Source organism: Segatella copri (assembly GCF_024330485.1).
Classification (GTDB): Bacteria; Bacteroidota; Bacteroidia; order Bacteroidales; family Bacteroidaceae; genus Prevotella; species Prevotella copri_L.
In genome coordinates this window covers 115,343-576,715 of sequence record NZ_JANDWX010000001.1, presented here as the reverse complement: position 1 = coordinate 576,715, position 461,373 = coordinate 115,343, and the positions used below count along the sequence as shown (strand labels likewise).

Below are 461,373 nucleotides of genomic sequence, written 5' to 3'. Positions count from 1 at the left end.
GCGGTCGTTTACCTGACGCTTGGTGAGCAGACTGAAGGCAAACAAACCCAACAGCGGACCGTAAGTATAAGAGCAGAGGATGTAGATGGCATCTATCACGCTCGTAGAATTAATCGCCTTGAAAGCAATGATGAAGAGCATGAACACCAAAGCTACCGCCAAATGCATCTGCTTGCGGAGCTTCATATCATCCTTCTTGCCCAAAATATCCACGCACAGACTTGTAGTAATCGCGGTCAATGCTGAATCGGCACTGGAGAAACTTGCCGCCACAATGCCAATGGTAAACAAGACCACCACCAGGTTTCCCATCGCCCCCGAAGCCGCAAACATCGGCAACAGATCATCAGGAGCATCAGGCAAAGCCACTCCCTGTTTCTGAGCCAGCATCACCAGCAACACACCCAGACTCAGGAAAAGCAGATTGGCAGGCACAAAGGCAAAACCATAGCTGCAAACATCCTTCTGGGCCTCACGGAGCGACTTGCAGGTAAGATTCTTCTGCATCATGTCCTGATCAAGACCGGTCATCACAATCACTACAAAGACACCGCTGAGGAACTGTTTCCAGAAATTCTGTTTCGACATCCAGTCATCAAAGACAAAAATACGGGAATGACTGTCGTGAGCAATCGCAGTGATCGCTTCGGAAGGAGTCATGCCCAACGCCGACATCACCTGAAAGATAATGAGGACGAGCGCCGCAAACATACAGAGCGTCTGAAAGGTATCTGTCCACACCAGCGTCTTGATGCCACCCTTGCGCGTATAAAGCCAGATAAGCAGTACCATGACAGGAACCGTGACCCAGAACGGAACACCAATCCCATCGAGCACGAAACGCTGCAAGAGGATACAGACGACAAAAAAACGGACCGCCGCACCCGTCATCTTGGACAAGAGGAAGAACGAAGCTCCGGTCTTATACGAACGCTCCCCCAACCGCTGCTGCAGATAACCGTAAATCGTAGTGAGATTATAGCGGTAATAGATAGGAAGCAAAAGAAAGGCAACCAGGAAATAACCCAGGATGAAACCGATGCACATCTGAAGGTAGGTCATATCCGTTCTCATCACCATGCCCGGCACACTGACAAAAGTGATGCCCGAAACAGATGCTCCCACCATACCGAAAGCAACCATATACCAAGGCGACCGGCGGTTGGCACGATAGAAAGTTTCATTACTTGCCATTTTACGGGCAGTAAGATGACTGAAGAGCAGGAGCACACAGAAGTATGCCAGAACTGTGATAACGATAGCCATATTCTCTTAGATTTATATAAAAACAAAAAACCTCCGAGATCACTCTCGAAGGTTTCTGCGGTGCGTACGAGACTCGAACTCGTGACCTCCTGCGTGACAGGCAGGCATTCTAACCAACTGAACTAACGCACCATTATTATTATGGAGGAGTCGAAATGTTCAAATGAAATTAGCGGTGCGTACGAGACTCGAACTCGTGACCTCCTGCGTGACAGGCAGGCATTCTAACCAACTGAACTAACGCACCAAACATTTTTTGGCAATCCAGCAAGATGATTTTGAGCGGTGCGTACGAGACTCGAACTCGTGACCTCCTGCGTGACAGGCAGGCATTCTAACCAACTGAACTAACGCACCAATCATGAAATCAAATTGAATGGCTTAGCGCTCATTTTTCATTTGCGAGTGCAAAGGTACTACTTTTTTTTGGTTCTACCAAATTTTTATGCAACTTTTTTACAGAAAATATTGAAAAAACATCGCATCCTCATAACCAACTTGGCTACAAAGCCATTGTTTCAGGACATTATTCCCCTCAAATCCAACAGATTGCAGCATTTTAGCCGCCTTTTGGTTTCTGATACCTATAATAGCATAAATCTGCTGAAGATGAAGTATTTTCCGAGCATATTGCAACAAACGGCCAACTGAGGCCTTCGCATAACCCTTCCCCTGAAACTCCTTTTTGATGACAATTCCGAGTTCGGCACGGCGATGACGGGGATCAAAATCTGTAAGATCCAGGATGCCCACCTGCTCATTCTGCTCATTCTCTACTATCAGGCGCACCTGATTGTCTATATAAATATCTGCCGAAGCATTGGTTATATAGTCGAGCAGCACACGGCGCGAATATGGAACATTGGAAACACCCAGTTCCCAAAGCCGATCATCATTCTCTATCTGGTAGAGAAAATCAAGATCTTCCAACTCTAAAGCACGTAATCGAATATTCGGTTCTTTCATAAACTACACTTATTAATAATGTACGCGCGTTCCTTATAATATAGAAATAAATCTATCCTTATAAATAACCAAATTCATCCTTATCCATCACCTCCCTATCCGTAATCACCTTACCGATGTCCTTCGTATAGGTAGCCAGTTTGATATTCTCGTCAGACCGCTGCGCAAGCTGATGCAGCATCTCTTCATAGCTCATCTCGTCAGCATCAAACAACACCTGGTTTGACAGGTCGACATGAGAAGGAGAAAAGAATCCCAGACTCTTTCTGATTCTCGTAGTCATCATCTGCATAAAGGCTACAGAGGCACGGGCATAGATGGCAAATTTGATAGGAATGCTCAAGAGATGCGACATACCCGAATAATGTTTACGGAAGAAGATAAGCATCGCCTCGTAAAACACATGAACATAGCGGAAGCTCGACTTCTTAGTACTTTCACCTTTGTAATGCAGGATATCTACAGGCAGATAATAGTTCTGATAACCACCCTTCAAGATACGGTAAGAAAGATCAATATCCTCGCCATACATGAAGAAATCCTCATCCAGCAACCCCACCTTCAGCAAGGCTTCACGACGAATCATATAGAAAGCACCGCTCACAACCTCTATCTTTGCCGGCTTATCCCATGGAAGATAACCCATGTAATAATGACCGAAACTGCGATGCTGAGGAAACCGGCTGCACAACCCCATCATCTTATAGAAAGCCACCATCGGAGAAGGCAATCCTCTCCTACTCTCAGGAGCTGGTTTGCCATTGGCTCCCAACATCCTTACACCCAGAGCACCGGCATGAGGATGAGAACGCATAAAACTGACAGCATCCTTAAGAACGTGCTCACCGATAATGGTATCCGGATTCAGCAAAAGAACCAGATCACTCTCGCTCTTGCGGATAGCAAGATTGTTGGCACGGGCAAATCCGTTATTATGCGTACAGGCTACAACATGGAGATTAGGATATCGGGAAGCCGGGAAACACCGTTCGAGATATTCCACCGTTCCATCCTGAGAATGATTATCAACCACGATAATCTCTGCCGTATCGCCACTTGCATCACCCTGCTGCCCACACTCCAACACGCCGATAGCTTTCTCTACCGAACGCAGACACTGGGCAAGATAGTACTTCACATTATAGCTTACTATGATAACACTGAGTTTCATATCGAATATCAAATATTAGATACTGAGAGTTTAACCTTCCGCCTCTGTTGTTTCGTCCTCACATCTTCCAACAGAAGGATAAACAAAGAAGAGACAGAGAAAAAGGATGATAGCCATATATCCGAAAGCAGGCGCCATCGTCTGATAATACATAAACGTATTGATCAGCATTGGCAAGCAGAGCATATTCAGACGGGCAGTGCCCAGAGGAAGAAGTGCATCTCCCTTACGGGTTACCAACTGACGGTGAATAGCCTTGAAACTGAAGAGTTTGAGCGCCAGAGGAATAACGGCAATGGTAAGAAACTCCATCGCTACGGTAATCACATAGACCAGCGTGACATCCCCTGCCAGATTAGTAGGTTCCAGAATTTCTGTCTCATAGAGCAAGACCAGCAGGAATCCTACCAACAGGACAAAGAGGAAATTGGTCATCAATATTCGTTGTACTTGTTTGATTTTCATTTTGTTGTCTTTTATTATTGTCCAAATGGAGTTCTGTTCAGAATACTCCTTCCGAGAGTCACCTCATCTGTATACTCCAATTCATCACCCACCGAGATACCACGGGCGATAACAGAGAGTTTAACAGGATAATCAGCAAGTTTACGGGAGATATAGAAGTTGGTAGTATCCCCCTCCATCGTACTGCTGAGAGCAAAAATCACCTCCTTCACCCCACCTTCAGCCACACGCTGAACCAGCGATTCTATCTCTATATCCGAAGGACCGATACCATCCATCGGCGAAATGATGCCACCCAAGACATGATAGAGTCCGTGAAACTGCTGCGTGTTTTCTATCGCCAGTACATCCTGCACATTCTCGACGACACAGATGGTAGAAGCATCGCGCCGGGAATCAGAACAGATCGGACAGACATCAGTATCGCTGATATTATGACAAACTCTGCAGTATTTCACTTCACGCCGCATCCTGGAAATGGTATCAGCAAAGAGTTCCACATCCTCACTCTTACGCTTGAGCATAAAAAGTACAAGGCGCAAAGCTGTTTTGCGCCCTATACCTGGCAATTTAGAAAACTCCGCCACTGCCTTTTCCAACAAAGTCGAAGAAAACTGTTGTTGCATCTTAGCAGTTTAGAGATAAATACCAATACCCAGTTTCAAACCTACGGTAGAATAATCTACATGCTTCTTGAAACTCTGATCGTAGTAGATAGCTGGCTCGAGGGTAACCGACTTGCCGAGGAAGAAAGCATAACCTACCTCTACCCCTGGCATGAAATCATTATAACCTCCGGAATGAGCCAACTTTACGCCGCCACCCAGATACAGACCATTCTGCTCGATATAATAACGAGCCTGGGCACCAACAGAGAAATAATCCTTCACGCCTTCAAGACCAGAATGATTATATTCTACCTGCCCCAACAGCATCCAATCGTCTTCTACGAAGTATCCAGCCTTAGCCTGAATACCGAGATTGAGGTCCTGAGAGCCATTATAACTCAAGTTTAAGCCCGTCATCGACGCACCTATATACTGTTTTCCACTTTCAAACTGAGCATGAGCAGCTGTCGAAACGACAAGTGTCAATGCTGCAATAGCTATTTTTTTCATTCGTATCATATAAATTTACGTATATTGATTAATACTTATATATAAATCTATTGTTTCTTCTGATAACTGCGATACCAACCCAGGAACCAAACCAAGGCTATCACCAGAATGATGACACTGCCCGTATAAGCCAGGCTCTCACCCAAAGCCAAAGCTGTTGGCGAAATGAGCAGGAAGGTTGAACATATCACGGTCATAAACAAGGCAGGAACCAGCGTCATCACAAAAGGCTTCTTCTGCTGTACCAGATAAACCGTCAATGTCCAGAGAGTGAACACAGAAAGCGTCTGGTTAGCCCAGCCGAAATACTGCCAGATGATATTGAAACCATCAGGATTCTCCATCTGCCAAACCAGAATGCCCACCGTAAGAGCAAACAACGGAACGCAGATATAAAGACGCTTGCGCATAGAGCGCTGCTCCAAACCGATAAACTCGGCGATAATCAGACGGGCACTTCTCAAAGCCGTATCGCCACTGGTAATAGGCGCTGCAACAACACCCAGCAGAGCCAGGATTCCACCAGCCACACCCAACCAGCTGGAACATACTATCTTCACAACGGTAGGCGCATCGAAGTTCTGGATAAGCGACTTGCCGCCATCAAACTGAGCGATAAACTGCTGAGCGGCCTCAGGACTTACGCATTCACGCCATCCACCATAGTAGAAGAAATACATGGAAACCGTAGCCCATATCAAGGCAACAACACCTTCTGTAATCATGGCTCCATAGAAAATAGGGCGACCCATCTTCTCATTCTTCATGCATCGTGCCATGAGCGGACTCTGCGTAGCATGGAAACCACTGATGGCACCACAGGCTATCGTGATAAAGAGGCAAGGGAAAATCGGACTCTTCTGAACAAAAGACTCCGTTCCCAACCAAGCCGGATTCTCATTGAGATTGCAACTCTGCAAATTGCTCCAGAGTTCAGGCAATGAAGGCCACTTCACAAAGAGACCTATCATCAGAGCACCCGCCATAAAGAGAAGCGAGAAAGCAAAGAGCGGATAAACCTTACCGATAATCTTATCGATAGGCAGTAATGTAGCAATGACATAATAAACGAAAATCACCACAATCCAAAACATCTGGCTGCCCCAGAATGCATCCGTATTGCAAATGCCACTCATAATGATAGCCGGACTGTATACAAACACAGCTCCCACCATCATCAGCAAAAGTACCGAAAAGACCAACATCACTTTCTTGGTGCGTCCACCCAAATACTTACCTACCAATTCCGGCAAACCAGCTCCACCGTTACGGATACTGAGCATACCGCTCATGTAATCATGCATGGCTCCTGCGAAGATACACCCGAAGATAATCCACAGATAAGCCACCGGTCCGTACCAGGCACCCATAATGGCACCGAAGATAGGACCCGTTCCTGCAATGTTGAGGAACTGAATCATGAAGATCTTCCAACTAGGCAGTACCATAAAGTCGACCCCATCGGCTTTGGTCACTGCAGGCGTAGGGCGGTCATCAGGACCGAACACATGCGCCACAAACTTTCCATAAAGAAGGTAACCCAATACAAGGGCGACCAAACTAATAACGAAACTGACCATTTTGCTTTTATTGCTTAAAATTTTCTCTCTTTTCGGTGCAAAATGCACTTTATTTTAATATTTCAACCGCAAAAGTAATATTTTTATTTGAAATAAAAAAAAATATTGGTATCTTTGTTGCCAAATTGTAAGATTATGAAGAGTTTTAAGATATTTTTTATCGTTTTATGCTCTGTTTTGGCCGCAAAAGCCCAGAGTATCGTGTTCAATAACCAGGTGCCGAAACATGAAGTAAGAGCTGTATGGCTGACAACCATAGGAGGTATCGACTGGCCACACTCTTATGCCCAGTCTTCTTATTCTGCCGAAAAGCAGAAAAAGGAACTGACGGATATACTGGACCGGTTACAGCAGGCTAAAATCAACACCGTACTGATACAGACCCGCGTAAGAGGTACCATGATTTATCCGTCGGCATACGAACCTTGGGATGGATGCCTGTCAGGTTTTCCGGGGAGAAGTCCGGGCTATGATGCCCTGCAGTTTGCCATCGACGAATGCCATAAGCGAGGGATGGAACTGCATGCCTGGGTGGTAACCATTCCGGTAGGAAAATGGAACTCACTCGGCTGCAAAACTCTCCGAAACAAGATGCCAAAACTCATCAAGAAGATTGGAGCCGACGGATACATGGATCCGGAAAACAGCCGGACAGGTGATTATCTGGCAAACATCTGCAGGGAAATTACACATAAATATAATGTAGACGGTATTCACCTCGACTACATCCGTTACCCTGAAACCTGGAACATCAAAGTGAGCCGAGAACAGGGACGCCGGTATATCACCAACATCGTAAGAAAGATTCACGATGCAGTGAAGGCTGAAAAACCTTGGGTAAAAATGAGCTGCTCACCTGTAGGAAAGTATGATGACCTGAGCAGATACCGGAGCTTTGGCTGGAATGCATATACGAAGGTCTGCCAGGATGCACAGGGCTGGCTCAAGAGCGGTCTGATGGACGAGCTCTTCCCTATGATGTATTTCAAGAACGAACACTTCTATCCGTTTGCCATCGACTGGCAGGAACAGAGCCATGGCAAGATTGTGGCTCCAGGACTGGGCATCTACTTTCTCGATCCGAAAGAAGGAAAGTGGAACATCAATGACGTGACGGCAGAAATGTATCACATCCGAAACCTCGGAATGGGATATGCATTCTTCAGAAACAAGTTCCTCCTGGACAACAAACAGGGTATTCTCGACTTTACCCAACGTTTCAACCCATATCCTTCATTGGTTCCGCCGATGACTTGGGCAAGCAAGAACCAACCGGAACAGCCACAACAATTATCTGTAATCACCACCGATAACAAGGTATCAGTTTCCTGGAGCAATCCTTCAAACTATACGGATGGCACTAAAATCGCAACCCCTTATATATATAATAATGTATACGCGAGCAAGAAATATCCGGTTGACATCACCGATGCACGCAACCTGGTTGCCGCACGAATCATAGGAAATTCGTTCAAAATAGAAAATCCTGACGCAAAACGTCTGTTTGTTGCCGTAACTTCAATGGACGGATATGGCATAGAAAGCCAGCCAACCCAAGAAAAAGAGGAAGAGATTCAACTCCTTGCCCAAAGCACAGGAGCTGCGAAATTACTCGAATGTGACGGAAAGAAGGTATATCTAGCAGAAACCACCAAAAATCTCGTTTTTGACGTTCTGATGGTCGAAACCCTACAAGGATGCGATATTCTGTACCTCCATGCAAAAGATAACACGCTAGATGTTAGAAACTTAAAGGAGGGTATCTACCGCGTGGTAAGCATCAACAAGAAGGGGTATAGACATACGTTAGGAACCTTCAAGATGAAGAAAAATTGATTTTTTTCGAAAAAAGTTGCGAAAAAATTTGGTGGAATCAAAAAATAGTAGTACCTTTGCACTCGCAATTCAGAAATGAGGCTTTTAAATGTTGCACCCTTAGCTCAGTTGGTAGAGCAACTGACTCTTAATCAGTGGGTCTAGGGTTCGAATCCCTAAGGGTGTACAAAAGATAAGAATTGGCTCCGTAGCTCAACTGAATAGAGCACTTGACTACGGATCAAGAGGTTCAAGGTTTGAATCCTTGCGGAGTCACTCTCCTATCAAAGCTTCACTGAAACAAACGGTTTTGGCTCCGTAGCTCAACTGAATAGAGCACTTGACTACGGATCAAGAGGTTCAAGGTTTGAATCCTTGCGGAGTCACCAACAAATAGTTGCACCCTTAGCTCAGTTGGTAGAGCAACTGACTCTTAATCAGTGGGTCTAGGGTTCGAATCCCTAAGGGTGTACAAAAAAGAGCATTTCTTAACAGAAATGCTCTTTTTTGTTTTGTATTTCTCCCTACCATTTCATATCACCTTTAAATATCACTTTATATCTCTTTAAATATCAATATAAAAAAGTTGCAGCCATCCAAAGTTTACACCCAGACAACTGCAACCAATTTACCAATCAAAAATATCTAAAATCTTATCCCGTCATCATCATACAACTCTACTATCAACAAAAGAGCCAGTAAAGAACTGCCAGCACGGCTACCATAACAACAGCTACCATTGCTTTAATCATGCAGGTAGCCACCTTCTTTAAGACAAACAGTCCTACAACAAGGACTACCAATGCCAGCGCATAATATCCAAAATCATTCATATCACATTATTATATAGTATAAACTACCAATCAGTATTCATCACCCTATTAACGATCATTCTTTAATGCCCTGCGGAATTCAGCCGGTATCGGAGTTTCAAATTCCATAGGCTGATGCGTTACGGGATGATAGAAACACAGCACATAGGCATGCAGGCACAAGCGCTGGCATGGATCATCACCATTACCATACTTGATGTCACCACACACCGGATGCCCCATATCGGCCGTATGAACACGAATCTGATTCTTACGGCCCGTTTCGAGTTTGAACTCCACCAGAGAATGAGCCGTTGTACGCTCTAATGTATGGAAATGGGTAACAGCATACTTGCCGCCATTATCCGTATCACTACTGTAAGTAATATAAGCCTTGTTATCTTTCAGCCAGTTGGCAACGGTACCTTCATCTTCTTCCATCTCTCCGGAAACCAGAGCCACATATCTGCGGTCGTACACATTATGATGCCAATCATCCTCCAAAGCCAATTCCGTCTGCTTATCCTTGGCATAAATCATCAAGCCCGAAGTATCACGGTCAAGTCGGTGTACTACATGCGCCTGGCAGTTCTGGCGAGTCTTATGAAAATAATCATCAAGTACCGTTTTCACATTCAAAGTAGAATGACCAGCTGCCATACTCAATATACCGATGTTTTTCTCGACAACAATCAGATATCTGTCTTCATAAACAATCTTAAGGTATCTGCTTTTAAATACCTCCTGATTCTTCTTTGTCTTGCTCACACTCACCTTCATACCCGGCTTCAGGGCATAATCAAACTGGGTAATGGTTTTGCCATTTACCTTGATTCCCCTACCCTGCAGAGTCTGCTTCACCTTAGTCTTGCTAGGTCCCTTCACATTCTCCATTAGCCATTCCAGCAACGGAGCTGGTTTTTCTACCTTGTAATGCTCATATTCATTTGGGTTTCCGTAGCCATAAGCATTATTGGTATGCTTATTAAAATTTCCTTTTCTATTTTGTTGTCTCATATTGTTATCGATATCATTTTCTTAACATGAAAAACACAGAATCAATGCTGCATTTTCTCCGTTTCAGCCTACAAAAGTAAGACTTTTCTGCAAAATAACAAAAAGCCACCATGTTTTTAACTAAAAATTAGTAACTTTTGCCAATAAATCATTGTGTTTCAAATATTTTTTTGTAATTTTGCAGCTGAATAACAGAAATTGCAATGACGCAAAGAGAAGATAAAGAAAGAAACAAAACTGCCCGAGAATGTCTCGGAAAGTTTTTCTACGACCTTGCCAAGACATGTTTCTTGGTCATGGTTGCAGGTAATGCCGTCACGATATATTCTGATGGCGAATTAAAAATCTTCAATATTACCAGTATAATTATTGGTTTATTCCTTACTTGGCTTTTTGCATATATTGCTAATAAGGTATTAATTAAAAAGTAGAATCATGGGAGAAGGTTTAACAATAATATTTTCCATTATATTGGTACCTGCACTGGGGTTTGCCATTTGGCTTCGTACTCCGCAGGGTGAGCGTTTCTTGAAAAGTCTAGACTAACAACTCGATTCTTTCAAGGCATTAATAGTAGTAAAAAAAACAAAAATAAAAGTACAGAATAATAAAAAGGAATGATTACAGTACAAAATCTTGCGATCCAATTCGGAAAGAGAGTGCTTTACAAGGATGTAAACCTCAAGTTCACTCATGGTAATATTTATGGTATCATCGGTGCTAACGGTGCCGGAAAATCTACTTTCCTCCGCGCTATCAGCGGCGACCTTGAACCAAACAAGGGTACAGTAGAAATGGGACCAGGCGAGCGACTTTCTGTCTTGGAACAGGACCACTTCAAATATGACGATTTCCGCGTGATGGATACCGTTCTGATGGGCCATCAGCCATTATGGGAAAACATGAAGGAGCGCGAGCGCCTCTATGCTAAGCCAGAGATGACAGAAGAAGATGGTAACCTCGCTGCTGAGCTGGAGCTCAAGTTTGCAGAAATGAACGGTTGGGAGGCTGAAAGCAATGCCGCACAACTTCTGCAGAACCTCGGTGTAAAGGAAGACCGCCACGACAAACTCGTAGGTGAACTTTCAAACACAGAGAAAGTGCGCGTGATGCTGGCGAAGGCACTCTTCGGCAACCCAGACAACCTCCTTCTCGATGAGCCTACCAACGACCTCGACCTCGACACAGTTGAGTGGTTGGAAGAATATCTCAGCAACATTGAACAGACCGTACTCGTAGTATCTCACGACCGTCACTTCCTCGATGCTGTAAGTACCCAGACCGTAGATATCGACTTCGGTAAGATTACGATGTTTGCAGGTAACTACTCTTTCTGGTACGAGAGTTCTCAGTTGGCTCTCCGCCAGGCTCAGAACCAGAAGATGAAGGCTGAAGAGAAGAAGAAGCAGTTGGAAGAATTCATCCGCCGATTCTCAGCTAACGTTGCCAAGAGTAAGCAGACAACATCCCGCAAGAAGATGCTGGAGAAGCTGAACGTTGAAGAAATCCGTCCATCAAGCCGTAAATACCCAGGCATCATCTTCCAGATGGACCGTGAGCCAGGTAACCAGATTCTGGAGGTAGAGGGACTGAAAGCATGCGACGAAGACGGAACAGTGCTCTTCGACCATGTAAACTTCAACATAGAAAAGGGCGAGAAGGTAGTATTCCTTTCTCACAATCCTAAGGCGATGACCGCACTCTTCGAAATCATCAACGGCAACCGAAAGGCTGACGCAGGTGACTACAAGTGGGGTGTTACTATCACAACTGCTTATCTCCCACTCGATAATACAGAATTCTTCCAGAGCGACAAGAACCTGGTAGACTGGTTGAGCCAGTATGGTCCAGGTAACGAAGTTGCCATGAAGGGCTACCTCGGAAGAATGCTCTTCAGCGGCGAAGAAGTACTGAAGAAGGTAAATGTCCTCTCCGGAGGTGAGAAGATGAGATGTATGATTGCACGCATGCAGTTGCAGAACGCCAACTGCCTGATTCTTGATACACCAACCAACCACTTGGACCTGGAGAGTATTCAGGCATTCAACAACAACCTGGTAGGTTTCAAGGGCAATATCCTCTTCTCTAGCCACGACCACGAATTCATCAACACCGTGGCAAACCGTATCATCGAGCTCACTCCATCAGGCACCATCGACAAGCTCATGTCTTATGATGAGTATATCTACGATGAAGCTATCAAGGAGCAGAAGGCTAAGATGTACGGATTTTAAACAGAAAGTTATTCTGCTGTTTTAAACAGCAACCACAAATTATCTTATAATTTAATTGTGCCAATTCGATGAGAATCGGGTTGGCACACTTTTTGTCAAACAACCAATAACAAGAATTATCATGTTTAAAAAATTTAAGACTATGTCAAAAGAAAAAGAAATCAATATAGAGGACGGAAACGTTCAGGAGACTGTTCAGAATGAAAATAATGAGCAGACAACTCAAAATGAAAATACTGAGGAAAATCAGAATACTGACAACAAGGCAGAAGAAGGTGACAACAATACAGACGCTGCTGACAAGAAGGCAGAAGAGGTTGATCCTTTAACAAAAGCACAGCAAGAGGTAGAGGAACTCAAGAAACAGTTGCTCTATAAGACTGCTGAGTTTGAGAATTACCGCAAGCGTACCCTCAAAGAGAAAGCAGAACTGATTTTGAATGGCGGCGAGAAGACTGTAGCTGCTATTCTGCCTATTCTCGACGACTTTGAGCGTGCCATCGCTGACAAGAGCGAAGACCCTAAGGCTATCAAGGAAGGTGTTCAGATGATTTTCAACAAGTTCGTAAAGACACTCGAAGGTCTTGGCGTAAAGAAGATTGAAACCAACGACAAGGATTTCGATGTAGATTTCCACGAGGCTATTGCTATGGTTCCAGGAATGGGCGATGACAAGAAGGGAAAAATCATTGACTGCGTCCAGACAGGTTATACGATGAACGACAAGGTGATTCGCCATGCCAAGGTAGCTGTAGGTCAGTAAGAAAGAAATATCAAGAATTATTTTTCAAAATCCAGAACATTCTATTAGAATTCTGTAAGAAAATTCAATATTTGAAATAAGCAAATGGCTAAGAGAGACTATTATGAGGTGCTGGGCGTAGACAAGTCGGCATCAGAAGACGAAATAAAGAAGGCGTATCGAAAGATAGCCATCAAGTATCATCCAGACCGCAACCCTGGCAACAAAGAGGCGGAAGAGAAATTCAAGGAAGCTGCCGAAGCTTACGAAGTTCTCCACGATGCCCAGAAGCGCCAGCAGTATGACCAGTTTGGTTTCGACGGCCCACAAGGTGGATTCGGCGGATTCGGCGGTGGTGCCAGCATGGACATGAACGACATCTTCTCTATGTTTGGAGATATCTTTGGCGGACACGGCGGTTTCAGCGGCTTTGGTGGCGGCGGATTCGGTGGCGGCTCACAGAAGCGGGTTTACCAGGGTGGCGACCTTCGCGTAAGAGTAAAACTGACTCTCCAAGAGGCAGCAACAGGTGTTACCAAGCGCTTCAAGATCCGCAAGGATGTAACTTGCTCTGCATGTCACGGAACTGGTTGCGAAGGTGGTGCCCAGCCAGAAACATGTCCGGAATGTCATGGAAGCGGCTATGTCTTAAAGACGGTGCGCAGTATGTTCGGCATGATGCAAACTCAGACTGCCTGTACAAAGTGTGGCGGTGAGGGAACTATCATCAAGAACAAATGTAAGGAATGCGGTGGCGACGGAATCGTGAAGGGCGAGGAACTCGTAGAAATTAATATTCCTGCAGGTGTCGACAACGATATGGTTGTTACCGTTGAAGGAAAGGGTAACCAAGGCAAGCACAATGGTCTCTACGGAAACCTACAGGTAATGGTAAGCGTAGAAAAGAACGATGATTTCGAGCGTGTTGGTCAGGACTTATACCATAATCTTGTTCTTGACTTTGCAACTGCCACTTTGGGTGGCGAGGTAGAAGTCCCTACTTTGGATGGCAAGACGAAGATCAAAATAGAACCTGGCACACAACCTGGCAAACAGATCCGTTTGCGTGGCAAAGGTATGCCGGCTATTAAGGGATATGGTTATGGCCGTGGTGATATTATCGTCAATATTACCGTTTTCGTACCTACCTCTCTGACCAAGGAAGAAAAGGATCTTGTTGTGAAATTCAAGGAATGCGATAATTTCAAAGCAGATAATGCAGAGAAGAAATCTCTCTTTGAAAGTTTCAAGAATCTCTTTAAAAAATAAACAGTAAAGAGCAATCCCCGAAGAGGGCGAACTATCTTCGAAAGAACGGTTCGCTCTTTTCGGGGATTATCTGTATATATAATAAGGTATAACATGAATTATCAAGAAACTGTTGAATATCTTTTCACCAGCACGCCGGTTTTTGAAAAGATTGGAGCCAAGGCATACAAACCTGGGCTTGATACGATGTATAAAATGGACGAACACTTCGGACATCCTCATAACCAATATAAATGTATCCACATTGCAGGAACCAACGGAAAAGGTTCTTCATCCCATACCCTTGCTGCAATCCTGCAGAGCCAGGGCTATAAAGTCGGCCTGTTCACATCTCCACATCTTGTAGATTTCAGAGAACGCATTCGCGTAAATGGTGAGATGGTAAGCGAAGAGTATGTAATCGACTTTGTAGAAAACAACCGGAAATTCTTCGAACCGCTACATCCTTCGTTCTTTGAACTGACCACCATGATGGCATTTCAGTATTTTGCAGAACAAAAGGTAGACTTTGCCGTCATCGAAGTTGGATTGGGAGGAAGACTGGATAGTACCAACATCATCACTCCTATCCTATCCGTTATCACGAACATCAGTTTTGACCACACCCAATTCCTCGGGAATACACTCGGCGAGATTGCAGGCGAAAAGGCAGGTATCATCAAGCCACAGATTCCTGTCGTTATTGGCGAATGGAACGAAGAGACCCAACCTGTATTCATCAAGAAAGCCCATGAGCAGAATTCTCCTATCCATTTTGCACATGCAACTGACGCAGACACGAACTTCGAACTGAAAGGCAACTATCAGAAAAAGAACTTCTGCACCATATCCGCAGCCGTAGAATGCCTGAAGGAAGAAGGAATAGAAATCAAAGATGAAAGCATAAAGAACGGCTTCGAACATGTATGCGAGCTGACAGGCTTACGTGGCAGATGGGAAAAACTCAACGAACACCCTCTCACCATCTGTGATACGGGACATAACCTTGCCGGATGGGAGTATCTGGAGCCTCAGATTGCATCCGTCAAAGCCGATACGAAACATATTGTCTTCGGAATGGTTGATGACAAAGATGTAGAGCATGTAATGGGACTATTAGAAAAGTTGCCAAAAGAAAGCACGATTTTCTATTGGACACAGCCATCAACCAAAAGAGCGATTCCTGTAGACAAATTATACGGATACGCACAAAAGCACGGCTTAAACGGAACATGCTATCAAACTATCGCACAGGCATTTAACAAAGCAAAAGCAAACGCAAAAAAAGATGATTTTATCTTTATTGGCGGATCAAGTTACGTCGTTGCCGATTTGCTATCAGAATCATTTTAGGATTTTTTAAATCAAAAAGTTCATAAAATATTTGTAATACTCATTTTTTTTTAGTTACTTTGCAGTACATTACTTAAACCAAAGTAAGGTAACTAAAAAAAGTGAGATATTATGAATACAGAACCAGCAAATAAGTGTGGTTTGAAAAGAGAAGATTTTCAGACCACAGTGAATGGCAAGAAGACTGATCTCTTCGTGTTAAGAAACAAGCAAGGCAACGAAGTTGCAGTGACTAACTATGGTGGAGCAGTCGTAGCCATCATGATGCCTGACAAGGATGGCAACTATGCCAACCTCATCCAGGGTCATGACAACATACAGGACGTCATCAACTCACCAGAGCCATTCTTGAGTGTGCTCATCGGTCGTTATGGCAACCGTATTAAAGAAGGCAAGTTCATACTTCACGGCAAGGAGTATCACTTGGCATGCAACGATGGTCCCAACCACCTGCATGGTGGACCTACAGGTTTCCACACCAAAGTTTGGGATGCAACCCGCATGAGTGATAGCGCTGTCGTGTTGAAATACACGAGCCCTTATGGTGAAGAAGGCTTCACTGGTGAGTTGACAGTTTGGGTAGCTTACACATTGACCGACGACAATGAGTTCGTTATCAAGTATCAGGCTACAACCAACAAGACAACCATCTGCAACCTGACACATCACGCTTTCTTCTCAATTCAGGGTATTGCTAATCCTACCCCAACAGTTGACAATATCATCTGTGAGGTAAACGCAAACTACTATCTCCCTATTGATAAGTATTCTATCCCTACAGGTGAGATTTTGAAGGTTGAGGGCACACCATTCGATTTCCGTACACCAAAGCCAATTGGTCAGGACATCAATGCAGACAACGAGCAGATCAAGAATGGTCAGGGCTATGACCACAACTATGTATTGAACAAGACAGAAGAAGGTGAGTTGAGTTTTGCTGCCCGTATAAAAGACCCTGTAAGCTGCCGTACCATGGAGGTTTATACCACAGAACCAGGTTTGCAGATGTACACAGGTAATTTCCTTGCAGGTATCTCAGGACAGTTTGGTGCAACATTCCCACGTCGCAGTGCAGTCTGCTTCGAGGCACAGAAGTTCCCAGACACTCCAAATCACACCTATTTCCCAAGTTGCAGATTAAATCCGGGTGAAACATACACCCAGAAGACAATCTATAAGTTTGGAATTGACAAATAAATCAGAATAAATCATGGAGCAGGTACTCTAAACAGCACTTGCTCCATTTTCGCGCTTGAATGACAAACCCCATCTAGCGCGACAACAATCTTAAAGAGAAGTCTTAACGTCTTTAAAGAAGAAACAACCTCTTAGAAGAAAAGAGTAGCAACCTCTTTACCATAAAAGAGAATCAATAACCTCTTCAAAAAGAGTATAAACAAGCTTTTCGCAAATAATAATAACAAATAACAATATCAACTATCAAAAAAAATGGAAAACCAAAGTAAAAATGGCAATATCATCGCCATTATCACGATGATGTTCCTCTACGCCATGATTTCGTTCGTAACGAATTTGGCTGCTCCTATCGGAGTTATTTGGAAAAATGTATTCGCTGACAGCGGAAGTGCTAACATGATCGGTATGTTGGGTAACGCCATGAACTTCTTGGCTTACCTCTTCATGGGTATCCCTGCAGGTAAGTTGCTCACCAAGATCGGTTACAAGAAGACAGCCCTCACCGGTATCGCTACCGGATTCGTAGGCGTGCTCATCCAGTTCCTTTCAGGTAAGTTCGGTGCCGACATCTCAGGCTTCGCCGTTTACCTCTTCGGTGCGTTCATCTCAGGTTTCGCAGTATGTATTTTGAATACTGTCGTTAACCCAATGTTGAACCTCATCGGTGGTGGTGGTAACCGCGGTAACCAGTTGAACCTCATCGGTGGTACATTGAACAGTTTATCCGGAACTTTAACCCCAATGCTCGTAGGTGCCCTTATCGGTACTGTTACTGCTAATACCAAAATGGTAGATGTGAACCTCGTACTTTACATTGCCCTTGCCGTATTCGCAGCAGCATTCGTTATCTTGAACTTCATCCCTATTCAGGATCCAGAGATGGGTAAGACTACAGACAAGACTGTATTCGAGCATTCACCATGGGCTTTCCGCCACTTCAACCTCGGCGTTATCGCAATCTTCGTTTATGTAGGTGTTGAGGTAGGCATTCCTGGAACATTGAACTTCTACATTTCTGATACAACAGCAAATGGTGGTGGTTTCATCAATGGTACAGCCTTGGCAAATGCAGCAGCTATCGGTGGTTTCGTTGCAGGTACATACTGGCTCCTGATGCTGGTTGGTCGTCTTTGCTCTAGCTTTATTGCTGACAAGGTATCTAGCCGCATGATGATGATGATTGCCAATGGTGCAGGTATGATCTTTATCGTCCTCGCCGTACTTCTCGGCAAGTCAACAACAGTAGAAATGCCTGTATTTACAGGTACATCATTCCAGATGGTAACAGTGCCTATCGCTGCCATGTTCCTGGTACTCTGCGGTCTCTGCACTTCTATCATGTGGTCTTCTATCTTCAACCTTGCTACTGAGGGTCTTGGCAAGTATACAGCCCAGGCTTCAGGTATCTTCATGATGATGGTAGTAGGTGGCGGATTGATGCCATTGGTACAGAACTTCATCGCAGACAACGCTGGCTATATGGCTAGTTACATTGTGCCTCTCATCTGTATGGCATACATGTTCTTCTATGCTGTAGCTGGTTGCAAGAACATCAACAAGGATATTCCTGTTGATTAATAACGCGAAATAAATTAGCCCTAAGGCTTATATAGTCTTGGGGCTAAATCATATAATCAAATCTTTAGTAACAACACAACAAAAACTTAACTAATTATGGATATTGAAAAAGTAAGAAGCCGATTCATCAAGCATTTCGATGGTAAAACAGGTAACATCTACATGTCACCAGGTCGTATTAACTTGATTGGTGAGCATACCGATTATAATGGTGGATTTGTTTTCCCAGGTGCAGTAGATAAGGGTATCATGGCAGAAATCCGTCCTAACGGAACAGATACCATCATGCTCTACTCTATCGACTTGAAGGACCGTGTAGAATTCAAGGTTAATGATCCTGAAGGTCCACGCGCTTCATGGGCACGTTACATCTATGGTGTTTGCCAGGAGATGAAGGCATTGGGCGTTGACGTAAAGGGTTTCAATGCAGCATTCTATGGTGATGTGCCTCTCGGTGCAGGTATGTCTTCTTCTGCTGCTCTTGAAAGCTGTTTTGCTTTTGCTTTGAACGACCTCTTTGGGGACAACAAGGTTTCTAAATGGGATCTCGTTCTCGCTGGTCAGGCTACTGAGCACAAGTATGTAGGTGTTAACTGCGGTATCATGGACCAGTTTGCTTCTGTTTTCGGCAAGGAAGGTAAGTTGATGCGCCTCGATTGCAACAGCCGCGAATTTGAATACTTCCCATTCGAGCCTAAGGGCTATAAACTCTGCCTGGTAAACTCTAAGGTAAAGCACGAGTTGGCAGGTTCTCCATACAACGACCGCCGCAACTCTTGCGAAAATGTTGTTAAGCACATTGCAGCAAAGCACCCAGAAGCTAAGTTCGAAACTCTCCGTGATTGCACATGGGAGCAGTTGGAAGAGGTTCGCGCTGAGGTAGGCGAAGAGGATTACAGCCGCGCTCACTTCGTATTGGGCGAGAAGGACCGCGTTTTGGCTGTCTGCGATGCTCTTGAGAAGGGTGACTACGAGACAGTAGGTCAGAAGATGTACGAGACTCACCACGGCTTGAGCAAGGAATATGAGGTAAGCTGCGAGGAACTCGACTTCTTAAACGATGTTGCTAAGGAGAATGGTGTTACTGGTAGCCGTATCATGGGCGGTGGCTTCGGTGGCTGCACCATCAACCTGGTAAAGGACGATATCTACGACAAGTTCGTTGAGGACGTTACAGCTAAGTTCACAGCTAAATATGGTCATGCTCCAGAGATTTACCCTGTAATAATCTCTGAGGGTTCTCACAAGGTTTGCTAATATATACATTATATATAATATAAGGAACTGCAGTTAGTATTGCTAACTGCAGTTTTTTTTTGTCCCAAATAAGACAAAAACAGGCGTTTTCATACAAATAGTGTTAAAAAGACACTTTAGAAGAAAAAAAGTTAGGGAAAACTCTTGCAGATTCGAAATAAAATTGTAATTTTACACCCAAAATGAATAGACAATAAAAAACAGCCTAAAAATGAGTACATTTAAGACCCTATTTATGGGAGTTGGTTTTGCGGCTATCGCTACCCTCTCAGCTTGTTCATCAAGCAGCAATGCAAGTCTCACACAATCTGGTTTGAATCCAGCAGATTTCGATTCAACAGTATTGGGCAAGAAGACTGAGTTAGTAACTCTCAAGAATGCAAACGGCATGGAAGTTTGCCTCACCAATTATGGTGGACGTGTCGTTTCCATTTCCGTTCCAGACAAGGACGGAAAGCCAACAGATGTGGTTCTTGGTTACGATAATATTCATCAGTATGCTGACACCCTTAACTCTCCTTCAGATTATGGTTCTTCTGTAGGACGTTATGCCAACCGTATCAAGGATGCTAAACTTTCACTTGCTGGTTCAACATACCAGTTGAAGGCAAATGATAATGGCAACTGCCTGCATGGTGGTGGTGCTACAGGATGGTTGAACCAGGTTTACGACATTACAGAGAAGAACGACTCATCCGTTACCTTCACTATCAATGCGAAGGATGGTGAGAATGGTTTCCCTGGCAACGTAACAGCAACAGCTAAATATACAGTCAAGAGTGACAACACACTCGACATCGAGTTTGGCGCTACAACAGACAAAGAGACCGTTGTCAATATGACCAACCACAGTTACTTCAACTTGAATGGCGATCCATCTAAGGAAGGTTTCGATCAGGTAATGTACATCAATGCAGATAAGTTCACTCCTGCAGATTCACTTTACATCCCAACTGGTGAAATCAAGAGTGTCGATGGAACCCCTATGGATTTCCGTAAACCTGCAGAAATCGGGAAGAAGGTTGATTATAACTTTGATCAGATTAAGAATGCCACAGGTTACGACCACAACTGGTGTTTGAACACATATAAGAATGGTAAGGGCGATGACAAAACAGTTTGCGCAAGCCTCTACTCACCAAAGAGCGGTATCCTTCTTGAAGTATTTACCAACGAGCCAGGCATTCAGGTTTACACCGGTAACTTCCAAGGCACAGGTATTGCCTGCAAGCATGGCATCAAGTATCCTAAACACGTAAGCGTTTGCTTCGAGAGCCAGAAATATCCTGATTCTCCAACCAAGATTGCTCAGGGCGTAAAGGATTGGACAGATGCCACATTGAAGCCAGGAGAGAAATACTATTCTCACCTCGCTTACAAATTCAGCGTTAAAAAGTAAGCGTAAGTTAGTTTAAAAGTTAGCGAACCGGCGGATAAAGTCCGCCGGAACAGCTAACATCCAACAAGAAGTTTTCGCAATGAAAAAAAAAAACGAAATGTGCTGGATAAGAAACTAACATAATAAGCATCCAATAAAAGAAAAGAATAAACAAATAATAATAAACAAACAATCTTATAGTAATTATGAATTGGAATTCAACAGAATTCGTATGGCTTGATTGGGCTATACTCGCCATTGGTGTAATCGGCGTAATTTGGGCTGTCTGGCACGCAATCGTGAAAGACAGAAAGGCTCAGAAAGGTGAAGACTCTTCTGCCTACCTCTTCGGTAAGGGTGAGCCATGGTATGTAATCGGTATGGCTATCTTTGCTGCCAACATTGGTTCTGAGCACCTCGTTGGTTTGGCTGGTACAGGTGCCAAGAGTGGTGTCGGTATGGCACACTGGGAGATGCAGGGCTGGATGATCCTCATCTTGGGTTGGCTGTTCGTACCTTTCTACCAGTTGCTCATCAACAAGATGGGTAAGATCATCACCATGCCAGACTTCCTGAAGTTCCGCTATACCCAGCGCACAGGTTCATGGCTCTCTATCATCACCCTCGTAGCTTACATCCTTACTAAGGTGAGCGTTACAGCTCTTACAGGTGGTATCTTCTTCGAATATCTTTGGGGTTTGAACTTCTGGGCAGGTGCTATCGGTCTGATTATCCTCACCACCATCTTCACCGTATTCGGTGGTATGAAGGGTGTGATGACATTGTCAACCATCCAGACTCCTATCCTCGTCATCGGTTCTTTCCTCGTACTCTTCCTCGGTCTCTCTACCCTCGGCGGTGGCAGCATCTCTGCCGGTTGGGCCGACATGATGGATTACTGCGGCAAGTTGAACAACGGCTACGGTACAACCCACATGTTCCACTGGGAGGCAGGTGACTCTATGTATCAGGAGTATCCTGGTTTCGTAGTATTCATCGGTGCAACCATCATCGGTTTCTGGTACTGGTGTACTGACCAGCACATCGTTCAGCGTGTACTCGGTCAGGTTCCTGGCGAGAGCAACGTAGAGGTTATGAAGCGTGCCCGCCGCGGTACTATCGCAGCCGGTTTCTTCAAGGTACTCCCTTGCTTCATGTTCCTCATTCCAGGTATGATTGCAGCAGCCTTGGCTCAGAAGGGCGCTATCCAGATGAACGAGACTGATGCAGCCTTTGCCATCATGGTAAAGACCGTACTTCCTGCAGGTATCAAGGGTATCGTAACAATCGGTTTCATCTGCGCACTAGTTGCTTCATTGGCAGCATTCTTCAATAGCTGTGCTACCCTCTTCACCGAGGACTTCTACAAACCATTGAAGAAGGGCATGTCTGAGGCTCACTACGTACTCGTTGGCCGTATCGCTACCATTGTAGTTGTAGTTCTCGGTTTCGCATGGTTGCCAATCATGATGAAGATGGATACATTGTACAACTATCTCCAGGGTATCCAGTCACTTCTGGCTCCAGCCATGGTAGCCGTATTTGCAATGGGTATCTTCTTCAAGAAGATTACTCCAAAGGCAGGTGAATACACCATGATTACAGGTTTCCTCATCGGTATGCTCCGCCTCGTTACCAACGTTATTACTGACACAGGTAAGGCAACAATGGATGGTGCATTCTGGGATTACACCGCATGGTTCTGGCAGACCAACTGGCTCGTATTCGAGTGCTGGTTGCTCGTATTCCTCATCATCTTCATGGTAGTAGTAAGCTGCTTTACTCCAGCTCCAAGCAAGGAGCAGGTAGAGGCAATCACCTTCACATCAGACTTCAAGAAGTCTATCCGTGAGAGTTGGAGTGCCTTCGATATTATCGGTACCCTCGTAGTAATCGGCCTCTGCGCAGCATTCTACGCATACTTCTGGTAAAATATTATTCACGTCAGGAGTAAGAAGTGAGGAGTCTGGAATTTTCTCAAAAATCAGACAAAACTGTTTCTGTTGAAAAAATCCGCGATCCTTTCTTCTCCTTCTTACTCCTTGATTTTCCTCTCGAACCTGCTCTATGAAGAGCAAGCAAAAGAACACAACTATACATACATTGAATCATTACATCAAAACAGCAGAAAGACCATGACCCAGTTTTATAATGAATACTCCAAAGTATTAGTATCCGTCGATTGTATCATTTTCGGTTTCGACGGTAGCAACCTCCAGGTACTGATAGGCAAACGCAAGATGGACCCGGGAAGAGGCGAATGGTCACTCTATGGTGGTTTCGTTGGCGCAACAGAAAATCTCGAAGATGCAGCTAACAGAGTCATCCTGGAACTTACTGGAATGAAAAACCTCTATATAAGACAAGTAGGAGCTTTCGGCCGCATCGACCGTGACCCAGGTGAGCGAGTTATCTCTATCGCCTATTGCACTCTCATCAATGTGAAAGACTATGATGACAGCCTCCGTGTAGAACACGGATTGGAATGGGTTAGTCTGAACGAACTTCCAGAACTTTACTCAGACCACAAACTCATGATCCGCAACGCTATCGCACAGATACGCCGCCGCATCAATCATGAGCCATTAAGCTTCAAACTCCTCCCAGACCTCTTTACGCTGACACAGCTTCAGCATGTATTCGAGGCAGTAATAGGCGAAGAGATTGATAAGCGCAACTTCCGCAAACGCGTGAAGGATATCGACTTCATCGAGAAAACAGAACTCATCGATAAAGTCAACTCGAAACGAGGCGCCGCCCTCTACCGCTTCAACAAGAAAGCATACGAGGAAGACCCATCGTTCAACTTGAAATAGAATAAACAACTTAAAACAAAAGATATTATGTTAGAAGAATTAAAAGAAAAAGTGTTCAAGGCAAACCTTGATCTCGTTAAGCACAACCTCGTGCTCTTTACATGGGGTAATGTGAGTGGTATCGACCGCGAGAAAGGTCTGGTTGTCATCAAACCATCAGGCGTCGATTATGACACCATGAAGGCTAGCGATATGGTAGTGGTAGACTTGGAAACAGGTAAGGTAGTAGAAGGCGATCTGAATCCATCATCTGATACACCAACTCACCTGGTTCTCTACCGCGCATTCCCAGAGTTGGGTGGCGTAGTTCATACTCACTCTACTTATGCTACCGCTTGGGCACAGGCTGGCTTGGACATCCCTAACATTGGTACAACTCATGCTGATTACTTCCACGATTGCATCCCTTGCACTGATGCGATGACAGAGGATATGATGGCAGAATATGAGCACAACACAGGTGTTGTCATCGTTGACCGTTTCAAGAAAGATAACATCAACCCAGTTCATACTCCTGGCGTATTGGTTAAGAACCATGGTCCTTTTACATGGGGTAAGGATGCTGACCAGGCTGTTTATCACGCAGTAGTGGCTGAACAGGTAGCAAAAATGGCTTTCATCTCATTCTCTGTGAATCCAAACACCACCATGAACCCATTGCTCGTAGAGAAGCACTTCAACCGCAAGCACGGTCCTAACGCTTACTACGGACAGAAAAAGCACTAATTAAAGGGTGATTCAAATAAAGATATTAAATCACATTAACAATAACAATTAATACAACAAACAATCATGATTAAAGCATTTGAAAATTTAGAGGTATGGTTTGTAACTGGTGCACAGCTTCTTTACGGAGGCGAAACAGTTAAGATAGTTGATGGTCACTCAAAGGACATGGTAGATGGTCTGAACAACAGTGGCATCATCCCAATCAAGGTAGTTTACAAGGGCACAGCTAACTCTTCTGCTGAAGTAGAAGCTGTCATGAAGGCTGCCAACAACGATGAGAAGTGCGTAGGTATCATCACATGGATGCACACCTTCTCTCCAGCTAAGATGTGGATCAAGGGCTTGCAGGCTCTCGAGAAGCCTCTCCTCCACTTCCATACTCAGTACAATGCAGAACTCCCTTGGGATTCTATCGATATGGATTTCATGAACCTCAACCAGTCAGCCCACGGCGACATCGAGTTCGGTCACATCTGCACCCGTATGCGCATCCCTAGAAAGGTAGTTGTAGGTTACTGGAAGAGCGAAGAGGCTCAGAAGCAGATTGCAACATGGGCTCGCGTAGCTGCTGGTGTTGCTGATGCTCACAACGTACGCTGCTTGATGTTCGGTATGAACATGAACAACGTTGCCGTAACAGATGGCGACCGTGTAGAGTTCGAGCAGCGCTTGGGTTACCACGTAGATTACTACCCAGTATCTTCACTCATGGAGTACTACAAGAAGGTAACTGATGCTGAGGCTGATGCTCTCGTTGAGGAGTACAAGAAGGAGTACACCATCAAGATTGATGAGTCTGGCGAGGAAGTATATTGGGAGAAGGTGAAGAACGCAGCTAAGGCTGAGATTGCTCTCCGTCGCGTATTGAAGGATGAGAACGCAGTAGCATTCACAACCAACTTCGATGACCTCGGCGATGCTGACATCGACGATCCTAACTTCTGCGGTTTCGACCAGATTCCTGGTTTGGCTTCACAGCGCCTGATGGCAGAGGGTTATGGTTTCGGTGCAGAGGGTGACTGGAAGACAGCTTGCCTCTACCGCACACTCTGGGTAATGAACCAGGGCTTGGAGAAGGGTTGCTCATTCCTCGAGGACTACACACTCAACTTCGCTGCCGACCGCACATCTAGCCTCCAGAGCCACATGCTCGAGGTATGCCCATTGATTGCAACAGACAAGCCAAAGCTCGAGGTTCACTTCCTCGGCATCGGTATCCGCAAGCAGCAGACAGCTCGCCTCGTATTCACATCTAAGACAGGTAAGGGTGTTAAGGCAACTGTAGTTGACCTCGGCAACCGTTTCCGTCTCATCGCAAGTGAGGTAGAGTGCATCGAGCCAAAGGCAATGCCTAAGCTCCCTGTAGCTTCAGCTCTCTGGGTTCCACAGCCAACCTTCGAGATTGGTGCAGGTGCTTGGATCCTCGCTGGTGGTACTCACCACAGTGCATTCTCTTACGATATCACTGCTGAGTACTGGGAAGACTTCTGCGAGATTCTCGGTATTGAGTTCGTCAACATCGACAAGAACACAACTATCAGCAGCTTCAAGCAGCAGCTCCGCAACAACGAGATTTACTACATGCTCAACAAGGCGTTGAGATAATTTAAGTGAAGAGTGAAGAACGAAGAGTGAAGAATTCCATTGCTTTTCTCTTTGTTCCTTACATTAAAGAAAGAATCAATAATGAGCGCAAAAACTATTATAGAATCAGGTAAGGCCATTCTCGGTATCGAGTTTGGCTCTACCAGAATCAAGGCTGTCTTGATCGACACCGACAACAACCCTATCGCACAGGGTAGCTTTGAGTGGGAAAACCAGTTGGTTGATGGTCTCTGGACTTACAGCATCGACACAATCTGGAAAGGTTTGCAGGATTGTTATGCCGACCTCCGCAAGAACGTGAAGGCTGAGTACGACTGCGAAATCAAGCAGTTGGCTGCCATCGGTATTTCTGCGATGATGCACGGCTACATGGCTTTCGGTAAGGATGAGAACATTCTCGTTCCTTTCCGCACATGGCGTAACACCAATACAGCCAAGGCTGCAGCTGAACTTTCAGAGCTCTTCCACTTCAACATCCCATTGCGTTGGAGTATCTCTCACGTATATCAGGCTATCCTGAATGGTGAGGACCACATCAACAAGATTGACTTCCTTACCACTCTCGCCGGTTATATCCACTGGCAGCTCACAGGCAAGAAGGTTTTGGGCGTAGGTGATGCATCAGGTATGCTCCCTATCGACTCTAACACCAACAACTACGATGCAGAGATGGTAGCTAAGTTCGATAAACTCATCGAGCCTAAGAACCTGGGCTGGAAGATTCTCGACATTCTCCCTGAGGTACTGAACGCAGGCGAAGATGCTGGCGTATTGACCGAGGAAGGTGCAAAGAAGCTCGACCCATCAGGCACACTCCAGGCTGGTACTCCTCTCTGCCCTCCAGAGGGTGATGCAGGTACAGGTATGGTAGCTACCAACGCTGTTCGTCAGCGCACTGGTAACGTAAGTGCAGGTACTTCTTCTTTCTCTATGATTGTATTGGAGAAAGCCTTGAGCAAACCTTACGAAGTCATTGATATGGTGACTACTCCAGACGGCAGTCCTGTAGCAATGGTTCACTGCAACAACTGTACTTCCGACCTCAATGCATGGGTAGGTTTGTTCAAGCAGTATCAGGAGTTGCTCGGTGTTCCTGTAGATATGAACGAGGTATTCGGCAAGCTCTACAACCACGCTCTTGAAGGCGATGCTGATTGCGGTGGCTTGATTGCTTACAACTATATCTCTGGTGAGCCTGTAACAGGTCTTGCAGAAGGTCGCCCTATGTTCGTACGTTCTGCCAACGACCACTTCAACCTTGCCAACTTCATGCGTGCCAACCTCTATGCTTCAGTAGCTGTATTGAAGATTGGTAACGATGTATTGTTCAAGGACGAGAAGGTACAGGTAGATCGCATCACAGGTCATGGCGGTTTGTTCAAGACCAAGGGTGTAGGTCAGCGCATCCTCGCTGCAGCCATTAACTCCCCTATCTCTGTCATGGAGACAGCAGGCGAAGGTGGTGCATGGGGTATCGCCCTGCTCGCAGGTTATCTCGTTAACAACGAAGAGAAGTTGAGCCTGGCAGATTATCTCGACAAGAAGGTATTTGCAGGCAATACTGGTGTAGAGATTGCACCTACTGCCGAAGATGTAGCCGGTTTTGATAAATATATTGAAACCTACAAGGCTGGTCTTGCTATCGAAAAGGCAGCAGTTGAGAACAAAAAGTAAATAAACGATAAATACGTTTGTGGGGATTCTACCTCCACAAACGTATTATACTTAAAATCGACAACAATTAATAAGAACAATGATGAAGAAACTTTTCGCTACCACATTGCTTTCAACAGCAGTTGCATTCTCAGCTCAAGCTCAGGATGTAACAGGAACAATCCATGCCAACCAGGGAACACAGAAAATCAATAAAGAGATTTATGGCCAGTTTGCCGAGCATCTCGGAAGTTGTATCTATGGTGGTCTTTGGGTAGGTCCTGATTCTAAGATTCCTAACACTCAGGGTTACCGCAACGACGTGCTCCAAGCCCTCAAGGACCTGAAAGTGCCTGTATTAAGATGGCCTGGAGGATGCTTCGCTGACGAGTATCACTGGATGGATGGTATCGGTCCACGTGAGAAGCGACCAAAGATGCAGAACAACAACTGGGGTGGAACCATAGAGGACAACTCTTTCGGTACACACGAGTTTCTGAATCTCTGCGAGATGTTGGGTTGCGAGCCTTACATCAGCGGTAACGTAGGTTCCGGCACTGTTGAGGAATTGGCAAAGTGGGTGGAATATATGACCAGCGATGGAGATACTCCTATGGCAAAACTCCGCCGACAGAACGGCCGCGACAAGGCTTGGAAGGTAAAATACCTCGGTGTTGGTAACGAAAGTTGGGGCTGCGGTGGCAACATGCGTCCTGAGTATTATTCAGATCTCTTCCGCCGCTACTCTGTTTATTGCCGCAACTATGACGGGAACCAGCTCTATAAGATTGCATCTGGAGCGAGCGATTACGATTATAACTGGACTAAGGTATTGATGGACCGTATCGGCAACCGTGCCAACGCCATCTCTCTACATTATTATACAGTAACAGGCTGGACAGGCAGCAAGGGTTCTGCCACCAAGTTCAACAATGAGGATTACTACTGGACCATGGGCAAGGCGCTCGGCATAGAAGATGTCATCAAGAAGCACGAGGCTATCATGGACAAGGCTGATCCAAAGAAGCAGGTAGCCCTCCTCGTTGACGAATGGGGAACCTGGTGGGATGAGGAGCCTGGCACTATCAAGGGCCACCTCTATCAACAGAACTGTATGCGCGATGCCTTCGTTGCTGCACTCTCGCTGAATGTATTCCACCGCCATACAGAGCGTGTGAAGATGACCAATATCGCACAGATTGTCAACGTACTCCAGTCAATGATCCTGACAGATACAAAGGGAACAGGTCACATGGTTCTGACTCCAACCTATCATGTATTCAACATGTACAAGGACTTCCAGGAGGCAACCTATCTCCCAATGGATGTAAAGTGCGACTCTATGGATGTTCGCGGCGATGATCACGCAAAAGATGGAAGAAAGATTCCATTGGTATCTACTTCAGCAGCCAAGAAGGCAGATGGAACCATTGTGGTTGCTCTTGCTAATGTCAGTCTTGACAAGGCTCAGCAGGTAGAGTTTAATCTGGATGGTGCAGCTGCTCCAAAAGCTGTAACAGGACAGATTCTTTCCTGCAACAAGGTGAGCGATTACAACGACTTCGCACACCCGGATGTAGTGAAGCCTGCAGTTTTTAAGGATGCAAAAGTAAAGAAAAACACCCTTAAAGTAAAAATTCCTGCAAAATCTATCGTAGTTTTGAAAATAAAATAGTATCTTTGAAGGCGAAAAAGGAAGTATCCTTCTTTTGAGTAGCCTTCAGAGCTAGAAAAACAAGAATATTTCAGCAGAAATAACAACAATAATAAATATAAAATTATGAACGACATTAAAGTAATGAATCATGCAGCTGATAACATCCGTATCTTGGCTGCTTCAATGGTAGAAAAGGCAAATTCCGGTCACCCAGGTGGTGCTATGGGTGGTTCTGACTTCATCAACGTGCTCTTCTCTGAGTACCTGGTTTATGATCCAGCAGATCCAACATGGACAGGTCGTGACCGTTTCTTCCTCGACCCTGGTCACATGAGCCCAATGCTCTATGCTGGTTTGGCTATGCGCGGTTTCTTCTCAATGGAAGACCTCAAGCAGTTCCGCCAGTGGGGTTCTGTAACTCCTGGTCACCCAGAGCTCGACCTTCAGCGTGGTATCGAGAACTCATCTGGTCCTCTCGGTCAGGGTCATGCCCTCGCAGCTGGTGCAGCTGTTGCAGAGAAGTTCCTCGAGGCTCGTCTGGGTTCAACCATGATGCAGCACAAGATTTACGCATACATCTCTGATGGTGCTGTAGAGGAAGAGATTTCTCAGGGTGTTGGTCGTATCGCCGGTAACCTCGGTCTGAACAACCTCATCATGTTCTACGATTCTAACGACATCCAGCTCTCTACAGAGTGTGGCGTTGTAATGAACGAGGATACAGAGATGAAGTACAAGGCTTGGGGCTGGAACGTCATCAAGATCAACGGTAACGACGTAGCTCAGATTCGTGAGGCGCTCGATGCTGCCCAGAAGGAGCAGGATCGCCCTACCCTCATCATCGGTAAGACCGTAATGGGTAAGGGTGCTCTCCGCGCAGACGGCACAAGCTACGAGGCTTGCATCAATACTCACGGTGCTCCTCTCGGTGGCGACGCTTACGTTAATACCATCAAGCACCTCGGTGGTGATCCTGAGAATCCATTCGTTATCTTCGACGATGTAAAGGAAATCTACGCTAAGCGTGCTGAGGAGTTGAAGAAGATCGTAGCTGAGCGCAAGGCTGCAGAGGCTGAGTGGCGCAAGGCTAACCCAGAGAAGGCTGCCCAGATGGATGAGTGGTTCAGCGGCAAGGCTCCTAAGGTAGACTGGAGCAAGGTTGAGCAGAAGGCTGGTTCAGCTACTCGTGCAGCTTCAGCTGCTTGTCTCGGTGTTTTGGCAGAGCAGGTTCCTAACATGATCTGTGCTTCTGCTGACCTTTCTAACTCTGATAAGACAGATGGTTTCTTGAAGAAGACCAAGAGCATCGTTCGCGGTGACTTCTCTGGTGCTTTCTTCCAGGCTGGTGTTGCAGAGTTGACTATGGCTGATATGTGTATCGGTATGATGCTCCACGGTGGTGTGGTTGCAGCAATGGGTACATTCTTCGTATTCTCTGATTATATGAAGCCAGCTGTTCGTCTCGCTGCCCTGATGCAGGTTCCAGTTAAGTTCATCTGGACTCACGATGCATTCCGCGTTGGTGAGGACGGACCTACTCACGAGCCAGTTGAGCAGGAGGCACAGATCCGCTTGATGGAGAAGTTGAAGAACCACGCAGGCAAGGACAGCGTTCGCGTATTCCGTCCAGCTGATGCTGACGAGACTACAGTTTGCTGGAAGCTCGCTATGGAGAATGTAGAGACTCCTACAGCTTTGATCTTCTCTCGCCAGGGCATTGCCAAGTTGCCAGAGGGAACAGACTATGAGCAGGCAGCCAAGGGTGCTTACATCGTAGCAGGCAGCGACGAGAATCCAGACGTTATCTTGGTAGCTAGCGGTTCTGAGGTTTCTACATTGGAGGCTGGTTGCGAGGCTTTGCGTGCCGACGGCATCAAGGTTCGCGTGGTAAGTGCTCCATCAGAGGGCTTGTTCCGTGGTCAGAGCAAGGAGTATCAGGAGAGCGTATTGCCAAAGAACGCTAAGATCTTCGGTATGACTGCCGGTCTTCCTGTAACACTTCAGGGTCTCGTAGGCGCTAATGGTAAGGTTTGGGGTATGGAGAGCTTCGGTTTCTCAGCTCCTTACAAGGTACTTGATGAGAAGCTCGGTTACACAGGCGAGAACGTTTACAAGCAGGTAAAGGCTTTCTTGGCAGAGGCTTAATTAGCATAAACTAAACAGGAGTTGGAAGCTGGAGTTGGAGATTTTGCCGGATGGCAGATTTCCATTTCCGGCATCCGACTCCTTTCACTCTTTTAACATTAACCTTGTGAAGGATAAGGGTTTACCCCGTTTTCTTCACTTAAAAACTTAAGTATTATGGAAGTAAAGACAGTTGGTATTGCATGCGATCACGCAGGTTTTCCATTGAAGCAATTTGTATTGGAATATTTGGAAAAGAAGGGTTATCCTGTAAAGGATTATGGTACATACAGCGATGCGAGTGTAGACTATCCTGACTTCGGTCATGCTCTTGCTAAAGGCATTGAGAGCGGCGAAGTATATCCAGGTATCGGCATTTGCGGCAGCGGCGAAGGTATCGCCATGACATTGAATAAACATCAGAGTGTACGTGCCGGATTGGCATGGTGCAAGGAGATTGCTCATTTGGTTCGTCAGCACAACGATGCCAACGTATTGGTACTTCCAGGTCGTTTCGTAGACAACAAGACCGCCGAGGCTATTCTCGACGAGTTCTTTGCCACAACATTCGAGGGTGGCCGTCACGAGCGTCGCGTCAAGAAGATTCCTGTTCAGCAGTAAAGTTCTGAATGGATAAAAAAGAATTAAGGCTGAGTCATCGCATGATGGCTCAGCCTATTTTTATGGAATACGGACACACCAAGAAGATTTTTACGACACATGAACAACTTCAATAAATGCACACAAGCGTAAGATACAATCGCAGAATACGGAAGAAGTTGCCGGAAAAGACAGAAGAAGTTGTCGGAAAAGATAGTATAGGTTATCGGAGAAGTTAACTCCGTAGGCCGCACAACAGCTGTTGTGCGCTTGCATAACAGCTGATATGCGCTCGCACAACACCTGTTGTGCATGCGTAGACCAGCTGATGGGCGCATACAGCAAACCAACATTCCTCGCTGATGTATTTATCAATTATTTTGCCACAAAAAACACAGTCCTATTTGTTATTTTACCGGAACAACCCTATCTCAAAGAAACAAAAAAAAGGGATGCCACACCAGGTGACATCCCCCTATGAGAATCAAATACTTATTTGAAGCTTAAACTTTACTTGCTCTCAGCCTCAGCCTGCTTGGTCTCTGCTGCGTTAGGACCATAGTAGCCATAGTAAGCCTGGTAACGGGTGTAACCCCAGTTAGCCTGAGCCTTCTCTGGATCGAGCTGCTTAGCCTTGTCGAGAACCTTGATAGCCTCCTGGTAAACAACCTTGCGACCGTTAGGATCCTGCAAGTTACCAGCCTTGCTGTTGTAGCAAGCACCCAGATAAGTAAGAACAACTACGTTATCCTCCTTTGCAGCAAGAGCCTGCTTCAAACACTTGATAGCGTTGTCTGCATCGTTCTTCTGGATATACATCATACCCTTGTTGGCAAGAGCTACAAAGTTGTTAGGGTTCTTTGCAATAGCTGCGTCTAAAAGTTCAGTCTGCTCCTTCTCCATCTTCAATGAAGAGTACATAGAGTTCAAACCATCGAGAACAACATCATTGGTCTCGTCCTTTGCAAAGATATCCTTGAGCTTGTTAACATAGGCAAGAGAATCCTCGTGAGTCTTCAAGCCGTCCTTCATCACATAGAGCTTGAGGTTGAGGGCATCCTTAGCCTCCTTCTCACTCTTCATGGCGATGTCGCAATACTTCTCGCAACGGGCTGCATCCTTAGCCTGGTATGCATAACGGGCTGCAAAGAGAGCAACCTGACCGATATACTCCTTCTCGCTATCCTTCTGCTTCTGGTCTACAGAAGCGAAGAGAGGCTCATTGTCTGTATCGAGGAATGTACCCCAATACTTCAATACCTCATCAGCCTTACTGTTCTGAGCTGCAGTCTGACCCGCATTAACGAGCTGAACACGAGCACCCCATACACGGCTAGCGTTGTTGTTAAACTTAGGAGCAACCTTACCCTTAGCGTTAGGAAGCTGGTCGTACTTGTAGCACTCAATAGCATTAATCAATGCATTGTAAGCGCCCTCAGACATAGCAGCCTCGTCAACCGGGTCGTTCTTCTTCATGATCTGATTGGTCTGCTGGATGCTCTGCTGGTCGTTGAACTGCTTCATAGCGAGATCAACGAGCTTGTTGTAAGCCTTGGCCTTCTCTGCATCGTTAGCCATCTGACCCAAATTCTGCTTAACCAAAGCCTCAGCCTCGGCATAAGACTTAGCCTTCATGACAGCCTTGAGAGCGTCACTGTCGCCTGCGAATGCTGATGTGGCACCTAGTACCATCATTGCAGCTACTAAAAACTTTTTCATTTTTCTTAATGAGTTTAAAAGTTGTTGTTATTTATTTTTTACGCGTCTTTTCTTTTATTCGAAATCTACGTTGCCCGAATCGGTATCCTCAGCTTCTGATGCTTCGTCAGCGAGATGAGCCTCAGCCTCAGCAGCCTCTTCAGCAGTCTTGGCACCTACGGTATCATTCTCTATCTCCTCGCTCTTCTTAGCCCAGGCAGAACGGCTCTCCTCTTCTACAGAAGCCTCGAGCTCAGAACTCATCACCTTGCATACGCTGGCAATGACATCATTCTTCTTGGTAAGATTGATGAGGCGAACACCCTGAGTAGCACGGCCCATGACACGGCAATCAGCTACGGCAAGACGAATCACGATACCACTTTGGTTAATAATCATGAGGTCGTTATCATCGGTTACGTTCTTGATAGCTACCAGTCGACCGGTCTTGTCGGTAATACTCAGTGTCTTCACACCCTTACCGCCACGCTTGGTAACGCGGTAATCGAGTACGTCAGAACGCTTACCATAACCCTGCTCGCTCACTACCATCACGGTTTCCTTCTCAGGATCGTTGACAACAATCATACCTACTACGGCATCATCACCCTCATCGAGGCGCATACCACGAACACCGGTAGATGTACGGCCCATTGTACGAATCTCGTTCTCATCGAAACGGACAGCACGACCATTGCGGTTGGCAATAATCAGTTCGTTATGACCATTTGTCAGACGAACATCTACCACCTCATCGCCCTCTACGATGTTGATAGCAATCACACCGTTGGCACGTGGACGGGAATATGCCTCCAGACAGGTCTTCTTCACCGTACCATTCTTGGTAGCGAAGACTACATAATGGTTGTTGATGAACTCAGCATCATTCAAGCCCTTCAAGCGGAGGAATGCATTCACCTGGTCATCGCTCTCGATGTTGAGGAGGTTCTGGATAGCACGACCCTTGGAATTGCGGTCGCCCTCAGGAATCTCGTAGCACTTCAACCAGTAGCAGCGGCCCTTCTTGGTGAAGAACAACATGGTCTGGTGCATGGTAGCAGGATAGATATACTCGGTGAAGTCCTTATCACGGGTACGGGCTCCCTTAGCACCTACTCCACCACGAGCCTGCTCACGGAACTCTGACAATGGGGTGCGCTTGATATATCCGAGATGACTCACGGTGATAACCACTGGGTCGTTTGGATAGAAGTCTTCTGGATTGAACTCATGGTCATCAGGCTTAATCATGGTACGACGTGCGTCACCATACTTCTCCTTCACCTCGTTGAGTTCATCCTTCATTACCTTCTTGCAGAGCTCAGGATCGTTCAGAATCTGGTTCAAGTAGTCGATGGTCTTCATCAACTCGTTGAATTCATTGTGCAACTGCTCCAGACGCAAGCCTGTCAACTGGCTGAGGCGCATATCCACGATGGCCTTACTCTGAAGTTCATCGAGTTCGAAGCGCTTCTCCAAGTTGCGCTGGGCATCAGATGGAGTCTTGCTGGCTCTGATAATATGTACCACCTCGTCGATGTTGTCGCAGGCAATGATCAAGCCCTCGAGAATATGAGCACGCTCCTGAGCCTTCTTCAGTTCGAACTGGGTGCGGCGGATCGTAACATCATGACGATGCTCTACGAAATACTTCACACACTCCTTCAAGCTCAAAAGACGTGGACGGCCATTAACAAGAGCGATGCAATTCACTGAGAATGAACTCTGAAGAGCTGTCAGCTTAAAGAGTTTGTTCAGAAGGACATTAGCATTGGCATCACGCTTCACATCAACAACGATACGCATACCCTGACGGCCAGACTCATCGTTTACGTTAGCGATGCCATCTACTCTGCCTTCCTTGGCAAGGTCAGCAATAGCCATCACGAGCTGCTCCTTGTTAACACCATAAGGAATCTCGGTGATAACAATCTTATCATGGTTTTCACCACTTTCAATCTCGGCAGTGGCACGAACCACGATTCTGCCTCGACCCGTTTCGTATGCATCCTTCACTCCCTGAATACCATAGATGGTAGCACCGGTTGGGAAGTCAGGAGCAGGGATATACTGCATCAATCCATCGGTGTCGATGTCAGGATTATCGATATATGCACAGCAACCGTCAATTACCTCACCCAGGTTATGGGTAGGCATATTGGTAGCCATACCAACTGCAATACCGTTACCACCATTTACCAGAAGATTAGGAATCTTGGTAGGCATCACGGTAGGTTCCTGCAGGGTATCATCGAAGTTGTTGGTCATATCAACCGTTTCCTTGTCAAGGTCATCCATGATATGCTCACCCATCTTGGAGAGTCGGCACTCTGTATAACGCATGGCAGCAGGAGAGTCACCGTCAACAGAACCGAAGTTACCCTGTCCGTCAATCAAGGTATAACGCATGTTCCACTCCTGTCCCATACGCACCAGAGCGCCGTAAACAGAAAAGTCGCCGTGAGGGTGATACTTACCGAGCACCTCACCTACAACACGCGCACATTTCTTATAAGGTTTGTCACTGGTGTTTCCAATGCCGAGCATACCGTAAAGAATACGGCGGTGCACAGGCTTGAAACCATCGCGTACATCAGGGAGGGCACGAGCCACGATAACTGACATCGAATAATCGATGTAGCTCGACTTCATCTCCTCCTCAATGTTGATCTTCATGATTCTATCATGATCCATTGTCTGATTTTCGTCCATTTCTTATATTAATGTATTATTGTTTATTCGTTACTTTCAAAACGCCTGTTTTCCATCCGGAAATCGCGTTTAAGGGCATTTCCTTGCGTTCTAAGCCGTTTTACCCTTTTGAAATTCCCGACAAAGATACAAAAAAAAATGATACTAAAACGCTTTAGAGGCGAAAAATCGCATTATTTTAGCATTATTTGTATTTTAACAATGCAAAAAAGTTGGCATATCATTTGCTATTATTGAAAATAATGTGTACTTTTGCACTGAGATATTTAAAAATATAAGCAAATATGATAAATCCGTTTTCACATATACAGGACATACTGAACAGAAGTAGCAAAGAAGCAGCACGCACCTTGGGAAGAGAAATCAGCGTGGAGCATCTGATGCTGAGTCTGATCAGCCAGAACGACAGCGATGTCAACAAGCTCCTGAAGGGCGCAGACATCAGTCCGATGGCTTTCAGCGGAGTCCTTAACAGCAAACTGGAAAAGCGTGTGGAAGAAACTCCTGCCGATAACGTGAAGGAGAACAGCCACATCCCATTCAGCCAGATAACAGACAGCATTATCAGAGACTCTATCCGCGAGGCAAACAACTACGAGCACTCCAAGATTGTAGAGCCAAGACATCTGCTGCTTGCCATCTTGAGAAATGACAAGAACCCTGTAGCCAACTGGCTGAGTCAACTGGGCTTAAGCTACGACCGTGCCATCGAAATGCTCTATCCCACTGATAAGGATGATGAGCAGAAGACAGAAGAGCCGAAGGATTTCAAAATAGAACCCCAAACACCAGATTCAGAAACCCCTGATGCTGACAGGCAGGAGGAAGCAGAGAGCCTGGAGATGGCTGGTGGAATAGAAGCAGAAGATGACTACAACGAGCAGAACGACATGATGGAAACTGACGAAGAGCCATTCGATATGGAAAAGGACCAGAACCCGATGAGACTGTCTACCCGTTCAAATGGAACTCCGCGCAAAAAGAGCAGCACCCCTACCATCGACAAATTCAGTTTCGACCTGACCAAGGCTGCAGCCGATGGAAAGCTGGACCCTGTCGTGGGCAGAGAGAAGGAGATTCAGCGCGTGCTCGAGATTCTGGGTCGCAGAAAGAAGAACAACCCAGTATTAATAGGTGAACCGGGCGTAGGAAAGAGTGCCATCGTAGAAGGACTGGCACAACTCATCAACAACCAGGAAACATCGCCTATGTTCTTCAACAAGCGTCTGGTAAGTCTCGACCTGACTGCTATCGTTGCAGGAACAAAATTCCGCGGACAGTTTGAAGAGCGCATCAAGAATGTCATCAAGGAACTGGAGGAACATCCGGAGATCATCATCTTCATAGATGAGATTCACACCATGATAGGCGCCGGTTCCGGCGAAGGAAGCATGGATGCCGCCAACATTCTGAAACCAGCCCTGGCAAGAGGTATCATCCAGTGTATCGGTGCCACCACGCTCGATGAGTATCGCAAGAGCATTGAGAAGGACGGAGCCTTGGAGCGCCGTTTCCAGAAGGTTATCGTTGAACCAACTACATGCGAAGAGACCCTGCTGATACTGCACAATATCAAGGAACATTACGAGAAGCATCACTGTGTGAGATATACAGACGAGGCTCTCGACACATGTGTCAAACTGACAGAGCGCTATATCACCGACCGCCACTTCCCAGACAAGGCTATCGACGTGATAGATGAAGCCGGCTCGCGCGTACATATTAATAATGCAAGTGTTCCTGCTCCATATATCAAGCTGGAAAAAGAACTGAAAAAGATAATCAGCAAGAAGCAGCAGGCTGTAGCCAACCAGAACTTCGAGATGGCAGCCTCATGCAGAGATGCCCAGACCAAGATCGAGAAAGAGATTGAGGACATGAAGGCGCAATGGCAGCAGGGAGAGATTGGCGAATATGTTGAGGTGACAGCCGAAGATATTGCCAACGTTATCAGCATGATGACCGGCGTACCGGCCCAACGCATGGCAGAGGGTGAAAGCAAACGTCTGAAAGATCTGGAACACAACCTGAAGCACAAGGTGATTGCTCAGGATAATGCCATCAACAAGATGGTAAAGACCATTCTGAGGAACCGTGTAGGCTTGCGCGACCCTAACCATCCTATTGGCGTATTCATGTTCCTGGGTCCTACAGGTGTAGGTAAGACCTATCTTGCCCAGAAACTTGCCGAGGAAATGTTCGGTTCGAAAGATTCACTCATCAGAATAGACATGAGCGAATTCTCCGAGAGTTTCAACACCTCACGGCTGGTAGGTGCGCCTCCAGGATACGTAGGCTATAACGAAGGTGGACAGCTGACCGAAAAGGTACGCCGCAAACCATACAGCATCGTATTGCTCGACGAAATAGAGAAAGCCAACAGCAAGGTATTCAACCTGCTCTTACAGGTACTCGACGAAGGCAGACTTACCGATGGCAACGGCCGACTCATCGACTTCCGCAACACCATCATCATCATGACCTCTAACGCAGGAACCCGCCAGCTGAAAGATTTCGGCAGAGGCGTCGGCTTTACTTCTGCAGGTATAAAAGGCGGATTGGCGATGGATGAGAAAGACAAGGAGTATGCCCGCAGCATCGTCCAGAAGAGTCTGAGCAAGCAGTTTGCTCCAGAGTTTCTGAACCGTCTCGATGACATCATCACCTTCGACCAGTTGGATCTCAATGCCATCAAGCGCATCATCGACCTCGACCTGGAAGGACTGGTCAAGAGAATAGAAGAACTGGGATTCCATTTCCAGATTACCGAAAAGGCAAAGGAGATGGTAGCCAAGAAGGGATACGATGTGCAGTTTGGTGCCCGCCCACTCCGCCGCGCCATCCAGACCTACATCGAAGATTCCGTTTGCGAGATGTTACTCGATGGCACAATGAAGCCAGGCGACACCATCTCGGTAGGCAAAAATTCGAAAAAAGAAGAATTGACATTCAAGAAACTATAATCAGAAGAGGGACTATCCACTGGCGATAGTCCCTCTTTTGTTATGAACCCGGTATAGCAACCAACGAACTTTAGTTAATAAGAGTTAACCACAAGAAAAGTTTAGGCAATAATTTCTTATTTCAAAAAATATTCATTACCTTTGCATCTGCTTTAGGGCAAAAAGCCATGATGGCTCAGTTGGTAGAGCAACGCATTCGTAATGCGTGGGTCGCGGGTTCGAGTCCCGCTCGTGGCTCTTTCTTGTGAAAGGAGTTAGTATTTTCCTTCGCGAGATTAGCACATCGGTAGTGCACGGGCTTCCCAAGCCTGTGAGGCGGGTTCGACTCCCGTATCTCGCTCAGAACATCAGTAACCCAGGGTTGACCCCTGGGTTTCTTGTTTTATTAACATCTTTTCAATCTTCAACAACAACAAAATAACTCATTTCGAGTTATTATATAAATTAAACTAAGATAAAAAAATAATAATGAAGAAACATATCATACTTGTACTGGCGCTCGTCCTGTCTTCAGGGCCTCTTTTCGCACAGAGTTCACACATGACCGATGATCAGGTCATGAGCTTTGTGGTGAAAGAACATGAGCGTGGCACAGCCAATTCGCAGATTGTTACCAAACTGATGCAGAAGGGCGTAGACATCTCCCAGATTCGACGTGTACGCAATAAGTATCAGAAGATGTCGCAGCAGAACGAGCTCTACAGCACAACCGCTGCAGGAAATGCAGGCAACAAGAGAATGAGGACCAACAATGGTAAGCAAAGAGAAGATTACCAGGACAAGGACAATGAGAAGCAGGCTTCAACCTATAGCAACTATCGCATCCAGAGCAAGCAGAACGACAGCTACTATTCATCTTATGATGAGAGTAATCCTGACTATGCTAACTTCAGCAAGGAGATGAATGCACTGGTTCCAGATACAGCTACCATGGTTAAACAGATGCAGGCTGAACTCGGCATCAAGCGAAACAAGGTATTCGGCCGCGACATCTTTAATAACAAGGATCTCAGTTTCGAGCCAAATATGAACATCGCCACCCCACAGAACTATCGTCTGGGACCTGGCGATGCGGTTATCATCGATATCTATGGTGCCTCACAGAAAACCATAGAGAGTACCGTTTCGCCAGATGGTGAGGTAACCATCGAGGGTTATGGACCAGTCAGCGTTTCAGGCTTGACCGTAGCTCAGGCTAATGCCCGCCTACGCAATACCGTGGGCAGCAGATACCGTTCAAGCCGAATCAAACTCACCGTAGGACAGACCAAGACCATCATGGTAAACGTAATGGGCGAGGTTAAGATTCCGGGCACCTATACCCTCTCAGCCTTCGCCACCGTATTCCATGCCCTCTACATGGCAGGCGGAACCAACGATCTGGGTACATTGCGAAACATCAAGGTATACAGACACAATAAGCTGGTAACGGTTGTTGACATCTACGACTACATTCTGAACGGCAAGCTGACGGGTAATGTCCGTCTTGCCGACAACGATGTTATCGTAGTAGGTCCATACGATTGTCTCGTAACCATCGCCGGAAAGGTTAAGCGCCCGATGATTTACGAAATGAAGAAGAACGAGAGTGTCAATTCCCTTCTGAAGTATTCCGGTGGTTTTACAGGCGATGCCTACAAGAAATCAGTAAGACTGAACCGCAAGACAGGCAGAGAACATGCCGTATATAATGTTGGGGAGTTCGACTTCTCAAGTTTCCGCATCGATGACGGCGACTCAATCAGCGTAGACAGCATCCTGCCACGCTACGCCAATACCGTAGAGGTGAAAGGAGCCGTATTCCGTCCGGGCATGTACAATCTCGGCGAAGAAATCAACAGCGTACGCACCCTGGTAGAGCATGCCGAAGGATTGACAGAGGAGGCATTCACTAACCGTGCCGTAATGCACCGCATGAAGTCAGACCGCTCGCTCGAAGTAATAAGTGTAGACATCGCCGGCATCATGAACGGCAAGACTCCAGATATCCCATTGAAGGAGAACGATGTCCTCTTCATTCCTACCCGACAGGAAAAGATTGTTGAGCGCACCCTCACCATCCGTGGCGAAGTGCAGTATCCTGGAGTTTACCAATATGCCGACAATGAGACACTCGAAGACTTCGTTCTTCAGGCAGGCGGCTTAACCGACAAGGCTTCAACCGTTAATGTAATGGTAAGCCGTAGAGTAATGGATGCCAAGGCTTTACATCCAGACAGCGTTATCGCCAAGACCTACACCCTATCTCTTAAAGACGGCTTCGTTATCGACGGCACCCCTGGCTTCAAGCTGATGCCATTTGATGAAGTAATGATTCGTCAGAGTCCGGCGTATGTAGAGCAGCAGAACGTATCAATTACCGGTGAAGTGATGTTTGCCGGTCTCTATACATTAGACCATCGCAACGCCCGCCTGAGTGAACTTTTCAAGAAGGCAGGTGGAGCTACCGACCAGGCATATCTCAAGGGAGCCCGCATCATCCGCAAAGCCAACGAACAAGAGAAGCAGCGCATGGAGGCAGTATTGAAGATGCAGCGCGAAGAGATACAGAAAAATCTTCTGCAACTAGCCTCCAGCAGCAACAATGCCAGTGCACTCACCCAGACCTCTAAGGATGTAGAGCGTACCAACATAGAGAAGTTCAATGTACCTAGCGAATATCCTGTAGGTATCGATCTTCCTGAAGCATTAGCGAACCCAGGCAGTGATGCCGACATCATCTTGCGCGAGGGTGACCGTCTGGTCATTCCTCAGTACAATGGTACGGTAAAGATCAACGGTGCTGTAATGTTTGCCAATACGGTAGCCTACGAAAAGGGCAAGAAGCCAAGCTACTACATCGACCAGGCAGGTGGTTTTGCCTCAGATGCATTAAAGAGCAAGGCATACATCATCTATATGAATGGTAAGGTAGCCAAACTCTCTCATGGTGCCAAAGTGCAACCAGGCAGTGAGATTGTCATCCCAGCCAAGCTGAAGCGCAAGATGAGTACCGCCGAAATGATGAGTATGGGAAGCAGCATGAGCAGCATCGCCGCCATGATTGCTACGATTGCTAATATGAGTAAGTAAGAATAATCAAGCACCTATAAAAAAGGAGTCATTTTATGAAATATCCTATAGGAATACAAGATTTCGAAAAGCTACGTACAAATGGATATTCGTATGTAGATAAGAGCCGATTCGTGTACAAGTTGGCGACAGAGGGAGAATACTATTTCCTCAGTCGTCCACGCCGATTCGGAAAGAGTCTCTTTCTGTCTACTTTGGAAGCATACTTCCAGGGTAAGAAAGAACTCTTCGAGGGCTTAGCCATATATGACTTGGAGACAGAATGGAAGAAATATCCTATCTTCCATATTGATCTCAACACAGGCAACTTTCGAGAGAAAGACAGCCTGTATATGGTGCTTAATGACTACCTCACAACTTGGGAATGCAAATATGGAGCCCGTGAGTCAGAAGCCACACTTGCCCTTCGTTTCAAGGGTGTGATAGCACGAGCTGCAGAGAAAGAAGGATGTGGTGTTGTAATTCTTATAGATGAATACGACAAGCCTATACTTCAGACCTTGCGCGACCCAGAGTTACAGGCAGAACACCGTGCACAGCTGAAAGCATTCTATTCGGTATTGAAGACCCAAGACCGATATATCAAGTTTGCATTCCTCACAGGTGTAACCAAGTTTGGCAAGGTTAGCGTGTTCAGTGACCTCAACAACCTGACGGATATCTCGATGGACCACCGCTATATTAGCATCTGCGGAATGACAGAGAAAGAATTGCTTACAAATTTCAAGGAAGGTATCAGCGAATTAGCCGAAGCCAATGGCGATACAGAAGAAGCCACAATAGCAAAACTGAAGGCAAGATACGACGGATATCATTTCGAGGAAAATACAGTAGGCATCTATAACCCATTCAGCGTACTGAACACGTTAGCAAAATCACGCTACGATGATTACTGGTTTAAGGCAAATACTCACACATTCCTATTTGACATTCTGAAGAAGCATGACTATTGCATTACAGAATTCAGTAAGGCACAAATAAAGGCCAATATGATGAACAATGTGGATTCCAATCCCTTTCTGGACATATACCTGAGCGGTTACCTAACTATAAAGAGTTACGACGAGCGATTCAAAAACTACCAATTAGGCATCCCCAACAAAGAGATTGAAGAAGGTATTCTCAACATCTTGCAACCCCTTTTTAAGCAAAACTAAAGGAGTTGAGAGTTTGGATAAAGTATTAATAAGATAACATATTATTATAGTTGGTATGAAATATTGTATTAATATTATTATTACATACAAAATACCAATTCAAAACAGACAAAAAAAATATGGAAAAGAAAGATGGTTATATAAATGTATCGGAAATACTGAGGACTGTGCTTGAAAAGAAGAAATTGTTTCTCATTTCTATTCCTATAGCAATCGTGTTTTCTACGCTCATAATAATTTGCGTACCACGTTCCTATACTGCAAGTGCCATGCTTGTACCAGAAGCAGAGAATTCTGTAGATATGGGAGGTGTAAGTTCGTTAGCCTCAAGTTTTGGTATTGACCTTACTCAAATGGGTGGATCAGATGCTATTTCACCGCTTCTTTATCCAGAATTGCTAAATGACAATGGTTTCGTTGCCAGTCTACTAAAGATACAAGTAAAAACACAGGATGGTGCTATAAAATGTTCTTATTACGAATATCTTAAGAAACATCAGAAACATGCGTGGTGGACAGAAGTCATAGGAGCAGTAAAGCGTGTTTTCAAATCAAAGAAAGCAAATATAAAACGGGTAAATAGCACGGAAAACCTTGAGAATCCTTACAGTCTATCCAAAGAGGAAGACAACATAGTTGGTGAAACAAGAAATTTAATAGGTCTGGTGGTAGATAAGAAAACTGGCGTAATAACCATACATACAGAGGCACAGGATCCATTGATAAGCAAGAGCTTAGCCGACTCTGTTTCTTTTAAACTACAAGTGTTTATCACCAATTATCGCACGCAAAAAGCACGTCATGATGTAGAATACTACAAGGCGCTGACAGCAAAGACAAAAGCTGATTATGAAAAAGCTCGCCAACTGTATGGCAGTTATTCAGATGCAAACATGGATATTGTTCTAGAAAGCGTGCGTTCCAAACAGGCAGATCTTGAAAACGACATGCAGCTTAAGTTTAATGCATACACAGCAATGGTTACCCAGTTACAAGCTGCAGAAGCAAAACTCCGTGAGCGTACTCCTGCTTTCACAACGTTACAAGGTGCTAGCGTACCTATTAAGCCAGCAAAACCTCGGCGGATGATTTTCGTTCTTGCAATAACAATGCTTGTATTTATTGGTGATTTAACTTATGTTTTAAAAGGCTATATTTTAGGTAAAAATTAATGTTGTTGTCAAAAGAAAAAATTATCACAGCATATTATTACATAGCACTCATTGCTTTTGCATTGAGTGCATGTGCTGTTATGTTTGAGCAGGAATCAAGTGGCGGCATAGCATATACCAATTTTATAATAGCTTTTGCCTTTATGGTGTGGAGTGTTTTTGTACTGCGTCCCTTCACAAAAGACTATCTTATAGAGATACCGTCAAAGACTATTATATTTTTTAATCTTTACATGACATGGGTACTGTTGGTAACAGCCATTAATCCTGTTGGCGTGGAAGGCATATCGTCATATTTAAACAGCCTATTTTGGTCAGCATTCCCCATACTTATTCTTAACTCAACCTATTATTTTGTCTTGCATAAAGGCGATAGCAGATGGTTAAAAATAATATTTCTTGTCATCACCGCATTATTTCTGTTAACTTATTACAGTTTTTACGATGTGGACAACATTCTTATGAATGTACATTTGGGGTCATCTTACTACTCATTATACATGTTACCTTTAGTTTTGGTTTATCCATCGAAAATTGGAAAAACATGTTTGACTATTATCGTCAGCCTAGCTGTATTTTCTTCCGTAAAACGAGGAGGTGTACTTGCTCTTGCACTTGCAATGATAGCATATATCATAACCAATCAATTGGTATCAAAGCAAGGCAAATTCAAAAAAACAATAATCGGATTCTGCGTACTCACAGCGTTTATTGCCATCTTTGCTTACATAGGAACAATGGGTGACAACAATATATTTGAACGTTTTGAATCTATACAAGAAGACAATGGAAGTGGTCGCACGGACGTATGGGCCGAAGCATGGCGACTTATAACCGAACAGGGGATTTTTACCTATTTTGTTGGAAACGGATTCAACACCGTGGTACACAATTCACGTTATGTACTTTCTGCTCATAATGACTATTTAGAAGCATGGTTCGATTTCGGATTGACAGGAATGTTACTATATATAATCTCATTGTGTCTTCTGTTTAAAGACATTTTCGAGTGTCTCAAGACAAAGAAAGAATATGCTCCTGCAATGTCTGTTCTTGGAGCCCTGATTATTGTATTAACCATGATTTCGCATATTGCAATTTATTATTGGTTTAACGTCATTGTGCTTTGCATAGCTTATTTTGAAGGACGTTACAATAGAGAAAAAAGACAACTTACAGAAAAAGAAGAAGATAATGAGTGAGAATAAAGTAAACAAACGCATAATATCGAATGTTTTCTGGGCACTAGTTGGTAAAATGACAGGTCTAGTAAGTGCGTTATTGGTTGGAATTTTAGTGGCTCGATACCTTGGTCCAACACAATATGGTGTGATGAACTATGCAATCAGCTTCGTTACCTTATTTCTCGTTATAGCCACCTTTGGCTTTGAGAATATAGAAATAAGAGAAGAGGCGAAGGCGAATGAACAGAAAGACACTATTCTGGGAACCGTGTTTATACTACGTCTATTACTATCGTTCGTCACCATAGGCATCATTTCTGTGGTAGCTTACATCAATGAGACTGACCTTTACACATATGGCATTATAATGATATATGCTATAACTGTCATACTCACGCCGTTTGATGTGATTCGCAACTATTTTACCTCGCTCGTTCAGAACGAATATATAGTAAAGGTAGGCATCTTCCGCACAGTACTATCAGGGACAATTAAGATTGTATTGTTACTTGTACATGCTTCTCTTTTATGGTTTGTCATCTCCTTGGTATTTGATGCCTGCGTCTTGGCACAAGGCTATTGCTACGTTTATAAGAAAAAGATTGGCAGCATGCGCTCTTGGCATTTTGACAAAGTTTGGGCACGCTATCTCTTACGCCAATCGTTTCCTTTACTGCTGTCAGGAGTAGCGGCAACAGTATTCTTACAGATTGATCAAATCATGATTGGCAACATGATTGACAAAACATCAGTAGGCTATTTCTCTGTAGCATCTAAGTTTGTTGAAGTATTACTTTATGTTCCTACCATCCTCATACAAACCGTCAGTCCGCTGCTCGTTAAGGAACGAAAATACGACCTCGACTCGTATCGTAAAAAGTCACAAATGTTTATGAACGTCACTGTGTGGTCGTGCGTATTATGTGCCATCTTTACATCCTTATGTTCCCAATATATTGTATTATGGACATTTGGTTTAAAATATGGTGCCTCTATTGCTATCTTACAGATTTTATCATTTAAAATAATAGGTGTAGCTCTTAATATCGTTTCGGGACAACTTTTGATTATAGAGGAGAAACAAAAATATTTTGTGTTGCGTAGTCTTAGCGGCTGTATAGTATGCGTGGTACTAAACCTTCTTGTCATAACACGCTTTGGTGTGTGTGGAGTTGCCATTGTAGCCGTAGCTACACAGTTTGCAGCAGGTTTTTTCATACATTTTTTCATTCCTACATACCGTTACATGTTTTACATACAAATGCGTTCTTTGTTTGTAGGTTGGAAAGACTTGTATAAAATAAAAATGCTTTTTAGCCGTTAATAGAAAAAACGCCAATGCTTAAAATAAGGAAGCATATCTATTGGTACTTTAAATTATATTTTTGTATGAAGAAGTTAATAATTAAATTATTTGAGTATATCCCTTGTTCCGATTGGATTTACAATAAGTACCTTTTATTTAAAGGACGCCAGCGCAAGGTATGTCTTGGAAGTAAAAATGCAGACAAGACCTTCTATGTGATAGGTTGGAACGATGAGGGTGGCGGACTGTTTTGGATTGTGAACAAAGTGTGCATGCATATAGCCTATGCTTTGGATCACGGATACATTCCTGTTGTCGACTTGAAAAACTACATCACCCAATACTCATTAAAAAATGAGAGCAAAAATGTTTGGGAGATATTTTTTAAACAACCTGCGGGGTATGGATTGGAAGATATAAAGAATAGTAAAAATGTGATTATCAACCGCATGACTCCAGCACCAGCGAAGAAGTATCTCATGGGACAAACAGAGTTTTATGACAACCCAGAGAGAATCACCCATTTCCGTAATATCTTTAAGACGTTTATTCGTCCCAACAATAAGACGTTAGATTACATTCGAAGCAAAGAGAAACAACTTTTTAAAGATAAAGAACGTGTACTTGGCATCTTATGCCGTGGCACCGACTATGTGGTGGCAAAGCCAAAGAATCATCCTATTCAACCTGAAATGAAAGAAATTATAAAGGATGCAAAAGAAGTAATGAAGGAGAAACAATGCAATTATGTGTTTGTAGCAACAGAAGATAAAGACATACTCGATGTATTAAAAGCGGAATTTGGCAATAAATTGTTATTTCTCGATCAGCGTAGGTACAGCAGCAAGGACATGCAATCAGACCAACTACTCGCTCAAATCAAGGCGAAAGATAAGGAACGCAATCCCATAAAAGACGCCTTAGATTATTATGCTGCCATATATCTGCTTACCCGTTGCTGCTGTTTCATTGGAGGCCGGACAGGAGGAACTAAGGGAGTATTACTCATGAACAACGGCTTTGAATATAAAAAAATCTATGATTTAGGGCTATATAAATAATAAAGTATACATTGTGTCGTTATTTTATTATAGAGTAAAACTTTAAACAAAATGATAAAATGAAAATAGGTTTGCTTGCATACCACTCAGTGTGTAATTTTGGAGCGATGTTACAGCTTCTTTCCACATACATGTTTCTGAAGAATCATGGACACGAACCAATGGTTATAAATTGGGTAGCTAAAGACTTGGAAGAATATTATACCCAAAATACACCGATTTCACAAATTGAGAACCAGAAAAAGCTGCGCCTCAAATTGTGGAAAGAGACCTGTTTGTGTCATACAATAAAAGATGTAGCAAACATTATTTCCACAGAACACATAGAGACTGTTATAATAGGTAGTGATGCCGTGGCACAGCACCATCCGCTGTTTGAACGTATCGTTTTCCCATGTCGCAATATTGTAGCCATTAATTCAGTGACTTCTGACATGGTGTTTCCAAACCCATTTTGGGGCATATGGACCGACTATCTCGACAAACCTGTACCTGTTGCATTAATGTCAGCGGCAAGCCAAGATTCAAAATACAAATACATTTCAAAAAAACTTCGTAAGCAAATGAAAGAGCGTATCATGGCATATAGCTATGTATCTGTGCGTGATATGGACACACAAAAGATGTTCTCTTTCATTACCGAAGGATTATGTTGTCCACCAGTCACACCTGACCCTGTATTTGCGTTCAATCAGAACGCAAATACATTAGTGCCTTCTAAAGAGGAACTGATGAAAAAATATGGTCTTTCAGACAAGTATATACTCATAAGTTTCAAAAACGAAAGGCGATCTAACGTCTCTCAAACGTGGTTGAACAAACTTCAAAATATAGCAAAACGTAATGGCATACAGTGTGTATCGTTACCATTCTCGACAAGCCGTTCTGCAGGAGAGCTAGAAAAGGAGATTGTCCTCCCGCTTAACCCTATCGACTGGTACGCTCTACTCAAGTATTCTTGTGGTTACATTGGCAACAACATGCATCCTATCGTTGTGTGTATTCACAATGCTGTGCCTTTCTTTAGCTTTGACAATTATGGAACGAGACATGCAAACGGCTTGTTTTGCGACTCTTCAACAAGCAAAATTCGTCACATATTAAAAGTTGCCGGCCTGCTGGATAATCGAATAGCGAGCAATTCACTGTTTCGTCGCACGCCAAGCCCAGACCATGTATTTAAAAAAATACAAACGTTTGACAAAGCTAAATGCACAACTTTTGCTCAAGATTATCTCTGCAAATATAATGAAATGATGACAACAATTTTAAAACACATAGGAGGCTCTTTGTAGGCCGCTTAAATAATCAAAAAAGAAAACAACATGAAAGTGGCATATATCTCTACACCACATTTAGCCGATTGTGACATTCCTCTAATTGGCGAATTGCAAAAGAAAATAAATTTGTTTTATTTTCTTAAAGTATCCGAATCGACTAAGCGACTCACCCTTATAAAGATTGAATCGCTGAATAAAAGAGGTGGGGTTTATCCTGCTTCCGATTTTCCAGAACTTGCTTATTTGGCTAACGACATAGATTTATCGAAGACATATATAGTAAACCTTCCCGGCAAGCACGACTGGTCAATTAGTAACCTCCTTACTATATTCAGGATGGTGTGTATCATTTTACATAAGAAGATCAACATAGTACATCTCACTTGGCCACCACGTTATGGAGAGTTTTTCACATATCTCTTGCGTACGCGCATAGTTATAACCATGCATGACCCTCTGCCTCATTCAAGCGAGGACACATGGCTCAATCGTCTCCATCGCGATGTGTGTTTCCGGCTACTTAACGATTTTATTTTGTTGAACGAGACACAGAAAGAAGATTTTATTAAGACATACCATATGGGGGCAAAACGTGTGGTTTTATCGCATCTTAGCGCATATACAAACCTGCAAAATATTAAGCCACAAAAGCCCGATGTAAGTAACTATGTCTTGTTCTTTGGCGGAATTAGTTCGCATAAGGGCATTGAATATCTGTGCGAAGCAATGGATAAGGTTTGCAAGAAACATCCCGATGTAAAGTTGGTTGTCGCGGGTAAAGGTAAGATTTATTTTGACTTAAACCAGTATGCTATATATAGTAATGGTCATCTAGTTCTTCTCAACCGATATCTTGACGATACCGAACTTGTTGGACTGATACGCAGTTCCTTATTTGTGGTATGTCCTTATGTCGATGCTACCCAAAGTGGTGTTATTATGTCTGCGTTTGCTTTGAACAAACCTGTAATTGCGACCAATGTAGGTGCTCTACCTTCCATGGTTAAGAATGGACAATATGGAACTATCGTTCCTCCAAAAGATGTCGCCACCTTGGCTTCTGCAATAAATACATTGATAGAAAATCCACAAAAAATAGAGGCAATGATGGCAAATATTGAGCACGACTATTCTGAGGGCAAATACTCATGGAAAGCCATCGCACAAGGCATAACTGATATTTATGCAAAGAAACTATCAGACTCTAATAAGTGAAATAATTAACAATGATTAAAAGAACAAACAAATGAAAAAAGTCTCAATAATAATTGTAACCTACAACTCAGAGAAGGACATATATGATTGCATAACTTCTATCATAGAGAATTCCGATATTTCGCTGGCGGAAATAGAGCTGGTTGTTGTGGACAACAATAGCAGAGGGTGCGATACAATGTTTAAGAAACTTAAAACATTGTGGGGAGAAGATATTATACTGATAAAGAATAGTAGGAATGGTGGGTATGGTCAAGGCAACAACGTGGGGATAAGACGATGCTCCGCACCAGTTGTGCTTATCATGAATCCTGACGTAAGGCTTGTGTGTCCAATATTCAGAAAGGCCATAGACCTCTTTTCTAAGGACAAGAATATGTGCATGCTCGGCATGAAACAGTGGCTCACTCTTGAAGAACCAAGCACCAATTCATTTACATGTACCTATAGAATGAACGGCTATCTCTCAACCATCCTCTCTGCCTTGTGTACGCGTCTTGATATTTACATAGCAAGATATATGCATTTCTCAGGATCATGCTTCTTTATAAACAAAGCCATGTTTGAAACTGTCGGACTATTTGATGAAAGCGTGTTTCTCTATGGTGAGGAAGATGACATTCATTATCGTCTAATGCATCGTTTCAAAGATTGTAAGATAAAATATGACAAGAGTCTAAAATACCTACACCTTACAAAAGAGCGTATGCCCGACATAAAATATGAGAAAATGCTTATTGATGTGGCAGTAATACAAAACAAAAAGAAAAATTACGATGAGCGAAAGACGCTTAGAAACCGGCTGCGATGCATCAATTTACAGATTTATAGAGAACGTCTACGTGTCAAGTATGGCAAGAATGACAGAACACTCCTTTACATGCTTGAAGAACTAAAGTTATATATAAAAGAGAAACTGCAAAGTTGCAAGCAGATCAAATAGCAACAAGAAGGCATTTAAAAGTTTTCGTGAACAAATAAAAACTATAAATGAGCCCACTTGAAAAAGTAGTTTTGGGGTCTTTATCCTACAAACGCCATTTGATTATCAGATGGTTACATTTGAAGAAATTATTATAAAATGACTTTTTCAAGTGGGCTCAGTAATATATAAAACCATAAAGCTATATGAAGAAAGTTTTATTCATATCATTTCAAGACTTCCATAATATCTTTGACGGAGGAAGCCTAGCCAACAGACGCAATGTAGAAATGGCTGTCAATGTCCTTGGCAAAGAAAATGTTGACTGTTTTTTCATCAACGACAACAGAAAGAAAAACTGTATTGTTTCAATGCTGCAGTCAGCAATACTCTTTCCTTTCGGCTATTTTTACGGGTTGACGCCAGGTAAGATCCGCACCATTATAAACATGGCTAACAAGTATGACTATATCTTCATCAATACCAGTATTTTGGGAATAATATCCAAGAAACTTAAGAAACATGGATACAAAGGTATCATCATCAATTTCTTCCATAATGTAGAAAGTCTTTACTATGAAGCAAGGGTCAGCAAGAAGTTCCCACTAAGGAAAATTGTCATTGACTGTGCAGCCAAGAACGACAAATACAGCATTGACTATTCGGATAAGTCTGTGGGCTTATGTATGCGCGACAGCAACATTATGAAGTCGCTCTATGGCAAGCCGTTTGATAACATAGTTCCTATCACATTTGAAGACAAATGTGTAGGCAAGAACTTCGACAAGCAGGGTTTTACCGGTAGAAAGCCTAAATGTTATTTCATCGGAAGTAATTTTCCTGCCAATACCGAAGGGCTTTTGTGGTTTGTAAAGAATGTGTTGCCACATGTAGACATAGATTTCAAGATAATAGGCAAGGACATGGACCAGCTGAAAAAATCTCAGCCTTGTTTGGTAGACATTCCTGTATTCTCTAATGTTCCCGACCTTGCACCTTTCTTCGAAGAAGCAGACTTTATGGTATTTCCGATATTTTCTGGTAGTGGTATGAAGGTAAAAACATGCGAAGCTCTGATGTACGGTAAGAACATATTAGGTACAACCGAAACATTTGAAGGCTATGAACTTGACACCTCGTTGTGTGGTAGACTCTGCAATACAGCAAAAGAATATATCGAAGCCATTAATTATTTTGCTGAAAATTCAGTGCCAAAGTACAATACATATTCACGCTCTATTTTCGAAAACAATTATTCCAATTCTTTTGCATTAAAAGCTTTTAGAGAGCTTTTGCAATAATAGAAGTCGCCTGAGCAACCTAATGTTGCTCAGGTACTTAGAAAAAACAACAAATTATAATATTGCGGAAATTATTATTGATAAACTTTTATCCAATCTATTTCTGTTTCATATACTGCATTTAACATAGGAGTATTCCAGTTATCATCCCCTACACTCTGATTATGGATAATATAATATGGGCGATCAAATGTCCATTGTCCTCCTTCGATCTCTTCGGAATCATCTGATTTAAGAAACGTTCCTGTTATTTTTCCATCAACATACATAACTATATAAGCAAGAGTCCACTCCATTCCAAAGATATGCCATTGATTAGGCGTAACTTTCTGAGCAAAAGAATATTGCTATTCAGTTTTACCTAATATAAAAAAACTATGCGAATGCACTGTTTGATAGGTGTATGTCTTCTGAGTAGCGCGTAGCGCAATAGCCAAATATTGGAGAGTTTGTTAGGTATGTTCCTTTCATCTTGCAACACAATCCTCTGGACAAACGGCACACCTCTATAGGTTTGGAATTGATACAGAAATATTCTGTAGCGCTTCTAAATTATATGAAAATCAGCATGACCTAACGAAGCGCTTTATTAGACCTTAATAAAGTGCTTCTTTTAAATAGAATACGCATAAACCTCTTCGCCCTTCATTTTTCCCCTCTAAATCCCCGATAAGCACAGGGGATTCAGACGGAAAGGTGAGGGGTGAAGGGTTTTTACGAGATCCGTTTCTAAAAAGATCCTGATAGTAAACGGCTCCGCGTTTATACCTTGCGTCTGCTTTCAAATGTTCGTGCCATTGCACCTTAATTTTAAAATTCAAAGTTATGACAATCGCAGAAGAACGTTACGAGAAGGCATGGAATTCCTTCATGATCTATTTAAACCATCAACGCTTTTACTATACAGATTAATATAAGGAAAATAGACTTGCGTTTTTTTTTTAGCAAACTTCGTTTTTTTTGCCAAAGTTTCTATTGAGTAATACAATATTTTTAAACAATCAACGTTATTTTGATAATAGAGAAACTGAATAGTAATATCTAAAATCATTTACAAAGTAGTTTCATTTCAATCAGTATACTCATCAAAAAGATAATCATCCCTACTAAGGCCTATTATCAAGAACGGTACATACAAATGAATTTGACTCCAAAAGGAAGAAACTACATGGGATATTGATTTTCAAAAATTAAAAACATATTTAGAATGAATTACGAAGTTGCAATAGTCATACCTACTCTCAACGAGGAACGTTTCATTTCTCGTTGTTTGAATTCAATTATTAAGCAAACATATGAATTTGAAAAAATGGATGTAATGATAATAGATGGAGGTAGTAACGATAATACAAAAGATATTGTTGCCGAATATCAAAAATCACATCAGAATATACGATTCATAGAAAACAAGAAAAAAATTCAATCAGTAGCATTCAATATAGGAATCAAAAATTCTACTGCACCATACATAATAAGATTAGATGCTCATGCTGAATATAATTCAGAATATATCTCCCTTTGTATAAAAAATCTAAAGGATGATAAGAAACGCGGCAATGTTGGTGGCAGATGTAACATTTTACCATTCAACCAATCCGTATGGGCTCAAACCAACGCCATTCTGAATCATTCACGTTTTGGCATTGGTGGTGCAGCTTTCCGAGTAAGTAACGAAGCTCACAACACAGACTCTGTACCTTTCGGAGCATTTCCGAGGAGAATCATAGAGGAAATAGGCGGCATGAGAGAAGACTTACCAAGAGGTGAAGATAATGAATACAATTCTCGCATAAGAAAAGCAGGATATCAAGTTTATTTCAATCCTGATATCATAAGTAGTTATTATGCTCGCCCTACATTAAAAGCATCATGCAAACAAATGTATGCGAACGGTGAATCTATCGGTTACTTGTATTATATCGACAAAGAAGCTATAGGAATAAGACATCTTATCCCATTACTCTTTGTTGTTTGTATATTTATAGGCATAATCCTCTCCCTTTTATGGAACCCATTCTGTTATCTTTTGGAAGGAGGACTTGCTGTATATTTTATTGCAGCTATTGTTGCTGCAATAACAGGAACTACAAGAAACATTAAATGCACGTTGCCGTTATTCATACTTTTTTTCTGTGTACACGTTTCTTACGGAATAGGAACAATATTCGGACTCGCAAAAGGAAGAAAAATTCATAACAGATAGCGGTTTTTAATAAAATAGTAAACATTTTAAGTTACTAACACAATAAAGCAACTTCAGAATGCGTTTAAATAATAAAATATAAAGCAAACACAAACATCAAATTTTATAAAATATGAAAATTCCATTTTCACCTCCATACATTGATGCCAACGTAATAAACGAAGTTGTTGATTCACTCAAATCGGGATGGATTACGACTGGTCCAAAAGTAAAAGCATTAGAAGAAGAAATAGGTAAGATTTCAGGTGTAAAAAATGTACTATGCATAAATTCGTGGACCTCAGGTGCCATCCTCATGCTCCGATGGCTGGGACTGCAACCAGGAGATGAAGTCATTGTTCCTGCATATACCTATTCTGCTACAGCCATGGCCGTATTATGGGCTGGAGGTAAACCGATTATGGTTGACTCTACAGAAGATTTCAACATTTCCGTTGAAGGAATAAAAAATGCCATTACTGAAAAAACCAAGGCTATTATTCCTGTTGACATTGCAGGTTTTCCTTGTGATTATGATGCAATTATGGAATTGGTAACATCAGAAAAGATAAAAACTTTATTCCATGCTACTTCTGAAGTACAAGAGAAATTAGGCAGAATTCTCGTCTTGAGTGATTCCGCCCACTCTATAGGTGCACATTATGGCAATAAGCGCACAGGTTCAGAAACAGATGTTGCTATTTTCTCTTTGCATGCAGTAAAGAATGTAACAACAGCAGAAGGTGGAGCTATCTGCCTTAACTTGCCAGAACCATTCAACAACGAAGAACTTTACAAAGAACTTCGCCTGAGAACTCTCAACTGCCAAACGAAAGATGCTTTCACGAAAACAAAAGCTGGCGGTTGGAGATATGATATTGTTGGACAAGGCATGAAGATCAATATGGCAGATGTTAATGCTGCTATTGGTTTGGCTCAAATACGTCAATACGAGAATCTACTCAAAGAAAGAAAAAGAGTATTCAATACTTATGCCAAGGCTTTTGCTAATTCAGATTGGGCAATAACGCCTCCTGCAACATCTGACATAAAGGAGAGTTCGTACCATGTATATGCCTTGCGGATTAAAGGTATCACAGAAGGACAACGAGATGCCATCATTCAAGAGATCTCAAAAAATGAAGTAGCTGTCAATGTTCACTTTATACCAATGCCAATGCTCACACTTTTCAAAGGTATGGGATATGACATCAAGAACTATCCACAAGCATATAAGAATTTTGCCCACGAGATTTCATTGCCAGTATATCCTCAACTCTCCGAAGAGGAAGTTATATTTGTAGCAGAAACTGTCATCAAGGCATACGACACTATTATGAAAAAAACAAAGTAAATAATAAATATAGGATGATCATAATTATGATTCGATTCTTCGATTTAATATTCTCAATTATGGGATTAGTAATATTGTCACCTCTCTTTATTGTTCTCTATCTTCTCATTAGGATAGAGAGCAAGGGAGGAGGATTTTACTCACAAGAGAGAATTGGCAAAAACGGCAAGCCATTCAAACTCTATAAATTCAGATCTATGAGAATTGGTTCTGATAAAAAGGGGCTAATCACTATAGGAGAAAAGGACAACCGTATAACCAAAACCGGATTTATCCTTCGAAAATATAAATTGGACGAACTTCCTCAACTTTGGAACGTGTTTATCGGAGACATGAGTTTAGTTGGCCCAAGACCAGAGGTAAAAAAATATACAGACCTCTATACAGAAGAACAAAAACAGGTTCTACATGTAAGACCAGGCATTACAGATTGGGCGTCCATAAAATACGTGGATGAGAATAAAATTTTGGGAGAATCAAAAACACCTGATGAAGCTTATGTAAATTTGATTATGCCCAACAAAATTAAACTTAATATGGTATATATACAAAATCAGACACTTGGAGAATATTTCAAGATTATATTTACCACATTTAAAGAAATAGTAAGATAGAAAACTATGAAGAATTTCAGGAAATTTACAGATTGGTATTTCTCCAGAAAATCACTACCATACTGGTGTATTTTCTGGATAGATTGTGCTGTGATATTTATTTCTTACCTGTTTATATATCAACAGATTAACAGTGGAGTAAAAGCGTTGGGCATATTAGGACAACTTTCTATGTTCTTTGCTATATTCACGTTGTTCCATGCCATTGGTTTTAGGATATTCCACACATACGACGGTATCCTCAGATACTCATCGTTTATTGATTTGCAAAGAGTATTCTATGCTGTTACTTTTGGTGCGGTACTGTCTGCCATAACGAAAAACATGTTGCTTAGTACTCATTTCTTCCCAGGGGTAGAAATTGAATACCGCAATATCGTACTTGGAGCTCTCATTTCCACTTTAGTCTTGTGGGCTATCAGAGTGATTGCTAAGACTATCTTTGATGTCTCTCTCTCAGATTACAACATTAAACATGCATTTATCTACGGCGTGAAAGAAGGTGGTATCGGTCTCGCCAAGCAAATCAAGAACAGTAAACCCATGAAATTTAAACTCATAGGCTTTATCTCTGATGATACAAAAATAAAGCACCATCACCTGATGGGAACCAAAGTGTATGCTCCAGACCTGAATACCATCAGGAAAATGAGAAATAACAATATCTCTACCCTATTAATTTCTCCTGGTGCCATCAACGTTTTTCGCGCAAATAAAGACTTCCAGGATGCATTACTTGCAGAAGGCATACATATCTATATGCCTACCACACAGGAGTGGAACAGAAATGAACAGCAACAGCTCAAGGAAGTTAGCATCGAGGATCTTTTACCTCGTGATGAAATCAGCATCGATATGGAAAGTGTAGGTGCCATGCTTCATGGTAAACGCATATTGATTACAGGTTCAGCAGGAAGCATCGGAAGCGAAATGGTAAGACAAATCGCTAAGTACAGTCCTGCAGAATTGATTCTGATAGATAGTGCAGAGACTCCGCAGCACGATATACGATTGATGATGGCGAAGCAATTCCCTGAGATAAAAGCTGAAACCATCGTTACCACCATCTGTAGCAAGTCGAGAATGGAACATATCTTCAAGACATACTTGCCTGACTATGTTTTCCATGCTGCTGCATATAAACATGTTCCTATGATGGAGAACAATCCATGTGAAAGCATTCAAAATAATGTATATGGCACCAAAATACTGGCTGATTTAGCTATAAAGTATGGCGTGAAGAAATTTGTTATGATATCAACTGATAAGGCTGTGAATCCTACCAATGTGATGGGATGCTCAAAACGTATCTGTGAAATATATGTACAGAGCCTCAACAAAGCTGTGAAAGAAGGTATCGTCAAAGGAGAAACCCAGTTTGTTACAACCCGCTTTGGTAACGTATTGGGCTCCAATGGTTCTGTTATACCTTTATTTAAGAAACAAATTAAAGCTGGTGGTCCTGTCACTGTTACAGACCCACGTATCATCCGCTACTTCATGCTCATTCCAGAGGCTTGCAAACTAGTTCTGGAAGCAGGAACAAAAGGTAACGGCGGGGAAATATTTGTTTTCGACATGGGCAAACCTGTCAACATTGCCGACATGGCACAGAGAATGATCAACCTCAGTGGAGCAAAGAACGTTGAAATCAAATACACTGGACTGAGAGCAGGCGAAAAGCTTTACGAGGAAGTGCTTAATGAGAAGGAATCAACCAAGCCGTCGTTCCATGACAAAATAAGAATCGCTGAAGTACGTGAATACGATTATACTGAAGTATCTAAGCAAATCGATAACTTGATAGAAAAAAGCAAGTTATACGATGAAATGCTCACAGTAAAGATAATGAAGGAAATCGTTCCAGAGTACAAAAGCAATAATTCGATTTACGAGAAGCTCGACAAATAAGCACTTTCACGTTTGTAATAAATAAAAAAACTGATGGAAAATAAACAATATAAAGACAACATGAATAAGACGGAGCAAATTATAAAGCGCTCCGTCGATTTCGTCATCGCTGCATGTTGTCTGATATTCTTCTCTCCTTTAGCCATAGCGTGTGCTATTGCTATCCGATTAGAGGATGGGCTACCTGTAATCTACCGTCAAGAGCGCATAGGTCTACATGGCAAGCCATTCTTTATCTATAAATTTCGTTCCATGAAGATTGATGCAGAAAAAGATGGTCCTGATCTTCTTGAGATAAAAGGTGATCCAAGGCTCACTAAAGTTGGACGTTTTTTAAGAATGCATCACCTCGATGAACTTCCTCAACTTTGGAACGTTTTTAAAGGAGACATGGCATTTGTAGGTCCTCGCCCTGAACGCAAATTTTATATCGACCAGATTATGGTACATGATCCTCGGTATCGTTTTCTTTACCAGATTCGTCCAGGAGTGACTTCTTATGCCACCCTGTATAACGGATATACGGATACGATGCCGAAGATGTTGAGAAGACTAAGTCTTGACCTCTTCTACCTGGAGCACAGATCCTGGTGGTTTGATGCCAAGATTCTATTCAAAACTATGATGAACATCCTGTTTGGCAAAATATTCTAATGATGAGCTACTGATGCAATAAAGGGGTGAATACTTGTTCATAGCGATCTTTTAAGTTATTTTATCTCAGCAAACTTTGTAAATAGAAAAGAAAGTTGTATTTTTGCATTTTAAATAGGCAAAAATTATGGCGAATAAATTTATATTGTATCTTGATGAATGCGGAGATCAAAACTTAGCAAGTTTTGACCCACAATTCCCTATATTTACACTTTGTGGTATTGTTGTCTCCGAGGAACAGGACAAAGTGTTGACAGAACGAATCAATGTCCTTAAAAAGGAAATCTGGAACAATATAAATATTATTTTTCATAGTCGGGATATAAGAAAGTGTCAAAATGGATTCGAGGTTTTGTTTGACCTTGATGTCAAAAAACGATTCTTCCAGGGTGTTAATGATATACTTGGAGATAATGGATATGTCGTAGTTTGCTGCTCGATATTAAAAGAACCATATATCAGGCAGTATGGTAAACTGAATGATGTATATGGGTTGTCTTTATCGTATATAATGGAAAGAGTCGTGTTTTATTTAGACTCTCTTGGTTTGACTGACATAGAACTTTGTACCATTATCGAAAAACGTGGCAAAAAGGAAGATGCATCCCTTCTTAATTATTATAATCAGCTGTTAGACAGAGGAACATATTGGGTGGATAGTCATCGAATGAAAAAAGTTTTTAAAAAGTTCGACATGAGATGGAAATCTGAAAATATAATTGGACTTCAGATTGCTGACTTGATAGCTTATCCGGTAACTCGACATGTTTTGAATCCTAATGGAGTGAATCTTGCTTTTGATGTACTGAAAAAGAATATCTTCCAATTAAACGGAAAGGTATATGGTATGAAGATTTTCCCAAAAGAACAAGGAAAATAATACAAAAAAAGAGTCACTGTGAAGTAACCCTTTCCCGACCGGGGACACCCCAATCCTGAATAAAGAAGCCTTTATCCGATTGCAAAGATATGGTAATTCTTTTATATATGCAAATAAATAGATGATTATTTATTGATTTTTTAAAGAATTAACATAAAAATGAAGGTAACAGATCTGACTCTGTTTGCTCCTGATGTAACTTCTATCTCCATAGCTTGTTTGATCTTAAAGGAGTTAACACTTGTAATTCGCGTCGTAAGCCAGTGGATTACGGGGCGTAAGTAACTAACTTTCGCATCGCAAGTAACTGACTTTCGTATCGTAAGTAACTGACTTTCGCATCGTAAGTAACCGACTTCTGGGTGACAGGGTGACACTGGTGACAGTGATTTCTGAAGATTTACTCTCGCGCGGGCAGGCAGGAACTTTCGGCCTGATTTTTCCTGCCTGCCCGCGTGCGAGGCGAAATGTTGAAAAACTAGTGTCATCGTGTCACCCTGTCACCGTAAACACTGAGCAAAGAATGCGCTGTATAGCTCTCTTGCTATGGGCATAATCTCTCCTGTCTCCGCCTCCGTTGGCTTTCGGAAGTAGAGATCCGTACATTACTGTTTTTGTCGCGACGCCTCCAAAGTAGGTAATAAGGTTCTAATCTGTGTCACACGGTGCAAAGATACAAAAAATAAAATAAATGAGAGTTCCCACTAGTGGGAACTCGTAAACGATAATTACTGTTTTTTAGAATCTTTTAAACGATAAAAGCTAAAAAATATATCCGATACTAGCAAGTTGCAGAAGAATTTGGAGTTGGAAGACACCTTATCTAACTGTTGGGAAGAATCATACCCAACATAGCATATTGACTATATATTGATGGTAACTATTTTTATAGAGCGCATATCGAATCAAAACTACGATGAACAACCTGTTTGGCAAAATATTTTAGACATCGAACGCTGTGAAAGGGAAAAAGACGGTTTCGTGACAGTTTTTCCATTTCACAGCTTTTTATTTGGCATTATTTATATAAAAATCTGTTTTCTCGTACAAATAGAAAAGACTCCGCAAAGGGTTTTAAAACTTTTTTTTAAGTTGATGGCAATTTTGTTGCCATTTTATTTTTTTGTTTCATTTTTTTTTAGTACCTTTGCAAACGTTATCCTGAATACAATCTTTTTACCTTAAAGAAAACTAATACCTATTGAATGTAGAGCAGTTGTCTGAGAAGATAGCTGCTCTTGTCTTTTTTATAGCTCCCCATATAATAAATACCGCAAAACATCCGTTTTTATTTATAGAAACAAGTCTTATCACTTGTATAAATCATCACAGAAGAAACAATGGAAACAGAAATAAAGAAGATTCCTTATCTCGACCTGAAGGCCATCAATGAGCCATACGAGAAGGAGATAAAGGATGCTATCAACAAGGTGGTCAACAGCGGATGGTATCTGCAAGGCGAAGCCGTAAAGAAGTTTGAGAAATCGTATGCACAGTTTATCGGTACAGAATACTGCATCAGCTGCGCTAATGGGACGGATGCGCTCAAACTGATGCTGATGGGCGAACTGGCTATCGGAAAGTTGCAGAAAGGTGATGAAGTGATTGTGCCTGCCAACACTTATTTCGCTACCGTACTTGCCATCAGCAGCGTAGGACTGACACCTGTATTGGTGGATGCCAATATCGATACATTACAGATAGATGACCGGCTGATAGAAGCCCGAATCACACCGAAGACCAAAGCCATCATGATTGTTCATCTCTATGGCAAACTGGCATGGACTCCGAAGATTGCTGAAATCTGCAAGAAGCATCATCTTTTGCTTTTTGAAGACAATGCACAGGGATTCGGATGCTCCACTACTCTATCTGATTCTTCAGAAAAACCATCGAAAAGAAGATATACCGGAAATCTTTCGGATGCTGCCGCCCACAGTTTTTATCCTAGCAAGAATCTGGGAGCATTGGGAGATGCGGGAGCTGTAACTACCAATAACAGGGAATTGGCGGAAGCCATCATGTCACTACACGAATATGGAAAGATAGAAGACGGCATCTTCAGATACCAGGGCGTCAACTCGCGCATGGATGAGATTCAGGCTGCGGTACTGAATGTGAAACTGCAATATCCTGAAAACGAACAGAAAGCGAGATACAGACAGGTACAGCTATATCTAGAGCATCTGGATGACAGCATCAAGGACAGATGCATCGCTGCGAAACTCATCTCTCCTGCTCATGAAAATGTTTTCCACGTCTTCCCTTTCCTTACCCCGAAGCGAGACCAACTGAAAGCTTTCCTGGCTGAGAATGGGGTCGGCACAAAGATTCATTACTTCCGCCCACCCTATCTGCAGCCATGCTATCCGGAAATGAATCATCTGGAATTTCCGGTAGCTAAGAGAATAGCTGACGAAGAACTGAGTCTGCCTTGCAACTCATCGCTCAACGATGAAGATATCATCAGAGTAAGCAAACTCATCAACCAGTTCTTGGCTTAAAGGTACTGCACTTTGGCACCGATAGAGAGGCCGAAGACATCCCAGAAACCGGCATTGCCGTTACGGTAGAAACGCATAAAATAGATATCCGTTGTACCCAACTCATAGAAAAACGTGATACTCTTGATACGCTTACGTTTATTGTGCGGAATATCATACTTAAAACGTTCACCCAAGGCGATATTAGGACGGACTCTGGTAGAGAACGGATAGTAGCCGCTTTCATACTTGGTAGGCTGCTTAGTCCAGAAATCATGTCCGAACACCGTATTGAAATACAGGCTGCACTCCAGCGGTTCAAACCACCAGCCCTTACCGATATTGCGACGCCAAGGAATGAAATTCTCCTTGAGCGTCATGGTTAACTTCTCATCGTCAGAACTGAACTTCGGGATGTAGCCAAACAAGAGCTGCGTTTCCCACTGGCGGCGCTTACCATATTCCCATCCGATACCCAGCGAAATGATACCCATATTGCCACAGGTCTGAATGATACCACTAGTAGGTATCAGCAAATTCCAATGCTTACGGTAGCGCATAATGCGGCGGTCATATCGGGTCAGTTTGCCATCCGCCAACACCAGCGTATCATGAACGATACTATCCGTCAGTTCTAACTCCTCACTTTTCCCGGTAACCTCATCGGCAGCATGAGCCTGTACAGAACCTGCAGCAAGCAAAGCTCCCAGAATGAATATATGCTTAAAACTCAATAATTTCATAACGATAACCTTTTGGAGTAATGGTGAATATATAGTACTGATGCTTAGCGGCATTAGCCACCTGATAATAGATGATGCCATCGCCATAAATGTCATTTTGCTCGGTATGATGACCATGACCGTAAAGACAGCACATCAAACCAGGGAACTGATGCGTATAAAAATTGAAGACCTTAGCCACATTATTATTAAACTGTTCTGAATAAGGTCCTGCATGCATGCAGACAACGGTACGCGAAAAGTCATCAGCATCTGCCTTAACCTGCTCTTCCATGAAATCGAAATTAGGTACAGGGCGGGAATAGTCGAACTCTATGGCATTGGTATTGAGGCAGACAAACTTTACCTTACCGGCGATGAAACTGAAATCGGGATTACCAAAGATTTTCTGATAAGACTGGTTACCTGTTCCCAAACAGTCATGATTACCCAGCAGAGCCACGAAAGGTATCTTCAACTTCTGAAGATGGTCACGGGTCCACTGAAACTCACGGGTAGCACCAAAGTCGGTAAGGTCTCCACAATGAATCACGAAATCGAGGGAATCACTGCGGCGATTGATATCATTAACCTCACTCTTCAAATCATCCAACCACTGGTGCGAATCGCTGATCATAGCAAAACGGATTGTATCTTTCAACTTTACTGCAGCCTCAATCTTCTGAATATTGGTAACATTCAGATTTCTATCGCCGTCGATTTGCACATCATACGGATGAACATCGAAGACGGTATCGCAGGATGCCACCATACAGAGACTACAGGCAGCCAGGATATAGGGAATAATTTTATGCATTCTTGTCTTATTTATCTTTAAAAACTCTTTTCTTATAACTCTTAAATACTACTTTTTCTTCTTTTTCAACCTTGCATAGAAACCTTGCAATCTGCCTGGCTGACAACCGGCATCGAGCAGTTTCTTCAAATCACGATAGGCTTCGTCCTTTCTTCCAAGCAGAATCAGGATGTCTACATGATTGAAAGCAAAATCCTCATTACCGGCATCCAACTCCATCGCCTTGGCGTAATCAAACTCTGCCAGTTCAAGCATACCCCTCTCCTTCTCCATGCCACCTCTTGCAGCATAAGCCATCGCACTGTCAGGGTATTGCTCTATCAGGCTATTGATGCCGTCGTATGCCTCGGTATAATGCTTATCTTTCTCATTGAGCAAAGCCAGACCGAGTTGCGCCTGAAAATTGCCAGGAACAAGTACCAGAAGATTCTGATAATCGAGACGTGCAAAGTTATAACGGAGCAACTTCTCATTGACAAAGGCACGATAGAACAAACCGGCAATACTGGTATTGTTCAGAAAGAGTACCTTATCAAGATCATCCTTGGCATATTGCCACTGCTCCAACTGGATATTCCAAGCAGCCTTTTTCAGTCGCAGATCGATGCTGTCGGGATGATATGCAAGCACTTCTGTAGCCTTGGAGAGTGAATCGCGCAAGGCTTTATTCTGAGCAGCACGTGCCTTGTCGGCATCTACGTTCTGCGCAGATACAGACAAAGAAACCATCGATGCCAATAATAATGTATAAAAACTTTTCATGGTGCAAAGTTAAGAAGACTTTTGCAAACTGCCAAATAAAAAACTATAAAACTTATTTGAGTTTACAAAAAGAACTAAATTTCAGAAAGACAGGACAATCAACAAGAAAAGAAGGTGTGTCATAAGCCACTTCCCATACGCCCTGAAAGGGCAGAAGCTCTTAGCCCGTCTTCGGCTGCCATTGTTTAAACTTATGACACACCCTCTTTTATCATCAAGCGCCGAAAAATCCATTTACAGATTAAGCATTCTTAATCCAGTTAACGATCCATGCGCCAACCTCAGTTGTGCCATAGTGAGCACCACCCTCTACCTGAATTTCAGGTGTGCGGACATTGGCATCGAGAGAAGCATCTACTGCCTTGCGGATCAAGGCACCCTCTTCGTTCAAACCGAAGTGCTCCAACAACATAGCTGCAGAAAGAATCTGAGCTACTGGGTTAGCCAGGTTCTTGCCAGCTGCCTGTGGCCATGAACCATGAACAGGCTCGAACAATGGTGTGTGCTCACCGAGAGAGCTGGATGGCTGCAAGCCCATAGAACCGGTAATGCAAGAAGTCTCATCGGTCAGGATATCACCGAAGGTATTCTCTGTAACGATAACATCGAAGAATGTAGGCTCAGTCAATACGCGCATAGAAGCGTTGTCGATGAACATATAATCGGTGTTTACCTCAGGATACTGTGGCTCCATCTCCTTGGCAATCTGACGCCAGAGACGAGAAGATGCCAATACGTTTGCCTTATCTACTACTGTCAAGTGCTTGTTGCGCTTCATGGCAAACTCGAAAGCTACCTTCAGGATGCGCTCAATCTCAGGACGGGTATAGATATCTGTATCGTATGCCTTATCGTTATCCTGATACTTCTCACCGAAGTACATACCACCAGTCAACTCGCGGATAACTACGAAGTCAGCACCCTTCAGGAGTTCATCCTTCAATGGTGACTTGTGGAGCAGGCAATCGAATGTGGCTACTGGGCGAACATTGGCGAAGAGACCCAACTTCTTACGCATAGCGAGCAAGCCCTGCTCAGGACGAACCTTGGCTGTAGGGTTGTTGTCGAAACGTGGGTCACCAACGGCTGCGAAGAGTACAGCATCAGCATCCATACAAGTCTTGAAGGTCTCCTCTGGGAATGGGTCACCTACCTCATCGATAGCGTGAGCGCCGCAGATAGCCTCGTTGTAAGTAAACTCGTGGTTGAACTTCTCTGCAATGGCCTGCATAACTGCTACGCCCTGCTTCATAATCTCTGGTCCGATACCATCACCGGCGAGAACTGCAATGTTTAATTTCATCTTATTTGATTTTTTAATTGTTTATTTTTTGAATGATTAAAGCTTTTGCCCTTACAGGGCGCATTGCTAAATGCTATCTTATACCCAGGGTGTTACCCTGGGCTAGGAGCTTCTGCCCCTTCAGGGCGTGCTGCTGAATAGAAACCTTCGGAGATATTTCCGTAACCTTCGGAGATATTTTCATAACCTTCGGAGATATTTTCATAATCTTCGGAGATAATTTCGTAATCTTCGGAGATATTATTCCATATCAAGATTTCGAGGCGAAACAGCCTGTTCGTCGCTCTTATCTGCCTCGTACATATTAATCATTTTCAGCGTTGCCTTGATAGCTGCTTCTGTCTGGTCAGCATCCAAGCCTCGAGTGCGCCAGATACGTTCTCCTTCACGCCAGGTAATGACGGTCTGAACGAGGGCATCGGTACGACCACCAGGTGGGATGGTTACCTGATAGTTGTCGAGCTTAGGGAAGGTTTTGCCGAGCTTCACCTTGTAGATATTGCGGAGGGCTTTCACGAAAGCATCATACTGACCATCACCAGAGCTACGGTCTTCATACTCCTTACCCTCTATTTCTACCTTCACGCTGGCGATAGGCTTCAAACCGTATGAGGTTGATACCATGTAACTTACCAGTTTCACCTTATCCTCTGGAGCTCCATGCTTCAATACATCGCTCACGATGTATGGCAGGTCGTCCTGGGTTACCAACTCCTTGCGGTCGCCGAGTTCGGTGATTCGCTTGGTCACAGCCTTGGTCTGCTCAGGCGTAAGTTCCAATCCCAGTTCATTGAGGTTCTGCACGATATTCGCCTTGCCAGAGTTCTTACCTAACGCATACTCACGATGTCGGCCGAAACGTTCAGGTACCAGGTCGTTGCAATAAAGCTTGTCCTTGTTGTCACCATCGGCATGTACGCCAGCCACCTGGGTGAAGACATTGTCTCCAACCACCGGTGTATTCGGAGCCACGGCGATGCCGCTGTATCCTTCAACCAATCGGGAAATATCGTTCAGGCGGTCTTCCTTGATATTGGTCTTTGCCCCGAACATATCCTTCAGAATCACCTGTACGCTCGCCAATGGCGCATTGCCGCAGCGCTCGCCCAAACCATTCACGGTGACATGGAGACCCTTGGCACCGCTCAACACGGCTGCCAGCGAATTGCTCACAGCCAAATCGTAGTCGTTATGGGCATGGAAGTCGAAGTGAGAGTTCGGATAACGGCGAACCATCTGGCGCATGTACTCCACACACTGCAATGGGTTCAGAATACCCAACGTATCAGGAAGAAGGAAGCGCTTGATAGGCAGTTTTACCAACTCATCCATCATCATGAAGAGATAGTCACGACTGTCACGCATACCGCTCGACCAGTCCTCCAAGTAGAGATTCACGGTGAATCCCTTGCTCAAAGCATAGTCGATGGTCTGCTTGATATGAGCGAGATGCTCCTCAGGCGACATCTTGAGTTGCTGGGTGCAGTGCTTGTAGCTACCCTTAGCCAAGAGGTTGATGACATGACCGCCGCATTCAGCAATCCAATCCACACTCTTGTTGTTATCCACGAATCCCAATACCTCAACGGAATCCAGCTTACCAATGGTCTTGGCATAACGGCAAATGCGAGCGACAGCATCCTTTTCGCCTTCTGACACACGCGCTGAAGCCACCTCAATGCGATCAACATTGATGTCGTGCAACAGCATTCTTGCTATCATCAACTTCTCGTGAGGAAGGAAACTGACACCATTGGTCTGCTCGCCGTCGCGCAGCGTGCAGTCCATGATCTCAATCTCCTTGATACGGGAATTATCTCTCTTTGCGTTAACGTTCATAATTACTTGTTTTTAGCTTCCCAAGCCTCAACCTTGTCGCGGTTCTGAACGAGGAAGTCTACATCGTCCAAACCATTCTCCAAACAGTGTTTCTTGTAGCCGTTGATTTCGAAGTGCTCGCTCTTGCCAGTAGCAAGATTGGTCACGGTCTGGTTAGGAAGATCTACCTTCACCTCTGTCTTGTGATCCTTGTCGATGCTCTCGAAGAGTTCCTTCAGGAATTCCTCGCTTACTACTACTGGCAATACGAGGTTGTTCAACTCGTTGTTCTTGTGGATATCAGCAAAGAAAGAGCTGATGACAACACGGAAGCCTGCACCTGCGATAGCCCAGGCAGCGTGCTCACGGGAAGAACCTGAACCGAAGTTCTTGCCAGCTACGAGGATGACGCCACTGTAAGATGGGTCGTTCATCACGAAGTCAGGCTTTGGAGTTCCGTCGGCATTGTAACGCCAGTCGCGGAAGAGGTTGTCGCCCATGCCCTCTTTATCGATGGCCTTGAGGAAACGGGCTGGGATGATCTGGTCTGTATCTACATTCTCCAAAGGAAGAGGAATGCAGCTTGATGTAATTACATTGAATTTCTGTTTCATTTCAATTTAACATTTAACATTGAACACTTAACATTACATAAACTCTCTTGGGTCGGTAATCTTACCTGTAATAGCGGCAGCAGCTGCTACGTATGGACTGGCAAGGATGGTGCGGGAACCTGGTCCCTGACGACCCTCGAAGTTACGGTTGGATGTACTTACAGAGTACTTGCCTGCAGGAATCTTATCATCGTTCATTGCCAGGCAGGCAGAGCATCCAGGCTGACGGATTTCGAAGCCGGCAGCCTCAACAATCTTATCAATTCCCTCTTCACGTATTTGTTTATCAACCAACCATGAACCTGGTACAAGCCAAGCAGTTACGCCATCTGCCTTCTTCTTTCCTTTAACAAGAGAAGCGAAAGCACGGAAGTCTTCAATACGACCATTGGTACATGCGCCCAAGAATACATAATCGATAGGATGACCCTCGAGTTTCTCGCCTGGCTGGAAGCCCATGTAGTTGAGGCTCTTCTTGAAACCAGCCTGCTCTTCCTCAGGAATCTCATCGAGAGTTGGGATATTCTCGGTAATGCCGATACCCATACCTGGGTTGGTACCATAGGTGATACGTGGTTCGATATCCTTTGCCTCGAAAGTCAACTCTTTGTCGAAGACAGCATCATCGCCACTCTTCAAAGTCTTCCAGTAAGCCACAGCCTTGTCCCACTCTTCACCCTTAGGTGCATATTCACGACCCTTGATGTACTCGAATGTTGTCTCATCAGGAGCTACAAAACCACCACGGGCACCCATCTCGATAGAGAGGTTACAGAGGGTAAGACGACCTTCCATAGACATATCCTTCACTACATCGCCACTGTACTCAACGAAGTAACCGGTAGCACCGGATGTAGTGAGCTGGCTCATCAGATAGAGAGCAACGTCCTTGGCAGTAACGCCCTTGCTGAGCTTGCCGTTGATGCTGATACGCATAGACTTTGGCTTGCTCTGGAGAATACACTGTGAAGCCATCACCATCTCAACCTCAGAAGTACCGATACCGAAGGCTACGGCACCCATAGCACCATGGGTAGAAGTATGAGAATCACCACAAACGATGGTCATACCAGGAAGAGAAAGACCCTTCTCGGGACCAACCACGTGGATGATACCATTGTCCTTGGTGTTCATGGCAAAGTGGGTTACACCGAAATCAGCGGTGTTCTTTGCCAAGGTATCTACCTGTTTCTTTGAGATAGGATCCTCGATAGGTTTGTCCTGATCGTGGGTTGGAGTATTATGGTCAGGCATACAGAAAATCTGGTCTGGACGGAACATCTTGAGTCCGCGTGCTCGCATACCAGCGAATGCCTGAGGTGATGTTACTTCGTGACAGTAGAGACGGTCGATGTAAAGCTGTGTAGGACCGTCCGGAACAATCTGGACAACGTGCTTGTCCCAAATCTTGTCGAATAATGTATTCATAATATCTCTTGTTATATATATGTTTATCTAATCTTAAACTTGTTAATACAATCAATGTAAGCCTCAACAGAAGCCGTAACGATGTCGGTATCTGCACCGAAGCCATAATATACATGACCATCGTATTCCACCTGCATGTGAACCTTGCCCACATCATCAGAGCCCTTGTCGATAGCCTGGATGGTGAACTCCTTGAGGTTCATCTCCTTGGTAATGATCTTCTTGAGTGCATTGATAGCAGCATCTACCGGACCGTTACCAGATGATGCAGCCTCAAACTTCTGACCTGCAATATCAAGACCGATACTTGCCACGCTCTTCACGCCCTTACCTGTAGTAACCTGCAACCAGTCGAGCTGAACACCATGCTTATCAGCAGAATCAGCACCGGCAAGCATCAAAACATCCTCATCGGTAACTTCCTTCTTCTTATCAGCCAGTTGGAGGAACTTCTTGTAAATCTTGTCGAGCTTCTCCTCATCATTAATCTCTACACCATTGACATGGAGACGGTACTTCAATGCAGCACGACCAGAACGGGCTGTCAGAACGATAGCATTGTCATCCAATCCCACTTCCTTAGGATCAATGATTTCGTAAGTCTGAACATTCTTCAAGACACCATCCTGATGGATACCGGAAGAATGAGCAAATGCATTGCGACCCACGATAGCCTTGTTAGGCTGAACAGGCATATTCATCAGGCTGCTCACCATGCGTGAGGTAGGAATAATCTTGGTGGTATTGATGTTGGTATCAATATCGATATGCTTGTGACACTTCAGAATCATGGCAATCTCTTCGAGCGAAGTATTACCTGCACGCTCACCGATACCATTGATGGTAACCTCAACCTGGCGTGCACCATTCAAAACACCCTGCAGGGTATTGGCAGTAGCCATACCGAGGTCGTTATGACAGTGGGTAGAAAGGCGTGCCTTGTCAATGCCATCAACATGCTCCATGAGATACTTGATTTTGTCACCATATTCATCAGGCAGACAATAACCTGTAGTATCAGGAATGTTCACTACAGTAGCACCCGCCTTGACAACAGCCTCTACGACACGAGCCAGATACTCATTATCAGTACGGCCTGCATCCTCAGCATAGAACTCTACGTCCTCAACATACTTTTTAGCATACTTGACAGCAGCTACAGCACGTTCGATGATTTCCTCGCGGGTAGAATTGAACTTATACTTGATATGACTGTCGCTGGTACCGATACCGGTATGGATTCTCTTATGCTTGGCATACTGCAAAGCCTCAGCAGCACAATCAATATCTTTTTCTACGGCACGGGTAAGTGCACAAATAGTAGGCCAGGTTACAGCCTTAGAGATTTCTACCACTGAATTGAAGTCGCCCGGACTTGATATTGGAAATCCAGCCTCAATTACATCCACGCCCAACTGCTCCAGTTGCTTTGCCACCTGAATCTTCTCAACTGTGTTCAACTGACATCCCGGAACCTGTTCGCCATCGCGGAGGGTCGTGTCGAAAATGTATAATCTGTCACTCATATCTTTAAAATTTTAAATTTACACCTTATTATATATAAGAGCTACACATTCAGAACGCACTACGTTTATATAGCAATCCGTGCAGAAGCATCAGATAAAGTAAAAAGCCTTCCCCCACTCCATAGACGGAAGTGTAGAAAGGCTTTTAATATCTTATGCGATGAACTATACGCACACCTTATCACTTCCGCCCACAAACTGCAGTCGAAGTCGAATAATAATGCTTGTAATGTTCAACAATGTTGTTCTCATATCTATCTTATTATGTTATATTCTTAAATTCGCATGCAAAGATAACACTTTTATTTGATACTAGCAAACAATTTATAACTTTTTTAATAGAAATGATAACAAATTCCTATAATCTTATGGTTTTTTCACCCAAAAACGTTAATTCTGTGCAAGAATTTGGAGAAAAAGCCAGTTTGTGAGTGAAAAATTGACAAACTCTAACCTTAGAAAGGCAGATTCTCTGCAGGCGGCGGTGGTAGCGGACTACCATCCTGCCCTCCGCCATTCATCCTAGAGCCTACAATCTCACCACCTTCTTCGACAGGTGCTGCTGCAGCATCCTGCGGATCCTGGAATCGGGTAAATTCTCCACGGAAGTTCAGGAGAACATCTCCAACAGAGCCCTTACGGTGCTTGGCAATGATAATCTGTGCCATACCATGAAGGTCATTACCCTTTTCATCCTGATAGATGTGATAATATTCCGGGCGGTGAACGAAAAGCACCATATCGGCATCCTGTTCAATGGCACCGGATTCACGGAGGTCACTCAACTGAGGTCGCTTTCCTTCCAAGCCCTCACGGTTCTCTACATTACGGGAGAGCTGCGAAAGAGCAAGCACAGGAATATTCAGCTCTTTGGCAATACCTTTGAGCGAACGGGAGATGGTAGATACCTCCTCCTGACGGCTACCAAACTTCATACCATTGGCATTCATCAGCTGGAGATAGTCGATCATCAACAGTTTAACACCCTTTTCCCTTACCAGTCGGCGCGCCTTGGTACGGAGTTCAAAAACAGAAAGACCAGGCGTATCATCAATATAAATAGGTGCACCTGTCAGTTTTCTCAGTTTTTTATCCAACCGTTCCCATTCTGGCTGTTCCAATTGTCCGTTCAGTATTTTTTTACCCGAAATCTCGCAAACATTCGAGATGAGTCGGTTCACCAACTGAACGTTATTCATTTCCAGAGAGAAGAATCCGATAGGCACATCATAATCTACCGCCACATTCTTGGCAATACTCAATGCAAAGGAAGTCTTACCCATGGCAGGACGACCGGCGATAATCACAAGGTCGGACGGTTGCCAACCTGATGTTATATCATCCAACCCACGATAACCCGTAGGAATACCGGTAAGACCACCCGAGTTCTGAGCGGCACGCTGCAAAATGGCAACGGCCTCCTTAACAACCGGATCAATCTGTGTATAATCCTGCTTCATATTGTTCTGCGAAAGCTGGAAGAGTTCACCTTCAGCTTTCTGCATCAGTTCATCCACATCCACACCTTCTTCATACGCCATCGTCTCGATGTCGCCGGCATAATGAATCAGCTGACGCTGCATATATTTCTGCGCCAGGATACGGGCATGCGACTCTACATGGGCAGCCGAAGCCATGCCTGCAGAAATATCCATGAGATATTGTGCTCCTCCCACCTTATCCAGTTCGCCAGTCTTGGCTAACTGATCGGCAAGAGTCATGATATCCACAGGCCGTTCCTCCATGTTCATCACCTGGATAGCCTGATATATTCTCTTATGACGCGGGTCATAAAAAGTATCCGGCTTGAGCAACTCCGACACCACCGAAAAGGCATCAGAATCTATCATCAAGGCACCCAGTACCGCCTGTTCCACATTCACAGCCTGCGGCTGCAAATGGGCGTAGGTTGGATCTATCTGTACCTTATTCTTATTTTTATTATTCTCCGCCATCTTTATTGTTTTTTCCTTTCCTCGAAAACTTTTTTTGTTATAAATTCCAATTCTATAGGCGCAATACCACGATTATCGAGCCAATCTCCCATCTCGAGCAGGCCGAGTGCATCTATATCTTCCTTAGGGGAAAAAGCTGCATGACCAGATGCTTCATTCAAAAATCTGATAGCTGCAGTTCCTCCCTTTTTCACGAGAACGCAGAGTCCATAATAGAAAAATTTCATAGACTCCCATCTGTGGTCTTGTGGCTTGGAAACTTTGCTCACCATCGCAGATAACATTTTCATGAACATGCGTTCCTTTTCATCCTTATCCATATCTGTCATGTCAGAATTCAATATATCCCTGATTTCATTATCATCACTATTTTGCAGATAAGGTTCTATTAATGCCATTGCATGGTCAATGTTTTTATCGCCTTCCGATTCAGAAAAGAGCAAAGAGAAAGCCAGTCTGCATTCAACCTGTTCTTCCTTAGGATACTGTTCATCCATCTGGAAAGCCCATTCCAAAGCCTCTTTATAATGATGGAGTTTCAATAAGAGATCGGTCTTTTTCAGCTTGAGCTTAAACTGCTTACTCTCATCTGATTCTTCTTTAATCAAGCAATTCAATGTTATTAAAGCCGCCGGGTCTTTTATCTCTTCTTCTATTTCTAATTTCAACTCCGTAGCAGCCTTATAAGTTGGGCTTGTATTCTTAATCACATAGAGATGTTCAAGCGCTTCATCATATTTTTCCTCCGATTTGTATGCCAATGCAAGCATCATATGCTCTTCGTCGGTATATTTTTCCAGATTACGCAAAATCTTGCTAACAAAGGCATAGTCACCTCTTTTAGCAGAGAAACGGGCCAGCGACAGGCGATACTTGTCATATTCCGGTTTTGCAAACAGTCCCGTAGTAAAGAAAGGAATTTCCTTCTGCACTTCGAAAGGATTATCAAATGCCTTCCTCATTGGAGAGAGAGTATAGAATCGGTAGAGGTCCTGCACATAGCGATGACGAACCCTGATTGCACGTTTCTTCTTTTCCTCTTCAGAGAGATTCTCTTCATGTTCCATTACCGAATCAAGCAGTGTGACATTTTCAGAATCCTTTGCTTCTGTAGAATCAGTCTCATCCTCTACTGGCTCTTCGGTATTCTGCTCTTTTTCCACCTCATCTTCTTCGTCATAAAAAACAGGACCAGACACCATATTTTCCGGGGTAACATCCAATGATTCAATAAATTCCTTAGATGTATTATTCAATGAAAGAATGATGCTATACAGATCGGTATCACACATAGAGGCGCCTCTCAAGAGATTGTTGATGAAATTGCGATGCTGTTTCATCGTAGCCCGAACATTCTTGAGCGTAGAATTACGGACATAGAAAGGAACAAACCAATTATAGAGTGAATGGAAATGACCGAAGCTCTTCTGGTTGGCAAACTGATGATAATAGACATCAACTCCTATATCTTCAGAATTCAACATATAGTCGAAGGCTCCCTTAAGGGCATCATCAGGATTCTCCCCATCTGCTGAGAAGCAATTAAGTCCCAATTCACCCGTTTGGTCTATCTTTTCGGCCAAATCCTGAGTAAAAGAAGTGAACATGGTCTTCACCACGGAATGCATCATCTCCTTGCTATCCTTTTTACTTGTAAGACATAGACGCATCTGGCGTTGGAGATCAACACAGGCAGCCAAAAATTCATCATCCATGATCAAGCCAGCAGCAGAATCCCAATATTTCTGTTTTTCACCCGAATTGGTTATTGCACAGAAAACGAAACCCACCAAAGCTCGCTGGCGAACACTGCAAGTACTGTCGTCAGACTTGATTAAGCGCATCAAGACTGCAAGTCTAGGGGCATCAAAGAATACAGAGCATGACAATGAAACAGCCGAAACTATCATATTGATGGTGTATGGATCTACCAAATCGGAAGCGATGATATCAAGAATATTCTTGACAAAATCATCATTCCATTCTTCAGTTGTCAAAATATAAGAGAACACCATATTGCGATAGGCATTCAGCTGCTCCTGTATCTTTTGCCTTTCCTCGTCTATCTGTTCTTCAGACAAGTCTACCCTCAAATTTAGCATAGCTTCATCTGTAGCAAATTTCTCAAAGGTTTCCTGTACCTCATCAAAACTTGTCAGATTCTGAGCTCTTTTGCGAAGTGCAACAAATGTAGACTCATTAGCCAAAATCCATTCGTGACGCACTTTACCAAAGAACATATCAGTATCAAGATCTAAAGTTTGAGCAAGATTATAAAGTTCTCGGTGTTTAAGTTTGCCGTCTATATAATCATGATACAAATCATCATATCTTTTTTCAATTTCAGCAATTCCAGGCTGACACGATTCGAGCCCCACTTCCTGGTCAATTATCTTGCGAATAGCCTCAATTCTGGATATAGTAGTGACATTTTCATGCGAAAACTTTGTCCAGCTAAAATCTTCTTTTTTCATAAGCCGCTTATTTTTGTGCTACAGCCAGGTCACGACGTCTTGGTTCCATAGCATGTTCATATTTAAGTTTTGGAAGATTACTGATGGTTTTAGCATCGGCACCCGTATATTTTGTGATGATTCTTGCATAATGCTGTACCCCACGACTGTTTATGCTATCAACAGCAATATTATACGCCTTGATAAACTTGGCAACTTGGTCTTTACGGCGCGGCTCTGAAAGTATTTTCTTGCGGAAAGCCACAACACCTAACTGCAAGTTCTTATCTCTGCTGTCAAAGAGTTTTACATGCTGTTCAAGTCGGGCTTTGGTAGCTTGAGGTTCTGGCAGCAACATGGCATCCATCTCGTTGTTAAGCAACATACGCAGACGGATGTTCAAATCGTTGATTTGAACCTTATAAGCATCATATTTAGGCTTACCGCTATCGATTGCTAAAGTAGCCAGATAATCAGTTGCAGAGTAGCGGGTCATTGCCACCATCTTATCTGACAGTTGTTTCAGTTCGGATATACGCGAACGCTTATTGGTGATAAACTGCCAATAAAGATTGGTAGAAATAGGGTACGTCAAAGCAGTACCCCGTTTCTCTATATGATGAGCACGAATCAGATCGGTCACGGCTCCCTCTACGCGCTTGCGCTCGATAGCAGTATCACAATCCATTTGTGCAGTATATCTACGCAAATGTACGTCTACACCTTGCTGCTGGAAGATACTGTCATCACATGCCAGAAAGATTGGCAGGCAGTCCATTGTTGGCATCACCGCTATCTTCAGCGCAGCACGGTCTAGGCTATCCAATCTAGCCTTTTCCTTCTTGCTCAAGCGATGACGTTCTGCTTCCGACTTGCCACATCCTGCAAATCCTATAGCCAGCAAGAGCATCAAGGCTGTAAACGTTTTGAACTTATTCATTATCTATCCTTTAATCATTTGTTATTCTACATAGAGAACCAATCCCTTCAAATATTCACCTTCCGGATGATAAATATTGATAGGATGGTCGGCAGGCTGGTGCAACTGGTGCAAGATGCGAACCTTTCTTCCAGCCTGCGCTGCAGCAGTAAACACAGCATTGCGGAACTGATCCTTCGTAACCACCTGAGAGCAACTGAAGGTAAAAAGGATGCCGCCCTTCTTAATACGCTGCAAGCCCTTTACGTTCAGGCGGGTATAGCCCTTCAACGCATTGCGCAAAGCCGCACGGTGCTTGGCAAAAGCAGGAGGATCAAGAACAATCAGATCATACTGCTGGTCATGTTCATCAAGATACTTGAAGGCATCTTCGCAGATAGCCTCATGGCGTGCATCTCCAGGGAAATTGAGCGCAATATTCTCATTGGTCAATTCTATCGCCTTGGCACTGCTGTCTACGGAGTGAACAGCCTTAGCCTCGCCTCTCATCGCATAAACAGAAAAACCGCCGGTATAGCAGAACATGTTGAGCACGCTCTTACCCTTGGCATAATGCTCGAGCAGCGAACGGTTCTCACGCTGATCTACGAAGAAACCCGTTTTCTGACCACGCAACCAGTCGATATGGAACTTCAGTCCATTCTCTACAGCAACATCGTCAGCATCACCTCCGAGTATAAAGCCATTTTCCTGTCTGAGGTCAGCCTTATACGGTAAGGTTGTCTCACTCTTATAGTAGATATTCTCCAGTGCTTCGCCCATCACCTTCTTCAAGGCTTTGGCTATCTCCATGCGGCAAACATGCATACCCACACTGTGAGCCTGCATGACAGCAGTAGGACCATAGCAGTCGATAACAAGTCCCGGCAAGTTATCACCCTCACCATGAACCAAGCGATAAGTAGTATTGGATGAATTACCGGCAATACCCAAAGCGAGTCTCATCTTATATGCCGAATCCAATCTGGCACACCAGTACTCCTCATCAATCTCAATATCTCTAAAAGAAAGAACACGTACAGCGATAGAACCGATCTGATAATGACCTATAGCAATGAATTCACCACTACGGGTAAACACTCTCACAATGTCGCCCTCCTCTATGCCCTCATCCATTGCCTGGATAGCACCCGAGAAGATCCATGGATGAAAACGCTTGAGCGATTCTTCCTTACCTTTCTTTAAATATACGCTTTTATACATATTTATATATGAAGTTTCTTACGATTATCAATTTCTATTCCTTACCACCTTATATCATACCCTGAGTTCATCGAGCTCGTAATCGCCTGTAGCAGACAAACGCTTGAATTCCTCATACAGATTAATGCAGCACCAGGCATCTGTAGCTGCATAGAGAGCCTGCGATTCCTTCAAATCGCTAGCCTCCCAATTGCTCAACCGTTGCGCCTTGCTGATTTTCTGGTGAAACAGGTTAGCATACAATTTCTGCAGACTCATGTCTGCGATACCAAAGTTCTTAGCAACATCCTGCAACTCGATAAAGTAGCCAGCCTTAAAAGCAGCTCGCTTATGAAGCTGCAGCAAGTCATCGTGCCAGGAAAGTCCTACTTTTGGCACGGTGGTATCTTCGAGCAAGCGAATGATGGCAGGAGTCATGCCCGTATGATGCAGGCGGAAAAGATAACAAGTATCATGTGTACTCACCTGCAACAACGAAACATGGTAAGCCTGACCACGCTTGAATGATGGGCGCGTTTCTGTATCCACACCCAGTATATAATGGCTAAGTAGGTCATTAACAGCCGCTTCTGTATCTTCAGGCTTGTCAACGACTACGATTTTGCCAGGAAACAAAGCTCTTGGCAAATTCGTGATTGCCGCCTTGTCGAAACTAGTGAAAATAATCTTCATTATGCTTTTTATTCTTTACAAGTTGCAAAATTAGAAAAAAAAGATGAGAAAAAGAATTGTTTTCTCAATTATTTTCGCTAATTTTGCAGATAAATTATTCAAAAATATATAAAATGGCTAAAAAAAGAACTGAAAAAAAGACCAAAACCTTTAGCGAAGCTATTGGTTTACAGTATATTTTCAACAATACTATCACCGACTTTTTCATAGGATTAGCCTTGGTAGTCATTGCTGTGGTTATCATCATCGCTATGATCTCCTTTCTCAACACAGGAGCCAATGACCAGAGTTTGCTCGAAAATCTGAAGCCGGGCGAATGGACCAACACGGAAAAACAGTTTCAGAACTACTGCGGATCCTGGGGAGCCATTGTATCCTATTGGCTCATTGCCATCAATTTCGGATTTCCAGCCTTCATGCTCCCATTCTTTGTCATTATGGTGGGATTGCAGATGATGCATGCCTACAAGCTGAACCTGTGGAAATGGTTCTTCTGCATGATTGTGGTCATGCTATGGATGTCGGTAACCTTTGCCAAGTTCATCGCACCTATCATGCCAAGCCTCACATTCAATCCGGGCGGAAAGCACGGACTCTTTGTCGTGCAGAATCTGGAGAACATCATGGGTCCTCCAGGACTTACTGCCATTCTTTTCTTCGTGGCGGTAGCATTCCTCACCTATCTCACCACTGAAACCATTACGGTAATCAGAAAAGCACTCAACCCTATCGGTTATATATCAAATAAGGTGAAATTTGAGATTACTAACCATGGAAAGAACAGGAAAGATACGGAAGCTATCGACGAGGTATACGCCAGCGCAGCATATGGTCCTGGCACAGAGGATGAGAAAGAAGAATATAAGGAAGAAGAACCTGCCAAAGTCATCGACCTGAATCTGGATCCGGACCAGACTTTCGCAACCCCAGACACACCTTCTACGTCTGTTGAGCCAGAAGCAGACGGACAGGAAGCTACAGGAACAGAAGGTGATACAGATAAAGATGAAACCATCGCTATAGCCAACAGCACGCAGAACGAGAATATGTCACTCATTGCACGTCAGCGCGAACTCCGTACAAAACGGGCTGAACAGGAAGCATTGGAAAAGCAAGCTGCCGAGGCTGCTGCAGCTTCTGAGCATATAGGTATGGACATCTCTGTAGCCACAGCCGACGAGAAGGCTACAGGCAACACCTTGAGCAATGCAGAAGTACTGAATACTCCGATCAATCCGAAGGAGCCGTTCACCAGATATAAATATCCGGTACTCAACCTTCTGAAGAAGTATGAGGATGACGGCGTATCCATCGATGAGGAAGAGCAGCGCGCCAACAAAAACCGCATCATCGAGGTGCTGGGCAACTTTGGCGTACAGATCAAAACCATCCGTGCTACGGTTGGTCCTACCATCACACTCTACGAAATCCAGCCTGCAGAAGGCGTACGTATCTCTAAGATCAAGAATCTGGAAGATGACATCGCCTTGAGTCTGGCAGCTCTCGGCATCCGTATCATCGCTCCTATCCCAGGTAAGGGAACCATCGGTATTGAGGTACCTAACGCAAAGGCGAACATCGTTAGTATGGAAAGTACTTTAAACTCAAAGAAATTCCAAGAAACCAAGATGGAGTTACCTATCGCTTTGGGTAAGACCATTACCAACGAAGTGTTTATGGTTGATTTGGCAAAGATTCCTCACCTGCTTGTTGCGGGTGCTACCGGACAGGGTAAATCTGTAGGTTTGAATGCCATCATCACCTCTTTATTATACAAGAAACATCCAAACGAACTCAAACTGGTTCTCATCGACCCTAAGAAGGTGGAGTTTAGCGTCTACTCCCGTATTGCCAATAAGTTTATGGCTGCGGTTCCTGATGAGGAAGAACCTATCATAACCGATGTAACCAAGGTGGTTAGAACCCTGAACAGTCTGTGTGTACTGATGGATAGCCGTTACGACTTGCTCAAAAAGGCAGGAGCACGTAACATCAAAGAATACAACCAGAAGTATATCAACCACAAGTTGAAGTTGACAGATGGACATGAGTATATGCCATACATCGTAGTGATTATAGATGAGTTCGGTGATCTGATCATGACAGCCGGCAAGGAAGTAGAACTTCCTATTGCCCGTATCGCCCAGCTGGCACGTGCCGTGGGTATCCACATGATTATTGCCACCCAGCGTCCTACAACCAGCATCATCACGGGTAATATCAAGGCTAACTTCCCTGGCCGTATCGCCTTTAAGGTTACATCTGCCATCGACTCAAAGACCATCCTTGACCGTACAGGAGCCAACCAGCTGATTGGTCGTGGTGATATGCTCTATCTCTGCGGCAACGAACCTGTACGTGTACAGTGCGCCTTTGTTGATACACCTGAAATCGAGCGCATCAACGAGTATATCTGCGAACAGCCTGGCCCTATCGAACCTATGGAGTTGCCAGAACCTGCTAATGATGAAGGAAGCGCAGGTGGAAGCGGCAGCATCAGTGCCCGCGAACTGGATCCGTTCTTCGAAGAGGCAGCCCATGCGATTGTTCTTTCGCAGCAGGGTTCTACCAGCATGATACAGCGCCGGTTCAGTATAGGCTATAACCGTGCAGGACGACTGATGGACCAGATGGAAGCTGCAGGCATCGTAGGTGCAGCACAGGGCAGCAAGCCTCGTGAGGTACTGATACAGGATGAAAACCAGCTTAATAATCTGTTAATGGCACTTCGAAACTCTTAATTTTAGTAAAGAACTAAAGGTATGAAAGAAGATAATATTGGAAAAGGTTAAATTATTAAACCCTGAAGCCGTGAAAACGTCTATGAGAGAAAAGACGTTTTTACGGCTTTATGATAGAGTATGAAATTTTAGAAGATATAATATAACATAGAATTTTAAAAGAAAGGAAAAGATAAAAATGAAAAAGATTTTAGCATTGGCTTTCGTTGCAATGATGAGCATCGGAGCCATGGCGCAGACTGCGCAACAGGTACTTGACAAGACCGCTGCCGTTATTGGCAACAAAGGTGGAGCTAGCGCCAACTTCAAGATGAGCAGTTCTAAGTATGGATCAGCAAGCGGCAGTATTGCCATCAAAGGCAACAAGTTTAACGCCCGTACCCCGCAAGCCATCGTCTGGTTCAACGGCAAGACCCAGTGGACTTATCTAAAGAAAACCAACGAGGTGAATGTCAGCAACCCTACACAGGCTCAGCAGATGTCCATGAACCCTTATACCTTTATTAATATATATAAGACTGGTTATAAGTCAACGCTCAAGACTGCAGGCAGTAACTATGTAGTACATCTCGTTGCCAATAACCAGAAACGTTCTGTAGCCGAAATGTATATCACCATCAACAAAAAGACACATATTCCATCAGTTGTCAAGATGCGACAGGGCAATACCTGGAGTACCATCACGGTAAGTAACTTCAAAGCCAAGAGCGTTTCTAACAGCACATTCAATTTCAACAGCAAGGAATGTCCTGGAGCTGAAGTCATCGACCTGAGATAATCGCCTGAAATATCGTATAAAGTTTATTTTCAAATAAGATTCCCCGCCACAACACTCCGGTAGCGTGACGGGGAATTACTTATTCCAAAAGGGTTTTAGTATCAATAATTTCCAAAAGCGAATCATAGACTCTCCCTTTTTGCACAACAAATCTTAAAACTACTATGCAATTGTAAAATATTCAAAAATACTTTGGAATATTTGCAAAAATATTTGGCAGATACAAAAGAATTGCTTATCTTTGCATCAACAAAATATAAAAACAAGTAATTATGAAACAGACAGAAGCCTATCAAAGACTCGTGGAGAAAGGTATCCGACCATCACTCCAGCGTATTGCCATTATGGATTGGCTCATCAAGCATCCCACTCATCCAACTATCGAGGATGTGTACAAAGGATTAGCCGAGAGTATCCCAACATTGAGCAAGACAACCGTTTACAACACACTCAGAATGTTGAGTGAGCACAATGCGGCTCAGATGATCACAATCGATGAACATCGCGTATGTTATGATGGAAATATTAAAAGCCACGTTCATTTCTATTGCAGAAATTGTGGCAAGGTAATTGACTTTTTCGGCGAACCAGCTCCAAAAGTGGAACCAGGAAAGGAAATTGAAGGAAACATCGTATTGGAAGAACAGCTCTACTACAGAGGAATCTGTGCAGAATGCGCTAAAAAAGGCGTAAAGTCACCTCTCACAGAGACTGTTCACTAATTCAAAAAACAATAATTATACAACAACATTTAAAACAAAAACATTATGAAGAAAAAGTTTATTTGCACCGTTTGCGGTTACATTTACGAAGGTACAGAAGCACCAGAGAAGTGCCCTATCTGCAAGGCTCCAGCCAGCAAGTTCAAAGAGATGGAAGATGCAGTAGATGACGATATGACATTTGCTACCGTTCACGTTCTCGGTCAGGCATATAAGGATGGCGTTAATGAAGACGTTATCAAGGGTTTGAAGGACCATTTCAATGGTGAGTGCGGCGAGGTAGGTATGTATCTTGCTATGGCACGCCAGGCAGATCGTGAAGGCTATCCTGAAATTGCAGAGGCTTACAAACGTTATGCCTATGAGGAGGCTGATCACGCTTCTCGTTTTGCAGAACTTCTCGGTGAGGTTTTGGGTGATACCAAGAGCAATCTCGAGGCTCGTATTGCTGCAGAGAAGGGTGCTTGTGAGGATAAGTTCCGCATTGCCAAGCTTGCTAAGGAACAGGGTTCAGATGCTATCCACGATACCGTTCATGAGATGGCTAAGGATGAAGCCCGCCACTGTGCAGGTTTTGCAGGTCTCTACAAGAGATACTTCAAGTAATAGATTTTAAAAGACGTAACTTTAAAAATTATAATACGATTATTTAGTATTGTAAGTCAAGAAAACAGGAAAGCCGATTCTTGTATAGTAATATACTTGAATCGGCTTTCTTTATGTGATGATAAATATTGTTACTTTGTTTCAGGAACCAGGAACTTGTCTCCTGTTTGCTTCATAAGTTCCTTGGCATATTTCTCAGGATAGCCAGGACGAACTGGAGTTGCACCTAATCCATAAGGAGTCTTCTCGAAACTGCCATCTTTTTTGGTTGGCTTGATAATCATATCATTATACTTCACTACCATAAACTGGAAGAGCTGTTGCCAACGCGCCAACATCTGCTGTGCCTTCTCAATACCATAATCATTGAGATACTTGACTGCAGCCTGTGGATTCTGTGCATACAGTTCCTGAGCCTTAGCCTCAACACCTGGCTGTGCAGCAAAATAGCTGTTATCCAGACTGTCACGCACCTCCTTCAAAGTTGGGAACATCTGGCTGTAACGAGGATAAACCATATTGCTGGTCATATTGCACACCCAGTAAGCATTCTTGAAACTGAAGTTTACAGCATCTGCCCCCGGTGTGTTATAACACTCAGGACGAACTGTAGAAGAACAGTAGATTGGTGTGAACGCTACCATATTGGCATCGTCATTACCAAACCAAAGAACACCGCCAATCTCTCTAGGCATCCATGAACGCATCTGGCTAACAAAAACAAAGCCACTCTGCTGGGTGCTGACAGGACGTTCGTTGAAGCACTGCTTTCCATCCACCTTAAACATCAATGGAGTTGGCCTGTAAGGCATCTGCCAGATACCACCTCCGATATCAGTGCCATCAGCAACAGAAAGAGATGTACCCTCATAATGGTCACGCATGCAAGCCTCAACATCAGCAACACTCACCTTCTTGTTTGGAACCACCCAGAGAGGCATATCTTTCGCATTAGGATCCTTGCCCAAAGCCCAATCAAGATAAGGACTCATATCATAGAAATGATTCAAGAGAGCCCAAGCACGAGCATCGCAGAAACGACGTCCTGAGAAATCAGGCTTAGCATATGCCATTTTCCATGAGAAATCAGCATCCTTGCCCTGATACCATCCCTTACTGCGAGCAAAAGAAACGACATCCTTGGCATACATCACGTTTTTCTTGTCCTTCATATTGAACTTGCCGATGCGACTCTGGTTAGCATGTGCACAAACTGCATTGTCAGGAATACGGAGAGCTACCCAAACCACGCCCTTAGAGCCTGGTCCCTTGCCCATCATCTCCATAATCCAAGCTTCGTTCGGATCACAGATGGTAAAGGTCTCGCCTTCTGAATTATAGCCGTAAGTATTAGCGAGGGTGGTCATCACTTTGATAGCCTCACGTGCCGATTTACTGCGCTGGAGAGCTACATAGATGAGTGAACCATAGTCCATGATACCGGTAGAATCAGCCATTTCCTCACGTCCACCATAAGTAGTTTCACCGATGGTGACCTGCCATTCATTGATATTGCCAATCACATTATAAGTCTCGGCAGCCTCCGGAATCTCACCATGATATTTATTGGTATCCCAATCGTAAATCTTACGCATCTCGCCCTTAGCATGCTTACCGGCAGGAAAATGACAGAGATTTTGGAACATACCATAATCATCGGCACTATATGAACACATCACAGATCCATCAACCGATGCTTTTTTTCCTACTATAAAGTTGGTACATGCCTCAGCCTCAGAGACACTGCCCATCATAGCCACAGCCATTATGGCTGAAGCGAAAATCTTATTCATAAAATATACCTTAATTTATATATACAAAGTTTATATATACAAAAAGAGAAGAGCATTTGAATTCTTCACTCTTCCCTCTTCATTCTTCACTTATTCGCAAGCCTTGAAACTCATATCCAAGCCCTTCACACTATGTGTCAAGGCACCAACTGAAATGAAATCAACTCCCTGCTCTGCATAATCGCGGATGGTATCGTAAGTAATACCGCCAGAAGACTCAGTCTCATACTTACCTGCGATGATGTCTACAGCCTTCTTGGTATCAGGCACAGAGAAGTTATCGAGCATGATACGATTTACACCACCATGCTTCAATACCTGGTCAAGTTCATCGAAACTGCGAACCTCGATTTCAATCTTCAGGTCGAGGCCCTTCTCCTTCAGATAAGCATGGCAACGGTCAATAGCATTGTCGATGCCACCGGCGAAATCGATGTGGTTGTCCTTGAGGAGAATCATATCGAAAAGACCGATACGATGGTTCATACCACCTCCGATCTTCACAGCCTGCTTCTCCAACATGCGAAGACCTGGAGTTGTCTTACGGGTATCAAGGATATGAGTCTTTGTACCCTCAAGACGCTTTACATACTTAGCAGTCATGGTAGCAATGCCACTCATACGCTGCATGATATTGAGCATCAAACGCTCTGTCTGGAGCAAAGAACGGGTCTTACCCTCTACAATCATTGCAATGTCACCCTTCTTTACATGGGTTCCATCCTGAAGCAACACTTCTACCTTCATGGTAGGATCGAAACGTGCAAATACCTTCTTTGCCATTTCAACACCTGCCAACACGCCATCTTCCTTGATAAGCAAGTGGCTCTTACCCATGGCGTCTTCTGGGATACAACACAAAGTTGTGTGGTCGCCATCACCGATATCCTCAGCAAATGCCAAGTCTATCAACTTGTCTTCTAATTGATCTACGCTTAACATATTATTAATGTTTATGTTTAATGTTTATTGATTACTTTTCCGTTCCACAGGGCACGGAGGATGCCTTCCTCATCGCGTTCCACCCGGATTTCGCCGCCTAACCATTCGGTCATCGGCAACTCCTCGCGAAACTCGAAGTAGTTCACCACCCTGCCCTCTTGTATTTCTACCACAGCCTGCTGCAATATCGAGCCATCCGGCAATATCACCTGATGGGCTCCGCATCTTCTCATTTCAGCCATATCTTAAACATCCAGACTAATTACTCCTCATCTGAATAGGTTTATCAGACATAGGAATCGGTGCACTGGTCGGAGGCGCCAAAGCTCTATCCGGACGCGCTGGAACACTCGGACCTGGTATACGGGTCTTACGAGCAGTATCTACTTTTGCCGAATCAGAAGATGCTGCAGAAGAAGAAACCGGTGCCACCTTTTTAGGATGCATACGGATGAGACGAATCTTATTGACAAACATCAGTTTAAGAGTCGTCAAAGAACCGGCATCAGAACTGAAGCCACCCTCACTCAACATAAAGTACCCCTTTATACATTTGACTCCAAGGCTATCATTATCAGCGAGTTCTACACTATAGTGCTGAGCACTCTGAATATGAACTACAGTCTGTGCCACACTATCGTTCTTGAACTGAACAGCCAGCAAAGCGATACCATCACGCATACCATCCTGGAAGATAAACTGCGATTCGAAATCAAGACGGAACCGGTCACCCTTATGGAAAGCAGTATCAGCTTCAATTTTAAAACTGCGACTGTTGAAGCCCTCATCAGGCGAGAATACCATCGAAGTAGCATCCTTCCAGATATTGGCAGTATCGCCAACAGCAGTAAGATTGTCAAAATCACTATTTCCTGCACTGTTTCCACCCAATGCAACAGCCTCTTTATCCAATCTTTCAGCCAAATCCTTATACACATCATGCAGCAATTCAGTATGGCGCATATAATAAACCATCGAACTGTCGAAGTCTGCCGAGGTGACATCATGTTTCTTCAGTACAGCCTCGCGATAAGCCAGACTATTCTTCTCACTACCACCGTCTTCGCTCTGCGCCATAGCAAGAGCGATGTGATAATCGAAGAGAATATCCGTCATCTTTCCTTTAGAGAGCACATCTCTTGGCAGCGAAGGCTTGCAAGAAGCGAAGGCTGCACAAAAGGTTACTATCCAACAGAGATAAAGAAAAGCTTTCTTCATGATTACTTGTCCTCCTTATTTTCTTGAGATTGAGACTTTATCTTTTCTTCAGCAGTTTCAATAAAAGAAGAATCTTTAACCTTCTTCTCCTTATCACCACCTCCGAGAGCTTCCAGTTCTTTTCTACAGAAAAGCAAGAGAGAAATGATGCCGACTGATACACAGGAATCTGCAAAATTGAATACAGGATCGAAGAATGTACCATGCTGTCCACCCCAGAAAGGGAACCATTCAGGCCATGTATAGGTGAAGAACGGAAAGCGGAACATATCAACCACCTTGCCCATGAGCACGGGTGCATACCCCTCGCCGAAAGGCACAAGATAAGATACATAATAAGGTGAAGCACCGGTGAAGATAAGTCCGTAGAAGATGGAATCAATCATATTGCCGATTGCACCCGTCAGAACCAGCGCCACCAAAATGATGTATAACAAGCGATAGGTACCACGCTTAATGATGCGATGCAGATAAATGCTCAACGCACAGATGGCTACCAGGCGCAACAGACTTAGCCAGAACTTGCCGATAAACGACATACCCCAAGCCATTCCGTTGTTCTCAACAAATTCGATATAAAACCAATCAGTAACACGAACAGACTCGCCAAGGCAAAAATGGGTCTTGATGTACACCTTGATAATCTGATCGATAACAAGAAGCACAACCACCATTGCCGTGACGAGCCATCCGTATTTAATTTTACTTGTTTTCTCCATTTATTACTTCTTTCTAGCCTCCTTAGAAGCTACACTCAAAGTGGCATGAGGTACAGCACGCAAACGCTCCTTAGGAATCAACTCACCTGTTTCGCGGTCAATACCATAGGTCTTGTTCTGGATACGAACCAAAGCTGCTTCCAATCCCTTGATGAACTTCTGCTGACGCTGGGCCATCTGGATGATTTCTTCCTTGCTTTGTGCTTCACTACCCTCTTCAAGAGCCTTGTAGGTTGGTGATGTATCTACCACATCATTACTGTCTGAGTGGTTCAGCTGAGCCATACAATCATGATAAGTCTGCTTTGCCACCTTCAATTTCTCATCAATGATAGCGCGGAACTCCTCGAGCTCCTGATCGCTATAACGTAGTTTTTCGTTAGCCATAGATGTTATCTATTATGTTATTTGTTAATGTTTTTAGGAAATAAGGGCTAGAAAGTTAGAAGCAAGCAGTTTGGAAATGCTCCTAACTTCTAACTCCTAACTCCTAACTATTTAATTCTTCTCTACGAGAATGTTCAACTTAAAGTCATCAAACTCGGTCTCAACACCTGCGTTGTCGCCGATTTCGATACTGTCTGCCAATACCTGACCCTTGATGTAGTCGGCGAATGCCTCGATGGCTGCGTCAGTCTCCTCATTAGGAGCCACAGTTACGTTGATGCGGTCGGTAATCTCCAGACCTGTCTCCTTGCGGAGGTTCTGGATACGGTTGATCAACTCACGAGCCATACCCTCCTTCTTCAATTCTGGGGTCAACTCTACTTCAAGCGCTACGGTCAGATTGCCCTCGTTAGATACGAGCCATCCTGGAATATCCTCAGAGATAATCTCCACGTCGGCTACCTCTACCACGGCTTCCTGTCCGTCGATATTCAATGTGATGTTGCCTGCCTTCTCAAAGGCTGCAATCTGGTCCTGATCGAGCGCTGACATCTGGGCAGCAACACCCTTCATCAGCTTGCCGAACTTCTTACCCATCACTCTAAAGTTACACTTCACCTTCTTTACGAGAATGCCCTGACCCTCAATGAAGTTAACCTCCTTCACGTTCACCTCGTTCTTCAACAGTCCTGCTACTGCCTCGATGTGTGCCTTCTGTACATCATCTACGGCAGGAATCATGATCTGCTGGAGTGGCTGACGCACCTTGATGTTCACCTTGCGGCGCAATGCCAATACCATAGAAGTAATCTTCTGGGCGATGGCCATACGCTCCTCCAAGTCGGCATCGATAGCAGCTTCATCTGCTACAGGGAACTTATCGAGATGTACGCTCTCCAACTCGCCGCCCAAGTCGTGATACAACTCGTCTGCATAGAATGGAGCGAATGGTGCCAGCAGCTTAGCCACTGTCATCAGGCAGGTATAGAGAGTCTGGTAAGCGCTCAACTTATCCTCGCTCATCTCCTTACCCCAGAAACGTTTACGGTTCAGACGAACGTACCAGTTAGAGAGGTCATCGTTTACGAATGCATCGATGAGACGGCCTGCGCGGGTTGGATCATAGCCAGCCAACTCTCTGTCAACGCCCTTGATGAGGGTATTGAGTGAAGAGAGAATCCAGCGGTCAATCTCTGGGCGCTTCTCGAATGGCACCTGAGCAGCCTCAGCATCGAAACCATCTACATTAGCATAGAGGGCGAAGAAACTGTAGGTATTATATAAGGTACCGAAGAACTTACGACGGGTCTCGTCCACACCATTAGGGTCGAACTTGAGGTTGTCCCAAGGCTCGCTGTTGGTCATCATATAGAAACGAACAGGATCGGCACCATACTTGTCAATCATCTCGAATGGGTTAGTCACGTTACCCACATGCTTACTCATCTTGTTACCCTTGGCATCGAGAACGAGACCAGAAGAGATTACGTTCTTGAAGGCTACGCTGTCGAATACCATGGTAGCGATGGCGTGCAGGGTGAAGAACCATCCACGGGTCTGATCCACGCCCTCGTTGATGAAGTCGGCTGGATAGAACTTTGGAGGAATAGCATATCCCTCGTAGGTGCTGTGGATGAGTGCATCGCGGTCTGCCTCTGTGCCACGGGCCATCTCACCCTCGAATGGGTAGTGGAGCTGGGCGTAAGGCATTGAACCTGAATCGAACCAAACGTCGATGAGGTCGCTCTCACGATACATTGGCTTGCCCTCCTCGTTAACCAATACAATCTTGTCAACGTATGGACGGTGGAGGTCAATCTTATCATAGTTCTCCTGGCTGTAGTCGCCAGGAACGAAACCATTCTCCTTCAATGGGTTGCTCTGCATGATACCGGCAGCCACAGACTTCTCGATTTCAGCATAGAGTTCCTCAAGACTGCCGATGCACTTCTCGCCACGGTTCTCATCACGCCAGATTGGCAATGGAGTACCCCAAAAGCGGGAACGTGAAAGGTTCCAGTCGTTCAGGTTCTCGAGCCAGTTGCCGAAACGGCCTGTACCGGTGCTCTCAGGCTGCCAGTTGATGGTCTTGTTGAGTTCTACCATGCGCTCCTTGCGGGCTGTATCCTTGATAAACCAGCTATCCAATGGATAATAGAGGATAGGCTTGTCGGTACGCCAGCAGTGAGGATAGTTGTGCACGTGCTTCTCGCTCTTGAAAGCCTTGCCCTCCTGCTTCAACTCGTAGCAGAGTACGATGTTCAGGTCTTCAGCCTTCTCAGAAGCCTTCTTGTCCCAGACACCATCCACATTAAACTGTGGGTCGTAGGCATTCTTCACGTAGTCGCCTGCGTGATGAGCGTATGCCTCCTTGTTGACACAAGCGTTCACGAAGTTGGCATCGAGGTCTTCGATGAGATAGAACTTACCCTGGAGGTCAACCATTGGGCGGGTCTCGCCCTTCTTATTAATAAGGTAGAGAGCTGGGATGTTGGCATCCTTAGCCACCTTGGCATCATCGGCACCGAATGTAGGTGCGATGTGAACGATACCTGTACCATCATCGGTAGTAACGTAGTCACCGAGGATTACGCGGAAAGCCTCGCTATCCATCTCGACGAACTGATCGCGACCATCCTCAGAAGCGAATACCTTCTCAGGATGAGCAGCAGCATATTCTGTTACGAAAGCCGGTGCGAAGAGATCAACCTTCTCGCATGGCTTTACCCATGGCAGGAGCTGCTCGTAGTGCATGCCTTCGAGGTCGGTACCCTTCATGTGGTCGATAATGCGCCATGGGCACTGCTTCTTCTCCTTGTCGAATGGAAGGAGATCGCCCTCCTTGCACTCCTGGTCTGCCTTCAGATATGAACCTACCAAAGCCTCAGCCATCACGAGTGTCATAGGCTCGCCATTGTAGAGGTTGTAGGTCTCGATGGCTACATAGTCAATCTTAGGACCCACACAGAGAGCCACGTTTGATGGTAGAGTCCAAGGTGTAGTGGTCCATGCGATGAAGTATGGCTTGCCCCACTTGGTCCACTCAGTCTTAGGATCCTTGATGAGGAACTGGGCTGTGGTGGTGAGGTCCTTAACATCGCGATAGCAGCCAGGCTGGTTCAACTCGTGAGAGCTCAAGCCTGTACCTGCACCTGGAGAGTATGGCTGGATGGTGTAACCCTTGTAGAGCAACCCCTTGTTGTAGAGCTGCTTGAGGAGCCACCAGAGAGTCTCGATGTACTTGTTATCGTAAGTGATATAAGGATGATCGAGATCTACGAAGTAACCCATCTTCTCGGTCAACTCGCGCCACTCAGCGGTGAACTTCATCACGTTCTCGCGACACTTGTGGTTGTAATCCTCAGTAGAGATATACTTCTCTGAAGCCTTGTTGTCGATATCCTTCTTGGTGATGCCGAGTTCCTTCTCGACACCGAGTTCAACAGGGAGTCCGTGGGTATCCCATCCCGCCTTGCGGTGAACCTGGAAACCCTTCATGGTCTTGTATCTGTTGAATGTATCCTTGATACTACGTGCCAACACGTGGTGAATACCCGGGTGGCCATTAGCTGATGGAGGTCCCTCGAAGAAGATAAACTGAGGGCAGCCTTCACGCTCGTCGATAGACTTGTGGAAGATATCATTTTTCTCCCACGCTGCTAGTACGTCATTGTTTGTCTGAGTCAAATTCAGACCGTTGTGCTCGGCAAATTTCTTAGCCATATTATCTTATATTTTTATAATGTTTTTACTTTTGGGCGCAAAGTTACAAAAAAAAAAGGTTTTACCCAAAATCTTTAATATATTTTCTACTTATATATACAAAAAAGACTCCTAAATGACTGAAAAATTGCTCTTTTCAAGTCATTTAGGAGTACTTAAACCTAAAATAAATGAAATATGATAAACTAAATGTTTCTAAAAGTAATGGCGGCTAACCATTGGCTACTTGATAACAAACTTCTTGCCATTGCAGATGTACATACCTGGAGCCAGAACGTATTCTGCATCAGAAACATTGTTCACTTCGGCAACCTTCTGACCGTTGATAGAGTAAATCTTCAACTTAGCAGGAGCCTTCTTGCTACCTACCTGGTTGATACCTGTTGAGATAGACTCGTTGGTCTTACCATCACGGTTATAAACTGCACCGTTTTCGAATTTCAAGTCCTTTGTCTGCTGCCCACTGCCGTTGTTGAAGATGATCATAGTAGGAGCAGTTGTCAAATCGCCATCATACTTCCACATCCAAACATCCAAACCATTCTTCTTCATGTTAGTCTTGGTACAGCTTACACCTGGCCAGTTACCACCGGTAAAGTTGTCTGTATCATTCCAAACCCAGCAATCTACCTGACTCCAGTCTGAAGGAGCGAGGAAGTAAGCGAAGATACCTGTTGGAGTAGGAATAACTACCTCTTTCATCTTGTTGAAGGTTGCAGAACCAGTCTTGGTTTCGTTATCTGCATTGGTTGCACTCCAAGTTACAGTCTTGCTCTCGCCTTCCATCATGTCAGCACCGAGTGTGAATGTAGCAGCCTTACCAGGGGTAAGAGCCACCTGCTCACCATTACCGATCTTGTACCAACCGCTCTTGGCATTGTTGCTCAATGTGGCTGTTACAGTGACAGTCTTCTCGAAGTCACCACCGTTAGGGCTGAAAGTAACCTTGGCTGCAGTATTGACAGGAGCGTCAATCTTCTGAGCATTTGCACCGCCGTCATACTTCAGGTAGATATCACCTGTGATACCAGAGATTTCACCAGACTGTGCACCGCTATTATTATTCAAGATGACATTGAAGTTATCTACGCCATCAAAAGCGTAAGTCCAGTACTTTTCGCCATTGATTTCTTCAGACTCTGTCATCTTTGTACCAGGCCAATCGCCTGTCAATTTCTTAACAGAAGAACCTTTTGACCAAGCATAGATAAAAGGAGCATTTTCTGCCTGTACGTAAACCATGATAGTAGCATTAGGGTCCACCTTCTTGAAGGTCAAGCTACCGCTCTTTACTTTACCGTCCTGGGCCTCTGCGCTCCACTCAATAGTCTTGGTGTCGCCAAAGTTCATACCTTCGCCTATGGTAAGGTTCTCACTCACACCAGGAGTCAAGTTCACCTTATCCTGACCTTGTATCTGATACCAACCAGACTTAGCGTCTTCAGAGAGAGTAACTGTCAGGTTAATAGTCTCAGTACGGAATGATCCACCTGCCTGTGAGAATAAAACGCTTGCTGGCTGAATAGGGCCCTGCTCGTTCCAAATTGTACCAGCCTCTTCATTACCATCATAAGCCTGACCGTCCAGAGACTTAGCTGTAGTATCGTAGATGAAAGCACCATCCTCACCGATCTTGCCATCCTTCCAGTCCTTTACGAGAACACGGAGCTGACCCTGAGTAGATGGAGCTTCTACTTCAATAGTAGAACCTGTATATGTCTTACCAGTTACCACGTCGGTATAAGTACCAGCTGGGCAATCTGTGAAGGTAGCACCACCATTGAGGGCTACGAGCGCATAGCAATCCTTAGTAGCACGCTTGAAAGCGATACCATTCTTACCTGTTGCCTTACAACCATCTGTTGTCCACTGACCCTTACGGAGAGCAGGAACAGCCTGACGAATCTTGTTCAAACGGATGAGGTGCTGAGCTACATCGTGATTCAAAGAAGCAGCTACGTTACCTGTAGCCTTATACTCACCGAAGTCTGTTGCTGTTACATCACCTGTGATATAACCACCGAAGTAAGCACGACCAGTTTCAGAAAGAGGACCGTTAGGACCTGGGTCGATTCTTACACCACGACGGAAACCAACCTCAGAACCATAGTAGATACATGGAATACCACGGAAGGTAAACAAGAGAGAGAGGTTCTCAGCCCACTGAGCATCTGTACCACCGAAACGGTTGAGATCGTTAGGGCCTGGACTGTAGTCATGGCTGTCAATATATACTACATTGTATGTAGCGTCATTATAGAGTTCGTCTTCCGCTGAAAGACGGAATGCATCTTTAGCTGTATTGTAGCTATAGTGCATTGGGAAGTCGATGACATTAAAACCACTTGCCTCAGAATAGTCTGGCTCATGCCATGCACCATTGATCATCTTAGCATTTTCGCTCTTCTTGTCACCAAATGTTTCCTTACCGCAGAGTGCCTGAGGACCGATAGGTCCAGAACCCTCTGGCAATACCTGACTGTCCCAGAAGCTTTGGCTTCCATCCCACTGGTTCATCAAAGACTCATCAGACTTCCATGTATAGAAGTAGCAAGAAAGATTGGCCTGACCTCTATAGGTTGCTTCGTGACCACGGGTACAAACCTCACCATACATAAAGAAAGGAGCCTTGTTCAATCGCTTATTCTCGTACTGCTTACCGAGGGCAGCAAACTGTGGAACGAACTGATGGTTGAAAGTGAGTCGTGAGATGTGACCGGAGGTATCGATACGGAAACCATCCACACCCATCTTGATGAACTGACCATAGCAATCTACGAGATACTTAGCTACCTCGTCGTTCTCTGTATTGAGGTCAACACAGTCACCAGCAATCTGACCCCACCAACGGGATGGATCATCCCAACCGAACTGACCGTAATGGTGCCAGTAGTTGTGAATATCACGGTTCTGACCGTCCATATTCTTCATCATGGTAAGACGACGATGGTATTGATCTTTTGGAAGGATGGTCAGGTAGTCACTACCCAAAGTTTCTGTAGGGGTCATACAAGCATCGATGTAAGCTTGGTTGCGAAGTTGTGTATCACGATCGAACAGCTTGCAGAGCTTCTCCTCACCGAAGTTACCGGTGTGGTTGAGCACTATGTCAAGAATGATCTTGATACCCTTGGCGTGAGCCTTGTCGATGAGTTCCTGGAACATCACGTCACCGCTCTTACCATCACTGCTCTGATAGCGGCAGTCTACATGCTGGAAATCCATGGCATGATAGCCGTGGTAGTCATAACCGGATGCGTTCTGTACGACAGGAGTGATCCAGATGGCTGTGAAACCAAGCGCCTTGATGTAGTCGAGCTTGTCGATGACGCCCTGGAAGTCGCCTCGCCAGCAAGGGTCTTTTGTTTCAATCTGTGCTGCCTGATTGTCCCAGCAGAGCACATTGTTTTTAGGATCACCATCGTAGAAACGAGTGGTAATCATGAAATAGATACTTTCGTCTCGGAAGTCAGTACGATCGCTGGTAAACGTATCCGTAGCCATCGTCTGCATAGAGACCAACATGAGCATAAGAACCGCCCATAATTTTGCGGCAAGTTTTTTCATAATGAAATTGTTAAGTTTAAAATTGAATAGTTGAATAATTACACCGCAAAATTACGAATTCTTTTTATAAATACTATAAAACAAATCACTTTTCTATTGTTTTTCCTGTGCAATCGATTTCGCAACAACAAAGAAAAAGAGGCTGAATTTCACAAAACGAATATTTGCAAAAATCAGCCTCTTTCAGAGGATATTATGTACATAAACTGCTAACAGTATGGGACAAACTCACACTACCCGCTTACAGAGCAGGCGAAGTGCTTGTTTTAGTCCCAAAGTAGCGGTAATTTATTTGATAACAAACTTCTTGCCATTGCAGATATACATACCTGGAGCCAAAACGTATTCTGCATCAGAAACCTTGTTTACTTCGGCTACCTTCACACCATTGATAGAGTAAATCTTCAACTTAGCAGGAGCCTTCTTGCTACCTACCTGGTTGATACCTGTTGAGACAGACTCATTGGTCTTACCATCACGGTTATAAACTGCACCGTTTTCGAAAACAAAATCGTTTGTCTGCTGACCACCGCCGTTGTTGAAGATGATATTGGTAGGAGCAGTTGTCAAATCGCCATCATACTTCCACATCCAGACATCCAAACCATTCTTCTTCACACCGATCTTGGTACATGCTACACCAGGCCAACCACCAGCATATTCCACTGGACCATCACTCCAAGCGTAAGCATGAATATTACTCCAGTCTGAAGGAGCGAGGAAGTAAGCGAAGATACCTGTTGGAGTAGGAATAACTACCTCTTTCATCTTGTTGAAGGTTGCAGAACCTGTCTTGGTTTCGTTATCTGCACTGGTTGCACTCCAAGTTACAGTCTTGCTCTCGCCTTCCATCATGTCAGCACCGAGTGTGAATGTAGCAGCCTTACCAGGGGTAAGAGCCACCTGCTCGCCGTTGCCAATCTTATACCAACCGCTCTGGGCATTGTTGCTCAATGTTGCTGTCACGGTAACAGTCTTCTCGAAGTCACCACCGTTAGGGCTCAAAGTAACCTTGGCAGCAGCAACTGTATTGACAGGAGCGTCAATCTTCTTGGCACTTGTACCACCATCATACTCCAAGTAGATATCACCTGTAATACCAGAGATTTCACCAGACTGAGCACCGCTACCATTATTCAATATTACATTGAAGCTCTCTACTCCATCAAAAGTCTTGTACCAGTAGTTGACACCACCAATTTCTTCAGGACCATCCATGGTCTTACCGTGCCATGCACCTGTCAACTCCTTAGCTGGAGTACTAGGAACCCAAGCATAGATAGTTGGAGCCTTGTCTGCCTTTACATATACGGTGATAGATGCGTTAGGATCAACCTTGGTATAAGTAACCTTACCAGTCTTCTCGCCTTCAGAGCTTGTAGCGCTCCAAGTCACAGTCTTGGTCTGATTGAAGTTCATGCCTTCACCGATAGTGAAGGTGGCAGCCTCACCAGGAGTCAAATCTACCTTGTCCTGTCCCTCTATCTGGTACCAACCAGACAAGGCGTCTTCAGAGAGTGTTGCGGTAACAGTTACCGTATTGGTGCGGAAACTACCGCCAGCTGGAGAAAGAGAAACGCTTACTGGCTGAAGAGGAGTCTCGTCAACCCAAGTTGTACCAGCCTCTTCATTGCCATCATAGTCCTGACCACCCTTATGCTGAGCTGCAGTTTCGTAGATGAAAGCACCATCATCAATGAGCTTGCCACCCTTCCAGTCTTTCACGAGAACGCGAACCTGACCCTTATTACTAGGAGCATCAACGGTGATAGTAGAACCTGTGTAAGTCTTGCCTGTTACCAAGTCTGTATAAGTACCAGCTGGGCAATCTGTGAAAGTAGCACCACCATTGAGGGCTACAAGTGCATAACTGTCCTTATAAGCACGCTTGAAAGCGATACCGCCGTTAGCAGCACAACCCTCGTCTGTCCACTGACCCTTACGGAGAGCAGGAACAGCCTGACGAATCTTGTTCAGACGGATGAGGTGCTGAGCCAAATCATGATTCAATGAGGCAGCCACATTACCAGAAGCCTTGTATTCACCGAAGTCTGATGCTTCTACATCACCTGTGATATAACCACCGAAGTAAGCACGACCGGTGTTAGAAAGAGGACCATTAGGACCTTTGTCAATCACAGAACCACGACGGAAACCTACCTCAGAACCATAATAGAGACATGGGATTCCACGGAAGGTAAACATCAGAGAGAGATTCTCAGCCCACTGAGCATCACTACCAGAGAAACGGATACCATCACTTGGCTGAGGACCGTAGTCATGACTATCTACATATACTACATTATAAGTAGCATCATTGTATTTCATATCACCAGACTTAGCCAAGCCGTATGCACTTCCTGCATTAGAGAAGTTGTAGTGCAATGGGAAGTCGATTACATTGAAACCGCTTGACTGAGAATAGTCTGGCTCATGCCATGCACCATTCAGCATAAAGGTATTATTGCTTTCAGGAGAATCAGCATTATCTTTCTCGCAGAGAGGCATCAGCTTAGCATCATAACCTGTACCACTGTCATAGATTTCCTGAGTGTCCCAGTATGACTGGCTGCCATCAAAGCCATCCATCAGATCCTTTGGAGCCTTCCATGTATAATAATAAGGTGAAAGGTTGTCCTGACCACGGTACTGCACACTACCGAAACGGGCACAAACCTCACCATACATAAAGAAAGGAGCCTTGTTCAATCGCTTGTCCTCGTACTGCTTACCGAGGGCAGCAAACTGAGGAATGAACTGCTTGCAGAAGGTAAGACGTGAAATGTGACCGGATGTATCAATACGGAAACCATCGACACCCATCTTGATGAAATTGCCATAGCATTTGACAAGATAATCAGCCACTGTATTATTCTCAGTATTGAGGTCCACACAGTCACCTGCAATCTGAGCCCACCAACGATTAGGTAAGTCCCAGTTGAAGTTACCGAAATGGTGCCAGTAGTTGTGTGGATCATGATTCTGACCATCGGTATTCTTCATCATGGCAAGACGACGCTGATACTGATAACCAGGCTGAAGACCTGGATAGTCACTACCCAATGTTTCCAAATTAGGAATCATACAAGCATTGATGTCTGCCTGGTTACGAAGACGAGTATCACGGTCGAACTCCTTGCAAAAATGCTCCTCACCGAAGTTACCGGTGTGGTTGAGCACGATGTCAAGAATAATCTTGATACCCTTTTTGTGAGCTTTGTCGATGAGTTCCTGGAACATCACGTCACCGCTCTTTTTGCCGTCACCGCTCTGATAACGGCAATCTACCTTGGAGAAATCCGAAGCATGATAGCCGTGGTAGTCATAACCGGATGCATTCTGTACGACAGGAGTAATCCAGATGGCAGTGAAACCTAACGCCTTGATGTAGTCGAGCTTATCGATGACACCCTGGAAGTCACCTCGCCAACAAGGGTCCTTGGTACTCTTCTGTGCTTCCTGGTTGTCCCAGCAGAGCACATTGTTACTTGGATCACCATCGTAGAAACGAGTGGTCATCATGAAATAGATACTTTCGTCTCGGAAGTCAGTACGATTCGATGTAAACACATCGGTAGCCATCGTCTGCAAGGAGACCAACATGAGCATAAGAACCGCCCATAATTTTGCGGCAAGTTTTTTCATAATGAAATTGTTAAGTTTAAAATTGAATAGTTGAATAATTACACCGCAAAATTACGAATTCTTTTTATATATACTATAAAACAATTCGCTTTTCTATTGTTTTTCCTGTGCAATCGATTTCGCAATAACAAAGAAAAAGAGGCTGAATTTCACAAAACGGATATTTGCAAAAATCAGCCTCTTTCAGAGGATATTTTGTACATAAACTGCTAACCTATGGGGACAAACTCACACTACCCGCTTACAGAGCAGGCGAAGTGCTTGTTTTAGTCCCAAAGTAGCGGTAATTTATTTGATAACAAACTTCTTGCCATTGCAGATATACATACCTGGAGCCAGAACGTATTCTGCATCAGAAACCTTGTTTACTTCGGCAACCTTCACACCATTGATAGAGTAAATCTTCAACTTAGCAGGAGCCTTCTTGCTACCTACCTGGTTGATGCCTGTTGAGACAGACTCGTTGGTCTTACCGTCAATGTTATAAACTGCACCGTTTTCGAATTCCAAATCCTTTGTCTGCGTACCATTACCATTGTTGAAGATGATCATAGTAGGAGCAGTTGTCAAATCACCATCATACTTCCACATCCAGACGTCCAAACCATTCTTCTTCACACCGATCTTGGTACATGCTACACCTGGCCATTTACCACCGGTAAAGTTCACGTTCTCAGAATCATTCCAAGCCCAACAGTCTACCTGACTCCAGTCTGAAGGAGCGAGGAAGTAAGCGAAGATACCTGTTGGAGTAGGAATAACTACCTCTTTAATCTTGTTGAAGGTTGCAGAACCAGTCTTAGCCTTATCCTCTGCATTAGTTGCGCTCCAAGTTACAGTCTTGCTCTCGCCTTCCATCATGTCAGCACCGAGGGTGAAGGTAACTGGCTTGCCAGGAGTCAGATTAACCTGCTCGCCATCGCCAATCTTATACCAACCGCTCTTGGCATTGTTGCTGAGGGTTGCTGTTACGGAGATAGTCTTCTCGAACTCACCACCATTAGGACTCAAAGTAACCTTGGCTGCAGCATTGACAGGAGCGTCAATCTTCTTGGCACTTTTACCACCATCATACTCCAAGTAGATATCGCTTGTGATACCAGTGATATTACCAGACTGTGCACCGCTACCATTATTCAAGATGACATTGAAGTTCTCTACGCCATCGAAAGAGTAAGACCAGTATTTAGCACCATCAATCTCCTCAGGACCTTTCATCACCTTACCAGGCCATGAACCTGTCAAATTCTTACCGTCAACACCTGTTGTCCAAGCGTGGATGTAAGGAGCCTTGTCTGCCTTTACATATACGGTGATAGCTGCGTTAGGATCTACCTTGGTATATGTAACCTTACCAGTCTTCTCCTTGCCTTCAGAGCTTGTTACACTCCAAGTCACTGTCTTGGTGTCATTGAAGTTCATGTCTTCACCGATAGTGAAGGTAACAGGCTTACCAGGGGTCAAATCTACCTTGTCTTGTCCCTCTATCTGATACCAAGCAGACGTAGCATCTTCTGAGACCTCAGCGGTAACAGTTACCGTATTGGTACGGAAAGTACCACCAGCTGGAGAAAGAGAAACGCTTACAGGCATAAGAGGAGCCTCGTCAACCCAAGTTGTACCAGCCTCTTCATTACCATCATAGGTCTGGTCACCCAGAGACTTGGCTGTTGTATCGTAGATGAAAGCACCATCATCAATGAGCTTGCCACCAGTCCAGTCTTTCACGAGTACGCGAACCTGACCCTGATTATTAGGAGCATCAACAGTGATAGTAGAACCTGTGTAAGTCTTGCCTGTTACCAAGTCTGTATAAGTACCAGCTGGGCAATCTGTGAAAGTAGCACCACCATTGAGGGCTACGAGTGCATAACTGTCCTTATAAGCACGCTTGAAGGCGATACCACCATTGGCAGGAGTACAACCATCGCTAGTCCACTGACCCTTACGGAGAGCAGGAACAGCCTGACGAATCTTGTTCAGACGGATGAGGTGCTGAGCCACATCATGATTCAATGAGGCAGCCGCATTACCTGTTGCTGTGTAGTCACCGAAATCTTTGGCTTTTACATCACCTGTGATATAACCACCGAAGTAAGCACGACCAGTTTCAGAAAGAGGACCATTAGGACCTCTGTCAATCACAACATCGCGACGAAAACCTACCTCAGAACCATAATAGAGACATGGGATTCCACGGAAGGTGAACATCAGAGAGAGATTCTCTGCCCACTGAGCGTCTGAGCCGCCAAAACGAGACCCTGATCCAGGACCATAGTCGTGACTATCTACATATACCACATTATAGGTAGCGTCATTATATTTCATATCACCAGACTTTGCCAAGCCGTATGCGGTGGCAGCATTACCGAAGTTGTAGTGCAATGGGAAGTCGATTACATTGAAACCGCTTGACTGAGAATAGTCTGGCTCATGCCATGCGCCATTCAGCATAAAGGTATTGTTGCTTTCAGGAGAATTCGCATTATCTTTCTCGCAGAGAGGCATCAGCTTATCATCATAACCTGAACCTGTGTCATAAATTTCCTGAGTGTCCCAGTATGACTGGCTGCCATCAAACTGATCCATCAAGTTCTGTGGAGCCTTCCATGTATAATAATAAGGTGAAAGGTTGTCCTGACCACGGTACTGCACACCACTGTAACGGGAACAAACCTCACCATACATGAAGAATGGAGCCTTGTTCAATCGCTTGTCCTCGTACTTCTTACCGAGGGCAGCAAACTGAGGAATGAACTGCTTGCAGAAGGTAAGACGTGAGATGTGACCGGATGTATCAATACGGAAACCATCGACACCCATCTTGATGAAATTGCCATAGCATTTGACAAGATATTCAGCCACTGTATTATTCTCAGTATTGAAGTCCACACAGTCACCTGCAATCTGAGCCCACCAGCGATTAGGAAAGTCCCAGTTGAAGCTACCCAAATGGTGCCAGTAGTTGTGTGAATCATGATTCTGACCATCGGTATTCTTCATCAGGGCAAGACGACGCTGATACTGTGCCGCAGGCAAAAGACTTGGATAGTCACTACCCAATATTTCTGGATTAGGAATCATACAAGCATTGATGTCTGCCTGGTTACGAAGACGTGTATCACGGTCGAACTCCTTGCAAAAATGCTCCTCACCGAAGTTACCGGAGTGGTTGAGCACGATATCGAGGATAATCTTGATACCCTTTTCGTGAGCCTTGTCGATGAGTTCCTGGAACATCACGTCACCGCTCTTTTTGCCGTCACCACTCTGATAACGGCAATCTACCTTGGAGAAATCCGAAGCATGATAGCCGTGGTAGTCATAACCGGATGCATTCTGTACGACAGGAGTAATCCAGATGGCAGTGAAACCTAACGCCTTGATGTAGTCGAGCTTGTCGATGACACCCTGGAAGTCACCTCGCCAACAAGGGTCCTTGGTACTCATCTGTGCTTCCTGGTTATCCCAGCAAAGCACATTGTTTTTAGGATCTCCATCGTAGAAACGCGTGGTGATCATGAAGTAAATACTTTCGTCTCGGAAGTCAGTACGATTCGATGTAAACACATCGGTAGCCATCGTCTGCATAGAGACCAACATGAGCATAAGAACCGCCCATAATTTTGCGGCAAGTTTTTTCATAATGAAATTGTTAAGTTTAAAATTGAATAGTTGATAATTACACCACAAAATTACGAATTCTTTTTATATATACTATAAAACAATTCACTTTTCTATTGTTTTTTCTGTGCAATCGATTTCGCAACAACAAAGAAAAAGAGGCTGAATTTCGCAAAACGAATATTTGCAAAAATCAGCCTCATTCAGAGGATATTATGTACATAAACTGCTAACCGCACGGGGACAAACTCACACTACCCGCTTACAGAGCAGGCGAAGTGCTTATTTAAGTCCCAAAGTAGCGGTAAGTTTATTTGATAACAAACTTCTTGCCATTGCAGATATACATACCTGGAGCCAGAACGTATTCTGCATCAGAAACCTTGTTTACTTCGGCAACCTTCACACCATTGATAGAGTAAATCTTCAACTTAGCAGGAGCCTTCTTGCTACCTACCTGGTTGATGCCTGTTGAGACAGACTCATTGGTCTTACCGGCAAGGTTATAAACTGCACCGTTTTCGAATTCCAAATCCTTTGTCTGCTGACCACCGCCGTTGCTGAAGATGATCATGGTAGGAGCAGTTGTCAAATCGCCATCATACTTCCACATCCAGACATCCAAACCATTCTTCTTCACACCGATCTTGGTACATGCTACACCTGGCCAGTTACCACCAGTAAAGTTGCCTGCATCACTCCAAGCCCAGCAGTCAACTAAACTCCAGTCTGAAGGAGCGAGGAAGTAAGCGAAGATACCTGTTGGAGTAGGAACTACAACCTCAGCCTTCTTGTTGAAGGTAGCAGTACCAGTCTTAGCCTTATCCTCTGCATTAGTTGCGCTCCAAGTTACAGTCTTGCTCTCGCCTTCCATCATGTCAGCACCGAGAGTGAAGGTAACTGGCTTACCAGGAGTAAGAGCTACCTGCTCACCATTACCAATCTTATACCAACCGCTCTTGGCATTGTCGCTGAGGGTAGCTGTTACAGAAATAGTCTTCTCGAAGTCACCACCGTTAGGACTCAAAGTAACCTTGGCTGTTGTGTTGACAGGAGCATCGAGCGTCTTGACATTTGAACCACCGTCATACTCTAAGTAGATATCGCCTGTGATACCAGTGATGTCACTTGACTGCTTGTCATTACCATTATTCAGAATCACATTGAAGCTCTCTACTCCATCGAAAGTCTTGTACCAGTAGTTGACACCGCCAATCTCTTCAGGACCATCCATAGTCCTACCGTGCCATGCACCTGTCAACTCCTTAGCTGGAGTACCAGGAACCCAAGCATAGATAGTTGGAGCCTTGTCTGCCTTTACATATACGGTGATAGATGCGTTAGGATCCACCTTGGTGAAGGATACCTTACCTTCTTTCACCTTATTTTCATTCTTAGCATACCATGTTACAGTCTTGGTCTGCTTGAAGTTCATGTCTTCACCGATAGTGAATGTCTTGGTCTCGCCAGGAACCAACTCTACCTTGTCCTTACCTTCTACCTGGAACCAACCAGAAGTTGCCTTACCGCTAAGGCTTACCTCTACAGTAACAGTATTGGTGCGGAATGTACCACCAGCCTGAGAGAATTTCAAACCAAACTCATTAGTCTGTGGCTCAACCCAAGTTGTACCATCTTCCTCATGACCATCGTAAGCCTGATCAGCCTCTGGCTTCTTCTTAGGAGTCTCATTATAGATGAAAGGACCATCCTCACCGATCTGACCGCCCTTCCAATCCTTCACGAGAACACGGAGCTGACCCTGAGTAGCAGGAGCATCAACGGTGATAGTAGTACCAGTGTAAGTCTTGCCTGTAACCACGTCGGTATAAGTACCATCAGGACAATCTGTGAATGTAGCACCACCATTGATGGCTACGAGTGCATAGCTGTCATTCTTATAAGCACGCTTGAAGGCGATACCGCCATCAGCAGGAGTACAACCATCGTCGGTCCACTGACCCTTACGCAAAGCAGGAACAGCCTGACGGATCTTGTTCAGACGGATGAGGTGCTGAGCGACATCATGATTCAATGTAGCAGCCACATTGCCTGAAGCTGTATAGTCACCGAAATCAGTTGCTTCTACATCACCAGTGAGGTAACCACCGAAGTAAGCACGACCAGTTTCTGAAAGAGGACCGTGAGGACCTCTGTCAATCGGAGCACCGCGACGGAAACCAACCTCAGAACCATAATAGAGACATGGAATACCACGGAAGGTAAACATCAGAGAGAGATTCTCTGCCCACTGAGCATCATCACCAGAGAAACGGAATTGGTCATTGGTTTGCTGAGGACCGTAGTCGTGGCTATCAACATATACCACATTATAGGTAGCATCATTATATTTCTTGTCACCTGACTTTGCCAAACCGTATGCGGCGGCAGCATTACCGAAGTTGTAGTGCAATGGGAAGTCGATTACATGGAAGCCACTTGCCTGAGAATAGTCTGGCTCATGCCACTTACCATTCACCATAAAGGTATTGTCGCTTGTTGGTGTTGGGGCATTGTCTGACTCACAGAGAGCCATCTGATGGTCATCCACACCTGTACCGCCATTGGCTTTATCAAAGAGTACCTGTGTATCCCAGTAAGACTGGCTGCCATCCCATTTGTCGAGCAAGGCCTTTGGAGCCTGCCATGTGTAATAATAGCAAGAGAGGTTCTCCTGACCACGGTATGTGACATCACTGTAACGGGCGCAAACCTCACCATACATGAAGAATGGAGCCTGGTTCAATCGCTTGTTCTTATACTTCTCACCAAGAGCTGTAAACTGAGGAATAAACTGCTTGCAGAAGGTAAGACGTGAGATATGACCGGAAGTATCGATACGGAATCCATCGACACCCATCTTGATGAAGCTGCCATAGCACTTTACGAGATAATCTGCTACGTAGTCGTTCTCGGTATTCAGGTCAACGCAGTCACCTGCAATCTGAGCCCACCAGCGATTAGGATAATCCCAGTTGAAGTCACCAAAGTGGTGCCAGTAGTTGTGAACATCCTGGTTCTTGCCACGGATATTCTTCATCAAGGCAAGACGACGCTGATACTGCTCATAAGCGACACTTGTAAGGTAGTCGGAACCCAACTTCTCCTCATTAGGAATCATACAAGCATCAATCAGTGCCTGAGTTGCCAAGTCGGTATCACGGTCAAACTCCTTGCAGAGTGTCTGCTCACCGAAGTTACCAGTGTGGTTGAGCACGACGTCGAGGATGATCTTGATACCCTTTTTATGTGCCTTATCAATGAGTTCCTGGAACATGGCGTCACCGTCCTTGCTACCATCGCTGCTCTGATAACGGCAGTCAACATGCTGGAAATCCATGGCATGATAACCATGGTAGTCGTAACCGGATGCGTTCTGCACTACTGGTGTAATCCAGATAGCTGTAAAACCCAATGCCTTGATGTAGTCGAGCTTGTCGATGACACCCTGGAAGTCGCCTCGCCAGCAAGGGTCTTTTGTTTTGATCTGCTCTGACTGGTTATCCCAGCAGAGCACATTGTTTCCTGTGTCACCATCGTAGAAACGCGTGGTCATCATAAAATAGATACTTTCGTCTCGGAAATCAGTACGATTGCTAGTAAACGTGTCTGTAGCCATCGTCTGCATGGAGACCAACATGAGCATTAAAACTGCCCATAATTTTGCGGCAAGTTTCTTCATAATGAAATTGTTAAGTTAAAATTGAATAGTTGAATTATCTTCCGCAAAATTACAAACTATTTCTATCCGCGCAACAAGATATTTCACTTTTCTGCTGATATTTTTGTGCAATCGATTTCACAAATATTAAGAAAAAGGGGCTGAATTCTGTAAACCAAATATTTACAAAATCCAGCCCCTTTAAGAGTATATAATTAATATAACGGGCGCGCCAGAAAATAGAAAGAATATTGTACTTTTGGCTTGTCCGAAATCAATTTCAGAGGTTTTCAGCCTCTTGCAGCCAGATGGCAGATGCAGCATCACTAGGCATACGCCAGTCGCCACGAGGACTGAGGCTTACGCTACCTACTTTCGGGCCGTCTGGCAAACAGCTGCGCTTGAACTGCTGATTGAAGAAACGGCGCACGAAGGTCTTCAGCCACTTCTTAATGGTTTCCTCATCATAGCTGTCAGGATCATTATCACTGATCTTTACACGCTCCAGTTCGGAATCAATAAATGCCTTCTTTGCCAACATGTAAATCTTGGAAGGACGGAAACCGAAACGCAGGAAATAGTAGAGGAAGAAATCATGCAGTTCGTATGGTCCCACCAAATCTTCCGTCTTCTGCTTGATATTTCCATTCTCATCTGCCGGAATCAACTCTGGACTGATAGGAGTATCGATGATATCACGAAGAGTGATGCGGCTCTGTTCGTCTACCCCACTCTCTGCTACATGATTTACGAGATGACGGATCAGGGTCTTAGGAATGCTGGCATTCACGCCATACATGCTCATGTGGTCACCATTATAGGTAGCCCATCCTAATGCCAACTCTGAAAGGTCGCCGGTACCGATAACCATACCACCCATCTTATTGGCTAAATCCATCAGAATCTGGGTACGTTCACGAGCCTGGGAATTCTCGTAAGTCACATCATGCACACTGGCATCCTGACCGATGTCCTCAAAGTGCTGGGTTACAGCCTTGGCGATGCTGATTTCCTTAATGGTAATACCAAGACTCTGCATCAGCGAGATAGCATTATTGTAGGTTCTGTCTGTGGTTCCGAATCCCGGCATAGTGACACCTACGATACCCTTTCGGTTCATTTTGAGTTTATCAAAAGCTTTTACACAAACGAGTAAGGCCAGCGTAGAATCCAAACCACCGCTAATACCGATTACTACGGTCTTGGCATGGGTATGAACGATACGCTTGGCTAGTCCCATGAGTTGGATATTGAAAATTTCCTCGCAAGAGGCATTCATATCGCTGCTGGTAGGAATAAACGGATGAGGATTCACCTCACGTTCCAACACAAAATCGCGTTCATTTTCGGTAGGATCGGCTTCGATATTACGGATATTGAACTGACCGCCGAGAACAGAATACTTAATATTGCGCTGGGCATTTACATAAGTAGAATTCGTACGACGCTCAGAGCGGAGTTTCTCTACATCTATCTGAGAGATAACCATCTGCGGTTCAATAGAGAAACGTTCACTCTGTGAAAGTAAAACTCCATTCTCATAAATCAGGGCATTTCCACCATAAACCACATCCTGCGTACTCTCACCGAATCCGCAGGAACTGTAGATATATCCGGTCATGGTACGGGCACTCTGCTGGCTGAGCAGACTCTTCAGATAATGATGTTTTCCGATGAGTTCGTCGCTTGCAGAAAGATTGAAAATCAGGTCTGCTCCTGCTAGCGCCAGTTTGTTGCTAGGAGGAGCCGGAGCCCATACATCTTCGCAGATTTCCACACCAAACTGTACGCCATCGAAAGTTTGAAAAATCTGAACATCAGGCGTCAGTTTCACCTTATGTCCGGCATAACGGACTTCGCAATCTCTCAGGTCCTGAGCCGAGGCAAACCAGCGTTTCTCATAAAACTCGCTGTAGTTTGGAAGATATGTCTTCGGTACAATACCGAGAATCTGTCCATGCTGGATAACGATACCACAATTGAGCAACAAGTCGCCCGCTATCACCGGCGCACCCACGATAGAGATGATATCGAGTTTGCGTGTGAAATCGAGCAACATCATCACCGCCTGCTCAGATGATTCGAGAAGCATCTGCTGACGGAAGAGATCCTGACAGGAATAGCCCGTAACAGAGAGTTCCGGAAATGTAATGATCTCTACACCCTTTCCCTCAGCCAGCGCTATCTGTTCCTCTATCTGCTGGGTATTGAAAATGACATCACCCACCTTTACGGCTGGGATGGCACTAGCTACCTTAATAAATCCGTACTTCATAATAAATTACTTTATTGTTACCTGTGTAGCACCATAGCCATACTCCTGGAAAGAAGCATCCTGATAAGTGCAACTCTTATAGCGATAGTTCAACTCATGAATGAGAGTCTGGCGCAACACGCCTTCACCCTTTCCATGAATAAAGATAATTTTCTGTCCCTTCTTTTTCTTATATTCCTCCATGGTCTTCTTGAAGATATCCATCTGATAATGAAGAATATCTGCAGAATTCATTCCAGCAGTTGTTTCAAGCACTTCATCCGCATGAAGATCTATCACAAGGGTACCATCATCCTTCTTGCTCTTCTTGCTGGTGTTGGCTACAACCTTCTCATCCTTATACATCTGCTCTTTCAGACGCTTGGAATCGATAACCAGCGGACGGGCTATTTCATCGTTCTCTACAATCGTAAAGAGATAGGCTGGAGTCTCGAAGAAATCGTTCTCCTCGAAAAGATGAAGCTTGTAGAATTTCACTGGATCGAGGCGGAACTGAACATCTGTTGCCGGCTTCAGAAGAAATGGCTTGTCCTTCTTGTAAGCTATCATCTGGATGGCGATATGCTCCATCTCGTTCAGAGCCTCACGACCGAATTCCTCGATGAAGAGTTTGGTGTTCGGTTCTATTTCTCCCTCTGCTTTCAGAGTCCATGCATTTCCCTCAGCCACGAGATAGGTATAGCGGAGATAGTAGTTGCTGTCATTCACCATATAGGTCTCGAAACGGGTATTGGTAACGTCCTTGATGTTGATAGGTACAAAGGCGAGATAAGCACTGAGTTTGTTGCCACCCGTACGTTCCTCAACCGGTTTCACAAAGGTTATCTCACGGTCGGCAGCATCATATTCCTCTACATCCATATCCACGTCATCGTGATCATTCAAGATGGCCTTGATACTCCGGCTGTCCTGATGCAGTTCGGTATTGGCATGCTCCTCAGCCTTCTGCTGCGCATCCATCTTAGCCGAAATCATCTTGCCCATGGAGTATTCATCCTGCTCCACCACAACCACCTCGTTGATAGGCATCGGAATCTCAAAACCATCCTCATCCTCAACGAGCACAATATTTTTACCTTGGAAGCCGGCAACCTTTCCGCCACCCACTTCGCTCAAGAATCTGACTTTATCTCCTTTTTTCATAATCTATTAATAATTTGTAATTGCAAAGATACAAAAGATATTGCAAAACAGGGCTTATTTTAATATTTTTAATGCTACAGATAAAAATAATCCTGTAAAAGATGCACCATGTTAGATATTTTTCCGTATCTTTGCAAAGAAAAAGAAATAGTAACGAACCCTTTAAACTGAAAAGTTATGATTACATTTCCTTGTGCCAAGATCAATCTTGGTTTAAATATAGTTAGCAAGCGGAAAGATGGATACCACAATCTTGAAACGGTGTTCTACCCTATTCCGCTGACCGATGCACTTGAAATCAAGCTCATGGGCGATGAATTCCCTAGTGATGTTCCTTGTGATCTGAAGATTACAGGTAACGCTGTGGATTGCGACGAACAGAACAATCTCGTTGTAAAAGCTTATAATCTCCTGGCTGCCGACTTCAGGATTCCACGCATCCATGCTCACCTGGTGAAGCGTATTCCTTCGCAGGCAGGTTTGGGTGGCGGTTCTGCCGATGCAGCCTTCATGATCCGTTTGCTTGACGAGCGTTTCCGCCTCAATATCGGTAATCCGGAGATGGAAAGATACGCTGCCAAGCTGGGCGCAGACTGTGCCTACTTCATTTCTGCTGACCCCGAAGATGGTGACACTGCATGCTATGCAGAAGGCATCGGCGAAGAACTGATGCCGGTAAGTGGTCCTGGCGATAATCTGAGGGGCTATCATCTGGTTGTGGTAAAGCGCGATGATATTGCCGTCAGCACCAAAGAGGCTTATGCAGCCATCACCCCACAGGCACCAGCCAAATGTTGCCGCGACATTGTACGCCAGCCTATCGAGACTTGGAAAGAGGAACTTGTCAACGATTTTGAGGCACCTATCTTCAAGATGCACCCGGAACTGGCAGAAATCAAACAGAAGCTGTACAACCTGGGTGCCGTATATGCAGCGATGAGTGGTAGCGGAAGTGCCATCTTCGGTATCTTCAAGCATAAACCTGCAAATATAGAGGAACACTTCGAAGGAATGTTCTGTAAAATAATGAAACTTTAATTTAGTTAATAGTTTACTCTAAATATAATGAACGAAGAAACACATCAGAAACTGATGACTATCAAGCGAAGCTTCCGCTTGCTGATGAACGGTCCGGGATCGCAATCTATGCGCGATAAGGGACTGGGATATAAACTGAATTGGGGCGTACCATTCTATGAACTGAAAAAGATGGCTGAGGAATATGGTAAAGACTATGACCTCGCCATCGAACTGTGGAAGGAAGACATCCGGGAGTGCAAGATTCTGGCTACACTCATTATGCCTGCCGATAAGATGCTTCCGGAAATCACAGATTTATGGATGGAACAGGTACAGAGTCAGGAGATGGCAGAGATGCTTGCCTTCAACCTTTTGCAGCACGTAGATTATGCGCCTGTCATCGCCTACCAGTGGATAGCAAGTGATAAGCCGCTCTATGAGATTGCCGGTTTCCAGCTCCTGGCCCGTCTTTTTGCCAATGGGAAAGAGCCTAACGAGCGTGGCATCAACGAATTCCTGGATCAGGCTGCCACTGCATTGCAGGGTGACAACATGGGAATAAAACATGCTGCCTCTAATGCGGTTCTCCGTTTCTGCGACTTCGGTGAAGATTTCGAACAAATCGCAAGAGGAGCACTCAAGGGTATCTACGAGATTTAACGCTTCTGCCGATGCGGTCAGAAACAGGCCACGACCCTGCTGAAAATACGTCCCGACGTAGCATTTGCTGCGTCCCGACATACAAAAAAATACGTCCCGACGTAGCAAATGCTACGTCGGGACGTATTTTTATAGCTATTTTCGTCATTACATGAAATACTTCTGGTATTCGTTTTCGAAATTCGGAGTGAAAACACCCTTGCCGATGTTTTCGCTGATTTCATCCTTGGTCCAGAATCTGCCACCGGCCAATTCTTCCTGGCTCGGTTTCACCTCGCCATCATATACACAGCGATGTACGTAAACCAGTTCCTTTTCCCGCTGACTCTCAAAGACATAATGCCCAAGAGATTCCGGTTCAAAATCGGTGATACCCAATTCTTCCCTTACCTCGCGATGCAAAGCCTGACTCACACTTTCGCCTAAATCAACATGACCGCCGCAGGCTGTATCCCATTTATCCGGCTGGATATCCTTCCAGGCTGGACGATGCTGCAGATACAGATCACCCCGGCTGTTGAATACATGCAGATGAACAACCGGATGCAATATCTTGCTTCCGTCATGGGCATGACCGCGGGTAACAGCGCCCAGAATGTTGCCCATTTCATCTACTATCGGAAATTCCTCGTTCTTATTATCTATCATCGTTTCTCTTATTACAAAGTTCCGTATTCATCAGAGTAGCGCAACATCTGGTCAACATAGCTCTCCTCGTAATCCAATACCACGTCTGTAATTTCGCCTTCTTCATCCATCTCCAGCGTCATCTTCGGATTGATGAATCCCTTGTATGGAGCGAGATTCAGTTTCTTGTATCTTGCCAGGATCTCGCGATGCAATTCCGGATCAATATTCACGGCATACTTCTCTACCAACAGGCGGGCAGCCTCGAAATCGCCCTCACTCTTGATGCGCTGAATTTCAGCAAGCAACTCGCCGAAGAGATGGCGGAGCTTGGCATAATCATTAATCTTCACATAAGTCTTCGTCGTAATGATATTGCCCTCACTGTCCTTCAAAGCATCCTCGGCAGAAGCATAGTTCATATCCATCTTCACCAGTTCCACAGCACCCTCGGCATGCTCCATCACCCACCAGGCTATCAGCGCACGGTTGCGCATGTGGGCTTCCTCTATCTTGTCGCCTTCCTTGATGCGGATGGTCTGGGTGAGCAGACCGTTCATCAGATAACCGTAATACTGAGCCTTGTATGCCTCATCATTCGGAGTCAGACCCAGTTCTACCAATTTATGGTCGGCTACATAATAGAGTCCGAAAAGATCGGCTCTCGCCTCTTCTATCGTACTGCCATACGCCTTCAGTGCATCAGGGTCGGTACCAGGCAAAAGCTGTCCGCTACCATGTCCCAGACACTCATGCAGGTCGGTATGCAGATCATCTGTAATATCCTCGTACTGATTCATCAGACTGATGGTATCCTCGTCGATAACGAATTCATCGCGGAAACCATTGCCTTGAGCTGCCTTGTTATATGCCTCGGTCAGGTTACCGATGGTCACACTCTTAGAACCATATTCCTGACGGATCCAGTTGGCATTCGGAAGATTGATGCCGATGGCAGAAGCAGGATATTCCTCGCCACCCAACATCGCAGCACAGATGACATTGGCTGTAACACCCTTCACCTCCGGCTTGCGGAAACGTGGGTCTACAGGTGAATGGTCCTCAAACCACTGGGCATTCTGACTGATGGTCTGGGTGCGCTTCGTTGCTTCAAGATCCTTATATTCTACGATGCCTTCCCAAGTACCTTTCAGTCCGAGCGGATCGCCATACACTTCGATAAATCCGTTGATGAAATCAATCATTCCCTCGTGCTGCTGCACCCAGGCAATGCTGTAACGGTCGAAATCCTTCAGATCGCCTGTACGGTAATACTTCACCAGGAGATCGATGAGATGTTTCTGTTCCTCATTTTCTGCATATTTCTGAGCACGGAGCAACCAGGAAACAATCTCCTTGATAGCTGCGCCATAGAGGCCGTCTTCTGTCCATTTCAGCTCCACCAGTTCACCATTACGCTTGGTCAGTTTAGAGTTCAGTCCATACGAAGGTGCCTGTTCGTTGCCATCTTCCTTCATCCTGGCATAGAAACGTTCTACTTCTGCCTGAGAAACATTCTCATAGAAATTGCAGGCTGAAGTCTGTACCAGATCCTCGCCATCCGTCTGATTCACGCGCTTAGGCATAACTTCCGGATTGAAGATGACAGGCACCAGAATGCCCAACAGGTCTTCCTTGCTCTGTCCCTTGGAAAGAGGCAGATATTCATCGGCTACAGCCCCAACCATCTCATAGAAAGATTCCTCTGAAAATCCTGGCACAAACTTTTCACATCCATAGTGATGATGGATGCCGCTGGCAAACCAGACACGCTTCAGGTAAACTTCGAAAGCCTTGAAATCTTCGCTTTCGCGATTACCCTCGTAATGAAGGTATACAGCCTCCAGGGTTTTACGGATGCGCAGGTTGTATTTGCCCTGCTGGTCGAAGGTGATATCACGTCCCAAGAGGGTTGCCTTCGACAAGCAATAAATATAAATTTTCTGTGTGAGCGACAGTTGTTCGAAACCCTTCAGCTCATAACGGAGCATCTGGATATCGGCAAATCGCTCTTGAGTGTTTACATTACATTTTGCCATTTTTATCTGTATTTACCATGCAAAAGTAATACATTTTTTCCACATACCAAACTTTTCCTCCTGTTTTTCGCTCTTTGCAAAGTTTTTTACTTGAAATATGCACTTTTTCTTGGAGAAAACTTTTATTTATGCAGATTATTCATTACCTTTGCATGAAAATCAAAACAAAAACATGCCGGTAAAGGCAGAAAACATAAAACGGCAATCATGCAGATAAACGAGATATTAAAAAGCTATTTTGGATACGATTCCTTCCGCCCCAACCAGGAAGCGATTATCAGAGAGGTAATGCAGGGACACGACTGTCTGGTTCTCATGCCGACAGGTGGTGGAAAAAGTCTGTGCTACCAGGTTCCCGCATTAGCAATGGAAGGTACCGCTGTGGTCATTTCACCGCTCATCAGTCTGATGCACGACCAGGTGGAGGCGCTCAAGGCAAACGGTATCCCGGCAGAAGCACTGAACAGCGGAAACGACACGACCGATGAACTCATCATCCGCCGCCGATGCGAGAAGGGAGAACTGAAACTTCTTTATGTTTCGCCTGAAAAACTCATCAGCGAGATACCTTATTTATTCAGCAACATCAAGATTTCGCTCTTTGCCGTTGACGAGGCCCACTGCATCAGCCAGTGGGGACACGATTTCCGTCCGGAGTATTCGCAACTCGGTATGCTGCACGAGAATTTCCGCAATGTCCCGGTGATGGCGCTCACAGCCACAGCCGACAAGATAACACGCGAAGATATCATACGCCAGCTTCATCTCAATGGGCAGACGTTCGTAAGCAGTTTCGACCGCCCCAACCTCTCCCTCACCGTAAGACAGGAGAGTACCAAAAAGGCAAAGCTCCAATACATCACCCGCTTCATCAGTAATCATCCGGAAGAAGCAGGCATCATCTACTGTCTCTCCCGCAAGAACACCGAAATGGTAGCTCAGGAACTTATCAATCTGGGTATCAATGCCGCAGCCTATCATGCCGGAATGACTGCCCAGACCAGAGCATCAGTACAGGAGCGGTTCAAGATGGACCAGATTCAGGTGGTATGTGCTACCATCGCTTTCGGAATGGGCATCGACAAGAGTAATGTGCGCTGGGTAATCCACTATAATATGCCTAAAAGCATCGAGAGTTTCTATCAGGAAATAGGTAGAGCCGGAAGAGATGGAGCACCATCAGATACCGTGCTGTTCTATTCGATGGCCGACATCATCACCCTCCGTTCTTTCTGCGAAGAAAGCGGACAGCGTGATGTGAATATGGAGAAACTGCGCCGCATGGAGGAATATGCCGAATCGAGAGTATGCCGACGACGCATTCTGCTGAATTATTTTGGCGAGACATCATCCTGCAACTGCGGCAACTGTGATGTTTGCAAGAATCCTCCACGCACCTTCGACGGCACCATCAGAGCCCAGAAAGCCCTGAGTGCCGTGGTCCGTTCGGGTGAGCATATTGCAGTAGGTACCTGCATCGAGATTCTGAGAGGCATGCATTCTTCTGCCGTTGTGAAAAACAAATACAACGAGATGAAAACCTTCGGTGTGGGCAGGGATACAACATCTAAGGACTGGAATGCTTATCTGCTGCAGATGTTACAGATGGGATTCTTCGAGATTGCCTACAACAACCACAACTACATGAAGGTTACCGATTTAGGCTGGAAGGTGCTGAAGGGAGAACATCATGTTTCGCTGGCTTATATCGAAGAAGATGATAAAGCCACCCGCCCACAGAAAACGGTACGCAACAGGAAGGGCGCCATCGCCCAGCCGGGAAATCTCATTCCTGAGGTGCATGCCGAACGTGTCATCTTCCAGGAAGACTCGAAAGGCGTGGAAGACAAAGGGCTCTTTGAACACCTCAGAAAGATACGCAAGAACCTTGCCGACGAACAGGGTTATCCTCCATATATCGTACTCAGCGACAAGAGCCTTCATGAACTCGCAAGAATGAAACCTACCACCAAGAATGCCATGAGCCTGATCAGTGGTATCGGAGAATTCAAGCTCAATAAATATGGCGATACCTTCATCAAGGCTATCAGGAAATATACAGGACTATAACAGGAGAATATCTCCGAAAGATAATTTCGTAACCTTCGGAGATAATTTCATAACCTTCGGAGATATTTTCATAACTAAGGGAGATATTTTCATAACTAAGGGAGATAATACCCGTAACTAAGGGAGATAGTATTCGTAACTAAGGGAGATAGCATTCGTAACTAAGGGAGATAAAAAAATCGGGATGTCTGCAAGTTCAGAACTGCAAACATCCCGATTTAATTTTATAGATTGAAGAGATGCGCAACTTAGTTGTTTACGCTACCACCCACAATATCAAGCAATTCATTGGTAATGGCCTGTTGACGACTCTTGTTGTACTGCAAGTTGAGTTCGCGCAAGAGTTCATCGGCATTATCCGTAGCGGTCTGCATGGCCACCATTCTGGCAGCATGCTCACTCGCCTGGCTATCCAGCAACGCTGTATAAATCATCAGACGAAGCTGCTTAGGAATCAAGACTCCCAAAACAGTCTCCAAGTCTGGCTCTACAATGAAGTCATCATTCAGAGGTTTTGCCTCAGGACTCTGGCGTCCGTCAGCTTCAGCCTGCTTTTGGCGCAGATATTCCTGAGCCTTTGCCGTAGCCACATTAGAGGTAAGGTCACGATCGTTGTCCACTCCTATCGACTCAGTGCTGAGATCAATAGGCAAGAAAGTCTTGCGGGTCAGAATCTGTGAACCGGCACTCTTAAAGTGATGATAAATCATCTCTACCTTATCGAGCTCACCAGCAGCATACTGCTTGGCAAGTGAATGGGCGATATCTGCACAGGCGCTGGCATGAGGATGATCGGCAAGATCATTAAAGTTACCGCCAATCTTCAAACCCAGTTTCTGTGCCTTCTCTGCCACTTTTCGTCCGATAGGATATACCGTGATGTCGTCAATGCCTTGAGCCTTATACTCGTCCACCGCATGCATCATCATCTTGATAACGTTGGAATTGAATCCACCACACAAGCTGCTGTTAGAACTGTATACCACAAGAGCTACACGCTTGGTTTCCTTGTGCTCCAACTGCAACGGATGGTCGACATTCGGAGTACTGACCAGGAAACTCTTGAGGATATGTTCCAGCATATTTCCATAAGGCAGCATATTCTGGATAGCTACCTGAGCATGATGCAACTTACTGGAAGCCACCATCTTCATCGCACTCGTAATCTTACGGGTACTGTTAACGCTGGCTATGCGAGTTTTAATCTCTTTTAATGACGGCATAGGCTATTACGCTTTATATTGTCCTGCAACATTAGCCATGGTCTCCTCGACTGCCTTAATGGCATCGTCGGTGAGTTTACCATCGCCCAAAGTCTCAATCACATCAGCGTGCTGGCTGCGCATTGCATCGAGGAACAGATCCTGACAGTCGCGAACCTTATCCATTGGCACGTCGTGCATCAATCCGTGAACACCACAGTAGAGAATAGCTACCTGCTCGCCTACCGGCATTGGGCGGTACTGAGGCTGAACCAGCAACTGGTCGTTCTTACGGCCACGGTCCAGAGTCATCGCTGTTACGGCATCCATATCGCTAGAGAACTTAGAGAAGGCCTCCAGCTCACGATACTGAGCCATATCAATCTTCAGTGTACCAGCTACCTTCTTCATACTCTTGATCTGGGCAGAACCACCTACACGAGATACGGAGATACCTACGTTGATAGCTGGACGGAAGCCCTGGTTGAAGAGGTCGGTCTCAAGGAAGATCTGACCGTCGGTGATGGAAATCACGTTGGTTGGGATGTATGCTGATACGTCACCTGCCTGTGTTTCGATGATAGGGAGGGCTGTCAAAGAACCACCACCCTTAACGTGACCCTTCATGCACTCTGGAAGGTCGTTCATCTGCTCGGCTACCTCCTGCTGGTCGTTGATACGAGCGGCACGCTCCAACAGACGAGAGTGGAGATAGAACACATCACCAGGGTAAGCCTCACGTCCGGATGGACGGCGGAGGATCAGAGATACCTCACGGTAAGCCACAGCCTGCTTACTCAAGTCATCGTATACGACGAGAGCTGAGTAACCACGGTCGCGGAAGTACTCACCGATAGCTGCACCGGCAAATGGTGCGTAATACTGCATGGCTGCAGGATCGGCAGCGGTAGCACTTACGATGATGGTATATGGCAGGGCGCCATGCTCCTTGAGGTTCTGTACCAATGCTGCAACGGTAGATGCTTTCTGACCGATAGCTACATAGATACAATATACTGGCTTGCCAGCCTCATAGAAACTCTTCTGGTTGATGATGGTATCCACTGCGATGGCAGTCTTACCGGTCTGACGGTCACCGATGATCAACTCACGCTGTCCACGACCGATAGGAATCATAGAGTCTACCGCCTTCAAACCAGTCTGAAGAGGTTCCTTTACTGGCTGACGATAGATTACACCAGGTGCCTTACGATCCAAAGGCATCTCGAAAGAATCGGTGAGGTCGATGTCACCCAGACCATCAATAGCCTGACCCAGAGGGTTTACGACACGTCCGAGGAAGTTGTCGTTTACGCGGATAGAAGCGATACGGTGTGTACGCTTCACGCTCTGTCCCTCCTTGATGCCAGCTGTAGGACCTAAGAGGACACAACCTACATTGTCTTCCTCCAAGTTCATGACGATAGCCATGGTTCCGTTCTCAAACTCAAGAAGCTCATTAGCCTCGGCATTGCGCAGACCATAGATACGAGCCACGCCATCGCTGACGGTAAGCACAGTACCCACCTCGTCAAACTGCTGAGAGCCATTAACCTCCTGGAGCTGCTGCTGAAGAACCTCAGACACCTCACTTGGTTTAATTTTATCTGACATTGTTTATTTACTTTAATTATTTTTACTTTTTGAGCTGTGTCAGAATGTTGTTGAGCTTAGTCTTTACGCTCGCATCCATTCTGTAAGTATCATACTCAAGGATGAAACCGCCAATCAGTTCAGGGTTCACCTCGGTCTTGAACTCCACAGTACCTTTCGTTCTCTGCTCCACCATCTTGCGCATCTTATCCTCAGTAGAGGCGTCAACGGCAGTGGCGGTGATCAGCTTACCGCGGATGATGTTCTTCTGTTTCCTGTAAAGAGTGATATACGAAGCAGCCATGAATTGCAGGGTGCTCTCCCTATCCTCTTTCAAGACGAGAGCGATAAACTTCTTGCTCAGTTCCGTAGGCTCCTTGCCCAGGGCTGTAATGAGAAGTGCCTCTTTCTTGTCTTTGGAAAGCATAGGGTTGTCTATCGTAAATCTCAGTTCAGGCACGTCGATGTAGCTCTTAAAGAGCGTCTGCATCTCCTGGTAGACCTGATCTTCGAGCTTCATGCCGAGTGCAGCCTTGATGAGGGCACGGGCATAACGCACCGATATTACACCTATATCCATAAGCTTTACTATTTGTTGTCAGAAGAAACCTCGTCCAGCAGTCGATTTATCATATCCATCTGTGCCTTGTCGTCAGAGAGCTTAGCCTTGAGCACCTTCTCTGCAATCTGAACAGAGAGTTCGGCTACCTGGCCTCGGATTTCACGAATGGCGTTCTGCTTCTCGGTCTCAATCTGCTTCTTGGCATCAGAGAGGAGACGTGCGCCTTCTTCGCGTGCTTTATCCTGTGCTTTCTCTACAATGGCATCGCGGGTCTCGGCAGCCTCCTTGAGGAGGGCAGCCTGCTTCTCGCGAGCTTCCTGCAAGATGGATTCACCTTCTTTTTGGATATTGGCAAGCTTCTCGTTGGCTTCGTGAGCCTTCTTCAGACTATCATCAATGAAAGCCTTGCGCTCGTTCACCATCTTAATGATGGCTGGGAATCCAGCCTTCCAAAGAATGATGAAGACGATGATGAAGACCAGCGTCATCCAGAAGAGCAAACCGCTATCAGGAATTAATAAATCCATATATACTGGTTAAAGTTTTACTTAAACGTTTTATTTTAACTAACTCTAGAATCATCTCTATCATGCCCCGGAAAGACATCAGGCTGATGCCTGAGACTTCCTTTTATCGGGGCAGATGATAGTGACAGATGAGATGATTACATAACGATTGCCAGGATGGCGATGATGACAGCGAAGAACGCAACACCCTCAACCAACGCAGCTGCGATAATCATAGAAGAACGGAGGTCGCCCATCTTCTCTGGCTGACGAGCCATAGCGTCCATAGCCTGGCCACCAATGCGACCGATACCAATACCTGCGCCAATAGCGGCCAAACCTGCACCTACTGCGGCACCCAACTTTGCAATCTCTGCTGCTAATAAAAGTGATAACATAATCTTAATAATTTAAGTTGTTAATATTTTCTTTGTTTATTATCTGAATGAAATTAGATCCGTAATCTATAAACTACTTCACTACCTCTGGCTCAGCCTCATGAGACTTTACATGAGCCAGCGAGATGAATACTGCACTCAGCATGGTGAATACCAATGCCTGAATGTAGCTTACCAATACTTCGAGGAGCATCATAAAGGCGCTCATCGCAACACTTACTATTGTCATACCCGTACCTGCCACATAGTTGGCGATAGCATTCTCACTGATGTTGAACATGATGAAAATGATAGCCGCAAACGAAAGTGCGATGGCGTGACCCGCCATCATGTTGGCGAAGAGTCGGATAATCAGAGCCAGCGGTTTCGTAAAGATTCCGAAGAGCTCGATGAATGGCATCAGTGGCACAGGCACCTTCAACCAGGTTGGTACCTCCGGCCAGAAGATATCCTTCCAGTATTCCTTGGTACCGGTGAAGTTAGTGATCAGGAATGTCGTTACACCGAAGAATACGGTGCAGGCGATATTACCCGTCAGGTTACCACCACCTGGAGGGAATGGTACGATACCCATGATGTTCGCCACGAAGATAAAGAAGAAGCAAGTAAGCAACCATGGTGCGTACTTTGGCGCCTCCTTACCGAGCGTAGCCTTGATTACATCGGTATATACCGACATGATGAACATGTGCATCAGTCCCACAAATCCCTTTGGTGCAGGGTCATCCACCTTGTGTTTCCTGCACCAGCGGGCTGGTATCAGGACACAGAGCAACAGGATGATAGCATCGATGAAGAGCACGCAAACGGTCTTCGTGATGGAGATGTCAAGCGGACGAACCTCCTGGCCTCCCACCTTCTCTACTATCTTGTTGGGATTCGACTGCGCATCAGCGTTCTTGATCACCAGGTTGAAAGGTCCTGGACGGTCTCCATTGGCATCCTTCTCTTCCGAGAATTCGCTGCTGCAGAACACATGCCAGCCCGAAGTGGTGTTAACGATGATTGGCAGATGAATCACTACGGGATGATCTCCCACCTTGGTGATATGCCATTCATAAGAATCCTTGATATGACCCCACAATATCTCTTTCACATCGATGTTCTCCTTAGCCGATACCTGCAGAGGTGCCAGCGTGAAGAGCAGCATCGCCATCAAGAGGAATTGCTTGAGATGTTTCATATTCTTTAATTCTTACTTTTGTTTATTAATTATTTGTTTCAGAACCGCTTATGAAAGACGGTTCTTTTTCTCTACCCGAGCGAAGTAGATGCAGTCGAACACGAGAAGTACGACATAGAAAAGGGCAAAGATTGCGGTAAAGCCCAGAATATTCTGCTTGTCGCATACCAGCACATAGATGAGGAACACCAATGTACCAGCCATCAGCTTCAAGACCAGTGCCGCCAGATAGAACTTGGCGAGATTGGCTGGCGATGACTTTGCAACAGCCTTCCATGCTTCACCATAAGCAGTACTTGCAACGAGTGAGAATATCGCACTCACTACCAGCGGGTTAACTACCTGGGGTATCATATCATCGCATTGAGCAGACAATCTGCAGGCAAAGAGCACGGCAAGAGCCACTGCTGCTGTAAGCCACAAAGAAATCTGCTTATACCTGATACTCGCCTGTCTGATAGTCTGCAAGCGCAACTTTTCGTCTTTTTCCATTATCTAATAATTAATCACTAAAAATTAATCACTTATCTAAACTTCTACGCAAAGGCTTACTTCGTTTTTCTTACATTCCACGAATCCGCCCTTGATGTTCATTACCTGCTTGCCTTCCTTGGTAGTGTATTCCACCTTGCCCACTTCGAGCGAAGAGATGATAGGCGCGTGATCCTTGAGAATCTCGAACGAGCCGAGGGTTCCCGGAACCAGTACGCTCTCTACCTCACCCTGGAAGACTACTTTCTCAGGAGATACTATCTTTAGCTGTAACATAAGCCGTGGATTTAAAGATTACGCCTGTGCTGCAGCGAGCAACTGCTTAGCCTTCTCCTTAGCATCCTCGATAGTACCTACGTTGAGGAATGCCTGCTCTGGCAGGTCATCTACCTCACCATCGAGGATGGCATTGAAGCCCTTGATAGTCTCTTCGATAGGAACCATCACACCCTTCAAACCGGTAAACTGCTCTGCTACGGTGAATGGCTGGCTCAGGAAACGCTGTACACGGCGTGCACGGTTCACGGTCAACTTATCCTCATCTGAGAGCTCATCCATACCGAGGATGGCGATGATATCCTGCAACTCGTTATAACGCTGCAACAACTGCTTTACTCGCTGTGCACAATCGTAGTGCGCCTTGCCCACAATCAGCGGGTCGAGGATACGAGAGGTAGAACCCAGCGGGTCTACGGCAGGATAGATACCGAGAGATGCAATCTTACGGGAAAGCTCAGTGGTAGCATCCAGGTGAGTAAAGGTGGTGGCTGGAGCAGGGTCGGTCAAGTCATCGGCAGGCACATAAACGGCCTGTACAGAGGTGATGGAACCATTCTTGGTAGAAGTGATTCGCTCCTGCATGGCACCCATCTCAGAAGCCAGCGTTGGCTGATAACCTACGGCTGATGGCATACGACCCAACAGCGCAGATACCTCAGAACCAGCCTGGGTGAAACGGAAGATGTTATCGATGAAGAACATGATATCTGCTGCCTCACCATTCTTACCTCCGTGATCACGGAACTCCTCAGCTACGGTCAAACCAGAGAGAGCTACAGAAGCACGTGCCCCAGGTGGCTCATTCATCTGACCATATACCAGGGTAGCCTGACTCTTGGCAAGTTCCTCAGGATCGACAAGTGAGAGATCCCACTTACCTTCTTCCATCGCTTTACGGAACTTCTCGCCATACTTGATAACACCAGACTCGAGCATGTCTCGAATCAAGTCGTTACCCTCACGGGTACGCTCACCTACTCCGGCAAATACAGAGTAACCGTTGTGTCCCTTGGCAATGTTGTTGATCAACTCCATGATAAGCACTGTCTTACCTACACCGGCACCACCGAAAAGACCAATCTTACCACCCTTCATGTAAGGCTCAAGCAGGTCAATCACCTTAATACCGGTAGCAAGCATCTCCTTGTGAGTAGAAAGTTCGTCAAACTTCGGAGCCTCACGGTGGATAGGATAAGCACCCTTCATGTCCAATTCATTCATACCATCAATAGGCTGTCCGATGACATTCATCATACGGCCCTTGATCTGCTCTCCGGCTGGCATCTGGATTGGGTTACCTGTAGGGATAACCTCCAAGCCGCGCTGCAAACCGTCAGTATTATCCATAGCGACACAGCGAACTGTATCCTCACCGATGTGCTGCTGCACCTCGATGACAAGCTCGCGACCGTCTGGACGTTTTACCTTCAGAGCTTCATAAATTTTAGGAAGCACCTTCTCTGGATTCTCGCCCTTTGTATCGAAGTAAACGTCGATAACAGGACCGATAATCTGAGAGATACGTCCGTTAATTTGTGACATAAGCTTATTAGTTTAAATGTTATATATATTTATATTATTCTTGGCTGCAAAAGTAACAACAATTTATGGAAACCACAAATTAATTAAAAGTTTTATTCGGCTTTTATACCTTATTAAACCATTTTTAGTTCCCTTTTAACCATTTTCCTATGCAAAAGCAAGAAGTCAGGAGTCCAAACTCCCTTCTTCTTACTCCAATCTCTATAAATTAGATACTCAACTCGTCCAAAACCTTGATGAGTTTACGGTCGAATGGCTTATCTGAGCGGATGGCTTCAGAAAGCGGAACGTATACCACCTCGTTATTGCGTACACCAATCATCACATTGCGCTGTCCCTGCATGATAGCCTCGATGGCACCACAACCGGTACGGCTCGCAAGAATACGGTCACGGGCTGATGGACGGCCGCCACGCTGCAAGTGACCCAGGATAGATACACGTACATCAAACTCAGGGAACTCCTTGCGCACACGGTCGGCATAATAAAGAGCACCGCACTTAGGACTCTCTGACACGATTACGATACAGCTCTTCTTAGACTTACGGATACCACGCTCCATGAATTGAGCCAACTGGTCTACATCGGTAGAATCCTCTGGAATGATAGCTGCCTCTGCTCCACTGGCGATAGCTGAATTCTGCGCCAGGAAACCGGCATCACGGCCCATCACCTCGATAAAGAAGATACGCTCGTGGCTCTGCGCAGTATCACGGATGCGGTCTACACATTCTACAATGGTATTCATCGTAGTATCATAACCGATTGTATTGTCTGTACCATAAAGGTCATTATCAATTGTTCCTGGCAATCCGATGCAGCATACATCAAACTCACGTGCGAAATTCATCGCACCTGTCAGCGAACCGTTACCGCCAATCACGACAAGTGCATCTATTTCCTCTTTCTGAATCGTTTCAAATGCCTTCTGGCGACCTTCTTCAGTCATGAATTCCTTAGAACGGGCTGTCTTCAGCATCGTACCACCTGTGCCGATGATACCGCTTACATTCTCTGTAGAAAAGGTTTTAATTTCATCATTGATGAGACCATCGTAACCACGATAGATACCTTTCACAGTGAAACCGTTGTAGATAGCCGAACGGGTAACCGCACGGATAGCAGCATTCATACCTGGAGCATCTCCTCCAGATGTTAAAATTCCAATAGTCTTAATCTTTGCCATAACTATACCTTATTATATTATATATATTTTTTTAATGTTAGTTTATTATCCTCTCAGGATGATGTTTTTCATCCATTACCCCTACATATACAGTAGGTATCCAAGGGTATACCCCTTGCTTTGTTTGGGCTTATCGATTTAAATAATTAGGTTTGCGGCACCAGCCACCAGGATATGAGAGAGCCAAAGGATAGCAAGTCCGATGACGCCACCCATCAAAGCTTTCCAGCCAATATTGCGGAAATACCACCCCATGTGCATACGTTCCATCTTCATCAGGGCAAGACCGCTGATTGTACCGATACCAAGAACGTTACCACCAGCCATTACGCAATATGCAATCATCTGCCAGTAGATACCATTGGTTTGATAATCAGTAAGCATGCTGAATGAAGGATCATTCACATTTGCCAGATCATGAAGGGAGAAAAAGTTCATGGCTGTAGCAAAGTTGTCAAGTACAGTACTGATGATACCAGCCAAGACGCCATGCAACAGCACGCCAGGACGCTTATCATCCATACCGACAGAGTTGAGAAGAGTAGCAAAATCGTCAAAAGCGCCGGTCTCCTTCACCACTCCGATGGCAAGCATGATACCCATCACGAAGAGAATCATCTGGACGACTCCGTATTGGAACACTCTAGGGGTGCGACGGTCAGCCATCGCATCCATATTCATGAGTTTACGGTTGAATATCTCGTTCACAATCCAAAGTACGCCCAATACGCAGAGCGCACCGAGGAAAGGACTCAATTTCGTAATATTATGGAAGGTAGGGATAAACCACAATCCACCGATGCCCACAAAGAGCATCAGCAAGCGCTGCCATACATTGAGACGGGTATCATCTCCGCGGTATGGCATAGCAATCCATTCTGTCTCTACTCTTTCAGGCAGCATACGCTGCATCATCAACAACGGAATAAGCCAGGCTGCAAGACATGGCAGCAGAAGCGACAGGAAATAATGAGTAGCCGTTACAGCACCCATATTCCACATCACCAGTCCTTCCGGATTTCCGATAACGGTAAGAGCTCCGCCACAGTTGGCAGAAAGAACAATGGCACCTCCATACACCATACGCTGACGACGGTTTGGAATTACTCCATGCATCATCGTAAGCATCATCACTGTTGTAGTAAGATTATCGAGATTTGCCGAAATAACAAAGGTCACGGCAGCGAGAATCCATAGCATTTTCTTGGCGCTTCGGGTACGTAACAACTGGCGTATGAAATCGAAGCATCCGTTGTTATTGAGAATTTCAACTATCGTCATAGTGGCTAGCAGGAAGAGTACGATTTCTGCAGCTCTACCCACATAAGGAAGGAAGATGTTACGGGCAATAAAATACTTCACCGTTGTACTGGTGGATTCTATCTCGTTCCACATTCCGAGATTCAGATAGCGTGAATAATCAGAAGAGTGTTCACTGGTCACGAAGTCCATACCGAAACAGATATAGAGAACCCATCCTACCGTTCCAGCAAAGATGGCTACGGCAGCACGGTTCACCTTGGTAATATTCTCGGTTGCAATGAGAATATATGCCAGTATCAGTATGGCAAGGATGACTAGTGTCATATCATTATTTTATTATATTCATTACATTTTGAGCGCAAAGGTAACAATTATTTTGTTATCGCCAACATTTCGGTGTCTTTTTTTAATGAATTTAACTCATTTTCATACAAATGAAAATTTCGCCCGTTTTTTCGTTCGCCATAATTTTTCTTCCCTCTTCATTTTCATCATAGAATCAGATGAAAACACGGATTACAGAGAAGAACATCACAGGAAGAAATATCGAGGAGGAAGTTATCAGAATATTTAAAAGGTTATGCGTATATATATATTATGTATTTCCCCAAAGGAACCCACCAAAAACTGTGATTTTAGTTAAATATTACTAACAAAAAGAAGAAAATCAAGAGTAAATGCCTGTAACTCAAAGAAAATGAGTAATTTTGCGCACGATTTATACAATTCACATAAAGTCAAACTTTATTAATTTTAATTTTTTAATTATTTTTTATGTCAGATTTAAAGAACGTAAAGCCATTGGACGACTTCAATTGGGATGAGTTTGAGAATGGCACAAGCGCAAACGTCAGCAAAACAGACCTCGAGAAGGCCTATGACGAAACTCTTAACAAGGTAACAGAACACCAGGTTGTAGAGGGTACAGTAATCTCTGTAGACAAGAAAGAGGTTATCGTAAACATCGGTTACAAGAGCGATGGTATTATCCCTGCTTCTGAATTCCGTTACAACCCAGACCTCAAGGTAGGCGACAAGGTTGAGGTTTATGTAGAGAACCAGGAGGACGTAAAGGGCCAGTTGGTACTCTCTCACAAGAAGGCTCGCCTCAGCAAGTCTTGGGAGCGTGTTAATGCAGCTCTCGAGAACGAGGAAGTTATCCAGGGTTACATCAAGTGCCGCACTAAGGGCGGTATGATCGTTGACGTTTTCGGTATCGAAGCTTTCTTGCCAGGAAGCCAGATCGACGTTCACCCTATACGCGACTACGACGTATTCGTAGGCAAGACAATGGAGTTCAAGGTTGTAAAGATCAACCAGGAGTTCCGCAATGTCGTTGTATCTCACAAGGCTCTCATCGAGCAGGAGCTCGAGCAGCAGCGTAAGGAGATCATCGGCAAGCTCGAGAAGGGTCAGATCCTCGAGGGTACCGTTAAGAACATCACTACTTACGGTGTATTCGTTGACCTCGGCGGTGTTGACGGTTTGATCCACATCACAGACCTCTCTTGGGGTCGCGTAAGCGATCCACACGAGGTTGTATCTCTCGACCAGAAGATCAACGTTGTTATCCTCGACTTCGATGAGGAGAAGAAGCGTATCGCTCTCGGTTTGAAGCAGCTCACTCCACATCCATGGGATGCTCTCGATGAGAACCTCAAGGTAGGTGACCACGTTAAGGGTAAGGTAGTGGTTATGGCTGACTACGGTGCATTCGTTGAGATTGCTCCAGGTGTAGAGGGCTTGATCCACGTATCTGAGATGTCTTGGAGCCAGCACTTACGTTCTGCTCAGGACTTCATGAAGGTAGGTGACGAGGTAGAGGCAGTTATCCTGACTCTCGACCGCGCTGAGCGCAAGATGAGCCTTGGTATCAAGCAGCTCAAGGAAGATCCATGGGAGGCTATCGAGACTAAGTATCCTGTTGGCAGCAAGCACACAGCTAAGGTTCGCAACTTCACTAACTTCGGTATCTTCGTAGAGCTCGAGGAAGGTGTTGATGGTTTGATCCACATCTCTGACCTCTCTTGGACTAAGAAGGTTAAGCACCCATCTGAGTTCACTTCTGTAGGCGCTTCTATCGACGTAGTAGTTCTCGAAATCGATAAGGAGAACCGTCGCTTGAGCCTCGGCCACAAGCAGTTGGAGAAGAACCCATGGGATGAGTATGAGGCAATCTACACTCCAGGTTCTGTTCACCAGGGTACTATCACTGAGTTGATGGACAAGGGTGCTGTTGTAGCTCTCGCTGAGGGTGGTGAAGGTTTCGCTACTCCTAAGCACCTCACTAAGGAGGACGGCACAATGGCTAAGAAGGGCGAGACTCTCGACTTCAAGGTTATCGAGTTCGTTAAGGAGACAAAGCGCATCATCCTCTCTCACTCTCGTACATTCGAGGAGGGTAACGAGCCAGTTGCTAAGCCAACTCACAAGCGTGCAAACGGCGGTCGCAAGAACAACAACGAGACAGCTATGATCAACAACGTTGCTGCTAGCACATCACTCGGTGATATCGATGCACTCGCTAAGTTGAAGGCTCAGATGGAGGGCAAGGCTTAATCTTAAACAGATCAAGCATTTGCTATTCATTAGCTAAATAAACATTCAGGGGACTGAAATTTCAGTAATGAGATTTCAGTCCCCTTTTTTATTATGTGTTTTTAAAAAAAAACTATCAAGTGATACCTACCAACTCCAGTAACTCTACTCCATTAATTCATGTTCTAAAACCGCTAATTCATGGCATTTTTCTAGCAAAACATGTCGAAAAACACAAAAACATTTGGTAGTTTCAAGTTTTCTGTTTATCTTTGCAACCGATAAAGCAATAATTTATATAAGCTAGAGAAATCATTCTCTCAAGAATTATCTGAAAAGAAAGAGAAGCGATTCTCCAGATTACAAAAGGAATAAAAGTTCAAGATATGAAACAGTCTAGATTTATAGTAGCCGCTCTATCAATGAGTTGTATCACTACCCTCTCCTCCTGCTTTAAGGAAGAACCGCTCAATGCCGAATGCGACATCGAGCAGGCTTTCGTTGCTACCAACGGACAGTGGGAAAACTGTTTCCTCAACGCCACTGATACGCTCAAGAACGTGATGTCAACAGATCAGGAAATCAGCTTCCTCGTGAAACGTGGCACCGACCTCAGCCACTTCGCTCCGAAGTTCAACCTCACTCCTGGCGCTACCCTATCACCTGCCAACGGTTCAGAACAGGACTTCACCAACGGTCCGGTCATCTATACCGTAACATCAGAAGACGGCAGCTGGAAACGCCAATATAAAGTGAGATTCACCTTCCCACCCATCATCTACGAAGAGATGAAGTACGATTTTGAAAACTACTTCCTCAACGAAAACAAGCCTATACACAGATATTATGTATGGAGCGACAAGAACGATGATGGTACGCTCGCCAACAACTGGGCCACCGGAAACCCGGGCTTCAACATGAGCAAGGGTTCGGCAAAACCGGATGAATACCCTACCGTGCCCGTGAAAGAAGGCTACGACGGCGCCTGCGTGAAACTCACCACCTGCGACACCGGAAGCTTCGGTTCGATGGCCAAGATGCCTATTGCTGCCGGCAACCTCTTTATCGGTAAGTTCGATGCCACACAGGCACTGAAGGATGCCATGAAGGCTACCCAGTTTGGCGTGCCGGTAAGTTTCAAGCCTACCAGATTCAGCGGCTACTACAAATACAAGCGTGGCGATGTGTTCACCAACCGCCAGAAGAAGGTGGTGGAAGGCAAGAAAGACTACGGCACCATCTATGCCGTGTTCTACGACAACCACGACGAGGAGGGCAACAGCGTCGTGCTCTATGGCGACAACGTGCAGACCAGTCCACAGGTAGTGGCACTCGCCATCGTGCCTGATATCGACGACACACCAGAGTGGACCCACTTCGACATCGACTTCATCTACAAGAAGGAGGTGGATGCACAGAAGCTGAAGAACATGGGCTACAGCATGGCCATCGTCAGTTCATCGAGCGTAGAAGGCGCCTCGTTCATGGGAGCAATCGGAAGCACCCTGTGGGTTGACAAATTCCGCATCACCTGCGAAAAAGAATAAGAAGATTCAACAGGAAGATTCTTAAAGAAGATTCAACAAGAAGATATAGAGAAGATTTACAAAAAAAAAGAAGACAAGACAATGAAAAAGTCATTCATTATATCAGCCGCAGCCCTATCCCTCTTTGCCCTTCAGGCACGGGGAGAGAAGTTGGGAGAACTGCTCCACCACTTCACCTACCAGGCGCGCATCGGCTACAATCTGGGTGGCACTGCCCCTATCGGCATGCCTGCCACCATCCGCACCCTGCACAGCTATTCGCTGCGCCCTAACCTGCTGCTCGGCATCGATGCCCACTATCCCCTGGATAACAAGTGGGGCCTGATGTTCGGTCTCCACTTCGAGGGCAAGGGCATGAAGATTGATGCGGGAGTGAAGAACTACCACATGACCATGGTGAAAGGTGGTGAGCAGCTGGAGGGCATGTTCACGGGCAACGTGATAACTAAGGTTGACCAAAGCCTTGCAACTATCCCAGTACAAGCCACTTACGACGTCACCGAGAAGCTTCGCCTGAAGCTGGGTCCTTACTTCTCTTATGTCACCGCACATAAGTTTGAGGGCAATGCCTACGACGGTTATCTGCGCCAGGGCGACCCTACGGGACCTAAGGTTGAGCTGGGCCATGAGGACGGAGAGCGTGGCGAATACGACTTCTCAAGCGATATGCGCAACTGGCAGTTTGGCATCGATGTGGGTGCCGACTGGTATTTCTCGAAGCGCTGGGGAGCCTATGTGGGCCTTACCTGGGGCTTATCAGAGGTATTCAAGAAAGACTTCCACGTGATAGAGCAATCGATGTATCCTATCTATGGTACCATCGGATTGAGCTATCAGCTGAAATAGGAAATCTGCTCCAGAATATCTTATATATAATAATGTATAGGAGAGAAAAATCAATTATATCATAATAAAAGAAAGGAAAACTTATGAAGAAAATTTTTACTTTAGTAGCAGCAGCACTCTGCTCTATGTCGATGATGGCAAAGGACTACACCTGCCCTCTCGTGGTTAACATGATGGGAACGGACATGCCTGTGGGCGACATCAAGGTGAACGTGGATAAGCAGAACGACGACAAATACACCATGAGCCTGCTCAACTTCGACATGAACGGTATAATGCCTGTAGGCAATATCGTAATCCAGGACGTAGAGGCAACCAAATGCGGCAATGTTATCATGCTCAATGCAGCAAAGGATATCCAGATTACAGCAGGTGACGATGAGAGCAAAAACTGGATGGGACCAGGTCTCGGCAACGTGAACATCCTCCTGAAGGGAGAACTGAAGGGCGACAATTTCAACGCCTACCTCAATATTCCATTGGCTGGCAACATGATTGTTGGCGTAAAGCTCGGCAAGAATTGCAACGAAATGGGTCAGTTGCCAAACGCCGGTTTCGAGAATTTCCACGAGGCAACCTATGACAGCGCCAAGAGCAAGGAGCCTAATGGATGGCACTCTTTCATGAGCTCTACGGGCAGCATGGCAAGCAGGGTTTCAGCAGCTGTACATACCTATGCTTCTTCTGAGGTGCGCAAGAACGCAGCAGAAGACAACAAGCAGTGTGTAAAGATTGTTTCTACTCCAGTGAAGTTGGGTACATTGGTTGTGGCTTCTGCCAACGGTACCATCACCACCGGCCGCTTGAAGGCTGGCAGCATGACTGCATCAAGCAAGAACAACTGCTCATTCCTGGATTTCAGCTCAACAGATGTTGATGCCAACGGCGATCCATTCTATGCAGTGCTCAACAACAAACCTGATTCCATGAAGGTATGGGTGAAGTTCAAGGCTGGCGACGGCAACGAGAATCCTAAGGCTACCATCAGCGCCCTCTTGACCAATGGCGAGTATGCTCAGGACCCAGAGGATGACAAGTATGCAGCCAACATCATCGCCCGTGCCCAGAACTCTTCTATCGAGAGCAAGGACGAGTGGCAGGAGATCACTATCCCATTCACCTACGATAATAAGAATGAGATGCCTAAGGCAGCCCTCGTAACCATGTCAACCTGCGCTGTGCCAAGCGGCGGCAGCAAGAGCGAGACCAACCCAGACGTTTTGTATGTGGACGATGTAGAGATGGTTTATAATGCTGACGTGAAGAAGGTTACCATGGATGGTGAAGACATCACTGGCAAGTTTAATGAATCAGGTGAGTTGGAGATTAAGAATTACGATAAGGAATTGGATATCAACAATTTCCAGTTGGAAGCTATCGGTGCTGGTGCCTACGTTACCAAGAAGATTACAGCCGATGGTTTTGATACCTACGTAAGCTTCACCGTTACATCTAACGACTTGAAGAACTGCGTAACCCGCACCATCACCTTAAAAGGCTATACCACTGGCATCAAGAACCTGGAGACCATCACTTTGCCTAATGGCGTGAAGGCTATCTACAACATGGCAGGTCAGCAGGTTACAGACATGCAGCCAGGTCAGGTTTACATCGTAAAGTACACCAACGGTGAAACTAAGAAGATGATTAAGAAGTAATAGTTTTTTATATAGCACACAAAAATCCCCGGTTATCTTTTGATGGATGGCTGGGGATTTTTTTTATTCATAGCTGGTTCAGCAGGGCTTTTGTGCTATCATCCTGTTTTTCAGGTACAAAAAAAAAATTGCATCAGCGGAAATACTTCCAACCAATGCAATCTTCAGTTTTCTTTAATCTAGAGGCTAAACACTTTCTTACGAGAAAAAATCACGGAAGAAAAGAGCCTAGCGTCGGATTTACTTCACCTTTGCAACGATAGCCTTGAAAGCCTCAGGGTTGTTAACAGCGAGGTCAGCGAGAACCTTACGGTTAATCTCGATACCAGCCTTGTGAAGAGCACCCATCAACTGGCTGTAGCTCATACCATCGAGGCGAGCAGCAGCGTTGATACGCTGAATCCACAATGCGCGGAATGTGCGCTTCTTGTTACGACGATCGCGATAAGCGTAGGTAAGACCCTTCTCCCAAGTGTTCTTAGCTACTGTCCATACATTCTTGCGAGCTCCATAGTAACCCTTAGTGAGCTTCAAGATTCTTGTTCTTTTTGCTTTTGATGCAACGTGATTTACTGATCTTGGCATAATTTTTTTTCTTTAAAAGTTCGACTAAAAAGTTAATAATTAACGGAGGCAGAGCAAGTCGCGAACCTGCTTCAAGTTTGAACGGTCTACGAGAGTCTCACCAAGGAGATTTCTCTTCTGCTTCTTTGTCTTCTTAGTCAAGATGTGACTGTGAAAAGCGTGATGACGCTTAATCTTACCTGTACCGGTGAAACGGAATCTCTTCTTTGCGCCGGAATTAGTCTTTACTTTTGGCATTTTTACTTTTAATTTTAAATTGTTATTTATTATAGCGATGGCAACGCATATACCAGGGCGTTACGCATCTTTTTTTTCTTAATCCTCTGTTCCTTCTGCAAGTTTCTTCAGGGCGTCGCCGCCTTTAGCATTGGCGAGCAAGCCATTCTTCTCAGCATTAGCAGCGCGCTCTGCATCTGCAGCAGCCTTAGCTTCAGCCTCTCGCTTCTCACGGTCCATCTTCTGCTGGCTCTTCTTAGCAGTACCAGCCTTCTTAGGACTCATGTAGAGGAACATCTTCTTACCTTCAAGCTTTGGCATCTGCTCCACCTTTCCGTACTCTTCCAAATCATTGGCGAAACGGAGAAGAAGAACCTCACCCTGCTCCTTGAAGAGAATAGAGCGACCACGGAAGAAAACGTATGCACGAACCTTGTTACCCTCGTTGAGGAACTCCTTAGCGTGCTTGAGCTTGAACTGATAGTCGTGCTCATCTGTCTGAGGTCCGAAACGGATTTCCTTGGTCTCCACCTTTACCTGCTTCTGCTTCATTTCCTTTGCATGCTTCTTCTGCTGGTAAAGGAATTTAGAATAGTCAACTATACGGCAAACTGGTGGTTGCGCATTAGGAGATATCTCGACTAAGTCAAGCTCTTGCTGACGTGCCAACTCCAACGCCTTACGTGCTGGCATCACTTCTGCTCCACCATCACTCACTACTCTCACGTCGCGTGCACGAATCTGTTCGTTTACGCGGTACTGATTTTTCATTTTGTCATTTTTCATTAACTATTCGATATATTCTTTTTTGTCTTTTTGATTAAACGGCTGCAAAGTTACGATTATTTTGTGAAACCACCAAATTTTCAGTGGGTTATTTTAAAAAAATCCGCAGATTTCCAAAGAAACCTGCGGATTTATATCTCATTTTTACTCTTCAGCGGCCTTCAATTGCTCTGCAACCTCGGCATTGATGCGCTGAGCGAACTCTTCCATGCTCATGGTAGCCTGTTCGCCACCACCCTGCTTACGCATAGATACCAAGCCCTCGGCACTCTCCTTCTCACCTACGATGACCATATAAGGAACACGCTTCAACTCGTTGTCGCGAATCTTGCGGCCAATCTTCTCGTTACGGTCATCAACCAAAGCACGAACGCCCTGCTTGTCAAGATACTGACGTACCTTCTGAGCATAGTCGTTGAACTTCTCTGAGATAGGGAGAATAGCAACCTGGTCTGGAGTCAACCACAATGGGAAGTGACCGGCGGTATGCTCGATGAGAACGGCTGTGAATCGCTCCAGTGAACCGAACGGTGCACGGTGAATCATCACAGGAGTCTTCTTAGAGTTATCCTCAGCGGTATACTCCAACTTGAAACGCTCTGGCAAGTTGTAATCCACCTGGATGGTACCCAACTGCCAGCGACGACCGATGGCATCCTTTACCATGAAGTCGAGCTTAGGACCATAGAAGGCAGCCTCGCCAACCTCCTCGCGTGTTTCAAGGCCCTTCTCCTTGCAAGCCTCACGGATAGCATTCTCGCTCTCTTCCCAAATATCATCAGAACCGATATATTTCTCTGTATCCTTAGGATCGTGAAGAGAAATCTGTGCCTCGTAGTTCTCGAAACCGAAGATCTTGAATACCTTCAGGATTACGTCAATTACATTCTCGAACTCAGACTTCACCTGATCTGAACGGACGAAGATGTGAGCATCATCCTGAGTAAATGTACGAACACGAGTCAAACCATGGAGCTCACCGCTCTTCTCATAGCGGAATACAGTACCGAACTCTGCAATACGCAAAGGAAGATCCTTGTAAGAACGAGGCTTACGAGCGTAGACCTCGCAGTGGTGAGGACAGTTCATTGGCTTGAGCATATACTCCTCATCCTCCTCAGGAGTCTGGATAGGCTGGAATGCATCCTTGCCATAGTGAGCATAGTGACCAGATGTTACATAGAGACTCTTGCCACCGATACCTGGGCAGATAACCTCCTGATAGTTGTAAGGCTTCAGGAGAGAACGGAGCAACTCCTGCAAACGCAGGCGGAGCTGTGTACCCTTTGGCAACCAGATAGGAAGACCCTTTCCTACACGCTCAGAGAACATGAAGAGTTCCATCTCCTTACCGATCTTACGGTGGTCACGCTTCTTAGCCTCTTCGAGGATAACCAGGTACTCGTCGAGCATCTTCTTCTTAGGGAAGCTGATACCGTAGATACGGGTCATCTGCTCGCGCTTGGCATCACCGCGCCAGAATGCACCAGCCACACTTGTAATCTTCACAGCCTTGATAAGGCCAGTGTTCATCAAGTGAGGACCACGGCAAAGATCGGTGAAATTGCCCTGGGTATATGTGGTGATGGTACCATCCTCCAAGTCCTGCTCAATATGCTCGCACTTGTAAGTCTGACCGTCAGCCTTGAACTCAGCGAGAGCATCAGCCTTAGCCACCTCCTTGCGAACCACAGGTTCGTTCTTCTTGGCAAGTTCCATCATCTTAGCCTCAATCTTGGCGAAATCATTCTCTGAGATCACCTGACCCTCGGCTGGCATCACGTCGTAGAAGAAACCACTCTCTACGGCTGGACCGAAACCGAACTGGATGCCTGGGTAAAGCTCCTGAAGAGCCTCAGCCAACAAGTGGGCAGATGTATGCCAAAATGTGTGCTTACCCTGCTCATCCTCAAACTTGTAGAGTTCTACATTTGCATCCTCATTGATAGGACGGTTCAACTCTACTGTCTCACCATTAACACCGCAAGATACAACGTTGCGAGCGAGAGCCGGTGAGATGCTCTCGGCGATTTGTAAGCCAGTTACGCCCTGTTCATACTCACGAACAGATCCGTCTGGGAATGTGATTTTTACCATAACAACTTAGTATTTTTATTAAATCGCCTGCAAAAGTACGATTTCTTTTTGTAACAAGCGAATAAAAATGCATTTATTTTGCTAAACTTTGCTAATACCTCTTTATATTAAGGGCTTTTAAGACCGAAAATGCTGAGATATTGATGTTTTCATCTGCTTTTCTACCAACATTTCGTAACACTTTGTAAAATTCAGATACATTTTTAGCCAATAAGTTTTGGAGAAACAAATATTTTCATTATCTTTGCATCCGATAACGTGACAAAATGTAAAGAAACATAGAAAATGGCAAAACCAAAGATTCTCATCATCTATACCGGTGGTACCATCGGTATGGGAAAGGACCCGATGACAGGTGTACTGGAACCTCTTGATTTCAATCACCTCGTTTCTTCCATGCCCGAATTCAAGCTCATTCAGGCAGAAATCGATGTGCGAAAATTCGACCCACCTATCGATTCCAGCGACATGGATCCTATGCGCTGGGCAGAAATCGTAAGCATGATATCCAACAACTACAACAACTATGACGGATTCGTAATCCTTCATGGCACTGATACAATGGCTTACACTTCGTCTGCCTTGTCCTTCATGCTTGAGAATCTGACCAAGCCTGTAATATTGACGGGTAGCCAGCTGCCTATCGGTGAATTGCGAACCGACGGCAAGGAGAATCTGATGACAGCCATCGAGATTGCTTCTGCCAAGAATGCAGAAGGACGCCCTATGGTGCCCGAGGTATGCATCTTTTTCAACGGCAAGCTGATTCGCGGTAACCGTGCCATCAAGATCAATGCCGAGGGATTTCATGCTTTCGAATCATTCAACTACCCTCACCTCTGCGATGTAGGAATCAATTTCCAATATCACGACCATCACATTCTTACGCCGGATTACAGAAAGCCAATGGTTCCACATCTGAAGCTCGATCCGAACGTCATCGTGTTCAGTCTCTTCCCGGGTATCCAGGATAACATTGTGCGCCACGTGATGGAATCACCAGACCTCCGCGGCATCGTGATGCGTACTTTCGGTTCAGGCAATGCTCCTCACACGCCATGGATCATGCGTCTTCTGGATCAGGCTGCCCATCGCGGAGTAAACATCGTGAACATCAGCCAATGTCTTACGGGCAGTGTAGAGATGGAACGCTACGGAGCCGGCTTCCAGTTGAAAGCTGCTCATGTGATAAGCGGATACGATTCTACGGTAGAGGCTATGGTCACCAAGATGATGTATCTGCAGGGAAGATATGCAGATAACAAAAAGGTAAGAGAAAAACTGACAGAATCTCTGGCGGGCGAAATCTCTATATAGTATAAGGTGAAATCTTCATCCATATAATGAAGCAATAAAGTAAATGACAAACTTGCGATAGTGTACACGATTAAGCTACAGATTGATAGTCTGTCATTTACTCGCTCATTATGAGGTATTTAGCGAAAACAAACAAAAATATTCTACTAAAACTGAATAGTATTGCAGGAAATATGCAGGAAACTTTTAAAGAAGGTTAAATATCGACAGATTTTTAGCCAAAAAACTTGTTGCATATCATTTTTTGTGTAACTTTGCAGCGTAGAAAAAAAAGTAAAAGATCAGTATCCTTATTAGATACCAATCCGTAATATAAATTAATAAATCAACAAAACCTACAAATTATGAACATTAACAAGGTAAAGGAGTATGGTGAGTTCGTAGAAATTGCGGCTCCTGTAGAAAGAACAACAGCTGAAGAGTATCCAACAGTATTAGGCGGAGAAATTTGGTACAACTAAGAACTTCCTGCTAAGGATTCCTATCCTTTGTATCAGATAGTTTTCCTTTAGCAGAACAGAAGCAAAAGGCTATTTTATTTGATTCAGAACATCTTATAATTTTTAGCAGACACATTAATAGCTCAATGATAAAGGCTCAATCCTCGAATAAAATCGGGAACTGAGCCTTTATTGTGTTTATATCTTACCATCGAGATATACGGAATCGGAAATTAGTGCTTACCACAGCAACCGCCCTCTCCGTGATGATGCTCGTGCTTGATGCCACCCTCTACAGCCTGATGCTGGTCGCGGAGCAGATCGTTCACGGTCTTCACTGGGTTGAATGTACCGAGAGGAACCTCTACGAATACTGTATTCCAGTCACTCATCGCACCATTCCAGAGACCTGGCAACTCGAGTGCCTTCAAATCCTTACCATTCTTACTCTTGCTGGAGATGAAACCGGTAGATGGGTCAACAAACTTAGGAAGATCGAAGGCATTGCCCTGATAATCCTTGGTAGCACAAACGAGGTCAACCGGATTGAAGTGAGTACCCTCGGTAAACATCTTCATATACTCCTCGTTATTCTTGTCAATCTGAGAGCTCTCCAGAATCTGAAGACTTACAGTGCCATCCTGGTTATAAGTAAGGAATGGACCACCACCAGGCTCGCCTACGTTCTTAACAACACCGCAGACACGCATAGGACGGTTCAACTTCTTACGCAGATAGATAACCAGTTCGGCATCCTCCAGCTCCTTGATATCAGCCTTGCGGCAGCAGAGGTCGCGCTGAACGAAGCGGATAATCTCCTCCAGCTTCTCATGGTTGTACTGACCAGAATCCAAAACCTTCAGATAACCGAAAGCCTGCTTCTGCAGAGTAACCAATACACCTGCAATCACCTGCTTCCAGGTAACAGTCTCAGCCTTCAAGCGATCAGGAACCACATTGTCAATATTCTTGATGAATACCACATCAGCATCAATCTCGTTGAGGTTCTCGATGAGTGCGCCATGACCGCCCGGACGGAACAGCAAAGAGCCATCCTCGTTACGGAAAGGAGTATTGTCTGGATTGGCAGCGATGGTATCGGTGCTAGGCTTCTGCTCTGAGAACGAGATGTTGTACTTGATGCCGTAGCGCTGTGCATACTTATCTACCTTCTCGGCTACCATCTGCTTGAAGAGTTTCAGGTGGTCGTGAGAAACGGTGAAATGAACGTTTGCCTCGCCGTTGCTGCTAGCATAGAGTGCAGCCTCAACCAGGTGCTCCTCCATTGGAGTGCGAACCTCGTCCTCATACTCGTGGAACTGGAGTAATCCCTTAGGCAACTGACCGTAGTTCAATCCCTCTAGCTTGAGGAGATTAGCCACAACAGCCTTGTAATCACCCTTCTTGATAAGGCACATGATACCCTTCTCGTTGTTTACATGGCACTTATCGCAGAGTGCCTTGCGGAAAGCAAACTTCTTGATATTCTCGAAGAATTGTTTTTCGAAGTCAGTAGTAGGAACATCGTATGGAGCATCGAGGAATGCAAACATGTTCTTGAACATGCGGCTTGCCGCACCTGAAGCAGGTACGAACTTCACAATCTTGTGCCCCTCAGCCTTGTAGTCGTTCCACGCCTTCTCGTAGTCCTCTACTTCCTGAGCTGTAGGAGCCATGATACCCTTACCGATGGCAGCCGCACCCTCGAGTTTGAGGAATGGGAAACCATTCTTGATTTGTTCCAACTGGTGTTCAATCTGCTGCTCGGAGATACCGCGCGCAGAGATTTGGTTTAGATCTTGCTGATTCATAATACCATATTTATGTTAAATTTACACTATATGTGCTACAAAGATAATAGTTTTTTCTGATAATCAGAAATATTTCCGCTTTTTTTTGTACCTTTGCATTGAAAATTTAACGAAGTAGGCGTTTTTTAACGCCGAATCGCCATTGTTTGTCAAATTTAAAATAGAATATTGCAACATGGTTAGTAAATTAGCAAAAGAGCACGACAGAAGGTCGGGGCTATCACATTACCTCTATGGGGTATCTAACTTGTTCATCAGCGGAACCGGTATAGGCGGATTATCTCCAATGATTACCGGAGGCGAGATGGGGGTATTTAATTACGTCTGCATCATTGCAGGCTCATTGAGCGCTATAAGCTTTGCATTATTTGCGAACAATGTAATGAAGTATAACGATTAAAAACATTATATTATGGAAGGATTTGCTTTAGTAATGTGTATAGGAGCTGTTATTGGTATGAGCTTAGCCATTTGGAGCTACACCAAATCTGGCAGAAAGTGGATAGACGAGTTATAACAACTCAATAATATATAATCAACGGGAGGGAACGACAATGAACGAAACACCTTTTAAATTCACATCAGAAGAAAAGGAACAGACACTCCAAATCCTGGAGCGCCTGAGAACCGCCGTGGGCGACACATTCAAGCCAGGCGACGAGCAGCATCTGCGTGAAGACATACAGCATGCCTTCATCAACCATCAGATTAAGCGCAATGTCTTCGGAATGAATCCAATACTCGCTGCCCTGCAAACCGCAGAAATCGCAGTAAACGAGATAGGTCTGAAACGAGATGGCATCATCGCCATTCTGATGCAGACCAGCGTCATCGATGGCTATCAGACCATCGAAGAGATACAGAAGAAATACGGAGATAGCGTAGCCCACATTATCAGTGGTCTGCTTCGCATCCACGATTTATATAAGCGCAACCCTATCATAGAGAGCGAGAACTTCAGAAATCTGCTTATCTCATTCTCTGAGGATATGCGCGTCATCCTCATCATGATTGCCGACCGCGTGAATGTGATGAGACAGATACGCGATACCAAACAGGAAGAGGCAAAGCATGAAGTAAGCGAAGAGGCAAGCTACCTCTATGCCCCACTCGCCCACAAACTGGGACTCTACAAACTGAAGAGCGAACTGGAAGACCTCAGTCTGAAGTATCTCGAGCACGATGCCTACTATATGATAAAGGACAAGCTGAACGCCACCAAGGCTTCGCGCGATGCCTATATCGCCCGCTTCATCCAGCCAATCCAGGAAAAGCTCGATGCTGCCGGTCTGAAATATCATATGAAGGGCCGCACCAAGAGTATCCACTCCATCTGGCAGAAGATGAAGAAGCAGAAGTGCGCCTTCGAGGGTGTATATGATCTCTTTGCCATCCGTATTATCCTCGATGCACCAAGAGAGAAAGAGTATATGCAGTGCTGGCAGACCTTTGCCCTCATCACCGACATGTATCAGCCAAACCCAAAGCGTATGCGCGACTGGCTCAGCGTGCCTAAGAGCAACGGTTATGAAAGTCTGCATACCACCGTACTGGGTCCTGAAAACAAATGGGTAGAGGTACAGATCAGAACCGAACGCATGGACGATATTGCAGAGCACGGACTTGCTGCCCACTGGCGCTACAAGGGTATCAAGCAGGGAGAAGGCGGTATTGACGAATGGCTTGCCAATATCCGTGCTGCCCTGGAAAGCAACGATGATCTGCAGCTGATGGACCAGTTTACCACCGACCTGAAGGAAGACGAAGTATACGTGTTCACTCCAAAGGGCGACCTGCTGAACTTCCAGAAGGGAGCCACGGTACTCGACTTTGCCTACTATATCCACTCCCGCATCGGCAATACCTGTGTGGGCGGAAAGATTAACGGAAGAGCCGTCACCTTCCGACAGGAACTACATTCGGGAGATCAGGTAGAAATCCTCACACAGAGCAACCAGAAGCCACGCCGCGAATGGCTCAACATCGTGCAGACATCCAAGGCTAAGGCCAAGATTCGTCTAGCGCTGAAGGAAACCCAGAAGAAGGACGGCCTCTATGCCAAGGAACTTCTGGAGCGCCGATTCAAGAACAGGAAACTGGATATTGATGAGAGCATTATGGCGCGCATCATCAAGAAAATGGGATATAAGGAGAACTCAGACTTCTATAAGGATGTAGCCGAGGAGAAAATCGACGTGAACAGCATCATCGAGAGATACATAGAGGAGCGCGATCACGACCTGAACCTCGCCAATACCAACAAGCCTGCAGAAAGTGCAGAGAATTTCGAGTTTGAGAATCCTACCGAGGAACTGATGAAGCAGAGCGACGATGTGCTGGTTATCGATGAGCACCTCAAGGGCATCGATTTCGAACTGGCTCATTGCTGCCACCCTATCTACGGCGACCCAATCTTCGGATTCGTTACCATCAGCAAGGGTATCAAGGTACATCGCATGGATTGTCCTAACGCCAAGGAACTACGCCGCCGTTTCGGTTACCGCATCGTGAAGGCGAAATGGAGCGGCAAGGGAACATCCAAGTATGCCATCACGCTCCGCATCATCGGAAACGACGATATCGGTATCGTGAGCAACATCACCAACATTATTTCCAAGGAAGATAAACTCATCATGCGAGGCATCAACATCTCTTCCAAAGATGGTCTCTTCTCAGGCAATGTTACCGTAATGATTGATGATGCCGGCAAAACTGATGCACTCATCAAGAAACTGAGCGCCGTGAAGGGCGTTAAGCAGGTAACGAGAATATAAAACCGGAATACAGAAATACAGAAAAAAAAAATCCCGCAGAGAAAATCTGCGGGATTTTTTTTATTTCGACTTATTCAAGCGCTTGATCACAGAATAAGCATCATACAAACCAAGTTCTCCAGCCTTTGAAAGATCCAGGATGGCAGTCTGCTTATTGCCACTCTTGGCTCGTGCTATACCTCTATTATAATAAGCCTCTGCAAGGCGGTTATCAATTCTCAAGGCAATGGTATAATCATCTATTGCCTTTGATAGTTCGTTTCTGCCTGCATGAAGATTACCTCTATTATAATAGATGTAAGCATTGTTGCTGTTCTGACGGATGGCATCACTGAAATCAGCCTCGGCAGAATGGATATTCAGAACACCCTTGCCCTCAGCCTTGTTAAATTCATCCATCTCAGCCTGGCAGACAGCACGCTGCCAGTAAGCCAAAGAGTTCTTGTCATCGAGCGAGATATAATAGGTGAAATCACTGATGGCAGCCTCAAAATCACGAAGTACACTATGAGCGATGGCCCTGCGCATCAGGAGACGTTTTCTGGTTTCATTATCGCTCGCCACACTCAACTCCGCCGAAAGTTTATCAATCATCGAGAATATCTTCATAGAACCATTCTCATCGAGCTGCTCCTTACTGCAAACGATATAAACCTTGTCTGCCTTGGTATGCTGATTGAGCGCATCAACATCCTTGTCATAAGCCTGAACTCCATTTACATTCTGATTGTTTGGGAAATAAGAGAGCTGATACATCGGCAGGAAGGCGGTTTCTACCTGACGGTTCTGAACCTTACCACGATACTCGCTCTTATAGTTGTGTTCATACTTCGGTTCGTCATCTACTACCAGCGAAGCAAACTTATTCGGGTCAACCTCAGAGCGCTTACGCATCTCCTTCTTGGTCTTTGCGCTCCATCTCGGCTGGATTCCGATATGCTTGTTCATCTGCGCCTTGAAGATACGGAATTCATCCATCTCTGCCTTGGCTGTCATGCCCAGGCGTCGGTAACAGCTGGCACGGTTAGACAAACCGGTCCAGAAGTTAGGGAACTGGTTGATAACCTTAGTATAATCCCTGATGGCTGCTCTCAGATTACCGGTCTTGTCATGCAATAGAGCTCGGTTGAAGATAGCCATGAAGTTCTGGGGTTCCATCTTGATAATGAAGTCGAAATCGGTGATAGCCCGGTTATCATCACCCAACTGTACACGCATCAGTCCCCTATTATAATGAGCCAGGAAATTGTTCGGATCCAGCTCAAGGGCATTGTCATAATCGCTCATCGCCCCCCTGAGGTTATTCAGATTGATACGCGCCAAAGCACGGTTGATGTAACTGTTCACATTGTTAGGTTTGAAATGCAGACTCTTGGTCAGCGCCTCATCAGCCGTTTTCCATTCCTTTCTAGCCAGCGCCATATAAGCACGCGTAGTCCAGGCATCCCCATCATACGGATTGAGCTGCAGACTCTTGTCTAGCCATTTCTCAGCCTGCACGGTATCTTTCTGATGCAGATACACTTCAGCCTTGAGCGAATAAGCATTCGACCAGTCTTTCCATTTTCCCACGATGGTATCCAGTTCCTGCTGCGCCGCCTCATACTTTTTGTTTTCCATCTGGCAGATAGCCCGGTTGAACCAGTAATTTCGGTTGCGCGGTTCCAGTCTGATAGCCTCATTATAGTCAGCTATCGCATCATCAAACCTGTTTTGTCTGATGCGACAGATGGCTCTCAAGTCATAAATATCATTGATATAGGGATTGAGATGCAACGCCTCGCTGGCATCACTTTCGGCACCCGTAAAGTCATCCAGATTAAATTTTGCCACACTGCGGTAATACCAAGGCTCATACAGATAAGGCTTGGCACCGATAGCCAGATTAAAATACTTGATTGAAAGGACGAAATCCTCATAATACAATGCACTCCGACCGGCCGTAACAAGTCGGTCTACACGATATTGGGCAGAAGTCGACATGGCGCCCATTACCATAAAAAGAACTAAGAGAATCTTCTTCATCTGTTCGTAACTCTCTGAAATAAAACCTATTGAATGTAGAATAAAAAAATATAGTAAGCCCAATCGTCACGATTACCATGAAGCTTACTATATTTTCGGAAGAACTATCGACGTATCTTAGTACGATAGGCAGCACGGAAATTGCCCTTGATGATACTCTTGAGCTTTCCTGCTATCATGTTCTTGCGAAGAGGAGACACACGGTCAACAAACATTGTACCCTCCAAATGGTCGAATTCATGCTGCATCACGCGAGCCAGATATCCCCCTATCCACTCATCATGTTCATTAAAATCCTCATCCATATACTTTACATGGATGCGTGTAGGACGAACCACCTTCTCATTGATACCAGGAATAGAAAGACATCCCTCTTCAGAAGAGTCGGTATTTTCCTCATCGCGCTCTAGGATATGGGCATTGATGAAAGCATGACGGAATCCTTTATACTCAGGGAAATCCTCGCTGAGCACATCCAGGTCGATAACAACGAGGCGGATAGGCAAGCCAATCTGAGGTGCAGCCAGTCCGATGCCGTTGCTGGAATCAAGGGTTTCATACATATTATTAATCAACACCTTGAGATCTGGATAATCAGGTGTAATATCTTCAGCCACTTTTCTCAGCACTGGCTGACCATAAATATAAATCGGTAAAATCATTATCTTCTTGATTGCAAATAATCCTGTAATATGATGGTAGCACTTATCTCGTCTACCAATCCTTTATTTTCTTTTCTCACTTTCTTCTTTACACCTCCATCTATCATGGCTCTATGTGCCAGGACTGATGTAAATCTCTCGTCATAATATTCAATTGGAATTTCAGGATGAGCCTTTCGCCAACGGTTGTAGAAGTTTTCTACTCTTGCCAGGTTTTCACTTGGCTGCCCGTTAGGTTGCATCGGTTTTCCGATAACAATGCGCTCCACCTGTTCTTTCTGAATATAAGTTTCGATATAAGTGAAAAGTTCATGTGTAGAAACTGTGGCCAACCCATTGGCAATAATCTGCAATGGGTCGGTCACAGCCAGTCCGGTACGTTTTTTACCGTAATCTATTGATAAAATTCGCATTAATCTACGGATATCTTATCCTTATATAATATCAGATTACTTCTTAAGGAGTAACCAAGCATCAGGATACTTACCAGCGCGAAGCTGATTGCGGCTCTTGACAGCAGCAGCCTTATCAGCAAATGTAGAAGCTACCACGCGATACATGTTACGCTCTGTGTTCAGGGCAATCTGAGCATCGTAGCCAGCACTCTTCAATGTACTAGCCAATCCCTCAGCGTTAGCCTTGAGAGAGAAAGAACCAACTACTACGCTATAGCTTGACAAGCCAGAACCAGAGATGAGAGATACATCCTCAGAACGAACAGTAGCATTATCAACCTCTGTCTGCTCATCAGAAGGAGCCTGAGTCTCGAGAGGAGCTACAACTGGTTCCTGAGCAACAGGAGCCTGAGCAGCCTGCTGTTCCTGCTGCTGAGCCTTCTCATATGCCTTCTTATATGCACTTTCCTTAGATGTACCACAACTTGCGAGCGCCAAAACTGCGCACATTCCCATGCTTAATACTGTAATTTTCTTCATAATTCTTATTCGTTTTATTGTTTATTATTGTTGTTCATTCAATATAAATTTCGCGTTATGCGTTTTTTACTCTGCGAAAATACAAAAAAATGCCCGAAAAACGAAGAATATGCCGCCTAAAGTTTGTTAAATAAGGCTATTAAAACATTTTTAATGAAAAATTAAGGCTAAAAGGCTTGTTTTTTAAAGAGAATTTAGTATATTTGCATTGTCAAATGAAAATGACAAGAAGATAATCGTTTAACGTTTAAAATTTATAGCATATGAAAACATTAGGTTACATTGGTGCTTTCCTCGGCGGTGCTATCGCTGGAACAGCACTCGGTTTGATTTTCGCTCCTGAGAAGGGTGAGGATACACGTAGTAAGATTGCAGGTGCAGTAGACGATTTCTGCAAGAAGCACGACATCAAGTTGAGCCGTAAGGACGTTGATGATCTGGTTGACGATATCAAGGACGCAGCTCCTGAGGTTTAATCATCACCTATCATGATGTTCTCTAACGATAAAAATGTAGAAACTATCGGGCAGCTCATTGAGGTGCTTAAACATTACATCGGGCTTCAGAGCGAATTTCTGAAGCTCGATGTTGTGGATAAGGTGGTACGCCTGCTTACAGTCATCACCATGACGGTGGTACTCCTGGGCTTACTTACGCTTACCCTCATTTACCTATCCTTTGGCGCTGCTTTTGCATTGGCAGACTTAATAGGTAGTCTGACTTTCGGATTCTGCATTGTTGCTGCAGTATACCTATTTATATTAATATTATTTGTAATTTTCCGCCATAAGTGGATCGAGAGACCATTGGTCAGATTTCTGGCAAGCCTCTTAATGGAAAAATAACCTCCTTTTCGCAACATGACAAATCATTCAGAAATCACAGAATATAATTCCTTAAATGATATACGACTCAAAAAAGAGACGATACGCAAGGAAATTGATGCCGATGATGCCAAGATTCAGACTTTATGGAACTCGCTTTTCACAAAACCTGAAATCCTGTCACGCAATGCGAGTCCTAGCAAGCGACTGCAGAGTTTGCTGCAGGTGGGAGCAGGAGCATTCGACGGTGCACTGTTGGCTTGGAAACTTTACCGGAGATTCAAACCTCGGAAGAGATGAATCATATACCGTTTGGGGGAAAGGAAAGATGCCTTGGAAAAAGGCATTTTTTAGTCACTCAAAAGGGGATAAAAACAAAAAAGGGTCGCCGCTGCGACCCCAATACCTTGTTAACCTTAAATCTAATACTATGAAAAACACACATGCAAATATAGAAATAATCTATGATACTCGCAAATTTTTCTTAGCAAAATACCTATTATTTTAATTTAATTAACTTTTACCAACCTATTTTTAAACCTTTTTCAACAAAACTTCATCTATTTTCTACATATATCTCCATTCCATCGAAGCCAAATTCAAAGCCTTCGGGCAGCCTTTTATTCGCCTCATCGTGAAAACCTATCTGATGAGTCACATGGATAAAATAAGTATGTTTTGCTCCTATCCTGCGCGACACCTCAATAGCATCAGATACAAGCTGATGGCTGTGATGCGTTTTCTCAAATCTGAGTGCGTTAATTACGAGTGTTTCCACACCTTCCAAATAAGCATATTCTTCATCACCCATAGATTTCATATCAGTAATATAGGCAAACTTACCAAACCGATAGCCGAGAATAGGCATCTTATCGTGCATCACACGGATAGGAACAAACTCAATGTCACCTATCTGATAATGCTCATGCGGATGAATGGTATGCAATTTGAGTTTAGGAGCTCCCGGATAGAGTTTTTCTGCATTCTTCGGAAAGCAGTAAGGCATCGTATGAGGCAGCCCCGCAGTAACGATTTCATCGCCGTAGATGTTAATATCACCAAAGATACAGAAAGGGCGCAAATCATCAATACCACCAACATGGTCATAATGGATATGCGTAACCAGGACGCCATCTATCTTTCTGAAAGGCACACGCAACAACTGCTGTCGGATATCAGGTCCGGCATCTATCAGAATGCGGGTATTCTCCGTTTCTATCATTGCCGCACTGCGCAATCTTTTATCATGCGGATCCGTACTTCGGCACACCTCACAGTTACAACCCAACGAAGGAACACCGCCCGATGTGCCTGTACCTAATAAAGTTACCTTCATTAATTATCAAATATTTTTCTGAAAACAAACGAATTCTTCACTTCACATTCACTTCCGGATGAATCTCTATGCCAAACTTCTGCTTCACATCCTCCTGGATGGTCTTACAGAGTTTTACGATTTCCTCGCCCGTAGCGCCGCCACGATTCACTAGCACCAGTGCCTGCTTATCATGCACACCGGCCCGTCCCAGACTCTTTCCCTTCCAGCCACACTGATCAATCATCCAGCCAGCCGGAATCTTTTCATGAGAATCATCGATGGTATAATGAGGCATACCCGGATAAAGAGCAGCCAGTTCTTCGTACTTAGCCTTCTCTACAATAGGATTCATAAAGAAACTTCCAGCATTACCGAGTAGCTTAGGATCTGGCAATTTTGCCTCTCTAATTTCTATGATGACATCACGAAGCTGCTGGGCTGTAGGCTCAGCAATATGCTTAGCCTCGAGCGCAGAACGGATATTACCATAATCCAAATCCGGACGGAAGGTCTTCTGCAAACGGTAAATCACATGCGTCACCAGATACTTATCCTTCCACTCATGCTTAAATTTACTCTGACGGTAACTATACTCGCAGTCAGCATTATCAAACACCACTACCCTGCCCGTAGCTATCTCAACTGCTTCCACCTTATATATAATATCCTTGGCTTCCACACCATAGGCACCGATATTCTGAACCGCGCTGGCACCTACTTCACCCGGAATAATACTCAGATTCTCCGCGCCATGATAGCCATGCTCTACGGCATAAGCTACCACATCATCAAACACCTCGCCACTACCACAGGAAAGGAATACCCAATCCGGATTGCACAAAGCATCATCCCCCTCTGCAGCTGCCAAAGTCTTGTTGTCTAGAACCTCAATACCCATAATAGCCGAATGGAGCACTGTACCTGCATAATCACCGGTCAGCAAGAGATTGCTACCACCGCCCAGAATGAGCAGTGGCTGATCTGCCTCTGTCAGCAAGCCCACTATCTGTCGGGCTTCCTCAACCGATTCATACTCCAGAAATCTGCTGCATTTAGCATCAATCCCGAATGTATTGTGAGCCAAAAGGCCATAGTTACGAATATCCTTCATATCTGGTTAAAACTATTACTACTAACTAAAAAGCTACATATTCAGTTTGATCAGTTCCCATTTTCCTCCAATCTTTTTGAAAGTAAGAGAGGTTTCCATACCATTGGCAATACCACGAATCACGAAGATTTTCCGGTTGCTCTCGGTATATTTCTGACCATAGATTATATTGTAAATCATGCCGTGAGGCAGTTGAGGCGCAAAGGCAGGCCATGTTTCCGGGTCTATATCGCCTGTCATCGTACTGAAATCATCATCAGGATCAGGACCGGTAAACTTCACCGGATTATGGATGTGGCGAGCCTGGAAAGCGGTATCAGTAGCAAAATGTCCGTAAAACTTCAGGAAACTGGCATTATTATTCTGATACATAGGCACGTAGCAGATGCTAGTCATCATCCACTGACCATTGATACGATTAAACACAAACTGCTGAACTGTCTTTCTACTATAGAACACCTTTTCTATTACTACATGATCGATAGTAGTATCCTTCATCAGTTTCATCTGTTTCTGATTATCAAAAATCAGCGTGTAATAATCCTGGCGCATGAAGAAATGCTCCATCTTCCAATGTTTTTTTTCTATCTTCTTGGTCAGTTTCTTACCGTGATATACCGGCAGCGGGAAGACAATACGACTTTTCTGCAACTTTCTGTTAGCTGCAAAATTAAACACGAAATCATCAAAAAGCTCGTCAGCCGCCTTTGGCATCGGAGTCTCCTCTATCAGTTGTTCTGTAGAGTCCATCGCTTGGGTGTCGGCAATCACCGAGTCGGATGAAGCCGAATCAATGGCAGGCGCAGGCTTCTTGTCTGTGCATCCCACAGACGTGAAACAAACGATGGTAAGCACCGCCATTAACACCGTTAATAAACAGAGTTTTTTCATAAACCTATTAAATTTCTCAAATTTTCCATGCAAAAGTACAACTTTCTTTTGAATTATTTCATCTTTTAAGCAAAAAATGTTATCTTTGCAGTCAAAAAAGATAAAAATATAGATATGTTATTAGAAAAAATAGACGAACTCTTGAAAGAAGTGAGCACTTTGACTGCCCAAAACGCAGAAGAAGTAGAGCAGCTTCGAATCAAGTATCTGAGCAAGAAGGGCGAGATTAACGCCCTTATGGCCGACTTCCGCACAGTGCCAGCCGACCAGAAGAAAGAGGTTGGTGTAAAAATCAACGAACTGAAGAACGCAGCCCTTGAGAAGATCAACGGGCTGAAGGAGCAGATGGAAGAAGCCGAAGCATCAAGCGATGATATCGACTTGACCCGTACCGCCTACCCTGTAGCACTCGGCACCCGCCATCCACTCACCGTAGTGAAGAATCAGATTATCGACATTTTCGCTCGCATGGGCTTTACCCTTTTCCAGGGTCCTGAGGTAGATGACGACAAGCACGTATTTACGATGCTCAACTTTGCTGCCGACCACCCAGCTCGCGATATGCAGGACACCTTCTTTATAGAGAAGACCAACTCTGACGATGTTACCAAGAATGTGCTCCTCCGCAGCCATACTTCTGGCGACGAGGCTCACTATATGGAAACTCATGAGCCACCTATCCGTGTGCTCTGCCCAGGCCGCGTTTACCGTAACGAGGCTATCAGCGCCCGCGCTCACTGTTTCTTCCATCAGGTAGAAGGTCTCTATGTAGATAAGAACGTAAGTTTCACCGACCTCAAGCAGGTGCTCCTTACCTTTGCCCGTGAGATGTTTGGTGCAGATACCAAGATTCGTCTCCGTCCTAGCTACTTCCCATTCACAGAACCTAGTGCCGAGATGGATATCTCCTGCAACATCTGTGGCGGTAAGGGTTGCAACTTCTGCAAGCATACCGGATGGGTTGAGATTTTAGGTTGCGGTATGGTTGACCCTCATGATCTCGAGGCTTGTGGTATCGACAGCAATGTCTATACGGGTTATGCCTTCGGTATGGGTGTTGAGCGTATCACCAACTTAAAATATCGCGTGAGCGACCTTCGTCTCTTCTCTGAGAACGATACTCGTTTCTTGCGCGAGTTTGAGTCTGCTAAGTAAAAGATACTCAACATATAAATTAATTAATGACTATGAAGAAAAATTTAACTAAACCTGTCATCGCAGTCCTGCTGGGCGCCTTGGCATTCAGTTCTTGCATCGGCTCATTTGGCCTGACAAATTCCGTACTTGACTGGAACAAGAGAGCAACAGACAACAAGTTTGTAAACGAGATTATCTTCGTGCTTATCTCTCCAGCTTACGCAGTATGTTCATTTGCAGACCTTCTCGTTATCAACTCTATCGAGTTCTGGACAGGCGACAAGGTGATTGGTCAGGTAGGAACTACTAAGGACGTAATGGGTAAGGATGGTCGCATGTATGCCATCAAGACTTTGAAGAATGGCTATGAGATTACCGACCCAGATGGTGAGAAATCATACTTTGTGTTCGACAAGAAGCACAAGAGTTGGTCATACAGCAAGGATGGCGATATCCGTGAGCTTTTCAGCTTCAACGAGGATGGCAGCATCCAGGCTTGCTTGCCAAGTGGCGAGAAGATCAACGTCCCAGCAGATGCCAATGGTTTATACCAGGTTCGCATGGCTATGAATGATGGTTTGTTCTATGCATTCAACAAGTAAGTAATCATAACAATTCCAGCCCGATAAAAGTCTCTTTTATCGGGCTTTTTTTATGCTCCCCTTTCTCTTTTCCTAAGCAAGTTCATAGTTTTCCGTTCCCAACCAAGCTCTCCTTAAAATGTCCAAATGCAAAAAAGTATTTAATGTAAAACAAGAAAGTACCTTCACCACCCTTCACCCGTAACTCTCTGACCATCAAAAGAATCGCCAAAAAGGTGAAGGGTGAAGGTTTGAAAACTCTTTTTTATATATACGCGTGAAGGGTTAGGGTAAAAACCGAAAAAAAGACCCTAGGGTCAAAAATCGGAAAAACCCTAAAAAAAGAATATAATATAAAGATTAAAAATACACCCTTCACCTTCACCTCCCAAAAATCACATCCAAATTCCTGTTCTGCATGCAACAGAAAATCATCTGCAGCAATCTGTGCCGGGATATATAATCAGGAGAAAATTCTCTTTCGGAGATATTTTTCTATTTATCGGAGATATTATTTTATCCTTCGGAGATAATTGTCTATTCTTCGGAAATATTCCTTCGAATTTCAAGATAAGGCATAAAAATATAATTTTCGCCAACTTTATTTCCCGAATCCACACAATTGTCACAAATCGCATAGCTATGAAACAGAAAAGAATGTATCTTTGCAGCATCAATCATAAAGGTTGATGTAGATATGGTCTCGTCATGACTGCCAAATCGGGCTGACGCAAATGCATTACAACCAGTGACATTCATCAAAACTTGCAACCATCTACAATATTTTTCAGTTTTTCTCGTTAATAAAAGTATGAAAAAAAGATTATTGATACTCACAATATGCCTCATCGCAACCATTAAGATGTTGGCGCAGGAGTTTACCCTTCACGGCAAAGTGGTAGACGAGAACAACCAGCCACTGGAGTTTGCCATCGTTTCGGTGGCTAGCCAGGGAAAGACTGCCGTTACTTCGCTCAAGGGAGACTATAGCCTCAAATTGCATTCTGCAGACAGCGTGGTAGTCAAATTCTCATATATCGGTTTCAAGACAAAAACAAAAGTACTGAGAAGACCGCGAGGAAAACAAACCCTGCAGGTGGTACTTCGCGAAGCATCCACCACCCTCGATGAGGTGAATATCAAGGGAGAGAAAATACAGTCGGACCAGATACAGGAACTGAAGACTAAGGACATGAAGATGACGCCATCTGCCAACGGAAATGGGGTGGAAAGTCTGGTTCAGCAACAGGCTGGCGTGAGTACCCATAACGAACTCTCTTCGCAATACAATGTACGTGGCGGAGCCTTCGATGAGAACTCCGTATACATCAACAACGTAGAAGTATTCCGCCCATTCCTGGTTCGCAGCGGACAGCAGGAAGGCCTCTCCGTCATCAACCCTTATATGGTAGATAAAATCGGTTTCTCAACCGGAGGATATGCTGCCAAATACGGAGACAAGATGAGTTCGGCTCTCGACATCACCTACAAAACCCTGAAAGCAAAAAGCAAGAAGCCGGTGGTTGAAGGAAGTCTGGCTGCCAGTCTGCTGGGTGCTGACGCATACATCGGTCTGGGAACCCAGAAACTTTCATGGCTCAACAGCGTGCGCTACAAAACTACCTCTTACCTGCTCGGTTCGATGGAAACCAAAGGCGAATACAAGCCAAACTATCTGGACTATCAGACTTATCTGAGTTACCAGCCCAACAAACGCTGGAAGCTTGACTTCATAGGCTACATCTCTGATAATCACTACAACTTCGAACCGGAAGACCGAGAAACGAAGTTCGGAACAATGGAAAACGTAAAGAGCTTCAGAGTATATTTTGACGGTCAGGAGAAAGACCGTTTCCTCACCTACTTCGGTACACTCGGCATTACCCGCCAGTTTACAGCCAACACCAGTCTCTCGCTTCTGGGCAGTGCTTTCTATACCAAGGAACAGGAGAAATATGACATTCAGGGACAATACTGGCTCGACGAAACCGAGACCTCAGAAAACCTGGGTGTAGGTACCTATTTCGAACATGCCCGAAACTATCTCACAGCCCGCGTGATGAGTGCCAAACTGATGCTCAAGCACAAGGTGAAGAAACATCAGATGGAGGCCGCAGTAAGTCTGAAGCGTGAACATATCGAGGAGAATTCAGTAGAATATGAGATGCGTGATTCCGCAGGATACAGTATTCCGCACAATGGCAAAGACCTCTATATGGTTTATTCACTGAAGGCTCGCAACGAACTGAATGCCAACCGAATGGAAGCTTATATCCAGGACACCTACCATTTTTCGGGAGGAACAGCCGACAGTACCGGGAACGGTCAGACACATTACACTCTGAACTATGGTATCAGAATGAGTCATTGGAACTTCAACAGAGAAACCATCGTGAGTCCTCGTCTGTCGCTCGCCATCATACCAGCCAACCACGAGAATACCACTCTCCGTTTTGCGGCAGGTCTGTATTATCAGGCTCCATTCTTCAAGGAATTGAGAGATACATCTACGGTGAACGGCATAACCATCGCATCGCTGAACGAGAAAATCAAGAGCCAGCGAAGCATCCACTTCATCGCCGGCTACGACTATAGGTTCAAGCTAGGAGACCAACGCTATAAATTCTCTGCCGAAGCCTATTACAAGGCTTTGAGCAATCTGGTTCCTTATTCAGTTAGTAACGTGAAGGTAGTTTATTACGGACAGAACGAATGCAGCGGTCATGCGGCAGGACTCGATTTCAAACTCTACGGAGAATTTGTTCCGGGTACCGATTCCTGGCTCAGTCTTTCGCTCATGGATACCAAGATGAAACTGGGCGGCAAGAGCATCCCTTTGCCTACCGACCAGCGCTATGCCGTAAACCTCTTCTTCACCGATTATTTCCCGGGCAGCAAGAAGTGGCGCATGTCTTTGAAACTCGCCTTTGCCGATGGTCTTCCTTTTGCAGCACCCCACAGAGAGCTGGAGACCAACAGTTTCCGTGCCACTGCCTATCGCCGTGCAGATATCGGTATGAGTTATCAGCTGCTCGACAACAGCCGCCGGGAGAAGAAGACCTTCCTGAAGAATGTGATGCTGGGGGTAGATTGTCTCAACCTCTTCGGCATAGACAACGTAAACAGCTATTACTGGGTGACAGATGTAACCAGCCAGCAATACGCCGTACCTAATTATCTTACCGGCAGACAGCTCAATGCCCGCATTCTTTTGGAATTTTAGGACCAAATAATAGTGATTTTTCACATTATTCTAAATATTTAACCGTAGATAGTTCGCTATCTGCGGTTTTTTTCGTATCTTTGCGCCCGAATTATGCGATGACGGTTCGTCCGCTCATTCCATGGATTCAGGAAACCATTCTATAAAGAATAAAGAAATAATACATAATAATCAATTATGAGCAAACAAGTAGAAAAGATTAAGGAGCTGATCGCTAAGCGCGAACAGGCTCGTCTTGGCGGTGGCGAGAAGGCCATCGAGAAGCAGCATGCACGTGGCAAATATACCGCTCGTGAGCGTATCGAAATGTTGGTAGATGCCGGCAGTTTCGAGGAGTATGATATGTTCAAGTTGCATCGTTGCACTAACTTTGGCATGGAGAAGAAGCAGTACCTCGGTGATGGTGTTGTAGCTGGTAGCGCTACTATAGCCGGCCGTCTGGTTTACGTATATGCTCAGGACTTCACCGTAAATGGTGGTTCACTCTCTGAGACTATGGCACAGAAGATCTGCAAGGTAATGGATATGGCTATGACTATGGGTGCACCTGTTATCTGCATGAACGACTCTGGTGGTGCTCGTATTCAGGAAGGTATCTGCGCCCTCGCTGGTTATGGTGAGATTTTCGAGCGCAACATCCTCGCTTCTGGTGTCATCCCACAGATTTCTGCTATCATGGGCCCTTGCGCCGGTGGTGCCGTTTACTCTCCAGGTTTGACCGACTTCATCATCATGAAGGAGCAGACTTCTTATATGTTCCTGACTGGTCCTAAGGTTGTCAAGACCGTAACTGGTGAGGACATCGATGCAGAGCACCTCGGTGGTGCATCTGTTCACGCAACCAAGAGTGGTGTAACCCACTTCGCAGCAAAGACTGAGGAAGAGGCTATCGAGATGATCAAGAGCCTGCTCTCTTACATCCCTAGCAACAATACAGAAGAGGCTCCACGCGTAGAGTGCACAGACCCTATCGACCGCATGGACGATACTCTGAACGAGATTATCCCAGACGATCCTAACCAGGCATACGATATGTATAAGGTGATTGGTGCTGTAACCGATAACGGAGAGTTCTTCGAGGTTCAGCCTAAGTTCGCCAAGAACATCATTACAGGTTTCGCCCGCTTCAATGGTCAGAGCGTTGGTATCGTAGCCAACCAGCCAGCAGCTTACGCAGGTGTACTCGATGTAAACGCTAGCCGCAAGGCAGCCCGCTTCGTCCGTTTCTGCGATGCCTTCAATATTCCTATCGTATCTCTCGTAGACGTACCAGGATTCTTGCCAGGTACAGGTCAGGAGTACAACGCTGTCATCCTCCACGGTGCACAGTTGCTCTACGCTTACGGCGAGGCTACCGTGCCAAAGATTACTATCACATTGCGTAAGAGCTATGGTGGTAGCCACATCGTGATGGGTTGCAAGCAGTTGCGTGCTGACTTGAACTTCGCTTGGCCATCTTCAGAGATTGCCGTAATGGGTGCCAGCGGTGCCGTTGCCGTTCTCTGTGGTAAGGAAGCTAAGGCTAAGAAGGAAGCTGGCGAGGATGTAAAGGCATTCCTGGCTGAGAAGGAGCAGGAGTATACTGACAAGTTTGCTAATCCATATCAGGCAGCTCAGTATGGTTACATCGATGATGTCATCGAGCCACGTAACACCCGTTTCCGCATCTGCCGTGGTTTGGCTCAGCTCGCTACCAAGCGTCAGAGCTTGCCAGCTAAGAAGCATGGCTGTATGCCAATGTAATATAGAAATGTTGAATGTTGAGTGTAGAATGTTGAGTTATATACAGACTCAACATAACAGAAGGGCGCAAGCCTAATTCAACACTCAACAATCAACACTCAAAATTAAAGTAAAAACGAATGGATAAGAATATTTATGCTGCGATTGCCATGGCACTCTATGAGTACCAGGGCAATAACGTACACGACAAGGAGCCTGGCATCATCACTATCAAGCCACGTCAGACGATGTGGAACGCCAAGTTCTTGAGTTTAACAGCTAAACCATAATGTAATAGAAATGAAAGAGTTTAAATATACAATTGACGGAAAAGAATACAAGGTTCAGATTGACGCTGTTGAGGGTAACATCGCAAGCGTGAACGTGAATGGCGAAGCTTACAAGGTTGAGATGGAACAGGAGGCTGAGCCAGAGAAGAAGAAGGTTGTGCTTGGTCAGCCAGCTGCTGCATCTGATGATACTGAGGCTACTCCAGCTGCCAACGTAAATACAGCCAATGCTGTAAAGGCTCCTCTCCCTGGTACTATTACCAGCATCGAGGTGGCTGTTGGTCAGGAGGTAAAGGCAGGTGATACTGTTGTCGTTCTCGAGGCTATGAAGATGCAGAACAACATCGAGGCAGAGAAGGATGGCAAGGTTACAGCTATCTGCGTAAAACCTGGACAGGCTGTGCTCGAAGAGGATGCACTCGTGGTTATCGAGTAAATCAAGAATTAGAGAATTATAAATCCAGCAGATTCGGGATTATAATTCGGGTTCTTATAAAGAATATCAAAGGTCGCAAGCTATGATTGCTTGCGACCTTTTTCTATATATGTACAAATCCCGCAGGACCGTTCAGTCTCTGGCCTTTGGTTCTCACATATTTCAGGAACTCAACCACCACAGGGTTCTTGGGTTTACCGGCAGTTACGAGATAGAGATTCCGGGCTGGCGGTGCTGGATATTTTCCTTTGGCTATGGCATCCATCAGTTCATCCAGCGTATCATAGAATTTCTCATCTGCATCCAGTTTTCCATTCCCGTTTACGTCTATCGGAACAATGGCGATACCCTTCGTAGGTTTGTGCGTCTTGTCGTTGTAGGCGTAACCGATGTTGTTGAATCCGATGCCGTTCACGTCCTTCTGCAGAGTCTCGGCAACGCCCGGATCTCCAAAGACGCCCGTTCCCTTCAGGTCTTCCTGCTTCTTTCCCAGAAACGCAGCCCAGGTCTCGGCAGCACCACAGGCATCGCTTCGGGTGTAGACATTCATCTTCGTCTTTCCCTCCCAAATCGCAGTAGCCTGTTTCTGGCTCAATCCAGTCTTCAACAATTCCCGATATACCGGATTGCTGGCATTGATGGTTGCCACTACCGCATCCTTTGCCACAGCATACGCCAGGGCACCTTTCTCCTTCTCCTGCGGCTTCAGTTCTCGGCTCACCATCGCAATATCTACCTGGTCGGCAAGAACATCAGTAATACCCTTTCCTGCACCACCTGCCGAGATATCAATATCCACATCGGGGTGAAGGCGATGAAACTCATCTGCCCACTGTATCGCCAATGGATAAAGGGCGAAAGCACCCGACAGCGTAATGTAACCACTCAGCACCTGCTTGCCGTCAGCACTACGTTTCACCTCTCCCCTACTTCCGCAACTGGCTAACAGTAAGGAGGTTCCTATCACTATTATTCCTATGATTTTCTTTCTCATATCTATACCTTATTATATATAATACTAACTGGCTGCAAAGGTATAAAGATTATGCAGATGGGGCAATACCACAATCGTACCATTCCCATATACCACATATAGGGTATGAAATTACCCCATATAAGGTATTGCCCAATAAGCAAAATCGTCGTACCTTTGCAAACGAAAATAAGAAGTATAAACGCTGAGGATTACACCTTATTATATATAGGGAGTATGAATCTTAAAATATAGGAGATTTAGATATGACTACAAAGTTTGTTCACAACAATCATGCACAGCTCGACACCAAGAACTTGAATGTATATATCAATGGTGCACAAATCTTGAAAGATGTAAATGTAAGTATTCCTAAGGGAAAGATTACTTGCATCATCGGTCCTTCAGGCTGCGGCAAGTCTACGCTTCTCCGTACCTTCAACCGATTGAACGACCGCGTGGAAGGTTTGAAGATGAATGGAGAGGTGAATCTCGGAGACAATAACATCCTCGAGGCAAGCAGCAGCAAACTCTCTGAAGTGCGCCGCAACATAGGTCTTGTTCCTCAGCGTCCATGCCCTCTCCCTATGAGCATCTACGACAATGTGGCTTATGGTTGCCGCATCCATGGTATCCGCAACAAGAAGAAACTGGACAGCATCGTAGAGCATTATCTCAAGGCAGTAGGTCTCTGGGAGGAAGTGAAGGATAGACTGAAGAATCCGGCTTCCAAGTTGAGCGGCGGTCAGCAGCAGCGCCTCTGCCTGGCACGCAGCCTTGCCGTAGAGCCAAGTTATCTGCTTGCAGATGAGAGTACTTCCGCCCTCGACCCTATCAGCAGCAAGAAGGTGGAGCAGCTCTTCACCGAACTGAAGAAGGATTACAGCATCGTGATGGTAACTCACACCCTTCGCCAGGCTCTCCGTATCGCCGACCACGTCATCTTCATGTATCTGGGTGAGGTGATTGAAGAAGGAAGCGCCGAGGAAGTGTTCCATCATCCTAAGCACGAACTGACACAGGAATATCTCAACGGTGCTTTCAGCTAAGGAGACGGGGGCATACAGTTAAAATGAATATAACAACATAAAATTGATAAGAATATGGCACAGATTATTGTAAACGACGAAAAGCAGGAAGTATCTCTTCCTTTGACATTGGCAGAACTCATTAAGATCAACAAGGTGTTCCAGCCAGAGATGGTAACTATCCAGGTGAACGAGGACTTTGCTGAGAAAGAAGACTATGAGAAGATTCAGCTCAAGGACGGCGACCGTGTAGATTTCCTCTACTTCATGGGAGGCGGTGCCTGCTAAAAAAGTAAACAAGTAGTACAATAAAAGGCTTATTAGGCAGTTCTTATATATAAGATTACGTCGGTCGTTGATGTACGTTTTTTGTATCGTTGACGCATTTAATAAGTTACAGTATTCATCCATAAAAGAAATCAGAAACAAGATGATAGATTTAACAGAAGAACAGATAGAGAGATACAGCCGCCACATCCTCCTTCAGGATGTAGGACTCGAAGGTCAGGAGAAACTTCTCAATGCCAAGGTGCTCATCGTAGGTGCCGGTGGCTTGGGCTCTCCAGTTGCCCTCTACCTCGCTGCAGCAGGTGTGGGACATATCGGTATCGTGGATGCTGACGTGGTAGACCTCAGTAACCTGCAGCGCCAGGTGATTCATCAGACTAAGGATCTGGGTACTCCAAAAGTGGAGAGCGCCAAAGAGAAGATGATTGCCATCAATCCGGATGTGGAAGTGACCACTTATCACGACTTCCTCGATTCTCACAATGCCGAGGAAATCATCAAGCCATGGGATTTCGTCATCGACGGAACAGACAACTTCCCGGTAAAGTTCCTTATCAATGATGCCTGCGTACGTCTGGGCAAAGCCTTCTCGCATGGCGGCATCCTGAGATTCCAGGGACAGACCTTTACCCACTTGCCAGGCACGGCATGTTACCGTTGCTTCTTCAAGGAACCACCTCCAGCAGGCGCAGTTCCTACCTGTAGTCAGGCTGGCGTTCTGGGAGCCATCGCTGGTATGCTCGGAACCATCCAGGCAGCAGAGGCTTTGAAGTACTTACTCGGTGTAGGCGATTTGCTCACCGACCGATTGCTCACCTTCGATGCCAAGACGATGAACTTCCGCACCATCAAGGTGAAGAAGCGTGCATCCTGCGAAATCTGCGGCGACCACCCTACCATCGATCATCTCATCGATTACGAGCAGGCAGCCTGCGATTTGAAGCACCACTAAGATTTAGTGATTATTTATTAGTGATTATTTTTGCTATAGCTTATGAAGATTAACGACGACGTAATCAAGGTTATTATCGAGCAAGCTAAGAAGGATGCGCCCATCGAGAGCTGCGGACTTCTGTTAGGCAAGGATGATGTGGTGACGGAAAGCTATTGGATGGAGAACATCGACCATAGCGAGGAGCACTTTTCTATTGCTCCGAAAGACCAGTTTGCGGCTCTGAAATACGCCCGAAGCAAGGGCTTGAAGATTCTCGCCAACTGGCACAGTCACCCAGCATCGCCTTCCCGCCCATCGCAGGAAGACCTTCGGCTGGCTAACGATCCCAACATCCGTTATGCCATCCTCTCATTGCTCGACGGAAAGATTCACCTCAATTCATTCAAGGTTCTGAATGGAGAGGTGGTGGATAAGGAAGTTCACTTCGAACAAAATTAAAACGATACAAGAACATGTACAGAATACCTTCTACATTAAATGGAGACTTGGACTATACCCAGTCACTCATCGACCAATTCAAGGCGGGCGAGATTCAGGCAGGTCAGTTGAAGTCGAACCGTGTACCTATGGGCATCTACGAGCAGCGCAAGAACCAGCACTATATGTTGCGTCTTCGTTGTGCCGGCGGTCTGGTCACCCCAGAGCAGCTTGCCAAGATTGCCTTTGTGGGTCACCAGCTCTCCACTTCGCATCTCCACGTTACCACCCGACAGGAGATTCAGATTCACAATGTTGATATCGAAGATGCCATTCCGGCTCTGAAAAAACTGGAAAAGGTGGGCATCTCCAGCGCAGGTGGCGGTGGAAACACCGTAAGAAACATGATGGTGGATGACCGGAGCGGACTCACTGCCGATGAGGAATTCGATGTCTATCCTTACGTGGAGGAACTCACCTCCCGACTCATCGCCGAGAAAGATTCGTTCACGATGCCTAGAAAATACAAGGTGGCGATAGATACCAGTGTGGCTACGGCCAACTACTCCTACATCGCCGACCTGGGTCTGCAGGCACGTATCAAGGACGGACAGCGAGGATTCAGAGTGCTCATCGCCGGTAGTGCCGCCAGCAACGCCCACACCGGTTGGGAAGTATTCGACTTCCTTCCAGAGAAGGATCTCTACCGTGCAGCCAAGGCTCTGAAAAACTGGTTCCATAAATACGGAAATAGAAGAAACCGCCACAAGGCACGCATGAGATACGTGTTCTACAAATACGGAACAGAAGAAGCCAAGCGATTGTATCTCGAAGAGTTTGAGGAACTTAAGAAAGATGGTTCAATCGATTTCGAGGCTCCGGCATTGCCATTGGAACACCATAAGCCCAACTTCCCTCCACTTAAAGCTCCAACCGATTTTGAAACCTGGAAGCGCCGTTACGCCCACAAGCAGACCAATGCCGAGGGCTTGAAAGAGAACCTCTGGTATGCCTACATCCCATTGCGCCACGGCAACAACTCCACGGATTTCTTCGCAGAAGTAGCCGAATACCTGGGCAACTATGGCAACGATGTAATCCGCTTCACCAAGAAAGAGCAGATTCAGGTGCGCAATATCCCAGAGGAATATCTCACCAACATCTACGCCTTCTTCAAGAAACTGGGCGTCTATCAGATAGATTATCCAGTGGTGGTTACCAACCTCACCTGCTGTACGGGAGCCGATACCTGCCGCCTCGGCATCTGTTTGCCAAAGGGCGCCATCGACGGTATCGCCAAGCAACTTCTCAATAGCAATCTGAACCTCGATGCCATTCCTGACTTCGAACTCCGCATGAACGGCTGTACCAACATCTGTGCGCTAGCCACCTGGGGAGATTTAGGATTCAGCGGGCGTGTAGGACGCGTGGGCGATGACCCATATCCAGCCTACACCATCTGGCTTCCGGTAAAGGGCAAGCACGAGATTGACCTGCAGCAGGGTTATATCGCCGCCAAGAAGATTCCGGCATTTGTTGAAGATTATCTCCGTGATGTGATAGCCGAACAGACCAACTATGCCGATTATTACGACTATGTGGCAAAGAGAGGCGTGAACATCGTGAAGGAACTGATTGCGAAATACAAGGAGGTGGCTCCTTATTCAGAAGAGCCTGATACCTTCTTCGATTTCGGAGATGACGAGAAATTCTCACTCATCAAATACGGTAAGGCAGAGTGTTCTGCCGGACTCTTCGATATCATCGAAATTGACCAGGATACCATCAGAGAGAAGCGGAAGGAAGTGGAGCAGCTGCTGTCCGACGGCAAGCAGAATACCGGCAAGATAGAGAAACTTCTCCACGATATCGTTTTCTCCGAGAACCGAATGCTTCTCGTTACCCGTGGTCTCGACCCTCGTACCGATGAAGATGTATATAATGGATTTGAGAAGGAATTCATCGCTGCCGGCATCATCCCTCAGAAGTTCAAGGTATTGACCGATAAGGCAAGAAACAACGAATCATTGATAGCAGAGAAGCCGCTTATCGATGAACTCGCTGATTTGCTCAACGATCTCTATCAGAACATGGACGATTCGCTCCAGTTCAAACTTCCTGCAGAAAAGACTCCAGTAGAGCAGGTTGCTGAAGAAAAAAACGCCGAAGAAAAAGCTCCTGCAGAACAGGTTTCTGAAGAAAAAGCTCCAGCAGAGAAAGCCTCAGCTGCAGAAGAAACAGAAACCATTGTTCCGGATGTTAAGAAGGATTTCCGAGGCGTGATGTGTCCGATGAACTTCGTGAAGACGAAGATTGCTCTCACCCCAATGCAGAGCGGACAGATTCTGGAGATTCTCCTCGACGACGGTGCTCCTATCGAGAACGTACCGGGCAGTGTGAAGAACGAGGGCCATACCATCCTCTCTACCGAGAAAGTAGAAAACTACTGGAAGGTTCTCATCAAAAAGAAATAAAATTCAATCTATGTCTAAATGGACTATCTTCCAATAACGATTAAAATCGTCTCCGCCAACATACTCATCGTTGGCGGAGGGAAGGTAGCGACCCACAAGGCTCAGATTCTCGCACGCTTCACCGACCAAGCTACGGTGGTGGCACCAGAGATTACAGATGAGCTCAAGGCACTACCCTTCCAAACGAAAGAGAAGGCTTTCGAGCCTAGCGACCTGGATGGCGTGCAACTCCTCTTCGTCTGTACGGGCGACCATGAGTTGAACCATCAGATTAAACAGCTCGCAGCCGAACGGCATATCCTGACCAGTGTCTGCGATGATCCGGCACAGTGTGATTTCATCTCGCCCGCCATCTATCGCAACGACAACCTCACCATTGCCGTGGGAAGCGATTCGAGGGATGTGAAACGAAGCATCCGAGTAAGAAACAGAATAAAAGAGTTGATAGAAAATGATACATTACAAATCGATTGACCAAAGCCAGTTCGCTGAAGGAACCGACATCAAGGAGCAGGAAAGAGTCTTCGATGATTTTCTACAAGATACACTCTTGGAAATACAAGGAAGTCATATCAATAAGACAAACAGAATTCCCCATAATGTTCATATCAGCAGCCAGCCCGATGAGGAAGTTCCTTATATCTTCCTGAAGACGTGCAACCGCAGCGAGATATACTACGGCGAAGGCGAAGTTCCCGATGAGGTAGCCCGCCATCTCTTCCGTGTGGTATCGGGCCTGGAATCAGCCATCGTTGGCGAAAGAGCCGTTCAGGGACAGGTAAAGGAAGCATACTATACCGCCAAGGCGCAGCGCCCGTTAACCGCCGAACTCCATCGTCTTTTCCAAAGCGCATTGCAGGTTGGCAAGCGGGTTCGCAACGAAACCGAGATTTCCCATGGTGCCGTATCCCATAGTCTTGCAGCTCTCGAGATTATTGAATCTTTGGGGAATGTAAATTTAAGGAACGCGAGAATCACGATTATCGGTGTCAACAAACTGACTGCCGACATTCTGAAGTTCCTCCAGAACAAAGGAGCCAAGATGGTGTTCCTCGCCAACCGCAGTCAGATCAAGGCACATTACCTTGCCGATCCGCTCGGTATCAAGGTATATACGCTGGATGAGAAGCAGGAGTTCCTGGCACAGACGGATATCCTCATCAGCGCCACCTCAGCCCCTCATCTCATCATCCGCAAGGAAGACATCCCAGAGCAGAAACGCCTGCTCGCCATCGACCTCGCCTTTCCTCGCGACATTGATTCCCGCCTCAGCGAACTCCCCAACGTCCAGCTCTACAACATCAGAGACGTGGAGAAGAAAGTGCGTGAGAACATCGACGTGAGAGGAGACGAAGTGGAAAAAGCCGAAGCCATCATCGAAGAAGAGATTCAGGAGATGCAGGAGGCTTTGGAAAGGAGAAAGAAATATATTTCATAATAATTTTATTCATAAACTTAACCGACATTTTTTAAAGATGAATAAAAAGATTAGAGTTATTGCAAGAGGCAGTCGTCTCTCCCGACTGCAAGTAGAGGAGGTTTTCAAGAACTTCCCGGAACTCGCCTACGAGATCAAATACTTGGAATCTTACGGCGACAAGAACCAGCAGATTTCACTTCTGAACGGTGAAGCTCCTGCTGATATCTTTACGAGAGAACTCGACGATGCCATCCGTCAGGGAGATGCCGACATCGCCATCCATTCGGCGAAAGACCTGCCCTATCCTCTGCCTGAGGATATCGAAGTCATCGCCCTCTTCCCTGCTTTCGACACCACCGATTCGCTCGTAAGCAGAGACCACAAGAAACTGGCAGAACTCCCTGCCGGAAGTATCATCGGAACCAGCAGTCCGCTCCGCAAGAAAGGTTTAAACGAATTACGTCCAGACCTGACAATCAAAGGAATACGTGGTTGTATTGAAGAAAGAGTTCAGCAGGTGAAAGATGGCAAATACGATGCTGCCATCGTTGCATCCTGTGCCCTGAAGCGACTCGGCATGGAGGATGAAATCGCCGAAGTGCTCCCTTTCCCAACCCATCCTCTTCAAGGATTCCTTGCCGTCACAGCTAAGAAAGGAAGCCAAGACCTGAAGCAGGCATTCACTTTAAAGAGCATCCTTGATAAGCAAGGCTCCGTATCCCTCGTCGGCTTCGGTCCTGGCGACCCGGACCTCCTTACCATCAAGGCAGCGAAAGCCATTGATGCCGCCGACATCATCTTCTTCGACGACCTCATCGACGATTCCTATCTGGCAGACAAGAAAGCCGAGAAAATCTACGTGGGCAAGCGTGCCGGCTATCATCACAAGGAGCAGGCTGACATCAACCATCTTCTGCTCGAAGCAGCACGAGAGGGAAAGAACGTAGTTCGTCTGAAAGGTGGCGACCCGATGATCTTCGCTCACGGCAGCGAGGAAATCGAGTACCTGGAGAGTAATCTGATAAAAGTGAATGTCATCCCTGGCATCACCACAGCCTCAGCCCTTGCCGCATCCCAGAAAATCAGTCTCACCCATCGCGACTTCTCATCAAGCGTTGCCCTGGTCAGCGGTCATACTCCGCAACCCGTAACTCCCGATGCAGAAACCCTGGTATATTACATGGGTGCCAAACAGCTGCAGGCAATCGCTACCCAACTCATCGACAAGGAAGGCTGGGCATTCAACACCCCTGTGCTCCTCACCTACAACGTGAGCCGCCCCGATGAGCAGACCTTCGAGACCACCCTCTGGAATCTGAGAAACGGCGAGATGCAGAATCTCCCGACCCCTCTCATCGCCCTCATCGGCAACGTGGCAGGATTGAAGCATCATCAGGCATCGGATATCAAGCCAACGCTCTATACTGGTACACTTCCTGCCATAGAGAAGCGCAAGGCAGATTACACCTATACGCCGCTGATAGAGATTAGTTATCACCCAAGTTATTTTACGAAAATCCTCGAAGATAATTATTGTAAGCAATACGATGGAAAAAGTTTTACCGAGTATTGTGAGTGGGATGAAAGTCAAGCTTTATATTATATCTTTACAAGCCAATATGGCGTTCAAGCAACACTTGATTACTACGATTTGATACTCGATGAGCAAGAAGAGCATGTGTTTATCTCCATTGGTGACACTACGACAGAGGCTTTACATAAAGCTGGCGTCAAAGATGTTATACAGGTAGAGCAAGACAATCGCTATGGGGTGATAGAATGGTTCAAAAAAGAGAAAGAAAGACTTGATGCTGCAAGACCACAATACGAGCATTCCTTTGAATTGTTTGAAAAGATGGATTTAGATAATTATGATCACGAGTTAGCAGACTTCGTGTATCGGTATGAAAATAGATTAGTTTTCTATCCTCATTCATCTCTGTCACCAGAAGACATTCCTTTGGCTTTACAGGAATTAGGTTTCGACGTGTTAAGCGCCATTGTTTACAACAATGAACTCCCGAAGAATCCGCGCCGTGTGAATCTCAACCATTTCAAGCGCATCGTCTTCACATCGCCTTCTACCATCGACAACTTCATCAAGCTGTATGGCAAGTTGCCTGAGAACACCGAGTTCATCACCCGTGGGCCCATCACCCAGGCGCATCTGGAAGAAGTATTGAATAAATAATATAAAACAGACATAGATATGAAAAGATTTAGAGAATTACGTAAAGACCAGGCTACTCGCGACAAGTATGCCGATGTATCACTGAGTGCCGCAGACTTCATCTACCCTTACTTCGTAGTAGAGGGCGAGAACCAGAAGGAAGAGATTTCCACCATGCCAGGCATCTATCGCTTCAGCATCGATACCCTTCTGAAGGACATCGAGGAAATCAAGAACCTCGGCATCAACAAGGTACTCCTCTTCGGAGTGATTCCAGATGAGCAGAAGGATGAACGAGGCAGCGCTGCCTATGCCGATGATGCACTCATCGCCCGTGCCGTAAAAGCCATCAAGGCTGAGTTTGGCAAGGAAATCATCGTCTTCACCGACGTCTGCCTCTGCGAATACACCAGTCATGGTCATTGCGGACTCCTGCATCATCACGATGTAGATAACGATTCCACCCTCCCATTGCTCGCCGAAGAAGCCTACGTTCATGCCAAGGCAGGTGCCGACTTCGTTGCTCCATCAGCCATGATGGACGGACAGGTAGAAGCCATCAAGAACCGTCTTCGTGAAGGTGGTCTCGACAAGCAATGCAAGGTATTGGCATATTCTGCCAAGTACGCCTCAGCCTTCTATGGTCCTTTCAGAGATGCTGCCGATTCAGCTCCAAGTTTCGGAGACAGAAAGAGCTACCAGATGGACTTCCGCACCCACGACCAGGGTCTTGATGAGATTGCAGCCGATATAGAAGAAGGAGCCGACTGGACGATGGTGAAACCAGCGATGCCATATCTCGACATGATAGCCCGTGGCGTAGAGAAGTTCCCTAACATCCCGATGGTAGCCTATCAGGTAAGTGGCGAGTATTCGATGCTGAAGGCAGCCGCCAAGCTAGGTTATCTCGATGAGAGCCGTGTAGCATTCGAGAGCCTCATCGCCATCAAACGTGCCGGTGCCCAGTACATCATCACCTATTATGCCAAGGAGATTATTGAAAAAGCAGAAGATTGGAATATTAAGATAGGTTAATATGAAAGAAAGAAAAAACTCAGCCGCCGCTTTCGAGCAGGCAAAACAGATAATACCTGGCGGAGTAAATTCGCCAGTAAGAGCCCTGAAGAGCGTAGGAACCACCCCGCTCTTCGTGCGCGACGCCAAGGGTCCATACATCTACGATATCGATGACAACAAGTTTATCGATTTCTGCATGTCATGGGGCGTCTTTATTCTAGGTCATAACAACGACAAGGTGAGCAAGGCAGCATCTGATGCCATCTTCCACGGAAGCAGCTTCGGCATCCCTACCCTCGCCGAAACCACCCTTGCCGAGAAGGTAAGAGAATCGTTCCCATCCATGGAGCGCCTTCGCTTCGTTAACAGCGGAACCGAGGCTACCATGTCAGCCATCCGTGTGGCTCGTGGCTTCACCGGTCGCGACATCCTCGTCAAGTTCGAGGGCTGCTATCATGGTCATGCCGACCATCTTCTGGTAAGCGCCGGTTCTGCCGTAGCCAAACTCAACAATGCATCATCAGCCGGAGTACCAGCCGGATTCACCCAATATACCGTGGTACTGCCCTACAATGATACCGAGGCTTTGGAGAAGTATTTCGCCGAAAATGGCGACAAGGTAGCTGCGCTCATCATCGAACCGGTAGCCTGCAACATGGGTGTAGTTCCTCCAACCCGTGAGTTTATCGAGGCAACCCACAAGGTAACCCGGGAGTATGGCGCCATCCTGATCTTCGATGAAGTTATCACCGGTTTCCGTCTTTCTTATGGCGGTGCCCAGAAACGATTCGGCATCACTCCGGATATGACTACCGTAGGAAAGATTGTTGGTGGCGGATTCCCTGCCGCAGCCTTCGGAGGTAGAGCCGATATCATGAGCGTTCTGGCTCCTGAAGGCCCGGTTTATCAGGCAGGCACTCTGAGTGGCAACCCGGTAGCGATGGCAGCCGGTTATGAAACCTTGAAGCAGTTGGGCGAACCGGGTGTTTACGAACTCCTCGAAGAGCGCAGCAACCGCTTCCTCTCCCGTCTTGAGAAAATAGTAGAAGGCAAGGGCATCCAGGTGAACCACGTGGGCACGATGTTCACGATGTTCTTCAACGACCAGCCTGTCCGCAACTTCCAGGATACGAAGAAGAGCGACCAGGAACGTTTCGCCCGCTATTTCCGCAACATGCTGGACCGTGGCATCTACGTAAGTCCATCGCAGTTTGAGGGCAACTTCATCTCCCTCTGCCACACCGATGAGATTCTCGACTATGTATTGAAGTCGATAGAAGAGAGTATCGAATAAACACATATAACAAAAAGCAAAGTCACAATACCCAGCTCTATCAGCTAGGTATTGTGACTTTTTTTTCAGAACCGACCCAAAGCCCAACAAAGAACAAAAACCTTGATTATAAGATACTTTATAAAACATTTCTCCCATTTTTCTTGCATGATTCAGATAATAATCGTAAATTTGCAGCAGATAAAATACGCAAGCTTATGAAAGAGAAAAGATATACATTGCCAGAAGAGCAGAAAGATGCAGCTTTCGCAGCAGAGCCTGCACCAGCCTATCACGGAAATGCCGCCATAGCACTTCCCGAGGATGAATGTGCAGAAGAAGATATTGACTGGAACAAGATACCTGTTGGCTGGCATCCGGCTAATGAAGAAGAAGCCGTGGCTAGGATAGAAGCTATTGAGGCGGAGTATGAAAGGACAGGCATTAGCTATAGTGTAGAAGAGTTTTTCAATAAACTAAACGAAGAACGAACATGGCTAAAGTAACACTACGCAATAGCTTTCTTCAAATTTATAAAGAAACAACCGACTATAGTTATCAAAACTTTGGTCGACTTTGCGTTCAAAGATTTGACGAAAGCTTGCAAGCAATAATAAACAGACTTTGCAAACATCCTCTTTCTTCACCCAGAGAGCCATTGCTTAAGCGATTCCACCGCCCTTACCATAGTGCGATTATCAAGGAGAATTGGAAGATTATCTATCGCTACGACGAAGCCAACGACCTCGTCATTTTCGTAGACTTATGGGATATGAGAAGAAGTCCTAGATATTTGATCAGACAATTCAAAAGAAAACTATAAAGGAAAGAGCTTATGAAGGAGAATACCCCATGGCACTCATGCCATGAGGTATCATTATTATTGGGGGTGAGGCTTTTTAATCAGCCCAAATGCTGCCACTTGAATCGCGATAGTCACTAACCGATTCTTCGCTATAATCCTCTTCCTTTGCTTTAACTATTTCAGAGCCCGCGAGGATAGATGTAGTCTCCATTTGGTAGACATTCAGTTCTGGCTTTATATATTCTTTCTTTTTCATAATTCTCAGTTCTTTTTATTTGATGATAACTTTCATTGTCTTGCTGCCACGCTTCACGATGTTGATGCCCTTCTGAGGAGCGCTGAGGCGATTGCCCTGCAGGTCATAATATACAGCCTTATCGTCTGCAATAGTGTTGAGGCTGTCGATGGCTGTTGTGTTGTCACCGATGGCGATGCTGAACATCTTAGCACCAGCAGATGATGAAGTGTTGTCTACCATGTAAGCACGGAAAGGCATGCTGCCCACTTGTGTTGTGCTTGTGTTCTCCAACAACTTGGTAGGGTTCATCAGTTTGTCGCCCTTCACGATGTAGCAGTTGTTGTCAGCATCCTTGTCGAACACCTTTTGGGTATAGATGCCCTGGAGCTGATAGTTACCATCAGCAGCAGACACTACCTTTTGCGCAATCTCCTTGTTAGCTTCAGAGATGCTGAGAGTGGTCTCACCGTTGTTCATTTTGATGATAACAGGAGTGCCAGCTGCGATGCTTGTCGTAATCTCTTCAAGCTGAATGGTGCTTGTACTCTCGTTAGCCGAAAGAAGCTTGAAGGCACGGAAGTTCTTATCTGCAAGCGATACCTCGAAAGGCAAGCAGAGCGTAGCCCATATGGTGCCTTCCTTCATTTCACGGCTATAAGATGCAGCCTTGGCTGAGAACGGTTCGTAAGCCACGAAGTCCTTTTCATCGTCAAGAGCAAGACTCGCTGCTGTAAGAGTTTCTCCTGATGCTCCAATCTTTTCGTCGCCATTCTTACCTACCAGCTTGCTGAAGTAGCCAGTCTTGTAGTTGGCATATTTGTAGTTGGTCTTGCTACCGTCATAGCCGTTGAGTTTTTCGCAACCATAGAACATATCATTACCATTAGTAACCTGGTTCGTAACAAACTTATCGCTGGCGTAGATGGTTGTGAGGGCTTTGCAGATATAGAACATACGGCTCATACTTGTCACTTTCGCTGTGTTGAAGCTAGAGAGGTCGAGAGATTCGAGAGCGTAGCAGTCCCTGAACATAGATGACATGTTTTCTACATTCTCGGTGTTAAGATACTCAATACCTTCTATTGTGGTCAGATTCTCGCATCCTCTGAACCACGAAAAACAGCTTGTTGGTCTTGTATTGGCAAACGAAGCATCGAAGACCACTTTTTTGACATAAGAGTTTTTAGAAATCCATTCAGGAGTATTTCCCCCCCTCATTAAGCTCATAAGCTCCTTCGGGCTTGAATCCCTTGTAGCTGAATGTAAGAGTTCCTGTAGCATCGTCAAACATGGCATACCCACGTCCATAAGTAAAGTAACCAGTCGGGCCGCAGTTGGCATAGGTGTGGTCTTCCTTGCTAGAGGAATAGTCTTTGAGGTTGAGGCAATCAGAGAACATACAAGTACTTTCAGTAACCTGATCCGTAACAAACTTATCGCTGGCGTAGATGGTTTTGAGAGCGTAGCAGCTCGAAAACATACCTTTCATATTCGTCACCTTCGCTGTGTTGAAGTTGGTGAGGTCGAGAGATTCGAGAGACCTGCAGTTATGGAACATATAGTACATATCTGTCACATTCTCGGTGTTGAAGTTTGTGAGATCGAGAGATTTGAGAGACCTGCAGTCACCGAACATATAGCGCATATTCGTCACGTTCTCGGTGTTAAAATACTCAATGCCTTCTATTGTGGTCAGATTAGGGCAGTAATCGAACCAATGATCACAGCTCGTTGGTCTTGCATTGGCAAACGAAGCATCGAAAACCACCTTCTTGATATTTTCATTTATAGCAGACCATTCACGATTAAGGTCATAAGCTCTTTCGGGCTTGGAAGGACTGCATTTGAATGTAAGCGTTCCTGTGCTTCCTTCAAACACTGCATAAGCCGGATATAAAAGGCTGGCATAGCTAACCTCTTGAGTGGCATCTGCATCGCTAAAGTATTTGTGGCATACATCACACTGCCAGTGTTCTTTAACTCCATCTTTAGCTTCATGGTAAGTGAGTGTGTGCTTCTTTAGCTCATCAGTCTTATATTTTTTTACTGTTGAGTGGCAAATAGAGCATTTGTATGTGGTATAGCCATGCTCGGTGCAAGTAGTTTCCACAGTTTTTATTGCATTGCCAAGGGCAGACGAGCCATCGGCATTTGTGTGCGTACAAGTTTGGAGTTTGAGTTCAAATTCGCCTACCTGCAACACGTCTCCGCTATGAATAGCCGATATTTCCCATTTGAAATATTTGTAAGATTTACCTCCCCCGCAGGTGAAGTCGTAAGAAGTATAGTTCACATCCTGAAGTTTCGTATCGTTGTTTACCTCCTGAATGAGCGTCCATTCTCCATCTTTGCCCACGTTGTTTCCATAGAGCTTCCACGACATAGGGTTGCGACCTTTACTAGTGAAGTTGTCGTTACCCGTTGTGATGGTGTAGCCCACAGGGACTCCTGCTTTGCTGGCTGCGAAGATGACATTGGCACTACGTGAGAATTTGCAGCACCACTTGGAGAATTTGTCTTTTGTCTTTTTGCCATCAAAGAGTTCCGCATAAGTCTCATTAGGGAAGCCTTGGGGATTACCTGCTAAGGCTGTGAAGGTTACTGTGTTGTCGTAATCTGTCTGCGCCATCATACTGGTAGGCACAAGCAACAACATGAACAACATCAATGGGAACAGAGCGATCCTTCGGAACCTACCTCCCCCATTGTTAATACGGTCGGCATGCGACCCATTGAATTGATTGGTAAATTTTTTCATAAATTAATATTATAATTGTTATTTAAATTTGTCTGCTTATTGTTAAGTTCACTCCAGAAAATACAAGAGGTTTATTAAGAAGATAAATATGGATGCCCCCGATGATAATCAGGGCTAACTCTATCCTTGGGATAGTTTCTATATTTCCTTCATGTTGCAAATATAGTGAATTTCTCCGAAAGAGGGTGCAGCTTTCCCCTGTTCAAATCTTTATCAATCTGAAGTTCATTTATCTGCTGGTACAAAGCTTGCAAATCTATTTTCTTTGCCATATCGGTGTCTCCTAGCCCTATAAATATACTCCACCGATTCCTTAAGCAGAGAAGATTGTTTGTGTTTGTAATGGCTATGATAAAAAGAAAGGCGTAGGAATCATATTACTTTATCCTTGCCTATTGTGGTCCTCGGATGACCTTGGGAACAAAGATAAGAAGCAATAGACCCTACGCCAAACTTGTATATATTGATAGCATAGGACACACCCTCTCCATACGAATGGAAAGGGCACACCTATGCCTCGCGTATATACACGATGAGTAGCCGTCTACCACTGTCTTCATCTGAATCCCTTTTGAAATTTCCGAGGTTCCAATAGATCAGAAGAAAACGTCAGTACACGTCTTTCTTATTAAAATAGGCCAAGCCATGGATTTTTACCTAGCCAGCGACTCATCGCCAGCCATCCACAGCAAGACATCGGCAAAGGTAATAAAAAGAATTGGGATTTGCAAGAAAATCGGAAAGTTTCTTGCAAATCCCAAGGATATTTATTATTTTAAAATAATTTTCTCGTTCGAAGGATGGCGTAACGAGAAACAACTTGCGTTATCTTTGTTTGTAAAGCAGAAATCACATAAACTAATAATGTCCATTCCTATTACAACATCATAATCTTCACTCAACGTTAACATCGCTTCTACGTTTAACGCTGTTGTTCCTGTCGGTAAGCCTAAATGAACCAAAAACGTTTCACGTTTCTCTGTTGTTGTATTATCTGAGACCAAGCATACACCATAAGACTTTAGCCCCAAATCATCAACTACCTTTTGAGATATAAGCGTATTAGTCGCCCCTGTATCCCACATGCAATTAGAAGAGCGAAATATCTTAGGCACAACAATACTCTCATTCATTTCTACAGCCTCACAGACTGCTATTGGCGTCAGAATGGCATCTACCAATCCCTTGCTTTCAAAATTATATGCTGCCATTCAAAACCTCCAACAAATCGCCCTCATACACTTGTGGTCTAGTATGCTTCTTATCATCCATAAAACGAACCACACGTACATAGCCAGAGCGACAAACCTTCGACTTTTCCTTCTTGGAACAATCAAAAGCGTTCTTAAAATCTATAGTAATCTGCTCCATAATTATTTGGACTTTAAATTAAACATCTATTTAACAGTGCAAAATTACATATTTTCCTATAAATAAGACTATTAACACGCACCTTTAACAAAATATTAACATAACTGCAGTCCTTCACTCTCTACATTATTATAAAAAGGACTGCCCTTTTTGCTCTGCCAGTCTTTCATCGAATACACTATCGGGTGAATCATCTGATTGATTTGCCATCCCAATTCCCAAAGAGGATAGGTGTAATTATCATGATCCTGCTCATCTATCTTATCCTTGTTCAAAAGCACAAGGATGTCCCAGTCGGAATCTGCTTTAGCATCCCTTCTAGCCCTTGACCCGAAAAGGATAACCTTGGCATCTTTCGGCATAATCGACTCCGCTTTCTTCTGAATCGACTTGAGTACCTCATCTTCAAGATGTTCCCTTGTTATTGTCGTCATAACACTATCATTTTAATTACACCGCAAAAATACGAAAAAGAATTGAAACTAACAAATATTCTGAGAGATATTTGCATTTATTCTTTCCTCTTCACCCAAACCTTATGGCTGCCACGACCTAGTGAATCTATCGGCGAAGTCTTGTCATTTGTCAGCTCCTTCAGTTCCATAGAGGCGGCAGTACGGCTCAGGTTGTTGATGGAGGCATAATCGCCTAGGGTGAGGACTCCGTTCTCCTCTATCACCTCCAGGGCTCGGGCGATGCGCTCTTCCCTGGAATAGAGTTGCTTACGGATAACCTTTACACCACCCATATCACGCTCCAGGTCACGGTCGGTTTCACGCTTTACATCCTTGACAAACTCAGGGGACGCCTTGAAGTTGATGTCTTTCACTCCCACCTTGCGGTACGTCATCTTATCATCTGGATTCAGAATTTCCCTAGGCTTCTCATCCTCGAAAGCGAGGGAGAGGGAGAAGGTACCGAAACCTTCCAGATTCACGTTGTACCCCATGGAGAGCATGTCTGCCAGCATATCAACCACATCGGTCAATACAGCCTCCGTTGTACTTTCCGAAATACCGCGATGGTAGTTCTGCATCATCTTGACGAACTCTTTTCGGGATAGTGTACGGTTGGTCACCATCTTGGGATAAACTCTGCGCTTGCCATCATAGCGCATATCCCCCATTTCCTGCAATTTGTACTTAGCCATATCAGTTTCCTTTCCTACTTTAGTTTATTAGTATTTCTTATTGCAACAGCCTTTACATCCTATAGTATTTATTGTTATACTTAAGAAGAAAAGACCACAAACCTAGGAAGAAAAGTATTTAATCCTAGGAGAAATCTCCGTTCATAGACATTGAACCGACATTCAAAGTCTATGAACCGCCGTTCAAAGACACTGAACGGACATTCAATGTTTATGAACGAAGATTTCTACCTTGCAAAGATACAACTTTATCAGATATAAAACAAGACTTTTCCTGAATATCTTTACTTTTCCGGCCATAATTCTTCGTTTTTTGAGCTTATTTCTTTGCGTATCCCAAATAATTGTGTTAACTTTGTAGTCAGATTGCAAACCAAAGGCTAAAGGATTGCAAGCCAAAGACAAAGAAAAAGACTAAGATTAGACATCCTTATGAGTATGAAGATATTAGCAACCAGCGACTGGCATCTGGGCAACCTGTTTCACGGCAACGACCGTCTGCCGGAACACAAGCATTTCCTGAAATGGCTCCTGGAACAGATAGCTGGACAAAAACCCGATGCTCTCCTTATCGCAGGAGACATCTTTGATAACGGAAATCCATCGGCAGCGTCACAGACCGTTTATTACGAGTTTCTTGCCGATGCTACCCAACTGTGCCCGAACATGCAGGTCATCATTACCGCCGGCAACCACGATTCCGCCAGCCGACTGGAGGCTCCCCGTCCGCTACTCACCCGATACCACGTGGAAATAAGAGGAAACGTAAGGAAAATCTGGAAGCAGGGAGAAAGCGAGGACGATGATAAAACCGGCGGACATTGGCTCTATTCCTTCGATGACCTCATCATCCCCGTAACCAACGAGGAAGGAGAAGAAGTCATCATCCTCGCCGTACCTTTTCTTAGAAGCGATGTGGTGCAGAACGCCAGCTACTCGCAGGGAGTCAACGACTTTCTGAGAGAACTGACGGCTGAGGCTCGAAAGAAATACCCGGGCAGGAAGTGCATCATAATGGCACACATGTACGCCAAGGGTTCGGATATCGCCAAAAAGGATGCGAGCGAGAAAATCATCATAGGCGGACAGGAGGAAGTGGACCTGGAAGGATGGAACGACCATCCCGACTATATGACTTGCGGACACATCCACAAACGGCAACATATCTGGAACACCGACTGGGCAAGATATACGGGAAGTATCCTCCCGATGTCGTTTGCCGAGAAAGACTACACCCACGGAATCGACCTCATCACCATAGAACACGGAGAAGAGGAGGAGAGAAAAGAAACCGGCAAGAGCAAGGAATGGAAAGTAGATTTCCTGGAATACAAGCCTCAGCACGCCCTCCGCATCCTGCCCGAAGATGAGGAAGAACTGACCTTCAAGAAATGGCAGAAGCTCATCAATTCTGAACTTTCAGAGAGAACTGATGGCGAACTGAGCAACCATTTCGACTACGTGATGCTGAAGGTGAAACAGGAGAAACTGACCAGCGATGACATCAAGGAACTGGAGAAACTCGTCAACGAAAAGGATGCCGTGCTCTGCAAAATCCAGCGTATCATCCCGCAACTGGACCTCTCCACCATCCAGGGTTCCCAGCACATCACCAGCATAGAAGACATCATTAACCGTCCTCCGCTCGACACGCTGAAAGAAGCCTTCGCCATCAGACACAACGCTCCGATGAACGAAAGACAGGAGAAAATGTTATCCGATTTATTAACAACATCATCATTATGAAATTCCTACAACTCGAAATACTCAACCTCGCTTCGCTTGACAAACAGGGTGGCGAGGTCATCAACTTTGAAGAAGGTGCCTTAGGCGAGAGCACCATCTTCAGCATCGTAGGTCCGACGGGAAGTGGCAAGTCTACCCTACTCGATGCTATCTGTCTGGCTCTCTACAACCGCGCCCCTCGCTACCCCAGGAAGAAAGGCGACAAGAACCAGAACATCGAGATTTTCGGGGCTGCCGATGCCAGCGAAAGTAACCGTCTGGCACCTACCGACAGTAGAAACATCCTGACACGTGGCAAGAAAGAGGGTTACAGCAAACTCACCTTCCTTGCCAACAACGGCAGCATCTACCGCGCAGAATGGCACGTCAGATTCCAGAGAGTGCGCTACGAGAACGCCAAGACTGCGCTCTATAAAATCACGAGAAACGGAGAAGAAATAACGGAGGAAGCTGCCGACTGGAACGAGCTGCCGAACATCATCGGACTCGACTACGACCAGTTTCTCCGTACCGTGCTCATCGCCCAAGGCTCGTTTGCCAACTTCCTGACGGCAAAGGAAAACGAACGGTACGAACTCCTGGAAAAGCTCATCGGATGCGAGGAAACTTATACGAACATCGCTACTGAAATCAAGAAGGCGAAAGACCAGGCGACGGATGCCTACAACCAGATGGCAGCATCGGTGGAAGCCGTAAAACAGAACCTGCTGAACGATGAAGAACTCGCCCAACTGAAGGAGGAAATCGCCCGGTTGGAAAAAGCAGAGAAGGAACTCGACAGCCAGTTGCAAGCCATCTCGAAAGACCTGCAATGGTTTGAGGAAAACGATAAGCAAATCAAGCAAATCACTATCTGCCAGACTGATATGAAGCAAGCAGCAGATGCCATTAAAGCGATGCAAGCCCAGATTCTCCGTCTGCAGTTACACGATGAAGTACAGCCTGCCGTCAACCTGCTGCAGGAAGTAGAGCGACAGACGCAAAGCATCCACGAGCAGGAAGAAAACATTCTGAAAGCGGAAGCAAACATCAAAAGTCAAGAGTCTGCCATCAGCGAAAGCGAGAAAACTCTCGCCAATCTGAAGGAAGCAGTAAGCAAGGCACAGGAACAGCTGGAAAAGGCGCTGCCGGTCATCGCTGAAGCAAGAGCGCTGAAAACAAAAATGGAAGCGGCAATGCCGAATCTGAAAGAAAAGAAAGAGGCATTGGAGTTGACTCAGAAAGAGAATCAATCTGCCCAGAAAGACGTGGAGGAAAACGCCCGAAACATCCAAAAATGGGAAGCCGAAACGGAGAAAGCGAACCTTGCTCTCAAAACGACACAGGAAGAGATTGCCAAGCAGAAACTGGTTCTGCACGAAGCAACGCAAGCCGCTGAACAGGCTTGGGAGACGGAAAGAAATAAGACTGCAGGACAGAACATAGAGGAACTGCAGAGCCATAAATCGGCAGCCGAAAAGAAACTGCAGGATGTCCAGCAAGCCATCAAGGTTGTGGCTCATCTTGATACTGCCACAACAGAAAAGCAGAAGAATGAGGAGCGCATCCTGGTCTTGGGCGAGAGAAATGCCAAGATAGATGAGGCGCTGGGCAAATTGTCCATCGAGGCTTTGGAGAAAGAGACCCTGACGCTGAGAAATGCCTATACCCTCATGGTGAGTGAGAAATGGGAGATTCATCGTGCCAACCTGACCGAAGGCAAACCTTGTCCGCTCTGCGGCAGCACGACCCATCCTTATCATACCGACAACAGACAGTTTGAGGAAGCCACTACGGAACTCTCGCAACTTCTGAAAGCCAAGGAGAATCTGCTGAAACTGCAGCAGAAAGAGGAGAAGGATCTTTCCGGCGAGAGAAAACAGAACGACGGCGAAGTACAGACGCTCCAGAAACAACAGGAAAAGCTCTCGGGAGAAATAGCAACTTACGAAGAGGATTGGAAGGCGCTCATCGCCCAGTATCCAAAGATTCCAAAGGCAGAGGCAGAACTGAAATCACTCTTGCCTATCTATGAAAACAAGGCGAAAGATGCGAGCAGCAAACTGAGCCTCTTTAACAAAATTCAGAAAGAGATAGAACGGCTAACCCAACTCAAGGATAAGGCTGTAAAGGATGAAGCTGCGTATGAAAGCAAGGCTTCAACGATACTGAACAAAGCCCAGGAAAGCGCATCAACCTGCGCCACAAAACTGGCTGAGCAAAAAGCACTTACCATCAATCTTATCTCGCAGCAGAAGAGTAAGGAGGAGGCTTACGGGAAAGCCCTTCAGACATGGAATAGCGCCAAGAAGGAAATGGAGGAATGGCAGGAGAAATACAAGCAGATTCTGAATGGAGAAGAACCAGACGCGGCTGAACAAAGACTGACAGCAGCAAAGGATGAGGCAACGAAAGCAGCTGATACTCAGAACGAGAATATCAACAAACTGAAGGCGGAACTCGCCAACAGTAAAGGTTCGCATCAAACCATGCTGTCTCAGAACAAGACGATGAAAGAGAATCTGCAAACGAAGGAAAAGGAACTCGACCTTTGGATTGAGGAAAATAACAAGCAGCTTGAAGAAAAGAGCATCGAAGGAAAAGACTCCGAAGAGGAAGGCATCGAGGAAAGAAGTATCGAACCAAGCCTTATCGACCGAAATACCATCCGAGAGATGCTTCACTCTGCCGAAGACTGGAACGCTATCCGACGGGAAAAGGACGAAAAAGAGAAGGCCGTGGCTTCAACTACCGCCCTTTACCAGAGCGCAGAAAAGGCGCATCAGCAGCACTTGGAACATCAGCCTGCCCAAAGCCGTGATGCTCTCTTAGCCATTCAGCAGGAGTATCAGGAGAGAAGCCAGCGCAACGAACTGATTGCTGCCAACGCCAGGATGCAGAACCATCAGGAAGCCCTCAAACAGTTGGGCGACAAGGCTGAGGCTCTGAAACTCGTAACCCAGGAAAAGGACGACTGGACTGCCATTACGGATGCCATCGGAGCAGACGGCAAGACGCTTCGCAAGATAGCTCAATGCTATACGCTCAGTTTCCTGATAGCGCACGCCAACCAGGAAATCAGAAAGTTCAATAGCCGTTACGAACTGCAACAGGTAAAGCATTCGCTGGGCATCAGAGTCATCGACCACGACCGTGCCGACGATATCCGAGACACCACCTCCCTATCAGGTGGCGAAACCTTCATCGTGAGTCTCGGTCTCGCCCTGGGCCTGTCGGCATTGTCCTCCCGCAATATCTCCTTCGAGAACCTGTTCATCGACGAAGGCTTCGGAACCCTCGACCCAGATACCCTCGCCACCGTCATCGACTCCCTCGCCATGCTGCAAAGTTCGCAAGGCAAGAAGGTGGGCGTCATCAGTCATACCGACACGATGAGCGAGCGCATCACCACCCAGATAAGGATTATCAAGAATGGCAACTCCGGCAGCAGCCATATCGAGATCTATCCGTAACAGAACGAAATATCTGACGATAGCAAGTTATGCTCTGAATAACTCCAAACCATTCGAGTTACTTTAGAAAGCACTTGCTATCGTACAGAAATATATGTATATTATAATACGTTTTATACGTCATTCATTCAATACTACCCAATAACCATTCTTGCGACCTCCTTCACGTTTCAAGACCTGAAATTCTTCCTGTAAAGACTTTAGTTCCTGAGAAATCTTTCTTGCAGATATGCCCATCTTTCTTGCTAATTCTGGTATTGTTAACTTAGCATTCTCAGACAACGCCCCCATGATAAGCATCTGTAATTCAGACAGTTCTTTCTTGCATTCTTTCTTGCATTCTTTCTTGCATTCTTTACCAATAGGCACACCGATATAGTCTAAATTACATGGTATATCTATTAAGAAATATGTACGTTCCTCATCGGTCTCAATTATTGCACGAGGCGAACCGTTTTCCTGCAACTTCTGCTGAATAGTAGGAATCCCCGTAGCTCTACCCTCTGTCAAATTCAATTCCTTTAAGAACTCTCCCAATCGGCGGTTTGTGTATCGACGAGAACGAAGCATACGAGCTTCTTTTATAGCCTGCATAGATATTGTGTGATTAGGTCCTCCAAAATTGAGAATACTAATCTTATCTGGTTCGATAGTTATCTCAACAGGTTCTCTTTCAATATAACTGCGATGATAAAGGCTGTTTACGACAGCTTCTTCCAAAGCTTGATAAGGATAATTATATGTAACAACGGAACGTTCTGTATTCTCTGGCTTATGAATTGTCTTCTGAATAATATTTGTCTTGAGATAATTCATCGTATCACGAATCATCTTAGGCACACAACCCCTTATCGGTGCAACCTCTATCATATTATCAGGATCTTGTAATCTCCCCTTAGGGAATATCACGATTTCAACCTGGGTCATTTTGAAGAATTTCTCAGGATGCTCACAGAACATCATCGCAGCAACATTCTTGACCTTGAAGCCTTCTGGTGTAGTTTCCAACAAGTCCATTTGGTCAAGAACTATTTTCAAGTTTTCACCCGATAGATCTTGATCAGCCAAATCACTACCTACTTCAACAAGAAAGTCTCTCAACAAAGTAGCCGAAATATCCCTAAGACTTATCTGATCATTGCCACGGTCGTCAAAAGGAGTACGATTAGCCAAATTTATCAGCTCACGTTCATACTCATCTTTCGGCACAATGCTACTACTATTATAGCGGATATAATAGTTGAAGTCCTTCTGCTTTGCAGTAATACGATCAGGCACCTTATATGGACGGCGTTCTCCTGCCGTCACTTTGATTACAAGAATAGTCTTGCCATCAACCTCTTCAATGAAAAGACGAGGTTGATAGTATGGACGGATAAGATTATTGTAACCAACCATATCCTTCTCTATCTGTTCTATCAAATTAGGATTAACACCTAAAACAGGACGAACAGCATGACCGCGTTCCTCCTTTACACCAACAATGATATACCCACCACCAGTGTCTTCAAAATCATTGGCAAAGGCACAGATGCTACGATATATTGTATCTGGATTCCAACCTTCCTTGTATTCAAGCTGGTTGCTTTCTACTGCACTTCCACTAAGAAGGCTTTCTATATTTATTGGTAATGCCATGATTTATTAATTTTATATTGTACAAATATACTCTTTTTATTTGATACTAACAACTTCTTTATAATTATTTAGCAATAAAATGAAGATACTATTTTAATAGGTCTATACCAATTACACCTTATTATATATAGGATACATATCCTAATCCATCATACATACCATACGTTTGGCAGCCTTATACCAAATGTATGGTATGTTCTTTACTCCCTGTATGGTAGTCTTTTTACTCCCCATGTGGTATTGCCCAAGTGGGGAAATCGCAGTACCTTTGCACCCAGAAAATAATAATAAAAAAAGACATAGATTATGGACAATAAGACTATCAAACATCTCAAGGAACTGGAGGCAGAATCTATCTACGTGCTCCGCGAAGTAGCTGCCCAGTTCGAACGTCCAGTCATCCTCTTCTCGGGTGGCAAGGATTCTATCGTGATTACATATCTCGCCTACAAGGCATTCTATCCGGCAAAGATTCCATTCCCGCTGTTGCACATAGACACAGGACATAACTTCGAGGAAACCATCCAGTATCGTGATGAACTGGCGAAGAAACTCGGAGCCGAACTCATCGTGGGCAGCGTGCAGGAAAGCATCGACAAGGGAAGAGTGAAGGAGGAAACAGGTTATTATGCTTCCCGCAACAAGCTGCAGACCACTACCCTGCTCGACACCCTGGAGGAATATAAATTCGATGCTGCCATCGGTGGCGCACGAAGAGATGAGGAGAAGGCCCGTGCCAAGGAACGCTTCTTCAGTCATCGTGACGAGTTCGGACAATGGAACCCGAAGAACCAGCGCCCAGAACTCTGGAACATCTTCAACGGCAGAAAGAATATGGGCGAACACTTCCGTGTGTTCCCTATCTCCAACTGGACCGAGATGGATGTATGGCAGTATATCTTCCTGGAGAACATCCCGATGCCTTCGCTCTACTTCACCCACGAAAGAGAGGTATTCAACCGCGACGGACAATGGCTCGCAGCCCTGCCTTGCATCAAGCGCAAGCCTACAGAAGAAGTGGTAAAGAAGCTGGTTCGCTGCCGCACCATCGGTGACATTACCTGCACCGGACTCACGGAATCGAAGGCGACAACCGTAGCGGATATCATCGACGAGATAGCTTCAACACGTGTGACAGAACGTGGAGGAAGAGCCGATGACAAGCGAAGCGAAACGGCAATGGAAGACCGCAAGAAGGCGGGATACTTCTAATTTTCAATGTTGAATGTTAAATGTTGAATGTTGAATTAGCATAGCAGTCATATACAGCAAACAACTTAACATTTAACACTTAACATTAAACATTAAACATTAAACACTTAACATTAAAAGAAACATGGATAGAGGTTATTTAGATATGGAGCTGCTCCGCTTCTCTACTGCGGGCAGCGTGGACGATGGAAAGAGTACTTTGATAGGAAGATTGCTTTATGATGGCAAGTCGATTTTCGAAGACCAGTTGGAGGCGGTAGAGGCTGCTAGCAAGAGCCGCGGTAATGAAGAAGTGAACCTGGCTTTGCTCACAGATGGTCTCCGTGCTGAGCGCGAACAGGGCATCACCATCGATGTGGCTTACCGCTATTTTGCTACACCGAAACGCAAGTTTATCATCGCAGATACTCCGGGACATATTCAGTATACCCGCAACATGGTAACGGGTGCTAGTACTGCCGACTTGAGCATCATTCTCATCGATGCACGTCATGGTGTATTGGAGCAGACTGTTCGCCACAGTTATATTTCTTCGTTGCTCGGCATACCACATATTCTGGTGGCTATCAACAAGATGGACCTGGTTGATTTCAGTAAAGATGTATACGACAAGATTGTTGCCGACTACAAGAAGATGTCGGAGGCGCTGGATATCAAGAACGTGGTATTTATCCCTATCAGCGCCAAGGATGGCGACAACGTGGTGAACAAGAGCGACAAGACTCCTTGGTATGAGGGACCTACTCTGCTGAACTATCTGGAGACCGTTCCGGTAGGTCATAAGACGATGAGCGATTTCTTCCGTTTCCCTGTACAGTATGTGATTCGTCCTATCAGCAGCCAGTTCCCAGACTACCGCGGTTATGCGGGCAGAGTAAGCGGCGGCATCATCCGTCCGGGCGACAAGATAAGAGTATTACCATCGGGCACGGAGAGCACCGTGAAGAGCATCGACTTCGTAGAGGAACACCTGGAGGAGGCGTATGCCCCAATGAGCGTTACCCTGACGCTAAACGATGATATCGACATTTCGCGTGGCGATACCCTCGTAAAGGCAGATGAGAAGCAGCCTAGCATCGAACAGGATATCACGCTGGATGTCTGCTGGTTCAACGAGCGCCCTGCTGCCGTAAGAAACAAATACGTAATCCGTCAGGCAACCTTCGAGACCCAGGGTTTGATTCGCAGCATCAACTATCGCCGCAATATCAACACCTTGGAGAAGGAAGAAGGAGTATCGGAATTGAAGATGAACGATATTGCCGAGATCACCATCCACACCGCCAACCCATTGGTATTCGATAAATATACGGAGAATAAGGTAACAGGCAGCCTCATCTTCATCGACCCGGATACGAACGAGACCGTGGGAGCGGGACTTATTAAATAATGTTGAATGTTAAATGTTGAATGTTGAATGTTCAAAGTAATATAGAGTAATCATAAAGTTCAAAGTTCAATGATCAAAGTTCAAAGTAATATAAAGGATTTGGTTCCGGAACTCAATAAGAAATTCAGCGATGCGCCTGCCGAGGATATTGTCGGTTATTTCCTTCAGGCATTCAAAGGGCGCATCGCTCTTTCTTCTTCCCTCAGCATCGAGGACCAGACGCTTACCGACATCATCGTGAAGATAGATAAGTCTGCCCGCATCTTCACACTCGATACAGGCAGACTCTTCCCGGAGACCTACCAGCTCATCGACAAGACCATCATGACGTATGGCATCAACCTGGAAGTATTCTTTCCAAACTATGAGGCGGTGCAGCAGATGGTGAAGGAAGAAGGCATCAACCTCTTCTATAATTCGATAGAAAGCCGACACCGCTGCTGTCAGGTTAGAAAGTTAGAACCGCTGAAGCGGGCGATGCAGGGACTGGATGTATGGATTTGCGGATTGAGAAAGCAGCAGAGCGTAACCCGCAAGGATATGCAGGTAGTGGAATGGGACGACATTCATAACCTGATTAAGGTGAACCCGCTCATCAACTGGAGCGAAGAGGATGTGGAGCAATATGTAAAGAAGCATCATGTGCCTTATAACAAGCTGCAGGACAAGGGATATCCGAGCATCGGTTGCCAACCTTGTACAAGGGCCATCAAGCCAGGCGAGGATATCCGAGCCGGAAGATGGTGGTGGGAATCGCCGGAGCATAGAGAATGCGGACTGCATCAGAGAAGCTAGGAGTTAAGTTAAGTGAAGAGTGAAGAACGAAGAGTGAAGAAACAACGTTCGACGGACGAAGTGAAAGTAAATTCAAATGTTTTAGGAAGGGAATGAGCATGAAGAATTTAATCATCAACATTTTAGAGGCAGCAGTATTTCTACTGTTGGGATTGGGCGCTAGTCTGCTCAAATAATTCTTGGAAAAGAAAAATAATACGAGTATGGATTATAGAATAGCAAAGGATAAGATAGCAGGACAGGTGATGTTTCTCTTGACCATCGCCTCCATATTCCTGGTAATCATCATGGCGGTGGGACTGTTTATCAAGTCGGAACCGATATTGAGCCAGTATAATCTGTGGGAACTCCTCACGGAGAGCAACTGGCGACCGATGGAAGGCAAGTTCGGATTCCTGCCTTTCCTCGCCGGCACCTTCTGGTGTACGGCACTCGCCATTCTTATCGCCCTCCCCATCTCCCTACTCATGGCCATCTATCTCACGGAATACGCCCACCGCAGCATCCGGAAATACGTATATCCGCTGCTCGATATTCTTGCCGGATTGCCTTCCGTCATCTATGGCGTATGGGGGAGCCTACTCATCGTGCCTTGGGTTTCGAAACATGTTGCTCCCCTCTTCGTGGAGTTTTCTTCGGGATATACGGTTCTGGCGGGCGGCATCGTATTGAGCGTGATGATCATCCCGCTTCTGGTGAGTCTGTTTATGGAGATATTCGATAACATATCAACAGATTTGAGAGAAGCTTCGCTCTCGCTGGGCGCCACGCAATGGCAAACCATCAAGCATGTTGTGCTGAGAAAGGCACGACCGGGAATGATTGCCGCTGTAGTCTTGGCGCTGAGCCGAACGCTGGGCGAAACGATAGCTGTACTGATGGTGTGCGGAAACCTCGCCATCGTTCCGGGCAGCGTGCTCGATGCCTGCTACCCGATACCGGCACTCATCGCTAACAATTATGGTGAAATGCTTTCAGTTCCGCTTTATGACAGCGCCCTGATGTTTGCCGCCTTCCTGCTGTTTTTCGTGGTAGTTATTTTGAATCTCGGGTCGAGAATCGTGCTATTAAAGGTAAAAGAGTAAAAAAAGGCTTATGAAATACTTGGAAGAAAGAATTGTGAAATTACTGATGCTCGGGTCGATAGGCATTGTGGGCTTCTTCGTACTAAGCGTTCTCTGGACCATCTTTAAGCGAGGCTTTCCTGTGCTCTCCTGGGAGATGGTGAGCCAGTTGCCTAGCGGCGGCTTCTATCTGGGCGGCAAGGGCGGATTCCTCAATGCCATCGTGGGCAGCCTTTATATCGTGGGCGGCTCTACCTTGCTCGGTCTGCTTATCTCGCTGCCCGTAGTGTTCTATATGAATGTATATCTCAAGCCTAATTCAAAATTCGGATACATCGCCCGTCTGGCTTATGATACCCTCTTCGGAATTCCTAGCATCGTATATGGCTCCTTTGCCTTTACGCTGATGGTTTGGCTGGGCATCAGGGCATCGCTGGGCGGAGGTATTCTCGTCACCACCCTGCTCATCGTTCCGATACTCATCCGTTCGATGGACGAAGTGGCAAAGACGATTCCGCAGGAGATACTCGATTCCTCCTACAGTCTGGGTGCCACGAGGATAGAAACCATCAGTGTAGTACTGAGACAGATAGCCCCAGCCATCGCTACCGCCACCTTATTAAGTATAGGTAGAGCCATTGGCGATTGTGCCGGAGTGATGTTTACGGCAGGATTCTCCGATCATATTCCTCATGGACTGAACCAGCAGGCAGCCACCCTCCCATTGAGCGTGTTCTTCCAGTTGAGCGCCCCGCAGGAGGATGTTCAGAACAGAGCCTACGCCGCTGCTGTGGTACTCACCATCATCGTATTGGTGTTGAGTTTCGGAGGCAGGTTCATCATGAGTCATTTCTCGAAGAATAAAATATAATCGCCCTGCAAAGGCAAAAGCTTTTGAAATTTTAAAGCTTTTGCCCTTACAGGGCGACATTGTTGCTTACATGTTAACCCAGGGTGTTGCCCTGGGCTAGGAGCTTCTGCCCTTTCAGGGCGTGTGGGGAAGAAAACCAAAACGCGATGCAGGGCGTGTTGGGATTAAACCTTATTTCCCTCTTTAGGGAAAACCACGGTTGGTTTGAAGGTCTTAGCCTCCTCAAAGTCCATCAGGGCATAAGCGATGATGATAACGGTATCGCCCACCTGCACCTTGCGGGCTGCAGCACCGTTCAGGCAGATACAACCGCTGCCACGCTCACCCTTGATAATATAGGTCTCCAAGCGCTCACCATTGTTGTTGTCTACAATCTGAACCTTCTCGCCTGCAATCAGATTGGCAGCGTCCATCAAGTCCTCATCGATGGTGATGCTACCCATATAATTCAGGTTAGCCTCAGTTACGGTCACACAATGGAGCTTACTCTTCAATACTTCTATCTGCATTGTTCTGTTATTACTTGATCTGTTACGGATTAAACTTAATAAAGAATATCTATAGAGGAATTTATCCTTTATACTTGATATGGTCGATGAGACGGATAGGAGTCTTACCGCAATAAACGGTGATGCAACCTACCACGTATGCACTATCCTCCCATGAAGAAACATCCTGCAGGCTGTCGCCATCCACAATCTGGAAATACTCTACCTCCAGACCCTCTACAGCATTGATGTCGGCAACCACCTTATCGTGAGTTTCCTGTACAGTATGAGTCTTGGCATACTCCACACTCTCCTTCAGGGCCTTATAGATGTTTGGCGCAATGGCACGCTCATCAGGAGCCAGCAAAGTATTACGGCTGCTCTTAGCCAAACCATCCTCATCACGGACAATAGGACACTCCACAATCTGCACATCGCTGTTGATGTACTTCACGAGCTGCTTGATGACAGCAATCTGCTGCCAATCCTTCTCACCGAAATAAGCACGAGTTGGTCGAACGATATAGAAAAGACGGCTCACTACCTGACATACACCATTGAAATGACCCGGGCGCTTGGCACCCTCCATCACGGTAGAAACAGGTGGAAACTCAAAGTGGCGTGTATCAGGTGTAGGATACATCTCCTTCACCGATGGTGCAAACACATAGTCAGCACCACAAGCCTCCAAGAGCTTGCAGTCAGCATCGAGGGTACGAGGATAGCGATCCAAGTCACCCTGATCATTAAACTGTGTAGGATTCAGGAACACAGAAACTACAGTCACGCCATTTTCCTTTACACTGCGCTTAACAAGAGAGGCGTGACCCTCATGCAGCGCACCCATAGTTGGCACAAGGCCGATTTCCTTTCCCTCCTTACGACACATGAAGAGTTCGTTCTGGAGGTCAACAATCTTATTGAATACTTTCATCGTCATAATCTGTTTTCGGGTGCAAAATAACAACTTTTTTCTCAAATGAGAAAGAAAAAACCTAAAAATATGCGAATTATTGCCGAAAATAATGAATTTCGGAGAAAAAATGCCCCTATTTGAAGTTTTTTTTGTACCTTTGCACGTAATTCGTAAGAATAAAATTTAAATTTTATGGCAAAAAAAGTATTATTTATCAATCAGGAGATCGACCCATACGTAGCCGAGTCTCACATGTCAATCATGGGACGCGAACTGCCTCAGAAGATGCAGGAAGCAGGTTTTGAGATCCGCACCTTCATGCCTAAGTGGGGCACCATCAACGAGCGTCGCGGACAATTGCACGAGGTCATTCGCCTGTCTGGTATGAACCTTATCATAGATGATACAGACCATCCGCTGATCATCAAGGTTGCATCTATACCAACAACACGACAGCAGATTTATTTCATCGATAATGACGACTATTTCAAGAGCCGCCAGATGGGCACCGATGAAAACGGAAAAGAATATGCCGACAACGGAGAAAGAGCTATCTTCTTTGCACGTGGTGTATTGGAAACCGTCAAGAAGCTCCGCTGGCAGCCTGATGTAATCGTCTGCCAGGGTTGGGCTAGCGCAGTAGTGCCATTCTATGTAAAGACAGCCTACAGCGAAGAGCCTTCATTTGCAGAATCAAAGGTGATTACCGCTCTCTATACCAACGAACTCAAGGGTGAACTGGGTACCAACTTCAAACGTTGCGTTGCCTTCCGCGATGCCAAGTCTGAACTGCTCGACAGCTATCAGGACGACTTCAACTTCATTGAGCTCGGCAAACTCGCCATCGACTATAGCGACGGTGTGGTAGAAGGTGAAGAAGAAGCTAACCAGATTCTCTTTGATTATGCGAAGGAGAAGAACAAGCCTGTACTGGCGTATCCGGGAGAAGATATCCAGGAGCCATACGCAGACTTCATCAACAAGGTTTGTCCTGACGCAGAATAAGATTCCGACAACAGAGACACATACATACAAGGATAATGAAAATTTTAAGACTCTTAACAGTATTAGTAATAGCAGCGCTTACTTTCGCTGCATGTGATGATACCACCGAGGGAATCGGTGGTAGCATCACTAATAAGATAGACAACATTAACATTTCTAACTCAGCGTTCAATGTTACCACAAAGTCTATAGTAGCAGATTCCGTATTGAGCCGCAACAACACGGGGCTCATCGGAAAGATGAAAGACCCGGAAACCGGCAACTATGTAAAGGGCGACTACATGACCCAGTTGAGCGTACTGCCTACTTTCTCTGTAGATACACTCGATTACATCAAGCAGGCAAACAAAGGTTCTATCGAAGCAGACTCATGCTACCTCTTGGTTTCATACAATGCCAGCTACGGCGATACCATTGCCCCAATGAAGGTGACAGCCTATGAGATGACAAAGCCGATGTCAGAAGATAAGGAGTATTACTCTAATTATGATGCCTTCAAGGAAGGCTGGGTAAGCGAAAACAACCAGCATTGGAGCAGTAATTACAACTTGAGCAATACATCAGATGTCAAGAACTTCAAGATTTACTTGAATAAGAAGTACACGACGAAAGATGGTAAGACATACAAGAACTATGGTTCTTACATCATGCAGACATACGCTGAACATCCTGAGTACTTCAAGACCAACTACAAGTTCCTGCACAACGTCTGCCCTGGCTTCTATATCAAGAACGTAGGCGGTACGGGTAACATGGCTAAGATCTGGAATACAGAGCTTATCTTCTACTGGACCCGCCACAAGATCATCAAGGCAAAGGACGGCGTTACAGACAGTACAGCTGTAAGCATCGGATACAACCGTTTCGATGGTACAGAAGAGGTATTGCAGCTCAACAAGATTGAGAACGATACCGAGAACTTGAAGAAGTTGGCAAGTAAGGATCAGGAGAAATGTACTTATCTCAAGTCACCGGCAGGTATCTTCACCGAGGTTACCCTCCCTATCGAAGATATCATGAAGGGACATGAGAAGGATACGCTCAACACAGCTACCATCTCTTTCCCACGACTCAACAATGAAAACGAAGACAACCCATACAACTTTGCTACACCAAGCACCATCCTGATGGTTCAGAAAGACAGTTTGCAGTCGTTCTTCGAAAAGAGCAAGTTGGCTGACAACCGTACTTCTTATACGGCAAGCTACAGCAATACCGGCACCTACAAGAATGCCTATACATTCCAGAATATCGCCAACCTGGTTTCTGCCATGTATAAGAACAAGGGCAAGGGGGAAAACTGGAATAAAGTAGTACTGGTTCCTGTAAACGTCATCACAACCACACAGGGCTATACTACCGTCATCTCCAAGATTAATCACGATATGTCACTCGCTTCTACCCGACTGAAAAGAGGTGTAATAACCACCGACAGCAACGGCAAGGAGACAAGTCCTATACAGATAAAGGTGATTTACAGTAAGTTTAAAGAAGAATAAGCATTCATAACGCAAAGTAAAAAAGGAAACGAAACATGGCAGATAATTTTTTGGAGCGTCATCGCGAAGAATACGAAATACGCAAGGCTGCATGGCTCAAGAAGAAGAAACTATTCATGAAGTCAGGCAAGAAACAGAAGCCCCAGACACAGATGCCACGTCCTGAAGACGAAGCGTTATAAACACGACAATATTCAGAATCCTGAGAAAGAGGGTGTATCATAAAGCATTTGATTGTTTATGATACACCCTCTTTAACTTTGCCGGTTAATCCTTAAAAACCGCCGCATAAGTACAATAAAAGCCATTTAATACAAAATAAAGCAAAATTAATTTGGAGTTTACCCATTTTTTTTATATCTTTGCATTGTGAACTTAAAAGTATTAAATATTAAACAGACAAAAAGCAATAAAATAAAAATAATCAAGATATTAGTAGAGATACTGGTCTATGGGTTTAACTTTTCTAAGAACTTGCATTTAAGAATACAAGATATTTGCAGGATACAAGTTACTTGCAATATATGAGATACTTGGTTTATGTTTATAGATAATGGAGAAATTACTCTCATAAAGAATTTGTTTTTAAGTTTAAACAAAAATGCTAAAGTTAGATGTTAGTAATTATAAGTCCCTGTAGTGACCGTGAGGCTACTGCGGGGACGCTTTTTCAATTTATAGTATATAGAAACAAAAAGGGCAAGACCAGAGATGGTCTTGCCCAATCTATTTTTATAACTCTTTATCTATATTATAAGATTCTACCTGTAAGAGAGAACTTCAAAACAGGATAAACCTATAAATATAAACATCAGACTACAGAACTTAATCTACTACCGTAAACTTGGCATATTTCAGCAGAAGCTGTTTGGTGCCAGAATGAACGAACTCAACCGTAGCCTTCGTATTCTCACCAGTACCTTCAATCTTCAATACTGTTCCCCGTCCAAAACGCTGATGTTCAATCTTCATTCCCTCTTGTAAACCGCAAGAAGAACTGCCAGCAGATGAAGCTGTGGAAGAAGAAACTGATGCTGCAGAAGATCCAGTACCGCGAGAAGCAGGATGAGAAGAATGCGTCTCCATATAACGCTTAGCTGCATTCAGCGCTCTTACAGACTTGAAATTGCCTTCAGAGAGAGATGAGCGTCCGGAAACAGATGAGCGTCCGGAAGTATGTGAAGTCTCTGGTTCATCATCAAAGAGAGAAGGCTTAGGATCTGCCACAAACTGCGATGCTACCGGTTTGGAATTCTGATACCTGCTACTGTATCTAGGCTGCTCAGCATCCTCCCACGGTCTGCGAGGACGTTGTGCTCTCACCCACTCCGGCTGGTCAGACATCGAATCAGCTCTGGAGCCAAACATCGAACCAGACCTTGAACCAAGCCTTGATTCAGACATAGAGCCAAACAAGCTTCCACCATCCTCATCCTGGCAATCAATCAACTTGCCGTCAATCTCATCGATAAAACGACTCGGATTATCAAACTCCATCTTGCCATATCGCCAGCGGTTCTTGGCGTTCGTCAGGATACAATGTTTCTCAGCTCGCGTAATGGCAACGTAAAGCAATCTCCGTTCCTCCTCCAGTTCTCGGAGCGAAGCAGCAGAAAGCGGACTTGGGAAGATATTCTCTTCCAAACCAACCACGAAAACCGTAGGAAACTCCAGACCCTTGGCAGCATGAACCGTCATCAGAGAAACACGAGGTTCATCCTTATCACCATCGCTGTCAGCATCGGTAAGCAGTGCCACATCCTGCAGATAATCCTGCAGGAAGAGTTCATCAAACCTACCCTCTTCACGGCGTTCCTCCACAAAAGCCGACATACCGCTCAAGAATTCCTCCAGGTTCTCCTGACGTGCCAGATCATCGGCATCCTTGCCCGACATGATATCCTGACTGATACCACTCTCCTTGATAATGGCATCACCCAATTCATAGACATCCGTAGTTTGAGCCCGTTCGATAAACGAAGAAATCAGCAATCTGAAGGTTTCCAGCTTGTTCATCGTACCCTTGTTAACCGCCAGTCCATACCGCTCAGGGGCACCGATTACCTCCCAGAAACTCACCTGGTTCTGATGGGCACAGTCAGCAATCTTCAGCACCGTAGTAGCCCCTATTCCTCGTGCCGGATAGTTGATGATACGCTTGATAGCCTCTTCATCATCAGGATTCGCCACCAGACGGAAATAAGCAATAATATCCTTAATTTCCTTGCGCTGGTAGAAACTCAGTCCGCCATAAATGCGATAAGGAATCCCCTGCTTTCTGAACTCCTCCTCGAAGCTGCGGCTCTGGGCATTGGTGCGGTAGAGAATGGCAAAATCACTATACTGGCAGCCATCCTCGCGCCGGATACGCTTCACGTCCTTCGCTACAATCGCCGCCTCTTCCTTGTCGCTGTAAGCAGGCTTATACTGAATCTTCTCACCCTTCGCATTCTCGCTGAACACATCCTTAGGAATCTGGTTGCGGTTATGCTTAATCAGACTGTTAGCCGCCTCAACGATGGTCTGGGTAGAGCGGTAGTTCTGTTCCAGTTTGAAGAGACGCGTGCCCTGAAACTGGCGCTGATAGTTGAGAATATTATCGATATTGGCACCACGGAAACTATAGATACTCTGCGAGTCATCACCCACGGCACAAACACGCTGCTTCTCCTGACAGAGTTGCATGACGATAGACATCTGAACGTGGTTGGTATCCTGATACTCATCCACCAGGACATAATCGAAGCGGGCGGCATATTTGTGGCGAATATCCTCATGTTCCCTGAAGAGCTGATAGGTAAGCGTCAGCAAATCATCGAAATCCATGGCATTAGCCTGCTTGCAGCGCTGCACGTAAGCCACGAAAATCTTACCAACCTCAGGCATCTGCGCACGCTTGTTCTGCTCGAAGATAGCCGCATCGCTCTCATAAGCCGCAGCACTCATCAGGTTGTTCTTCGCCATCGAAATCTTGGCATGAACGGCAGCAGGCTTATACTTCTTATCATCCAGCCCCATCTCCTTCACGATCGCCTTGATTAGCGAGCGCGAGTCACTTTCGTCATAAATGGTAAAGTTGTTGTTGAAGCCGATATGCTCAGCCTCCGCTCTCAGGATTCGGGAGAAGATGCTGTGGAAGGTACCCATATAGAGATGCTGGGCGAGATCATTTCCCACCAGTTTTCCGATACGTTCCTTCATCTCCCTTGCTGCCTTGTTGGTAAAGGTGAGCGCCATGATGCTCCAGGGTTTCATGCCCTGGCTCAGGAGATAAGCTATTTTATATGTAAGCACACGCGTTTTACCCGAACCTGCACCGGCTATCACCAGCGAAGGTCCGTCAATATATTCTACCGCAGCACGCTGCGCTTCGTTCAAGTCTTTCAGTAAATCCATGAATCAATATTTAGCCGGAAAAATAATCACTAATAACTAATAACTAATCATTAATAACTAATCACTACTCACTCATTACTTCCCCCTATATCCGCCAACAGCCGTGCCCGGGTCGAAATCTTCGCCCTCACGAGGGAAGGTAGGGATAAATCTCATCTGATGTTCTATCTGTCGCTGGCGCTTCTTCATATAAGCGCTAGGATGCAGCGAACTGAATTTGCGCGGATTAGGAAGTGTAGCTGCTATCAGCGCACACTCGCCACGAAACAGATCTTTCGCTTTCTTGTCGAAATGATATTCTGCAACCGCATCCACACCATAGATACCCGGTCCCATCTCAATACTGTTGAGATAAACCTCCATGATGCGCTGCTTGCTCCACATCATTTCGATGAGGAAGGTAAAGTAGACCTCAAATCCCTTGCGGGTCCATGAACGGCCAGGCCACAGGAAGACATTCTTAGCGGTCTGCTGACTGATGGTACTTGCCCCATGCACCTTTCCGCCACGTGCATTATTCTTCGCCGCACTCTCGATGGCATTGAAGTCGAAACCGTGATGCTTCAGGAATCTCGCATCTTCGCTCGCCATCACCGCCACAGGCATGTGAGGCGAAATTTTATCCATCGAAACCCAATGATGATGCAGGGTAATACTCTCTCCATCAGCTACTTGCTGGAAGCATCGGATAAACATCAGAGGAGTGACATACACAGGAATGAACCTATATGCCACTACAGCAAGAATGGTGGTACTGAAAAACAGCACCACCACCCATTTTACAATATTCTTGATTTTATTCAAAATCATCTATTTAGTTTTTCCCTTCCGGGAGCATAAAGTTATTACTTCAATGTACCGTTGTTGGCTGCGTTAATCATAGCCTGGCTAGCATACATGTAAACCTCTACACGACGGTTCTGGGCACAAGCAGCAGTAGTATTAACAACAGGGTTAGCAGAACCAAAACCCTGAACATTCTTTACCTGACGGCTAGTAACACCGCAAGAAGCGAGATAGTTGTAAACTGCCTCAGCACGCTTCTGGCTCAATGGCAAGTTGATACCATCATTACCTGTAGCATCGGTATAACCCTGGATAGAAACCTCACAGTCGGTATTGTTCTTCAATACACCGGCAAACTGAGCCAAATCAGTCTTTGCGCTGCTGCTGAGAGTAGAACCGTTAGTAGGGAAAAGAATACCAGAAGCAAATGTTACCTTAACGGCAGACAAGCCATTGGCATCTGTTACAGTCTCAACCTGTGCATTCTTCACCCGTTCAGCCTCAGCCTTTACCTTATCCATGTGCTTTCCGATGAGGTTACCAGCACCGCCACCAACAGCTGCACCGATAGCAGCACCTACGAGAGCACCTGTACCACGATGGCTATTATTGAGCAATCCACCAACGAGAGCACCCAAAGCTGCACCAGAACCGGCACCTACTGCTGTACCAGTCTTCTGATTGGTTCCACAACTTGAGAAAAGCAAGCACAAAGAGAGGCCTGCAACTGCAAAATTAGTCTTTTTCATTTTAAAATCTCCTATATTTATGTTATTTAATTGCAAAGATAACTCTTTTTTCTCCATAATGGAGAGTTTTCTAATATTTTTTTGTATTTTTGCATGCAAATTTAAGGGTATTTGTCGAAATAGAGCTAGGAAATCACCTATTTGGGGGTGGAAAATCCCTAAAAGTAGGATTTCAGACACCTGCAGACAGATGAACTGCCGGCAGCAGATGATGAAGGGGCTCATGCTTATACCTTAATATATAAGTAACAGAAGAAATAAAAAACAAAATAAATAGAAAAAAGCAATATGGCTAAAGAACTCAAGAATTTAACCAAGCGCGCTGACAACTACAGTCAGTGGTACAATGATTTGGTAGTAAAGGCTGATCTCGCTGAGTTGTCACCAGTTCGTGGTTGTATGATTATCAAACCATACGGTTACGCTATCTGGGAGAAGATGCAGCAGCAGCTCGACAAGATGTTTAAGCAGACAGGTGTACAGAACGCATACTTCCCTCTCCTCATCCCGAAGAGTTTCTTCTCTCGTGAGGCTGAGCACGTGGCAGGTTTCGCCAAGGAGTGTGCCGTAGTTACCCACTACCGCCTCCGTTCTACAGAGGATGGCAAAGAGGTTGAGGTGGATCCTAACGCAAAGCTCGATGAGGAGCTCATCATCCGTCCTACTTCTGAGACTATCATCTGGAACACCTATAAGAACTGGATCCATTCATGGCGTGATCTCCCTATCCTCTGCAACCAGTGGTGTAACGTAATGCGTTGGGAGATGCGTACCCGTCCGTTCCTCCGTACTTCTGAGTTCCTCTGGCAGGAGGGTCATACCGCTCATGCCACTAAGGAAGAGGCTGAGGCTAAGGCTCAGGAGATGCTCAAGGTTTACGCTGATTTTGCAGAAAACTACATGGGTGTTCCAGTATTGCAGGGTGTGAAGAGTGAGACTGAGCGTTTCGCCGGTGCCCTGAACACTTATACCATCGAGGCAATGATGCAGGATGGCAAGGCTCTCCAGAGTGGTACTTCTCACTTCCTGGGTCAGAACTTCGCCAAGAGTTTCGATGTAACATACTTGAACAAGGAGAACAAGCCTGAGTATGTATGGGCTACTTCATGGGGTGTTTCTACCCGACTGATGGGTGCCCTCATCATGGTTCACAGCGATGACAACGGTCTCGTATTGCCTCCAAAGCTGGCTCCTATCCAGGTGGTTATCGTTCCTATCAACAAGGGCGACGAGCAGTTGGCTCAGATTACTGCTAAGTTGCAGCCTGTCATCGACCAGCTCCGCGAGTTGGGCATCACCGTGAAGTATGATGATAACCCTGCCAAGCGTCCTGGCTTCAAGTTCGCTGACTATGAGTTGAAGGGTGTTCCTGTTCGTCTCGCTATGGGTGGCCGTGACTTGGAGAACAACACCATCGAGATTATGCGTCGTGATACCTTGGAGAAGGAGAACGTAAGCTTCGACGGCATCGTAGAGCGCGTAAAGAATATGTTGGAAGACATCCAGAAGAATATCTTCGAGAAGGCTCGTGCTTACCGTGATGCTCACGTTTACGAGTGCGACAACTACGAGGAGTTCAAGGAGCGTGTGAAGAACGGTGGTTTCTTCCTCTGCCATTGGGACGGTACAGCCGAGACCGAGGCTAAGATTAAGGAGGAGACTCAGGCAACCATCCGCTGCGTGCCTTTCGCATACGAACAGACTCCAGGTGTCGACATGGTAAGCGGCAAGCCAGCCGTAGCCCGTGTCATCATCGCAAGAAGTTATTAATCATCACCGGTATCAGGAAATTCTCCTGATACCATAATATATTTAATATGAGGCAGTTGATACTATACATCCTTTTTCTGGTGTCCATGGTCTTCTCAGGCTATGGAGAGGTATCTGCTGCCTCTATTTCTTTTACTCCCGAGGATTCTTATACCGAAGATGCAAGCCATAAGAAAGATGGTTTGACAAAAGTTGAGTATGACAAGAGCCAGCCTGAGGCACAGCTTGAAAACGCCTCACAGCTTGCTTACCGCATCTGTAGCAGCCGTCCGCAGCGCTTATTGCCAAGTGGCAACATGCACAACAGTCAGACTGCCAGTAGATTGCTTACAAATAGAATCCGTTATTTATCATCCCTTTTATCAGCTATAGAAGGTGGCATGGAGCCTTTCCGACAGGAAACTGCCCCAATCCACTTTGATGTCGCCAGCAAGTATTATGTCATTTGCCTGCGACATCTGCTCTGTTAGTGCTTATTCTTTTCTCTTTTTAAAATTTCATATAGGTTTATCGCATCTTTCCTAAGATTTGCGATAAGACTGGTTACACCCCTATTCAAAACAAAAAACAGTTCAATATATATTATTTTTCAAGAATTAAGAATAAGCAAATAACAGTATAAAATTATGGCAAAGATTAATCATTTAGAGATGGGTGCTGATGTTTTGGCACTCCAGGATGTACAGGTAAAGAAAGGTTTCTTGGGTTTGACAGTCAAACTCATCTATCAACCTACCAACAGCGTGATTAAGATAAAAGAGAAGGAATATTCTGCAGAGGATGGCAGAAAGCTTGAGAACATCCTCAGTGCAGCCCCTAAGGATGTAGAAACAGCGATCAGCAACTTCCCTGTTTCTGCCATCAGCATGGGTAATATGAAGTTACAGGCTTGCATCTCTGACGACCACCAGTTTGTTGCCACACAGCTCCTTGCCTTCAAGGATTTCGGTTACAAGCCGGTTACAGAGATGAAGACCTATACAGGAAAGACAGCCGAAGCTTTCGCTCAGTTGTTTTAGTTATATCACAGTTTCGGGACAGGGGACAGCACAATTCCTCTGTCCCTTTTTTATTTTATAGGTATAGGATGAAATCTTTATTTGAAAGAAGGCGGTTCATTCCCCTCTTCCCAATTACGGTAATGCTTAGGCGACAGACCGGTATGTTTCTTGAAGAAGGTTCCGAAGGCTGAAGCATTGGGAAAACTGAGTTCATTGGCTATCTGCTGTATCGTCTTCGTGGTGTTCTTCATCAGATAGATACTGCGACGGATCATCGCCTTGAAAAGCAACTGCTGGACCGTCTGACCGCAAACTGACTTGACCAGTACCGACAGATATTTCGGTGTAAGACAAAGTTCGTCTGCATAGAAAGCCACACTGCGCTCACGCATATAATTCTTCTCTATCAGCAGCACCAGCGACTCAAAGATGGCTATCTTCCTCTCCATCTCCTTGCCGGCAGCCTTGAACGATGCCGAGAAGATGCTGCACAAACGGTACGTAACAGCCATCAGTAACAGTTTCTGCTCATGCACACAATAGGCATCCAGTTCACCACTCTTCTCTTTTTCCAGCTCCAGTTTCCTCAGCATCAGGGCATAGGAAGTGAGCATATCCTCATAGCCCGTCGTCCTGACATGGCAGGGTTTGGGATAAATCGTAGCATAAAGACGCATGGTAACCACGGTATTGCCCAACATGTGCCGAATCTGTTCTGCACGGTAAAAAAGAAGGGTATATTTAAGGTTCTTGCCCGTTTCCTGCACATGAAACATCACTCCTTTGGAGAGGAAAACGGTTTCACCCTCAGATGCAACAAAGGATGTTCCGTCTACGCAGAAACGGAACATCCCCTGATGACAGATTACGATTCCGACATAGTCGGAGTAGAAAGGCTGCATCAACAGCTGAGGAAACTCCTGAGCCTCGTATATGATGATATTATCTGTTATTTTCATGATGAATATGGGTCTGTTATCTTCAGATTTAACTGCGAAGATAACAAAAATATCCATTCATCAGATGAGCAGCCTGTATCTTTTATGATATTTTAGCACTCCCCTACCTTCTTCCCAGGGATTTCACATCTACATTCTTCAGCAGATACTCACGCGTCAGTTCCCTGATATTGCGCTTGCGCCAAGGGAGAACGAGCATCAGTCCGGCACATAGCAGACAGCCGTAGAAGGTCCAGCCAGCCATCTCCTTGATGCTCACCAGCGTGGCCTGTACCTGTACCTTTCCCTTCGTACTCATGGCAGCCATGTTCTGTGCCTCGGTTACACTCTTGCCCTGATATTGCATGCCTCTCACCGTCTGGTCGTAAGTCTTCGCCGTCTCGATGCTCGTGCGGTCGTAATCCTGGGCAAAGCGGGTTACATAATACTGCTGCCTGTGCTGCAGCACATTGGTATAGAGCGCCGAGCCGATGCAAGGGGCAATGACCATACGAACAGTAAGCATGATGCACACCCAGGTTGACATGAAACGGTAAGGCATGCGCTGGTTGGCTATCGTGGAGATGAGCGAATAGAGCAGCATCATTCCCGTAGAACGGATGATGATAGGCCATTTCATACGCTCATACATACCGTCGTTCTGTACCTCGAAATACATGTACAGCGCATAGGCTCCGATAAAGAGGAAACCCAGACAGTACATCCACTTCAGGTGAACATTCTTGGCTCGGGCGATGACGGCAAATATCAGTCCCACGGTATAGCCCACCATCACCCAGTTGCCTAGCGTGGCGTTCTGCCAGTTATCTATCTTCATGCTCACATTGGTGAACACGTTGACAAACATGGCACTCGAATTGCAGACCATCAGCAGGAAGAAGAGCAGGATGCCGTAGTTGATGACTCTGAGCTGGAACACCTCCATGATGAAATAAGGTGAACGCCGCGTCTTCTCCAGATAGATGAACAGAGCGGTAAAGATAAGACAGACCACCGAAGAGAAACGGATGGTAGGATCATCAAACCAGTCGAGTGTCTTACCGAAAACCATGACATAAGCAAACGAACAGAGCATGATACTGAACACCGTAACATTGCCAAACTTCGACATCGTTATCGGGAACTTAGGCATCGGATACTCATGGTAAGGCATGGTGAAGAACACGATGATGATGCCTGCCAGCATGAATGCCATCATGAAATGATAAACATACTGCCACTCATAGGCATAGGCAAGCCATGCCGTTAGCCAGGTTCCCAACTGTCCGATAATCATGAAGAAGAGATAGATGACCGGCTGCGAAACCATCTTCTCCGAATCTACCGCATCCCATGCTTCCTCGGTAGTAGGCTCACATCCCGGCGTGATATTCCTCGTAGCCTCTATTCCGAAACCATATCTGATGAGCACGAAGAGGTGCGCCATCAGCAGCGTCTGGCGGACAAAACCCATCAGCAGACTGCACAGTCCGAGTATGAACAGCGAGTCGGTCTGGGCACACACGAAACTGAGGATAAAGAGAATGGAGAAGCCCACGATGCACATCATCTTCTCTCTACGGATGCACACCAGTTCATAGAAGAACGGCGAGAAAGCCGCCATTCCTATAGAGGTGCAGAAGCCCGCAAAGGCGATGTATTCCGACTGGATGCCGAGCCCGCTCATCATCTCGCCGCTGTTGGCAGAATAGACACCACTCATCGTAATCATCGGCACGAAGAGGATGATCATGAAGATGATGCCGAGCGGTTTGGGCACCCAATCATAAAACGGATAATTCTTATATTCTTCTTCCATATATTACTTCATTTCCATCTAGCTGTTTTTTACTTTCTCTCAGCCTTGACAACCACCATCATGCCGGCAGCAAGATGCTCATTATCCTCTTTGCTGAGGTTGTTGAAATCGATTCTTACAGGCACACGCTGCTGAATCTTGACAAAGTTGCCAGCCGAATTGTCTGTAGGTACCAGCGAATATTTCGAACCGGTAGCACCAGAAATGGCGGTCACCGTACCCTCAAACTCCTTGTTACTGATGGCATCTACGGTCATACGCACCTTCTGTCCTACATAGAGATTCTCTATCTGGGTTTCCTTATAGTTGGCAATCACCCATTTGTTGTTGGTTGGAATGATGTAGGTAATGGTGGTTCCTGCATTTACCATCTGTCCCTCCTCGATAGAGCGGCGACCCAGTTTACCATCACAAGGGGCCACAACCACACAGTAAGAGAGATTCAGTTTTGCCATCTCTACGGCAGCCTCGGCACGCTCGATGGAGGCAGCCACATTCTGCTTGCGGGTAGTTACCTCGTTTACTCCCTTATAGGCAGCAGCCTGCTGCTTCTTTACCCCTTCGAGTTTCTTCTTGGTGGCTGCATATTCCACCTCCAGCTGTTCGAGCTGGATAGGAGTAGCCGCCTTCTTTTCTACCAGGTTGCGATAGCGTTCGCAGTCCTTGGCGAGTTTGGCAAGTCGTACATTTATTTCATCGATAGATGCCTGATAGATAGAAGCTGAAGTCTCGGTGGTCTGCTCTGTAGCGTTGATGACATTGGCTCCTGCCTTGGCATCCTTGAGGGCAGCTTCAGCCTCCATCAGACGGATACGATACTCACGGTCGTCGAGCACAAGGAGGGTATCTCCCTTGTGTACTTCCTGATGTTCTCTGAAGCATACCTTGGCGATATAGCCGGATGCACGGAGATTAACCGGTGAGATATATTGCTCTATCTGAGCATCATTGCTCGTTTCGTTAGAGTTATAATCGAGGAAGAGGCATACGATTTTCCAGAGTCCGAAAGCCAGAATAGCAACACCTATCAGACTGGCGATAATCTGTCTTACGCGCTGTTTCTTGAGTTTCTTCCTGGTTTCTTCGTGAGATACCTGTGTAGCCTCTGCTGTTTCTACATTTTTATTTTCGTTCTGTTCCATAGTTTTATTGTAATTTGGAATCAGGGAATATGAAGTAAAGTTTTTTACATCCCGTTTTCCTGTTTATATTTTATTTTTTAATGATTTATTCTTCTCCGTTATTTAGCAACCGAAATCTGGTTGAGCTGTCCAGTCAGCTTGAGCAGCGAGAGATTGGCAACCTTGTAGCGATAGTAGGCTGTAAGATAATTGTTCATCGCCTCACTCATGCGCATCTCGTCCTGCAGCACCGCTGTCATCGAAGCCACACCCTCCTTATACTGGTCGGCTGTTACGTTGTAAACATCCTGCGCCATGGTATAATTATCAAACTGTTTCTTGTAGTTGCGCTGACTGTTGTTCACCTCGCTCACCGCATTCATATAGTTTGCCTGCAGTCCCTTCAGGGCGTCCTCGTAACCGATGCGTGCATTCTCCTCCTCTATCTTCGCCTTTCTGATTTTAGAACGCTTTTCAAAACCATCGAATACAGGCACTCTCAGCTGGATGCCCAGACCGTTGGAACCATACCAGTGGTTTGATTCGCCCGAATGAATCCAGTGATCAATCCTATCGGTAAAGGCAGAATACATCAGGTTTCCAGTCAGCGAGAGTGATGGCAGATAACCGTCCTTGGCTAGTTTGGTCTGCTTCTGCGTGAGTTGTTTCTTCTGTTCCAGCAACTGGAGTTCGTAGAGTCCCGTATCCAGTCCGTCAGCCTTCACCATCTCTATCTTTCCCGGATCTACGGCTGTCACCTTCATCTCCTTCTCGGCAGGATAATCTATCACATACTTGAGCATGGTATACTGCTGTTCGAGCATGGCGATGGCGTTATCGCGCTGCACGGTGAGGTTCTCGATATTGAGATTCACTCGCTTCAGATCTACCTCCAGACTCATCTGGTTATCATAGAAAGCCTGGGTGATGTTTCTGAGTTCTACCAGTCGCCTGATATTGTCATCCGTCAGACGAATCTGCTCAGATGTGTTCTGCGCCATGTAATACATCTTGGCAGTCTGCACGATGAGGTCTTCACGCGCCTTCTCATAAGAGAGTTGGTTGAGTTTATCGGCTATCTTGGTAATGTCGATGGCGGTAAGAATCATCTGGTTATACAGCGGCATCTGCAATTGTACACCCGCCGAAGCATTATACTGCAACGTCTTGGTTACATTATAAGGCTTGCCGTAAGCCGAGCCGTCGGTAACCGAAACAGGCGGCGTAAAGTTGTCGTTGAGCTGTGCCACCGCATTGATCTGCGGATAGAGTTTAGCCTGATTTTCGCTGATAGCGTACTTTCCCTTAGCTATTTCGTTTCGGCTGCTCTGGAGCGACAGGTTGTTATCCACTGCCATCTGCAGGCACTGGCTGAGCGTAAGCGTCTCCTGTGCGCCAAGTGTATGGAAAGCTCCGAGCGCGAAACATAAGATGATTATTTTCTTCATTTCTTCTTAATGATTTCTATTGATTTACGTTTCATTTATTATCTGGGTGCAAAGGTACGGCTTTTCGGTGATAAATGACTATTCACATCTTATCACAATATGTTCAAAATTTCCGAAAATAACAGGATATGGTTCAGTATCAGCCTCATCGGCCTACTGGCTTTCAGCTATGCGCTTCTCCAGAACCTTCTTCAGGTTATCATCAGAGCCCATTCCCAACTTCTTTCTGATGTTGGCCCGCTGGGTAGTGATGTTCGATTCCGACTTGTTGAGCAGCGTGCAAATCTCACTCAGCTTTCTGTTCTGCAGGATAAGGTAACAGATTTCCTGTTCAGAGGCACTCAACTCGGGAAAGACGCGTTCTATGTTCTGTTTGCTCAATTCGCGGGTCTGGAGATATTGCATCACATTGTCTATGACATTCTTCTGCGAAGCCTCACCCAGAAGATCCAGCAAATGCGCGGTAAGTTTAACATCATGCCTTTCCTTCGCCAGAGCCACGTATGCCTTAATCTGCTTTTTGTTTATCTTCAGCACCTGGAGCAGTTCTTCCTCATCACGCTGCAACGTTCTGTTCGCATTGACAAGATACTCACCGTTTCTGGCAACAGCCAGACTCAGCACGCTGATAAAAAGCAATATGAGCATCATCATGAAGAAATAATCCATGAGCGATTCATCCCCCGTTACAATCACACTCAATATATAAACCCCAAAAGCTATTCCCACCAGCCAGCGTGTGAGACGCGCCTGATAAGCCGCCAGCGAGAAAAACATGTTGCCTGAAAGGATAAGCATATTGATGAGAATCACCATTCTGTTATCTTTCAGCGTAGGCATAAAGGCACTGTAGAGGATATCAGCTCCGATAAAGCACTGGGTGGCGATAGCGATACAAACGATTGCCCTCACCATTGGGATTTTCCCGAAGAGATAAGCCAGGAAGGAGGATAACACGACAATCAGAAAAACGATGTTAGACACGGTAAAAAACGGATCAAAGGCTCCAGAAAAGCCTAGGATATTTGACAGGATGCCCAAAGAGAGCATCACGGAGAAACACACAAGGATAGCTTGACGTTGGCGGTCCAAGTAATTAGATTCTCTCTTCAGGAAAGAGAATTCTAACTGATGTATCTTAGATTTCTTTGCGTTCTTTTCTTTCATATTCATAATGGATAGATAAATTATTTCGTATTGACAGATGAGGCTGGTTTGCCCTGACTAACGAATCATTTTGCACAGACAGACGAATCGCTTTTTCTTCTTGCAAAAATAATAAAAAAGATTGGTTTTGATGTTTTTTGAGGGATATTTTTTTATAATTCCAGAAAAATCAGCATTTTTCAGTGTACTTTTCTCCCTACCGAGAGTGGTTTTCCATTACTTTTGCATTTGAAAATTCAAATCATTTATCAATCATTTAATACTAATTACGTATGAAAAAGAATATCACTTTCAACAGTAAGCACATACAATGGTTTCTGTTTTTATGCTTAAGTTTCAGCATCACATTCTGTATGTTTCTGCTATCTTCATGCAGCGATGATGACCATGAAGAAGTAAACTATCAGGCACACTATCAGGACGTACCAGCCAGTCTGCTGACCGATGCCAAGAAACTGGAGATGGTCCGGTCCATCCAGGACTTGAAAGACGGAAGATTCTTCTATCTTGACTATACGGAGGATTACAAACTCTCTACCATATCAGGCTATAATCTTACCGACAACACCCAACTGATTGGTGCCGTATTGAAAACCCTCTGCGACAAAACACCATCCTGGCTCAAGGCAAGAGTCAAGCTGGATGCCGGCTGCAGTGCCTTTGCTGTTACGACACCAGATACTGGTGATTATCTGATGGGGCGCAACTTTGACTACTCTCACGATAATGAACCGATTGCAGCAGCCCTGGTTCGCACGGCTCCAGAAGGTGGACTGAAATCCATCAGCATGGTGGATGCCTACTGGATAGGTTACCGGCAGGATCTCTGGCATTACATTCTATATAACAAGGAACAGTTTGAGAAACATAAGACGCAAGACCTTTCCTATATCATGGCATTCCCATATCTTCTGATGGACGGCATGAACGAGGCCGGCTTTGCTGTATCCGTACTCCATCTCGACGGCAAGCCAACCCAGCAGGCAAGCACGGGCAAGAAACTGACTACAACCCTGGCCTTACGCATGATGCTGGATCATGCAAGAACTGTAGATGAAGCTCTCAAGATTCTGGACGGATATGACCTCTGGATACCGGATAATGACGGCAACTATCATTTCTACATGGCAGATGCCACGGGTCGTTATGCCATCGTAGAATTCGTATATGACAAGGATCACCAAAGCAAGATTTACATCGACGATGAATATACGGGTGAAGACGGAAAGACTCATTTCAAATATCCTGACGTATTGCCAAACACCCGCGAGGTGATAGAAAAGCGCTATGCCAGCAACTTCTATGTATCTGAAACCATGGCATGTTCAGATAAAGGTCCGAAACTCTCGAACCACGGCAAGACCCGCTACGACATGATGGAATTCGTCATCAAGCAGAACAGTAACCAGTTGTCAGAGGAAGGAGCCATGAATCTGCTCAATGGTGTGAGTCAGGCAGAAACTCCAGGCAATCCAACGAGCCATACCCAGTGGTCGGTGGTATACAATCTCTCCCAGCGCAAGGCAACCATCTGCGTGAACAGAGATTACAAGAACAAGTTTACGTTCTATGCAAAATAATACATTTTATGCAAAAGATGATTTTGCCGAGAAATAAAAGAAAAGAAAATAGGTCTAGCTACACCGCGTTTTGCGGGGTCGCTAGACCTATCTTATTATCTATCAAGAACTTATATTCTTATTTTAGTCTTCATCAGCAAACTCATTCAGAGTATATGCGCTGCTGCCATCAAAGCAATGGGTACATACCTGGCACTTTGGAAGACCGATGGCCTCTACCAGCTGCTCGATGGTGTTGAACTTCAGGGAAGTCAAGCCCAACTGGCTGGCAATCTCATCTACCATCTTCTGATACTCAGGAGAACCGGTGGTAGCGTATTTCTCAAGATTCTTGTTGGCATCGCCCTCAAACTTCTCGATGATGCGACGGGTAATCAGCTCCATATCACTCTTTGAAGAAGTGAAGTTGATGAACGGACAACCATATACCAATGGAGGACATGCTATACGCATGTGGCACTCCTTCAAGCCTGCCTGGTCGAAAAGCACCTTCACATTGTCGCGAAGCTGGGTACCACGAACGATACTGTCATCGCAGAACAACACACGCTTGCCCTTCAGCATCGCCTTGTTAGGAATCAGCTTCATCTTGGCTACCAGTGAACGCATGCTCTGGTTGCTAGGAGTAAAACTGCGTGGCCATGTAGGAGTATACTTGGCAATACAACGCTGGTAAGGCACACCCTTGCCGGCAGCATAACCCATCGCCATACCCGTACCTGAATCAGGAATACCGCTGCAGCAGTCTACCTCCACATCATCGGTCTTGGCGAGATTAAAGCCGTTGGTGAAACGCGCCTCCTCTACATTCTTGCCCTCGTAGGTAGATGTAGGGAATCCGTAGTAAACCCAGAGGAAAGAGCAAACCTGCATCTTCTTGTTGGCAGGTCGGATCTGCTCCATGCCATCAGCTTTAATCTTCACGATTTCGCCTGGTCCTACCTCATATGCTGTTTCATAATCGAGATTAGGGAACGAGGTGGTTTCGCTGGAAGCCGCATAGGCACCTTCCTTCTTGCCGATGATGATTGGAGTACGTCCCCAACTGTCACGCGCACAGATGATGCCATCCTCGGTAAGGATCATCATGGTGCAGGAACCTTTGATGTGATGGAAAACGTTTTCGATACCTTCTCTGAAGGTTTTACCCTGAATAATAAGCAGAGCCACCAACTCAGTAGGATTGGTACTACCCGAAGACATCTCTGCAAAGTGCATGTTCTTTTCGAGCAGAAGCTGAGTAAGTTCATCCTTGTTTACTATCTTAGCTACAGTGCAAATGGCAAAGCGGCCAAGATGAGAGTTCATGATGAGTGGCTGGGCATCTGTATCGCTAATCACGCCGATGCCCGATGTAGCTCCTTCAAACTTGTTGAGTGTAGGTTCAAACTTCGTTCTGAAGTATGAACTTTCCAGATTGTGGATAGAGCGCACGAAGCCCTTCTCACTACTGTAGGTTGCCAAACCGCCCCGGCGTGTGCCGAGATGTGAGTTGTAATCTGTGCCGTAAAAGAGATCAGCGACACAGCTTTTCTTGGAAATAGTTCCGAAAATACCTCCCATAAGAGTATAATTCTATGTTATAATTTTGTAATATGGGTGCAAAGGTAAATAAAAATCAGAAAATATGCAAGTCTTTTTGCTTTTTTTCTGTAAAAACATGATAATGAGGGTAACTTGCTACCTTATTTCGAGAAAAATAAACGGCTACTGGAATGAAAAGCGCTCCGGCAGTTATTGCCGGAGCGCCATGATATGATTTCCAATAAAATTAATCCAACTTCAGGCTCTTCTTGATAGCCTCGATCTTATCCATTGCAGCAGCTGTGCAGCGGTTGTAGCAGCCAGCGCACTTGAATGAAGGATCCTTAACCTCAATATAGAACTTAATCTTAGGCTCTGTACCTGATGGACGGACACTTACCTTGGTGTTGTCGTCGCAGAACCACTGGAGTACATTGCTTGTAGCAGGCATGTCGAGCTTCTCTACGCTGCCGTCAGCATGCTTAACCTCCAGGCTCTGATAGTCCTTCCAGGTTACCACCTTGCTGCCACCCAACTCCTGTGGAGGGTTGGCACGGAAGTCTGCCATCATCTGCTTAATCTCGTCAGCACCAGTCTTACCTGGGCGAACTACGTTTACAGTGAACTCCTTGCTGAAGCCATACTCTGCATAGATCTGCATCAGGAGGTCGTAGAGAGTCTTGCCCTGATCCTTAGCCCATGCTGCAATCTCGCAGATGAGACAGATAGATGCAGGAGCATCCTTATCGCGTACCTTATCGTATGGCAAGAAACCGAAGCTCTCCTCACCACCACCGATGTACTGCTGCTTGCCCTCAGAGATAGCAATCTCGCGTGCAATCCACTTGAAACCGGTGTAGCAGTCGCGCAACTCTACGTTGTTCTTCTTGGCAATCTCAGCGATAACTTCTGTTGTTACGATGGTCTTTACGAGGAAGTCTGTTGGCTTCAACTTACCCAACTTCTTCTTGTTCTCGATGATGTAGTAGCAGAACATCATGGCTGTCTGGTTACCATTGATGATCATCCACTCGCCCTTGTCGTCGCGGCAAACGATAGCCAGACGGTCAGCATCAGGGTCGGTAGCTACCACGAGGTCAGCGTTCAACTTGGTACCGAGCTTCATACCGAGGGTCATAGCCTCTGCATTCTCTGGGTTAGGAGAAACCACTGTTGGGAAGTTACCATCTACTACCATCTGCTCAGGAACTACATTGATGTTCTGGAAGCCCCAAGAACGCAGACAGAGAGGAACGATGACACGACCTGTACCATGCATAGCTGAATAAACGATGTTGAGGTCTTTCTGACGGTTGATGACATCCTGGTCAATCATAGCAGAATGAACGGCTGTCATGTAGTCGTAATCCATCTCACCACCGATAATCTTGATCTTATCCCAGTTAGCCTCAAACTTCACCTGGTCGATAGTAACCTTGTTTACCTCCTCGATGATACCTGTATCGTGTGGAGCCAGAACCTGAGCACCGTCGCTCCAGTAAGCCTTGTAACCATTGTACTCCTTAGGGTTGTGAGAAGCAGTTACGTTGACACCAGCCTTGGCACCGAGTTCGCGGATAGCGAAAGAAATCTCTGGTGTAGGACGGAGGCTCTCGAAGAGATAAGCCTTGATGCCATTGGCAGAGAAGATGGCAGCTACGGTCTCAGCGAAGAGACGGGAGTTGTTACGGCAGTCGTGACCTACCACTACAGAAAGGTTCTCCTCACCTGGGAAAGCCTTGAGGATGTAGTTAGCAAAGCCCTGTGTAGCCATACCAACGATATACTTGTTCATGCGGTTGGTACCTGCGCCCATGATACCGCGCAAACCACCAGTACCGAACTCCAAGTTCTGATAGAATGCATCAACGAGAGCAGACTTGTCCTCTGCGTCGAGCATTGCCTTTACTTCCTTACGGGTTTCTTCGTCAAAAGCAGGTGTGAGCCACTGCTGTGCTCTTTCTTCACACTGCTTGATCAATTCTGCGTTATTAGCCATAGTTTGATTATATTATGTTATTAATTAATTCTTATCGAGAAGGATGTGCACGAAAATAATGCATAATTTCTCTATTTGCGTACAAAGTTATATAAAATATTTGATAAACCAAACATGTTTGAAGTTTTTTTTGTATTTTTGCACTTTGAAATGGAATTGAAAATAGAATAAGGCTATTATTTAGCAATATTGTATTGGTAAGATAACAGAAGTTGAATGAACAAAATATAAAAAGATAGAATATGGAAGTATATTACACGGGCGTCATCATCGCCGTATCCACTTTTTTAATAATAGGTATCTTTCACCCTATCGTCATGAAGACGGAATATTATACGGGCACCCGCTATTGGTGGGTTTTCCTCGTTGCAGGCATCATCTGCATCGGAGCTGCCTTCCTGGTTGCCAACGTGCTCTTCTCTGCCATACTGGGCGTAGTAGGTGCTTCATCCCTATGGAGCATAGGTGAACTCTTCGAACAGAGACAACGGTGCGAGAAAGGCTGGTTCCCGAAGAATCCGAAAAGAATAGGAACAGGATATTACAGGGACGAGAAGAAGTGAAGAACGAAGAGTGAAGAACTGAAGTTTCGCATGTGGTTCAAGTACGGGCTGAAGGCCCAAAAGCTCCTAGCCCAGGGCATCGCCCTGGGTATAATGGCAATCAGCAAGGCGCCCTGTAAGGGCAAAAGCTTTGTATATTGCCAGGTATTTGAAAGCTTTTGCCCTTACAGGGCGACAGGTTTGCGCCCATAAACACCCAGGGCGATGCCCTGGGCTAGGAGCTTCTGCCCTTTCAGGGCGTGTGGGGCTTACTTGCGAAACTTCAGTGAAGAATTCAAGTGTAAAGTGTATAGGAAGAAAACGCCAACGAAATGAAGACAGAACTCATTCTGGTCGGAAAGACCGTAAACAAGCATTTCATTGCGGGCATCAAGGATTATGCCGAGCGCATCACCCATTATATGCCTTTCAACATAACAACCATTCCTGAGCTCAAGAACACCAAGAGTCTCAGCGAACAGCAGCAGAAGGAACGGGAAGGAGAACTGATTCTGAAACTCCTCCAGCCTTCGGATACCGTGGTGCTGATGGATGAACATGGACAGGAATTCCGAAGCATCGAGTTTGCCAAATGGATAGAGCGCAAGCAGGCCACTGCCCGCAGGCTCGTCTTTATTATCGGCGGTCCTTACGGCTTTTCACAGTCTGTCTACGACCGCGCCAACGAGAAGATCTCCCTCTCCAAGATGACCTTCTCGCATCAGATGGTGCGCCTTATCTTTACCGAGGCGCTCTATCGCGCATGTACTATTATAAAAGGTGAACCTTACCACCATGAATAAAGGTAAAAGGGTAAAAAGGTAAAAAGGTAAAAAAAAATATGCCAAAAGATAAATATATAGAAATAAAAGGGGCAAGAGCCAACAACCTCAAGAATATCGATGTGAAGATACCTCAGGGCAAGTTTGTTGCCATTACGGGTGTCTCCGGATCGGGAAAATCATCGTTGGCTTTTGATACCTTATATGCTGAGGGCCAGCGCCGCTATGTGGAGTCGCTCTCTTCATACGCTCGCCAGTTTCTGGGACGTATGAGCAAACCGGAATGTGATTTCATCAAGGGATTGCCACCGGCCATCGCCATCGAGCAGAAAGTGATTTCGCGCAACCCACGATCTACCGTGGGCACCAACACCGAAATCTACGAATACCTGCGACTGCTCTACGCACGTATCGGAAAAACCTATTCGCCTATCAGCGGACAGGAAGTGAAACGCCATACTACCGAAGATGTACTCGCCTGTACCCGACAGTATTCCCAGGGTACCAGGTTTGTCATCCTCGCCCCTATCCACGTCATCGAAGGGCGCAGTCTGGGCAAACAGCTGGAGATGTACAACCAGGAAGGTTACGCGCGTATATATATAAAAGGTGAATTCGTGCGCATCGAAGACTTCATGGAGCAGGCGGATAAGGAACTGCTGGAAGTAAGCGGCGATAAACTGAGAAAGAGAATGCAGCAGAAGGATGAAGAAATCTTCCTGGTCATCGACCGTGCTTCGGTAAGCGATGAGAAGGATGATATCAGCCGACTGATGGATTCTGCCGAAACTGCCTTCTATGAGGGCGATGGAGCCTGCCGCCTCGTCTTCCTGCCAAGCAATATCTGCTACGACTTCTCTACCCGGTTCGAAGCTGACGGCATGCAATTTGAAGAGCCTACCGACAATATGTTTGCCTTCAACTCCCCTCTCGGAGCCTGCCCTACCTGCGAAGGTTTCGGCAGCATAATAGGCATCGATGAGAAACTCGTCATCCCGAACACTTCGATGAGCGTCTATGACGGATGTGTGGTTTGCTGGCGAGGCGAAAAGATGGGTATGTGGCTCAAGGAATTCATCCGCAGAGCTGCAGAATACGACTTCCCTATCTTCAAGCCTTATTTCGAACTGACTCAGCAGCAGAAGGACTGGCTGTGGCATGGTCTGCCTGGCGAGAAGAAACGTAAACAGCAGGAAAGGGTGAGCATCGATGAGTTCTTCAGAATGGTAAAGGAGAACCAGTACAAGATACAATACCGCGTGATGCTGAGCCGATTCCGTGGAAAGACGATTTGTCCTGACTGCCATGGTACCCGACTCAAGAAGGAAGCCAACTATGTAAAGATTGGCGGAAAGAGCATCACCGAACTGGTTGAGATGTCGATTGTGAACCTGAGCGAATGGTTCAGGAAACTGGAACTCTCGGAGCATGAGAAGGAAATCAGCAAGCGTCTGCTCACCGAAATCACCCACCGCCTGCAGTTCCTCCTGGATGTTGGTCTGGGGTATCTTACGCTCAACCGACTCTCCAATACCCTCTCCGGCGGTGAGAGTCAGCGCATCAACCTGACCACCAACCTGGGCTCATCGCTCGTGGGTAGCGTATATATCCTCGATGAACCTAGTATCGGACTCCATAGCCGCGATACCGCCCGACTGATTAAGGTGCTGAAAGAACTGCAGCAACTGGGCAATACGGTGGTTGTGGTAGAACACGACGAAGAGATTATGCGGGCAGCCGACTATCTCATCGATATCGGTCCCGATGCCGGCAGACTGGGCGGAAGAGTGGTCTACGCCGGTCCGTCATCAGAATATTCAACCACCGACAAGGCTGAACAGGAAAAGCTGCTGGCTGAATATCCGGAGAGTTATACCATCAAGTACCTGACCCACAACGAGGAGATAAAGGCGCCAACGAGCCACCGTGCCTGGAACCAGTATATTGAAATCAAGGGAGCCCGAATGAACAATCTGCGCGGCATCGACGTTAAGATACCGCTCAACGTATTCACCTGTGTAACCGGCGTATCAGGCTCAGGCAAGAGTTCGCTCATCAAGGGAATCCTCTATCCTGCCATGCGTCGCCGTCTGGACCTCGTAGCAGATGCACCAGGCGAATATACATCGATGGAAGGCGACTGGAAGAGCATCCATCATGTAGAGTTTGTTGACCAGAACCCTATCGGAAAGAGTACCCGCAGCAACCCTGCCACCTATCTGAAGGCATACGATGCGATACGTGCCCTCTTTGCCAACCAGCCACTGGCTAAGCAGATGGGATTCACGCCCCAGTACTTCTCTTTCAATACTGAAGGCGGAAGATGCGAGGAATGTAAGGGTGCGGGATATGTTACCATCGAGATGCAGTTTATGGCAGACCTCACGCTGACCTGCGAGGCTTGTAAGGGCAAGCGGTTCAAGCACGACATCCTGGAGGTTCGCTATGGCGGAAAAGACGTCAATGATGTGCTGAACATGACGGTAAACGAGGCCATTGAGTTCTTCAGCGATGAAAAGCTGCAGCGCAACGAGGGCGACTTCGACAACTGCCGCATCATCGTAAACCGCCTGAAGCCGCTTCAGGATGTGGGTCTGGGCTATATCAAGCTCGGTCAGAATTCAAGTTCGCTTTCGGGAGGTGAGAATCAGCGTGTAAAGCTCGCCTTCTTCATAGGCAAGGAGGAACAGGAGCCTACGCTTTTCATCTTCGACGAGCCTACCACGGGTCTTCACTTCCACGACATCAAGCGCCTGCTCCATGCCTTCAATGCCCTGATAGAAAGGGGCCATTCGCTGGTAGTGATTGAGCACAATCTGGATGTCATCAAGTGTGCCGACTATATCATCGACCTCGGTCCTGAAGGCGGCGATAAAGGCGGCAATCTCGTTGTTGCCGGAACTCCGGAAGAAGTAGCTGCCTGCAAGGCAAGCCTTACCGGAAAGTTCTTGCGTTAAATTGAAGTTTCAGGGCGTATGGCGATAAACTTGCGAAACGTCGAAAAAAATACGATATCAGTGGAATCCGACAACCGCCGGATTCCACTTTTTAATTTAAAAAACCAATTCAAAAGAATTATTTATTAAAAAAGTAACCATCATCGAAGGCTGCTTCGATAAGGCGTTGCCTCACTCGGGCGTATTCTGCCGAGTCTTCGATAAAGTACCGAAGAGCAGAAACAATCCTCACATAAACACTGAGCCGATAATCGCCCTTACCCTTTTAGATTGCAAAAATGTTTTCCTTATGCATCCCAGCATAAAACATCAGATCAGAACCAGATACATGATGGTTCTTCATCTCTTCACTCAGAACAACACCGAAACGGCTGTTGTCTGCATTAAATTTTTCAATTTTCATCTTAAAAAATTTTAAAATATTGAATATATTTATTTACAAGTTCCCACTACGGGAACTCTCTTTTATTTTCTTTTTAGTATCTTTGCACCATGTATTACAGATTCAACAATCTGCATACCTATAAGAAAACGAATAACTGATACATATATTGTAAACAATATAAAATTTTTAGGAGATGATGAACATCAGTACATTCATTAACATGGCCAGCAAGATTCCTTCACCTGGCCAGTTGGAAGGCCTGGTAACCTTCATGAAGGAAGATGAGAAACTCAGGTTTTTCACCGAGTCTTACCGGAAAACGGGGAATAAGTCGTACAAGCACGATGCACCCCTCTTCGCCGTAGCCTGCATCTTCGAAGGCGGAAAAGGCAAGGACAACATCCGGAGCCTCACACATCTGTCGCTGGTCGACTTCGACCACATCACAGAAAAACCGGATGACGGCACCCTGCGCTCGCTCAAAGAGAGAATCTGCCACGATGCCCACACCCTGCTCTGCTACGTTACCATGAGCGGCAACGGACTGCGCGTCATCTACCGCTACGAAGGCGAGGATTATCCCGCCGCCTTCGCCATGGGAAACGACTACTATGCGCATCTCATCGGCAAGGAAAGCGATCCGCTCTGCAAGAACATCACAAGGCTCAGCGGACTCGCCTATGACCCCGAAGTCTATTTCAATCCTGAAGCCACAGCCTTCAGCGCCGAGGAAATCAGCCATTTCCATTCAGCTACGCTCAAGACCGCACAGAAGAAAAAGAAACAGGAACGCATCGCCGACTACTACGAGCAGATTGTCAAACCCAAGCTGGAAAGCGAAAAAATCAGGTACGAACCCGGCAACCACAACCAGTATGTGATGCGGGTGGGCTACATGATGGCTAAGAAACGGTACGACAGGAAAGAAGCCACCCAGTGGGCTATCAGGCAGTTTCCCGAATACGACGACGTAGAACAGGTGTTCAAATCGTGCTACGAGAACACCACTCACCCACAGAAGATGAAGGCTGAGACCGGAAAGATTCCCTATGCCACCGTAGATGAAATCAAAGACTTCCTCGACGGGCATATCAAACTCCGCTTCAACCTCATCACCCTGCGCTACGAGTATCTGAAGGAGAAATGGCGAATCCTCCAGGACCGCAATCTGAATACGCTATGGAGCAACATGTCGCTAACCGCAAGGGTGAGCAAGAGCGACATGATCAATGTCATCGAGAGCGACTATAGCCCGCCCTACAATCCCTTCACCGATTATCTGGAGAATCTCCCACCCTGGCAGGAAGGCGACAAGGACTATATAGCCGAACTCGCTGCCACGGTAAAGATGAAGGGAGACCCCGTGATGCCCTTCTGTGAAGCCCTCAGGAAATGGCTCGTGGCGATGATAGCAGGATGGATAGACGAAGGTGCCGTCAACAATGTCATCCTGGTATTCATCGGCAGACAGGGCGCCTACAAAACCACCTGGTTCAACTATCTCCTGCCGCCGGAACTGAAGCAATACTTCTATACGAAGGCGAATGCCAGGCGCATGACGAAGGATGATATCATCGCCCTTTCGCAGTATGCACTCATCTGTTATGAAGAGCTCGACACGATGAGTCCGTCGGAACTGAACCAGCTGAAGGCTGTGGTAACGATGCAGTATACCAACGAAAGGGCGGCATACGGCCATTATGCCGAGCAGCGCAAGCATATCAACACCTTCTGCGGCACGGGCAACAATCCCGAGTTTTTGAGCGACCCTACCGGTAACCGTCGCTGGCTGCCCTACGAGATAGAGAGCATCCTCTCGCCCCGTGAGCATCCGTTCAATTACGAAGGCATCTACGCCCAGGCTTACGCCCTCTACAAGAGTGATTTCCGCTACTGGTTCACCGATGAGGAGATAGAAAAGCAGAACCGGCATAACCGCGCTTTTGAGGCGCCCAGACTAGAACAGGAACTTGTGGATCTCTACTTCCGAAAGCCAACGGAGGCGGAGACAGGGGAGTTCGTGTCCATAGCCAGAGCGATGCAGATTATCAGTTGCAACATCTCCCAGAAGCTGAGCAGCACCAAGCTGGGCAGAGCTTTCAATGATCTCGGATTCGAAAAGATGCGCACCACCTACAACCGTGGGTACAGGGCGATTATCCGTACTGCCGAGGAAATCAAGGCATACCAGGTATCCCTCTGCATCAACTCGCAGCATTCCGATGATGATGCCCCGTTCTAGCCGTTCCCAAGCCATCGGTTCCAACTGGTCAGATTATGACACTATGACACTTATGACACTAGTTTTTCAACTTTTCGCCTCGCACGCGGGCAGGCAGGAACTTTTGGCCTGATTTTTCCTGCCTGCCCGCGCGAGAGCAAATCTTCAGAATTCACTGTCATAAGTGTCATGTGTCATAGCAAAGCCAGTTACTTCCGAAACGGAAACCAAGGACTTACGGTGCAAAAGTCAGAGACTTACGATGAAAAAGTCAGAGGCTTACGATGCAAAAGTCAGTAGTTTATGAACCGCATCCTCATTCATTAACCCTCATAAAAATCAAACAAAACTATGGATTTAAGAAGTTATACCAAGCAAGAGCTAGCTCTCCTGTATTTTCCCGATGCTACTCCAGCAGTAGCCAGTGCTCACCTGATGCGATGGATCCAGCGCATCCCCGACCTTCTCCAGAAGCTCGCCGCCACCGGTTACGGCAAGAACTGCAAGGAGTTCACCCCGATGCAAGTCTCCTACATCCTCTACTTCCTCGGTGAGCCATAACCCTGTTCCGCCTAATCTGAAAATGAGGCAACAAAAGGTACTTCTACCTGAAGACATCATGCAATAGGGAAAAGGGTCTATACACCCTTTTGTCGAGGTGTATAGACCCTTGGAACAACCGCGAAGTATGGGTTGATAAATATTGCCAAATTCTTTATTCTCCCATTTGGCTTAGGAGCTATTTTATTCAGTAATCAGTTTTACTTGATTCGTTTGTCCATTATCAGCTATAGCACTCCTTAGCTTATCAAGAGTATATTGATTGCAGCCGATTGCTTTAATTTCCTTTAAATTAGGGCATCTTTTATTTGTTATTTTGTGCGAAGATAAATCAAATCAAAGTACATCAGTCGTGTCTTCATCGGCTCTATCGGAGTTGTTGGCTCTAGACCTTTGTTATGCAAAAAGGTCCATTCTTCCTCATCTGACGAAAACAAGAACTTGAAACCATTTCGTTGATAATATTCAAACACTTTCGAATGGTTGACGGCATCAACAATGACATATCGGCATCCTGTTTTATTCAATGGGTCTATAAACCATGATTTGATGAAATCCAACAATTCATCTCCCACATGATGCCCACTGAACAAATCGCTTACTGCCAACTGTCCAACCAACACTGCTGGATACTGCGGTCTTCGCTTAGCATTCGGAATCTTTCTATTAAGCTTATTCCGAAGGTTTGAAGGAAGTGAATCTACTTTTACACTCGAATTAGCAACTGTAAATGCACAGACTATTTCAGATGTATCTGGTTTAACAAAACAATATGATTTTCCAAGCAACTGATAGGCATAGTCAGCATAGTCTTGGGTGAAAAACTCTGTTATGTCCTCATCCTTACAAGTGAAGCCTTTGCATTGCTGCAAGACTTCCTCTGTCAGTTCCATAAAATCACATTGCTCTAACATTTTAAATGTACAGTTTTGAACGTTTTAATATAGCACGTGCCTTGGCTACTTGCTTGGAGAAGTCAATGGAGCCACGCTTTTCCAATGCCTCATCAGCCGCTTCAACGAAACGAGCTGCTGCCTCACCATGAAGGACAGGTATTGTTTTAATTTCTATTGCCATAATCTTCTTGTTTTTAATGTTATGTACTTATTTAATTTGCAAAATTATGCTTTTATTTTCACTTTACCAAACTTTTTGTTAACTTTCTGTTGAATTTCTACGAAAAAATTCCAAATACCAACTTCATGCCATTTTAACGTTTCATTCTTTCCAATTCATCATCCTTTCGCATTTTGTCGTTCAACTTCTCCTGCATTCTGTCTAGAAAGTAAGTATGGCTATGGTTTTTGCGTCTTCTGATATCGGTATAGAAACGATAGCAGTCCTTGGCTTTGATGCCACGAAGCTCCTGTACCTCCTGGATGACAGGTACCAGAAAGGAATGGAAGAAGGTATGGAAAAAGGCAGAGCTGAAGGCATGAAAGAAGGCATGTCCCAGCGAAGCCTTGAAATTGCCAGGAAGATGTGCTGGCAAAGGGTATGGATGAAGCGTCTATCATGGATATGACGGGGCTGACGGCAGAGGATATAAAGCTGATGAAAGCGGAGATATAGATTACGAATATCACCATATAATTAAGGGTCTATACGCCACCTGTTCATCGTGGCATATAGACCCCCTTGTATTTTGCCGTTAGGCGTTATAATGACTGTTAATCACCATAATACCAGCCTTCTTCCAATTCTGGTTTATCATCGCCATTGCCTCCTTGACCCATAGTAGATGCTGCAAGAAGAGTGCAAGAGGTGATATTTACCACCTGCATCTCTGGCTTTGTATATTCTTTCTTTTTCATATCCTTTTGATTTTAAAATTCTTTACTTAACCATGATTTTATAAGTCTTGCTGCCACGCTTCACGATGTTCAGACCCTTCTGCAGACCATTGGTACGACGACCATTCGCATCATAGTATTCTGCATTGGCATCGTTGCTGATAGCGCTGAGGTTGTCAATGGCAGTAGTGCCATCACCCTTTCCGATGCTCAGCATGGCTGCTCTTGCCTGAGATGCTGTGGCTGGATGGATGTATGCACGCATCGGTTTGATACCCACGCCCTTGCCATCCTTCAAGTCAGAGACACGCCAGAACTTATCCTTACCGATGATGTAGTCGGTGTCTGCAAGACCCTGATTGTCTTTGCCGCCAATCTTGGTGAATGAACCTACGAGGTTGACATCTGTGTTTGTTCCAGCCTTAGGCTCAGTAACGATGCTCGCATCTTGTGCAGAAATGCTGAGTGTCTGCTCACCCTCATTCATCTTGAAGAGCACCGGAGTGCCGGCAGGAATTTCTGCTCCTTCGTAACTCTCAAGGGTGATGCAATCCTTATCAATACCTGTAAGACAATAGAACTTACATTCTGTTTCCTGGCTCTGGTCAATGCCGAATGGCAAGCAGAGCGTTCCCCAGGTAGTGCCAGCATTCATCTTGCGGCTGTAAGATGCATCCTTGGCTGCGAACGGCTCGTAAGCCACAAAGTCCTTGTCGTCGTTAAGAGTGAGATTCTCCGCAGTAAGAGTTTCTCCCGTTGCTCCTATCTTCTCTTCACCATTCTTACCTACCAGCTTAGTAAAATAGCCAGTCTTGTAGTTGGCGTATTGGTGGTCGGTATAGAGCAAGAAATACTTTTGAAAACCTTTGAGTTTTGTACAATTTTTGAACATATTCTCACCATCTCGTACATTGGTCGTTACAAAATTATCGCTGACGTAGATGGTTGTGAGAGCGGTGGATGATTCATCTAACATATTGAACATACGGTTCATATCCCTCACCTCCGCTGTATTGAAGTTTGTGAGATCGAGCGAGGTGAGAGCGGAGCAACCTTTGAACATACCGTGCATATCCGTCACCTTCGCTGTGTTGAAGTTTGTGAGGTCGAGCGAGGTGAGATTGGAGCAACCAAGGAACATATTGCCCATATTCGTCACTTTCGCTGTGTTGAAGTTAGTGATGTCGAGCGAGGTGAGATGGGTGCAGTCACCGAACATACCGTTCATATTCTTCACATTCTTGGTGTTGAAGTTAGTGAGGTTGAGTGAGGTGAGATTGGAGCAGCCATAGAACATAAAGTACATGCTCGATACATTCTTGGTGTCGAATTTAGTGAAGTCAAGAGATTTAAGATTGGAGCAATTCCAGAACATAGAACTCATATCCGTAATATTAGCTGTATTTAAATATTCAAGGCCTGAAATTGTTTCCAATGATGTGCAGTTATAAAAGAATTCTTTCAACGATGTAGGAGCGTATGTCTTGAAACTCTCTTCGAAAACTATATTCTTGATAGTAACATTTCCTAAAGCTTTGCAAATTTCACCCACATTATTATATTTTTCTACAATGACACTGTTGTTTCCTATATCTGATATATTAGCATCAATAACTTTCTTGAAAGTCAATGTAGTGTTCTTAGCATTGTACTCTGCAATATAATTATTGTCAGAAATAGAGGTCGCTGTTTTCAGATCGTATATGAATGTGCGGTCAGCATTATTATTTCCTGAATAGTCTTTTTGGTAAGACAACTTCAAAGTATGCTCGCCAGCAGATAAAGATTCTTTTATCTCTATTTGTCTCATTCCGCTAATCTCCTCAAACTTTTTGTTATCTATAGTAATAGTGGCTTTATCACAATAAGATTCAGAAGAAACGAGATGCTTGAATGTCAAGAATATAGACTTTTCTACTTTGAAGTTGACTACAGTCTCTGAAGTGCTTCCCTCCACATTATAATTACCTGACATCAGTCCTGTGCTTCCTTCTGGAATTTCGAAGCTAATATCTGTCATTCCTTCGGCTTTCAAGTCCATCATCTGCCAAGGATAATCACCATTGTCAGTAATGGTAACATCAGTTATACCATCCAAGCTATTGAACAAAGCACAGCGGGGGTCTGTCTTCGCCACCATACGTGTAGGCACAAACAACAACATGAGCAACATCAATGGGAATAGGGCAAATCTACAGAACTTTGCCCCCCCATAGTTCATACGGTCGGCATGCGACCCATTGAATTGATTGGTAAATTTTTTCATAAATTAATATTATATTTGTTATTTAAATTTTTCTGCTTATTGTTAAGCTCACTCCAGAAAATACAAGAGATTTGTCAGGCTGATAAATATGGATGCAAACAGCAAATAGATATAAAAGCGTTCTCTCTTGATGAAATCACAGAAGCTGTAGCGAGCCTTGTAGTTCTCATCAAGATACATCCTGTAGTCTTGAACCATGGCATAGCTCATGACCAGGGCGAAAATCAGAAGAAACAATGCCACGAAAAAAATGGCTTGTTCTTCTTTCGTGAAAGTCTGAATTATATTTTCCATGGTGCAAAGATAGTGTTTTTCTTCGGAAAAAAGTGTCCACTTCCCCCACTTAGGTGTCTACTTCCTACAAAATAGGTGTCTACTTGGTGGGGGAAGTAGACACCTAAGGCGTGATTTTATTGTATTTTCGCTCTCCAGACAGTTGGGGAGCAACCTTCTTTCTCTTTGAATATGCGATAGAGATAGGAGCGTGAAGAGAAGCCACATTCGGCAGAAATGATGTCGTTGCTATAGTCGGGATAGTCGAGCATCATCTTCTTTGCCGCCTCGAAACGTACCTCGGCAAGCCAGATGCGGAAGGTGGAATTAAGGCATGATGTGAAGTAGCGTGATAACTCGTTCTTGGAAATGTTCAGCGAGCGTGACAAGGTGAACATGTTTACAGAGGTGTCTTTGTAGCCCAAATCAGCACACCACTTGTCGAGCTTCTCCTTGATGAACATCTGACGCTCCTGAGAAACTGGCTGTAAGTTTTCTTTACTATCGGCAGACTCTGCATTCTGCACATCGGAGCTTTCCAAAGATGCTCCCCCATTTTCAGTTTCTTCATCTGCTATGGCTGCGCTTTCTTCTTCCTCCTTATCCAAGAGTTCCTCGGTAGGAACGTAATTGTAGCCCAATGCCACGAAACTCAGGTTGAAGAAAAGGATAGTGAGCAGAGCCAACGGACCTATTATATATAATAAGGTGGTAGAGAGGATGACGAAAGGCATGGTAAGGGTAGAGAAGAACAGGGCGAAGACACTGGCTCGGGCATATCGCACGTAGGGCAGCATGTCGCCACCTGTCATCAGCTCTAACATTTTCTTGCGTTTCCGCATCTCAATCATAATCATATAGATGCAATACGCTACGTTTGTGCCGAACAATACGAGCATCGCATAGAGCCAGTTGCCAATGTTAAGACTTCCGCTATTGCTGTAGCCTATGCAGAAAACTGCTATGATGGCGGCATAAATGCAAGCGCAGACGATGTTCATCTTTCGGCGGTTGGCATGGGTCGCCTCAATGTTGTATATGCCCATGGCGATAGTGGTGATGCATGGGGTATAGACAAGAATGTTGAAAATAGCTCCCAAGTCATCGCTTTTCGCACGAAAACCCAAGCGCATCTGCAAGAGATATTGTATGGCAAGTCCCATCATACCTGCAAGTATCAGCCAGCGTGACCACTCATAGCGTCGGTTGGTCCACTTCATGTGCAGGTGGGTGATGCCGAGGATAAGGGCATTGATGAGCATGAAGATGAAACATGCGAACTGAAGGAAATATAAAGAGTCTATCATTCTTACTATTTTATTGTTACTTTCTTGTATTTCTGGTTGCTTGCCGTAGGATTTTCAGGGTTGGTCATCTGCAAATATCCTGCTGCAACAAGGGAGGTGATGTAACGCTCACGGTTCTTGGAATGCATGCTGACTCCAATTCTGTCAAGTATCTCTTTGGTGGTTCGAGGAACAGAACAGAAATTTACTATGTCCCTTTGCTTGTTAGACAATGACACTTTTGGAGTGTCAGAGTGTCTAAGTCGAGTGTCTAAGTCGTTCTCGGAAGTGTCTAAGTCGGTGCCAAAGTGTCTAAGTCGAGTGTCTAAGTCGTTCTCGGAAGTGTCTAAGTCGGTGCCAGAGTGTCTAAGTCGAGTGTCAGAGTCTTGGACTTGGTTACTTTTTTCTTCGACTTGGTTACCGACTTGGTTACTTTCCCCCTCGACTTGGTTACTTTCTTCTCTCCAAACCGTGATGACAAATTCCTGTGCCTTGTCATTATTCATAAACGTGACATTGATATCTTCGTCCAGTGCACGAGTGATGCCGCTACCAACACCAGTGTATGGCAGCAAGTATATAGCATTGTTAAAAAGGAACATATTGCGAGGCATAGAGGTTCCTGCCTTGATGTCATCAATAGTGAGTCCGTTAGGCAATGCACCAGGACTGTGAATCTCAACACGATTGTCGAAAATGAAAATGCGAACAGGGGCTTTCATGTTCAACGAGCGATGTACAAGGCTGTTTACCGTGAACTCAACCAAGCTTGTGTAAGGTATTTCCAACTTACCCATGCTGTTGAATTCATCTCCAACCTGCACATTATGCAGATTACGAGTGAAGAAATCCATGATCGTGTCATATTGATGAAGCAGGTTTCCCTCCATATCCGCATCATTCACCTTGTCACGGAATATCTTGCTGCCGACACTGTTGCCTGCAAAACAAATACACTTGGCTGTCATCATTGGCATCCAGCGCTGGGTGTATTTGCCAAACAGAAGCATGGCAGCAACGGTCAGTGAACCATCAGGACGGATAAATCGCAGATTGCGAAGTATCTTCTCACAGTCATGCCCCTTAGCGATGGCAGAGCATATCATATCAAGTGATGCTTCATTAAAAACGTCACCTGTCAAGCCTTTCTTTTCCAACACTCTATCAAAACGGTTGCCCAAAAACTGCTTGATGGTCGTTGCATCAAGGTCGTTGACAGTTGCATCCCTAACACCAGCCTCGTCTGGTGCAAAACTACCGCAGTCGGTCATCATTTCTGCAAGTTCTGCATTATCGAACACTTTACGCTTGTCGGCACCATTCTTCACCCATACGATTCCCTTGTTGTCATGATAAGGCTTGTTGAGTCCTTCCTTCACAATAGCAACAACCAAGTTTCCATCCTCAACTTCTATAGTATCTATCTTTATCAGAATGGATGGCACTACGTTTTCTGAAGCAATGTCACTCAACAAGTTGGTTGTTTTTTGTACCTCAGAATATGACAAGGCATTGGTTTCTCCGGTCTTATCCTTTATACCAACTACCAATTTGCCACCATGTGAATTACTGAACGCCACTAACTCACAGGCAATATCGTATTTGTCGAGAATGCGTTCCTTGAACTGCACACCCGACACCTCGCCAGCCTTTATCTGTTTCAATATATCGTTCATCATTCTTTGATACATTCTTTGTTCAACAAATCGTTTACATCCACTTTCAGCAAATCTGAAATACGCTTGCAAAAGTACGAAAATAATTTCAGAAAAAGGTAAAATATTCTCAAAACATTTACGAAAACATGCAAATAATTGATTGAACTTTCGCATGTGGTTCAAGTACGGGCTGAAGGCCCAAAAGAGCGTGTGGAGCTTACTTGCGAAAGTTCAGTGGGCTTATAAACTCTAGAAAAAAAAAAGAATCTATGAAAAAGTATGATAAAACATGAGCAAGTATGAGCAACTGTGAGTTGACCCCTCACCGATTTCGTATCTTTGCATTGTGGTTCAGAGATAACATCTCATACCACCAAGAGGCAATGCGCAGCGCCCCCTACTACACAAACACAATTTATTAACCTTAAAAATGAAGACACTATGATTTTGTACACATTAAAGAAGTATGTCAACGAGAAGTTGAGCGCCGCTTACGGCAAGTTTTTCGCCTACCCTGTAATCACCCAGACCTATGGTCTTGATGAACTCGCAGAGCACATGGAAAGTCACAACACCCCGTTCTCAAAGGGAGCCATCAAGGGTATGCTCACCGACATGGTGAGCTGCGTAAGAGAACTGGTTCTGCAGGGTATCGCCGTGAAGATTCCCGACCTCGCCATTTTCAGCATTGGCATCAAGAACAAGGAAGGTGCTGCCTCCGAGAAGGAATTCAGCATCACCAAGAACATTGCCGGACTGAAGCTCCGTGCCCGTGGCACCGGTGAGTTCAAGGCAAACAGTCTGAACCTCGATGTATCCCTGAAGAAGGCCACAGCCGTAACAGGAGATATTACTCCACCAGACGGCGGTAAGGACAACACAGGCGATACTACCCAGGGTGGCGGCACAAACCAGGGCGGCGACTCAACCCAGACTGGCGGATCAGGCAACACCGGGAGCAGCGGCTCCGATGGTAGCGACGGCCTGGAGTAACCCCATCGCCAGTAGATGAAGAAAGAAGGTTTTAGACAGGATGCAGTCCGGGATTCGGCTATAGCACCCCCGGCTATCCATCAATATAGCAAGCATCATTGAAACACGCGCTATCAAGCCCATCTGCTCATCCTGTCAGCCTTCCTTCTCCAATATCGCCCGGATATAGGAAATCCGAACCCCCAATCCATTTATTAACCTTAAAAATCAAATGAAAATGAAAAAAGAAACACTCAAGAAAATTCTGAATTTCGTCATTACCGTTCTCACCGCCGTAGCCTCTGCCTTTTGTGTGCAGAGCTGCCAGTAGTATCAACCCTTTAAAGATTCAGCACTATGAAAAACACAAGAAAAATATCACTTATTGTCATTCACTGTTCTGCCACCCGCGTCACGCAGGACTTCACCTTCGAAAAGCTCGAAGCCTGTCATTTAGCCCGTGGTTTCCGCAGCATCGGTTATCACTATTACATCACGAAAGACGGCGTCATCTACCCCGGACGTCCCGAGTCAGAAATCGGCGCCCACGCCCGCCATTTCAATGCACACAGTATCGGCATCTGTTACGAAGGCGGTCTCGACGCCGACGGCAATCCGGCAGATACCCGTACGAAGGCTCAGAAGCAGTCGCTCCAGAATCTCCTGACGAGTCTGTGCGCAGATTATCCCGAAGCCGAGATCCTAGGTCATCGTGATCTCCCGAACGTCCACAAGTCCTGTCCCTGCTTCAGTGTTCAGGCTTGGCTGAATGAAATCAATTTCCACATTTAGCCCTCTATTCAGTTGATATTGTTCATACTTTATTATTTTTTCTACTCTCTCCCCCAATCTTAAGTGATTAAGGTTGGGGGATTTTTTGTCTCCTTTATTTCAGAAAGCGTTAGAAAGGGCAAAAGCTTTGTTTATTGCCCGGTATTTTAAAGCTTTTGCCCTTTCAGGGCGACAAACTTGCGTCCATGATTACCCAGGGCGATGCCCTGGGCTAGGAGCTTCTGCCCTTTCAGGGCGTGTAGGACAAAACTTGCGAAAGTTCGGTTAAATAATGTAAAAAAGTAACGTAATACTAAACTTTATATGTACTTTTGCATCGAATTAAATAAAAATAAGAAACAAATTAAAGAGGAAATATAAAAAAGAAGAAAGGATATGAAGATGAAAAGAATCATATTGACACTCACTATGCTGGTGGCTCTTGTAGCTACTGCATCTGCTCAGGCAGAGATTAAGTTCGACAAACTGATACACAACTTCGGTTCGTTCGAAGAGTCAAATCCGGTACAGAAGGCTACCTTTACCTTCACCAATGTAGGCAACAAGCCTTTGATTATCAACCAGGCTATTGCCAGCTGCGGCTGCACCGTACCTTCTTACACCAAGAAGCCTATCGCTCCAGGCGAGAAGGGACAGATTAGTGTTACCTATAACGGCAAGGGCATGTTCCCTGGTCATTTCAAGAAGAGCATCACCATCCGTTCTAACGGCAATGTAGAAATGTCACGTCTCTATATAGAAGGTGTTATGACAGAAAAGAAATAATCTAGCTCAATACATATTTAAAAGTAAGCATGATTTTCTATTTCTCAGGAACAGGAAATACCAAGTGGGCAGCAGCCAGACTGGCAGCGGCTACACACGAAGACTTGATTCCTATCGCCCCTTATATGCGGGCGGATGATTCAAGCCACAATATAGCCGAGCCGTTTATTCTGAAAGAGAATGAACGGCTCGGATTCGTTTTCCCCGTACATGGCTGGAGAGTTCCACGCCTTGTAAGGGAGTTTATCAGGAAGATGAAGATACGGCGAGAAACTCCTGATGCTACTGCTGAAGACAAGGAGACGTTCAGGAAACATCCTTTCGCCTATTGCGTCTGTACTGCAGGCGACAGCATCGGACTCACCATCGAAAACCTCAACGATACGATTGCGCTGAATGCATCGCTTCAGGCATTGGGCATCACGGAGGTTTCTGCTTCCTACTCACTCATCATGCCGGAATCTTATGTAGGACTTCCTTTCATGGATGTTGATCCGAAGGAACGCGAAGTTCGTAAGAAATCGAAATCGGCACAGGAACTGGCGGTTATCTGCGAAGAGATATTCGACAGGAAAGAGGGCGTGAACCGTCTGGTAAAAGGTCCTATCCCCTGGTTCTTCACCAAGGTTGTGGGCGGATTCTTTGAGAAGGTGCTCATCACCGACAAGCGGTTTCATGTGGAGAAAGACAAGTGCGTGAAGTGTGGCATCTGTGCCAACGTCTGTCCTGTAGGCGATATCAAGGGCGGTCATGGAGAATATCCGGAATGGCTGCATCACAAGGATTGCCTCACCTGCTTTACCTGCTATCACCATTGTCCGCATCACGCCATCGAGTTTGGTCACCAGACTCAGAAGAAAGGACAATACTTTTACAAATAATCCCCCATCTACCCTAACTGTTTATGAAGAAGACAATCATCTCTCTGGCGCTCGCCTTCCTGGGCATCGCCAATCTCTATGCCGTAAAGGCTAAACCGGGCATCGCCAAGATTATGCTGGCTGATGGAACCGTAGCATGTGCTACCCTGCATGGCGACGAAACCTTCCACTACTACATGCTGCTGGACGGTACGCCCCTGCAGGAAACCCAAGACGGAAAATACGAAAAGATAACTGCTGAAGAGCTGAACACCCGAAAGACCCGTACTTTCTCTTCAGAGAATATCACAAGAGCATCAGAAATAGGAACCGTGAGACCAAGCTATTTCCCTCATAAGGGAAGTCCGAAGGCATTGGTACTCCTGGTGCAGTTTCAGGATGTGAAGTTCAAGAGTAAGGATCCGGTTGCTACATTCAACCATTACCTCAACGGAAAGAAGGGAGAAGCTATGCCTGAGGCTGATAAAGAAGTGTTTATCACCAACGAGACTTACTGCCAGAACTACGGCAGCGTACAGCAGTATTTCGCTGACATGAGCGATAACCAGTTTATACCACAGTTTGATGTAGTGGGTCCTGTTACGATAAGCAAGAATTCTGCTTATTATGGCAAGAACGGAAGTGGCGACGGCAGTGACACCAACTATCCTCAGATGATTAAGGAAGCCTGCCAGCAGGTAGACGCCAAGGTTAACTTTGCCGATTACGACAGCGACAGCGACGGATATGTAGACCTCGTATATGTAATCTATGCCGGCTATTCTGAAAGCATCTCAGGTAATTCAAGCGATTGCCTCTGGCCGAAATCGGGTACCGTAGAAGGACTGGGAACCTATGACGGGAAAAAAGTACGCCGGTTCGGCATTAACAACGAGCTGAACAATAAGCCTGAAGATACCCAAGACGGCAAATACTACATCAATGGTATCGGTCTCTTCTGCCATGAATTTTCGCATACCCTCGGTTTGCCAGACATCTATCCTACCAATGGTATCACAAACCATAACCAGAGTCCTGAATATTGGGACGTTATGGATATGGGCAATTATCAGGCTGACGGCTACCAGCCTATCCCTTATTCACCATGGGAGAAGAGCATCGTAGGATGGAAACAGCCTACCCTCCTTTCTGATACCGAGGCTCAGCAGATAAAGCTGGAACCTTACGACAAGGCATCGGATGCATACAAGATTATAGCCAACAGCCAGGGCGAATACCTGCTGCTGCAGAATATCAGAAACGAGGGATGGTACAAGGAGGCTATGGGTTACGGATTGCTGGTATGGCGCATCGACTACGATGATTTGTCATCGGTTAATCTGTTTGATAATCCCAACAACACGACAGGTAAGCCAAGGGTCATGATTGTTCCTGCAGACGGAATGGTATACAACAGCTATAATAAGAAAGTTAGCGATGCTGATATCATAACGAGTCTTCAGAACGACCCGTTCCCGACCTACAAGGCGGGCTCTGCTACAGAGTATGAGGTGTACAGTCTGACCAGTATCACCCTGAACAACAGTGTTGATACGAGTCATCCGCTCTACAACATCACAAAGGATGAAGCAACCGGTCTGGTAACCTTCGATTATCTCAAGAACTTCTCTCCTACCGGAATCTCTTCGGTCATCATCGGTAAAAACAGACCGACAGCCTATTTTGATCTGGAAGGCAGAAAGATTTCCGTTCCACAAAAGGGCAAGATTTACATCACCAATAAGGGACAGAAGATAATATACTAATATATAAACAATGAGGGTGTGTCATGTTTTATGACACACCCTCTTATTATTTTAATATATTCTAGGACCGAAGATGGTGGTACCTACACGAACCATCGTGCTGCCGTGCTTGACGGCAATATGATAATCGTGACTCATACCCCAGCTACGCTCGCAGAAAGCATCATCATCAGCAAAATATCTGGTCTTTATCTCATCAAAGAACCGGGCAGCCTCATCAAACTCCTGAGCAATCTGCTGCTCATCGTCTGTATTAGAAGCCATCATCATGATGCCACAAATCTGCACATGCTTCATCTCCCGCCATTCGCCTGCCTCCAGGAGTTCGCGGCAAGCATCAAGAGAAAGACCCGATTTGGTATCTTCCTCAGCCAGATGAAGTTCCAGAAGAACCTTCACCACACGATTGTGCTTGGCAGCCTGCTTCTCAATCTCCTTGAGAAGTTTCAGACTGTCTACCGATTCAATCATCGAGATATAAGGTGCGATATACTTCACCTTATTGGTCTGCAGATGACCGATGAAATGCCACTCGATGTCCTCAGGCAGCGAAGCCACCTTCTTGGCGAGTTCCTGCTCATGACTCTCGCCGAAGATACGCTGTCCTTCAGCATAAGCCTCCTCGATATACTCGTTGGGATGGAACTTGCTGATGGCAACGAGACGGACGCCGGCAGGCAAGCTGCCCAGCACCTCATGGAGATTTCCTTTTACATCATAGTCCATATCTTGAATGTTAAATGTTGAATGTTAAATGTTGAGTGTTGAATGTTGAATTAACCTTTGTGTCCCGTTAGGCAACTCAACATTCAACACTCAACATTAATTTATTTCTCCTCGTATTCAGGCACATCATTCTTCTCCTCTTTCTTCTCGTTAGGAGCATGGTGCTCGAATACATCCATCAGTTTGGTTTCGTTCAAACCAATCACATCATAATCTATCATGGTCTTGCCCATCACCTCATCAATATAACGGAGGGCACGGGCGAGAGACTTAGCCTGAACAAGATAAGTAACATTGCTGCGCTTCTCCTTCTCACTCTTCTCATCAATTGTGATGAACTGGAGTTTAGCCTTATACCACTTATCATCATCATCCACATCGCTGAAGAAGATTTCGCCGTAGCCAGCCTTGCCGATACCGCTCACCTTCAACTCGCCGCTTACATAAACCGACATCTCATCAATGATGGCGCTCTCAGCCTCGGTAAAGCTCAAAGCATCTACTACGTATGCTTCAGAAACAACCTTTTCTGAACCATCCTCCATTGTCTTCTGATATTTCACTTTGGTCTCAAACCATGTACTTGTTCTACTTCTCATATTTTTTCTTCTTACTTATTTTAATTAATTCGTATAATCTTATAACATTTCTTGAAATTAAGTGCAAAGTTATAAAAAAGAAAGCAAAGAGCGACATATTTAAAGAGTTTTTAATCAAAAAATAAAATTTAACCGAAAGTTATTCTCAATTCTCATCTAATTTTCTTATCTTTGCAGCCGAATAGCGTAAATTGAAAAGACCAGAAGGTCATAGAATTCAATTTTCGACACGGATAATTAATAGAAAGAAACAATATTTTAAGATGCCAGAAATATCTGTACGCGGTCTTGAAATGCCAGAGTCACCTATCAGAAAGTTGGCTCCTCTGGCTGCCGCAGCAAAAAAACGTGGAGTAAAGGTATATCACCTCAACATCGGTCAGCCTGACCTTCCAACTCCTCAATGTGGCCTAGATGCCTTGAAGCATATAGACCGCACGGTCTTGGAGTATTCTCCAAGTCAGGGCTATCTCAGCTATCGCGAGAAGCTTGTAGATTACTATAAGAAATTCAACATCAACGTAACTGCCGATGATATCATCATCACATCGGGAGGTTCTGAGGCTGTACTCTTCTCTTTCATGAGCTGCCTCAACCCTGGCGACGAGATTATCGTACCAGAACCTGCTTACGCTAACTATATGGCGTTTGCCATCTCTGCGGGTGCCAAGATCCGTACCATCGCCACAACGATAGAAGAAGGTTTCTCCCTGCCTAAGGTAGAGAAGTTTGAGGAGCTGATCAATGAGCGCACCCGTGCCATTCTGATCTGCAACCCTAACAACCCTACGGGCTATCTCTATACCCGCAGAGAGATGAATCAGATTCGTGACCTGGTGAAGAAGTACGACCTCTATCTCTTCTCTGATGAGGTTTACCGTGAGTATATCTATACCGGCAGTCCTTATATCAGTGCGATGCACCTGGAAGGCATCGAGCAGAACACGGTTCTCATCGATTCTGTTTCGAAGCGTTACAGTGAGTGCGGTATCCGTGTAGGAGCCCTCATCACCAAGAATGCAGAAATCCGCAAGGCGGTGATGAAGTTCTGCCAGGCCCGTCTCTCTCCTCCACTGATCGGTCAGATTGTAGCCGAAGCTTCTCTGGATGCTCCTGAAGAGTACTACCGCGATGTATACGATGAGTATGTAGAGCGCCGTAAGTGCCTGATAGACGGATTGAACCGTATTCCGGGCGTATACTCTCCTATTCCTATGGGAGCCTTCTATACCGTAGCCAAACTGCCTATCGATGATTCTGAAAAGTTCTGCCGCTGGTGTCTGGAGGAATTCAACTATGAGGGCGAAACCATCATGATGGCTCCAGCCTCTGGTTTCTATACGACTCCGGGAGCCGGCCACAATCAGGTTCGTGTAGCTTACGTCTTGAAGAAACACGATCTGGAGCGTGCTCTGGTGGTTCTGGGTAAGGCACTTGAGGCTTATCCGGGAAGAGTGGAAGACGAAGGACTATAACAATGTTGAATGTTGAGTGTTGAATGTTGAGTTGCCTAACGGACACAAAGATTAATTTAACATTCAACACTCAACATTCAACACTCAACACTCAACACTCAACACTCAACACTCAACATTCAACATTCCCCGCAAAGATGAATTTTCCTCTATTTATAGCAAAGAGATTATATAGCGATCAGGGCGATAAACGTAAAGTTTCTCGCCCTGCTATTCATATAGCCACTGCAGGTGTTGCTATCGGACTCGCCATTATGATTATGTCGGTATGCGTAGTGCTCGGATTCAAGCATACCATACGCGACAAGGTAATAGGATTCGGAAGCCATATACAGGTGGCCGACTTCATGACGCTGCAGCAGCAAAACCAGTATCCGGTGGTCATGAACGACTCGATGGTCAACGTACTGAAAAAGATACCTGGCGTAAAACATGTGCAGAAATTTGCCATGAAAGAGGGAATCCTGAAGACGGACAGCGATTTCCTGGGCGTCATGTTCAAAGGTGTAGGACCTGATTTCGATTCTACCTTTATCCATCAGAACATGATTGAAGGCAGCATCCCTAAGTTTGATGATAAAGCGAGTCATAACCAGATTCTCATCTCACAGCTGATGGCTGATAAGCTGAAGCTGAAGACGGGAGAACGCATCTTTGCCTACTTCTTTGATGGCAACGGAGTGCGTATGCGCCGCTTCACCATCAAGGGTATCTATCAGACCAACCTGAAGAAGTATGATGAGGTAATGGTATACACCGACCTCTATACTGCCGTGAAACTGAACGGATGGGAAGAAGACCAGGCGAGCGGTGCAGAACTGACCGTAAACGACTTCAACAAGCTCAACGAGACTGAAGATTATATTATAAATAAGGTGAACCGCACGGTAGATCACTATGGAGAAACCTACAGCAGTTCTACCATCAAGGACCTGAATCCAAACATCTTCCAATGGCTGAGCCTGATGGATCTGAATGTCTGGATTATTCTCGGTCTGATGCTGATAGTAGCCGGCGTCACCATGATCAGCGGTCTGCTCATCATCATTCTGGAACGCACCTCCATGATAGGCGTAATGAAGGCATTGGGTGCCCGCAACAAGACCATCCGCCACACCTTCCTGTGGTTTGCCGTCTTCATCATCGGCAAGGGTATGCTTCTGGGCAACATCATCGCCCTCGGCATTCTTACCCTCCAGTACTTTACAGGCATCATCAAACTCGATGCACAGACCTATTATGTAAGTACCGTTCCGGTAGAATTCAACTGGCTTGCCATCATAGCCCTGAACATTGCTACGCTGCTGATAAGCATCTTCATGCTCGTAGCACCAAGCTACCTGATTTCTCATATCCATCCAGCCAAATCGATGAGATATGAGTAAAATACAGTCTATAACACCACAATATGTAGACTAAAAAGGAAAAAAACTAATTATTTTATATAGTTTTTGAAAATAGTGCACATTTTATTTTGCAGTGTGCACTATTTTCATTATCTTTGCACAAAATTTTGTAAATTGTGCAATGAATTCAATACCAAGTTTTAACTCGTATATTGAGAACAGCATTATCAAGAATTGGAATCTGGATGCGCTCACCGATTACAAGGGCACAACCCTCCAATATCACGATATTGCCAGAAAGATTGAGAAGCTACACATCCTGTTCGAAAACAGCGATGTAAAGAAGGGCGACAAGATTGCCGTCTGCGGAAGAAATAGTAGCCAGTGGGCAGTAGCCTTCCTGGCCATTATTACTTACGGAGCCATTGTCGTACCTATACAGAACGAATTTAAGCCTGAACAGATTCACAACATCGTGAACCACAGCGAAAGCAAACTTCTGTTCGTTGGTGACGTGGTAGCTACAGAGATAACACCAGAGGAGATGCCTTCGCTGGAAGGAATCATCTATCTTCCGGACAATTCGCTTGTCATCTCGCGCTCTGAGAAACTGACTTATGCGCGCGAGAACCTCAATGCCATGTTCGGACACAGATATCCTAAGTATTTCAGACCAGAACACGTGAAGTATCACGTAGACGATCCTGAAGAACTGGCAATGATCAACTATACCAGTGGAACTACCGGTTTCTCAAAAGGTGTGATGCTCCCATACAGAGCACTTTGGGGTAATCTTGACTACCTCATCGATTCAGTGAAGCCTAATATAGGTAAGAACTGCAACATCCTTTCTACCCTTCCGATGGCTCACATGTATGGACTCATGACAGAATTTCTCTTCAATATAGTATTGGGTAACCATATCTTCTTCCTTACCCGTCTGCCGAGCCCAACGCTTATCTCAGAGGCGTTGTCAGAAATCAAGCCAGACATCCTCTATGCGGTGCCGCTTGTAGTAGACAAGATTGTAAGAAAGGAAGTATTCCCACATATCCAAACCAACCGTGCACGACTGCTGATGAACATGCCTGTCATCAATAAGCGCATCAAGGAGAAGGTTCGCGAGTTTGTATTGAGAAAGTTTGGCGAACGTCCTTGCGAGGTTGTTGTGGGTGGTGCTCCGCTCAACAAGGAGATAGAGAACTTCTTCATCAGCGTAGGTTTCCCTATCGCCATGGGATATGGTACCACTGAGACTGCTCCACTTATCACCTTTGCCCATCAGGACAATTATGTGGCAGGAAGCTGTGGTGTTGCCGTGAAGCACATGGAGGTAAAGGTTTTGAGCGATGACCCGGAGAACGTAGCCGGTGAACTGGTTTGCCGCGGCATCAATGTGATGAAGGGCTATTACAAGAACCAGGAGGCAACAGATGCCGTAATAGATAAAGACGGATGGTTCCATACAGGCGACCTGGCAACGATGGCCGCCGACGGACATATCTTCGTAAGAGGCAGAAGCAAGAACATGCTGCTGGGACCTAACGGACAGAACATCTATCCGGAAGAGATTGAGGACAAGCTCAACTCCATGGCTATGGTCAACGAGAGCATCGTAATACAGAGCGATGACAAGCTGGTAGCTCTGGTTCATCCGGATATGGAAGAAGTTAACAACCTCGGCTTTACAGACGAAGACCTGGAGAACATCATGGAGCAGAACCGCAAGGAACTGAACATGCAGATACCTAGCTTCGCAAAGGTGTCACGCATCAAACTTCATAATCAGGAATTTGAAAAGACAGCCAAGAAGTCTATCAAGCGTTACCTCTATCAGAACGCAATCTAGAGACAGGCCCTATCTGCTGACAGACCATCAGCAGATAAGGTCTATCATCAGCAAACGGACTTCAGTACGAGAAAAATATAAAAAAGCAAATCGTTAAATAACAAGAATATGGAGATTCCAAGCTTTAACGCACTCATCCAAAAGAGCATCGTAGACCATTGGGATATGGATGCTCTGACAGACTACAAGGGAGCAACCTTGCAGTACCATGATGTAGCACGCAAAATTGAGAAGCTACACATCATGTTTGAGAATTCTGGTGTAGTAAAGGGCGACAAGATAGCACTTTGCGGTCGAAATAGCGCAAACTGGGCTGTAGCATTCCTTGCTACCCTTACCTATGGTGCCATTGCCGTACCTATCCTGCATGAATTCATGCCAGACCAGATTCACAACATAGTAAACCACAGCGATGCCAAACTGCTCTTTGTGGGTGATGTTGTAGCTACACAGATTGATGCAACGAAGATGCCGGGGCTTGAAGGCATCATCTATATACCGGATTATTCACTTGTCGTTTCCCGTACCGACAAGTTGACTTATGCGCGCGAACACCTCAACGAGATGTTCGGTATCAAGTATCCAAAGTACTTCCGCAAGAACCATGTCAACTACTATATGGACCAGAATCCGGATGAGTTGGCTATGATCAATTATACCAGCGGAACAACCGGTTTCTCCAAGGGAGTAATGGTTCCATACCGTGCACTCTGGGGTAATGCAGATTTCGCTGAGGACGTATTGGGTAAGAAGATTAAGCCGGGAGATTCTGTCATCAGTATCCTGCCGATGGCCCACATGTACGGCATGGCGTTTGAATTTATCTTCGAATTCATCAAGGGCTGCCACGTCTTCTATCTCACCCGCATCCCTAGTCCAGCCATCATCGCCGAGGCATTCGGCCGCATCAAGCCAGCCGTCATCATAGCTGTACCTCTGGTTATCGAGAAGATTATCCGCAAGAAGGTATTCCCTAAGATCCAGAACAACCGCATGCGTATGCTGCTCCACATGCCTGTAATCAGCAAGAAGGTGAAGGAGAAGATATGCGACCAGGTATCCAATGCCTTCGGTGGCAACTTCTACGAGGTGATTATCGGTGGTGCAGCCTTCAACCAGGAAGTGGAAAGTTTCCTCCATAGCGTAGGTTTCAAATATACCGTGGGATATGGCGCAACAGAATGTGCCCCTATCATCTGCTACGAGGATTACAAGAACTTCGTACCGGGCTCTTGCGGTAAGGCTGCCCTCCACATGATGGTCCGCATCGACAGTCCTGATCCTGAGAATGTACCAGGCGAAATCCTTGCCAAGGGTCCTAACGTAATGTTGGGTTACTATAAGAATGAGGAAGCTACCAAGCAGACAATCGACGAGAACGGATGGTATCATACAGGCGACCTCGGAACCATGGATGGTGACGGCAACGTCTTCATCAAGGGTCGTAGCAAGAATATGCTGCTCGGCGCAAACGGTCAGAATATCTACCCTGAGGAGATTGAGGATAAGCTCAACTCTTTGGCTCTGGTAGCGGAAAGCGTGGTTGTACAGAAGGGCGACAAGCTCATTGCTCTGGTTCACCCAGACTATGATGAAGCTCAGACCCTGAACCTCGGTACCAAAGAACTGACAGATGTCATGGAGCAGAACCGCCAGGAGCTCAACACCATGATTCCTGCTTACAGCAAAGTATCAGAAATACGTATACATGAAGATGAGTTTGAAAAGACTCCTAAGAAGAGTATCAAGCGATTCCTCTATACGGCAGAATAAAGAAAGTTTCATTTGATAGAATCAAAAGATACAAAAAGAAATGGTGTGACTTCGGTTTTGAAGTCACACCATTTTTTATAAATTATAATAAAGTATTCGAGCGGATTCTGGACAGCGTTTCCGGAGTCATCTGCAGATAACTTGCGATATAGGTGAGCGGAGCACGCAGAACCACCTGTGGGTTCATTTCGCACAGGCGCTTATATTTATTAGGTGCCGACTCAAATCGCATCAGATCGGCATGAATCTGAGACTGAATCAAACTCTCTTCCAGTATTTTACGATAAAGCATCTGGATATTGACATTACGCATAGCAGCCGCCTCCAGTTTCTTCTTCGGTAGCATATACACCAGCGTAGGCTCCAAAGCTTCCACCTGCAGGTGGGTAGGCTCTTCCTTAAAGAGGCTCTCAATGCACATAAAGATGGTATGGTCCACACCCAGATGCTCGGTCACCTCCTTGCCATTCTTAAAGTAAAATTGGCGTACCAATCCCTTCTCGATGTACGAGATACCCATGCACTGTTCACCTTCAGGCAAGATCAGCTCGCCCTTGCCATACTTGATAGGCTCAAGGATATCTTCCACCACATCGAGCTCATCATGAGTCATCGTACTATATTTACGCGCCAGCTCGCGCGCAATATCACGCTTAGGGGTAATTACTTTAAAGTCTGCCATAATACTTAACCTCCTTTTCCATTATACTTATATTAAATCATTAGTCGAGTTTGAGCACAGCAAGGAAGGCTTTCTGTGGAACTTCCACATTACCAATCTGCTTCATGCGCTTCTTACCCTTCTTCTGCTTCTCAAGCAACTTGCGCTTACGACTCACGTCACCACCATAACATTTGGCGGTAACATCCTTGCGCACCTGCTTAACAGTCTCACGTGCCACAATCTTGGCACCGATAGCTGCCTGGATAGCAATATCGAACTGCTGACGAGGTATGAGGTCCTTCAACTTCTCGCACATTCTGCGACCAAAGCTCACAGAGTTATCGCGGTGAGTCAAAGTACTCAAAGCATCTACAGGCTCTCCATTCAACAGGATATCGAGCTTCACCAGGTCGGAATGACGGAATGAATCGATATGATAGTCGAACGAAGCATATCCCTTGGAGATACTCTTCAGCTTATCATAGAAGTCGATGACGATTTCTCCCAACGGCAACATGAAGTGGAGTTCTACACGGTTTCCACTCACATATTCCTGGTTGATGAGTTCGCCTCGTTTATCCAGACAGAGTTTCATGATAGGTCCAATATAATTGGTTGCCGTAATGATGGTTGCCCGGATATATGGTTCCTCAATATGGTCTATCAGTGTTGGGTCTGGCAATCCGGAAGGATTGTGAACCTCTTTCACACCGCCCTGCTTGTCGTATACCATATAAGATACGTTAGGTACGGTAGTGATGACATCCATATTAAACTCACGGTCCAGTCTCTCCTGTACGATTTCCATGTGGAGCAATCCGAGGAATCCGCAACGGAAACCGAAGCCCAAAGCCACAGAACTCTCTGGCGAGAAAGTCAATGAAGCATCATTGAGCTGCAGTTTTTCGAGCGATGCACGCAGATTCTCGTAATCGCTAGGATCGATAGGATAAACACCGGCAAAGACCATAGGTTTCACTTCCTGGAAACCCGCAATCGCCTTGTCACAAGGACGGGCAATATGGGTAATGGTATCACCCACCTTTACCTCGGTAGCATTCTTGATACCCGAGATGATATAACCTACCTCACCGGTACCCAATTCCTGGCGTGGAATCATATCCATCTTCAATACACCGATTTCATCAGCATCATATTCCATGCCGGTATTGAAGAACTTCACCTTATCTCCCTTACGGATCACGCCATTCTCTATCTTGAAATAGGCGATGATGCCGCGGAAAGAGTTGAATACAGAGTCGAAAATCAAAGCCTGAAGCGGTGCCTTCTCGTCTCCTACCGGAGCAGGAACACGATTAACAACAGCTTCCAGTATATCTTCTACACCCTCACCGGTCTTACCTGAAGCACGGAGAATATCCTCATGCTTACAACCGATCAGGTCTACAATTTCGTCTTCTACCTCATCAGGCATAGCTGAAGGCATATCTATCTTATTGATTACCGGAATAATCTCCAGGTCGTGCTCGATAGCCATATAGAGGTTTGAAATGGTCTGTGCCTGAACGCCTTGAGTTGCGTCAACAACCAGCAGTGCTCCCTCGCAAGCAGCGATGGAACGGGAAACTTCGTATGAGAAGTCAACGTGTCCCGGAGTATCAATAAGATTCAGGATATAGGTCTGTCCATCCTTTGCCTTATATTCCATTTGGATAGCGTGACTCTTGATTGTGATACCACGTTCTCTTTCCAAATCCATATCATCAAGCATCTGACCTTCAGTAATCTTGATGGTCTGAGTCTTCTCCAGAAGTCGGTCTGCCAAGGTACTTTTACCATGGTCTATATGTGCAATAATGCAGAAATTTCTTATTTTATTTATATTCTCCATATAATTTTCTCTCTTTAGAGTGCAAAGATAGTATTTTTTTTCGTATCTTTGCACAAAATATTGAAAATAATAGAGATTTTTAGATAAAAAATAGAAAAATCATGAAGAAAAAGTTGATTTACATCGGTATTTTTGCTTCTTTGCTCGTTTCTTGTACAGAAAGTCTGGAGGACAAAGCGGCTCGTGAAGCCAAGGAATATACAGAAAAATACTGTCCTACTCCATACGTCAACGATGCCAGGACTGACAGTGCTGCATTTGATAAAACCAAGAAGATATATACGTACTATATCTCTTTGAGAAACAAGGCAGATAACAAGAAGGCGATTGATGCCAACAAGGGTAAACTCCATAAGATTCAGAAGGAAGCCCTGGACAACAACCCTGGTCTGAAGAAATATAAGGAAGAGCATTTCACCTTCCGTTTCGTATATCATTCGGCTAAGAACCCGAAGGAGGTGTTGCTGGATGATATCTTTAAGTATTAGAAAAGACACGGATTACAAGTAGTAGAAAAGGCACGGATCACTATAGTAATCCGTGCCTAAAATACTCTTAATATCCCATTTCCTGCAAAGCTGTCGCCAACTGGTCTGGACAGCTTGTAGGCTTATTGCCACAAGTGATACCCTTCAGTCGGGCGATGACCTCCTTTGCCTTCATGCCTTTAATCAAAGCACAAACGCCCTTGGTATTGCCATCGCAGCCTCCGATGAACTGGGCATCCTGCACATTTCCATCTTCATCTATACTGATGCAGATGTATTTTGAGCAGGTGCCATGAGTCTGATAAGTTACCTTCTGCAACTTATCCTGTTTGTCTTGCTGCAACATAATGCTTATTCTGCGTCTGCAGGAATTTCTGGCTTCATGTTGGTATATACAGTCTGAACATCGTCAAACTCTTCCAACTTCTCAACCATCTTGTCGATAGTTTCGCGCTCCTCAGGAGTTACATCCTTCAAATCGTTAGGGATGTAAGTGAACTCAGCACCAGTTACCTCGAAACCCTCAGCCTCCAGGTGCTTCTGAATCTCACCGAAGCTTGTAGGAGCACCATAGATTGTGATTTCGTTGTTCTCCTCATCCTCATCAAACTCATCTTCTACGCCGTAGTCGATCAGGTCGAGAATCATCTCATCCATATCCAGACCTTCCTTCTTCTTGAATGTGAACACAGCCTTGTGGTCGAAGAGGAAAGACAGAGAACCTGTTGTACCCAAGTTTCCGCTGAACTTGTTGAAGATAGAACGAACGTCAGCAACAGTACGTGTAGTGTTGTCTGTCAGAGTATCAACGAAGACAGCCACTCCGTGAGGGCCATATCCCTCGTATGTTACTTCCTTGTAATCGCTGGTATCCTTGCCACAAGCGTTCTTGATGGCACGAGCGATGTTATCCTTAGGCATGTTCTCACGCTTACAGTTAGCGATGATAGCACGCAATGATGGGTTGTTCTCTGGTTCTGGACCGCCTGCCTTCACAGCAATAGCAATCTGCTTACCCAACTTAGTAAATGTCTTGGCCATGTGGCCCCATCTTTTCAGCTTTGTAGCTTTACGATATTCAAATGCTCTTCCCATTGGAATAAAATTTTAAATGTTTATCGTTTGTTTATAATATTATCTTAATTCTGCACTGAGCACCTTCTGCATTATCTCAATTCTGCATTGAGCTTGCTTGTAAGGTTGGCTATGAGCTTCTTCATGATAGCATCTATCTGCTTGTCATTCAGAGTCTTCTCCTCATCCTGCAGGATGAAGTTAACGGCATAACTCTTCTTGCCCTCTGGCAAATGCTCACCCTCATAAACATCGAAGAGTACCACGCTCTTCAGAAGTTTCTTCTCTGTCTGGTGGGCAATCTGCTCAATCTGAGCGAACTCTACATTCTTGTCTACGAGCAATGCAAGGTCGCGGCTCACTGAAGGATACTTGCTGATGTCGGTGTAAGTAAGGTTCACCTTCTTCACTGCCTTCATCAGGTTATCCCAGTGGATATCAGCATAGAATACATCCTGCTCAATATCGAATGCTTTCTTCAACTTCAGGCTCAGGATACCCAGTTCTACCAATACCTTTCCGGCACGGGTCTCGTAACTTACGCCCTTAGAGAAGATGTTATTGTCGCTGTGCTTGATAACCACGTTGTTCTGTGGCATACCTACACGGCGGAGAACATTCTCTACCACAGCCTTCAACTCGTAGATATTGCTCTGCTCATCAGCATGAGCCCAACTGCCCTCTACGCGCTTACCGGTGATGAAGAGTGACATGTGAGCCTCCTGAGAGTAAGCCTTGATAGGACTCTCCTCGCTCCATTTCTCCTTATTATATATATAGGTGTTACCCACCTCGAAGAACTTCAGGTTCTGGCTCTTATGGTTGATGTTGCGAACCACGCTCTCCAAACCACCGAACAGCATCGTCTGGCGCATCACACCGAGATCAGCACTCAATGGGTTCATCACCTTCACGGTTGTCTCGTTAGGATACTTGTTGAGGTCGAAGTCGGTATAGTAGCTAGCCTTGCTCAGAGAGTTGTTGAGAATCTCCATGAAGCCCTCGCCTACCAGCTGCTCAGCCACGAGGTTCTGGCTGTGATAAGCCTTGTCCTCATCGCCCTGAACAGTCAGGGAGCTCTTCAACTGGGTTGGAATCTCCACATTATTATATCCGTAGATACGGAGAATATCCTCTACTACGTCGCAAGGACGCTGAACGTCTACACGATAAGCAGGAACCAGGAGGTCGATGCCCTCAGCATCCTCCTTCACAATCTTCATCTCGAGAGATGTGGCAATGTTTTTGATGGTCTCAGCACCAATCTCCTTACCGATGAGGCGATGCGCATACTCATAGTTCAGACGAACTGGGAAATCCTGTATTGGCTCTGGATATACATCCTTGATCTGCATGGAAATCTTACCGCCAGCCAACTGCTTGCAGAGGATGGCAGCCTGTTTCAATGCATAAATCTGTCCGTTTGGATCTACACCACGCTCAAAACGGTAGCTGGCATCTGTACTCAAACCATGACGGCGAGCGCTCTTGCGGATCCATGTAGGATGGAAGTAAGCACTCTCCAAGACTACATCCTTGGTTGTCTCGTAAGTACCAGAGCCCTTACCGCCGAAGATACCGGCGATACACATAGGCTCCTCAGCATTGCAGATGCTCAGGTCGTGCTCACCCAAGGTATGCTCCTCGCCATCGAGAGTAACAAACTTGGTGCCCTCTGGCTGGGTACGAACTACAATCTTATGACCGGTAACCATGTCTGCATCGAAGCAGTGCAATGGCTGGCCGTATGCCATCATGATGTAGTTAGTGATATCCACGATATTGTTGATAGGGCGCAAGCCGATGATGTTCAGCTTATCCTGCAACCACTTAGGACTTTCCTTCACCTCACAACCGGTGATGCTTACACAGGCATAGCGCTTGCAAGCCTCAGTATTCTGAATTTCAACATCGATAGGAAGATCCTCGTTGTCTACCACAAACTCATCGCAAGATGGGCGATGCAAGCTTGTCTTGTAGCCATTCTGCTTCAACCAGGCATACAGGTCGCGGGCTACACCCCAGTGACCGAGCGCATCAGCACGGTTGGCTGTGATATCAATCTCGATGAGCCAGTCGCTCTCCAGGTGATAATACTCAGCAGCAGGCTGACCTACCGGAGCATCTTCTGGGAGTACGATGATGCCGTCGTGAGAGGTACCTACACCAATCTCATCCTCAGCACAGATCATACCCAAACTCTCTACACCGCGGAGTTTGCTCTTCTTAATGGTAAAACTCTGGTCGCCATCGTAAAGCACGCAGCCCAAATCAGCCACGATAACCTTCTGACCTGCAGCAACGTTAGGAGCACCACAGACAATCTGCTGAGGTTCGCCCTTACCCAAGTCAACGGTTGTAACATGGAGGTGATCACTGTTAGGATGCTCCTCGCATGTCAATACTTTACCAACATAGAGACCTTTCAGTCCGCCCTTGACAGACTGAACTTCTTCCAAAGCGTCAACTTCGAGTCCGCAAGAGGTCAACGCGTCCGCAGTCTCCTGTGGTGTCAAATCGAAATCGACGTATTCTTTAAGCCATTTGTATGAAACGTTCATTATAATGATTTTTTATTTTATTTCTATTTTGAAAAACCCGAAGAAACATCATTCGGGCTATGCATGTTCTAAAACTCTGCAAAAATACAAAAAAAAATGCATATAAACAAATAACATTCGCCATTTTTGCACTATTTAAAATAAATACATGCAAAAATGGCGAATGCCTTGGTTTTTATTCGAAAACTTCGTCGATGCTGCCACCTCCTACTTCCTCAAAGTCATCCTGTTCGGCTGCCTTGCGGGAACAAGGATTGTAGTCTTCCGGCAAATCGAACTTGATAGCAGGACTGATACCCAGCGACGGGTCGGCATAAACCTTCTTCATGAATATCGCCCAGATAGGCAAAGCCATGGTAGCACCCTGACCCATACTCATGGAATCGAAGTGGATATCACGCTCCTCACCACCTACCCAGCAGCCACTTACGAGTTGTGGAGTAAAGCCGATAAACCAACCGTCGCTATTATTGTTGGTAGTACCGGTCTTGGCGCCAATCTGGCCTTCCAGGTTATAACGGTAGCGCAGTCTTCCTGCCGTACCATTATCCACTACGCCCATCAGCATGGTGAGCATCTTCATGGCATTATCGGCACTGATCACCTCGTTCATACGTGGCTGGAAGGTAGCAATCGTATTGCCCTCATTATCCTCGATGCGGCTTACAAACATAGGAGCAGTACGGATGCCGTGGTTGGCAAATACGGTATAAGCGCTCACCATCTCGCTGACACTTACCTCACATGGTCCCAGACAGAGACTCATGGATGCATGGATATCAGGACTGTTGATGCCGAAGTCGCGCAACATCTGTACGAACTGCTGCGGATTGAGCTTACTCATCAGATAAGCACTCACCCAGTTGCTACTCTGCGCCAATCCCCAACTCAGCGGTACCATCTGTCCGGCACGTGAATGGTTGGCATTGCGAGGTGTCCACGGACGACCTGCCACCATATAGGTCCGCTGACGGTTAGGCGCCAGATCGCAAGGCTGGAAGCCGTTAGACATCGCCAGACTGTAAAGGAATGGCTTGATGGTAGAACCCACCTGCCGGCGTCCCAGACTCACCATATCATACATGAAATGAGTATAATCCAATCCACCCACATACGCCTTCACAGCACCCGTCTTAGGATCCATGCTCATAAAACCGCTACGCAGAAAACTCTTGTAATAACGGATAGAATCGAGCGGACTCATCAGCGTATCAATATCACCATGATAGGTAAATACGGTCATCTCCTGCTTCTTGCGGAATGCCGCCTTGATTTCATCCTCAGAATATCCCGCAGCCTTCATCGTACGGTAACGCTCACTCTGGGTGATACTGCGGTTCAGTATACTCTTAATCTGTTGCGGTGTCAGCTTATCGCTGTATGGCGAGCTTGGTTTGCGGGCTATCTCTGCACTGAAGCGAGGCTGCAGATAGCGGGCTACATGCTGATACATAGCCTCTTCCGCATACTGCTGTATACGGCTATCGATAGTTGTAAACACCTTCAGTCCATCACTGTATACATTATATGGCGAACCATCCTTCTTATAGTTCTTGTTGCACCATCCATAGAGCGGATCATTATCCCACTGGATAGAATCCACCACAAACTGGGCACGGTTCCAGGATGGATAATCACTGCGCTCCGGACGCTTAGCCATCATATACTGGCGAAGGAACTCACGCAGATAAGTAGCCGAACCATCCTTATGGTCGGTACGGTGGAAATTGAGTGTCAGCGGCTCAGCAGCATACTGGCTATACTCGCTCCGGCTCAGATATCCCGCCTTCACCATCTGCGAAAGAACCACATTTCTGCGCTCCCTCGCTCTCTCCGGATAGCGAACCGGATTGAAGAGCGACGGATTCTTGCACAGTCCGATGAGCGTTGCCGACTCACAGAGGGTCAGATTCTTCGGTTCCTTATTAAAATAGGTATTGGCCGCCGTCTTGATTCCTACAGCATTGTGCAGGAAATCGAAGTAATTGAGATAGAGAGCAAGAATCTCCTCTTTGGTATAATAGCGTTCCAGCTTCACCGCAATCACCCACTCTATCGGCTTCTGCAACAATCGTTCCATCGTACTGCCTGCCTTCTCAGAATAAAGCTGCTTGGCGAGCTGCTGCGTGATGGTACTTCCACCACCCGCATTAGTCTGTCCCAGGATACCACGCTTGACGATGGCACGTCCCAGTGCACGGAAGTCGATACCTGAATGCTCATAGAATCGCTCATCCTCAGTAGCCACCAGTGCCTTTATTAAATAAGGTGACATTTTCTTATAAGGAATCACGATACGGTTCTCCTTGTTCAGGTTCCACGTACCAAGCACCTTGCCATCGGCAGAGTAAACCTGGGTGGCAAATCTGTTGATAGGATTCTGCAGATCCTCGATGTCGGGCATGTAGCCAATCATTCCAAACCAGATGGCAACAAAGGCAAGAATTACCATGAGTATTCCAGTGCCGAAAACAGCCCATAAAATATGTATAAATCGCTTTCTCATCACTATTTCTTTAAATATTTGTGCAAAATTACATAAAAGTTTTGACTTATCACACATAAATCAGATTTTTTATGTAACTTTGTGGGCGATTTTAGAACATTCAATCAAATTTCAAATGGAAAAACATAATTTTGTGACCATTGCAGACCTTTCCAAGGAGAAAATCATGTACCTCCTGGAAATGGCGCAAGAGTTCGAAAAGCACCCGAACAGGGAGTTGTTGAAGGGAAAGGTCGTAGCGACCCTTTTCTTCGAGCCATCTACTCGTACCCAACTCAGTTTCCAAACCGCTGCCAACCGTCTTGGTGCCCGTGTCATTGGTTTCTCTGATGCCAAGACATCCAGTACCACCAAGGGTGAGACCCTCAAGGATACCATCCTGATGGTAAGCAACTATGCCGATGTAATCGCCATGCGCCATTTCATCGAGGGAGCAGCCCAGTATGCCAGCGAGGTAGCACCAGTGCCTATCGTAAATGCAGGCGACGGCGCTCACATGCACCCTTCACAGTGCCTGCTCGACCTCTACTCTATCTACAAGACCCAGGGTACCCTGGAGAACTTGAACATCTATCTTGTGGGTGACCTCAAATATGGCCGCACCGTTCACTCACTTATCACAGCTATGCGCCACTTCAACCCTACTTTCCATTTCATCGCACCTAAGGAACTCGCCATGCCAGAAGAGTATAAACTCTACTGCAAGGAGCACAACATCAAATATGTTGAGCACGAGGACTTTAACGAAGATGTGATTGCAGGTGCCGACATCCTCTACATGACCCGTGTACAGAAGGAGCGTTTCAGCGACCTGATGGAGTATGAACGCGTAAAGAACGTGTATATCCTGAAGCGTGACATGCTCTGCAAGGCGAAGGAGAACATGAAGATCATGCATCCGCTGCCACGTGTCAACGAGATTGCTTACGATGTAGACGATGATCCACATGCATACTATATCCAGCAGGCTCAGAACGGTCTCTATGCACGTGAGGCTATCTTCTGCCACTGCCTCGGCATCTCGCTCGATGATGTAAAGAACGATAAAAGCATAATTGAATAATGTTGAATGTTGAATATTGAATAATGTTGAATGTTGAATGTTGAATGTTGAGTTGCCTAACGGACACTTAACATGGGCCTCAAGGGCGCAAGCCTCACTCAACATTCAACACTCAACACTCAACACTCAACACTCAACACTCAACACTCAACACTCAACACTCAACACTCAACATTTAAAAAAAAAGAGATGGGAAATAATAAAAGTCAATTAGTGGTTGCGGCTATCGAGAACGGTACCGTAATCGACCATATACCAGCCGAAAAGACCTATCAGGTAGTAAATCTGCTCCAGTTGGAGAAGATGGAGACTCCTGTTACTATCGGCTACAACCTGCCAAGCAAGAAGATTGGCAAGAAGGGCATCATCAAGGTTGCCAACAAGTATTTTACCGATGAGGAAATCAACCGACTCTCTGTCGTTGCGCCTAACATCGGACTGAGTATCATCAAAGACTACGAAATCGTAGAGAAGAAGACCGTCAAGACTCCTGATACGCTGAAGGGCATCGTAAAGTGCAACAACCCTAAGTGCATCACCAACAACGAGCCTATGCAGACCCTCTTCCATACCGTAGACAAAGTGCTCGGTATCGTACGTTGCCACTACTGCGACAAAGAGCAGCAATTGGGCAAAGTAGAGCTCTGCAAGTAATAAAAACAGGTAGTTTATAACAAAAAGTAAGCAATACCACTCAAAATGTTACGATTTATTTGGTAGTTTGAGAGATATTGCTTATTTTTGCACCCGATTTCATTAAACATCAACCATAAAAAGAAAAGGGAAATGGTAAAAGATCAAGAGATTTTCGACTTAATCGAAAGAGAACATCAGCGCCAGCTGAAAGGTATGGAGCTTATCGCTTCTGAGAATTTCGTGAGTGACGAGGTGATGAACGCTATGGGTTCTTACCTTACTAACAAGTATGCCGAGGGACTGCCAGGCAAACGTTATTATGGCGGATGCCAGGTAGTTGACATCGTAGAGAACCTCGCCATTGAGCGTGTAAAGAAGGTGTTCGGTGCTGAGTATGCCAACGTACAGCCTCACTCAGGTGCGCAGGCTAACGCTGCTGTTCTGCTTGCCGTATTGAAGCCAGGTGATACCTTTATGGGCTTGAACCTCGACCACGGCGGCCACCTCTCTCATGGTAGCCACGTCAATACATCCGGTATTCTCTACAACCCTATCGGCTACAACCTGAACAAGGAGACAGGCCGTGTAGACTACGACGAGATGGAGAAACTGGCTCTTGAGCACAAACCAAAACTGATTATCGGTGGTGGTAGCGCTTACAGCCGCGAGTGGGATTATGCCCGCATGCGCAAGATTGCCGATGAAGTAGGCGCTCTCCTCATGATCGATATGGCTCACCCTGCAGGTCTGATTGCAGCCGGTCTGCTCGACAACCCATTGAAGTATGCGCACATCGTTACTTCTACTACTCACAAGACCCTCCGTGGTCCTCGTGGCGGTATCATTCTGATGGGCAAGGATTTTGACAACCCATGGGGTTTGACTACCAAGAAGGGCGAGGTTAAGAAGATGAGCATGCTCTTGAATTCTGCCGTATTCCCAGGTCAGCAGGGTGGTCCGCTGGAGCACGTCATCGCTGCCAAGGCAGTAGCCTTCAATGAGAATCTGCAGCCTTCATGGAAGGAGTATGCTACTCAGGTAAAGAAGAATGCAGCCGTACTCGCAGATGACCTCATCGGTCGCGGATTCGGTATCGTGAGCGGTGGTACAGACAACCATTCTATGCTCGTAGATCTCCGAAGTAAATATCCAGATCTTACAGGTAAAGTAGCTGAGAATGCGCTGGTTGCAGCCGACATCACAGTCAACAAGAACATGGTTCCATTCGACAGCCGTTCAGCCTTCCAGACATCAGGTATCCGCCTGGGTACAGCAGCCATGACCACACGTGGCGCCAAGGAAGACATGATGCATCTCATAGCCGAACTCATCGAGGAGGTTCTGAATGCTCCTGAGGACGAGAAGGTCATTGCCCGCGTTCGCGAAAAGGTGAATGCTACAATGAAGGATTACCCTCTCTTTGCATACTAATCGTTACGGATAAATATAATTACAAACTGCGGGCCTTCCGTCCGCAGTTTTTTGTTTCATTTAATAAATAATAAAGAAAAGAAAAAATTTATGAAAAAGATGAAAAGCCTACTGCTCATGGCACTTGCGTTGCTCCCTGCGAGCAAAACTTTAGCACAGACCAACGCCCAAGTTTTCTACGACTTCGGCAGTGACCGCAAGTTTGTTACCCTCACACTCGAAATGTTCAAGCAGGACAAATGGGGTAACACTTATTTCTTTGTAGACCACGACTTCAATTACGACAAGATGGACACCAGCAGTCCAAACGTGGCACAGGGTGGTACCTACACAGAGATTTCACGTGCATTGAACTTCTGGCAGAACAGCCCAATGAAGAACTGGAGCCTCCACGTAGAGTATAATGGTGGTATTACCAAGAACTACCCTATCAACAATGCCTGGCTCTTCGGTGTGGAGTATTTCATGCACGACAAGAGTTTCAAGAACACCTTGACACTCCAGGCACTCTACAAGACTATCCGCAAGACCGACCAGAACGTACCAATGCAGTTGACTGCTGTTTGGGGATGCAAAGACATCTTTGGATTAAAGGGATTGAACTTTAGCGGTTTCGCAGATTTCTGGTGGGAGGACCACAGTTCTTTCCTGGATAAGGATGGCGACCCGAAGCTCGACAAGGATGGCAACATCGATTACAAAGCTGAGCACACCGTCTTCACTACTGAGCCACAGCTCTGGTACAACGTAGGTCAGCACTTCGGCTGCGAGAACCTGAGCGTAGGTAGCGAGGTAGAAATCAGCCACAACTTCGGCAGCAATGCCGGCTGGATGGTTCGCCCTTGCCTCGGTGTAAAGTGGGACTTCTAATTACGAACTTTCTTAGCTGCGGAAAATTTTCAAAAATTCATTTTAAAAATTTTCCGCACTAATTCTTAACCACTTTATTTTCTGTTTTCCAACAACTTACGTTACTTTCTTACCGTCAATCCACCATCAGAAATCCCTCCGATTCCGCCTTTTTTCTTATTGTACTGACGGGTTACGCCGCTCAAGTCAACCCCTCCAACACCTTCAGAAGTAGCGTTTACACTCTGGCAGTCAACCTTGGCTTTCACACTGCCCACGCCCTCGTTCTTGATAATCAGGTTGCCACCCTTAAACATTCCCAGATTAACCGAGCCTACGCCCTCGTTATCCAGTTTCACACTTCCCATCTCAATCTTAGAGATTTTCACCGAGCCTACGCCTTCGTTATCAATGTTCATATCATCTCCAGCCACATCATCGATATTTACCGAGCCACCCCCCTCGTTGGTTATCTCCAGTTTGTTGGCAAGAACCTTCCCAATCTTGACAGAGCCTACACCCTCGTTATCGATTTTCAGGCGGTCGCTATTGATGCTCTTGGCATAGAATGAGCCCACGCCTTCCTGTGCAATCTTCACCAGGTCGGGGCTGGTGATATAAATCTTGAGTCTATTCTTTTCAGAGTTACACGCGGCAGGCACTTTGAGCTTTCCGTTGAGTCCGATCTTCACCTCGCCGTCACGATAAACCACCTTGAGTTTCTCCTTGAGTTTCTGTGCGAACTCAGCATCCTTGATGGCAGAGTAATCCAATCGAACACTGCATTCATCGCCATTGTTCTGGGTATAATAAACGCTGGCAATCACATCCACGTCGATAGCCTTGAAAGGCTTCTCGGTCAAATCATCCTGCGTAAAGTTGAGACTTCCCTTCATTTCACTGGCAGAAGATCCCATACTGCAAGAACTCAAGCCCATTGGGGCTAAGAATAAAGCGGCAGCCACCGCCCAAATACATAATTTCTTCATATCATTTCTATTTTATGTTTCTAAATACGTGATATACCGAATACCTTTTTGTTTCGGAAATCTGATGGTTAGACGTAAGAAGATACATAAAGGTTGCAGGAAAAAAGAAAAAATGCAGAAAAAAAAGTGCAACAGAAAGCTATTCTCACTGGAACAGTCTCCTGTTCTTACTGAAATAGCCTTCGTTAGTCACTGAAATAATATTCGTTGACCATTGAAGTAAGCCACACTCCAATTTCAAGCAAGCAACACGCCATAACATTAAGGTATTCAAGGAAAAGGCACAAATTCTACAAGGCGTTGCAATAGATTTATTTTTCTATATCCCCCAATGCAAAAAATTGCCTAAAAATTTGGAAGTTACAAATTTTCAGCGTATCTTTGCAGAAGATTGTACGGCGCTCGGCAATTCGAAAGCAAGCTTTCATTGCACTCACTGACATAATCTTTGCAAAAGTATTAATTTAAATGAATCGCGTATGAAACAGGTAGAAGAAAGATACATCAGCTTGCTGACCGACTTCGGTTTCAAGCGAATTTTTGGAACAGCGATGAACAAGGATTTGCTCATTTGCTTCCTCAACAGCTTGTTTAATGGCAAACAGGTTGTGAAGGACGTGTCGTATCTGAATCCGGAGCACGTGGGAGATGTATATACCGACCGCAGAGCCATCTTTGATGTATATTGTGAGGGCGAAAACGGCGAAAAGTTCATCGTAGAAATGCAGAATGCGTACCAGACGTATTTCAAGGATCGCGCCCTTTTCTACTCTACTTTCCCGATTCGCGAACAGGCACCCAAGGGGAATGAATGGGATTTCAAACTCAATCATATCTATACCGTTGCCCTGCTCAACTTCAACATGAACGAGGATGCTTTCGACAAGGAGAAAATCCGCCATCATGTGCAGTTATGCGACACAGCTACCCACAAAGTATTTTACGACAAACTCGAATATATCTATGTAGAAATTTCTAAGTTTAACAAACCCCTGGAAGAACTGGATACGCTCTACGAGAAGTGGCTCTATGCACTGAAGAACCTCTATAAGCTTACCCAGCGCCCTAAAGAGCTGTGCGACAAAGTCTTCGACCGTCTCTTCGAGGAAGCCGAGATAGCCAAGTTCACTCCGCAGGAAATGCGGGAGTACGAAACCAGCAAGATGGCATATCGCGACATCAAGAATTCCGTAGACACTGCTAAGCGTGAAGGTATAGCTGAAGGCATGGAAAGAAGAAGTCTTGAGATTGCCAGAAAGATGCTGGCAAAGGGCATAGATGAAGCGACGGTAAAGGAAATAACCGGGCTGTCGGTGGAACATATACTGCAGCTAAAAGCAGAAATATAGATTACTTATTTGCTGAGCAGAAAATAACAGTAACAACATGTCTTAGATTTTTTTAATATGACAACATTAGAGTTACAAACAGAATATCAATCACTCGTCAACATAATTGCCAACGAGGATTACGAGACAATAAGCAAGGCTGTCAAAGCACTGAAGAAAATACTGTCTCCTAACAAGGCTGTGTCTCCCAACAAGACAAAGACTAAGAAAATAACCAAGGCAGAATTAGTTATAGACCCAAGAATTGCAGCCATGACTAAAGGCATCAACTCGCCAGAGTCATTCGACTACAAAAACGAATACTACAAGGACTACATGAAATAAGATGATATGAAACAGGTTTTCTTAGATACAAATGTGATATGATTTCAGAAAAAGAATTAAATAGCTATCGGCTGACAAGCATGGAAGAGCCAACAGATGAAATGCTGGCTCAGATTATGCATGAGGCAGCCGAAATATACAACAGAGAAAACGAAGAAGCTTACAGAAGTTATTTTGCCAATATGCAAAAACAGGCTAAAGAACAACGACAAAAATTCAATTTGAACTAATGGAGGCAAAAATACACAAACCCGTTTTAATTGTCATTGCAGGACCTAATGGTTCTGGGAAGACAACAATAACCAGTCGTGTATTACACCACGAATGGCTAGAAGATTCTATTTATATCAACCCAGACAATATTGCACAAAAAGAGCAAAGAACCACCCTCCACCTCGTCACCACAACACATATCCAACATCGTATTCCCAACATTTGTTTTACTGGTTTACAGAACGACCGTAGGGAGTGATAACTCCTTTAACTCATTTAACTTCCCTTAACTTCCCCAGATACGAAAGTTCAATATAATATGCGAAACTTCAAATTTTCTTCGTTAATATTTGTTTAAATATCAGTCCTTTTTCGGCATTGTTAACTTCTTTTATCTGATAATTGTTTAACACAACATAAGACGGGATACCCTACCCCCACTCGCTTTTCAAAGATTTCAGCGGTAAGAAAAGAGAAAAAATGGAACCCTAAAAAAATGGCACCTCTTTCGGAACCAAAAACAAACGCTTAAAATATGTAAAAACGGACCAAATTCTTAAAATATGTTTATAAAAAGCGAAAAACACCCTTCACCACCCTTCACCCGTAACTATTTGACACATAAAACGTTAAATAAAAAGGTGAAGGGTGAAGGTTTGAAAACTCTTTTTTATATATACGCGCGGCAAGGGAAAAAATCAGTTTTTTCATTTTTCTGACTTTCCGGTTTTTCCAAAAATCCTAAAAAAAGAATATATATATAAGATTTAAAATATACCCTTCACCCTTCACCACAACACATATCCATCATCGTATTCCCAACATTTGTTTTCCTGGTTTATTCTTCGGAGATATTCTGCTATCTTTCGGAGATATTTTCGTATTCTTCGGAGATATTCTGCTATCTTTCGGAGTAATTTTCGGGTTAATGAGTTCAGAAATAGTTATCGTTTGACAAGCGGAAGAGCCTATTCGTTATTGCCCACAACAAACCAACCTAATGAGTATCAGAACAAAAAGTAGCGAATTAAGTTTATTTAACCTTAGAAAACTACTACTTATGAAATAATTTCATTAAATTTGCAGCGTCTAAGAGCCACTTGTGAGTGTATGCGAGATGATGATAGTCAAACCACCCTAAAAAAGCAACGAGCTTGAGGACAAAAATATAAGTAAATGGAATCAAACAAAAACTGAAAGTACAATTTAAACTAAAATAGATATGAAATTATTCAATTCTAAGCTTGCTGCCATCGGTTTGGCGGCATTCGTATTCGCATCATGTAGCGACAACACAAGTGATCCTACAGGAGGTTCATCTCCAGCTAAGGTAGATGCCACAACTCTCGACCTCACTAACAGCGGAGAGTCTCTGTTTTCTAGCGTCATCAACTACAAGAACACAACAGCTAATGCCCGTAAGTTCTTTGGTACAAGAGCAGCCAGTGACGCAAATTTCATAACTGAACTCTACGAGGAAAACGAGGGAAACAAAGACAAAGAGAACACGATACCAAAGCAGCCTGCTACGGCTACTCAGGCTTTAGGTAACGACAACCTAAAAGATGGAATTTTCTACTTAAAGAAATCTGCTGGTGAGTGTGACTTCTCAAAAAACACTATCAAGAATGCAACTATCTTCGTAAATGGAGGTGCAAAATTAATATATTCTGCAAATACTTTCGAAAACGCAACAATCGTTGTAAAGCAGGGCGGTTCCCTGATTTTCAAGGGCACAGGTACAATGATCAAGCAGGGAGTTACTGTCTATAACGAACTTGGTTATGTCAAGACTGAAGACCCTGCAACAGACATCATTATTGAAGGAAAGTTATTCTCATCTTGGAGAGGTATTACCAGCGGCCTTGATGAAAATGGCAACGCAGTTAAACCAAAGGAACTCAAGTCCGGTTTAGGACAGCTTACAGCAGACAAGACAAGTCCTACACAGAAAATCACCTTCAAGACTGGTTCAAAGGCATGTATCATCGGTTCTATCCGTGGTACAGAAGTAAACGTTGAGGAAGGTGCCAACGTATATGCATCAGCTCACGTTTGGAATGCTACTACTGTTAACATCAATGGTAACCTGCAAATCGGCGGTTTCCTGAAGACAGCAGATCTGAACCTCAACACAAATGGTTATCTGAAGGCTGGCGACAAGAGTGCCATCAAGGTTACCAATATATTGACCATGAATGCCGGTTCACAGATTGATGCTAACTACATCAATGTTACCTTGAACGAAAAGGATACCCACAAGAAGGTAACTAAGGTAGGTGAAGCACAGCTCATCCTGAAGGGTGCCTGCAAGATCAACATTGCGGACAAGGGTGTTATCAATGTTAACAAGCTTATCTCTTATAACGATGCAAAAGGCCAAATCAGCCTGGAAAAAGCTGGCGGTTTAGCTATTGTTAAGGCAGACGAGTTCCACAACGATGGTGCAGAAAACATCCAGGCATTCGATACTCCTGCAGAAGGTGCTACCTTCCTGTTCCAGTTCACAAAATGCTTTAATGGCGAGAACCAGCTTCCTACAGCAGAGGATCTTGACATTGCAGCATCATACCTCGACTATGACAAGGCTACCACTGGTGATTTGGTTAAGTTGAAGGATGCTGATAACAAGCAATATGGTTATGAATTGACTGCAACAACAGAGAACTTGAGCAACAAACCAAAACTGGATTTGTTTTCTGCAGCTGGAGTTACAGAGAATACCCTCTCTGCAACATCTATCCAGGCTGCTAACGACAAGTTGTATGTTACATACCACACCCAGGGCAATGATAAGAGTCATATGGGAGGCGGATTGGAAGTTGCTCATATCGACGGTAAGAACCTTATTCTCGATCAGGCTGTTTCAGCTCAGGGAGGATTGGATGTAAACTATGGCATGATTGACGGCAACCGCTTCTACGTTGCTGCTACATCTTACAAGGAAGGTGCTTTCTTGGGTTATGCCAATCTGTCAAATGGTCAGTTGAGCGACACCAAGCTTGTTACCTACCCTATCGACAAGACAAATCCAAACAATGGCATTGATGCCAATAGTGTAGTCAAGTATAAAGACAACTTCGTTTTGGCAACAAACAAGGGTTATCAGGTTTACAACTCTACATTCACCCTGCGTACTCCACACCTCACAACAAATGACGTGAAGTTCGTAGCTGTTGGCAATGACAAACTCTATGGTTTGGAAGCAAATGGTACAACTACAGGTACTGTCAACATCTTTAACAACATCAATCTGGAAAATCCTCAGAGCTATACCACAGAAGGTAAAGTGGGTGTTGTTGATGGTAAAAACACCATCGCTGTAGATGGTACAAACCTTTACGTATGCCAAGGTGACGGCGGACTTGTACGCTACGATGCAAATGGCAATCCTACAGTATTGTTCGATGCTCCTATAGGCGAAAGTAACAAGGTTATCGGTCGCGTAAACGGTGTTGCAGTAGATTCAAAATACATTTACGTAGCATGTGGCGGTTATGGACTCGTTGTATTGGACAAGACCAAGGCTAAGGGTGAGAACGTTGTAGCCCGTCGCCGTGCATTCTATGATGGCAAGGAGAGCTACAACTCAGCTAACTATGTAACCCTTTACAAGGATTATATCTGTGTAGCTTACGGCCGCAGCCGCGTTCAGATTTTCAAGTTGGTAAATACTAAGTAATCAACTAAATAAATCTGTTCTCCCGCACCTTAACCAACAGGTGTGGGAGAACAAACCTTTAAAGGCTAGAACAATAGCAAAAAGGTGAAAGCTAATTTATACACAAAAACGACAAAAGAAAGATTAACATGAAACATCATTTTACAAAACTTGTTACTTTCTCTTTCGCAGCAATGCTCCTGGCATCTTGTAGCGATTCTAATGACAACCCTTTCGTTCCAAACCCTGGTGAAGTCACAAAAAACATAATAGGTGAAGAAGTGACATCCATCACCGACCCTCAGGAATTAGCAGGTAGCGTTATCAACTACAAAGCGAAAGCAGCAACAAGAGCTGCCGGCGCAACTACAGCTAACCTAAGCGACGTTTATGAAATGCCTAGCTTGCCTAGCCATGACGGAGCTATCGAAATCAAGAATAACGATGGATGTAAGGGACTGGATGGTACCAAGACCTACATCATCAAGAAAGGCACAAAAATAAGCAGTGAGCTCAACATGAACGGAGCCACTCTGTTTATCGAAGGCGAACTGACTACAAAAAATCTATGGAATAATTCAGTCTGGATAAACAATGCCGCACAAAAAGGAAAAATCTACATCCTCAAAGGAGGAACATTACATATAGACAACAATAACACTGCTCTTTTCAATAATACAGGAGTATATTGCTACAATTATGGTGGAACTCTGAAAAAAGAGGGCAGCAACATGTATCTGGAACAAGGAGATGCCTACTTTACTACCGGAAACATTGAAGTAAAAAATGAACTAAAAGTTAAAGGATTGCTTTATGTGGGCGGCGATGCCACAGTAGGTAAACTGTCAACTGAGTCTGATGCCAAAATCAATATACAAGGCAATCTTCTTGGTACAGAAAAGCAGGATTTGTCCGTAGATGGATGCATCCTGAACATCAACGGAAAAGCAAAAGTCAACAAGCTGACAATTCAAGGTTCTACTCCAAAACTTTATGCTTGTTCATTTGAAGTGACAGACAAGATGGTTCTCAATTCAAATGGCGCTGAAGCGCACATCAACAATCTGAAGACAGGAGCTATCGACCAGTGTGCAGGAAGTAACATTTATCTGGTTAACAACAGCGTCATCGACTGTAAGGGTACTTACAAGAATGACAACAATGGCAACGACAGTAGAGTCATTCTTCAAGGAGACAATGCAAATGCCATCTTCAGAGCAGCAGAGGTGAAATACAACGGAAATAATGATGCCGGCAATATTCTTATTGCTCCGGGAACCTACGCATATTTCTCAACCTGCTATATCTTCCGAGCTAGCGGAAACGGAGGCGTTATCTATATGGACTGCGATAAGTTTACCAACAATGGAAATTCGGCAAATTATACTTATGCTCCAGGTCTTTCAGACAATACAAAGAGATATGATATGTATAATGACCCTGTTGTCAAAACATCATGTGACGGTACGACACCAGCCCCTACACCAACTCCAAACCCTGAACCAGGCAAGAAGATTGATGTGATTTCCGTGATTGATTATACAAATCATACTCACGACATCTCTGCAACATGTATTCAGCCATATAATGGCAAATTATACATGTCGTACCACACCAATGAAGAGAACCAGGCAGATCCAAGCAAGAAGACTGGAGGTTGTATCGAAGTGTTTAAAACAGAAAACAACCAGACTACCATGTTGCAGTATCTGCAAGATAAGAAGGAACTCTACGACTTCAACCACCTTATGGTGGACGGCAAAGATGCTACAAAGTACGTATATATTGCCGGTCACTCAACCAATGGCGGTATGATGGGTAGAATCGCTTTGGATAGCAACGGACTTCTCAACACAGAAGTTACGGACATCGACGAGACTACTACGTTAAACCCTCTCACCATCGTAGATTGGGAACATACAGGTTTGGAAAAATCTGACGAGAACTGCATCGTAAGAGACGGAAACAAACTGATGGTGGCATCTACCAGAGGATACGGAGTATATGATGCAAACACGCTGGATTTAATCGGCAAGAAAGAAACGCCAGGCAAGGCTAAGCACATCGCACTGAACAACCAGTATATTGTTACACTCCACTACAACAACGAAGTAGAAAGTGACGATGAGGCTGTAAGTGGTACACTACAGGTCTTCCCATTAGGTGCCGACATTCTTACAGCAACACCAGCAAAGACCATCAACGTAAGCAGCATTGCTCCAAACGACGGTAAGAATACAATAGCCATCGACGGCAATCATATCTACGTTTGCCGAAGTGCCAAGGGTTTATCCTGCTACGACCTTACCACTGGTAAGGAAGTATGGAACTGGGGAGCTCCGCTCACTGCTAATACCAAGGTTCCACAGGGATATGCAAATGGTGTAACATACGATGCCAATTACATCTACCTGGCTTGCGGAAGTTATGGACTGGTAGTTCTTGACAAAAACAAAATGGAAGACGGCAAACCTGTAAAGGTTGTCAAGAAGAGAGCTGAAGCAGGAATGTCTGCCAACTATGTCACACTGGATGGAGGTTATATCTATGTGGCATATGGTAAGAGCCGACTCCGTGTCATGAAGCTCATTGATGGTGCCGCATCTGGAAATGATACCAATTATGGCACAAAGTAAGTGATTTATCAAATATAAGAAACACCAGATGAATGCAGCTGCAAAAGCTCGCAGCTGCATTCATCGTGTTTAATAACTCATTATGAAGCGAAAAATAATACTATACTCAACTACAGCTCTGCTACTTCTCATGGCAGCACAAAGCGCTATGGCTCAGACGAAAGGCAAAAAGCCGAAAAGTTTCAGCCCTAAGATGCTCGTATATGAGAATCTGAAGAACGATAATGTACTGAGACACTTCAAACTGCGCTTCGCACAACTCGACACTCTCATCAAAAACCCTATCTGGGTGAAAGCACCAGTCATAGAACTGGGACTCAATAAACAGCATCACGCTGATATCAACAAGACCGACTCTCTGTTCTGGTCGAAAACTGCACATGAGCACCTTGCGCTCAACAGACACAACGGTCTGGAAGTGACCGGACAGGTTTATGCCCGACCTGACGCGTACTTCGATTCTGATGAAGACGATGCAAAAGAGGTATCAAAATATAAGATGAAGGTTCAAGCCGAACTGGGATGGAACATCATCAATTCGAAGTTCTACCAAGGCAAAGAGAAAAGAACGAAGATTGCTCTTGCCAATGAACTCGACCGCTTGCAAATTAAAAAGCGCCAAACTGCAGACATATATGAAAAGGCAGCCGATGAGCTGACCGAACAATATAATTTCTATATCGGTACTGTCATAGCACACAGACTGGACAACCTCGACATCATGAACGAAGCGTACCAGTTTATGCTGGAAAAAGACCGAATCAGCAACGACAAGATGCTGAAAGTGATGAACGATAAGTTGGAGGCTGAATACGACATCTCCGTGCTCTGCACAGACAGAGATATCAGCAACAAGCCTATCTACCGCATCAAACCAACCAAGATTGTGGTAGACACAACAGCCCTCTGGAACCATCTGAACCAGGAAAGTCTGGATGCACGCATCATGATGGTGAAAGAACAGATTGCTGACAACGACAGCAAGCTGACCAACTATTTAAGCACTACCCGACTCACACCATTCGCAAGATGGTCGAGTTACTGGCAGAGCAACAACAAGATTTCTAACAATGCCGACGTGGGCGTAAGATTCACCATTCCTATCTGGAACGAAACGCCACGCAAACGACAGGCACTGGAGACCCAGAAGGAAATCATACGCAGCAGCCGCGGTACCGATGTGAAGGAAATCAAGCAGTCGGTAGGCATCCTGCTCAAGAAGATAGACAACCTGAACAAGGCTATAGCCACCGAGGCTTTCCATATAGACCAGACCGGCAAATATATCGAAATGCGGCGGTTTGCCTACCAGAACCAGAAACAGGGATACAACTATCTGATGCGTATGGACGAATATACGGGACTCCTGGAAAGTATGGAGCGTATGTACAAACTGATGCAGAACCGAGCCCTCGCTATCATCAATATCGAGAAAGCCGTGAGCATCTATAACAACAATAATATCTTCAAAGAAATAGAACTTTGAATGTAAGGAAACTAGAATATGAATGAATTCCAATATAATGGCACGCCACAAGAACAGGCGATGGCAGACTTGCTGAAGTCGCAGAGTCACCGCCTTGCCAGACAGCAGATCATCTTTGCTCTGATCTTCCTGCTGGTTATCGTGCTTGCCGCCTACTATATTGTCACTCGTATGATATGGGCAACCTTCGACGGTTATATAACCCTCGATGAAAACCATATCAGTGCCGTTGACGACATCTATATCCTTAAGGTGAACAAAGAAATGGGTGAAGTGGTGCATAAGGGAGATACGCTCTACTCTTATGTACTGCTAGGTAACATTGTGAACCAATACGACCCGAACATTCTGCCTTCTGCCGTAAAGGAGACTCACGACATGGAGGTACAGGCTAAACTCGCCCAGCAGGAGATTCCTGTATTGCGCACCCGACTTGCAGAACTGAGAAAACAGAAAGCCTCTGAAAGTTCGGACATCTACTACGGTCTTACCGACAACACCAAGCGAAATGCACTGGATGCCGAGATTGCCGAGGTAGAAGAAGAACTGAGAAAGCAGGCTAAAAAGGTGGAAATCTACGCACAGGCTAAGAACACCACCTATAACTTCATGAGCCGCAGAGGAGCCGGCAGAGCAAATGCTGCCATGCCTTACTCCAACACCAGCATCTACAACCCAGGTCTGATACACTACTGCTGTGCACCAGCCGATGCTTACATCTCAAAAATCAATGTGAGCGACAAAACCCTGGTGTTCAAAAGCGAGGAGGTGATGGTTATCCAGCATACCGACTATGCAGACTGCCATCTGGGCGTAATCGCATACGTACCAAATGACATGGTAAAGTATATGGAAAGCCCTGACGATGCAGACATCATCATCAACAAAGACCTGGAACTGCAGGCTAAGTTGCAGATGGTAGGTCTGAGAGTAGAGGAAATACCAAAGCATCTGCAGAGTAACTTCTCGCATGATGCCAACGCAGTGGTTGCCGTCTTCACCCTGAACCCGAACCAGAGAGTACCGGCATGGGTAATGAGCAACAGACTGCCGGTAAGAATAAGAGTGAACAAGATTGGTGCCATGCTCGATCCGAAGCCACTGCCGATGTACACCATCCCAGTAGGCAAGAACGAAAACGTGAAGCGAAGCAACATGATTTCGAGCGGCAACAATAATCATCAAGCTAAAACGAAATAAAGAATGATTGGACTTAGAAGAAACAAACGTGGAGATATGGTGCTCACCATCGATAGCTATATAGATATCGACTCGACACCGGACATCCAGCCCGACTACTTCGATTGTATTTACATCAATACGAAGAGTGAGCGTGCGTTCCATGCTATACTGTATGGAGCCAGTCCAATCTTATCGTGGAAATGTAGCTACAAACCGATATTCGTCAATACGGCGTTATCGGGAAAGGAACAGATCATCGACTATATCGTCGATGCCTATGTGAGCGACATGAACAATGAAAAGGTATATGAGATTATTGACAAAATCAAGCTGGCAAGACAGAAGTTTGGTGTAAAAAGCGAAACAAGCCGTCCTACACAGCCTAACCAGATCTTTGCCAACATCCTGAAATACCTGCTCTCAAGAGACCAGCGAATCATAGGACACCGACTGCTGGAGAAATCATCTTTGGGATATATCAACCCAATCTTCGAGCACTATCACAGTATGGGTCTCTTCCATCTCAACGAGATGTTCATGTTCATCGACTCTATGGTGGAGTTTGGTTCACTGCGCATTCACCGTTTCCTGCTCAAGGAGCATCTATGCCCTAAGTGCAACCACTCTCACCTGCTCTATACAGAGTGCTGTCCGAAGTGCGGAAGTTCGAACCTGAAGATTCAGAACATCATCCACCACTTCAGCTGCGCCAACGTATCGCCAGAGAGCAGCTACAATGTGGGCGGTATGCTCATCTGTCCGAAGTGTCACAAGAAACTGCGCCACATCGGTGTTGACTATGACAGACCAGCCGTGGTATATACCTGCAACGACTGCGAGAACTCATTTACCTCGCCTATCACCAAGTCAACCTGCTGCTACTGCCAGAGCACCTATCCGGTAAACGCCCTGGTGCCACGAGACGTTGTGGACTACGAGATAACGGAAGAAGGAATCAGAGCACTGACAAGTGGCAATATCATGTTCAACAACATGGCGAACATCTATGATAACTTCATGGAATATTACCTGCTGATAAACCGACTGCGACGCCAGCTGATGGAAACCTACCGCAAGGATGAACTCTCGGTCATGGTAGGCAAGATATGGATTATAGATGATAACAAGGATACCGTAAAGATAAAGGAAAGCATACAGGGCAAGCTCTGTAGAATCTTCTCCAATCACAAGGTGTCTTACAACAACAATATCTTCTACGTATCCTCAACCCTCTATGAGCAGGGAGAAACCGTGGAAGAGGCTCAGCAGAAATTGAGCAAGGAGATGTCGGTAGCCATCAGAAAGGTGGCCGACTCGATAGAACCGGACGAGATTATCTGCAGCATGCTGGAAACCAAGACGAAGACCATCGCCAACAACTATGACGAGTTCTTCAACAAACTGCAATATGTGGATATGACTCCAGACGACTACTGCCACTACTCAGAGGAACCTCTGATGAAGGAAGAAGAGAAAGAGGTGAAGCCGCAGGAAGAGCTGCTTGATACGGAGCCGAAGGAAGATGAAAACGACAAGATACAGAAGCGCATCGTGCTCTACAAGAAACTCGTTGCCATCCTTGTCACCATCGCAGGTATACTCATAATCATGGCCCTCTTGGCGCTCACCGTGCTGAGATAAGCCATCAAGAAGAAAGGGAAAAGCGTATGTTTAGCATAGCAGAACATCTGAACGATTTCTTCGACTGGATCAGCACGCTATCGTTTAGCAGTATCGTGAATACCTACTGGTTCCTCTTCTTCATCGAGATGCCAAGATATTATATCCTGGAATATCTCGTAATCGGAAACCGACTGATGAAGAGAAACCGGATAGATAAAGAGAAAGAATATGCCAAGTACTTCCTGTACCGCGAGAATCCACTCGTAAGCATCCTCGTACCGGGAAAGAACGAAGGCAAACATATATTCAAAATGGTGAACTCACTGGCTGAGCAAACCTACCGGAACTACGAAATCATTGTGGTAGACGATGGTAGCGACGACGACACCAAACTGATTTGTAACGACCTCTACCGGGCTGGGTACATCACCCACTACCTGAGGTTGGATACAAGAGGCGGTAAAGCTGCCGCCAGCAACTATGGAGCCCAGATGGCAAGAGGCAAATACATCGTATGCCTGGATGCCGACTCTTCGCTCGACCGTGATGCACTGGAGAAGATTCTACTCCCCTTCTACATCGACGGAATGGTAAAGGGCGTAGGAGGATGTGTGAAAGTGCGCAACTACAAGGAAACCATCTGCTCATCGCTGCAGGCTTTCGAATACCTGAAGCGAATACAGGTGGGACGTATCGTAACCAGCGAACTGGGTATCTACCACATCATTTCGGGAGCATTCGGAGCCTTCGAAAGAAAGACGCTGAAGGAAGTGGGCTATTGGGACATAGGACCGGGACTGGACGGTGACCTGACACAGAAGATCCGCAAAGCCGGATATAAAGTGAAATTTGCCGAAGATGCCATCTGTATGACCAATGTGCCTACCAAATGGTATAAGCTGTATCATCAGCGCATCAGATGGTCGCGCTCGCTCGTGAGATTCCGTCTACGCAAGCATGCCGACATTCTGCTGCCTACCAAGAACTGGAGTATCCTTAACTGGTTATCCAACATGGAGAGTGTAGTTTTCGACTGCTTCCTCAATTTTCTGTGGTTGTGGTATATCATCAAGCTCGCCATCACGTTTAACACGCACATCATCGAGGTGCTGGCACTGGGCTACTTCATCAGAGTATGCTTCTCACAGCTTGCCTTCATCCTGGTGCTGATGGTTTCAGAAAGAAAGAAAGACGTGTGGTTCCTTTACAGATACCTGCCACTGATGTCGCCTTATACAGGTTATTTCCTGCGTATCGCCCGCCTGTCGGCTCATCTGCAAGAGATCTTCTTCCGACGTTCTTACAAGGACGCATGGAACCCTGAGAAGACTTCGCGCTATGCTCAGCTCGAAGGAATCTAAAAGATCCGAGTTACTTGCTGTAACGTACATACAGCAGGGAGCTCCCAATAAAAGAAACAACATTATAAAACATAAACAGAATATAGTATATGGTAAACAAGTCTTTTGAGTTTAAGATTGGAGTAATAGGATTGGGGTATGTTGGTACTCCACTAGCATGCTTATTCTCAAAGAAATACGATACATGGGGTTATGACATCAAAGCTGAGAAGGTAGACAAGTTAGCCAAAAGTACAATGACAGACAACAAACCTGTATGCAAGGCATTGAAACAGGGATTGAAACTGACCAGCAACATTGATGCCCTGAAGAAGTGTAACGTGTATATCATCGCTGTACCGACACCGGTGAACAAATCTAACAAGCCAGACATCAGCTGCGTGCGCAATGCTACAGCTGAGGTTGGCAGGATTCTGAAAGAAGGTGATATCGTGGTATACGAAAGTACCGTTTACCCAGGTCTGACAGAAGAGGTCTGCGCTCCATTGCTGGCATCAACATCTGGATTGAAATTAAACCAGAGTTTCTTTGTAGGCTTCTCGCCAGAGCGCATCAACCCGGGCGATACTGTTCATACCATCGAGAACATCGTGAAGGTTACCAGCGGTTCTACACCTGAAGCAGCAGCTATCATCGACAGCCTCTATGCTTCAGTACTTACCCATGGCACCTACAAGGCGAAGAGTATCAGAATAGCAGAGGCATGTAAACTGATGGAGAACTGCCAGAGAGACGTGCAGATAGCCTTCTTCAATGAGATGGAAAAGATTTTCGACAAGATGAACATCAACATTGAAGACGTAACGGCGGCAGCAAGCACAAAATGGAATTTCATACCAGCTACTCCAGGACTCGTTGGCGGCCACTGCATCGCAGTAGACCCATACTACCTGATTAACAAGGCACAGGAGGTTGACGTGGTACCATCGCTGCTCTCTACAGCCCGCGAGGTTAACGAGCAGATGGCGGTATGGATGGCAGGAAAGATAAAGAATGCATCTGAAAGCAGAAAGTTCAAGGCTCCGGAGACTAACGTGCTGATTCTCGGCTTCTCGTTCAAGCCAGACAGCGATGATATCAGAAACACAAAAGTAGCCGATCTCTATATCAACCTGGTAGGAGCAGGTTACAAAACCACACTCTACGATCCATTGGTAGATGTAGAGGAAGTAAAAAAAGAATATAACATCAAGGTGACAGATGATCCTAAAGTTCTGGAAAAAGAGTATCAGATTGTGGTAATCGGTACTCATCACAAGATGTTCGACAGTATCGACATGAACAATCTAATCACTGATAAAGGATTCATGTGCGACATCTACGGCATTCACAAGCCAAGAAACTAGATCTTCAAGATCGGAAAGAACCTACATAAAATAGACCAGTGAAAAATGGAAAAGAACAAAGTGCTAATCGTCGATGATATTTCAGAAAATATTAAAACTATTTCTGAAATGATAAAGGACTTTGACATCGACGTGAAAACTGCCAATGGCGGAAAAGAAGCCATTGAACTGATTGACTCATTCAAGCCGGACGTGATACTGCTCGACTTGATGATGCCACATGTAAATGGGTGGGACGTAATAGACCATGTACGCTCTAAATACTCGAAAAGTGAAATGGTCATCATCGTGGTTTCCCTGTTAAGCAACAAGGATAATGTGGATGAATGCTACGAGCTTGGAGTAAACGACTACATCACAAAGCCTATCATCAAAGCCCGTCTCACCAGCTCGCTAGATGCTCATCTAAGCAGTCTTGCAAGAAGCTAAAGTGCCTCTTGCAAGATTGCTTCTGCATGAGCAATGCGATCACTAGTAGGAGGATCTATGCCTTCCAGCGGGTAGACAATACCTAGTTTCTCATACTTGTAGATACCCATCGTATGATAGGGTAAGACATCTATACGCTCAATGTTTGAGAGTGTAGAAAGAAAATCACGCAACTGATAGAGGTATTCATCCTTGTCGGTAATACCAGGAATCAGGACGTGACGAATCCATACTGGTTTGTGTATCTCGCTTAAATATCGTGCACAATCCAGTATGTTTACATTAGAATGGCGGGTGAGTTTACGATGCTCTTCATCGTTGATATGCTTGATATCAAGAAGAACAGTATCTGTGACGGTCATCAGACGCTCGAATTTATCGAAGAAAGCACCCTCTTTCCTAAATGGTTGCGCTGATGTATCAAGACAGGTATTGATGCCACGCTGATGGGCTTTCTCGAAAAGTTCGATGAGAAAGTCTATCTGCATCAGGGCTTCTCCACCACTTACGGTGATGCCGCCCTTGTCACCCCAATAACTCTTGAATCGCTCTGCCTTATCCAGCAGGTCATCGGCACTCCACTCCTCTCCTACCCCCGTCTTCCAGGAATCCGGGTTATGGCAGAACTGGCAGCGCATGGGACAACCTTGCAGAAAGATCAAAAATCTGATGCCTGGTCCATCTACAGAACCAAAGCTCTCTATGCTGTGAACAAATCCTTTCATGCGCCGACTTTCTTTTCTTGGTAATTATCCCAAAGAATAAAAGCAAGCCCAGGAACGACTATAAGAGCAGTGACGACACCCAAAAAATCAACTAAATCCATAATTATTTCTTTTTATTTTTAGACTTTATTATAAAATACATTCCTAATGCAACTATCAAGACCATAAAGAAAACGCCCCAAGCATACAACCTAGTTCTATCTATATTATCTTGCATAATTCCTGCAAAAATGACACCACCAAGAATGAGCTTGACAACATCAAAACAGAATTTGTAACCCTCTTCATAAAGGGCTTTCTTTTGTTCATTATTTAGTTTCATACCGCAAAGATAGCACTTTTTTCAATACCAAGTTTAAATTTGCAGTTAAATAAGCTAAATTGCCCGCTAAATATCCTCGGAAAGAAAATCTAGCGGGCAATCTATATGTTACAAAGAGACAAGAGAATTCTTCACTCTTCCCTCTTCATTCTTCACTTCCTTAGAGTCTCTCGTGAGCCTGACGAGCGATTACGTCGAGCTGCTGCTCACGTGTCAAGTCGATGAACTTAACAGCGTAACCACTTACACGGATGGTGAAGTTCTGGTACTCTTCCTTCTCTGGGTGCTCCATTGCATCCTTGAGCTTGTCGATACCGAATACGTTCACGTTCAGGTGGTGAGAACCCTGGTTGAAGTAACCATCCAATACACCTACCAATGTCTGGGCACGCTCCTCATCGTTGTGACCGAGAGCACCAGGACTGATGGTCTGAGTATTAGAGATACCATCGAGAGCATACTCGTATGGCAACTTAGCTACTGAGTTCAATGAAGCCAAAAGACCGTTCTTCTCTGCACCGTAAGATGGGTTAGCACCTGGAGCCAAAGGAGCACCGGCTGGACGACCATCAGGCATGTTGCTGGTGTACTTACCGTATACTACATTTGATGTGATAGTCAGGATAGATGTAGTAGGCTCAGAATTGCGGTATGTATGATGCTTCTTGATCATGTTCATGAAGGTCTTGAGCAACCATACTGCAATCTCATCAGCACGCTCATCATCGTTACCGTAACGTGGGAAGTCACCCTCGGTCTTGAAGCTGAGAGGGAAACCGGTCTCATCACGGACGATGTTTACCTTGGCATACTTGATAGCTGAGATAGAGTCAACCACGTGGCTGAAACCAGCGATACCTGTAGCGAAAGTACGACGAACATCTGTATCGATGAGCGCCAACTCTGCTGCCTCGTAGAAATACTTATCGTGCATGTAGTGGATGAGGTTCAATGTCTTCACATAAACGCCAGCCAACCAGTCCATCATATCCATGAAACGTGGCATGAACTCCTCGTATGTCAACACATCACCCTCAACGGCGCGATACTTAGGACCGCACTGCTCGCGTGTCTTTGAATCAACACCGCCAGATACAGCGTAGGTCAAGCACTTAGCCAAGTTGGCACGTGCACCGAAGAACTGCATCTCCTTACCTGTCTGTGTAGCTGATACACAGCAGCAGATGCTATAGTCGTCACCCCAAACTGGGCGCATTACGTCATCGTTCTCATACTGGATAGAGCTTGTCTTTACAGAGATGAGAGAAGCATAGTGCTTGAATGCCTTTGGCAAGCGAGAGCTATAGAGTACAGTGAGGTTTGGCTCTGGTGAAGGACCCATGTTCTCCAATGTATGGAGGAAACGGTAATCGTTCTTGGTAACCATTGAGCGGCCATCCTGACCCATACCACCTACCTCGAGAGTAGCCCAAACTGGGTCGCCGGTGAAGAGTTCGTTGTAAGAAGGGATACGGGCGAACTTAACCATACGGAACTTCATGACCAAGTGGTCGATGAGCTCCTGAGCCTCATCCTCGGTAAGAGTACCCTCGTTCAAGTCGCGCTGGATATAGATATCGAGGAATGTAGAGATACGGCCTACAGACATCGCAGCACCATTCTGAGTCTTCACAGCTCCGAGGTAACCGAAGTACAACCACTGAACAGCCTCACGAGCGTTCTTAGCTGGCTGGCTGATATCGTAGCCATACAACTGAGCCATCTCCTTCAAGCCCTTGAGCGCCTTAATCTGCATAGCAACCTCTTCACGAAGACGGATAACGTCGTCGATCATCTCACGGTCGCCCATGTTAGCGAGGTCGTTCTTCTTCTCCTCGATGAGGAAGTCGATACCATAGAGGGCCACACGACGGTAGTCACCTACGATACGGCCGCGACCATAAGTATCAGGAAGACCGGTAAGAATGTGGTTATGGCGAACGAGCTTCATCTCTGGAGTATAAGCATCGAATACGCCATCATTATGAGTTTTGCAATACTTGTGGAAGATTTCGTGGAGCTTCTCTGATGGCTGATAGCCGTATGTAGTACAAGCCTGCTCCGCCATCTTGATACCACCGTAAGGCATGAAGGCACGCTTCAGAGGCTTATCAGTCTGAAGACCTACCACTTTCTCCAAATCCTTGGTACCCTCACCAATATAGGCAGCACCATAAGCTGTCAATCCTGAAACGATTTCTGTTTCCATATCAAGCACACCACCCTTGGCGCGCTCCTCCTTCTGGAGTTCCTTCAACATACCCCAAAGGGTGTTAGTTGCCTGAGTAGGTTCTGCAAGGAACGACTCATCGCCGTCATAACAAGTGTAGTTGTTCTGAATGAAATCACGAAGATTCACTTCACTCTGCCACATGTTTCCTTTGAAACCTCTCCATTCTGTTTTTATCATTTTAATACTTTTTTATAAAGTTAATAATTATATATTTTGCACACACTATCTATTTTGAGTTGGTTTTACACCTATTATATATAGTAAAATAAAAAAGCCCGAACACGTTTGTGCCCGGGTTTTTAAGCACCTTTATCTGAAGGTGCGTATATCATGATGTTATCGCTCTTGCCGACAGCATCTGTTTTTCCTATATATCCTAAGTTAATTCCCACTATTAATTTCATGTCTTTTAAATTCATTATTTGTAATTGGCTTGCAACAGTTTTGCAATGCGGATGCAAAGTTACAACAATAAAATGAGAAAAGAGAAGAAAACCAGAACTTTCTTCTCTTTTCTATGCAAAATCATCATTTATGAGTATCATTCTACTGATTCTCAAAATAATGATTGAGATTTTCCATGAATAATCCGAAACACTTGTCATGAATCTGACGTGTCATGGTAACAGGGTTCTCCGCATTCAGGATGGTACCGCTCATTGCCACACCGATGCCCAAATCTGCAAGCGGATCTATATCGTCTGGGGTCAAACCTCCGATGGCCACCATAGGCAGAGAGATTTTATTCTCCCTCATCTGCTCAATAATCTGGTGATAACCTTCTATACCCAACACCGGAGAGAGTTTCTCCTTGGTAGTAGTATAGCGGAACGGACCACAACCGATATAGTCTGCCCCCTGTTCATGCAAACGGCGAATATCATCAAATGTATTGGCTGTTCCTCCGATAATGAATTCATCACCCAGAAGCTTACGGGCCTCATCAACCGGCATATCATTCTTGCCAAGATGTACACCATCTATCTGTAACTTCTTCACGAGTTCTACACGGTCGTCGAGGATAAAGGTTGCACCGGCACCCTCGCAAGCCAACTTTAACTTACGGGCTATAGGCTCAACCTCTTCATCGGTAGCCCCCTTCATGCGAAGCTGAACCCAATCACATCCTCCGATAAGTGCCAGATAGGCACCTTCGAGATAAGAGAAGCGCTCGTTCTGATGCGTGATAAACTGAAAGCTCGTCTGAAAATGAGCTAATGCTAAAGACTTGTTCATACGTACTATAAAATATAAATTCGCTTGCAAAGGTACTACATTCACACGACAAAATCCTACAATTTACCTTTTTTAAACTTCGTCATTTGGAAATGGGCGGTCTGCCTTGGTGGCTTTTAAAGAAGAAGGATATTTTATTTTGTTTTTTTATACATTCCTATGCATTTATATGAATTCTTTTCCGTACCTTTGCACTCAAAATACAAAACATTACTTTTTATGTTGACAGATATTGAAATAGCTAAATCAGTAAAAATGCGCCCTATTAATGAAGTGGCAGCAGAACTTGGAATCCATGAAGACCAAGTGGAAAACTACGGCCGTTACATCGCTAAGATTACTACGGACAAGATTGACACCAACAAGTTTAAGAATCACCATCTCATCCTTGTGACAGCTATCAGCCCAACAAAGGCTGGTAATGGTAAGACTACGGTATCTGTAGGTCTCGCATTGGGCATGCAGAAGATTGGCAAGAAGTCAGTCGTAGCCTTGCGCGAACCATCTCTCGGTCCATGCTTTGGCATGAAGGGTGGCGCAGCAGGTGGCGGTTATGCCCAGCTCGTACCAATGGATAAGATCAACCTCCACTTCACCGGCGATTTCCATGCCATCACAGAGGCCAACAACATGATCTCTGCCCTTCTGGACAATTACCGTTTCCAGCACGAAGCAGAGGGTTTCAAACTCAAGAAGATTCTTTGGCGTCGCGTCATGGATGTGAACGATAGAGGTTTGCGCCGCATCATCACCGGTATAGGAGACAAGAACGGCATCGAGACAGAGTCTGGTTTCGATATTACGCCAGCTTCTGAGATTATGGCTATCATGTGTTTCGCAACAAGCATCGATGATCTTCGTCGCCGTATCGATAATATCCTCCTGGGCATCACCGAGGACGACAAGCCATTTACCGTAAAGGATATGGGTGTAGGTGGCAGTATCGTAGCTCTCCTTCTCGATGCTTTGAAGCCAAATCTGGTTCAGACAACAGAGGGTACACCAGCATTTGTTCATTGCGGTCCTTTTGCCAACATTGCTCATGGCTGCAATTCCGTCATGGCTACAGCTGCTGCTCTTGAGTATGGCGACTATGCTATTACAGAGGCAGGATTCGGTGCAGATCTCGGTGCAGAGAAGTTCTATGACATCAAATGCCGCAAGACAGGTTTGCAACCAGACCTCACTGTTCTCGTTGTTACCCTCCAGGCGTTGAAGATGCATGGTGGTGTAGCTCTGGAAGATATCAAGAAACCAAACATCGCAGGTATGGAAGCCGGTTACTGGAACCTCGACAAGCACGTAAAGAACCTGCAGAGCTTTGGTCAGACTGTAGTGATTGCATTCAACAAATTTGCAACCGATACAGAAGAAGAAATAGAAGTATTGCGCAAGCATTGCGAGGAGATGGGTTGCGGTTTCGCCGTAAACAGTGCCTTTGCCGAAGGTGGAAACGGAGCTATTGAACTTGCCAACCTCGTAGTGAAGACCATTGATGAGCGTCCATCAGCCCCTCTCTATTTTGCTTACGATGATAACGATAGCGTTGAGGAGAAGATAGAAAAGGTTGCATTCAATCTTTACGGAGCAGGCAGCGTAACATTGAGCGATTCTGCCAAGGCGATGATTGAAGAGATCAAGAAGCTTGGTGCAGAAAAGTTCCCTATCTGTATTGCCAAGACTCAGTACAGTTTCTCTACCGATGCCAAGGCATACGGTCCTACAGAAGGTTTCGAACTCCACGTTCGCGACATCACCGTAAATATGGGTGCCGAGATGATTGTAGTCATCGCTGGTCCTATCATGCGTATGCCAGGTTTGCCAAAGAGCCCGCAGGCTGAGCGCATTGATGTAGTAAACGGTGAGATTACAGGTCTTTCTTAAGCACTACAGATTTCACAGATTCTTATAAAAAAGCCCAGGGCGTGATGTCCTGGGCTTTTTCATTTATCTCATACTGAATTCGCAACCACAATATAACTGATTATAGAATTCATTGATTCTCAAGAGTTCACCTCGGCGATTCTGCAAACCGCCCTTCCGCCAATTCATATCCCACCATTCTACATCAGGATAAGCCTCAACGGCAAGATGACCGGCAGTATCTATCTGTCTGATATTCTTCCAGCGCGAAGATGCCAACGTGGTAGTAAGAAGGTGAAAACCATGCTCCTGCGCATACTTGGCTGCATGAGAGAGGCGGAACTGAAAGCAGACAGAACAACGGCTGCCACGTTCGGGCTCATCCTCTAAACCCTTGATAACAGAAAGCCATTCCTCATGGTCGTACTCATCCTCTACATAAGGTACATTCTGGGCTTCCAGAAATCGTTTCAGTTCATGTTTGCGGACATCATACTCCTGCTGAGGATAGATATTGCTGTTACTGAAATATACAGTAGGCTTCATACCATTACGAAGCATACATTCTACGATAGCCGCCGAACAAGGTGCACAACAGGCATGCAACAAGACAGCCTGACCTTCAGCCTTGCTTCCATCCGGGAGAGTAAGTTTTACGTATTTATATTGTTCTTCTACAGGAATCTTCATTGTTTTCAATGTTAAATGTAAAATTAAAATGTGAACAGCTACTTCTGATGTGAAGTATTTTCGCCTTGCTTCAAAAAACAAATGGAGTACAATCTCACGACACCCCCCATTTGCCCAAATATATGCGAAAACTAGTGCAAAGGTACAACATTTATTCGAACCACCAAATTTTTAACACGTTTTTTTCATCACAATGGTTCAAACAGCTAATATTTAACTGTATTTTAACACTTAAACACCAGTTTTGTTATCTATTAGAACTATAAATCACGTTTCAGCGTGATAACTGTCAGTTCAGGCCATGCGCCTAGGCGGAAAGGGAAAGAACCACCAATACCCGATGATACATAGAGCATCTGCTCACCAATGCGGTAAGCTCCGCCCCACTCTTTGAAAGCCATGCGGGCAGGCGTCCATTTACCTATTTTCAATTGTCCGGCATGCGTATGTCCCGCCAGAGTAAGTTGTATCTTCTTACCAACTACTTCTCTGCGCCAATGGTGAGGATCATGACTCAAGAGGATTTTAAACATATCTGGATTCAACCCCTTCATCGCTTTCTTCAGATTACTGCGATTGGTGAAAGGAGGCTGACCGGGATTCTCTACGCCTATTACAGCGATAGATGCCATACCATGACTCACCACATGATGTTCGTTCATCAGCTGATGCCACCCCAGACTTTCCTGATAACCATAGAGCATACGGCGGTTTCTCTTCAAAGCGCCAATAGAATGATTGTTGCCATATTCACAATAATCATGATTTCCCCAGATAGAATAGATGCCATCTGACGCATGAAGCTGCCTCAGCGTATCCAGATAAGGCTCCACTTCGCTGGCTTGGTTATTGACCAGATCGCCCGTAAAGAGAATCATATCGGGTTCTTCATTGTTGGTCGCATCCACCACCTTCTGCACAAAATCATTGCCGGGAGGAAACGAACCGAGATGAAAGTCGGTAATCTGTACCAGACGGTAACCATCAAAATAAGGTGGCAAATCGGGCGAGGTAAAGGTAATGTGTTTCAGTTCTAACCGCTTCCAACCCTCTATAAAGCCGAAGGCAAACCACCCCATTACACCCAAAGCAGGAATCAGAGCAAAGAACCAAGGAAGAAATGCATCGAACAGGATGAAGACAACCTTAGGGAATGCCGAGAAAAGTATGGTAGTAAAGAGTACACGGACTGACAACTTATGGAAGAACCCCATCTGCAACCCCACTTCGGCAAGAACAAGTAACAACGAGGGAACCCACCATAAGATGGCTAGCAGCAAAGGCCACTCACTCACCCCGATGTGCCAAAGCCAAAAGTCGGGCAGGAATGCCAGAACCGACATGACTACTATATAGAATATGGATCTTAATACCTTTTTTAATACCTTCTTCATTGTTTTTCTTTATAACTGGGTACAAAGGTACGATAATTCATAGACAATACAAAATAAATTTAAATATATTTTCAATGTTTTGTTATTTGAGAAGATTGCATTATCTTTGCATAGAAAAATTAAATAAAATGGCACGACGACTAAGAAAAAAACGCATAGCAATCATATTGCTTACCTTTACAGCAATCGTAGGATGGACTACACACAGCTGTGTATCTCGCTGTACATCAGCATCAGACAAGAACAAGGCGGCAGATTCGCTCCCTAAGGTTCACATCAACGATTCCATCTCAAATGCCCTGACAGAGGGGAAGGAATATCATGAGATGGACTCGGTAATAGAAAAGTATCTCAAGAGATGGGAAATCAATGGAGCCCAACTCGTCATCACCCGCAACGACTCACTACTCTATGCCCGCGGATTCGGAATGGCGGATAAGGAGCGAGGCATCAGAATGGAGCCTAACATGCTGATGCGCTTCGCCTCCGTATCGAAACTGATTACAGCCGTAGGTATCATGAAGTTGCAGGAGATGAAGAAACTCAAGCTGAACGAGAAGGTGTTTGGCGAAAAGGGAATCCTGCGCGATACCGTTTACAACAACAGTATCAAGGACCAGCGATATTACGACATCACCGTAGAACAGTTGCTGCGCCATCAGGCAGGTTTCAACAATTATGCCGGTGACCCTGTATCTTCCACCCGCTACATCATGATGCAGAACCATCTCAAAACGCCACCTGATCACCCTACCCTGCTCAAGATTCTCTTGAAGCGCCACTTGGGTTATACTCCTGGCGAAGGCAAATGCTACAGTAATCTGGGCTACATGATTCTCTCCATGATTATAGAAAAGAAGAGCGGAATGAAATATGAAAACTTCATGCAGAAGTATGTGCTCCACCCAGCCGGCTGCTACGACATGCACATTGCCGGCACTTACTTAAAGGACCGCCGCCCCAACGAGACGAAGTACTACATGCATCAGGGCAGCATCCCTGTGTATGAATACAACAACAGTGGACGACTGGTAGAGAAATGCTATGGCGATACCGACCTCCCTCGCCTTTCAGGTGCAGGTGCCTGGTGTGGTTCGACTGCAGAGTTGAGCCGCTTTATTGCCAGCATCGATGGTTTGCCACATGTCAAGGATATCCTGAGCAAGAAGAGCATCGAGTTTATGACGCGGGAGCAGGCCGACCACCAATACTCTATCGGCTGGAACTATACACCAAAGAGCAACAAACCATGGATTCGTACCGGTTCGCTGGCTGGCACATCAGCCATCGTCCTGAAATATCCGGATAACCAATGCTGGATTCTCATCACGAACACATCCACCTGGAAGGGCCATGGTTTCTCTAACGATACAATGGCTTTCTTCGAGAAACTGAGAAAGAAATACATGGCAAACATGCCAAAGAAAGACTTGTTCTTATAAAACCAGAAAGAGGGTGAATCATTTACTTATGATTCACCCTCTTTTTATATTAATGATATGTTGTCTGAAAAGATAATTATACTTTAGAATGTATACTTCAAACCAACCTGGCCACGCCAGCGGCTGTAGTATGAGCTAGGATACTTGAGAGGCATATCTGATGGGTTAGCGAACTGGAATACACCATCACCCTTGTACGTGATAGGAGAAATAATCTCGCTGTTATAACCACTACTGAACGTACGGCCCCAATCCTTGTTCAAGAGGTTAGCCACGTTCATGATATCCAAAGTAAGTTCCAAAGCATGTACATACTTACCTGTACGGATGCCAAACTTCTGACCGAAGTGGAAATCGAAATGACTCTCGAATGGCAAGTTATCACCATAACGCTCGAAGTACTCACCACGATGATCCTTCACATAACGAGTAGTAGCAAGCCACTGCTTCAAATTAGCACGCTGCTGCTCAGCAGTATAAGCATCAGTACCCAAGAACTGCATTTGGTCTACCTGCGCATCTGTAGGGATGAAAATCAAGTCATTACTTGTACCATTATCTCCGTTGATATCTCCACTATAAACGAGAGAGTAAGGAGAACCGCTCTGACCCTGGTAGATAAGACCTACTGTAGTGGTAAACAACTTGTTGGTTCCCCAGTTGAAGTGATAGAAAGCAGAAGCCTTCACTGTATGAGGCACATTATAACCACTATTAGCCAACTCTGGGTTGTTTGAGAAGCGATAAGTATGAGTATTACGCCAGTTGCTCTGAGCAACAGATGAGGTCATACTGCTTACAGACTCTGAGTGAGTGAATGTATAAGATGCATTCAGATCAAGACCGAACGCAAAGTGCTTAGCTGCTGACAAAGACAGGCTGTAGCTGTAGCCCTTGCTTGTATTATACATTGCATAGATGTTGGTAAACGACTTAGCATCTGCCACCTTTGTATAAACAGGACGGTTATCCCAGTTCATGTAAGAGGTCTGAGACAAGGTCTTACCAGACTCCTCATAAGCCAAGTTCTTGTAATAAACATCATTCAGACTCTTGCTGAAGATACCCTCAGCAGTCCATTCGATACCCAGGAGATTGAAATCGAAACCAAGGTTAACACGCATAGTCTGAGTGAACTTGAAATCCTTGTCAAACACATTGATCAGCTGGCTACCGGTAGCCTTCAGATTATCTGCATTCAGAGTCTGCTTGTTAGGATCCATGATGAGCTGCACAGCAGAATTATTTTTTGCAGAGTAAGAAGATGTCTGCACACCAGTATTCGTAAAGTTGTTGCTCAACCAGACGAAAGGAATACGACCAGTGAATACACCGATACCTCCACGAAGGATATATTTGCGGTTCTTCTCAATATCCCAACGGAAACCTACACGAGGGCTCCACATTGGTGTACTGGCAAGTTTCTGATTGGTCTTGAAACCATATCCCTTACCTGCTGCCCACTCATTGAATTTAGCATTCTCGGTAGGAGTATCAAAGAACAGAGGCATATCCATACGGAGGCCATAGGTGAGCTGGAAGCTGTCTGTCACATCCCACTTGTCCTGTACATAGAAGCCCAACTGAGCTGCACTAAACTCTGGTGCCCAACGAGGATTACCGGTAACCTCAACATTAGCCTGTGTAAAGTAGAAGTTCTTGATATACTTACCATCACCTCCCAAGCCATCAGCTCCACAACCATTATAATATTTCAGGAAATCGTCTGGAGTATCAAAATAATAGCATCCATAGAGATTCTGGATGAAGAGATTAGAGAACTTATAAAGCTCGTTATGTGTACCGAATGTCAGCGTATGATTACCCTTGTACCATGTAAAGTTATCTTCAAGCGTATAGATATCCTGATTCAATCCATTAGCCATAGAAGAATATTCATTACCGATATTCACGGTACCATTTCCTACCTTGTAAATAGTGATAGATGGAGCTGGCTGACCAGAAGTACGCGCATCACGAACACGAACGTAAGATACACGTGCCTCATTGCTCAGGTTTGGAGAGATGCGGCTCTGCAACTCTGCTGAGAAAGAATGAGTTTTAGAATTGAAATCATACAAGTGGTCGGTAGTATTCAATGTAGCAATACCACCCAGACCAAGCGTCTGCTTAGCATCAACATAACTCCAACGTACAGAGAACTTGTTGAACTCGTTGATATTCCAATCCAACTTCAAACCAGCTTTCTGGCTCTTCACGTTCTTATCCTTATCTGCCCATGAAGTTGCATAATCATACCCCTGACGGTTAGCCAAGTCATAAATCTTAGACATCAAGTCCTTAGCCAAATCCGGATTAAACTTAACATCTGGAGAATCGATGGTATACTGAGTTGGGTACGACTTTTCTGAATTCTCATAGTTTGCGAAGAAGAAGAGTTTGTTTTTGATGATTGGACCACCGAGCGTAAATCCGAACAAAGTTTCCTTCTCATCATCATAAGGCTGAGCATAGGTACCATCCATATTCTTATAATGACGACCTACCAAATCCTGGTTGTTTCCATAGAAATAGCCACTTCCATGGAATTCATTGGTACCGCTCTTGGTTACAGCGTTGATGGCACCACCGGTAAAACCACCCTGGCGAACATCGAAAGGAGCGATATTTACCTGAATCTGGTCAATAGTCTCCATAGAAACAGGCTGAGATCCAGCCTGACCGCCATTACTGCCATTAGCAGTAAGACCGAACACGTCGTTATTCATCACACCATCAATCTGGAATGAATTATAACGGTTGTTCATACCGGCAAATGACATAGAACCAGACTGCCCGTTTGTAGTAAGCTGTGGATTCAGGCGAGCCACATCCGCAATACTGTGCGAGATAGAAGGCATATCAGCTATCTGCTGAGCATTGATACTCATGGCCGCACCGGTCTTCGTACCATTCAGACCAGCCTTACCCGAAACAACAACCTCCTGAAGCTGCTTGGCATCTTCCTGAAGAGAGCAAGAGAGATTTTGGCTTTCACCCAAGTTCAGACTGACATTGTTGAAAACCTTGTCCTTATATCCGATATAAGAGATACTTACCTTGTAAGGACCACCTGGACGCATACCCTGAATAGTATAGCGACCATCTACATTTGTTACAGCACGATACACAGTACCAGATGGCTGGTGTGTAGCAGTAACTGTAGCACCAATAACGGTTTCGCCATTGGAAGAAATCTTACCACTAATGCCTGAAGTGGTAATCTGAGCCATTGCAGCGTTCACCGTCAGGATGAACAAAGCCAGAAGTAAATGCAATCTTTTCAGCATACCTTTTTTAAAAAATTAATTAATAATACGGGAGAATAGCCCCCAAATATCTATTACGGGTGCAAAATTAAACAAAAAATTCGATATAAGTGTTACAACAGCATGAAAAAATGTGTTTTATAACATAAAAAAAATCTGCGTTAAGCAAATAACGCAGATTTCCTTTAATTTGTTATTTTATAACGGGGGTTTGCTTATAGTTTTTTTCTGGAGGCTAAAAGCGGGGGACTGAGCTTTTATGACAGGCGATGGAATCGTCTGGAACAGAGGCTAGGCTCCCTTACACCTAGCTCTTAACTTACTTCCTTGCTCTTAACTTACACCTTGCTGCTAGAGCGAGGGCTAGGTGCCTTACTCCTTTCGCTGCCAGATGCTCATTACCTTGCGTCGGATGGCTACGATGTTCAGGATAGAAACTATCAGGAACAGGAACAGACCCAGGGCGATGGCTGGGAGCATGGTGCCCTCGTCGATATCAGGGAAGAGGGTTTCAATGAAGCTCATGTAGTAATCGCGAAGGAAGAAGAGGATGATCCACGCAATGATGAGTACCACGATATTCAGCGCGATGGTGAGCACCTGATATGGCTTTGCTACATTGTTCGGACTGTAACCTATCAGAAGAAGATTCTCTAACTTAGAAGAGTTCTTCTGTACCAGCAGATAGATGCTGAGCATCAGAATGTAGAAGCTCAAAACGGAGATAACCAAACCGATAATCATCACCATCGATACCATCATGCGGAGGAAATAGGTAGTTTTCTCAGCATCCAGCTTGTCTGTCTCTACCTCATAACCGTTATCATCCAGGTATTTAGTGATGTTCTCGTCTCCCGGGTTACCTACCTCTACGATGAGACGGTTAGGATCGCTCTTCTGGTTTGGCGCGAATTCCTGGTTGCTCCAGTCCATGAATGCCTGTGGAACGAGGATGGTGTTGAGTCGCGAAGAGAAACCGATAACCTTTCCCTTGAACTGCTCTTTCTTGCCACCAGCCTGAATCTGGATATTGAAATCGATCATGCCCATCAGTCCATCGCTGATTTTAGGGAGCGAATGACTCTGGGCGAAACCGAAGTTATACATATTAATATAGGTACGCGGGAGGATGATTGGCACCTCCTGAGTTCCCGGCGTATATTTCCAGTCCTTGAGTGGCACATCTACAAAACCGTCAGGCACACTCTCGAAGAAGAGTTCGCTGTTCAGAACGTTCACGCCGTTTACACCCATCTGGGCATCTACCTTATATTCAGTAGAGGTGAATTTTCCTATCTTCTTTACAAACTTCTGGTCGCCGATTTCATCGATTTCAGAACCCGAGAAGGTATTGGAACGGCCGCTGATAGTATTTCCCATACCTATCTTCTTGCTCATGATGAGGTAGTCGGCTTTCATGAAACTGTCTTGCTGAGTGAAGACAGGCAGCACGTCTTTATAAAACTGAAAGCCGAAAAGAACGATGAGCATACCGAAGAGATTAGCGAAGGCAAAGCCCGCAAACTGAGGTATGCTGATATGCTGACGCAATAATTTCCAAACGAGATTCATTTTTTTAATGTTAAGTGTTGAATGTTAAATGTTAAATTACAACTTAAATGTATGCTCGTAGGGCAAGTCCATGTGTTTACCTATACTGGTTACGATGACGCCAGCCCCCTGCTCCTTCGCTTCGGTCATCATGATATCTGCCATGATGCGCGAATTGTTGTCGTCGAGGTGACTGATAGGCTCATCAGCCAGAATGAAGTCGAAAGGCTGACAGAGCGCACGCATCATTGCCACACGCTGCTGCTGTCCGAACGACATTCTGCCGATTTTGGCATCTACCTTATCAGCAATACCGAGCATATCAAACCATTTAAGTATCTGCTCACGCGTCTTGAATCCGGTTATTTTGTTCTTGATTTCTACATTCTCCAGGGCAGTAAGCTCAGGGAAGAGACGGAGTTCCTGAAAGAGATGGCTGATGTGACGCTTGCGCATCTCTACCCAGTCTTTCACCTTATAGTTGGCGGTAACATCATTGTCGAACATCACGCTTCCGCTGTAGTCGTGACGATAGCCGAGCACATAGCTGCAGAAAGTACTCTTTCCGCTGCCACTCTCTGCCTCGATAAGATAAAGATGACCTTTCTCGAAGGTAACATCCTGCTTCCATATCTCCGAATCCAGGTCGTTGCGCTGGGCAAAAACCTGTGGGAGAACGGAATGAAGCTGAATCTTTTCCACTTTTTTTATGTTTAATGTTTAATCTTTTACCTTTAAAATTAGGACTTTTGGGGGACTAGCGATAGAATCGCTAGGAACGGGGGCGCAGAGAGAGAGGGAGGGGGTAAGGTTCTTTTTACCCTTTTACCTTTTTACCCTTTTACCTTTAAAGTATAGACCACCGAAGTAAGATTTCCGAAGACTGGGGTGAGCAGACCGGTTACGGTAGAGATGGCATCATTCTTGCCCGAGCCGTCACTACCAGAACTCTTGGCGAGATTGATGACCATTGCCAGTTTCTGACCGACGATGAGTTTCTGAATCTTTGCATCTATCGGATGATTACTTGGTTTCACGGCATATTGCGCCATCAGCTGGTCGCTTCCGCTAAAGAACTGCTTGTCATCCGTCACACCGAAATAGAACGAGGTTTTGCCGTCGGTATAGAAGTAAGCATTCTTTCCCCAATTGGCTATCTTCGCACCAGCCGGACATGAAGTTTTCCAATAATCAACATCGCCCAACCACTTGGCATGCGACAGTTTAGCAGCCATCGTCATCTGCATATTGTTATCTGTAAGCGAAGGCATCACGATAGCCATATCCCCATCCACACTACGGATGATATTATCCATGTCGATGGCCTGGTTGATACCCATCAGGAGGGTCTGAAGGCTGCGGTTGCTCTGCATCATCGGCAGGAACTGCTCGCCCTTTACGTTCATGAAGATACCCGCCAGGGCATCAGCAGGCATCGACTTGACGTAGCTGCCTTTAATCGGACGATAGGTTTGAGCCGCCTTCTTCAGAGCCTCATCTATTTCTTTATTAAAGGAGAAGGTTTCCCCCTTCACCTGCAGGATACCATCTTTCACGTCCATCTCAGCAGCAATCACTACCTGCGAAGGGTCGGTATCTTTAGGAGTGCCAAGGGTAAACGGAGCTACGAACTTCTCCGGCAGCGCCTGAGCCTGAGCCACCATAGCCATAGGCGAAGTGATGGTTTCCAGACGCTCGAACATAGGCGATGCGGTAATACCTTCGTCCTCATCAGCCTTCAGATATTTCACCATCTGCTGCTGGAGCTGGGCCTGCGCATCGGCTACAACCGGTCCCATAACGAGGAGTGCCTGATCAGAGAAGCCGACCAGCCACGAATTTTTCAATACAGAGAAATGAAAGCCTTTGCGCTCCTTCACCTCTGTAGCGATATGCTGTTTGGCAAGCGAAGCAAGCCAGTCTTCCACATCGCCCTCATCGCTCACCTTGGCACAAAGTCCGAGGTTGCCATCAGCACTCTCAAAGAGGAATATCTTCTCTGAGATGTCGATGCCACACTTCGATGCATCCTCAACGTGCAGCAGAGACTTGAGCATTCCCGCCTTGTCTTCATCGCTTTTGCCGGATGCCATCTGCTGCATGTCAACAGAGATGAGCGCAGTACTTTTCTTTGGAATGGCATTGAGATAGTCAGTGCCCGAGCATGAGCTCAGCAATCCCAATACGACAGCCAAGCACATGAACATCAAACTCTTATACAATCTTTTCATCACACTAGTAAATATTATAAAGCTCTTGCCAAATGGCACATGTTGACAGCCACCAATCCTGCTGTTTCCGTACGGAGGCGACTGGTGCCAAGCGAAACACTCTCATATCCGTTTTCCAGGGCCAGTCTCACCTCATCGATAGAGAAATCGCCCTCAGGTCCTACCAGCACGGTGATGTCATCGGCACCCTCCTGGGCTGCTCCGGCAGAATCATCAGCTGGGCATGACTTGGAAATCTCGGCAAAAAAGTCTTTCTTTTCTATCTCCTCATAACAATGGCAGATAAACTTTCTGCCATTGCGGGGAGCCGTAATAAAATCTTTAAAGTTCTGCAGTTCGTTGACTACAGGTTTCCAAGCCTTGTGGCTCTGCTTGACGGCAGAAACCACAATCTTGTCTATGCGGTCTATGCGGATGACCTTGCGTTCAGAGAACTTGCAGTTGAGGAAAGAGATTTCATCGAAGCCGATTTCCGTAGCCTTCTCTGCCATCCATTCAATGCGGTCCATCATCTTTGTCGGGGCGATGGCCAGGTGAATGTGTCCGCGCCAGGCAGGCTGCTGCGGCATAACCTCCTTCACCTCATAGATGCACCGTTTGTTGGTAGCCAGCGAAACTTCTGCACGGTAGAACACCCCCTTGCCATCCATCAGGAACAATTCGTCCCCCGCCTGGATACGCAAAACCCTGAGTGCATGAGTAGCCTCTTCCTGAGGCAGTTCTGTCTGTGTAGCCGCATCTGGCACATAGAAAAATCTAACTTCTTTCATTTCCTCTTATTGTTACTTTTTCTTCTTAATTTTCTGTTATTCCGTAAGAATATCCTTTAATTATTCACTTTTTTTGCCTTTGCGGCGCTCTATCTCATCGCGAATGGCTGAGGCTGTTTCGTAATCTTCTTCATTAATGGCACAATCCAATGCTTTTTCGAGCATCTGGTCTGGCAAAGCCGAAATTGGTACCGCACAAGAAGCCGAACTCATATCATTTTTATTAAAAGGAGTAGAAATTTCCTTTATAACCAGCTCTGTTGTATACATTTCTATATCCGCAGCCACAGACAGCAACACAGCCTGGTCAGTCTTGATGCTCATACGTTCATTTGTGATTTTATTCACAAGAGTAGCATATACTCCCCTCTCTGGCGTAGCATCGAATTCGAGATAGAAATCGTCTACATTGAGCCTGTCAAATAGTGTCCAAAGTACAGAGATCACATCATTTTTAAAATCAGAAGTTTTCGAATTACATGCCTTCAGCTGCTCTGCTAAATATTCATTAGTCATAATAGACAAAGCTCTTTTTTCGGATTCGTCTACCAAACTAATAATACATGTCCCGGAAGCTTCCGGAATGCCAAAGCAGGCAGCGAGTTTAAGTTTGTACAACATCATTATGTACCCTTTCTTTATTTAAATTTATTTATATTCTTACGTAACATTCTGTTTTTACTCTCGCGTTGAGTATGACACTTTTTCTTCCTTATTTCTGTTCTTTCTTCGGACGGAAGAGGACAGCAAAGGCTACTGCTACCACGAGCGCATAACCGGCAAAGATGAACCAGCAGGTTTTCCAGTCACCCATCAGGTAGCCATCATCTGTCCAGTGGCAGTAATGGTTGATGACCATACCTGCAAGAATGGTTCCGATAGATGCTCCCAGACCGTTGGTCATCAGCATGAACAGTCCCTGAGCCGATGCTCTTACCTTCACATCACATTTCTGGTCTACAAACAGACCGCCCGACACATTGAAGAAGTCGAAGGCTACACCGTAAACGATGCATGAGAGGATGAAGAAGGTAACACCCGGAAATGCAGGATTGCCCAATCCGAAGAAACCGAATCGCAAAACCCATGCCATCATGGCGATGAGCATCACAACCTTGATGCCATAACGCTTCAGGAAGAACGGAATGAGAAGGATGCAGAGCGCCTCGGCCACCTGAGAGATGGATACCAGGAGCGTAGCATTGTTAGCTGCAAAAGTATCGAGCATCGCAGGATCGCCCTTGAAACTGGTAATGAACGGAGTGGCATAGCCATTGGTTACCTGCAGACTCATACCGAGCATGCAAGAGAAGATGAAGAACATCGCCATCTCACGGCTCTTGAAGAGTTTGAAGGCATCGAAACCCCATGTCTCTACCCAGCTCTTTGTCTCTTTCTTCACGATAGGACAGGCTGGCAATGAGAAGCAATAGAGGAAGAGAAGAATGCTGAGCACACCCGATACCAGGAACTGATAATGGGTATACTGGAACTTATGGGCGTTCTCGCTCAACAGGAACGAGAATGAACCGTTGTCCCAGGTAGCACAGTTCACAATCCACATCGTGAGGATGAAGCCCACGGTTCCGAACACACGGATTGGCGGAAAAGCCTTCACGGTGTCGAGCCCGTTGCTCTTCAATATGCTGAATGCCGAAGTATTTGACAATGCCAATGTAGGCATATAGAAAGCCACGCTGAAGGTGTAAACGGCAATAAACATTGCCTCATTAGGAGTCTGACTAGCCTGTCCCATACCGAACAGACCTATCATGGCTGCTCCTGCCAAAAAGTGACAATAGCCCAAAAGACGTTGCGGCTGGATATACTTATCTGCCACAATACCCATCAATGTAGGCATAAAAATAGATACGATTCCCTGGATGGTATAGAACCAGGAAATCTCGGCACCCATCCCAGCCTTGCCGAGATAGTTGCCCATAGACGTGAGATAAGCTCCCCAAACTGCAAACTCCAGGAAGTTCATCACTGCTAGGCGTACTTTCAGATTCATAGTTTAATGTCTTTTTATTATAAAATATTAGCTGCAAAGATACAAAAATTCGGGTAAAAAGCACACGATTTTGAAGATTATCCGCATGAAAGCTAGCATATTTAACAAATTATGTGTATTTTTGCAACCGATTTCAACAGATATAAGAGAAAAATAATATAGAAACAACAGATATGTTAGTAAAATTTTTCCTCACGTGCAATAAAATCGGGGCTTTCACGCTAGGTGGAGGCTACGCCATGATACCAATCATGGAACAGGAATTTGTAGACAAGAACAAGTGGATGGACAAGCAGGAGTTCATGGATATCATGGTAGTGGCTCAGACCACTCCGGGCATCTTCGCCATCGACATGGCGAGTCATATCGGCTATAAGCTGAAGGGAGTCTGGGGAGGCATTGTGGGTGCCATTGGCATAGCCCTGCCTTCTATCATCGCCATTCTCATCATCGCCATGTTCTTCCAGCATTTCAAGGACAATTATTGGGTGGGTAAATTCTTCATGGGTGTGCGCCCTGCCGTGGTAGCGCTCATTGCTGCGCCTTGCTTCAAGATGGCAAAGACGGCAAACATCAACCGCTACAACATCTGGATTCCCGTTGTCTGCTGTCTGCTGATTGCAGCTTTCGGCATCTCCCCTATCTACATCATCATTGCTGCCGGCGTGCTCGGCTGGCTCTATGGAAAAGTAAAAAGGTAAAAAAGTAAAAAGGTAAAAAAATATAGAGATTATGCTATTTCTAAAGTTATTTCTGATATTTACCAAGATTGGTACATTTAATTTTGGTGGCGGATATGCGATGCTTTCGCTCATCCATAACGAGACGGTAGTGAAGAACCATTGGCTTACCAATGCTGAGTTTACGGATATTGTGGCTATCAGCCAGTCTACACCGGGACCTATCGGCATCAACTGTGCCACCTACGTAGGTTATACCGCCTGCCTTCACGACGGCTATCCTACCTGGGCAGCCTGTCTGGGTTCGGTATTGGCTTCGCTCTCCATCATGTGGCTGCCTTTCATCATCATGATTCTCATCAGCCGCTATCTGATTACGCACAAGGATTCTAAAATCGTAAAGGATATCTTTGCGGGACTCCGCCCTGCCATCATCGGACTGATAGCTGCTGCCGCCGTTCTCCTGATGAATAAAGAGAACTTCGGATCACCAACCGACAATCCGTTTGTCTTCGGAGCAAGTATCGTGCTGTTTCTGGCTGCTTTCTACTTCACAAAATTCAGAAAGACCAACCCTATCCTGCTGCTTTTCATCTGCGGTATCATCGGAATGGTTATCTTCTAAACATCGCCCTGCGGTCTGAACCAACGGCCTCCAGCTGATGGGAAAGACAAGGGGCTGATGCCTTCAGATAGGGACAAAAAAAAATTGATTGTCTCACGACAACCAATCTTTTATTAACCTTAATAATCTAATACCATGAAAAACACGATGCAAAGGTACAAATAATCTTGTAACCTGCAATAGTTTATACCTAAAAACTTCAAGAATTTAACTCTCCTTAAAAGTTTTACCATTCCAGTTAAATTTTCTTTGCACTTTTATTGCATTTACAGCCTTCTTATCGTCAGCAGACAGGAAAGGTAAAGCCAAGCGCACTACGAGGCTGTTTTCATGTTGCAGGAGCAGAGCACTCACGATTTTGAGTTCAATTTTCCCCTTGAGTTCCTCAAACTTAGCCTCGCTCATCGTATCGGGTTTGGCAACAAGTCCGGAAGCCAGTTGCTGCAAAGATTTCCCATCGAAAATCCTGCTGGCATCCTGCTCCTGCCAATCCTGATTAAAGAGATAGAGTTCACTCTCCTTCTCTACTCCGGCAAAGGTTTTTACCACGCAAAGCAGCGAATCGCCATTAACCGATGGCAGTTTCTTCATCTGCAAAGTAGCGCTTTTACTCGTTCTCAACTGAGCGAAATCAGCAGTCAGCGTATCCATCACACTCGTTTCGCCTAACAGATTCTTCACTTCCGCCTTCACTCCCATCTCCTGCAGCTCAGCAAATTCCAGCCGCAGGTTGTGGTTGAGATAAGGCACAACAGAATCGGGCATCGAAACCAGCAAGTCCTTCATTGACTTGGCTTCCATGCCCAAGCTTGCCATCATCAGGCAAGCACATAATATATATTTTATCTTCTTCATCACTATAATTCCTTAGACCACTTCTTTCCCCAAGGAGTAAAAAGCCATATCAAAAATGCTGTTGCAGGAACCAAGCATATTGCAAAAGTTAAAGCCAATGTATTCATTTTTGAAGCCTTTAAATTATTTACTAAATTTCACAAGTATGCTCCACACGCCCTGAAAGGGCAGAAGCTCCTAGCCCAGGGCAACACCCTGGGTATGCGATATAGAGATGGTACTAACGCCCTGTAAGGGCAAAAGCTTCTATACAGCAGCTATATTTTAAAGCTTTTGCCCTTACAGGGCGTAGGGCTAATACAACTATTACCCAGGGCGTTGCCCTGGGCTAGGAGCTTCTGCCCTTTCAGGGCGTGCCGGGAACATTAGTTCAGAACACAAAGGATTCTGCAGCAATACCAACCATTAGAGATCCTCCAAGAATTTCTTACCCCATTTTGTATGAAGCCAAAGTGCCATGGCACCAGCAACGACCGTAATCGTCGCATAAATCATGACTAATCCTTCCATATTTCTCTATTTTCCGACAAAATTACGGAAAATAAATGTAACTTGCAAATGATTTGCTCATTTTCTTTCGAAATTTAACCTAAAAAAGACGAAAAAGAGGAAAGCACTTCATTACGAAACACTTTCCTCTAATTATCTAATCATTAATCGTACAATCTTCTTTCAGAAGAGATTTACTCCTCAACAGCAGCCTGTGCCGCAGCAAGTCTGGCGATTGGCACGCGGAATGGAGAGCATGAAGCGTAGTTCATGCCAACCTTAGCACAGAACTTAACTGATGAAGGCTCACCACCGTGCTCACCGCAGATACCTGTGCGCAGGTTAGGACGGGTAGCACGACCATTCTCTACTGCCATCTTGATAAGCTGACCAACACCCTCCTGGTCGAGAACCTGGAATGGGTCAACCTTCAAGATTTTCTTCTCCATGTAGGCAGGGAGGAAGGAAGCAATGTCATCACGAGAGTAACCGAAGGTCATCTGTGTCAAGTCGTTAGTACCGAATGAGAAGTACTGAGCCTCCTCTGCAATCTGACCTGCTGTAAGGGCAGCACGAGGAATCTCAATCATAGTACCAATCTCAAATTCTAACTCTACGCCGTACTCAGCGAATACCTCCTTAGAAGTAGCGAGGATGATAGTCTTCTGCTGCTTGAGCTCCTGAACGGTACCGATGAGCGGAACCATGATTTCAGGACATGGGTTGTAACCCTCCTTCTTCAACTCGCAAGCTGCACCGAGGATGGCACGGGTCTGCATGGCTGTAATCTCTGGGAATGTGATACCGAGACGGCAACCGCGATGACCGAGCATAGGGTTGTTCTCTGCCAGAGAGTTTACACGCTTCTGGATTTCCTCTACGCTTACGCCCATCTCCTTAGCCATGGTCTGCTGACCAGCCAAATCGTGAGGTACGAACTCGTGGAGAGGTGGATCGAGCAAGCGGATGTTCACGTGGCAGCCATCCATTGCCTTGAGAATGCCGTAGAAGTCAGCCTTCTGATATGGGAGGAGCTTGGCAAGTGCCTTCTCACGACCCTCAACAGAGTCTGCCAGAATCATCTCACGCATAGCTACAATCTTCTGATCATCGAAGAACATGTGCTCTGTACGTGTCAGACCGATACCCTTGGCACCGAATGCACGGGCTACCTCAGCATCGTGTGGAGTATCTGCATTGGTACGGATTTCCATCTTTGTATATTTGTCGCAGAGGTCCATCAGCTCCTTGAAGTCGCCTGAAAGTTCTGCAGCCTTTGTCTCAATCTGTCCTGCGTAAACCTGACCTGTAGTACCATTCAGAGAGATGTAATCACCCTCCTTGTAAACTACGCCCTCAATCTCTACAGTCTTAGTCTTGTAATCTACGTTGATAGAGCCGGCGCCTGATACACAGCACTTACCCATACCACGGGCTACAACGGCAGCGTGAGAAGTCATACCACCACGAGCGGTAAGGATACCCTCGGCAGCCGACATACCAGCGAGGTCTTCAGGAGAAGTCTCGATACGAACCATGATGACCTTCTTGCCGTCCTCATGCCACTCCTGAGCATCGTCAGCGTGGAATACAATCTGACCGCAGGCAGCACCTGGAGATGCAGGGAGACCCTGTGTGATGACCTTAGCCTTAGAGAGAGCCAGCTTATCGAATACTGGATGCAAAAGCTCATCAAGTTTCTGAGGCTCACAGCGCATGATAGCAGTCTTCTCATCAATCATACCCTCGTGGAGGAGATCCATGGCAATCTTCACCATAGCGGTACCTGTACGCTTACCGTTACGTGTCTGGAGGAACCAGAGTTTGCCTTCCTGTACGGTGAACTCCATATCCTGCATATCGTGATAGTGGTGCTCCAGCTTATCCTGCAGCGCGTCGAGTTCCTTATAGAGTTCAGGCATAGCCTCTTCCATAGAAGGATACTTAGCTACACGCTCCTCTTCAGAGATACCTGCACGCTCAGCCCAGCGCTGAGAACCAATCTTTGTAATCTGCTGTGGAGTACGGATACCGGCTACCACGTCCTCACCCTGTGCATTGATAAGATACTCACCATTAAAGAGATTCTCACCATTACCTGCGTCACGTGAGAAGCAAACACCTGTAGCAGATGTATCGCCCATGTTACCGAATACCATCGCCATGACAGATACGGCAGTACCCCACTCATCAGGAATACCTTCCATCTTGCGGTAGAGGATAGCACGCTCGTTCATCCAAGAACGGAACACAGCGCAGATAGCGCCCCAGAGCTGATCGATTGGGTTGGTAGGGAAATCCTGGCCAGTCTGTTCCTTGATGGCAGCCTTGAAGAGCTCAACGAGCTTCTTGAGTGACTCTACAGAGAGGTCCTTGTCAAGTGTAACGCCCTGCTCTTCCTTCACCTTTTCGATGATGGCCTCGAATGGGTCGATATCTTCCTTGTTTACAGGCTTCAATCCCATAACAACGTCACCGTACATCTGTACGAAACGGCGATATGAATCGTATACGAAATGAGGGTTACCGGTCTTCTTGACCAATCCCTCAGCTACTTCGTCATTCAAACCGAGGTTGAGGATAGTATCCATCATACCAGGCATAGATGCGCGTGCACCTGAGCGTACTGATACGAGGAGTGGATTCTCTACAGAACCGAACTTGCTGTTCATCAATGCCTCAGTATGAGCCACAGCAGCCATCACTTCGTCCTGAAGAAGTTCTTTGATTTTTTCCTCACCCACTTCATAATATTCATTACAAGTGTCTGTAGTAATGGTGAAACCTGGAGGAACTGGTACACCAATCAGGTTCATTTCGGCAAGGTTTGCGCCTTTACCACCAAGTACTTCTCGCATTTGGGCATTGCCTTCTGCTTTTCCGTTTCCGAATGTATAAACTCTTTTTTCGTTCATAATTGTTATAGGTATAATATTTTATTCCGTTTAACGTTGTTAATTATTAATTGTAATGCAAAGATACGATTTTTATTTGATACTACCAAACTTTTATACGCTTTTTTGCTATCCCGAGATTACATTTTATACTGTTGACGCACACACGGGCAGAAAATTAACAATCCCGAATACGATAGAAAGATATTTGACGAATCTGAAAGTGCGTCTCTCGGGATTGCAGCCTGCATTCTGATGTTTTTTACCTCCCTGCCGATGCATCTGAAACTGCGTCACGACGTAGCGATGGCTACGTCCCGACGCAGCACCAGACACGTCGCGACGTAGCAACGGCTGCATCGGGACGCAATTTAAAGGTAAAAGGGCGTTTAAAAGTAAAAAGATTATCTGGCAATAACAAAAGTAACAAAAGTAACAGGTAACTTCTGATGTAAAAATGTGAAAGTGAATGTGAATTTGAAATGTAAATGCAATGCACAAAATGAAAAAGAGAAAAGTGAAAAAGAAAATTTCAATGATGCGACAACCAGAAAAAGCAAAGAAAAAAGAATGCATGTAATGATATTAATATCATTTAATTCTATAATATAATAAGGTACGCGCGTACGCACAATTTAAATATATACTATCAAAAATCATCAATAAACAGCCTTGACAAAAGGATACACATGACAGTCCGTTTTCTTCACTTACATTTCAAATTCACATTCACATTCACATTTCATCCCTTTACAACCACAGAATATTACCTGTTACTTTTGTTACTTTTGTTATCGCCTCACAATCTTTTTACTTTTTTACCTTTTTACTTTTTTACCTTTAATCGCCTTTTCACCTTTAAAAGCAAATAATTCGGGACAACTCTTGCATTTCTCATAAAATTGCAGTATCTTTGCACCCATAAAAAAATACAAAACATTATTATGGCAAGAAAACGTAAACCATTACCTCTGTTAGAGAACATCACCATCGAGGCAGTAGCAGCCGAGGGTAAGTGCATCACACGCGTAGATGAACAGGTCATCTTCGTACCTTTCTGTGTGCCAGGAGATGTTGTCGACTTGCAGGTAGTAAAGAAGAAACATAAGTATTGCGAAGCCAAGGTGGTTCGCTTCATCAAGAAGAGCGAGGTGCGACAGGAGCCTATGTGCGAGCACTTCGGCATCTGCGGCGGATGCAAATGGCAGAACCTGCCTTACGAAGAGCAGATCAAGGCTAAGCAGAAGCAGGTGGAAGACCAGCTCACCCGTATCGGAAAGATTGAACTCCCTGAGTTCCGCCCTATCATGGGCAGCGTGAAGACCCAGGAGTACCGCAACAAGATAGAGTTCGGATGCAGCAACAAGCGATGGTTCACCGCCGAGGAACTGGCTCAGCTCCCTCAGAAAGAGGATGATACCGTAACATCGCTCAAGGAGCGCCACGCCCAGAACGCCATCGGTTTCCATATCACCGGAGCCTTCGACAAGATTTATCCTATCAGGAAGTGCTGGCTGATGGATGACCTCTGCAACGAAATCAGAAACTTCGTATTCGAATATGCTGATTCTCACGACTATACCTTCTACGACCTGCGTGAGCAGCACGGTTTGCTCCGCAACATGATGATCCGTAATTCGAACACCGGAGAGTGGATGCTCGTCTTCCAGTTCCACTACGATGAGGAGGGCGATGAGCAGAGAGCATTGGAGCTGATGCAGCAGGTGGCTGACAAGTTCCCTCAGATTACATCGCTCATGTATGTAGACAACCAGAAGGGAAACGATACCATCAACGACCTGGAACTCAGCCTCTTCAAGGGCAACGACCATATCTACGAACTGATGGAAGACCTGAAGTTCAAGGTGGGTCCGAAGAGTTTCTACCAGACCAATACCGAGCAGGCTTACCACCTCTACTGCGTGGCCCGCGAGTTTGCCAACCTTATCGGAGATGAGCTGGTTTACGACCTCTATACCGGCACCGGAACCATCGCCAACTTCGTGGCTCACAAGGCAAAAAAGGTAATCGGTATCGAGTACGTGCCAGAGGCCATAGAGGATGCCAAGGTGAATTCTCAGGTGAACAACATCGAGAACACCCTCTTCTATGCAGGCGACATGAAGGATATCCTGACCAACGATTTCATCGCACAGCACGGTCGACCTGACGTCATCATCACCGACCCGCCACGTGCCGGAATGCACCCAGACGTAATAAACGTCATTCTGAATGCAGCACCAAAGCGCATCGTATACGTAAGCTGCAACCCGGCAACCCAGGCTCGCGATCTGCAGCTGATGGATGCGGAGTATAAGGTAGCTGCCGTACAGCCGGTGGATATGTTCCCTCATACCCCTCACGTAGAGAACGTGGTATTGCTCGAAAAGAGATAAACCTAGAAATCAAAATAGAAACAAGATGAAGAAAACCATCATCATGGCGCTCATGGCTGCAGCTTCGGTCTCAGCCAGCGCCCAGCAGAAGCAGACCATCGAAATACCATCATGGTTGAGCAACGTGAAATTGTCGGGGTATGGAATGACCCAGTATCAGTACAGCGGACAGAAAGATGCTGAATCCAACTCATTCAACATCCGTATGGCGCGTATCTCTCTCGAAGGTCGCATAGCAGGCGACTTCTACTGGAAAACTCAGATTCAGTTCAACGGCAACACCTCTACCCTCGGTTCCAGTCCGAGAATGGTGGATCTGTTTGCTGAATGGCAGAAATATGAATACTTCAAGGTGAAGATTGGTCAGTTCAAGAACCCGTTCACCTTTGAGAATCCGATGCACCCTATCGACCAGGGCTTCATGGGATATTCACAGAACGTGAGCAAGCTGGCCGGTTTCAGCGACCGTGCCGGAGAACATGCATCCAACGGCCGTGACATTGGTCTTCAGTTCCAGGGCGATTTCCTCAAGAATGCCAATGGCAGAAACCTGCTGCACTATCAGATTGGTGTATTCAACGGACAGGGAACCAATACCAAGGACGTTGATAATCAGAAGAACATCATCGGAGGTGTATGGGTAATGCCTGTAAGCGGCATGCGCATCGGTGCCTTCGGATGGACCGGTTCTTATGCAAGAAAGGGAACATGGACCGACGAGCATGATGCCTCCTATACTGCCGACATTCAGGAACGCTCTGGCGTTCGCAAGCTCAGCCAAAACCGCTATGCCTTCTCATTCGAATACAAGCAGGATGGCTGGACCGTTCGCTCCGAATATATCCACTCCACAGGAAAGGCATTCGCAAAAAGCATCAACAACTTCAATGATGCAGATGCCAAGAATTGCAACCTGAACGAGAAGATTGGCGATAAGGCTCAAGGTGTATATGGATTGGTTATCGCCCCATTGGCTCAGCTGCCAAAGAACAGCCGTATCGACGTGAAGGCGCGTTACGACATGTATCAGCCTAACGGCAAGAGCAACATGCAGAGAATCCAGTATGAGGCAGGTTTGAACTTCCACATCGGCAAGCGAATCTCTATCTTTACCGAGTATGCGCTCATCAACGACAAGACACTCGCGAAGCATAATTACTCCATGGCAGATGCCGAGGTTTGCTTCAGATTCTAACAGATACAACAAAGGCTCGCCCCTCAACAGGAACGAGCCTTTATTGTGTTTACTGCCAACACCTTATCCTAGAATGAATAAGAGAAACCTACTGACATGAATTCCTTAAACTGCCAATAGCTATCATCATCCTTGCGCTTCACACCATCGTCGAAACGCGGATAGAGGAAGATGTTGGTAGAAATATAGCGGTTAAACTGGAAGGTAATGGTGTTTTCCCACTCTATTTCAGCACGCTTGTAAGTGGTGTATCCCCAGAGACGGGTCTTCCACTTGATATTATCCGCTATCTGCCACGACAGGTCGAAGGTACACTCAGAACCGTAATCGGTCATGCCATGCTTCCCCTCATCCAGTCCGTACCGCGTAGCCAGCGACGCTCTGCCCACATACTTCCAGTTGAAAGCCAGAGGAGCCAGATGGGCACTACCCTTCAGGCGGTGATTGAACCAGTCTACATTATAATCCATACCGACAGAGAGGTTCAAATTGAATGGCGAGAAGAAATCAGAATAAACCGTCTTGTCATTACTCTTGTAACCATGCGTAAACTGAGTCTGGCCAATCAGCTGGATGGTATAATACCACTTCCTGGAAGCCTGCAGACCGAGTTTTCCGGTGTATCGTATCATATCATCGCTCGTCTTCAGCGTATGAACCGTATCACCCTTCGAAGTCTGATAACCCAGGCGCATCTCCACCTTATTATCCCATTTTAGCTTCTGCTTGTTATTGTAATTGGCAAACATCGTCACTCTTCCGAGCACCGAATAATTGCTCTCACCACCCTTATACCAGTTGTCAGAAACATAGTTTTGCAGGAACTGCAGATAATAATCGCCCCCTATGGTCCAGAAGTTAGGACGGGTGATGACGATATCCATCGGCGCCGCATCCACCTCAATCGCCTTCGGAGCCACCTGCTCTACGATATCAGGATGATTCTTCTTCGGTTTGCTCTGCGCAGCCAGCGGTGCTCCCACCTCCTTGAGATGAGACTCAGTATTGCGCACCAGGTCGGGACGCTTGAGATATACCTCCATCAGCGTCTGGTCGAGCATCGTTCCGAGCGAATCCTTCACCCCATCCTGAGGCTTGAGTCGCAACATGCGGGCTACCGGCCCATGATAGAAGGTGAGCGGTGTAAAGAGCTGGGCATATCTGCTGTCCCCGGAATCCATCTTCATGGAATCGATGCGCTGACGGCACATCAAGAGCGAGTCAGCATAGATTTCAGCCAACCTGTTCTTCGATGCCTCTCCGGGCGCCACCTTCTTCAATTTGCGCTGGGCAGAAACAGGCGTCAGAGCCGAAAGGAACGCAAGAACGAGTAATCCAAATTTTATTTTCATACCTTAATTTTATAAATTTGGGCACAAAGGTAATAAATAATTCATAAATCTATGCCCTTTATTAGAAATATTTTTGCTCATTTCACAAAAATGTCGTAACTTTGCACCCAAATAATTCTAATTTAAATTATAAATATCGTGGCTGAAACAAAGTACATCTTCGTAACTGGTGGTGTGGTTTCTTCTTTGGGTAAAGGAATCATATCTTCATCCATCGGTAAACTTCTTCAAGCAAGAGGTTACAACATTACTATCCAAAAGTTTGACCCATACATCAACATCGACCCGGGTACGCTGAACCCGTATGAGCATGGTGAGTGCTACGTAACGGTAGATGGTATGGAGACCGACCTGGACCTCGGACACTACGAGCGATTCACCGGCATTCAAACTACAAAAGCGAATTCTCTCACCACTGGTCGTATCTACAAGGCAGTCATCGACAAGGAGCGTCGTGGCGATTATCTCGGCAAAACCATCCAGGTGGTGCCTCACATCACCGACGAGATCAAGCGCAACGTGAAGCTGCTCGGCAAGAAGTATCACTATGACTTCGTGATTACCGAGATTGGCGGAACCATCGGCGACATAGAGAGCGCCCCTTACATGGAGGCTATCCGACAGCTGAAATGGGAGCTGGGCAAGAACGCTATCAACGTTCACCTTACCTATGTGCCTTATCTGAAGGCAGCAGGCGAGTTGAAGACAAAGCCTACCCAGCACTCCGTAAAGGAGCTGCAGAGTGTAGGTATTCAGCCAGATATCCTGATTCTCCGCACCGAGAAGCATCTCGAAGAGGGAATCATGAAGAAGGTAGCCAGCTTCTGTAACGTAGACCTGGACTGCGTGATTCAGAGCGAAGACCTTCCTAGCATCTACGAGGTGCCTGTAAACATGCAGAACCAGGGCCTCGACACCGCCATCCTCCGCAAGATGGGCGAGCCTATCGGCGAAACACCTGCGCTGGGTCCTTGGAAGACATTCCTCGACCGCAGAAACAAGGCTACAGAGGTGGTAAACATCGGTCTCGTAGGCAAGTACGACCTGCAGGATGCATACAAGAGTATCCGCGAGAGTCTCTCGCATGCCGGCACCTACAACGACCACAAGGTGAAGATTACCTTCATCAACTCAGAATATCTCACAGAAGAGAACGTGGCAGAACAGCTGAAGGGACAGGATGGCATCGTCATCTGCCCAGGCTTCGGCCAGCGAGGCATCGAGGGCAAGATTATCGCCGCCCACTATACCCGCACCCACGACATCCCTACCTTCGGCATCTGCCTGGGTATGCAGATGATGGTCATCGAGTTTGCCCGCAACGTATTGGGTTACAAGGATGCCAACTCACGTGAGATGGACGAGAAGACTCCACACAATGTCATAGACATCATGGAGGAGCAGAAGAACATATCAAACATGGGTGGAACCATGCGTCTCGGTGCTTACGAGTGTGTGCTGAAACAGGGTTCACGCGTGTTCAATATCTATAAGAAGGAGCATATTCAAGAACGCCACCGCCACCGCTATGAGTTCAACAACGAGTTCCAGCATGAATTTGAGAAGAACGGCATGATGTGCGTAGGCAGAAACCCTGAGAGCGACCTGGTAGAAATCGTAGAAATCCCAGGCTTGAAGTGGTACGTAGGTACACAGTATCATCCAGAATACCAGAGTACGGTGCTGAAACCACATCCACTTTTCATGGATTTCGTAAAGACAGCAATAGAAAACAAAAAGTAAATATTAGGAGTTAAAGGAGTGATCCCCTTTACTCCTTTAATTTCAAATTTTAAAAATGAACAAGAACAACATTATCGGTTTCCTCCTGATTGCCGTAGTGCTGATTGGCTTTAGCTGGTATAACCAGCCATCTGCCGAAGAACAGAGAACGGCATTCGTTCAGGACTCCATCGCCAAGGCTAAACATGCCGAGATGGAAAAGGCCAGCAAGGCTGCCGCTGCTAAGCGCCAGACTGATGCCAAAGCAAAGGTTGAGGCAGACTCAACCGCCCTCTTCTATTCGGCACTCAAAGGCCAGGCTAAGAAGATTGTATTGAAAAACGAGAAGGTAGAATTAACACTCAACACCAAGGGTGCTACTGTAGAGAAGGCTGTCATCAAGGGCTATGTGGGACACAACCTGCAGGTGAAAGACGGTTCGGCTGATGCCAAGGACGTAACCCTCTTCGACGGTAACGACCAGAGCCTCAAGTTCATGCTCGAGGCTAAGGAGGCCAACATCATCACCAGCGATCTCTACTTCACTCCATCCAACGTGACCGACAAGTCTGTCACCATGACCGCTGTGGCTGGTGAAGGCAAGACACTCACCCTGACTTATACATTGGGCAATGACTACATGCTGCACATGAGCCTTCAGGCAAATGGCATGGCGGGTCTGTTCTCACCTAATTATAATAAGATGGATGTTGACTGGAGCGACAAGGCACGCCAGCAGGAACGTGGTTTCATGTTCGAAAACCGTTACACTACCCTCACCTACCATAATGCAGAAGGCGGTACCGACCACCTCAACGAAGGTAGCGAGAAGATTGACGAGAAGATAGAAGAAACCATCGACTGGGTATCTTTCAAGAACCAGTTCTTCTCTGCCATCATCGTAGCAAAGGATAACTTCGAGAAGGATGCTTTCATGACATCTATCCCTCAGGAGAAGGGTTCGGGCTATCTGAAGCAGTTTCAGGCTAAGATGAAGACAGCTTTCGACCCAACCGGTAAGAAGGCATCTGAGTTTGAGTTCTACTTCGGTCCTAACGACTTCCAGATTCTGAAGAATACCGAGAAGGAAAGTACCTTCGGCAAGGACTTGGAATTCCAGAAGCTCGTATACCTGGGATGGCCTATCATCCGTTGGATCAACCGTTTCTTCACACTCTACGTATTCGACTGGTTGAGCAAGATATTCCCAATGGGTATCGTATTGATTCTCATCACCTTGCTCCTCAAGCTCATCACCTACCCTATGGTAAAGAAGAGCTACATGAGTTCAGCCAAGATGCGCGTGCTGAAACCAAAACTCGAAGCTGCTACCGCTCAGTACAACAAGCCTGAGGACCAGATGCAGAAGCAGCAGGCGATGATGGCGGAATATGCCAAGTATGGTGTAAGCCCATTATCCGGTTGCTTGCCTATGCTGATTCAGATGCCGGTTTGGGTTGCGATGTTCAACTTCGTGCCTAATGCCATCCAGCTTCGTGGTGAGAAGTTCCTGTGGATGAACGACTTGAGTACCTTCGACCCAATCTTCGAATGGAACACCAACATCTGGCTGATTGGCGACCACTTGAGTTTGACCTGTATCCTGTTCTGTGTAGCCAACCTGTTGTACTCTTGGATGACCATGCGTCAGCAGCGCGACCAGATGGTAGGTCAGCAGGCAGAGCAGATGAAGATGATGCAGTGGATGATGTATCTCATGCCATTGATGTTCTTCTTCATGTTCAATGACTACTCAGCCGGTCTGAACTTCTACTACTTCATCTCATTGTTCTTCAGTGCCGCTATCATGTGGACCCTGCGCAAGACAACCGACGACGAGAAACTCCTCGCCATCCTTGAGAAGCGCTATCAGGAGAACAAGAACAACCCTAAGAAGGCAAGCGGCCTGATGGCAAGAATGCAGGCTCTCCAGGAGATGCAGCGCAAGCAGCAGGAAGAGATGATGCGCAAGCAGGCAGAACTGAACGAGAAGAAAAATAATCTCGGAAAATAAAGATTACCAGATAAAAATGAAAGCGTAATGGATTACCTGAAAAAGGGGTTCATTACGCTTTTTTTGTAGGAGTACATACTTAAAGCCAGGAAAAGATTGTTAAAAAGCCCCAAATACTTGGCAGTGTAACTATTTTTAGTTACATTTGCAGTCGGATACATAAAGAATGTGGAAAATGAACAAGAAAGATAAACTTTTGAAACGTTTCTATAGCCTGCCGAAAGATTTCACTTTCGACGAAATAGTTAGTGTATTTTCCTGCTATGGGTTCCATCAGGAAAACAAAGGAGCAACTTCTGGTTCAAGAGTCATATTTGTCAATGACATAGATGGTAATAGCTACATCATGCACAAGCCTCATCCTTCAAATATTATCAAAGGATATGTTATGAAACAAGTATTCACATTTCTAAAAGCTAATGGATATATTAACAAATAGGAGGAACATAATATGGGATTATTAAAATACAAAGGTTATACGGGTAGTGTAGATTATAGTGAGGAGGACAATTGCCTATATGGTAAGGTTCTCGGAATGAGCAAGGATATGATTACCTACGAAGGTCAAGACGTTAATGAATTACGCAAGGATTTTGAAGGTGCAATAGATGACTATCTTGCCTTATGTAAAGCCAATGGTAAGGCACCTCGTGTACCTTATAGTGGCAACTTAAATATCCGCATCACTCCTGAAATCCATAGTCGTATTGCGATGATGGCAATGCAAGCAGGAACAACCATCAATGGTTTTATCCGTGACACACTAGCTAATGTAACAGGAGTTACTCCAGCCACAAACGCATAACATTACCCCCGAAAAGGTATAATTTGTTAAATGATATTATAAATTATACCTTTTCGGGGGTATTTTCATTTTTTATTCGTACATTTGCCCCCGAAAGGGTATAATATAATATTATCCCATATATAATATTACCCGATAGGGTATAAAACAACAAGAATATGAGCAATACATTATCATCATACGTCAAGGAAATGCGCAAGCAATTCGGATTGACGCAAGTAGATCTGGCAGCGAAATCGGGCGTAGGACTCAGATTCGTAAGAGAACTGGAACAGGGAAAGGAAACATTGCGACTCGACAAGGTAAACCAGGTCCTCCTGCTGTTTGGTCAGGAAATAGGCCCCGTTCCTATCAAAAAAGAATAAAAATAAAATATCATGAAACAAGGAAAAATATATCTCTACGACCAATACGTAGGTCTGCTGACGGAAGACGAGACAGGCTTTACCTTCGCCTATGATTCAGATTATCTGGCATCGGATGGTGCGGAAGCCGTAAGTCTGACGCTTCCCTTATCCGATGAGCCCTACCACGATACCGTGCTGTTTCCATTCTTCGATGGATTAATCCCTGAAGGCTGGCTGCTGAACATTGCAGAAAGCAGTTGGAAAATCAACCAGCGCGACAGAATGTCGCTCCTCCTTGCCTGCTGCAAGGATTGCATCGGAGCAGTCAGCGTGATTCCTACAAACGAATCTCCAGCAGAAGAAACGAATGGTTCATCCCAAAAACAGAAAGGAGAATAAGATATGGAGAAATGTCTATATTGTTATAAACCGCTCAAGCCTGGTCAGGTAGATTACCATCCCGCCTGCGCACGCAAGCTCTTCGGCACCAAGGAAGCCCCTGTCCTACCCTACGTTAGAAAGGAAATAGGCGACCTGGCAAAACAGGTAGTGCGTGCCCAGACCACCCTCACCGGTGTGCAGGCGAAGCTCTCGCTCGACGTAAATCTGGGCGGAAAGAACGAACCATCCCGCTTCACCATCGTAGGTCTTTGGGGAAAATATATCCTCAAGCCACAAACCGACCGCTACCGCTGTCTACCGGAAATAGAAGACCTCACGATGCATCTCGCCGAAGCCGCCAAGATAGCTGTGGTTCCCCACGGACTGATTCGCTTTGCCGATGGTGAACTCTGTTATATCACCCGGAGAATAGACCGACTGGATGATGGACAAAAGGTACCGATGGAAGATATGTGTCAGCTGTCAGAGCGCCTTACCGAATACAAATATAAAGGTTCCTACGAGCAGATAGCCAGACTCATCAAGAAGTATTCCGCCTTCTCGCAACTCGACCTCGTGAACTATTGGGAAGTGGTCATCTTCTCATGGATTACGGGCAACGCTGACATGCACCTCAAGAACTTCTCGCTCTACAACAACTGCAAGTTGGGTTATGGCTTAACTCCAGCCTACGACCTCCTCTGCACGAAGATTGTGATGCCAGAAGATACCGAGGAGCTCGCCCTGACGCTCAACGGAAGAAAGAGAAAGATTCAGAAATCTGATTTCGTCAAGGTAATGACCGCCTCGGGCCTCAGCGAGAAGGTAATCAATAACATCGCCAAAAAGTTCCGCCGATCTATCGTGAAATGGCTCGACCTGATAGAAGCCTCCTTCCTACCAGACAGCATGAAGAAGGAATACAAGAAACTGATTCTCAGCAGAGTTATGGCATTAAGATAATGTTTCTGTATAAAATAAAAACAAACACCCCCGAAAAGGTATAATTAATCAATCTACGAGATTAACTATAAGTTTTCGGGGGTATATTGTTTAAGGCAAATTTGCTTCTTCAATAGTATCCAACCCAAATTTACTTCTTCAATACCGGCTCGCAAGTGATATCCACACCGAGCTTCTTGAAGATTTTCTGGTCTACATCACTCAGCATCACGGTGCAATGAGCCTGGCAGCCGCGAAGTTTAGGCAACTGCTCCAATGCCTTCTTGCAGTTCTCATCATTCTCTGAAAGAACAGAAAGAGCTACCAAAACCTCATCCGTATGAAGACGAGGATTGTGACCACCGAGATAATTCACCTTGGTATGCTGGATAGGCTCAATCATCGACTGAGGAATCAGCTTCAATTCATGGTCGATGCCTGCCAACTGCTTGGTAACATTCAGGAGCAAGGCGGCACTACAGCCCAGCAACTCACTGCTATGACCGCAGATAATGGTACCATCCTCCAACTCAATGGCAGAAGAGGTATGACCCGTCTCCTTCTTATGATTCTTGGCAGCTACCGTCACCTTGCGGTAATCAGTAGTAATCTTAGCCTGATTGAAGAGCATCTGAATCTTATTGATCTCATCTTCATTGCAAGCACCAGCCGCCATCTTGTTGGTAGCCGCATAGTAACGGCGGACAATCTCATTCTTGGATGCCTCGCAGCAAGCCTCATCATCAGAGATACAGAAACCTACCATGTTCACACCCATATCCGTAGGCGACTTGTATGGATTGCTACCATAGATACCCTCGAACAGCGCATTGAGCACAGGATAAATCTCTACATCACGGTTATAGTTGATGGCTATCTTGTTGTAAGCCTCCAGATGGAACGGGTCAATCATATTCACATCGTTCAGATCGGCAGTAGCAGCCTCGTATGCGATGTTCACAGGATGCTTCAATGGGAGATTCCACACAGGGAATGTCTCAAACTTGGCATAGCCGGCACGCACACCACGCTTGTTCTCATTATAAAGCTGACTCAGGCAAACCGCCATCTTACCGCTACCAGGACCCGGCGCAGTAACAATAACCAGCGGACGCTCTGTTTCAACATAATCGTTCTGACCGAAGCCCTCGTCAGAGGCAATCAGACTCACGTTATGAGGATAGCCCTCGATGAGATAATGGCAGTAAGTCTTGATGCCCTCGCGCTCCAGACGCTGTTTGAAGGCGATGGCGGCAGGCTGGCCATTATAATGAGTGATGACAACAGAACCCACCATGAAACCACGGTTTTGGAACTCACCACGAAGGCGCAACACGTCCTCATCGTAAGTAATGCCCAAGTCGGCACGCTTCTTGTTCTTCTCAATATCGGCTGCACTAATCACGATAACAATCTCGATGCTATCGCTGATTTTCTGGAACATGCGCAGTTTGCTGTCAGGCTGGAAACCCGGCAAAACTCTGCTGGCATGATGATCGTCAAAAAGTTTACCGCCCAATTCGAGGTAAAGCTTTCCGTCAAACTGTGAGATTCTCTCCTTGATGTGTTCTGACTGAATCTTCAGATACTTCTCGTTATCAAAACCTATCTTCATACTACTTTAAATAAAACTATATCGCTATTATTTTGCAAATTTGACTGCAAAAGTACAAAAAAAACTGGCTATAGAACAATGTTTTACGCAAATTATTCTTAATTCTCAAGGATTTGCCGTATCTTTGCATCTTGCAATGGGCAGCATAACATGTCATATCGCAAAAACATGAAGTTTAAAAGAAAACATAACCGACAAATGAAAAAGAATTTACGTACCGCCTCTATCTGCGTGCAGGGAGGCTATGAGCCAAAGAACGGCGAACCGATTGAAGTGCCAATTTATCAAAGCACTACTTTCAAGTATGACAACTCTGAGGAGATGGCTATGCTCTTCGACCTGAAGAAGGAAGGCTACTTCTATAGCCGTCTCCAGAACCCTACCAACGATGTTGTGGCTAAGAAGATTGCCGAACTCGAAGGTGGCGTGGGAGCCGTATTAACCAGCAGCGGTCAGGCTGCCAACTTCTATGCTGTGTTCAACATCTGCGAAGCGGGCGACCATATCGTTACATCTAATGAGATTTATGGTGGTACCTTCAATCTCTTCGGCGTAACCCTGAAGAAGCTCGGCATCGAGTGTACTTTTGTGAATCCGAACGATAGCGAAGAAGAAATCCAGAAGGCTTTCCGCCCTAACACCAAGGTTGTTTTCGGCGAAACCATCAGCAACCCGGGCTGCGCAGTACTCGACATCGAGAAGTTTGCACGCATTGCTCACAAGAATGGGGTGCCTCTCATCGTTGACAACACCTTCGCTACGCCTATCAACTGCCGCCCATTCGAATGGGGTGCCGACATCGTTACCCACAGTACCACCAAGTATATGGATGGTACCGCTTCACAGGTAGGTGGCGTTGTAGTAGACAGCGGCAACTTCGACTGGATGGCTCATGCTGATAAGTTCCCAGGTCTCTGCACACCGGATGACAGCTACCATGGTCTGACCTATGTAAAGGCTTTCGGCAAGATGGGTTACACCACCAAACTCGTAGCTCAGCTGATGCGCGATCTCGGCAGCATCCCTGCCCCAATGAATTCGTTCATCCTCAACCTCGGTCTTCAGAGTCTCCACCTCCGTATGCGCCAGCATTGTGCCAATGCACAGAAGGTAGCAGAGTTCCTGCAGAACGATGAACGCGTGGCTTGGGTTCATTATAGCGGTCTGGAGGGCGATGAGTATCATGCGCTTGCCCAGAAGTATATGCCAAACGGCACCTGCGGTGTTATTGCCTTCGGATTGAAGGGAGATCGCGAAACTGCCATCAAGTTTATGGATTCTCTCGACATGATCAACATCGTAACCCATGTAGCCGATGCCCGCACCTGTGTGCTCCATCCAGCCAGTCACACTCATCGCCAGCTCAGCGAAGAGCAGCTGAAGGAAGCAGGTGTTGCGCCAGATCTGATTCGCCTCTCTGTAGGTATCGAAGATGTAGAAGACATCCTCGATGATATCAAGCAGGCTTTGGATCAGATTTAAGACAAATAGGATACATAACAACAAAGCAACATTATAACAGTAAAAATAGAAACATGATTAAAGCTATGATTTTAGCTGCTGCGGCTCTCACGATGGGCACAGCAGCTGATGCACAGACTATGATTCAGAAAAATGACATCAAGGTAGAAAACCACCTGATGACTCCTGAAGCTCTCTGGGCAATGGGACGTATCGGTGGCGCCGAAGCTTCGCCTAACGGCAAGCAGGTGGTGTACCAGGTAGGTTACTACAGTGTAAAGGAAAACAAGGGCCATCAGATGCTCTTCATCATGGATGCCAACGGCAAGAACCAGAAGGCATTGACCACGGATGCAAAGAGCGAAACAGATGCGGCATGGATTCAGGGCGGACAGAAGATTGCCTTCATCCGCGACGGACAGCTCTGGAGCATGAACCCTGACGGTACAGACAGAAAGCAGCTCACCAACGACAAGCTGGGCATCCAGGGCTTCCGCTTCTCCCCAGACAGCAAGAAGGTAATCCTCATCAAGGAACTCCCTTACCACGGAACCATCAAGGAGAATCCTTCTGATCTTCCATTGGCTACCGGCCGTCTCGTAACTGATATGAACTATCGCCACTGGGACCACTACGTAGAGAGCCTTCTCCATCCTTTCGTGGCTGATGTGGCTGAAGACGGTACCATCAATGCCGGCGAAGACATCCTGAAGGATGAACCATTCGAGTGCCCTATGGCACCATTCGGAGGCATCGAGCAGCTGGCATGGAGTCCGGATTCCAAGACCATCGCCTATACCTGCCGTAAGAAGGAGGGCGTTCAGTATGCCATCTCTACCGACTCAGATATCTACCTATATAATATAGGTACGCGCGAGACAAAGAACCTCTGCAAGGAGGCTGGCTATGTAGAACCTAAGATTGATGCTACCAGGAGCATGAAGAACCAGGCTGTCAACGCTCCTGAGAATCTGAAGAACAATCCGGGTTACGACGTGAACCCTCAGTTCTCTGCTGACGGCAAGTACATCGCTTGGCAGAGCATGGCTCGCGATGGCTACGAGAGCGACCGCAACCGCCTCTGTGTTTATGAACTCGCTACCGGCAAGAAGAACTATGTATCAGAGAAGTTCGACTCTAGCGTAGAGGGCTTCGTATGGAACAAGGACAACAAGAGCCTCAGCTTCATCGGCGTATGGCACGGAACCCTGAACCTCTATCAGGCTAACTTCAAGGGCGAAGTAAAGCAGATTACCAACGAGTGGGCTGACTACGGAAGCATCTCGCTTGCCAACAACGGCAACAAGCTTCTTGCTACCAAGGCTAGCATGAGTCATCCTACAGATATCTACATCGTAACTCCAGGCAAGGACGCCAAGAGTACCAAGGTAGAGCAGATTACCCGCGAGAACGACCATATTCTGAACCAGTTGAATCTGGGTAAGTGTGAGCAGCGTTGGGTAAAGACTACCGACGGCAAGCAGATGCTGGTATGGATCATGTTGCCATCTAATTTCGATGCCAACAAGAAGTACCCTACCCTTCTCTTCTGCGAGGGTGGTCCTCAGAGTCCGGTAAGCCAGTTCTGGAGCTACCGCTGGAACATCCAGATCATGGCAGCCAACGGTTATGTAGTCGTATTGCCTAACCGCCGCGGTCTCCCTGGTTTCGGAAGCGCATGGAACGAAGAGATTTCTGGCGACTGGACAGGCCAGTGTATGAACGATTATCTTTCAGCTATTGATGATGCTGCCAACAATCTTCCTTACGTAGACAAGGATCGTTTGGGTTGTGTAGGTGCCAGCTTCGGTGGTTTCTCAGTATACTATCTCGCCGGTCATCACAACAAGCGTTTCAAGGCATTTCTCTCTCACGATGGTGCTTTCAACCTGGAGAGCATGTACACCGATACAGAGGAGGCTTGGTTCTCTAACTGGGAATACGAGGATGCTTACTGGAACAAGAACCAGAGTGCCAACGCCAAGAAGACTTACGAGAACAGTCCTCATAAGTTTGTAGACAAGTGGGATACTCCAATCCTCTGCATCCACGGCGAAAAGGATTACCGTATCAATGCCAACCAGGGCATGGGCGCCTTCAATGCAGCCCGCATGCGTGGCATCCCAGCCGAGCTTCTTATCTATCCTGATGAGAACCACTGGGTATTGAAGCCACAGAACGGCGTACTCTGGCAGCGCACCTTCTTCGGCTGGTTAGACAAGTGGTTGAAGAAATAATATATTAAAAACGAAAAAAAACGAGGTAACAGGTTACGCCTGATACCTCGTTTTTTCCTTAAAGACTTTTAAGCCATTTTTTACCAGATTTGGTACTTAACCAAATATTTAATACCAAAGCTACTACTCCAGTACCAGCTAATGTCATAATTAATGCTTCCATATCTTCACAATTTAGAAATTCTGTACCCAATCGTAGACAACAAACTTGTAGTAACTAAACCAGTAACAAAGAGCCAAACACTAATAGTTGTTACATCTTCCTTTAAAAACATAGTTACTACATCTCCCACAACCATAGCTGTGAAAGTAGCCTTAGCCAAATCATAGAAGAATTTACTCAAGTTCTCACGGCTAGACCTTAACTTTTCTCTATCTTCCCGTGCTGTCATACGCTTTTATATTTAAAACATTGCAAAAATACAACTTTCTTTTCAAACTAGCAAAGAAAAAGATGTTTTTTTCTGGAAATATGATAAAAAGGCTTGCTTCGAAAAATGAAGCAAGCCTTTTTTATATATTATAATTCTAAGATTTAGCTTACGCGGTTCAACTTCTTGATGATAGAGAAGATGAAGAGAGCTGAAACCAGACAGATACCTGCGAGAACACCCCAGATGGCAATGAGGTTGAAGTTCTGACCCCACATGATGCCAGGAATCATAACCAACTGGTTACCGATGGCTGTTGCACCGAACCAGAGACCCATCATCAAACCAGCATACTTTGGAGGAGCTACCTTCGATACAAATGAAATACCGATTGGAGAAAGCAGAAGCTCTGCGAATGTAAGGATGAGGTATGTAGAGATGAGGAGGTTAGCACTTACACGTGTACCCTCTGTAGCAGGATCGCCCTGTGTCAAAGGAAGTTCCAAACCCATAGAACCTACAGCCATCCATACAAAACCGAGAGCAGCAACGAGCATACCCAAACCAATCTTCTCTGGCGATGTAGGCTCCTTGCCAATCTTGTGAAGCCATGAGAACAAAGCAACGCTCACTGGTGTCAATGCCACTACATAGCATGGGTTGAACTGCTGGAAGATAGGAGCCTCAACATCTACGGCACCTTCAAGGTTGCTGTACTTGTAGAAAAGGAAGGCGATGGCAGCAACGATAATACCAAGCGAAATGCCCTTACCCTTGCCAGTCTTGCTCTGTGCCAGACCGAAACAACCGTAAACCACAAAAATGCAGGCTACGAGGTTGGTTACGTCGAATGCCATTGACTGCAGACCCTCAGAAGTCTTCTGTGTATAGTCGCGGGCAAAGAGTGTCAATGTATTACCATTCTGGTGGAAAGCCATCCAGAAGAAGATAACCACGGCAAATACCAGGCAGAGGCAGATGATGCGCTCTTTGGTTTCAGCCTTAGAAAGCTCGTTGGTCTCCTTAACAGGAGTCTTGTCGTCCTTCTTCTTGTTCTCTGAAGCGAGTACATGCTTGTAGGTGAAGCTGAAGGCATAATAGATGGCGATGCTGACGATGAGCGAAGCACAAGCCACGGCGAATGCGAAGTGGTATGAATCCTCTACAGATACGCTCAGGCTCTCCTGCGCCCACTTCATGATCTTGATGGCTGCAGTAGGAGCAAACATAGCACCGATATTGATGGCCATGTAGAAGAGAGAGAAACCAGAGTCGCGGTTGCTGGCATACTGTGGCTCGTCGTAGAGACGACCTACCATCACCTGCAAGTTACCCTTGAACAGACCAGTTCCCAAAGCGATAAGGATCAGCGAAATGCCCATAGCAGCGATGGCTACAGTATCCTTGCCAAGAGGAAGTGAGAGAACAAGATAGCCAATGAACATGATGAAGATACCTGTGGTAACCATACGTCCAAAGCCAAACTTGTCGGCTGCGATACCACCGATGATAGGAAGGAAATAAACCATCATCAGGAATGTAGAGTAAATAGTACTTGCCAATCCGGTTTCAAAACCGAAGTTGGCCTGCAAATAAAGCAAGAACACAGCAAGCATGGTGTAATAGCCGAAACGCTCACCCGTGTTTGCCAAAGCTAAGGCCCACAGACCTTTTGGTTGATTCTCAAACATAATTTTTTGTTTTGTTGTTATTTTATTATTTAGTTATTCTTTTCTCGCAATTTTTGTGCAAAGATACATAAATTATTCCATATTTCAAACTTATTGCACCAAAAAGCGCACTTCACATAGCATTTTTCTACTAGAAACTGGCTAAAATTCTAAAAAACAGACAAATCAGATAAAAAAAATCCGTTTATATTACAACGTAATTGCATTTTTTTTCGTACCTTTGCACCCCGAAACCATGAGGAGGTTTCGGGATACACAAAAATACTTCAAAAAATTCTAAATAGAAAGGTAAAAGGATATTTATGAGACAACTTAAGATTAGTAAGAGTATAACCAACCGTTCCAGTGAAGCACTCGACAAGTACTTGGTGGAGATTGGTAGAGAGCCTATGGTCTCTATCGATGAAGAAATCGAACTTGCCCAGAAGATTCGCAAAGGCGGTCGTGAGGGAGAACGTGCCAAAGAGAAATTGGTAAAAGCAAACCTTCGTTTCGTTGTATCTGTTGCTAAGCAATATCAGCACCAAGGTCTTTCTCTTACCGACCTCATCGACGAGGGTAACATCGGTTTGGTAAAGGCTGCTGAAAAGTTTGACGAGACCCGCGGCTTTAAGTTTATCTCATACGCCGTATGGTGGATTCGTCAGAGCATCCTGCAGGCTATTGCTGAGCAGAGCCGTATCGTTCGTCTGCCTTTGAACCAGGTAGGTGCATTGAGTAAGATCAGTGCAGAAATCAGCAAGTTTGAGCAGGAGAACCAGCGCAAACCTTCTGTTGCTGAGCTCGCTCAAATTACAAAGATGGAAGAAAGCAAGATTGACCAGACTATCAAGGCAGATAATCACCACATGAGTATCGATGCTCCATTCGGTAGCGATGATGATGACAATGCGATGGTCGACGTGATGGCTTCGGGTGATGACAGCCGTACCGACAAGGGTGTAGACTTCGAGTCTATGGCGAGCGAGCTTGACCGTGTTCTCAACTCTGTATTGAAAGATCGTGAGCGCAAGATTCTGTGCTACTGCTATGGTATCGGTTGCCACGAGAAGGGTTTGGAGGAAATCGGTAGCGAGTTCAACCTTACCCGTGAGCGTGTTCGCCAGATTCGCGAAAAGAGTATCATCAAGCTCCGTGATAGCGGTAAGATTAAAATCTTGATGAAATACTTGGGATAATTAGTAGTGATTAGTGATTAATTCATTCGGATTGAAGACGAGAGAAAATTAGATAAAAACTAAGTTGCTCATAGCAACGAAAGTAAAAAAGGGCAATCAGTTGGTTCATCCCAATCTGATTGCCCTTTCTCTATTAACTATAAACTGTTAACTATTAACAAAGTTTCCAAATTTATCAATCAATCCGCTGATACCATCTCTCGATGCCTCGAAATAAGGATACTCATCTCTGAGGCAAATCTCATCATAAAGGAAATCTGCCACGATGGTGTCCTTGCCGTCAGGCATTACCAGTCCCATCTTGCCATTCTTCTCAGCTATCACCGGCATGATGCTCAAGTCATCATTGTAGATGTAGCACGTACGGAGAAAGTCATACACAGGCGCCAGCAATACGTTGCCTTGATGATCTTTCATACCGAACTTTCCATCCTGCTCAAATACTTCATGATATTGAATGTATTTCGCCTTGATGCGCTGGTAATAGAAAACCATCTTGCGCTTATCGTTGACAAAATCCAGCATATACTGGAAGGTATCACAATAGTTGGCTACCGAACGGACCAGAATCATCTTCAAGTCAAGACCATCCAATGCTTTTCTGTTCAGATCAATATACTTGGCTATCGCCTTCTCCTTCTCTGGTACAGAGAGGCTGGCTAGCCTTTCCTCAAATTTCAACATAGCTTGCTTGGTACCCGACATACCCTTGATATACCGGTGTATCTGTCTGCCCATCTCTGAACATACAAACTTGTCAATTTCCTGCTGCTCTATCGGGTCAGCATAGTCCTTAATCAATGATTCAGGTGTCGCATTCATGGTTATTTCCTTTCTTTTAAAAATTATACTTTCACTCTTCACTTATTTCACATTAGGCTTCTGCAATCCATATCCCTTTCTCTTATCTTCAAACAAGAGGAGGAAAGAGATGATAATAGCAATCACACCGAAGGCTGCAAAGATGGTCATCGTCTGGGTATAGTCGATAACACCATCAGCACCCGTGTTAGCCTGGTTCACCTTACCAATCCATACCGGAATGAGAGCCAGTCCGATGTTCTGGATATAGAAGATAAGGGCATATGCAGTTCCTAAGAGTTTCATTGGGATAATCTTTGGCACAGATGGCCACATGGCTGATGGTACCAGTCCAAATGCGATGCCCAGGATGAGCATTAGCACGATGGCAAGTACCCATGAGTTGATTGGCAGGGCAAACATGACGTGCACAAAGGTCAGGAGGCAACTGCCGATAATCATCAGCGTAGCACCCTTGCCATACTTATCGTATATACTACCGAAGAGCGGTGTGAGGAAGATGGTACCGAATGGCAACATCGCAGGAATCAGACCTGCCAAATTAGCATCCACACCATACTTGAAAATCATCAACTTGGTTGCAAACTTCAGGAATGGGAATACACCGGCATAGAACATCAGGCAAAGGAATGCCACATACCAGAAACCTGTTGTCTTGAACAAACCACCCAAGTCTGAAAACTTGAAACCTTCTTCCGGCTCAGTAGCCACAGCTGCTGCAGAAGCATCCTCCTTCTTGTCCATCACACAATATACAAGAAAAACAAGTACACCAGCACAAAGCAAAGCTGCACCCAAAGCAACAGAAGCAGATACTCCACCCATTGCCTTGGCAAAAGGAAGAGAAGCACTCAGGGCTGCAGCAGTTCCCAAACGAGCCGTAGCAACCTGTACACCCATTGCCAGAGCTAACTCATGGCCCGTAAACCACTTCACGATAACCTTGCTCACTGTGATACCGCATATCTCGCATCCTACACCATAGATGGCAAAGCCAAGAGCAGCTATCACTACCTGCGTACTGTAAGTACCGAAGAATGGCACAGCAACCATTCCGTCAAACTCATGCCCTACAGCATACCACTTCAACAAGGCTCCACCAAACATCAGGACGGTAGAAAGGATACCAGTGAAACGGATGCCAAACTTATCGAGGATAAGACCACCGAAGAAGAGGAGCAGGAGGAACACATTGAAGTATCCGTAAGCTCCAGAGAAGAAGCCGTATTCATCCGAATTCCATCCGAGTCCGAGACCATTCTCTGCTCCCTTGGCTGCTGTCAAGAGAGGCTCCAGTGGAGACATCACATCTGTAAAAAAGTAACCGAACATCATCGTGACACTCACGATGAGGAGGGCGGTCCAGCGAGCTGACTTAGAGTCGCTCAATTTCATCTGCATTTTTTCTGTTGTACTCATTTTCTTTAAAACATAAATGATAAACCCGTTATCATTATTAATTATCAATTATTAATTATCATCTATTTCCGTTTCACGTTCTTCGTTCTGGTGATATCAAAGAGATAAGAGAGTTTCAGAACAATCTGTCCGTAGTTACTCTTTCCGAAATAATCACGCTTTGAAGCACCGTAGATATTTCCCAGACCATAGTAGTATCGGGCTTCGGCAAGGAAATGCCCCACCTTCGGAATACTGTATTCAGCACCCAGACCCAGGGCGATACCATAATCGAGCTTGTTCTTGACTGCCATCGTATCCTGAGCCACCACCGGACTTACACGGTTATTGTCGGTTGCCGGCATGTGCTCTACCGAGAAGTTTGTCTTCTGCGAATCACTCAGATAGAGACCAAACTGCGGACCGGCATTCACGAAGATATTCAGTCCTCTTGTCTCCCTACCCCATGCCAGATGCGCAAAGATTGGCACCTGAATATAGTTGATGGTACGCTTGTAAGCCATCGCTTCTTTGGTTTCGGTGATAATCACCGGATTATTCTCCATATCCAGGATATCCTCTTCCCATCCTGCCTGCGCATAGTTTACTTCGGCATAGATAGAACAGATGGTCTTGAAATATTTCTCACAGGTATATCTCATCGAGAAACCGCCCGTCAGTCCGCCGTGCTGCTTCTGCTGTACCTCGGGTGTGAATCCTACGCTACTCATCATATAGCCCCCATTAAAACCAATGGCGAAATCACTACGATGCTCTCCTATCTGTGCCGAAACTGGAATTCCGAAGATGAGCATCAGAATCAGCAGCCCAATATTTCTATTCATTATCAACTATAAATTGTAAACTATAAATTGTAAACTATAAACTAGTACTTCACCGCCTCTATCTGATGATTAAAGGTATAGTGAATCAACAGGAAACTCTTGTTCTTGTATCCTCCTCTACTGGTCTTCTCGAAACGGAGTGGAGTCTGCACAGGCTGGTAAGTCATCTGCTGGCGCTCACCTGTAAAGTTCTTGCCATATCTCTTGACGCCCTGAATCAGATACATTCCGTGATCGAAACCGGTGATGGCGAATCTTGGCTGTGCCACCATCATAGGCTGATGGAACCATCGCTCATAACGGCTCTCAAGCGCCTTGGTCTGTGCTGAGTTCGGGTTATAATAGAAGGTGGAAGGGATATAAGTATCATACTTATAGAATCTTTCCAGATTATACTTGGCATACATCAGCCATTCGGTATAGCCGAAGAGAGAGATGGCTGCACCCGGATACTTCGCATCAAATTCGTCGAGCTTGTTCAATACCTGAGTCAACTGTGGCGAACGTCCCGTATTCAGGATAATCACATTCTGCTTGGAAGGCATGAAAGCCTTGGCAAACTGATCGATACTTGAATTCACATTGGTGATGCTATAATTGATTTTCCTGCGTTCCAGTTCCTTGCGCAGACCGAACGTAAAGTTGCCCTTTCTCGAAGTAGAATCATTGCAGTCTACAAAGATAGGATGCACATTGGTAAAACGGCTCAGGAATGCCTTGATGGTCGCATCATTCAGCGCATCATCGCTCTGATAAACCTGGAAAATCTCTTTGTTTCTTTCTACATCATCTCCGCTGATAGAGAACGGAATCACCATTTTGATGCCGTAGTTCTTGCAGAAGTTGGCCAGCGGAGCCACCTGCTTGGTATAAAGTGGACCAAAGATGATGTCGCATTGGTTAGCGCCCTCCTGCAAGAGTGTATTCCGGATATCAGCATCAATAGGAACGTTCCAGGCACGCACATCTATATCGGCGCCCTGCTGCTTCAGGGTTTCGCAAGCCAGCAGCAAACCGCGGTAATACTCCACCATTCGCTTGCCGTCGCCATCAACATTATGCAAAGGTAACATCACGCCTACCTTTACCGCATTTCTGGCAACAGCAGCCTTTGAGGTTGCCGGAGCTGTAGCAGTTTTCTGAACCGTCGCCCCATTCCCCGACTTCTGACCGTTCACCTGATTAGGGTTCTTCTGGTCTTTGGTGTATGGAATAAAGAGCGTAGCTCCCTTCTGCAGCATGTATCCCTCACGCTTCATCTCCGGATTGGCATCCATCAGTTCAGGAAGGCTCAATCCATATTTATTGGCGATACCAAAGATAGTATCTTTCTTCTTAACCGTGTAAATGTCGCGCCATTTTACAGTCTGCGCGCCAATGCTGACACTGAGCAGAAGCCCAACGAACAGCAGGAAATATCTCATTTTTTGTCTCATATCTCAAGATTTTTTTAACGATATCTTCAAATATTTCATGTTTTCATCTGCAAAAATACAAAAAATCTTGCATCTGACGCAATATCTCTCATCTTTTTATTATCTTTGCACAAATTATTTTAGAAATGAGACGAAAAATAGCATTACTTTGCATCATGTTGCCACTTTTGACGTGTCAATTACACGCTCAGGAAGTCAACGACGACGAGGAGGACAACACAGAAGAGACGACCAAGGTCAGTTCTCTTCTCATGCCGAATGCCTTCTCTCCAAATGGCGATGGCATCAACGACATCTACAAGCCCAAGGATGGTTACCGGAACATTGAGGAGTTCCACGCCTATATATATAATAGGTGGGGACAGAAACTCTATGAATGGACCGACCCTGCCACGGGATGGGATGGCACCTACCGCGGAAAACCGGTCAAGGAGGGTGTCTACTTCTGTCTCGTCAAGGCGAAGGGGGCAGATGGCGTGGTGTATAACATCAAACGTGATGTCAACCTGCTCAGAGGTTATACCGAAGAACAGAACAGTAACTATTAGGCAAACAGCAATTAGCAGAATTGGAATATGAATTCAGAAGAAAAGATAAATGTATGGGGCGCACGGGTCCACAACCTCAAGAACATAGATGTGGAGATTCCGCGTGATTCCCTCACCGTGATTACCGGACTCTCGGGTTCGGGCAAGAGTTCACTGGCCTTCGACACCATCTTTGCCGAAGGTCAGCGCAGATATATCGAAACTTTCTCTGCCTATGCCCGCAACTTCCTGGGTAATATGGAACGCCCGGATGTTGATAAGATTACGGGATTGAGTCCGGTCATCAGTATAGAACAGAAAACCACCAACAAGAATCCTCGCTCTACCGTGGGCACTACCACCGAGATTTACGACTATCTCCGTCTGCTCTATGCCCGCGCCGGTACTGCATACAGCTATCAGAGTGGCGAGGAGATGATGAAATATACCGAGGAACAGGTCATCGACATGATTCTCAGCGATTATAAGGGCAAGGCTATCTTCCTGCTCGCTCCACTCGTACGCCAACGCAAAGGTCATTACCGCGAACTCTTCGAAAGCATGCGCAGAAAGGGGTATCTCTACGTGCGACTCGACGGCAACATCCTCGAAATCGTTCCCAATATGAAAACCGACCGCTACAAGAACCACAATATAGAAGCTGTGGTCGATAAACTGGTGGTGAAGGAAGAAGATGAGGAACGCATCCGCAAGAGTGTGGCAACGGCTATGAAACAGGGCGACGGCATGGTAATGGTTCTTGAGAAAGGTGCCAAGGAGGCCAAGACATACTCCAAGCGTCTCATGGACCCTGTAACGGGTATCGCCTACCAGGATCCTGCTCCTAACATGTTCTCCTTCAACTCTCCCGAAGGTGCCTGTCCGCATTGCAAAGGCTTGGGAAAGGTGAATCAGATTGATATCAAGAAGGTAATTCCCGATGATAAACTCAGCATCCATGAGGGCGGAATCGCTCCGCTCGGCAAATACAAGAACCAGATGATTTTCTGGCAGATAGAATCATTGCTCAGCAAGTATGACCTCAACCTGAAGACACCTATCTGCGAGATTCCGGGCGATGCCATGCAGGAAATTCTCTATGGCTCGCTTGAAAACGTGAAGATAGAAAAGGAAAAGGTGCATACCTCTACCGACTACTTCTGCGCCTACGATGGCATCATCGACTACCTGCAGAAAGTGATGGAGGATGACGAGAGTGCGGCGGGCAAGAAATGGGCCGACCAGTTTATCTCTACCATCGAATGTCCTGAATGCCATGGTTTGCGACTCAAAAAGGAATCGCTCTCTTTCAAAATCTGGGATAAGAATATATCCGAAGTAGCCAGTCTCGACATCGATGAACTGCGCGATTGGCTCGAAGAAGTGGAACAGCATCTGCCTTCGATGAAAGCGAAGGTGGCTCACGAAATCATCAAGGAGTTGCGCTCACGCGTTACCTTCCTTCTCGATGTGGGACTCAATTATCTCTCGCTCAACCGCCAGTCAGCTTCTCTATCGGGTGGCGAGAGCCAGCGCATCCGTCTGGCTACTCAGATTGGTAGCCAGCTGGTCAATGTACTCTATATCCTCGATGAGCCGAGCATCGGTCTGCACCAGCGCGACAACGAACGTCTGCTCAACAGTCTGAAGGAACTTCGCGACCTGGGCAATACCGTTATTGTGGTGGAGCACGATGAAGATATGATGCGGGCTGCCGACTGGATAGTAGATATCGGTCCGAAGGCGGGACGCAAGGGAGGTGAAGTTGTCTTCCAGGGCACACCTCAGGAGATGCTCAAGACCGATACCATCACCGCCCAGTATCTCAACGGCAAGATGGCTATTGAGGTGCCTGCCCTCCGCAGAGAAGGCAACGGCAAGCATATCACCATTCACGGAGCTACGGGCAACAACCTCAAGGGGGTGGATGTTGATTTTCCACTCGGCAAACTCATTGTCGTAACGGGTGTCAGCGGCTCAGGCAAATCTACTCTCATCAACGAGACCCTCCAGCCTATCCTCTCGCAGCATTTCTACCGTTCGCTCAAGAAACCGATGCCATACGAAAGCATCGAAGGTATCGAGAATATCGACAAGGTGGTGAATGTAGACCAGAGTCCGATTGGCAGGACGCCTCGCAGCAATCCAGCAACCTACACAGGCGTGTTCAGCGATATCCGCTCACTCTTCGTAGGACTTCCCGAAGCAAAGATCCGCGGTTACAAGCCGGGCAGATTCTCCTTCAATGTGAAAGGTGGAAGATGCGAGGAATGTAAGGGTAACGGATATAAGACCATCGAGATGAACTTCCTGCCGGATGTCTACGTACCTTGTGAGGTATGCCACGGCAAACGCTACAACCGCGAGACGCTAGAGGTAAGATACAAGGGAAAGAGCATAGCCGATGTTCTCGACATGACCATCAACCAGGCGGTAGATTTCTTCGAGAATGTTCCTCAGATACTGCAGAAGATCAAGGCATTACAGAATGTAGGTCTCGGATACATCAGGTTAGGACAGAGTTCCACTACCCTCTCTGGCGGTGAAAGTCAGCGTGTAAAACTGGCTACCGAACTCTCGAAGCGTGATACGGGCAAGACGCTCTATATTCTCGATGAACCAACAACCGGTCTGCATTTCGAAGACATCCGCATTCTGATGGATGTACTCCAGAAACTGGTAGACCGTGGCAATACGGTCATCATCATCGAACATAATCTCGATGTCATCAAACTCGCCGACTGGCTCATCGACATGGGTCCGGAAGGTGGACGAGGCGGCGGTCAACTCCTCTTTGCCGGTACACCAGAAGAAATGGTGAAGCAGCAGAAGGGATATACCTATAAGTTCCTCGCCCCTTTACTGAAGAAATCAGGGAAACCTGAATAAATCAGGATAGGAACGAAGACTGTGGCAGAAGAAAAAATCCCCCAACCTACTTTTTTAAGCGGGTTGGGGAATTTTTATTTCAATATAAAATATGACGATAGCATGGTACCATGTGACTTTTTCTGAAGCATAAAAAAAGCACGGAATATTAAACTCCGTGCTCTTTTTTGCTTTTATATTTTATCTTATCAAAACCTTCACCATACACACCGATAACGGCACTCTGACTGACAAAGGCATGGGGATCAATCTCGCTGATAAGACGGAAGATAGCAGGAGCCTGACGCTGCTTGGCTAACACGAAAAGCATCTTCACATCCTGACCGGAATAAAAACCGCTGGCATTCACCACCGTTACTCCCCTATCAGCATCTACATTGATGCGCTTGCCTATCTCCTCATACTTCTGGGAAATGATAAAAAACTGTACGCTTCGTCTTCTGCTGTTTACCACCTGGTCGATGCAGAATGCCTGAACGCAAAGAACTACATAACCATATAACACCTTCTCCCAATCGTGTACCACCAGATAGCTGGAACTGATGATGAAGATGTCGCATATCATAATCACTCTACCAAGAGAAATGTCGCGATACTTGTTGACGATGGCTGCGATGATATCCGTACCACCCGTACTTCCACCAACCGAGAAACCGAGTCCGATTCCGCAGCCACAGAAAACGGCACCCAGGAAAGCAGCCCATAAAGGTTGGTTTTCCAAAAGATGAACATCACCTAAACGGCTGGAGAAGAAAGAGGTCAGGATGGTTACCACTATAACGGCATAAACAGTCTTGACACAGAACTTTGCTCCCAAAATCTTAAACGCACATATTAATAAGGTGGCGTTGACGATAAAATACGGAATTTGCACAGGGCAACCGGTTGCCCAATAGATAATACTGGAGATACCAGGAAGTCCGCTTGCTGTTACATTGGTTGGCAAGAGGAACACGTTCCATCCAATAGCGTAGGATATCATACCTATCGCAATCAAAACATAGTCTTGTACAGACTTCCACAAGGGTCGAGGAGGAGTCATAATTAATTAATAATTTACAATTTATATTTTTTTTAAAAGCTTTTGCCCTTACAGGGCGTTTTAAATGCAATTATATTTACCCAGGGTGTTGCCCTGGGCTAGGAGCTTCTGCCCTTACAGGGCGTGCTGACTATACTTTTCTGGGCGTGTGGGTTTTACCAGAATTTCTTCTGCTGCTCTGACCACTCAAAACCTTGGGTTGTCATTTTGGCTTCTAATGCCGCACGGTTCACATTGAAGTGATTACAAATCTCATCGAGTGTTTCAAACTCGTGGTCACGAAGCAGGAAGTTGATGGCGCTTACGAGCATCGGAACATCATTCATTGGTAACTTATCCATCCTTTTTATATTGATTAATTAATATTTATTATTGATTACTTGAGGCACCATGCCTCTTTCGGGGTGCAAAATTACTGCAAAATTCAGACAATACCAAAAAAAATCCCGCCAATCTATACGATTAGCGGGATTTTTATAAATTATTGATGATTTACGCATTCACTGCAACTGAAATCCAGTCGAAGACGAATGAGCAAATACCGAATGCTACGATACCTACGGTGCAGATAGCAAGCGCCAACTTGGTTGAGCATGCACTCTGGAAAGTAGGAAGCGGATTATCACTGTGCTTAATGAACATTGCCTTCACGATGAGCAGGTAGTAGTACAAGCTGATAACAGTGTTTACCAATGCGATGAATACTACACCGTAAGCCCAGGCACCCAATGTGGTGTGGATGTCGTGTGTTCCAACTGCTGCCATGAACACGAAGAACTTCGAGAACATTCCGGCAAATGGAGGAATACCACCCAATGAGAACAAAGCCAATGTCATCAGGAACGCCAAACGTGGGTTGGTCTTGTACAAACCATTGTAGCTGTCCATCTGAACTGTACCGTTGTTGTGCTCCTCAATAGATGAGATGATGGTGAAGACGCTCAGGTTGGCTACTACGTAAATCAATACATAGTAAGTCAGGGCGCTCACGCTCATCGCTGAGTTACCTACCACTGCCAACATGATATAACCTGCCTGAGAGATAGAAGAGAATGCCATGAAACGCTTCAGGTCGCTCTGACGGATGGCAAACAGGTTGGCGATAGTGATAGAAAGTACAATCACGATGTAAAGCAACACGGTCCAGTACTCTACCATTGGCTGGAACACCTTCATGAGGATAGCGCAGAGAGTAAACGCTGCAGCACCCTTAGATACTACTGACAAGTAACCTGTAACAGTAGTTGGTGCACCCTGGTATGAATCGGCTGTCCAAAAGTGGAAAGGAACCAAGGAAATCTTGAAACCGAGACCACTGAAGAAGAATACCATACCGGCGATGGTCAATGGTGATGCAGAGATAACCTTTGCTACATCATCGAAGTACAAAGTACCACAAGCAGCATAAAGCAGAGAGATACCATAGATCATCACGCCACTTGAGAAAGTAGCAGTAAGGATGAACTTAGCTCCTGCCTCAGCAGAATTGTGACGGTACTTATCGAATGCTACCAAGCAAGCCATTGGCACAGATGCCATTTCGAGACCGAGGAAGAACAGGAGGAAGTGGTTGGCACTAACCATCATGTTCATACCGAGCAAGGTAGAGATAATCAGCATATAGAACTCACCCTCCTTGAAGGCTGTGTCCTTGCGGCTCAACCACTCCTTAGCCTGTACCATCACGATGAGGGTACCCAGCGCCAGGATGGTCTTCAAGACACCGGCAGCAGGACCTGTTGTGTACATGCCGCCAAATGCCTCTGTGGCTTCTGTTGGGAAGATATTGATGGCAATGTGAGCCACCATCAAGAGACATACCAGAGGATTGAACCACTTACGGTCTGCGCTCTTGGAACTGCAGAAGTCAGCAATGAAAGTGATCAACAGAACTACCATCAGGGTAGCTTCTGGAATCATATTTAAAAATTGACTGTAATTCATTTCTTCTGATATTTATTACATGATTACACTAAAGATAGGACCTACAGCGTCCATGATAATCTCCTCTGCCCAGAGTGGGAACATACCGAGACCTGCTACACAGGCTATAAGACCTGCTACAGCGATACGCTCGTCCCAGGTAGCATCGTGAAGCTTCTCCAACTTTGGATTAGGAACCTTCTGATAAAGGATCTTACCAACACAACGCAGAATGTAAACCGCTGTTACTACGATTGAGGTACATGCGATGATGGTACATACGCGATGGAATGTATCTGCATTCTGGAATGAACCTACGAAGATGGTCATCTCGGCTACGAAACCTGAGAAACCTGGCAAACCGAGGTTAGCCAAACCAGCTACTGCATAACCTACAGAGAGGAATGGAATAATCTTCATCAAACCACCCAGGTAACGTACGTCACGTGTACCAGCCTGATGATAAATCATACCGATAACGGCGAAGAAGAGGGCGGTCATCAAACCGTGAGACAACATCTGGAGGATTGCACCAGTAGCGGCTGTCTCGGTCATCATACAGAGAGCGAAGAGCACCATACCACAGTGAGATACTGATGAGTAAGCGTTGATGTACTTCAAGTCGGTCTGTACACATGCTGACAAAGCACCATATACGATAGAGATAGTAGTCAGTACAAGGAACACCTTAATCCAGAATCCGTGAGTAGCAGCTGGCAAGAGGAACATAGCGATACGGAAGCAACCGTAACCACCAAGCTTCATCAATACACCGGCGTGCAACATAGATACGGCTGTTGGCGCACTGGCGTGACCATCAGGAGACCATGTGTGGAATGGGAACAGCGCACCGAGGATACCGAAACCGATGAAGAGCAATGGGAAGAACACGTTCTGCACGCTCTCTGGAATCGCATGAGCACCATTGGTATGGTGAGCGATATCGAGGATTTCGAAGGTCTGAGCACCACTGTAGAAGTAGATTCCCAGGATACCGATAACCAAAAGGGCTGAACCACCCATCAACATCAAAGTCAACTTCATGGCTGAATACTCCTTTGCACCACTACCCCATACACCGATGAGGAGATACATAGGAATCAGCGCAACCTCATAGAACATGAACATGGTGAACATGTCGATAGAGATGAAGAAGCCATATACACCGATGCTCAACAAGGTGAACCAGAGGAAGTATTCCTTCTTCATTGGTTCCATCTGCCAGGAAGCAAATGTACCGGTGAACACGATGATAGAAGTCAGGAGAATCATCACCACTGAGATACCATCCACACCGAGTGAATAGTTGATGTGCAATGGTTCAAACCAAGGCACACAGTAGGTGAAGAGCATCGGAGCTTGGTCGGCTGGCATTGTCTCACGAGCTTCGAGAAATGCAAACACCAAATAGATGGAGAGACCGAGCAATACGCTGGCACCTGCTACCATCACACCACGAACCTGCTTGTCGTTGCGTGCCAACCAGAGGCCGAGCAACATCAGGAGTGGTACTATGACGAATATACTTAAATTCATTTCTTTTCTATTTACTTAATTGTGAGACTTTCATTAAAGAAGTGCGAGCAGGCACAATGTCAATGCTACGGTACCGGTGAGGAACCAGATAGCATAGCTGCGAACATCACCACTCTGCCATGGGCGGATGGTTTCACCTGCCTCCTGTGTACCCCAAGCCATGAAGTTGAAGGTACCATCGATAACGCGACGGTCGAACCATGCGATTGGCTTTGAGAAGCAACCGAAGACAATCTTGTGGGTGAAGAACTGCCAAGCATCGTCGATATAGAAACGGTTCAAGGCTGCCTTGTGCAACTTAGGCATCTTCTTAGCCAAAGCGTCTGCCAATGGAGTCTTCTTAGGAGCATACATGTAAGTAGCCAGACCGATACCGATGATAGCAACAATCACAGATGTAGTTGCCACACTCATGTCGATATGGATATCGTAGCTCTGACCTGTAGCAGATACGAAGTGACCGAATGGAATCAGACCGCAGAGGCAAGAGATGATGGCGAGGAATACCAATGGACCCCACATCACGAAAGGAACCTCCTGTGGCTTGCGACGGTTCTCTGGATCCAGCTCATAGTAGCTCTGCCCCCAGAAGATGACGTAGTAGAGACGGAACATGTAGAATGCTGTCATACCAGCAACCACTGTCATGAACCAGCCCATGAATGGAGAGAACTGGAAGCAAGCTGAGATAATCTCATCCTTTGACCAGAAACCTGCGAATGGAGGAATACCTGCAATCGCCAAGCAACCGATGAGGAAGCAGATGTTGGTAATAGGCATGTACTTGTGCAGACCGCCCATGTACTCCTTGAAGTTGCTGCCGATGATGACGATGATGGCACCAGAGCAGAGGAAGAGCAATGCCTTGAACATAGCGTGGGTAAACAGGTGGAAGATACCAGCCATGTAACCCAAACCACCATGGTGGTTATCTACTGCGAAGCAAACGCCGAGCGCTACGAGCATGTAGGCAATCTGAGAGATAGTAGAGAAAGCCAGACCACGCTTGATATCACGCTGGCAGCAAGCTACTGCTGCTGCATAGAATGCGGTGAAGGCTGCAATGTAAGCTACATAATGCAAAGCCTCAGGAGCATACTGTACCCAGATTGGGAAGAGGCTGGCTACCTGATAAACACCGGCTACAACCATGGTAGCGGCGTGGATCAACGCAGAAACAGGAGTTGGACCCTCCATCGCATCTGGCAACCAGATGTGCAATGGGAACATCGCACTCTTACCGGCACCACCGATGAACATGAGGAACAACGCTGTTGGCATTACCCAAGCAGCACCTGCCAAAGCTGAGTTCAACTCTGGCTGAGCATTCAAGTCATAGTTGAAGGTTCCTACATAGAAGCTGTAGAACAGGATACCGATGAGGAAGAAGAGGTCAGCGAAACGGGTTACGATGAACGCCTTCTTGCTGGCATGAACTGCAGCATGCTTTGGATAGTAGAAACCGATGAGCAGGTATGAGCAAACACCCACCAACTCCCAGAACAGATACATCTGGAAGATGTTGGTAGCTACTACCAGGCCCAACATTGACATGGTGAAGAGGCTCAGGTAAGCGTAGAAACGCTGCATACCCTTCTCGTATTCCTCAACCTTGTAGTTCTCATCACGCTCTGCCATATAGCCGAAGCTGTAGATGTGAACCATGAAGCTGACGGTGGTAATCACGATGAGCATCAATACGGAGATTGGGCTCAGACGGAAACCGATGTTGAAGGTGAGCAACTCAGTAAACTTCAACCATGTGAAATTAAATACGGTAACAGTTGGGTACATACCTGTTGAGGCATCACGACCCACTGCAAAGAAGTACTCGTATGCTGTATAGACAGACATGGCGAATACACAGCCCATCAATACGGTACCGATGAGTGCTGCTACCGGTCTTTTCATCTTCATACCCACAAGTCCCAGAACCAGGAAGCTCAGGAATGGCAGAAGAAGTATCAAAAATGCATAATTGTATTCCATTGTCTTTTAGAATTTCATGTTTTCAATACTGTTCACCTGGTCACTGTGATAGTTGCGGTAAACGTTGATAATAATAGCGAGCGCTACGGCTGTCTCGGCTGCTGCTACTCCGATAGAGAACAATGTGAAGAAGAAACCTTCCAACTGTCCTGGGAAGAGGATGCGGTTGAACACAGCGAAGTTCAGGTCGGCTGCATTCAATACAAGCTCGATGGAGATGAGCATGGCAACGAGGTTACGGCGTGTACAGAAGCCATAGACTCCGATGAAGAACAAGAGTGCTGAGAGCACGAAGAAATATTGTACTGGAATCATTTCTTATCCTCCTTTCTTGCGATTAAGATACCACCGATGATACATGCCAACAGGAATACAGAGATAAACTCGAATGGCAATACATAGCCATACTTGTCAGCACCTACCAATGCTGAACCTACCTGGTCCATTGGCACCTCGGTGTCGGCTACGGTTGCAGCCATATCAATAAAGTGATTCTTCAACACGATGACTGCCAAGGTTACGAAACCAACGAGGCAGACGAGTGCGCGACCTACAACCTTGCTACCCTTGACATGCTCCAAAAGACCCTGGAGAGTACGCTTTGATACCAACTGGATAGCAAAGACATAAAGCATGGTGATACCACCGGCATATACAGAAATCTGAGCTGCACCCAGATAAGTATAGTCGAGCAGGAAGAACATGCCTGCTACACCGAAGAGTACGAACAACAGGAAGGTTGCCGCACGCATGATACGCTTGGTAGCTACGCACATGATGGCTGAGCCAAGGATGACTACTGCCAAGATGACGAACATAAATAAATTTGCTGTTATCATTGTCTAAAGTCCTCCTTACTTAGTCTTGGTGTTAAACTTACCGATTTCCAATGGGGCACCACCATCGATGAGGTTTGGAAGGCTTCCGCCCTTATAAACCTCCTTGTCAAGGTGCATCACCAACTTGTTGCGGTCGAAGACTGCATTCTCGAAATCGTTGACAAACTTGATTGCACCGAAGTTACATGCGTTCACACAGAGCTCGCAGAACATGCAGTCGCCCAAGTCGTACTGGTAATCTACCAGCTTGCGCTTCTTCTTGCCTGTCTCTGGGTCCTCCACCATCTCGGTTACGATCTTGATGGTATCGTTAGGGCATGACTTCTCACACAATGTACAACCCACACACTTGTAAGCCTCGTTCTCATCACGAACGAAGACCAGGCGACCACGAAAACGTGGAGAGATGTGGAGTGTAGTCTTGCGGTTCTCAGGATACTGCTCTGTGCTCTTTGGTGTGAAGTACTCCTTCATGGTAGTCTTCATACCGATAGCGAGGGTCTTCAAACCCGCAGCAATACCGCCGAAATATGAATTGTTAGACATACTTTCTTATTATTATAATAATGTGTATTAAAGATTATCCGTGGATTCCGAATGCTACGCACACGGTCATCAAGATCAGAATGATGAGTGACAATGGCATCAGATACTTCCACTCCAACTTCAGGATCTGGTCGATACGCAGACGTGGGAATGTCCAGCGTACCCACATCAGGAGCCATACCACCGCGAAGGTCTTACCGAAGAACCAGATGAAACCTGGGATGAGGTTCATCAGATTGTCGAAGCCCTCGATACCGATGTTCAATGGCGCCCAACCACCGAGGAATACGGTAGAAGCGATACCAGAAATCACGAAGAGGTTGAGGTACTCAGCCAGGTAGTAGAAACCGAAGCCCATACCTGAATACTCAGTGTGGTAACCTGCGGTCAACTCACTCTCAGCCTCAGCCAAGTCGAAAGGACCACGGTTAGCCTCAGCGTTACCTGCTACGAGGAATACGAGGAAAGCCAGGATAGCTGGCACATGACCCTTGATAATCAACCAGTTCCAAGCACCAGTCTGTGCCTCTACGATACCGCTTACCTGCATGGTGCCGGTAAGAACTACTGCAGAAATCAGACAGAGACCGAGAGACATCTCATAAGAAATCATCTGTACGGCACCACGCATGGCAGATACCACAGAGTACTTGTTGTTAGATGCCCAACCAGCGAGGAACACACCCAGCACGCCGATAGAACTTACGGCTGTGATGAGGAATACACCTACGTTGAAGTCAAGAATATGAGCTCCCTTGTTCCATGGAAGGAATGAGAAAGTACCTACAGAGGCAATGATCACGAGGAATGGTGCCATGTAGTAGAGCAGTTTGTCGGCTCTATCTACAGCGAAGATCTCCTTGATCAACATCTTGAGCACGTCGGCGAATACCTGGAAGATACCCCAAGGACCTACACGCATAGGGCCGAGACGGCACTGGAAGTAGGCACACACCTTACGCTCCATGAAGATAAGTACGATAGCGATGAGGGCGTATGCTGTCAAAATGCAGATACCCACGAGCACGCACTCAATCAGAATCGACAGGAAGTCGCCCAAACCCAAGGTCTGGCGAAGCAGATTGTCGATGAATGTTGTTACTATACTAAAATCAAACATAATTATCTATCAATATCAGGGATTACGAAATCGATTGCTGCACCTGTAGTGATGAGGTCGGCGATCTTCTGACCACGGAGCATTGGATCCAAAGCTCCTGTGAGTGAGAGACCCATCGGACGCATCTTCATACGGTATGGACTCTTGTCACCCTTTGAGTCGAGATATACACCAAACTCGCCGCTGGCACCCTCTACAGAGAAGTACCACTGTCCCTCTGGAACCTTGATGATTGGCTTCTGCTTGATGTAGTACTCACCCTCTGGAATGGTGTCGATCAACTGCTCGATGATGTCCAAGCTCTGATACAACTCCTGGATGTGTACATAGTAACGATCCATAGAATCGCAACCGGTAAGGGTGATTTCCTTCCACTCTACCTTGTCGTACATATCGTATGGATGACGCTTGCGGGTATCGTTCTTCCAACCTGATGCACGACCAGCAGGACCGGTTACGGCATAGTTGATACAATCCTCATAGTTCATTGGACCTACACCTTCGAGACGGTTGTGGGTAATCACGTTGTCACCGAATACGTCGAGGTATTCCTGAATCATCGGACGGAGATACTTGCAGAGGGTCTTCACGTTCTGAACGAAGTTAGGGTCGATATCTGCCTGAAGGCCACCGATACGGTAGTAGTTCTGGATCAGACGGCCACCAGTTGTCTCCTCCATCACGTTCAATACGTGTTCACGGTCACGCATACAGTAAAGGAATGCGGTCAAGGCACCCAAGTCCTGTGCGGTACAGCCGAGGTACAACAAGTGTGAGTCGATACGCTGCAACTCATCCATAATGGTGCGGATGTAGCGGATGCGGTCTGAGAGTTCGATACCCATAGCCTCTTCGATAACGCCTACCAAAGCGTGGCGGTGCATCATCGCAGAAAGATAGTTCAGACGGTCGGTCAATGCCAATGTCTGAGGATAGGTCATGTTCTCCCACATCTTCTCGATACCACGGTGAATATAACCGAGGTGTGGATAGATGCGCTTCACAGTCTCACCATCAATAACGGTCTGCAATCGGAGCACACCGTGGGTAGATGGGTGGTTAGGACCGATGTTGACAACATAGTCGTTCTCATCAAAGCGACGCTTCTCTGTAGCAACGAGATGGCCATCCTCGCTCAAGGAATACTCCACGGTGAAGTCATCCTCAGGCTCATCAGTGCAAGGGAACTTGTTTGCCTCAGGACTCATATCGAAGTCCTTGCGCAATGGATAGCCCTGGAAATCGGTGCGGAGGAAAAGACGGCGCATATCTGGGTGACCCAGGAACTTGATGCCGACGAAATCGAAGACTTCACGCTCCAGAAGGTCAGCTACCTTCCAAAGGTTAATTACTGTAGGAATTACATCACTGCCATCCACCTTCTTGGCGATGGTCTTTACTGAGCAGCGCTCGTTGGTCTGAGTATTCTCGAGAATATAGATACATCCGAGACCTTCCTCACCGAAGTCTTCACCGATGATGGTAACAAGGTAGTCGAAATGCTTCTCGTTCTTCAACTTCGCCATTTCAGAAGCGAAATTATCAAAACTCAATTCAATATTATTCAGTTTCATGTTCTTATACCTTATTATATTAATCAGTTAGACCTTTCTGAGGGTCGAAATCCTCAGGTACTTCAGTTACGATGATAGGCTCCTTGTGTCCGAGCTTCTCGCTGTCAGAGAGGTTCTCGTTGCTCAAGCCGCGAAGACCACCCTTGCTCATAGAGAGTTCCTTCTCATCCTGAGACATCTTGTGGTTAGCACCACCGAAGAATTTCTCAACCTTTACCTTACGCTGCAACTGCATCATACCATAAAGGATAGCCTCAGGGCGTGGAGGACAACCAGGGATATAAACATCCACAGGAACCAACTCGCTGATACCACGAACCACATTGTAGCTCTTTTTGAACGGACCACCAGAGATGGCGCATCCACCTACAGCTACCACATACTTAGGCTCAGCCATTTCATCGTACAAACGTTTGAAAACAGGTGCCATCTTATTGGTAATAGTACCGGCACACATGATCAAGTCAGCCTGACGTGGAGAGTTACGGGTTACCTCGAAACCGAAACGTGAGAAGTCGTAACGTGCACAACCTACAGCCATGAACTCGATACCACAGCAAGAAGTACCGAAGGTCAAAGACCAGAGTGAGTTACTGCGTCCCCAGTTGATGGCAGCATCAAGGGAACCGACTACCACGTTAGCACCACCCTCATTGAGCTCCTGCGCAATCTTTTCGAGGGTATCATTGTCCTTAAACTCGTCGTAAGGAATACTCTTGATAGAGGCTCTTTTGTTTACTTCCATTCCAATGCTCCTTTCCGCCAAGCATAAGCAAGGCCAAATACCAATACCAACAGGAAGAACCCGATGCTCACGAGAGCCATAGATCCAAACTGCTTAACTACGACTGCCCATGGGTAAAGCAATACTGTCTCGATGTCAAACATCAGGAAAAGGATGGCGAAGAGGTAGTAGCCGATGTGTGATGGCAACCATGAGCTGCCACGAGTCGGAATACCGCACTCAAAAGGTTCACCCTTTACCGGATTGTATGAACGAGGACCGATCAACTTCGCGATGACATAAGCAGCCACCACCAAGGTTACAGCCGTCAGCAAAACGGTGATAAATAGTGTAAAGTTCATAAATTTGTTATAACGTTATTTTATATAAATGCTTCTAAGCGGTTGCAAAGGTAACACTTTTTTCTGAAAGAGCACATTTTTTTATGGTTTAATTTGCATCTAAAGTGAAAAAACTCAAAAAACAGCCTGATTTCATCAGTTAACAGACAGCATTAACGAAGGTTCGGAAACAGAGAAAACGAGCGTATTTTGTAGCAAAAAGGAACAGAACAGTAGGATTTTTTACCCCAAAAATCATCCGCTTCGACATTGTTTCCGGCACAACTTTCATCGCCTCTCCTACCCTTCATAAAAAGGATGAGAAAGAGATTATCTATAATCTCAATGGTCAGCAAGTAGATAAAGCCTCTGCTCAAGGCGGCATCTTCATCTCCAGCCAGAAAGGAAAGTTCTACAAAGCATCCGGTTCTTCCGGAGGAAGGAGATAGTTCTGCTGGCGTATTCAGATGTTTGAATAAGCAGAAGATTATGATTGAATAAGCGTATTCAGATGTTTGAATAAGCGAAAGGAGATGATTGAATAAGCGAAAGGAGACGTTTCTTTGGGTTCAAAGAGACGTCTCTTTTAGTTTTAGAAGACTGCTTCTCGAGTTGAAGGAGACTGCTTCTCGAAGGTTGCCACTAGGCTCAGCAGACCTACTGAGCCTAGTCAGCAGCTCTGCCGACTGCAGTCAGCAGGTCTGCCGAGCCTAGTGACAACACCTTTTAATCGTACAACTACAACCCTTATAGTCGTACAACTATAAACCCTTTAGTTGTACAACCATAAACCTTTTAGTTGTACAACCATAAACCCTTTAGCTGTACAACCATAAACCTTTTAGCTGTACAACCATAAACCTTTTAGTTGTACAACCATAAACCTTTTAGCTGTACAACCATAAAACGCAACCCCGCCAGGCGTTCCTCCTTTGACGCCTAGCGGGATTGCGCTTTTTACTTTTTTACCTTATAATAAGGACTTGGGGGACTAGCGATGGAATCGCTAGGAACGGGGGGCGAAAGGGGGTTAAGGTTCTTTTTACCTTTTTACCCTTTTACCTTTTTACTTTTAAACCTCCTTTTCAGCAAACAGGCCGAAGAGCTCGGCATCTATCAGGTCAGTAACCTTTCGGAAGTCTTCCGGATTCTCTCCGAACTCCAGATTATCACCATCAATGATGATGAGGCGACCTTTATAATCCTTAATCCAATCCTCATAACGCTTGTTCAACCCCTGGAGGTAATCGATGCGGATGCTCTTCTCGAAATCGCGGCCACGCTTCTCGATATGCTTCACGAGCGTAGGAATGCTGCTCTTGATATATATCATCAGGTCAGGGAGTTTCACCAGACTGATCATCAGATCGAAGAGATCGGTATAGTTCTTGAAATCCCTATCGCTCATCATACCGATATCGTGAAGATTAGGCGCAAAGATACGCGCATCCTCGAAGATGGTTCTATCCTGTACGATGGTCTGCTCTGAACGTGAAATCTCCACAACATCATGGAATCGCTTGTTCAGGAAGTAAATCTGAAGATTAAACGACCATCGTTCCATATCCTTGTAATAATCAGCCAGATATGGATTATTATCTACCGGCTCGAAATTAGCTTTCCAGCCATATCTCTTGGCAAGCATCTTGGTTAATGTTGTCTTGCCGCTACCTATATTTCCTGCTATTGCTATATGCATCTATGTCAATGTTGAATGTTAAATGTTGAATGTTGAATTGGGCTAGCGCCATCAACTCTTCCTTTTTTACTTTTTTACTTTTTTACCTTTTTACTTTTTTACCTTTACGAGAACAGCCCGAAGAGCTTGGCATCTATCTTATCTATGATTTCACCAAACTGCTTGGGATTGTGCTCGAAATCGAGATTATCAACTTCTACGATAAGCACCTTTCCCTTATACTTGTTCATGATGAAATCTTCGTAAAGATTGTTGATACCTTCCAGATAATCCAAAGGCATCTTCTGCTCATAATCACGACCGCGCTTCTGGATATTCTTCACGAGGTGAGGAACTGAAGAACGGAGATATATCATCAGTTCAGGCATCTCTACCACTTCCATCATCGACTCGAAGAGCTCCATATAAGTCTCGTAGTCGCGCTGGTCCATATTGCCCATCTTCCGGTTGTTGGCCGCAAAGACATAAACACCCTCAAAGATGGTGCGGTCCTGGATGACCGTCTCTTTACTGTGTTGGATTTCCAGCAGATTCTTGAATCGCTGCTTCAGATAGAACACCTCCATATTGAGAGCCCATCGCGAGATATCCTTGTAATAGTCATCGATATAGGGGTTTTCAGCCACGGGCTCCAAGTACTGTTTCCATCCATAATGTTTAGAAAGCATCTTGGTGAGTGTTGTCTTGCCACTACCGATATTTCCTGCTATTGCTATATACATTTATTTTTAATGTTTAATGTTAAATGTTGAATGTTGAATCTTTGATGCGATACCACCCTCAATTCTACATTGGCTGCAAAAGTACAATAAAAAATCGGGATAAACAAAAAAATCCAAGCAAATATATGATTTGCTTGGATTTTTGTATTCTATTCCTGCCTTGCAGGGGAGCTGTATTTTAATAGTCACGTTCGATGAGTTCGAGACACATACGGGAGTTGTGGTAAGGACATTTCCAGAAACCCGCCTTATCATCCTCCTTGTTCACCGTACCATCTTCCAGGATAGCCCAGTGCCACTCACCGTTCTTGGCATCCAGCAGATGCTTGGCTACATAGTTCCAGCAGGAGATGGCAACCAGAAGATTCTCTTCGGTACGGAAATACTGATAGAGGTCGATATGTCCGATGATGTTCTCGCACTGCACCCACCACTGACGCTGGAGATCATACTTATCTCCATCTTTCCAATGCTCATAAACCATACTGCCATCCGGACGTAAGCCTTCATCTGCTGCATCGGCTATACGACGGATGATGCGCTCTATCTTATGCAGCAATATCTTATCGTCTAAAACCAGCGCGGTTTCGTGGAGCAGCCAGGACGCCTCAATATCATGACCATAGCTCTCGATGTTACGCTTGCCCTCCCACTCGTCATTGAAGAAGAGGTCGAGATGATAAGTCTCCTTGTTCAGAAGCTTATCGGTGAAGATATCGAGCAGATTGCGGATGCTCTTCTCCAGTTCCGGAGTCTTCCATACACGATAAAGATTGGTATATGGCTCGATGATATGCAGATGGGTATTCATCGTACGGGAACCATTCTCATCCTTATCAGAGAGACGCATGTCTGCAATCGGATTCCACTCACGGGTCAATGCCTCGATATATCCGTTGTTCTTGGCATCAAAGGCATGCTTCTCTATGTCATGATACAGGGAGATGGCGATATCCAACGCCTCCTTGTCACCTGTTGCACGGGCATACTCCGAGAAACCATAGATGGCAAAGCCGATGGCGTAAGTCTGCTTCTTGGTATCGAGCGGATTACCCTGATAGTCAACACTCCAGTAGATGCCGCCATATTCCCTGTCGAGGAAATAATCGCGCACATAATCCTTGGCACGGGTGGCAGCCTCAAGATACTCCGGCTTCTTCAAGACACGATAGGCAGCAGAAAACGCCCAGAGGATACGGGCATTCATCACGGCACCCTTCTCGGCTACAGGATGTACCTGGTCGTTACCGTCTACACGTCCGTAAAAGCCACCGTTTTCTTCATCTTTCACTTTCGTTAGCCAATAGCTGAGGATGTTGTTCTCCAGAACATCCCGCATCGTTTCTTTAAGATTTTCCATTTTTCCTTTTTTAATAGTGATTATTAGTTATGTTAAAACAATTATTTGCGGATAGGGAACTTCCAGGCAAGCACCATCAGCAGGAAGGCGATGACGGCTGGGAAGAGTGAGAACAATGACCATACCATCGTAAGCACAGAATCGGTGACACTGGCTGGGTCGATCATCGTATTACCCATCTTATCTGTTATCATGTTGGCACCTGCCCAGCCCAGGAAGAGGGCGATGAGAGAACCGGAAATGGCGGTACCAAACTTCTGGCTCATCGTACCGGAAGAGAAGATAAGACCTGTAGCTGATGTTCCGAAATGCTCGGTATGGTAGTCGGCTACATCGGCATACATTGACCACATCAATGGCGAATAGATACCGATACCCATAGAGGTAAGGATAACGATGGCTATCATTACCCAGATATACGATGGATCCATCGGGATGAAGAAGAAGACAACCGAGAGAACCAGACAGAGAGTTGCAGCCCAGAAGAATGCCATGCGCTTGCTGCCTACCAGACGGGTGAACCAAGGAGATACACCACCGAAAATCATACAGGTTACTTCACCGAATGCCATGAAAACGGTATAGTTGATAATCAGTCCCTCGATGGTTACATTGCCATGCAGACAGTAATCGAACATATAGCCAGCAACGGCATAGCGGAATCCGTTGAAGAAGTTGGTGCACACGGCGATGGCTGTCATATAGAGCCAAGCCTTGTTGTGAACGAGGTCAGCAAACTGCTGGAATGAGAACTTCTCAGCGCGTTTCGGCTTCAGACGTTCCTTGGTGAGGAGTCCGCAAGCCAATGTCATAACAGCTGCAATAATACCGAGCACGGCACCAATGACAGCATACTGATGAGCGGCTGTTCCACCTACCATTTTCTGAAGATAAGGGAAAGAGAGCAGGGTAACGAATCCCATGGCATAAGCACCTACCATACGGAAAGAAGAGAACTGGTTCTTCTCATCATCATCCTCGGTCATCACACCGAGCAATGAGCCGTAAGGCACATTCACCATGGTATATACCGCCATCATCAGCAGATAGAGGGCGTAAGCATAGATTCGCTTGCCCACAGGACCGAAGTCTGGAGTATAGAGCAAGAGGGCGAATATCAATCCGAAAGGAATGGCACCATAGATGAGCCAAGGACGATAGGTACCGAAACGGCTCTGGGTACGGTCGGCAAGAGTACCCATCAGCGGGTCAGTAACCACATCGAACATGCGGGCTACGAGCATCAGTACTGCCGCATCCGCAAACGAGAGTCCGAAGACATTTGTAAAAAACAGAGGAAAAGCGATAGACATCACCTTCCATACAATACCACCCGCAGCGGCATCACCCAATGCATAAGCTATTTTTTCTTTTAAACGAGCCATTGTTTTTATTGTTGAATGTTGAGTGTTGAATGTTGAATGTTACTAAAAAAGGGATTCGCTCCCCATCTATATCTGATAATACGGATGAGGAGTACGAATCCCTACAATCTTAATACCTGAAACTTATTTACTTAAAGTCTGTTTATTTTTTGCTACCAAAGCCTTGATCTTCTCTACAGAGAACTGAGTGCGATAATCATCCTTTGGTGTGTTCATGCAGTAGTCTACCAATCGGTCGATGGTAGAAGTTGCCACATGCATGCGGGTATCAGAAGAAGCATAGTAGATGAATACCTTGCCATCCTCATCTGCAATCCAACCATTGGCAAAGACTACATTCATTACATCACCGATATACTCAGGACCTTCCGGTACGAGGAGATATCCACCTGGTTCAGCAATCACCTTAGTAGGATCCTCAAGAGAAGTCATGTACATATAGAGCACATAGCGGAGACCGCTGGCACAGCCACGAACACCGTGAGCCAGATGCAACCAGCCCTTATCAGTCTTGATAGGATGAGGTCCCTCACCGTTCTTCACCTCCTGGATGGTATGATAGTGACGGGCATTAATAATCTTCTCTTCCTTGATTTCGGCATGAGTGATATCATCAACAAGAGCCCAACCGATACCACCACCTGAACCTGTATCGATGAAACCATCCTGTGGACGGGTATAGAAAGCATACTTGCCATCAACGAACTCCGGATGGAGAACCACATTGCGCTGCTGGCTTTTGGTCTTCAGATCAGGAAGACGCTCCCAGTTTACCAGGTCCTTGGTACGGGCAATGGCTGCTGTAGCAGTAGCAGCACTGAGGTCTCCAGGCTGTGCATCATCATGACGCTCTGCACAGAACACGCCATAGATATAACCATCCTCATGAGCTGTGAGTCGCATATCATAGATGTTGGTAGCAGGAACAACATCCTCCGGCATGGTGATAGGCTCATCCCAGAAACGGAAGTTGTCAACACCATTAGGACTCTCTGCTACGGCAAAGAAACTCTTGCGGTCAGCACCCTCAACACGAACAACGAGGAGATACTTACCATTCCACTTGATGGCACCCGAATTGAGCGTAGCATTCATCATGATGCGCTGCATGAGATACGGATTACTCTTCTCGTCGAAGTCGTAACGCCACTCCAATGGTGTATGTTCTGCTGTAAGGATTGGGTTCTTATACTTTTCATAGATACCATTTCCCCACTCTACGGGTTCATTCTTACGGCTCAGCAATTCCTCATGATGAGCGCGGAGTGCTTTCACTTTGTCTTGAAATGTAGTCATATTTTATTTTATATTAATGTTGAGTGTTGAATGTTGAATGTTGAGTATAAAATGCACATTGGACTAAAGCCAATTTAACATTCAACATTCAACATTCAACATTTATTTAACCTTTACAATGTCTTTGGCAAAGAGAACTTTCTTTTCCTTCTTGAATTTCTTGAAGTCCTCGACGATGGCTCCATCGCCTACTCCAGGGAGGTAAGCCTCTTCCTGAGGTTTGTCCCAGGCATTACGCCAGAAGAGTACATAACTCAACTGATACTTCTGAAGTACAGGCCAAAGGGTTTGCGTAAACCAATCCTTCTTGCTGGCGATACCTCGGCAACCCGTTTCGGTGAGGGCAGGAATCTTGCCAACCTTCTTGGCTGCCTCCATCAGCACATCGAGCGTAGCAGCAAGGTTCTGCTGATAATTGGCATCGCTGTTGTCGAACTCGTAGACGTCAACACCCAGCATATCCACATACTTTTCTCCCGGGAATCGCTCCAGGAATTTTTCTACCGTCTTCTCGTCGCTGAGATTTGGTGACCAAGCCCAAACGATGTTATTGCACCCTGCTTTAGTAAGTATATTTAGGGTTTTTACGTATAATTGGTTATATTGTACAGGTGTGCAACTGCTAGCTCCCCACCAGAACCATCCGCCATTCATTTCATGCCATGGTCGGAAGATGACAGGAACCAGTTTACCATCGTTTGTCTTCAAAGAAAGGATGAAATCGGAAACCTTCTTGAGCCATCCGTCGAACTTCTGTTGCTGGGCGCCTCCATCCAGGACTGCAGCCACAGCATCACCTTTCGGATCCCAGGCATTCTCGTCAGTAACCGGATTCCAAGGATGCCAACTCAAAGTAACGATGCCTCCTCTCTCATTTTGGGCAATGATTTCTTTTCGCATACGATCGAAAGATACACCATCGAGATTTTCCTTGCTGTCCAACTCTATTTTTCCGAGATCAAAGCCCATCACAGCAGGATAATCACCTGTAGTGAGGAATACATCGCTCTTTCCTTCATCCCATTTCCAAGTAGTACCATACATCGGATCATCCTGATGTCCGAGCATGATTCCCTTGTTCAGTAATTTCTGCAGTCTAACCTTCAATTGCTCTGCCGGAGTATTGCAACATTGCTTTTTACCCTTGCAGCAGGGAGTATTGGCAGTCTGGACTGATGCGCCCGTAACGCCATCAACCTGTGCCACAGCTCCTTGCATCGCCATGAGGCAAGCTGCACCAATCAAAATTCTTTTTCCTATCATATATCTATTTCTTTAATTGCTGAATAATCCAAGCCTGCCATTCATCCCACTGCTCCTGATACCAGTAATGACCGGTCATCTGGTACAGACTCAAGGTCTTAGGCGCTTTTACCGAATTATAAAGTCCGTAAGACGATGTTGGCGGAACCACCTCATCATTATAACCGAAACTGTACCAGCCAGGAACGGTGATACGACGGGCGAAGTTGACGCCATCATAATAGCGTGCACCTTCGAGTCTTGCCTTTTCCAAATCCGTAAGTTTCTGCTCTTTCCATGCAGCCCCCTGTGCCTTGTCTTCCTTATAGAAGTAGTGAGGCCATCCGCCTGCAACTCCGTGAATCTCAGCTTCATAATCACACATGGCATCATGAACAGGAGCCAGGAATGTGATTCGCTTATCGAGAGCTGCCACAGCAATGGAAAGGAATCCACCCTGTGAAGAACCCGTTACACCGATAGTCTTTCTGTTCCACTCAGGGAGCGAAGCGATATAATCCACACCACGGACAGCACCGGTTACTACCCGTCTGTAAGCATTGCGATAAGGATTCTCGAGATTGGTATCCCAGTAACCATTCAGTTCGCCATTGGCAAGATCATCATAAATCTTCTGCTGCATGGTAACAGGAACACCGTGAATACCGATTTCCAGTACGATGCATTCAGCAGGAGCCGTATAAGTATCGCCGGCATAAGGGCGTACACCCGCACCAGGTACACGGAGCAAAGCCGGATACTTACCTTCTTTTACCGGGACACTCAGGATGCCATACATCTTAGAGCCCCATCGGTTGTTGTTATAACTTATTTCATATACATTCTTATCCTTGGTACAACGCTCAGGCAGAAGCACCTTGGTAGGATTGAGGTCATTCTGTCTTGCCTCATCCAGTGCCTTCTTCCAGAAAGCATCGAAATCCTTAGGTTCCTGTGCGAAAGGCTGGATCTTCTCTGGAGAGAACCCTGCCGTGCAAAGTCCCTCGTAATCCTTGCCATCAACATGAGCGATAACCTTGAGGCGGTAGAAGCCCGGTCTGTTCAGACTGCCGCACCATTTCATGGTTCCGTCCTTGAGAGTGGTACTTTTCTTCACCTCCGGAAACATTGCCGGACCGGCTTCATAATCTACCTTCACCTGATTGAGTAGCGTACCGCTCTTTCTCACATTCACCGTGAAGTTAGCCTTCTCGCCTACCCGATAATTCCAGTCCTGATGGTCAGGAGTTACCGTTACCACGATGTTGTTACCTCTGATTTGTGCGCTGAGGCTTGAAATCCCCAGCACACTCATCAGAACACCTATAATTATTAACCTAAAAACATTTGCTATACGATGATTCATATTGTCGTTGGTAATCTTGTTAGTTAAACATTCTGTTTTACGGTTGCAAAGTTAGGCATAATTTCCGATATATCCGTGTATTATTTTGCTGAATAAACATACTTTGTTGCAAAGGCAGAAAAATATTCGGAAATATCTGAAAAAAGAAATAAGAATTGATGCACATCAAGTCAGAAAAAGCAAAGAAAACAACAAAACACACACTCTTTTCAACTCAAGAATTGACCGAAAACAACCAAAGACCAATTAACAAAGCACAAAAGGTTATGACAATTCATATAATAAATAATGTACGCGTACCTTATATATAATAGATAAATAATAGAATAATCAATATAAATCAACCATCAAGTAAATAAATTGTAACGCTAACACTTAATCTTTAATAAATATGACGAAAATTACATTTTATTTTCACTAAAGCAGAAAAGTATTAGTAATCAGCAAAATATGTACAAGCTATTTTGCAAAAAATAGCTATCTTTGCAGCAGATTTACAAAATAGCCTAAAGGTTTAGAATCAACAATATAAAAACAAATAAATATAATCACAACAATGGAAAAAGTAAATGCAACCTAGAGCTAGCCTCTAGCCTTTTCTTCTCATCAGAAAAAGATGACGAAGGAATAATCAGAGAGCAATAATCCGATTTGGATTCTTTCCCGTATCGATCGTATAAGTGAAAGAGCCAAACTGTTTTAACCAACTAACAAAAATTGTATGAACTTTAAAAGTAGAGAAAAGTTGCTTGCTAGTGTAGCTGCCCTGAGTCTTCTCGGCATCTCCCCTCAGCAAACTTTCGCAGCCCAGATCACAACGAATCAGGCTGTGCAACAGACCAAGAAGATTACTGGTAACGTATCCGATGCAATGGGTCCTATCATCGGTGCAACAGTAAAAGTGAAAGGCACAAAAAATGCCGCAGTGACAGACTTTGATGGTAACTACACACTGAATGTAGGTGCCGGACAGACTGTTGAAGTAACTTACGTAGGCTATGTTACCAAAACTTTCAAAGTAGGAGGCCAGAGTAAGTACGACATCACTTTGGCTGAAGACAACAACAGTCTTGACGAGGTGGTAGTTGTAGGTTATGGTACCATGAAGAAGAGCGACATCTCAGGAGCTTCTGTTTCCATGGGAGAAGACCAAATCAAAGGTTCTATTATCACAAACTTAGACCAGAGTTTCCAAGGTCGCGTTGCCGGTGTTACGTCTGTAGCGACTTCAGGTGCTCCAGGTTCTTCTACCTCAATCCGAGTTCGCGGACAGTCAACAATCAATGCCGGTGCAGAACCACTTTATGTCATTGATGGTGTCATCTTCCAGGGCGGCGGTTCAAGCGGCGGTTCATTAGGTTTGGGAGATGCCTTAGGAAACGGTTCTGTTTCTACCGTATCACCAATGTCAACTATCAACCCTGCCGATATCGTCAGTATGGAAATTCTGAAAGATGCTTCTGCTACAGCCATCTATGGTGCCCAGGGTGCAAATGGTGTTGTACTTATCACAACCAAACGGGGTAAGATTGGAGAAGCAAAATTTACATACGACGGCATGGCAGCATGGCAATACCAGGGAAAGCGTATTGACATTCTGAATCTTCGTGAATTCTCAGAATATTATAATGATTTTGTAAACAACGGATGGATTTCACAGGATCAGGCACGCCCTGATTTCTCAGACCCATCTATCTTGGGTCGAGGAACCAACTGGCAGGACGCTGTATTCCGCACAGCTTTCCAGCACCAGCATCAGGTTGCTGCACAAGGTGGTACAGAGAAGGTTAAGTACTATGTTAGTGGCGGTATGATGGATCAGGATGGTACTATCATCGGTTCTAACTTCAAGCGTTTGAACGTACGTGCCAATCTGGACGCTCAACTGAAGAAATGGTTCAAGATAGGTATGAATACTACATACACAAGAACCAAGGAGCGCCTGCTCCATGCTGATGGTACAGAAGGTGTTATTACATACGCATTGACTACACCTCCAGATATTGCAATCTATGACGTAGACGGAAACTATACATCTGTAGTACGTGACGGCTGGTCTTCACCAAACCCTATTGCACAGGCTTTGAGCAAGGATATCACCATGAAGCGTAACAAGCTGACCGGTAACATTTTTGCAGACATTACTCCTATAAAGAACCTCACCTGGCATACAGAGTTGGGTTACGACTTGTCATGGAGTGATGCAGAGGTCTTTACACCTACTATGCACTTAGGCAACTGGAACCAGGACACAAACTTTGCAAGCTGGCAGAAGAATACAAGCAAGTATTGGCAGTTTAAAAACTACATTACTTATAATGGAAGTATCAAAAAGCATTCTTTCACAGCCATGCTGGGTCAGGAAGCTTGGCGCAGTGACTGGGATTATACCTATCAGGCAAACGCTAATTTGCCAAACAATACAATCCATTTGCCATCTTTGGGTTCCAGCACTCCTAGTATCAAGTCTGGTTTCGGTGTTACAACAATGTCATCATTCTTTACACGTGAGACATACAACTACGATGACCGTTATTTAGCAACATATACATTCCGTCGTGACGGAAGTTCTAACTTCGGTCCTGAAAACCGTTGGGCTTCATTCCACTCATTCGCAGCAAGCTGGCGTTTCTCTAACGAGAAGTTTATCAAGAGCATCGCAGGTAAATGGTTGAGCAATGGTAAGATTCGTATTGGCTGGGGTCAGACTGGTAATGCCAATATCGGTGCTTACAAATGGGGTACTACCGTAACCAAGTTCCTTGTTGGTCAAACAAGCGTAGCATACCGTCCTACCAACATTCCAAACACTTCTATCAAGTGGGAAACTCAGGAACAGACCAATATCGGTCTCGATCTTGGACTCTTCAATGATAAGATTGGTTTCACTCTCGACTGGTACAACAAGGTTTCCAACGATATGCTGATGCCTTTACAGTTGCCTTCATATATGGGTACTCAAGGCAATGGTTCTTCACGTCTTAATGCACCTTGGGGTAACTACGGTAAGATCAAGAACACCGGTTTCGAGTTGGCAGTAAACGCTCATCCTATTGCTAACAAGAACTTCTCTTGGGATACAGAGTTCAACATTTCTTGGAACAAGAACAAACTGGTAGGTCTCAGCGGCACAACCAATGCCAACATCATTGGCTATGGCCAGTTTAACGACGTTGTCTGTGTAAGTAACATCGGCAAACCTCTCTATCAATTCTGGGGATATCAGACCGATGGCGTATACAAGGATTTTGAAGATATCAAAAACTCTCCTAAGCCTAAGAGCTACAAGGAAGGAGCCCTGAATAAGGGAACAACCGTATGGCCAGGCGATATCAAGTTTAAGGATATTTCAGGTCCTGACGGAAAGCCTGATGGAGTTATCGACGATTACGACAAGACTTACATCGGTAATCCACAGCCTAAATATACATTTGGTTGGACCAACACATTCCGTTATAAGGACTTCGACCTGACATTGTTCGTCAGCGGTTCTGTAGGAAACAAGGTTATGAACTACCTGAATATCAGCATGAGCAAGATGAACAATGCCTGGGTAAACCAGAGTGCAAGTGTCAAGAATCATGCCGTACTGGCTCCAATTGATCCGAACAAGGACTACAGTAATGGTTATAAAGGCAACAATGCCAATACCGTATACAACTGGTATGATGACGTAGACAACATCTATGTAGTAAACGCAGGAACCAACATTCCACGTCTTGCTATCGGTGACCCAGCCGGAAACTCTAGCGTTATCAGTGACAGATATGTTGAAGATGGATCATACTTGAGAATGAAGAATATCACTTTAGGTTATACATTGCCTAAAAAGTATGCAAGATACCTTCATATTGAGAGTTTGAGAGTATATGCAAATATACAGAACCTCTTCACTATTACCGGTTACGACGGTTATGATCCAGAAGTAGGTGCAAGTACATCCGATTCACAGGGATACAGCTTCGGTGTAGATAACGGACGTTATCCTTCACCAACGGTATATTCTTTCGGTATCAACCTTGCTTTCTAATTAAATAACAAAAGAATAAACAATTATGAAAAAATACAATATATATAAAACGGCCGTTTGCGCATTCGTCTTGGGTCTCAGCTTGTCTTCTTGCGGGGACTTTCTGGATCAGCCAGACAATTCCAACTACAATGCAGACACGTTCTATAATGGTGATGCAGAGTGCTATCAAGGCGCCAATTCTCTGTACAGTATGCCATGGTATGATTTCCAAAGAGGTTTCTTCAAAGTTGGTGAAGTTATGTCAGGAAACTATTATTGGTGGGGAAGTGAAGATACTCAATACTGGAACTGTAACGTATCTGCCAATAATGCCAACCTGAAAGATATGTCTTATTCACTTTGGACAGTCAATGCCTACGCCAACACCATTTATGATAAACTGAAAGGTGCCAACGCAAGCGCAAGCGTTAAGAGTGCATGTATGGGAGAATGCCTGACATGGAAAGCTATGGCATACTTCTATCTTGTACGTACATTCGGTGCAGTGCCAATCATCCATAACAACACAGACATTATCGGTGCTGGTACATACAATGACCAGTATAAGGCCAACATAGAGGATGTATACGATTACATCATCATGACCTTGAAAAAAGCCATTGAACTGTTACCGGAAAAAGATCCTACAGGTCTTGGACGTATTGATAAATACAGCGCAGAAGGCTTGCTTGCCAAGGTTTACCTGACAAAGTCTGGTTTCGATCCAGCAACTACAACTTACGAACAGGGAAGTGTGGCATATATCAAGACCACCAATCACCAGCGCAACCAGGAAGATCTTGACAACGCTGCCAAATATGCAAAGGATGTTATAGACAATAGTGGCAGAAGTTTGGAACCTGCAGCCAATTTCCCAGCAATGTTCTACAGCGCATACAAAGGTCCTGAATCACTCATCGCATGGCACTGGCGTGCCACACGTGAACCTTGGACATCTCAAAACTCACTTCAAAGTGACCTCGCTATTTCGGGTTTCGATGAAACAGGTAACAACTGGGGAGGATGGGCTGGTCCATCAGTAGACCTGATAGAAGCTTTCGGAGATAATCCAACAAGCCAGACTAGAAACAACACCGACATCCGCCGTAAGGCTACCATGATTATGGCTGGTGATAAATACGACTATTTCTACACAGACTGTGGCGGTTTCGATTTCCTGAAGCACGTATATAAAGGATACGAGAAGCACCAAGGTAACGGAGAACTCCAGAGTCCAACAGGAGCACAATGTGCCAAGCATCTTGTTGGTGATAAAGCCGACCATAACTTGCATATAGGCTGCGACTTTGATGTGATGGCTTATGGTAACTATACTCAGCTGTTACGTCTTGCAGATGTTTATCTCATCTATGCAGAAGCTAAGATAGGTAATGCTGGCTCAACAACAAATGCATCTGCCATTGATGCATTCTACAAAGTTCGCAACCGTGCGGTATCTACATACGAACGCCCAACATCTATCAGTTTCGAAGATGTATGGAAGGAGCGCAGATTGGAGTTAGCACTTGAGGGCGATCGCTGGTATGATTACGTACGCAGGTTCTACTTCGATCCTGATGCAACAATTGCTGAGTTGAACGCACAGAAGAGAAATGAGTATTATGGTCTGAATGCGCTCTATGAGACATGGTACAACAAGGGTAGCTATGATGGTCCTTGGAACTTGAACAGCGATGTAAGATACAATGATGATCCTGGTAAGCATCAGAACGTTCAGGTGAGCAGTTTTACCATCCCATTCCCTACAGAAGATGCAACCATGAACCCTCATTTGCTGGAGGCACCACAGCATGTTGACATTTCTCAGTTTACTTATTAATATAAGAAACCTCAAAAACAGAACAATTATGAAGCTAAATAATAAAATATTAAGTGTCATGCTTCTTGGAGCTACAGCATTTACAGGACTCAGCATTACAAGTTGTGTGGATGAGCCTGACAAATATGAAATAGCTGGTGGAACTCCTTCTATTGATTACGTTCGCCTGTGCGATGTAACCAAGAAAGATTCCATGTTAACTGGAGCATACATGGGTACAAGTATCTGCCTGGTCGGTAACAACTTGAGAAGTATAACAAAAATGCTCTTCAACGATCAGCAGGCTATTTTGAATACAAGTATGATTACAGACCATACCTTGATTGTAGATGTACCAAAGACTCTTACTGACAATCCTACCAATAAGATTTACATGTACAACAAGGATGGTGAGTGTACTGAATATGACTTCAAGACGCTCGTACCAGAACCGGTGGTAACATCATTGAGCAATGAGTTTGCAAAAGATGGCGAAACAGTAACCCTGAAAGGCGACTACCTGCTGGATTACGAGAATGCTCATCTTAAAATCACATTCCCAGGCAACGTAGATGTTACAGATTTCAAGAGCATTTCCAAGAGTGCCGTTACTTTTGTGGTACCAGAAGGTGCACAAAAAGGATTTGTCACAGTAGAAAGCATGTATGGAAAAGGTAAGTCTAAGTTCTATTTCCGTGACGACCGCTGCATACTCTTCGACTGGGATAATGACGGAGATGACGCAATAGCAACAGGTCATGGCTGGCGTGATGGAATTCAAAATGGTAACCGTATGAGGAATGATGTTGAAGGAGTTCAGCCTCTTGACGGAAATTACTACTACTTAGGAGGCAAGACCGTTAATTTCGATTCATGGGCTGAAGATGAATACTCATTCAACTACTGGCCAGAGCCGGCTGCAGGTTATCCTGAGTTGAACTCGCTGATGAAATGGGATGATGTTGACAACATGCAAGTGAAGTTTGAGGTTAACATTCCTAATGATTGGACAGGCTTGTCATTACAGGTATATTTTACCGGTAACGACCAGGTAACATACTCAACAGGCAACAACAACTATCTTGCAGATGACAAGTTTCCACGTGCACTTTGGACTCCATGGTATGGAGCAACCAACAACACATTCAGCACTTCAGGAAACTGGCAGACTGTTTCTATTCCATTATCAGAATTTGCATACGACAGATATGGAAACAAATTGGGTGGTTTGAAGTTTGAGAATCTCACAGGTATGACCATGTTCCTCTATACAGGACCATACAAAGAGGCTACTGTAGAATGCTCACCAACAATTTGCGTTGATAACATTCGTGTTTGCCCTATCAATGAATAAAATTTGCTGATGCTGGCAGCCATCAAACTGCCAGCACTGCAAACAAACAAAAACAATAAACGTCAATCATTATGAAAAGACATAATAAATCTTTCCTCTGGTTGGTTCTGCTACTGATATGCAGTACATTTGCGTTCACATCATGCGACCGTGATGACTTGAACACCGACCAGTATGGCAATGAAATATCTGTATTATCATACGGTCCAAACCCTGTACTCCGTGGGGGTGTCCTTACTTTCAAGGGAGCCAATCTTGACCAAATTACAGAAATAGATCTTCCTGGTGCAGAAGCTATTACCAGCATTAATGTTGTTACATCAGGAAAAAACTCAGAAATCAACATTGAAGTTCCTGCAGAAAAATGTGAACCAGGTATTGTTACATTGAAGACCGCCAAGAATGGTGAAATCAAGACACTTACCCCAATCACATACATTGAGAATTTGAAATTCACAGGTTTCTACGTAGGTGAAAACAAGGAAAACCTGGTAGGTAATGTTGGAGACGTCCTCACTATTGAAGGCGATTATCTCAACAATATTACATCTGTCATTTTTGCCAATGGCGCGACTATGGATGCCGAGAATTTTAAATCTCAGACCCGCTATCAGATTCAGCTGGTAATCCCAGCAGAAGCAGGAGAAGGCAGATTCCAGATTAGCGATGGAAACAACTACATGTATTCTGAAGGTGCTTTAAGTATCAATGCTCCTGAAATCGATGCAAACAATGCTATCGGTAAGTCTCTCATCAAGGCTGGTGAAACAGAGGTCCTCAGAGGTACTTCACTTGACCAGATTGCAAGTATTGAGTTGAATGGTGCAACCGTAGAAGCAGCTGACTTCAAGTCACAAACAGCTTCTGAGATTACCTTCATTATCTCTTCTAAGGTAGCAGACGGTGAAATTACAGCTGTAACAAAAAGCGGTATAAGAATTCCTTTCGGTGAGATTACAACCGTTGTTCCTAGCCAACTCGTTGCAACTCCTTCCCCTATCAAGAACGGTGCAGAACTCACCATCACTGGTAAGGATATGGATCTGATTACAGGTATCGCATTCCCTAACGCCAAGGAATCTAAGCTTAACAAGGTTGAGACAACAAAGGTTACTTCTACAGTACCAGAGGATGCACAGGAAGGCAACATCACTTTGAGTCTTGATAATGGCAAGACCGTTGCAGTAGCCTATACATTGGTTAAGCCAACAGTTACCGCTTGCACTCCTGCTGCTATCACAGCTGGCGAGAAGACCATCATCAAGGGTACAGATCTCGACCTCGTGAAGAGCGTCACCTTCCCTGGCGATGTAGAGCAGACCGTAGAGAAATTTGCAGCACAGAATGCCAATGCCATCGCAGTAACAGTTCCTGCAGCATGCGCCGGTACAGGCTTCAAGCTCAACCTGAAGAATGGTACCACTATCAACATCGATGGTCAATTGAGCATCAAGGCAGCTACAGATCCAGCAATTGCATCCGTAACACCAGGTGAAGCTATCGCAGGTTCTACCATCACCATCACTGGTAAGAACTTCCAGAACATCCAGAACCTCTATATCGGTTCTTACAAGGTAAACCGCTATACATCTCGCACCAATACAGAGATTGTATGCCAGGTTCCAGCCAATGCTGAAGTTGGCACCTACAAGATCGTGATGGAAGACCCAGACGGCAACAAGATTGAAGGTCCTGAGTTCAAGGTAGTTCCTGCAGAAAAGGATATCGCTACTATCACAACCAACATTGACAACAGCGCCATCAAGTATCCATACAACTTCACTTGGGATGACACCGGTCGTTTCCGTATCATGAAGGCAGACCTCATCAAGTTGGGTGTCAAGGTAGGTTCCAAGATGCTCTTCTATAAAGAAGCAGGAGCTACCGGTCAGGTTCAGATCAACAACGCCAACTGGGGCGCTATTGATACTGTATCAGACTGGGATGGTAATAAGGATTGCATTGTAAAAGTATTCGATGCAGCCATGATGGAAGCCGTGAACAGCATCTCTGACGGTTGGGGTGATACTGCATTCATCCTCCAGGGCGACCTGAAGAATGTAACCAAGATTGCCATCCTTCCATAAGATAGAAATATTTAACATAAAAAACGCATTTATGTGAAATATAATTCGTAAATTTGTGGCGTAGTTATATTAACTGCGCCACATTTTTAATTAAAACCAAAACATCAACCCGATATGAAGAAAATAGCATTATCCTTACTGATAGCTCTGAGCTGCATCTCTGCCAAAGCTGCAGACGGCAAGTCGCTGTTCGTATCATTCAACGATGGTAGCAAGATAGAGTTTGCACTGAGCACTCAACCGGAAATAACCTTCGGAAATGACAAGATGACCGTGACTTCCACTGCCACTACCGCCAGTTACGAACTGTGGAAGGTTTCTACCTTCACCTACGGTACCACTACGGGCATCCAGCAAATTGAAGCCAACAGTAAGTTTGCCTTCGAAGGTGACCGCCTCATCGTGGATGGAACCCACAACAAGGTGAGCGCCTTCGCTCTCGACGGAAAGGCTGTAAGCCTCTCCCCTATCCTCGCCGGAGACAAGACCATCATCCCGCTGGATGAGCTGACCCACGGCGTATACATCATCAAAATCAATAACAAATCCATCAAAGTAGCAAGACAATGAAAAAGATATTACTCTCACTCCTGGCAGTAATGATTTCATTCACTGCCTTGGCACAAACTGATGGTGACAAGATTACCATCAACAATTCGGAAGGAAAGCAAGCTGAATGGAATCTGACTGGCGAAAGCAATACCATCAGCAGCATGAAGCACAATGCCAACAACCAACTGGAAATTTATCTGAAAGGTCTGGAGGACTTCGGTGCTTTCGAAACCTACGACATCAACAAGATCAACAATATCTCCTTCTCTATCTATCACGAAAGCGAAGTAGGCGATGTGAATCTTGCAGACCCTTCAGCTACAGACAAGACCAAGCGTCTCTACAAATATCTGCAGCTGAATTATGGTAGCAAGACCCTCTCTTCGGTTATCGCCGACGTTAACTGGAACACCAAGGAAGCTGATAGAATCTATAAGGCAACTGGCAAATATCCTGCTATGAACTGCTATGATTTCATTCATATCTATGTACCTAAGCAGGGTTCCAACGGATGGATCAACTACAACGACATCACTCCTGTCACCAACTGGGCAGACCAGGGCGGACTGGTATCGCTGATGTGGCACTTCAACGTGCCTAAGACAGAAAGCACCACTCTGGGAACAGATGGAAGCGGTGTGACCTGCACCCCATCCGAAACATCCTTCAAAGCAGCCAACGTATTTACTGCTGGCTCTTGGGAGAACAAATGGTTCTATCAGGAGATGGACAAGGTGGTGGAAGTTCTGCAGAAGTTGCAGGACGCAGGCGTTGTTGCCGTTTGGCGACCATTCCACGAAGCTGCCGGTAATGCCTGTCTGAAATCAGGTGCCAGCTGGGGTAAATCCTGGTTCTGGTGGGGATATGATGGTGCCGAGACCTACAAGAAACTCTGGCAGACCATGTTTGATTACTTCCAGAACAAGGGAATACACAACCTGATATGGGCTTGGACCACACAGAATTACAATGGCGATGCCAATACCTATAACAATGATGCCGACTGGTATCCCGGCGACAAGTATGTAGATATCATCGGTCGCGACCTCTACGGTTATGATGCTGCCAAGCAGTCTCAGGAGTTCAAGGAGATTCAGGCACGCTATCCTGGTAAACTCATCGCTCTGGCTGAGTGCGGAACTGATGCCAACAGCAACACAGCTGGCATCGATGAGGCATGGAACGCCGGCGCGAAATGGAGCTTCTTCATGCCTTGGTATGGAAGCAGCATGCCATCCAACGACTGGTGGAAGGCAGCATTGAGCAGCAAGAACGTGATTACCCGTGACCAGGTGAACCTGAATGCCAACTACGTAGAGGAAAGCGCAGTAGATGCTGTGAAGAACATGGGCATCGGTACCAATTTCGGCAACTGCACAGATGTGGTAGCCATGTGGATGAACATGAACAGCAACTCGGTTACTGATTTTGAGAAAGCTTGGGGACAGGAGCCAACGACCAAACCGATGGTAGATTTCCTGAAGAAGAACGGTTTTAATTCCGTCCGCATCCCCGTTACCTGGTTCCAGCACATGAAGGAAGACGGAACCGTGGATGAAGCCTGGATGAACAGAATACAGGAAATCGTTGATTACGTCATTGATAACGGAATGTACTGCATCCTGAATGTTCACCATGATACAGGTGCAGACGATGAGAAAGTAAAGCACTGGATCAAAGCCGATGAAGCCAACTACAACGAGAACAAGGAGAAATTCGAGAGTCTCTGGACTCAGATTGCCACCCGTTTCAAGAACTACGACCAGCACCTGCTCTTCGAAGGCTACAACGAGATGCTAGATGCTGACAACACCTGGAATGCGCCAAAGAATGCTAGCAGCTACAAGGGGCTGAACGGATATGCCCAGAGCTTTGTGAATGCAGTACGTGCTACCGGTGGCAACAACGAGACCCGCAACCTCATCATCAATACCTATGCTGCAGCTAATGGTGACGACGTATTGAACAACCTCGCCATCCCTACCGACAAGGTGGATGGTCATATCGCAGTAGAAGTTCACACCTATGCTCCATGGGACTGGTTTGCCCAGAAAGGCAAGTGGGATGCTTCCTGCAGCAAAGAAATCAAGAATATGTTCACCCGCCTGAACAAGAAGTTCATCAGCAAGGGCATACCTTGCATCATCGGCGAATACGGTACACACGGAAGCAAGAGTGTCAGCAAAACCAGTTCTGCCAGCGAAATTCAGGCTGCTGCCGACCAGGCTGCCGACATCGTGAAACAGGCAAAGGCTTACGGCGTAGCGACCTTCTACTGGATGAGCATCTTCAGCGAAAAAGACAGAACGGTTCCTCAGTGGACACTCCCTACAGTAGTGGAAGCAATGAAAAAGGCTTATAATGAATAACAAATTATGAGAATCAAATATATTATATTGATGTTCGCGGCCCTCCTGGCTTTCTCTTCATGCGGTGAGAAGAAAAAGAAATCGTATGACGAGATTGCCATGAGCGGTCTCACAACCCGCACAGAGAATCTGAAAACCAACATCAAGGCGTATGCCAACAAAGGTACGCTGATAGGCCAGATGTATGGAACCTTAACCGGAATAGGCTGGAACCGCTGGCAATGTGACAGCGACCGATGCGACTTGAAAACTCTCTGCGGTTACAGACCGGCTGCAAATGGATATGAGTTGGCTGGCATTGAAAATGGAAAATCACAGAACATAGACGGCGTTCCGTTCAAGGCTATCAGGGAAGATGTGCTGAAACACTTTCGTAAGGGAGGCTTACTCATCATGAACTGGACAATGCCTGATTATAACGGCAATAATGATATGCTGGAGGAATATACCAAACAGGTTGCCAAATATCTTGATACACTGCAAGATGGTTATGGTATCAAAGCACCTGTAGTACTCAATCTTCTTCCTGTAGACGGTAAGACATGGTACTGTAAACTCAGCAAAGACGACTATATCAGTCTTTACAAGAAGATACAGGATCTCTTGGATGACGAGGATGTAACGAATGTAGTTTATAGTTATTCTGAAACCTACCAGCCGGGCAAGAATCTGATGGATCGCTATCCGGACAACAAGATTGATGTGATCAACGTGACATATCTGCAAAGCAAAAATGCCATCGACCTCCCACTCTACCAGAAGAGCATCAAGGAGATTGTGAAGCAGGCTCTGCCTTTTGCCCAAGACCACAACAATGCCTTCGGACTGACAACAGGAGTAGAATCTATTGGTGATTCCAGTATTTTTTCAGAGACATTGCTTACAGTACTCAAGCAGCATCACATAGCTTACCTGATGTTTGGCAGAAACCAGGGAGAACCGATTGAGGAGCATTACTATACTCCATATCCTGGTGTATCGAACAAGAAGACTCATGGTTTCATGGAAATGATAAATGATGAAGTTTGTGTTTTCCTGGAAAAGCTAAACGGACTATATCTTGAACATTAATCAATGTTCGAAACGGATAAAATCAAAAAGAGAGGGCATTCACATACCCTCTCTTTTCTTTTCAACAAACTAAAAATATAACTCTATACTACTGAAGTTTATCTGGAGTTCAAATGAGGCTCACTTGATTCTGGGCAAGATGTATCTGAAATTACATCGCGACGTATCTGGCGCTGCGTCGTGACGCATCTGTTACTGCGTCGGGACGTACCAGATGCTACGTCGGGACGCAATTTCGGGAACACCAAAGACGCCTGAGTATCGCTATTTTTATGGCAATATATGGCAGATTATGGCAATTAAAAAGCTATTGCAATATCGGTACATTCTCATAATCAAACAGTTACCGAATTATATGGCAATATGGCAATTCTTTTACGAAAAAAACATAAAAGTATTATTATAAAAAGTCAAACAAAAAAAGGGTGCACCATGAACTGATGGCACACCCTTCTAAAACAATTAACAATTTCACCAAGCTTATTACTTACCAATCTTCTTCATTCTGTCTACCTGCGTCTTTACTACATCCAATGTAGATTTATCGGTAGAGAAAACGGAGTTCAAACCTTGCGCTTCCTGAGCAGGATCACCGGTATAGTCATCACCTACCTGCCACTGCTCATGCTTAGGATTGGCAAAGCCGCCCCATCCCCAGAAGTTACAACCGGCAAAGTAACCTCCGGATGCAGCATTGTCGCCAACAAGACTGAACACATACTTATAATATCCATCACGTGCTTCTGTTGTAGAAAAAGTTGAAAAAGAGAAACCATCACGAGGATAGCCGAACTCCTCCATCACCAATGGCTTCCTGATACGTCCGCATACCTCAAGATGTTCATCAATATACTCCTTTGTGTTCTGGCAGGAGATTCCCAAATCTTCCTGCAAATGGTCTTTTCTCGCCCAACTCCAGTTGTATGGCCAAAGATGAATGTTGCAATAATCTACATTCTTGTCGGCACAGATCCGTTCCCAACAGTTCAGTTCACCTTCACATCCCCATTTGCCTTCGCTACCGATAGAAATCAGATGATTCTTATCGAGCGAACGGATCAGCTTACTCGCTTCACCCAGCCATTTTTCGAAAGCAGGCAACTGCTCTTTGCTGAAAGCACGAGGCTCGTTACCTATCTGCCATGACATGATGGCCTGGTCGTCCTTATACTTCTTCTTTGTATATCTGTTGGTTCTCGTAAGTATGAATTTCACATAATCATAGAATAGCTGATGCGCCTTTTCGCAGGATGCATATTTGGCGACGAAGTTCATGAAGGCAGGATATCCATCTTCGTTAGGACGGGGAGCCTGGCCCAAACCAGCCTGCTCCAGGTAATAGCCATAACCGCCACTCCATTCCCAGGAATTGTTCAGATAGAGCACGGCCAGCATCTTGCGTTTGCCCATCTCCATCAGCAGATAGTCGAGACCGGCAAGAATCGTATCATTATAAACGCCCGGAGCTTCCTGCAGCGTCGGCTCAACCTTGGTCTTCACTCCTCGCTTTCCATCAGAGCCCACCAGGATGCGGAGGTTGTCAATGCCCATCTCCTTCATTTTATCGAGTTCCTTGCAGAGACGCTCACGGTTGCCGCCCTGTCCTTCTGAACCGAGGATGGCACCATACCAGAAATTGGTACCTACATAATAATAAGGTTTACCGTCGCGAACGAAATGTCCGTCCTTCACCTGCACAAAGTTTGACTTCGCAGAAATATTGCATGTAGCCAATGCCATCATCAATAAAACAAATATCTTCTTCATCTATTTATTAAGTTTACAGTTTAAAGATTCATTTTCGGTTGCAAAGATACTAAATAAGGGCAAAAAAGCATGATACTTTTTTGCCCTTTCTACATATAAATCTAAACTATGCTTATTTATTATTGCTTTTACTGCTTTTTTCTAAGGTTTCGGATAGATTTTCAGGTAATCTTCCATCCCTTCGGCTGCTCCCTGCATCACACCTTTAAATATATAGGAGTCGGAAACCACCTGCTTCTTTCTGTCGAAGATGGTCATGTGAGGAAGAGGCTGCACATTGATATCCCAGACGTATGGGATAAGACCTGCCTTCATCATTTCGGCAGTCACAGCACCATACCATGCCATCATACTCTCATTGTGCTTCTCCTGATTACCACCGAAGAGAGAGGCATCCTTACGGTTGGCACCATATTCACCGATGACTACCGGATAGCCCTTGTCCACAAACTTCTGTTTCATCTTCATCACCTGATTGGTGATATGCTGGTAGGCATCCACGTTCTTATTATTATACCAGATGGTGTTTACGGTTCGTCCCTGGTCATCGGCAGGCGCATGTCCTTTCCAATAAAGAGCCACCTTGCCCCAATCGGCATCTTTGTCCATCAAGGTAAATATATAAGGATCGTAGAAATGAACCTCTGCCATCAGGCAGTTCTTCGCCTTATCCTTCAGACGGGTGATGTCGTAAGAATCCTTGGCTGCCAAATCAATCTCGGTCTTTGGAGTCTGTACGATGAGTACACGGCTGGCATTATTACCACCGGTAGCACGGACGGCATCGATAAACACCTGTTCGTATGCCAGGAGCCGGTCGGCAAACTCCTTACTATCAGGAGCCAGCATATCGCCTTGAACCTGCGGACTGGCGCCTCCCACTCCCGGTTCGTTGAGGGCAGCAAAGAGAACCCGCTGGTCATACGTCTTGAATTCTTTTGCTATATTCGTCCACAGCTTGCGGAACATCTCCTTATATTCTGTCACATTCGCCCCACTGGTAAAGGCATCATGCTCCATCCATCCGCCATCCCAGTGTTCGTTGATGATGACACAGAGACCGGCATTGAGACCATAGTTTACGATTTCCTTGATTCGTTTCATCCAGACAGAATCTATGGTCATATTCTCCTTATCCGCAAGATGTCCAGCCACCCAGGATGTAGGAATGCGAAGACTGTTGAATCCCTGCTGTTTCAAACTCCGGATATAGCTCTCAGTAGTCTTATCATTCTGCCATGAAGTTTCTGACTTCAGTCCTGCCTGATTGGTAAAGACATCATTCCAGTCGCACGCCTCCATCGTATTACCCAGGTTGACTCCTGGAGCCATATAGTGAGCCAGTTCGGTAGCCGTGAGTTTCATTTTCGAGATACGGCCATCCACTGGTTTAACCTGTGCACCAGCCCAAGCGAAATGAGCGGCAGCCAATATAATCATAACTATCTTCTTCATATATCAATCTAACGTATTATCGGGTTTTGAAGTTATCATGTTGCAAAGATATCGAAAAAACTGTAGCGTGAATGTATACTTTTGATAAAAGGATAGGTATATTATGTTAGGATGTACGATATTTGCACAAAAAAAGGACGCACATCAGAGAAAGATTCTCCGATATGCGTCCACACCTACTTTATATCAAACCTAAAGACTTAATATCTCGTTTTTTATTTAGCAGGCCACTTTGCTGCTGCAACAGCAGCCTGGATACTCTCAAGCATATTAGCATTGCTAACACTTGCACCAGCACGGTTGAAGATAGTCATGCTAGGATAATTACTATTTGTATCCCAAGCCATTGGAACACAACCATTATTGATAGCACTAGTTACAACAGCCTTGTAATAGTCCTTAACTGATGCATCATGAACAGCATCCTTACCGATGGCCAGACGCTGGTTGGCACCAAACTCACCAATCACTACAGGATAACCCTTGTCGAAGAAGTTGGTCTTCATCTTCTTCATCTGAGCCTCTACATAATCCTCATTGTATTTAGCATCAGCTGTACGACCAGCCTCAGAACCATTGGTGTTGTTCTTGCCCCAATAGAGGCAATACTTACCCCAATCCTTGTCTTCACTCAGATCGGTAAAATTATATGGATCGTAGAAGTGAACCTCTACCATCAATCGGTCGGTAGCAGAATCCTTAATCTTAGACATGTAGTTGTTGGCTACGAATTTATCGATATCGGTATTAGGGCCCTGAACTATCAGAACTCGCTTGGCATTGTTGCCACCTGTGGCACGAACCGCCTCAATGAAAGTCTGCTCATATTCAGCAATTCTATTGGCCAAATCCGCAGTGCCCAGCAATGCATTGTCATCACCGCCACCCACACCAGGCTCATTCATACCGGCAAAGATAAGACGCTCGTCATAATTCTTGAAACTATTGGCTATCTGAGTCCAAATCTTGGTGAGTTTTGCCTTGGTAGCATCCACATCAGTAGCAGCAGTGAAGCCATCATGCTCAATCCATCCACCATCCCAATGCTGGTTGATGATGACATAGAGATTGTTCTTGATGCAGTAATCTACCACCTCGTGAACACGGGTCAGCCAATCGGCATCGATGGTGCAAGCCTCAGCATCTGTGATGTGCCCCATCACCCAAGAACAAGGAATACGGACGCTCTTGAAACCGGAAGCCTTCACCAGGTCGATGAGCTGCTGAGTAGTCTTTGCCGACTGCCAAAAAGTTTCAGAACCGATACCGGCATTCTTCCAGTTATTGGCAGCATTTCCTGCCTCCATCGTATTACCCAGATTCCAACCCGGATACATCAAGGCAGCAATATCCATAGCAGTCTTGCTCATATCACCAGTAGTAGTACCCTGCTCCTGGTTAATGGTAACAGCTTCTGTGATGGAAGTACTGTCGTTTACCACCATGGTATAGCTGATGGTTGCCGAACGGGCATTGCTGATGTTGGCAGCCACAGAATAGTTGCGGGTGTATTCCACCATGTTGGCACGAGAAGTAATCTCACTCACCCAGTCATTGCTGATTACCTGAGAATAACTTGCATTTGCCTTCAGGGTTACAGTAACCTGACCACCGGCAGCCCCCACATTCATGGTTTTACCTGATGATATGAGCAGTCCCTCGGTAGAGTTCTGGCTCACGGTGATAGTCTTGGTATCAGAACCAGCCGCTACGGTGATAGTTGCCGAACGGTCATCATTGGCAGTATTTGCCTCTGCCTTGATGAGGAAATGATGGGTAATACTAGAAGAGCCAGCCACTGGAGTTACAGCCAACCAAGCCGCTTCGGTAGAAACCGTTGGTACCTGAGCCGCCTTGACATATAAATCAGTCTCACCACCATTCTTCGTAAACGCCATATCAGAACGGGAAACCACGAAGTCCTTAGAGAGTCCTTCACCGCCTCCGATGGTATCCTCATCAGAACAAGCTGAGAAACTGACCATGGCAAAAGCCATGATCAGAAACGATAAAATTGTTATTTTCTTCATATTCATAGAATATCAAAATAATACGTATGATTACTTACTTGGAGTCAAGACATGATTAATCTTAACCTTAACCTGAGTAGGATCAACCAGGTCTTTCCACAAATCGTAGAGTTCGATGGACCAAACCACTGCACCCGAGCACTTATCTGCCAAAGAAGCGGAAACTTCGTAGGTGCCATCGCCCTTCACATAAGTGCGACCGAATTCAGAACCGCCCCAGTAGCTAGGATACCAGCTAGGTGTGGCATAAGAAAGTTCTGTCTTGTAGTTCTTGGAAGCAGAATCCTTCAGGTTGCCGTCGATACCTGTGATGGTGAAGTTGACAATCAGATTACCTGTGAATGACAAGGCTGAAGCATCCACTCCATTTGCCTTGGTATTACCATACTCATTGTAGATTTCAATGCGACCGTCTGTGCCGTTGCCATCCTTGTTGACGAACTCTGTCTTGGAGAAATCCATAGAGAATTCAGGATCCACATCAAACTTGATGCTCACAATCTCTGCAGTAATCTTGGATGCATCGATGGCATCAGCTGCCAGATTGTTGATATCCACACAGAATACTGCTGCACCTTCTGCCTCGGCACCACCTGTCTCCATCCAAACCGTATAGAGACCATCGCCAGTAACGTTGGCATCATACTTGGAATTATCAAAGGCTGACCAGCGACTTGGATCCCAAGAAGCATCACCATACTCCAAACCAGCCACATGACTGCCCGCACCTTCCTTCATGTTATCTGTCAAACCAGAAAGACGGAAAGTAACCACCATGTTCTTGGTAAACTTAATCTGAGCCTGGTTGATGCCAGGATTGCTGCCCGTAGAACCATACTGGTTGAAAATCTCGATACGGATTCTACCATTATTCTCAAGGTCGCCGACAACCAATTTGGAATTATCAACCTTCAACTCAGGTGACATACGAACAGGACGAATCGCCAAACCCAGGTTGCGGGCCGAAACACCAGATGAAGCAGTACCATTGATCAGATTGAGCGTCTGGCTATAATCCGTAGCGATGCTATAGTTATTGCCGCTCCAATACAAGCCCTGGTTGCCCTCACCTACCTTGGCAGTGCCATTGCGGTAACCGGTGTAAGGCATAAAGATACTGTTGCCATTGGCTGCAGTAAATCTGATACCCTTCACGCCCTTCACCTCAACTTCTGTCTGAGTGGTATTGGCAATCAACTCACTCATCTGATCAGCTGTAGGAGTAGAACTGCGCATCAAGGCACCCGCATCCACGTTCACCTTCTTCATGATATCCTTATCCGTACCGGCGATATCCTCCACTGTATTGTAATCGATGAGATAAGTACTCTGATTCACACCAGTCAAATCACCATATCCTAGAAGGGTACCTGTCTCTTCCTCTGATTCTGCACCCAGGTTGCATTTAGCCCAAAGGATGCTCAAACCCAAGTCAACATATTCCATTGTCTGCGCTGGAGTGGTAAAGCTCTTGGTCTCACCATAGACAAAACCATCGCCCAACTCAAAATATGATGTATAATAGTATGTAGTTCCAGGAAGCAAACCTTCCACACGTTGACTGATGGTCTTGGCACTGGCAGAGATTGGATAATCGATACCATTCTCTACATCCGCCTCAGAGGTTGAAATCTTGAAACCATAGTTCATCTGGGTCTCTCCCTCTATCAGGATGCCGTCCAAGCCATTGGCTGTAGCACTCAGGGTAGCCTTGGTAGCCGTAATATCCGTGGCTCCGGCTGTAGCAATCTGGGCATCGGTAGCCACGAAGCTCTTCACCTCACCAAACTTGGTTACTATGCCCTGCAACTGTACGTAAGTGGCATAATAATAGGTATTGCCCTTGGTCAATCCCGAGAGAGTGACGGTTACATTACCTTCGGCATCAATCACGCCTGGCTGCTTGGAGCCGGCTGTGGTAGGATCGGGGTTGGTACCGTAAACAACACCCACCGCATAGGCACCTGCATCCTGCTTACTCAAGTCCAAGACCTTGCCGCTGACTACTGCCGAAATAGCAGTAACAGAAGCATCTCCCGTCTCAATGGTGCTAATCACATTTCCTGTGGCTGCAGAGTAGTCATCATCATCGCTACAGGAAGAGAGCGAGCAAAGACCGGCCATCAGCAGCATCACACCTGCTAAATATTTCATTTTCATAATCTAATCCACATTAAAGTTTCTAATCTTATTTACCCTCAGAAGGCGTCACTACAGGAGCACCTGTATCCATCTTCACGGTGATAACTACTTCGATGCTTGAAGAACACTTGAAGTCGGTAAACTCGTTTTTGCCGGAATCAAACTTGAAGCATGCGGCAGGTCCCCATGGGTTCAATACATAACGACGGAAGGAGTTGGTACTTGGGTCGTCATCTGTATATCCTCTTGGAATGAGTGTATCATCAAAATCAACACTCTTGCCATCTACCTTGATGCTCTTGATGGTGATATCGCAGTTTGGATTGTCCTTCAGAATCTTGTTGACGTCGATGTAGAGAAGATATGGATTGCTCTCTGCACCCTCAAACTTCAAGGAATAGTCGCCATCGCCTGTGATGAACACATTGGTGCTCATATAGTTGGCGATATCGCCATCGTGCTTCCAGCCCCAACCGGAGTTGTTGAAGAAGAGGTTTGCCTTATACTTAGGACCTGATGCAGAACTTGCGCTCTGGGCTACCCAGTGGTATGCCTGATACTGATAGAGATTGCCCTGGTCATCAAGACACTGACTACCGAGCCACAAATCCTTCAGATGTCCGGTATAATCATCCTTGCTGACTTTCAGGATGCGCAGGGTGTTGTCCGCATTGGCATGCATGTTGTAATTGCCCGTTGCAGAAAGCTGGGTATTTCCGAAGCCCTTGTCGAAGGTGAATACGCCCTCATCGTTCAAGGTATATTTACCGGAAACCTGACTTCCATTAGGAGCGGTATAGATATAACTCTTTGACTCGCTGTTCATCACGAGGGTTGCATCCTCGATACCACTAGCTGCTGTAAGCTGAATGCCCTTGGCACTACCGTCGAGGTTGCAATAGTCAAACTGCCGTCCCTCTTCATTATCAGGGTTAGCCAACTTGTAGGTGATTTCCTTATTGGTCTTCTGCTCTACCCAGTCGCGCCAGTCAGTCATCAGCGTTGGCTTCACCTGGGTGTTCTCTGGCGCGGAAGGAGTCCAATTGTCCCAGTATTCCTCTGAAACGAAGTTGTAGCAAAGCAAGCACTTGCCCTCATCAGAATTGTCTCGAACTGTTGCTATCTGCAAACGGTCGTCGGCAAGTCCCATCAGCTTCAGTCCGCTACGCCAGTTGGTAGCAACCTGGTCATGTCCCGAATTGTGGAGCAGTTCCGCATCCGAGAAGGTGATGGTATGATTGTCTGTATCCAGCATGTAAGTACCCTTAAGGGTCTCACCTGTCTCAGCATTATATACGGTGACATGGGCACCGCCAATCAGGTCGAACTCCATATAACCATAGTCCATAGCCGACATCACCCAGGAGTTGTCTGCGATACCAGGAGTCCAGTTCCAATGGTCGCCGGCTGCAGCGGTCTGTCCCATCATGCAGGTACTCCAGTCATCATCCATACCCCAGAATCCGAGCGGACCTGCCCAGAGGTCTGAATGCTTGGTGATGACATTGGCATCGATATCCAACTTCCATCGCTTCGATTTGCCTACACCGCCACTCAGATAGGTCCACAGAGGATCGGTAACGAATTCGGCACAGAAATCATCTACCTTGAACTCGGCGTAGGGTCCCCAGAGGAAACCGCCGCGGGTTTCAACACCGATACGTGCCTGATAGGTACCATTGAAAGGAATCTTCAGGCTCACCTCATCCTGCTGGAAACGTCCCTGAGGCGTATCAAAGACCACCGAATAGCTCGATGGCAACAGACTCTTGAACTTGACAATATTAGGATTGCTTTCGTCGTGAGTAATCGTGAAGGCGATGTTCTCAGCCAAATCCTCAGAAGACAAGTTCTTATCGCCCAGACCAAACTCGTCTGGAGAGCAGCTCGCCATGACGAGAATCATGACAGCTGCCAAAAGCGAATATATTTTATTTATAATCTTCATAAAACCAATACTTTAAAAAGTTAGAATTACCAACCTGGATTCTGCTTCAGGAGACCATGAGAAAGTCCAATCTCGGTGATAGGAATCTGAATCAAGCCACGTTTCTTGATGATATTCTCGGCACTGATGGATACGGTGGTTTTCTCGCCGCCATCCTTCACTTCCCAGGAACCGGCAATCTCCCTGGCTGCCTGCTCCACGCCCTGACGGAGCTGATCCCAATAGCGGATTCCCTCGAAGGCAAACTCAAGCTTGCGCTCTTTCAGGATGTTCTCCTTGGTGGCTGTCTGCTGAGAATAGTTGCCACTCAGGGTGGTGCCATCATCCTCGGTATAAGCACGCTTGCGAACCTGGTCGAAGTAAGACTGGGCATTAGGACTGCCCAACTCTGCTGCCATCAACAGGACATCGGCGTAACGGACGAGGACCCAATCCTGGAACTGACTGATTTGGAAATCGCCTGCACCCACTGTTTCCGTGTAATGCTGCAACTTGCCATCACCAGCAGTTTCGTGCTTAGACAAAGGGGTATATTTCTTAACGAAATATCCGGTGTATTCACGCTGGTCGGCAAGATAGGTGTTCTCGTAATCCTTCAACTGTGAAGCATCGATGATAGAGGCTGAACGGCGGGTATCACCCGTAGCATAGGCTGAAGCAATGGATGGTGTAACAGTGCATGCACCCCAACCCTGGCCATAGCCTTCGTAAACCAGACTACCGGTACGCATTCCTATCATTACCTGGAAACGGTTACCATCATTGTTGCCATTATAATCGGCTGTGTAGTTGAACTTCATCGAGAGTATGGTCTCTGGGTTTCCAGGACCAGCCCAGGAAGAGTTCTCATGTGCCCAAAGTCCTACGTGGTCACCGCTCTTGTCATCAGCAGAAGCTGGCCACAAATCTCTGAATCGAGGTACCAGACTGAACTCGCCACTGGAGATGATATCCTCGCAGGCTGCCAGGGCATCCGCCTTGGTCAAGCCCAGCTGATCAGGCTCCTTGCCATAATAGCCACTATAGAAGAGGTATGCGCGAGCCAGAATTGCCTCGGCACCATACTTGGTGATATGTCCATCGTTGGTAGCCGCATCCTTCTTAGGATAGGCATTGGCAGGAATATGCTCGATGGCATACTTCAAATCTCTGAATACCAGACTATATACAGAGTCAGGAGCAGCCTGCGGAACCACTTCGCTGGTGGCATGTTCCAGCAACGGAATATTCTCCCAAAGGCGAAGCATATCGAAATAGCACAAGGCGCGAAGGGCATGAGCCTCACCCAGATAAGTGTTCTTTGCATTCTCATCATCCCAGGTAATGCCTTCACCCTTATCGATAAACTCATTGCAGCGGAAGATGGCTGCATAATAGCTCGTCCACAAGGTTTCGTGCATATCGGTATAAGATGGTGCCTGATTCATGTCGAAACGGTCGAGAATCTGGGTATTGCGTCCATCGTTGTTACCCGTACCGCCAAAGCACTCGTCACTCATCGTCTCGGTCAACTGATAGACGGTGAACGAAGGACCATCTGAAACGGTACGCTGCCAACCGTCGTAGCAGGCATAGAGCGAGCGAAGTCCATCTTCCTGACTCTTATAGAAATTGCCGGAATTTGATTCTGTCTTGGAAGCCACATCCAGCCAACTGTCGCTGCAAGATGCCAGACCTCCCATAGCCAAAATACCCAAAGCGGCTATCTTTATTTTATTTGTCTTCATAATGATATCTCCTTTAAATTAGAACTTAAGATTCAAACCTACCATGAAGGTACGTGGACGTGGATAGTAACCCAAATCTACGCCTGATGCCCAACTATTGACACCATAACCGATTTCTGGGTCCATGCCGTCATACTTGGTAAAGGTAAACGCATTCTGAACCTGGAAGTACAAACGGGCCTGAGATACGAACTTCTGATGAAGCAGCTTGGCAAAATCATAACCTAAGGTGATGTTGCTGATTCTCAGGAAGTCACCATCCTGGATAAAGAGGTCGGAGAACTGATAGTTCACATTGGTCTCTGTTACACGTGGATATTTGTTGGATGTTCCCTCACCTGTCCAGCGCTGCAGAATAGCTGAAGTGTAGTTGGCAGTCTTGGCACCTACATTGCGGTAGCTCTGAACGATGTCGTTGCCTACAGAACCGTTGGCGGTTACAGAGAAGTCGAGTCCCTTGTAGCCGAAACCGAGTGAGAAACCATAGGTAAAGTCTGGCATACCATTGCCCAGGTTTACCTTGTCGGCATCATTGATGGTACCATCGTGGTTGACATCGTAATACTTTACATCGCCAGGTTTTACAGAAGACCCCTGAAGTACGCCATTGCCTGCCGCTACCCACTCGTTGATTTCTTTCTGGTTCTGGAAGATACCAGCGGTCTTGTAACCCCAGAAGTAACCGATTGGTTCGCCATTGCTGCAACGGTAGAACTCGGTAGAGTTATCATAGAGCTGACCATTACCATCGGTACCATGAATGATACCATCGGATGTAGGGATGCTTCCCACCTTATTCTTATTATAGGCACCGTTGACATTCACATAGTAGTTGAAATCTCTACCAATGTTGTCGTTCCAGCCCAAACCGATTTCTATACCGGTATTCTCTACGTCACCTCCATTGAAATAAGGGGCTCCCGTACCGGCTGTGCCTGGGATAGGCTTAACCAGCAACCAGTCTTTGGTGGTCTTCTTATACCAGTCGATGTTGACATTCAGCTTGCCCAGGAGACGCAAATCCAAACCGAAGTCCAACTGCTCTGAAGTTTCCCACTTCACATTCTCGTTAGACAGACGGCTTTCGTAAGCACCATAGTAATTTGACTGTCCGTCAGCACCCAAAGCCGTACCGAAGTTATAGTAAGCGCCCGATGTTGAGATAGGAGAAATAAACATCAGGTCGCCAATATTCTGGTTACCAACCTGTCCCCAGCTTGCACGCACCTTGGCATAATCAAGCACCTTGAGCAGAGGCTTCACCCATTTTTCATTGGTTACAATCCAACCGGCAGAAACAGAAGGGAAGTAGCCCCAACGGTTGCCACGGGCAAACTTAGAAGAAGCATCGGCACGCAGGGTAGCTGTTGCCATATAGGTTTCCTTCCAGTTCCAGCTTACACGACCAAAGTAGCTCACCATGCGCTGTGACAGAGAAGGAGCACCGCTGGCACCCAGACCATCGGTAGCGGTGGCAGCGGTACCATTGCTTACATAAGCATGGTTCCAGTCGGCAAAGCCACTCTTCAGGGTGGCATTGGATGCACTTACGCCTACGCCATCAAAGCGCCAGGACTCCATACCTGCCAAGGCTGTGAAGCTATGATCCTTTACCTTGAAGTCGTAAGACAGGGTGTTGGTCCAGGTCAACTGCCAGTTATGTCCCATATTCTGGTTCACACTGGTACGGTTGGCTGTGTTGTAGCTATAAATGGAGAACTGATAGAGAGGAGTAAACGAACGGTAATCGCTTGCATAATATTCGTAACCTACTACAGTGCGATACTTCAAGTTCTTGATAGGCTCAATCTCCGCATACACATTACCGGTGAAACGGGCTGCATTCGTCTGATTGTTATTGTTCGTCATCATCAAGCCGTATGGGTTGCCATCGGCATTATACCAGTCGCTGTTGCTGGTATCATTAAAAGGAGAATCATACTTGTTGTTGTCGCTATAGACTGGCGACAATGGAGAGGTATTGAAGGCACTGCGCAGAGTGTTGTTGTAAGCATTGCCCACAGCGATACCCGTATTCTGGGTATAGATGAAACTGATCTGCTCACCCACCTTCAACCAGTCCTTCACCTTCCAGTCGGAATTGACACGGAAGTTGTAACGTTCATAATTGCTGACGTCCTTGCCGCCAACAATACCTTCCTGGTTCATATAACCCAGCGTCATGGCATAATTAGCAGTCTTGCTACCGCCATTTACACCTATATTATAAGAAGAAGTTTTGGCATTCTTCACAAACATCTGATCTACCCAGTCGGTGTCAATCAAATCGCCATTGGCATCATAGATACTCTTGTATTTGCTCCAGTCGTAGGCGTTCTTACCCGAGTTGATGGCAGCCTCATCCAGAATAGTCATATACTCACTGGCATTGAGCATATCAATGCTGCGTGGCTTGTTCTGCCAACCCACATAGCCGTCGAAGCTAACCACGGCACGGCCTTCCTTACCACCCTTGGTAGTAATCAGAACCACACCATTGGCCGACTGCGAACCATAGATGGCAGCCGATGCCGCATCCTTCAGCACATCAATACTTTCGATATCGGCAGGATTCAGAGAAGCGATGTCACCACGTACACCATCAATGATGTAAAGCGGATCAGAACCACTCACTGTACCCATACCACGGATGTTTACCTTCAAACCGGAACCCGGCTGACCGGATGTTGAGATGATGCTCATACCAGGTGTCTGTCCCTGGAGCGCCTGAAGCGGATTGGAAGTGTTCAACTTGGCGATGTCATCACCCTTCACGTTGATGTTGGCACCCGTCACCAGCTTTTTCTTCTGAACACCGTAACCTACTACGACAACTTCATCAAGTGACTGCTTGTCTTCATTTAAGGTTACGTTGATTGTCAAACCTGTAACTTTAATCTTTTGGGTGATAAAGCCCAGATACGAAACTTCGAGTGTTTGTCCATTCTTTGCTTCAATGGTAAAGTTACCATCCAGGTCAGTAACTGCACCCGTCTTTGTACCCTGCACCATGACACTTGCACCAATCAATGGTTCATTGTCACTGCCAGAGATGACAGTACCCTTAACCGTCTGAGCATTGAGGACACCCGCTCCGATTCCTAACATTGCCTGGAACACCAACATGATGGCTACCAGAGCAACTTTGCAGAGCATGTGGCTCTGCGAGAATTTCTGAGATGTTTTTCTCATAATTACTTTAGGTTTAAATTAATAATTGTTGCTTCTAGGTGTAATATAGGACCTATGTAACATAGGTCGAATATTGCCTTTATATAAATAAGGTATAAGCCTCGGTTATGAGGATTGCCTCGATTTATCGTTGTTTACATTTACTTTTCGGGGGCAAAGATAGATAAAAAACAGACACAATGGGGTATGTTTTGGTTAATCAATTACGTATAAAATGTTGCGCAACCTACATTTTTTAACGAAAAAGCACCAAAATGTAGCATAAAATACATTTTGGTGCAAAAATAGTTTAATTAATATGATATTTTATCAACCCCGGCATCGGAGCTTTCAATATCTGGGAAATCTTGAGATGAAACTCATCCTCCATCACATTTCTCAAAGGTGATTCAAAGTAATGAGCTATGCTTCCAACAAAACCAAGCATCGGGATTTCTTCTTCCAAGGATGAATGCCATGCCTTCATGCCTGGCTCCAACTGGCTTATATCCTCGGTGCTCGCCTTGACATATTTAATATAAGGTGTGAGATTCTTTGCATAGAACTGATTGAAACTCTCCAGTATCATGCGATAGAGAGCCATCGCTTCATTCAGTTCGTCAGTCCCGTTCTCATGTTTCTCACCTTCTGCTATCTGTTCTGAGATAAAAGGACAGATGGAAGCCAGAAAGCGATTGGCAAGCGGCTGTCTGTACACCTTATTAATAATAGTAGGATAATCCAAGCCCGACCAGGCAAGATATTTATTCTTTAGCGATACAGGCAATGTGCCCTTGAAGATACCATTGAGGAAAAGTTTGCCGATTACTGCCCCACTACCCTCATCGCCCAGGATATATCCCAACGGAGGAGTGTTCATCACAATCTTCTCTCCATCGTAAAGACAACTGTTGGCACCGGTTCCCAAAATACAGGCGATACCCGGTTTTTTGCCAAAGAGGGCACGGGCTGCTCCCAGCATATCACCTTCTGCCTCAACCTTGGCTTCAGGAAAAGACTGCTGCAAGAGTGATTTCATGCGAGACTTCATCGCCTCGGTTACTCCACTGCCATAAAAGAAAACCTGCTGAGGCTGCTCTGACAGAACAAGTTCCTTACACAATACATCCAAAATCTCGGCATCACTCTGATGAATCGGACTGATGCCCTGCGTCTTACAGGTAACCATCACGTTACCCTGTTCATCAACCAGAGCCCAATCGGTCTTGGTACTGCCACTATCTGCTATGAGTATCTTCATATTCTTATCTGATTAATTAACGTATCCTTTGACGTTGCAAATGTAATCAATTTATATGAAAAATGCAAAAGATAACCCTAAAAATCGAACGTAAAGGTGCTAATATATCAAAAAAGGCGGTTTTCTCTTTGCTTTTTCACGAATTATTAATAACTTTGCAGTCAAATTTACTAAATATGAAGAAGAGACTATACATCATAATTCTGCTGATGGTGGCATTCGTACTGCCAAGTAATGCTGTGCTCAAGGAAGCCAACCTGGACACAACACTCTATATGCTGCGTACAGAATTGACCAACTATCACATAGACTTGGAGAAACAGAACCAAGCTGCCAAGGCTCAACAGTTGGCTGTGATTCAGGAACTCATCAGTATTGTGAAACAGGCTGACCAGAACTCCATCATGCTCTATTCGCAGCGCAATGGGTATATTTTCGACATGACGTATGCCTGTCATGAGGCTACAGAGCAGTTTAAGAAGTTTAAGTCGAAGGCTGTTCCTTTCCGCCAGATGATCAAGAAGAACAATGTTGAGGTGGCTCGTTTCGATTCGCTCATCAACTATCTCTACGGCATGAACACCATGTTTCTCAGCGAAGAAGCACAGGTGAACCGAAACGTTGACCTGACTCTGGCTGTCAATATCCGCCGCCAGCTGGTTGAGAAACAGAAACAGTTACAAGCCTATGTGCAGGCTTACGACCGAACCGACCATAAGTTACAGGCGCTCAATGACTATGCCAACCGCAGATACGAAGATATCCAGAACAGCATCTTCAATAATGGAGGCGACAACTATCTGCGTATACTCCGCAATATCAGCATGAACTTTAAGGAGGCGAAGACGTCTGTAACCGAGAAATACAAGCCCGTACCGGGCATGATGTCGCAATGGGATGTTCGTATCATCTTCATCCTCTTTGGTATCATCATCTTCTGGGGGCTCATCTCTATCTTCCTCAATCTCTTTACCATCCGCATCGTGATTACACAACTCATGAAGCATGGTATGTTCGAGAACAGAAAGGAAAGTTTTATGGCAAAACGACCATGCCTTATCATGGCGATGACGGTAGTAACCTTCGCAGTTATTCTCGGTATCGTAAGAATGGCGGTTACCCAGAACTTCGTGATTATGGCAAGCCAGCTGCTGGTAGAATATTCCTGGTTAGTTGGCGTCATCTTGGTATCTATCTTGCTACGCGTAGACAACGATAAGATCAAGAATACCTTCCGTATCTATTCGCCATTGATGCTGGTAGGTTTCATCGTTATCGTGTTCCGTATCATCCTGATACCAAACGACCTGGTAAACCTTATCTTTCCACCAGTCCTTCTGCTCTGCGCTCTCTGGCAGTGGAATGTGATTGGCAGAAAGCACAACCAGGTATTGCGCACTGACAAGACATACGCATTCATATCGCTTGCCGTATTCGGAGTAAGTACCATTTTTGCCTGGACAGGTTTCACACTGCTTGCCGTCCAGCTTATCATCTGGTGGACCATGCAGCTTACCTGTGTGCTTACCATCACCTGTTGCGAGGGATGGCTCAGCGTATATGCCAAGCGTAAGAAGTTGGCTGACAAGGCGATTACCGACAAATGGCTGTATCGCTTTATCTATAAGGTATTGCTCCCTATTTCAGGCGTGCTCTCGTTCATCATCTCTATCTATTGGGCAGCAGATGTATTCAACATGAGTGATACAACATGGGAGATATTCAACAAGGATTACATCAAGACCAGCAACTTCACTGCATCGCTCTTCAGCATTTCAGAGGTAGCTTGTCTGTACTTCCTGTTCAACTACATCAACATTACTTCTGTAGATTTCATGCGTCATCACTTCGAGAAAGCAGACCCGGCGTCGGCTGCTTCAAAGATTGTGATGTTCAAGAACGTGATGCAGGTGATTATCTGGGGTATCTGGCTGATGATAGCCCTGAATGTGTTCCAGGTAGGAAAATCATGGCTGCTTGCTATCTTTGCCGGCTTATCAACCGGTCTGGGTTTTGCATCAAAGGATATTCTCGAGAACATCTACTACGGCATCTCTCTGATGATGGGCCGTGTGAAGGTGGGTGACTACATTATCTGTGACGGCACCCGTGGTAAGGTAAGCAGTATCAGTTATACCTCTACGATGCTGGAGGCTACCGACGGTTCGGTCATAGCCTTCCAGAACTCGCAGCTCTTCTCGAAGAACTACAAGAACATGACCAAGAATCATGGTTATGAACTGGATATTCTGGAGGTAGGTATTGCTTATGGCAGTAATGTGAAGGAAGTGAAACAGATTCTCATCGATGCCCTGATGAAACTGGACTGTATCTATCAGGACAAAGGGGTGAAGGTACTATTGAAAAGTTTCGATGACAGCTGCATCACACTCAGAATTGTGGTATGGGTGAACGTGCTTACCCAAGCCATCGACGATGCCACCATCATGGAGTGCATCTACGATACGCTCAACGATCACAACATCGAGATTCCGTTCCCACAACGTGAGATTACAATCAAACAAGTTAATAATTAACAGGTTATAGTTTACAGTTAATAGCAGGTTTACTCCCTATTAACTATAAACTATAAACTATAAACTATAAAAAGATATGGCAACATTCATAGCAGGTCCTTGCGTCATCGAGTCAATGGAACTATTGGAAACAGTAGCGCAGGAACTCGTCCGCATCAACGAAAAGTTAGGAACTAAAATCATATTCAAGGCTTCATTCGACAAAGCCAACCGTACCAGCATCCACTCTTTCCGTGGTCCAGGACTGGAGAAAGGACTCCAGATGCTGGGAGATATCAGGGAGAAGTACAACCTTCAGGTTACAACAGATATTCATGAGAGTTATCAGGCTTCAGCAGCAGGCGAAGTATGTGATATACTCCAGATTCCAGCCTTCCTCTGCCGACAGACCGACCTTCTGGTTTCTGCAGCCAAGACTGGTAAAATCGTCAACATCAAGAAGGCACAGTTCCTGAGCGGTAGAGATATGAAATATCCTGTAGAAAAAGCATTGGAGAGCGGTGCCAAGGAAGTTTGGCTCACAGAACGCGGCAACTGTTTCGGCTATAACAATCTCGTGGTAGATTTCAGAAACATCCCTGACATGAAGGAGATTGTGCCAAATGTCATCATGGATTGTACCCATAGCGTTCAGCGCCCGAGTGCAGGTGACGGCAAGACCGTAGGCGACCGTAAATTCGTTCCAGCAATGGCAAAGGCGGCTAAAGCTTTCGGAGCTACCGGCTACTTCTTTGAAGTACATCCAGACCCAGACCAGGGCAAGAGCGATGCAGCCAATATGCTGGAATTAAACAAGTTGGAATCACTTATAGAAGAACTTCTGTAAGTGAAGAACGAAAAAACAACGTTCGGCGTACGAATGGAAAGCCAATTCAAATGATTTAGAAATGACCGATAAAAATAACAATATAGATGATAAGATTGTTCGCGGTTATGGCGAACAGGCTCTTAGAGACGAGGCGCAGGCCATCCTCGACCAGATACCTTATCTGGACGACAACTTTGAGAAAGCTGTAGACATGATGTATCATTGCCAAGGCAAGATTATCGTTACAGGAGTGGGCAAGAGTGGACACGTAGGTGCCAAGATTGCCGCTACACTTGCCTCTACAGGCACACCAGCCTTCTACATCAATCCACTGGATGTCTATCACGGCGACTTAGGTGTGATGACCGATAAGGATGTGGTTCTGGCACTGAGTAACAGCGGTCAGACCGATGAACTGCTTCGTTTCATCCCGATGGTACTCCACATGAATATTCCTATCATTTCCATCACCGGAAATCCAGATTCCCTGCTGGCAAAATACTCCAACCATCATATTACCGTAAAGGTAAAGAAGGAGGCTTGTCCGCTGAACCTCGCCCCTACCAGCAGTACTACTGCAGCATTGGCTATGGGTGATGCACTGGCTATCGCCCTGATGCAGGTACGCCACTTCAAGCCTCGCGACTTTGCACAGTTCCATCCTGGTGGAGAATTAGGCAAACGACTGCTGACCACAGCAGAAGATGTGATGCGCAGCGATGATATGCCTATCATTCCTAAGGAAATGCACCTGGGCGAGGCTATCATCCACGTAAGCAAGGGCAAACTGGGATTGGGTATCTCATTGGATGAAGACAACCACGTTATCGGACTTATTACCGATGGTGATATCCGACGCGCCATGGAGAAATGGCAGGCTGAATTCTTTAACAAGACTGTAAGCGACATCATGACCACCACTCCGAAAATGGTGACTCCGAAGACGAAGATTTCGGAGATTCAGCGCATCATGCACAAGTATAAGGTGCATACGGTACTGGTTGTAGACAAGGATAATCATCTGAAAGGTATCGTCGATCACTATGCCTGCATGGTATAATTTTTTAGGCACGGATAACACAGATTACACGGATTTATAGATAACACGGTTATAGATAAGATGAGATATTTTTTATTAATAGCAACATTATGGCTGTCTTGTTCGCTGTGCAGCGCACAGACTAGCGATTCACTGATCGTAAATCAGCTTCGTGGGAAAGGTGTCAGCTTTTCTCACGATAATTCAGTAACCCTTCTGATGAATGGTCAGGAAAAGTTTGATGATATGTTCCAGGCAATCCGACAGGCTAAACATAGTGTACACCTGGAATACTTCAACTTTCGCAACGACAGCATCGCCTCCCTCCTCTTCGACCTGCTAGCTCAGAAAGTCAAGGAGGGTGTGAAGGTGAGAGCCTTATATGATGGTTTCGGAAACTCTTCCAACAATAAGCCTCTGCGAAAGAGACATCTCAAGAAAATCCGTGCCAACGGTATAGAGATTTATGAATACAAGCCCCTGAAGTTTCCATGGGTACATGCAATTTTCAACCGTGATCACCGTAAAATCGTTGTCATCGACGGGCAGATTGCCTACACAGGCGGTATGAACGTTGCCGACTATTATATAAAAGGTACGAAGGTTGTAGGAGAATGGCACGATATGCACTGTCGCATCGACGGAAGCGAGGTGAATACCCTACAGAAGATATTCCTCAAAATGTGGAATAAGGTGAGCGGACAGAATGTGCACAGCACTGAGTTCTGGAGATATAAGAAGAAGGATTATCTGGTAGAGAATCTCAAGCCAGATACGACAGCAACAGCCTACAGAAAGATGGTCGGCATCATCAACCGCGAACCACATATTACAAAGGATATCATCCGATATTTCTATGTGAATGCCATCAATGATGCACAGGACAGCATCAAGATTATCAGCCCCTACTTCACCTTGAGTCATAAACTCAAAAAGGCATTGAAGAATGCTGTGAAAAGAGGAGTGAAAGTCGAAATCATGCTCTCTACCAAGAGCGACATTCCTCTGACTCCTGACTGCGGTTTCTATAATGCGCACAAACTGATGAAGGCAGGATGCAATGTTTGGATGTATACGCCGGGTTTCCATCATACCAAGATTATCATGGTAGACGGCAAGTTCTGTACCGTGGGCAGTGCCAATCTCAATGCCAGAAGCCTGCGCTGGGACTATGAAGAGAATGCAGTGATTGTGGATTCTTGTACTACACAACAACTGGTACAGCTCTTTGATGGGGAAAAGAAAGACAGTTTCTTACTCAATGAGAAGAACTGGAGAGAGTGGCGTACGGGCTGGCAAAGATTCAAAGGATGGTTTGCCGCAAAGGTACTCACTCCATTCTTGTAAAAACAAGATATAAGTATAACTCAACTATCACTAGCAGAAGTAAAATAAACAGAGATGAATGAAGAAATGATGAAAGCCATGGCTGGCAAACAGATGCCGGAAATGGCAATAGTAGAGAGCAATACACTCGCCGCAATGGGACTCAGACAACTGCTTGAGTCGGTGATGCCCATGATGAAAATCTCGACCTTCGGTTCGTTCCGTCAGTACGAGGCAAACAATCCAGACCACTTTGTTCATAGCTTTGTATCTATGCACATTGTATTGGAACACCGTTACTTCTTCACACAGGGCAACAGGAACCGGCACGTGATCGTTCTAACACCCAGCAACGATCCCAATTCGCAACTTGCAGAATTTCATTGTCTCTGCGTCAATGTACCAGAAGGATACCTGATAAAAGAGCTTCTCAACCTGCAGCATTCCGGTCATCCTCATGGCGAGCATATCCCTGCCATGCCCCCTGTCACCCAGGAAAAAATTCTGTCGGATAGAGAAATAGAGGTATTATCTCTGGTAGCACAAGGGAAAATCAACAAAGAGATAGCCGACCAACTCTGTATCGGACTGACTACTGTGATTACCCACCGCAAGAAAATACAGGAAAAACTGGGATTAAAAAGTGTGTCTTCACTCACCATTTATGCTGTGATGCATGGTTTTGTTGACATCAATATGATCTAGCCTTCACCATAAATAGTGATGCAGAATCATCACATACCTAAATATAATGATAGCGCCTTCCCCTCATGTGAGAGGAAGGCGCTATCATTTTAGAAAAAATAACATTATTTAAACTGATATTCCACAGATAAACTACAGCTTTACAGAAGAAATATCAACCAAATTGTTCACGATGGCATAAATTGTAAGACCTGCAGGAGAGTGAATCTGAAGCTTTCGGGCGATGTTTCTGCGATGCGTAATGACCGTATTGATAGAGATAAACAGGTGGTCAGCAATCTCCTTGTTGGTCATTCCCTGAACCAAAGCAACAATCACATCTTTCTCACGGTCGCTCAACTGTTCGTCACTCATCGGAGTCTGATTAATCATGCTCGAAATCTTGGCACTCACATCGTTCTGCTTCAGTTTACGCTCTGCATTTCTTACTGCAGGAATAAAGATTTCTTCCTCAACCTCAGAATGATGTTTCAGCCATTCCTCATTATTATATATATCATAAAGAGTGGCGCTGAGCTGATTATTATGCAAGCCATCAGAAGGCAAATACTTGATAATGATACTCTTGAGTTCCTTTAACTTCATATCTACCTGAGCATGGTGCTTCGAGAAGGTTTCTATATCAAAGTTTGCATTGGCATTATCATCTATAAGTGCCTGAACATAAGGGAATACCATCTTTTCTTCATACCGCATATGATTGGTTATACTATGGGCATAATCATCATAAAGTTTGAGGATAAGACGTGCCAGATTATCTGTTTCATCCAAAGCCTCAACGAGTTCCTTACGGATGAAAGGCAACTGGAAATCAATATAATAGACATGGGATGCCTTGAGATAATGCAATAAGGTCGGTAACGACAAACGGTCGGCATTGTCATACTCCTTGTAACCATTAATTGTAAAGTTTACCACAGCCAGAAATGTATAAGTATCAACATTCTGCTCGTCGCAAACTTCGCGCACAGTTTTATCACCAAAGCCCAGGTTGATGCCGAAGCTGCCGAGGCTCTGTAAAATGTTATAATTGTCTCTAATGATGCTGATCATCTTGTCATCAGCTTCATACATCTTCTGATTTTTCATCTTTCTTTCTCCTTAAATGAAAACATCCTTGTATCAAGAACATTCATAATGTTTCTATTTCGGTTGCAAATATACAAAAAAGTTTCGAAACTCGCAATACCTAGAAATGGGGATGCGCCAGTTTACCGATTTTTAGGTATTGCAAGATTTTTTAAAACCTCGTACCTTTGCACCCGAAATCGAGAAAGAGCGCGGTGATGATTGCCATTCCCGAGCGGCAGAGCTGCGTAATTCCTTATCAAGTCAGATTGGCTTTAAGGAGATACTAGGTCTCTAAAGTGTCGAGACCGCAAACAGACATCCGCGCTCTTTTCTTTATATAAAATTATACGATAACAATAATTTCAAAATATTAAAGATGAACAGTTTAAGAATTGGATTGATGTCCGCTGCCCTCGTTGCCGGCTTGGCAACGGCAAGTGCACAAACTGTGGCTGCCGATAGTGTGATGCAGCATGTAAACGGCAAGCGCCTCAGCGTGGGTGGTTATGGCGAGGTTGCCATGAGCCGCAACTTCTATAGCGACGCTGGAAAACGCTACTCTAACGCCACCGCTTATAAAAATGCACCCGACCACGGACGCTTCGACATTCCTCATGCAGTAATCTACCTGGGTTACGACTTTGGAAAGGGATGGACCATGGGTACTGAGATTGAGTTTGAACACGGAGGTACCGGACAGTCTATCGAATACGAAGCAGAGGAGGCCATCGAGTATGAACAGGAGGTAGAGAAAGGTGGCGAGGTAGAACTCGAACAGTTCTGGATACAGAAATCTTTCGGTCGATGGGCTAACATCAAGGCTGGTCACATCGTTGTACCTGTAGGTTTGACCAATGCCTATCACGAGCCATTGAATTTCTTTACTGTTTATCGTCCGGAAGGAGAAAACACCATTCTTCCTTGTACATGGCACCAGACTGGTATCAGTTTCTGGGGAAAGAGCGGTAAGTTCCGCTACGAGGCACAGTTCCTGGCTGGCTTGAACGCCTACCGTTTCAGTCGCAGCAACTGGATTCAGGGCGGTGCCAAGAGTCCATACGAGTTTGAGGTAGCCAACAAATATGCCGTAGCTGCCCGTGTAGATAACTACAGTATTCCTGGTCTGCGCATCGGACTGAGCGGTTACTACGGCAAGGCGATGGGCAACACCACCCCGCTGGATACCCAGCACAAAAACATCAAGGGAAATGTATATGTAGGTGCCTTAGACTTCACCTACAACAAGTACAACTGGAAGATTAGAGGCAATGTGGATTATGGCTATGTAAGCGATGCTACAGCCATTACCAGCATTGTATATCCTGGTACGGCTAATGTCAAGCCTAATGAATCTGGTAGCGGCAAATACTTCGGCAGTCATGCCATCGCTACCATGGTGGAAGCAGGCTATGATGTTTTCTCCCAGATTTCCAAGTTGCGTGAAGACAACCAAAAGCTGTATGTGTTCGGTCATTTCGAGTATTACGATTCATCGGTACACAACACCACCGCCAAGTGGACCAACCGCAAGATTGTGGCAGCAGGTATCAACTACTTCCCTCTCCCACAAGTCTGTGTAAAGGCAGAGTACAATCAGCGCATCTTCCACTCTAAGTACAACAATGAGCCAGCCGTAAACATCGGCATCGCTTATCAGGGCTTCTTCCTCTAAATCTAGGGAAGCAGCCGTATCATAGTTTATAATTTTCATATTCAAACATAAAAAACAAAGAAAAAATGAAAAAAGTTTTCCAGAAGGCATTTTTGTTCGTAGCAACAATGACTTTATCTTTGGGTTTCGCTTCTTGTAGCGATGATGATGACCCAGTAACAGAGGGTAACGTAGTTCCAGCAACAGAATTATCTGCTGTTGCCAACACTTATGTAAACGACATTATCAATCCTACCTACAAGGATTTGAGAGACTATGCCAAGGTTCTGAAGGATGCATGCGACAAGGCATACGCCAACGCCAAGGCTGGCAACTTGAGCGATGCAGATATCACCGATGCCTGCGAGGCTTTCAAGAACGCTCGTCGTGAATGGGAGCGCAGTGAGGCATTCCTCTATGGTGCAGCAGCCAACAACGAGATTGACCCACACATCGACTCATGGCCACTCGACCACGACCAGATGGTAAAAGCACTCAACAATCAGAGCATCATCTCCGGTATCAAGGGTTCAAACCCTGCTCAGTTTATCTATACAAAACACCAGCACTTCGAATCAGTAATCGGTTTCCACGGATTGGAGTTCGTACTCTTCCGCAATGGTGCTGCACGTACTGCTGCCATGCTGAATGCCAACGAGACAGAAGAGGGCATGACATCAGTAAAAGGTATCGATGAGTTGGCATTTGCTGCCGCTGTAGCTGGCGACATCTACAACATGACTTCACTCCTCCAGTATGGTTGGAATGGTGATGCAACCCTCGGTTCTTGGTTGGCATCCAATTGCAATTGGGTGATTGATGGTCTTAAAGATCTGGAAGATAGCGCAGGTGCCCTTTCTTCTGCAGGTATCGGCTACGGTCAGTTCCTCCTCAATGCCACAGGCGAGAAGGCTTGGTTCCCAACATGGCAGGAGACCTTGGAGAATGTATTCGTAGGAGGTTGCTCTGGCATCTGCCAGGAGGTTTACACCCAGAAGCTCGGTCAGGCTTACCGTGTAGCTACCGGCAATGGTGGTACTACAGAGGATGGCGAAGCTGAGTCTCGCGACTACATCGAGTCACCATACAGCAAGCGTTCATTCATCGACTATCAGGACAACATCTACTCTATCAAGAACTCACTCTATGGTACACGTGATGTTACTGCTACCACTCCTGTCGCCAATTCATTGATGACCATCATGAAGAAGTACAACTACAGTGGCTACAACGCATTGAACACAGCTCTTGATGAGGCAATTGCTTCATTGGAGACAGCCAAGAAGAGCGGTATCGCCTTCGTGGATGATCCAGCCAATGCTCAGGTAAAGACTTGCATCGACAAGATCAACACACTGGACGACGAGTTGAACAATGCGGCTGCCTGGTTCCGCGCCTTGAAGGTTTCCAAGTAATTTATCCGTTACAACTGAAACAACAAGAATAAAGGATAACGTAGCTTTGCTTTCTTCTATAGAAGCGAAGCTACGTCATTTGGGTTAAATATAATATATCACAAAGAAAATACATTATGAATAAGAATTTTAAGAATTACGCCTACATGTCGTTCGCCCTGGCTTTGGCTACGACAATGGCTAGCTGTTCTGACGATGACAACAAAGTTGAAATTCAGGAAACAGATGCCGCATACGTAGGTAAGGAAGTGGGTAACTTTACTGCAGATGAGTGGTATCCAGGTGGTAAACTGGGTACAACAGAGAACACAGGTTCCAGCAGCTACTCAGACCAGACACCTGCAGTAGATAACGACCCAGAACTCTTCAAGCAGTTCTTTATCGGCGAGCAGATGTTCGAGCGCCAGTATTCATGGAATACAGGTGCATTCAAGGGCTTAGGTCCTGCTTCAGTCCGCTCATCTTGCTTTGACTGCCACCCAGAGTATGGTCATGGCAAGCGCAAGGCACAGTATGAAACCCGCTATGGTAATGGTAATGGTTATCTGCTCGTAGTTTATCATCCTGTAGATGGTGCCAACAGCAATGATGGTGGCTATGTAACTGAGGTTACAGGTATGCCTCAGACACAAGCACAGTCTCCATTCTTGCCACCTATCGATGAGAGCCAAATCAATATGAGTTGGGAGCACGTCCACAAGATGGAAACAGAAGAGATACCATCCATGCAGTTCCCTGATGGCGAAAAGTTTGATTTGATTTATCCTGAGATTTCTATCCCTAAGAGTGCCTTCAACACCAGTCCTACTCCATACGAAACCGGCAATGGTGCAGTAGCTGTAAGATTGGAATCTACCATCGGTATTGGTGGTACAGGACTGGTTGATGCCATTCCTAACGAAGCTATCAAGGCACAGTACGCATCAGAGGCATCTTACTTCAAGAAAGCTGGACTTGACGTAAAAGAATACATCAATCCATCATTTTGGGATGCCGACAAGAATGACTTTACCGACGGAGCATACTATCCAAAATTTGGTAGAGATAGCAAATACGCTACTGGGGGCGTGCATGCAGATGGCAGCACATTCGATCCAAACGCCTCAGAATTGAACAAAAAGATTGTCAAGCGCTTCACTTATGCCTTGACCCGTGGTAGTTTACAGGATGGTCCTGGTGCTAACGCTATCTGGAACATCACCAATGTTACCCGTAAGGATCGTCCTTGCCTCTATACCACGGCCCCTTGGGCAAAGGCAATGTCAGAGAATAAGGATGTGATTGCAGCCATCAAGAAGGACCCTACCTCTCCTTATTATGCAGATGGTACTGACGAGGGAATCAAGGAAGCTGTAGCAAACCTGTTGGATCCAAATACCAACCAGTTTGACAACCAATGGAAAAACTTCAAGCCTGAGCAGAGCATGGACGATTTCTATGCCTTCATGGTATGGCATCGTGGACTTGCAGTACCTCGTGCCCGCAACTTGAATGATCCACAGGTACAGCAGGGTAAAAAACTCTTCATGGAATGGGGCTGCGCCAACTGTCACAAGCCATCATGGAAGACCGGTGACGATAACTACGTAACATCCAAGTACATCGCCGACAAGCCGTTGCCTCGTTATCAGAACCAGACCATTTATCCATATTCTGACTTCGTTCAGCACAAGCTCTATATGATGAACGACATCCACGGTTCATGGTGCCGCACCACTCCACTTTGGGGTCGTGGCTTGAGCTATCTGAACACAGGTGCAGAAGACCGCCTGCACGACTGCCGTGCCCGTAACGAGGTAGAGGCAATCATGTGGCACTGCTACAGCAAGAAGAGTCATGCCTATCATGCAGCCATGAACTTCTACAAAGCATCGAAGAGCGATCGTGATGCAGTGGTCAAGTTCCTGCGTTCTATCTAATCATAAGATATTACAAGAAGAAACAAAAATAAGAAAAGCTGCCAGGCTACCAAAAGCATTTGGCAGCTTTTTTTATCAGAACCTCTAAATATACGTATAAAATCTTGCTCGTCTCCGAATAATATCGTATTTTTGCAACGGAAATTCTATCAAGATTCCAACTAAGTATGGTTAAAAAGATTATATTCATTCTTTACATCCTTGTGCTCGTATGCATGGCTGCCGCCACCATCGTGGAAAAAAGCCAGGGCACGGATTATGCCCATGCCCACTACTATGGAGCATGGTGGTTCATTCTAATCTGGGCAGTACTCGCTGCCCTAGGTGCGTTCTATATCATCAAAAGAAAAGTGAAGTGCGCTTCTACATTGGCACTCCATCTCTCCTTCATCATCATCCTCTTGGGTGCCCTACTCACGCATGTATCAGCAAAAAGAGGCATGATTCATCTGCGCATCGGTCAGCCTACAGATACTTATATGGCTCAAGACGAGGAGCAGGGCATGAAGGAAGAGAAACTGCCTTTCTCGCTCTGCCTGAAGAAGTTTGAAGCGAAGATGCACGATGGAACCAACGCCGTGGCTGACTATTCTTCAAAATTCACCGTAATAGACGGAGATGATAAGAGCGAAGGCGAAGTTTCGATGAACAACATCTATTCCCACCGGTCTTACCGTCTTTATCAGTCATCTTACGATGAAGACGGCAAGGGAAGCGTGCTCGCTATCAATGCCGATCCATACGGCATACCAGTCACCTATACTGGCTATGCGCTGCTCTTCATCTCCCTCGTATGGATGCTCTTCGACCCTAAGGGCGGTTATCGCAAACTACTGAAGAGTCCTTTGCTCAAGAAGGGAGCGTTGATAACAGCACTCATCCTCAGCATGAGCAATATACAGACACTGCATGCAGAATCTGCAACAGGCAATCTCCAAAATGCTGTATTGCCAAAGGAAACTGCAGAGAAGTTTGGTGAGCTTCATATTCTCTACAACGACCGCATCTGTCCGGTACAGACCTTTGCCCTCGATTTCTGCAAGAAGATATATGGAGCCAGGAGCTATCAGGGATTGACTGCAGAACAGGTACTCTCTGGTTGGGTATTCTATGGAAATACTTGGGCAAACGAGCCTTTCATCAAGATCAAGAGCGGAGAAATGAAAACAGCGATGAATCTGCCTGACTATGCTTCGCTCAATACTTTCTTCAATCGTGAGATGGGTGGCTATACCATCGGACAGTATGTTCAGGAATACTACAATGGTCAGCAGGACAAGTTCCATCAGCAAGCCGCCGATATCGATGGCAAGATACAAATCATCATGGAGTTGCGAGAAGGTATCTCATTGAAGGTTCTTCCTTACACCTTCACCAAGAACGTGAAAGCTACCAAAGATCATCCTTTCATCAAGGCGGGTACCACCACCTGGTTTTCACCTGTAGATAAGTTGCCACAGGCCGTGGAGCACCAGCATGCGCTCTATATCAGGAATGTATTCTCTCTGCTGAATGGTGATGTAAAGGCAGGCAATACGAGCCGTGTAAACGAGTTCTTCGTCAAGATGAAGAAATATCAGGAGGTTAGTAGCGGTAATTCGCTGCCAACAGCTACACAGTATAAGGCAGAACGCATCAATAATGCCTTTCCTTTTGCAACCATTCTCTTCATGGCAAACCTCACATTGGGTTTCATTGCCCTCTTCTACACCATCTATCGCATGACGAAGAAGAGAGAAATCAAGGTATTGAACATCGCTTTGCCTATCCTGCTTGGCGTATCCTTCCTTGCCTTAACCTTCGGATTGGCATTGAGATGGATTATCAGCGGCAACATACCTATGTCTAACGGATATGAAAGTATGCTAACTGTAGCCTGGTTCGTGATGCTTATCAGTATTCTGATGCAGTTGCGCATCCGCATCGTGATGGTATTCGGCTTCCTGATTTCAGGATTCTTCCTTCTGGTAAGCCATATCAACCAGATGGATCCTGCTATCGGACAGATGATGCCAGTATTGAACAGTCCGTTACTCAGCATCCATGTCAGTATCATCATGATGAGCTATGCCCTCCTATCGCTCACCTTTATCTGTGGCATCATGGGTATCTGCCTTCGCTCTCATGGCGAAGAGCTTCAGGCACTGAGCCGCATCTTCCTATACCCTGCCCTCACCACGATGGGATTCGGCATCTTCATCGGAGCCATCTGGGCTAACGTGAGCTGGGGTAATTACTGGAGTTGGGATAGCAAGGAGACGTGGGCGCTCATCACCTTTATGATTTATGCAGTAGTAGTGCATACGCAGAGCCTGCCTGTTTTCCGCAAGCCGCTGGTGTATCACATCTACATCACCCTAGCCTTCCTAAGTATCGCCATGACCTACTTCGGTGTGAACTATTTCCTCACGGGCATGCACTCGTATGCATAACCCATCAGAAGACAGACTATATTTAGTCTTAAGGCAAAATTTATTTTCCCTTAAGGCTAATTTTATTTTCCCTTAAGGATAAATATATGATGGTGTTGACATCAATCTAATCATCATGCTCTTCAAGAAGGGAGAAATCCATTCCCCCACACTCTTTTTATGTTTTTTTAATATCCTACGGTCACAATTGTTACCGTAGGATTATTTTTAAAGCCGTAATTTTGCAGCCGGAAACCAGGAATGGCAGATTGCCGCCTGGAAGAAAACATTAAAATAACTCATTAATTTATAGCAATATGGCAGAAAACAAGATGTTCTGTTTCCAGTGTCAGGAAACAGCTAAGGGTACAGGCTGTACCATCAAGGGTGTTTGCGGTAAGGAGGCTACAACTTCCAAGTGGCAGGATCTGCTGCTCAGCGTGGTTCGTGGCATAGGAACCATACAGCATAGCATAGGCGAAGAACCGACACCAGAGGTAACCCATTTCCTCACGGATGCACTCTTCACCACCATCACCAACGCCAACTTCAACGACCAGGATATCCTGCAAAAGGTAGATAAGGGTATCGTCCTGAAGAAACAGCTGCTGGAAAAGGCGGCAAGTATGAATATCCACCTCCCTGCTTATCAGGAGGTAATCTGGGGTGGCGAGAAGACAGACTATGAGGCAGAGGGCGCCCGTGAATCCGTGCTCCGCCACGAGAATCAAGATATCCGCTCGCTCAAGGAACTCACCATGCTTGGTCTGAAGGGTATGGCGGCATACTACGAGCACGCAGCCCATCTGGGAGAAGAGAACAGCGAGATCATCAGCTTCATGTGCCGTGCACTCGCCACCATCAGTAACCCTGATGCTGATATGAACACGCTGCTGGGCGTGGTGCTCGAAACTGGAAAGTACGGCGTGGATGTGATGGCACTCCTCGACAAGGCCAACACCCAGGCATACGGTAATCCGGAACTCACCAGAGTGAACATCGGTACAGGCAACAATCCGGGCATCCTCATCTCAGGCCACGACCTGAAGGATATCGAAGATCTCCTCATCCAGACCGAAGGCACGGGCATCGATGTCTATACCCATGGCGAGATGCTTCCTGCCCACTACTATCCGCAGCTCAAGAAGTACAAGCATCTGGTGGGCAACTACGGCAATGCGTGGTGGAAACAGAAGGAGGAATTCGAGAGCTTCAACGGTCCTGTAGTCTTCACCACCAACTGCATCGTACCGCCATCGCCATCGGCAGGCTACAGGAACCGCGTCTTCACCACCAACTCTACCGGTTTCCCTGGCTGGAAGCATATCCAGGCGGGTGCCGACGGCCACAAGGACTTCTCCGAGGTGATTGCGCTTGCCAAGACCTGCCAGCCACCTAGGGAGATAGAGACAGGCGAGATCATCGGCGGTTTTGCGCATGCCCAGGTCTTTGCCCTGGCAGACAAGATAGTAGAGGCTGTGAAGAGCGGAGCCATCCGCAAGTTTGTGGTGATGAGTGGCTGCGATGGCAGAATGAAGAGCCGCAACTACTACGAGGAGTTTGCCAAGGCGCTGCCTCAGGATGTAGTGATACTCACCAGCGGCTGTGCCAAGTTCAAGTACAACAAGCTCAATCTGGGCGACATCAACGGCATTCCTCGTGTGCTGGATGCAGGTCAGTGCAACGACTCCTATTCCTGGGCGGTTGTGGCATTGAAGCTGAAGGAGATCTTTGGAGCCAGCGACATCAACGAACTTCCTATCTTCTTCAATATTGCCTGGTACGAGCAGAAGGCAGTCATCGTACTTCTTGCCCTGCTGCATCTGGGCGTAAAGAACATCCATCTGGGTCCTACGCTCCCAGCCTTCTGTTCACCAGCCGTACTGAAGGTACTGGTAGATACCTTTGGCATTGCCGGAAACGGAACGGTAGAAGAGGACATCAAAAAATATATAGGATAAGAACAGCAGCTACTGAGTTAAGGGAGAATCTGTAAAACTCGGGGGAAAAAACAAAAGATAAGGTTTCATGTTTAAAAGGCACTTTGCAATAACACTCTCGATAGTGTTGCAAAGTGCCTTATTTTTTGAGCGAACAATAAATCGGGGGAAAATGCGTTATTGAATATAAAACTTAAAAGTATGAAAGAATCAATATTCGTTACCTTGCAGAAATGCACGGTGTTTGAGGGGTTTACTCCAGAGGAAATCAGAGAGGCACTGTCGATGGTAAGCTACCGGATGGTGGAGCTTGCTGCCAGGGAAACCTATGTGCTGGCAGGAATGCCCTGCAGATATGCCGACATCATTGTCGAGGGGGAGATGATAGCCCGCATGTCGGGATTGTCGGGCAAGCAGGCTCAGATAGAGCGGTTGGGCGAATCGATGTTGATAGCCCCTGCCTATATCTTCGCACATAATAACGAGATGCCCGTAAGCGTGGAGACAAGCAAGAAGACCACCCTCCTGCGCATGAGGCCTTCGGAACTGAAACTGCTAATAGATACTGATGAGCGCATACGCTGGAACTTCATCCAGCACCTGTCAAGGATAGATATCTTCCTTTCGCAGAAAATGCGCATGCTCTCCCTTTTCTCCGTCAAGGAGAAGGTGGCGCAATACCTCATCAAGATGGCTACCGAACAGCAGAGCAGAACCATCCGGCTGGATGTCAGCCGACAGGAAATGGCAGATATCTTCGGCATCCAGAAGTTCTCGCTCCTCCGCTGCCTCTCCGAATTCGAGGAGAAGGGTGCCATCAGGATTGAGGGCAAGACCATCACCATACTCAACTCGGATGACATGAAATAAGAAGTAAGAATGAGAAAGCCTTGGAAATTGCTAAGAACATGCTTGCCGATGGTGTTGACATCAATCTAATCAAGAAGTATTCCGGTCTAACCCAGGAACAAATACAATAGGCTTCGATGGCAAATGAAGCCTATTGCATTGTACAACGAAAGTAGTTGCATGTGCTCATGCAACTACTTTCGTTTTTATTGCTTTTTCTACTATATTTTATTCCATAAAGACAGAACGCCAAAGACTGTAGCGCGCTTCAGGATTCAATTGCTCCAAATGCTGGAAGACGGCTTGCATATCCGAACGGCGAGTAGTCTCTTCGTAAGGACACAACGCCTTCTGCTTAGTGAAATGCAACTCTTCTGCCACCTGACGGATATCCGCCTCATGCACCAGACAAAGGGGGCGGATGATGGTGAGCGGATAATGTTTTAAAGGAAGACTGGGCTGCATGGTGGAATGCGAACCCTCGAAGGTGATGTTCATCAGCAGGGTAACGAGGATATCATCCATGTGATGTCCCAGAGCTATCTTATTGAACCCGTGGCTTACAGCAAACTCGAAGAGCGTCTTGCGGCGGTTCCAGGCACAGAGGAAGCAACGGGTCTTACGGGGATCGGTGGATTCATCAAACGAACTATGAAGGATATGAAGCTTGATGCCATTCTCTGCACAGAAATCCTGCAAATAAGAACGGTCGGTCTCGTAAGGAATGTTATCCATGATGATATGGGCCGCCTCCACTTCGATATGCGGCTTATAGATACGGGCACGCTGAGCCAGCAAACGGACAAGTTCCAATGAATCCTTGCCTCCACTCAAGGCAATAAGAATACGGTCCCCATCCTCCAAAAGACGATAGTCAACACATCCTTTATTGAATCGCTTTAATACTTTCTGTTCTGCTTTCATCATATTCTGAAAAGGGAAAAGAAAAGCCGCACCCTTTTTCCAGAGTACGGCTTTATCAAGATACATCTCTCTACCTTGCAGAAGAGAAACGACAATTTAAACTTCAAATATAATTCTATCTTACTTAGCGTAAGCTACACTACGAGTCTCACGAATTACAGTAATCTTAACCTGACCAGGATAAGTCATCTCATTCTGAATCTTGGTTGCGATTTCATCAGAAAGCTTGATGCTCTCTTCATCGTTCATCTTATCCGCACCAACGATGACACGGAGTTCACGACCTGCCTGGATAGCGTAAGTCTTGGTTACGCCAGGATAACTCATGGCGATAGCTTCAAGATCGTTCAAACGCTTGATATAAGCCTCTACAATCTCACGACGGGCACCAGGACGAGCACCAGAGATAGCATCACAAACCTGTACGATAGGAGCCAATAATGTGTTCATCTCCATCTCATCATGGTGAGCACCGATGGCATTGCAGATATCAGGTTTTTCCTTATACTTCTCTGCAATCTTGGCACCATACAATGCGTGTGGCAATTCACTCTCCTCATCAGGCACCTTACCAATATCGTGCAAAAGACCGGCACGCTTAGCCTTCTTAGGATTCAATCCCAATTCAGAAGCCATAACCGCACAGAGGTTAGCGGTTTCACGGGCATGCTGCAAAAGGTTCTGACCATAAGAAGAACGGTACTTCATCTTACCGATGATACGAATCAACTCTGGATGCAGACCATGGATACCGAGGTCGATAGCTGTACGCTTACCAGTTTCGATAATTTCATTATCCAACTGCTTCTTCACCTTGGCTACCACCTCCTCAATACGGGCTGGGTGGATACGACCGTCAGCAACCAACTGATGGAGAGCCAGACGGCAAACCTCACGACGAACAGGGTCGAAAGCTGAGATAACGATTGCCTCAGGAGTATCATCCACAACGATTTCTACACCAGTTGCTGCTTCCAGAGCACGGATATTGCGGCCTTCACGACCGATAATACGTCCCTTCACCTCATCATTATCAATATGGAAAACGCTAACAGAGTTCTCAATGGCTGTTTCAGTAGCAACACGCTGGATTGTCTGAATCACAATCTTCTTAGCCTGCTGGTTAGCATTGAGTTTCGCATCATCCATAATCTCATTCACATAGCTTGCAGCATCGAGTTTAGCCTGATCTTTCAGACTCTCAATCAATCTCTGCTTAGCCTCTTCAGCACTCAGACCAGAAAGTTCTTCCAGTTTAGCCTGCTCCTGCTTCTGCATTTTTTCGAGATCCTGCTGCTTGACAGACAAGAGTTTCTTCTCGTTGTCAACACGCTGCTGATACTGATCAATCTCCATCTTGCGTCGACCGAGGTCTTCCTGACGCTGATTGAGAGAAATCTCGCGCTGTTTCAGCTTATTCTCATTCTGCTGGATGCGAGAATTACGCTGCTGAACTTCTTTTTCGAGTTCCGCCTTCTTGTTGAGGAATTTCTCCTTCACCTCCAAAAGCTTCTTCTCTTTTACTACTTCTGCCTCTTTATTGGCAGCTTCTATCATTTCATTATATTTTCCCTTAATGACATAACGGAAAATGAAATACCCAGCAGCACCGCCGATAACAAGCGCCACCAAGGCTGCTATAATAGTTACTATCATTATATTATATATATTTTTATTAATATTCTTATTTCAAAGCGTCTTCAATCTCGGAGGTAAGCTTCTCAAGAATATCATCATAAGGTTTCGTATCATTCCGATCCGATTCCTTCTCATATCTCAATGCCACATCAATGAGCGCCATATACAGGATTTCCTTATCGCTCTTTCTGCCTTTGAAAATCTTGGTATATGAGTTCACAATATCATCTATCAGCTTAGCTGATTTACGATAATACTCCTCGTCTTCCCTAGGTATTCTTACAGAAAGATCTGTATCATAGACGTGTAATCGTATGAGTAATTTATCTTGTTCTTGTTCTGCCATCGTTCCGATTTTTACTTTTCACCCAATAGTGTGATACACTTATTGACATCTCTTATGAGCTTGGCGATGCGCTTCTGAGTAGCTTCCATATCATTGTCAGAAATCGTCATCATCTTCGCCATCTTCAAGCTGTCGTAATCACTCTGCGCTTGAGCCAACTTTTCCTCCAATGCCTTGATTTTGGCATCGCGCTCATCCACCATCGCATAGAGTTCAGCATTCTCCTGCTTGACCTCGTCAAACTTGAGAATCATCTGCCTTACTCTTGTGGCAAACGTATTAATTGTTTTCTCATTTGCACTCATGACTATTATTTTTGGCTACAAATTTAAGAGAATTATTTGAATAAAACAAATATTCTGCTATTTTTTTTCATTTTGGGCGCAACATTTGTTACTTTCCCATCTTCTGCTTTGCCTTTTCTACGTCTTCATCTGATGGACGTGGCTCTTTTTTGGCAAGCATCAATACCTGGAAGGTAAAGTCGGTTACCCATTGCTGGCTGAATGCCAAGCGCTTGTTGAACTGGCGCAACTGAAGCACGGTTTTCAGCACACTGGCATCAGAGAAATCATTCTTAGTGAAGATATCTTCTACAGTTTTAGCAGTCAGCTTGTAAAGTGAATTCTTCATGAAGCTAGGCAAACGGAGCTTAAACTTCATCAAGTTGCCCATCAGCATCATCAGATCCTGAGTGAAGTTCTGGAACTGGATGAGATATACATTGACATCCTGCAGTTTGTGGCAGTTCTTACGGATACTGGAATCTATCTCCTTAAAAAAGGCATCATCCGTATCATAGATATTCTTCATCATTTTCTTCACCTGTGCCTTTTCGCCAATACCCAGACGGTTGTTGACCGTCGGAACATGCAGACTTGTCTTGAAGACACGCAAGTCTGGCAACATGGCCAAATTGGTGATACCTAACTGAGAAGCAAGTGCAGCCTGAAAGTATACACGGATCAAAGTCATGTAATCTTCCATTCCACCTACCTTTTTATCGTCGTCTTTACGACCGAATAGTTTAGCAAAAATTCCCATTCCTTTATTATTTTATTTTCTATATCTATTTAAATTGTTCTGCAAAAATACAATAAAATCAGTAAATACCCAAATCAAAGCGACGTTTTTTATATAAAAAGGTGCTTTTTTTATCAAAAAATGCATTTTTATGGCTTATGATTTCACTCATTCAACTTTTTTTAGTAACTTTGCCGCGTTTTTAAGATAAGACTATTCAACTTTATTATATTAGAAATAGAGAAGATATGAAAGGAATCGTATTAGCGGGAGGTTCGGGTACAAGACTTTACCCTATTACCAAAGGTATCAGTAAGCAATTGATACCCATTTTTGATAAGCCAATGATATACTACCCTGTTTCCGTGCTAATGTTGGCAGGAATCAAGGAGATTTTGATTATATCTACCCCATTCGACTTGCCTGGTTTCAAACGTCTGTTAGGCGACGGCAGCGAATTGGGTGTACACTTCGAATATGCAGAACAGCCATCACCCGATGGTCTGGCTCAAGCCTTCATCATTGGTGAGAAGTTTATCGGTAATGATACAGTCTGTCTGGTTTTGGGTGACAACATTTTCTATGGAGCCGGTTTTACGGGTTTACTCAAGGAAAGCGTAAAAGCTGCAGAAGAAGGACTGGCAAGCGTATTTGGCTATTATGTCAACGATCCGGAAAGATATGGTGTGGCAGAGTTTGATGAAAACGGCAACTGCCTGAGCATAGAAGAAAAACCGGAAATGCCTAAGAGCAACTATGCAGTTGTAGGACTCTATTTCTATCCAAACAGCGTGGTGCAGGTGGCTAAGAACATCAAGCCTAGCGCAAGAGGTGAGTTGGAAATAACAACAGTAAACCAGCACTATCTGATAGAAAAGACTCTGAAAGTAAGAACCTTACAGCGCGGTTTCGCCTGGCTAGACACCGGTACCCACGATAGCCTTTCGGAAGCCAGTACCTTTATAGAAGTCATCGAAAAGAGACAGGGTCTGAAAGTGGCATGTCTGGAAGAAATCGCATTCAAACAAGGATGGATAGACAAAGAACAGTTGCTGAAACTTGCCCAACCGATGCTCAAAAACGGTTATGGACAGTATCTGAAAGAACTAGCGGCAAGCAGATAGCACAGATTCTATCATTTATCTTATACGAATATAAAAAGGTGTAAACACAATAGAATATAAAATAATGGAAGAAACAAAGAACTTTGATTTGGGACGTGATCAAGAGCAGGAAGAGAAGTCATCTATTGACTTCCAGCTGATTTATTCTACTCTTATCCTCAACTGGAAATGGTTCGTTCTATCACTCATTGTATGTTTGGGATTGGGATATCTCTACATACGCCATGCAAGACCGCAATACCAGGCAACCGCTAAGGTACTGATAAAGGATGACGACCAGAGAAAGAACAGAGGTATGGGTAACAGCATGATTCAGAATGCTGCAAACCTCGGTTTTATTTCAAACTCAAACGGTATAGACAATGAGATTGAAATTCTTTCGGCTCAAGACTTGGCTAACCAGGCTGTAGTAGACATGAAATGCTACGTGAACTATTACCATAAAGGAACCTTCAGGGATCAGTTAGTCTATAAAGAGCAGGAAGTCAGCGTTGACTTAGACCTGGCTCATCTCAAGAAGCTGAATGCTCCTATCAAGCTTCTTATAGAGAAAACTGGCAGCCAGTATCAGGTAACAGGTTCATACTACATACCTGTAGATGCCTTTTCCTATCAGAAGGATCCTGTAAAGATTGAAAAGACTTTAGCTGGTCTGCCAGCAAGCATCAATACACGTGTAGGAACCCTCCACTTCACTCAGAACGGCAAATACGCATTAAAAGACGGTGAGAGCCTGAAGGTGATTATCGTGTCACCAGAAATGGCGGCTAAGGGCTATACAAAAGCACTGACTGTCAGCCAGACTTCAAAGACTACAACCATAGCCGAACTGGTGATGAAAGATGAAGATCCTCAGCGCAGCATCGACTATCTGAGAACTCTGGTAAATGTTTATAACCGCCAGGCCAACGAGGACAAGAATGAAATTTCTTTCCGCACAGAACAGTTCATCAACCAGCGTCTGGAGAAGATCAACAACGAACTGGGCAATACAGAAGGCCAGCTCGAAAGCTACAAGAAGCGTAACAATGTTGTAGAGATGAAGCTCAATGCAACAGCTGCCATCGCTAACTCAGACACATACGCCCAGAAACTCCAGGAGGCTAACACACAGGTTGAACTTCTGAATGAGCTTGGCAAATACATGAACGAACCTGGCAACAGATATCAGCCTATCCCATCAAACGTAGGTCTGACTGATGAAAGTTCAACAGAACTCATCAACCAGTACAACAAAATAGCCCTGGATCGCAACAACGCCTTGCATGCAGCCAGCGAGACTTCTCCTACAATAACTCCTCTGACCGCACAGTTGGATGCACTCACAACATCTATCAAACGTGCCATGCGCCAGGCTAAGCTGGGTATGGAAATCCAGCGTAACAGCATTGCCAAACAAGCTGCCATGTATGCCAACCAGATAGGTAACTCGCCAGAGCAAGAGCGAGTTCTTACACAGATTGGTCGCCAGCAGGAAGTAAAATCTGGTCTTTACCTGATGCTTCTTCAGAAACGTGAGGAAAACTCCATTTCGCTAGCAGCAACGGCAGACAAGGGTAAGGTTATCGATGCTCCTTCATTGGAAGGAAAGGTTAGTCCTAAGAATCCTATCATTATGCTGATAGCACTGGTACTGGGTATTGCAATCCCTGCCGGCATCCTCTTCCTGAGGGAATTCTTCAAGTACAAGATTGAGGGACATGAAGACGTGATGAAACTCACTCAGATACCTGTCATTGCCGATATTCCTGTGGCAAGCGACGCTGCCAAGAAGGAAGGAAAGGCTGACATTGTGGTTCACCAGAATGTAAACAACCTGATGGAGGAGATTTTCCGTGGCCTGCGTACCAATATTCAGTTTATGCTGAAAGAAGGTGAGAAGGTGATGATGTTTACCTCTTCTACATCAGGTGAAGGTAAAACATTCGTGGCATCCAATATCGGTATCTCGCTCGCCTTGTTGGGCAAGAAGGTTATCATGGTAGGTCTGGATATCCGCAAGCCACGTCTGGCAGAGCTCTTCGAGATTGACAACCACCATAATGGTATCACCAATCTGATAGTACACGACCATAATACATGGGATGACATTCAGAAACAGATTCTCTCTTCGGGTATCAACAGTAAACTCGACCTCCTTATGGCCGGTCCTGTTCCTCCTAACCCAGGAGAGTTAGTAACTAGAGCAAGCCTTGACGACATTATCAGTCAGTTGAAGGAACATTACGACTATGTTATCCTCGATACGGCTCCTGTAGGTCTTGTAAACGACAGTTTGCAGCTTGGACGTCTGGCTAATCTCTGTGTATACGTCTGCCGCGCAGATTATACTCCAAAGGCTAGTTTCGGCATGATCAATGGTTTGAAAGCCGAGAATAAATTGCCTAACATGTGCTTAGTACTCAATGGCGTCGACCTCTCTAAGAAGAAGCACAGCTTCTATTATGGTGTTGGTAAGTACGGCAAATATGGCAAATATGGCAACTATGGTTCTTATGGATCATACGGCAAGTATGGCAAATATGGAACTTATGGTCAGTATGGCAGCTATGGTAACTATAGCAACAGCCACTATGGCAATGCCAACGACAACAGTATCAAGAAGTAATCAAGAACATACATACAACAAAGAAAAGAGTCTTTCTATCCAGATAGGAAGACTCTTTTAGATTTTAAAAACATTAAGACTATATGGCAACAATTGCAGTAGATTTTGATGGTACAATCGTAACCCACGAGTACCCGAAGATTGGTACAGAGCTACCTTTCGCCACAGAAACATTAAAGATGTTGATTAGAGACCACCACAAGCTTATTCTATGGAGCGTACGCGAAGGAAAGCTCCTGGACGAGGCAGTAGAATGGTGTAGAGAAAGAGGAGTTGAATTCTGGGCTGTAAACAAGGATTATCCTGAAGAGAGTCTGGAGAACAATAACCACTTCTCCCGCAAGCTCAAAGCTGACTGGTTCATTGACGACCGAGGTATCGGCGGTTTGCCTGACTGGGGGGAGATTTATCAGATTATCACCAACCATACCAGTTATCGCAGAGTACTGAAACAGAAGTTCGGCGAACAGCAGGAAGCTCCCAAAAAGAAACATTGGTGGAGCCGCGGATAAAATGCTTCTCCAAAAGATATTCTTGTAGATACAATAAAAGATATCCCAATAAATAAAAAAGGTGTATTGCTCATTGGCAATACACCTTTTTTATTTATTGGAATGAATTTACTAGTCTGAATTAGAAGAACAAGTAGCGGTTATCTACTACATGAGCGTTCAGATAAAGCTCATTCATGAAATTACCTGCATACTGCATAGCCTTCTGACGGCACTTCTGCTCGTATGTCTTGTCATCAAACTTAACAGGACGATTAGTCTTGTTAGTAACCTGGAAGAGATAAACACCAGCGTTACCCTTCACAGCATGAGCAGAGAAAGCACCCTTCTTAGTACCTGCAACAGCACCAGAGAGAGCTGGCTCGCTAGCGCCAGTAGCTGCGATAAATACAGGAGCAGCGAAAGTAATCTGGTTTACAGAAGAAACCTTACCACCCTTAGCCTTAGCAGCTGCGATGTTCTTAACACCATTCAACTTAGCCTCAATCATCTCAGCCTTCTTATCCTTGAGCACCTCTGCCTTAACAGTCTCCTTGACAACTGCATCATTCAAATCACGATAACCGATATGATGAATCTTATCAAGAACCACAACCAACAGGTGGTTGTTATCACCACACTCATAGAGAGGTGAAATCTCACCTTCCTTGCTATCGAAGATCCACTTCAAAGCCTCGCGTGTAGAATGGATGTTTGCTACATAGTGAACAGAAGTTGTAATATCCTTCAAGTCCTGAACCTTGTAACCTTCCTTAGCTGCATTCTTCAAGAGATCCTCTGACTTAGGATTAGCACTTACGAAACTAGAGAACTTGTTGTAAGCTGTACGATAAGTACCCTGCGAGAAGTCGATAGGCTTCTTAATAACGGCAGCGGTATACTTGCTGACCATTGCCTTGCGGTCAAGAACCTGAAGAACTACATATCCCTGACCCAACTGAAGCTGGTTCAAAGAGTTAACTGCTGCAGTATTCAATGTATTGATGAATGTCTTGTTGTCCTTATCCATAGACTGGGCATACTCATACTGCTTGGTAGTCATCCATGCCTTGTCACCTGTCTGACCATACTTCTTAGCGATAGCCTCGAAATCAGCACCACCGGCAATAGCGCCCTGAATAGAATCTGCCTTAGTCTTAGCCTCAGCTACTGAGTTAGCAGCAACCTGAATAACACGATACTGTACTGAATCAGGCAATTCCTGCTTAGCTACCAACTTAACGATGTTCAATGTATTGTCACCAGCATTAGCCTTAACAGCAGAAGTAGAACCTACAGCCATAGAATCAAGCTGAGCAGCGATATCACGTGGGAAAGCATCCTTTGAAACAGGAATACCAAGATATGCTACAGTAGAAGCTGACTTACGTACAACCTCTGTAGGATCTGCAGCAGCAGCCAACTGTGAGTGATAACCTGCAAATTCCTTGTTAAGAGCAGCACGGTCTGCATTTGAAGCCTGAACCTCGATATCAACGAACTTGATGTCACGGCTCTCAACAGGCTGCTTGAAGCGTGCCTTAATCTCATCATACTTAGCCTTCAGATCGCTTTCAGAAATCTTTACCTTATCATCCTGGATGTCAGAGTAAGGGAAAGCAGCCAACTGAATCTGGCTCTCTTCATTCTCCTCCTTGAAAGCCATCTTTGCCTCTACAGGGTTTGACAGGAAGCAACCGGCGAGAAGAGCCTGATACTTCTGAGCCAAAGTCTGCTGGCGGAGAGTCTTCTCGATGAATGACCAGTAGTTGTAAATCTTGGTATACTGATCCATCATCTGTGCGTTAGCAGATGGGTTAGCCTTCTGTGCCTTGTAGTCTGCCAAGAACTTCTGGAGAGAAGATGCGTCGAAACGACCAGTCTGCTGATTAACGAAAGGAGTCTGCTGAAGCATAGGGTTAGTACCTGTCTTCAAGATGTCCTGAAGCTCTTCGTCGGTCACAGTGAGACCCAACTTGCTAGCTTCCTTAGCGATAATCTGGTTCTGGATGTATGTATTCCATACCATATCCTTCACCTGATTCATCTGGTCTTCAGGAAGATTTTCCTGACCCTGTTGCATTTTAATAACTTCTGAATACTCATCAACGAGCTTCTGGAAATCCTGCACGCTGATTTTTTCGCCCAAAACCTCACCAATCTGCTGGCGCTCATTATTCTTTGCTGAATCGCAAGAGCGGAAAGCTTCCTCGGCAATAAAGGCGAAAAGGCCGAAACTGATGATACAAACCAGTATCACGCCTCTTTTTCTAATTGTTCCTAATGCTGCCATTACGTTTTAATTATTATTATTATTTTTATTTTTTCCTAAGTTTAGATTGAACCACTTTTGATGCTAGTAGCCAATTGTCTGCAAAAATACAAAAATAATACGAGAAAAGGGAATTTTTTGCTATCTTTTTTGACTATTACCTCAAAAAAAGCAAAAAATTCCCTTTTCCTGCTCAGCTATTTGATGATGTGGAGTTTAACAAGCTCTATTTTACGGGATGTTGACTTGATAATCTTGAACTCAAAGTTATCAAACTTAATCACCTCGTTGAGTTTAGGAAAACTCTGATATTCATGCAATATCAAACCGCCTACAGTCATATATTCATCACTTTCCGGCAGTTCAAGACCAAACATATCGTTCACCTTATCAATCTCCAGTCGCGCAGAAAGGAGATAGTCACCATCATCGGTTTTCTTAGCTACATATTTGGCTGAATCGTGCTCATCTTCTATATCTCCGAAGATTTCCTCAACGATATCTTCCAGACTCACCAAACCGCTGGTACCGCCAAACTCATCTACAACGATACCTAAAGTCTTCTTCTGCTGCAAAAAAGTCTGCATCAGTTTCTGTGCCTGCATCGTTTCCGGCACAAAAGGAAGTGTACGGATATGATCCTGCCAACGTGAAGGATGATGGAACAGTTCGGAACTGTGAATATATCCCGCAATATGGTCTATATCCTCTTCATATACAATGATTTTCGAATTACCGCTCTCGATGAATTTCTGCTGCAGTTCTTCGAGAGAAGTATCCATTTCAACAGCCTGAATCTCAGTACGGGGCACCATACAGTCGCGTACTTTAGTATCGGAGAAATCAAGGGCATTCTGGAATATCTTCACCTCGTCATTAATTTCATCTTCATTGGTAGCATTATCGATACTTGACTGCACAAGATAATCAAGATCTACCTTAGAAAAGCCTTCATCTGTCCCCTCTGCATCCATCTTCATACCCACCAGACGCAGCAGGCACTTACTCAAGAAAGTACTGAACTTGCTGATAGGCCACAATACCACATAGCACAGATAAGCTATCGGACTGAAGATAGAAAGCAAGCGGTTCGGATTAGACTTGAAAAGCGTCTTTGGCAGAAACTCACCTGTAAAGAGTACTATCAGCGTAGACAGAATGGTATCTGCAGGCACCGTAAAGGCTGCATCAAAACCTGCGAAAATCGTATTGTCAAAAAGACGGGCTATCAGGATACCATAAACTACAAGGGCTATATTGTTGCCCACGAGCATGGTACTGACAAAGCCATTCGGATGATTATAAAACAAAGATAACAGTCGTTGCGTAAGGCCGTTTTTCTCCTTATCCATCTCCGCCAACATACGGTTAGAAGAGACGAAGGCAATCTCCATTCCGCTGAAGAATGCTGAGAAGACCATCGTAATGAGAATGCCTACGACTAAACTCATATCCACCTGTTCATTCATTATATCTTTTTCTTTTTAATTAGTGCATGATAGGAATCGTAGTGGCTCTGACAGGTGTAGCAGGCTGACGGAAGTTATTCTTGACAGAATCAGGCTGGCTGCTCAAAGTATCGGCAGCACCACCACCTCCTGTCAGGTCTCCCTTTTCAAAGCTACCCTTCGAATTGCTCACATAATAGCGCGTCATCTTTTCATCACTCCAGAAATGAGAACCCTGTAGCGTTCTTTCAGGAGTAACAAGTTTACTGAATACGTTACTTGACAATTCGTGCTTATTCTGGTCCCAGGTAAGTTGCTCACTATTGAAGCGCAAACCATCTTTGGTCAGGATACTCACCCTACCATAAAGTTTCCATATCTTCTGCTGATCATAATAATAAGCTGTATCACACTGGATATAACTATTAATATGGAATTTCTCATCAAACTGCTCCAGCAAAAGTCCCTTATCAAAGATCCACAAAGATGGATTCTTACTGGTATTCACCTCCCACCGTTCTGTTACGATGCGATATTTCATAACTCCCGAGTCGCTTACCAATGTATTTACACCATACGACGTCATCATCGCCACCGAGTCTTGCGGACGGATGGCGGGCGCAGTATGTTCTACCTGGTTCTGGCAACCAGCCAAAATCAGGAACATCAGGATACCGACAACATAAGAGCCTTTTATTCTATACATTATTATATAGAGATTCTATACATTATTATATATAAGTGGAAGATTAATCCATCTTCCACTTCTTAAACCAATCCTCGTTGAATGTGAATCCGATATTGATACGGAAAGAATTTTCCTTAATCAGATCCTTAGCCGAACTCTTCACCCACTGACCACAGATATTCAGCATAGAGCGGTTGTTGTAAGAGTTCATGATAGGAATACCGAAACCGGCACTTACAGAGATTTCCTTCGGACCATCAACACCATTCATCTTATAATAAGGTGTGGCGTAGCTGGCACCTACACGATACTGAACACGCTTGAAGAAAGCACGGCTGCGCTCTCCATAGCAATACTGGGCACCGAGATTGAACTTGCTTCTATCCTTGTAGATACCATTTTTCAAGGCGTAGTTGGTTCCATCAAAACTAGGATACCCCAAGCTACCCCACTTCTGCAGACTGTAATCAAAGCCAACCTTCCACTGGTTGTTATGATTCCACATCACACCCGCACCAATCATGGTAGGCAACTTGTAAGCCTTGCCGATAGAGTAAGCGGTGGTATCGGTAACACCGTTCTGGGTATCATTAGAAATGATTTTCATATCAGCAGAAGCCCCGAGACCATGTCCTGGCGAGAAGGTGACACCCACGGTAGCCCAATCTTTCTTTGAGAACTGATGGGTATACTGTACACCGAAATCAACCTTATAGCTGTTCACCTGCATAGAATAGTAGCGGGTGAGGGTCTTGTAATAAGAATTGCTGTAGCTGTTTGATACACTTCTGTCTATACTACCCCAGAGATATGAGAAGTTGGCACCTACGGCCAAGCCCTTGACCGGTTCCCAACCAGCGCCGATGTATGCCTGATGCAAACCACCATCGCCGGAATAGGTATTGGTATAGTAAGCTTCCTTGTCAGCATTCACCCATTCTGATGCAGAATAATTATAGCCAACATTGGTAAAAGGAATGATACCGAAGCTCATACCTACATGTGGCAGCAAGCGGAAGCCTGCAACAACATACTCAAAATTTGAGTTGTTGGCATTCTTCTTCACACCATTCTCTTCAAAATTTGTCACCTGACCAGAGATACCGGCATCAAGGATGAAAGTCATCGAATCAATCGAAGCATAAGATGCAGGGTTGAGATAGTTTACCTGATTATGCTCATGAAAGCCAAGACCGACTCCATTCATACCGCGATTAAAACCAGAAGTCTGGTCCGACAAGATGCCAAGACCATACTGGCTGTATGGCGAATTAGTACCACTTTGGGCATTAACCATAAGGGCTGACCCCAACAATAGGGTTGCTAAAAAAAGCTTTCTCATTCTTTAATAATCATTCAAAATTATATTCAGAGTGCAAAAGTATTAAAAAAAATCTAGAAAAAAGAAGGATAATTGAAAATAATAAGGTATTTTTGCATCGTGAAACGTTTTAAGCATATTTTTAGTGCCATTTTAGCAGTAATTTTAATCAATTTAACTACTGAAGTGGCTGCACAGGATTTTTCAAGAGACAAAGACTCTGATATTTCTGTGCAGAACAGTCGTGTCAATGAAGAAGCTACTGCGTGGCTCGATTCTGTTGACATTTCTCTCCTGACTTGCGGACCAGGTCAGGAGGTGTGGTCGTATTATGGACATACCGCTCTACGCATCCAGAACAAAGCTATGGGAACGGATGTTGCTGTCAACTGGGGTATGTTCAGTTTTAACCAAAGTTGCTTCGTACTCCGTTTTGTTTTCGGACTCACCGATTACCAGATTGGCATCTACCCGATGAGCGACTTCATTGCCGAATATGCACATGAAGGCAGATGGGTAAGACAGCAGCGCCTCCGTCTCTCCCGCACAGAGAAACTGGGAATTCTGAGAAGCATCGACAAGAATGCACAGCCGGAGAACCGCGTATACCGCTACAATTTCTTCTATGACAACTGTACGACCCGGGCACGCGAGATGATTCTCTCCAACATTGGAAACCAGAGTACCAACTTTAAAGATATCCCTACCCCTTCTACCTACAGGGAAGAGATTCACAAGCTCAACGGACAGCACCGCTGGGCAAGATTCGGCAATGACCTCCTTTTGGGTTGTCAGGCAGACCGCCCTATCACACAAAGAGAATGGGAATTCTTGCCAGACAATCTGAGCAAAGACTTTGCCACAGAAGGAAGAACCGACTTTATTGATGCATCTCAGACTGCAGACGGCAAAACCAATGCAACAAGTGCCAGCGGCTATATCACTCTGGTAGATGAAACATCCGATATTATCCCAGCCCAGGCACAAATAATAGACGATACTCCTGTTACACCACAAATGATAGCCATAGCTCTGGCAATCATCATCATAGGAACAACGGTAAGAGAATGTGTAAAAAAGAAAAACTACTGGTGGTTTGATGCCATCCTGCTTGTCCTGACAGGATTACCGGGACTGATTCTCTTTACCATGATCTTCTCGCAGCATCCTACTGTACAGATAAATTTCCAGATTCTGATACTGAATCCGCTCAACCTCATCTTTGCCTGGAAGACTGTCAAGAGGATGAAAGCAGGTCGTCAGTATTGGTATTTCGAACTTCTGGGATGGCTTCTGCTCATTGCCCTGTTCATGCAGATATGGCAGAACTATGCTGAGGGTATGAGTATTTTGGCACTTTCTTTGCTAGCGAGATACTGCGTCAAGTCGACCATGATGGATTTAAGTCCAAACAATTACGGTTTGCAGAAGCATATCGTAAAGAAATTCAGAAAGAATAAATAGACATTAAAATATACGTAAGGAAACGATTGGCACAATATCGTTTCCGAACAGAAGAAGATAAACAACAATGATGGTAAACAGATATATCACAGCCCTTTTGGTTGTCCTGGCGGCAACCGGCATGGAGGCGCAGACTTATCAGCAGGCGCTGAAGTTTGCGCTTACGGATATATCCTACGATGAATTCATCCAGCAACCGGAGGCGAAGGCATTGGAGGAGGACATTCTCTGCGTGCTCAAAGCCATCAAAGCGGCATCAGAAGATGAGAGCATCGCAACGCATCATCCTATCCTGTCGGCAACACTTGCCGCCAATTCTTCTGACATTCTGACAGACATTCATTCACATATTTATTATGATTCCCCTACGGAGCATAGATACAAAGTTCCGTATGGGAGTATTGTTATTCGAGGTCCAAACTGCTGATTTTATGCTTTCTGTAAGCAAAACTCAGAAGATTTGCCATAAAAACAGGTAATAATTGGCAATTCCTTGCAGATTTACAGATATTTTTAGTAAATTTGCAAGCTAGTAATAAACAACAGGAGATTTTACTCCCAAACATCATCGAATAATAATAAAAAATAAATATACAATGAACTTTAACAAAATTCTCCAGTCATTGTTTGGCAACAAGTCAACTCGCGATATGAAGTTGATCCAGCCAATCGTAGAAAAGATCAAGGCAGAGTATCCTAAGATGCAGGCCTTAAGCAATGACGAACTTCGTGCAAAAACAAAAGAACTTCAGAAGTACGTACAGGAGTACGCCAAGGAAGAGAAGGCTAAGATTGCTGAACTCAAGGCTAAAATTGAAGACACTCCTATCGATGAGCGTGAAGGTATCTTCAACCAGATCGACAAGTTAGAGCAGGAAGCACTCGACAAGTATGAGGAAGCCCTCAACGAGGTTTTGCCTCAGGTTTTCGCTATCGTTAAGGATACTGCTCGCCGTTTCGCTGAGAACGAGGAAACAATAGTTACTGCTACCGACTTCGACCGCGAGTTGGCTTCTAATCCAGCTAACGACTTCGTTACCATCGATGGCGACAAGGCTATCTATCACAACCACTGGACAGCCGGCGGTAATGATATGAAGTGGGAAATGATTCACTACGATGTACAGCTCTTCGGTGGTGTTGTTCTCCATCAGGGTAAGATTGCCGAGATGGCTACCGGTGAGGGTAAGACCCTCGTAGGTACAACACCTATCTTCCTGAATGCCTTGACTGGTAATGGTGTTCACGTCGTTACCGTGAACGATTACTTGGCTAAGCGTGACTCTGAGTGGATGGGACCTCTCTATATGTTCCACGGTCTCTCTGTAGATTGTATCGACAAGCACCGTCCTAATTCCGACGAGCGCCGCAAGGCATACCTGGCAGATATCACCTTCGGTACCAACAACGAGTTCGGTTTCGATTATCTTCGTGATAACATGGCTACCAACCCAGCCGATCTGGTACAGCGCCAGCACAACTACGCCATCGTCGATGAGGTCGACTCAGTGTTGATTGATGATGCCCGTACCCCATTGATCATCTCTGGTCCTATTCCAAAGGGCGACGACCAGATGTTTGAGCAGTATCAGCCATTGGTTGAGAAACTTTATGAGGTACAGCGCAAGCAGGCTACAGAATTGCTCGCCGAGGCTAAGCAGAAGATTAACGAAGGTACAAAGGCTAAGAATCAGGAGCTCCTTGATGAAGGCTTCCTCGCACTCTTCCGTTCTTACAAGGCATTGCCTAAGAACAAGCCATTGATCAAGTATCTTTCTGAGGAAGGTATCAAGGCTGGTCTGCTGAAGACCGAGGAGTACTACATGGCAAACAACAACCGTGAGATGCCTAAGGCTACTGAGCCATTGTACTTCGTAGTAGACGAGAAAATGAATTCTGCCGACCTTACCGATAAGGGAACCGACTGGTTGGCTAAGCAGGTAAACGACAAGGAACTCTTCGTATTGCCTGATATCACAACAGAAATGAGTGAACTCGAGGCACGTACAGACCTTACCGACCAGGAGCGTCTTGACAAGAAAGACGAGATGCTGGCTCACTATGGTGTACAGAGCGAACGTGTTCACACCTTGCAGCAGCTCCTGAAGGGTTACACCATGTTCAATAAGGACGACGAATATGTTGTCATGGACGGACAGGTGAAGATTGTGGATGAGCAGACAGGACGTATCATGGAAGGCCGTCGCTGGAGCGATGGTTTGCACCAGGCTATTGAAGCTAAGGAGCACGTAAAGGTAGAGGCTGCTACACAGACCTTTGCTACCATCACACTTCAGAACTACTTCCGTATGTACCACAAACTCGCAGGTATGACCGGTACTGCAAGTACAGAGTCAGGTGAGTTCTGGGATATCTACAAACTCGATGTTGTTGAGATTCCAACCAACCGCCCTATCCAGCGTAAGGACTTGGATGACCGTGTATACAAGACTGCCCGCGAGAAATATCGTGCAGTTATCGACGAAATCGAGGAAACACGTAATGCTGGCCGCCCAGTCTTGGTAGGTACAACATCTGTCGAGATTTCTGAGTTGTTGAGCAAGATGTTGAAGATGCGCAACATTCCTCATAATGTATTGAACGCTAAGTTGCACCAGCAGGAGGCTCAGATTGTAGCCGAGGCAGGTCGCTCAGTAAACGGTAAGGGTGCCGTAACCATCGCTACCAACATGGCAGGTCGTGGTACCGATATCAAGCTGACTCCTGAGGTAAAGGCTGCAGGTGGTCTTGCCATCATCGGAACAGAACGTCATGAGAGCCGCCGTGTAGACCGTCAGCTCCGTGGTCGTGCTGGTCGTCAGGGTGACCCAGGTTCTTCTGTATTCTATGTATCATTGGAGGATAAGTTGATGCGTCTGTTCGCTTCTGAGCGTATCGCCAAGGTAATGGACCGTCTCGGTTTCGAGGATGGCGAGCGTATCGAGAGCCCAATGATCAGCAAGAGCATCGAGCGTGCTCAGCGCAAGGTTGAGGAAAACAACTTCGGTATCCGTAAACACCTCTTGGAGTATGATGACGTGATGAACCGTCAGCGTACCGTTATCTACGAGAAGCGTCGCCACGCCCTCATGGGTGAGCGTATCGGTATGGATATTGCCAACATCATCTGGGACCGCGTATTGAACATCGTCAACAACAACGACTTCTTCGGTGCCAAGGAAGAGTTCCTGAAAGTTCTTGCTATGGAGATTCCATTCAACGAGGATGAGTATGAGAACGGCAGACGTGAGGATTTGGCAGAGCGTGCTTTCCAGGAGGCTATGGCTACATTCAAGCGTAAGACAGACCGCATCCAGGCTACAGCTATGCCTATCATCAAGCAGGTATACGAAAACCAGGGTGCTATATACGAGCGCATCATGGTACCTATCACAGACGGCAAGCGCATGTACAATATTCCTTGCAACCTCAAGGAGGCATACGAGAGCGAGGCTAAGAACGTAGTGAAGGAGTTTGAGAAGAGCGTTGTTCTCCAGATTATCGATGACGACTGGAAGGAGAACCTCCGCAAGCTCGACGAACTGAAGCACTCTGTACAGAATGCAAGCTACGAGCAGAAGGATCCTCTCCTCATCTTTAAGTTGGAGAGTGCCAAGGTTTGGGATGCCATGATCAATGACATGTACGACCGTATTGCAAGTATCCTGATGCGTGGTCAGATTCCAGTAATGGAGCAAGAGCAACCAGTTCAGGAGGCAGCTCCTGAGCAGCACACTCAGCAGAACTATGTAGAGAGCAAGGTAGATTTGGATGCAGAGCGTGAGGCACAGGAGGCAGCTGCTAACCAGGATACCCGAGAGGGCGCACAGGTAAACCGCACTCCTTACCGTGCAGAGCACATGCCACGTCCTAACGACCCATGTCCATGCGGAAGCGGCAAGAAGTTTAAGAACTGCCACGGCAGAAACCTGTAATCACAGAAAATGATGATGCTCTTATATATATAATAAGGTATAAGAACATCCATCATCAGAAATAATGATAAGAATACCTAGATTTGATGATACTCTCATCATTTCTAGGTATTTTTGTTTTAAAACTACATTATTGCTACCAAGTTGCAAAAAATTATTAGTATTTTTGCAGTCGAAAAGGAAAAAGAGCTGACCATGAGGTCATACCCCAAAGAAAAGAACAAGATTAAAACAAGGAAAGATATATGAAATTATCAGAACTTAAAACAGGTGAAAGCGCCGTTATCGTCAAGGTATCAGGACACGGTGGCTTCAGAAAGAGAGTCATCGAGATGGGATTCATCAAGGGCAAGAAGGTAGATGTACTCCTTAACGCCCCACTCCAGGACCCAGTGAAATACAAGATTATGGGTTACGAGGTGTCTCTCCGCCACAGCGAAGCCGACCATATCGAGGTGGTTTCCATTGATGAAGCCAAGAACGATGCAAAGCTCAACAAGGCGGAAGAAGAAGACCGCCAACAGGTAATTGACTCAAAAGTAGTAGATTCCAACGATAGCGACGAGCAGGCGCTCGGCGACAAGATGCTCGTAGCTGAAAGAAAAGACAATGCCAGCAACGAGGCTTTGGCTGAGCAGGAAGCTGAACGACTCCACCGCGTCATCAATGTGGCACTGGTGGGAAATCCAAACTGCGGTAAGACTTCCCTCTTCAACTTCGCATCGGGTGCTCACGAACGTGTAGGCAACTATAGCGGTGTAACCGTGGATGCGAAAGTAGGTGAAGCCGATTTCAACGGCTACCACTTCAATCTGGTAGATTTGCCGGGTACCTATTCCCTCTCGGCTTATTCGCCAGAAGAACTCTATGTGCGCAAGCAGCTCATCGAGCATACGCCGGATATCGTCATCAACGTCATCGACACCAGCAACCTGGAGCGCAATCTCTATCTCACCACACAGTTGATAGATATGCACATCCGCATGGTCTGCGCCCTCAATATGTTTGATGAAACCGAGAAGCGTGGCGATAACATCGACTACGACAAACTGGGCGAACTCTTCGGTATCTCGATGATTCCTACCGTCTTCACCAATGGCAGAGGCGTAGACAAGCTCTTCGAGACCATCATCGAACTCTACGAAGGCAAGGAAGATTCCAGCGCTCACTATCGCCATATCCACATCAACCACGGACATGAGATAGAACATGGTATCGAGCATATCCAGAAATATCTGAAGGCAGATGATTCCATCCGCCAGCGCTACTCTACCCGATACCTCTCTATCAAGTTGTTGGAGAATGATAAGCACGCCGAGGAATACGTAAGCCATCTGAACTCTGCAAAGGAAATCTTCGCAGCCCGTGCCGAGGCAGCCAAGCGTGTGAAGGAAGAGACCCTGGAAGATAGCGAAACCGCCATCATGGACGCCAAATACGGTTTCATTCATGGCGCATTGCAGGAAGCAGGCTATGAACCGGGTAAGGCAAAGGATACCTATCAGGTAACCCACCTCATCGACAGCATCCTGACCAATAAATATGTAGGCTTCCCTATCTTCGTTCTCCTGCTGTTCATCATGTTCTCAGCCACCTTCGTACTGGGCGAGATTCCTAAGGGATGGATTGAGGACGGCGTGGCATGGATGGGCGAGTTCATCAGCAATACGATGCCGGACGGACCGGTGAAGGACATGCTGGTAGATGGTGTGATTGGTGGTGTAGGTGCGGTCATCGTATTCCTGCCACAGATACTGATTCTGTATTTCTTCATTTCTTATATGGAGGATTCGGGATATATGGCTCGTGCAGCCTTCATCATGGATAAACTGATGCACAAGATGGGCCTGCATGGCAAATCATTCATTCCGCTGATTATGGGATTCGGATGTAACGTACCTGCCGTGATGGCAACGAGAACCATCGAGAGTCACCGTTCCCGTCTGATTACGATGCTGATATTGCCATTGATGAGCTGTTCGGCTCGTCTGCCAATCTACATCATGGTCATCGGAACGTTCTTTGCCATCCAATACCGTTCACTCATCATGGTATCGCTCTATCTCATCGGCATCTTCCTAGCCGTGATTCTGAGCCGCATCTTTGCCAGTTTCGTGGTGAAGGGCGAAGATACCCCGTTCGTAATGGAGTTGCCTCCTTACCGCTTCCCTACCTGGAAGGCGATAGGCCGCCATACCTGGGAAAAGGGCAAGCAGTACTTGAAGAAGATGGGTGGTATCATCCTTGTGGCAAGTATCATCGTCTGGGCTTTGGGTTATTTTCCTCATAATGAAGAACTTGATAACCAGGCTCAGCAGGAACAGAGCTATATCGGCAGAATCGGCAAGACCATCGAGCCTATCTTCACCCCACAGGGTTTCGACTGGAAACTGGATGTGGGCTTGGTATCCGGTGTAGGTGCCAAGGAGATTGTAGCCTCAACGATGGGTGTGCTCTACAGCAACAACGACAGTTTCTCTGATGATCAGGATTACAACGATGAAGACGGAAAATACGAAGTCTTGAAGAAGCAGATGACTTCAGACCTGAAGAAGACCTACGGTTACAGCGATGCCGAGGCAGCAGCGAAGGCAACGCTCACCGCCTACTGTTTCCTCCTCTTCGTATTGCTCTACTTCCCTTGCATTGCCACGATAGCAGCCATCAAGGGCGAGACGGGCAGTTGGAAATGGGCAGGATTCGCCGCCGGCTACACCACGCTATTGGCATGGGTAGTATCAGCCCTGGTCTTCCAGATAGGATGTTTGTTTATCTAATCAAGGTGTCAGCTTTAAGAAAACAAACAAAGAGAGCGCACAACACCTGAACGACAGCCGCACAACAGCTGAGCGACGCTTGCACAACACCTGTTGTGCAAGCGCACATCAGCTGTTGTGCGGCTTACTATATAATATATCCAAAAGACTTATTCTATATATCTGAAAGACTTCAAGTAACTGTTCGGAAGATTTTAGTCATATACTAGAACGTTATCAGTCATATACCTGAACGACATCAATCATATCATTAGAAGACATCAACCGTATCCTTATTCAGGATAATCTCTTTCCTACCTTTGCGGCAACAAACGCTATCATCAGACCCAGGCAGGCGGCAATGCTGATGGCAATGCGGAGACCGGTAGCCTCAGCAAGCCATCCGATAACCGGAGGTCCTACCAGAAAACCGAAGAAACTGATGCTCGAAACGATGGTAATGGCGATGCTCGCCTTGATGGTTCCCAATTTTCCGGCGATACTGTAACAGATAGGAACCGACGAAGAGATGCCGAAACCTACCAGCAGAAAACCCAAGGTGGCAGGAATGAGATAAGGCAAGGCAGCAGCCAGCCACAAACCGCCCAATATCAAACCACCACAAACCTTCAATACTCTGGCTGGACCGTATTTCGTAACAAACCCATCAGCCATGAATCTACCCAACGTCATCGCACCCATACCAGCAACATAGCCCGCACGGATAAAAGCCTCATCGGGTTTTACTACTGATGAAAAATATACGCTACTCCAATCGTAAACGGTACCTTCACAGAACATGCCTGCAAATCCCATCAGTCCCAAAAGGAACAGAATCGGGTCGATGGTCTTGAAAGAGAACTTTGGAACATCCTCCTCTTCTGCTTTCGCCATGGCATCATTAATCAGAAAGCGGAAACCGACAGCAATGATGAGAATACTCAGAGCCAGGATAGTTCCAAAGTGGACATCTATCGGGAGTAAAGTGTTGGCAAAGATGGCACCGATGATACCACCAGAGAATCCCCCCAAACTCCACAGACCATGAAACGATGACATGATGTTGCGCCCATACATCTTCTCTACCAGACATGCCTGCGTATTGGTGGCAATGTTCATCAGATTCGCCATCATTCCGAAAGCAATAAGACTCAAAATCAGATGAAAAACCGTAGTACTGCTACCGATGCAGAAAAGAACCAGAACATAGAGCAACTCAGAGAGAACCAGCATCTTCTTGCTGCCAAATCTACTCACCAGGATACCCGAGAAAGCCATCATCAGAAGTTGGCCGATAGGAATGGCGAAAAGCACCGTTCCCAACTGGCCGTTGCTCAGATGCAACATCTGTTTTACATCCGGAATACGGCTTGCCCAACTGGCAAACACTACTCCCGGAACAAAATAATAAGCCGCAACCGCCACTCGCTTGCGCGCCAAATCACTTAAATTACTCAAATTACTCAAACTGACTGTCATCCTTAATAATATACCTATTATAAATACTCATTTCTATTAGCGGCTGCAAAATTACAAAAAAAAACAGAAAAAGACTGATATTTGAACAATAAATGTTGCGCCGTTTGAGATTTTTGCTGTACCTTTGCACTCAGAAAAAAAATTAAAAACAAACTAGCAATGAAGAAACAAACAATGATTACCCTGGCACTCGCCTTGACTTTGGCGATGCCAACCCTACCCGCCTTCGCCCAGAAGGCGATGAGCAAGAAAGAAATTGCCGAAAAAGAAAAGGCATTCAAGAACCTTCAGCATCCCTGGAAGGGAAAGAAAGTGGCTTACTTCGGCGACTCCATCACAGACCCTAACATCAAGGCATCAAAAGTAAAATACTGGGGATTCCTGCAGGATTGGCTCGGCATCACCCCTTACGTTTATGGTGTGAGCGGCAGACAGTGGAACGATATTCCCCGTCAGGCAGACCAACTGCAGAAGGAACATGGTGATGATTTCGATGCCATCCTCATCTTTATGGGTACCAATGATTATAACAATGGTGTGCCTATCGGCGAATGGTACACGGAGACTTTCGACAGTGTGAGAGTAGCCCGCCACAAGCCAAGCGAAATGGTACAGCGCCGCCACCGCCACTTCTGCATGGACAAGAATACATTGAAAGGCCGCATCAACATCGCCATGTCGAAGTTGAAGCAGATGTATCCTACCAAGCAAATCGTGGTGATGACTCCTGTGCATCGTGCTCTCTTTGCCAGTGGTGACAAGAACATCCAGCCAGATGAGATGTACGAGAATGCGCGTGGCATTTTCTTCGATGAATACGTGAAAGCTATCAAGGAAACAGGCAATGTCTGGGCGGTTCCGGTCATCGACCTCAACTCTCTTTCGGGTCTTTTCCCTCTTTACGATGCTGGTGCGCAGATGTTTAACAAGCCGGATACCGACCGTCTTCATCCTAATGATGCCGGCCACTCTCGCATGGCTAAGACCATCATGCAGCAGCTCTCTGCATTACCTTGCGTCTTCTAGAAATCCGTGGCAATAGATGGCAATAGGTGACAATAAGAATACGTCTTATTGCCACCCATTTCTTTCTGTGTATCAATTACTTACAATCTGCGTGGCAGATATGGCAATAAAATAGAAAAACTTTTTCCTACATATACTGCAAAATCATATCAACCATCGTTTCCAGATAGCCTTTATCATCCTTAAACAGCACATGATTCTTTTGGAATTCACCTTTTTCAAATGGATTCTTCAACCAAAACTCAACCTGCTCCATTGGCGTATTGCTGATAATGAAACTGTTCAACATCAGATGAGCGTTGCCCAACTGAGAAGCCACTTCTGTCTGTAAATACTTGAAGAGTTGAATCTTATCATCCTCCAATCCTTTAAGATTGCGAATACCTTTCGGGTCGATGAAGGTGATATATTGCTTCTCTCCATCCAATATCCATAAGATAAAATCAGGATAGAAGTTGTTTGCTTCAAAGAAACCCAACCCCCTCTTACTCTCATTGCGAAGCAGATAAACCTGCTTACCTGCCAGCACATCGTCTTGATGAACCTTACAATATTCACGGAAGGAAGTAACAAAGTTCTGTTCTCCTAAGTTTAATGCCACAGGAGACACCTTCAACGTTGGCTCACCAGTTACAACATCCACATAAGGACGATTACCATTGGTATTTTTCTCTGCAAGGAAGACCAAAGGCTTATACAGATGTTCCTCCACATTCAAAGCCTTGAAATAAGGAGCATCAAGAACTAAGTCTTTACCAAATTCATTGGCTTCCACCTGCGCCTGCAATATTCTTAAATGATCTACCACATTACACAGGTCATTACGAACCTCGATTTCATATTCGTCAGGCATACCTATATTATAATAGGTAACGCGTGTCTCCTTCAGATGTTTTTGCTCTTCCTTCGACTTGGCCTTCTTGTAAGCCATATCCATATAGCCACGGAGCAGACTGATTGTAACATCCTGCCACAACTCCACATTCTTTCCGAAATCATGAAAGTTCAAACGGTCTTCAGGAATTGACAATTCGTACCAGGAAGGATTTGCCATCAGATACTTCAAGTCTTCCAATCGCAATTCCAGATTATACCAACCTCGCTCTGCCTTCATACCCTGCAAGGCAAAGAACACTTCCGTCCAGTCTATCCAATTCAGATGCTCCTGTCCCAAAACACCAATATAGCGACTTGCAGCATTAGCAGTTTGAACATTCTTGCTTCGCAGCAAATCCACCTTTGGATATTTGTCCAGTTTTACATTCACCTTTTTCATCAGGCTTTCATCGGCAGGTTCCACCACAGCAGACTTCTTGAAGTTATAGCCATCCACGACTTTCGGCAATGAGAGATGAAGAGCATCTAAATTAACAGACTTAATGGTTTTGATGACAATCTTCTCATAGTCTATCTCATTGGTTGGCAAACCTTCATCCTCCAAATATGCCTTGAAGGCTTCCATATAGTCGGCACGCACGCCAAAGATATTCAGAGTCTCTATGGTTGACAAATTCTTTGGAATCATCTCGTCCTGATAGCAGGCATCCAGCATCTTTCTTCGCTTCAGCGAATACTTGTATCCCTTCAGACGAACACCACGACCGAAAAGCTGAATAATCTCAGAACCTTCGCTGCGTCCCACATTCATCAGACCCATCACAGAAACTCGCCAACTACTCCATCCTTCAGTAAACTTCTTGGAACCAATCAGGATATTGACTGTTGAATCTTGAGAATTGATATTGTTGAAGAGGCTGGAAGTTCCGAATGCTTTCGTTTCACAAAGGAATCCTTTATCCTGCAAGAGTTTCAGCAATTCCTTACCATCACCCACATTGATGACGCCGAAATAATCCTTAGTACTTCCTACTCTCAATCCAATCTCCTCAAAACCTCCTTTTTGAAGATCGATATGAAGTTGGGCACCATGGATATTGGAGTGGAAAAGATCCCGCAGGATAGCATCGTAGATATTCTCGGCAAACTTCTGTTTGTCATCTTCTACGAGATAACCACCTTTAAGCGCCAGAAAAGAGTTGCCAAATACAGAATAACCATTCTTTGTTTTCAATCCATCTTCCGAACTGAGCAAACGACGGATATAACCTGAAAACTCTGTACGATTCCGGATAAAATCCTGCAAGAACAAGAGTATCTGAGTTACATCCGATACCTGATTCTTATTTTCCTTGCTCACAGCCTTTACGCTACTTCCCACAAATATTCCCAAAGGCTTTTCCACCAGAAACCTGTTATGAATCCGCATATCACTCTGATAGATTTTAGTCTGTTCATAAAGACATAGCAAATATGCCGTGAGATACATATTGAGCAAATCATCATCATTCCAGTCATTCATATTCATGATACGATAATCCTTGCCATATCCATCGGCATAGAAATAACGATAGGAATAATCAAAAAGTGTTGCCTTACCATATTGGTCGAACATCGCCTTCCGGTCTTTGGCATTACTCTTTGCAGAAATGGCTTGACCAAAGGTAGCGGAATACTCAAAAGAGAAGCCTTCCTCGGTCAACTTCTGGCGATACCCCATCCAGACATCGCCACTGGAACCTTTGTGACCTTCATCTACCAATACCAGGTTGTTGCCCTCGAAAGCCTCAACAGCTACCGTTTTATCTCCATCCTTATCTGCCAATTTATTGATGTCGATGATTTCTACAGTCTTGCCTTGAAACAAACCACCAACACCTTGCTTGCTGAACATAGCAACATCCATATTAGAAGCCTTCAACTCTTCATAATGCTGACGGCTCAATCCTTCATTTGGAGTCAATACGATGATGCGGTTGAGTTTCTTGGCATGATGAATTCTGGCATACTCCTGATATTGCTTGATATTGACATGCATCAGCAGAGTCTTGCCCGAACCTGTTGCATTCCAATAAGCCAACTTATTCAAGTCATCAACCGTAAAGTCGGGCAACTCGTGCCAGGTTTCTGCTCGATGATTGAAGTCATCATGCAGAAAACGATTCAGGTTATCGCAAAGAGCCTGCGGATTACTGAAATACTGGTCGAGATAGATTTCCGTGAACAAGAGGGATAGATACTGGAAGTACTTCCACTTGATAGGTTCACTTCGCTTCTCGTTAATCTCATCAGTAAACTTCACGATATGCTGGTCGTAAAAGTACAACTGTTCTATGGACAAAGGACCTGTTGCATAGAGCTTATGACAAAGCTCATGATAGAGTTTTGACTCGTGGTCATCATTCAATCCTTCGTATGCTGGATCCTTGAGGTCACGAGACAAAGCCTCCAAGTCCTTACAGCCAAACAGCTGCAAGATATAATGAAACAGGACCAGTGCCTGCTGCAGTTTTCCTTTTTTCTGTATTTTCTTAGCCATAATAAGACCTACTCAAACATTCTCTTCTTAAATTCTTCCTCAATGAGTACTACTTTCCAATGCTCCTCATCCGTTTTGATATTCGGTAATGTATTATCACCATTTACATAAATCTTGTCAAACTCCGAGTCGGTGGTGCAGTAGGCTTGCTTACGGAAGAATTCATTCAAGTCTTCGTTGCTCACCTTGTTGCAGTTTCTCCAAATCACGAGAGTTCGCTCATTGCCGACATGGGTAGTTCCTTCCACCACACAGTAGCCATCCTTAGGATAACGGAGCGTCTCTACATTCAGACCGATAAGGTAGTTGAAGGTTTCCACCATATCAACATGGGTATCTACCAACTCATTATCCTTGGTTGTCTTGATAGACATGACAAACGGATTTTTAAACCATTCCAGGTTGAAGAGATCTCCCTTGGTTTCTGTATCGAGCATATAACGGAGGAAATAGGTTTCCTCGAAATCTCCCTTGCCATTCTCGTTATCGAAGTCGAGTCGCTGGTTCTTTGGTTGTAAGTTATTCAATGTATCCTCGTATTGCTCCAGGCGGATGTACTTGAAGCATTGAGAAATGCCTTTACGGGAAACAGGTTTGCCATCCTTCCAATCCTCGGAATAGATTACTTTTTCGATGCGAGGCTTGGTTACAGAATTGAAATATTCAGCCATTTCACAGAGGATATATTTTCGATTACCATTGTCTTCTCGATTGAGATTAATGACCGCATGACCTGTTGTGCCTGAGCCTGCAAAGAAATCTAATAATAATGCATTCTTTTTCAGATATGTTCCTGCATATATTGCTTGCTGAACTGTATAAAGAGATTTCGGGAAAGAGAACAATCCTGAATTGCCGAATATATTGGTCAACAAATTTGTACCCCAAGTTGTTGCACTAAATTTCCTATCAACCCATAGACTTGGCAAAAGCCCCCAATCAGCCTCATCATTATACAATCTAATAATCGTATTAGATGATGTACATTCCAAAAGACCTTCCTTTAACGCTTTTTTAGCAGACTCAAAGCCCAAACTCCAGCATCTCTCTTGACCATCTTTTCCTATCGGATAAATTCTAAGATAACCTTCATCAGTAGGACTCGTAGGATAATCTTTCACTTCCAAAGCTGGTGGAGCTTCAAAACCGACTATTTTCTTTGTTTTCGATTCTACTAATACCGCATAAAAGCTATTTGGTCTTCCTTCACGATGATTATTATCTCCTGTTCCAGCTCTACTAAAACTACGAGTTCTTTGTCGTTCTTCTATAGGCTCTCCCCTAAGCAAGTCTTGCCCTTTCGGTACTGCAAACAAATTATATTCATGGGTTTTTGAAACATTACTTCTTCCAGTTCCAGAGCCCGGATAATGGTTCACTATAACTTGAAACATATCATAAGCAGCAAAATTACTCTCCATAATTTTATATAGATTATGGAGTTCAACATCATCTATAGCTACAGACCAATAACCATCCTTGGCTACTAAGTTTTTTGCTTCAATAAACCTATCATTCATCAATGTCATCCAAGAAGAATCTTTATATGAATTCTTATATAAGATAGGTGTAGCATCAGTATTATAAGGAGGGTCTATGTAAATTCCATCTAATTTACGATGGCACTTCTCCTGCAACAACTCCAACGCCTGGAAGTTTTCACTATTAATCAGCAATCCATTACACTCCTCATCCACATTCTCCATACTTCCCACGAGTTTATGCTTGAACTCGGCACTAAAGAACTTGGTGTCAAGTACAAGGAAAGGATTGTCTTCCAGGAACTTTTCTGTTAATGGCTCACTATAGACCTCGGTCATCATATCCCCTTTGATTTCATCGATGGCAAAGAGGCGAACCCATTCTTTACGCTGCTCATCATTAGCAATAATCTCTGGGTAAAGGGTACGAGGAATGCGGTCGAGCGTGATACAATAATCACAACCGACTACAAACTTTTTCTTGAGCCACAACTTCTTTTGGAAGTCTTCAAGCTGGGCAAGGAAGGTGATAATCTTCTCTCCTACCAGCTTGATGGCTTTCACTTGTGCCAAATGCTCCATGATATGAGTGGCATCCAAATCATCCAAGAACATCACCTCGTTTTTGATATAGAAATCAAGTTCTCTACGAAGGAAACCGCCCAAGTCTTTGTGGATGAAATAATCAAAATTGTTCTTTGCCGTATAGTCTTGCAGATGCTTCATCAGCAAAGTGCGTTCCTTATTCTTTTCTGTTGGCACCTTTTCATTAACCAACTCTGCAAAGTCGGCATATTTTCCTTCTGCAAACGAAGAAATAATCTTAGCCTCAGCATCCTTGATAAGTGCATCCTGCTTGGTGGTCTTCGGCATCAATTCATAAGTAAAGAAGATGTTTAGCTCACCATCTTCCTCTGCGATACAGTCCTCTTCACAAAGTTGGAAACGGCGCTCCATATTGTTGGCTGCCTTGTTGTTGTTCTGCTCTGTATCCGCATCACGAAGAACAAAGTGTACCTTACGACGGCTGGTCGGCAACACGAACGAGTAATTCTTGAAATACTCAGAAGTCTTGATGTAATACTGGTCGGCATTAGCCCAATACAACTTCACTTCCTCACCGCTATAAGGAATGGCATAGGCATCGTCCTTATAGCGACGTTTAGAGATAAAATCGCCACCCTCATAATAACGGCTAAAGAATTTAGCCAAATGAGAAAACACCTCATTCTCCATGGCAGAAATGTCAGTTCCTGCAGCAGTTTGAGCCTTCAAAATCTTTGTAACTTCAGGAACAAGGCGATTGTTCAAGAACGCCTCGATATCCTTACGCTTCTGATTCATAATGCGATATATACCAAAGTCGAGTTCGGCTTGGTCGAGTTGCAGTATTTCTGCAAGTATATCTCTAAATTTCTGTTCGTATTGTGTCATTGTTTATATCTTAGTTATGTTATCTTGCTTTGATTCCGATTCATTTCTTTAAAGTCCAATGCACGCAGAAGAGTTCTTCTTCCGTAATATGCTGCTGGATAAATGCCTTCACTTTGTCTATCATTCCGTCTCGCTTCTCCTCTATCTCATCTTCCAGATTAAAGATTTCGGCTCGCTTACGCTTCTGCTGACGAGTAAGGGTATTCAATTCCTTTTCCAAGGTCAATGTTTGCTGTGCATTCTCCGAACGACTCAAAAGTCTTTTCTTCTCCTTGATTTTTGCCTTGATGTCTTTCAGTTCATTCTCCAAAGTGAGCTGCTGGTCTTCTGCCCATTTCTCGATATGCTGGATTTCAGCATCAAGCAAAGCCTTGTTTCGTTCTTCTATCTGATCGGTCAAGGCTGCTCGCCGGTTATCATACAGGGAAGCCAGCTTCTGGCTTGCTTCCTCCTGCACACGAACATTTCCGGTACTTATCGTTGGAACATTCAATAGTTTTTCTGCAAACTCCTGACCCAAAGCCGTTCCATCTTCCGCAAGTGCCGTCAGCACAATGTGCTGTTCCTGCTGCCCTTCGGATATAAAAGAAACAAGATGAGCCTGAAGCCATCCACTTTCATAAGCACATTGTTCTATATCTGCCACCTTATAACGATACAGGCTATAATCGAAGAGGAGATTCTGCTGGCTTTGTTTATTCTGCTTACACAAAGCAATGACCTTTTGAGCCAAAGGATGCGACAAACGATAATTGATATATTGAGATTGCAGCGTAGTTATCTGATACATGCCACATTCTGCTGCCACATCAGGATAAGGATTGTGCTTCAAGCGAAAGACGAGATTGGTTTCATCTACCACTTCTACATTCTCCTTACCAAGCGTAGCAATGGTTATCGTCCAAAGCCAGCGATGGAACTTATTCAGATTTCCCATATCCTTGCCTTGGCGAATCTTCAGCAGTCCCACCACATCCTCATCAAAGTTTTCAAGCAGTTGCTTGCGGGTATCTTGCATCGTTGTCTTGATACTTGCATCCATCTCTTGCTGAATCTGGTCGAAGGCAGCATTGATTTCTTCAGGAGTACGGCACTGCTGATATATATTGAGCATCCGCTTCTCGAAGTCAACACCCGACTCGATGCTACCCAACACCTCATCACTCGAACCGAAGACACCATCAAAGAGATGGAATTTCTCAGAAAGCAGTTGGAACACACGCACATCAGCAGCATTTGCCTTGTTGATGAAGTTGAAAACCACAACATCATTCTTCTGTCCATAACGATGGCATCTACCTATGCGCTGTTCCACCCTTTGAGGATTCCACGGCAAATCATAATTCACGATAAGCGAACAAAACTGAAGGTTGATACCTTCGGATGCCGCCTCGGTAGCAATCATGATTTCGGCTTCGTCTCTGAAATAATCTACAATAGCCTGGCGCTTGTTTGCCGACAAAGAAGGGGTAAAGGCTGATGTGCCTATATTCCGCTCTTTCCATGCCTTATATATCTTCCGGGAAGTTTCATCATTGTTGGAACCATTGAAGAGAACAATCTTGCCCATATAACCATTCTCCTCTAAAAGCTGTTTCAGATAGAGCTGGGTACGGGTACTTTCCGTGAATATCAAAGCTTTGCGGTTGGCTCCCAACTCTTCCATCTTCTGAAAGCCGGTATGGAGTGCCGACAAGAGGCAATCACCTTTTTTATTGCTACTGATACTATTGGCTAGATCATATAGACGTTGGAGTTCCTTGATTTCATCCTTGATACCTTCTATCTCATCGGAAGTAAGGATTTCTCTTTCCTGTTCGTTCTCATCCTGCTCATTCCATTCATCCCAATCATCGCCCAACATATCTTCGGCAACCATAGCAATTTTTCCATCTTCCCCATACCAGCCTTGCGGTTTATCGGCAGAATATGGAGCAATCTTGGTCTGCAAACGGTCGATAAGCGTTTTGAGCGTATAGCCGATGGCAAAGGTTGATGAAGACATGAGTTTGCGGAATATCAGCGTAATCAACTGACGTTGACTGGTTGGTAATCCGTAAGTATCATCACGGCGAAGATACTCGCTGATTTGATTATAGAGTTTCTGCTCTTCAACGGCAGGATAATATTCCTGCGCCATCGGGATACGGGAAGTATATTTTACATACTCCGTAACCTGTTTGCGAAGCGTGCGATGCACGATGGGGCGAAGACGCCTGCGAAGATTACCAAAAGCAATATCATCGTTTTTGTTACTATAGCAATACTGAGCCTTGAAACTCTTCAAGTCACCAAAGTAATGGTCATCGATGATACTTACCAAACCATATAATTCCTCAATATTATTCTGAAGCGGAGTGGCGGTAAGGAGGAGTTTATGACTATCAGAAAAAGCTGATTTCAGACGGGAAGCCATCGAAGGGGTTGACTTATAAACATTGCGCAGTTTATGAGCCTCATCATAAACCACCAGGTCCCAATGAGTGCGCGACAAGATTTCGGCTTGTCTGGAAGCAAACTGATAAGAGCAGATATAGATTTGCTTGCCATCGGAAAGATGGTCTAAAGAAATCCCCTTTTTCTTTTCGAGAATAAAAGAATCCAGAAAGAACTTTTCCTCCAGCTCCATGCTCCACTGTCTGCGAAGGGTAGCTGGAGCAACGATGAGGATACGACGCTTACGTTCAGCCCAAAACTGGCTGATAACAATACCAGCCTCTATTGTTTTTCCCAATCCCACCTCATCGGCAAGGATAACACCTTTCGAGAAAGGAGACTGGAATGCAAAAAGAGCCGCCATCACCTGATGGGGGTTCAGATCGACACGTGCCTCCGACAAGACACCCGTCAACTTATCATCATCTGCACCGCCCCTATTACGTGACAACTGCCAGGCATAATACAAGAGCTGCGCAGATGAATAAGGGATTTCCTGTTTCATCGTCGCTATAGAAAAAATGAGCGTTGAACTTTATTCTGGAAGTACGAGCCACATGCAAAAAAATACCTGAGAGCATGATACAAAAGAAGCGTGAGCTTCACTTATCATACTCTCAGGCATTTGGCGTGGCCCTCCCAACAGATAAGTTCAGCCCACGCTATAGCGCAGGCATTCACTTTTCTATTGTTGGGATACGTCTTTAAATCGCCAAATTTCGAGAGTATTCCGAATATCGTAAACGCTTTGTATATTAATATGTTATATGTCTAAAGTTTATTCTTTCTGTTTCTTATTATTCTATTTTATTTGTTCAACTTATGTTACAAGGGAGCAGCCGCCTGCGGCAACCTCTCCCCTTTCGAGGGCAAAGTTACAAAAAATAAATGAAATTTGCAACTTAATACCTCAAAATATCTTTTATCGAGTAAATTTTACTTGAAGCATCAAAGGAGAAATACTGGTCCCATAATCATATAATCCTCTCTCTGCTTCTTGCTCAGACTCTTAATGAATCTATACGACACATATCAAATCAGCTGAAGATAACTTATAGCCTTCTCTGTACCGAAAAAATACTGGCGATTCAGCTTTCTGTAGGTCAACTCTTTTGCCAGTTGCTCTAAAGTCATTCCTCCATACAAATATCTTTCCAACTGAAAAGCGACACCATCATCAGCAACGGGACCTACCACTATATCATAGTCATGAACAAATTTTTCCTTACTTCTTTTACGGTTAGCTAAGATAAATTTTGCCCATTCTATTGATGGACTATCAAAAGTCAACACTTTCAGACTTCCATCAATCAACAGTTTCTCGTCAAACAAGAATTTTGTTACGACAGGAGAACCTGAGCCAACAATACGAGTTCGCTTGATTGCCATCTCCATTGCCTGCGGAAAAATATCCGTCAGATAAAAACCTTGTCCAAAATCCTTATAAGGCTTACACTTAGTAAAATCAATCTTGTCTATAAACAGATTGGATCCATGATACAACTCTATCATACCAATGCCCCTCCATGCCTATGGCAAATGACTGACAAATCATCCACTGCATCATCTAAAGAAAGAAGATGCTCCGCTCCATAACATTCATACAAAAAATCCAATCCCTTATGCCTTTTCAGATAAGCATAGGATTGCTTCAAAGATATGCCAAACCGCTGTGCAAATTGGCTCACACAATATATAATGTAATAAGTCTTATTTTCTAATTCCATAATTCTCAACCTACCTTTCCATATTTAATTTCCTCCTTCAGCAACTCATAGTTGTAGCCAGAACTCTGATAATATAGCCCTGTCTCTAAATCCTGAAGTTTCTCGAATAATTCTGAATTATAAACACAATCTAAAGCTTCTTCAAGAGAATACTTGAAGTCTTCCATCAGCCACATTGCCATATCTTTGATACGGGCATTAATCAATATGCCTATCTGTCCGGCTGAAAGTTTTGTTTGTCCTTCCATAATTATATATTTTTCTTTTGTGGGCAAATTTACAAAGAAATATCGAGAATACCACATATTTTATATATAAAAGTTTGGAGAATACAAAGAAAACTTGTAATTTTGCCTGAAAGAATGGATTTTTAGTGACACGAACAAAATAAACAGAAGAAATCATGATAAACGACAGAAGACAACTGGCTGACGTGTATCAGCAAACTATAGATATTGTACTGGAGGGACATTACACATCTGAGAATGGGGAGAAAGTGAAACTGCCCGACAACACGAAGATGCTGAAGGGAAGCAGATTCTATACCAAGCCACTGGATGCTTCAAACATACCTACCCTTGCAGATAGTTCCACCAAGATTATCGTGAAGAATGACGACAGCATTCATTGCGGTCATCTGTTGCAACAGGAAGGATACAATCCCGTGGTTCTCAACCTGGCAAGCCGTCGCAACCCGGGCGGTGGAGTGAAGAACGGAAGCCGGGCTCAGGAGGAGAGCCTCTTCCGCAGCACCAACCTCTTTCTCTCTATGTATCGTTATGCAGAATATGCCGAGGATTACAGTTTGGAAAAAAGCAAGTTCCAATATCCGATGCCTGTGAGATTCGGAGGCATCTATGTGCCAGATGCTACCGTGTTCAGAGCTGGAGCTAAGGATGACTTCGCCTTGCTCGATACTCCTTATTATATGTCGTTCGTGGCAGTAGCTGCCATCAATCATCCTGATTTAGATAGAGATGGGAACATCTGCGAAGAAGATGCCGCACTGACGAAAAACAAAATGAGGACGATGCTGCGCATCGGTTTGCTGAACGGACACGACAGCATCGTACTCGGTGCATTCGGTTGCGGCGCCTTCCACAATCCTCCGAAACATATCGCAAGACTGTTTCACGAAGTCATCGACGAGAAGGAGTTCAAGGACAAGTACAAGCTCATCGCCTTCGCCATCCTTGAAGACCATAACTCGCCAAGAGGTGGAAACCTGCAACCCTTCATCGAGGAATTCAAGTCATAAACTCCCACAGATTTGGCTTTCCCTTCGGCCGCCGATTTTCAATTCACAGATTCACACAGATGGGGCTTGATTAGCAGTAATCAATGCCTCGTTTCTCACACTCTCCTCGCAGGGCGGCAAGGAAGTAGCTGCGCTCGCTGCCCCAACCACGAACCTTGCGCTCATGATCTATGGTCTGCTTCAAACGCTCATCGCTGTATGTGGCAAAGCGGGCTGCATACTCTGAAATTCTTGACTCGGCATAACCTGCACCAACAGTTGATGACTCGGCATTAACTGCCTTAATTGTTGAAGACTCGGCATTAGCTGCCATTACATTCTCATTGTTCTTTAAATCTGAATTTGGATTCATAAAGATAATTATTTTAAGTTGTTAAACACTTACACATTCTTTTACCACCGTGGTTATCTCTATGCGAAACTCGGTTGGTGTGCCACAACTGGGCAACTCTTAATGCTTGATTTCGGGTGCAAAAGTACATCATTATTCTGAAACCACCAAATTTTTTCGGGATTATTTTTCCTGTTTTTTTTCCTTCTTCTAAAGAAGAAAATTTTTCGTGGTAGCAGATAGCAAGGAAATACCCGACTTGATTGAAGGAGATACCCTTTAATGGTTAAACTTTCCTATATTTGCATTATAATAGTATCATAATAATAAAATTATAATTATCTTTGCACTATGATTATCAGAAAGATATAAGACTATTCAAAGACAATAAAGAAGATAATATACAATGATAGAGAATCCGTTTATTCTGCGAGGATACATATCCGACGCTTACTTCTGTGACAGAGAAAAGGAAACCATCGACTTGATAAGAGAAATCAAGAATGGCAATAATATCACCCTGATTGCACCTAGAAGAATCGGCAAGACAGGGTTGGTGCAACACGTCTATGCCCAGGAAGAAATCAAGGATAAATACTATACATTTCTTGTAGATATTTATGCCACGAAAACCCTAGCCGATTTCATTCAGGAACTAGGCAGAAGTATTCTGCAAAGTCTGAAACCTAAAGGCACCAAAGTAGTGGAACATTTTCTTAACTGCCTTCACTCACTCCGTTCATCCATCAGCTTCGATATGAATGGCGTACCTTCATGGGGAGTAGATTTGGGAGAAATCACCAGTCCAACCACAACGCTCGATGAAATTTTCCATTATCTGGAAAGTGCTGATAAGCCTTGCATCGTGGCCATTGATGAATTCCAAACCATCAGCAGCTATAGAGAAGCGAATGTGGAAGCCATACTGCGCACTTACATCCAGCACTGCCATAATGCCAGTTTCATCTTTGCCGGATCTCAGCGCAATATGATGTCGGAAATATTCTTGAGCCATGCCCGTCCTTTCTACCAGAGCACCTCCATAAAAACACTGAAAGCTATTGATAGAGAGGTGTATGCCGACTTCGCTACTCGTCTTTTCGAGGAAAGACAGAAGCATATCAAACGAGAAACCATTTATCAGATATACGACCGTTTTGATGGCATCACCTGGTATCTCCAAAGAATGCTCAATAAGATTTTCTCGCTCACAGAAAAGGCTGATGACAAGATGATGGAACAGGCTGATGACAAGATGATGGAACAGGCGCTCAACTCGATTATAGACGAGAGTGCTTTTGCATACGAAGCACTCCTCTTTCAATTGCCAGCTAAGCAAAAGGAACTTCTCTTTGCCATCTGCAACGCAGGCAAGGCTCAAAACATCATGTCATCGGCATTCATTAAGAAGCACAATCTTCCTTCCGCCAGTTTTGTACAAGGTGGTATCAAGGGATTATTGGAGAAAGATTTTGTTACAGAGACGGATGGAACTTACGAACTGTACGACAAGTTCTTTGGTGAATGGCTGAAAAAGGAATTATAAAATACTGAAGATAGAAGTATAAAGTATAAGAATATAAACAAAAAGAAGAATATGATACAGCAAGTAGAATTTTCATTGCGTCCGCTTCCTCGCGGCTTTCACCTCGTAACCAACGAGGTGATGAGGAACCTGCCAGCGCTGCCTAAGACAGGGATTCTGAATCTCTTCGTAAGACATACCAGTTGCGGATTGTCGCTGAACGAGAACTTCGACCCAGATGTGAGACATGACTTGAAGGGGATCTTCGAAAGACTGGTTCCGGATGGCGACCCAAGATACCTGCACCAGGATGAAGGACCGACGGATATGTCGGCTCATGCCAAATCGAGCATGGTGGGTGTATCGCTCACCATTCCCATTACCAACGGCAGATTAAACCTCGGAACATGGCAGGGGATTTACCTTTGTGAATTCAGAGAGGGAGGCGGAAGCCGACACCTCATCGCAACGATTATCGGGGAATAAAGATAAAAACGAGGATGTTCGCACATCCTCGTTTTTACGTTAACATAATCTTTTATTCTATTGCGTCCAATTCCACTTCATCCTCTTCCTTCTCCTCTTTCTTTCCGAAATTAGGATCAATCTTCAGGAAAGCAGTAACCAGGAAGGTGATGGCGCAACATGCCATCACGATGATAAAGAACATGCGGTAACCTACCATATCCTTCAGATATCCAGAAACCATGCCCGGCAGCATCAATCCGAGATAGGAGATGCCCGTACAGATGGAATAATGGGAGGTCTTGAACTTTCCCTGACTGTAGAACAGCATGTAGAGAGTAAGAACCGTGAAGCCCAGACCATACCCCAACTGCTCGACAAAAAGACAGCTGGAAACCACGATGAGGTTGCTGTTGAGCGAGTAACTCAGATAGATGTAAACCACATCAGGCAAGGTGATGGCGCAAACCAGAGGCCAGAGCCATTTCTTCATTCCATCCCTACTCACCAGAATTCCACCAAGAATTCCACCCAGCAGCAAACCTATCAATCCCACAGTACCATTGGCAAAGCCATATTCCTGAGGTGACAGTCCCAGTCCACCCTGCGAATTAGGACGGAGGATGAAGGTCTTGGTCATGGTGTTCAGAAGCGCTTCAGGGAATCGGTAGAGCAAGAGAAAGAGCATCACACAGACGGTTTCACCCAATCCGAACTTCACGAAGAAGGTGCGGAACATGTTCTTCAGTTCATGAGCCACTTCACCCACCGTTCTGTCGGTCTGCACATCATCCTTCGGGCGCGGCATGAAGCGGCTGTGGTAGAGCCACAAACCGATGAAGATACCTGCCAGTCCGTAAAAGATAAGCGCCCATGAGAAGCGAATCTGGTTGCGGAAGAGAACCTGAAGCACACCTGCCAGCATCACCAGAAAACCATTCACAAAGATGATGGCGAGGCGGTAGAAAGTATTTCGCAAGCCTACAAACTTAGTCTGAGTATGTTCATCCAGCTCAATCATGTAGAAACCATCTGCCGAAATGTCGTGGGTGGCACTACAGAAGGCGATGAGGAAGAAGAAGCACATCGTTGCCTGAAACCAGAAGGCGGTAGGCAGCGAGAAGGCGATGCCGGCAAGGGCAGCTCCGATGAGAGCCTGCATGGTGAGCACCCACCAGCGCTTAGTCTTCAGCAAATCTATGAACGGACTCCACAAGGGTTTGATGACCCAGGGAAGGGCGAGCCATCCGGTATAGAGACCCACCTCAGCATCGGTCAGCCCCAACTGCATGTACATCACCACAGAGAGGGCGGTAACGATGACGTTGGGGAGTCCTTCGGCAAAATAGAGGGTCGGAATCCATGCCCATGGACTCCGACTGTTTTTCTTTGTTACCATTTTACATCACTATTTATAAAGTTTCTTGATTTCAGCACCCTGATAGTAGTGCAACAGGATGGCATCATAATGATAACCCTGCTCGCCCATAACGGCAGCACCAATCTGGCAGAGGCCTACTCCATGCCCCCAACCGGCTCCGATGAGTTCGAAACGCTGAGGCACTCCCTGCTCATCCTTATCATATTTATCCACCACGAAGGCTGAACTCAGCAGATGACTGTCGCTCAGCGTACGGCGGATTTCGAGTTCCTTACCGATGGTAAAGGTCTTCTCGGTTCCGATAATCTGGAGCTTGCTGATTCTTCCACTCTTGCCGCGCTCCACGGCCTTCATGTCTAGGATGGCACCCAGGTCCATCTTCAGTTTGTCGGCGATGAGCTGCTGCAACTTCTCCTGGCTGAGCGTTTCCTTCCAGCGGTAGAAATTGACGGTTTCCTGATCATAGTCGTTGAGCACTTCTGACAGGATTTTCTTGTCCTGCGTGTTGCAGAAAGCTGGCGGATTGAAGCGGATCCATTTCTCTGCCTCTTCCTCATTGGTCAGATTAGGCAGTGTACGTTCCACGCCCAGGGCAATGTCGCGAACCGCCGTGAGATAAGTCTTCGGCGTGTCCTCCCAGCAATACTGGAATTCCTCGGTTATTCCGCCGCAGCATTTCGAGAATCTTGCATCGCAGATTTCTTCGCCGTCCATCAGAATCTGTCCCTTGGTCTGGCGGATGGCTTCAGCTACATGGGGCGATGTTTCCTTGGTCATGCCCTGGTAGCGCTGGCAGTGGTCGTCGGCACATACATCAAAGAGGGTGTGGTCTTCGCGGTCGTACCAGCGGATGAGCGTATCTTCCTTCTTGGTGAAGGAGAAGAAGTTGTTGCCGCTCTCAGCCACCTCTCGGCGCTTCTTCATCTGTGCCAGGAGCCATGAACGGGAGATGACGGCATGCGCCTTCAGGAGTTCGAGACTCGAAGTGGCACTCATCTCACTGCTGATGACGCTCTCCAGATATTTCTCTACAGGCAACTCATTGATTGCCACAATCTTATCCGATTCTACCACAAAGCGGAGCGTGCCCAGAAAGGTTTGGGTTTCCTTGCGCTCCCAGTGGAAGTTGACACCGATGGTTACGTCGCTCAGCGAAAACGAGGCGTCGGCACTCTGCGGATGGAAGGTGAGCTGGCTGTACTGGTTGCCGTTCCAGAGCACACCGCCCTCTGAGAATTCTACCACCTGTTCGCCCAGCACCTTTTCGCCCTTGGCAAGATAAGGTTTGTTGAGCGAGAAATGAATCTTCTGCGCACTCACGATGCCCACCGTTACGTCGGGCTGCTTACCTTTATTATATAAGGTGGAAGAGGCTTCGGCTGCATCCTCGGCATCCTTAGATGCCTTCAGTTTGGCGATGATGGCGTTCATCTTTTCTTCCGAAACGCCACATTCCTGCAGCAGCGAGAGGGCTTTCTCCTCGGTCAGCTTTCGGAAATCTTCCTCACGAGGGGTGATGATGAGTCCGCTCATATCCAGTGCTCCCGGCGAAACCACAAACTGGGCGTCGCCTTCGGCAAAATAGGCTTCCGGACGGTGCTTTTCTCTCGGAATGACCACGCTGATGAATTCCTCGCCCTTGCGCCAGGAGATGATGTTCATCATCGGTTCGGTTTCGTCGCCCCGCTGAGGCATTGCCTTGTAGAGACGGCGGAAGAGGGCCTCATCGCTCTCAGCACTCTTCGAGATGATGACGAAGGCGGGAACGATGAAGTCGCGAACCACTGAGATTTTCTCCTCATCATTGAGAGAGATGATGTCAGTCAGGTTGCGGGAGAGACGCTGCCAGTTGGTCTGAAGAGGAAGAATGCCGTTGGTTCCTGCCTGGAAATGAAGATGGTCTGGAGCCGATGCACCACACTTCGGACCGTTGTAGAACACCATCAGGTCGCTGTGCAGACTGATGAAGCGGTGCATCTCGCCGTAATTCTTGTAGATGAGCTGAGGCTGATGCTTGCGTGCCGGAATGGTGAAGTGGACTGGCAGAATCGGGAACGGATTCACCAGAAGATGGAATTTCTCGTCTATCTGCTTCGACATCTGTTCCTTAGGACGGTTTTTGTCGCAAAGGAAACAAGGGCGCTCGCCCAGGGTTTTCTTATCTATCTTGGCGCCCGTACTTACGATGCGGGCTGGGTTCCACTGCAGTTTCAGCTGGTCGGAGAACTGGCGAGTTTCTACATGCTTGAGGTCGCGGAAGCGGTGGCGCGCATCGGTCCAAACCTCCAGCTGACGGTTGAAGAAACGCGAGATGCTGCTGTCTTCCATAATGTCGGCCTTGCCCTGCAGCATGTGCTGGCGTGCCTTCAGTTCCATGGTGCGCAGGCGGTCCTTATACAGGTTGTTGGCGTTCACCTTCTCTACGCTGAGGGCTGCATCGCTGTTACCTCCCCAGCGGCGGCAGAGGTAGAGTTCGTCGTAGATTCTGCCGATGCGGTAACGGCGCGAAAATGCCAAGCCGAGCGCATAATCCTCACCATACGAGGTGTTAGGAAACTGGATTTGTCTGACCAGCGGAGTAAAGAAGGCGCGCGGAGCACCCAATCCGTTGATACGCAGCGCATTGTTGCATCCGTTTTCATCGGTCCACTCCTTGTGGTCTATCAGTCCCGGTGGCAGGGTGTTGAGGTCGAAGTCGCACATGCGGTACGAGCCGATAATCATGGCTGCCTTCTGCTTGTAGAAGGCATCTACTATCTTCTGGAGTGTCTTTGGTGAAGAATAGAGGTCATCGCTGTCAAGCTGTACGGCAAACTTTCCGCAGAAACTGCTGTTGATGGCTTCGTTCCAGCATCCGCCTATTCCCAGGTCGGTTCTCTCCGGCACAATCTGTATCAGGTTGTCGGCTTTAAGTTCATCCAGTATTTCGCCGGTGCGGTCGGTAGAATGGTTGTTTACCACGATGACGTTAAACTTGAAGTTAGCCTTCTGTCCCAGCGCACTCTTCACGGCATCAGCCACCGTCTTTTCGCGGTTGAAGACGGGGATGATGACAGATGCCTCGTATTCAAAATCCTGCTCACCGAAGTCGGGCTGGCGGTAGAAGGTGGTGTCTATCAGGGCGCCCACCTTGCTCAAGTGCTGGGTGCATGCCTTTTCCATCTCAATCTGCACTTCGCGGTTGCGCGGGTTTACATAGTCAAACTGCTTCTCGCCGCTCTTACGGGTGTCGAGTTCGGCTTCTGAATAGAGGAATTCGTTGAGATGGAAGATTTCGCCCACACGGCTCAGATAGAGACGGAGGTCGTAGAGGGCGGCAAACTGATACTCTTCGCGGTCGGGTTGGGCGATGTAGTCGGCCAGCGCCTGTGCCTTGATACACCAGAGGCTTCCAAAGTCGAAGTCATCTCGCAAAGAACCTGACTGGTAGTCTATTACCGGATGTTTCTCCATTTTGCCTTCCACCATCTTGTAGTGGTCGGCGTAAACCATGACGGCATCCGTATCATCTGCCACTCTGAGGAATCGCTCCAGAGTGTTGTTTCCCCATCCTATGGTGGTGTGGCGGGTACAGATCATCACGTAGTCGGCATCTGTATTTTCAGCGATGCTGACAATGGTGTTACTGCTTTCCAGGCGGTCGGTGATGACAAACGTACATCCATCGGGCACCTGATGATGAGCGGCAAAATCAGCACTCACCAGGAAGTGGATATGCTGTACAGTCTTGTACTCATGAAGCACCGACAAGGCATTCTGCGCATCGTCGATGTATTCGCAAGGCAAGAAAAGGTCTATTTTTTCTCTCATTTTCTTACGTTATTTTTGTTCACTTCAGCCCTTTTCGGGGGGCTAAATCTGTGTTTTTTATCTTTATTTTATCTTATTATATTAAAATATGTGGCAAAGATACTAATTTTTCGGCAAAAAACACTATCTTTGCAGTATGAATAATGAAAAAAAATATCTTTTGGGCCTTACACTTGCCGAATTGAAGCAGGTGGCAAAGGACTTAGGCATGCCCGCCTTCACCGGTGGGCAGATGGCGAAGTGGCTCTATGAGCAGCATGTGAAGAGCATTGATGAGATGACCAACATCTCGAAGGCGAACCGTGCCAAACTCGCTGCCGAATACGAAATAGGATGCTTCGGATATTCCGATGCACAACATTCGGTGGATGGTACCATCAAGTACCTCTTCCCTACCCGGAGCGGCAAATTTGTCGAGACGGTTTACATCCCAGACAAAGACCGCGCCACGCTGTGCGTTTCTTCGCAGGTGGGATGCAAGATGAACTGCCTGTTCTGCCAGACCGGCAAGCAGGGGTTTGAGGGCAGCTTGCCTGCAGGCGACATTCTGAACCAGATTTACTCGCTGCCGGAGGTGGACAAGCTTACCAACATCGTGTTCATGGGTCAGGGCGAGCCGATGGATAATCTCGACAATGTGCTGCGCGCCACAGAGATTCTCACCGCCGACTACGGCTGGGCATGGAGCCCGAAGCGCATCACGGTAAGTTCGGTGGGCGTGAAGAACAAGCTGAAGCGGTTCCTGGAAGAGAGCGACTGCCATGTGGCCATCAGCATGCACGACCCTATCCCTTCTGAGCGCGCTGAACTGATGCCTGCCGAAAGGGGCATGGGCATTGAGCAGGTAGTAGAACTGCTGAGGAACTATGATTTCTCTCATCAACGCCGCCTGAGTTTCGAATACATCGTCTTTAAGAGCGTAAACGACAGTATGCAGCATGCCAAGGCCATCATCAAGCTGGTGAAGGGACTTGACTGCCGCTTCAACCTGATCCGTTTCCACCAAATTCCAGACATTCCTCTGCAAGGTGTGGATGATGAGAAGATGGAGCAGTTCCGTGATTACCTCACCCAGCATGGTGTCTTCACCACCATCCGTGCCAGCCGCGGCCAGGACATCTACGCCGCCTGCGGTCTGCTCAGCACCTCGAAGAAAATCGGAGAAATCCGTGAGCACGAGGATGAAGAGAAGATGAATAAGTAAGGAAAGGTGGGGGAAAAATGGTTAGAGAATCTTTAAAGATCCTACTTGCCGGCTGTCTTTTGTTCCTTTTTCTGGCAAGTTGCAGCCCGGGAGGAGGAAGAAACAGAAAACTGCCCAAAAGCACAGGACAGCCTTACGAGGTGGTGCTCGAGGGAGATACCGACTGCATCGTTACGAAGATACTGACGGAAGAGGTGCCTGCCCTGCCCCAACCCGAACCGCTCTGCCGGCTCATCCAGGTTAAGAAGGGCAAGATCCACGGCAGCTACCTGCTCGTAAGAACTCGCATCGTAGTGAACATCCCGGCAGCGGAATTCTCAGTCAGGCTGAGCCGCAACGAGAATGTTTCACCGCAGACCGTCATCCGCATCTCTGCCCGCTCGCTGCAGCAACTCAGAGAGAAACTCAACCCCGAGAAACTGCGCCAGCTCGTAGATGAGACTGAACTGGAGCACCTCGCCTCCATCATCTCCACCAACCCGAGCAAGCAGAACCGCGAGATGCAGCAGCTGGTAAAGAAGAACTTCGGCATCAGCATGATCATCCCTGCCGAAATGCAGGCAAGCAAGAAGGCCGGAAACTTCATATGGATTTCAAACAACGCCAGTTCGGGCATGAAGAACCTCATCCTCATGAAAGTGAAGAGGGAAGAACGAAGAGGGAAAGCCAATTCTGATGCTTTTCCTGCTCAAGAGAAGCAGCAGATTGACAGCATGCTCCGCACAAACATGCCCGGCGAAACCGACAGCATGTACATGATAATCCCGGTCCTTTCAGAAAAAGGACTCTGGGAGATGAAGGGCGATGCCATGGGAGGCCCCTACGTGATGAGGCGCATCCGCCTGAGAAAAACGGGGGATGAAATCATCATCATCGGCTTCGTCTATGCGCCCGAAATGAAAAAGAAAATATTAATCAAGCAGCTAGAAGCTGCGATTTCTACTATAAAATAAAACGATAAATGGACAGCAAAAAGATTAGAGTGGCCATCACTCACGGAGATACCAACGGTATCGGATACGAACTCATTTTTAAGGCATTCAGTGAGCCAGAGATGTTGGAGTATTGTACCCCTATCATCTACGGTTCGCCTAAAGTGGCAGCTTATTACCGCAAGGCGATGAATCTGCCTGCCCAGTTCTCCATCATCCAGAAAGCAGAAGATGCTGAAGACGGAAGAATCAACCTCCTGCCAGCCGTAGACGAGGAGGTAAAGGTTGACATGGGCATGCCTACTCAGGAATCGGGTACGGCAGCCATCAAGGCACTTGACCGAGCCATGACCGACTACCGCGACGAGCTCTTCGACGTGCTCGTTACCGCACCGGTAAACAACCAGAACGCACAATTTGAGGGCTTCCAGTTCAAGGGCCACAAGGAATACATTGAAACTTGCCTGGGCGAAGGTGCCAAGGGCCTTTCCATCCTCTGCGGCGGCGACCTTCGCATCGCATCCGTAACTGGAAAGACTCCGCTCAAGGATGTGCCGGCAGCTATCACCCAGGAGCTCATCATCGAGAAGGTGAAGCAGATGCACACATCACTGAAGCGAGACTTCATGATTACCAACCCGCGCATCGCCGTGCTCGCCCTGAATCCTAGCAACAACGGTGAGGAGAGCTGCGGACCAGAGGAAGCCAGCATCATCATCCCAGCCATTGACCAGCTTGCCGAGCAGAAAATACAAGCTTTTGGTCCTTACCCTGCTGACGAGTTCTTCGGCAACGGCCATTTCGTAGAGTTCGACGGCATCATGGCCATGTATCATGATCAGGCTACTACCCCGTTCCATTCTCTCTACACCGAGGATGGCGTACTCTTTACTGCCGGTCTTCCACTCGTGCACACCGCCGCCAACACCACTCCTAGCTACAGCATCACGGGCTGCAACGAAGCCGATGCAATCTCCTTCCGCCACGCCATCTACTTGGCGTTGGATGCCTTCTGCAACCGCGAAGACTTTGATGAGGCCTACGAGAATCCACTGCCTAAACTCTACCACGAGAAGCGTGACGAGAGTGAGAAGGTAAGATTCTCCATCCCTAAGAAAAAGGGATAAGAGAAAGATTCCCTATTCCCGAGAAAAAGCGGAATAAAGAAAGATTCGGGAGGGCAGATGACGCAAAAAAGGCAAATCTGCCCTGTAATCAGACCTCCCGAACGTTAAAATAAAAAAAAAATGCAGATAATTCAGAAAAAATGAGTAATTTTGGCAGCTAAATGGATACTTCCGAACTACAAAAGATAAAACAACGCTACAATATCGTCGGTAACAGCGACGGATTGAACCATGCGCTCGACGTAGCCCTACAGGTAGCGCCGACCGATCTCTCCGTGCTCATCATCGGCGAGAGCGGTGTGGGTAAGGAAATCATTCCAAGGGTGATTCACGACAATTCGCCACGCCGCAGAGAGAAATATTTCGCCATCAACTGTGGAAGCATTCCGGAGGGAACCATTGACAGCGAACTCTTCGGACATGAGAAGGGTTCCTTCACTGGAGCCATAGGCGAAAGCGAAGGATACTTCGGTATTGCCAACAAGGGTACCATCTTCCTCGACGAGGTGGGCGAACTCCCGATACAGACGCAGGCAAGACTGCTGCGCGTGCTCGAAACGGGAGAATACATCCGCGTGGGTGGAACTGAGATAAGGAAAACGGATGTCCGCATCGTGGCAGCCACCAACGTAAACATGCGCAAGGCTGTGAGCGAAGGCCGCTTTCGCGAGGACCTCTTCTACCGCCTCAACACCATCCCGATACAGATGCCTGCATTGAGAGAGCGTGGCGACGACATCCTCCTGCTCTTCCGCCTCTTCGCCATGCAGATGGCCGAAAAATACCGTCTGCCTAAGATTTCACTCTCAGATGAGGCCAAACAGATCATGCTGAAATACAAGTGGCCGGGAAATGTGAGACAGCTCAAGAACATTACCGAACAGATGTCAGTGCTGAGCCGAGAAAGAGAAATCGATGCACAGACTCTCACCCAGTTTATTCCGAGAGATGAGGAGTCTACACAGCTCGCCACCATACAGAAGGATGGCAAGGACGACCATAGCTACGCCAGCGAGCGCGAACTGCTATACAAGATTCTCTACGAACTGAGGGGCAACGTGAGCGACCTGAGACGAGAGATGAACAGCCTGCGCAAGCAACTCGATGAGGCCCGCCAGTTGGGCGGTACAGGCGGATATGTTTCTCCGGTTCAGCCGAATACCCAGGTAGCTCCAGTATCATCCGTATCTCCGGTTTCATCGGTTTCTCCGGTTCCGTCCGTATCATCCGTTCCATCGGTTTCTCCGGTATCGTCCGTACCTCCGATTACCGATCTCGACGAGCTACAACACATCCGTCAGGAAATAGCTACAGGAGGCATTAGGGGCACTTACAAACCCGAAGCCGAGGATGCTGAGATTGAGGAGATCAAGGAAGAAAACGAGAATCTGAACCTCAGCGACCTCAGCAAGCAGATGATAGAAAAGGCACTGGAGAGAAACAACGGAAACCGCAAGAAAGCGGCAGAAGAACTGGGAATCTCCGACAGAACTCTGTACAGAAAGATTAACAAATATAAGTTATGAAGCATATACGCGCGTACCTATATATAATAGGAGTCACACTGATGGTGGCGGTCATGGCAGCATGCTCCGTGAGCTACAAGTTCAACGGTGCCAGCATCGACTACACCAAAACCAAGACCATACAGATAGCCGACTTCCCTATCAGAAGTTCGTATGTGTGGGGTCCGATGGGTCCGATGTTCAACAACGAACTCAAGGATAAGTTTGCCAGCAACACCCAGCTCATCCAGGTGTCACGCAACGGAGACCTGAAGATAGAGGGCGAAATCACCCAATATTCTCAGCGCAACAAGTCGGTTAGTTCTGAGGGATACTCAGCACAGACTGAGCTCAGTATCACCGTAAACGTACGTTTCACCAACAACAAGAACCATGCCGAGGACTTTGAAAAGCAGTTTACATCTGCCAAGACCTACGACACCACTCAGAGCCTTGCCTCGGTGCAGGAAGAACTGGTAACCCAGATTATCAAAGACCTGGTAGACCAGATATTCAACGCTACGGTAGCTAACTGGTAAAGTAAGTGAAGAACGAAAAGTGAAGAGTGAAGAATTCAACGGCTTTACTAATCATAAAGTTCAAAACTCAATGTTCAAAGTTCAAAGTAAAATAAAGTAAAGTAAAAATATCGTGGAATTAAGCAGATTGATACAACACCCGGAGGAAATGAACCGAGAGACGCTCTACGACTTGCGCGCCCTCTTGGCCTTATATCCGTATTATCAGACGGCACGCCTGCTGATGTTGAAGAATCTGTACCTGCTCCACGACCCGAGTTTCGACGAAGAACTGCGCCGTGCAGCCATCTACATCACCGACCGTAAGATTATCTTCGAGATGGTAGAGGCAGCCCACTATCAGATAAAAAACGCCCCTGAAGAGGCTGAATCCGACAAGCAGCAAGGCGTAAGAGGAATAGGAGCAGAAAAACACGGAGACCGTACTAGCGACCTCATCGACCACTTCCTGGGATCCATTCCTATGGAAGAAGACGAAGAAGAGAAGAAGGAGAAACGTAAGCCTACACCTGCTGACGCGGCTGTAGACTATGTGGCTTATCTCATGGAGACCGAAGACCAGCAGGAGCCAGAAGATACTTCGCGCACCATGAGTCTCATCGACGACTTTATGGAGGATGGCGGTTTCAAACTGCCAAAAATCCAGCAGGACGAAGATTACAAACCAGAATTTACTCCCGAACTTCAGACCGATTCCGGCAAGGATGGCGAAGAGGAAAACAGCGGTGTATTCACCGAAACCCTCGCCCGCATCTACATCAAGCAGGGCAAGTATCAGAGGGCTTACGAAATCATCAGCCGCCTGCATCAGCAGCATCCTGACAAGAACGGATATTATGTTGACCAGCTCAGATTCCTTGAGAAACTGATGCTGAACAGCAAGAAGAAATAAAGAAGAATAATAAATAAATAAAACTAGTTTTAAAAAATGGCTTACACATTATTAGTAGTATTAATCGTCCTGGTAGCTATCCTGATGATTTTCATCGTGCTCATCCAGGAATCAAAGGGAGGTGGACTTGCAAGTAACTTCTCTTCAACCAACTCAATCATGGGTGTTCGCAAGACCACTGACATTGTTGAGAAATTAACATGGGGCCTCGCTGCTGCCTTGGTTGTCATCAGCGTGGCATGTGCTTATGTAGCCCCTCAGGCAGCTGGCGAAAGCAGTGTTTTGGAGGGAGCCACTCAGGAGCAGACCGCTCTTCCTGCTATGCCAGGTGCTAGCAAGGATGCAGCAGCAGGTGCTCAGAAGGCTGTTCCTGCAGCTGGTGCAGATGCCCAAAAGGCAGCTCCAGTTGTTCCAACAAGCCCTGCAAAATAAAAAATAAGAAAAAAGGTACGAAAAAATTTGGTAGAACCATTTTTTTTTCGTACCTTTGCACCCGCTTAACAAGAATATGGTGGACGTAGTTCAGTTGGTTAGAGCGTCAGATTGTGGTTCTGAATGTCGTGGGTTCGAGTCCCACCTTCCACCCAACTATTTTTGAAAAAGCAAAACATAACCAATATGGTGGACGTAGTTCAGTTGGTTAGAGCGTCAGATTGTGGTTCTGAATGTCGTGGGTTCGAGTCCCACCTTCCACCCAAGATAAACCCTGCAAGATTCATTTCTTGCAGGGTTTCTTGTTATATATCCGTATTGAGCGGAAATTCTTTTTTGTCATATAAACGAATTGCAATAGTACTTCTTTAAGTATATTATAGACTGAAAACATACAAAAAAAAGCCTGCTAAGGGAAGAAATATATCCCTCTAGCAGGCATTTCATATAAGGATGAATAGAAAACTTATCTGATTACTTTCACTTCACCATCCTTAGCAATCTTAACGATGCTGGAAGGCTGATGAGGTTTATGCTCCTGACGGCGGCTCCAGCAAACATAATCTACAGCATTGAGGATTTCCTCGGAGATGTCGCGATAATTCTGTGCAGCAGGCTCACCACTCACATTAGCACTTGTACTTACAATAGGCTTCTGAAAACGGTAACAGAGTTGTTTGGAGAAAGGCTCATAGGTTATACGCATCGCCAGACTTCCATCCTCTGCTACCAAATTATTAGCCACTCCACTCGCATCATCAAGAATAACCGTAGTAGGCTTTACAGGCATAGCAGCATCGATGAAATCCCATGCCACCTGTGGCACATTGCGGAAATAACGCGCCATGCGGTCAGCAGAATCTATCAGGCAGATAAGCGCCTTAGAATCGTCACGTTTCTTTATTTCATAAACTTTCTTTACCGCTTCAGGGTTGGTGGCGTCGCATCCTATGCCCCATACGGTATCTGTAGGATAGAGTATCACTCCACCCTTTCGCATGCACTCTATAGCACGCTTGATGTCTTCTTCTACAGTCATAATACTATAAAACTAAAAATCAAAAATCTTTTGAATCTTAAAAATCGTCACTAACATCTTTCTTCAAACACTCATAATAAGCTATGTCCTTCATACCATTGAGAAAAGCAGAAGCATCCATGCGTTTCTTGCCACTGAGCTGCAACTCCTGAATAATGAGCCATTCATCAAGGCAGGCTACTTGTAACGACTTCCCCTCAACGCGGAGCGATCCCACAGGCGCATCACCACGCTTCATACATGAAAGACGGGTAGAAAATATCTTAAGTACCTGAATTTTCTGTGTACTCTGCTTATGGGATGGATGAGTAGTAGGCTCAGGGAACCTCACGTAATCATCATCTCCCTTAGGATCGTCAAAGAATACTACAGTCTCCTTCTTCTTAATTTCAGTCCATGCACCAGGGTATGGAGAAAGACCGCGGATGAAATCATACACCTGCTTAGCAGGCTTGTGGAAGTCGATGCGGCAGATATCCTTGAAGATTTTCGGAGCCGGCTTGAGTTCGGCACCCTGTCCTATCATTTCGCTCTGAGGAATGGAACCGATATTGCCATCGGCAGCGATGAGCGCATCAATGGTTTCCAGCGCCAGTTCAGCACCAAGATGCATCAACCCGTCGTAAACATACTCCACATTTGCCGTCTCCGGAATAGGAAAACGTTTCTGCAGGATGATGCGACCGGTATCAATATCGTGGTCGAGGAAGAAGGTGGTAACACCCGTCTCCTTCTCGCCATTAATCACTGCCCAGTTGATAGGCGCCGCACCGCGATACTGCGGAAGGAGGGCTGCATGCACATTAAATGTACCATATTTCGGCATCGCCCAAACCACCTCAGGCAGCATGCGGAAAGCAACTACCACCTGCAAGTCAGCCTGATAAGAACGCAACTGCTCCACAAAGTCAGGGTCCTTCATCTTTACAGGCTGCAGCACCGGTAAACCATGCTCTACGGCATACTGCTTAACCTGCGAAGGTTGCAGCGTATCCTGATGTCTGCCCACCGGTTTATCAGGCTGCGTAACCACAGCCACCACGTTGTAACCGCCCTCTACCAGGCGCTTGAGGGATTCCACCGCAAACTCCGGTGTTCCCATGAAAACAATTCTCAAATCCTTCTTCTCCATAAAACACTAATATTTTAAAATAAAACCAGCAAAGCCGTTGAATTCTTCACTCTTCGTTCTTCACTCTTCACTTAAAACTCCTACTCTGCCGACATATCCGCTACTATCTGCCTGTACATGGAATAGATTCTAGTACGGCTGATGTAACCCTTCAGTACGCCTGCCACATCAACCACAGGCAGTTGGGCGGTATCGGTTTTATCAAATTTCTGCATCACCTCGTCCATACTGTCATGTTCGGTAAGAACTGCAGAAGGCTGCATCATCAGCTGACGCACGGTGAAATGCTGATACAATTCGGTGCGGAAGATGATGTGGCGAATCTTCGTAATATCTATTACTCCCAACAGCACACCCGCCTGATCCAAAACAGGCAGAAAGTTGTTGTTACTGCGACTTATCTCACTCACCAGCTTGCTCATCGGCAGATCCGGACCTACCGGATGATAATCTTTCTCAATGACATCCTGCATGCCCAGCAGGGTGAGCGCAGCCTTGTCAATATGGTGGGTGAGCAGCTTGCCCTCTCTAGCCAGACGCAGGGCGTAGATGCTGTGACTCTCGAAGATGCTGATGGTGAGCAGCGAAGAGATGCACACTATCATCAGCGGCATGAAGAGCTGGTAGCCGCCCGTGAGTTCGGCGATGAGGAAGATGCCCGTAAGCGGGGCATGCATCACGCCCGTAATGAGGCCCGCCATACCCATCAGTGTAAAGTTCTGCTCAGGAACATAGACACCTACCTGATTCACATTCCAGAGACGCGCAAAGAGGAAACCGGCAAAACCTCCGATAATGAGCGAAGGAGCAAAGGTACCACCGCATCCGCCACTACCATTGGTGGCCGAGGTGGCAAAAACCTTGGTAAAGGTTACCAAGGCGATGTAGAGGATGAGCAGCTGGTTGTGCCCGTAGAAGAGCGAACGGCTCATCACCTGCCCCCAGTCTTCCACATTCTGTCCCTTCAGCAGCACGTTGACAGCCGAATATCCCTCGCCATAGAGCGAAGGGAAGAGGAAGATGAGCGAACTCAGAATCAGTCCACCAAAGAGCAGCTTTACGTATGGATAAGGCGAAAGCTTGGCAAAGAAGCCCTCGCATGCCGACATGGTGCGCATGAAATAAAGGCTCACCAAACCGCAAAAGATGCCCAATAACAAGCAGGCAGGCACGCGGTCGAGCGCCCACGGACTGGTAAGCGTAAAATCGAAAAGGCTCTTGGATCCCATCAGGATGTAGGTAAAGCAAGTAGCTGTTACACAACTGATAAGGATAGGCAGCAAGGAAGCCATGCTCAAGTCTACCATCAGCACTTCAAGCGTAAACACGAGTCCGGCAATAGGCGCCTTAAAGATTCCAGCAATGGCTGCAGAGGCGCCACAGCCCACCAGCAGAATCATGGTTTTCTTGTCCATGCGGAAAATTTGCCCCAGGTTTGACCCGATGGCCGAACCCGTGAGCACAATAGGAGCCTCGGCTCCCACGGAACCACCGAAACCGATGGTGATACCTGATGCCACCACCGATGACCAGCAGTTGTGGGCCTTGAGCTTGGAATTTTTGGTAGAGATGGCGTAAAGCACACGGGTGATACCGTGGGAAATATTATCTCTGACCACATATTTAATAAAGAGCATGGTGAGGTAAATGCCCACAATCGGGAAGAGCAGGAAGAGCAGGTTGTAGGTGCTCTGGTTGAATCCCGAAGTGAGCAGCAGCTGTATTTCGTGCACGATGCCGTGCAGGAAATATCCTGCCACCGACGCCAGAAGGCCGATGATAAAAGCCAGGATAAGGGTCATCTGGCGGTCAGAAATATGTTTTTTCTGCCAATCCACCATCTTACTGACCCATCCCTCTTTCTGCTCGTTGTAATCTAGAATTTCTTCATCCATCTTTTTTACATTGATTTAGAATTCCGATGTGAAATGGAACTTGATGTGTTCAAAATCCTGCTGCGCCATGCTCAACACGTAGCCCGAATCGGCAAGAAAGACATCGCGCCCCTCAATATCCTTGGCCATGTACTGGTACTTGCGCTTCTTGAAGCTCTCGAGTTCCTTCTCGTCATCTGCCTCTATCCAGCAAGCCTTGTGAAGATGCACGGGCTCCCAGCGGCACTTGGCGTTGTACTCGTTCTCCAGGCGGTACTGGATAACCTCGAACTGCAGCTGACCAACCGTGCCCACGATGCGGCGGCCGTTGAACTGGTTGACGAAGAGCTGCGCCACACCCTCGTTCATGAGCTGCTCCAATCCCTTTTGGAACTGCTTGCTCTTCATCGGGTCATCATTCTCGATGTACTTGAAAAGGAGTGGAGAGAAGCTTGGCAAACCGCGAAAATGCATCTTCTCTCCCTCCGTCAACGTATCTCCTATCTTGAAAATACCGTTGTCTGGCAAACCTACAATATCACCCGGATAAGCCTCGTCAATGGTACTCTTGCGCTGTGCCATGAACTGGGTAGGCGAAGAGAAACGCACGTTCTTATCCAAGCGCACGTGGTAATATGGCTGATTTCTCACAAACTTGCCCGAGCATATCTTACAGAAAGCGATGCAGGAGCGGTGGTTTGGATCAATATTGGCTGTAATCTTGAAGATGAAACCACTGAACTTAGGTTCTTCAGGCTTCACCAGTCGCTCCTCTGCCTGGGTGGGTCTAGGAGATGGAGCAATATGAACAAAACAGTCGAGGAGTTCCTGAACACCAAAATTGTTCAGTGCCGAACCGAAGAACACAGGTGCTACCTCGGCCGAACGGTAGGTTTCTTCCTCAAACTCAGGGTAAACACCATCTACCAGTTCTAGTTCCTCACGCAGTTGTGCAGCCTCACGTTCACCAACCCGCTCGTCGAGTTCTGAACTTTGGATGTCTACCTCTACCTTCTCGGTAACTCGCTGTTTGTTAGGGGTAAAGAGATTCAGCTGATGCTCGTAGATGTTGTAAACGCCCTTGAAACGGGCGCCCTGACCGATAGGCCAGCTCAGCGGGCGAACCTTGATTTTGAGCTCTGCTTCCAACTCGTCGAGCACATCAAACGGGTCGCGTCCCTCACGGTCCATCTTGTTGATGAAGATGATTACCGGGGTATTTCTCATGCGGCACACCTCCATGAGTTTGCGGGTCTGTGCCTCCACACCCTTGGCAGAGTCAACCACGATGATGGCTGAATCTACGGCTGTAAGTGTGCGGTAGGTATCCTCGCAGAAGTCCTGGTGACCTGGAGTATCCAGGATATTCACCTTATAAGGTTCTCCCTCCTGTCCGGCAGGGAGATAATCAAATTCCATTACAGATGTAGATACCGAGATACCACGCTGTTTCTCAATATCCATCCAGTCAGAAGTCGCAGTTTTGCGAATCTTGTTATTTTTTACGGCACCTGCCACCTGAATCTGTCCACCGAAAAGCAGAAACTTCTCGGTCAATGTTGTCTTACCAGCATCCGGGTGAGAGATAATAGCAAATGTTCTTCTTCTTTCTATTTCGTTCATCCTGTTGTATATATATAATAATGTATATTCTTAAAAAGTAATCACTAATAACTAATCCCTACATGTCGTCATCATCAAACTTGAGTCCCTCGGTTCGGTCTTTGATGTAATAATCGCTGAGCAGACCAATGAAGACGGTAATCTCCTTGATGGCCCTTTCGGTTTCGGGCGTAATTTCCTTCTTCTGCAGGCGCAGCATCATCACACCATAGAGGGCATCGAGGCAGGTTTCAATCTCGTTGAGATCCTTGTCGCCCCGCTGGCGCAGCTCTACGATGAAAGGCAGCACCTTGTAATATTCGGCATTGTAGATAGGAAACTTGGTGCTCTGCAGCAGCATGCCGTGCAGGTCAATGACGTCCTTGAGTATCACCTTATTAATATTAAGGTGTCCTCCCTCGCGCTTTCCCTCCTCGTTCATCATGCGAATCAGGTTGCCAAACCAGTCGAGTTCTTCCTCGCGCTGCTCAGGTGTAAAGTCGAACCGGTCTACATAATTTTTCTTGATGACAGGCAGCGAGCATCCGTAAGCTCGGATGATGTCCTCAATCTGCCACATATATAATAAGTATTCTGCGATACTTTTCTTTCTTAATTCTTGTGCTACAAACATAAACTTTGAACTGTTAACTTTTGAACTTTATGCTTTGCCTTCTTCTGATTGAAGGGGTGTTTAAAGACCTGTTTAAGGACTTTTAAAATTCCGGCAGATGATACAGATTGAAAATCGTGCCGAAGAGAGCGATGATGGAGAAGATGATGACCACGCTGCCTATTACCTTATTGATTATGACGATGCCGTTGGTATCAAACTTGTTCCTTATCTTGTCGACGAGCCAGGTGAGTCCGAACCACCACAGCAGGGCTCCGAAGACGATGCTGAGATACCCTACTCCCATTTCTACCGGCATATCCGGTACGACGAAAGCAAACTGCGCGAAGGTGGCCATGAAGAGGAACACGATGAGCGGATTGGAGAGTGTTACGAGGAACGCCGTGATGCCGTTGTGCATCAGGGTACCCTGCTTGTTGCTCGACTTGTGCATGTTCTTCATCGGGTCGCTTTTGAAGCAGTAGATTCCGAACACGAGGAGCATCAGACTGCCGAAAATCTGAAGATAGAACTTGTTCTCGGAGTTGCTCACAAAATCCATCACAAAACTCATGCCCAAGCCTGTAAACAGAGCATATACAATGTCGCTGCATGCGGCACCCACACCTGTTACAAACCCATACCAGCGACCCTTGTTGAGTGTACGCTGGATGCAAAGGATGCCTACCGGCCCCATAGGGGCTGAGGCAAGAACACCGATGACAATTCCTTTGAATATGAAGTCAAGGATGTTTATCTCAATTGGAAATGCTAAATTCATCTTAGTATCGTTACAATTTCTAACAGTCGGCAAAGTTACAAAATTTCGGGCACAAAGCACAATTTTTTCGCCTAAAAGTTCATTTTATATCCGTTTTTTATATTTTCGGGCACGGATTACACGGATTATGCGGATGTTCTGCATGAATATAAACAGGATTTAGGGCAACAGAGAAACTTCGGACAGCAAATCGTCTGGCAGAAAAAAAAAAAAAAAAATTAAAATTTTTTATATTTAAAAATAAACGAGATTCAAAAGTTTTCAGTATCTTTGCCGAGAAATAAAATAATTCTAACTAATTTTAAATAATTAACATGACAGATAATACACTTAAACCGTACGTAATAGGCCTTGACCTCGGCGGTACAAATTCAGTTTTCGGCATCGTAGATGCTCGCGGAGAGATCAAAGCAACAACTGCCATCAAGACAGGCGGTTACAAAAAGGTTGAAGACTATGTGAAGGCAGCCGTAGAAGCTCTCCAGCCTATCATTGATACGGTAGGCGGCATTGACAAGATTAAGGCAATGGGTATCGGTGCGCCAAACGCAAACTATTATAATGGAACCATTGAATTCGCTCCAAATCTTCCTTGGGCACACGACGGAGTGGTACCATTGGCCAACTTGTTCAGCAAAGCCCTCGGCGGCTTGCCTGTAGGTATGACCAATGATGCCAACGCTGCTGCGCTCGGCGAGATGACATACGGTGTAGCAAGAGGCATGAAAAACTTCATCGACGTTACGCTCGGTACAGGCGTTGGCTCTGGTATCGTCATCAACGGACAGATGGTTTACGGCTGCGACGGATTCGCAGGCGAATTGGGTCACGTTACCATGGTACGTGGCAAAGAGGGTCGTATCTGCGGATGCGGCCGTACAGGATGTCTCGAAGCTTACTGCTCTGCCACTGGTGTGGCTCGCACAGCACGCGAGTTCCTCGAGAAGAGCGATGAACCTTCATTGCTCCGCGAGATGAACCCTGAGGATATTACATCTTATGATGTGAGCGTTGCTGCAGGCAAGGGCGACAAGCTGGCACTGCGTGTATACGAGTTTACCGGCAAGATGCTCGGTGAGGCTTGTGCTGATTTCGCAGCCTTCTCTTCACCAGAGGCTTTCGTCTTCTTCGGTGGTCTGACCAAGGCTGGCGACCTCATCATGAAACCTATCCAGAAGGCTTATGATGAGCACGTGCTCCGCACCTTCAAGGGTAAGGCTAAATTCCTTGTTTCTACCCTTGATGGTAGTTCTGCTGCCGTACTCGGTGCGAGTGCTGTGGCTTGGGATATGTAAATATTTTTAAAGATTAAGAAGGTTATTAGAGACCTTTCCTTTATTGGGAAAGGTACTCTTTCAGGTTAGATTCCACTCGTGAAACTCGTGAGAGGATTGTAGCGAGAATTAAAATTGTTAATTGTAAAAGCCTGGCACTCGAGAGAGCGTCAGGCTTTGCTTCTTCTTATCATAAAACAAAAAACCTCAACAACCACCATGCGGTCATGGTGGTCATTAAGGTCATTGGTCATTAAGGTCATTAAGCTTTTTCCAACCAGTTTTTCACCATCTTCTTGCCGTCTGGCGTCAGCACGCTTTCCGGATGAAACTGGATACCATGAATATCATAGTTCTTATGCTTCAGACCCATGATGCAACCATCATCACTTACTGCCGTAACGTCCAAGCAGTCAGGGAATCCCGAGCGGTCTACCACCCAAGAGTGGTATCTGCCAATCTCTATGCGCTTGTCCAACCCGTCGAAAATAACATCGTTGCCAAACTGGGTGCAAGGGGTTGCCACTCCATGATACACCTCAGAAAGATTGGTAAGCTTGGCTCCAAACGCCTCGCCTATGGCCTGATGACCCAGACATACGCCCAGCATCGGCTTGCGGCCTGCATACTTGCGGATAACATCCATCAGCAGTCCCGCCTCCGACGGAATGCCCGGACCCGGACTCAGAATGATCTTGTCGAAGCGCTCCAGCTCCGGCAACAGGAACTGGTCGTTGCGGAACACCGTAACATCAGCTCCCAACTCCTTTACCAGATGGGCAAGATTATAGGTAAAGGAATCGTAATTATCTATGATTACTACTTTCATCTTTTGTTATTTATTATTGATTATTGAGTACAATCAGCGAGAAATAATCACTAATCACTAATAATTAATCACTATTACAATTCTTCAGCAATGTGAATCGCCTTGGTCAGCGCACCGAGCTTGTTGTTACACTCTTCTAGCTCATACTCATCATTGCTCTTTGCCACTACTCCACTACCCGCCTGGAACCAGAGTTCGCCGTTTCGGCTGATGAAGGTACGTATCACGATGGCCTGATTCAGGTCGCCGTTCAGACCTATGAAGCCGATACAGCCTCCGTAGGCACCGCGGTTGTGAGGCTCCAGCTCTGATATAATCTGCATCGCTCTCACCTTAGGCGCACCGCTCAGCGTGCCGGCAGGGAAGGTATCAATAAACTCCTTGATGTGGTCGGCATGCTCATCCAACTCTCCGCTCACACGGCTCACAAGATGGATAACATGACTGTAGAACTGCATATCCTTGTAGAAATCGACCTTCACCCCATGACAGTTGCGGCTCAGATCATTGCGTGCCAGATCTACCAGCATCACGTGCTCGGCATTCTCCTTCGGGTCGTTGCGCAGGAATTCGGCAGCCTTGCGGTCCTGCTCCATATCTCCTGTGCGTCGGGTGGTTCCGGCAATCGGGTCGATGAACGCCTTATTGCCCACAATGCGGTTATGGGTTTCAGGCGAAGAACCGAAGATGCGGAAACCGCCGAAGTCGAAATAGAAGAGGTAAGGCGAAGGGTTGATGCTGCGCAACGCACGGTAGAGTTTGAAATCATCGCCCTCATATTTCTGTACGAAGCGGCGACTCACCACAATCTGGAATACATCTCCGCGCAGGCAGTGCTGTATGCATCGGCGTATGTTTGCCTTGTGCTCCTCATCGGTGAGAGTAGAAAAGGTTTCGCCCACAGGGTGGAAATCATAAGGCTTCACATTTGCCTTGTTCACCGCCTTAAGCAGTTCGTCGAGCTCGGTAAGTGAAGCATCTCTTCCCTCCTCTGAGCCGAATTCCTCGCTCAGCGCAATGAGTTCCATGATGTTATTGAAATGGTCGAAGACGATGATGTCCTTATACATGATGTAATAGATGTCGGGCGCATCATTCTTCTCCATGGTGGTATCCTTAACAGGGATGTTCTCAAAATATCTCACCGCATTGAAGGTGGTGAATCCATAGAGTCCGCAGAACTCCTTGCTCTCGCCCTCTACATGGAAGGAAGAGATGAAGTCGTTGATACTCTTTGAGATGGCGAGTTTGCACTCCTCACCCTGACCGGCACCGAAGGCCGGAAGCTGCTCTTTCTCTACTCTTCCGTCGGGATAGGTCTTGATGACCTCACCATGACTCACGGCGATGCTTGCCAGCGGATGCACACCGATGAAGGAGCGCGAATTCTCGGAGCCATGATAGTCGGAACTCTCCATCAGAGCCGACTGCGGATAAATATCTCTCAGTCGCATGTAGACTCCCACCGGCGTATAGAGGTCGGCGAGAATCTTGCGGGTAACTGTCTTGTAACTAAACTTTGCCATTTTAAAAATTAAATCTTTGCTATTAGAAGTTTCCGTACTCTCCTGCCATTTCCTTATGGCTCAAATACGTTTCTACATCCTTGTCGCCACGGCCTGATACGGTGAGCACCACCACATCATCCTTCTTGAACTTCATCTTCTTCAGGGCTGCCACGGCGTGCGCACTCTCAATAGCCGGAATGATGCCCTCCATGCGGGTGAGCTCGTAACCGGCGTAGATGGCCTCATCATCCTTAATGGCGAGCACATGACTCCTGCCCGATGTGGCAAGGTCGGCGTGCATAGGGCCGATGCCCGGATAGTCGAGACCGGCACTGATGGTAAAGGCTTCCTCTATCTGTCCGTCCTCGGTCTGCATCACGAGGGTACGGGCTCCGTGGATGATGCCTTCTGTGCCACAGTGCATGGTGGCAGCGGTATAGTCGGTATCTATTCCGTGTCCGGCAGCCTCAGCCAGATATATCTTCACGCGGTCATCATCAATGTAGTGGTAGATGGTTCCGGCAGCGTTGCTTCCGCCACCCACACAGGCGATGAGGTAATCAGGATAGTTGCGGCCTATCTTCTCCTCAAGCTGCCATTTCAGTTCTTCAGAGATTACGCTCTGCATCTTGGCAACAATGTCTGGATAAGGGTGCGGACCCATGGTAGAACCTACAATGTAGAAGGTATCCTGTGGGTGGCAGCACCAGTCGCGTATGGCCTCAGAGCAGGCATCGCTCAGCGTCATGTTGCCGGTGCGCACAGGGTTCACCTTGGCTCCCAGCATCTTCATACGCTCTACGTTGGTATGCTGGCGTTCCACATCGGTGGCACCCATGAAAATCTCACACTTCATGTTCATCAGGGCGCATACCGTAGCGGTAGCCACACCGTGCTGTCCGGCTCCGGTTTCGGCAATGATGCGGGTCTTGCCCATCTTCTTGGCCATGAGAATCTGACCGATGGTGTTGTTAATTTTGTGTGCACCGGTATGGTTCAGGTCCTCGCGCTTCAGATAGAGCTGGCATCCGTACTTCTCGCTCATGCGCTTGGCATAATAAAGAGGTGAAGGGCGGCCCACATAATCTTTGAGCAGCGCACGGTATTCCTTCTTGAACTCCTCGCTCTCAATGATTGGCTTGTAAGCCTGCTGCAACTCGGTTACACATTTATATAATATCTCAGGAACATAAGCTCCTCCGAATTTTCCAAAAAATCCTTTTTCGTCAACTTGATACATAATACTTAGTTTATAATTTATTATTTATAGTTTATAGAGCAAGCCTGCTATACAGCGAAGCCGCTGTTAACTATCAACTACTTTTCGAGGCACTCAAAAAGCCCCTCTAAAGCCTTATCCGGATCACCGGTTTCATTGAGCAGGGTTACAAACTTACTGCCAATGATGGCTCCCGCTGCATTATCCTGAGCACTGGTAAGCGTCTGCTTGTTGCTGATGCCGAAACCAATCATGCGTGGGTTGCGCAGATTCATGCCATTGATGTGGTTGAAATAAGCCAACTTGGCATCGCCGAAACTGCTCTGGGCGCCCGTGATGCTCGCGGAGCTGACCATGTAGATGAAACCATCGGTAAGCTCATCGATGAAACGGATGCGCTCCTCGCTGGTTTCAGGGGTAATCATCATGATGACACGGATGTCATACTTGTCGGCTATGGGTTTTACCACCTTCAGATAATCATCAAAGGGAAGGTCTGGGATGATGGTGCCGCTCACTCCGCTCTCTACGCAGCTCTTGAAGAAAGCCTCAATGCCGTAGTGCATGATAGGGTTCAGATAACCCATCAGCACGAGTGGAAGCTGCACTTCATCCTTGATTTCCTTCAACTGAGCGAAGAGTTTCTTCACCGTCATTCCGTTCTTCAGAGCCACGGTTCCGGCACTCTGGATAACAGGACCATCAGCCAACGGATCACTGAAAGGGATTCCTACCTCAATCATATCTATCCCCTTGCGCTCCATCGCCTTAATTACATCACCGGTACCTTCCAAAGTTGGACATCCGGCGCAGAAATACAAGCTCAAAAGCTTGCGGTCTTTATTGTGTGCAAATAATGCATTTATCTTATTCATTTTTTTACTTTTTTATTTTTTTACCTTTTTACTTTTTTACCTTTAAAAGGAATTCCTTGAGTTTCTCTACATCCTTCAGTCCCGGTTCTATCTCAAACTTGGAGTTGAGGTCGATTCCTACGCATCGGGGATGATGGAAAGACAGGATGCGGGAAGCATCTTCCGGACCGATGCCGCCACTCAACAGGAATGGAACATCGCCATCATATTCATCCAGTACCTGCCAGTCAAACTGCTGACCACTTCCGCCCACCGTCTTACATTTGGTGTCGAAAAGGAAGTAGTCAACAGCGCCTACATACTCCTTATATTTCTGAATGTCCCCGGCATTGGAAACACTAATGGCTTTGATTATCTTCATATTCCCCTTTGCTGCACGCAGCTGCTCACACAGTTCCCTGCTCTCATTTCCATGCATCTGCACCGCATTCAGAGAGAATGAATGAATCTTATCCAACATATTGGAAATGGAATCATTCACGAAGACTCCCACTCGGCACACATTGCGGTCAGCATCAGAGCGAGCCAGCACATGACTGGCATACCGTGGAGACTTAGGATAAAAGATAAATCCCATCATATCAACGCCGAGTTGCGCAACCTGCTTTACATTATCAGGTTCACGCATTCCACAAACCTTTACTAACATTTTCTTTATTGTTTCAACTGCTTAATAAACTCTTGAAGCGCCACGCCCGGGTCTGCCTGTTTCATGAACTGTTCGCCCATCAGGAAACCTCTGAAGCCGCCTTCTTCTCTCAACCGGAGAACCGTCTGCGGGTTGGAGATGCCACTCTCGCTCACCCTGCACACATCCTTCGGAAGTTTCTCTGCCAATCTGAAGCTGTTCTCCACATCCGTAAAGAAGGTTCCAAGATTTCGGTTGTTGATGCCATACATATCCGGTTCCAGTTCAGCATACTCGAAGTCGCGCTCATTATGCATCTCGAGCAGTACCTCCATGCCCAGCTGGTGTGCCATGTTCATGAGTTGCTTACACTCCTCCTTGGTCAGGCAGGCCGCAATGAGCAGAACGGCAGAAGCTCCGCAGTATCTCGCCTGCAGCAGCTGGTATTCCTCTACCACGAAGTTCTTATATAAGATAGGTAGGGTAACGCCCACATGGCGCGCCTCCTGAATATACTCATCATATCCTCCAAAGTAATCAATGTCGGTGAGGATGCTGAGCGCCGAGGCTCCGTTCTGCTGGTAGGCGAGCGGGATGATGCTCGGCTTACCTTCCTGTTTGATCCAGCCCTTGGAAGGCGATTTGCGCTTGAATTCAGCGATGATTCCCGTCTCCGAGTTCATCAGTGCCTCCTTCATGCTTCCGCCCGGCACCCGTCCCCCATCCTCCTGCATCTTCTGCTCGGTGAGGGTTATCATCTGCCGTGGCTGGATAAAGCGCTTGCGCTGCTCAATCTCTATTCTTTTATGAGCCACAATTTCCTCTAAAATATCAGCCATTTTTTTCGTTTTTTTATTTAAGATAAAGACTTGGGAGACCAGCGATGGAATCGCTGGGAACGGGGGTACAAAGGGGTTAAGGCTCTTTTTACCTTTTTACCCTTTTACCTTTAACTGTTGATCTCTACGAATTTCTTGAAGGTAGCGAGTGCCTTACCCGAGTCAATGCTCTCTCTTGCTATCTCCACACATTCCTCTATGCTCTTCTGTCCCTTCTCCATTACCTGGATGCCGAAGGCTGCATTGGCGAGAACGATGTTCTTCTGGGCTGGGAGGGCACGGTTTTCAAGCACTGCATCAAAGATGTCCTTAGCCTCTTCCTCGGTTGCTCCGCCTCGCACCTCTTCCGGTTTGGCTATCTCGAAACCGAGATCCTGAGGCTTGAAGATCTTCTCATAATTGTTGGTGGTTACCTTGAAGTCGCTGGTGAGTGAAATTTCATCATATCCGTCGATGCTGTTCACAATGCCGTAGTCGATGCCCAACTTCTGGTAAACCTGGTTGTAGAGGCGCATCTGGTCGAGATTGGCTACCCCCAGCAACTGGCACTTAGGCTGACTAGGATTTACAAGAGGACCTAACAGGTTGAACACGGTAGGAAACTGCAAAGCCTTGCGGACAGGACCTACAAACTTCATTGCCTTGGCGAAGAGCTGAGCATGAAGATAAACGATGCCTGCCTCGTTGATGCTGCGGTTCAGCTTGTCTATATCATCGGTAAACTGAACACCGTGGTTCTTGATGACGTTGCTGGCACCGCTCACCGAAGTAGCCGCATAGTTGCCGTGCTTTGCCACCTTGTAACCCGCACCCGCAATGACGAAGCAGGAAGTAGTAGAAATGTTAAAGGTATTCTTGCGGTCGCCACCGGTTCCCACCACGTCAATGTAGCGGTCGCAATCCAGGATGGCTGGCACGCCTGTGGCAAGAATTCCGTCACGGAAACCGAGCAGTTCATCTACCGTTACGCCTCTCATCTGCAAACCGGTGAGCAAGGCTGTAATCTGTTCCTCAGGAAATTCACTCTTGGTGATTCCTACAATGATGTCTCGGGTTTCCTCACGAGAAAGTTCCTCGTGGTTCAACATTCTGTTCAAAATGTCCTTCATTTCCATAGTTAATATCTCCTATATTTTTTATTTTTATTTTTCGTTGTAAAAGAAAAGGGGCCTGTCGTAAGTTACGGCAGGCCCCTAGTATATTATGTTGTTCACATCCACATACGGCGTCTCGACTCACGACTTTTGGAATCTTGAGTTACGCCACCACCATGATGTAGATACGAATGTATTCATATTGCTTTTTCTTTTAATTGTTTGTTACTACCAAAAACGAGGCGTTTCTTTCTTTTTAACAAAAAGATTCTCCTTCGTTCTTCATTTCTACTGCAAAAGTACAGTTTTTCTTTTAAACTACAAACTTTTTGTCGAGAAATTTTAAGATTTAACACTATTTTATCATCCAGCGCCCCTTTTTCTCCACTTTCGTCTCACGTTTTCTCCACTATACCTTATTATATATAGGGAGAAAGAAAAAGAAAAAAAATCGCCTGAATGTAATAAATTTCCCAATACGCCGTTATTTATTTAGAGAACAGGTTACGGAAAGAGGAAAACTCATCCTCAAGACATGCCCGTTCTGAAATCAACAAATAACAAGAAGTATTATTCAAATTTAAAGATTCACGCCTATGAAGCAAGTATTTACACCAAAGAAAATGAGACCTTCGGCTCAGACCATCTACTTCATCAAGCAGATAGCCTACTCCTATCATACCATGGTGCAAAATGGGAAGCTAAAGGTGTGCTATCCTAACTAAAAGAAGAAGAAAGATGAAAACAATGGTATCCCCTTCATTGCTCTCAGCCAACTTCATTGACCTGAAGAGTGATATAGAGATGATTAACAAGAGTGAGGCCGACTGGCTCCACCTCGATGTGATGGATGGTGTCTTCGTGCCCAACATCTCGTTCGGCTTCCCTGTAATAGAAGCCGTGAGCAAGGTGTGCACCAAGCCCCTCGATGTTCACTTCATGATTCAGCACCCGGAAAATTACATTGAGCAGACTGCCAAGCTCGGTGCCATGATGATGAACGTGCACTACGAGGCCTGCACCCATCTGCACCGCACCATCCAGCAGATTCATGCAGCAGGCATGAAGGCAGGAGTTACCCTCAACCCTTCTACCCCGGTATGTGTGCTGGAAGACATCATCTGCGATGTAGACATGGTACTTTTGATGAGCGTTAACCCAGGCTTCGGCGGACAGAAATTCATCGAGAACACCATCAAGAAGATAGGCCGTCTGCGCCAGCTCATCAAAGAGAGCGGAAGCCAGGCACTCATCGAGGTAGATGGCGGCGTGCAGGCAGAAACTGCTCCAAGACTGGTAAAAGCCGGAGTAGACGTGCTGGTAAGCGGAAGTTATGTATTCAAGAGCACAGACCCTTATGCTACCATCCATGCCTTGAAAGAACTCCACTAATCAAGATTCAGATAGATATTGTGCTCCTTAGCCATCTTGCGGAGGTTAAGGAGCGCATAACGCATTCTTCCCAGACTCGTATTGATACTCACATTGGTACACTCGGCTATATCCTTGAAAGACATCTGCTGATAAAAACGCATATAAACCACTTCGCGTTGTGGAGCCGGCAGAAAGTCTACCAGTTTCTTCACATCACGGAGCACCTGTTTGCGTACCATCTCCTGCTCAGCACAGTCTGCCTGAAAATCTTCGCCGCGCAGACAGGAAAGATCATTATCGTTCCCCTGTTCTACCATGCGGAACACACACTGACTGCGATAACCGTCGATGATGACATTATGCGCTATGCGCATTAACCACGAAATAAATTTGCCCGAACTGGAATACTGGCCAGCATGTAAACGACTGATTGCCTTTACGAATGTCTCCTGGAAGATATCATTCGCCAGATCCTCATCGTGAACCACGAAAAGGATATAAGAGAAAAGTTTCACCTCGTTGCGGGAAAGCAACAGGTCAAAGGCTCTGTTGTCGCCCCCGACATAAGCCAGGGCCAACTCTTCGTCTGTCATTTCATTGAGTTTACTCATTTTCTTAATTTTATTTTATTCATTAAGTAAATGTCTATCTAATAGGCTACCCAGTATTTATTGCGTTAATAATGTTAATTATCGTTGCAAAGGTAACATTTTATTTTCAAAACACCAAACATTTTTCCAAAAACATTTAATTTTAACATTACCAGCACCTGTTTTACAAATAAAATTCGTATCTTTGCAGCGATGTGTTAAACGTAAGACCCGACAAACGAATAAAACAGATCAATACAAACGAATTCATAAATACAAATAATCATAAAACTAGAACAAAGACAATGAAGAAATTCTTTAAGACCTTACTCGTTGCTCTGCTTCTCATCCCATCCTGCGCTTGGGCCGACGGATGGAACGATGCTGAATATCAGCGCATTGAACAGAGCATACAGTTGCCAGGCATCAAGCAGGCAGCTAAGAAGTATGCTATTTCTGCCTATGGAGCCAAGCAGAACGCTTCGGCTGCACAGAACCAGAAGGCTATCAACAAGCTCATCGCCCTCGTTTCTAAAAAAGGTGGCGGTACTGTAGTTATCCCGAAAGGTACCTGGCGCACAGGAGCCATTGAGATGAAGAGTTTCGTTGACCTCCACCTCGAAGAAGGAGCCGTACTGCAGTTTGCCTTCGAACCGAAACTCTATCCGCTGGTACGCACCTCATGGGAGGGCATCGCATGCTGGAACTATTCTCCATGCATCTATGCCTACAAGGTTACCGACATCGCCATCACTGGTAAAGGTACCATCGATGGAGGTGGTAACAACGATACATGGTGGCCAATGAACGGTAATGCCAGATTCGGATATAAGGAGGGCGTAACCAAGGAACACCAGAAGATGGGATCACGTGCCAGACTGCTGAAGATGGCTGAAGACGGTGTGCCTTTTGACGAACGCAAGTTCGGCATGGGACAGGGGCTCCGCCCTCAGCTCGTCAACTTCGTACGCTCTGAGCGCATCCTCATCAAGGATGTCAAGATGATCAATTCACCTTTCTGGGTGATGCACCCTCTGCTCTGCAAGAACATCACAGTAGACGGCGTAACCGTATGGAACGAAGGACCTAACGGAGACGGATGCGACCCTGAAGCATGCGAGAATGTACTCATACAGAACTGTATCTTCCACACCGGCGACGACTGCATCGCCATCAAGAGCGGACGAAACAACGACGGTCGTCTCTGGAACCAACCATCCAGAAACATCATCATCCGCAACTGCCGGATGGAAGACGGACATGGTGGCGTAGTCATCGGTTCCGAGATTTCAGGCGGATGCGAGAATGTATACGCCGAAAACTGCGAGATGGACTCTCCTCATCTGGAGCGCATCCTCCGCATCAAGACCAACAACTGCCGCGGCGGACTCATCCAGAACATCCACATGCGCAAGGTTACCGTAGGCCAATGCAAGGAAGCCGTGCTCAAAATCAACCTCGACTATGAGCCAAAAGAGGCTTGCTACCGCGGATTTGAACCTACTGTGCGCAACGTGAGCATGGAAGATGTTACCTGCCAGAAGAGCAACTACGGTGTGCTCATCATCGGTGGAAACAAAATAGAAAACGTATACAATATCCATGTAAAGAACTGTAAGTTCGATGGTGTCATCAAGCAGCCTGTCAAGATGACCGGCAAGACCCGCGATGTGAAGTTCGACAACCTCATCATCAACGGCTCCCTGGTTCTCAACAAGGAAGACCGTCCTTACCAGACCTATTCAGAGTGGCTCACCCACAGCGAGATGCAGCGCACTCCCCACCCATACAACCTCGACTTCAGCCCGAAGAAACCTCGCTGGAGCTACGTGATGGGCATTGAGATGGAAGGTATGCTCGACACCTACCTCCACTACAAAGACGGAAAGAGCACCTTCAAGGGAGCTGATGCCGAAGCCAACAACGAGGCTATTATCAACTACCTGAAAGAATATCCAGCCAAGATGATTGACGAAAAAGGAAACATCACAGGCTACCAATATGAGGATTTCAACCTCGACAATGTGCGCACAGCGAAGTTCATCCTCCGCATGCACAACCTCTTCCCTAGCAAGAGCAGCGAACTGGCACTGAAGACTCTCTTCAAACAGCTTCAGAACCAGCCTCGCACCAAGGAAGGCGTTTACTGGCACAAGGCTATCTACGCCAACCAGGTATGGCTCGATGGTATCTTCATGGGGCTGCCTTTCTACTGCAACTACGCCGTACAGAACCTCAAGCCTAAGAAGGCGAAGAAGATTCTCGACGATGCGGTAGACCAGATTGTGAAGACCGACCTTCGTACCTACGATGAGAAGACCCAGCTCTGGAAGCATGCATGGGACGAGACCCACAGCCAGTTCTGGGCAAACAAGGAAGACGGAAAGAGCCAGCATACCTGGGCAAGAGCCCTCGGATGGTACGTCATGGCGATGACCGAATGCCTTGATGCCATGCCTGAAGATTATGCTCGCCGCGGCGAAATCATCACCTTATTAAATAAGGCAATGAAGAGCGTGGTGAAATATCAGGATAAGAAGACGGGTGTATGGTACGATGTGATGGACGTAAAGGATCCTCGCAACTACCTCGAGAGCACCGCTTCAAGCATGTTTGCCTATGTTCTCCTCAAGGGTTACCGCAAGGGATACCTCGGCAAGGAATATCAGGAAGCAGGTATCAAGGCTTATGAGGGAATCCTGAACAACTTCATCCAGGTAAATCCTGACAAGACCATCTGCCTTACACGCTGCTGTGCTGTCAGCGGACTCGGCCCTGGCCCTGGTCCATACGTCAAGAAGCCAAACTTCAAGCGCGATGGAAGCTTCGACTATTACATGAGCGAGCCTATCCGCGACAATGATGCCAAGGGCGTAGGTCCTTTCATCTGGGCTAGTCTGGAAATGGAAATGCAGGGACTGAATA

General features: G+C 45.6%; 358 protein-coding genes, 11 tRNA genes, 4 pseudogenes and 1 riboswitch (2 of these 374 only partly in view). Of the genes and pseudogenes, 182 read left to right on the top strand and 191 right to left on the bottom strand.

What is annotated here, in order from left to right:
• From NNC77_RS02320 to NNC77_RS02275, 10 genes are all read right to left on the bottom strand, one after another.
• A protein-coding gene (locus tag NNC77_RS02320; protein ID WP_254969721.1) for a sodium:solute symporter crosses the window boundary here: on the bottom strand, positions 1-1,266 show its 5' portion. The gene continues 171 nt to the left of window position 1, outside the view; the window shows 1,266 of its 1,437 coding nt (coding positions 1-1,266); its start codon is at positions 1,264-1,266; the stop codon falls past the left edge of the window.
• A gap of 58 nt (positions 1,267-1,324) precedes the next feature.
• A tRNA-Asp gene (locus NNC77_RS02315) sits at positions 1,325-1,398 on the bottom strand.
• Between the two features lie 41 nt (positions 1,399-1,439).
• Positions 1,440-1,513: transfer RNA gene (locus tag NNC77_RS02310), tRNA-Asp, on the bottom strand.
• Positions 1,514-1,549: 36 nt separating this feature from the next.
• Positions 1,550-1,623, bottom strand: a tRNA-Asp gene (locus NNC77_RS02305).
• A gap of 99 nt (positions 1,624-1,722) precedes the next feature.
• Entirely contained in the window at positions 1,723-2,232 is a 510-nt protein-coding gene (locus NNC77_RS02300) for a GNAT family N-acetyltransferase (protein WP_118086013.1), read from the bottom strand.
• 58 nt (positions 2,233-2,290) lie between these two features.
• Positions 2,291-3,403 (bottom strand): glycosyltransferase family 2 protein, encoded by a 1,113-nt coding sequence (locus NNC77_RS02295; protein ID WP_254969722.1) that lies wholly within the window; start codon positions 3,401-3,403, stop codon positions 2,291-2,293.
• Between the two features lie 30 nt (positions 3,404-3,433).
• Positions 3,434-3,868 (bottom strand): hypothetical protein, encoded by a 435-nt coding sequence (locus NNC77_RS02290; RefSeq protein WP_144155377.1) that lies wholly within the window; start codon positions 3,866-3,868, stop codon positions 3,434-3,436.
• A gap of 14 nt (positions 3,869-3,882) precedes the next feature.
• Positions 3,883-4,494, bottom strand: coding sequence for a recombination mediator RecR (gene recR / locus NNC77_RS02285; protein WP_006846762.1), 612 nt, complete (start codon positions 4,492-4,494; stop codon positions 3,883-3,885).
• 9 nt (positions 4,495-4,503) lie between these two features.
• The gene (locus NNC77_RS02280; RefSeq protein WP_254969723.1) at positions 4,504-4,995 is read right to left on the bottom strand and encodes a porin family protein; all 492 of its coding nucleotides are present in this window, start codon (positions 4,993-4,995) and stop codon (positions 4,504-4,506) included.
• Between the two features lie 38 nt (positions 4,996-5,033).
• Positions 5,034-6,566, bottom strand: a complete 1,533-nt coding sequence (locus NNC77_RS02275; protein WP_118078939.1) for a carbon starvation CstA family protein — start codon at positions 6,564-6,566, stop codon at positions 5,034-5,036.
• A 135-nt stretch (positions 6,567-6,701) separates the two neighbouring features.
• Here NNC77_RS02275 and NNC77_RS02270 point away from each other — a divergent pair, with 135 nt between their 5' ends.
• The 5 genes from NNC77_RS02270 to NNC77_RS02250 all read left to right on the top strand — a co-directional run bounded on the left by NNC77_RS02270 (position 6,702) and on the right by NNC77_RS02250 (position 8,853).
• A complete protein-coding gene (locus NNC77_RS02270) occupies positions 6,702-8,402 on the top strand; it encodes a glycoside hydrolase family 10 protein (protein WP_254969724.1) in 1,701 nt (566 codons plus the stop codon).
• A gap of 93 nt (positions 8,403-8,495) precedes the next feature.
• Positions 8,496-8,568, top strand: a tRNA-Lys gene (locus NNC77_RS02265).
• Positions 8,569-8,583: 15 nt separating this feature from the next.
• Positions 8,584-8,657, top strand: a tRNA-Arg gene (locus tag NNC77_RS02260).
• Positions 8,658-8,693: 36 nt separating this feature from the next.
• Positions 8,694-8,770 (top strand) — tRNA-Arg (locus NNC77_RS02255).
• A 10-nt stretch (positions 8,771-8,780) separates the two neighbouring features.
• Positions 8,781-8,853: transfer RNA gene (locus NNC77_RS02250), tRNA-Lys, on the top strand.
• Between the two features lie 211 nt (positions 8,854-9,064).
• On the opposite strand, the gene NNC77_RS02245 is transcribed toward NNC77_RS02250, so the two are convergent.
• On the bottom strand, positions 9,065-9,214 hold the full coding sequence (locus NNC77_RS02245) for a sulfate transporter (RefSeq protein ID WP_117586877.1): 150 nt from the start codon (positions 9,212-9,214) through the stop codon (positions 9,065-9,067).
• Positions 9,215-9,262: 48 nt separating this feature from the next.
• On the bottom strand, positions 9,263-10,210 hold the full coding sequence (locus NNC77_RS02240; protein WP_022120709.1) for an RluA family pseudouridine synthase: 948 nt from the start codon (positions 10,208-10,210) through the stop codon (positions 9,263-9,265).
• 617 nt (positions 10,211-10,827) lie between these two features.
• Between NNC77_RS02240 and NNC77_RS02235 the strand changes: the two genes are divergently transcribed.
• The 16 genes from NNC77_RS02235 to NNC77_RS02160 all read left to right on the top strand — a co-directional run bounded on the left by NNC77_RS02235 (position 10,828) and on the right by NNC77_RS02160 (position 32,402).
• Positions 10,828-12,444, top strand: coding sequence for an ABC-F family ATP-binding cassette domain-containing protein (locus tag NNC77_RS02235; protein ID WP_153118466.1), 1,617 nt, complete (start codon positions 10,828-10,830; stop codon positions 12,442-12,444).
• A gap of 142 nt (positions 12,445-12,586) precedes the next feature.
• Positions 12,587-13,207 (top strand): nucleotide exchange factor GrpE, encoded by a 621-nt coding sequence (locus NNC77_RS02230; protein WP_117726911.1) that lies wholly within the window; start codon positions 12,587-12,589, stop codon positions 13,205-13,207.
• Positions 13,208-13,291: 84 nt separating this feature from the next.
• The gene (dnaJ, locus tag NNC77_RS02225) at positions 13,292-14,455 is read left to right on the top strand and encodes a molecular chaperone DnaJ (protein WP_254969725.1); all 1,164 of its coding nucleotides are present in this window, start codon (positions 13,292-13,294) and stop codon (positions 14,453-14,455) included.
• A 93-nt stretch (positions 14,456-14,548) separates the two neighbouring features.
• On the top strand, positions 14,549-15,787 hold the full coding sequence (locus tag NNC77_RS02220) for a bifunctional folylpolyglutamate synthase/dihydrofolate synthase (protein ID WP_153081485.1): 1,239 nt from the start codon (positions 14,549-14,551) through the stop codon (positions 15,785-15,787).
• Positions 15,788-15,898: 111 nt separating this feature from the next.
• Entirely contained in the window at positions 15,899-16,984 is a 1,086-nt protein-coding gene (locus NNC77_RS02215; RefSeq protein ID WP_006846772.1) for an aldose epimerase family protein, read from the top strand.
• Between the two features lie 252 nt (positions 16,985-17,236).
• Positions 17,237-18,562, top strand: coding sequence for an MFS transporter (locus NNC77_RS02210; RefSeq protein ID WP_006846773.1), 1,326 nt, complete (start codon positions 17,237-17,239; stop codon positions 18,560-18,562).
• 96 nt (positions 18,563-18,658) lie between these two features.
• Positions 18,659-19,819, top strand: coding sequence for a galactokinase (gene galK / locus NNC77_RS02205; RefSeq protein WP_254969726.1), 1,161 nt, complete (start codon positions 18,659-18,661; stop codon positions 19,817-19,819).
• Positions 19,820-20,030: 211 nt separating this feature from the next.
• Entirely contained in the window at positions 20,031-21,218 is a 1,188-nt protein-coding gene (locus NNC77_RS02200; protein ID WP_117586871.1) for an aldose epimerase family protein, read from the top strand.
• A gap of 185 nt (positions 21,219-21,403) precedes the next feature.
• On the top strand, positions 21,404-23,128 hold the full coding sequence (locus NNC77_RS02195) for a sodium:solute symporter (RefSeq protein ID WP_254969727.1): 1,725 nt from the start codon (positions 21,404-21,406) through the stop codon (positions 23,126-23,128).
• A 204-nt stretch (positions 23,129-23,332) separates the two neighbouring features.
• On the top strand, positions 23,333-24,013 hold the full coding sequence (locus tag NNC77_RS02190) for an NUDIX hydrolase (protein WP_040552774.1): 681 nt from the start codon (positions 23,333-23,335) through the stop codon (positions 24,011-24,013).
• Positions 24,014-24,040: 27 nt separating this feature from the next.
• Entirely contained in the window at positions 24,041-24,739 is a 699-nt protein-coding gene (locus tag NNC77_RS02185; protein WP_006846778.1) for an L-ribulose-5-phosphate 4-epimerase, read from the top strand.
• A 66-nt stretch (positions 24,740-24,805) separates the two neighbouring features.
• Positions 24,806-26,347 carry an L-arabinose isomerase gene (gene araA / locus NNC77_RS02180; protein ID WP_117693122.1) on the top strand — a complete coding sequence of 514 codons (1,542 nt, stop codon included), beginning with the start codon at positions 24,806-24,808 and terminating at the stop codon, positions 26,345-26,347.
• 81 nt (positions 26,348-26,428) lie between these two features.
• Positions 26,429-28,021 (top strand): xylulokinase, encoded by a 1,593-nt coding sequence (locus NNC77_RS02175; protein WP_119237337.1) that lies wholly within the window; start codon positions 26,429-26,431, stop codon positions 28,019-28,021.
• Between the two features lie 79 nt (positions 28,022-28,100).
• Complete coding sequence (locus NNC77_RS02170; RefSeq protein WP_118200311.1) at positions 28,101-29,675, top strand: alpha-N-arabinofuranosidase; 1,575 nt, start codon at positions 28,101-28,103, stop codon at positions 29,673-29,675.
• A 105-nt stretch (positions 29,676-29,780) separates the two neighbouring features.
• Positions 29,781-31,802, top strand: coding sequence for a transketolase family protein (locus tag NNC77_RS02165; protein ID WP_254969728.1), 2,022 nt, complete (start codon positions 29,781-29,783; stop codon positions 31,800-31,802).
• Between the two features lie 156 nt (positions 31,803-31,958).
• Positions 31,959-32,402 carry an RpiB/LacA/LacB family sugar-phosphate isomerase gene (locus tag NNC77_RS02160; protein ID WP_022122120.1) on the top strand — a complete coding sequence of 148 codons (444 nt, stop codon included), beginning with the start codon at positions 31,959-31,961 and terminating at the stop codon, positions 32,400-32,402.
• A 489-nt stretch (positions 32,403-32,891) separates the two neighbouring features.
• Here NNC77_RS02160 and NNC77_RS02155 read toward each other — a convergent pair whose 3' ends face one another.
• Positions 32,892-34,100 (bottom strand): hypothetical protein, encoded by a 1,209-nt coding sequence (locus NNC77_RS02155; protein ID WP_119237334.1) that lies wholly within the window; start codon positions 34,098-34,100, stop codon positions 32,892-32,894.
• Positions 34,101-34,154: 54 nt separating this feature from the next.
• Complete coding sequence (gene gyrA / locus NNC77_RS02150) at positions 34,155-36,791, bottom strand: DNA gyrase subunit A (protein WP_254969729.1); 2,637 nt, start codon at positions 36,789-36,791, stop codon at positions 34,155-34,157.
• A 284-nt stretch (positions 36,792-37,075) separates the two neighbouring features.
• On the opposite strand from gyrA, the gene NNC77_RS02145 reads away from it, so the two are divergent.
• The 13 genes from NNC77_RS02145 (at position 37,076) to NNC77_RS02085 (ending at position 53,424) form a co-directional block, all read left to right on the top strand.
• Positions 37,076-39,754, top strand: coding sequence for an ATP-dependent Clp protease ATP-binding subunit (locus tag NNC77_RS02145; RefSeq protein ID WP_254969730.1), 2,679 nt, complete (start codon positions 37,076-37,078; stop codon positions 39,752-39,754).
• 164 nt (positions 39,755-39,918) lie between these two features.
• Positions 39,919-39,991: transfer RNA gene (locus tag NNC77_RS02140), tRNA-Thr, on the top strand.
• Between the two features lie 32 nt (positions 39,992-40,023).
• Positions 40,024-40,094: transfer RNA gene (locus NNC77_RS02135), tRNA-Gly, on the top strand.
• Positions 40,095-40,222: 128 nt separating this feature from the next.
• Positions 40,223-42,826: an SLBB domain-containing protein gene (locus tag NNC77_RS02130; RefSeq protein ID WP_254969731.1), complete on the top strand. Its 2,604-nt coding sequence runs from the start codon at positions 40,223-40,225 to the stop codon at positions 42,824-42,826.
• 35 nt (positions 42,827-42,861) lie between these two features.
• The gene (locus NNC77_RS02125) at positions 42,862-43,983 is read left to right on the top strand and encodes an ATP-binding protein (RefSeq protein WP_254969732.1); all 1,122 of its coding nucleotides are present in this window, start codon (positions 42,862-42,864) and stop codon (positions 43,981-43,983) included.
• A gap of 119 nt (positions 43,984-44,102) precedes the next feature.
• Positions 44,103-45,155 (top strand): Wzz/FepE/Etk N-terminal domain-containing protein, encoded by a 1,053-nt coding sequence (locus NNC77_RS02120; RefSeq protein WP_254969733.1) that lies wholly within the window; start codon positions 44,103-44,105, stop codon positions 45,153-45,155.
• A 5-nt stretch (positions 45,156-45,160) separates the two neighbouring features.
• The gene (locus NNC77_RS02115) at positions 45,161-46,357 is read left to right on the top strand and encodes an O-antigen ligase family protein (protein WP_254969734.1); all 1,197 of its coding nucleotides are present in this window, start codon (positions 45,161-45,163) and stop codon (positions 46,355-46,357) included.
• A complete protein-coding gene (locus tag NNC77_RS02110; RefSeq protein WP_254969735.1) occupies positions 46,350-47,663 on the top strand; it encodes a flippase in 1,314 nt (437 codons plus the stop codon). The genes NNC77_RS02115 and NNC77_RS02110 overlap by 8 nt, the downstream gene beginning before the upstream one ends.
• A 65-nt stretch (positions 47,664-47,728) precedes the next feature.
• Positions 47,729-48,706 (top strand): hypothetical protein, encoded by a 978-nt coding sequence (locus NNC77_RS02105; RefSeq protein WP_254969736.1) that lies wholly within the window; start codon positions 47,729-47,731, stop codon positions 48,704-48,706.
• A 59-nt stretch (positions 48,707-48,765) separates the two neighbouring features.
• Positions 48,766-50,001, top strand: coding sequence for a polysaccharide pyruvyl transferase family protein (locus tag NNC77_RS02100; RefSeq protein WP_254969738.1), 1,236 nt, complete (start codon positions 48,766-48,768; stop codon positions 49,999-50,001).
• Positions 50,002-50,031: 30 nt separating this feature from the next.
• The gene (locus NNC77_RS02095) at positions 50,032-51,201 is read left to right on the top strand and encodes a glycosyltransferase family 4 protein (RefSeq protein WP_254969739.1); all 1,170 of its coding nucleotides are present in this window, start codon (positions 50,032-50,034) and stop codon (positions 51,199-51,201) included.
• A 31-nt stretch (positions 51,202-51,232) separates the two neighbouring features.
• A complete protein-coding gene (locus NNC77_RS02090; protein ID WP_254969740.1) occupies positions 51,233-52,144 on the top strand; it encodes a glycosyltransferase family 2 protein in 912 nt (303 codons plus the stop codon).
• 185 nt (positions 52,145-52,329) lie between these two features.
• Entirely contained in the window at positions 52,330-53,424 is a 1,095-nt protein-coding gene (locus NNC77_RS02085) for a glycosyltransferase (RefSeq protein ID WP_254969741.1), read from the top strand.
• Between the two features lie 74 nt (positions 53,425-53,498).
• Here the strand turns inward: NNC77_RS02085 and NNC77_RS02080 are convergent, their stop codons facing one another.
• The gene (locus NNC77_RS02080) at positions 53,499-53,720 is read right to left on the bottom strand and encodes a hypothetical protein (protein ID WP_437183745.1); all 222 of its coding nucleotides are present in this window, start codon (positions 53,718-53,720) and stop codon (positions 53,499-53,501) included.
• Between the two features lie 121 nt (positions 53,721-53,841).
• Positions 53,842-53,961: pseudogene (locus NNC77_RS16765) on the bottom strand (IS982 family transposase); the annotation flags it as partial.
• Positions 53,962-54,631: 670 nt separating this feature from the next.
• On the opposite strand from NNC77_RS16765, the gene NNC77_RS02075 reads away from it, so the two are divergent.
• The 7 genes from NNC77_RS02075 to NNC77_RS02045 all read left to right on the top strand — a co-directional run bounded on the left by NNC77_RS02075 (position 54,632) and on the right by NNC77_RS02045 (position 63,523).
• Positions 54,632-55,627, top strand: coding sequence for a glycosyltransferase family 2 protein (locus NNC77_RS02075; RefSeq protein ID WP_254969742.1), 996 nt, complete (start codon positions 54,632-54,634; stop codon positions 55,625-55,627).
• A 112-nt stretch (positions 55,628-55,739) separates the two neighbouring features.
• A complete protein-coding gene (locus NNC77_RS02070; RefSeq protein WP_118141578.1) occupies positions 55,740-56,960 on the top strand; it encodes a DegT/DnrJ/EryC1/StrS family aminotransferase in 1,221 nt (406 codons plus the stop codon).
• Positions 56,961-56,986: 26 nt separating this feature from the next.
• Positions 56,987-57,574: a sugar transferase gene (locus tag NNC77_RS02065; protein ID WP_118141602.1), complete on the top strand. Its 588-nt coding sequence runs from the start codon at positions 56,987-56,989 to the stop codon at positions 57,572-57,574.
• A gap of 6 nt (positions 57,575-57,580) precedes the next feature.
• Complete coding sequence (locus tag NNC77_RS02060; RefSeq protein ID WP_254969743.1) at positions 57,581-59,485, top strand: polysaccharide biosynthesis protein; 1,905 nt, start codon at positions 57,581-57,583, stop codon at positions 59,483-59,485.
• A 33-nt stretch (positions 59,486-59,518) separates the two neighbouring features.
• Positions 59,519-60,139 carry a sugar transferase gene (locus tag NNC77_RS02055; protein ID WP_181976437.1) on the top strand — a complete coding sequence of 207 codons (621 nt, stop codon included), beginning with the start codon at positions 59,519-59,521 and terminating at the stop codon, positions 60,137-60,139.
• A 127-nt stretch (positions 60,140-60,266) separates the two neighbouring features.
• On the top strand, positions 60,267-61,019 hold the full coding sequence (locus tag NNC77_RS02050; RefSeq protein ID WP_022120945.1) for a DUF3800 domain-containing protein: 753 nt from the start codon (positions 60,267-60,269) through the stop codon (positions 61,017-61,019).
• A gap of 1,340 nt (positions 61,020-62,359) precedes the next feature.
• Positions 62,360-63,523, top strand: coding sequence for a DegT/DnrJ/EryC1/StrS family aminotransferase (locus tag NNC77_RS02045; RefSeq protein ID WP_254969744.1), 1,164 nt, complete (start codon positions 62,360-62,362; stop codon positions 63,521-63,523).
• On the opposite strand, the gene NNC77_RS02040 is transcribed toward NNC77_RS02045, so the two are convergent.
• The 13 genes from NNC77_RS02040 to NNC77_RS01980 all read right to left on the bottom strand — a co-directional run bounded on the left by NNC77_RS02040 (position 63,520) and on the right by NNC77_RS01980 (position 79,718).
• Positions 63,520-64,245 (bottom strand): hypothetical protein, encoded by a 726-nt coding sequence (locus tag NNC77_RS02040; RefSeq protein ID WP_117693080.1) that lies wholly within the window; start codon positions 64,243-64,245, stop codon positions 63,520-63,522. The genes NNC77_RS02045 and NNC77_RS02040 overlap by 4 nt on opposite strands.
• On the bottom strand, positions 64,226-65,041 hold the full coding sequence (locus NNC77_RS02035) for a metallophosphoesterase family protein (protein ID WP_254969745.1): 816 nt from the start codon (positions 65,039-65,041) through the stop codon (positions 64,226-64,228). The genes NNC77_RS02040 and NNC77_RS02035 overlap by 20 nt, the downstream gene beginning before the upstream one ends.
• Positions 65,042-65,089: 48 nt before the next feature.
• Positions 65,090-65,803: a tetratricopeptide repeat protein gene (locus NNC77_RS02030; protein WP_254969746.1), complete on the bottom strand. Its 714-nt coding sequence runs from the start codon at positions 65,801-65,803 to the stop codon at positions 65,090-65,092.
• A gap of 241 nt (positions 65,804-66,044) precedes the next feature.
• Positions 66,045-67,106 (bottom strand): 3-isopropylmalate dehydrogenase, encoded by a 1,062-nt coding sequence (gene leuB / locus NNC77_RS02025; RefSeq protein ID WP_117693074.1) that lies wholly within the window; start codon positions 67,104-67,106, stop codon positions 66,045-66,047.
• Between the two features lie 240 nt (positions 67,107-67,346).
• Positions 67,347-68,945 carry an alpha-isopropylmalate synthase regulatory domain-containing protein gene (locus tag NNC77_RS02020; RefSeq protein ID WP_254969747.1) on the bottom strand — a complete coding sequence of 533 codons (1,599 nt, stop codon included), beginning with the start codon at positions 68,943-68,945 and terminating at the stop codon, positions 67,347-67,349.
• A 2-nt stretch (positions 68,946-68,947) separates the two neighbouring features.
• Entirely contained in the window at positions 68,948-69,538 is a 591-nt protein-coding gene (gene leuD / locus NNC77_RS02015) for a 3-isopropylmalate dehydratase small subunit (protein ID WP_006846819.1), read from the bottom strand.
• A 33-nt stretch (positions 69,539-69,571) separates the two neighbouring features.
• Positions 69,572-70,966: a 3-isopropylmalate dehydratase large subunit gene (leuC, locus tag NNC77_RS02010; protein ID WP_118141592.1), complete on the bottom strand. Its 1,395-nt coding sequence runs from the start codon at positions 70,964-70,966 to the stop codon at positions 69,572-69,574.
• A 23-nt stretch (positions 70,967-70,989) separates the two neighbouring features.
• A complete protein-coding gene (locus NNC77_RS02005) occupies positions 70,990-72,492 on the bottom strand; it encodes a 2-isopropylmalate synthase (protein WP_254969748.1) in 1,503 nt (500 codons plus the stop codon).
• 455 nt (positions 72,493-72,947) lie between these two features.
• Positions 72,948-74,447 carry a replicative DNA helicase gene (gene dnaB / locus NNC77_RS02000; protein ID WP_117693067.1) on the bottom strand — a complete coding sequence of 500 codons (1,500 nt, stop codon included), beginning with the start codon at positions 74,445-74,447 and terminating at the stop codon, positions 72,948-72,950.
• A 2-nt stretch (positions 74,448-74,449) separates the two neighbouring features.
• Positions 74,450-76,921, bottom strand: a complete 2,472-nt coding sequence (locus NNC77_RS01995; RefSeq protein ID WP_254969749.1) for a hypothetical protein — start codon at positions 76,919-76,921, stop codon at positions 74,450-74,452.
• 7 nt (positions 76,922-76,928) lie between these two features.
• The gene (locus NNC77_RS01990; protein ID WP_022120961.1) at positions 76,929-77,840 is read right to left on the bottom strand and encodes an ABC transporter substrate-binding protein; all 912 of its coding nucleotides are present in this window, start codon (positions 77,838-77,840) and stop codon (positions 76,929-76,931) included.
• A 21-nt stretch (positions 77,841-77,861) separates the two neighbouring features.
• Positions 77,862-79,043 (bottom strand): class I SAM-dependent rRNA methyltransferase, encoded by a 1,182-nt coding sequence (locus NNC77_RS01985; RefSeq protein WP_022120962.1) that lies wholly within the window; start codon positions 79,041-79,043, stop codon positions 77,862-77,864.
• A gap of 54 nt (positions 79,044-79,097) precedes the next feature.
• Positions 79,098-79,718 (bottom strand): 3'-5' exonuclease, encoded by a 621-nt coding sequence (locus tag NNC77_RS01980; RefSeq protein WP_117586623.1) that lies wholly within the window; start codon positions 79,716-79,718, stop codon positions 79,098-79,100.
• 110 nt (positions 79,719-79,828) lie between these two features.
• Here NNC77_RS01980 and NNC77_RS01975 point away from each other — a divergent pair, with 110 nt between their 5' ends.
• From NNC77_RS01975 to NNC77_RS01960, 4 genes are all read left to right on the top strand, one after another.
• Positions 79,829-82,456, top strand: a complete 2,628-nt coding sequence (locus NNC77_RS01975) for an FtsK/SpoIIIE family DNA translocase (RefSeq protein ID WP_254969750.1) — start codon at positions 79,829-79,831, stop codon at positions 82,454-82,456.
• A gap of 178 nt (positions 82,457-82,634) precedes the next feature.
• On the top strand, positions 82,635-83,234 hold the full coding sequence (locus tag NNC77_RS01970; RefSeq protein ID WP_254969751.1) for a LolA-like putative outer membrane lipoprotein chaperone: 600 nt from the start codon (positions 82,635-82,637) through the stop codon (positions 83,232-83,234).
• 272 nt (positions 83,235-83,506) lie between these two features.
• On the top strand, positions 83,507-83,956 hold the full coding sequence (locus tag NNC77_RS01965) for a Fur family transcriptional regulator (RefSeq protein ID WP_117693059.1): 450 nt from the start codon (positions 83,507-83,509) through the stop codon (positions 83,954-83,956).
• Between the two features lie 45 nt (positions 83,957-84,001).
• Entirely contained in the window at positions 84,002-84,562 is a 561-nt protein-coding gene (locus NNC77_RS01960) for an NADH peroxidase (protein WP_022120967.1), read from the top strand.
• Positions 84,563-84,693: 131 nt separating this feature from the next.
• On the opposite strand, the gene NNC77_RS01955 is transcribed toward NNC77_RS01960, so the two are convergent.
• The 13 genes from NNC77_RS01955 to NNC77_RS01895 form a co-directional block, all read right to left on the bottom strand.
• Positions 84,694-86,328 (bottom strand): dipeptidase, encoded by a 1,635-nt coding sequence (locus NNC77_RS01955; RefSeq protein WP_437183268.1) that lies wholly within the window; start codon positions 86,326-86,328, stop codon positions 84,694-84,696.
• A 117-nt stretch (positions 86,329-86,445) separates the two neighbouring features.
• Positions 86,446-87,297 (bottom strand): carboxylating nicotinate-nucleotide diphosphorylase, encoded by an 852-nt coding sequence (gene nadC / locus NNC77_RS01950; RefSeq protein ID WP_006846832.1) that lies wholly within the window; start codon positions 87,295-87,297, stop codon positions 86,446-86,448.
• 17 nt (positions 87,298-87,314) lie between these two features.
• Positions 87,315-87,539, bottom strand: coding sequence for a hypothetical protein (locus tag NNC77_RS01945; protein ID WP_117586629.1), 225 nt, complete (start codon positions 87,537-87,539; stop codon positions 87,315-87,317).
• A 16-nt stretch (positions 87,540-87,555) separates the two neighbouring features.
• Positions 87,556-88,515, bottom strand: a complete 960-nt coding sequence (locus NNC77_RS01940) for a DUF4296 domain-containing protein (RefSeq protein ID WP_254969753.1) — start codon at positions 88,513-88,515, stop codon at positions 87,556-87,558.
• 2 nt (positions 88,516-88,517) lie between these two features.
• Positions 88,518-89,234 carry a lipoprotein signal peptidase gene (locus NNC77_RS01935; protein ID WP_022120971.1) on the bottom strand — a complete coding sequence of 239 codons (717 nt, stop codon included), beginning with the start codon at positions 89,232-89,234 and terminating at the stop codon, positions 88,518-88,520.
• 3 nt (positions 89,235-89,237) lie between these two features.
• Complete coding sequence (locus NNC77_RS01930) at positions 89,238-89,621, bottom strand: TraR/DksA family transcriptional regulator (RefSeq protein WP_022120972.1); 384 nt, start codon at positions 89,619-89,621, stop codon at positions 89,238-89,240.
• A gap of 111 nt (positions 89,622-89,732) precedes the next feature.
• A complete protein-coding gene (gene ileS / locus NNC77_RS01925) occupies positions 89,733-93,344 on the bottom strand; it encodes an isoleucine--tRNA ligase (RefSeq protein WP_254969754.1) in 3,612 nt (1,203 codons plus the stop codon).
• A gap of 222 nt (positions 93,345-93,566) precedes the next feature.
• Positions 93,567-96,911: an alpha-amylase family glycosyl hydrolase gene (locus tag NNC77_RS01920; protein ID WP_153104414.1), complete on the bottom strand. Its 3,345-nt coding sequence runs from the start codon at positions 96,909-96,911 to the stop codon at positions 93,567-93,569.
• A 288-nt stretch (positions 96,912-97,199) separates the two neighbouring features.
• Positions 97,200-100,556 (bottom strand): alpha-amylase family glycosyl hydrolase, encoded by a 3,357-nt coding sequence (locus NNC77_RS01915; RefSeq protein ID WP_254969756.1) that lies wholly within the window; start codon positions 100,554-100,556, stop codon positions 97,200-97,202.
• A 288-nt stretch (positions 100,557-100,844) separates the two neighbouring features.
• Positions 100,845-104,201, bottom strand: a complete 3,357-nt coding sequence (locus tag NNC77_RS01910) for an alpha-amylase family glycosyl hydrolase (RefSeq protein ID WP_153118824.1) — start codon at positions 104,199-104,201, stop codon at positions 100,845-100,847.
• A gap of 289 nt (positions 104,202-104,490) precedes the next feature.
• A complete protein-coding gene (locus tag NNC77_RS01905; RefSeq protein WP_153117847.1) occupies positions 104,491-107,862 on the bottom strand; it encodes an alpha-amylase family glycosyl hydrolase in 3,372 nt (1,123 codons plus the stop codon).
• Between the two features lie 259 nt (positions 107,863-108,121).
• Positions 108,122-110,116 (bottom strand): NAD(+) synthase, encoded by a 1,995-nt coding sequence (locus NNC77_RS01900; RefSeq protein WP_022121951.1) that lies wholly within the window; start codon positions 110,114-110,116, stop codon positions 108,122-108,124.
• Between the two features lie 6 nt (positions 110,117-110,122).
• Positions 110,123-111,259: a DUF2027 domain-containing protein gene (locus NNC77_RS01895; protein ID WP_254969757.1), complete on the bottom strand. Its 1,137-nt coding sequence runs from the start codon at positions 111,257-111,259 to the stop codon at positions 110,123-110,125.
• A 177-nt stretch (positions 111,260-111,436) separates the two neighbouring features.
• Here NNC77_RS01895 and ispE point away from each other — a divergent pair, with 177 nt between their 5' ends.
• Both ispE and NNC77_RS01885 read left to right on the top strand, forming a co-directional pair.
• A complete protein-coding gene (ispE, locus tag NNC77_RS01890; RefSeq protein WP_153082054.1) occupies positions 111,437-112,297 on the top strand; it encodes a 4-(cytidine 5'-diphospho)-2-C-methyl-D-erythritol kinase in 861 nt (286 codons plus the stop codon).
• A gap of 27 nt (positions 112,298-112,324) precedes the next feature.
• The gene (locus tag NNC77_RS01885) at positions 112,325-112,939 is read left to right on the top strand and encodes a DNA alkylation repair protein (protein ID WP_118066560.1); all 615 of its coding nucleotides are present in this window, start codon (positions 112,325-112,327) and stop codon (positions 112,937-112,939) included.
• A 147-nt stretch (positions 112,940-113,086) separates the two neighbouring features.
• Here the strand turns inward: NNC77_RS01885 and NNC77_RS01880 are convergent, their stop codons facing one another.
• Together NNC77_RS01880 and NNC77_RS01875 are read right to left on the bottom strand one after the other, a co-directional pair.
• Positions 113,087-113,587 (bottom strand): NUDIX hydrolase, encoded by a 501-nt coding sequence (locus NNC77_RS01880; protein ID WP_006846843.1) that lies wholly within the window; start codon positions 113,585-113,587, stop codon positions 113,087-113,089.
• A gap of 11 nt (positions 113,588-113,598) precedes the next feature.
• Positions 113,599-115,605 (bottom strand): dipeptidyl peptidase 3, encoded by a 2,007-nt coding sequence (locus NNC77_RS01875; protein WP_254969758.1) that lies wholly within the window; start codon positions 115,603-115,605, stop codon positions 113,599-113,601.
• A 207-nt stretch (positions 115,606-115,812) separates the two neighbouring features.
• Between NNC77_RS01875 and recQ the strand changes: the two genes are divergently transcribed.
• Complete coding sequence (recQ, locus tag NNC77_RS01870; RefSeq protein WP_254969759.1) at positions 115,813-117,675, top strand: DNA helicase RecQ; 1,863 nt, start codon at positions 115,813-115,815, stop codon at positions 117,673-117,675.
• A gap of 248 nt (positions 117,676-117,923) precedes the next feature.
• Here recQ and NNC77_RS01865 read toward each other — a convergent pair whose 3' ends face one another.
• From NNC77_RS01865 to NNC77_RS01815, 11 genes are all read right to left on the bottom strand, one after another.
• Positions 117,924-118,898, bottom strand: coding sequence for a F0F1 ATP synthase subunit gamma (locus NNC77_RS01865; protein ID WP_254969760.1), 975 nt, complete (start codon positions 118,896-118,898; stop codon positions 117,924-117,926).
• A gap of 6 nt (positions 118,899-118,904) precedes the next feature.
• Complete coding sequence (gene atpA / locus NNC77_RS01860) at positions 118,905-120,491, bottom strand: F0F1 ATP synthase subunit alpha (RefSeq protein ID WP_118079073.1); 1,587 nt, start codon at positions 120,489-120,491, stop codon at positions 118,905-118,907.
• Positions 120,492-120,513: 22 nt separating this feature from the next.
• Positions 120,514-121,050, bottom strand: a complete 537-nt coding sequence (locus NNC77_RS01855; protein WP_022121944.1) for a F0F1 ATP synthase subunit delta — start codon at positions 121,048-121,050, stop codon at positions 120,514-120,516.
• 8 nt (positions 121,051-121,058) lie between these two features.
• Entirely contained in the window at positions 121,059-121,559 is a 501-nt protein-coding gene (gene atpF / locus NNC77_RS01850; RefSeq protein WP_006846850.1) for a F0F1 ATP synthase subunit B, read from the bottom strand.
• Positions 121,560-121,696: 137 nt separating this feature from the next.
• A complete protein-coding gene (gene atpE / locus NNC77_RS01845) occupies positions 121,697-121,936 on the bottom strand; it encodes an ATP synthase F0 subunit C (RefSeq protein ID WP_006846851.1) in 240 nt (79 codons plus the stop codon).
• Positions 121,937-122,009: 73 nt separating this feature from the next.
• Positions 122,010-123,119: a F0F1 ATP synthase subunit A gene (locus NNC77_RS01840; protein WP_153093379.1), complete on the bottom strand. Its 1,110-nt coding sequence runs from the start codon at positions 123,117-123,119 to the stop codon at positions 122,010-122,012.
• Positions 123,120-123,167: 48 nt separating this feature from the next.
• Complete coding sequence (locus NNC77_RS01835; RefSeq protein ID WP_153117990.1) at positions 123,168-123,611, bottom strand: hypothetical protein; 444 nt, start codon at positions 123,609-123,611, stop codon at positions 123,168-123,170.
• A 36-nt stretch (positions 123,612-123,647) separates the two neighbouring features.
• Positions 123,648-123,887, bottom strand: coding sequence for an ATP synthase F1 subunit epsilon (atpC, locus tag NNC77_RS01830; RefSeq protein ID WP_022121941.1), 240 nt, complete (start codon positions 123,885-123,887; stop codon positions 123,648-123,650).
• An 18-nt stretch (positions 123,888-123,905) separates the two neighbouring features.
• Positions 123,906-125,432: a F0F1 ATP synthase subunit beta gene (gene atpD, locus NNC77_RS01825; protein WP_006846855.1), complete on the bottom strand. Its 1,527-nt coding sequence runs from the start codon at positions 125,430-125,432 to the stop codon at positions 123,906-123,908.
• A gap of 208 nt (positions 125,433-125,640) precedes the next feature.
• Positions 125,641-126,618, bottom strand: a complete 978-nt coding sequence (pfkA, locus tag NNC77_RS01820; RefSeq protein ID WP_117692823.1) for a 6-phosphofructokinase — start codon at positions 126,616-126,618, stop codon at positions 125,641-125,643.
• 138 nt (positions 126,619-126,756) lie between these two features.
• Entirely contained in the window at positions 126,757-128,205 is a 1,449-nt protein-coding gene (locus NNC77_RS01815; protein WP_254969762.1) for an SLC13 family permease, read from the bottom strand.
• Between the two features lie 450 nt (positions 128,206-128,655).
• Here NNC77_RS01815 and rpsA point away from each other — a divergent pair, with 450 nt between their 5' ends.
• From rpsA to NNC77_RS01795, 4 genes are all read left to right on the top strand, one after another.
• Positions 128,656-130,440, top strand: coding sequence for a 30S ribosomal protein S1 (rpsA, locus tag NNC77_RS01810; protein ID WP_254969763.1), 1,785 nt, complete (start codon positions 128,656-128,658; stop codon positions 130,438-130,440).
• A gap of 365 nt (positions 130,441-130,805) precedes the next feature.
• On the top strand, positions 130,806-131,966 hold the full coding sequence (locus NNC77_RS01805) for a PCMD domain-containing protein (protein WP_181975238.1): 1,161 nt from the start codon (positions 130,806-130,808) through the stop codon (positions 131,964-131,966).
• 81 nt (positions 131,967-132,047) lie between these two features.
• Positions 132,048-132,812 carry a porin family protein gene (locus NNC77_RS01800; protein WP_254969764.1) on the top strand — a complete coding sequence of 255 codons (765 nt, stop codon included), beginning with the start codon at positions 132,048-132,050 and terminating at the stop codon, positions 132,810-132,812.
• Between the two features lie 83 nt (positions 132,813-132,895).
• Positions 132,896-134,470 carry a calycin-like domain-containing protein gene (locus NNC77_RS01795; RefSeq protein ID WP_254969765.1) on the top strand — a complete coding sequence of 525 codons (1,575 nt, stop codon included), beginning with the start codon at positions 132,896-132,898 and terminating at the stop codon, positions 134,468-134,470.
• A gap of 240 nt (positions 134,471-134,710) precedes the next feature.
• On the opposite strand, the gene rplT is transcribed toward NNC77_RS01795, so the two are convergent.
• The 4 genes from rplT to thrS all read right to left on the bottom strand — a co-directional run bounded on the left by rplT (position 134,711) and on the right by thrS (position 138,154).
• The gene (rplT, locus tag NNC77_RS01790; RefSeq protein WP_006846863.1) at positions 134,711-135,055 is read right to left on the bottom strand and encodes a 50S ribosomal protein L20; all 345 of its coding nucleotides are present in this window, start codon (positions 135,053-135,055) and stop codon (positions 134,711-134,713) included.
• Positions 135,056-135,094: 39 nt separating this feature from the next.
• Complete coding sequence (rpmI, locus tag NNC77_RS01785) at positions 135,095-135,292, bottom strand: 50S ribosomal protein L35 (protein WP_006846865.1); 198 nt, start codon at positions 135,290-135,292, stop codon at positions 135,095-135,097.
• A gap of 78 nt (positions 135,293-135,370) precedes the next feature.
• Positions 135,371-136,057: a translation initiation factor IF-3 gene (gene infC, locus NNC77_RS01780; protein WP_119237830.1), complete on the bottom strand. Its 687-nt coding sequence runs from the start codon at positions 136,055-136,057 to the stop codon at positions 135,371-135,373.
• Positions 136,058-136,201: 144 nt separating this feature from the next.
• Positions 136,202-138,154 (bottom strand): threonine--tRNA ligase, encoded by a 1,953-nt coding sequence (thrS, locus tag NNC77_RS01775; RefSeq protein ID WP_254969766.1) that lies wholly within the window; start codon positions 138,152-138,154, stop codon positions 136,202-136,204.
• Positions 138,155-138,439: 285 nt separating this feature from the next.
• Between thrS and NNC77_RS01770 the strand changes: the two genes are divergently transcribed.
• Complete coding sequence (locus tag NNC77_RS01770; protein ID WP_118201045.1) at positions 138,440-139,471, top strand: asparaginase; 1,032 nt, start codon at positions 138,440-138,442, stop codon at positions 139,469-139,471.
• Between the two features lie 673 nt (positions 139,472-140,144).
• Here NNC77_RS01770 and NNC77_RS01765 read toward each other — a convergent pair.
• Positions 140,145-141,722, bottom strand: coding sequence for a DUF4301 family protein (locus NNC77_RS01765; RefSeq protein ID WP_254969767.1), 1,578 nt, complete (start codon positions 141,720-141,722; stop codon positions 140,145-140,147).
• A gap of 175 nt (positions 141,723-141,897) precedes the next feature.
• On the opposite strand from NNC77_RS01765, the gene NNC77_RS01760 reads away from it, so the two are divergent.
• Together NNC77_RS01760 and NNC77_RS01755 are read left to right on the top strand one after the other, a co-directional pair.
• The gene (locus NNC77_RS01760; protein ID WP_254969768.1) at positions 141,898-142,122 is read left to right on the top strand and encodes a hypothetical protein; all 225 of its coding nucleotides are present in this window, start codon (positions 141,898-141,900) and stop codon (positions 142,120-142,122) included.
• 154 nt (positions 142,123-142,276) lie between these two features.
• Positions 142,277-144,496, top strand: coding sequence for a RelA/SpoT family protein (locus NNC77_RS01755; RefSeq protein ID WP_153093366.1), 2,220 nt, complete (start codon positions 142,277-142,279; stop codon positions 144,494-144,496).
• Between the two features lie 60 nt (positions 144,497-144,556).
• On the opposite strand, the gene NNC77_RS01750 is transcribed toward NNC77_RS01755, so the two are convergent.
• The 4 genes from NNC77_RS01750 to NNC77_RS01735 form a co-directional block, all read right to left on the bottom strand.
• The gene (locus NNC77_RS01750; RefSeq protein WP_254969771.1) at positions 144,557-146,521 is read right to left on the bottom strand and encodes a tetratricopeptide repeat protein; all 1,965 of its coding nucleotides are present in this window, start codon (positions 146,519-146,521) and stop codon (positions 144,557-144,559) included.
• A gap of 104 nt (positions 146,522-146,625) precedes the next feature.
• Entirely contained in the window at positions 146,626-147,183 is a 558-nt protein-coding gene (gene def, locus NNC77_RS01745; RefSeq protein ID WP_022121616.1) for a peptide deformylase, read from the bottom strand.
• Positions 147,183-147,596, bottom strand: coding sequence for a Holliday junction resolvase RuvX (gene ruvX, locus NNC77_RS01740; protein WP_006846875.1), 414 nt, complete (start codon positions 147,594-147,596; stop codon positions 147,183-147,185). The genes def and ruvX overlap by 1 nt, the downstream gene beginning before the upstream one ends.
• Before the next feature lie 36 nt (positions 147,597-147,632).
• Positions 147,633-148,118 (bottom strand): SPOR domain-containing protein, encoded by a 486-nt coding sequence (locus NNC77_RS01735; RefSeq protein WP_006846876.1) that lies wholly within the window; start codon positions 148,116-148,118, stop codon positions 147,633-147,635.
• A gap of 263 nt (positions 148,119-148,381) precedes the next feature.
• Between NNC77_RS01735 and NNC77_RS01730 the strand changes: the two genes are divergently transcribed.
• From NNC77_RS01730 to NNC77_RS01720, 3 genes are read left to right on the top strand one after another with little or no spacing between them, the layout of a single operon-like run.
• Positions 148,382-148,594 carry a YtxH domain-containing protein gene (locus NNC77_RS01730; protein ID WP_006846877.1) on the top strand — a complete coding sequence of 71 codons (213 nt, stop codon included), beginning with the start codon at positions 148,382-148,384 and terminating at the stop codon, positions 148,592-148,594.
• 15 nt (positions 148,595-148,609) lie between these two features.
• Positions 148,610-148,963 (top strand): phage holin family protein, encoded by a 354-nt coding sequence (locus NNC77_RS01725; RefSeq protein WP_119229521.1) that lies wholly within the window; start codon positions 148,610-148,612, stop codon positions 148,961-148,963.
• 15 nt (positions 148,964-148,978) lie between these two features.
• Positions 148,979-149,242, top strand: a complete 264-nt coding sequence (locus NNC77_RS01720) for a hypothetical protein (RefSeq protein WP_118065427.1) — start codon at positions 148,979-148,981, stop codon at positions 149,240-149,242.
• 256 nt (positions 149,243-149,498) lie between these two features.
• Here NNC77_RS01720 and NNC77_RS01715 read toward each other — a convergent pair whose 3' ends face one another.
• From NNC77_RS01715 to NNC77_RS01705, 3 genes are read right to left on the bottom strand one after another with little or no spacing between them, the layout of a single operon-like run.
• Entirely contained in the window at positions 149,499-150,278 is a 780-nt protein-coding gene (locus NNC77_RS01715; protein ID WP_254969772.1) for an MBL fold metallo-hydrolase, read from the bottom strand.
• Positions 150,279-150,315: 37 nt separating this feature from the next.
• The gene (murB, locus tag NNC77_RS01710) at positions 150,316-151,371 is read right to left on the bottom strand and encodes a UDP-N-acetylmuramate dehydrogenase (RefSeq protein ID WP_254969774.1); all 1,056 of its coding nucleotides are present in this window, start codon (positions 151,369-151,371) and stop codon (positions 150,316-150,318) included.
• Between the two features lie 33 nt (positions 151,372-151,404).
• Complete coding sequence (locus NNC77_RS01705; protein WP_119238297.1) at positions 151,405-152,262, bottom strand: DUF4348 domain-containing protein; 858 nt, start codon at positions 152,260-152,262, stop codon at positions 151,405-151,407.
• A 114-nt stretch (positions 152,263-152,376) separates the two neighbouring features.
• Between NNC77_RS01705 and pheS the strand changes: the two genes are divergently transcribed.
• The 6 genes from pheS (at position 152,377) to NNC77_RS01675 (ending at position 159,651) form a co-directional block, all read left to right on the top strand.
• On the top strand, positions 152,377-153,417 hold the full coding sequence (gene pheS / locus NNC77_RS01700; RefSeq protein ID WP_118079092.1) for a phenylalanine--tRNA ligase subunit alpha: 1,041 nt from the start codon (positions 152,377-152,379) through the stop codon (positions 153,415-153,417).
• Positions 153,418-153,449: 32 nt separating this feature from the next.
• Entirely contained in the window at positions 153,450-154,001 is a 552-nt protein-coding gene (locus NNC77_RS01695; protein ID WP_420377555.1) for a DUF3332 domain-containing protein, read from the top strand.
• Between the two features lie 790 nt (positions 154,002-154,791).
• On the top strand, positions 154,792-157,203 hold the full coding sequence (locus NNC77_RS01690) for a TonB-dependent receptor (protein WP_254969776.1): 2,412 nt from the start codon (positions 154,792-154,794) through the stop codon (positions 157,201-157,203).
• Between the two features lie 177 nt (positions 157,204-157,380).
• Positions 157,381-158,946: an acyl-CoA carboxylase subunit beta gene (locus tag NNC77_RS01685; RefSeq protein WP_117726979.1), complete on the top strand. Its 1,566-nt coding sequence runs from the start codon at positions 157,381-157,383 to the stop codon at positions 158,944-158,946.
• Positions 158,947-159,065: 119 nt separating this feature from the next.
• The gene (locus tag NNC77_RS01680; RefSeq protein ID WP_176425588.1) at positions 159,066-159,215 is read left to right on the top strand and encodes a hypothetical protein; all 150 of its coding nucleotides are present in this window, start codon (positions 159,066-159,068) and stop codon (positions 159,213-159,215) included.
• Positions 159,216-159,225: 10 nt separating this feature from the next.
• Positions 159,226-159,651, top strand: a complete 426-nt coding sequence (locus tag NNC77_RS01675) for a biotin/lipoyl-containing protein (protein ID WP_153137704.1) — start codon at positions 159,226-159,228, stop codon at positions 159,649-159,651.
• A gap of 103 nt (positions 159,652-159,754) precedes the next feature.
• On the opposite strand, the gene NNC77_RS01670 is transcribed toward NNC77_RS01675, so the two are convergent.
• On the bottom strand, positions 159,755-160,645 hold the full coding sequence (locus tag NNC77_RS01670; protein WP_234563741.1) for a PstS family phosphate ABC transporter substrate-binding protein: 891 nt from the start codon (positions 160,643-160,645) through the stop codon (positions 159,755-159,757).
• A 245-nt stretch (positions 160,646-160,890) separates the two neighbouring features.
• Here NNC77_RS01670 and NNC77_RS01665 point away from each other — a divergent pair, with 245 nt between their 5' ends.
• The 12 genes from NNC77_RS01665 to NNC77_RS16665 all read left to right on the top strand — a co-directional run bounded on the left by NNC77_RS01665 (position 160,891) and on the right by NNC77_RS16665 (position 172,489).
• Complete coding sequence (locus NNC77_RS01665) at positions 160,891-161,673, top strand: phosphate ABC transporter ATP-binding protein (protein ID WP_234563742.1); 783 nt, start codon at positions 160,891-160,893, stop codon at positions 161,671-161,673.
• Positions 161,674-161,727: 54 nt separating this feature from the next.
• Entirely contained in the window at positions 161,728-161,940 is a 213-nt protein-coding gene (gene thiS, locus NNC77_RS01660) for a sulfur carrier protein ThiS (protein WP_153113610.1), read from the top strand.
• A gap of 142 nt (positions 161,941-162,082) precedes the next feature.
• Positions 162,083-162,892, top strand: coding sequence for a HesA/MoeB/ThiF family protein (locus NNC77_RS01655; protein WP_234563743.1), 810 nt, complete (start codon positions 162,083-162,085; stop codon positions 162,890-162,892).
• Between the two features lie 42 nt (positions 162,893-162,934).
• A complete protein-coding gene (locus tag NNC77_RS01650; protein ID WP_254969777.1) occupies positions 162,935-163,333 on the top strand; it encodes a M67 family metallopeptidase in 399 nt (132 codons plus the stop codon).
• A gap of 14 nt (positions 163,334-163,347) precedes the next feature.
• Positions 163,348-165,786 carry a sulfurtransferase TusA family protein gene (locus tag NNC77_RS01645; protein WP_234563745.1) on the top strand — a complete coding sequence of 813 codons (2,439 nt, stop codon included), beginning with the start codon at positions 163,348-163,350 and terminating at the stop codon, positions 165,784-165,786.
• An 18-nt stretch (positions 165,787-165,804) separates the two neighbouring features.
• Positions 165,805-166,260, top strand: a complete 456-nt coding sequence (locus tag NNC77_RS01640; protein ID WP_234563746.1) for a precorrin-2 dehydrogenase/sirohydrochlorin ferrochelatase family protein — start codon at positions 165,805-165,807, stop codon at positions 166,258-166,260.
• A complete protein-coding gene (hemA, locus tag NNC77_RS01635; protein WP_254969778.1) occupies positions 166,238-167,224 on the top strand; it encodes a glutamyl-tRNA reductase in 987 nt (328 codons plus the stop codon). Before NNC77_RS01640 ends, hemA begins: the two co-directional genes overlap by 23 nt.
• 37 nt (positions 167,225-167,261) lie before the next feature.
• Positions 167,262-169,397: a uroporphyrinogen-III C-methyltransferase gene (cobA, locus tag NNC77_RS01630; RefSeq protein ID WP_254969779.1), complete on the top strand. Its 2,136-nt coding sequence runs from the start codon at positions 167,262-167,264 to the stop codon at positions 169,395-169,397.
• A gap of 18 nt (positions 169,398-169,415) precedes the next feature.
• Entirely contained in the window at positions 169,416-170,411 is a 996-nt protein-coding gene (gene hemB, locus NNC77_RS01625; RefSeq protein WP_254969780.1) for a porphobilinogen synthase, read from the top strand.
• 1 nt (position 170,412) lies between these two features.
• The gene (gene hemL, locus NNC77_RS01620) at positions 170,413-171,687 is read left to right on the top strand and encodes a glutamate-1-semialdehyde 2,1-aminomutase (RefSeq protein ID WP_254969781.1); all 1,275 of its coding nucleotides are present in this window, start codon (positions 170,413-170,415) and stop codon (positions 171,685-171,687) included.
• Positions 171,688-171,884: 197 nt separating this feature from the next.
• Positions 171,885-172,172 (top strand): hypothetical protein, encoded by a 288-nt coding sequence (locus tag NNC77_RS01615; RefSeq protein WP_153079509.1) that lies wholly within the window; start codon positions 171,885-171,887, stop codon positions 172,170-172,172.
• The gene (locus NNC77_RS16665; protein ID WP_119236508.1) at positions 172,160-172,489 is read left to right on the top strand and encodes a type II toxin-antitoxin system RelE/ParE family toxin; all 330 of its coding nucleotides are present in this window, start codon (positions 172,160-172,162) and stop codon (positions 172,487-172,489) included. Before NNC77_RS01615 ends, NNC77_RS16665 begins: the two co-directional genes overlap by 13 nt.
• A gap of 76 nt (positions 172,490-172,565) precedes the next feature.
• On the opposite strand, the gene NNC77_RS01610 is transcribed toward NNC77_RS16665, so the two are convergent.
• The 8 genes from NNC77_RS01610 to NNC77_RS01575 form a co-directional block, all read right to left on the bottom strand.
• A complete protein-coding gene (locus tag NNC77_RS01610; protein WP_181985819.1) occupies positions 172,566-172,727 on the bottom strand; it encodes a hypothetical protein in 162 nt (53 codons plus the stop codon).
• Positions 172,728-172,742: 15 nt separating this feature from the next.
• The gene (locus NNC77_RS01605) at positions 172,743-173,936 is read right to left on the bottom strand and encodes a BspA family leucine-rich repeat surface protein (protein WP_254969782.1); all 1,194 of its coding nucleotides are present in this window, start codon (positions 173,934-173,936) and stop codon (positions 172,743-172,745) included.
• On the bottom strand, positions 173,905-175,467 hold the full coding sequence (locus NNC77_RS01600; protein WP_254969783.1) for a BspA family leucine-rich repeat surface protein: 1,563 nt from the start codon (positions 175,465-175,467) through the stop codon (positions 173,905-173,907). Before NNC77_RS01600 ends, NNC77_RS01605 begins: the two co-directional genes overlap by 32 nt.
• Positions 175,468-175,616: 149 nt before the next feature.
• Positions 175,617-175,739, bottom strand: coding sequence for a hypothetical protein (locus tag NNC77_RS01595; protein WP_254963584.1), 123 nt, complete (start codon positions 175,737-175,739; stop codon positions 175,617-175,619).
• 498 nt (positions 175,740-176,237) lie between these two features.
• A complete protein-coding gene (locus tag NNC77_RS01590) occupies positions 176,238-176,678 on the bottom strand; it encodes an aspartyl protease family protein (RefSeq protein WP_234563752.1) in 441 nt (146 codons plus the stop codon).
• Positions 176,665-176,838, bottom strand: coding sequence for a hypothetical protein (locus NNC77_RS01585; protein WP_182429537.1), 174 nt, complete (start codon positions 176,836-176,838; stop codon positions 176,665-176,667). Before NNC77_RS01585 ends, NNC77_RS01590 begins: the two co-directional genes overlap by 14 nt.
• Positions 176,839-176,933: 95 nt before the next feature.
• Positions 176,934-177,272: a nucleotidyltransferase domain-containing protein gene (locus NNC77_RS01580; protein WP_153082024.1), complete on the bottom strand. Its 339-nt coding sequence runs from the start codon at positions 177,270-177,272 to the stop codon at positions 176,934-176,936.
• 77 nt (positions 177,273-177,349) lie between these two features.
• The gene (locus tag NNC77_RS01575) at positions 177,350-177,988 is read right to left on the bottom strand and encodes an HU family DNA-binding protein (RefSeq protein WP_254969784.1); all 639 of its coding nucleotides are present in this window, start codon (positions 177,986-177,988) and stop codon (positions 177,350-177,352) included.
• Between the two features lie 438 nt (positions 177,989-178,426).
• On the opposite strand from NNC77_RS01575, the gene NNC77_RS01570 reads away from it, so the two are divergent.
• Positions 178,427-179,734 carry an exonuclease SbcCD subunit D gene (locus NNC77_RS01570; RefSeq protein ID WP_254969785.1) on the top strand — a complete coding sequence of 436 codons (1,308 nt, stop codon included), beginning with the start codon at positions 178,427-178,429 and terminating at the stop codon, positions 179,732-179,734.
• On the top strand, positions 179,731-183,186 hold the full coding sequence (locus NNC77_RS01565; protein WP_254969786.1) for an AAA family ATPase: 3,456 nt from the start codon (positions 179,731-179,733) through the stop codon (positions 183,184-183,186). The genes NNC77_RS01570 and NNC77_RS01565 overlap by 4 nt, the downstream gene beginning before the upstream one ends.
• 120 nt (positions 183,187-183,306) lie before the next feature.
• Here the strand turns inward: NNC77_RS01565 and NNC77_RS01560 are convergent, their stop codons facing one another.
• On the bottom strand, positions 183,307-184,824 hold the full coding sequence (locus NNC77_RS01560) for an RNA-binding domain-containing protein (RefSeq protein WP_234563756.1): 1,518 nt from the start codon (positions 184,822-184,824) through the stop codon (positions 183,307-183,309).
• A 303-nt stretch (positions 184,825-185,127) separates the two neighbouring features.
• Here NNC77_RS01560 and cysD point away from each other — a divergent pair, with 303 nt between their 5' ends.
• From cysD to NNC77_RS01535, 5 genes are all read left to right on the top strand, one after another.
• Complete coding sequence (cysD, locus tag NNC77_RS01555; RefSeq protein WP_371318253.1) at positions 185,128-186,036, top strand: sulfate adenylyltransferase subunit CysD; 909 nt, start codon at positions 185,128-185,130, stop codon at positions 186,034-186,036.
• Positions 186,037-186,160: 124 nt separating this feature from the next.
• The gene (locus tag NNC77_RS01550; RefSeq protein WP_234563757.1) at positions 186,161-187,426 is read left to right on the top strand and encodes a sulfate adenylyltransferase subunit 1; all 1,266 of its coding nucleotides are present in this window, start codon (positions 186,161-186,163) and stop codon (positions 187,424-187,426) included.
• A 69-nt stretch (positions 187,427-187,495) separates the two neighbouring features.
• The gene (locus NNC77_RS01545) at positions 187,496-188,221 is read left to right on the top strand and encodes a phosphoadenylyl-sulfate reductase (protein ID WP_234563758.1); all 726 of its coding nucleotides are present in this window, start codon (positions 187,496-187,498) and stop codon (positions 188,219-188,221) included.
• Positions 188,222-188,424: 203 nt separating this feature from the next.
• Positions 188,425-189,306: a phosphate ABC transporter permease subunit PstC gene (pstC, locus tag NNC77_RS01540; RefSeq protein WP_119230060.1), complete on the top strand. Its 882-nt coding sequence runs from the start codon at positions 188,425-188,427 to the stop codon at positions 189,304-189,306.
• 10 nt (positions 189,307-189,316) lie between these two features.
• Positions 189,317-190,156: a PstA family ABC transporter permease gene (locus tag NNC77_RS01535; protein ID WP_234563759.1), complete on the top strand. Its 840-nt coding sequence runs from the start codon at positions 189,317-189,319 to the stop codon at positions 190,154-190,156.
• 164 nt (positions 190,157-190,320) lie between these two features.
• On the opposite strand, the gene panD is transcribed toward NNC77_RS01535, so the two are convergent.
• Together panD and panC are read right to left on the bottom strand one after the other, a co-directional pair.
• Positions 190,321-190,665: an aspartate 1-decarboxylase gene (panD, locus tag NNC77_RS01530; RefSeq protein ID WP_117692769.1), complete on the bottom strand. Its 345-nt coding sequence runs from the start codon at positions 190,663-190,665 to the stop codon at positions 190,321-190,323.
• 61 nt (positions 190,666-190,726) lie between these two features.
• On the bottom strand, positions 190,727-191,578 hold the full coding sequence (gene panC, locus NNC77_RS01525) for a pantoate--beta-alanine ligase (RefSeq protein ID WP_022120920.1): 852 nt from the start codon (positions 191,576-191,578) through the stop codon (positions 190,727-190,729).
• A gap of 174 nt (positions 191,579-191,752) precedes the next feature.
• Between panC and NNC77_RS01520 the strand changes: the two genes are divergently transcribed.
• The 3 genes from NNC77_RS01520 to NNC77_RS01510 are packed head-to-tail and all read left to right on the top strand — an operon-like array spanning position 191,753 to position 194,246.
• Positions 191,753-192,565 (top strand): glycogen/starch synthase, encoded by an 813-nt coding sequence (locus tag NNC77_RS01520; protein WP_118151913.1) that lies wholly within the window; start codon positions 191,753-191,755, stop codon positions 192,563-192,565.
• Between the two features lie 35 nt (positions 192,566-192,600).
• Complete coding sequence (locus NNC77_RS01515; RefSeq protein ID WP_254969787.1) at positions 192,601-194,064, top strand: DUF4270 domain-containing protein; 1,464 nt, start codon at positions 192,601-192,603, stop codon at positions 194,062-194,064.
• A gap of 35 nt (positions 194,065-194,099) precedes the next feature.
• Positions 194,100-194,246, top strand: coding sequence for a hypothetical protein (locus NNC77_RS01510; RefSeq protein ID WP_022120923.1), 147 nt, complete (start codon positions 194,100-194,102; stop codon positions 194,244-194,246).
• A 643-nt stretch (positions 194,247-194,889) separates the two neighbouring features.
• Here NNC77_RS01510 and NNC77_RS01505 read toward each other — a convergent pair.
• The 3 genes from NNC77_RS01505 to NNC77_RS01495 all read right to left on the bottom strand — a co-directional run bounded on the left by NNC77_RS01505 (position 194,890) and on the right by NNC77_RS01495 (position 198,995).
• Positions 194,890-197,460: an ATP-dependent helicase gene (locus tag NNC77_RS01505; protein ID WP_254969788.1), complete on the bottom strand. Its 2,571-nt coding sequence runs from the start codon at positions 197,458-197,460 to the stop codon at positions 194,890-194,892.
• Positions 197,461-197,535: 75 nt separating this feature from the next.
• Positions 197,536-198,270, bottom strand: a complete 735-nt coding sequence (gene mtgA, locus NNC77_RS01500; protein ID WP_118140705.1) for a monofunctional biosynthetic peptidoglycan transglycosylase — start codon at positions 198,268-198,270, stop codon at positions 197,536-197,538.
• Between the two features lie 35 nt (positions 198,271-198,305).
• Complete coding sequence (locus tag NNC77_RS01495) at positions 198,306-198,995, bottom strand: OmpA family protein (protein ID WP_117726992.1); 690 nt, start codon at positions 198,993-198,995, stop codon at positions 198,306-198,308.
• A gap of 288 nt (positions 198,996-199,283) precedes the next feature.
• Here NNC77_RS01495 and proS point away from each other — a divergent pair, with 288 nt between their 5' ends.
• The 3 genes from proS (at position 199,284) to NNC77_RS01480 (ending at position 201,784) form a co-directional block, all read left to right on the top strand.
• On the top strand, positions 199,284-200,765 hold the full coding sequence (gene proS, locus NNC77_RS01490; RefSeq protein WP_022120928.1) for a proline--tRNA ligase: 1,482 nt from the start codon (positions 199,284-199,286) through the stop codon (positions 200,763-200,765).
• Positions 200,766-200,812: 47 nt separating this feature from the next.
• Positions 200,813-201,235, top strand: a complete 423-nt coding sequence (locus tag NNC77_RS01485) for a hypothetical protein (protein WP_254969789.1) — start codon at positions 200,813-200,815, stop codon at positions 201,233-201,235.
• Positions 201,236-201,391: 156 nt separating this feature from the next.
• Complete coding sequence (locus NNC77_RS01480; protein ID WP_254969790.1) at positions 201,392-201,784, top strand: hypothetical protein; 393 nt, start codon at positions 201,392-201,394, stop codon at positions 201,782-201,784.
• Positions 201,785-201,861: 77 nt separating this feature from the next.
• Here NNC77_RS01480 and NNC77_RS01475 read toward each other — a convergent pair whose 3' ends face one another.
• The 5 genes from NNC77_RS01475 to NNC77_RS01455 form a co-directional block, all read right to left on the bottom strand.
• The gene (locus tag NNC77_RS01475) at positions 201,862-202,725 is read right to left on the bottom strand and encodes a helix-turn-helix domain-containing protein (RefSeq protein ID WP_254969791.1); all 864 of its coding nucleotides are present in this window, start codon (positions 202,723-202,725) and stop codon (positions 201,862-201,864) included.
• A gap of 103 nt (positions 202,726-202,828) precedes the next feature.
• On the bottom strand, positions 202,829-204,523 hold the full coding sequence (locus NNC77_RS01470; protein WP_254969792.1) for an MFS transporter: 1,695 nt from the start codon (positions 204,521-204,523) through the stop codon (positions 202,829-202,831).
• 29 nt (positions 204,524-204,552) lie between these two features.
• Entirely contained in the window at positions 204,553-205,665 is a 1,113-nt protein-coding gene (locus tag NNC77_RS01465) for an HlyD family secretion protein (protein ID WP_119226685.1), read from the bottom strand.
• 98 nt (positions 205,666-205,763) lie between these two features.
• Positions 205,764-207,092 (bottom strand): TolC family protein, encoded by a 1,329-nt coding sequence (locus tag NNC77_RS01460; RefSeq protein ID WP_254969794.1) that lies wholly within the window; start codon positions 207,090-207,092, stop codon positions 205,764-205,766.
• A gap of 153 nt (positions 207,093-207,245) precedes the next feature.
• Positions 207,246-208,259, bottom strand: coding sequence for a helix-turn-helix transcriptional regulator (locus tag NNC77_RS01455; protein WP_254969795.1), 1,014 nt, complete (start codon positions 208,257-208,259; stop codon positions 207,246-207,248).
• 272 nt (positions 208,260-208,531) lie between these two features.
• Here NNC77_RS01455 and NNC77_RS01450 point away from each other — a divergent pair, with 272 nt between their 5' ends.
• On the top strand, positions 208,532-209,839 hold the full coding sequence (locus tag NNC77_RS01450; RefSeq protein WP_254969796.1) for a carcinine hydrolase/isopenicillin-N N-acyltransferase family protein: 1,308 nt from the start codon (positions 208,532-208,534) through the stop codon (positions 209,837-209,839).
• Positions 209,840-209,962: 123 nt separating this feature from the next.
• Here the strand turns inward: NNC77_RS01450 and NNC77_RS01445 are convergent, their stop codons facing one another.
• A complete protein-coding gene (locus NNC77_RS01445; RefSeq protein ID WP_153082001.1) occupies positions 209,963-211,402 on the bottom strand; it encodes an amidophosphoribosyltransferase in 1,440 nt (479 codons plus the stop codon).
• Positions 211,403-211,610: 208 nt separating this feature from the next.
• Positions 211,611-213,362 (bottom strand): phospho-sugar mutase, encoded by a 1,752-nt coding sequence (locus NNC77_RS01440; protein ID WP_022120938.1) that lies wholly within the window; start codon positions 213,360-213,362, stop codon positions 211,611-211,613.
• 242 nt (positions 213,363-213,604) lie between these two features.
• On the opposite strand from NNC77_RS01440, the gene NNC77_RS01435 reads away from it, so the two are divergent.
• The 3 genes from NNC77_RS01435 to uvrA (NNC77_RS01425) all read left to right on the top strand — a co-directional run bounded on the left by NNC77_RS01435 (position 213,605) and on the right by uvrA (NNC77_RS01425) (position 217,643).
• Positions 213,605-213,925 carry a DUF4491 family protein gene (locus tag NNC77_RS01435; RefSeq protein WP_254969797.1) on the top strand — a complete coding sequence of 107 codons (321 nt, stop codon included), beginning with the start codon at positions 213,605-213,607 and terminating at the stop codon, positions 213,923-213,925.
• Positions 213,926-214,236: 311 nt separating this feature from the next.
• Positions 214,237-214,707, top strand: a complete 471-nt coding sequence (gene rlmH, locus NNC77_RS01430; RefSeq protein ID WP_117727005.1) for a 23S rRNA (pseudouridine(1915)-N(3))-methyltransferase RlmH — start codon at positions 214,237-214,239, stop codon at positions 214,705-214,707.
• A 38-nt stretch (positions 214,708-214,745) separates the two neighbouring features.
• On the top strand, positions 214,746-217,643 hold the full coding sequence (gene uvrA, locus NNC77_RS01425) for an excinuclease ABC subunit UvrA (RefSeq protein ID WP_254986853.1): 2,898 nt from the start codon (positions 214,746-214,748) through the stop codon (positions 217,641-217,643).
• A 265-nt stretch (positions 217,644-217,908) separates the two neighbouring features.
• On the opposite strand, the gene NNC77_RS01420 is transcribed toward uvrA (NNC77_RS01425), so the two are convergent.
• Positions 217,909-218,046 (bottom strand): hypothetical protein, encoded by a 138-nt coding sequence (locus NNC77_RS01420; protein WP_254986848.1) that lies wholly within the window; start codon positions 218,044-218,046, stop codon positions 217,909-217,911.
• 175 nt (positions 218,047-218,221) lie between these two features.
• Here NNC77_RS01420 and NNC77_RS01415 point away from each other — a divergent pair, with 175 nt between their 5' ends.
• A complete protein-coding gene (locus tag NNC77_RS01415) occupies positions 218,222-220,270 on the top strand; it encodes a VapE domain-containing protein (RefSeq protein ID WP_254986846.1) in 2,049 nt (682 codons plus the stop codon).
• Between the two features lie 330 nt (positions 220,271-220,600).
• Positions 220,601-220,810 carry a DUF4248 domain-containing protein gene (locus NNC77_RS01410; protein WP_006846942.1) on the top strand — a complete coding sequence of 70 codons (210 nt, stop codon included), beginning with the start codon at positions 220,601-220,603 and terminating at the stop codon, positions 220,808-220,810.
• Positions 220,811-221,121: 311 nt separating this feature from the next.
• Here the strand turns inward: NNC77_RS01410 and NNC77_RS01405 are convergent, their stop codons facing one another.
• The 8 genes and pseudogenes from NNC77_RS01405 to NNC77_RS01370 all read right to left on the bottom strand — a co-directional run bounded on the left by NNC77_RS01405 (position 221,122) and on the right by NNC77_RS01370 (position 228,107).
• A complete protein-coding gene (locus tag NNC77_RS01405) occupies positions 221,122-221,724 on the bottom strand; it encodes a GNAT family N-acetyltransferase (RefSeq protein WP_117695747.1) in 603 nt (200 codons plus the stop codon).
• 1 nt (position 221,725) lies between these two features.
• Positions 221,726-221,887, bottom strand: coding sequence for a hypothetical protein (locus NNC77_RS01400; protein WP_171479883.1), 162 nt, complete (start codon positions 221,885-221,887; stop codon positions 221,726-221,728).
• A gap of 133 nt (positions 221,888-222,020) precedes the next feature.
• A pseudogene (locus NNC77_RS01395) lies at positions 222,021-222,236 on the bottom strand (RteC domain-containing protein); the annotation flags it as partial.
• Positions 222,237-222,480: 244 nt separating this feature from the next.
• Positions 222,481-222,624, bottom strand: coding sequence for a hypothetical protein (locus tag NNC77_RS01390; RefSeq protein WP_254969683.1), 144 nt, complete (start codon positions 222,622-222,624; stop codon positions 222,481-222,483).
• Between the two features lie 22 nt (positions 222,625-222,646).
• The gene (locus tag NNC77_RS01385) at positions 222,647-224,869 is read right to left on the bottom strand and encodes a BspA family leucine-rich repeat surface protein (protein WP_254986844.1); all 2,223 of its coding nucleotides are present in this window, start codon (positions 224,867-224,869) and stop codon (positions 222,647-222,649) included.
• 48 nt (positions 224,870-224,917) lie between these two features.
• Positions 224,918-225,163 (bottom strand): hypothetical protein, encoded by a 246-nt coding sequence (locus NNC77_RS01380; RefSeq protein WP_117587304.1) that lies wholly within the window; start codon positions 225,161-225,163, stop codon positions 224,918-224,920.
• Between the two features lie 116 nt (positions 225,164-225,279).
• Positions 225,280-226,449, bottom strand: a complete 1,170-nt coding sequence (locus NNC77_RS01375) for a helix-turn-helix domain-containing protein (protein WP_254969681.1) — start codon at positions 226,447-226,449, stop codon at positions 225,280-225,282.
• A 5-nt stretch (positions 226,450-226,454) separates the two neighbouring features.
• On the bottom strand, positions 226,455-228,107 hold the full coding sequence (locus tag NNC77_RS01370; protein ID WP_437183265.1) for an RNA-binding domain-containing protein: 1,653 nt from the start codon (positions 228,105-228,107) through the stop codon (positions 226,455-226,457).
• Between the two features lie 420 nt (positions 228,108-228,527).
• Here NNC77_RS01370 and NNC77_RS01365 point away from each other — a divergent pair, with 420 nt between their 5' ends.
• The 6 genes from NNC77_RS01365 to NNC77_RS01340 all read left to right on the top strand — a co-directional run bounded on the left by NNC77_RS01365 (position 228,528) and on the right by NNC77_RS01340 (position 233,241).
• Positions 228,528-229,079, top strand: a complete 552-nt coding sequence (locus NNC77_RS01365) for a DNA-binding protein (RefSeq protein ID WP_254969680.1) — start codon at positions 228,528-228,530, stop codon at positions 229,077-229,079.
• 217 nt (positions 229,080-229,296) lie between these two features.
• On the top strand, positions 229,297-229,389 hold the full coding sequence (locus tag NNC77_RS01360) for a smalltalk protein (protein WP_181985869.1): 93 nt from the start codon (positions 229,297-229,299) through the stop codon (positions 229,387-229,389).
• A gap of 26 nt (positions 229,390-229,415) precedes the next feature.
• The gene (locus NNC77_RS01355; protein WP_118201781.1) at positions 229,416-229,850 is read left to right on the top strand and encodes an N-acetylmuramoyl-L-alanine amidase; all 435 of its coding nucleotides are present in this window, start codon (positions 229,416-229,418) and stop codon (positions 229,848-229,850) included.
• 381 nt (positions 229,851-230,231) lie between these two features.
• Positions 230,232-230,615: a DUF1573 domain-containing protein gene (locus NNC77_RS01350; RefSeq protein WP_117729181.1), complete on the top strand. Its 384-nt coding sequence runs from the start codon at positions 230,232-230,234 to the stop codon at positions 230,613-230,615.
• 29 nt (positions 230,616-230,644) lie between these two features.
• Entirely contained in the window at positions 230,645-231,496 is an 852-nt protein-coding gene (locus NNC77_RS01345; protein WP_153079529.1) for an EFR1 family ferrodoxin, read from the top strand.
• Positions 231,497-231,519: 23 nt separating this feature from the next.
• Complete coding sequence (locus NNC77_RS01340) at positions 231,520-233,241, top strand: M6 family metalloprotease domain-containing protein (protein ID WP_254969679.1); 1,722 nt, start codon at positions 231,520-231,522, stop codon at positions 233,239-233,241.
• A gap of 51 nt (positions 233,242-233,292) precedes the next feature.
• Here NNC77_RS01340 and NNC77_RS01335 read toward each other — a convergent pair whose 3' ends face one another.
• A complete protein-coding gene (locus NNC77_RS01335) occupies positions 233,293-233,967 on the bottom strand; it encodes a YggS family pyridoxal phosphate-dependent enzyme (protein ID WP_254969678.1) in 675 nt (224 codons plus the stop codon).
• A 101-nt stretch (positions 233,968-234,068) separates the two neighbouring features.
• The gene (locus tag NNC77_RS01330; RefSeq protein WP_118062873.1) at positions 234,069-234,566 is read right to left on the bottom strand and encodes a DUF4494 domain-containing protein; all 498 of its coding nucleotides are present in this window, start codon (positions 234,564-234,566) and stop codon (positions 234,069-234,071) included.
• A gap of 263 nt (positions 234,567-234,829) precedes the next feature.
• On the opposite strand from NNC77_RS01330, the gene NNC77_RS01325 reads away from it, so the two are divergent.
• From NNC77_RS01325 to NNC77_RS01310, 4 genes are all read left to right on the top strand, one after another.
• On the top strand, positions 234,830-236,041 hold the full coding sequence (locus tag NNC77_RS01325; protein WP_006846964.1) for a pyridoxal phosphate-dependent aminotransferase: 1,212 nt from the start codon (positions 234,830-234,832) through the stop codon (positions 236,039-236,041).
• 137 nt (positions 236,042-236,178) lie between these two features.
• Positions 236,179-237,426, top strand: coding sequence for an ABC transporter permease (locus NNC77_RS01320; RefSeq protein WP_118416978.1), 1,248 nt, complete (start codon positions 236,179-236,181; stop codon positions 237,424-237,426).
• A 142-nt stretch (positions 237,427-237,568) separates the two neighbouring features.
• Positions 237,569-239,236: an AMP-binding protein gene (locus tag NNC77_RS01315; RefSeq protein WP_254969677.1), complete on the top strand. Its 1,668-nt coding sequence runs from the start codon at positions 237,569-237,571 to the stop codon at positions 239,234-239,236.
• Between the two features lie 108 nt (positions 239,237-239,344).
• The gene (locus tag NNC77_RS01310; protein ID WP_254969676.1) at positions 239,345-241,009 is read left to right on the top strand and encodes an AMP-binding protein; all 1,665 of its coding nucleotides are present in this window, start codon (positions 239,345-239,347) and stop codon (positions 241,007-241,009) included.
• Between the two features lie 82 nt (positions 241,010-241,091).
• On the opposite strand, the gene NNC77_RS01305 is transcribed toward NNC77_RS01310, so the two are convergent.
• Both NNC77_RS01305 and lepA read right to left on the bottom strand, forming a co-directional pair.
• Positions 241,092-241,691: a Crp/Fnr family transcriptional regulator gene (locus tag NNC77_RS01305; protein ID WP_118139578.1), complete on the bottom strand. Its 600-nt coding sequence runs from the start codon at positions 241,689-241,691 to the stop codon at positions 241,092-241,094.
• 40 nt (positions 241,692-241,731) lie between these two features.
• Positions 241,732-243,525 (bottom strand): translation elongation factor 4, encoded by a 1,794-nt coding sequence (gene lepA / locus NNC77_RS01300; protein WP_022120308.1) that lies wholly within the window; start codon positions 243,523-243,525, stop codon positions 241,732-241,734.
• Between the two features lie 101 nt (positions 243,526-243,626).
• Here lepA and NNC77_RS01295 point away from each other — a divergent pair, with 101 nt between their 5' ends.
• On the top strand, positions 243,627-244,013 hold the full coding sequence (locus tag NNC77_RS01295; protein WP_022120309.1) for a hypothetical protein: 387 nt from the start codon (positions 243,627-243,629) through the stop codon (positions 244,011-244,013).
• Positions 244,014-244,080: 67 nt separating this feature from the next.
• Here NNC77_RS01295 and NNC77_RS01290 read toward each other — a convergent pair whose 3' ends face one another.
• The 4 genes from NNC77_RS01290 to NNC77_RS01275 form a co-directional block, all read right to left on the bottom strand.
• Complete coding sequence (locus tag NNC77_RS01290; protein ID WP_006846971.1) at positions 244,081-244,359, bottom strand: TIGR03905 family TSCPD domain-containing protein; 279 nt, start codon at positions 244,357-244,359, stop codon at positions 244,081-244,083.
• Positions 244,360-244,364: 5 nt separating this feature from the next.
• Positions 244,365-245,108: a YebC/PmpR family DNA-binding transcriptional regulator gene (locus tag NNC77_RS01285; protein WP_022120814.1), complete on the bottom strand. Its 744-nt coding sequence runs from the start codon at positions 245,106-245,108 to the stop codon at positions 244,365-244,367.
• A gap of 71 nt (positions 245,109-245,179) precedes the next feature.
• Positions 245,180-247,648 carry a phenylalanine--tRNA ligase subunit beta gene (gene pheT, locus NNC77_RS01280; protein WP_254969675.1) on the bottom strand — a complete coding sequence of 823 codons (2,469 nt, stop codon included), beginning with the start codon at positions 247,646-247,648 and terminating at the stop codon, positions 245,180-245,182.
• A gap of 175 nt (positions 247,649-247,823) precedes the next feature.
• On the bottom strand, positions 247,824-250,154 hold the full coding sequence (locus NNC77_RS01275; protein WP_118062886.1) for a penicillin-binding protein 1A: 2,331 nt from the start codon (positions 250,152-250,154) through the stop codon (positions 247,824-247,826).
• A gap of 115 nt (positions 250,155-250,269) precedes the next feature.
• Between NNC77_RS01275 and pyrB the strand changes: the two genes are divergently transcribed.
• The 4 genes from pyrB (at position 250,270) to NNC77_RS01255 (ending at position 254,154) form a co-directional block, all read left to right on the top strand.
• Entirely contained in the window at positions 250,270-251,217 is a 948-nt protein-coding gene (gene pyrB / locus NNC77_RS01270) for an aspartate carbamoyltransferase (protein WP_118062888.1), read from the top strand.
• Positions 251,218-251,406: 189 nt separating this feature from the next.
• Entirely contained in the window at positions 251,407-251,871 is a 465-nt protein-coding gene (gene pyrI, locus NNC77_RS01265; protein WP_117587317.1) for an aspartate carbamoyltransferase regulatory subunit, read from the top strand.
• Positions 251,872-252,003: 132 nt separating this feature from the next.
• Positions 252,004-253,284 (top strand): serine hydroxymethyltransferase, encoded by a 1,281-nt coding sequence (gene glyA / locus NNC77_RS01260; protein WP_117587318.1) that lies wholly within the window; start codon positions 252,004-252,006, stop codon positions 253,282-253,284.
• A gap of 90 nt (positions 253,285-253,374) precedes the next feature.
• On the top strand, positions 253,375-254,154 hold the full coding sequence (locus NNC77_RS01255) for a DUF5020 family protein (protein ID WP_254969671.1): 780 nt from the start codon (positions 253,375-253,377) through the stop codon (positions 254,152-254,154).
• Positions 254,155-254,255: 101 nt separating this feature from the next.
• Here NNC77_RS01255 and NNC77_RS01250 read toward each other — a convergent pair whose 3' ends face one another.
• A complete protein-coding gene (locus tag NNC77_RS01250; protein ID WP_254969670.1) occupies positions 254,256-255,122 on the bottom strand; it encodes a GIN domain-containing protein in 867 nt (288 codons plus the stop codon).
• 479 nt (positions 255,123-255,601) lie between these two features.
• Here NNC77_RS01250 and NNC77_RS01245 point away from each other — a divergent pair, with 479 nt between their 5' ends.
• From NNC77_RS01245 to NNC77_RS01190, 12 genes and pseudogenes are all read left to right on the top strand, one after another.
• Entirely contained in the window at positions 255,602-256,471 is an 870-nt protein-coding gene (locus NNC77_RS01245; RefSeq protein ID WP_254969669.1) for an Rpn family recombination-promoting nuclease/putative transposase, read from the top strand.
• Positions 256,472-256,528: 57 nt separating this feature from the next.
• On the top strand, positions 256,529-256,795 hold the full coding sequence (locus tag NNC77_RS01240) for a hypothetical protein (RefSeq protein WP_117588171.1): 267 nt from the start codon (positions 256,529-256,531) through the stop codon (positions 256,793-256,795).
• Positions 256,796-256,833: 38 nt separating this feature from the next.
• Positions 256,834-257,025, top strand: coding sequence for a hypothetical protein (locus NNC77_RS01235; protein ID WP_022121808.1), 192 nt, complete (start codon positions 256,834-256,836; stop codon positions 257,023-257,025).
• Positions 257,025-257,171 (top strand): annotated as a pseudogene (locus NNC77_RS01230) (zeta toxin family protein); the annotation flags it as partial. The gene NNC77_RS01235 and the pseudogene NNC77_RS01230, both read left to right, overlap by 1 nt.
• A 1,059-nt stretch (positions 257,172-258,230) precedes the next feature.
• On the top strand, positions 258,231-260,690 hold the full coding sequence (locus NNC77_RS01225) for a hypothetical protein (protein ID WP_254969668.1): 2,460 nt from the start codon (positions 258,231-258,233) through the stop codon (positions 260,688-260,690).
• A 128-nt stretch (positions 260,691-260,818) separates the two neighbouring features.
• Entirely contained in the window at positions 260,819-263,305 is a 2,487-nt protein-coding gene (locus NNC77_RS01220; RefSeq protein ID WP_254969666.1) for a PQQ-like beta-propeller repeat protein, read from the top strand.
• Between the two features lie 148 nt (positions 263,306-263,453).
• Entirely contained in the window at positions 263,454-264,791 is a 1,338-nt protein-coding gene (locus NNC77_RS01215) for a hypothetical protein (RefSeq protein WP_254969665.1), read from the top strand.
• 18 nt (positions 264,792-264,809) lie between these two features.
• A complete protein-coding gene (locus NNC77_RS01210) occupies positions 264,810-265,991 on the top strand; it encodes a multidrug transporter (RefSeq protein WP_254986842.1) in 1,182 nt (393 codons plus the stop codon).
• Between the two features lie 3 nt (positions 265,992-265,994).
• Positions 265,995-267,614 (top strand): hypothetical protein, encoded by a 1,620-nt coding sequence (locus NNC77_RS01205; protein ID WP_254969663.1) that lies wholly within the window; start codon positions 265,995-265,997, stop codon positions 267,612-267,614.
• Positions 267,615-267,640: 26 nt separating this feature from the next.
• Positions 267,641-268,957 (top strand): glycosyltransferase family 2 protein, encoded by a 1,317-nt coding sequence (locus NNC77_RS01200; protein WP_119237795.1) that lies wholly within the window; start codon positions 267,641-267,643, stop codon positions 268,955-268,957.
• Between the two features lie 89 nt (positions 268,958-269,046).
• The gene (locus NNC77_RS01195) at positions 269,047-270,303 is read left to right on the top strand and encodes a nucleotide sugar dehydrogenase (protein WP_254969662.1); all 1,257 of its coding nucleotides are present in this window, start codon (positions 269,047-269,049) and stop codon (positions 270,301-270,303) included.
• Positions 270,304-270,348: 45 nt separating this feature from the next.
• Positions 270,349-270,732, top strand: a complete 384-nt coding sequence (locus tag NNC77_RS01190) for a response regulator (protein WP_234563800.1) — start codon at positions 270,349-270,351, stop codon at positions 270,730-270,732.
• On the opposite strand, the gene pflA is transcribed toward NNC77_RS01190, so the two are convergent.
• The 4 genes from pflA to NNC77_RS01170 form a co-directional block, all read right to left on the bottom strand.
• The gene (pflA, locus tag NNC77_RS01185; protein ID WP_254969661.1) at positions 270,729-271,457 is read right to left on the bottom strand and encodes a pyruvate formate-lyase-activating protein; all 729 of its coding nucleotides are present in this window, start codon (positions 271,455-271,457) and stop codon (positions 270,729-270,731) included. The genes NNC77_RS01190 and pflA overlap by 4 nt on opposite strands.
• A gap of 103 nt (positions 271,458-271,560) precedes the next feature.
• A complete protein-coding gene (locus NNC77_RS01180) occupies positions 271,561-271,779 on the bottom strand; it encodes a DUF6722 family protein (protein ID WP_118062908.1) in 219 nt (72 codons plus the stop codon).
• 160 nt (positions 271,780-271,939) lie between these two features.
• On the bottom strand, positions 271,940-274,186 hold the full coding sequence (pflB, locus tag NNC77_RS01175; protein ID WP_117727143.1) for a formate C-acetyltransferase: 2,247 nt from the start codon (positions 274,184-274,186) through the stop codon (positions 271,940-271,942).
• A 372-nt stretch (positions 274,187-274,558) separates the two neighbouring features.
• A complete protein-coding gene (locus tag NNC77_RS01170) occupies positions 274,559-275,248 on the bottom strand; it encodes a thiamine phosphate synthase (protein WP_254986840.1) in 690 nt (229 codons plus the stop codon).
• A gap of 219 nt (positions 275,249-275,467) precedes the next feature.
• Between NNC77_RS01170 and NNC77_RS01165 the strand changes: the two genes are divergently transcribed.
• Complete coding sequence (locus NNC77_RS01165) at positions 275,468-277,132, top strand: formate--tetrahydrofolate ligase (protein WP_254986839.1); 1,665 nt, start codon at positions 275,468-275,470, stop codon at positions 277,130-277,132.
• Between the two features lie 63 nt (positions 277,133-277,195).
• On the opposite strand, the gene NNC77_RS01160 is transcribed toward NNC77_RS01165, so the two are convergent.
• On the bottom strand, positions 277,196-277,801 hold the full coding sequence (locus NNC77_RS01160) for an epoxyqueuosine reductase QueH (RefSeq protein WP_117692588.1): 606 nt from the start codon (positions 277,799-277,801) through the stop codon (positions 277,196-277,198).
• A gap of 260 nt (positions 277,802-278,061) precedes the next feature.
• The gene (locus NNC77_RS01155; protein ID WP_153118099.1) at positions 278,062-279,195 is read right to left on the bottom strand and encodes a metallophosphoesterase; all 1,134 of its coding nucleotides are present in this window, start codon (positions 279,193-279,195) and stop codon (positions 278,062-278,064) included.
• 128 nt (positions 279,196-279,323) lie between these two features.
• On the opposite strand from NNC77_RS01155, the gene NNC77_RS01150 reads away from it, so the two are divergent.
• Positions 279,324-280,637 (top strand): serine hydrolase domain-containing protein, encoded by a 1,314-nt coding sequence (locus NNC77_RS01150; protein WP_254969658.1) that lies wholly within the window; start codon positions 279,324-279,326, stop codon positions 280,635-280,637.
• 83 nt (positions 280,638-280,720) lie between these two features.
• Here NNC77_RS01150 and NNC77_RS01145 read toward each other — a convergent pair whose 3' ends face one another.
• From NNC77_RS01145 to NNC77_RS01115, 7 genes are all read right to left on the bottom strand, one after another.
• Positions 280,721-283,927, bottom strand: coding sequence for a TonB-dependent receptor (locus NNC77_RS01145; RefSeq protein ID WP_254969656.1), 3,207 nt, complete (start codon positions 283,925-283,927; stop codon positions 280,721-280,723).
• Between the two features lie 351 nt (positions 283,928-284,278).
• Complete coding sequence (locus NNC77_RS01140; RefSeq protein WP_254969654.1) at positions 284,279-285,478, bottom strand: ABC transporter permease; 1,200 nt, start codon at positions 285,476-285,478, stop codon at positions 284,279-284,281.
• Between the two features lie 36 nt (positions 285,479-285,514).
• Positions 285,515-286,159: an ATP-binding cassette domain-containing protein gene (locus NNC77_RS01135; protein WP_118416091.1), complete on the bottom strand. Its 645-nt coding sequence runs from the start codon at positions 286,157-286,159 to the stop codon at positions 285,515-285,517.
• A 131-nt stretch (positions 286,160-286,290) separates the two neighbouring features.
• On the bottom strand, positions 286,291-287,688 hold the full coding sequence (locus NNC77_RS01130) for a DUF4836 family protein (protein WP_217746233.1): 1,398 nt from the start codon (positions 287,686-287,688) through the stop codon (positions 286,291-286,293).
• A 14-nt stretch (positions 287,689-287,702) separates the two neighbouring features.
• The gene (locus NNC77_RS01125; RefSeq protein ID WP_118189867.1) at positions 287,703-288,458 is read right to left on the bottom strand and encodes a 16S rRNA (uracil(1498)-N(3))-methyltransferase; all 756 of its coding nucleotides are present in this window, start codon (positions 288,456-288,458) and stop codon (positions 287,703-287,705) included.
• Positions 288,459-288,518: 60 nt separating this feature from the next.
• Complete coding sequence (locus NNC77_RS01120; RefSeq protein ID WP_254969652.1) at positions 288,519-289,082, bottom strand: UvrB/UvrC motif-containing protein; 564 nt, start codon at positions 289,080-289,082, stop codon at positions 288,519-288,521.
• Between the two features lie 88 nt (positions 289,083-289,170).
• A complete protein-coding gene (locus NNC77_RS01115) occupies positions 289,171-290,472 on the bottom strand; it encodes an MFS transporter (RefSeq protein WP_254969651.1) in 1,302 nt (433 codons plus the stop codon).
• A 173-nt stretch (positions 290,473-290,645) separates the two neighbouring features.
• Between NNC77_RS01115 and NNC77_RS01110 the strand changes: the two genes are divergently transcribed.
• Positions 290,646-291,173, top strand: a complete 528-nt coding sequence (locus NNC77_RS01110; protein ID WP_118139603.1) for a chromate transporter — start codon at positions 290,646-290,648, stop codon at positions 291,171-291,173.
• Positions 291,174-291,204: 31 nt separating this feature from the next.
• Positions 291,205-291,777: a chromate transporter gene (locus NNC77_RS01105; protein ID WP_022121159.1), complete on the top strand. Its 573-nt coding sequence runs from the start codon at positions 291,205-291,207 to the stop codon at positions 291,775-291,777.
• A gap of 207 nt (positions 291,778-291,984) precedes the next feature.
• On the opposite strand, the gene NNC77_RS01100 is transcribed toward NNC77_RS01105, so the two are convergent.
• The gene (locus NNC77_RS01100; RefSeq protein ID WP_254969649.1) at positions 291,985-292,632 is read right to left on the bottom strand and encodes a DUF3256 family protein; all 648 of its coding nucleotides are present in this window, start codon (positions 292,630-292,632) and stop codon (positions 291,985-291,987) included.
• 683 nt (positions 292,633-293,315) lie between these two features.
• Positions 293,316-296,036: a pyruvate, phosphate dikinase gene (ppdK, locus tag NNC77_RS01095; protein ID WP_254969648.1), complete on the bottom strand. Its 2,721-nt coding sequence runs from the start codon at positions 296,034-296,036 to the stop codon at positions 293,316-293,318.
• A gap of 923 nt (positions 296,037-296,959) precedes the next feature.
• Here ppdK and rlmD point away from each other — a divergent pair.
• Together rlmD and NNC77_RS01085 are read left to right on the top strand one after the other, a co-directional pair.
• A complete protein-coding gene (rlmD, locus tag NNC77_RS01090) occupies positions 296,960-298,411 on the top strand; it encodes a 23S rRNA (uracil(1939)-C(5))-methyltransferase RlmD (protein ID WP_254969646.1) in 1,452 nt (483 codons plus the stop codon).
• Positions 298,412-298,436: 25 nt separating this feature from the next.
• Positions 298,437-299,606 carry a porin gene (locus NNC77_RS01085; protein WP_254969645.1) on the top strand — a complete coding sequence of 390 codons (1,170 nt, stop codon included), beginning with the start codon at positions 298,437-298,439 and terminating at the stop codon, positions 299,604-299,606.
• 68 nt (positions 299,607-299,674) lie between these two features.
• On the opposite strand, the gene NNC77_RS01080 is transcribed toward NNC77_RS01085, so the two are convergent.
• Positions 299,675-300,958, bottom strand: a complete 1,284-nt coding sequence (locus NNC77_RS01080) for a DUF3078 domain-containing protein (RefSeq protein WP_254969644.1) — start codon at positions 300,956-300,958, stop codon at positions 299,675-299,677.
• Between the two features lie 138 nt (positions 300,959-301,096).
• Between NNC77_RS01080 and NNC77_RS01075 the strand changes: the two genes are divergently transcribed.
• The 7 genes from NNC77_RS01075 (at position 301,097) to NNC77_RS01045 (ending at position 307,190) form a co-directional block, all read left to right on the top strand.
• On the top strand, positions 301,097-302,701 hold the full coding sequence (locus NNC77_RS01075; RefSeq protein WP_228113331.1) for a CTP synthase: 1,605 nt from the start codon (positions 301,097-301,099) through the stop codon (positions 302,699-302,701).
• A gap of 55 nt (positions 302,702-302,756) precedes the next feature.
• Positions 302,757-304,694, top strand: a complete 1,938-nt coding sequence (yidC, locus tag NNC77_RS01070) for a membrane protein insertase YidC (RefSeq protein WP_254969642.1) — start codon at positions 302,757-302,759, stop codon at positions 304,692-304,694.
• A gap of 175 nt (positions 304,695-304,869) precedes the next feature.
• On the top strand, positions 304,870-305,133 hold the full coding sequence (locus NNC77_RS01065; RefSeq protein WP_117727144.1) for a type II toxin-antitoxin system HicA family toxin: 264 nt from the start codon (positions 304,870-304,872) through the stop codon (positions 305,131-305,133).
• 12 nt (positions 305,134-305,145) lie between these two features.
• The gene (locus NNC77_RS01060) at positions 305,146-305,499 is read left to right on the top strand and encodes a type II toxin-antitoxin system HicB family antitoxin (protein ID WP_117727056.1); all 354 of its coding nucleotides are present in this window, start codon (positions 305,146-305,148) and stop codon (positions 305,497-305,499) included.
• Between the two features lie 158 nt (positions 305,500-305,657).
• On the top strand, positions 305,658-305,864 hold the full coding sequence (locus NNC77_RS01055) for a helix-turn-helix transcriptional regulator (protein WP_022111675.1): 207 nt from the start codon (positions 305,658-305,660) through the stop codon (positions 305,862-305,864).
• A gap of 12 nt (positions 305,865-305,876) precedes the next feature.
• Positions 305,877-306,245 carry a HipA N-terminal domain-containing protein gene (locus NNC77_RS01050; RefSeq protein WP_118416100.1) on the top strand — a complete coding sequence of 123 codons (369 nt, stop codon included), beginning with the start codon at positions 305,877-305,879 and terminating at the stop codon, positions 306,243-306,245.
• A gap of 3 nt (positions 306,246-306,248) precedes the next feature.
• Positions 306,249-307,190 carry a HipA domain-containing protein gene (locus tag NNC77_RS01045; RefSeq protein WP_254969640.1) on the top strand — a complete coding sequence of 314 codons (942 nt, stop codon included), beginning with the start codon at positions 306,249-306,251 and terminating at the stop codon, positions 307,188-307,190.
• 130 nt (positions 307,191-307,320) lie between these two features.
• Here NNC77_RS01045 and NNC77_RS01040 read toward each other — a convergent pair whose 3' ends face one another.
• On the bottom strand, positions 307,321-308,784 hold the full coding sequence (locus NNC77_RS01040) for a DUF1846 domain-containing protein (RefSeq protein ID WP_118062948.1): 1,464 nt from the start codon (positions 308,782-308,784) through the stop codon (positions 307,321-307,323).
• A 198-nt stretch (positions 308,785-308,982) separates the two neighbouring features.
• Between NNC77_RS01040 and NNC77_RS01035 the strand changes: the two genes are divergently transcribed.
• Positions 308,983-310,266: an O-acetylhomoserine aminocarboxypropyltransferase/cysteine synthase family protein gene (locus NNC77_RS01035; RefSeq protein ID WP_118416114.1), complete on the top strand. Its 1,284-nt coding sequence runs from the start codon at positions 308,983-308,985 to the stop codon at positions 310,264-310,266.
• A 53-nt stretch (positions 310,267-310,319) separates the two neighbouring features.
• The gene (locus NNC77_RS01030; RefSeq protein ID WP_254969638.1) at positions 310,320-312,482 is read left to right on the top strand and encodes a S9 family peptidase; all 2,163 of its coding nucleotides are present in this window, start codon (positions 310,320-310,322) and stop codon (positions 312,480-312,482) included.
• A gap of 167 nt (positions 312,483-312,649) precedes the next feature.
• On the opposite strand, the gene NNC77_RS01025 is transcribed toward NNC77_RS01030, so the two are convergent.
• Positions 312,650-312,874, bottom strand: coding sequence for a hypothetical protein (locus NNC77_RS01025; RefSeq protein ID WP_117692633.1), 225 nt, complete (start codon positions 312,872-312,874; stop codon positions 312,650-312,652).
• Between the two features lie 143 nt (positions 312,875-313,017).
• The gene (locus NNC77_RS01020; protein WP_254969637.1) at positions 313,018-314,544 is read right to left on the bottom strand and encodes a peptide MFS transporter; all 1,527 of its coding nucleotides are present in this window, start codon (positions 314,542-314,544) and stop codon (positions 313,018-313,020) included.
• 302 nt (positions 314,545-314,846) lie between these two features.
• Between NNC77_RS01020 and NNC77_RS01015 the strand changes: the two genes are divergently transcribed.
• On the top strand, positions 314,847-315,722 hold the full coding sequence (locus NNC77_RS01015; RefSeq protein ID WP_006847025.1) for a sigma-70 family RNA polymerase sigma factor: 876 nt from the start codon (positions 314,847-314,849) through the stop codon (positions 315,720-315,722).
• A 147-nt stretch (positions 315,723-315,869) separates the two neighbouring features.
• On the opposite strand, the gene NNC77_RS01010 is transcribed toward NNC77_RS01015, so the two are convergent.
• The 4 genes from NNC77_RS01010 to NNC77_RS00995 form a co-directional block, all read right to left on the bottom strand.
• Positions 315,870-316,544 (bottom strand): hypothetical protein, encoded by a 675-nt coding sequence (locus NNC77_RS01010; RefSeq protein ID WP_254969636.1) that lies wholly within the window; start codon positions 316,542-316,544, stop codon positions 315,870-315,872.
• 42 nt (positions 316,545-316,586) lie between these two features.
• On the bottom strand, positions 316,587-317,963 hold the full coding sequence (locus tag NNC77_RS01005; protein WP_254969635.1) for an MFS transporter: 1,377 nt from the start codon (positions 317,961-317,963) through the stop codon (positions 316,587-316,589).
• 62 nt (positions 317,964-318,025) lie between these two features.
• Positions 318,026-318,787 carry a porin family protein gene (locus tag NNC77_RS01000; protein ID WP_118199974.1) on the bottom strand — a complete coding sequence of 254 codons (762 nt, stop codon included), beginning with the start codon at positions 318,785-318,787 and terminating at the stop codon, positions 318,026-318,028.
• 41 nt (positions 318,788-318,828) lie between these two features.
• Positions 318,829-320,223 (bottom strand): PBP1 and LysM peptidoglycan-binding domain-containing protein, encoded by a 1,395-nt coding sequence (locus NNC77_RS00995; protein WP_254969634.1) that lies wholly within the window; start codon positions 320,221-320,223, stop codon positions 318,829-318,831.
• A gap of 239 nt (positions 320,224-320,462) precedes the next feature.
• Here NNC77_RS00995 and NNC77_RS00990 point away from each other — a divergent pair.
• Both NNC77_RS00990 and uvrA (NNC77_RS00985) read left to right on the top strand, forming a co-directional pair.
• Positions 320,463-320,771, top strand: a pseudogene (locus NNC77_RS00990) (T9SS C-terminal target domain-containing protein); the annotation flags it as partial.
• Between the two features lie 27 nt (positions 320,772-320,798).
• Complete coding sequence (gene uvrA, locus NNC77_RS00985; protein ID WP_006847031.1) at positions 320,799-323,639, top strand: excinuclease ABC subunit UvrA; 2,841 nt, start codon at positions 320,799-320,801, stop codon at positions 323,637-323,639.
• 148 nt (positions 323,640-323,787) lie between these two features.
• On the opposite strand, the gene NNC77_RS00980 is transcribed toward uvrA (NNC77_RS00985), so the two are convergent.
• The 19 genes from NNC77_RS00980 to NNC77_RS00890 all read right to left on the bottom strand — a co-directional run bounded on the left by NNC77_RS00980 (position 323,788) and on the right by NNC77_RS00890 (position 344,292).
• Positions 323,788-324,681, bottom strand: a complete 894-nt coding sequence (locus NNC77_RS00980) for a YitT family protein (protein ID WP_117587070.1) — start codon at positions 324,679-324,681, stop codon at positions 323,788-323,790.
• Positions 324,682-324,836: 155 nt separating this feature from the next.
• Positions 324,837-325,022 (bottom strand): DUF4250 domain-containing protein, encoded by a 186-nt coding sequence (locus NNC77_RS00975; RefSeq protein ID WP_254969633.1) that lies wholly within the window; start codon positions 325,020-325,022, stop codon positions 324,837-324,839.
• A gap of 151 nt (positions 325,023-325,173) precedes the next feature.
• The gene (locus NNC77_RS00970; protein WP_118081960.1) at positions 325,174-326,625 is read right to left on the bottom strand and encodes an NADH-quinone oxidoreductase subunit N; all 1,452 of its coding nucleotides are present in this window, start codon (positions 326,623-326,625) and stop codon (positions 325,174-325,176) included.
• Positions 326,626-326,640: 15 nt separating this feature from the next.
• Positions 326,641-328,140: a complex I subunit 4 family protein gene (locus NNC77_RS00965; protein WP_117692674.1), complete on the bottom strand. Its 1,500-nt coding sequence runs from the start codon at positions 328,138-328,140 to the stop codon at positions 326,641-326,643.
• A 33-nt stretch (positions 328,141-328,173) separates the two neighbouring features.
• Positions 328,174-330,129 carry an NADH-quinone oxidoreductase subunit L gene (nuoL, locus tag NNC77_RS00960; protein ID WP_118063204.1) on the bottom strand — a complete coding sequence of 652 codons (1,956 nt, stop codon included), beginning with the start codon at positions 330,127-330,129 and terminating at the stop codon, positions 328,174-328,176.
• 6 nt (positions 330,130-330,135) lie between these two features.
• Positions 330,136-330,444 carry an NADH-quinone oxidoreductase subunit NuoK gene (nuoK, locus tag NNC77_RS00955; RefSeq protein ID WP_006846356.1) on the bottom strand — a complete coding sequence of 103 codons (309 nt, stop codon included), beginning with the start codon at positions 330,442-330,444 and terminating at the stop codon, positions 330,136-330,138.
• A complete protein-coding gene (locus tag NNC77_RS00950; protein WP_118255183.1) occupies positions 330,441-330,968 on the bottom strand; it encodes an NADH-quinone oxidoreductase subunit J family protein in 528 nt (175 codons plus the stop codon). The genes nuoK and NNC77_RS00950 overlap by 4 nt, the downstream gene beginning before the upstream one ends.
• Before the next feature lie 15 nt (positions 330,969-330,983).
• A complete protein-coding gene (locus NNC77_RS00945) occupies positions 330,984-331,514 on the bottom strand; it encodes a NuoI/complex I 23 kDa subunit family protein (protein ID WP_117727078.1) in 531 nt (176 codons plus the stop codon).
• Between the two features lie 34 nt (positions 331,515-331,548).
• The gene (nuoH, locus tag NNC77_RS00940) at positions 331,549-332,634 is read right to left on the bottom strand and encodes an NADH-quinone oxidoreductase subunit NuoH (RefSeq protein WP_254969632.1); all 1,086 of its coding nucleotides are present in this window, start codon (positions 332,632-332,634) and stop codon (positions 331,549-331,551) included.
• Positions 332,635-332,636: 2 nt separating this feature from the next.
• Complete coding sequence (locus tag NNC77_RS00935) at positions 332,637-334,208, bottom strand: NADH-quinone oxidoreductase subunit C (RefSeq protein ID WP_254969631.1); 1,572 nt, start codon at positions 334,206-334,208, stop codon at positions 332,637-332,639.
• Positions 334,209-334,227: 19 nt separating this feature from the next.
• The gene (locus NNC77_RS00930; RefSeq protein ID WP_022120134.1) at positions 334,228-334,953 is read right to left on the bottom strand and encodes an NADH-quinone oxidoreductase subunit B; all 726 of its coding nucleotides are present in this window, start codon (positions 334,951-334,953) and stop codon (positions 334,228-334,230) included.
• Positions 334,944-335,294 carry an NADH-quinone oxidoreductase subunit A gene (locus NNC77_RS00925; RefSeq protein ID WP_022120133.1) on the bottom strand — a complete coding sequence of 117 codons (351 nt, stop codon included), beginning with the start codon at positions 335,292-335,294 and terminating at the stop codon, positions 334,944-334,946. Before NNC77_RS00925 ends, NNC77_RS00930 begins: the two co-directional genes overlap by 10 nt.
• 1,051 nt (positions 335,295-336,345) lie before the next feature.
• On the bottom strand, positions 336,346-336,972 hold the full coding sequence (locus tag NNC77_RS00920; protein WP_117587062.1) for a deoxynucleoside kinase: 627 nt from the start codon (positions 336,970-336,972) through the stop codon (positions 336,346-336,348).
• Positions 336,973-337,076: 104 nt separating this feature from the next.
• Complete coding sequence (locus tag NNC77_RS00915) at positions 337,077-337,694, bottom strand: deoxynucleoside kinase (protein ID WP_118154008.1); 618 nt, start codon at positions 337,692-337,694, stop codon at positions 337,077-337,079.
• A gap of 178 nt (positions 337,695-337,872) precedes the next feature.
• Positions 337,873-339,054 carry an AGE family epimerase/isomerase gene (locus NNC77_RS00910; protein WP_254969629.1) on the bottom strand — a complete coding sequence of 394 codons (1,182 nt, stop codon included), beginning with the start codon at positions 339,052-339,054 and terminating at the stop codon, positions 337,873-337,875.
• Between the two features lie 41 nt (positions 339,055-339,095).
• Positions 339,096-340,439: an MFS transporter gene (locus NNC77_RS00905; protein WP_234564529.1), complete on the bottom strand. Its 1,344-nt coding sequence runs from the start codon at positions 340,437-340,439 to the stop codon at positions 339,096-339,098.
• Positions 340,440-340,562: 123 nt separating this feature from the next.
• Entirely contained in the window at positions 340,563-341,735 is a 1,173-nt protein-coding gene (locus NNC77_RS00900) for a glycoside hydrolase family 130 protein (protein ID WP_153112835.1), read from the bottom strand.
• Between the two features lie 102 nt (positions 341,736-341,837).
• Positions 341,838-342,998: a glycoside hydrolase family 26 protein gene (locus tag NNC77_RS00895; protein WP_254969628.1), complete on the bottom strand. Its 1,161-nt coding sequence runs from the start codon at positions 342,996-342,998 to the stop codon at positions 341,838-341,840.
• A 4-nt stretch (positions 342,999-343,002) separates the two neighbouring features.
• The gene (locus tag NNC77_RS00890) at positions 343,003-344,292 is read right to left on the bottom strand and encodes an acetylxylan esterase (RefSeq protein WP_228114896.1); all 1,290 of its coding nucleotides are present in this window, start codon (positions 344,290-344,292) and stop codon (positions 343,003-343,005) included.
• A gap of 772 nt (positions 344,293-345,064) precedes the next feature.
• Here NNC77_RS00890 and NNC77_RS00885 point away from each other — a divergent pair.
• From NNC77_RS00885 to NNC77_RS00855, 7 genes are all read left to right on the top strand, one after another.
• Entirely contained in the window at positions 345,065-348,373 is a 3,309-nt protein-coding gene (locus NNC77_RS00885) for a SusC/RagA family TonB-linked outer membrane protein (protein WP_254969626.1), read from the top strand.
• A 25-nt stretch (positions 348,374-348,398) separates the two neighbouring features.
• Positions 348,399-350,195, top strand: a complete 1,797-nt coding sequence (locus NNC77_RS00880; protein WP_254969625.1) for a RagB/SusD family nutrient uptake outer membrane protein — start codon at positions 348,399-348,401, stop codon at positions 350,193-350,195.
• A gap of 28 nt (positions 350,196-350,223) precedes the next feature.
• Positions 350,224-351,528 carry a glycan-binding surface protein gene (locus NNC77_RS00875; RefSeq protein ID WP_254969624.1) on the top strand — a complete coding sequence of 435 codons (1,305 nt, stop codon included), beginning with the start codon at positions 350,224-350,226 and terminating at the stop codon, positions 351,526-351,528.
• Positions 351,529-351,599: 71 nt separating this feature from the next.
• Positions 351,600-353,615 (top strand): IPT/TIG domain-containing protein, encoded by a 2,016-nt coding sequence (locus tag NNC77_RS00870; protein ID WP_254969623.1) that lies wholly within the window; start codon positions 351,600-351,602, stop codon positions 353,613-353,615.
• Between the two features lie 114 nt (positions 353,616-353,729).
• Positions 353,730-354,185 (top strand): T9SS C-terminal target domain-containing protein, encoded by a 456-nt coding sequence (locus NNC77_RS00865; protein WP_254969622.1) that lies wholly within the window; start codon positions 353,730-353,732, stop codon positions 354,183-354,185.
• Positions 354,182-356,536, top strand: a complete 2,355-nt coding sequence (locus NNC77_RS00860) for a cellulase family glycosylhydrolase (RefSeq protein WP_254969621.1) — start codon at positions 354,182-354,184, stop codon at positions 356,534-356,536. The genes NNC77_RS00865 and NNC77_RS00860 overlap by 4 nt, the downstream gene beginning before the upstream one ends.
• A gap of 6 nt (positions 356,537-356,542) precedes the next feature.
• On the top strand, positions 356,543-357,607 hold the full coding sequence (locus tag NNC77_RS00855; protein WP_254969620.1) for a hypothetical protein: 1,065 nt from the start codon (positions 356,543-356,545) through the stop codon (positions 357,605-357,607).
• A gap of 483 nt (positions 357,608-358,090) precedes the next feature.
• On the opposite strand, the gene NNC77_RS00850 is transcribed toward NNC77_RS00855, so the two are convergent.
• The 8 genes from NNC77_RS00850 to NNC77_RS00815 form a co-directional block, all read right to left on the bottom strand.
• A complete protein-coding gene (locus NNC77_RS00850) occupies positions 358,091-359,374 on the bottom strand; it encodes a glycoside hydrolase 5 family protein (RefSeq protein WP_254969619.1) in 1,284 nt (427 codons plus the stop codon).
• A 141-nt stretch (positions 359,375-359,515) separates the two neighbouring features.
• Positions 359,516-360,829: a glycoside hydrolase family 5 protein gene (locus tag NNC77_RS00845; RefSeq protein WP_254969618.1), complete on the bottom strand. Its 1,314-nt coding sequence runs from the start codon at positions 360,827-360,829 to the stop codon at positions 359,516-359,518.
• 215 nt (positions 360,830-361,044) lie between these two features.
• Entirely contained in the window at positions 361,045-362,859 is a 1,815-nt protein-coding gene (locus NNC77_RS00840) for a cellulase family glycosylhydrolase (RefSeq protein ID WP_254969617.1), read from the bottom strand.
• 30 nt (positions 362,860-362,889) lie between these two features.
• Complete coding sequence (locus tag NNC77_RS00835) at positions 362,890-365,013, bottom strand: hypothetical protein (RefSeq protein ID WP_254969616.1); 2,124 nt, start codon at positions 365,011-365,013, stop codon at positions 362,890-362,892.
• Between the two features lie 34 nt (positions 365,014-365,047).
• Positions 365,048-366,949 (bottom strand): hypothetical protein, encoded by a 1,902-nt coding sequence (locus NNC77_RS00830; RefSeq protein WP_254969615.1) that lies wholly within the window; start codon positions 366,947-366,949, stop codon positions 365,048-365,050.
• 26 nt (positions 366,950-366,975) lie between these two features.
• The gene (locus tag NNC77_RS00825; RefSeq protein ID WP_254969614.1) at positions 366,976-368,676 is read right to left on the bottom strand and encodes a RagB/SusD family nutrient uptake outer membrane protein; all 1,701 of its coding nucleotides are present in this window, start codon (positions 368,674-368,676) and stop codon (positions 366,976-366,978) included.
• 18 nt (positions 368,677-368,694) lie between these two features.
• On the bottom strand, positions 368,695-371,868 hold the full coding sequence (locus tag NNC77_RS00820) for a SusC/RagA family TonB-linked outer membrane protein (RefSeq protein WP_254969613.1): 3,174 nt from the start codon (positions 371,866-371,868) through the stop codon (positions 368,695-368,697).
• Positions 371,869-372,157: 289 nt separating this feature from the next.
• The gene (locus tag NNC77_RS00815) at positions 372,158-373,108 is read right to left on the bottom strand and encodes a hypothetical protein (RefSeq protein WP_022120881.1); all 951 of its coding nucleotides are present in this window, start codon (positions 373,106-373,108) and stop codon (positions 372,158-372,160) included.
• A 176-nt stretch (positions 373,109-373,284) separates the two neighbouring features.
• Between NNC77_RS00815 and NNC77_RS00810 the strand changes: the two genes are divergently transcribed.
• From NNC77_RS00810 to NNC77_RS00790, 5 genes are all read left to right on the top strand, one after another.
• On the top strand, positions 373,285-375,645 hold the full coding sequence (locus tag NNC77_RS00810) for a mechanosensitive ion channel family protein (RefSeq protein WP_254969612.1): 2,361 nt from the start codon (positions 373,285-373,287) through the stop codon (positions 375,643-375,645).
• 76 nt (positions 375,646-375,721) lie between these two features.
• A complete protein-coding gene (kdsA, locus tag NNC77_RS00805; RefSeq protein ID WP_118065651.1) occupies positions 375,722-376,471 on the top strand; it encodes a 3-deoxy-8-phosphooctulonate synthase in 750 nt (249 codons plus the stop codon).
• A gap of 61 nt (positions 376,472-376,532) precedes the next feature.
• On the top strand, positions 376,533-377,513 hold the full coding sequence (locus NNC77_RS00800; protein ID WP_117692157.1) for a KpsF/GutQ family sugar-phosphate isomerase: 981 nt from the start codon (positions 376,533-376,535) through the stop codon (positions 377,511-377,513).
• 60 nt (positions 377,514-377,573) lie between these two features.
• The gene (locus NNC77_RS00795; protein WP_118253772.1) at positions 377,574-378,839 is read left to right on the top strand and encodes a phospholipase D-like domain-containing protein; all 1,266 of its coding nucleotides are present in this window, start codon (positions 377,574-377,576) and stop codon (positions 378,837-378,839) included.
• 66 nt (positions 378,840-378,905) lie between these two features.
• Positions 378,906-379,523 carry a response regulator transcription factor gene (locus NNC77_RS00790; RefSeq protein WP_254969611.1) on the top strand — a complete coding sequence of 206 codons (618 nt, stop codon included), beginning with the start codon at positions 378,906-378,908 and terminating at the stop codon, positions 379,521-379,523.
• Between the two features lie 132 nt (positions 379,524-379,655).
• Here NNC77_RS00790 and NNC77_RS00785 read toward each other — a convergent pair whose 3' ends face one another.
• The gene (locus NNC77_RS00785; protein WP_254969610.1) at positions 379,656-380,612 is read right to left on the bottom strand and encodes a LuxR C-terminal-related transcriptional regulator; all 957 of its coding nucleotides are present in this window, start codon (positions 380,610-380,612) and stop codon (positions 379,656-379,658) included.
• A 358-nt stretch (positions 380,613-380,970) separates the two neighbouring features.
• Here NNC77_RS00785 and NNC77_RS00780 point away from each other — a divergent pair, with 358 nt between their 5' ends.
• The 6 genes from NNC77_RS00780 (at position 380,971) to NNC77_RS00755 (ending at position 390,800) form a co-directional block, all read left to right on the top strand.
• Positions 380,971-382,266, top strand: a complete 1,296-nt coding sequence (locus tag NNC77_RS00780) for a hypothetical protein (RefSeq protein WP_118253774.1) — start codon at positions 380,971-380,973, stop codon at positions 382,264-382,266.
• Positions 382,267-382,331: 65 nt separating this feature from the next.
• Positions 382,332-383,660 (top strand): imelysin family protein, encoded by a 1,329-nt coding sequence (locus NNC77_RS00775; protein WP_254969609.1) that lies wholly within the window; start codon positions 382,332-382,334, stop codon positions 383,658-383,660.
• A 116-nt stretch (positions 383,661-383,776) separates the two neighbouring features.
• Complete coding sequence (locus NNC77_RS00770) at positions 383,777-385,579, top strand: di-heme oxidoredictase family protein (protein WP_254969607.1); 1,803 nt, start codon at positions 383,777-383,779, stop codon at positions 385,577-385,579.
• 167 nt (positions 385,580-385,746) lie between these two features.
• On the top strand, positions 385,747-388,011 hold the full coding sequence (ccsA, locus tag NNC77_RS00765) for a cytochrome c biogenesis protein CcsA (protein WP_254969606.1): 2,265 nt from the start codon (positions 385,747-385,749) through the stop codon (positions 388,009-388,011).
• A gap of 296 nt (positions 388,012-388,307) precedes the next feature.
• On the top strand, positions 388,308-389,951 hold the full coding sequence (gene hcp, locus NNC77_RS00760) for a hydroxylamine reductase (RefSeq protein WP_254969605.1): 1,644 nt from the start codon (positions 388,308-388,310) through the stop codon (positions 389,949-389,951).
• A gap of 180 nt (positions 389,952-390,131) precedes the next feature.
• Entirely contained in the window at positions 390,132-390,800 is a 669-nt protein-coding gene (locus tag NNC77_RS00755) for a Crp/Fnr family transcriptional regulator (protein WP_218458512.1), read from the top strand.
• A gap of 207 nt (positions 390,801-391,007) precedes the next feature.
• Here the strand turns inward: NNC77_RS00755 and NNC77_RS00750 are convergent, their stop codons facing one another.
• The 5 genes from NNC77_RS00750 to NNC77_RS00730 form a co-directional block, all read right to left on the bottom strand.
• Positions 391,008-391,769, bottom strand: coding sequence for a tRNA 2-thiocytidine biosynthesis TtcA family protein (locus tag NNC77_RS00750; protein WP_437183264.1), 762 nt, complete (start codon positions 391,767-391,769; stop codon positions 391,008-391,010).
• A gap of 54 nt (positions 391,770-391,823) precedes the next feature.
• Complete coding sequence (gene rny / locus NNC77_RS00745) at positions 391,824-393,359, bottom strand: ribonuclease Y (protein WP_022120984.1); 1,536 nt, start codon at positions 393,357-393,359, stop codon at positions 391,824-391,826.
• Between the two features lie 28 nt (positions 393,360-393,387).
• Positions 393,388-393,687 carry a cell division protein ZapA gene (locus NNC77_RS00740; RefSeq protein ID WP_022120985.1) on the bottom strand — a complete coding sequence of 100 codons (300 nt, stop codon included), beginning with the start codon at positions 393,685-393,687 and terminating at the stop codon, positions 393,388-393,390.
• An 11-nt stretch (positions 393,688-393,698) separates the two neighbouring features.
• The gene (locus tag NNC77_RS00735) at positions 393,699-393,992 is read right to left on the bottom strand and encodes a hypothetical protein (protein ID WP_022120986.1); all 294 of its coding nucleotides are present in this window, start codon (positions 393,990-393,992) and stop codon (positions 393,699-393,701) included.
• Between the two features lie 88 nt (positions 393,993-394,080).
• Positions 394,081-394,731: a hypothetical protein gene (locus NNC77_RS00730; protein ID WP_254969602.1), complete on the bottom strand. Its 651-nt coding sequence runs from the start codon at positions 394,729-394,731 to the stop codon at positions 394,081-394,083.
• Between the two features lie 227 nt (positions 394,732-394,958).
• On the opposite strand from NNC77_RS00730, the gene rfbA reads away from it, so the two are divergent.
• The 3 genes from rfbA (at position 394,959) to NNC77_RS00715 (ending at position 398,954) form a co-directional block, all read left to right on the top strand.
• On the top strand, positions 394,959-395,834 hold the full coding sequence (gene rfbA / locus NNC77_RS00725) for a glucose-1-phosphate thymidylyltransferase RfbA (protein ID WP_254969600.1): 876 nt from the start codon (positions 394,959-394,961) through the stop codon (positions 395,832-395,834).
• Positions 395,835-395,898: 64 nt separating this feature from the next.
• Positions 395,899-398,442: a GumC family protein gene (locus tag NNC77_RS00720; RefSeq protein ID WP_254969599.1), complete on the top strand. Its 2,544-nt coding sequence runs from the start codon at positions 395,899-395,901 to the stop codon at positions 398,440-398,442.
• A gap of 83 nt (positions 398,443-398,525) precedes the next feature.
• Complete coding sequence (locus NNC77_RS00715; RefSeq protein ID WP_006846429.1) at positions 398,526-398,954, top strand: BT0820 family HAD-type phosphatase; 429 nt, start codon at positions 398,526-398,528, stop codon at positions 398,952-398,954.
• Positions 398,955-399,075: 121 nt separating this feature from the next.
• On the opposite strand, the gene NNC77_RS00710 is transcribed toward NNC77_RS00715, so the two are convergent.
• The 4 genes from NNC77_RS00710 to NNC77_RS00695 all read right to left on the bottom strand — a co-directional run bounded on the left by NNC77_RS00710 (position 399,076) and on the right by NNC77_RS00695 (position 404,683).
• Positions 399,076-401,226 (bottom strand): peptidylprolyl isomerase, encoded by a 2,151-nt coding sequence (locus NNC77_RS00710; protein WP_254969598.1) that lies wholly within the window; start codon positions 401,224-401,226, stop codon positions 399,076-399,078.
• 176 nt (positions 401,227-401,402) lie between these two features.
• On the bottom strand, positions 401,403-402,674 hold the full coding sequence (locus NNC77_RS00705; RefSeq protein ID WP_254969597.1) for a hemolysin family protein: 1,272 nt from the start codon (positions 402,672-402,674) through the stop codon (positions 401,403-401,405).
• A gap of 19 nt (positions 402,675-402,693) precedes the next feature.
• Entirely contained in the window at positions 402,694-403,359 is a 666-nt protein-coding gene (lptC, locus tag NNC77_RS00700) for an LPS export ABC transporter periplasmic protein LptC (protein ID WP_022120994.1), read from the bottom strand.
• Between the two features lie 43 nt (positions 403,360-403,402).
• Positions 403,403-404,683 (bottom strand): hypothetical protein, encoded by a 1,281-nt coding sequence (locus NNC77_RS00695; RefSeq protein ID WP_254969596.1) that lies wholly within the window; start codon positions 404,681-404,683, stop codon positions 403,403-403,405.
• A gap of 165 nt (positions 404,684-404,848) precedes the next feature.
• Between NNC77_RS00695 and NNC77_RS00690 the strand changes: the two genes are divergently transcribed.
• The 4 genes from NNC77_RS00690 (at position 404,849) to feoB (ending at position 412,838) form a co-directional block, all read left to right on the top strand.
• Positions 404,849-406,126 carry an Lnb N-terminal periplasmic domain-containing protein gene (locus NNC77_RS00690; protein ID WP_254986836.1) on the top strand — a complete coding sequence of 426 codons (1,278 nt, stop codon included), beginning with the start codon at positions 404,849-404,851 and terminating at the stop codon, positions 406,124-406,126.
• A gap of 67 nt (positions 406,127-406,193) precedes the next feature.
• Complete coding sequence (locus NNC77_RS00685) at positions 406,194-406,553, top strand: hypothetical protein (RefSeq protein ID WP_228112385.1); 360 nt, start codon at positions 406,194-406,196, stop codon at positions 406,551-406,553.
• 169 nt (positions 406,554-406,722) lie between these two features.
• On the top strand, positions 406,723-410,061 hold the full coding sequence (gene secA, locus NNC77_RS00680; RefSeq protein ID WP_022120998.1) for a preprotein translocase subunit SecA: 3,339 nt from the start codon (positions 406,723-406,725) through the stop codon (positions 410,059-410,061).
• A 245-nt stretch (positions 410,062-410,306) separates the two neighbouring features.
• Positions 410,307-412,838, top strand: coding sequence for a ferrous iron transport protein B (gene feoB, locus NNC77_RS00675; RefSeq protein ID WP_254969592.1), 2,532 nt, complete (start codon positions 410,307-410,309; stop codon positions 412,836-412,838).
• A 276-nt stretch (positions 412,839-413,114) separates the two neighbouring features.
• Here feoB and NNC77_RS00670 read toward each other — a convergent pair whose 3' ends face one another.
• Complete coding sequence (locus NNC77_RS00670) at positions 413,115-414,275, bottom strand: MFS transporter (protein ID WP_220432096.1); 1,161 nt, start codon at positions 414,273-414,275, stop codon at positions 413,115-413,117.
• Positions 414,276-414,455: 180 nt separating this feature from the next.
• Between NNC77_RS00670 and NNC77_RS00665 the strand changes: the two genes are divergently transcribed.
• Positions 414,456-415,322, top strand: coding sequence for an SGNH/GDSL hydrolase family protein (locus tag NNC77_RS00665; RefSeq protein ID WP_254969591.1), 867 nt, complete (start codon positions 414,456-414,458; stop codon positions 415,320-415,322).
• A gap of 127 nt (positions 415,323-415,449) precedes the next feature.
• Here NNC77_RS00665 and NNC77_RS00660 read toward each other — a convergent pair whose 3' ends face one another.
• From NNC77_RS00660 to NNC77_RS00635, 6 genes are all read right to left on the bottom strand, one after another.
• Positions 415,450-418,698, bottom strand: coding sequence for a DEAD/DEAH box helicase family protein (locus tag NNC77_RS00660; RefSeq protein ID WP_254969590.1), 3,249 nt, complete (start codon positions 418,696-418,698; stop codon positions 415,450-415,452).
• Positions 418,699-418,706: 8 nt separating this feature from the next.
• A complete protein-coding gene (locus tag NNC77_RS00655) occupies positions 418,707-421,613 on the bottom strand; it encodes a site-specific DNA-methyltransferase (RefSeq protein ID WP_254963211.1) in 2,907 nt (968 codons plus the stop codon).
• A 40-nt stretch (positions 421,614-421,653) separates the two neighbouring features.
• Positions 421,654-424,554 (bottom strand): SNF2-related protein, encoded by a 2,901-nt coding sequence (locus NNC77_RS00650; RefSeq protein WP_234564324.1) that lies wholly within the window; start codon positions 424,552-424,554, stop codon positions 421,654-421,656.
• Between the two features lie 527 nt (positions 424,555-425,081).
• On the bottom strand, positions 425,082-425,561 hold the full coding sequence (locus NNC77_RS00645) for a DUF3990 domain-containing protein (RefSeq protein ID WP_262912837.1): 480 nt from the start codon (positions 425,559-425,561) through the stop codon (positions 425,082-425,084).
• A complete protein-coding gene (locus NNC77_RS00640) occupies positions 425,558-425,776 on the bottom strand; it encodes a DUF3791 domain-containing protein (protein ID WP_181992412.1) in 219 nt (72 codons plus the stop codon). Before NNC77_RS00640 ends, NNC77_RS00645 begins: the two co-directional genes overlap by 4 nt.
• A gap of 5 nt (positions 425,777-425,781) precedes the next feature.
• Positions 425,782-426,024, bottom strand: coding sequence for a hypothetical protein (locus tag NNC77_RS00635; RefSeq protein ID WP_117586144.1), 243 nt, complete (start codon positions 426,022-426,024; stop codon positions 425,782-425,784).
• Between the two features lie 155 nt (positions 426,025-426,179).
• Here NNC77_RS00635 and NNC77_RS00630 point away from each other — a divergent pair, with 155 nt between their 5' ends.
• On the top strand, positions 426,180-427,034 hold the full coding sequence (locus tag NNC77_RS00630) for a TIGR02452 family protein (RefSeq protein ID WP_234564323.1): 855 nt from the start codon (positions 426,180-426,182) through the stop codon (positions 427,032-427,034).
• 70 nt (positions 427,035-427,104) lie between these two features.
• Here NNC77_RS00630 and NNC77_RS00625 read toward each other — a convergent pair whose 3' ends face one another.
• Positions 427,105-427,386, bottom strand: a complete 282-nt coding sequence (locus tag NNC77_RS00625) for a hypothetical protein (RefSeq protein ID WP_234564322.1) — start codon at positions 427,384-427,386, stop codon at positions 427,105-427,107.
• A riboswitch (SAM-I-IV-variant riboswitch) is annotated at positions 427,386-427,497 on the bottom strand. It overlaps the preceding gene by 1 nt.
• 274 nt (positions 427,498-427,771) lie before the next feature.
• Here NNC77_RS00625 and NNC77_RS00620 point away from each other — a divergent pair.
• Both NNC77_RS00620 and NNC77_RS00615 read left to right on the top strand, forming a co-directional pair.
• A complete protein-coding gene (locus NNC77_RS00620) occupies positions 427,772-428,911 on the top strand; it encodes an AAA family ATPase (protein ID WP_234564321.1) in 1,140 nt (379 codons plus the stop codon).
• Between the two features lie 51 nt (positions 428,912-428,962).
• Positions 428,963-429,376, top strand: a complete 414-nt coding sequence (locus NNC77_RS00615) for a secondary thiamine-phosphate synthase enzyme YjbQ (protein ID WP_006846346.1) — start codon at positions 428,963-428,965, stop codon at positions 429,374-429,376.
• A 52-nt stretch (positions 429,377-429,428) separates the two neighbouring features.
• Here NNC77_RS00615 and NNC77_RS00610 read toward each other — a convergent pair whose 3' ends face one another.
• Positions 429,429-430,754: an MFS transporter gene (locus NNC77_RS00610; protein ID WP_200757328.1), complete on the bottom strand. Its 1,326-nt coding sequence runs from the start codon at positions 430,752-430,754 to the stop codon at positions 429,429-429,431.
• 9 nt (positions 430,755-430,763) lie between these two features.
• Complete coding sequence (locus NNC77_RS00605; RefSeq protein ID WP_254969589.1) at positions 430,764-434,546, bottom strand: DUF4922 domain-containing protein; 3,783 nt, start codon at positions 434,544-434,546, stop codon at positions 430,764-430,766.
• Between the two features lie 136 nt (positions 434,547-434,682).
• Here NNC77_RS00605 and rlmN point away from each other — a divergent pair, with 136 nt between their 5' ends.
• The 9 genes from rlmN (at position 434,683) to NNC77_RS00560 (ending at position 441,441) form a co-directional block, all read left to right on the top strand.
• The gene (rlmN, locus tag NNC77_RS00600) at positions 434,683-435,750 is read left to right on the top strand and encodes a 23S rRNA (adenine(2503)-C(2))-methyltransferase RlmN (RefSeq protein ID WP_254969588.1); all 1,068 of its coding nucleotides are present in this window, start codon (positions 434,683-434,685) and stop codon (positions 435,748-435,750) included.
• A gap of 17 nt (positions 435,751-435,767) precedes the next feature.
• On the top strand, positions 435,768-436,703 hold the full coding sequence (locus tag NNC77_RS00595; protein WP_254969586.1) for a DUF4837 family protein: 936 nt from the start codon (positions 435,768-435,770) through the stop codon (positions 436,701-436,703).
• Positions 436,704-436,711: 8 nt separating this feature from the next.
• Entirely contained in the window at positions 436,712-437,809 is a 1,098-nt protein-coding gene (locus tag NNC77_RS00590) for a PdxA family dehydrogenase (protein ID WP_234564317.1), read from the top strand.
• 161 nt (positions 437,810-437,970) lie between these two features.
• The gene (locus NNC77_RS00585) at positions 437,971-439,335 is read left to right on the top strand and encodes a sigma-54 interaction domain-containing protein (RefSeq protein ID WP_254969585.1); all 1,365 of its coding nucleotides are present in this window, start codon (positions 437,971-437,973) and stop codon (positions 439,333-439,335) included.
• Positions 439,332-439,853, top strand: coding sequence for an LptE family protein (locus tag NNC77_RS00580; RefSeq protein WP_234564315.1), 522 nt, complete (start codon positions 439,332-439,334; stop codon positions 439,851-439,853). Before NNC77_RS00585 ends, NNC77_RS00580 begins: the two co-directional genes overlap by 4 nt.
• A gap of 112 nt (positions 439,854-439,965) precedes the next feature.
• Positions 439,966-440,745, top strand: coding sequence for a tetratricopeptide repeat protein (locus tag NNC77_RS00575; RefSeq protein WP_119237145.1), 780 nt, complete (start codon positions 439,966-439,968; stop codon positions 440,743-440,745).
• 36 nt (positions 440,746-440,781) lie between these two features.
• Entirely contained in the window at positions 440,782-441,177 is a 396-nt protein-coding gene (gene secG / locus NNC77_RS00570; RefSeq protein WP_006846337.1) for a preprotein translocase subunit SecG, read from the top strand.
• Between the two features lie 78 nt (positions 441,178-441,255).
• Positions 441,256-441,331, top strand: a tRNA-His gene (locus tag NNC77_RS00565).
• 34 nt (positions 441,332-441,365) lie between these two features.
• Positions 441,366-441,441: transfer RNA gene (locus tag NNC77_RS00560), tRNA-His, on the top strand.
• A 202-nt stretch (positions 441,442-441,643) separates the two neighbouring features.
• On the opposite strand, the gene NNC77_RS00555 is transcribed toward NNC77_RS00560, so the two are convergent.
• The 6 genes from NNC77_RS00555 to NNC77_RS00530 all read right to left on the bottom strand — a co-directional run bounded on the left by NNC77_RS00555 (position 441,644) and on the right by NNC77_RS00530 (position 448,218).
• A complete protein-coding gene (locus tag NNC77_RS00555; RefSeq protein ID WP_118079018.1) occupies positions 441,644-442,216 on the bottom strand; it encodes an L-threonylcarbamoyladenylate synthase in 573 nt (190 codons plus the stop codon).
• Positions 442,217-442,253: 37 nt separating this feature from the next.
• Positions 442,254-443,348: a methionyl-tRNA formyltransferase gene (gene fmt / locus NNC77_RS00550; protein ID WP_234564314.1), complete on the bottom strand. Its 1,095-nt coding sequence runs from the start codon at positions 443,346-443,348 to the stop codon at positions 442,254-442,256.
• An 80-nt stretch (positions 443,349-443,428) separates the two neighbouring features.
• Positions 443,429-445,189 (bottom strand): chloride channel protein, encoded by a 1,761-nt coding sequence (locus tag NNC77_RS00545; protein WP_234564327.1) that lies wholly within the window; start codon positions 445,187-445,189, stop codon positions 443,429-443,431.
• Between the two features lie 69 nt (positions 445,190-445,258).
• Positions 445,259-446,845 carry a peptide chain release factor 3 gene (locus tag NNC77_RS00540; protein ID WP_234564313.1) on the bottom strand — a complete coding sequence of 529 codons (1,587 nt, stop codon included), beginning with the start codon at positions 446,843-446,845 and terminating at the stop codon, positions 445,259-445,261.
• 58 nt (positions 446,846-446,903) lie between these two features.
• Positions 446,904-447,458, bottom strand: a complete 555-nt coding sequence (locus tag NNC77_RS00535) for a DUF4924 family protein (RefSeq protein WP_006846332.1) — start codon at positions 447,456-447,458, stop codon at positions 446,904-446,906.
• A gap of 82 nt (positions 447,459-447,540) precedes the next feature.
• Entirely contained in the window at positions 447,541-448,218 is a 678-nt protein-coding gene (locus NNC77_RS00530; protein ID WP_118253816.1) for a LysE family translocator, read from the bottom strand.
• A gap of 314 nt (positions 448,219-448,532) precedes the next feature.
• Here NNC77_RS00530 and NNC77_RS00525 point away from each other — a divergent pair, with 314 nt between their 5' ends.
• On the top strand, positions 448,533-449,513 hold the full coding sequence (locus NNC77_RS00525) for an ROK family protein (protein WP_234564312.1): 981 nt from the start codon (positions 448,533-448,535) through the stop codon (positions 449,511-449,513).
• A 241-nt stretch (positions 449,514-449,754) separates the two neighbouring features.
• Here the strand turns inward: NNC77_RS00525 and NNC77_RS00520 are convergent, their stop codons facing one another.
• The 7 genes from NNC77_RS00520 to trpD form a co-directional block, all read right to left on the bottom strand.
• Entirely contained in the window at positions 449,755-450,321 is a 567-nt protein-coding gene (locus NNC77_RS00520) for an anthranilate synthase component II (RefSeq protein WP_234564311.1), read from the bottom strand.
• 74 nt (positions 450,322-450,395) lie between these two features.
• On the bottom strand, positions 450,396-451,847 hold the full coding sequence (locus NNC77_RS00515) for an anthranilate synthase component I family protein (protein WP_254969583.1): 1,452 nt from the start codon (positions 451,845-451,847) through the stop codon (positions 450,396-450,398).
• 22 nt (positions 451,848-451,869) lie between these two features.
• On the bottom strand, positions 451,870-453,069 hold the full coding sequence (gene trpB / locus NNC77_RS00510) for a tryptophan synthase subunit beta (RefSeq protein WP_118253820.1): 1,200 nt from the start codon (positions 453,067-453,069) through the stop codon (positions 451,870-451,872).
• A gap of 77 nt (positions 453,070-453,146) precedes the next feature.
• Positions 453,147-453,923 (bottom strand): tryptophan synthase subunit alpha, encoded by a 777-nt coding sequence (trpA, locus tag NNC77_RS00505; protein WP_234564309.1) that lies wholly within the window; start codon positions 453,921-453,923, stop codon positions 453,147-453,149.
• Positions 453,924-453,951: 28 nt separating this feature from the next.
• Positions 453,952-454,572 (bottom strand): phosphoribosylanthranilate isomerase, encoded by a 621-nt coding sequence (locus tag NNC77_RS00500; RefSeq protein ID WP_234564308.1) that lies wholly within the window; start codon positions 454,570-454,572, stop codon positions 453,952-453,954.
• A gap of 5 nt (positions 454,573-454,577) precedes the next feature.
• Positions 454,578-455,390, bottom strand: coding sequence for an indole-3-glycerol phosphate synthase TrpC (gene trpC, locus NNC77_RS00495; RefSeq protein WP_234564307.1), 813 nt, complete (start codon positions 455,388-455,390; stop codon positions 454,578-454,580).
• A 110-nt stretch (positions 455,391-455,500) separates the two neighbouring features.
• Positions 455,501-456,505 carry an anthranilate phosphoribosyltransferase gene (gene trpD, locus NNC77_RS00490; protein ID WP_234564306.1) on the bottom strand — a complete coding sequence of 335 codons (1,005 nt, stop codon included), beginning with the start codon at positions 456,503-456,505 and terminating at the stop codon, positions 455,501-455,503.
• A gap of 575 nt (positions 456,506-457,080) precedes the next feature.
• Between trpD and NNC77_RS00485 the strand changes: the two genes are divergently transcribed.
• Both NNC77_RS00485 and rpe read left to right on the top strand, forming a co-directional pair.
• Positions 457,081-457,209: a hypothetical protein gene (locus tag NNC77_RS00485; RefSeq protein ID WP_022120798.1), complete on the top strand. Its 129-nt coding sequence runs from the start codon at positions 457,081-457,083 to the stop codon at positions 457,207-457,209.
• A 13-nt stretch (positions 457,210-457,222) separates the two neighbouring features.
• Positions 457,223-457,876, top strand: a complete 654-nt coding sequence (gene rpe / locus NNC77_RS00480; protein ID WP_117727141.1) for a ribulose-phosphate 3-epimerase — start codon at positions 457,223-457,225, stop codon at positions 457,874-457,876.
• Here the strand turns inward: rpe and NNC77_RS00475 are convergent.
• Positions 457,873-458,469 (bottom strand): sigma-70 family RNA polymerase sigma factor, encoded by a 597-nt coding sequence (locus NNC77_RS00475; RefSeq protein WP_022120800.1) that lies wholly within the window; start codon positions 458,467-458,469, stop codon positions 457,873-457,875. The genes rpe and NNC77_RS00475 overlap by 4 nt on opposite strands.
• A 284-nt stretch (positions 458,470-458,753) precedes the next feature.
• Between NNC77_RS00475 and NNC77_RS00470 the strand changes: the two genes are divergently transcribed.
• Positions 458,754-461,373: the 5' portion of a glycoside hydrolase family 88 protein gene (locus NNC77_RS00470; RefSeq protein WP_254969582.1), read on the top strand. 5 nt of this gene lie beyond the right edge of the window; the window shows 2,620 of its 2,625 coding nt (coding positions 1-2,620); the start codon lies at positions 458,754-458,756; its stop codon lies off the right edge, out of view.

Coding starts and splice junctions, on each gene's coding strand:
- NNC77_RS00685 (WP_228112385.1), top strand. CDS start 406,194: ATGATGGTAAACAGATATATCACAGCCCTTTTGGTTGTCCTGGCGGCA.
- NNC77_RS00655 (WP_254963211.1), bottom strand. CDS start 421,613: ATGACACAATACGAACAGAAATTTAGAGATATACTTGCAGAAATACTG.
- NNC77_RS00875 (WP_254969624.1), top strand. CDS start 350,224: ATGAAGCTAAATAATAAAATATTAAGTGTCATGCTTCTTGGAGCTACA.
- NNC77_RS02280 (WP_254969723.1), bottom strand. CDS start 4,995: ATGATACGAATGAAAAAAATAGCTATTGCAGCATTGACACTTGTCGTT.
- NNC77_RS02070 (WP_118141578.1), top strand. CDS start 55,740: ATGAAAATTCCATTTTCACCTCCATACATTGATGCCAACGTAATAAAC.
- NNC77_RS02270 (WP_254969724.1), top strand. CDS start 6,702: ATGAAGAGTTTTAAGATATTTTTTATCGTTTTATGCTCTGTTTTGGCC.
- proS (WP_022120928.1), top strand. CDS start 199,284: ATGGCTAAAGAACTCAAGAATTTAACCAAGCGCGCTGACAACTACAGT.
- NNC77_RS01250 (WP_254969670.1), bottom strand. CDS start 255,122: ATGAAGAAATTATGTATTTGGGCGGTGGCTGCCGCTTTATTCTTAGCC.
- NNC77_RS00605 (WP_254969589.1), bottom strand. CDS start 434,546: ATGAGAGAAAAAATAGACCTTTTCTTGCCTTGCGAATACATCGACGAT.
- NNC77_RS02060 (WP_254969743.1), top strand. CDS start 57,581: ATGAAGAATTTCAGGAAATTTACAGATTGGTATTTCTCCAGAAAATCA.
- NNC77_RS01000 (WP_118199974.1), bottom strand. CDS start 318,787: ATGAATAGAAATATTGGGCTGCTGATTCTGATGCTCATCTTCGGAATT.
- NNC77_RS01445 (WP_153082001.1), bottom strand. CDS start 211,402: ATGGGAGGTATTTTCGGAACTATTTCCAAGAAAAGCTGTGTCGCTGAT.
- NNC77_RS01165 (WP_254986839.1), top strand. CDS start 275,468: ATGTTGACAGATATTGAAATAGCTAAATCAGTAAAAATGCGCCCTATT.
- ruvX (WP_006846875.1), bottom strand. CDS start 147,596: ATGCGAATTTTATCAATAGATTACGGTAAAAAACGTACCGGACTGGCT.
- NNC77_RS01345 (WP_153079529.1), top strand. CDS start 230,645: ATGATTTTCTATTTCTCAGGAACAGGAAATACCAAGTGGGCAGCAGCC.
- NNC77_RS02030 (WP_254969746.1), bottom strand. CDS start 65,803: ATGAAAAGTTTTTATACATTATTATTGGCATCGATGGTTTCTTTGTCT.
- NNC77_RS01995 (WP_254969749.1), bottom strand. CDS start 76,921: ATGAAAAAAGAAGATTTTAGCTGGACAAAGTTTTCGCATGAAAATGTC.
- NNC77_RS01955 (WP_437183268.1), bottom strand. CDS start 86,328: ATGGCTGTGGCTATGATGGGCAGTGTCTCTGAGGCTGAGGCATGTACC.
- NNC77_RS00945 (WP_117727078.1), bottom strand. CDS start 331,514: ATGTCTAACAATTCATATTTCGGCGGTATTGCTGCGGGTTTGAAGACC.
- uvrA (WP_006847031.1), top strand. CDS start 320,799: ATGAATTCAGAAGAAAAGATAAATGTATGGGGCGCACGGGTCCACAAC.
- nuoH (WP_254969632.1), bottom strand. CDS start 332,634: ATGTTTGATTTTAGTATAGTAACAACATTCATCGACAATCTGCTTCGC.
- NNC77_RS01080 (WP_254969644.1), bottom strand. CDS start 300,958: ATGAAAATAAAATTTGGATTACTCGTTCTTGCGTTCCTTTCGGCTCTG.
- NNC77_RS02085 (WP_254969741.1), top strand. CDS start 52,330: ATGAAGAAAGTTTTATTCATATCATTTCAAGACTTCCATAATATCTTT.
- kdsA (WP_118065651.1), top strand. CDS start 375,722: ATGGCAACATTCATAGCAGGTCCTTGCGTCATCGAGTCAATGGAACTA.
- NNC77_RS01035 (WP_118416114.1), top strand. CDS start 308,983: ATGAAAAAGAATTTACGTACCGCCTCTATCTGCGTGCAGGGAGGCTAT.
- trpA (WP_234564309.1), bottom strand. CDS start 453,923: ATGAATAAGATAAATGCATTATTTGCACACAATAAAGACCGCAAGCTT.
- NNC77_RS01985 (WP_022120962.1), bottom strand. CDS start 79,043: ATGTATAAAAGCGTATATTTAAAGAAAGGTAAGGAAGAATCGCTCAAG.
- NNC77_RS01515 (WP_254969787.1), top strand. CDS start 192,601: ATGAAAATTTTAAGACTCTTAACAGTATTAGTAATAGCAGCGCTTACT.
- NNC77_RS01905 (WP_153117847.1), bottom strand. CDS start 107,862: ATGAAGAAACTTGCCGCAAAATTATGGGCAGTTTTAATGCTCATGTTG.
- NNC77_RS02290 (WP_144155377.1), bottom strand. CDS start 3,868: ATGAAAATCAAACAAGTACAACGAATATTGATGACCAATTTCCTCTTT.
- nadC (WP_006846832.1), bottom strand. CDS start 87,297: ATGTTAAGCGTAGATCAATTAGAAGACAAGTTGATAGACTTGGCATTT.
- NNC77_RS00580 (WP_234564315.1), top strand. CDS start 439,332: ATGAAGCATATACGCGCGTACCTATATATAATAGGAGTCACACTGATG.
- NNC77_RS02110 (WP_254969735.1), top strand. CDS start 46,350: ATGAGTGAGAATAAAGTAAACAAACGCATAATATCGAATGTTTTCTGG.
- NNC77_RS01880 (WP_006846843.1), bottom strand. CDS start 113,587: ATGATAGATAATAAGAACGAGGAATTTCCGATAGTAGATGAAATGGGC.
- atpD (WP_006846855.1), bottom strand. CDS start 125,432: ATGTCACAAATTAACGGACGTATCTCTCAGATTATCGGTCCTGTTATC.
- gyrA (WP_254969729.1), bottom strand. CDS start 36,791: ATGGACGAAAATCAGACAATGGATCATGATAGAATCATGAAGATCAAC.
- NNC77_RS01005 (WP_254969635.1), bottom strand. CDS start 317,963: ATGAGTACAACAGAAAAAATGCAGATGAAATTGAGCGACTCTAAGTCA.
- rlmD (WP_254969646.1), top strand. CDS start 296,960: ATGGCAAGAAAACGTAAACCATTACCTCTGTTAGAGAACATCACCATC.
- pfkA (WP_117692823.1), bottom strand. CDS start 126,618: ATGGCAAAGATTAAGACTATTGGAATTTTAACATCTGGAGGAGATGCT.
- NNC77_RS01105 (WP_022121159.1), top strand. CDS start 291,205: ATGCTATTTCTAAAGTTATTTCTGATATTTACCAAGATTGGTACATTT.
- NNC77_RS00920 (WP_117587062.1), bottom strand. CDS start 336,972: ATGCATATAGCAATAGCAGGAAATATAGGTAGCGGCAAGACAACATTA.
- NNC77_RS01030 (WP_254969638.1), top strand. CDS start 310,320: ATGATTAAAGCTATGATTTTAGCTGCTGCGGCTCTCACGATGGGCACA.
- NNC77_RS01665 (WP_234563742.1), top strand. CDS start 160,891: ATGACTACAAAGTTTGTTCACAACAATCATGCACAGCTCGACACCAAG.
- dnaJ (WP_254969725.1), top strand. CDS start 13,292: ATGGCTAAGAGAGACTATTATGAGGTGCTGGGCGTAGACAAGTCGGCA.
- NNC77_RS00905 (WP_234564529.1), bottom strand. CDS start 340,439: ATGGCTCGTTTAAAAGAAAAAATAGCTTATGCATTGGGTGATGCCGCT.
- NNC77_RS00625 (WP_234564322.1), bottom strand. CDS start 427,386: ATGAATCCAAATTCAGATTTAAAGAACAATGAGAATGTAATGGCAGCT.
- thrS (WP_254969766.1), bottom strand. CDS start 138,154: ATGGTAAAAATCACATTCCCAGACGGATCTGTTCGTGAGTATGAACAG.
- NNC77_RS01945 (WP_117586629.1), bottom strand. CDS start 87,539: ATGGCTGAAATGAGAAGATGCGGAGCCCATCAGGTGATATTGCCGGAT.
- feoB (WP_254969592.1), top strand. CDS start 410,307: ATGAAATTATCAGAACTTAAAACAGGTGAAAGCGCCGTTATCGTCAAG.
- NNC77_RS00845 (WP_254969618.1), bottom strand. CDS start 360,829: ATGAAGAAGATAGTTATGATTATATTGGCTGCCGCTCATTTCGCTTGG.
- NNC77_RS00615 (WP_006846346.1), top strand. CDS start 428,963: ATGATACAGCAAGTAGAATTTTCATTGCGTCCGCTTCCTCGCGGCTTT.
- NNC77_RS01715 (WP_254969772.1), bottom strand. CDS start 150,278: ATGAAGGTAACTTTATTAGGTACAGGCACATCGGGCGGTGTTCCTTCG.
- pheS (WP_118079092.1), top strand. CDS start 152,377: ATGTTATTAGAAAAAATAGACGAACTCTTGAAAGAAGTGAGCACTTTG.
- NNC77_RS02215 (WP_006846772.1), top strand. CDS start 15,899: ATGAATACAGAACCAGCAAATAAGTGTGGTTTGAAAAGAGAAGATTTT.
- leuB (WP_117693074.1), bottom strand. CDS start 67,106: ATGAAATTAAACATTGCAGTTCTCGCCGGTGATGGTATCGGACCAGAG.
- NNC77_RS00475 (WP_022120800.1), bottom strand. CDS start 458,469: ATGAGTAAACTCAATGAAATGACAGACGAAGAGTTGGCCCTGGCTTAT.
- NNC77_RS02145 (WP_254969730.1), top strand. CDS start 37,076: ATGATAAATCCGTTTTCACATATACAGGACATACTGAACAGAAGTAGC.
- NNC77_RS01835 (WP_153117990.1), bottom strand. CDS start 123,611: ATGGAAAAAGACGAAAAGTTGCGCTTGCAGACTATCAGACAGGCGAGT.
- NNC77_RS00695 (WP_254969596.1), bottom strand. CDS start 404,683: ATGAGAAAGCTTTTTTTAGCAACCCTATTGTTGGGGTCAGCCCTTATG.
- NNC77_RS00895 (WP_254969628.1), bottom strand. CDS start 342,998: ATGATAGGAAAAAGAATTTTGATTGGTGCAGCTTGCCTCATGGCGATG.
- NNC77_RS02165 (WP_254969728.1), top strand. CDS start 29,781: ATGAACGACATTAAAGTAATGAATCATGCAGCTGATAACATCCGTATC.
- NNC77_RS01325 (WP_006846964.1), top strand. CDS start 234,830: ATGCCAGAAATATCTGTACGCGGTCTTGAAATGCCAGAGTCACCTATC.
- NNC77_RS01375 (WP_254969681.1), bottom strand. CDS start 226,449: ATGATAGACTCTTTATATTTCCTTCAGTTCGCATGTTTCATCTTCATG.
- NNC77_RS00535 (WP_006846332.1), bottom strand. CDS start 447,458: ATGTTTGTAGCACAAGAATTAAGAAAGAAAAGTATCGCAGAATACTTA.
- NNC77_RS00860 (WP_254969621.1), top strand. CDS start 354,182: ATGAAAAAGATATTACTCTCACTCCTGGCAGTAATGATTTCATTCACT.
- NNC77_RS02130 (WP_254969731.1), top strand. CDS start 40,223: ATGAAGAAACATATCATACTTGTACTGGCGCTCGTCCTGTCTTCAGGG.
- NNC77_RS01020 (WP_254969637.1), bottom strand. CDS start 314,544: ATGTTTGAGAATCAACCAAAAGGTCTGTGGGCCTTAGCTTTGGCAAAC.
- NNC77_RS01520 (WP_118151913.1), top strand. CDS start 191,753: ATGGCAAAAAAAGTATTATTTATCAATCAGGAGATCGACCCATACGTA.
- secG (WP_006846337.1), top strand. CDS start 440,782: ATGGCTTACACATTATTAGTAGTATTAATCGTCCTGGTAGCTATCCTG.
- NNC77_RS00660 (WP_254969590.1), bottom strand. CDS start 418,698: ATGGCTAAGAAAATACAGAAAAAAGGAAAACTGCAGCAGGCACTGGTC.
- leuD (WP_006846819.1), bottom strand. CDS start 69,538: ATGAAACAGAAATTCAATGTAATTACATCAAGCTGCATTCCTCTTCCT.
- NNC77_RS00840 (WP_254969617.1), bottom strand. CDS start 362,859: ATGAAGAAAATAACAATTTTATCGTTTCTGATCATGGCTTTTGCCATG.
- NNC77_RS02125 (WP_254969732.1), top strand. CDS start 42,862: ATGAAATATCCTATAGGAATACAAGATTTCGAAAAGCTACGTACAAAT.
- NNC77_RS01010 (WP_254969636.1), bottom strand. CDS start 316,544: ATGAATGCGACACCTGAATCATTGATTAAGGACTATGCTGACCCGATA.
- rlmH (WP_117727005.1), top strand. CDS start 214,237: ATGAAGACAGAACTCATTCTGGTCGGAAAGACCGTAAACAAGCATTTC.
- NNC77_RS00975 (WP_254969633.1), bottom strand. CDS start 325,022: ATGGATAAGTTACCAATGAATGATGTTCCGATGCTCGTAAGCGCCATC.
- NNC77_RS00545 (WP_234564327.1), bottom strand. CDS start 445,189: ATGGTGGATTGGCAGAAAAAACATATTTCTGACCGCCAGATGACCCTT.
- NNC77_RS00865 (WP_254969622.1), top strand. CDS start 353,730: ATGAAGAAAATAGCATTATCCTTACTGATAGCTCTGAGCTGCATCTCT.
- NNC77_RS00720 (WP_254969599.1), top strand. CDS start 395,899: ATGGAAGAAACAAAGAACTTTGATTTGGGACGTGATCAAGAGCAGGAA.
- NNC77_RS00650 (WP_234564324.1), bottom strand. CDS start 424,554: ATGAAACAGGAAATCCCTTATTCATCTGCGCAGCTCTTGTATTATGCC.
- NNC77_RS01065 (WP_117727144.1), top strand. CDS start 304,870: ATGAACAAGAAAGATAAACTTTTGAAACGTTTCTATAGCCTGCCGAAA.
- NNC77_RS01380 (WP_117587304.1), bottom strand. CDS start 225,163: ATGGAAAATATAATTCAGACTTTCACGAAAGAAGAACAAGCCATTTTT.
- NNC77_RS02100 (WP_254969738.1), top strand. CDS start 48,766: ATGAAAATAGGTTTGCTTGCATACCACTCAGTGTGTAATTTTGGAGCG.
- NNC77_RS02075 (WP_254969742.1), top strand. CDS start 54,632: ATGAATTACGAAGTTGCAATAGTCATACCTACTCTCAACGAGGAACGT.
- NNC77_RS00770 (WP_254969607.1), top strand. CDS start 383,777: ATGAATAAGAATTTTAAGAATTACGCCTACATGTCGTTCGCCCTGGCT.
- NNC77_RS01565 (WP_254969786.1), top strand. CDS start 179,731: ATGAAATTCCTACAACTCGAAATACTCAACCTCGCTTCGCTTGACAAA.
- hemB (WP_254969780.1), top strand. CDS start 169,416: ATGAAAAGATTTAGAGAATTACGTAAAGACCAGGCTACTCGCGACAAG.
- NNC77_RS01015 (WP_006847025.1), top strand. CDS start 314,847: ATGAGACAACTTAAGATTAGTAAGAGTATAACCAACCGTTCCAGTGAA.
- NNC77_RS01160 (WP_117692588.1), bottom strand. CDS start 277,801: ATGAAGATTCCTGTAGAAGAACAATATAAATACGTAAAACTTACTCTC.
- NNC77_RS00810 (WP_254969612.1), top strand. CDS start 373,285: ATGAAGAAGAGACTATACATCATAATTCTGCTGATGGTGGCATTCGTA.
- NNC77_RS01370 (WP_437183265.1), bottom strand. CDS start 228,107: ATGATGAACGATATATTGAAACAGATAAAGGCTGGCGAGGTGTCGGGT.
- NNC77_RS00970 (WP_118081960.1), bottom strand. CDS start 326,625: ATGAATTACAGTCAATTTTTAAATATGATTCCAGAAGCTACCCTGATG.
- leuC (WP_118141592.1), bottom strand. CDS start 70,966: ATGAATACATTATTCGACAAGATTTGGGACAAGCACGTTGTCCAGATT.
- NNC77_RS00870 (WP_254969623.1), top strand. CDS start 351,600: ATGAAAAGACATAATAAATCTTTCCTCTGGTTGGTTCTGCTACTGATA.
- NNC77_RS00500 (WP_234564308.1), bottom strand. CDS start 454,572: ATGTTAGTAAAGGTTTGTGGAATGCGTGAACCTGATAATGTAAAGCAG.
- NNC77_RS00790 (WP_254969611.1), top strand. CDS start 378,906: ATGATGAAAGCCATGGCTGGCAAACAGATGCCGGAAATGGCAATAGTA.
- rpmI (WP_006846865.1), bottom strand. CDS start 135,292: ATGCCAAAAGTAAAGACTAATTCCGGCGCAAAGAAGAGATTCCGTTTC.
- pyrB (WP_118062888.1), top strand. CDS start 250,270: ATGGAAAAACATAATTTTGTGACCATTGCAGACCTTTCCAAGGAGAAA.
- NNC77_RS01605 (WP_254969782.1), bottom strand. CDS start 173,936: ATGAGCTTAATGAGGGGGGGAAATACTCCTGAATGGATTTCTAAAAAC.
- NNC77_RS01055 (WP_022111675.1), top strand. CDS start 305,658: ATGAGCAATACATTATCATCATACGTCAAGGAAATGCGCAAGCAATTC.
- NNC77_RS00665 (WP_254969591.1), top strand. CDS start 414,456: ATGAAGAAACAAACAATGATTACCCTGGCACTCGCCTTGACTTTGGCG.
- NNC77_RS01975 (WP_254969750.1), top strand. CDS start 79,829: ATGGCTAAAAAAAGAACTGAAAAAAAGACCAAAACCTTTAGCGAAGCT.
- NNC77_RS01335 (WP_254969678.1), bottom strand. CDS start 233,967: ATGGACTATGATGTAAAAGGAAATCTCCATGAGGTGCTGGGCAGCTTG.
- NNC77_RS01550 (WP_234563757.1), top strand. CDS start 186,161: ATGGATAGAGGTTATTTAGATATGGAGCTGCTCCGCTTCTCTACTGCG.
- NNC77_RS02050 (WP_022120945.1), top strand. CDS start 60,267: ATGGCGAATAAATTTATATTGTATCTTGATGAATGCGGAGATCAAAAC.
- NNC77_RS02095 (WP_254969739.1), top strand. CDS start 50,032: ATGAAAGTGGCATATATCTCTACACCACATTTAGCCGATTGTGACATT.
- NNC77_RS01590 (WP_234563752.1), bottom strand. CDS start 176,678: ATGGCAGCATATAATTTTGAAAGCAAGGGATTGGTAGATGCCATTCTG.
- recQ (WP_254969759.1), top strand. CDS start 115,813: ATGCAGATAAACGAGATATTAAAAAGCTATTTTGGATACGATTCCTTC.
- NNC77_RS01675 (WP_153137704.1), top strand. CDS start 159,226: ATGAAAGAGTTTAAATATACAATTGACGGAAAAGAATACAAGGTTCAG.
- NNC77_RS02005 (WP_254969748.1), bottom strand. CDS start 72,492: ATGAGTGACAGATTATACATTTTCGACACGACCCTCCGCGATGGCGAA.
- NNC77_RS01940 (WP_254969753.1), bottom strand. CDS start 88,515: ATGAAGAAAGCTTTTCTTTATCTCTGTTGGATAGTAACCTTTTGTGCA.
- NNC77_RS02240 (WP_022120709.1), bottom strand. CDS start 10,210: ATGAGACAACAAAATAGAAAAGGAAATTTTAATAAGCATACCAATAAT.
- NNC77_RS01405 (WP_117695747.1), bottom strand. CDS start 221,724: ATGTTAGAGCAATGTGATTTTATGGAACTGACAGAGGAAGTCTTGCAG.
- NNC77_RS01865 (WP_254969760.1), bottom strand. CDS start 118,898: ATGCCGTCATTAAAAGAGATTAAAACTCGCATAGCCAGCGTTAACAGT.
- NNC77_RS01120 (WP_254969652.1), bottom strand. CDS start 289,082: ATGATGTTGTACAAACTTAAACTCGCTGCCTGCTTTGGCATTCCGGAA.
- NNC77_RS02080 (WP_437183745.1), bottom strand. CDS start 53,720: ATGGAGTGGACTCTTGCTTATATAGTTATGTATGTTGATGGAAAAATA.
- rpsA (WP_254969763.1), top strand. CDS start 128,656: ATGTCAGATTTAAAGAACGTAAAGCCATTGGACGACTTCAATTGGGAT.
- glyA (WP_117587318.1), top strand. CDS start 252,004: ATGGTAAAAGATCAAGAGATTTTCGACTTAATCGAAAGAGAACATCAG.
- NNC77_RS00540 (WP_234564313.1), bottom strand. CDS start 446,845: ATGAACGAAATAGAAAGAAGAAGAACATTTGCTATTATCTCTCACCCG.
- thiS (WP_153113610.1), top strand. CDS start 161,728: ATGGCACAGATTATTGTAAACGACGAAAAGCAGGAAGTATCTCTTCCT.
- NNC77_RS01180 (WP_118062908.1), bottom strand. CDS start 271,779: ATGAAACTAAATAATGAACAAAAGAAAGCCCTTTATGAAGAGGGTTAC.
- NNC77_RS01655 (WP_234563743.1), top strand. CDS start 162,083: ATGATAGATTTAACAGAAGAACAGATAGAGAGATACAGCCGCCACATC.
- NNC77_RS01385 (WP_254986844.1), bottom strand. CDS start 224,869: ATGAAAAAATTTACCAATCAATTCAATGGGTCGCATGCCGACCGTATG.
- yidC (WP_254969642.1), top strand. CDS start 302,757: ATGAACAAGAACAACATTATCGGTTTCCTCCTGATTGCCGTAGTGCTG.
- NNC77_RS01220 (WP_254969666.1), top strand. CDS start 260,819: ATGAAACATCATTTTACAAAACTTGTTACTTTCTCTTTCGCAGCAATG.
- NNC77_RS01930 (WP_022120972.1), bottom strand. CDS start 89,621: ATGGCTAACGAAAAACTACGTTATAGCGATCAGGAGCTCGAGGAGTTC.
- NNC77_RS01855 (WP_022121944.1), bottom strand. CDS start 121,050: ATGGATATAGGTGTAATATCGGTGCGTTATGCCCGTGCCCTCATCAAG.
- NNC77_RS00645 (WP_262912837.1), bottom strand. CDS start 425,561: ATGATAGAGTTGTATCATGGATCCAATCTGTTTATAGACAAGATTGAT.
- NNC77_RS01285 (WP_022120814.1), bottom strand. CDS start 245,108: ATGGGAAGAGCATTTGAATATCGTAAAGCTACAAAGCTGAAAAGATGG.
- nuoL (WP_118063204.1), bottom strand. CDS start 330,129: ATGGAATACAATTATGCATTTTTGATACTTCTTCTGCCATTCCTGAGC.
- NNC77_RS00515 (WP_254969583.1), bottom strand. CDS start 451,847: ATGGCAAAGTTTAGTTACAAGACAGTTACCCGCAAGATTCTCGCCGAC.
- NNC77_RS01415 (WP_254986846.1), top strand. CDS start 218,222: ATGATGAACATCAGTACATTCATTAACATGGCCAGCAAGATTCCTTCA.
- NNC77_RS00890 (WP_228114896.1), bottom strand. CDS start 344,292: ATGAGTGTGCTGGGGATTTCAAGCCTCAGCGCACAAATCAGAGGTAAC.
- mtgA (WP_118140705.1), bottom strand. CDS start 198,270: ATGATTTTGAATAAAATCAAGAATATTGTAAAATGGGTGGTGGTGCTG.
- NNC77_RS01205 (WP_254969663.1), top strand. CDS start 265,995: ATGATTGGACTTAGAAGAAACAAACGTGGAGATATGGTGCTCACCATC.
- NNC77_RS00995 (WP_254969634.1), bottom strand. CDS start 320,223: ATGAGACAAAAAATGAGATATTTCCTGCTGTTCGTTGGGCTTCTGCTC.
- NNC77_RS02200 (WP_117586871.1), top strand. CDS start 20,031: ATGAGTACATTTAAGACCCTATTTATGGGAGTTGGTTTTGCGGCTATC.
- NNC77_RS02035 (WP_254969745.1), bottom strand. CDS start 65,041: ATGCATAAAATTATTCCCTATATCCTGGCTGCCTGTAGTCTCTGTATG.
- NNC77_RS01060 (WP_117727056.1), top strand. CDS start 305,146: ATGGGATTATTAAAATACAAAGGTTATACGGGTAGTGTAGATTATAGT.
- NNC77_RS01910 (WP_153118824.1), bottom strand. CDS start 104,201: ATGAAAAAACTTGCCGCAAAATTATGGGCGGTTCTTATGCTCATGTTG.
- atpC (WP_022121941.1), bottom strand. CDS start 123,887: ATGTTACAGCTAAAGATAGTATCTCCTGAGAAAGTAGTCTTCCAGGGT.
- NNC77_RS00835 (WP_254969616.1), bottom strand. CDS start 365,013: ATGAAATATTTAGCAGGTGTGATGCTGCTGATGGCCGGTCTTTGCTCG.
- NNC77_RS00880 (WP_254969625.1), top strand. CDS start 348,399: ATGAAAAAATACAATATATATAAAACGGCCGTTTGCGCATTCGTCTTG.
- rplT (WP_006846863.1), bottom strand. CDS start 135,055: ATGCCAAGATCAGTAAATCACGTTGCATCAAAAGCAAAAAGAACAAGA.
- NNC77_RS02230 (WP_117726911.1), top strand. CDS start 12,587: ATGTCAAAAGAAAAAGAAATCAATATAGAGGACGGAAACGTTCAGGAG.
- NNC77_RS02175 (WP_119237337.1), top strand. CDS start 26,429: ATGAGCGCAAAAACTATTATAGAATCAGGTAAGGCCATTCTCGGTATC.
- NNC77_RS01290 (WP_006846971.1), bottom strand. CDS start 244,359: ATGTTGCAGCAAGACAAACAGGATAAGTTGCAGAAGGTAACTTATCAG.
- NNC77_RS01485 (WP_254969789.1), top strand. CDS start 200,813: ATGAGGCAGTTGATACTATACATCCTTTTTCTGGTGTCCATGGTCTTC.
- NNC77_RS01240 (WP_117588171.1), top strand. CDS start 256,529: ATGACAACATTAGAGTTACAAACAGAATATCAATCACTCGTCAACATA.
- NNC77_RS01750 (WP_254969771.1), bottom strand. CDS start 146,521: ATGAAGAAGATTCTCTTAGTTCTTTTTATGGTAATGGGCGCCATGTCG.
- NNC77_RS01475 (WP_254969791.1), bottom strand. CDS start 202,725: ATGAAAATAACAGATAATATCATCATATACGAGGCTCAGGAGTTTCCT.
- NNC77_RS01725 (WP_119229521.1), top strand. CDS start 148,610: ATGTTCTCTAACGATAAAAATGTAGAAACTATCGGGCAGCTCATTGAG.
- NNC77_RS02275 (WP_118078939.1), bottom strand. CDS start 6,566: ATGGTCAGTTTCGTTATTAGTTTGGTCGCCCTTGTATTGGGTTACCTT.
- NNC77_RS00925 (WP_022120133.1), bottom strand. CDS start 335,294: ATGAACTTTACACTATTTATCACCGTTTTGCTGACGGCTGTAACCTTG.
- NNC77_RS01025 (WP_117692633.1), bottom strand. CDS start 312,874: ATGACAGCACGGGAAGATAGAGAAAAGTTAAGGTCTAGCCGTGAGAAC.
- NNC77_RS01295 (WP_022120309.1), top strand. CDS start 243,627: ATGAAGAAAAAGTTGATTTACATCGGTATTTTTGCTTCTTTGCTCGTT.
- rfbA (WP_254969600.1), top strand. CDS start 394,959: ATGAAAGGAATCGTATTAGCGGGAGGTTCGGGTACAAGACTTTACCCT.
- NNC77_RS00585 (WP_254969585.1), top strand. CDS start 437,971: ATGGATACTTCCGAACTACAAAAGATAAAACAACGCTACAATATCGTC.
- panC (WP_022120920.1), bottom strand. CDS start 191,578: ATGAAAGTATTCAATAAGATTGTTGACCTCCAGAACGAACTCTTCATG.
- NNC77_RS02220 (WP_153081485.1), top strand. CDS start 14,549: ATGAATTATCAAGAAACTGTTGAATATCTTTTCACCAGCACGCCGGTT.
- NNC77_RS00950 (WP_118255183.1), bottom strand. CDS start 330,968: ATGATAACAGCAAATTTATTTATGTTCGTCATCTTGGCAGTAGTCATC.
- ileS (WP_254969754.1), bottom strand. CDS start 93,344: ATGGCTAAGAAATTTGCCGAGCACAACGGTCTGAATTTGACTCAGACA.
- NNC77_RS02185 (WP_006846778.1), top strand. CDS start 24,041: ATGTTAGAAGAATTAAAAGAAAAAGTGTTCAAGGCAAACCTTGATCTC.
- NNC77_RS01480 (WP_254969790.1), top strand. CDS start 201,392: ATGGCAAAGATTAATCATTTAGAGATGGGTGCTGATGTTTTGGCACTC.
- NNC77_RS01510 (WP_022120923.1), top strand. CDS start 194,100: ATGGCAGATAATTTTTTGGAGCGTCATCGCGAAGAATACGAAATACGC.
- NNC77_RS01735 (WP_006846876.1), bottom strand. CDS start 148,118: ATGAAGAAAATTACAGTATTAAGCATGGGAATGTGCGCAGTTTTGGCG.
- NNC77_RS01040 (WP_118062948.1), bottom strand. CDS start 308,784: ATGAAGATAGGTTTTGATAACGAGAAGTATCTGAAGATTCAGTCAGAA.
- atpF (WP_006846850.1), bottom strand. CDS start 121,559: ATGGATTTATTAATTCCTGATAGCGGTTTGCTCTTCTGGATGACGCTG.
- lptC (WP_022120994.1), bottom strand. CDS start 403,359: ATGTATAGAATAAAAGGCTCTTATGTTGTCGGTATCCTGATGTTCCTG.
- NNC77_RS16665 (WP_119236508.1), top strand. CDS start 172,160: ATGGCTAAAGTAACACTACGCAATAGCTTTCTTCAAATTTATAAAGAA.
- NNC77_RS01100 (WP_254969649.1), bottom strand. CDS start 292,632: ATGAAGAAGATAAAATATATATTATGTGCTTGCCTGATGATGGCAAGC.
- NNC77_RS01970 (WP_254969751.1), top strand. CDS start 82,635: ATGAAAAAGATTTTAGCATTGGCTTTCGTTGCAATGATGAGCATCGGA.
- NNC77_RS01435 (WP_254969797.1), top strand. CDS start 213,605: ATGGAAGTATATTACACGGGCGTCATCATCGCCGTATCCACTTTTTTA.
- NNC77_RS00780 (WP_118253774.1), top strand. CDS start 380,971: ATGAACAGTTTAAGAATTGGATTGATGTCCGCTGCCCTCGTTGCCGGC.
- NNC77_RS00900 (WP_153112835.1), bottom strand. CDS start 341,735: ATGACTACATTTCAAGACAAAGTGAAAGCACTCCGCGCTCATCATGAG.
- NNC77_RS00980 (WP_117587070.1), bottom strand. CDS start 324,681: ATGACTCCTCCTCGACCCTTGTGGAAGTCTGTACAAGACTATGTTTTG.
- NNC77_RS02105 (WP_254969736.1), top strand. CDS start 47,729: ATGAAGAAGTTAATAATTAAATTATTTGAGTATATCCCTTGTTCCGAT.
- NNC77_RS01410 (WP_006846942.1), top strand. CDS start 220,601: ATGGATTTAAGAAGTTATACCAAGCAAGAGCTAGCTCTCCTGTATTTT.
- trpB (WP_118253820.1), bottom strand. CDS start 453,069: ATGTATCAAGTTGACGAAAAAGGATTTTTTGGAAAATTCGGAGGAGCT.
- NNC77_RS01960 (WP_022120967.1), top strand. CDS start 84,002: ATGAAGAAAAAGTTTATTTGCACCGTTTGCGGTTACATTTACGAAGGT.
- NNC77_RS01195 (WP_254969662.1), top strand. CDS start 269,047: ATGGTAAACAAGTCTTTTGAGTTTAAGATTGGAGTAATAGGATTGGGG.
- NNC77_RS01595 (WP_254963584.1), bottom strand. CDS start 175,739: ATGGCAAAGAAAATAGATTTGCAAGCTTTGTACCAGCAGATAAATGAA.
- NNC77_RS00705 (WP_254969597.1), bottom strand. CDS start 402,674: ATGAATGAACAGGTGGATATGAGTTTAGTCGTAGGCATTCTCATTACG.
- fmt (WP_234564314.1), bottom strand. CDS start 443,348: ATGGAGAAGAAGGATTTGAGAATTGTTTTCATGGGAACACCGGAGTTT.
- NNC77_RS01235 (WP_022121808.1), top strand. CDS start 256,834: ATGATTTCAGAAAAAGAATTAAATAGCTATCGGCTGACAAGCATGGAA.
- NNC77_RS00710 (WP_254969598.1), bottom strand. CDS start 401,226: ATGGCAGCATTAGGAACAATTAGAAAAAGAGGCGTGATACTGGTTTGT.
- NNC77_RS00815 (WP_022120881.1), bottom strand. CDS start 373,108: ATGAAGATACTCATAGCAGATAGTGGCAGTACCAAGACCGATTGGGCT.
- NNC77_RS01600 (WP_254969783.1), bottom strand. CDS start 175,467: ATGAAAAAATTTACCAATCAATTCAATGGGTCGCATGCCGACCGTATT.
- NNC77_RS00640 (WP_181992412.1), bottom strand. CDS start 425,776: ATGGAATTAGAAAATAAGACTTATTACATTATATATTGTGTGAGCCAA.
- NNC77_RS00820 (WP_254969613.1), bottom strand. CDS start 371,868: ATGAGAAAAACATCTCAGAAATTCTCGCAGAGCCACATGCTCTGCAAA.
- NNC77_RS01200 (WP_119237795.1), top strand. CDS start 267,641: ATGTTTAGCATAGCAGAACATCTGAACGATTTCTTCGACTGGATCAGC.
- NNC77_RS01610 (WP_181985819.1), bottom strand. CDS start 172,727: ATGAAAAAGAAAGAATATATAAAGCCAGAACTGAATGTCTACCAAATG.
- NNC77_RS00555 (WP_118079018.1), bottom strand. CDS start 442,216: ATGACTGTAGAAGAAGACATCAAGCGTGCTATAGAGTGCATGCGAAAG.
- NNC77_RS01680 (WP_176425588.1), top strand. CDS start 159,066: ATGGATAAGAATATTTATGCTGCGATTGCCATGGCACTCTATGAGTAC.
- cobA (WP_254969779.1), top strand. CDS start 167,262: ATGAATAAAAAGATTAGAGTTATTGCAAGAGGCAGTCGTCTCTCCCGA.
- NNC77_RS00785 (WP_254969610.1), bottom strand. CDS start 380,612: ATGAAAAATCAGAAGATGTATGAAGCTGATGACAAGATGATCAGCATC.
- ccsA (WP_254969606.1), top strand. CDS start 385,747: ATGGTTAAAAAGATTATATTCATTCTTTACATCCTTGTGCTCGTATGC.
- NNC77_RS01685 (WP_117726979.1), top strand. CDS start 157,381: ATGAGCAAACAAGTAGAAAAGATTAAGGAGCTGATCGCTAAGCGCGAA.
- NNC77_RS02120 (WP_254969733.1), top strand. CDS start 44,103: ATGGAAAAGAAAGATGGTTATATAAATGTATCGGAAATACTGAGGACT.
- NNC77_RS01305 (WP_118139578.1), bottom strand. CDS start 241,691: ATGGCAGACTTTAAAGTAATTACCCCTAAGCGTGATATTGCGCGCGAG.
- NNC77_RS02195 (WP_254969727.1), top strand. CDS start 21,404: ATGAATTGGAATTCAACAGAATTCGTATGGCTTGATTGGGCTATACTC.
- NNC77_RS00590 (WP_234564317.1), top strand. CDS start 436,712: ATGGACAGCAAAAAGATTAGAGTGGCCATCACTCACGGAGATACCAAC.
- NNC77_RS00825 (WP_254969614.1), bottom strand. CDS start 368,676: ATGAAGACAAATAAAATAAAGATAGCCGCTTTGGGTATTTTGGCTATG.
- araA (WP_117693122.1), top strand. CDS start 24,806: ATGATTAAAGCATTTGAAAATTTAGAGGTATGGTTTGTAACTGGTGCA.
- hemL (WP_254969781.1), top strand. CDS start 170,413: ATGAAAGAAAGAAAAAACTCAGCCGCCGCTTTCGAGCAGGCAAAACAG.
- recR (WP_006846762.1), bottom strand. CDS start 4,494: ATGCAACAACAGTTTTCTTCGACTTTGTTGGAAAAGGCAGTGGCGGAG.
- NNC77_RS01885 (WP_118066560.1), top strand. CDS start 112,325: ATGAACGAAGAAACACATCAGAAACTGATGACTATCAAGCGAAGCTTC.
- NNC77_RS01840 (WP_153093379.1), bottom strand. CDS start 123,119: ATGAAACATCTCAAGCAATTCCTCTTGATGGCGATGCTGCTCTTCACG.
- NNC77_RS01650 (WP_254969777.1), top strand. CDS start 162,935: ATGAAGATTAACGACGACGTAATCAAGGTTATTATCGAGCAAGCTAAG.
- NNC77_RS01125 (WP_118189867.1), bottom strand. CDS start 288,458: ATGAAAGAAGTTAGATTTTTCTATGTGCCAGATGCGGCTACACAGACA.
- NNC77_RS00830 (WP_254969615.1), bottom strand. CDS start 366,949: ATGAAGATTATAAATAAAATATATTCGCTTTTGGCAGCTGTCATGATT.
- NNC77_RS00635 (WP_117586144.1), bottom strand. CDS start 426,024: ATGGAAGGACAAACAAAACTTTCAGCCGGACAGATAGGCATATTGATT.
- NNC77_RS01730 (WP_006846877.1), top strand. CDS start 148,382: ATGAAAACATTAGGTTACATTGGTGCTTTCCTCGGCGGTGCTATCGCT.
- NNC77_RS01805 (WP_181975238.1), top strand. CDS start 130,806: ATGAAACAGTCTAGATTTATAGTAGCCGCTCTATCAATGAGTTGTATC.
- NNC77_RS00520 (WP_234564311.1), bottom strand. CDS start 450,321: ATGAAAGTAGTAATCATAGATAATTACGATTCCTTTACCTATAATCTT.
- NNC77_RS00750 (WP_437183264.1), bottom strand. CDS start 391,769: ATGTATCTTGATAAAGCCGTACTCTGGAAAAAGGGTGCGGCTTTTCTT.
- atpE (WP_006846851.1), bottom strand. CDS start 121,936: ATGTTATCACTTTTATTAGCAGCAGAGATTGCAAAGTTGGGTGCCGCA.
- NNC77_RS01390 (WP_254969683.1), bottom strand. CDS start 222,624: ATGAAAAAGAAAGAATATACAAAGCCAGAGATGCAGGTGGTAAATATC.
- NNC77_RS01330 (WP_118062873.1), bottom strand. CDS start 234,566: ATGAGAAGTAGAACAAGTACATGGTTTGAGACCAAAGTGAAATATCAG.
- NNC77_RS02190 (WP_040552774.1), top strand. CDS start 23,333: ATGACCCAGTTTTATAATGAATACTCCAAAGTATTAGTATCCGTCGAT.
- NNC77_RS01130 (WP_217746233.1), bottom strand. CDS start 287,688: ATGAAAAGATTGTATAAGAGTTTGATGTTCATGTGCTTGGCTGTCGTA.
- NNC77_RS00530 (WP_118253816.1), bottom strand. CDS start 448,218: ATGAATTTAGCATTTCCAATTGAGATAAACATCCTTGACTTCATATTC.
- NNC77_RS01795 (WP_254969765.1), top strand. CDS start 132,896: ATGAAGAAAATTTTTACTTTAGTAGCAGCAGCACTCTGCTCTATGTCG.
- NNC77_RS02160 (WP_022122120.1), top strand. CDS start 31,959: ATGGAAGTAAAGACAGTTGGTATTGCATGCGATCACGCAGGTTTTCCA.
- NNC77_RS02170 (WP_118200311.1), top strand. CDS start 28,101: ATGATGAAGAAACTTTTCGCTACCACATTGCTTTCAACAGCAGTTGCA.
- NNC77_RS00915 (WP_118154008.1), bottom strand. CDS start 337,694: ATGTATATAGCAATAGCAGGAAATATCGGTAGTGGCAAGACAACACTC.
- NNC77_RS01190 (WP_234563800.1), top strand. CDS start 270,349: ATGGAAAAGAACAAAGTGCTAATCGTCGATGATATTTCAGAAAATATT.
- NNC77_RS00850 (WP_254969619.1), bottom strand. CDS start 359,374: ATGAAGAAGATATTTGTTTTATTGATGATGGCATTGGCTACATGCAAT.
- NNC77_RS02040 (WP_117693080.1), bottom strand. CDS start 64,245: ATGAAATTATTGAGTTTTAAGCATATATTCATTCTGGGAGCTTTGCTT.
- NNC77_RS01360 (WP_181985869.1), top strand. CDS start 229,297: ATGAAAAAAGAAACACTCAAGAAAATTCTGAATTTCGTCATTACCGTT.
- NNC77_RS01085 (WP_254969645.1), top strand. CDS start 298,437: ATGAAGAAAACCATCATCATGGCGCTCATGGCTGCAGCTTCGGTCTCA.
- NNC77_RS02055 (WP_181976437.1), top strand. CDS start 59,519: ATGGAAAATAAACAATATAAAGACAACATGAATAAGACGGAGCAAATT.
- NNC77_RS01140 (WP_254969654.1), bottom strand. CDS start 285,478: ATGAATCTCGTTTGGAAATTATTGCGTCAGCATATCAGCATACCTCAG.
- uvrA (WP_254986853.1), top strand. CDS start 214,746: ATGCCAAAAGATAAATATATAGAAATAAAAGGGGCAAGAGCCAACAAC.
- NNC77_RS02300 (WP_118086013.1), bottom strand. CDS start 2,232: ATGAAAGAACCGAATATTCGATTACGTGCTTTAGAGTTGGAAGATCTT.
- NNC77_RS00930 (WP_022120134.1), bottom strand. CDS start 334,953: ATGGAAGTAAACAAAAGAGCCTCTATCAAGAGTATTCCTTACGACGAG.
- NNC77_RS01355 (WP_118201781.1), top strand. CDS start 229,416: ATGAAAAACACAAGAAAAATATCACTTATTGTCATTCACTGTTCTGCC.
- NNC77_RS01340 (WP_254969679.1), top strand. CDS start 231,520: ATGAAGAAGACAATCATCTCTCTGGCGCTCGCCTTCCTGGGCATCGCC.
- NNC77_RS01765 (WP_254969767.1), bottom strand. CDS start 141,722: ATGAATCAGCAAGATCTAAACCAAATCTCTGCGCGCGGTATCTCCGAG.
- NNC77_RS01640 (WP_234563746.1), top strand. CDS start 165,805: ATGGACTATCTTCCAATAACGATTAAAATCGTCTCCGCCAACATACTC.
- NNC77_RS01585 (WP_182429537.1), bottom strand. CDS start 176,838: ATGGAGCAGATTACTATAGATTTTAAGAACGCTTTTGATTGTTCCAAG.
- NNC77_RS02020 (WP_254969747.1), bottom strand. CDS start 68,945: ATGAACGTTAACGCAAAGAGAGATAATTCCCGTATCAAGGAGATTGAG.
- NNC77_RS02045 (WP_254969744.1), top strand. CDS start 62,360: ATGGAAACAGAAATAAAGAAGATTCCTTATCTCGACCTGAAGGCCATC.
- NNC77_RS01900 (WP_022121951.1), bottom strand. CDS start 110,116: ATGAAGTACGGATTTATTAAGGTAGCTAGTGCCATCCCAGCCGTAAAG.
- NNC77_RS01965 (WP_117693059.1), top strand. CDS start 83,507: ATGAAACAGACAGAAGCCTATCAAAGACTCGTGGAGAAAGGTATCCGA.
- pheT (WP_254969675.1), bottom strand. CDS start 247,648: ATGAACGTTTCATACAAATGGCTTAAAGAATACGTCGATTTCGATTTG.
- NNC77_RS01535 (WP_234563759.1), top strand. CDS start 189,317: ATGAAATACTTGGAAGAAAGAATTGTGAAATTACTGATGCTCGGGTCG.
- ppdK (WP_254969648.1), bottom strand. CDS start 296,036: ATGAACGAAAAAAGAGTTTATACATTCGGAAACGGAAAAGCAGAAGGC.
- panD (WP_117692769.1), bottom strand. CDS start 190,665: ATGCAGATAGAAGTATTGAAGAGTAAGCTCCATTGTGTGACCGTAACT.
- NNC77_RS01720 (WP_118065427.1), top strand. CDS start 148,979: ATGACAAATCATTCAGAAATCACAGAATATAATTCCTTAAATGATATA.
- NNC77_RS01465 (WP_119226685.1), bottom strand. CDS start 205,665: ATGGAACAGAACGAAAATAAAAATGTAGAAACAGCAGAGGCTACACAG.
- NNC77_RS01115 (WP_254969651.1), bottom strand. CDS start 290,472: ATGAATCTGAAAGTACGCCTAGCAGTGATGAACTTCCTGGAGTTTGCA.
- NNC77_RS02245 (WP_117586877.1), bottom strand. CDS start 9,214: ATGAATGATTTTGGATATTATGCGCTGGCATTGGTAGTCCTTGTTGTA.
- NNC77_RS01245 (WP_254969669.1), top strand. CDS start 255,602: ATGAAACAGGTAGAAGAAAGATACATCAGCTTGCTGACCGACTTCGGT.
- NNC77_RS00595 (WP_254969586.1), top strand. CDS start 435,768: ATGGTTAGAGAATCTTTAAAGATCCTACTTGCCGGCTGTCTTTTGTTC.
- NNC77_RS01705 (WP_119238297.1), bottom strand. CDS start 152,262: ATGAAAAAACTCTGTTTATTAACGGTGTTAATGGCGGTGCTTACCATC.
- murB (WP_254969774.1), bottom strand. CDS start 151,371: ATGAAGGATATTCGTAACTATGGCCTTTTGGCTCACAATACATTCGGG.
- NNC77_RS01815 (WP_254969762.1), bottom strand. CDS start 128,205: ATGACACTAGTCATCCTTGCCATACTGATACTGGCATATATTCTCATT.
- NNC77_RS00795 (WP_118253772.1), top strand. CDS start 377,574: ATGAGATATTTTTTATTAATAGCAACATTATGGCTGTCTTGTTCGCTG.
- NNC77_RS01755 (WP_153093366.1), top strand. CDS start 142,277: ATGAACGAAACACCTTTTAAATTCACATCAGAAGAAAAGGAACAGACA.
- NNC77_RS02090 (WP_254969740.1), top strand. CDS start 51,233: ATGAAAAAAGTCTCAATAATAATTGTAACCTACAACTCAGAGAAGGAC.
- NNC77_RS01645 (WP_234563745.1), top strand. CDS start 163,348: ATGTACAGAATACCTTCTACATTAAATGGAGACTTGGACTATACCCAG.
- NNC77_RS01695 (WP_420377555.1), top strand. CDS start 153,450: ATGAAGAAAAATTTAACTAAACCTGTCATCGCAGTCCTGCTGGGCGCC.
- NNC77_RS00755 (WP_218458512.1), top strand. CDS start 390,132: ATGAAAGAATCAATATTCGTTACCTTGCAGAAATGCACGGTGTTTGAG.
- NNC77_RS01310 (WP_254969676.1), top strand. CDS start 239,345: ATGGAGATTCCAAGCTTTAACGCACTCATCCAAAAGAGCATCGTAGAC.
- NNC77_RS01455 (WP_254969795.1), bottom strand. CDS start 208,259: ATGAAAGAAAAGAACGCAAAGAAATCTAAGATACATCAGTTAGAATTC.
- NNC77_RS02155 (WP_119237334.1), bottom strand. CDS start 34,100: ATGAAAAAGTTTTTAGTAGCTGCAATGATGGTACTAGGTGCCACATCA.
- NNC77_RS01920 (WP_153104414.1), bottom strand. CDS start 96,911: ATGAAAAAACTTGCCGCAAAATTATGGGCGGTTCTTATGCTCATGTTG.
- NNC77_RS01450 (WP_254969796.1), top strand. CDS start 208,532: ATGAAAAAGAATATCACTTTCAACAGTAAGCACATACAATGGTTTCTG.
- NNC77_RS01670 (WP_234563741.1), bottom strand. CDS start 160,645: ATGAGAAAGAAAATCATAGGAATAATAGTGATAGGAACCTCCTTACTG.
- NNC77_RS01275 (WP_118062886.1), bottom strand. CDS start 250,154: ATGAGAAAGCGATTTATACATATTTTATGGGCTGTTTTCGGCACTGGA.
- NNC77_RS00610 (WP_200757328.1), bottom strand. CDS start 430,754: ATGGTAACAAAGAAAAACAGTCGGAGTCCATGGGCATGGATTCCGACC.
- lepA (WP_022120308.1), bottom strand. CDS start 243,525: ATGGAGAATATAAATAAAATAAGAAATTTCTGCATTATTGCACATATA.
- dnaB (WP_117693067.1), bottom strand. CDS start 74,447: ATGGCGGAGAATAATAAAAATAAGAATAAGGTACAGATAGATCCAACC.
- NNC77_RS00630 (WP_234564323.1), top strand. CDS start 426,180: ATGATAAACGACAGAAGACAACTGGCTGACGTGTATCAGCAAACTATA.
- NNC77_RS01315 (WP_254969677.1), top strand. CDS start 237,569: ATGAATTCAATACCAAGTTTTAACTCGTATATTGAGAACAGCATTATC.
- NNC77_RS00485 (WP_022120798.1), top strand. CDS start 457,081: ATGAAGCAAGTATTTACACCAAAGAAAATGAGACCTTCGGCTCAGACC.
- NNC77_RS00740 (WP_022120985.1), bottom strand. CDS start 393,687: ATGGCAGAACAAGAACAAGATAAATTACTCATACGATTACACGTCTAT.
- pflA (WP_254969661.1), bottom strand. CDS start 271,457: ATGAAAGGATTTGTTCACAGCATAGAGAGCTTTGGTTCTGTAGATGGA.
- NNC77_RS00935 (WP_254969631.1), bottom strand. CDS start 334,208: ATGAAACTGAATAATATTGAATTGAGTTTTGATAATTTCGCTTCTGAA.
- NNC77_RS00885 (WP_254969626.1), top strand. CDS start 345,065: ATGAACTTTAAAAGTAGAGAAAAGTTGCTTGCTAGTGTAGCTGCCCTG.
- NNC77_RS01045 (WP_254969640.1), top strand. CDS start 306,249: ATGGAGAAATGTCTATATTGTTATAAACCGCTCAAGCCTGGTCAGGTA.
- NNC77_RS00525 (WP_234564312.1), top strand. CDS start 448,533: ATGACAGATAATACACTTAAACCGTACGTAATAGGCCTTGACCTCGGC.
- NNC77_RS01170 (WP_254986840.1), bottom strand. CDS start 275,248: ATGAACAAGTCTTTAGCATTAGCTCATTTTCAGACGAGCTTTCAGTTT.
- NNC77_RS01350 (WP_117729181.1), top strand. CDS start 230,232: ATGAAAAGAATCATATTGACACTCACTATGCTGGTGGCTCTTGTAGCT.
- NNC77_RS01400 (WP_171479883.1), bottom strand. CDS start 221,887: ATGGCAATAGAAATTAAAACAATACCTGTCCTTCATGGTGAGGCAGCA.
- NNC77_RS01150 (WP_254969658.1), top strand. CDS start 279,324: ATGGCACGACGACTAAGAAAAAAACGCATAGCAATCATATTGCTTACC.
- NNC77_RS01570 (WP_254969785.1), top strand. CDS start 178,427: ATGAAGATATTAGCAACCAGCGACTGGCATCTGGGCAACCTGTTTCAC.
- NNC77_RS00735 (WP_022120986.1), bottom strand. CDS start 393,992: ATGAGTGCAAATGAGAAAACAATTAATACGTTTGCCACAAGAGTAAGG.
- NNC77_RS00965 (WP_117692674.1), bottom strand. CDS start 328,140: ATGAATTTAAGTATATTCGTCATAGTACCACTCCTGATGTTGCTCGGC.
- NNC77_RS01760 (WP_254969768.1), top strand. CDS start 141,898: ATGGTTAGTAAATTAGCAAAAGAGCACGACAGAAGGTCGGGGCTATCA.
- NNC77_RS00775 (WP_254969609.1), top strand. CDS start 382,332: ATGAAAAAAGTTTTCCAGAAGGCATTTTTGTTCGTAGCAACAATGACT.
- NNC77_RS01440 (WP_022120938.1), bottom strand. CDS start 213,362: ATGGCTAATAACGCAGAATTGATCAAGCAGTGTGAAGAAAGAGCACAG.
- rlmN (WP_254969588.1), top strand. CDS start 434,683: ATGAATAATGAAAAAAAATATCTTTTGGGCCTTACACTTGCCGAATTG.
- NNC77_RS01990 (WP_022120961.1), bottom strand. CDS start 77,840: ATGAATAAGTTCAAAACGTTTACAGCCTTGATGCTCTTGCTGGCTATA.
- NNC77_RS00620 (WP_234564321.1), top strand. CDS start 427,772: ATGATAGAGAATCCGTTTATTCTGCGAGGATACATATCCGACGCTTAC.
- NNC77_RS01255 (WP_254969671.1), top strand. CDS start 253,375: ATGAAAAAGATGAAAAGCCTACTGCTCATGGCACTTGCGTTGCTCCCT.
- trpD (WP_234564306.1), bottom strand. CDS start 456,505: ATGGAAATGAAGGACATTTTGAACAGAATGTTGAACCACGAGGAACTT.
- NNC77_RS01050 (WP_118416100.1), top strand. CDS start 305,877: ATGAAACAAGGAAAAATATATCTCTACGACCAATACGTAGGTCTGCTG.
- pstC (WP_119230060.1), top strand. CDS start 188,425: ATGGATTATAGAATAGCAAAGGATAAGATAGCAGGACAGGTGATGTTT.
- NNC77_RS01495 (WP_117726992.1), bottom strand. CDS start 198,995: ATGAAAAAGACTAATTTTGCAGTTGCAGGCCTCTCTTTGTGCTTGCTT.
- NNC77_RS01875 (WP_254969758.1), bottom strand. CDS start 115,605: ATGGCAAAATGTAATGTAAACACTCAAGAGCGATTTGCCGATATCCAG.
- rny (WP_022120984.1), bottom strand. CDS start 393,359: ATGATAGTAACTATTATAGCAGCCTTGGTGGCGCTTGTTATCGGCGGT.
- NNC77_RS01560 (WP_234563756.1), bottom strand. CDS start 184,824: ATGGCATTACCAATAAATATAGAAAGCCTTCTTAGTGGAAGTGCAGTA.
- trpC (WP_234564307.1), bottom strand. CDS start 455,390: ATGGCTGATATTTTAGAGGAAATTGTGGCTCATAAAAGAATAGAGATT.
- NNC77_RS01545 (WP_234563758.1), top strand. CDS start 187,496: ATGATCAAAGTTCAAAGTAATATAAAGGATTTGGTTCCGGAACTCAAT.
- NNC77_RS02065 (WP_118141602.1), top strand. CDS start 56,987: ATGATTCGATTCTTCGATTTAATATTCTCAATTATGGGATTAGTAATA.
- NNC77_RS01145 (WP_254969656.1), bottom strand. CDS start 283,927: ATGCTGAAAAGATTGCATTTACTTCTGGCTTTGTTCATCCTGACGGTG.
- NNC77_RS01895 (WP_254969757.1), bottom strand. CDS start 111,259: ATGAAAAAAGGAGATAAAGTCAGATTCTTGAGCGAAGTGGGTGGCGGA.
- atpA (WP_118079073.1), bottom strand. CDS start 120,491: ATGTCAGATAAAATTAAACCAAGTGAGGTGTCTGAGGTTCTTCAGCAG.
- ispE (WP_153082054.1), top strand. CDS start 111,437: ATGATTACATTTCCTTGTGCCAAGATCAATCTTGGTTTAAATATAGTT.
- NNC77_RS01580 (WP_153082024.1), bottom strand. CDS start 177,272: ATGACGACAATAACAAGGGAACATCTTGAAGATGAGGTACTCAAGTCG.
- galK (WP_254969726.1), top strand. CDS start 18,659: ATGGATATTGAAAAAGTAAGAAGCCGATTCATCAAGCATTTCGATGGT.
- NNC77_RS01915 (WP_254969756.1), bottom strand. CDS start 100,556: ATGAAAAAACTTGCCGCAAAATTATGGGCGGTTCTTATGCTCATGTTG.
- rpe (WP_117727141.1), top strand. CDS start 457,223: ATGAAAACAATGGTATCCCCTTCATTGCTCTCAGCCAACTTCATTGAC.
- NNC77_RS01365 (WP_254969680.1), top strand. CDS start 228,528: ATGATTTTGTACACATTAAAGAAGTATGTCAACGAGAAGTTGAGCGCC.
- NNC77_RS00730 (WP_254969602.1), bottom strand. CDS start 394,731: ATGGGAATTTTTGCTAAACTATTCGGTCGTAAAGACGACGATAAAAAG.
- NNC77_RS01225 (WP_254969668.1), top strand. CDS start 258,231: ATGAAATTATTCAATTCTAAGCTTGCTGCCATCGGTTTGGCGGCATTC.
- NNC77_RS01110 (WP_118139603.1), top strand. CDS start 290,646: ATGTTAGTAAAATTTTTCCTCACGTGCAATAAAATCGGGGCTTTCACG.
- def (WP_022121616.1), bottom strand. CDS start 147,183: ATGATTTTACCGATTTATATTTATGGTCAGCCAGTGCTGAGAAAAGTG.
- NNC77_RS01470 (WP_254969792.1), bottom strand. CDS start 204,523: ATGGAAGAAGAATATAAGAATTATCCGTTTTATGATTGGGTGCCCAAA.
- NNC77_RS01690 (WP_254969776.1), top strand. CDS start 154,792: ATGAAAAAAAGATTATTGATACTCACAATATGCCTCATCGCAACCATT.
- hcp (WP_254969605.1), top strand. CDS start 388,308: ATGGCAGAAAACAAGATGTTCTGTTTCCAGTGTCAGGAAACAGCTAAG.
- NNC77_RS01935 (WP_022120971.1), bottom strand. CDS start 89,234: ATGGAGAAAACAAGTAAAATTAAATACGGATGGCTCGTCACGGCAATG.
- NNC77_RS01210 (WP_254986842.1), top strand. CDS start 264,810: ATGAATGAATTCCAATATAATGGCACGCCACAAGAACAGGCGATGGCA.
- NNC77_RS00855 (WP_254969620.1), top strand. CDS start 356,543: ATGAGAATCAAATATATTATATTGATGTTCGCGGCCCTCCTGGCTTTC.
- NNC77_RS01215 (WP_254969665.1), top strand. CDS start 263,454: ATGGCTCAGACGAAAGGCAAAAAGCCGAAAAGTTTCAGCCCTAAGATG.
- infC (WP_119237830.1), bottom strand. CDS start 136,057: ATGAAAAATGACAAAATGAAAAATCAGTACCGCGTAAACGAACAGATT.
- NNC77_RS00910 (WP_254969629.1), bottom strand. CDS start 339,054: ATGGAAAATCTTAAAGAAACGATGCGGGATGTTCTGGAGAACAACATC.
- NNC77_RS01800 (WP_254969764.1), top strand. CDS start 132,048: ATGAAAAAGTCATTCATTATATCAGCCGCAGCCCTATCCCTCTTTGCC.
- NNC77_RS02235 (WP_153118466.1), top strand. CDS start 10,828: ATGATTACAGTACAAAATCTTGCGATCCAATTCGGAAAGAGAGTGCTT.
- nuoK (WP_006846356.1), bottom strand. CDS start 330,444: ATGATTCCAGTACAATATTTCTTCGTGCTCTCAGCACTCTTGTTCTTC.
- NNC77_RS01460 (WP_254969794.1), bottom strand. CDS start 207,092: ATGAAGAAAATAATCATCTTATGTTTCGCGCTCGGAGCTTTCCATACA.
- pyrI (WP_117587317.1), top strand. CDS start 251,407: ATGGGAAATAATAAAAGTCAATTAGTGGTTGCGGCTATCGAGAACGGT.
- NNC77_RS01615 (WP_153079509.1), top strand. CDS start 171,885: ATGAAAGAGAAAAGATATACATTGCCAGAAGAGCAGAAAGATGCAGCT.
- NNC77_RS01770 (WP_118201045.1), top strand. CDS start 138,440: ATGGCAAAACCAAAGATTCTCATCATCTATACCGGTGGTACCATCGGT.
- secA (WP_022120998.1), top strand. CDS start 406,723: ATGAACTTTAACAAAATTCTCCAGTCATTGTTTGGCAACAAGTCAACT.
- NNC77_RS01505 (WP_254969788.1), bottom strand. CDS start 197,460: ATGGATTTACTGAAAGACTTGAACGAAGCGCAGCGTGCTGCGGTAGAA.
- NNC77_RS00715 (WP_006846429.1), top strand. CDS start 398,526: ATGGCAACAATTGCAGTAGATTTTGATGGTACAATCGTAACCCACGAG.
- NNC77_RS02210 (WP_006846773.1), top strand. CDS start 17,237: ATGGAAAACCAAAGTAAAAATGGCAATATCATCGCCATTATCACGATG.
- NNC77_RS01575 (WP_254969784.1), bottom strand. CDS start 177,988: ATGGCTAAGTACAAATTGCAGGAAATGGGGGATATGCGCTATGATGGC.
- NNC77_RS01420 (WP_254986848.1), bottom strand. CDS start 218,046: ATGAAAATTGAAAAATTTAATGCAGACAACAGCCGTTTCGGTGTTGTT.
- NNC77_RS00800 (WP_117692157.1), top strand. CDS start 376,533: ATGACCGATAAAAATAACAATATAGATGATAAGATTGTTCGCGGTTAT.
- NNC77_RS02295 (WP_254969722.1), bottom strand. CDS start 3,403: ATGAAACTCAGTGTTATCATAGTAAGCTATAATGTGAAGTACTATCTT.
- NNC77_RS01320 (WP_118416978.1), top strand. CDS start 236,179: ATGAATTTTCCTCTATTTATAGCAAAGAGATTATATAGCGATCAGGGC.
- NNC77_RS01155 (WP_153118099.1), bottom strand. CDS start 279,195: ATGAAGAAGGTATTAAAAAAGGTATTAAGATCCATATTCTATATAGTA.
- hemA (WP_254969778.1), top strand. CDS start 166,238: ATGATACATTACAAATCGATTGACCAAAGCCAGTTCGCTGAAGGAACC.